Raw genomic sequence first — 456,311 nt, 5'->3', positions numbered from 1 at the left:
CGGCCTGGAATACAAGGGCGACTGCTGGGTGTTCCGCATGGGAGCGCAGCGTTTCGTGACGACGACCAAGACTGTCTCGACGCCGATCTTCTTCCAGCTGGAATTGACGGGCTTGTCGAATGGCCTGGGCCTGGGCGCGAATGGCCTGGAAACTTTTACAAAAACCATCCCTGGTTACCAGACATTGAGCCAGCCACTCCGTTAAGATAGGCACCGTTGCCGCCGCCGGTGTTCCCGGCGCTGGCACAAACCGGTTTTTTTATTCACCCGAACTCATGAGCGCTCTACACATTATGCGTAATGCCAGTATGCACCAACTCAAAATTGCAACGGTTTTGTTGTGCGCCATTTCCGGCGCCACGACCAGTAGTGTCTGGGCGCAACAGGCTGCGCCAGCTCCTGCGGCCAAGCCCGCTGCCGCCGCCACAGCACCGGTCAAGGGCTTCACGCCACCCGCGTCGAGCAGTGGCCAGACCATCGATTCCATCGCCGTCGTCGTCAATGACGATGTGATCACGCGCAATGAAGTGGCGGCCCGCATCAAGAGCGTGGAGCAGCGCATGAAGGCGCAGAACATCCCGCTTCCCGACCCTGCCGACCTGCGCCGTCAATTGCTCGAACGTATGATCGTCGAGCGTGCGCAAATGCAGCTGGCCAAGGAAATGGGCGTGCGCGTGGATGACCTGACCCTGGACCGCGCGATAGGCCGTATTGCTGAACAGCAAAAGATGACGGTGCAAGAACTGCGCAACCAGATGGAAAAAGAAGGCACGCCGTTTGCGACCTTCCGCGAAGAAATCCGCGATGAAATCATCATGCAGCGCCTGCGCGAGCACGAAGTCGACGCCAAGATCCAGATTTCCGATTCCGAAGTGGATAACTTCCTGGAAGCGGAAAAAGCGGCGGCCAGCGAACAGGTCGAGATGAACCTGGCGCAGATTCTCGTGCGCATTCCGGAAAACTCCAGCCCCGAACAGATCGCCGCCCGCCGCGCGCGCGCCGAAGAAGTCAGCCGCCAGCTGCGCACGGGCGCCGATTTCGCCAAGATGGCCGCCACCTATTCCGACGCCAGCGATGCGCTGAGCGGCGGCGATATCGGCTGGCGCCAGAGCGACCGTCTGCCACCCCTGTTTACGGAGCAATTGCTGAAATTGAAGCCGGGCCAGATCACGCCCATCATCAAGAGCAACACGGGCTTCCATATCCTGAAACTGGTGGACCGCCGCAGCGCCGCCGAGGCGCAAGCCGTCGCCGCCGTGCAGCAGACGCATGCCCGCCACATCCTGCTGAAAGTGACGCCGACCCTGTCGGCGGCCGAAGCCAAGCGTAAATTGCTGGAACTGAAAGAGCGTCTCGATAACAAGGCCGCCAAGTTCGAAGACCTGGCCCGCTTGTTCTCGAACGACGGTTCCGCTGCCAAGGGCGGCGACCTGGGCTGGCTGTATCCGGGCGACACCGTGCCGGAATTCGAGACGGCGATGAATGCGCTGAAACCGGGCGAGGTGAGCCAGCCGATCGAATCGAGCTTTGGCTTCCACCTGATCGAAGTGCTGGAACGCAAGAGCGACGACGTATCGAAAGAGAAGCAGCGCGCCGCCGCCCGCAATGCCTTGCGCGAACGCAAGCTGGAAGAAGCGACGGAAAACTGGGCGCGCGAAGTGCGCGACCGTGCTTACGTCGAATTCCGCGCGGACGACCAGTAATGCCGCTGATTGATTGCGCATGAGTAATTTGCCCCTTGCACGCCGCCCGGCCATCGCCATTACCTGTGGCGAACCGGCCGGTGTCGGCCCGGAAATTTCAATCCGCGCCGCCTGGGCCATGCGCGATGACGTCAACTGCATCCTGCTGGGCGACGCCGCCTTCCTGGCGCTGACGGCCAGCCTGATCGATCCGGACATCCGCCTGGCGGCATTGTCGCTGCAAGCCGTGCGCAACAGCGGCTTGCCCCAGTTCGGCCCCGGCCGCCTGGCCGTGATCGATATTCCCACCGTGAACAACGTCATCCCCGGCGAGCTGGACAAGGAAAACGGGCGCTCCGTGCTCGCCACCCTGGACGCGGCCGTGGAAGGCATCGAAGCGGGCTGGTTTGGCGCCATGGTCACGGCGCCCTTGCAAAAAAGCACGATCAATGACGTCGGCGTGGCCTTTTCCGGTCATACGGAATACCTGGCAGAAAAAACCGGCACGCCGCAAGTCGTGATGATGCTGGCCGGCGAACCCGGCCATGGGGAGCCGACCTTGCGCGTGGCGCTGGCGACCACGCATCTGCCCTTGAAGGACGTGTCCGCCGCCATCACCATGGACAGCCTGGCCGTCACCCTCGACATCCTCCAGGCGGACCTGCAACAGAAATTCGGCATCGCCGCGCCGCGCATCCTCGTTACCGGCCTGAACCCGCACGCGGGCGAGGGGGGTTACCTGGGCCGCGAGGAAATCGATGTCATCGGCCCGGCGATTGCCGCAGCGCAAGCGCGCGGCATCGATGCGCGCGGACCGTATCCGGCCGACACCCTGTTCCAGCAAAAATACCTGGCCGATGCCGACTGCGTACTGGCCATGTACCACGACCAGGGCTTGCCCGTGCTGAAATACGCGACCTTCGGGCGCGGCATCAATATCACCCTGGGCTTGCCACTGATACGCACCTCGGTCGACCACGGCACGGCGCTGGACCTGGCCGCGCAAGGGCTGGGCCTGGCTGATTGCCACAGCATGGAGCAAGCCTTGCAAACGGCGCTCGACATGCTGCGCGCCAGCAGCCCGACCAGAGCATAGCGCGTAGGTCGGGTTAGCCGGCACGGCGTAACCCGACGCTGCATGCCCAACCGATCCCGCCGGCCTGTGCCGGCTTTACCGCATTGATAGAAAACACATTATGAAACACGTTGCCCGCAAACGCTTTGGCCAGAACTTCCTGCATGACCGCTTCGTCCTCGACGACATCACGGCCGCCATCGGGCCGCAAGCGGACGATGCCATGGTCGAGATCGGCCCCGGCTTGGGCGCCATGACGGAGCAGCTGCTGCGTCACCTGAAACAGATGCACGTGGTGGAACTGGACCGCGACCTGATCGTGCGCCTGGAAAAAACGTTCAATCCGGCCAAGCTGACCATCCACTCGGGCGACGCGCTGAAATTCGATTTCGCGCAAATCCCCGTGCCGGCCGGTCAGAAGCTGCGCATCGTGGGCAATTTGCCGTACAACATTTCCAGCCCGCTGCTGTTCCATCTGGCGGACTTCGCGCCGCTGGTGCAGGACCAGCATTTCATGCTGCAAAAGGAAGTGGTCGAACGCATGGTGGCCGAGCCGGGCAGCAAGGCGTATGGCCGCCTGTCCGTGATGCTGCAGTGGCGCTACAAAATGTCGCTGCTGTTCATCGTGCCGCCGACGGCCTTCGATCCGCCGCCCAAAGTGGAGTCGGCCATCGTGCGCATGATCCCCGTGGCCGAGCGCCTGGCGTGCGACCAGGAAACCCTGGAAGCCGTCGTCATGAAGGCCTTCTCGCAGCGTCGCAAGGTGATCCGCAATTGCCTGGCCGGGATGTTTACGGAAGAGCAGATCAAGTCGGCCGGCATCGACCCGACCCTGCGTCCGGAAACTGTGGGGCTGGAGCAGTATGTAGCCCTGGCGAATTTGCTCAAAGCACCGCAGTAATCGCAAGGGCTGGGGTCAGACCCTCTCCACCACCAGCGTCTGAGCAGGCGCCGACGTGAGCGGGGGTCTGACCCCGGCAGTGCTGGCTTAACTTAAAACCACTGGTCGACCTGCTGCAAATCCTGCCGCAGCGCTGAAAAACAGTCGTCCACATGGTGGTTGCGGCTGATTTCATTGCGCCGCATCAGGGCGATCTTGCGCTTGCACGTGGGCTGGCGCAGCGGCGCCACGTGCAGGTCCTCGTCGTTGAGGAAGGTCGTGTACAAGCTGGGCATGATGCCCACGGCGATGCCGGCGCGCACCACGCCGTACAGCGATTCGCTATGTATCATCTGGTACAGGCTCGACGGGCTCAAGCCATGCTGGCGCAGCGCGCTCGAGGCGAACTCCCAGATGCTGCCCTTGGTAAACACGACGATTTCCTGGCCCGCCAGCTGGTCCCAGCGCACTTCCTTGAGCGGCGCCAGCGCATGGCGTCCCGCCGTCACCAGCACCAGCTCGTCTTCGAACAGGCCCACGCTTTCCAGCGAGACGGAACCGGGCACTTCGATGCCCACGCAAAAGTCCAGCTGGCCCGAATGCAGGGCGTGCAGCAAGCCGTCGTTGGGCATGTCCGACAGGACGATTTCCACTTCATCACCATGCTGCTCGCAGTAGCGGGCCACGACGACGGCCGTCATCGCCATGGCCGACGGGATGGCGCCGATGCGGATGCGGTGCCGGCCGCTGCCGATGGCGCGCTGGATATCGGCAAAGGTATTGCTTGCCGTATTCAATAAATGCGTGGCGTAGTCGAGCGCCAGTTTTCCCTCGCGCGTCAGTTCCAGCTGGTGGGTTGTGCGGTTAAACAACTTTTTTCCCAGCTGATTTTCCAGCAGCTTGATCGATGCGCTCAGGGCCGGCTGGGTCACGCACAATTCCTGTGCAGCCTTGCTGAAGCTGTTTACCCGGGCGAGGGTGGCAAACGCTTGCAAATGTCGTAAGGAAATCTTCTTGCTCAGTTCATGCATGGCTTTGTTTATCAAAAAAAGTAATGGATTTATAAAAATAAACAAATTTTCTTATCCTGCAATTTACCATATTCTGGACTGGTCTTGACTTGTCTTGAAGGCAACAATCTTCAGAGAAGCGCTTGCCAGGCGGCGCCGGTACTCGCGGCAGCGGGCCATGCAAGGGACGCATCAATACAATAATTCCAAAAAAACTCAGGGTTTATTCTTTTTTTTAGGGTGGCGGCGATGAACAAATGGATGACGGGAACGATGGTGGTGGGGGGCTTGCTGGCGGCGCACGGCGTGGCGCAGGCGCAAAGCAGCGTGCAAGTGTATGGCTTGCTGTCGGCCGGTATCGGCTATGTATCGGATGAAGGCAAGGGCAGCCGCACGCATGCGCTGAGCGGCACGAATCAGAATCCCCGCATCGGCTTCCGCGGCCAGGAAGATCTGGGCGACGGCACCAAGGCCGTCTTCGTGCTGGAAAACGGTTTTAACGTCATGACGGGCACGGCCTCGCAAAGCGGCCGTCTGTTCGGCCGCCAGTCGTATGTGGGTCTGTCCAGCAACGACAAGGGCACCCTGACCTTGGGCCGCCAGTACGAAGCCGTCAAGGATCTGCTGGGCCCGGTGGTCATCGCCAGTAACGGCGTGCACATCGGCGACAACGACAATGGCTACAACAACCTGCGCGTGCAAAATGCCGTCAAGTATGTCAGCCCGAACATCAGCAATCTGTCGTTTACGGGCTTGTACGGCTTCAGCGAAAATCCGGAAGACTCGAACCGCAACCGCGTCTACAGCATGGGCGCCGGCTACAAGGTCGACGCCTTCAGCTGGGCCGTCGCCTACACCAAGATGGATCGCCCGAACAGCCCGGACGCGCCGAATGGCGCCATCGGCAATGACTACGCCAGCTCTCTGTTGATCTTCAACAAGAGCGCCGTCAAGGGCGCCGGCGTGGACAGCCAGGCCATTGCCGGCACGGGAGGCTTTTATAATGTGGGCAAGACCAAGTTTGGCGCGCTGTACACCAACGTGCGCTACCACTACCTGGATCAAAGCAATCTGACCTTGCAAAACGTGGACCTGAACGTGAACCACAAGCTGACGGAAGCGTTGAACCTGGGCGCCTCGTATTTCTATACCACCGGTAAATACGACGTGATCAACAAGACGCCGAAATGGCATCAGGTCAACTTCCAGGCCGATTACTTCCTGTCCAAGCGCACCGATGTCGCCATCACCTGGAGCTACCAGAAAGCGGCGGGTGACGCGACGTTCGCCCGCGTGTTCGGCTTCGGCGCCTCGGGCGGCAAGACGCAAAGTGTCCTGATCGCCGGCATGCGGCATTATTTCTGACTCTGATTCATCTTTACAGGCGCTGCCCCCCAGCGCCGCCCCCTGAAAGGAAGCATCTTGAAAAAGCACCTCATGTTGGCGTTGAGCCTAGGCTTGCTGGCCAACGCCGCCCACGCGGAAAAACGCGAGCTGGTCATTTCGGCCTATCCGATCGCCCAGCCCTTGTTCATGAAGTATGTGTACGAGCCGTTCAAGGCCAAATGCGGGTGCGATATCAAGGTGGAAACGGGGAATAACGCGGACCGCATCGCCAAGCTGGTGGTGCATGCCAAGAACCCGGTGATCGACCTGGTGCTGCTGTCCGATTCCGGCATGCTGGAAGCGGCGCAAAAGGGCGTCATCCAGCCCATGGATTACTCCAAGCTGAGCAATTACAAAGCCCTGTACGACGTGGCGAAAAACCCCATCGGCGGCAACTACGCCGTCGGCTACACCCTGTACTCGGTGGGCCTGGTGTACCGCAGCGACAAGATTGCCCCGCTGACGTCGTGGAAGGACCTGTGGCGCCCCGAACTGAAGGGCCGCGTGGCCTTCCCCGACGTGAGCACCACGCAGGGGCCGTTGATGCTGCGCATGGCCGATGCGGCCTGGGGCGGCAAGACGGACGACTACGCCACGGGCTTTGCGAAGATCGTCGGCATGAAGGGCAACGTCGTCACGTTCTCGAAGAACAGCGCGCAGCTGGCGGCATTGTTCGCCCAGGATGAAATCTGGGCCGCGCCCGTGGCGCGCTTTACGTGGTCGCAAATGCTCAAGACGGGCCTGCCCCTGAAGTGGAGCATCCCGGCCGAAGGCCAGGCGGCCGGCATGAACGTGATGGGCATCGTCGCCGGTTCGAAGAACGCGGACCTGGCCTACCAGCTGATGGATTTCTGGCTGTCCAAGGAAGTGCAGACGCAACTGGCGACCAACCTGGTCGACTCGCCCGTCAACAAGGACGTGCGCCTGTCCGTGGCCGCCGCGCAATTCAATACCTATGGCGCCGACCAGATCAATTCGCTGAAATTCGTCAAGCCGGAAACCATCATCAAGCAGCGCAGCAACTGGATGACGCAGTGGAACAAGGCCATGAGCAAATAGTGGTGACGAGGAGAGAACACCATGTTTGCTGATCCAAAAAAGCGCCTGGGACTGCTGCTGGTCCTGCCGGCGCTGATCTTTATCGTCGTCTGCTTCCTGCTGCCCGTGCTGGCCTTGCTGGTCGACGCCTTCCGCGTCGGCGACGGCATGCAGTGGGGCGTCGACCGCTTCATCGACTTCTTCTCGCAGGAATTCAACCGCACCATTTTCTGGCGCACCCTGCGCATCGCCGCGCTGGTGACCCTGGCGGCCATCCTCCTCGGCTACCCGGCCGCGCAAGCCGTGGCGCGCGTGTCGCCGAAGTGGCGCGGACTGGTGGTGGGCATGATGATATTGCCGCTGATGGTCTCGCCGATCGCGCGCACCTACGCCTGGATCGTGTTGCTGGGGCGCAATGGCGCCCTCAACGCGGCGCTCGTCAACATGGGTTTCACGGAGGAGCCGCTGCGTTTGCTGTTCAGCGAGTTCGCCGTCTTTGTCGGCCTGCTGCAATTGCTGCTGCCATTGATGCTGATGTCCTTGGCGGGCGCGCTGGAAAACCTGCCGCGCGACGTGGAACCGGCCGCCGCCACCCTGGGCGCCAATCCATGGCAAGTGTTTTGCAAGGTCACCCTGCCGCTGACGCAGGAAGGCCTGGTTGTCGGCGGCACCCTGGTCTTTACGGGCTGCGTGACGGCCTATGTGACGCCGGCCCTGCTGGGCGGCACCAAGGTGCTGATGCTGGAAACGCTGCTGTACCAGAAGGTCAGCGTGGAGAGCGACTTTGGCGCGGCGAATGTGATCGCCGTCATCCTCGTCTGCATGACCCTGCTGGTCAACGCCGGCCTTAAACGTATTTCCTCGAGCCGGAGCTCCGTATGAAAGAAAGCTTGTTTTCGCGCGCCGTCCTGTGGCTGGTGTTCCTGTTCCTGCTGGGGCCTTTCGCCATCGTCGTATTGGCCGGCTTTTCCGGCGGCGAGACGCTGGCCTTTCCGCCCGAGTCCTACTCGCTGCGCTGGATCATCGAAGTGTGGTCGGCGCCCGAGTTCCGCCGTGCCTTCCAGACCAGCCTGGAAATCGGCCTGATCGCCACCGTCATCGCGCTGCTGCTGGGCATCCCCGTCGCGTATGCGTTTTCGCGCATGCCGCCACCGGGCATCGGGGCCATCCGCCAGGTGCTGACGTCGCCGCTGATCATTCCCGCCATCCTCGTCGGCCTGGGCTTGCTGCACCACCTGGTCCTGACGATCAACGCGCCCGTCTACGTGGGCCTGCTGATCGGCCATATCGCGTTGTTGATACCGTATTCGGTGCGCGTGGTGTACGCCAGCCTGGTCAACCTGCGCGTGGATATCGAGGATGCCGCGATCACCTTGGGCGCGTCGCGCCTGCGGGCCTTCTTCATGATCGTGCTGCCGAATATCCGCAACGCCGTGATCGCCGCCTTCTTCCTTGCCTTTGTCACTTCGTTCAACCAGGTGCCCGTCTCGCTGTTCCTCACGGGCCCCGGCATCAGCACCTTGCCGATCGAGATGCTGGGCCATATGGAAAACAGCTTCGATCCGTCGATCGCTGCCCTGTCGACCTTGCTGGTCTTGTTCACCATGGCCTTCGTGATGGTGACCGAGAAGGTGCTGGGCATTTCTAAATACATGTAAGAGGCAACACACCATGAGTTATCTGGAACTGCACAAGCTGAACCTCGGCTACGCCAAGAACACGACGTCCGTGAAAGACCTGGACCTGCACGTCGAGCAGGGCGAACTGATTTCCCTGCTGGGCCCCAGCGGCTGCGGCAAGACCACCACCATGCGCGCGATTGCCGGCCTGATGCCGCTGCAGTCGGGCCGCATCATTCTGGACGGCCGCGAGATCGGCAAGCTGGCGCCGAATAAACGCAATATCGGCATGGTGTTCCAGTCGTATGCGCTGTTCCCGCACCTGAACGTGTACGACAACATCGCCTTTGGCCTGCGCCTGCGCAAGGTCGCGCCGGCCCTGCTGAAAACGAAAGTGGAAGCCGTGATCGCCGCCGTGGGCCTGACCGGTTTCGAGACGCGCTTGCCGGCGCAGATGTCGGGCGGCCAGCAGCAGCGCGTGGCGCTGGCGCGCGCCATCGTCGTCGAACCGGCCCTGCTGCTGCTCGATGAACCGCTGTCGAACCTGGACGCCAAGCTGCGCGTGCAGATGCGCGCCGAGCTGCGCCGCATCCAGCGCGAACTGGGCATCACCATGCTGTACGTGACGCATGACCAGGAAGAGGCGCTGGCCCTGTCCGACCGCATCGTCGTCATGAACGGCGGGCGCATCGAGCAACTGGCCGCGCCGGAAGCCGTGTTCAACACGCCGTCGACGCGCTTCGTTGCCAACTTCATGGGTTTTGAAAACCTGTTCGATTACCGCGACGGCGCGCTGCACCACGCTGGCGCCAGCCTGCCGTATACGTCTCCCGTCGCCGCTGGCACCACGGTGCTGGGCTGGCGTCCGGACAAGGTGCGCGTCTGCGCATCGGATGACGTTGCAGGCCAATACCCGGGCACCGTGCTGGCACGCGGCTTCCTGGGCGACACCGTTGAATACCTGCTGCAAACGCCGCTGGGCCAGGTCAAGGGCATTTGCGCGGCCGGCGGCGCCGCCTGGCGCGAAGGCACGGCCGTCTCCTTCGTGCTGCCGGCCGACAGCGCCCTGTGGCTGGGTGCCTAACCTCGTTTGGAACCATCATGGACAAACCCTTGAAAAAAATCTGGCTCGATACCGATCCCGGTTTCGACGACTGGCTGACGATGCTGCTCCTGGGCAGCAATCCCGATATCGAGTGGCTGGGCGTGAGCGTGGTGGCGGGCAATGCGCCCGTCGCCATCACCTACGACAACGCCTTGCGCATCAAGGCCCATGACGGCTTGACGGTACCGATCTACCGCGGGTGCGAAGAGCCGCTGGCCGGCGTCATCGAAACGGCGCAGCGCATCCTCGGCGACAGCGGCATGCCGACGACGGGCGAGATCCTGCCGCCCGGCGCGGCTACGGACGCTGCCGGCCACGCCGTCGACGCGCTGATCGCCGCCGTGCGCAAGCATCCCGGCCAGATCACCATCATGGCGATTGCGCCGATGACGAACCTGGCGACCGCCTTGAGCCGCGCGCCCGACATCGCCGAAAAAATCGTCGAAATCATTTTGATGGGTGGCTCCACCGACCAGGGCAACCACACGGCGGCGGCCGAATTCAATGTCTATGCGGACCCGGAAGCGGCCGCCCAGGTGTTCAAGGCCGGCATCCCGCTGCGCATGTTCGGCTTGAACCTGTGCCGCCAGCTCTTGGTGACGAATGCGGAAGTGCGGCAGCTGCGCGCCATCGGCACGCCGCGCGCGCAGCGTCTGGCCGGCTACCTGGAAGCGTATGTGCGCATCCGCAGTGCCGACGGTTCCGTGCCCATGCCCATGTACGACCCCGTCGTGGCGCTGTACCTGGAAGCGCCGCAGCTGTTCCAGTTCCAGAGCGCCCACGTGGCCATCGAATTGACGGGCGAACTGACGCGCGGCATGACGGTGTGCGAGTTCCGCGTGCCGCGCCGCGCCGCCATCAACACGCAGGTGGCGATGCTGGCCGACGGGCCGGCCGCCATCGCGTTGCTGATGCAGCGCCTGACCGGCATTCTCGCCTGATCCACTCCATTACGAAACGAGCTTCATGTCTAATTCCCCCCTGAGCATCGAACAGTTTTTACGCGCCATGCCGAAAGTGGAGCTGCATTGCCATTTGTTCGGCACGGTGCGCCAGGCAACCTTCCGCGCGCTGGCCGCCAAGACGGGCAATGTCGTCACGCCTGAGGAAATCGACGCGTTCTATACGCGCGGCGACAAGCCCGTCGGCGTGCTGCGCGTGTTGCGCGCGCTCGACGCGCACCTGATCGTCTCGCCGACCGATCTGTATTGCCTGGCCTACGAATATCTGGAAGACGCGCATGGCCACGGCGTGCGCTATGCTGAGTTTTTCTGGAACCCGACCGGCACCGTGCGCGTGTCGGGCATCCGTTACGAATCGGCGCAAGACGCCATCGTGGCCGCCATCCGCGACGCGCAGCGCGACTTCGGCGTGATCGGCCGTTTGATCCCCAGCATCGACCGTGAAGCCAGTCCTGCCGAAGCCGTGCAGATGGTGGAGTGGATGAAGGCCTACCGCGCGCCGGAAGTCATCGGCATCGGCATCGACTACCGCGAAAACGACCGCCCGCCGGAACTGTTCATCGACGCCTACCGCGCCGCGCGCGCCGCCGGTTTCAAATGCACGGCGCATGCGGGCGAATTCGGCATGCCGTGGATGAACGTGGAGACGGCGATAGACGAATTGAAGGTGGACCGGGTCGACCATGGCTATACGATCGTCGACAATCCGGAACTGGCGCAGCGCTGCGTGGAGCGCGGTCTCGTATTTACCGTGGTGCCGACCAATTCGTATTACTTGCGCACCCTGGCGCCCGAGCGCTGGGCGCTTGATCACCCGATCCGCGCCATGGCCAAGCTGGGCCTGAAACTGCATCCGAACACGGACGATCCGACCCTGCACCACGTGACGCCGACGGGCGCCTGGATGATGATGCGCGAATTCGGCTTTGGCCTCGACGACATGCGCGGCTTCATGTTGAATGGCCTGGACGCGGCCTGGATAGACGAGTCCACGCGGCGCGACTGGCGCGTGGAGTTTGCGCGCGAATTCGACGCGCTGCGCGCCCGGGTCGCCGAATAAATCAGGCTGACGCTGGCGGCGGCGCCAGCAGCGACGGAAACGCCCGCTGCGGGCAGCTTTGGCGCTCGCACACCTTGCAGCCCGTGCCGATCGGCGTGGCGCTGGAAGGATCGTGCAGATCGAGTCCCTTTGAATAGATCAGCCGGTGCGCCTGCGAGATGTCGCAGCCCAGCGCCACGGCAAACGTCTTGCCCGGTGCGCGAAAGCCCGGCGACGCCGTGCTGACCTGGCGCGCGATCCACAGATAGGTGCAGCCGTCCGGCATGCTGGCCACTTGCGTGAGCACCTGGCCCGGATGGCTGAAGGCGTCGTAGACGATCCACAGCGGGCACGTGCCGCCCACTCTCGAGAAATGAAAGTCCGTGGCCGACTGGCGCTTCGAGACATTGCCCGCGCGGTCGACCCGCACGAAGAAAAATGGCAGCCCCGCCCCATCGGGGCGCTGCATGGTGCTCAGGCGGTGGCACACGGCTTCGAAGCCCACGCCGAACTGGTGCGCCAGGCGCTCGATATCGTAGGCGCGCGTTTCCGCCGCCTGCAGGAAGCGCTGATACGGCATCAGCAGGGCGCCCGCAAAATAATTCGAGAACGCCAGGCGCGCGCCCGTTTGCGCGGCCGCGCCGGACAATCCCGCCGCCAGCACGAGAGCGTCGATCAAGTCGCTGTGCTCGAGCAGGCTGATTTGCGCCGCCATCTGGAAGGCGCGCTGGCCGCCCGTCAGGGTGTCGGGCAGCCATAAAATCTGTTGCTGGGCGTCGTAGCGGTGCTTGCGCACCATGCCCGCGTCGCCATCGGACAGGCGCACTGCGATGCCGTGGCGTTCCTGCAGCCGGCCTTGCAGCGCGTCGAGCGTGCGCAGGGCGGGATCGAGTTCGCCCGCCACCAGTTCCGCCGCCCGGTCCAGTTCATCGATGTAGTTTTGCCGCCGGTTCAGGTATTCGCGCACTTCCTCGTCCGTGGACGGGGCCGCCGAGCTGGCGCCGCGGCTGCCGTCGTCGAGGCGCGCGGCCAGCGTATCGGCCCGCTCCGCCATCACGCGGTAGCGCCGCTGCAAGAGCAAGATCGAGCGGGCCAGTTCCGGCATGTTTTCCACCAGCATCTTGAGTTCCGCCATCGAGGTGGGCGGCGCGTCCGGCAATTCGCCGAACACATCGCGGACGTCCGCCACCAGGCTGGCGCTGTCGTGCTCGGAAAAGATTTGCGGATCGACTCCCAGCACCGTGCCGATGCGCAGCAAAATAGGCACCGTCAGCGGACGCTGGTTGCGCTCCATCTGGTTCAGGTAGCTGGGGGAAATGCCCAGGGACTTGGCCAGTGCCACCTGCGTCATGCGCCGTTCCTCGCGCAGCCGCTGCAGGCGCACGCCCATGAAAACCTTTGCCATCGCGTTTCCTCTTCCCCGGTTTGTGGAGTCTGCAAATTTACAATCTTTGCAGATTAACAGATTCAGCTTTGCATTATCTCGCATTTTCACGCCTTGTTCGCGGCGGCGATTGTGCGAATAATGCAAACAGACCTATACCCCAATGAGGAGACACCGAGTGACCACGCAAAATACTATTCCGACCGTTCCACTGTTGATCAACGGCGAGTGGGTTGAATCCCAAACCACCGTCTGGCGCGACGTCGTCAACCCGGCCACGCAGGAAGTTCTGGCCAAGGTGCCGTTTGCCACGCCGGACGAAGTCAACGCGGCCATCGCCTCGGCCCAGCGCGCCTTCAAAACCTGGCGCAAGACGCCGATCGGCGCGCGCGCCCGCATTTTCCTCAAATTGCAGCAGCTGATCCGCGAAAACATGGCCGACCTGGCCGCCACCTTGACGATGGAACAGGGCAAGACCTTGCTCGACGCGGAAGGCGACGTCTTCCGTGGCCTGGAAGTGGTGGAACATGCCGCCAATATCGGCACGTTGCAAATGGGCGAATACGCGCAAAACGTGGCCGGCGGCGTCGATACCTACAGCGTGATGCAGCCGCTGGGCGTGTGCGCCGGTATCACCCCGTTCAATTTCCCCGCCATGATCCCCCTGTGGATGTTCCCGATGGCAATTGCCTGCGGCAATACTTTCGTGCTGAAACCATCGGAGCAAGATCCGCTCGTGACGGAAAAACTCGTGCGCCTGGCCCTGCAGGCGGGCATCCCGGCCGGCGTGCTGAACGTGATCCACGGTGGCGAAGACGTCGTCAATGCCCTGTGCGACCACCGGGACATCAAGGCGATTTCGTTCGTGGGCTCGAGCAAGGTGGGCACGCATGTGTACCAGCGCGCCAGCCTGAACGGCAAGCGCGCGCAGTGCATGATGGGCGCCAAGAACCACGCCGTCGTCTTGCCTGACGCAAATAAAGAACAGACCCTGAACCAGTTGCTGGGTGCGGGCTTCGGTGCCGCCGGCCAGCGCTGCATGGCCGCCTCGGTCGCCGTGCTGGTGGGCGAAGCGCGCGAGTGGCTGCCGGAACTGGCCGCCAAGGCGCAAACTTTGACCGTGGGCGCGGGCAAGGCCAATCCCGACCTCGGTCCCGTCATTTCCTGCGCCGCCAAGGAGCGCGTGCACAGCCTCGTTGCCAAGGGCATCGAACAGGGCGCCGTGCTGACTCTCGATGGCCGCGACGTCAAGGTCGATGGCTATCCGAACGGCAACTTCGTCGGGCCGACGATTCTGTCCGGCGTGAAACCCGGCATGGTCGTGTATGACCAGGAAATCTTTGGACCCGTGCTGATCGTCGTCGAAGTCGACACCCTGGATGAAGCGATCGCCCTCGTGAACGCGAATCCGAACGGCAATGGCACGGCGCTGTTTACGCAAAGCGGCGCGGCCGCCCGCTACTTCCAGGAAGAAATCGACGTGGGCCAGGTCGGCATCAACGTGCCCATCCCTGTGCCCGTTCCCCTGTTCAGCTTTACGGGTTCGCGCGGTTCCAAGTTGGGCGACCTGGGCCCTTTCGGCAAGCAAGTCGTGCTGTTCTACACGCAGACGCAAACGATTACCCAGCGCTGGTTTACGGACGCGGCCTCGGTGGGCAAGGTCAACACCACCATCAGCCTCAAATAAGGAGCTGGCATGGACTTTGAACTGAGCGACGAGCAGCGCGAGTTCCAGCAGGCGGCGCGCGCGTTTGCCGAAGGCGAACTGGCGCCGCACGCGGCGCATTGGGACGCGGAATCGATCTTTCCCGTGGAAACCATCGCCAAGGCGGGCGAGATGGGCTTTTGCGGCCTGTACACGCCGCAGCGCTGGGGCGGCCTGGGCCTCAGCCGCCAGGACGCGGCCATCGTGTTTGAAGAGCTGGCCGGTGGTTGCACCTCGACCACGGCTTACATCACCATCCACAATATGGCCACCTGGATGCTGTCGCGCTGGGGGCAGGAAGCCCTGTGCGACGAATGGGTACCGGCCCTGGCCGCCGGCCAGAAGCTGGCTAGCTATTGCCTGACGGAACCGCAATCGGGTTCCGACGCGGCGTCCTTGCGCACGAAAGCCGTCAGGGATGGCGACTTTTATGTGCTGGATGGAACCAAGGCCTTCATTTCGGGCGCGGGCCAGACGGACATGCTGATCGTCATGGCGAGAACCGGCGGCGAGGGCGCGGCCGGCATTTCCGCGTTTGCCGTGCCGGCGAATTTGCCCGGCATCGTGTATGGCAAGAAGGAAGAAAAGATGGGCTGGAACAGCCAGCCCACGCGCATCATCAGCTTTGACCAGGTGAAAGTTCCTGTCGGTAACTTGCTGGGCGCGGAAGGCGAAGGTTTTGCCATCGCCATGAAGGGCATCGACGGCGGGCGCATCAATATCGCCGTGTGCTCGGTGGGCACGGCGCAGGCGGCCCTCACGCGGGCGCAAGCCTACATGAAGGAGCGCACGCAGTTCGGCCGCGAGCTGGCGCAATTCCAGGCCCTGCAATTCAAGCTGGCCGACATGCTGACGGAACTGGTGGCGGCGCGCCAGATGGTGCGTCTGGCTGCCTGGAAACTGGACCAGGAAAGCCCGGACGCCACGGCGTACTGTGCCATGGCCAAACGATTCGCCACGGACGTGGGTTTCAATGTGGCCAACGATGCGCTGCAATTGCATGGCGGCTACGGCTACATCCGCGAGTACCCGCTCGAGCGCCACGTGCGCGACACGCGGGTGCACCAGATCCTGGAAGGGACGAATGAAATCATGCGCCTGATCGTCGCGCGAGCGATTTTGAAAGACGGCGCCACGGAGACCTTACGATGAGCAAAGTGTATACAAATTTATTGCTGGAACGCCGTGGCCACACGGCCCTGGTGACCCTCGATAATCCTCCGGCCCACACGTGGACCCTGGCCAGCCTGAACGGGCTGACGCAGCTGGTGGCTGACCTGAATGCCGACCCGGACGTGTACGCGCTCGTGATCACGGGCGGCGGCGCCAAGTTCTTCTCGGCCGGCGCCGACTTGAACGTGTTTGCCGACGGTAACAAGGACACGGCCTTCGCCATGGCCGCCGCCTTTGGCCAAGCGTTCGAGGCGCTGTCCGCGTTTCGCGGCGTCAGTATCGCCGCCATCAATGGCTATGCCATGGGCGGCGGACTTGAGTGCGCGCTGGCCTGCGACATCCGCATCGCCGAGGAGCACGCGCAGATGGCCTTGCCGGAAGCATCGGTCGGCTTGCTGCCGTGCGCGGGCGGCACGCAGCACTTGCCGTGGCTGGTGGGCGAAGGCTGGGCCAAGCGCATGATACTGTGCGGCGAGCGCGTCGATGCAGCCAAGGCCCTGGCCATCGGCCTCGTCGAGGAAGTCGTGCCAACCGGCAAGGCTGCCGCCACGGCCCTTGCCCTGGCCGCCAAGGTGGCGCGCCAAAGCCCCAGCAGCGTGACGGCGTGCAAGACCCTGATCCAGGGCGCGCGCAGCCGTCCCCTGGTCAATTCCCTGCCCGACGAGCGCACCCTGTTCCTCGGCCTGTTCGATACGCAAGACCAGAAAGAGGGCGTGCAAGCGTTCCTGGAAAAACGTCCGGCGGAGTGGCGCAATGGCTGAAACCTTGGTTGAAACAGTGAAACTGGAAGAGCGTGACTGTCCCGGTGGCATGAAGCTGGGCGTCATCACCCTCGATGCGCCGAAATCCTTGCATGCATTGACGCTGGACATGATACGCGCCATCGATGGCGCCCTCGTGCGCTGGGCCAGTGACGCGGCCATCGCCTGCGTGGTGCTGCAATCGTCGACCGACAAGGCCTTTTGCGCGGGCGGCGACGTGCGCAGCTTGCGCTCGGCAGTTGCCGAGCAGCCCGGTGTCGTGCCGAACCCGCAGGCGCTGGCCTTCTTTGCCGAGGAATACCGGCTCGACCACCGCATCCATACGTATGCAAAACCGCTGCTGGTGTGGTGCGGCGGCATCGTCATGGGGGGCGGCCTGGGCCTGATGGCGGGCGCCAGCCACCGCGTCGTGACGGAAAGCACGCGCATCGCCATGCCGGAAATCACGATCGGCCTGTTCCCGGACGTGGGCGGCAGCTGGTTCCTGGGCCGCATGCCGGGCCGCAGCGGCCTGTTCCTGGGGCTGACGGGTGCGCCGATGAACGCGACCGACGCCTTGTTCACCGGTCTCGGCGACTATTTCCTGCGCCAGGAAGAGCGCGCCATGGTGCTCGACTCTCTGGCGCTGGCGCAATGGCAAGCCAGTTCGCAGGCGAACAGCGAGCAGCTGGACCGCTTGCTGCGCGGTTTCTCGGCCCCCGCATCCATGCTGCCCGTCTCCGAAGTGCGCGCCAACTTCGATGCCATCGCCGCGCTGACGCAAGCGCCCACCTTGCCCGAAGTGGTGGCCGCCATTGCCGCCTATGACGGCGATGTGGCATGGCTGCAAAAGGCGGCCCACTCGCTGGACAAGGGCGCCCCCAGCTCGGCCGCATTGGTCTGGGCCATGCGTGAGCGCACGCGCCACATGAGTTTGGCGCAAGTGTTCCAGCTGGAATTGATCGTTGCCGTGCAATGCTGCGCTCATGGGGATTTCAGCGAAGGCGTGCGTGCTTTGCTGATCGACAAGGACAACGCGCCGCGCTGGCAGCCAGCCAGTCTGGCTGAGGTCGGCGATGCGTATCTGGACGAGTATTTTGCCGCGCCGTGGACACAGCATCCATTGGCCGATTTACATTAAAAGAATTGGGAGACAAGAACATGCAACATATCGCTTTCATCGGCCTGGGCAACATGGGCGCGCCGATGGCCCGCAACCTGGTGGCCGCCGGCTTCCACGTGTCCGTCTTCGACCTGGCGCCGGCGGCAGTGGCGTCCCTCGTCGAGGCGGGCGCCACGGCGGCCGCGTCCGCCAGCGCGGCCGTGCAGACGGCCGACGCCGTCATCACCATGCTGCCAGCCAACAAGCACGTGCAGGAACTGTACCTGGCGTCCGGCGGCGTGCTGGACTCGGCCAAGCCCGGTGCCCTGTTCATCGATTGCAGCACCATCGCCGCCGACGTGGCACGGCAGGTGGCGCAGGCGGCGAGCGAGCGGGGCTTTGCCATGATCGATGCGCCCGTTTCGGGCGGCACGGCCGGTGCGGCTGCCGGCACGCTGACCTTTATCGTCGGCGGCAGCGAAGCGGCCTTGCAGCAGGCGCGGCCTTTACTGGAAAAGATGGGCAAGAACATCTTCCATGCGGGCGAGGCGGGGGCTGGCCAGGTGGCGAAGATTTGCAACAACATGCTGCTGGGTATTCTGATGGCGGGTACGGCCGAGGCGCTGAACCTCGGTGTGGCGCACGGCCTCGATCCGAAGGTGTTGTCCGACATCATGGCCAAGAGTTCGGGCCGTAACTGGACCCTGGAAGTGTACAACCCGTGGCCTGGCGTCATGGAAGGCACGCCCGCGTCGCGCAATTACACTGGCGGCTTCGGCACGGCGCTGATGCTGAAAGACCTGGGCCTGGCGCAGCAGTCGGCCCTGTCGGCGAACGCGCCCACGCCCTTGGGCGGGCTGGTGCGCCAGCTGTACCAGATGCATGCGCAAGCCGGGTATGCGCAGCAGGATTTCTCCAGCATCGTGCAGATGCTGCAGCCGGGCTTGAGCAAACCGGCTTGAGGAATTGGGCAAAAAAAAGCCCGCTGGTGAAAGCGGGCTAAATCCAATTCTTGGAAGAGTTGGAGGAGACAGATGCATTATGCTGCATCGCCACATATAACTCCAATTTATCTTTGGAATATCAACTATAGATTTCCATGATATCTTTCCCTGACAGCCGCGCCGCGGCTGCCAGCGTCACGACCTTAGCCCGGATTACAGGCGATTTGCACGGTGGTCACGTTCGCTTCACCCATGGTGCCGACGCCCGTGTTGGGTGCCACGCTGCACTTCAGGCCCGTTGGCTGGGTAAATATGCTGATGCCATACGTGTCGCCGTCGGCAACGCGCGATCCCAGAGTAAAGGTCGTGCTGTCCTTGGCCACCGAGGTTTGCGCATTGCCGTTGATCAGGACCAGGCCGTCGGCGGTCAGGCCAGTGACCGTGCCGCCTACCGTGTAGCTATTTTGCGTGCACACGACTGCCGCCTGGATGCTCAGGTAGTGACCTGCCGAACCGGTTCCGCCACTGATGGCGCAAGTCATGTGGGCTGGCTGGGTCTGCACGGTGATGTTGTAGTCGGTGCCATAGTCGATGCGTTTGGCAAAGGTAAACGAGGTCTGGCCCGCGCTAACGGGCAGGTTGACGCCGCCGTTGGCCAGGACCAGGCCGTTGGTGTTCAGGTTGGTGATGGTGCCACTGACATCATACGAGGCCTTGCCGCCGCAAGCAGCCAGTCCCAGGGTCAACAGCAGCGCGGCGAGTGGACGCAGGCAGGATAACTTCATGTATTTCTCCAATATAGTGGTGACGAATCGCGTGGCTTACTGCGCCGTGCAGTTCAGTGTGGCGCCGGTCGTGGCGGCTGAACCCATGGTGCCGACGACATCGCGGCCGTTGGCGCTGGCAGAGCCCACGAAGCTGCACGTCAGGCCAGCTGGATACGTCGCTATGGAAATATTGTAGGCGATGCCGTCATTGACATTCGGGAACGTATAGCTCGTGCTGCCTTTCAGCGGGCTGGTGGTGGTATTGCCAATGGCCAAGGTCAAGCCGTCGGCGGTCAGGCCCGTGATCGTGCCGCTCAGCGGATAGGAATTGGTCTGGCAGCTGACGAAGGCCGTGGTCACGGTATAGCTCGATGCCTTGCCTGCGCCATTGGTAATCGCGCACACGGCGCCTTTGGGCTGTTGTGCGATGCTGATGTCGTAGCGGTCATCGGTGTTGACCAGCTTGGTGAAAACAAACGAGGTCTGACCTGCGGAGACCGGCAAGCGTTCGCCATTGTTCAGGAGAATCAGGCCGTCTTTTGCCAGATTGGACACTTGGCCACTCAGATACAGGTTGCCGCCGCTGCCGCCGCAGGCCGCCAATGTGACGGCGCAAGCCGCCGCCAGCATCGAGCGCAGGTACAAATTTTTCATACATTCTCCAAAACGAATTAGGTTGGGTAGCGCAACGCGGACGCTGGCGCCGCATTGGAATGGCGCCTATTTTAGTCTATCTGGCAAGCTCGATGATCTTGCCTTGTATCACCCTGTAACAATTTTTCGCCGGGAAGCGCTGGCTCGGCCCCATTTCATGGGGGCGCAGCCATGCTGGCTGTGGCGATCAATGCGACAATAGATGCAGGCTGCGCACTGTGGCGCGGCATCCACCGTGAATCCCATGTCCCTTGCTCCTGTAAAACCTGCCGTGCCGCCCAAGGCCATCCTGTTCGACCTCGACGATACCCTGTGGCCCATCGCGCCCGTGATTGCCGCCGCCGAAACCTTGCTGCACGACTGGCTGGCCGCGCATGCGCCCAAGGTGGCGCAGCAGTTTTCCATCGAGGTGCTGCGCCAGCACCGCTTGGCCATGCTGAATGAACAACCGCATTTCCATGGCAACCTGATCGAGCTGCGCCGCGCGGGCCTGCTGACCGCCTTCGAGGCGGCGGGCGAGGATCCCGCCCTCGTCGATGGCGCCATCGCACAGTTCCTGGCGGCGCGCCATCGCGTGCAGCCATATGACGATGTCTTGCCTGGCCTGGCCTGGATGGGCCAGCGCATGCTGGTCGGTTCGATTTCGAATGGCAATGCGGATCTTGAAATTATCGGCCTGGCGCAGCATTTCAAGGTATCGATTGCCGCCAGCGATTTCGGCGTGGCCAAGCCCGATGCCAGCATCTTCCTGGCCGGCTGCGCCGCGCTGGGCGTGGCGCCCCATGAAGCTGTGTATGTCGGCGACGATTTATACTTCGACGTGACGGGCGCGCAAGGGGCGGGCATGCGTGCCGTGTGGATGAACCGCAAGGGCAGCGATGCCCACCTGGCCGCCGGCGTGCAGCCCGACGCCATCTGCGCCAACTTCGATGAATTGCTGCTGTGGCTGCAAGGACAACTGGAAGATTGATCGCCGCTGGACGGGCGAACGTGCATAATAGGCGCTGTTGATGCACGTTCGGCCGCTTTCGTTGCCGCTTGCTTAACAAAATACTTGCTTAACTAAGACACCATGCAACTCGATACACGTGCCCAAACACTGCTGAAAGCCCTGGTCGAGCGATATATCGCCGACGGCCTGCCGGTCGGTTCGCGCGCCTTGTCGAAAATATCCGGCCTCGACCTGTCGCCGGCCACGATCCGCAACATCATGGCCGACCTGGAAGAGCTCGGTTATGTGGCCAGCCCGCACACCTCGGCCGGACGCATCCCCACGCCGCGCGGCTACCGCATCTTTGTCGACACCTTGCTGACGGTCCAGCATATGGACGAACATATGGTGGAGTCGCGCATGCGCCTGCAGACGCCGCAGCCGCAAAAGACCATCGCCAACGCGGCGCAGATGCTGTCGTCGCTGTCGCAGTTTGCCGGCGTCGTGCTCAGCCCGCGACGCGAATCCGTGTTCCAGCAAATCGAATTTCTGCGCCTGTCCGAAAAACGCATCCTGCTTGTCATCGTCGCGCCCGGCGGCGACGTGCAGAACCGCCTATTGCTGACGGAGGCCGACTATACGCCGGCGCAACTGGTGCAATCGGCTAACTACATCAACCAGAATTATGGCGGCCTGTCGTTCGACGCCGTGCGCGTGCGCCTGCAAGGCGAACTGCGCCAGTTGCGTGACGATATGGGCAGCCTGATGCAGGCTGCCGTGGAGGCGGGCAGCGAAGCGATGGCCGACCATAGCGACGACATGGTGATTTCCGGCGAGCGCAACTTGCTCAGCGTGAGCGATCTGTCATCGAATATGCATTCGCTGCGCCAGATGTTCGACATGTTCGAGCAAAAAACGGGCTTGATGCAGCTGCTCGACGTGTCGAGCAAGGCGACGGGCGTGCAGATTTTCATCGGCGGCGAATCGAAGCTCGTGCCGATGGATGAAATGAGCGTGGTGACGGCGCCGTATGAAGTCAACGGCAAGATCGTGGGAACGTTGGGAGTGATCGGACCGACGCGCATGGCTTACGAGCGCGTCATCCCGATTGTCGATATTACGGCCAAGTTGCTGTCGAACGCACTGAGCCATCATTGACCGTATTGCCTGCCAAGCCAGCCGCCCCGTGGGAGCGGCAAGCCTGGGTCAGGCCGTTTTGTGCGGGCAAGCCGTCTTGGTGCAGTTGCCGTAGATGGCCAGCGCGTGTTCGGCGATCTTGAAGCCGCGCTCTTCAGCCACTTTTTGCTGGCGGATTTCGATCTCTTCGTCGAAGAATTCTTCGACGCGGCCACAGTCGAGGCACACCAGGTGGTCGTGGTGGGAGCCTTCGTTGAGTTCGAAAATCGCCTTGCCGGTTTCAAAATGGTTGCGGTTGAGCAATCCGGCTTGTTCGAATTGGGTGAGGACACGGTAGACAGTTGCCAAGCCGACATCCATATTGTCGGCCAGCAGAATCTTGTAGACGTCTTCCGCGGTCAGGTGGCGTACCGGGCTACTCTGGAAGATATCGAGTATCTTCAGCCGTGGCAGGGTGGCTTTCAGGCCGCTTGCCTTGAGATCACTAGGATTGTTACTCATGTTTGTTGCTCGTATGTGGGTCAGGTGCTTTATCATATAGCGTTTTGTCGGGGAGTGCCAAAATATGCATTTTTTGGCGGGCCGGTCACTCCTGGCGTTTTGTTCATCAAATTGAGGTCATTTATGCGCGTAACACCGGCTGTATTGCCATCTCTCTGGCACCGTATTTCATTCCGAGCATCAGTCGTGGCAGGCATGGTGTGTGTCGCGCTGGCCATGTCCGGCTGCGCCAGCCGTGGCATCCTTGGCGAAAAGCCGGCAGCTGCTCAAAAAGAAGGCAAGGAAGTGGTTCCCGAACAGGGCGCACAAACGACCACCATCACGCCGCTGCAAAAATTCATGTGGTTTTTCTCGCCCTACCGTCCTGACATTCAACAAGGCAACTTTGTCTCCGAAGAGATGCTGGCCCAGTTGAAAGTGGGCATGACGCGCGACCAGGTGCGTTTCGTCCTCGGCACCTCGCTGCTGACCGATATCTTCCATGCCGACCGCTGGGATTACCCATTCCGCCTGGCCCGGGGCAGTGGCGAAACCACCAGCAGCCGCGTGGTCGTGTACTTCGGCAAGGATGGCAAAGTGGAACGTTTCGAAGGCGGCAACTTGCCGACGGAGAAAGAATACATCGACCGTATCGCCGGTCCGTCGCCATTCGCCAAGGTCGCCAAGGCCGACGTGCCTGCCGCCGTCGTTCCATCGCCCGTGGCGCCAAGCGCCGTGCCGGTGCCGGCCGATGCCGCCCCTGCCATTCCTGTGAGCAAGCCTGACGTTGCGCCCGCACCCGCAACGGCGCCTGCCGCCGAGCCCGCACCTGCACCTGCTGCCGAACCCACCAAATAAGTTGCTGTAGAGAATAAAATGACTGAACTGAAAATTGCCATCGCTGGCGCCAGCGGCCGCATGGGCCATATCCTGATCGAAGCCGTCAGCAACGCGCCTGACGCCGTGCTGGCCGGCGCGCTCGACCGTGCCGGTTCGCCATCCGTCGGCCAGGATGCCGCCGCTTTCCTCGGCAAGCCTGCCGGCGTGCTGATCGAGTCCGACCTGGCTACCGGCCTGGCCGGCGCCGATTACCTGATCGACTTCACGCGCCCCGAAGGCACTTTGCAGCACCTGGCGTATTGCGCCGAGCACGGCATCAAGATGATCATCGGCACCACCGGTTTCGATGACGCTGGCAAGGCCGCCATTGCCGCCGCCGCCGAAAAGACGGCCATCATGTTCGCGCCGAACATGAGCGTGGGCGTGAATGTCACCATGAAGCTGCTGGAACTGGCCGCGAAAAGCCTGTCCGAAGGCTATGACATCGAGATCATCGAAGCGCATCACCGCCACAAGGTCGATGCGCCGTCGGGCACGGCCCTGCAAATGGGTGAAGTGGTGGCCGGCGCCCTGGGCCGCGACTTGAAGGAATGCGCCGTCTACGGCCGCGAAGGCGTGACGGGCGAACGCGACCCGTCGACCATCGGCTTTGCCACCATCCGCGGCGGCGATATCGTGGGCGACCATACGGTGTTGTTTGCCGGCATCGGCGAGCGCATCGAGATCAGCCACAAGTCCAGCAGCCGCGTCACCTACGCCCACGGCGCGCTGCGCGCCGCGCGTTTCCTGGCCGACAAGCCGACCGGCCTGTTCGACATGCAGGACGTGCTGTCGCTGAAGAACTGAGGAAGATATGGCCACTGCCATCCTGAATGGAAAAGACATCAGCGACGAAGCGAGTTTTCACGCGCAATGCGTGCAAGCCTTCGATTTCCCCGAGTTCTACGGCAACAGCATGGATGCCTGGGTCGATTGCCTCAGCTATTTGCGCGACGATGAGAACATGACGCAGTTCCGTTTGAAACCGAACGAAGTGCTCGAGATTGTTGTGCAGGACGCGGAAAGCATGAAGGCGCAAGTGCCGGACTTGCTGGAAGAAATGACGTTCTGTATCGCCGGCATCAATGAGCGCTATGACGATTATGGCGAGAAGCCGGCGTTGAAACTGGTACTCAAGTAAATAGAATCGTAGGTCGGATTAGCGGCAGCGCCGCGTAATCCGACACATTGTTGGCTGTGCAAGTCGGATTACGCGCAAGCGCTAATCCGACCTACGTCCAGGCGACCAACGTTTACACCACCTTGCGCTCGCGCAAGCCGTCAATTTCCGCACTGTCCAATCCCAGCCACTGCTGCAGCACTTCCTGCGTATGCTGCCCCAGCAATGGCGGCGGCAAGCGGTATTGCACCGGCGAGCTCGAGAGGCGCACGGGATTGGCCACCAGCGCCACCGTGCCCGCCGTCGGATGCGGCATCTCCACTTTCAAGCCACGCGCCACCACTTGCGGGTCGGCAAAGACCTGGTCGATGCGGTTGACGGGACCGCAGGGCACGGCTTGCGCCTCGAACGCGCTGATCCACTCGGCCGTCGTGCGCATGACCGTGGTCTGGCGCATCAAGGGGATCAGGATGGCCCGGTGCGCCACGCGCTGCGGATTGGTGGCGAAGCGTTCGTCCTGCGCCCATTCCGGGTGGCCGGCGACGGCGCAAAAGCGCGAAAACTGCCCATCGTTGCCGATCGCCAGAATCATGTCGCCATCGGCTGTGGGGAAATCCTGGTAGGGCACGATGTTCGGATGGGCATTGCCCATGCGCTGCGGCACCTTGCCGCCGCACAGGTAGTTGGCCGCCTGGTTGCCCAGCGCCGCCACTTGCACGTCGAGCAAGGCCAGGTCGATATGCTGGCCCAGGCCAGAGCGTTCCCGTTCGGCCAGCGCCGCCTGCACGGCGATGGTGGCGTACAGGCCCGTCAGGATGTCCGTCTGCGCCACGCCCACTTTTTGCGGTCCGGCGCCCGGCTGGCCATCGGGCACGCCCGTGATGCTCATCAAACCGCCCATGCCCTGGATCAGGAAGTCATAGCCGGCGCGCGCCGCGTACGGCCCATCCTGACCGAAGCCCGTGATGGAGCAGTAGACGAGGCGCGGGTTGAGCGCCAGCAAGCTGGCCGCGTCTAAACCATATTGCTTCAAGCCATCGAGCTTGAAATTTTCCAGCAGAACGTCCGATTCGGCCGCCAGCTTGCGCACCAGGGCTTGCCCTTCGGGCGCGGCCAGGTCGATGCACAGGGAGCGCTTGTTGCGGTTGGCGCACTGGAAATAGGCCGCCTCGGCCGTGTCGCGGCCATCCTCGTCTTTCAGATACGGCGGACCCCAGGAGCGCGTGTCGTCGCCGCGGCCCGGCTGTTCAACCTTGACCACGTCGGCGCCCAGGTCGGCCAGCATTTGCCCGGCCCACGGGCCGGCCAGCACGCGCGACAGGTCGAGCACGCGCAAGCCCGTCAACGGCGCAGGCCGCAGGGTGGAGGCGAAGGCGTCCATCAGTTGCTGAAGGCGGCGATGCCGGTGATGGCGCGGCCGATGATCAGCGCGTGCACATCGTGCGTGCCTTCGTAGGTGTTGACCACTTCCAGGTTGACCAGGTGGCGGATGACGCCGAACTCGTCGGAAATGCCGTTGCCGCCCATCATGTCGCGCGCCATGCGGGCAATGTCCAGTGCCTTGCCGCAGCTGTTGCGCTTCATGATGGAGGTGATTTCCACGGCGGCCGAACCTTCATCCTTCATGCGGCCCAGGCGCAAGCAGCCTTGCAAGCCCATGGTGATTTCCGTCAGCATGTCGGCCAGTTTCTTTTGCACCAGCTGGTTCGCAGCCAGCGGACGGCCAAATTGCTGGCGGTCCATCGTGTACTGACGGGCTTTCAGGTAGCAGTCTTCGGCCGCGCCCAGCGCGCCCCAGGCGATGCCGTAGCGAGCGCTGTTCAGGCAAGTGAACGGGCCTTTCAAGCCGCGCACGTCGGGGAAGGCGTTTTCTTCCGGGCAGAACACTTCATCCATGACGATTTCGCCGGTGATGCTGGTGCGCAAGCCGACCTTGCCGTGGATTTCCGGCGCCGACAGGCCTTTCCAGCCTTTTTCCAGCACGAAGCCGCGGATCGCGCCTTCATCGTCCTTGGCCCAGACGACGAACACGTCGGCGATCGGGCTGTTGGTGATCCACATCTTGGCGCCGGAGATACTGTAGCCGCCCGGCACTTTACGGGCGCGCGTGACCATGCTGCCAGGGTCGGAGCCGTGGTTCGGTTCCGTCAGGCCGAAGCAGCCGATGTATTCGCCCGTCGCCAGTTTCGGCAGGTATTTCTGTTTGGTTTCTTCATTGCCGAAGGCATTGATCGGCACCATCACCAAGGACGATTGCACGCTCATCATCGAGCGGTAGCCCGAATCGACGCGCTCGACTTCGCGTGCGGCCAGGCCGTAGCAGACATAGTTCAGGCCGGCGCCGCCGTATTCTTCGGGTATGGTCGTGCCCAGCAAGCCCAGCTCGCCCATTTCGCGGAAGATGGCCGCATCCGTGCGGCCGTGGCGGAACGATTCGAGCACGCGCGGCACCAGGCTGCCCTGGCAATAGTCGCGGGCCGCTTCCAGCACGGCGCGTTCGTCGCCCGTCAGTTGTTCTTCCAGCAGCAGGGGGGAATTCCAGTCGAATACGGTTTTGCTCATCACAGGCCTCGCAGGTGAGCGCCGGTGATCGGCGCAAGATTGAATATGGCTCATGGTAGGTTTTTGCCTAGCCTTGCGCAAACGATTTTTTCGCACCCAGACATGCGTGTTGCGCATATCTTGCGGCATACTAAGATCTTTTCACTGGCCGGATACCCCATGTCACGCAAAATTCCCATGCTGCAAGCCCTGAACTGCTTCGAGGCGGCCGCCCGCCACCAGAGCTACACGCATGCGGCGCGCGAACTGTCGCTGACGCAAAGCGCCGTGTCGCGGCAGATATCGTCCCTGGAAAGCTTTCTTGGCGTGCAGCTGTTCCAGCGCACGCGCCACGGTGTGCTGCTGACCAGCGCCGGCGCCGCGTATGCGCGGCAGATCGCGGCCCGCCTTGATGGCCTGGAGCGCGACACGCTCGACACCATGGCGCGCCAGGGCGGTGGCGGCGCCTTGCAGCTGGCCTCGGTCCCCACGTTTGCCACGCGCTGGCTGATGCCGCGGCTGTCGTCGCTGGCGGGCTTGCAGCCGGATATCGTCGTGCACATCGATGCCTACACGAAACCGTTCATGTTTGCCGATACGGAATACGACGGCGCCCTGTACGCGGGCACGCCCGAGCAGCTGGCGCGCTGGCCCGGCACGCGCGCCACCTTGCTCATGCATGAAGAAATCGTACCCGTCGCCAGCCCCCGCCTGCTGGCGGCGCGCAGCGCCTGGCAGCCGCAGGATTTGCTGGAACTGACCTTGTTGCAGCAAAGTACGCGTCCGGGCGCCTGGCGCCAGTGGTTTGACGCCATGCAGGTCGATGGTGAAGAGGCGCGCTATGGCGCCCGTTATGAGCTGTTTTCCATGCTGGCCATGGCGGCCGTGCAGGGGCAGGGCGTGGTCTTGCTGCCGCGTATGCTGGTCGAGGCGGAACTGGCGCGTGGCGAATTGCGCATCGCATGCGAGCGCCCACTGCGCGGCCAGCGGGCGTATTACCTGATCACGCCCGAGGCGGCGCACGAGAAACTGGCCTTGCAGCAGTTCCGCGTCTGGCTGCAAGGTGAAGCCGCTTAGACGACTTTGCTGGTATCGAAATGGGGATTGTCGATCAGGCCGATCTGGTTGCCGAAGGGGTCGAGCAATTCCACCGTGCGGATGCCGTCGCCCACGTCCGTGATCGGATGGTGCAGGCTGCCGCCCAGCGCCACGATGCGCTCGACTTCCTGCTCGATGCCGTCCACGCCCCAGTACGTCACGCTGCCCTGCGTGCCCGGCTGGCCATCCGGCAGCAAGCCCAGCTCGAAGCCGCCGATGGCAAAGCCGACGTAGAAGGGCTGGTCGAAATACGGAGCGGTATTGAATACCTGGCTGTACCAGGCTTTGGCCTGGTCCAGGTCGGGGACGGGATAGGTGACGGTGCGTAAACCCTTGATCATGTTGTGCTCCTGATGAATGAAGAGAAGGTCATCATGCCACCGGCGCGCGGCGCGTGATTGTAAAAATGGAAGGTATTCAAGTGCGCCGGCCCGCCAGCCACGCCTCGGGCGAACTGCGGGCGAAATCCTGGAAGTCGTGGATCAGGTGCGACTGGTCGAAATAACCATATTGCAAGGCCACTTGCGCCCAGTCCTGCTGTTCCGCCAGGTTTGCCAGTCCCTTGCTGGCCGCGCGAAAACGGCAGATGCGGGCAAACAGCTTCGGGCTGATGCCCACTTGCTGGCGAAACTGTAACGCCAGGTGCTGGCGCGACACGCCCAGCTGCCGTGCCAGTCCATCCACGCGCACTTGCCCCGATGCCGCCTCGATGGCGGCGATGGCATGTTCGGCCGCGCCGGCCTGGCGCCGTGGCGGCGCGGCGCGCAGGCGCAGCAGCAGATAATCTTGCAAAATGGAAACTCGTTGCGCATTCGTCAATGGCTCGCTCCACAGGGCATCACCGAGGCGTGCCGCCAGCTCGCGGCCCCACAGTTGCTGCAATCCCGTGCGGCCATCATTGAGTTCGCACAAGGGCAGCTGGAAGACGCGTGCCGCCGCGCCCGGCTTGAAGCGGGCCGCCACCGTCTGCACGAGGCCCTGGCTGACGACGGCAATCGGCGCCGTCATCATGCCGACGGCAAAGCTGGCGTCCTGCTGGTCCTGGCACAGGATGTCGATGCAATTGTCGGGCAAGACCTGGTGCGTGAAGGGCGTGGCGCCCGTCTGCACGCGGCACGTCCAGACGCAGTCCAGCCAGGGCCGCAGGGCGGGGAGGGGCGGATATTCCTGGTAGACGATCATGGCCGGCGTTGATGCAAAGAACAAGATTGCGTATATCTTACACAGCATAATTGTGCGCCGGCCAAAATATGCGCGCCCGGGCCGCCAGCGCGCCGCGCTATCGGGCGGCGACAACCAGTATAATGCTCGGTTCATATCCACTATTGGCCGGGCCACGCTGGTCGCACATCATCATGCAAGATAAATATAGTCCCGCCGACGTCGAACAAGCCGCCCAATCGCACTGGAAGGCGATCGACGCCTATAAAGCCGTCGAACACGACCCGCGTTTCCCAAAAGGCAAGTATTTTGCCTGCTCGATGCTGCCTTACCCTTCGGGCAAGCTGCACATGGGTCACGTGCGCAACTATACGATCAATGACGTGATGTACCGCTACCTGCGCATGAACGGCTACAACGTGCTCATGCCGATGGGCTGGGATGCGTTCGGCATGCCGGCGGAAAACGCGGCCATGGCCAACAACGTGCCGCCCGCGCAATGGACGTATTCGAACATCGCCCACATGAAGCAGCAGATGGAATCGATGGGCCTGGCCATCGACTGGTCGCGCGAGATGACCGCCTGCAAGCCCGAATACTACAAATGGAACCAGTGGATGTTCCTCAAGATGCTGGAAAAAGGCATCATCTACAAGAAGACCGGTACCGTGAACTGGGACCCGATCGACCAGACCGTGCTGGCCAACGAACAAGTCGTCGATGGCCGCGGCTGGCGTTCGGGCGCGCTGATCGAAAAGCGCGAAATCCCCATGTACTACGCGCGCATCACCGATTACGCGGAAGAATTGCTGGCCTATGTGGACGACAAGCTGCCGGGCTGGCCCGAGCGCGTGCGCATCATGCAGACCAACTGGATCGGCAAGTCGACGGGCGTGCGCTTCGCCTTCCCGCACACAATCGCGGATGCCGAAGGCGCCCTGATCGGCGACGGCAAGCTGTATGTGTTTACCACGCGTCCTGACACCGTCATGGGCGTGACCTTCTGCGCCGTGGCCGCCGAGCATCCGCTGGCCATCCACGCCGCGCAAAGCAATCCTGCGCTGGCGGCCTTCAACGCCGAATGCAAGCTCGGTTCCGTGATCGAAGCGGACATGGCAACGATGGAGAAGAAGGGCATGCCGACCGGCCTGTTCGTCACCCATCCGCTGACGGGCGCGCAAGTGGAAGTGTGGGTCGGCAACTACGTGCTGATCACCTACGGCGATGGCGCCGTGATGGGCGTGCCGGCGCACGACGAACGCGATTTCGGCTTTGCCAAGAAATACAATCTGCCGATCAAGCAAGTGATCGAAGTCAAGGGCCAGGAATTTTCCACCGACGCCTGGCAGGAATCGTATGGCAGCAAGGATGGCGTCTGTGTCGCTTCCGGCAAATACGACGGCCTGCATTTCGCTTCCGCCGTCGATGCGGTGGCGGCCGACCTGGCCGAACTGGGCCTGGGCGAAAAGAAAACCACGTTCCGCCTGCGCGACTGGGGCATTTCGCGCCAGCGCTACTGGGGCACGCCGATCCCGATGATCCATTGCGCCGATTGCGGCGTGGTGCCGGTGCCGGAAAAGGATCTGCCGGTGGTGCTGCCGGAAGACTGCGTGCCGGACGGCACGGGCAATCCGCTGAACAAATACGAAGCCTTTTTGCAGTGCGACTGCCCGCAGTGCGGCAAGCCGGCGCGCCGCGAGACGGACACCATGGATACCTTCGTCGATTCGTCGTGGTACTACATGCGCTATACCTCGCCAGGCTCGAACGATGCCATGGTCGACGCGCGCAACGATTACTGGATGCCGATGGACCAGTACATCGGCGGCATCGAACACGCCGTCATGCACTTGCTGTACGCGCGCTTCTGGACCAAGATCATGCGCGACTTCGGCCTGGTCAAGTTCGACGAGCCATTCGTCAACCTGCTGACGCAGGGCATGGTGCTCAACGAAACCTACTTCCGCAAGGACGCGGCGGGCAAGACCACCTGGTTCAACCCTGACGACGTGCGCCTGTCGCTCGATGACAAGGGCCGTCCGCAAAGCGCCGTCCTGGTGGCCGATGGCCAGTCGGTGGAAATCGGCGGCACGGAAAAAATGTCGAAGTCGAAGAACAACGGCATCGACCCGCAAGCTCAGATCGAACAATATGGCGCCGACACGGCCCGTTTGTTCACCATGTTCGCTTCGCCGCCGGAACAGACGCTGGAATGGTCGGGCAGCGGCGTCGAAGGCGCGAACCGCTTCCTGCGCCGCGTGTGGAACTTCGGCTACGCGCAGTCGGCGACGATCCAGGCCGCACTGGCTGGCGGCGCGGCACCGGCCACGGGCGACGCGCAGAAAAACCTGCGCCGCGAATTGCACAAGCTGCTGCAGCAAGCCGATTACGACTTGAAGCGCATCCAGTACAACACCGTCGTGTCGGCCTGCATGAAGATGCTCAACACCCTGGAATCGGCCAAGCTGGACGATAGCGCGCAGTCGAAGGCGCTGATCGCCGAAGGCTTCTCCATCTTCCTGCGCCTGCTGAACCCTGTCGCGCCGCACATCACCCACGTCTTGTGGGAAGAGCTGGGCTACGCGGGCGTGCACGGCGACCTGCTCAACGTGGCATGGCCGCAAGTTGACCCGCAAGCGCTGGAGCAGTCCGAGATCGAGATGATGATCCAGGTGAACGGCAAGCTGCGCGGCTCGATCACGGTGGCCAAGGATGCGGACAAGGCCAGCATCGAAGCGGCCGCGCTGGCGTGCGAAAGTGTGCAGAAGTACGTCGAGACCACGCCGAAGAAGATCATCGTCGTGCCGGGCAAGTTAATCAGCATCGTGGTGTAATCATGACGACTTCCTCTCAAGTATCGCTGTTGGGCCGCCGCGCCGTGCTGGCGCTGGGCCTGACCGTTTTGCTGTCGGCCTGCGGCTTTCACTTGCGCGGTTCGAACGGCAGTTTCATGCTGCCGTTCGCGACGATGTACATCGGCTTGCCCGACTCGTCGCCGCTGGCGATCGGCCTGAAGCGCTATATCCGCGCCATTGGCAGCACGGAGGTGGTCAACACCAAGGATGGCGCCGACGCCGTCCTTGAGGTGCTCAGCGATCCGGAGAGGAATCGTACCAAGACCATCTTGTCGCTGAACACCAGCGGCCGCGTGCAAGAGTATCAACTCGGCTATTCGATCAATTTCCGCGTGGTGGACAAGGCCGGCAACCAGTTGCTGGCACCGACGGCCATCAGCCTCGTGCGTCCTATCACTTTCGACGACAGGCAGGTACTGGCCAAGGAAACGGAAGAAGCGGCGCTGTACCGCGACATGCGCAACGACCTGGTGCAGCAGATCATGCGCCGCCTGGCCGCCATCAAGCCGGTGCTGCCGGCCATGTCGGTGGCGCCAGTGGCGCCTGTGACGCCGGTCGCGCCAGCCCCGCAGCAGTAACGGGGACGCCATGCAATTGCGGATAGACGCGCTCGATGGGCATGTGGCCAAGCCGCTGGCGCAGCTGTATGTGATCACCAGCGACGAACACTTGTTGGCGCTGGAAGCGGCCGACAAGATTCGCCGCGCGGCGCGCGCGCAAGGGTACTCCGAGCGCGACGTGCTGACGGTGGAGCGCAGCTTCAAGTGGGGCGAACTGCTGGCGGCGAACCAGGAATTGTCGCTGTTCGGCGATAAAAAACTGATCGAGCTGCGCATCCCCACCGGCAAGCCGGGCAAGGATGGCGGCGCGGCGCTGCAAAGCTACGCAAAAAACCTCAGTCCCGACAACCTGACCCTGATCACCTTGCCCAAGCTGGACTGGGCCACGCAGAAGGCGGCCTGGGTCGCCAGCCTGCAGCAGGCGGCCGTGTACATCGACATTCCGAACGTGGAACGGGCGCAGTTGCCGGCCTGGATAGGCCAGCGCCTGGCCGCGCAGGGACAAAGCGCCGAACGGGCCAGCATCGACTTCATCGCCGAGCGGGTGGAAGGCAATTTGCTGGCGGCGCACCAGGAAATCCAGAAACTGGGCTTGCTGCATGCCGCGGGCAAGCTGACGTACGAACAAGTGCAGGACGCGGTGCTGAACGTGGCCCGCTACGACGTCTTCAAGCTGTCCGAAGCCATGCTGGCCGGCGATCCGGCACGCCTGGTGCGCATGCTCGAAGGCTTGAAAGGCGAGGGCGAGGCGCTGCCGCTGGTCTTGTGGGCCGTCTCCGAGGAAATCCGCACGCTGTTAAAATTGAAGGCAGGCATGGCGCAAGGGCGTCCATTGGGCGCGCTGCTGAAGGAATACCGCATCTGGGGGCCGCGCGAGCGGATGATGGAACCGGCCCTGCGGCGCATTTCGCTGCCCGTGCTGGAAGCGGCGCTGCAGCAGGCGGCACAGGTGGACAAGATGATCAAGGGTTTGCGCGCCAAGGGCTACGCGGGCGACGCCTGGGACGCCATGCTGCAGCTGGGCCTGAAGATCGCCCGAGGTTAACTTTTATGGATACGAGCATGGACATCACAGAATATATGCAGGACGTGGGCACGCGCGCGCGCGCCGCTTCGCGCGCCATGGCGCGTGCCGACAGCGCCACGCGCAACCGCGCCTTGAGCCTGATCGCGGCCGCCATCGTGCGCGATGCGGACCTGCTGCGCGCGGCCAACCAGCGCGACCTCGATGCGGCCGCCGCCGCCGGCCTGGCGCCGGCCATGCTCGATCGCCTGACCCTGTCCGACGCCGCCATCGCCACCATGGTCGAAGGCTTGACGCAGATCGTGTCGCTAGCCGATCCGATCGGCGAGATATCGAACATGAAATTCCGCCCGACGGGCATCCAGGTGGGCCAGATGCGCGTGCCGCTGGGCGTCATCGGCATCATCTATGAAGCGCGTCCGAACGTGACGGTGGACGCGGCCGGCCTGTGCATCAAGAGCGGCAATGCGACGATCTTGCGCGGCGGTTCGGAAGCGATACACTGCAACCGCGCGCTGGCCAAGCTGGTGGCCGAAGGCTTGCTGGGAGCCGGCCTGCCGGCCGATGCCGTGCAAGTCATCGACACCACCGACCGCGCCGCCGTCGGCGCCCTGATCACCATGCCGCAGTACGTGGACGTCATCGTGCCGCGCGGCGGCAAGGGCCTGATCGCGCGCCTGATGAACGAGGCCACCGTGCCGATGATCAAGCACCTCGACGGCATCTGCCACGTCTACATCGACGCCAAGGCCGACATCAGGAAGGCGATCGATATCGGCTTCAATGCGAAGTGCCACCGCTACGGCACCTGCAACACCATGGAAACCCTGCTGGTGTCGCGCGCCATCGCCGCCACCGTGCTGCCGCAACTGGCCGAACTGTACCTGACCAAGCAGGTTGAACTGCGCGCCGATCCGGAAAGCCATGCGATCCTGGCCGCCGCCGCATATCCGCACCTGGTGCCCGCCACCGAGGAAGACTGGTCCACCGAATACCTGGCGGCCATCCTGTCGGTGAAGGTCGTCGACGGCATCGACGAAGCGATGGACCACATCAACCAGTATTCATCGAAGCACACGGAATCGATCATCACGGAAGACTACAGCGATGCGCTGCGCTTCCTGCGCGAAGTCGATTCCGCCTCGGTGATGGTGAACGCGTCGACGCGTTTCGCCGACGGTTTCGAATATGGCCTGGGCGCCGAGATCGGCATCTCGAACGACAAGCTGCACGCACGCGGCCCCGTGGGACTGGAAGGCCTGACCTCGCTCAAGTACGTGGTCTTTGGCCACGGCGAAGTCCGCAAGTAGTCTTCTCGCGGGCGGCCCACAAGGCGGCCCGCGCTCTGTTACTCTCCACCTCCGACACTGGGAACCCCATGCTCTTTCTCTGGACCAAAGCCTTCCACATCATCTTCGTCATGTCCTGGTTCGCCGGCCTGTTTTATTTGCCGCGCATCTTCGTGAACCTGGCGATGGAGACGGAGACGGTCGCCACCGAGCGTTTGCTGCTGATGGCGCGCAAGCTGTACCGCTTCATGTCGCTGCTGGCGCTGCCGGCAATGGTGCTGGGGCTGGCCCTGATGTGGATGCTGTATGGCGGGGGCGAAGGCCGCATGAAGATGCCGGGCTGGATGCATGCCAAGCTGACGTTCGTGGTGCTGCTGCTCGGCTATCACCACGCCTGCGGCTCCATCCTGCGCAAGTTTGAAAAAGGTCTCAACAAGCGCAGCCACACCTGGTTCCGCTGGTTTAACGAGGTGCCGGTGGTGATGCTGCTGGCCGTCGTCGTGCTGGTCGTGGTCAAGCCTTTCTAAGGGAGTCGAGATGAGTGCAAGCCAGAACAAAGTCGTGCAGTATTTCTTCGCCCCCCACTCGCCATGGACCTATCTGGGCCACGCGCGCCTGATGGCCATCGCCGCGAAGACGGGCGCCCAGATCGACGTACGTCCCTTCGACCTGGGCAAGGTCTTCAGCGTCTCGGGCGGCCTGCCGCTGGCCAAGCGCGCGCCGCAGCGCCAGGCCTACCGCCTGGCCGAACTGGCGCGCTGGTCGGCCTTTCTGCAGGTGCCATTGACCCTGCAGCCGAAGTTTTTCCCCGTGTCGCCGGAAGCGTCGGCCAAGCTGATCATCGCCACGCGCCTGGCGCACGGCGTGGAGGCATCGCTGAACCTGGCGCACGCCATCATGCGCGGCCTGTGGGCCGAAGAGCGCAACATCGGCGACGAAGAGACCTTGGTGCAGATCGCCGTTGACGCGGGTTTCGATGGCCGCCAGTTGCTGAAAACGTCGGAAACGGCCAGCGTGCAGGCGGAATACGACGCCAATACGGAAGCGGCCACCGCCGCATCCGTCTTCGGCTCGCCGTGGTACATCGTCGATGGCGAAGGCTACTGGGGCCAGGACCGCCTCGATTTCGTCGAGCGTGCGCTGGACGCAAAATAGATAGAGGATGTAGGTCGGATTAGCGCCCCGCGCGTAATTCGACAAGCTCAGTCAGCGGCCACGTCGGCTTACGCCCTGGCGGGCTAAGCCGACCTACGTGATATGCAGGATTTTTAGTTAATTGTTTTTCAACGGATAAAAGGTACACCATGGCTTCATATTTTTGCCCATGCCCGCGCGGCATGGAAGCGGCGCTGGCCGAGGAACTGGGCGAGATCGCCCAGGATAGTGCGACCATGAAGGTCCACAACCAGGTGCCGGGCGGCGTGCATTGCTCCGGCGACCTGCTGGACTCCTACCGCATCAACCTGCATTCGCGCATCGCTTCGCGCGTGCTGATGCGCATGGCCCATTCGGGCTACAAGACGGAAAACGATATTTATGACCTGACCCTGGCGCAATCCTGGGAAGACTGGTTCGGCGTGCACCACACGATCCGCGTCGACGTCACGGCCGTCAAGTCGCCGCTGCGCAGCCTGGAATTCACGACACTGAAAATCAAGGATGCGATCTGCGACCGTTTCCGCGACCAGTTCAACGAGCGTCCATCGGTCAATACCAAGACGCCGGACATGCGCATCGTCGGCTTCCTCGATGCGCACACGTTCACCGTCTACCTCGACACCTCGGGCGAAGCCCTGTTCAAGCGCGGCTGGCGCGAAGAGACGGGCGACGCGCCGCTGCGCGAAAACCTGGCCGCCGGCCTATTGCGCGTGTCGGGCTGGAAGCCCGGCATGGTGCTGTTCGACCCGATGTGCGGTTCCGGCACCATCCTGGCCGAAGCGGCGCAGATGCTGCAGGGGATTCCACCGGGCGCGTCGCGCCAGTTCGCGTTTGAAAACTTCCACGACTTCGACCCGGCGCCGTGGAATGCCATGAAAAACGCCATCAAGGTCAATCCATTGCCAGCCGAACCGACGATTTTCGGCAGCGATATCTCGGGCGACATGGTGGCCATGACGCGCCACAACCTGCGCTGCGCCGGCGTGCGTTTCGACGTGCCCCTGAAACAGATCGAAGCGCAGGAAGTCAAGCCGCCAAGCGACGTGCCGGGCATCATGCTGACCAATCCGCCGTACGGCGAACGTATCGGCGTGCGCGGCGACAGCACCATTCCGGAAGACGAACTGTCGACGTCCTTCTATTCGGCCATGGGCACGACCCTGAAGCAGCGTTTCGCCGGCTGGACCGTGTTCCTGTTTACGGCCGACCTGGGCTTGCCCAAGCTGCTGCGCCTGAAAGAAGCGCGCAAGACGCCATTCTTCAACGGCGCGCTGGAATGCCGTCTGTTCCGCTTTGATATGGTCGCAGGCTATAACCGCCGTGAAGAGGCGAAGCCGAAACCACAGCAGTAAGCGTTCACCGCAAGACACCCGCAGTAACCCCGCGCGCGGACCAATGCAGGTCCGCGCGCCACTTTGGATCCGCCATGTTTCCCACCCCTCCGGCCGACGTGCCGCCAGACCCGGTCACTCCCGTTCCGCCTCCCACGCCGAGCCACATGGCGCCGCTGAGCCGCGGTGCGCTGGCGATGATGCTGGCCGGGCTGTCGATGCTGGGCCCTTTGTCGATCGATACGTATCTGCCCGCGTTTGGCGCGATCCAGGGTTCGCTGCAGGCCTCGCCGCTGGAAGTGCAGCAGTCGCTGACGTTCTACATGCTGGCCTTTGCCGGCATGGTGCTATGGCATGGCGCGATTTCGGATACTTTCGGCCGGCGCAACGTCATCCTCGTGTCCCTGCTGATGTTTGCCATCGGCTCGCTGGGCTGCGCTTCGGCGCACACGGTGCACTATCTGTGGTTCTTCCGCATCATGCAGGGCGTGTCGGCCGGCGCCGGCGTGGTGATCAGCCGCGCCATCATCCGCGACCTGTATGCCGATGCGGCGGCGGCGCGGCTGCTGTCGCTGGTGACGATGATCTTTTCCATCGCCCCGGCCGTGGCGCCGATTCTCGGCGGCTGGATCGTCATCTGGTTCGACTGGCGCTCGATCTTCCTGTTCCTCGCCTTTTACACGGTGGTGCTGCTGGCGTTCTGCTACTGGCGCCTGCCCGAAACCCTGCCGTTGGCCAAGCGCCAGCCGTTCAATCCCCGTTTTCTCGCGTCGAGCTATGGCCAGATCCTGCGCTCGCCCCTGTTCCACATCAAGGCCGGCATCGTCGCGCTCAATTTCGCGGGTCTGTTCCTGTTCATCACGGCCGCGCCGGAAATGCTGCCCAAGCAGCTGGGCCTGGGGCCGTCGCAATTCGCCTGGCTGTTCATTCCCTGCGTGAGCGGCATCTTCATGGGCGCCGCGGCGGCCAACCGCATCGCCGGCAAGGTCACGTTCGCGCGCCAGATCGGCATCGGCTTTGCCTTCCTGCTGTGCGCCGCCAGTGTCAATGTCGTGTATCACCTGTTCCTGCCGCCATCGTTGCCCTGGTCGGTGCTGCCCTTGTTCTTCTACACCTTCGGCATGTCGCTGGTGGGGCCCGGTGCGACCCTGCTGGCGCTCGACCTGTTCCCGCATATCCGCGGCACGGTGGCCTCGTGCCAGTCGTTTGCGAGCACCTTGCTGGGCGCCGTGGTGGCCGGCGTGATCTCGCCGCTGCTGTCCGGCTCCGTGCTGTGGCTGGCGTCGGGCCAGCTGGCGTTTACAGGCCTGGCGCTGGCCCTGTGGCTGATATCGCGGCGCTTCCGCCACCGTTTGCTGGGTTCCTTCAAGGCATAAGTTTCCACTGTAGAACGCTGGATTTATTTCAACTTAATTTTCTATATTGCAAGTAATATCCGGCGCTTATGATAAGATGACTGCTTTCCCGGCATCCTCTCAGGCAATAGATTTTTTGGTTACAGGAGTGGAGGATTCCTCTGAACGTGGCCGCGCTTCGCTGCTGAGCGCTCTTCCTTTTCGAACCGGCAATGCCTGATACGATGCATCAATCTGATCAAGATATACGCAATCGCCTGCTGATTGCCCGCCTGCCGGCCATGCCGCAGATCCTCCTCAAGCTGATCGCCCACCTGCAGGCCGACGATGCCGGCATGCCGGAGCTGGCCGCCCTGATCGCCAAGGATGCGGGCATGACCAGCAAGATACTCGGCGTGGCCAACAGCTCGGCCTACCATCGCCAGAGCAAGGTCGTCAGCCTGGAGCAATCGCTCGTCTCGCTCGGTACGGACATGATCAAGACCCTGGTCATCAGCGAATCCGTGTTCCAGACCTTTAACAGCTTTCCCCATTCCGGCAGCACGGATTTGCGCGCTTTCTGGAAAAGTTCGCTGTCGGCTGCCGTCATGGCGCGCGCGCTGGCCAAGGCCATGGCCTATCCGCACGTCGAGGAAGCCTATCTGGCGGGATTGCTGCACAACGTGGGCCGACTGGCCTTGCTGGCCACGGCGCCGAAGGAATACGCGTTCAATTTCACGGCGCGCGACGATGCCGCCCTGTGCGCGGTGGAGCAGCGCACCTTGCAGATCACGCATGCCGAAGCGGGCGCCTGGCTGATCGAGCGCTGGCATCTCGATTCCTTCCTGGCCGACAGCGTGCTGTATCACCATGAACCGCTGGCGCGCCTGGAAGCGAGCCATCCCCTGATCCGCATCGTGCGCCTGGCGCACCTGTTGTGCTGCCATGCCGACGATGCGGACGAGGCCGAGTCCATCACGCAGGCGGCAAGCCTGTGCGCGCTGGACGTCGAGGCATTGCACGACCTGGCCGGCAGCGTCGCGCGCCAGGTGGAACAGGCCGCGCAGCACCTGGGCATCGACCTGGCCGGCGCGGACGAGATCGCCACGCCGCCCGCGTATGCGCCGCCCGCCCCCGATCCGGTGCAGCAGCGCCTGTCCGACGAAGTGCGCAATATGGTGCTGGTGTCCGAAGTGGGGCAGACCTTCGCCCGGCAGCAGGGCGAGAGCAGCCTGCTCGAAGCCATCACGCGCTCGGCGCGCATCCTGTTCGATTTCGACACCGCCGTCATCCTGCTGCAAAACCCGACCGGCCATGCGCTCGTCGGCGTGGCGGCGGGCGAGCATCAGCAGCGCCTGGCCGGCTTCTCGATCCCGCTGGCCAAGGGGGGACTCCTGGCCGCATCGGCGATCGAGTGCAAGCTGGCGTTCCTGAAACGCGACATGCCGGCGCTGGGCATCGTCGAGGAGCAGCTGTTCCGCATACTCGGTACCGACAGCCTGGTCTGCGTGCCGCTCGTGGCGGGCCAGCGCAGCCTGGGCGTGCTGATTGGCGGCGTGGCGGCGTGGCAGATTCCTGCTTGCCAGAAGCGCGAAGGTTTTTTGCGTGCATATGCCAACCAGGCCGCCACGGCGCTGGAAACGGCCATCAGCGCGCGCGGCCTGGCACGGCGCCAGCTCGATCACGTGACCGAGGAATACCGCGCCGCGTCGCGCCGCGTCGTGCATGAAGTGAACAACCCGCTGTCCATCATCAAGAACTATTTGAGCGTGCTCGATCACAAGCTGGAGAAGCAGGAGCCGGTGTCGGGCGAAATGGCGATCCTCAATGAGGAAATCGACAGGGTCGGCCAGCTGATCGGCGGCCTGGCCGATCTGCAGCCGGCAGCGGCCAGTGGCGTGACCGATTGCGCGCGCGTCGTCGACGACGTGCTGCGCCTGTTCCGCGCCACCGACTTCCTGCCGCCGAAGATCGAGGTGGTCACGCGCATGCAGGACGCGCCATGCGAGGTGGAGGCCGATGCCGACATGCTCAAGCAAATCCTGCTCAACCTGCTGAAAAACGCCGTCGAAGCCTTGCCCGATGGCGGACGCATCGAAGTGGCGAACCGTGGCCACGTCAACCGCGACCGCCGCCTGTACCTGGAACTGTGCGTCAGCGACAATGGCGCCGGCCTGGCGCCGGAAGTGCTGGCCAATCTGTTCTCGCCTGTGCGCAGCAGCAAGGACGGCGCGCATCACGGCCTGGGCTTGTCCATCGTGCACGACCTGGTCACGCGCCTGCATGGCGTGATCGGCTGCCGCAGCAGCAAGTCCGGCACCTCGTTTGAAATTTTACTGCCCATCCCCATGCCGGCGAGCGCCGCGGCCGCGTTGCCCGCGCCCGGCAATACCGCCTTGTCCTCGTAACGCCCATGAACTCCTCCGCCATTCCATTTGACCTGGAAAACAGCCCGCGCATCCTGCTGGTCGACGACGAGCCCCGCCTGCTCGCCTCCCTCCACGAATTGCTGAAAGACCGCGGCTACCAGCTGTACACGGCCACCTGCGGCAGCGAGGCGCTGGCGCAGTTGTCGAAACTGCGCTTCGACCTGATCCTGCTCGATCTGCGCCTGCCCGACATGAGCGGCCATGAAATCATGGACCACATCAACCGGCGCGGCATCGAGGGCGACGTGATCGTCATGAGCGGGGACGTCGGCATCGAGGCGGCCATCGGCGCCCTGAAGCGCGGCGCCTACGATTATCTGCGCAAGCCCTACAGCCGCGAGGAGCTGCTCAAGACGGTGGAGAACGCGCTGCAAAAGCGCAAGCTGGCGCTGGAAAACGAGCGCATCGCGCTGCAGCTGGAAAACTCGGAAAAGATGTACCGCTACCTGGTCGACAGCTCGCCCGACATCATCTATACCCTGAACCACGAAGGCCGCATCACCTTCATCAACGACAGGGTGCACCAGTTGCTGGGCTTTAGCCGCGAAGAGCTGATCGGCAGCCATTACTCCATCCTCGTGCACGATGAAGACCAGGAGCGGGCGCGCTATGCCTTCAATGAGCGCCGCCTCGACGAGCGCGCCTCGCGCAATGTGGAGCTGCGTCTGAAGTGCCATAGCGGCAGCGGCAGCGACCGCACCTTCAACAACACCTTGATGACGATTCCGCTCAATTCGATCGGCATGCACAGCCACGATCAGGAAGCGAAAAAGCAGGAATATTTTGGCACCTACGGCGTGGCGCGCGACATCACCGACCGCAAGCGCGCCGAGGAAGTCATTTCCTACCAGGCCTACCACGACATCCTGACGGACCTGCCGAACCGCATGCTGTTCAAGGACCGCCTGGGGCTGGCCGTGATCCAGGCGCGGCGCAAGCTGACGGAACTGGCCGTGATGTTCATCGACCTCGATCGCTTCAAACTGGTCAACGATACCCTGGGCCACGTGAAGGGCGACGAATTGCTGCAGCAGGTGGCGCTGCGCCTGAAGGATTGTCTGCGCCGCGGCGATACCCTGGCGCGCCAGGGCGGCGATGAATTTACCATCGTGCTGCCGGAACTGCGCGACCGCCAGGATGCGCGCCTGATCGCCGACAAATTCCTCGAATGCCTGCACCAGCCCTTCGACCTCGATGGCAACCAGGTGCATATCTCGGCCTCGATCGGCATCGCCATCTATCCGGGCGACGGCGAGACCATCGACGAGCTGCTGCGCCACGCCGACATCGCCATGTACCAGGTCAAGGCGCTGGGCAAGAACGGCCACAGTTTTTATCACGAGTCCATGCTCGACGTGTCGCACCAGAAGATCGCGCTCGAGCAAAGCTTGCGCAAGGCGCTGGAGCTGAACCAGTTGGAGATGTATTACCAGCCGCAGGTGGACGTGATGACGGGCCGCATCGTTGGCGCCGAAGGCCTGATGCGCTGGAACCACCCGCAGCGGGGCTTGCTGACGGCCGGCGAATTTTTGCCGTTTGCCGAGGAAAACGGCTTGATGCTGCCGATCTCGGACTGGATGCTGGGCGCGCTGTGCCGCGACCTGCTGCAATGGGATGCGGCTGGCGGCGAAGCCGTGCGCCTGTCGCTCAATTTGTCGCCGCAATACCTGGACCGGGGCGACTTTTTCGAGAAGATGCGCGGCGCGCTGACGCGCTACGGCATCGCGCCGGAAAAGATCGAAGTGGAGATCACGGAAAACATCTGCATCCGCAATCCGCAGTATGCGATCGAGCAGTTGAATACGCTGTGCCAGCTGGGCGTGTCGGTGGCCATCGACGATTTCGGCACCGGCTATTCCTCGCTGTCGTACCTGCACCGCTTCCCCATCCACACGATCAAGATCGACCAGTCGTTTGTGAAGGAAATCCACGACGAGCACGGGCATTACCCTGTCATCCTGGCCATCATCTCGATCGCGCGCGGCCTGGGCCTGCACCTGATCGCCGAGGGCGTGGAGACGGAAGGGCAGGCGCGCTACCTGCAGGACAAGGGTTGCACCACGATGCAGGGTTATCTGTACCACCGGCCCATTTCGCTGGGCAGCTTCATCGCCGTGCTGGAGGAGCAGAACCGTTTGATCGCCGATGCGGCCCCCGCGCCGTCCCGGACGCTGACCATCGAGGCTTGACCGTGCCGCTTGCCGCTCCCCGCTCCACGGCCGCTCATTCCACGGCTGCTCATTACACGGCCGATTACCTGCGCCTGAAAGGTCTGGCCGAGAAGGGCAATGCGAACGCCCAGCACAGCCTGGGTTTCATGTACTTCAATGGCCAGGGCATCGAACAAAGCTATGCGCAGGCGCTGCACTGGTACGGCTTGGCTGCCGCGCAGGGACTCGAACACGCGCAATACAACCTGGGCGTGATGTGCCAGAAGGGCCAGGGCGTGCCGCAGGATTTTGCGCAAGCGGCGCACTGGTACCAGCAGGCGGCCGAGCAGGGCTACGCGGCGGCGCAGTACAACCTGGGCTGGCTGTACGCCAAGGGCCAGGGGCTCGCGCAGGATAGCGGACTAGCCATGCTGTGGTTCAGCCGCGCGGCGGAACAGGGCGACGCGGGCGCGCAGAATAATCTGGGCATGATGTACGACAATGGCAAGGGCGTGCCGCAGGACTTCGTGCACGCGATCGCCTGGTACCGCAAGGCAGCCGAACAGGGCTATGCGCGCGCGCAGTTCAACCTGGGCCTGCGCTACGACAATGGCCAGGGCGTGCGCCAGGACCGCCAGCAGGCGACGGCCTGGATGCGCAAGGCGGCCGAGCAAGGCTATGCGCCGGCCCAGTTCAACCTGGCGCTGCGCTATGAAAATGGCGACGTGCTGCCGCAGGACAGCCGGCAGGCGATCGCCTGGTACCGGCGCGCGGCCGAGCAGGGCCACGCCAGTTCGCAGTTCAACCTGGGCCTGATCTACGACAATGGCCAGGGCGTGCCCTGCGATAAACAGGCGGCGCTGGAATGGTATGTCAAGGCGGCGGGACTGGGCCATGCGGCGGCCCAGCACAACCTGGGCCTGCACCATGAACATGGCGCCCACGATTACGCGCAGGCGCAAGCGTTCTACCGCCAGGCGGCAGAGCAGGGCTTCCCAGCCGCCCAGTATCAGCTGGGGCTGCTGTACGAGCATGGACAGGGCATGCCCGCCGATGCGCAGGAAGCCATCTTCTGGTACCGCAAGGCGGCCGACCAGGGGCATGTGCGGGCGCAGTTCGACCTGGGCCTGCGTTATGAACATGGCCAGGGCGTGCCGCCGGACTTGTCGCTGGCGCTGGAGTGGTACCGCCGCGCCGCCGAGCACGATTACGCGCCCGCGCAATACATGCAGGGCGTGCTGCACGACCGCGACGATGGCCCGGCGCCCGACAGCCAGCAGGCCTGCGCCTGTTATTGCCGCGCCGCCGCGCAAGGCCACAGCCTGGCCCAGTTCGCTCTGGGCCTGCGCCATGACAATGGCCAGGACGTGCCGCAGGACTATGCCGCGGCCTGGGACTGGTATGCGCTGGCTGCGCGCCAGGGCCATGCGCGGGCCCAGTTCAACCTCGGCCTGATGGCGGCCAGCGGCCAGGGCAGCCCGCTCGATTTGCAGCAGGCGTATATCTGGCTGTCGATGGCCGTGGCGGCAGGCGTGGCCGGCGCGGAGAAATCCTTGCGCCAGACTGCGGCGCGCATGCGCGAGGAGGACCTGGCGCGGGTGCGCGAACAGCTGGCGGCGATAGCAGCCTAAGCTGCGCTACCCACGTTGGCGTGCGCGAATACAACAGCAGGTGCTGTATAGTCCTTTCCCTTCGCCATCTGTGGCGCCCCTTGTTTCCTCCTGACGCAACAAATTGCTGCGGTATTTGCAGTTTTGATGTGCTAAGGTTCCGGAAGCAGGTGGTCTGTCTATGTTTTAGAAAAGGAAAACCATGCGCCTGAACCGTTTCCCTGGCCGTCCGGCCGCCGTGCTGTGTGCGCTCGCGCTGCTGTCGTTTGGCGCCGCCGCCGGTCCCCTCGATGCCCTCAGCAACCAGGATGCCAGCAATGGCTTGAAAGCGGCGCTGGAAGCCGGTTCCGCCGCCGCCGTATCGAAGCTGGGTGTCGAGAATGGCTTCCTGAACAATGACAAGGTCAAGATCAAGCTGCCCGGCATCTTGGAGCAAGCCAAGCCCTTGCTGAAAATGACGGGCCGCGGCCAGCAGCTGGATGATCTGGTCGTGTCGATGAACCGTGCCGCCGAGTCGGCCGTACCCATGGCCAAGCCCTTGCTGCTCGACGCGGTCAAGTCGATGAGCGTGAGCGATGCGAAAAATATCCTGTCCGGTGGCGACACGTCGGTGACGGACTTCTTCCGCCAGAAAACATCGGCGCCCCTGGCAGTCAAATTCCTGCCCATCGTGAAATCCGTCACCGACCGCTCCGGCCTGGCCAGCAAATACAACAGCACCATGAGCCAGATCGGCAAGACGGGACTCGTGCCGCAGCAGCAATCGACGGTGGAAGGCTACGTCACGGACCGTGCGCTTGACGGCCTGTACCTGATGATCGGCGAAGAGGAAAAAGCCATCCGCAGCAATCCGCTCGAATATGGCAGCAAGATCATCGGGAAGGTCTTCGGCAGCCTGAAGTAAGCCTCGCCACCGCGAAGATTTGCTTGCCGCATTCCATTCGGCGTAAAATGCAGGCTTCGCGGGTGTAGCTCAATGGTAGAGCAGAAGCTTCCCAAGCTTACGACGAGGGTTCGATTCCCTTCACCCGCTCCATTTTTCGCTGGCGCCTGGTTTTGTGCGGCGCGGCCACTACTTTCTTCATTCCCATGTCTTCTGATACCCCAGCAAACGGCCCGGTGCGGCCGATGATGTACGATCCGACCGAACACCGCATTCGCAGTTTCGTGACCCGCGCGGGACGGCTGTCTGTCGCGCAGGCGCGCGCGCTCGAGACCTTGGGGCCGCAGTTCCTGTTGCCTTTCGCCAAGGAGCCCATGGACTTCGAGCAGGTGTTCGGTCGCAAGGCGCCCGTGATCCTGGAAATCGGTTTTGGCATGGGCGCGACGACGGCGCATATCGCCAAGGCCATGCCGGAGAAGGATTTCATCGGCGTCGAAGTGCACACGCCTGGCGTCGGCAGCCTGTTGAAGTTGATCGGCGAAGAGTCGCTGACGAATCTGCGTCTGCTGCAGCACGATGCCGTGGAAGTGCTCACGCACATGATTCCAGCCAATTCGCTGGCCGGCATCCACGTGTTTTTCCCTGATCCATGGCACAAGGCGCGCCACAACAAGCGCCGTTTGATCCAGTCGCCGTTCGTCAAGCAATTGACCGATCGCCTGGCACCGGGCGGCTATCTGCATTGCGCCACCGATTGGGAAGATTACGCGGTGCAAATGCTGGAAGTGTTGGGTGCCGAGCCGCAACTGCGCAATAGCGCCGACGGTTACGCGCCGCAGCCCGCGTACCGTCCGCTGACCAAGTTTGAAAACCGCGGCTTGAAGCTGGGCCATGGCGTGTGGGATTTGGTGTTCATCAAGAAATAGACGCGAGTGCGCTGGGGCTTGTCGGCGCCGTGTACTGGAACAGAATCAGCCTGCCGCCACCGCGCCGCAGGCTTTTTTTATGCCAAACGGCGATTCGTCTGGCGTGCCGGCTTGGCAGGCCGGGTGAATTCAGGTAGGCTTATCTTTTTTGCATTGATTGACATTATGACCAAAAAGATACTCGTGACAGGCGCGTCCGGTTTCATCGGCTCGCATACCTGCGTCGAACTGCTGGCCGCTGGCTTTGACGTGGTCGCAGTGGACAATCTGTGCAACAGCGCGCGCGAAGCGATGGCGCGTGTGGAGCGCATCTCTGGCAAAAGCGTACCCTTCTATGAAGCGGACGTGCGCGACCGCACGGCCATGGCCGCCATTTTGCGCGAGCACGCCATCGATGCTGTGATCCATTTCGCAGGCTTGAAGGCCGTAGGCGAGTCCGTGGCCCAACCGCTGATGTACATGGATAACAATGTGTCGGGCACCGTGGCGCTGCTGGAAGTGCTGGCGGCGGCGAACGTGAAGCGTTTTGTGTTCAGCTCGTCGGCCACCGTGTATGGCGATCCGGAAGCCTTGCCGATCCTGGAATCGTCGCGCCTGTCCGTGACCAACCCGTACGGCCGCTCGAAATTGATGGTCGAGCAGATCCTGGCCGATCTGGTGCACGCCGATGCGCAGTGGCAGGTGGGCGTGCTGCGCTATTTCAACCCCGTCGGCGCGCATGCCAGCGGTTTGATCGGCGAAGATCCGGCCGGCATCCCGAACAATCTGATGCCTTTCATCGCCCAGGTGGCCGTGGGCCGCCGCGAGCGCCTGGCCGTCTTTGGCAATGACTACGATACGCCGGACGGCACGGGTGTGCGCGACTACATCCACGTGGTCGACCTCGCCCTGGGCCATGTGGCCGCGCTGAACCGCCTGTTCTCCACCGAGGGCGGCTTTACCGTCAACCTGGGCACGGGCCACGGCTACAGCGTGCTCGAGACCGTGCGCGCGTTCGAAGCCGCCAGCGGCCGCAAGGTGCCGTATGAGATCGTGCCGCGCCGCCCCGGCGACATCGCCAGCTGCTACGCCTCGGCCGACAAGGCGAAGCAATTGCTCGGCTGGCAAGCGCAGAAAAACATCGACGACATGTGCCGCGACCACTGGCGCTGGCAGCACCAGAACCCGCAAGGCTACGCAGCTTGAAGCAAAGCTGGTGCCCATAAAAAATCCCGCTCACACGAAAGTGTGGCGGGATTTTTTTTTGAGGCCATCAACCCAATGACACCTGAAAAATGCCCAGGGCTAGGCGCCGCCCCGAAGACAGTACGCTAGTACGGCGAGGGGCCGGCAACAACGCCCCGGGCATTTGCTCAGGCAGCCATTATGGGTACAAACCGCGCACTTCACGCGCCTGCAGCACGCGCGTGCACGCCAAGATGAAGGTCGCGGTACGCATCGACACTTTCTTCTCTTGCGACACTTGCCATACCGAATCGAACGCTTCGCGCATGATGCGGGTCAGGCGGCTGTTGATTTCTTCTTCCGTCCAGAAGAAGCTCGAGAAGTTCTGCGCCCACTCGAAGTAGCTGACGGTCACGCCGCCGGCGTTGGCCAGCACGTCCGGCACGATCAGCACGCCGCGGTCGGTCAGGATGTCGTCCGCTGCCGGCAGGGTCGGGCCGTTGGCGCCTTCCAGGATGATCTTGGCGCGGATGACTTGTGCGCGTTCGGCCGTGATCTGCTGTTCCAGCGCGGCCGGGATCAGGATGTCGCAATCGATGCCCCAGAAATCTTCGCGCGGCACGAATGCCTCGGCGCCCGGGAAGCCTTCGACGCTGCCTACTTCGGCCACGTGTGCCAGCAATTGCGGGATGTTCAAGCCGCCGGAGTGCACGACGGTGGTCTTGTGGTCTTGTACCGCGACCACTTTCGAGCCGGCTTCAGCGAACATGCGGGCAGCGACGCCGCCCACGTTACCGAAACCTTGCACGATGACTTTCGCGCCTTCGAGCGACATGCCGACCTTGGCGGCCGCATCGCAACCGACGACGAACACGCCGCGGCCCGTCGCATCGCGGCGACCCAGGCTGCCGCCCAGCGAGATTGGCTTGCCCGTCACCACGCCGGTCGACATATTGCCGCCGATCATGGCGTAGCTGTCCATCATCCACGCCATGACTTGTTCATTCGTGTTGACGTCCGGCGCCGGGATATCCTTGTTCGGTCCGATGATCATGCTGATCTCGCTCGTGTAGCGGCGGGTCAGGCGTTGCAGTTCGTTGCGCGACAGGGTCTTCGGATCGACACGGATACCGCCCTTGGCGCCGCCGTATGGCACGTTGACCGCTGCATTCTTGACCGTCATCCAGGCCGACAGGGCCATCACTTCCGACAACGTCACGTCCTGGTGGAAGCGCACGCCGCCCTTGCCCGGGCCGCGCGACAGGTTGTGCTGCACGCGGTAGCCTTCGTAGTGGGCAATGGTGCCGTCATCGCGCTCGATAGGCACGTCGACCGTCAGGATGCGCTTTGGACGCTTCAGCGTTTCCACCCAGCGCGACAGGTTGCCCAGGTACGGCGTAACGCGGTCGATCTGCTCGAGGTAGACGCCCCATGGGCCAAGGTCTTCAGGATTGAGGTAGGAAGGAAGTGCGTGCTTGCTGGTCATGCTTGATAAGCTCCTGACAATACGAATACGTTAGAGGCACAGCCGAGATGCAGCTGCGCGCAGCGGAACCGCATCGTAGGCGATAGCCTCATGCCCCGGCCAATGCTTTGTGCGCATCCGGTTATGCATTTATTGCATAGTTAGGAGATCAGGAAGGAGTTGCAGTGACGGTTGCGCGCCGGCGTTTTTTCCCGCTGCGCGCGGCGCTTTCCTGCGACTGCACCAGGTATTGCCACAGGCTTTCGACGATCTGCTTGCCTGGCCGCAGGCTGGACGGGCGCTCGCGATATAAACGGATTTCCAGCTCGATTTCCCAGCCTGGCGCGCCGCCGTCGGCGCGCGCCAGGTGCTTGTATTTGACGTCGCGCATGACGGCCGATTCGGGCAGGAAGGCGATGCCGCGCCCTTCCAGCGCCATCATTTTCAAGCCTTCGGCCATGTCTGTTTCGTAGCAGGTTTCCAGGAACAGGGGCGCCTTGGCGTCTGCCAGCAGCAATTCCACCATGCGTCCCAGGTAGGCGTTGCTGGTGTAGGAGAGAAAGGGCAGCGGCTCCTTGGCGCTGCCGGGCAGGACGAAGTCCGGCACCTTGTCCTGGCCGCAGCGCGCATACGCACGCAGGGTTTCGCGGCCCATCACCAGCATGTCGTAGCGGCCCGGGTCCAGCTGCACCGGCTGGCGCGGATGGTGATAGCACAGCAGCAAATCGCAGCCGCCATCGACCAGCTGCAGCACGGCGTCGTGCACGTTCAATGCCATCAGGCGGCTGTTGATCGGCGCGAAACCTTCTTCCAGCGCCGTCAGCCATTTCGGCATGAAGGTCAGCGACAGGGTATGCGGCACGGCGAAATCGACGCTCGTTTGCGTGGCGGCCCGCTTGCCGCGCAAGAGGGCGCGCACGCCGTTGATCTGTCCCAGCATTTCCAGCGCCTGTTCGTAGAATACGGCGCCGGCCGGCGTCAACCGCGTCGGGTAGGAGGTACGGTCCACCAGGTCGATGCCGAGCCAGTTTTCCAGCGACTGGATGCGCCGCGAAAAGGCGGGCTGGGTGACGTGGCGCAGGGCCGCGGAACGGCTGAAATTATGCGTCTCAGCGAGCGAGATGAAGTCTTCCAGCCATTTGGTTTCCATCGCGGGACCGTTCCGTTATCAAGGGCAGGGGCAAGGTAAAGTGGTCAGGGCGTCTCGGGCGATGCCGCCGGCTGGTACAGCGCGGCGGGCAGGCCAAAGAAGGACGGCGGACCCAGGGTCGTGCCATCGAGCGAGCCGCCCGCGTTCAAGCCCTTGTTGACGGCCGCCAGCAGGGAGCTGCGGCTGGCCAGATTTTGCAGCAGCGCGCGCGGGCCGTTGTGGAAGGTGTGCTGGGCGATATCCGCGGCGACGACAAAGATCGGCTCGCGGCGCTGGGGGAACTCCACCCATTCGCCGTCCTCGTCCTGCGCGCAGAAAGTATCGGGCAAGGTCATGTTTTCGGCGCCGGGAAGGTGCGACGCCAGCACCAGGCCGAAGGCTTCCGGCACCACGTCGGCCAGGCGGCGCACGGTAAGGTCGTCTTGCACCAGGGCGCGCACTTGCGCTTCCACTGCGTCTTCGGCGTCGGGCTGCGCGCCCAGGATTTTCACGGCCTGATAAATCAGGTCCGGCGAGAGTGCTTCCATCAAATCATCTCCAGGATCATGGCGACGATTTCGTCGCCGTACGAGGCCAGTTTTTTCTCGCCCACACCGCTTACGCCGCGCATCTGTTCCAGCGAAGTAGGCTTGGCCTTGGCGATTTCGCGCAGGGTGGCGTCGACGAAAATCACGTAGGCGGGCACGTTGTGCGTGCGCGCCGTCTCCACGCGCCACCAGCGCAGCTTGTCGAAGATCGCCTGCTCGCTGGTGGACAGGTCCGTCTCGACATAGCCCTTCGCCACGCTGGTGCTGCGCTTGCTGGTTTTCACCGGTTTCTGGTACTGGCGCAGCTGCACTTTCTGGCCGCCCTTGAGCACGGGACGCGAGGCGTCCGTCAGCTTCAGCGAGCTGTATTGTTCATGGTCGACCGAGACGAGGCCCAGCGCGATGGCCTGGCGCAGGATCGATTTCCATTCCGCTTCTCCCAGGTCCGAGCCGATGCCGAACACCGACAAGGAATCGTGGTGCCAGGTCTTGATGCGTTCCGATTCCACGCCGCGCAGCACGTCGATCACGTGGCCGCCGGCGAAGCGCTGGTCGACGCGGTAGATGGCCGACAGCAGTTTTTGCACGGGCACCGTGCCGTCGAACGACACGGGCGGCACCAGACAGGTGTCGCAATTGCCGCACGGCGAAGCCGGTTCGCCGAAGTATTCGAGCAGGCGCATGCGGCGGCAGCTGAGCGTTTCGCACAGGCCCAGCATGGCGTCGAGTTTGACGCCCAGCACGCGCTTGAAGGTGTCGTCCGCTTCCGACTCGTCGATCATGCGCCGCTGCAGCACCACGTCCTGCAAGCCGTACGCCATCCAGGCGTTGGCGGCCATGCCGTCGCGGCCCGCGCGCCCCGTTTCCTGGTAATAGCCCTCGATGCTTTTCGGCAGATCCAGATGCGCGACGAAGCGCACGTCGGGCTTGTCGATGCCCATGCCGAAGGCGATGGTGGCCACCATGACGATGTTTTCTTCGCGCAGGAAGCGCGCCTGGTTGGCGCTGCGCTTGGCGTACTCCATGCCGGCGTGATAGGGCAGGGCGCGGATGCCGCTCTGGTTCAGAAATTCCGCCGTCTCTTCGACCTTTTTGCGCGACAGGCAGTAGACGATGCCGCAGTCGCCCGCGTGTTCCGTGTTGATGAAGTCGAGCAGCTGCTTGCGCCCGTTGGCCTTTTCCACGATCTGGTAGCGGATGTTCGGGCGGTCGAAGGACGAGACGAACTGGCGCGCGTCTTCCAGCTGCAAACGCAGGGCGATTTCGGCGCGCGTCTGCGGGTCGGCCGTGGCCGTGAGCGCGATGCGCGGCACGTCCGGGAACTGCTCGTGCAGCACCGACAGCTTGATGTATTCGGGACGGAAGTCGTGGCCCCACTGGGCCACGCAATGCGCCTCGTCGATGGCGAACAGGGCGATCTTCGAGGCCTGGAACAGGTCCAGGCAGCGTTGCGTCATCAGGCGCTCGGGCGCCACGTAGACGACGTCGATGCCGCCCGTGCGCACCAGGCGCTCGATGCGGCTCGCTTCTTCGTAGGTTTGCGTGGAATTGAGGAAGGCGGCGCGCACGCCGACCTCCTCCAGCGCGTCGACCTGGTCCTGCATCAGCGCGATCAGGGGCGAGATGACGACGCCGACGCCGTCGCGCAGCAGCGCGGGAATCTGGTAGCACAGCGACTTGCCGCCGCCCGTGGGCATCAGCACCAGCGCGTCGCCGCCATGGCTGACGTGGTCGACGATGTCGGCTTGCTGGCCGCGGAAGGCCGGGTAGCCGAAAACGGTTTGCAGCAGGTGCAGCGCGCGCTGGTTAAGATCTTGATTCATGGTGCCTTATTCTGCCCAAACAACCCAGCCGTAGTGGGCGCTGGCCAACACCAGCAAGCCGAACACGATGCGGTACCAGGCGAAAAACGTGAAGTCGTGCGAGCTGATATAGCGCAGCAGCCAGCGCACGCACAGGAAGGCGGAGACAAAGGCCGCCACAGTGCCCAGGCCGAACAGGGGCACGTCGGTGGCCGACAGGATGTCGCGCGCCTTGTACAGAGAATAGGCGGTGGCCGCCAGCAGGGTCGGGATGGCCAGGAAGAACGAGAATTCGGTGGCCGTCTTGCGCGACAGGCCCAGCAGCATGCCGCCGATGATGGTCGAGCCGGAACGGCTGGTGCCGGGGATCAGCGCAAACGCCTGCGCGCAGCCCACTTTCAGGGCGTCGAACGGCGTCATTTCATCGACCGAGTTGACGCGTACGGTGACGGGATTGGTGCGCGCGCGGCGCTCCACCAGCAAAATCACGATGCCGCCGATGATGAAGGCCATGGCCACGGGCACGGGCTTGAACAGCGCATGCTTGATCATCTTGCCAATTGCCAGGCCGATGATGGCCAGCGGCAGGAAGGCGATGGCCACGTTGAGCACGAACTTGCGCGACTTCGCTTCGCTGCCGAAGGTGGTCAGCACCTTGCCGATGCGCTGGCGGTATTCCCAGCACACGGCCAGGATGGCGCCGGCCTGGATGGCGATTTCGAAGACATCCATGACTTCTTTCGAGACATCCTTGGTAAAGTCGAGCAGGCTGCCGGCCAGGATCAAATGTCCGGTGGACGAAATCGGCAAGAATTCGGTGAAACCTTCGACCAGCCCCATGATGATGGCTTTTAACGCAAGAATGAGATCCATAGGTGTATAAACGGGTATAAGTGGCAGGATGGGGTGAGTGCGTGGCGCCACCAATGTGCGCGGGGTCGAAGCTTACCATGCCGGAGGCCCGGCTAGCCGATTTGGGCGCTGCCGGGCGGCGCTTTTTTCGCGCCGTCCGGCAGGCGGAGGGACGATCAGGATAGCTGTTTTTCCGGCGCCACCAGGCGCGCGCTGGCTGCCACCAGCAGCAGGGCGGCGCCCAGCATGGCAAAGGCGATATTCAGGCTGGTGGCGTGCGCCACGAAACCGATCACGGCCGGGCCGGCCAGGATGCCCGCATAGCCGATGGTGGTGATGGCTGCCACCGCCAGGCTGGCCGGCATGGCGTGTTGCTGGCCCGCCGCCGTAAACAAAATGGGTACGATGTTCGCCGCGCCCAGGCCGATCAGCACGAACCCAAACATGGCCAGGCTGGCATGCGGCGCCAGCACGGCCAGGAAGAAGCCTGCCGCCGCGCACAGGCCGCCAAAAATAAGCACCCGCTTGCCGCCAAAGCGGCTGACCACCTTGTCGCCCGTAAAGCGGCCCACCGTCATGGCGATGGCGAAGGCGGCGTAGCCGAGGCCGCCCTTGGCTTCCTCCACGCCGCGCGTGGTGGTGAGGAACAGGGCGCTCCAGTCGAGGATGGCGCCTTCGGCCAGGAAGACGATAAAGCACAGCAGGCCGATGAAAATGACGGCGCCGTGCGGCATGACGAACAGCGGCGTCTTTTCGCCGGAGGCGGACGCCGTCGGCAGCAGATGGCCTTGCGCCGCGCCCAGCACGCCACACAGCAGCAGCATCACCACCACGCAGGACCAGGCAGGAGACAAGCCCAGCCACAGCAGCAGAGCCATGCAGGCCGCGCCGGCAAAGCCGCCCACGCTGAACAGCGCATGAAAGCCCGACATCATGGCGCCGCCGTTGGCCTTTTCGATGACCACGGCCTGGATATTGATGGCCACGTCGAACGTGCCCATGGCCGCGCCGAACACCAGCAGCACCAGGCCCAGTTGCAGCGGCGTGGCCGCCAGCGCCAGGCCGGGCAGCACGGCCGTCAACAGCAGGCCGGCGCAGACAATGACCTTGCGGCAACCGAAACGTGCCGTGAGCATGCCCGTGAACGGCATCGCGCACAGCGAGCCTGCGCCCAGGCACAGCAGCAAAATGCCGAGCGTGGCTTCATCGAGGCCCAGGCGCGACTTGGCGTAGGGAACCAGCGGGGCCCAGGCGGCCATGCCGAGGCCGGCGGCGAAAAAGACCAGGCGCGTGGCGCGTTGTTGCAGGGTGCCGGTGAGATGCATGGGGGAGCTTTTCAAGAGTCGGGGTGGATAAAATCAGGCGTGGGCGCGCAATACTTGCACGCCCAGCCGTTCAAAGGCGGCAACGTGGACAGCATCGGCATCGGCTTCGAGCACCAGGTGCTGCAGCAAGCCCGTGGCCAGTACGCCGAACGGTGCGGCCGTGCCCAGCTTGTCGCTGGTGACGGCCACGACGACCGCCTTGCTGGCGCCGGCAATGCTGCGCTTGAATTCGGCCTCGTCGTAGTTGAATGCCGTCACGCCCGCGTCCGCATCGGCGCCGCAAGCACCGAGGAAGCACAGGTCGGGATGCATGCGCTCGACTGTGCGCAGCGCCTGCGGCCCCAGGCTGGCGCCGGCACGGCGGTCGACCCGGCCGCCAGCCATGATCAGCTCGATTTCCGGACGTTCCATCAGCGCCATGGCGATCGCTGGCGCGTTGGTGATGACAGTGAGCGCCAGCGGCGGCAAGGCGCTGGCGATGGCCAGGTTGGTCGAACCCGCGTCGAGAAACAGCACCTGCCCCGCGCGCACGAGGGACACGGCCGCCTGCGCCAGGCGCGCCTTGCGCTCGGGCGCTTCCTGCTTGCGCTGCGTCAAAGTGCCGCCGTCGGGCGCCAGCGGCAGTGCGCCGCCATACACGCGCTGGCACAGGCCAGCCGCCGCCATCTCGCGCAAGTCGCGGCGTATCGTATCTTCGGAAACGTCAAGCTGGCGCGCCAGGTCCAGCGCCAGCACGCGGCCATCGGCCTGCAATTGTTGCTGGATCAGCGCGTGGCGTTGTTTGAGGAGCAGGGTGGCGGACATGGTGAACTTATAAACGTGCAGGAATGTGCATGAATATACGCAAACGCGCAAATGAGGTCAACCGTTATCTGTCAGCCGCCGCCGCGCCCTTCAAGGCGCCGTCAGCCGCTCCAGCTCGGCCAGCCAGCGGATGGCATGTTCGCGGCTGTCGCCGCACATGTCCTCGGATGGCTGCAAGCCACCGCAAAACGCGGGCCGCTCGGGCCGGCCGAAGATCTTGCAACGGTTGTCGTCAGCCAGCTGCACGCAGCGCACGCCTGCGGGTTTTCCATCCGGCATGCCAGGAATCGGGCTGGTGATGGAGGGGGCGGTGCAGCAGGCGCCGCACGATGGACGGCATGCCAGGGGGGCAGAGGGTGACATGGGATTTCAAACGGACGGGTGAGGAGCCGACAGTATAGCAAGCCGGCTCCCGTGCGTCGCCAGGGCGCGCTTAGCGCACGATGCTGACGCGCTTGCCAGACAGGGTGCGGCGGGCCGGATCGCCATGCACGGTGATACGGCCTGAACCGCTGGCGCGGGCGTTGACTTCGTTTTGGACGGTGACGTTGATGTCGCCGGAACCATTGCTCGCCAAATAGGCAACGTCGCTGCTCACGGAGGCCAGGTTGATGTCGCCCGAACCATTCACGTTGGCGTCGATGCGCTGCACGGCGCCGCTGGCGCTGACGCTGCCCGAGCCGTTGACCGCCACGTTGACGCGCTCGCCGCGCACGCTGCCCAACTGTATGTTGCCCGAACCGTTCTGCACCGCGTCCGTGTTGCCGCTGGCGAGGGCCGCCGCGTTGATGCTGCCGGAACCATTGTTGGCCACGTTGAAGCGTCCCACCGTGCCCGACAATTCGCTCTTCATCGAACCGCGCTGCTCCAGGCTGAAATCGTCGCCATTGAAACCGCTGGCCACCAGGCGGCCCGAGCCGGAAATGGTGATCTTCTTCAATTGCGGCGTCGTGTAGATCACGTGGATGCCATTGCTGCTGCGAATGTTCGTATCGCTCCAGATGCGCAGGGTATTGCCGCTCACTTCGCTATGGATGCGCGGCTGCAGATTGCTGTCCGCTTCGATCACCAGCGATGTCGCCGGCCCGACGCGCACGTCGATCTTGATATCGATGCGTTTCATGCTGTCGATGTCGAGCACGCTGATGTTGCCGACCTGGCGCACGTCGCGGCTCACTTGCTCGTTGCCCTGGATGGCATTGCTGTTTGACTCGGCATGGCGCACGTCGCCATCGTTGGGGTTGATGACGATGGCGCAACCGCCAAGGGCAACGGCACAGCACAGGGCCAGCATGGTACGCATGGTGTTTCCTTTATGATTGTTTTAATTTGGGAACAGAAAAAGCCGGCTGCCGCGCCGCGGCTGCCGTGCTGTCGATGACAAGGTAGCAAATCCGACACGCTTGCTAAGTAGAAATGCGATGAACTGCGCAAAATGGGGGCTGAAACGTATTCTGGTCCACCCGGTGCCGAAGGTCCGGCGCCGGCACGGAGGGTACAATGCCTGTGTCCGGCGTGCCGGGCGGTGTGTCGCGCTTGACCTCACCGGTAGACAGGTCTACTATTAATGACTCAAAAGTAAGTTACTTGGAAAGACAGATGCAAGCCCCGATTGATACCAAGCCCCGCTGGGAGCGGCGCAAGGATGCCCGCCCGCAGGAATTGCTCGCCGCCGCCCTCGACTTGTTTGTCGAACGGGGCTTCGCATCGACGCGCCTGGAGGATGTGGCCAAGCGGGCTGGCGTGTCGAAAGGCACCTTGTACCTGTACTTCGAGAATAAACAGGAACTGTTCAAGGCGGTGGTGCGCGACAATATCGTGCAGTCGATCGGCGAGGCGGAAGACAGCATGGCCGCCTCGGACAGCAGCAGCGCCGAGTTGTTGCGCAGCATGATGATGCAATGGTGGGAAGAGTTTGGCGCCACCAAGCTGGCCGGTTTGACCAAGCTGATGTTGGCCGAATCCAACAATTTCCCCGAATTGGCGCAGTTTTACAACGAAGAGGTGGTCACGCGCGGCAATGCGCTGATCGCCAGCCTGGTCGAACGGGGCATGCAGCGCGGCGAGTTCCGCCAGGTCGATCCCGTGCTGGTCAGCACCATCCTCAGCGCGCCCGTCACCATGCTCATGATGTGGACGCATTCCTTCCTGCCGTGCGAGGTCAAGAACATCGATCCGGTGGCCTATATGAATGCCTTTATCGACATGAGTTTGCGCAGCCTGCAGGCGGAGGCGCCCGGGAAAAGCTGACGCGCCGGCGTCGCTGCTACCGTTCAGTTGCCCCTTTTCCAAGGTTCGCCCCCCCAAATCTGCAGATCGTCGCAAATTTCCTCCATTCCCCGCCTTTATGGTTAACATGTGCTTTCAGCCAGTTCAACGATAAAATGGCGGATTATTACTTCACTTACCGAGTCCAAAGATGAATATCGAACAAGCCCGCTTCAATATGATCGAACAGCAAATCCGTCCATGGGACGTACTGGATATCGACGTGCTGGAGCTGTTGAACGTGGTCAAACGTGAAGATTTCGTACCGGCCGCCTATAAGAACCTGGCCTTCGTCGATACCGAAATTCCACTGGGTGGCGGCGAATGCATGTTCACGCCGAAGCTGGAAGCGCGCATTTTGCAGGACGTAGCAGTCAAGAAGCATGAAAATGTGCTGGAAATCGGCACCGGCAGCGGTTACATGGCCGCTTTGCTGGCGCACAAGGCGCGGCATGTGACGAGCGTGGAAATCGTTCCCCAATTGAAAACCCTGGCCGAGCAGAACCTGGCCGCCAATGGCGTCACCAACGTGACCGTGGAACTGGGCGACGGCGCCCAAGGCTGGAGCAAGGGCGCGCCATACGACGTGATCGTCGTGTCCGGCGCCCTGTCGGTCCTGCCGGAAGCGCTGTTGCAACAAGTGAAAGTCGGCGGCCGCATCCTGGCCATCATCGGCGAAGCGCCGATCATGTCCGCGCACCTGATCACGCGCACCTCGGACAAGGCTTACGACACGCGCAAGCTGTTTGAAACCAATGTCACGCCGCTGCAAGCTGTTGCACCGTCGCATTTCCAGTTCTGAGGCGACCGATTCGATGGAGCATTTGAGCGCACCGCAGCTGGCCGCCTGGCTGGCCGACACTTCCCGCCCGCGTCCGTTCCTGCTGGACGTGCGCGAGCAGTGGGAGTTTGAGCTGTGCCACCTCGATGGCGCCACCCTGATGCAGATGAATTCGATTCCTGCGCGTATCGACGACCTCGATGAAGACGCGGAGATCGTCTGCATCTGCCATCACGGCATGCGCAGCATGCAAGTGGCTGCCTTCCTGGAGCGCAATGGTTTTGGCAAGATCAGTAATTTGACGGGCGGCGTGCACGCCTGGGCGCTGCAAGTCGACAGCAGCATGCCTCAATACTAAATTATTTTGCAGTAGATGCACTCCCAGGTATGCCATCGGGCATGCCTGCGGAGGCCTGTACCCTGCTCTTATCCGGGCGGGCGCCAGGCAGGCTGTAACAGATTTTTGATTCCATCAACTTTTGACGACTCCAACGGAGAAATGCAATGCGGAAACCCCTTATCGCCGTGCTGATGACCAGCGCTTTTTTCTCGCTTAACACGCAGGCGGCCGATCTCATCCAGGTGTACCAGCAGGCGCTGGCCAATGACGCGCAGTATGCGAGCGCGCGTGCTGCCCTGTCGGCCGGGATGGAGCGGGTTCCGCAGGGGTTGGCAGGCTTGCTGCCGCAAGTGTCGGCGTCAGGCAGCAACACGCGCAACAGCATCGAGCCGATCACCAGCACGATTTCCATGCCGACGGTCAAGGTGCACACGAATACCTACAACCTGACCCTGGCGCAGCCGCTGTTCCGCTGGGATCGCTGGGAAACCTATCAGCAAAGCAAGCTGGCGCAGGCGATTGCCGAAGCGCAATTTGCACAGGTGCAGCAAGACCTGATCACGCGCGTGGCGCAAGCGTATTTCGACGTGCTGAGCGCGCAGGATAACCTGGGCGCCACGCAGGCGCAAAAAGTGGCGACGACGGAGCAGCTGGCATCGGCCAAGCGCAACTTCGAAGTCGGCACGCAAACGATTACCGACACGCACGAAGCGCAAGCGGCCTACGACCTGGTGGTGGCGCAGGAATTTGCCGCCATCAATGACCTGGCCAACAAACGCAGCGCCTTGCAAACCATCATCGGCGAAGCGCCAACCTCGCTGGCGCCGATGCGCACGGGCGTGGTCATCAGCGCGCCGGAACCGGCCGCCATCGAACCGTGGGTGAGCTCGGCGGAAGAGCAGAACTACGGCGTCGTCACGGCCCAGTTCAGCGTGGAATCGGCCAAGCGCGACATCGGCCGCAACCGCGCCGGCCACTACCCGACCCTGGACCTGATCGCCAACGCGGGCCATACCTACACGACGGGCGGCGGCAGCGGCAGTTCCAACAACAACGCCATCGGCGTGCAGTGGAGCATCCCGATCTTCAGCGGCTTTGCCGTCACCAGCAAGGTGCGCGAATCGATCGCGCTGGAAAACAAGGCCCGCAACGACCTGGAAACGGCACGCCGCGCCGCATCGCAAGGCGCGCGCCAGGCTTTCCTGGGCGTCAACAGCGGCCTGGCGCAAGTGAAGGCGCTGGAAGCGGCGGAAGTGTCGAGCAAGTCGGCGCTGGAGTCGAACCAGCTCGGTTATCAAGTGGGCGTGCGCATCAATATCGACGTCTTGAATGCGCAGAAACAATTGTTCTCGACGCAAAAAGATCTGTCGAAAGCCCGCTACGACACCATCATGAACGGCTTGCGCCTGAAGGCGGCGGCCGGCACCCTGAAGGAAACGGACTTGATGCCAGTGAACGCCTTGCTCGACAAGTAATATTTGTCCCGGGATTCAGATGAAAACCAGCACCGGCGACGGTGCTGGTTTTTTTTCGCCCCGTGCCCGGCGTCACACGACGCGGCTGTTGGCGATTTGTGTCAGGATCACCCCGGCGACCACCAGCCCCGCACCGGCCCAGTGCAGCGGAGAAATGTGCTTGATGGCAAAGCCCAGCAAGCCATAACGGTCGATGGCCAGCGCGGCCAGCATTTGCCCGCCGATGACGGCCGCCATGAAGGGGCCGGAACCCATGCGCGGCGCCAGCATCAGCGCGGCCGTAATGTAAAACACGCCGGCCGCGCCGCCCAGCCAGGACCAGCCCGGCCCCCGCATGGCGAGGCTGACATCGGGCGCCGGCACCCGCCAGACCAGCATCACGAGCGAGGCGAGCACGGCGCTGACGGCCAGCGAGGCGAGCGTGGCCCACAGCGGGTGGCCCAGGTTGCGGCCCAGCGCGGCATTCGCGCCCGCCTGGAAGGGGACGACGGCGCCGGCCAGCATGGCCAGCGGGGCAAATACGGTAATCCATCCATGCATATGCGACTCCATCACTGTTGAGTTGATGGGATCATCGTATTATGCTGTCATGATTAAATCCAATTCGTAGTTTGTCATTAAACTATGCACCAAATGAATAATCTGCGGGCCGTCGATTTGAATTTGCTGGTGATCCTGGACGCCCTGCTCAGCGAGCGCCACTTGTCGCGCGCGGCCGAGCGCTTGCACATGAGCCAGCCTGCCGTCAGCCATGCGCTGGCCCGCTTGCGCCATTTGCTCGGCGATCCGCTGCTGCTGCGCGGCAAGGGCGGCTTCCAGCCGACGGCGCGCGCCCTGGAATTGGCGCGGCCGCTGGCCGAAGCCCTGCAAAGCGTGCGCTCCGTGCTCGGTGGCGCCGTCTTCGAGGCGGCCACGGCGCAGCGCGTGTTTCGCCTGGCCATGTCGGATTACGGCGCGGCGCTGATCTTGCCTCGTTTGTTGCGGCGTCTGCGCGTGGAAGCGCCAGGCATCGACCTGGCCGTCAGGCACGCCAGCCGCCCGGCCATGATCGCGGGCGTGCAGGATGGCGAGATCGACCTGGCGCTGGGCGTGTTCCCGCAACTGCCCGAGCAATTACATCGAGAAACCCTGTTCGAGGAAACCTTCGTGTGCGCGCTCGATCCGGCCAGCCTGGCGTCCGGTGAAATGCTGAGTCTGGAAACCTATCTGGCGCGCCCGCATGTGCTGGTGGCATCCGGCGAAGGCGGCATGGCGGCCGAAGTCGACGCGGCTCTGGCCCAGCTGGGAAAGACGCGTCGCATCGCCGTGCGTGTGCCGCACTGGACGGTTGCGCCGGCGTTGCTGCTGGGAACGGATTTGATACTGACGGTGGCGCGGCGCGCCTTGCAGGGGCGCGCGGCGCAGGGGCTGGCGCTGTACGCCGCGCCATTTGCCATCGCGCCGTTTGCGTTTGAAACGATACGCCACCGCCGCACGGACGGCGATGCGGGCATCGCCTGGCTGCGCGCGGCCATCGCACAGGCCGCCGAGCCAGGCTGAGGACTTACAGGCCGGCGCCCTGGCCGTCGAACTTGCGTTCGATCAATTCGATCTTGTAGCCGTCCGGGTCGGTGATGAAGGCGATGACCGTGTTGCCGCCTTTGACGGGACCCGGTTCGCGCGTGACGTTGCCGCCGTTCGCGCGTGCCGCGTCGCAAGCGGCGACGATGTCCTCGGCCGAAATGGCGATGTGGCCGTATGCCGTGCCCAGCTCGTAGCTGGTGGTGCCGTAGTTATACGTCAGTTCCAGTTCCGCGTGGTCGGGGTTCGAGCCATAACCGACGAAGGCCAGGGTGTACTGGTATTCCGGATTGTCGCTGGTGCGCAGCAGCGTCATGCCCAGGACCTTGGTATAAAAATCGATGGAGCGCTGCAGGTCGCCGACCCGTAACATGGTGTGCAAAATACGCATCGTAAATCCTTGATAGTGATAGGGGAATGGCAGGATTTTATGCGTTTTACGGCTTTCGTGCCGAGACCGCCCCTGCCGTCCGGTGATGGAACGGCAGCGGATGGCATGCCGGCATTACTCCAGATGGGCGTCCAAGGTGATTTCCGTGGCCAGCAACTTCGATACGGGGCAGCCGAGCTTGGCGCGCAGGGCCGCGTCTTGGAATGCTTCGTCGGTGGCGCCGGGAATGGTGGCCACCAGGGTCAGGTGCACGGCCGTGATGGCATAGCTGCCATCGATTTTTTCCAGGCTGACGTCGGCCGTGGTTTTCAGGGCCGTGGCGCGCAGGCCAGCCTCGCCCAGCTGGCCGGACAGGGCCATGGTGAAGCAGGCGGCATGGGCTGCGCCGATCAGTTCTTCCGGATTGCTGCCGGGACCGTCTTCGAAGCGCGTGTTGAAGCCATAGGCCACATTGTCGAGCGCGCCGCTTTGGGTGGAAATAAACCCCTTGCCATCTTTAAGGCCGCCACTCCAGACGGCTGATCCTGTTTTTTTCATGATGTACTCCTTGCGTGGTTCGAGCATCCATCATGCGCGAGCCTCCCTTGCCCTTCCGTTCGTTGCGCCACACAGGGGGAGCATGCAGGGAGGCATGTGGGGCGCATCGGCAGTCACGGCGCCGGCGTCACGCGCCAGATGACATTGCCCACGTCGTCCGCCACCAGCAGTGCACCCGCCTTGTCGACGGCCACGCCGACGGGGCGTCCCTGCGCCTTGCCATTGCTGTCGAGGAAGCCGCTGACGACGTCCTGCGGCGGCCCGCTGGGCACGCCATTCGTGAAGGGCACGAAGATGACTTTATAGCCGCTGTAGGGCTTGCGGTTCCACGAGCCGTGCTGGCCGATGAAGGCGCCGCCCCGGTAGCGTTCGGGCAGCAGGGCGCCGTCATAAAACGCGAGGCCCAGCGAGGCCGTGTGCGCGCCCAGCGCGTAGTCGGGAGCAATGGCGGTGGCCACCAGTTCAGGGCGCAGCGGCTTGACCCGGGCATCGACGTGCTGGCCGAAATAACTGTAGGGCCAGCCATAGAAGGCGCCATCCTTGACGGACGTCATGTAGTCGGGCACCAGATCGTTGCCCAGTTCGTCGCGTTCATTGACGGCCGTCCAGAGTGCCCCGCTGTGCGGCTGCCAGGCCATGCCGACGGGGTTGCGCAAACCCGTCGCATACACGCGTGCCTTGCCCGTGGCGCGCGTGACTTGCCAGATGGCGGCGCGTCCGTCTTCGGCCGACAGACCGTTCTCGCCCACGTTGCTGTTCGAGCCGACGGAAACATAGAGGAATTTACCGTCGTCGCTGGCGACGACGTTCTTGGTCCAGTGGTGATTGATGGGCCCGCCCGGCAAATCCATCACCTTGACGCCGGGTGCCGTGATGGCCGTTTGTCCAGTTTTGTATGGGAAACGCAGCAGCGCATCGGCATTTGCGACATACAGATCGTTGCCCACCAGGACCATGCCGAATGGCGAGTGCAAGCCTTGCAGGAACACGCTGCGCGATTGCGCCACGCCGTTGCTATCGACACCGCGCAACAGGGTGATGCGGTTGGCGCTGGGCGTGGCGGCGCCCGCTTTTTTCATTTGCATCTGCATGATGGCGCCCTTGATGCCCTTGTTATCGTCGGGCTTCGGCGGCGCATTCGTTTCCGCCACGAGCACGTCGCCATTCGGCAACACATACAGCCAGCGCGGATGGTCGAGGTCGCGCGCATACGCATGGACGGCCAGGCCAGGCGCGGCCACGGGGCGCTGCGCTGCCGTCCAGCGCTGCACGGGCGCCACGTTGACGGTGGGAATCAGTTGCTTGTCCGGCGCGGGCAGGGCGGGTTGCGGGCCGAAGCCCACGGGCATGGCGGGCGCCTGGGCGTGCGCGATGGGCGCGCCGCAGGCAGCGGCCAGCAGCAAGGAACAGACGTAACGGTGCATGGCGTACTCCGGAACAGCAGTGTCTGAGGGTTGGAGTCAGGGCGCCTTCTTTGGTTCCAGCTGCGGGTCCGGACGTGCCTGTTGCGGCGCGGCGGGCTTGACCTTTTCCACGCCGGGCTGGGCGCGGCGGTCCGTGTCGACCAGGCCCTGTTCCAGGTCGCTGGCCGCCTGCTGCATGATCTTGCGCGGCCGCACGTTTTGCGCATCGGGCGATTCATCGCGCTCGTGTGGCAGGCGGTCGACGCCGTCATTCTTGACCTTTGCATCGGTATTGATCTTGCGTTCGCTATGCTGGGTAACCATATGGCCTCCTGACAGGAAAAAGGATGTGAGGCCAGTGTCCCGCCGCCATGGGCCGCGTGCAAGCGGATTTGCCCATGCAGGGAGCGCTGGCGCACGCATGGACGATTCTTTTTCTGCGCTACACTGCGTGCAACACCAAGAACGCCCCTTGCGGGCACACGGCAGCCGCACTATACTGTGCATATATACAGTATCATGCGATGCCGGCGTGCGACGCGACAGCCTGGGGCGGCTTGCCACCGAATTCACTACCGAGACTCTTATGCCCGTCGATAAACACGCCGAACAGCGCGCCGAACAGCCTGCCGCGACCTTGCCAGCCCCGGGCGAGCGCTTCAACCTGGGCGCCAAGACCATCGCCCTCGTCGTGCGCCAGAATACGGACGGCATTGCCGAACCCGTCAAAAGCATCGTCGATTTCCTGCAAGTGCTGGGCCACACGGTGGTCTTCGAGGCGGAGACGGCCGCGCACCTGAACCTGGCGTTTCCCGGCGTGCATGCCATGTCGCCGGCCGAGATCGGCGCCGCGGCCGATTGCGCCATCGTCATGGGCGGCGACGGCACCATGCTGGGTATTGCGCGCCAGCTGGCGCCATTCGACGTGCCCTTGATCGGTATCAATCAGGGGCGGCTGGGTTTCATGACGGATATTCCGCTCGAGCGCATGCTGCCCGTGCTGGCGCAAATTCTCGGCGGCCGCTTCAAGGCCGAACGCCGCACCTTGCTCGAAGGCAGCGTGTTGCGCGACGGCGAGTCGATCCACGTGGGCATGGCCGTCAACGATGTCGTCGTCTCGCGCGGCGGCGGCGCCGGCATGGCGGAACTGCGCGTCGAGGTCGACGGCCACTTCATGTACAACCAGCGTTCCGATGGCCTGATCATCGCCACGCCCACGGGCTCGACCGCGTATGCGCTGTCGGCCGGCGGCCCCCTGCTGCATCCGACCCTGGGCGGCATCGTGCTCGTGCCGATCGCCCCGCATGCGTTGTCGAACCGTCCCATCGTCCTGCCCGACTCCAGCCAGATCGTCGTGGAAATCGTGCGCGGGCGCGATATCAGCGTCAATTTCGACATGCAGACCTTCGCCAGCCTGATCCAGCAAGACCGCATCCTCATCCGCCGTTCGCCGCACACGATTACCTTCCTGCATCCGGAAGGGTGGAGCTACTACAACACCCTGCGTGAAAAATTGCACTGGAATGAGTATCCGTCGGGCGAGGGCAAGCTCAGCTAACTTTTTCTCCATCTCAACCCGCGGCGCGCCGCCCAACCACTGAAGCCATGCTCCATACACTGTCCATTCGCGATTTTGTCATTGTCGATACCATTGAACTGGAATTTTCCGCCGGCTTCAGCGTGCTGACGGGCGAGACGGGCGCCGGCAAGTCCATCCTCATCGATGCGCTGACGCTGGCGTTGGGCGGGCGCGGCGACGCCAGCGTCGTGCGCGAAGGCGCGGCCAAGGCCGACATCACGGCCGACTTTTCCGTCAGCGAAGTGGCGCAAGCGTGGCTGGTGGCGCATGAGTTCGCCAACGACGATGGCGGCGCCCTGTTGCGCCGCGTGATCGACAATGCGGGCCGCTCGAAGGCGTACATCAACGGCATCCCCGCCACGGCCGCGCAGTTGCGCGAACTGGGCGACATGCTGGTCGACATCCACGGCCAGCACGCGCACCAGTCCTTGCTGAAAAGCGAAGCCCAGCGCGCCTTGCTCGACGGCCAGGCGACGGCGCGCGAAGCGGGCGCGGAACAGGACGCGCGGCAAGTGGCGGCCCTGCACAAGCGCTGGCGCGCCCTCGTGCGCCAGCGCGAGGAATTCGAAACCAACGCCGCCAACGTGCTGTACGAGCGCGAACGCCTGGAATGGCAAGTGGGCGAACTGGAAAAGCTGGCCGCCAAGCCCGGCGAGTGGACGGACATCACCAACGAGCACAGCCGCCTGTCGCACGCGGCCAGCCTGCTGGAAGGCGCGCAGGAAGCGCTGTCGATGATTTCCGAGTCGGAAGACCACCCGATCGTGTCGCAACTGTCGGGCCTGAACCAGAAGCTGGGCAAGCTCGTGTCCGTCGATGCGGAATTGCAGCCGATTGTCGACCTGATCGAATCGTCGCGTATCCAGTTGCAGGAATCCGTGTACGCGCTGAACAATTATCTTGACCGGGTGGAACTGGACCCGGAGCGCCTGCACCAGCTCGACGCGCGCATGGAAGCCATGCACAGCACGGCCCGCAAATTCCGCGTCACGCCTGAAGAGTTGCCGGAGGAACACGCCAAGCTGTCGGAAAAGCTGCAGCATTTGGCGGACGCTTCCGATATCGAAGGCTTGCTGCGCCAGGAAGCGAAGGTCGAGGCGGAGTACCGCGCCGTGGCCGAGAGACTGTCCGCCACGCGCCGCGCCGCCGCCCTGGAGCTGGGGCAAGCCGTCACGCGCGCCATGCAGGAACTGAGCATGACGGGCGGCAGCTTCGAGATTGCCCTCCATCCTTGCGAGCCGGCCGCCCACGGCCTCGAGCAAGTGGAGTTTCTCGTCGCTGGCCACGCGGGCACGGCACCGCGCTCGCTGGCCAAGGTGGCGTCCGGCGGCGAACTGGCGCGCATCGCGCTGGCCATTTCCGTCATCACTTCGCACGCCACCACCACGCCGACCCTGATCTTTGACGAGGTCGACAGCGGCATCGGCGGCGCCGTCGCCGAAGTCGTGGGCCGCTTGCTGAAGCGCCTGGGGCAGGGGCGGCAAGTGCTGTGCGTGACCCACTTGCCGCAAGTGGCCAGCCAGGCCAATCAGCATTTCCAGGTGGCAAAAAGTACCCTGGACAATGGCAAGACGGCTTCGCGTATCGACATGCTCGACGCCAAGGCCAGGGTGGAAGAAGTGGCGCGCATGCTGGGCGGCCTGGAAATCACGGCCACCACGCGCAAGCATGCGCGTGAACTGCTCGCGATTTGATTCATGGCTGGGGGCAGACCGGGGTCAGACCCGCCGGGGCAATGCGTTCCATTGGAGCGCATTGCGATCACGCAGTGACTGACCCCGGCTTTTGCTATGGGTGAATTGCATCGACATCCATCTTTCCCGATGTTGACGCAATGTAACTATAATAACTGGCTAATCCATCCAACGCCTTCGAAGAGCCTTCATGTCATTTCAAACTGAACCGCCGTACACGCATGGCAGCATCGACCGCAGCGCCGTGGTGCTCGTCAACCTGGGCACGCCCGATGCGCCGACCTCGTCGGCCGTGCGGCGTTACCTGAAACAATTCCTGTCGGACCCGCGCGTGGTGGAGATTCCCCGCCTGGTCTGGTGGTTCATTTTGAACCTGATTATCTTGCCCTTCCGTTCGGGCCAGTCGGCCAAGAAATACGCGTCGATCTGGACGCGCGAGGGCTCGCCCCTGAAAGTGCATACGCAAAAGCAAGCGAAATTGCTGGCCGGCGCGCTGGCCGAGCGGGGCCATGACGGCGTGACGGTGGCCATGGCCATGCGCTACGGTTCGCCTTCCTTGCCGGAAGTGCTGGCCAAGCTGAAAAGCGAGGGCTGCGAGCGCATCGCCATCCTGCCGGCCTATCCCCAATATTCGGGCACGACGACCGGTTCCATCTATGACGCCGTGTTTGCCCATTACGCCACCGTGCGCAATGTGCCGGAATTGCGTTTTATTAAGCAATATCACGAACACGACACGTATATCGACGCCTTGCGCGATTCCGTGCTGAACCATTGGGAAGCGCATGGCCGCCCGGAAAAACTGGTGATGAGTTTTCATGGCGTGCCCAAGCGTACCTTGCTGCTGGGCGACCCCTACCACTGCCAATGCCTGAAAACGGCGCGCCTGCTGGCGGAAAAGTTGAAGTTGAGCAAAGAGCAATACGTGGTGACCTTCCAGTCCCGCTTTGGCAAGGCCGAATGGTTGCAACCGTACACGGCGCCCACCCTGGTGGCGCTGGCCCAGCAGGGCGTCAAGCGCGTCGATCTGCTGTGTCCAGGCTTTACCAGCGATTGCTTGGAAACCCTGGAAGAAATCGCCATGGAAGCCAAGCATGATTTCGAGGCGGCCGGCGGCCAGCAGTTTCATTACATCGCTTGCCTGAACGAAACGCCGGCCTGGATCGCGGGCATGGCGGAAATTGCGGAACAGCACATGATCGGCTGGCCGACGATGAAGACGGCGGCGCAGCGCGAGGCGGACAAGAAAGCGGGCGAGCAGGCGCGCACGGCGGCGCTGGCCCTGGGCGCGACGAACTGACATTGCTGGATTTTTTGCCATCTTGAAGCCGCGCTTGCGCGGCTTTGTCATGTCTGGCGCGGCCAAGTGGCTTTCCAAATAGCAACACCGCCAGTGGCGATGGCTGCGGCGGGGCTGGTAGAATGCCCGCTTTGCCGTGGGAAGCCAGGAAAATCAAGGGTGGGCGCGCACGGATGGATGTCCGAAATGGGAAGCGCTTTGTAATAGGCTGTAACATGGACCCATGTAATTTCGGTTTTGCCACGCATACCCCTTGAAACAATAGGATATAGCCCCATCTGCCCGTTAGTGTTGTAAAGATAGTTAGACTAACTCATTTAAGTCATTGATTGTAGGAGCTTTTCAGATGCAAGATCAGGAAAACCAAGCTGTACCTAATCCGCAAGCGGACGCCGCGGCGACTGCCCCATCGACTCCCGCAGAGCCTACTTTGGAAGAGCAGCTGGCGAGTACCGAAGCGCGTCTTGCAGAGATGCACGATGCCTTCATGCGCGCCAAGGCCGATGGCGAAAATATCCGCCGCCGCGCGCAGGAAGATGTTGCTAAAGCACATAAATTCGCCGTGGAAAGCTTTGCCGAAGCCATGGTGCCCGTCAAGGACAGCCTGGAAACGGCGCTGACGGTGGAAACACCGACCATCGAATCGCTGAAAGAAGGCGTCGAAATGACTTTGAAGCAATTGAACGCCGCGTTCGAGCGCAACCGCCTGGTGGAAGTGTTGCCAGTGCAGGGCGAGAAGCTCGATCCGATGAAACACCAGGCCGTTGCCGTGGTGCCGGCGGACCAGGAAGCCAATACCATCGTGTCAGTCCTGCAAAAGGGCTATATGATTGCGGACCGCCTGCTGCGTCCAGCCATTGTAACGACCGCGCAAGCAAAATAATCAGAGTGCGGCATCAAGCAAGCCTTGAAACCATGCCGCTTTGCCACATATAAGAACCATCTGAAATCTAGCAAATAAAAGGAAAAAAATCATGGGTAGAATTATCGGTATCGATCTGGGAACCACGAATTCCTGCGTTTCCATCATGGAAAACGGTCAACCAAAGGTAATCGAAAACGCTGAAGGCGCACGCACGACGCCGTCGATTATTGCTTATCAAGAAGATGGCGAAATTCTCGTCGGCGCGCCAGCGAAACGCCAGGCCGTGACCAATCCGAAAAACACGCTGTACGCAGTCAAGCGTCTGATCGGTCGCAAGTTCGACGAAAAAGAAGTCCAAAAAGACATCGCGCTGATGCCGTACCAAATCATGAAAGCCGACAACGGCGATGCATGGATCGGCGTACGCGACAAAAAACTGGCGCCGCCGCAAATTTCGGCTGAAGTGCTGCGCAAGATGAAGAAAACGGCAGAAGACTACCTCGGTGAAGAAGTTACCGAAGCCGTCATCACCGTGCCTGCGTACTTCAACGACTCGCAGCGTCAAGCCACCAAGGATGCCGGCCGTATCGCTGGCCTGGACGTCAAGCGCATCATCAACGAGCCAACCGCAGCAGCGCTGGCGTTCGGCCTGGACAAGACCGAAAAAGGCGACCGTAAAATCGCCGTGTATGACTTGGGTGGCGGTACGTTCGACGTGTCGATCATCGAAATCGCGGATGTTGATGGCGAAAAACAATTTGAAGTGCTGTCGACCAACGGCGACACCTTCCTGGGCGGCGAAGACTTCGACCAGCGCGTCATCGATTACATCATCGATGAGTTCAAGAAGATCAACGGCATCGACCTGAAAAAAGATCCGATCGCCCTGCAGCGCATCAAGGCTTCGGCCGAGCGCGCAAAGATCGAATTGTCGTCGTCGCAGCAAACCGAAATCAACGAGCCGTACATCGCCATGGCGAACGGCGCACCGGTCCACTTGAACCTGAAGATGACCCGCGCCAAGCTGGAATCGCTGGTGGAAGAGCTGATCACGGCCACGATCGAGCCATGCCGCACCGCTATCAAAGATGCTGGCGTGAAAGTGTCGGACATCGATGACATCATCCTGGTCGGCGGTATGACGCGTATGCCGAAGGTGCAGGAAAAAGTGAAGGAATTCTTCGGCAAGGATCCACGCAAGGACGTGAACCCGGACGAAGCCGTCGCCGTGGGCGCAGCGATTCAAGGTTCGGTCCTGTCGGGCGAACGCAAGGACTTGCTGTTGCTGGACGTTACGCCTCTGTCCCTGGGTATCGAAACCCTGGGCGGCGTGATGACCAAGATGATCCACAAAAACACGACGATTCCGACCAAGTTCAGCCAAGTGTTCTCGACGGCCGACGACAACCAGCCTGCGGTGACCATCAAGGTCTTCCAGGGTGAGCGCGAAATCGCCGCCGGCAACAAGGGTCTGGGCGAATTCAATCTGGAAGGCATCCCGCCAGCAGCACGCGGTACGCCACAGATCGAAGTGACCTTCGACATCGACGCCAACGGCATCTTGCATGTCGGCGCGAAAGACAAGGCCACCGGCAAGGAAAACAAGATCACGATCAAGGCCAATTCCGGATTGACCGAGGCTGAAATCCAGAAGATGGTCAAGGATGCCGAGCTGAACGCGGAAGAAGACAAAAAGGTCAAAGAATTGGCCGAGTCGCGCAACCAGGCCGATGCTCTGGTACACTCGACCCGGAAATCCTTGACCGAATACGGCGACAAGCTGGATGCGGGCGAGAAAGAGAAGATCGAAGCGGCCATCACCGACCTGGAAGCAAGCATCAAGGCGGGCGACAAGGCTGAGATCGACGCCAAGGTGGAAGCACTGTCGAGCGCATCGCAGAAACTGGGCGAAAAAATGTATGCCGACATGCAAGCGCAGCAAGCTGCCGGCGGCGCGGAAGGTGCACAGCAAGCTGCTGGCGCATCGGACGCAGGCGCCAAGCAAGACGACGTTGTTGACGCTGACTTCAAAGAAGTCAAAGACAGCAAGTAATTGTCTTGCGCTCCCATGAACTGGGGGCAGCCGGGCTGAACGCTACATCGCGGAATTAGCCGCGAAGACCGGCCGAGCCGAGTCGTTGCCCAGTGCAGCACTCGACTCGGCTTTTTCGTGTAATTTTTACATCAGTAGATAGACTGCAAGGTGCCGACAACATGGCAAAGCGTGATTTTTACGAGACACTCGGTGTCGCAAAAAATGCTTCGGAAGAAGAGATCAAAAAGTCTTACCGTAAACTGGCGATGAAATACCATCCGGACCGCAATCCGGATAGCAAGGAATCGGAAGAAAAGTTTAAGGAAGTCAAAGAAGCCTACGAGATGCTGACCAATCCGGAAAAGCGCGATGCGTATGACCGTTATGGTCACGCTGGCGTGGACCCGAACATGGGCGGCGGTGGCGGCTTCGGCGGCGGCGCTGGCGGCTTTGCCGACAGCTTCGGCGATATCTTCGGCGACATCTTTGGCGGTGGCGGTGGACGCAGCCGCAATGCGGGTCCACAGGTGTACCGTGGCGCCGACTTGCGCTACAACCTGGAAATTACACTGGAGCAAGCTGCTCACGGCTTCGACACCACCATCCGCGTGCCGAGCTGGGACAAGTGCGACACTTGCCACGGCAGCGGCGCCAAGCCGGGCACGTCGCCGACCACCTGCGGTACCTGCGGTGGCCACGGCCAGGTGCGCATGCAGCAAGGTTTCTTCAGCATCCAGCAAACCTGCCCGAAATGCCATGGCAGCGGCAAGGTCATCACCGACCCGTGCACGCCGTGCGGCGGCGCCGGTCGCATCAAGCGCAACAAGACCCTGGAAGTGAAAATTCCAGTCGGTATCGACAACGGCATGCGTATCCGTTCGTCCGGCAACGGCGAACCGGGCACGAATGGCGGTCCGTCGGGCGACCTGTATGTGGAAATCCACATCAAGCCGCACGCCGTGTTCCAGCGCGAAGGCGACGACCTGCATTGCGAAATGCCGATCTCGTTCACCAAGGCGGCCTTGGGCGGCGAAATCGAAGTGCCTACCCTGAACGGCAAAGTGTCGTTCACGATCCCGGAAGGCACCCAGTCGGGCAAGACCTTCCGCCTGAAAGGCAAGGGCATCAAGGGCGTGCGCTCCGGTTACGCGGGCGACCTGTTCTGCCACGTGGCCATCGAAACACCCGTGAAACTGACGGAAAAACAGAAAGACCTGCTGCGCGACTTTGAAAAGTCGACGACCGAGGGCGGTGCCAAGCACAGTCCGCAAAGCAAGACCTGGAAAGACAAGGTCAAGGATTTTTTTGAATAAGCACACGTAATACCATGCGCCGGGATGCTTCAACATCCCGGCGTTTTTTTCATCACGACTGAACAATGTGCGCGCATCGCCGGCCTATGGGCGCGATCTGCCGCCCTCAGTCGTACGTACACAATGGGAGCGATATGACCGAACAGAAAAATGGCCCGGCCCTGGCGGAACTGCTGCAGCGTAACCGCCGCTGGGCCGACTCGATGGTGGCGAAGGACCCGAACTTCTTCAAGAACCTGGAAGCGCAAACGTCGCCCGAATACCTGTGGATCGGCTGCTCCGACAGCCGCGTGCCAGCAAATGAACTGCTGGGCATGGCGCCTGGCGACGTGTTTGTGCACCGTAATATTGCCAATGTGGTCGTGCATTCCGACCTCAATTGCCTGTCCGTCCTGCAATTTGCCGTGGACGTGCTGAAAGTCAAACACGTCATCATCGTCGGCCATTACGGCTGCAAGGGCGTGCATGCGGCCATGACGGGCACGCGCATCGGCCTGGTCGACAACTGGCTGCGCCACGTGCAGGACGTGGGCCAGAAACACGAACGTTACCTGGGCGACGTGCTGACGAGCCGCCAGCGCGGCGACCGCCTGTGCGAGCTGAACGTGGTCGAACAGGTCTTGAACGTGTGCCAGACCACCGTCGTGCAAGATGCGTGGGAACGGGGCCAGGAACTCAGCGTTCACGGCTGGGTCTATGGCTTGAAGGATGGCCTGCTGAACGACCTGGAAGTGACCGTCACGGCTGGCCACGAACTGGCGCCGCGCATGGCGACGCGCCTGGCCCGCTACGAAGCAATCGCGTAAGCGGCGTCGGCGTCGCGCCAGGTACCTGGCCACGCCGATGCCTGTTGCAGCGTGGCGCAACGCGCCGCGCATATCCATATAGTAAATGCTTCGTTTGCAAGCAAGGCTGGCCGGCATACAGTGGACTTCCCCAGACTCTTGGCGAACTCCCATGTCGGCCGTCCTGAAACCCGTGCAGTCCACCAGTCCATTCCAGATCGAAACTTTCGATGCGCCGCTGGGCGCGCAAGTGCTGGGGCTGGACCTGGCGCAAGCGCTGTCGCAGGGCGATTTCCAGCGCCTGCACCATGCCCACCTCGACCATCACGTGCTGGTATTCCGCGACCAGCGCATCACGCCGCAGCAGCAGGTCGATTTCAGCCGCCGCTTCGGCCCCTTGCAAATCCACGTGCTGCGCCAGTTCCAGCTGCCCACGCAGCCGGAAGTGCTGATCATCTCGAACATCGTCGAAAACGGCCAGCCCATCGGTCTCGGTGACGCGGGCCATTTCTGGCATTCCGATTTGTCGTACAAGGAAGTGCCCAGCCTCGGTTCCATGCTGCATGCGCAAGAGTTGCCGGACGAGGGCGGCGACACCGTGTTTGCGAACATGCACCTGGCCTGGGAAAGCTTGCCGGCCGCGCTGCGCCACGCCGTGCGCGGCGCCCGTGCCGAGCACAGCTACCTGAGCCAGTATGAGGAATTGCGCCGCCGCAATCCATGGCGTCCCGCCCTGACGCAGGCGCAGATCGATGAAGTCAAGCCCGTCACCCACCCCGTCGTTCGCGTGCATCCGGAAACGGGACGCCGCGCCCTGTTCGTCAGCGAACATTTCACCACGCGCATCGTCGGTCTGCCCGACGATGAAAGCCGCGCCCTGCTCGACGAACTGTTCGCCCACAGCGTGCGTCCCGAGCACCTGTATGTGCACCGCTGGCAGCCGCACGACCTGGTGTTCTGGGACAACCGTTCCCTGATGCACTTGGCGACCGGTTGCCCGCCCGACCAGCGCCGCAAGCTCTACCGCACGACCATCGAAGGCGATGCGCCGTACTGATTTTTTTGACCGTAGTTGACCAAGGAGTGTCCATGTTGCCGATCTTTACCTTTTCCCGCCGCCTGCTCGCCGCCATTGCCGTGCTGTGCATGGCCATGCCCATGGCCCGGGCCGAAGGACAGATCCGCATCGCGGGCCAGCACGGCATCACTTTTCTTTTGCTCAATATCGCGCAGGAACAGAAGCTGATCGAAAAGCACGGCAAGCAGCAAGGCGTCGATGTGAAGGTCGAGTGGATTACCTTGTCCGGCGGCCCGGCCATCAATGATGCTTTGTTGTCCGGCAATATCGATATCGCGGGGGCCGGGCTGGGGCCGCTCTTGACCATCTGGGACCGCACGAAAGGCCGGCAGAACGTGCGCGCCGTCGCGTCCCTGGGCAACTTCCCCTACTATTTGGTCAGCAACAATCCCAAGGTGAAAACCCTGGCGGACTTGACGGACAAGGACCGTATCGCCTTGCCGGCCGTCTCCGTTTCCGTGCAGGCGCGTATCTTGCAAATGGCCGTGGCGAAGCAGTGGGGCGACAAGGAATTCGCCCGCCTCGATAAAATCACGCAAACCTTGCCGCACCCGGACGCGGCCGCCGCCATCATCGCCGGCGGCACGGAGCTCAGCGGCCACTTCGGCAATTCGCCGTTCCAGGAGCAGGAACTGGCGCAAAACCCGAACGCCCACATCATCCTGAACTCGTATGACGTGCAGGGCGGTCCCAGCTCGTCGACCCTGCTGTATGCGACGGAAAAGTACCGCAAGGACAATCCGAAAACCTACCGCGCCTTCATCGCCGCCCTGGCGGAAGCGGCGCAGTATGCGAGCGGAAATCCGCAAGGCGCGGCCGACATCTATATCAAGGTCAACAAGAGCAAGGTGGACCGCAATCTGCTGCTGAAAATCTTTGCCAACCCGCAGGTGCAATTCAAGATCGCGCCGCAAAACACCTATGGGCTCGCGCAATTCCTGCATCGCGTGAGCGCCATCCGCAACTTTCCCGACAGCTGGCGCGATTATTTCTTTGACGATCCTGCCATCACGCAAGGAGGCTGACATGAACGCGCCCGCTTTTCACCTGGTCCGTCCTCCCGTTGCGCTACAGCCGCTGCTCAGCGTTCAGCATGTCAGCCTGGAATACCGTACGGAGCAGCGCACCGTGCGCGCCACGCACGACGTCAGTTTCGACGTGTTCCGGGGTGACCGTTTCGTGCTGCTGGGACCATCGGGCTGCGGCAAGTCGTCGCTGCTGAAAGCCGTGGCCGGTTTCATCGCGCCGCGCGCCGGCAGCATCGCCATGCAGGGCCATCCCATTCATAAACCGGGGCCGGACCGTGTCGTCGTGTTCCAGGAATTCGACCAGTTGCCGCCGTGGAAAACCGTACTGGAAAACGTCATGTTCCCCTTGCTGGCCAGCAAGCGCCTGGACAAGCAGGCGGCCCGCGAACGCGCCCATCACTGGATCGCCAAGGTGGGCCTGGCCGGCTTTGAAGACGCCCACCCGCATACCTTGTCGGGCGGCATGAAGCAGCGGGTGGCCATCGCCCGCGCCCTGGCCATGCAGCCGGAAGTGCTGCTGATGGACGAACCGTTCGCGGCCCTCGACGCCCTGACGCGGCGCAAGATGCAGGAAGAGCTGAGCCGCCTGTGGGAAGAGCTGCGCTTTACGCTTGTCTTCGTCACGCATTCGATCGAGGAAGCGCTGGTCGTGGGCAACCGCATCCTGCTGCTGTCGCCCCATCCGGGCCGGGTGCGTGCCGAATTGAACAGTCACCAGTTCGACTTGCACAGCGCCGGCAGTGTGGAATTCCAGGCCGCCAGCAGCCGCATCCACGGCTTGCTGTTCGACGAGGAAGCCGCTCCTGTCCCGCAAGCAGAGCGTGCCCACCGGGAGGCCGTATGAGTGCGCTGCTGGAGCCGCCTATCCGCCAGGAATTCGTGTATGCGGCGCCGCCGCCGGCCGGCGTCACCGTCGAGCAGCCGCTGTCGCGCTGGCAGCGTGTGAGCCAGCACGCGCTGTGGCGCAAAGTGCTGATTTTGTTCAGCCTGGCCCTGCTGTGGGAAGGCGCGGCGCGCTGGACGCAGAACGATTTGTTGTTGCCCAGTTTTCTGCAGACGGCGCAGGCGTTTATCGGCGGCATCGCCAGCGGTGAATTGCTCACGCGCACAGCCGCCTCCCTCGTCGTCTTGCTGCAGGGCTATGCGGTGGGCGTGCTGGCCGCCTTCGTGCTGACCTTGCTGGCCGTGTCCAGCCGTATCGGGCGCGATCTGCTGGAAACCCTGACGGCCATGCTCAATCCCTTGCCGGCGATTGCCCTGCTGCCGCTGGCTTTGCTGTGGTTCGGCCTGGGGCGCGCCAGCCTGATCTTCGTCATCGTCCATTCCGTCATGTGGCCGCTCGCCCTGAACACGTATGCAGGCTTTCAGGGCGTGCCCGAGACCCTGCGCATGGCGGGCCGCAATTACGGCTTGACCGGCTTGCGCCTGGTGCTGCACATCCTCGTGCCGGGCGCCTTGCCTTCCATCGTCTCGGGCTTGAAGATAGGCTGGGCGTTTGCCTGGCGCACCCTGATCGCGGCCGAGCTGGTGTTCGGCACGACGTCGGGGCAGGGCGGCCTGGGCTGGTACATTTTCCAGAATCGCAACGAGCTGTACACGGACAAGGTGTTTGCGGGTCTGGCCGCCGTCATCGTCATCGGTTTAATCGTGGAAAACCTTGGCTTCCGCACTTTGGAACGCGTGACTCTGAAGCGCTGGGGCATGCAACGGTAGTTGTCACGATAATTATTTCAGCATGCTGCGCGCCGCCGCGATGATTTGCCGCGACAACTGCTCCATGCGCGGCGACTGCACCTTCCACGTATGCCAGTACAGGGCCACGTCGGCCGGAGTCTTGGGCGTGAGCATTTCCACCAGCTCGCCATCCGTATTCGCTTTCAGCAGCAGCTCGGGCACCATGCCGTAGCCGAGGCCGTAGCGGATGGCGTTGAAGTGCGAGGTGGCGCCCGGCACGTAATGACAGGGGTAGGCCCCTTCGGGCAGCCCCAGCGCCTCTTGCAGGAACGACGATTGCAGGGTGTCCTTGCGCGTGTAGGCGACGACGGGCGCCGTGCGCGCCGCCTTGCGCGTCAGGCCGTGCGCAAACCACTGCTGGCGGAACGCGGGCGTGGCCACCAGCCAGTAGCGCATCACGCCCAGCGGCTCGGCCGTGCAGCCGCGCATGGGCTTGGCTTCCGTGCTGATGCAGCCGATCGCCATGCCCGTTTCCAGCAAGGTATACGTGTGGTCCTGGTCTTCCACGGTCAGGTCCAGCAGCACGCGCTCGCGTATCAGCACCTCGGACAGGGCGGGGAAGAACCAGGTGCCCATCGAGTCCGCGTTCAGCGCCAGCACCAGGGTCAGCGGGGCATCCTGCTGCACGGCCAGTTCCGCCTGCAAGTCCGCTTCCAGCAGCTTGGCCCGTTTCAGGTACTGCATCAGCCGCTGCCCCATGCGCGTGGCGCGCGCCGGTCGGCTGCGCACGATCAGGGCATTGCCCAGCTGGCTTTCCAGCGCCCGCACCCGCTGGGAAATGGCGGGGGAGGTCAGGTGCAGCCGCAGCGCCGCCTGCTCGAAGCTACCCGTTTCAACGACGGCGCGAAACGCTTCCGTATGTTTGGGATTGAGATCCATGATCATCGCCTGCATAAGAAAAATTTATCAATACTAAATAATACTTACTTTTCATAAGGATGAGTGTGTTGCAGTGCACAATGTCTCTTTGATGGAGTGCCGCGCGCCAGCGCGCGGCCTCCTGGCAGCAAGGAATACCACCATGGAAGCACAAGCGAACGACAGCAGCACCCGCAAGCCCCAGTCCAAGCTGGCGCGCAATCTGAAATTCGGCCTGGGATTGACCCTGGGCCTGGGCATGGCCGCCGCGCTGGCGGGCGGCTGGTGGCTGCGCCAGGCGTGGCAGGATTTGCCGGCCGTCGAACACCTGGCCCAGTACAAGCCCGCGCTGCCGCTGCGCATTTTCTCGAGCGAAGGCGAGCTGCTGGCCGAATACGGCGAGGAGCGCCGCGAATTTCTGCCCTTGAAGGAGATCCCGCTGCGCATGCGCCAGGCCTTGCTGGCCATCGAGGATGCGCGTTTCTACGAGCATGGCGCCGTCGATTTCTATGGCTTGACGCGCGCGACCCTGGCCAACGTCGTCACGGGCCACCATGCGCAGGGTGCCAGCACCATCACCATGCAGGTGGCGCGCGACTTTTTCCTCTCGCGCGAAAAGACCGTGCAGCGCAAACTGACGGAGATGCTGCTCGCCTACAAGCTGGAGCAGCACTACGGCAAGGACAAGCTGCTGGAACTGTATATGAACCAGATTTACCTGGGCGAGCGTTCCTACGGCTTTTCCGCCGCCTCGAACATTTATTTCGACAAGCCGCTGGCCGACGTCAGCATCGCCGAAGCGGCCATGCTGGCCGGCTTGCCGAAAGCGCCATCGGCCTACAACCCTGTCGCCAATCCCCAGCGCGCCACCGTGCGCCAGCACTACATCCTGCAGCGCATGCGCGAACTCGGCTACATCACGCCAGCCGAATACGACGCGGCCGTGGCGGAAAAGCTGGCCCTGAACAAGGACCGCAACAGCTCCGTGCACGCGGCCGCGTATGCGGTCGAGGAAGCGCGCCAGCTGATCCTGCAAGGCTATCCCGAAGGCGCCTACAGCATGGGCCTGGACGTGACGACGACCATTCGCATGGCGCCGCAGCGGGCGGCCGACAAGTCGCTGCGCGATGGGCTGTTGAATGCGCAGGCGCGGCGCGGCTACCGTGGACCGGAAGCGCGCCTGGCCGCCTCCGAAGACAGCGTGGCGCGCCAGCTGGCCCCATACCCGGACAGCGGAGAACTGCGCGCCGCCCTCGTGCGCAAGGTCGATACGGCCGGCAAGCGCCAGGTGACGGCGCAGCTGCGCAATGGCGACGAGATCGTGCTGGCGGCATCGGAAGCGCGCCTGGGCGGCAAGCTGGCCTGGGATGGCAAGCGCGCCATCGCCGAGGGCAGCGTGATCCGCGTGGTGCGCGACGCGGCGAAAAAGGGCTGGCTGGTGAGCCAGCTGCCCGAGATGGAAGGCGCGCTCATTTCCGTCGAGGCCCACAGCGGCGAGATCGTCGCCATGGCGGGCGGCTTTGACTTCTACCGCAACCACTACAACCATGCCATGCAGGCCTACCGCCAGCCCGGCTCCAGCTTCAAGCCCTTCGTGTATTCGGCGGCGCTGGAGAAGGGATATTTTCCCGGCACGGCCGTCGACGACACGCAGCGCCTGCTGCTGCCGCAGGAAACGGGCGCACGGCCCTGGCGCCCGCGCAATTACGGCAACAACTATGAAGGTTTCATCAGCGTGCGGCGTGGCCTCGTGCGCTCGAAAAACCTGGTGGCCGTCAGCCTGATGCAGGCGGCCGGCCCTGGCTACGTGCAGCACTACGCCACGCGCTTCGGCTTCGAGGGCGCGCGCAATCCCGTGTCCCTGCCGCTGGCGCTGGGCGCGGGCGCCGTCACGCCGCTGCAGCTGGCGCAATCGTATGCCGTGTTCGCCAATGGGGGCATGCAGATGCCGCCGAAACTGATCAAGGAAGTGCGCAGCCGCAGCGGAGAAGTGCTGTTCAGCGATGCGGCGCCACGCGCCAAGGGCGAGCCGGCGCCGGGTACGCAAGTGATCTCCACGCGCAACGCCTACGTCATGGACAGCATGCTGCGCGACGTCGTCAAGAGCGGCACGGGCCGCGGCGCGCTGGCGCTGGGGCGCGGCGACGCGGCCGGCAAGACGGGGACATCCAATAACGCGTACGACGCCTGGTTCGCCGGCTATTCCTCGGGCCTCGTCTCCGTCGTCTGGCTCGGCTACGACCAGCCGAAAAGCCTGGGCAACGCCACCGGCGGCACCCTGGCGCTGCCCGTCTGGCGCGACTACATGCAGGTGGCCGTGCAGGGTCGCCGCGAGCAGGTATTGGCCGAACCGCCAGGCCTGGCCCTGCTCGATGGCGATTACGTGTATGCCGAATACCTGGCCGGCGACTGCCTGAAGGATAACTTCGCCTTTATCCACAGCAGCGTCGGCTGCGGCAGCGGCGGTGCGGATACGCGCATGGCGCGCGGTGACGCCGGCGATGGCGGCTCCGGCACGGGTACGAACGAAGCGCGCACCCTGAGCGAAGCGCGCGAACGCGAACAAATTCTCAAATCATTTTCGGAAGAGTAAGACCATGCTGTTATATACGATTTACCTGGTGGCGATCGTCGCCGAAGCGATGTCCGGCGCCATCATGGGCATGCGGCGCGGCATGGATTTGTTCGGCATCTGCATGATCGGCACCGTCACGGCGCTCGGCGGCGGCACCGTGCGCGACGTGCTGCTGGGTCACTATCCGCTGGGCTGGATTGCGCATCCCGAATACCTGCTGTTTACCATCGGCGCGGCCATCGTGACGGCCTTCGTCGCCCGCTATCTGCACCATCTGCGCGCCATCTTTTTGCTGGTCGACGGACTGGGTCTGGTGGCGTTTTGCGTGATCGGCTGCGACATCGCCATGTCGGCCAAGATGCATCCTGCCATCGTCGTGCTGGCGGGGATGATCACGGGCGTCTTCGGCGGCCTGCTGCGCGATATCCTGTGCAACCAGATTCCCCTCGTGCTGCAGCGCGAAGTGTATGCCACCGTGGCCCTGTTCACGGGCGCCCTGTATGTCGGCCTGCTGCACTTCAGGGTCGACAGCGCGGTGGCGCAACTGGCGTCCATCGGCGCCGGTTTCCTGTTCCGCTTCCTGGCCTTGCATTTTGAATGGCGGCTGCCGAATTTCAATGGCGACCGCATACGGGGTTTTGAGTAAGGCAGCAGCCGCGTGAATATTTTCACGCGCGCTTAACCCCTTTTTCTGCGCTGCCGCGTTTCATGGTTGACACCCCAGCCAACCGGAGAAGAAGCGATGTCCAGCGCCTGCAAGATCACATTGATACTGTCCCTGCTGCTGTCGGCAGGCAGCCACGCCGCCGGCACGGCGCCGCGCAAGACCCTGGCGCCGTTCGCCAGCGAGCAAGCCTTGAGCAGCTACCTGCAGCAGTTGCAGGCGCGCCAGGAGGCGTTGCTGCTGCGGCAGCAAAAACTGCAGCGCGCCACGGCGCAGTATTCGGCGCAGTCCATGGCGGCTCCTCCCGCTCCTCCCGTTCCTCCCGCGCCGATGGCGGCCAAGGCTGTCCCCGCGCCATCGGCAGAAGCTGCGGAATCCGTCACCAATGTGCAGACGGCGGGCGTGGACGAAGGCGGCATCGTCAAGCTGCATGGCAAGCACCTGGTGATGCTCCGGCGCGGCAAGCTGTTCACCGTGCAGGTGGGCGGCAACGCCTTGCAGCCCGTGTCTACGCTCGACGCGTTCGCGCCGGGCAGCGACCCGTCCGGCAGCTGGTATGACGAGATGCTGATCGATGGCGACACGGTGGTGGTGATCGGCTACAGCTACAGCCGTGGCGGCACGGAGATCGGCCTGTTCGACGTCAATGGGGACGGCAAGCTGGCCTACCGTTCCACGTATCATTTGCGCTCCAACGATTATTATTCCTCGCGCAATTACGCGAGCCGCCTGGTCGGCGGCAAACTGGTGTTTTACTCGCCCCTGTCGCTGAACCTGCGCCGAGGCGACCCGTTCGGCGGCTTCCCCGCGCTGCGCCGCTGGCGTCCTGACGCCGTGCCATCCGACTTCAAGCGCATCGCCCCGGCCACGCGCATCTACCGCACCGATGAAGAACCCGAAACGGGCTTCGGCCTGACCCTGCACACGGTCACCGTGTGCGACCTGGCGCAGCGCGACATGCGCTGCGAAGCGACGGCCGTCATGGGGCCGCAGGGCCGCGTGTTCTATGTGTCGGGCGAATCCGTTTTCGTGTGGACGACGCGCCGCGGCAGCGACTCGGGCGTATTCCGCATTCCCCTCGATGGCGGCGCGCCCAGCGCCCTGAAGGTGGCCGGCGCGCCCGTCGACCAGTTCTCGTTCCTGGAAAGCAGCGATGGCCACCTGAACGTGCTGCTGCGCGCCGAAGGCCAGGGCGACGCCATGTGGGATGGCGCGCGGGGGCGCGGCGACATGGCCTTGCTGCGCGTGCCATTGGCCTCGTTTTCCGATGGCCGCGACAGCGCGCCCGCCAGCAGCTACAAGGCGCTGCCCGGCGGCGGCGGCTACGGCTTGCAGAACCGCTACGTGGGGTCCTATCTGTTGTACGGCAATCCGGGCAATGCCGGACGCCGCAAGGCGGACCAGGCCTGGCCGCGCCAGCCCCTGTACGCCGTGCGCTGGGCCGATGCGGGCAGCGTGCAAGCCTTGTCCCTGCCGCATGGCGTGGAGCGCATCGAGGCGCTGGGCAATGACGCCGTGGTGATCGGCGCGCAGGGCAGGGATCTGCACTTCAGCACCATCGGCCTGGGGACGCAGGCGGCGATCGCCACGCGCTACATCCGCGCCGACGCGGCGCAGGGCGAGTCGCGCAGCCACGGCTTTTTCTACAAGCCGCAAGCGGCCAGCGAGGGCATGATCGGCTTGCCCATCCTGGGCGCGGACGAGCGGCGTGGCCTTAACAAGTCATCCGCCTCCGTCCTGTACCTGCGCAACAGCGGTTTGACATTGACGGAACTGGGGGCGCTGGCCGCGCGGCCGGGCCAGGCGCCGGATGACGGCTGCCGCGCGTCCTGCGTGGACTGGTATGGCAATGCGCGGCCCCTGTTCCTGCAGGGCCGGGTCTTCGCCCTGCTCGGCTACGAACTGGTGGAAGGGGCGCTCAGGGATGGACAGATCCGCGAAGTACGCCGCATCAGCTATGCGCCCACTGCACGTTGATGGCGCAGTGAAATTGCCGCTGCCGCGCAGTTCGGCTACACTGCTCCGCATGCCCGACACCCTCATTACCGCGACGGATGAAGACCTGATGCTGCGCTACAGCGCCGGCGACCTGCCGTCGTTTCGTGAACTGTACCGGCGCCATAGCCAGGGCCTGTACCGCTTCGTGGCCTGGCGTTCGCCGCGCCGCGCGTGGGTGGACGAGATCGTGCAGGATGCGTGGGCCAGCCTGCACGCGGCGCGTGCCGGCTATCAGCCGCAAGCGGCATTCCGCACCTATCTGTACCAGATCGCGCGCAACCGCCTGATCGACCTGCTGCGCCAGCGGGAAGGACAGGAACACGATGACGCGGGCGAACTGGCGGACGAGGGCGCATCGCCGCCGCAGTCGCTGGAGCAGAAACAGCAGCACGCGCTGCTGCATGCGGCCATCGCCGCGCTGCCGGTGGAGCAGAAGGAAGCGCTGGTGCTGCAGCAGTTCAGCGGCATGAGCATCCTCGAGATCGCCGTGGTGACGGGGGCGGAAGCGGAAACCGTCAAGAGCCGGCTGCGCTACGCCATGCAGAAATTGCGCGCGGGCTTGGACAGCGCCGCTAGCGCGGGAGGACAGGCATGAATACGCACGATCAAGATAACCACGAACCGAATGACGAGGAATTGAACGCGCTGCTGGCCAGCCTGCCGCAGCCCGCGCCTTCCAGCGCCCTCGATGCGGCCATTCTGGCGGATGCGGAAAAAGCCTTGCAAAAACCGGTAGCCGCGAACGATAGCGCCGATGGCGCGCTGCGTACCTTGCCGGCCAAGAAATCGCCGGACTACCTGCAGCGCTGGCGCGTTCCGCTGGGACTGGCCGCGGCCGTGCTGCTGACGGTGAATCTGATTGGCGTGGACTGGTTCGGTTCGAAGCCGGCGCAATTTCCCGTGGTGGGGGAGCCGGTCACGCAGGAGGTGATGTCCGCGCCTGCCACCGCACCTGTTGCCGCAACGGCCGCTGCGCCTGCGCCACCGCCGTCGGCTGCGCCAGCGCCGCGCGCCATGGCCAAAATGGCAGCCAAGCCAGCGCCGCCGGCGCCAGCCTCGTTTCCCGCGCCGCAGACGATAGCAGTGGCGCCACCGGCGCCGCCAGCACCGCCGCCCCCACCGGCGCCTGCCACGGCGATGAGCCAGGCGATGGAGCAGCAAGCGGCCATGCAGGCCGAGTCCAGTATGCAGCGCCAGGCGCCCGTCCCGGTCGCGGCCCGCTCCGCGCCGCTACCGCCGCCCGCAAAACTCGACGCTGGCGTGTGGCTGGTGAAGATCGACGCCCTGCTCAAGGCGGGCGAGGGCACCTTGGCGCACGAGGAGTGGACGGCGTTCAGGCAGGCCTATCCCGACTATCCGGTGGCCGAGGAACTGCGGCAGCGGCTGGAAAAGCAGAAGCAATAGCGAGTTGATGCGCTGCCTTAACCCGCAGGCAAAGAGCTGGGGTCAGACCCGGCGGGTCTGACCCCGGAATTGAAGGCTCGATCTGCTGGGCTACACGATTCCCTTCCTGCGTTCCCACACGGCGCTGCCGACGAAAATGGCGGCGCACACCCACATCACGGCCGGCAGGGCGTTCACGCCCACCGATTGCATCAGGACCCCCGTCAGCAGGGGGCCGCCGCCGCTGGTCACGCCCCAGGTGGCGTTGACGATGGCGCTGGCGCTGGTCAGCGACAGGCCCGTAAACCGTTCGCCGCAGGCCACCAGCGCCAGCATGTAGATGCCGCCCGCCGCCGCGCCCAGCAACAGCAGCAAGGTCCACCACAGCCATGGCGTGCCGACGGCAAACGGCAGCAGCGGCAGCAGCAGGCAGACGGCCACGCCGCAGCCCGCGTGGACTTTGGCGCGGCCGTAGCGGTCGGCCATCCAGCCCAGCGCGAATTGCAGGCCCGTGTCGCCCACCAGCACCACGGTGGCCGACAGCAGCGCCAGGTCCGTGCCGATGCCGTGTTCCATCGCGTACAGCGGCAGCAAGCTCAATGCCAGCGTATCGAACAGGGCGAAGAAGGCGGCGCCCAGCACGATCATCGGCATGCGCGGCAGGATCAGGGTCCATTTCACGCCGTGTTCTTCCGGCTCCCTTTCCGGGCCGCTGTTCGAGATCAGCATCAATCCCGGCACGGCCAGCAAGAACAGCAGGCCGCAGGCGGCGAAACTCCAGCTGATCTTGTCGTTGAACAGCGCCACGAGGGCGGGGCCGATCAGCTGGAAAAAGGTAAAGCTGGTGGTGTACATGGCCACCACGCGCCCCCGGGAATTGTCGGGCGCCAGCCGGTTCACCCACGCTTCGCCGATGGTAAACAGCACGCCCATGGCGCCGCCGAACAGGAAGCGCAGCACGCTCCATGCCAGCAGGTGGTCGGTACACTGCATGGCGATCGTCGCCAGCGAGGCCACCCACACGGCGCCCAGCATGGTGGCGCGCGCGCCGAAACGTCCCACCCAGCCCGAGACGAATGGCGAGGCGGCCAGGATGCCGAGGGCGCTGACGGCCGTGATCATGCCGATGATGTCCGTGCCGACACCGCGCTGGTGCAGGGTCAGGGCGGTGAGCGGCATGGTGGCGCCCAGGCCCAGGCCCACCACGCCGATGCTGACGACGAGGGCGAAGAAGTCGCGCCATGGCATGGTCTTCATGGCCGCCCTCTCGGGGTGGAAAAGATGTTCGGGAAGGCTGGAATACGGTGTGGAGGCATGGGAAAGTGGTCAACTTTGCCGGCGGCGCTGGCGTTTGGCGCCGGACGGGCATATGATGATTTTACTAAGTGCAATATTGCAAAGCCGTAGTGTAGGCGATGTGTGCCATCGCTGGCCATGCCCATCGGTGTGGCCGCTGCCCGCGGCTCTGCTGTACAGTGAAGCGAGCGGCAGCGCTGTCATGGCGCTGTCATTGGATCGTCACGTCAGCGAGGTAGCTCCATGCGCCGTCCCATCGTTCTCGTTCCCGCCTGCCAGCGCCAGCTTGGCAGCCACGCCTGGCACATGGCGCAGGACAAATACCTGCATGCCGTGCTGTACGGCGCCGGCTGCATGCCGCTGCTGCTGCCCGCCCTGGGCGCGGGCGCGGACCTGGAAGCGGCGTTGCACGTCGCCGACGGCGTCATGCTGACCGGTTCCGCCTCGAACGTCGATGCACGCCTGTATGGCGAAGACATCCTTCATCCCGACCTGCCGCAAGACCCCGCGCGCGACGCCACTACCTTGCCCCTGATCCGCGCCGCGCTGGCGCGTCAGCTGCCCTTGCTCGCCATTTGCCGCGGCTTCCAGGAAGTCAACGTGGCCCTGGGCGGCAGTCTGCACCAGGCCGTGCATGCGGTTCCGGGCATACAGGACCACCGCGAGAACGTGCTCGATCCTTTGGAGCGCCAATACGGGCCTGCGCACCGCATCAAGCTGATGCCCGACGGCTTGCTGTCACGGTTGCTGGGCGGCGAGAGCGAAATGATGGTCAATTCCCTGCATGGCCAGGGCGTCGCCAGGCTGGCCGATGGCTTGCTGGTGGAAGCGCTGGCCGACGACGGCCTGGTGGAAGCATATAGCGTGGCCAGCGCCGCCGGCTTTACCCTGGCCGTGCAATGGCACCCGGAGTGGCAGGTGGAAGACAACCCGCAGTCCATGCGCCTGTTTGGCGCCTTCGGCCAGGCATGCCGCGATTACCGGGAACAGCAGCACAGAAATAAAGAATGACAAGGATGAAAAAAGGATGACAGGCACGCCGCACGAGTAGCACGCGGCGTTTGATCAAGACCAGCGAGAGGGAAACATGGCAATACGCGAAAATTTCACTTATACGGACATGGATTTGTGGCTCAATGAAAAGCGCGTCACGGAAATCGAATGCCTGGTCCCCGACTTGACGGGCGTGGCGCGCGGGAAGATCCTGCCGCGCGGGAAATTTACCCAGGAGCGCGGCATGCGCATCCCGGAAGCGGTACTGGGCATGACGGTGACGGGCAATTACCCGGTCGACGACGGCGGCTATGACCGCGCCATTTCCAGCACCGACCGCGACATGATTCTGAAGGCCGATCCCACCACCATCACCATGGTGCCATGGGCCACGGACCCCACCGCGCAAGTCATCCACGACTGCTATTTTTCCGACGGCGCGCTGGTCGATTTCGCTCCGCGCTCCGTGCTGCGGCGCGTGCTGAAACTGTATGCGGACAAGGGCTGGAAACCCGTCGTGGCGCCCGAGCTGGAGTTCTACCTGACGGCGAAGAACATGGACCCGGACTTGCCATTGAAACCGCCCATCGGGCGCAGCGGGCGGGCCGAGACGAGCCGCCAGGTGTACAGCATCGACGCCGTCAACGAGTTCGACCCCCTGTTCGAGGATATCTACGATTACTGCGAACTGATGAACCTTGACGTCGATACCCTGATCCACGAAATTGGCGCCGGCCAGATGGAAATCAACTTCCTGCACGGCGACCCATTGGGCCTGGCAGACAAGGTCTTCTTCTTCAAGCGCACGCTGCGCGAAGCGGCCCTGAAACACGATATGTACGCCACTTTCATGGCCAAGCCCATGGCGGGCGAGCCGGGGTCCGCCATGCACGTGCACCAGAGCGTCACGGATGCGAAGACGGGCCTGAACATCTTCAGCAACGAGGACGGCTCGGCGGCGCCCATCTTCAAGCATTACATCGCGGGCTTGCAGCGCTACATGCCGTCGGCCATGGCCATCGTCGCGCCCTATGTGAATTCCTACCGCCGCATCGTGCGCCATACGGCAGCGCCGATCAACATCCAGTGGGGCCTGGACAACCGCACGGTGGGCTTTCGCGTACCCGAATCGGGCGTGCAGGACCGCCGCGTGGAGAACCGCATCATCGGCGCCGACGCCAATCCCTACCTGGCCCTGGCCGTCACCCTGGCCTGCGGCTACCTGGGCATGACGGAGCAGCTGGAAGCGACGCCGATGATGGTGGGCAGCGCCTACGACATGAAGTTCGAGCTGCCGCAAGGCTTGCCCGAGGCCCTGCAGCTGCTGCGCGCGGAAGACAAGCTGCGCACGGTGCTGGGCGAGCGCTTCATCGACGTGTATGCGGCCATCAAAGACCTGGAGCACCAGGAGTTCATGACCGTCATCAGCCCGTGGGAGCGCGAACACTTGTTACTGCACGTTTAAAAGGAGCACGCATGAACACATCCAACAATCCGCTGGCGCCAGGCGCCGCCCTGGTTGCCTCCGTGGCGCAGAAAAACGCGGCGCCGCAGGTCTACGACACGGCCGCCATCCAGCAGATGGACTCGGCCCACTACCTGCATCCATTCACCGATTTCCAGGACCTGGCGTCGAAAGGCGCGCGCGTGATGGTGCGCGGCGACGGCGTCTACCTGTGGGATAGCCAGGGCAAGAAGATCGTCGACGGCATGTCGGGTCTGTGGTGCGTGAACGTGGGCTATGGCCGCACGTCGATCTCGCAAGCTGTCTACAAACAGATGGAGACGCTGCCGTTCTATAACAGCTTCTTTGGCACGACGAACGTGCCGGCCGCGCAGCTGGCCGCCAAGCTGGCGCAGATATCTCCGCCGCAGTTTCAGCATGTGTTCTTCACCAGTTCCGGCTCCGAAGGCAACGACACGAATCTGCGCATGGTGCGCCGCTACTGGGATATCCTCGGCTACAAGGAACGCCACACCATCATCAGCCGCCACAACGCCTATCACGGCAGCACGGTGGCGGGAGCGTCCCTGGGCGGCATGGATGGCATGCATGCGCAGGGCGGCATGCCGATACCGGGGATCGCGCACATCGGCCAGCCCAATTATCTGGAGTCGGGCCACGGCTTGACGCCGGAAGCCTTCGGCCTGAAGGCGGCCGGCTGGCTGGAAGACAAAATCCTGGAAATCGGCGCCGACAAGGTGGCCGCCTTCATCGGCGAACCGGTGCAGGGCGCGGGCGGCGTCATCATCCCGCCATCGACGTACTGGCCCGAAATCCAGCGCATCTGCGACAAGTACGGCATCTTGCTGATCGCCGATGAAGTCATCTGCGGCTTCGGCCGCCTTGGCCGCTGGTTCGGCTCCGAACTGTTCGGCATCAAGCCCGACCTGATCACGTTTGCCAAGGGCGTCACCTCGGGCTATGTGCCGCTGGGCGGCGTGCTGGTGGGCGATCGCGTCGCCAAGGTGCTGATCGAGCAGGGCGGCGAATTCACGCACGGCTTCACGTATTCGGGCCACCCCGTCGCCTGCGCGGCGGCGCTGGAAAACATCCGCATCATCGAGGAAGAGCGGCTGGTGGCCAAGGTGGCCGAGGATACGGGGCCTTACCTGCAGCAGTGTTTCGCCAGCCTGGGCGAACATCCGCTGGTCGGCTATGCGGACAGCTGCGGCCTGGTCGCTGGCCTGAATCTGGTGCGCAGGAAGGGCGCCACCGTGCACGAGAACGAGCTGTTCGACGAGGGCCAGGGCGTGGGCATGATCTGCCGCGGCCACATGTTCGACAACGGCGTCATCATGCGCGCCGTGGGCGAGCGCATGATCGTCGCCCCGCCGCTGGTCATGACGCGCGCGCAGATCGATGAAATGGTGGGCTTGATACGGCTGTGCCTGGACAAGACGTATGCGGATGTGCAGGCGAAGGGCTGGGTGTAGCTATCGTCGAACCCAAACGCAAGGGCCGGGGTCGTACCCTGAGGGTACGACCCCAGTCTCTGCCGTTGGGTTTTTATCGACATCTGTACAATTTTTAGACCCGATAAGCGGCAGTTCCGCTAAACTTCCATCCTGGCCGCTCTTTGTAGCGGCCAGTTTTTCATTTGACACCCTCTTACCCAAAGCACCCACATGACGATAGCAACACCAGCCGCGTCGGCCAGCGACGCCCCAGCGCCTTTCTTGCTGATTGATCAACTGGTCAAGGAATTCGATGGCGTGCGCGCCGTCAATGATATTTCCGTGACGATCAACAAGGGCGAGATTTTTGCCTTGCTGGGCAGTTCAGGTTGCGGCAAGTCGACCCTGCTGCGCATGCTGGCCGGCTTCGAGACGCCGACGTCGGGGCGCATCGCCCTGGCGGGCAACAGCATCGTCGATGTGCCGCCGCACCAGCGCCCCATCAACATGATGTTCCAGTCCTACGCGCTGTTTCCCCATTTGTCCGTGTGGGACAACATCGCCTTCGGCCTGCGCCGCGACGGTCTGCCGAAAGCGGAAGTGGCGGCGCGGGTCGAGCAGATGCTGGCGCTGGTGCAGCTGGGCCAATACGCGAAGCGCAAGCCGCACCAGCTGTCGGGCGGGCAGCAGCAGCGCGTGGCGCTGGCGCGCAGCCTGGCCAAGCGGCCGCAGTTGCTGCTGCTCGACGAGCCGCTGGGCGCGCTGGATAAAAAACTGCGCGAGCGCACGCAGATGGAACTGGTGAACATCATCGAGCAGGTGGGCGTCACCTGCGTGATGGTCACGCACGACCAGGACGAGGCCATGAGCATGGCCACGCGCATCGCCGTCATGAGCGAAGGGCGCATCCTGCAGGTGGGCGCACCCGGTGAAATCTATGAAACGCCGAACTGCCGCTTCGTCGCCGACTTCATCGGCAGCGTCAACCTGTTCGACGGCAGCATCACGCAGGATGAACCCGATCACGTGGTCATCGCCACGCCCAATGGCGAGCACTATGTTTCGCACGGCATCACGGGCAACCTGGGCATGGATGTCTCGGTGGCCGTGCGCCCCGAAAAGATCGGCATCCAGGTCGCGCCACCCGCCTTGGAAGAACGGGCGTCGCCGGCCGAACACGGCTACAACTGCGCCCAGGGCGTGATCGTCGCGATGGCGTATTTTGGCAATGAAACCAGCTACCACGTGCGCCTCGACAGCGGCACGGTGGTGAAAGTGTCGCGCACCAACGCGGCCCGCCACGACGCCGCGCGCCTCGAGCGCGAACAGCGCGTATGGGTGTGGTGGGATGGCGCCGACATCGTCGTGCTGACCAGCTGAGGCCATCATGACGTCCCTCCTGCAATCGCTGCGCAAGCTCGTCACCCTGCGCTGGCTCACTGGCCGCAATGCCGTCATCGCCGTGCCATCGCTGTTCCTGACGGCCGCCTTTTTGGTGCCCTTCCTGATCGTGCTGCGCATCAGCCTGTCCGACATGGATACGGCGGGCAGTCCGTTCGGCGGCTTGCTGTCGTACGTCGACGGCATCGTCGTGCTGAAGGTGAAAATCGCCAACTACCTGTTCATCGCCGCCGATGAACTGTATCTGCTCACCTACCTCAGTTCCATCAAGTATGCGGCCATTACCACGGCCATTTGCCTCTTCATCGGCTACCCGTTCGCCTACTTCATGGCGCGCGCCAAACCGTCGATCCGCCCCGTGCTGATGATGCTGGTGATGCTGCCGTTCTGGACCTCGTTCCTGCTGCGCGTGTATGCGTGGAAGGGCATCCTGGCCAACCACGGCCTGCTCAACGACCTGCTGATCGCGCTGGGCGTCGTGAGCGAACCGCTGCACATGATGAACACCTCGTTTTCGCTGGTGGTCGGCATGGTGTACGCCTACCTGCCCTTCATGATTTTGCCCCTGTACGCGAACCTCGTGAAAATGGACATGCGCTACCTGGAAGCGGCGGCCGATCTGGGCGCCACGCCCTTGCAGGCGTTCTGGCGCATCACCGTGCCCCTGTCGAAGTCGGGCATCATCGCCGGCGCCATGCTGGTGTTCATTCCATCCGTGGGCGAATACGTGATTCCCGAGCTGCTGGGCGGCCCGGAAACCCTGATGATAGGCCGCGTGCTGTGGGACGAATACTTCACGAACAACGACTGGGCCATGGCGTCGTCGGTGACGGTGCTGGTCATCCTGCTGATTCTCGTGCCGATGGCGATTTTTAACAAATACAAGACGGAGCAGGACGCGGAGGAGCGCACATGAACGGACGTAACTTCTTCCAGCGCTGGTTCGGCCGCGGCTGGCTCTCGCTCGGCTACCTGTTCCTCTACCTGCCCATTATCGTGCTGATCGTCTTTTCGTTCAACAGCTCGCGCCAGGACATGGTGTGGACTGGTTTTTCGCTGCGCTGGTACAGCGAGTTGATGAGCGATGCGGAAATCATCTCGGGCTTCGGTTTGTCCTTGAAGATCGCCTTCATGTCGGCCACGTCCTCCGTCATCCTCGGCACCTTTGCCGCCTTTGCCTTGACCAGCTACCAGCGCTTCCGTGGCCGCACCGTGTTTTCCGCCATGGTCAGCGCGCCCTTGGTGATGCCGGAAGTGATCATCGGCCTGTCCCTGCTGCTGATGCTCGTGTCCATGCAAAAGGTCTTCGGTTTTCCCGAGCGGGGCGTGCTGACCATCTGGCTCGGCCACACCTTGCTGGGCATGGCGTATGCGGCCGTGGTGGTGCAATCGCGCCTGCAGGAGATGAGCAAGTCCCTGGCCGAAGCGGCCATGGACCTGGGCTGCCGCGCGCACCAGGTGTTCTTCCTCGTGACTCTGCCGAACATCACGCAAGCCCTGGCCTCGGCCTGGCTGCTGACGTTTACCCTGTCACTTGACGACGTGGTGCTGTCCGCTTTCCTGTCCGGCCCCGGCTCGACGACGATGCCGCTGGTGATCTTCTCGCGCGCGCGCCTGGGGCTCGACCCGCGCGTGAACGCCATCGCCGCGCTGACCATCCTCGTCGTGACGCTTGCCGTGATCGCGTACGCCGTGATGCTGGCGCGCGCCGACCGCAGGCGCCGCAAGCAACTGTCTGCGGCGTATTTGGGGGACTAAGTAGGACGTGGGAAATTATTGTGAAATTATGACGAACAGAACCGGATGCTCTGCAAGGCGCCCGCTGCGACGCAGTGCGAGCACTGCTAGCAGCGTGCAAGCCTCGTCGGCCACCTTGCAGAGCGCCGGGTATGGAAGTCAGAAATAACAATAATTTATTACGCCCTACTTAGGAGTAAGCTGGCGTTTTCACCTTGCAGGAGACGACCATGACGGAAAACACCAGCTGGCATGCGCGGGCCGCAGCGCTCACGATCGACGGACGCGCCTTCATCAACGGCGAGCGTGCCTGGGCCACGGCCGGCCAGACCTTCGACAATCTGTCGCCCATCGACGGGCGCTTGCTGGGGCAGGTGGCCCGCTGCGATGGCGCGGACGTAGACCTTGCCGTGCAAGCCGCCCGCGCCGCCTTCGACGACCGCCGCTGGGCGGGAAAATCGCCGGCGCAGCGCAAGCGCATCCTGATCAAGTTCGCCGACCTGGTGCAGCAGAACGGTCCTGAACTGGCCCTGCTGGAAACCCTGGACATGGGCAAGCCGATCAAATACAGCCAGAGCGTGGACGTGGGCGCCACGGCCAACTGCCTGCGCTGGTATGGCGAGGCGATCGACAAGGTCTACGATGAAATCGCCCCCACTCCCGCCAACAGCCTGGCCCTGATCACGCGCGAACCGGTGGGCGTCGTCGCCGCCATCGTGCCGTGGAACTATCCGATGATCATGGCTGCCTGGAAGATCGCGCCGGCCCTCGCGGCCGGCAACAGCGTGATCCTCAAACCGTCTGAAAAATCCCCATTGACGGCGCTGCGCCTGGCCGACATCGCGCTGGAAGCGGGCGTGCCGGCGGGCGTCTTCAACGTGCTGCCCGGTTACGGCAACGAGGCGGGCGCCGCGCTGGCGCTGCACATGGACGTCGATTGCATCGGCTTTACGGGTTCCACGCGCACGGGCAAGTTGATCGTGCAGATGGCGGGCCAGTCGAATTTGAAACGGGCGTGGACGGAACTGGGCGGCAAGTCCGCCAACATCGTGTGCGCCGATTGCCCGGACCTGGACAAGGCCGTGGCGGCCGCCGTCGGTTCCATCTTCTTCAATCAGGGCGAAAGCTGCAACGCGCCCTCGCGCCTGTTCGTGGAAGCATCGATCAGGGAGGAATTTATCGCCAAGGCGCAGGCCATGCTGCCCCGCTTCCAGCCCGGCGACCCGCTCGACGAAGCCACCGTCATGGGGGCCATCGTCGACGCCACGCAGATGAAGACCGTGATGGGCTACATCGCGTCCGGCAAGCAGGAAGGCGCGCAGCTGCTGGGCGGCGGCGAGGCCGTGCGCGCGGAGACGGGCGGCTACTACGTGCAGCCGACCATCTTCGGCGTCGATGCGGGCATGACGATCGCGCGCGAAGAGATCTTCGGACCCGTCCTGTCCGTGCTGGGCTTTACGGATATCGCCGAAGCCATCAAACAGGCCAACGCCACGCCGTACGGCTTGCAGGCGGCCGTGTGGACGTCCGACATCACCAAGGCCATCCAGACGGCGCGCGCCCTGCGTGCGGGCACCGTGCACGTCAACCAGTACGACGGCGACGACATCACCGTGCCGTTCGGCGGCTACAAACAGTCGGGCAACGGGCGTGACAAGTCGCTGCACGCGCTGGACAAGTACACGGAATTGAAGACGACGTGGATACAGGTGGGATAATTTTTAAAATAGAACTTAAAAGGACTAATTTATGGTATTAATGGCTTAAAATAGTTCTTTTAGGATCCATTAAAGTTTTCATGGCGATGTATTTTTTAAAAATTTGGATCGTATAAGTGCTAATTTAAGGATAAACTGAACACAATTAGCTACTATAAGATCCAATTGGAGCCGTCATGCACTGCCATTTTCAAATTTTTCATGATGATGCGTGGCACGATTGCGCATCGCTGACTTTGCTTGATCCTGCAGGCGGCAATCCACGCACCGGTACCCTGTTCGAGTATGACCTCGATTATGCCTTCTTCAAGCTTGAGAGTGGACCTGTCTCGCTGCGGTTCCCCGTCACGGCAGAAATGCAGAAGCTGGCGCAATGGCCAGCTTTTATCTTTGACCTGATTCCCCAGGGAAGCGGCCGGACATATCTGCTTGGGCAGCTTCAACTGGCCGATGGTCCGGCTGCCGATTTTCCGCTGGCGTGTGCCGGTGCATTCAATCCAGTCGGGCGCGTGCGCATCGCCGAGGCCGTGCAGTACTACGCACACCATATGAATCGCCACGACAAGGGCAAGCCGCAGACCGGCTTTTCACTGGACGAGATTATAGGTCGCGGCGATGCCTTCAATGAGCGCATGCTGATGCATAGCATGTTGGCCGCTGGTAGTCTGGGGGTACAAGGAGCGGCACCGAAATATCTGCTGACCACCGACCATGCTGGTCTCTGGCATGCCGATGGCGCTCTGGCGGACCAGAACGCGGCTGCACATTTCATCGTCAAGCGTCCGCGCGGAAAGACCGCCAGCGACGCCAAGGTATTGAGAAATGAAGCCGCATACATGACTGTTGCGCGCGCGGTGGGCTTGCGCACCGAAGGCCAACTGCGCTACCAGGACGATACCTTGTTCATTCCCCGTTTTGACCGCCGCATCCGCGATGGAAAAGTGCTGCGACTGCATCAGGAAAGCGCCGCTTCGCTGGCAGGTATCGTTGGCTTTGAAGCCACGCCCAGCCAGTTTGTATTATTGCAGGCGCTGCGCGCCGTCGTCAGCGACAAGACTGCGGAAACCATTGAATTTCTCAAACGCGATATCTTGAACCTGGCCATGCGCAATACCGATAATCACGCACGTAATACGGCGGTACAGCAAGTGGGTGCCGAGGTGCGCCTCACGCCGCTGTTCGATTTTGCGCCGATGTACCTGGACCCGGATGGCATACCACGCGCGGCGCGCTGGTATCACCCGGATACCAAAAACGAGTTGCATGACTGGACGACGATACTGGCTACGATCGGCATGCCGGACGTCGAACGCCAGCAGGTTCGCCTCGCGCTATACGGATTTGCCCAGCAACTGGCTGCGCTGGAACAGCATATGCAGGAGGCAGGCGTGGATGATGACATCATTGCTTTCCTTCGGCCACATATCGCCGGGCAGCTCGCACAGCTCAAGGCATTGGGAGAGCACTGACATGGCGCGTACGAAAAAGACCGTTGACAAGGAGGAGTTGCGGCAGCGCAGGGCGGTGCTTTACGAAGCCATTGAAGCAGGCGCCATCACGCTACAGCACGCCGTCAAGGAAATGCGCGCCATCTCGCGCATGACGCAGGCAGAGTTTGCGACGCACCGGGGCGTGAGCACAAAGGTCATCAAGGAAATCGAGAGCGGCAAGGGTAATCCGACCATCCAGACGCTGAATCGCATCGGACAGTTCTTTGGACTGGAGGTGGCGTTTGTACGGACAGAAACGCTGCGAGAAAAAAAAATCGCCCCGGCAAGTACCGGGGCGATATCGCCTCAATAGGCTAAGTAATCCTCAGGAAATTATTGTGAAATTATGACGAACATAGCCGGATGCTATGCAAGGCGTCCGCCGCGACGCAGTGCGAGCACTGCGAGCGGTGGGCAACGCCGCAGAGTGCCGGTTATGGAAGTCAGAAATCACAATAATTTATGGGGTTACTTGGATCAGAAGCAGTGTTCCAGCGCCGGGAAGCTGCCATCCTTGACGGCTTTCACATAGCCGGTGACGGCGTCGTCGATGCTGGCGGCGCCTTCCATGAAGTTGCGCACGAAGCGCGCCTTGCGGCCTGGGAAGACGCCCAGCATGTCGTGCATGACGAGGACCTGGCCCGAGCAGTCGGGACCTGCGCCGATGCCGATCGTCGGTATCGTCAGCATGTCCGTCACTTCCTTGCCCAGCTGCGACGGCATCGCTTCCATCAGCACGATGGCGGCGCCCGCGTTTTGCAGCACCAGCGCGTCGTTCTTCAGTTCCGCCGCGCTTTCCGTGCTCTTGCCTTGCACTTTATAGCCGCCCAGCTGGTGCACGGATTGCGGCGTCAGGCCGATGTGGGCGCAGATGGGGATGCCGCGCTCGGTGAGGAAACGGACCGTTTCGGCCAGCCAGGCGCCGCCTTCGATCTTGACCATGTGCGCGCCAGCCTGCATCAGGATGACGGCGTTGGCGTACGCCGTCTCGGGCGTGCCGTACGCGCCGAATGGCAAGTCGGCCATGATCATGGCCGACTTGCTGCCGCGCGCGACGGACGCCGTGTGGTAGGCCAGTTCGGCCACGGTGACGGGCAGGGTAGAGTTGAGGCCGTTGCAAACCATGCCGAGCGAATCGCCGATCAGCAGGATTTCCACGCCGCAGCGGTCCATCAGCGACGCGAAGCTGGCGTCATAGCAGGTCAGCATGGTGATCTTTTCGCCGGCGGCGCGCAGCGTGGCCAGAGTGTGGATGGTCACGGCCTTGTTGGCGACAGGTTTGGCTGGCGCCGGCGCCGGTGTGGCGGCCTTGTCTTTTGCGGCCAGATCTGTTCCTTGCAAATAAGCGGACATAGGTATTCTCTAGAGTGAAAGGGGGTGATGCGATTGCGACGCCGCTAGTGTAGTACTTTATGCGGCGTGCTGCAGGGACGGCATTGTAGTGTATGTCTGGGGCGGTGGCTCAGAGTTGGCTGATGGCCTGGCCGGCCACGTTGGCCAGGTAGTCCTGCGCCGGCCCGAGTCCGGGCACGGAAATGGCGGGCGCCAGGGCCAAGAGCGGCACCAGCACGAAGGCGCGCTCGGTGAGGCGTGGATGGGGCACCGTCAGGGTGGCGCTGGCGATCTGCTCGTCGCCGTACAGCAGCAAGTCCAGGTCCAGGGTGCGCGGGGCGTTGCGGTAGGGCCGCTCGCGTCCGTGCGCCGCCTCGATGGCGTGCAGGGCCAGCAGCAGTTCCTCTGCCGGCAGGGTAGTGCTGATGCGCGCCACGGCGTTGATGTAGTCGTCACCGCTCGAGTCGATGGGCGCCGTGCGGTAGCTGGCCGAGGCATCGAGCAAGCTGGCGCCGGGCAGGCGCGCCAGGCGCGCGATCGCATCGTGCACATTCGCGCGCGCGTCGCCCAGGTTCGCCCCGATGCCGATGTAGGCGGTAACCGGCTGCATGACTACGTTCACTCACCGCTGGTGCTGCCGGTGGTCGAGCCGCCGCCCGTGCCGGTCTTGCTGCGCGTGCTGCGGCGCGGCGGGCGCTTCTTCTTGACGGCGCCCGGCGCGGCATTGGCGCTGACGAGCAGCGCTTCGCGCGTTTCCTCGTCGCCTTCATAGAAGGCCGTCCACCATTCGCCGATGTCCATGTCGATCTCGCCCGAGGCGCAGCGCAGCAGCAGGAAGTCGTAGCCGGCGCGGAAGCGCAGGTGCTCGAGCAGTTTGTACGGCGCCTTGCCGACCCGGCGCTCGAAGCGCGGCTGCATCGACCAGATGTCGCGCATGTCGGAACCGATCTTGCGCTGCAAGGCCAGTTTTTCCGTTTGCGAATCGAGCACGTCGTCGGCCGCCAGGTGCAGCGCGGGAATCGTCGATTCGCCCGCGGCACGGTAGGCCGTCCATTTTTCCAGCACCTGGTGCCACAGCAGCGAGGCAAACAAAAAGCCCGGCGAGACGGTCTTGCCGGCGGCGATGCGCTGGTCGGTCGCGTCCAGCGCCAGGGTGACGAATTTGGCGCCCAGCGGCTGCTCCAGCACCACGTCGAGCAGCGGCAGCAGGCCATGATGCAAGCCTTCCTTGCGCAGCTGCTGCAGGCAGGCCAGCGCATGGCCGCTCATCAGGAGTTTGAGCATTTCGTCGAACACGCGCGGCGCGGGCACGTTGTTGATCAGCGGCGCCATGACGGGAATCGGCGCGGCCGTGTGCGGCTCGATGGTGAATTTCAGCTTGGCGGCGAAGCGCACGACGCGCAGCATGCGCACGGGGTCTTCGCGGTAGCGCTCTTCCGGCTTGCCGATCATGCGCAGGGTCTTGGCGCGGATGTCTTCCACGCCGCCGTGGTAATCGAGCACTTCCTGCGTGGCCGGGTTGTAATACATGGCGTTGATGGTGAAGTCGCGGCGCAGCGCGTCTTCGTGCTGCAAGCCGAAGGTGTTGTCGCGCAGGACGCGGCCATGTTCATCCTTGGGCGCGGAGTCGGCGCCGGCGCCGCGGAAGGTCGTCACTTCCAGCAAATCCTGGCCGAACATCACGTGGACGATCTGGAAACGCTTGCCGATGATGAAGGCGCGGCGGAACAAACGCTTGACCTGTTCCGGCGTGGCGTTGGTGGCGATGTCGAAGTCTTTCGGTTTCACGCCCAGCAGCAGGTCGCGCACGGCGCCGCCGACGACAAAGGCCTCGAAGCCCGCTTCCTGCAGGCTGCTGGTGACGCGGATGGCATTCGACGACACCAGTTTCGGGTCGATTCCGTGTTGCGCAGGACCGAGCACGATGGGTGCCGTGGTGTCGCGCGCTGCCTCTTTTTTAACGCCGAGGATCTTGCGGATGAATTTTTTAATCATTGAATAAGTGAAGTGATGGCCAGCCGTGGAGGGATGCGTGTGCGCTCAAAGCGGTGTTGGGGTTGGTCGCGACCGGGTGGGTCACGACCGACAGCAGGGGAATGTCGTTGTGCGAATCGCTGTAAAAATAGCTGCGCTCGAACTGCCCCAGTTCCTTGCCCATCTTTTCCAGCCAGGCGTGGGTGTGGGTCAGCTTGCCCGCGCCCAGGGTCGGCGTGCCCACCAGCTTGCCCGTGACGTTGCCTGCATCGTCATATTCGGGCATGGCGGCCAGCAGGTGCTCGACGCCCAGCGCGTCGGCGATGGGTTTGGTGATGAAATGGTTGGTGGCCGTGACGATGGCCAGCAGGTCGCCCGCGTCCTGGTGCTGCTTGATCAGCGCCACGACTTCCGGACGGATGACCGGCAAGACCACTTCGGCCATGAATTGCCGGTGCAGGGCTTCCAGGCGCTCGCGCGGGAATTGCGCCAGGGTGCCCAGCGAAAATTCCAGGTATTCCACCGGGTCGAGCGTGCCGGCCTGGTATTGCGCGAAAAATTCGTCGTTGCGGCGGGTGAATTCGGCGGCGTCCACGGCACCGATGCGTACCAGGAATTCGCCCCACTCGTGATCCGAGTCGATGGGCAGCAGGGTGTGGTCGAGGTCAAACAGGGCCAGATTCATCATTCTTTCGCTTCCGCCTGCAGCAACTCGCGCAACAATGGCAAGGTGATCGGGCGTTGGGTTTCAAGGGAGTAGAGGTCGAGAGAGTCCAGCATCGTCGACAGCGAACGCATGTCGCGCCGGAAATGGGACAGCAGATAGGGTAACACGCCGGGCGACAAGGTCAAGCCGCGGGTGGTGGCCGCCTGGGTCAGGGCGGCGATTTTTTCTTCGTCGGTCAAGCCGTGGATCTGGTAGATCAAGCCCCAGCCCATGCGCGTACGCAAGTCTTCGCGCACGGGCAGCACGGCGGGCGGCACGGCGCCGCTGCACACCATGAACGCCTTGTTGGCGCGGATTTCATTGAACAGGGCAAAGGCGTCGATCTGCGCCAGCGGCGACAGCTTTTCGCAGTCGTCGAGCAGGTACAGGTCGACGTCAGGCGAATACACGAATTCGGACTCGATCGAGAAGGGCGAAATGTAGCGCGCGCGCTCGGTGCTGGCCAGGGCCTTGAGCAGGTGGCTCTTGCCGGCGGCCAGTTCGCCCCACAGGTAGGCAAAATGTTCGCGCGACGTGCGCGCGGCGAACTGGCGCATCAGCTGCGCCACTTCGGCATTCTGTCCCACCTCGAAGGTATCGAGGCTGTGCGCCTGGTCTGTGCCTAAATCGAGCACCAGTTGTTTCATGGCGTACGCCTTGTCCTGTTTTTCATTACTGCATGTGCATCGTGGTATTGCTAGGTTGATATGATATCCGCTTTTACTAGGTATTATAGAAGCTGCTGGAGAGGTAGTGGCGTCTTAGATGCTTAAAAGCGACCATCAGCACGGCAGAAGCGGGTAAAGCAAGCAAAACGCCGACGAAACCGAACAATTGTCCGAAAGCCAATAAGGCAAAGATCACGGCCAGCGGGTTCAGGCCTATGCGCTCGCCCACCAGGCGCGGCGTGAGGAAAAAGCCTTCGATGACCTGGCCGCAGCCATAGATGACGGCTACGGCGATGAGCCCGCTCCAGTCGGCAAACTGCAGCAGGGCGGCGATCAGCGCCAGCATCAGGCCCAGGCCGAAGCCCAGATAGGGGATGAACACCAGCAAGCCCGTGATGATGCCCACAGGCAATGCCACTTCAAAACCGGCAATGGCCAGCGCCACCGAGTAATACGTGGCCAGCACCAGCATGACGAGCAACTGGCCGCGCAGGTATTGCGCCAGCAGGGTGTCGACTTCCTGCGCCATGCCCACCGTGCGGCCGACCCAGCGGCGCGGCACGGCGCCGGCGATGCGCGCCAGCATCGGATGCCAGTCCAGCAACAGATAGAACAGCACGACGGGAATCAGCACGACGGTGGCCAGCCAGCCCAGCACGGCCGTGCCGCCGATGCGGGCTGAGGCCAGTACCGTGCTCCAGATTTCATCGCCGCTGGTGGCCATCTGCTGGCTCAGCATGCGCTTGATGCCCGTGCCGTCCAGGCGCACGCGGATGCCCAGGTCGCGCAGTTTCGGCGCGAGGAACTCGTTCGCCTTGCTGAGAAATTGCGGGATTTGCGCCTGTAGGAGCGGGATTTCCTTTTGCAATACGGGCACGACGATCAGCACCAGTGCCGTAATGGCGAGGAAAAACAACACTACGACGACGAGCACGGCCAGCGGACGGGGCACGTAAAAGCGCTTGTAATGGAGGCGCTGCAAGCGGTCCACGCCGGGATTGAGCACGTAGGCGAGGATGGCGGCGGCCAGGAAGGGCGTCAGGATGGGGCCCAGGCTGACGAGCAGCAGCAAAAATGCCAGCCAGACCGCGATCCAAAATGCTGTTTGCTTCTGTTCGGCGGTGATGGCGAATGGCATGTAGTTTGTGCTGTTGCGTTAAAAAAAGGCAGTTAATTACGAAATAGCGGGGCAGTTTGATAAAATAGCGTCTTGATCGACCGAATTCACCCGCTGGCGCCCTGCCGCACGATGTTGAAAAACATGCTTGCGCGCGCGTGCCGGCGGGTATCCGCCTTCTATTTTACCGCCTCCGCTGCCACCACACCATGAACCAGACTTCTAATGTTTCCCTTTCCTACCGTGACGCTGGCGTCGATATCGACGCAGGCGACGCTTTAGTCGAAGCAATCAAGCCGTTTGCCAAGCGCACCCTGCGCGAAGGCGTGATGGGCGGCCTGGGCGGTTTTGGCGCCATGTTTGAAATCAGCAAGAAGTACAAGGAACCGGTGCTGGTCTCGGGCACCGACGGCGTGGGCACGAAATTGCGCCTGGCATTCGAACTGAACCGCCATGACACGGTCGGCATCGACCTGGTCGCCATGAGCGTCAACGACATCCTCGTGCAAGGCGCCGAGCCGCTGTTCTTCCTCGACTACTTCGCTTGCGGCAAGCTGGACGTGGCCATTGCCACCGACGTCATCAAGGGCATCGCCCAGGGTTGCGAACAAGCCGGTTGCGCGCTGATCGGCGGCGAAACGGCGGAAATGCCGAGCATGTACCCGGCCGGCGAATACGACCTGGCAGGTTTTGCCGTCGGCGCCGTGGAAAAATCGAAAATCATCGACGGCACCAAGATCGCTCCGGGCGACGTGGTGCTGGGCCTGGCCTCGTCGGGCGTGCACTCGAACGGTTACTCGCTGGTGCGCAAGATCATCGAAGTGGCGAAACCTGACCTGGAAGGCGACTTCCACGGCCGCAAGCTGGCCGACGTGCTGATGCAGCCGACGCGCATCTACGTCAAGCCGCTGCTGGCGCTGATGGATGCCATGGAAGTCAAGGGCATGGTGCACATCACCGGTGGCGGCCTGGTGGAAAACATCCCGCGCGTGCTGCAGCCTGGCCTGGTGGCCGAACTGGATTCGAAGGCATGGACCATGCCACCGCTGTTCACGTGGCTGCAACAGCACGGCGGCGTGGCTGACGCCGAAATGCACCGCGTCTTCAACTGCGGCATCGGCATGACCGTCATCGTCTCGCAAGAGAACGCCGACGCCGCCATCGCCCAGCTGCAAGCGGCCGGCGAAACCGTGTCGCGCATCGGCACGATCCGCGCGCGTAACGGCGACGAGCACCAGACGATCGTCATCTAAGCTGTAGCTTGAATGGAAAAGGCAGGCGCTCGCGAGAGGCCTGCCTTTTTTACGTCCGGATATCTTACCTTGCGTGCGCCGTCTTCATGCGCCCATCCGGCTGCGAGCCGCCTTTTCCGATCATGGCCACGCTGACGGCCGAGACGAGGGAGGCGAACAGGATGTAGCCGACGATGTGCCACGGCTCGCCATTGCCCGTTTTCAGCAGGTAGGTGGCGATGATGGGAGTCAGGCCGCTGGCGAAGATGCCGGAGAACTGGTACACGAAGGAGATGCCCGTGTAGCGCACCTTGGCGTCGAACAGGTCGCAGAACAGGGCCGCTTCCGGGCCGTACACGGCCGAATACAGCACGCCCAGCGGGATGATCACGGAACACCACAGCAGCAAGGGATTGTCGGCGTGGTTAAGCATGATCCAGAAGGCGGGAATCGACGACACGCCCGTGATCAGCGAGCCCCAGAAAAACACTTTGGTACGGCCGATGCGGTCCGACAGGCGGCCGAAGAACGGGATGCAGAAGCACATCACGACGGCCGACGCCATCACGCCCATCAGCGCTTCCGTGCGGTCGATCTTGATGGTGTTGGTCAGATAGGTGATGGAAAACACGCCGAAGATATTGAAGAACACGCCGTCGATATAGCGCGCGCCCATGCCCTTCAAGACGTTGCCCGGATAGCGTTTCAGCAGGTCGAAGAAAGGGATCTGCGTCTCCGCGTTCTTCTCCTTGACGGCCTGGAACTCGGGCGTTTCCATCACGTTCAACCGTATCCACATGCCGATGAAGACGAGGGCGGCCGACAGGATGAAGGCGACGCGCCAGCCCCAGGACAGGAATTGAGTATCCGTCAAGGTGTACGACAGGATCGCCACCACGCCCGAAGCGAGGCACAAGCCGATGGCCAGGCCGATCTGCGGCAGGCTGGCGTAGAAGCCGCGCTCTTTCGGGGGCGCATATTCATACGCCATCAGCACGGCGCCGCCCCATTCGCCACCGAGGCCGATACCCTGCAGCACGCGCAGGAACAGCAGCAAGCCCGGGGCCCAGTAACCGATGTGGTCGTAGGTGGGCAGCACGCCGATCAGGAAGGTGGAGATCCCCATGATCATCAGGGTCATCACCAGCATGCTCTTGCGGCCGATCTTGTCGCCGAAGTGGCCGAAGATCACGCCGCCGATGGGGCGCGACAGAAAGCCCACGGCGAAGGTGCCGTAAGCGAGCATGGTCGAGACGAGCGGATCGCCGCCCGGGAAATACAGCTTGCTGAACACGATGCCGGCCACGACGCCGTATAAAAAGAAGTCGTACCACTCGATGGTGGCGCCGATCACGCTGGCCATCACGACTTTCCGTAGCTCTTTGGCCTTTTTCGGATGGTTCGGATTGTTATCCATAATATCTAGTCTCCAATCGATATCGATTATGTGTTTTTTTGATGCTTGGCTTGTCGCCGAGTCATTGAAGGCGGGGCCGTCCGCCCGCCGCTGGCATCCTCCTGGGTGAGGTGGAATGGGGAGCTGACTAGGCAGCCTTGGGCAGGCGCACGGCGTCCGCCAGGATCATGTCGGCCGCTTTTTCGGCGATCATGATGGTGGGCGCGTTCGTATTGCCCGAGACGATTTCCGGCATGATCGACGCATCGACCACGCGCAGGTTCCGCATGCCGTGCACGCGCAGGCGCTCGTCGACGACGGCCATGGCGTCGTGGCCCATCTTGCAGGTACCGCTCGGGTGATAGATCGACTGGCTGAAGCGCCGCGCCGCGTCCAGCAGTTCCTCATCGCTCTGGAACTGCGGGCCGGGCACGAACTCGGCAATGATGTGCGGCGCCAGCGACGGGGCGGCGGCGATTTTTCGGGCCACGCGCAGGGCCGCGATCGCCGTTTGCTGGTCGCGCGGGTCGGACAGGTAGTTCGGGTAGATGCCCGGATACGCAAACGGATCGGCGGACTTGATCGACACGTGGCCGCGGCTGTGCGGGCGCAGCTGGCATACGGACGAGGTGAAGGCGGAAAACGGATGCGCGCCTTCGCCCGGCTTGTCGGCGCTCAGCGGCTGCATGTGGAACTGGATGTCGGGCCGCTCCACCTCGGGCGACGACTTCGTAAACACCGTCACCTGGCTGGCCGCCAGGGTCAACGGTCCCGAGCGGGAAAACACATATTGCATGCCTACCCACAGCTTGCCCCACAGGCTGTTGACTTCATCGTTCAGGGTTTTCAGCCGCGTCTTGAAGACGAGGCGGATTTGCAGATGGTCTTGCAAATTCTGTCCCACGCCGGGCAGATCGTGCACCAGCGGCACGCCCACTTCCTCGAGCAGGGCGCGTGGTCCCACGCCCGAGCATTGCAGGATTTGCGGCGAGCCGATGGCGCCCGCGCATAAAATCACTTCGCCGCTGGCGCGCGCCTGGCGCAGCTGGCCATCCTGCCGATACTCGATGCCGACGGCGCGCTTGCCCTCGAACAGCACGCGCGTGATTTGCGCGCGCACTTCCACGCGCAGGTTGACGCGCTTGCGGGCCGGCCGCAGGAAGGCTTTTGCCGTGCTCCAGCGCAGGCCTTTGCTGGCCGTCTGCTGGAAGTAGCCCACGCCTTCCTGCGTGGCGCCGTTGTAATCGGCATTGAAGGGGATGCCGCTTTCCGTGGCGCCGGCAATAAAGTGTTCGGCGATGGGACGGCGCAGCCGCAGGTCCGACACCTTTAACGGACCGCCCACGCCGTGGTAATCGCTGGCGCCGCGTTCCTGGTCTTCCGACTTTTTAAAGTAGGGCAGCACTTCGGCATAGCTCCAGCCTGCATTGCCCAGTTCGGCCCAGCGGTCGTAATCTTCCTTCTGGCCCCGCACGTACAGCAAGCCGTTGAGCGAGCTGGAGCCGCCCAGCACCTTGCCGCGCGGCCATTGCAACTGGCGCCCGGCGATGCCGGCGTCCGCTTCCGTGCGATAGCACCAGTCCAGCTTGGGGTCGTGCATGGTCTTGAAATAGCCGACCGGCACGTGTATCCAGGGATTGTTGTCCTTGCCGCCCGCTTCCAGCAGCAGTACCTGGTTGCGGCTGTCGTGCGACAGGCGGTTGGCCAGCACGCAGCCGGCGGAACCGGCGCCGACAACGATGTAATCGTAGTGTGTTTGCAACATTGCTTGTCTCCTGCGTTGCGGTATCGCGCCGCCTCGGCGGGCGGTTTTTGCGATACACTGGTCTTTATTGATTATTTTTGGAACGTCTGGTTCCATTTATAAAAGACGTGCAGCACCGGGACAAGCGGAAACAGCCGCATACGCGAGAGGTGAAACAGAACATGCATGATGCGTTTCAAAAACGGCCGGGCGAGGCCGTAGAAGGTGGTCAAGTGGAGACCGGCACAACGGCCAGCCATGGCGACGAGGCGCGGGGATTGCGCGTGCTGAGGCTGATCGAGCATCTGGCCAGCGCCAGCCAGCCCCTGACCCTCTCGCAGCTGGCCGCGCGCATGCAAGTGCCCAAGGCCAGCATGATGCGTTTGCTCGATACCCTGGAGCAGCACGGCTATGTGCTGCGCACGCCCGTGGGACGCGGCTATGTGCCCGGTGCCGCCTCGACCAACCTGGCGCTGGCGACCTTGCGCAACAATGCCCTGATCCGCGTGAGCCGCAGCATCCTGGGCAGCCTGGTGGCCGTCACGGGCGAGACGTGCAATCTGGCCATTCCCGAAGGTAATGCCATCGTCTACGTGGACAGGGTGGAAACGCAGGAAGCGCTACGTCTGCATTTGGTGCTGGGCAGCCGCGCGCCCATGCATTGCACGGCCAGCGGCAAGCTGTTTTTGGCGCACATGAGTTTGCTTGAGCGGCGCGAATTGCTGGCCATGCTGGGGCTGGAAGCGCGCACGCCGAAAAGCATCACGGACCCGGCATTGCTCGAGCGCGAAATCGTGCGCATCGCCCGCCTGGGCATCGGCATCGATGATGAGGAATTCGTGCACGGCATGGTGGCCGTGGCCGTGCCCATCTGCGCGGCCGACGGACGCATCGTGGCGGCCGTCGCCTGCCACGCGCCCGTGGCGCGCAAATCCGTGGAGCAGCTGATGCAGCACGTGCCCCAGCTCAAGGAGGCGGCCGTCAAGCTGCGGCCGCTGTTGCTGGCGGAGTCCAGCTAGGGTTTCAGGACCTTCGCCACTTTCGCGGCGCGCAGGCGGAAGGCATCGGGCATGCCCGAGCCCAGCAGCGGTCGCAGATACAGCCTGAACGCATCGGTGACGTCCGTGCCGCTGGCGCTGATGAACTCGTCTTCCATGGTGCGCGTCTTGCCCGCCACTTCCGTCAATGGCAGCAGTTCGTAATCGACGGAATAAAAGCCCGTGCGCTTGATGGCGACTGAGCCGTCGCGGTCGCCCCACATGGCGAACTGCACGGCCTTTTCGCCCACTTCGCGGGCTTCGCGCTGGTCGACGTCGGAAACGCAGCCGATGAAGGAGCGCTGCAGATAGCCGAAGGTATCGCCGCGCACGCGCTTGATGCCGAGCTTGGCCTTGATTTCGTCGCACAGCAGGTCGGCCAGCGCGCCCGTGCCCGACAATTGCACATTGCCGTGCGCATCGCGTTCGACTTCTTTCGCCAGCAGGCTGGCGATCGGCTCGCCCGAGGCGTCGTGGATGCCTTCCGAGACGGCGATCACGCAGCGGCCATATTTTTCATACGTTGCCTTCACGTCGGCAAGAAACTGTTCCAGCACGAAGACGCGCTCGGGCAGGTAGATCAGGTGCGGGCCATCGTCGGGGAACTTCTTGCCCAGCGCCGAGGCGGCCGTCAAGAAGCCCGCGTGACGACCCATCACGACGCCCACGTACACGCCGGGCAAGGCCGCGTTGTCGAGGTTGGCGCCGGCGAACGCTTGCGCGACGAAACGCGCGGCCGAGGGAAAGCCCGGCGTGTGGTCGCTGCCGACCAGGTCGTTGTCGATGGTTTTCGGGATGTGGATGCAGCGCAGCGGATAGCCGGCCTTGTGCGCTTCCTCGCTGACGATGCGCACCGTGTCGGACGAGTCGTTGCCGCCGATATAAAAGAAATGTTCGATCTCGTGCGCGCGCAGCACTTCGAAGATTTGCTGGCAGTAGGCGATGTCGGGCTTGTCGCGCGTGGAGCCGAGGGCAGAGGACGGCGTGGCGGCCACCAGTTCCAGGTTATGGCTGGTTTCCTGCGTCAGATCGACGAATTCTTCATTGACGATGCCGCGCACGCCGTGCAGCGCGCCATACACGCGCGTGACGTGCTGGAAGCGCCGCGATTCGAGCACCACGCCCACCAGCGACTGGTTGATGACGGCGGTCGGACCGCCTCCCTGGGCAACAAGAATTTTTCCAGACGGCATGGGATTTCCTCGTAAATGGAACGGCCTTCCAGCCTACTCCTTTTTTGCCGGGACGCTGTCTTTTCCGCTATGTGTTCTATCTCAGCCAGTCCTCGCTGCGCTTTTATTCCGGCGCCCGGATATGCTCGACCAGCCCCGTGCTGCGGCGTCCCGGCGCCGGCGTCAGCCAGCTGACCAGCACGGCGGTGGCCAGGCCGGCCGGCACGCCGAAGATGCCGGCGGAAATGGGCGCGATGTGGAACCATTGACCGCTGGCATTGCCGCCCAGCATGGTGCTCGTGTGCAGCATGTAGTACAGGCATACGCCAAAGCCCGTCAGCATGCCGGCCAGCGCGCCCTGGTAATTGGCGCGTTGCCAGAAGACGCCCAGCACCAGTGGCGGGAACAGGGTTGAGGCGGCCAGGGAAAAGGCCACGCCCACCAGCGACAAAATGTCGGCCGGCTTTTGCGAGGCTGCATAGGCGGCGATGAAGGCCACGGCCAGCAGCAGCAATTTTGAAATCGTCACGCGCTTTTGCGTCGAAGCGCTGGGGTCGACCACCTTGTAATAGATGTCATGCGACAGGGCGTTCGAGATGGCCAGCAGCAAGCCATCGGCCGTCGACAGGGCGGCGGCCAGGCCGCCGGCCGCCACCAGGCCGGAAATCACGTAGGGCAGGCCGGCGATCTCGGGCGTGGCCAGCACCAGCACGTCGGCGTCGATGGAAATTTCCGCCAGTTGCACGATGCCGTCGCGGTTGACGTCGACGATGCTGATCAGCGGACTGAGCTTGTCCACATTGGCCCAGTACGACACCCACGTGGGCAGGTTCGCATATTGCGTGCCCACGAGCGCCGAGTAGATATCGTACTTGACCAGCACGGCCAGCGCGGGAATCGTGAGATAGATCAACAGGATGAAGAACAGGGTCCAGAACACGGACACGCGCGTGTCGTGCACGGAAGGCGTGGTGTACGATCGCATGAGGATGTGCGGCAGGGCGGCAGTGCCCAGCATCATGCAGAATACGAGGGCCAGGAAATTGTTGCGCTTGATGTCGGACTGCTCGCGGTCGGCGGCGGGAAACGGCTGCGCGTGCGGAATGATGGGCTCGGCGCGTTTCTGGTTCTGCGCCTGCGCCGCCTGCCACAGCACGCGTGCCTCGTCCGGACTCTTCGGATAGGCGATCAGGTAGCGCTCCGCGTTGCGGATGTCGAACAGCGAGGCATTGCGCTGGCGCAAACTGTCGAGCTGGCGCTGGGCCGCCAGGCGGCCTTGCTCCCAGGAAGCGGGCAAGCCATCGATGCGCGCCTGGTAGCTTTGCGCGCGCTGGCGGAAGATGGCGCGCACTTCGTTTTCTTTCGGGTCCGTTTCCAGCACGTGTTCGCGCGCGCTCAGCTGCGTCAGCACCTTGCCATAGGCGATCTGCGGCACGGGATTGTCCGCATGCTTGACCGACAGCCACATGGCGGGAATCAGGAAGGCGACGAGGATGATGATGTATTGGGCCACCTGCGTCCACGTGATGGCGCGCATGCCGCCCAGAAAGGAGCACACGAGAATGCTGGCCAGGCCCAGGAAGATGCCGACGGAAAAATCCACGCCTGTGAAGCGCGAGGCGATCAGGCCGACGGCGTAGATCTGCGCCACCACATAGGTAAACGACACGATGATGGTGGCGGCCACGGCCACCACGCGCACGCTGGCGCCCCGCTTGTCGGTGCCGCTGCCGTAGCGGGCGGCGAGGAAATCGGGAATCGTGTATTGGCTGAACTTGCGCAGGTAGGGCGCGATCAATAGCGCCACCAGGCAATAGCCGCCCGTCCAGCCCATGATGAAGGCCAGGCCGTCGAAGCCGTTCAGGTACAGGCCGCCGGCCAGGCTGATGAAGCTGGCGGCCGAGATCCAGTCGGCGGCCGTGGCCATGCCGTTGAACATGGCCGGCACCCGGCGCCCCGCCACATAGTATTCGGTGACGTTCGAGGTGCGGCTGATGACGCCGATGGTGGCGTACAGGGTGATGGTGACGAGCATGAACAGATAGCCTATCCACGCGCGCGGCATGCCTTCCTGTTCCAGCACGGACAAGGCCAGCAGGAAGGCGGCGAAACCGGCCGTAAACAGCAGGTAGTAGCGGCTCAGCCGGGCAAAGAAGCTGCGCTGGCCGCTCATGCTCGCTCCTCGGCATGGAAGTCGCGGTCCAGGCGCCGCATGCGCCAGGCATAGAAGGCGATGATGGCCAGGTACACGAGCGAGGCGCCCTGGGCCGCCATATAGAAGGGCAGGGGCCAGCCGAACAGGTTCAGGTGCAGCAGCTCGCGCGCATAGAACACGGTCAGGAAGCCCGTCAGCAGCCAGACCAGCAACAGGATGGCCGTCAGGCGCCGCGTCTTGCGCCAGTGGATATCGCGGCGCGCCTGCAGCTCGGGGCTGGGCGCGTGCGATGGCCGCGGCGGAGAAACGGGTGGGCTCGGCTTATCCATACGTGATGTCATCCTCTTCTGGCGCCTCCGGCAACAGCAGGGCGATGCTCAGGCGCAGCAGGGTGCCCGGCAGTTTCGGCGACTGCGCGCGCGGATTGTTGAAAATATCGACTTCCGCGCCGTGCTGCTGGGCAATCTCGCGCACGATGGCCAGGCCCAGGCCGCTGCCGTCCACATTGCTGCCAAGAATGCGGTAAAAGCGCTCGAACACGTGGGCCCGCTCGGCCGGCGCGATGCCTGGGCCCGTATCTTCCACCTCCAGGATGGCCAGTTCCAGGGTGCTGCGCACGCGCACCGTGACGCTGCCGCCCGTCGGCGTGTAGCGCAGGGCATTGTCGATCAGGTTGCTCAGCAGCTCGCGCAGCATCATGGCATTGCCGGAAATCATGATCGAATACGCGGGCTGTTCGAAGCCCAGGTCGATATGCTGGGCAAACGAGGCTTGCACCCAGTCCTGCACCACGCCGCGCGCCAGTTCGCTCAGCTCGATCGGTTCGAACGCCGTGCCCGCCTGCGGCTGGTTTTCCGCGCGCGCCAGGGCCAGCAACTGGTTGACCAGGCGCGTGGCCGCTTCCGAACTTTTCGCCAGTTGCAGCAGCGAGCGGTGGATTTCATCGTGGTCGGTCTGGCGCAGGGCCAGTTCGGACTGCATGCGCATGCCGGCCAGCGGCGTCTTCATCTGGTGCGCCGCGTCGGCGATGAAGCGTTTCTGCATGTCGATCGACAGCGACAGCCGCGCCAGCATCTCGTTGAGCGAACCGACCAGCGGCGTGATTTCCTCGGGTACCTGGCCCGATTCGATGGGAGATAGATCGTCGGGCGGCCGCGCGCGTATGCGTTCCTGCAATTGCGCCAGCGGCGACAGGCCGCGCGCCAGGGCAAACCAGACGAGGGCCAGGATCACGGGCAGGATGATGAACTGCGGCAAGATCACGCCCTTGATGATTTCATTGGCCAGCTGGGCGCGCTTTTCCAGGGTTTCCGCCACTTGCACCAGCGCGCGGCTTTGCTCATCGTCGTTGCCGGAAGGAATGTCGAGATAGCTGAACGCCACGCGCACGGGCGTGCCGTGGATGGTGTCGTTGCGAAACAGCACCATGCCGCTGCGGTATTTGTCGGGGTCCTGCGGCGGCGGCAAATCGCGGTCGCCGGCCAGGTATTCGCCGCGCGGGCCCACCACCAGGTAATACAGGGTGTCGACATCGTCGCCGCGCAGCAAGTCGCGTCCGTTATTATTGCTGCCCTTTTCGTTCTTGTCGGGCGCGCGGCGCAGCATGGCGCCGTCCGCCTGCTTGACCTGCTGCGTGAGCACCGTCACGCTGTCTTCCAGCGCATGGTCGAACGGCTGATTGGCGATGCCCTTGGCCACCAGATAGGTGATGGCGATGCTCATCGGCCACAGCAGCAGCAGGGGCGCCAGCATCCAGTCGAGGATTTCGCCGAACAGCGAGTGCTCGATGGTGTCGTCCTGCTCCGTGGTGGGCGGCTCGAACCAGTCGTCGTCGTCCGGATCGTCCGCTGGCGCCTCGCGCGCCTTCACTTGCTGGCGGGTCCGCTGGCAGGGCTTGCCGACTCGCCCGCTTCGGCGTTCAGGCGCGCCGCTTCCGAGTATTTTTCCAGGCAATAGCCGAGGCCGCGCACGGTGGCGATGCGCACGCCGCCCACCTCGATCTTCTTGCGCAGGCGGTGCACATACACTTCGATGGCGTTGTTCGACACTTCCTCGCCCCATTCGCACAGATGGTCGACCAGCTGCTCTTTCGACACGAGGCGGCCGGTGCGGCCCAGCAAGATTTCCAGCAAGCCCAATTCGCGCGCCGACAGGTCGAGCATCTGGTCGTTGATGTAGGCGCTGCGCCCTACCTGGTCGTAGCTGAGAGGGCCGTGCTTGATGATGGTGGCGCCGCCGCCGGCGCCGCGGCGCGTCAGGGCGCGCACTCTTGCCTCCAGTTCCGACAAGGCGAACGGCTTGGCCATATAATCATCGGCACCGAGGTCGAGGCCATTGACGCGTTGTTCGATGGAATCGGCGGCCGTCAGGATCAGCACGGGCAGCAGCGAGGCGCGCGCGCGCAGGCGGCGCAGCACTTCCAGTCCGGACATTTTCGGCAGGCCCAGGTCGAGGATCAGCAAGTCGAATTCCTGGGTGGACAGGGCCGTATCGGCCTCCTGGCCCGTCTTGACGTAGTCGATCGCATAACCGGACTGGCGCAGCGAGCGGGTCAGGCCATCGGCCAGCACGCTGTCATCTTCGGCAAGTAAAATACGCATGGTGCACTTCCTATGCTTGCGGCGGTAGAAGCTTGTATTGTGTTTCATTTTCCGCAAGGTGGCGAATTTTTATGAAAATCCGCGGTTGTATTGATCTGTTTCAAAACAAATCCACGTTCCGCTTGCATTGATCACTGTTTTTTTATACAGTACTGTCTGTGTAAAGAATTTAACCCACTGGCGCTATCGCAGGCTGCACGGTTCACGTAGATGCGTCACGCGAATCCGCAACTGTAGAACGGCTGAAAGAACATATGGACGATAAAAAAGCTGTAGTACCCGCATCGGAAAAAGCCAAGGCGCTCGCCGCCGCACTGGCGCAGATCGAGAAGCAGTTTGGCAAAGGTTCGGTCATGCGCATGGATGCCAGCGCACCGATCGAAGAAGTGCAAGTCGTGTCGACCGGTTCGCTCGGCCTCGATATCGCGCTGGGCGTGGGCGGCTTGCCGCGCGGCCGCGTGGTGGAAATCTACGGTCCGGAATCGTCGGGTAAAACCACCTTGACCCTGCAAACCATCGCCGAAATGCAAAAACTGGGCGGCACGTGCGCCTTTATCGACGCCGAGCATGCGCTGGACGTCGGTTACGCGCAAAAGCTGGGCGTGAACCTGCACGAATTGCTGATCTCGCAACCGGACACGGGCGAGCAGGCACTGGAAATCTGCGACGCCCTCGTGCGTTCGGGCAGCGTCGACCTCGTCGTCATCGACTCCGTGGCCGCGCTGACGCCACGCGCCGAGATCGAAGGCGACATGGGCGATTCCCTGCCAGGCCTGCAAGCGCGCCTGATGTCGCAAGCCCTGCGCAAGCTGACCGGCTCCATCAACCGCACCAATACCCTGGTCATCTTCATCAACCAGATCCGCATGAAGATCGGCGTGATGTTCGGCAGCCCGGAAACAACCACGGGCGGCAATGCGCTGAAATTCTACGCCTCCGTGCGCCTCGATATCCGCCGCACCGGCTCGATCAAGTCCGGCGATGAAGTGATCGGCAACGAAACCAAGGTCAAGGTCGTCAAGAACAAGATCGCGCCACCGTTCAAGGAAGCGCACTTCGATATCTTGTACGGCGCAGGCACTTCGCGCGAAGGCGAAATCCTGGACCTGGGCTCGGATGCCAAGATCGTGGAAAAATCCGGCTCGTGGTACAGCTACAACGGCGAACGCATCGGCCAGGGCAAGGACAACGCCCGCGCCTTCCTGCAAGAGCGTCCGGCGCTGGCCCGCGAAATCGAAAACAAGGTCCGCGCTTCGCTGGGCGTGCGCGAACTGCCGCCGCTGGCTGCTGAAAAGCCGGAAAAAGCCGATAAAGCCGCCGACAAGGCTGCCAAGGCTGCGGAAGCCAAGCCAGAGTAGGTCGGATTAGCGCGGCAAAGCCGCGCGTAATCCGACAACGCCACAGACGTCAACAATGTTGTCGGATTACGGCCCAAGGGGCCTAATCCGACCTACGCATGGCTTGCCGCAAGGTAGGACCATGATCGCCGTCCCGCGCTGTTGCGCCGGGCGGCGATTGTGTTTGGGTGACGTGATCGTGGAATGAAAGACAAGGTGGGTGTATGGCCGCAGTACAACTAAGCCTGAAGGGCAGGGCGCTACGCTTTTTGTCGATGCGCGAACACAGCCGCATGGAATTGCGGCGCAAGCTGCAGCGCCATGCGCAGGAGGGCGATGACGTGGAAGCCTTGCTCGACAGCCTGGAGCAAGCCAACTGGCTGTCGCAGGAGCGCTTTTCCGAGTCGCTGATCCACCGCCGCTCGGCCCGCTTCGGCAACAGCCGCATCATGGCGGAGTTGCAAAGCCATGGCATCGGCGGCGAAGCGCTGCAGGAACTCAAGGCGGGCCTGGCCGAAGGCGAAGTTGCGCGCGCCTGCGACGTATGGCGCCGCAAGTTCGGGCAAGTGGCGCAGGACGCCGAGCAGCGCAGCAAGCAGATGCGCTTCCTGATGCAGCGCGGCTTTTCCCAGCGCGCCGTACAGGTGGCCTTGAAGGGGCTGGAGCCCGACGAGGAATAAGGCCGGCCAGGGCGCGCCGGCCGCCTTCGCCGTGCCGCCACGAACTGCGCTTTCAAACGCCGTCTGTTTCCCGTATGGCGACGCCGCGCGATCGGGTATGCTGGCGCTCGAACGCTGTGCGATGCGTACAGTCCCCTGACCGTGACAGGATCGAGATGAGCAACTGGAATGCCGGCTATATGGCCGAAATTGCCTATACCTATGGCTATTACGAAGAATTGAATCCTCTACGCCTGCGGCTGCCCCTGCTGGCCGCCGGCCTGGCCTTGCCGGCCAGCGGCACGGCTTGCGAACTGGGCTTTGGTCAGGGCGTCAGCGCCAACATCCATGCGGCGGCGTCCGCCACGCGCTGGCATGGCAATGATTTCAATCCGTCCCAGGCCGCCTTTGCGCAGGAGCTGGCCAGCGCGGCCGGCGCCGGCGCGCAATTTACGGACGAATCGTTCGCGCAGTTTTGCCGCCGCGACGACTTGCCCGATTTCGACTTCATCTGCCTGCACGGAATCTGGAGCTGGGTTTCGGCGGAAAATCGCGCGCTGATCGTCGACTTCCTGCGGCGCAAGCTGAAAGTCGGCGGTGTCGCCTTCATCAGCTACAACACGCAGCCAGGCTGGGCCGCAATGATGCCGATGCGCGACTTGCTGGCCGAACATAGCCGCGTCATGAGCGCCCCGGGCCAGGGCGTGCTGGCCAGAGTCGACGGCGCCATCGATTTCGTCGAGCGGATGATCGCCGTGCAACCGCGCTATCTGGACGCCAACCCGCAGCTGGCGGACCGCTTCGACAAGCTCAAGGCGATGGATGGACATTATCTTGCCCATGAGTATTTCAATGCCGACTGGCAGCCCATGGCTTTTTCCAGCGTCGCTGCCATGCTGGGCGAGGCCAAGCTCGAGTTCGTCGCGTCCGCCAACTATACCGCTCTGGTCGACATGCTGAACCTGACGGCCGAGCACCAGCAATTCCTGGCCGAGATACCCGATCCCATCTTCCGCGAGACGACGCGCGCCTTCCTTGTCAACGAACAGTTCCGCAAGGATTACTGGGTCAAGGGCGCGCGCAGGCTGACGCCGTTGGCCCAGGCCAGCGCCTTGCGGGCCGTGCGCGTGATGCTGGCCGTGCCCCGCGACGAAGTGGTGTTGAGCGTGCATGGCGTACTGGGCGACGCCGATATGGACGAGCGCGTGTATGCGCCCGTGCTTGACGCCATGGCCGACCATCGCGTGTACACGATAGGCGAACTGGAGCAGCAACTGGATGGCACTGAAGCGAGCCTGGCCGCCCTGCTGCAGGTCATGCTGGTGCTGGTCAGCAAAGGCAGCGTGCTTGCCGTCCAGGACGAGGCCGATGTCGCCGTGGCGCGGCCGCAAACGGCGCGCCTGAATGCGCACTTGCTGGAGCAAGCACTGGCAAGAACCGATTTGCACGTCCTTGCCAGCCCCCTGACGGGCGGTGGCGTGGTTGTATCGCATTTACAACAACTGTTCCTGTGGGCAAAACAGCAAGGTTGCTCAACGCCGCAAGAGTGTGTGCATGCGACGTGGCCGGTGCTGCTGCGCCTGGAGCAATTGCTGACGAAGGACGGGCAGCCCTTGCTGACGGAAGAGGAAAACCTGGCCGAACTGCTGGCGCACGCACAGTATTTTTCCGCGCGCACCTTGCCCGTTTTGCGTGCACTGGGGGTGGCCGATTGAAGCGCGGCGCCGGCCAGGCTGCCGGCGCTTGCATGCCCGACATCAGTTATTTGAATTCTGAATGGTAGTCATTCACTTTGCAATTTCTGTTAATGATTTGCGGCGGGCGGCAAGACCAATAAAAAATTATGTTGCGGCGCAACTAGCGCCCTGTGTGCTACACTTTTAGGGTTTTTGCGGCGCCGCAGGTGCGGTTGCTGTTCGTAGAAGCTGCGAACAGAGTGCTTTAGGCACATGGCTGCTTACTAATTATGGCCGCGCAAGCGGCATCGGTCTTATGCCCCTGTCAACTCCCGTATCCCGGCGCGCCCTACGGCACTCCCGCGTTATCGACGTCCAAGCGTATGTGCGCGACGACGGCCTGTGGGATATTGACGCCCATATCACCGACATCAAAAGCTATGACGCGACCCTGGCCTCCGGCCCCCGTCCCGCCGGCGCCCCTCTGCATGACCTCCACCTGCGCATTACCGTCGATCGCGAACTGACCATTGTCGAGGCCGAAGCTGCCTCCGATGCCGTGCCCTATCCCGGTTTTTGCGATACCATCGGCCCCGCTTACCGGGCGCTGATCGGTCTGAATTTATTGAAGAATTTCCGCCGCGACTTGAAACAGCGCCTGGCGGGAATCGCCGGCTGTACCCATTTGACGGAACTGGCGCAAGTCTTGCCGACTGCGACGGTTCAGGCATTTGCCGGCGATGTCTGGTCGACCCGCGACGGTGAGAATGCTGATTTGCCGCATGAAAAGCCGTTTCAACTCGACAAATGCCACGCCCTGCGCACCGATGGCGGGGCGGTTGCACAGTATTACCCGCGCTGGGTAGCCAAAGCGTGACCCCGGCGCTGTTTTTCCTGTTTTTTTTGCACCACTAACCGTATTTTTACAAATCAGTATCAGAAGGGAAGCCAGCATGAAAATCCATGAGTATCAAGCCAAAGAAATCCTCCGGCAGCACGGAGTGACGGTACCACGCGGTATTCCGTGCATGTCCGTCGAAGAAGCCGTCAAGGCTGCGGAAACCCTGGGCGGCCCGGTATGGGTCGTCAAGGCGCAGATCCACGCAGGTGGCCGCGGCAAGGGCGGCGGCGTGAAAGTGGCAAAATCGATGGAACAGGTCAAGGAATACGCTGACCAGATCATGGGCATGCAGCTGATCACGCATCAGACCAGCGCCGAAGGCCAGAAAGTCAACCGCCTGCTGGTGGAAGAAGGCGCCGACATCAAGCAAGAACTGTACGTTTCGCTGGTCACCGACCGCGTTACCCAGAAAATCGTCCTGATGGCATCGTCCGAAGGCGGCATGGACATCGAAGAAGTGGCCGAGAGCCACCCTGAGAAGATCCACCACGTCACCATCGATCCAGGCACGGGCCTGACCGATGCCCAGGCAGACGACATCGCCGCCAAGATCGGCGTGCCTGCCGGTTCGATCGCCGACGCCCGCGCCAACCTGCAAGGCCTGTACAAAGCGTACTGGGAAACCGATTGCTCGCTGGCCGAGATCAACCCGCTGATCGTTACCGGCAGCGGCAAAGTCATCGCCCTGGACGCCAAGTTCAACTTTGACCCGAACGCCCTGTTCCGTCATCCGGAAATCGTCGCCCTGCGCGATCTGGACGAAGAAGATCCAGCTGAAATCGAAGCGTCGAAATTCGACCTGGCCTACATTTCGCTCGACGGCAACATCGGTTGCCTGGTGAACGGCGCCGGCCTGGCCATGGCTACCATGGACACCATCAAGCTGTTCGGCGGCGAGCCAGCCAACTTCCTGGACGTCGGCGGCGGCGCCACGGCAGAAAAAGTCACCGAAGCGTTCAAGATCATGCTGAAAAACCCAGGCCTGAAAGCCATCCTGGTGAACATTTTCGGCGGCATCATGCGTTGCGACGTGATCGCTGAAGGCGTCATCGCCGCAGTGAAAGCCGTCTCGCTGAACGTGCCACTGGTCGTGCGCATGAAGGGCACCAACGAAGACCTGGGCAAAAAGATGCTGGCCGATTCCGGTCTGCCTATCATCGCAGCCGACACCATGGAAGATGCAGCCAAGAGCGTCGTTGCCGCTGCTGCCGGTCAAGCTTAATTAAGGAATCAACATGTCCATTCTGATCAATAAAGATACCAAAGTCGTTACCCAAGGGATCACCGGCAAGACCGGCCAGTTCCACACCCGCGGTTGCCGCGACTACGCGAACGGCAAAGCTGCCTTCGTGGCAGGCGTGAACCCGAAGAAAGCCGGCGAAGATTTCGAAGGCATTCCTATTTTCGCTAACGTGACCGAAGCGAAAAAAGAAACCGGCGCCAACGTTTCCGTGATCTACGTACCGCCAGCAGGCGCGGCAGCGGCGATCTGGGAAGCTGTCGAAGCTGAAATGGATCTGGCCATTTGCATCACCGAAGGCATTCCTGTCCGCGACATGATGGCCCTGAAAGACCGCATGGCCAAAGCCAACAGCAAAACCTTGCTGCTGGGCCCTAACTGCCCAGGCCTGATCACGCCAGACGAAATCAAGATCGGCATCATGCCAGGTCACATCCACAAGAAGGGCCGTATCGGCGTGGTGTCGCGTTCGGGCACCCTGACCTATGAAGCAGTGGGTCAATTGACCGCGCTGGGCCTGGGCCAATCGTCGGCAGTCGGCATCGGCGGCGACCCGATCAACGGTCTGAAGCACATCGACATCATGAAGATGTTCAATGACGATCCAGATACCGACGCGGTCATCATGATCGGCGAAATCGGTGGTCCGGACGAAGCCAACGCGGCTTACTGGATCAAAGACAACATGAAAAAACCGGTCGTTGGCTTCATCGCTGGCGTAACCGCTCCTCCAGGCAAGCGCATGGGCCACGCCGGCGCGCTGATCTCGGGCGGTGCCGATACGGCACAAGCCAAGCTGGAAATCATGGAAGCTTGCGGCATCACCGTGACCAAAAACCCGTCGGAAATGGCGCGTCTGCTGAAAGCCATGCTGTAATTTCAGCCTGGTCACCGCAGTACAAAAAAGGAGCTTCGGCTCCTTTTTTTTGCCCGCAAGACAGGCAGATTCCCGGCCTGGGCCGACAAGCCTGGTCCGAAACTGTCAAAAAGTGTCGCTTTTCTTTCCACTGCCACCGCCGCCGCCCGGGCGCGCCGCTGGCATGGCGCTTGCACCGTGAACTGCGTGAGCAATGCACCATGGGAGGATACGATGCGCGCGCAAAGCGGATTTACCCTGATAGAACTGATGATCGTGGTGGCCATCGCCAGCATCCTGGCGGCCGTGGCCATTCCCCAGTACGGCGACTATACGATGCGGGCCAAGGTCAGCAACGTGCTGGCGGCGGCCGCGCCGCTGAAAACGGCCGTGGCCCTGTGCGTGCAGGAAAACGGCGGCCTGGCGGCTGCCTGCAGCACCCCCACCGAGGCCGTGCCCAGCGCCATTCCCTTGTTCAGTCCGACGCGCGAAGTGGCCGGCGCCAAGGTCGACAAGGGCAATATCGAGCTGACCCTGGCGGGCGACCTGGGCAGCGGCATGGGCGGCCAGACGGTGAACATGGAGTTGCAGCTCGGCAGCAGCAGCTTGAGCTGGTTCAACAGCACCAGCGTGACGAATGCGGCGGCCAAGGAGGCCATTACCCGCACGAATATTCCCAAGGTGGTGGCGACGCAGTGAGCGGCGCCTGCCGCGCCGGCATCAGACGATTTTTTGCCGGTCCGCGATCAGCGCTTCATACGTGAGGTTTTGCAGCAAGGTGTAATGGGTCGGTTCCAGGTCGATGAATTGCACGCCATACGTATAGATTTCGGCCACCCCGGCCGCATGGCCATTGGACGGCTTGCCCACGCTGACGTTCTGGATGCGGGCGCGCGTGTTGACGCGCATCTGATGCTTGTTCGGTTGCACCAGCAAGGTAAAGCTCAGTGCCACGCCTTCGTCGTCGGGCGTGAGCATGCTGGGCGCCTCGATCAGCGCGCCCGAGACGCTGAGGTTGACGATGAACACGGGCACGGCCGGCACGTCGCGGTAGCTCAGCTGCGCTGGAATCTCCACTTTCACGCGCATGGCCGTGCGCAGGCTGGTGCCCTGGATGGCGTCGGGAAAGCTCAGGTGCACATAATTGAGCGGACGGCCGAAGATGCGCAGCACGCTGCAGGAAAACGAGCAGACGGTGACGCCGGAAAATACGCGGATGGTCAGCTTGTCGCCCTCGTTGAGCACGATCGCAGCGCCGTTTTCCATGGGAATCTTGACGATCAAATACTCGTCTTTCACATAGCCGATCACGGTCGAGAAATGCTGGATGGGTTTGATGGTGCGGTGCGTGATGAACTGGATGCGTCCGCCCACCTGCAGATTCATGGCCTCGAACTCGAAGTCCTGGAGCTTGGTTTCGGCGGCGGGCTTGTTGCTTGTCATGCGATGCTCATCTGGATATGGTCGATTCGCAGTATGCATGATTTCTTGATGAAAAAGCATTTATATCAATGAAATTCATTTTTGCATAGAAAAATGCCATGGGCACATGCAGGGGCGTGGTGCACGCTTTACAATGGGATCAACATTGACGAATGTGAATCTTATGCCGCGCAGCTACTTCTGGACCATGTTGTTCCTCATCCTGCATCAAATCGACGCTGCCTACTGGAAAGAATGGGAAATGTTTCATTTGCCGGGCGGCGTGCAGGGCTTTCTCGTGTTTAACCTGGCGGCGATTGCCCTGGTGCTGGTTGGCTACCGGCACGTATTGCTGGCAACCCCGCAGGCGACCCTGTATGCGGGTGTCTGCGTCGCGCTGGGCGTGGGCACCTTCCTGATCCACGCCGGCTTCGCACTGGCAGGGCTGGAACAATTCCACCTGCCCCTGTGCGTGGCCATCATCGCGCTGTGCCTGGCCAGTGCCGTGTGGCTGCTGCGCGACTTGCGCCGCGCCCAGATTCATCTTGCGCGCCAGGCAGCATAGTTACACCTCGGCGTGCCAATCGCCCGACTTGCCGCCATGCTTTTCCAGCACGCGCACATTCGTCATCACCATGCCGCGGTCGACGGCCTTGCACATGTCGTAGATCGTCAACAAGCCGATTTGCACGGACGTCAGCGCTTCCATTTCGACGCCCGTCTTGCCCGTGGTGTCGACCTGGGCGCGGCAGTGCACGCTGTTGGCCGCTTCGTCCACTTCAAAGTCGACGGTGACGCGCGTGAGGGCCAGCGGGTGGCACAGGGGAATCAGGTCGCTCGTGCGCTTGGCGCCCATGATGGCGGCGATGCGGGCGATGCCCAGCACGTCGCCTTTTTTTGCATTGCCGGAAATGATCAGGGCCAGGGTGGCCGGCTGCATGCGGATGGTGCCGGCCGCCACGGCGCTGCGGCGCGTGTCTTCCTTGCTGCCCACGTCGACCATATGGGCCTGGCCCGTGGCGTCGAAATGGGTCAGTTCTCCGGCGGGGGCTTGCTTGTCTGCTGTTGTCATGGCGTCAAAAATAGGTGAGGAGTGGGGCGCGGCACGCGTGGGAATGGGTGCCGCTAACAAGGTATGATAGCACCCGTGAATTCAAAAACTCCCCTTCCGACCATACTTGCAAACGCCGCTGCGGCATGGCTGCGCGGCTCCCGGCGCGCGTCGGTGCTGGCCGCCTTCTGCGTCGCAGTGCCGTCTGCGCTGGCGCAAACCTATACGTCCGCGCCAGCGGTGCCGGCTGCCAGTGCGCCGGCCAAGCCGGCCGGCAGCTGGACGCAACTGCCCGTGCCGCCCGCGCCGAACCTGCCGAACCTGGGCGATACGTCGCGCGAAGACCTGTCGCCGGCGATGGAGCGCAAGATCGGCGAGGAAATCATGCGGGGCCTGCGCGGCGACCGCGATTACCTCGATGACGCGCCCTTGCTCGAGTACCTGAACACCTTCGGCAACGCCCTCGTGGCGGCGCGGCCGAGCGTGCGCGGCGAAACGAATTACGACTATTTCTTCTTTGCCGTGCGCGATCCCCAGTTGAACGCGTTTGCCTTGCCGGGCGGCTTCATCGGCGTGCACTCGGCCCTCGTGCTGGCGGCGCAAACGGAGGCGGAACTGGCGTCCGTGCTGTCGCACGAGATCGGCCACGTGGCGCAGCGCCATATCGCGCGCATGCTGGGCCAGCAGCGCCAGGATGCCTTGATGCCGCTGGCGGCCATGCTGCTGGCGGCGCTCGCGTCGCGCGCGGGCGGCGACGTGGCCATGGGCGTGTTTGCCGCCGGCCAGGGCCTGGCCATCCAGCGCCAGCTCAATTTCGGCCGCGACGCGGAACGCGAGGCGGACCGCATCGGTTTCCAGATCATGGGCGAGGCCGGTTTCGATACCACCGGCATGGTGGCCTTCTTCGGGCGCATGCAGGCTGCCAGCCGCTCGTACAGCGACCTGATGCCCGCCTATCTGCAGACCCATCCGCTGACGACGGAACGTATCGCCGACATCCAGGCGCGCATCCGCGAACAGCCTTACAAGCAGCGGGCGGACAGCCTGAGTTTCCACCTGGCCCGGGCGCGCGCCCGCGTGCTGCAGGATGAAAGCGTGCAAGGCCTGCTGAATGCCAAGGCTGTTTTCAAGACGCAGCTGGAACAGCAAAGCCGCTTTCAGGTGACGGCCGCCCATTACGGCTTGTCCTTTGTCGCCGTCAAGCAGGGCAAGCCGGCGGAGGCGCAAAAGGAACTCGATGCGGCCAATGCGGCCCTGCACCAGCCGGCCGGACCGAACGTGTTTACCTCGGGCGGCACGCAGGCGCCCAATTCCCTGCTGGCGGCGATGGAACTGGAAGTGCTGTTGATGCCGGCACAAAAGAAGGAAGTGGCGCAGCAAGCCCTGAAGGCGGCCGATGCTGCGCGCCAGCAGTTTCCCCTCTCGCGCGGCATTGCCCACCAGTATGCGGAAGCGCTGATGGCGGCCGGCAAGCTGGAGCAATCGACCTTGTATTTGCGTGACCAGGTGCAGCTCTACAAGGAAGAGCCGGAACTCTACGATTTACTGGCAAAAGCCTATGCGGACCAGGGCAAGATGACCTTGCAGCACATGGCGCTGGCCGAATCCTACGTGCTGCAGGGCGCCACCATGGCTGCGCTGGACCAGCTGACGATCGCCCGCAAATCGACGGACGCGACCTTTTATGACCAGGCCGTGATCGACGCGCGCGAGCGCGAGCTGCAGGAAAAGCGCCGCGAGCAGATCAAGGACCAGAAGGGCTAGTCCGTATCGGCTTGCGGCACCGGCTGGAAGCCGAAGGTTTGCGGCACGTCATCGTAGCGCAGCGGCTGGACGGCGATCTCCTTGCCGTCATGCAATAGGGTCAGCGTGCCCCGGCGTTCTTGCAGCCAGGTCAGCAAGTCGTCGTCGCTGGCCAGCTGTCCATCGAAATACAGCGCGTCCAACACTTGCGAAATGTCGCGGTCGTCGACCTGCGCCACGATATCGCCATGGCGCAAGATCAGCATGCCGTCGTCGCACCAATACACTTGCTCGATCTGTTCCAGCGGCGCACCCGTCTGCAAGACAAAACCGTGCTGCGGATCGCTGCGGGCGATATACGGCGTCGCTTCCAGATTCACATACACGCGCTGCGGGCCGTTCTGGAAAAACCAGCAGCCGCGTTCGTCCTGGGCGTAATTGCGGTTGATGAAATTCAACAGGGCCGCATGGACGATCTTGTCGCCGGGCAGTTGTTGCTGTTGCGCCTGCTGGTCGCGCATGCGCCAGTGGCCGCGCGCGTCCAGGCCCAGCCAGCCGTAGCAGTGGGGCACGTTCGGCCATTTGGCCAGGGCCTGTTTGACGAGTTCATCCATGTGTAGCGTTTTCCGTGTGAGTGCGTGCACCGCCAGCGTGCCAGCTTTGCGGTGCGGACGGCGCCATGTTGCCGTTTTCAAAAAAGGAGAGCAGCCGTTGCGGCAGCCAGCGTGTGCTTCCCGGCAGCTTGCCGGCCGCAAAGCCGACGTGGCCGCCGTGGCGCGGATACTCGAGCGCGACGTTCGGCGCGGCGCTGCGCGGCAGGAAGCGCCCGGGCAGGAAAGGATCGTTTTGCGCATTCAATACCAGGGTCGGCACGGTGATGTCATGCAAGACGTGCTTGGCGCTGGCGCGGTGCCAGTAATCGTCGGCGTCGCGGTAGCCGTGCAGGGGCGCCGTGACGACGTTGTCGAAGGCGTGCAAATCGCGCGCGGCCAGCATGGCGTCGCGCGCAAACAGGCCGGGAAACTGTTCCAGCTTGGCCAGGCATTTCGGTTTCAAGGTGTTCAGGAACATGCGCGTGTAGAGCCGGTTGGCGCCCGAAGACAGGGCCTTGCCTCCCTGCGCCAGGTCCAGCGGGGCGGACACGGCCGCTGCCGCATCGATGAAATCGGCCTGGTGCTGCGACTGGCCCAGCCAGCACAGCAGGGCGTTGCCGCCCAGCGAGACGCCGGCCGCGTACAATTTTCCGGTGGCGCGCGGGCGCAGGCGCTGCACGATCCAGTCCACTTCCTGCGCATCGCCCGAATGGTAAAAGCGGGGCGCCAGGTTCGCTTCGCCCGAGCAGCCGCGAAAATGCGGCACGGCGCCCGACCAGCCGCGCGCGGCCACCTCGGCCATCAGGGAGCGCGCGTAATGGCTGTTCGACGAGCCTTCCAGGCCGTGGAACAGGACGACGAAGGGCTGGCCCGGCTGGCCGTCGACCAGGTCGACGTCGATGAAATCGCCATCGGGCGCTTGCCAGCGTTCGCGTCGGAAGGCCACGGCCGGCTTGGCGAGGCACACGGCGGGATAAATCGTCTGCGCGTGGCCGCCAGGCAGCCACAGCGGGGCGGTGTAGGAAAGAGACAAGGCCATCAGTGCAGGATTTGCGTCCCCGCGGCGTCGGACGGCGCGCCGCCGGGGGCGACGGAGGCGTGGTGCAGCACGATGCGCCAGCCGCGCGGTGTTTTTACGTACACATTCGTTGCCAGCAGGTGCGCCGGGCCGCCTTCTTCCTGGGTCACGCCTTCGATCACCGTGTGCACCGAACTCATCAGATTGTGCGTTTCATGCAGCTGCGCCGGCACGATGTGCAGGCCGCCGGCGGCCAGGATGGTTTCCCACGAGGCGCGGATGGCGGCGTGGCCGATCAGGCGCGCGCCGCCCGGGTGGATGCAGACGATCTCTTCATCGTCGGCCCACAGCGCCATCAGCGCTTCGAGGTCGGCGCGGTGCAAGGCATCGTAGAACGCCGCTTCGACTTCGGCGGCGCTGCCATTGAGTTCTTTCAGACGTTTCATGACGGCTCCGGGCTGATCGGTATATTTTGATGCAAATAAAAACGGCGCGCTGGGGGCGCGCCGCTGGGCAGTTTAATGATGGCCGGCGCTGGCGCCTTCCTTCAGCGTGTAGGCCGTGCCGCAGTACGGGCACTTGGCGACGCCGTCCTTGTTAAATTCCAGGAACACGCGCGGATGCGACGACCACAGCGGCATGGCCGGGTTAGGGCAGTGGGCTGGCAAGTCTTTACTGTCGAGTTCGACCGCTGGCTGGGTGGTTTTTGTCATCTTGTCATGCTCCGTGAGGCTGTATGGAAGGAAGGCGGCTGCTGCCAAAAGCACGATTTTAACGGATTCAGGCAGACAGCAAAAATCATGGCTAAAATGGCGGCTCGATCATCTTCGGCTGCGGCGCGGTTTTTCGCGACAATATGGCAGCCGTAGCGCCACCCTGACTGGATTTGCCTTGCCGGTATCACCGTTGCGGAGCTTTTCTCCGCGCACCATTGTTGTGCAGTTACCACACTCTCTCCGCCGGAGCGCCGCGTGAACGCCGTCCCGGCCGCCAAGGACGACGCCCTGCTGAAAGATGCCTGGCGCGCCGGCCTGAACCTGGGCGCGCCCACCTTGCTGGGCATTGCCGCCTGGGGCATGGTGGTGGGCGTGGCCATGGTGAAAAGCGGATTGACGGTGGCGCAGGCGGGCGCCATGACCCTGCTTGTCTTTGCCGGCTCGGCCCAGCTCGCGTCCTTGCCCCTGCTGGCCGCGCAGGCGCCCGTGTGGGTGATCTTTGCCACGGCCCTCGTCGTCAATTTGCGGTTTGTCATCTTTTCCGTGCTGCTGGCTCCCCATTTTGCCCATCTGCCGTGGCGCCAGCGCTTTGCGCTCGGCTATGTGGCCGGCGACATCACGGTGGGCCTGTTCCTGCAGCGCTACCCCCATGAAACGCCGGACCCGGCCAAGCTGCCTTTCCTGAAAGGCTTGATCTATCCCAACTGGCTGGCCTGGCAAACCGGTTCCTTCATCGGCATCGTGCTGGGCGCCGTCGTGCCGGCCGAATGGGGGCTGGGCTTTGCCGGCACCCTGGCGATCCTGTGCGTGACGGTGCCGCTGATCCTCAGTCGCGCCGCCCTGTGCGGCGTGCTGGTGGCGGGCGCGGTGGCCGTGCTGGCCTTCGGCCTGCCGTACAAGCTGGGCTTGCTGGTAGCCGTCGTGGTGGGCATGGTCAGCGCCATGGCCGTGGAAGAATTGACAGAAAAATGGACAAAACGCCATGTTTGACGGCATCGACTTGGGCCGGGCCGACGTGTGGATCGCCATCGCCGTGCTGGTGGTGGCAACGGCCGCCACGCGCAGCACCTTCTGGCTGATCGGCCATCACATCACGATCCCGCGCCGCGTGGGCGAGATGCTGCGCTATGCGCCAGCCTGCGCGCTGGCGGCCATCATCGCGCCCGACCTGCTGATGGATGGGCAGCAAGTGCACTTTGAATTATCGAATTTGAAACTCTTGTCGGGGATTGCCGCCACGCTCTTTTTCGTGATCCGCCGCAATATGCTGCAAACCATCGTCTTCGGCATGCTGGTTTTCACGGGCTTGCGACTGTTGCATGTTTTTCAGTAAAGCAGGACAAATCGGCGATTTGGTCTGGTCATTGCGGTAAAATAGCGCACTTCCTTCCACTCGTCATCTGGATCGCCATGTCAGCTGTTCTCAACTTCATCCGTCTGCAAGATTTGATCGCCCAAAATGCACTGCAAGGCAAGCGCGTGTTTATCCGCGCCGACCTGAACGTCCCGCAAGATGACAGTGGCAAGATCACCGAAGATACGCGCATCCGCGCTTCGGTGCCGGCCATCCGCGCCGCCCTCGACGCTGGCGCCGCCGTCATGGTGACGTCGCACCTGGGCCGTCCGACGGAAGGCGAGTTCAAGCCGGCCGACAGCCTGGCGCCCGTGGCGGCACGTTTGTCCGAGCTGCTGGGCCAAGAAGTTGCATTGAAACAAAATTGGGTCGACGGCGCCGGCCTGGAAAACCTGGCCGCCGGCCAGGTGGTCTTGCTGGAAAACGTGCGCGTGAACAAGGGCGAAAAGAAAAACAGCGATGAGCTGGCGCAAAAAATGGCCAAGCTGTGCGATATCTACGTCAATGACGCGTTCGGCACGGCCCACCGCGCCGAAGCGTCCACGCACGGCATCGCCAAGTTCGCGCCCGTCGCCTGCGCCGGCCCGCTGCTGGCCGCCGAACTCGATGCGCTGGGCAAAGCGCTGCACGCGCCCGCCCGTCCCTTGCTGGCTATCGTTGCCGGCTCGAAAGTGTCGAGCAAGCTGACCATCTTGAAAGCCCTGTCCGACAAGGTGGACAACCTGATCGTCGGCGGCGGCATCGCCAATACCTTCATGAAGGCCGTCGGCTTGAACGTCGGCAAGTCGCTGGTGGAAGCGGAACTGGTCGATGAAGCCAAGGCCATCATCGACATCATGGCCAAGCGCGGCGCGCAAGTGCCGATTCCCGTCGACGTCGTGTGCGCCAAGGAGTTTTCGCCAACGGCAGCCGCCACCGTCAAGGACGTGGCCGACGTGGCGGACGACGACATGATCCTCGATATCGGCCCGAAAACGGCGGCCCTGCTGGCGCAGCAGATCGCCGCCGCCGGCACCATCGTGTGGAACGGTCCGGTCGGCGTGTTCGAGTTCGACCAGTTCGGCAACGGCACCAAGACCCTGGCCCTGGCCATCGCCGACTCGAAAGCATTCTCGATCGCTGGCGGTGGCGACACCCTGGCGGCGATTGCCAAATACGACATTACCGATAAAATCAGCTATATCTCGACCGGTGGCGGCGCTTTCCTGGAGTTCCTGGAAGGCAAGACCTTGCCCGCAGTAGAGATTCTGATGCAACGCGCCGCTTGAGGCGCTGCCGTTAGCAGTTCAGTACCAAGCGCAGCCTGACCGCTGCGCTTTTACCTTGCCGGGCGGCACAGCCGCCAGGTCTTGCTCACCTTCGCTCGCGCACAAGGACTCCTATGCCACGCGGTACAAAAATCGTAGCAACAATCGGCCCCGCTTCCACTGACTTCGATATCCTGGTCAAAATGATACGTGCGGGCGTCGACGTGGTGCGCTTGAATTTTTCCCACGGCAAGGCGCAAGACCATATCGACCGCGCGGCACTGGTGCGCCTGGCGGCGGCCGAGTGCGGCCGCGAAGTGGCCATCATGGCCGACATGCAAGGTCCGAAGATTCGCGTCGGCAAGTTTGAAAACACGCGCATCCAGCTCGAAGCAGGCGAGCGCTTCATCCTCGACGCCAAGTGGGGCGAAAACGGCGAACTGGGCAACCAGGAGCGTGTCGGCCTCGACTACAAGGCCTTGCCGCGCGACTTGCACAAGGGCGACGTCTTGCTGCTGAATGACGGCCTGATCGTGCTGATCGTCGAGCGTATCCACGGCAGCGAAATCCACACGACCGTCAAGATCGGCGGCGAGTTGTCGAACAACAAGGGCATCAACCGCCAGGGTGGCGGCCTGTCCGCGCCCGCGCTGACGGCCAAGGATATGGAAGACATCAAGACGGCCATGAGTTTCCAGGCCGACTATCTGGCCATTTCCTTTCCGAAATGCGCGACCGACATGGAAATGGCGCGCCAGCTGGCCAATATCGCGGGCGAACCCTACCACCACAAGCCGATGATGATCGCCAAGATCGAGCGCGCGGAAGCCATTCCTGCCCTGCAGGAAATCCTCGACGCGTCCGACGGCATCATGGTGGCGCGTGGCGACCTGGCCGTGGAAGTGGGTAACGCGGCCGTGCCGGCCTTGCAGAAGCGCATGATCAAGATGGCGCGCGCGTCGAACAAATTAGCCATTACTGCCACGCAGATGATGGAGTCGATGATCGTCAACGCCGTGCCGACCCGCGCGGAAGTGTCGGACGTGGCGAACGCCGTGCTCGACGGCACGGACGCCGTCATGACGTCGGCCGAAACGGCCTCGGGCAAGTACCCGATCGAGACGGTGGAAATGATGGCCGCCATCTGCGTGGAAGCGGAACAGTCCGAATACAACAAGCTCGACGCCGATTTCCTCAACGTCACGTTTACCCGCATCGACCAGTCGATCGCGTATGGCGCCCTGTTCACGGCCCACCATTTGCGCGTGAAAGCCATCGTGGCGCTGACGGAATCCGGTTCCACCGCCTTGTGGATGAGCCGCCACAGTATCGACACGCCGATCTACGCGCTCACGCCCAGCGTGACGACTTTGCGCAAAGCGGCGCTGTACCGCAATGTTCGGGCGTATCATCTGATGCAGAACGCCCCCAGCGCGCAAGTGCTGAAGCAGGCGGAAGAGCTGCTGGTGGCGCAGGGCATCGTCCGCAAGGGCGACATGATCGTCGTCACCTGGGGTGAGCCGATGGGCCAGGTGGGCGGCACGAATGCCTTGAAGATTGTGACAGTGGGTGAATTTGAATAAGACCCAAGAATTCAGGCGCCGCCGCGGTCATTGACCGCGAAGCGCCGCAACGGTTTCTATTGTTATCTGGAGTATTACCATGTCTCTCGTATCCATGCGTCAACTGCTGGACCATGCCGCCGAAAACGGTTATGGCATTCCTGCTTTCAACGTCAACAACCTGGAGCAAGTGCAAGCCATCATGGCCGCCGCCGATGCGCTCAACAGCCCGGTGATCATGCAAGCGTCCGCTGGCGCGCGCAAGTACGCCGGTGAAGCGTTCCTGCGCCACCTGATCGACGCCGCCGTCGAAGCGTATCCGCACATCCCTGTCGTCATGCACCAGGATCACGGCCAGTCGCCGGCCGTCTGCATGGCCGCCATCCGCTCGGGTTTTACTTCCGTGATGATGGACGGTTCGCTGGAAGCGGACGGCAAGTCGGTTGCCTCCTACGAATACAACGTGGAAGTGTCGCGTGAAGTGGTGAAATTCTCGCACGCCATCGGCGTGACGGTGGAAGCGGAACTGGGCGTGCTCGGTTCGCTGGAAACCATGAAGGGGGACAAGGAAGACGGCCACGGCGCCGACGGCACCATGACGCGCGAACAACTGCTGACGGACGTGGCGCAAGCGGCCGACTTCGTGCAGCGCACCCAGTGCGACGCGCTGGCGATCGCCATCGGCACCTCGCACGGCGCCTACAAGTTCACGCGCAAGCCAACGGGCGACATCCTGGCCATCGACCGCATCAAGGAAATCCACGCGCGCATCCCGAACACCCACCTGGTGATGCACGGTTCCTCGTCGGTGCCGCAGGAATTGCTGGCCATCATCCGCGAATTCGGCGGCGACATGAAGGAAACCTACGGCGTGCCAGTCGAGGAAATCCAGGAAGGCATCCGTCACGGCGTGCGCAAGATCAACATCGATACCGACATCCGTTTGGCGATGACGGCCGCGATCCGCAAATACCTGTTTGAAAACCCGTCGAAATTCGACCCGCGCGACTACCTGAAGCCAGCCCGTCTTGCTGCAGAGCAAATCGTGCGCGCCCGCATGCAGGCATTCGGCTGCGAAGGCCAGGCGTCGAAAATCAAGGCCATGCCACTGGAAAAAATGGCCGAGCGTTACAAGGCCGGCGAGCTGGCGCAGATTGTGAAGTAAAATTCTGTCTGGAACGGGCAGCAGGCATCCGCAGACAGCGTATCCTTGTGCCCGATTTTCTCGACCGGCGGGCCCCCCCTGCCTGCCGGTTTCGTTTCATCCAACTATTCCCCCGCTATGAACAGCCTCTATCAGACTTCCATCCACTCCCTGCCATTGCTGGGCCACGGCAAGGTCCGCGACAATTACGCCGTTGGCGACGACAAGATTTTGATCGTCACCACGGACCGCCTGTCGGCCTTCGATGTCGTCATGAACGAGCCTATCCCCGGCAAGGGCAAGGTCCTCAACCAGATGAGCGACTTCTGGTTCGAGAAACTCGGCCATATTGTGCCGAACCACCTGACCGGCGTGGCGCCGGAATCCGTGGTGGCAGCTGATGAAGTGGAGCAGGTGCAAGGCCGCGCCGTCGTGGCCAAGCGCTTGAAGCCGATCATGGTCGAGGCAGTCGTGCGCGGCTACATCATCGGTTCGGGCTGGAAAGACTACCAGGACACGGGCAGCATCTGCGGCATCGCGTTGCCAGCCGGCCTGCAACAGGCGGAAAAACTGCCGGAACCGATCTTCACGCCGGCGGCCAAGGCCGAGCTGGGCGAGCATGACGAAAACATCAGCTTTGCTGAAATGGAAGAGCGCATCGGCGCCGACCTGGCCGCCAAGATGCGCGACGTCGCCATTCAACTCTACAAGACGGCCGCCGAATACGCGGCCACGCGCGGCATCATCATCGCCGACACCAAGTTTGAATTCGGCCTGGACGACAATGGCGTCATGCATTTGATGGATGAAGTGCTGACGGCCGACTCGTCGCGCTTCTGGCCCGCCGATTCGTATCAGCCTGGCATTTCGCCACCGTCGTTCGACAAGCAGTTCGTGCGCGACTACCTGGAAACGCTGACCTGGGGCAAGACCGCGCCAGCGCCTGCGCTGCCGGCCGACGTCATCGAAAAAACCCAGGCCAAGTATTTTGAAGCCATCGAACGCCTGACGGGCGAGAAGCTGAAGGCCTGAGATGAGTGAGCAGAACAAGCCGCTGGTTGGCGTCATCATGGGTTCGTCCTCGGACTGGGACGTGATGCAGAACGCGGTCGCCATGCTGAAACAGTTTGGCGTGCCGTACGAAGCGCAAGTCATCTCCGCGCACCGCATGCCCGACGAGATGTATGCGTACGCGAAAAGCGCACGCGCGCGCGGCTTGCGCGCCATCATCGCCGGCGCCGGCGGCGCGGCCCACCTGCCTGGCATGGTGGCAGCGATGACCATCGTGCCCGTGCTGGGCGTGCCCGTGCCGTCGAAATACTTGCGCGGCGAAGATTCCATGCTGTCCATCCTGCAAATGCCCAAGGGCGTGCCGGTGGCCACCTTCGCCATCGGCGAAGCGGGCGCGGCGAATGCGGCGCTGACAGCGGTGGCGATGCTGGCCGCCAACGATGACGCCCTGGCCGAGCGCCTGGAAGCGTTCCGCGCCACGCAAACGGCCGCCGCCAAGGCCATGGTCTTGCCTGAATAATGTGTTTGAAAAATAATGAATAGTAAATCGACTTCCCCATTGCTGCCCGCCGCCCATCCACCGGCGTGGCTGGGCGTGATGGGCGGCGGCCAGCTCGGCCGCATGTTTGCCCAGGCGGCCCAGAGCATGGGTTATCAAGTGGCCGTACTGGAACCATCCGATGCTTGCCCTGCGGGGCAGGTGGCGCAGCGCCTCGTCAATGCCGGCTACAGCGATGCGGCCGGTCTCGACGCCCTGGCCGCGCAATGCCTGGCCGTCACCACGGAATTCGAGAATGTGCCGGCCGACAGCCTGTCGCGCCTGGCCGAGCACGTGTTCGTGGCGCCGAACGCCCATGGCGTATCGGTGGCGCAGGACCGCATCGCGGAAAAGCGTTTCTTTGTCGCTTGCGCCTCGAAATCGGGCGTGCTGCCGGCGCCGCACATGGTGATCGCCACGCAGCTTGACATCGACGCCATAGCCGACGACTTGCTGCCGGGTATCCTGAAAACTGTGCGCATGGGCTATGACGGCAAGGGCCAGTTCCGCGTGCGCACGCGCGACGAGGTGCGCGCCGCGTTTGCGGAAATGGGCGAAGTAACTTGTCTGCTGGAAAAAATGCTGCCGCTGGCGTATGAAGTGTCGGTGCTGACGGCGCGCGGCGTGGATGGCGAATCGGTCGTCTATCCGATCGCCGAAAACGTGCACCGCGACGGCGTCCTGTTTACTACCACCGTGCCGGGCTCGAACGTGTCCGACGATTGCGCCGCCAAGGCGCAGCGGGCGGCGCAAGCGATGGTCGCCGAACTCGGCTATGTCGGCGTGTTGTGCATCGAATTTTTCGTGCTGGAAGATGGCAGCCTGGTAGTCAATGAAATGGCGCCGCGCCCGCACAACAGCGGCCACTACACGATGGATGCCTGCGTCACCAGCCAGTTCGCGCAGCAGGTGCGGGCCATGGCGCGCCTGCCGCTGGGCGACGTGCGCCAGCATTCGCCGGCCGTGATGCTCAACATCCTCGGCGACGCCTGGTTTGCCGGCGACAGCGATGTTGCCAGCGAACCGGCGTGGGACCAGGTGCTGGCGCTGCCGGGCGCCTGTCTGCACCTGTATGGCAAGGACGATCCGCGCCGTGGCCGCAAGATGGGCCACCTGACTTTCATCGCCGCGACCTTGCCGGAAGCGCAGCAGCGCTTGCGCGACGCTTGCCTGATCCTGGGAATCGCGCCGTGAGCGTGCCCGCACACGATCTGGCGGCGGCCGCCGCCGTGCTGGAAGCGGGCGGCCTCGTCGCTTTCCCGACGGAAACCGTGTATGGCCTGGGCGCCGACGCGGAAAACCCGGCCGCCGTGGCGCGCATCTATGAAGCCAAGGGCCGTCCCTCGGACCACCCGGTGATCGTGCACGTGGCGCCCGGCGCCGACCTGGCGCACTGGTCCGACGATATTCCTGTCGAGGCCGAACAACTGGTGGCCGCGTTCTGGCCCGGTCCGCTGACCCTGATCGTCAGGCGCGCCGCGCATATCCCCGACGCCGTGTCCGGCGGCCAGGATACGGTGGGCTTGCGCTGCCCGTCGCACCCGGTGGCTATCGAATTGCTACGCACGTTCAAGGGCGGCAAGGGCGGCCTGGCGGCACCGTCGGCAAACAAATTCGGCAACGTCAGCCCCACCACGGCGCAGCACGTGCGCGATGAATTCGCAGCCGAACTCGACAGCGGCCTGCTGGGTCTGGTGCTCGATGGCGGACAGAGCGACGTCGGCATCGAGTCGACCATCGTCGACCTGTCGCGCCTGGCCACGCACGGTCCCGTGCTCTTGCGTCCCGGCCATATCAGCAGCGCGCAGATCGCCGCCGTCATCGGCCGCGCACCGGCAGTGGCGGACGCGGCCGCGCCGCGCGCCTCGGGTACCCTGGAATCGCATTACGCGCCACATACGCCTGTTGCGATGCAGCACAGCGATGACGTGAGCGCCACCTTGAACCGTCTGCTCAACGACGGGCGCCGCGTGGCCCTGATCCATTACTCGGATCTGCCGCCTGCCAGCGCCAGCGTACGCCTGGCCGCCAATCCGGAAAACTACGCGCATGCGCTGTATGCCTCGCTGCGCACGATGGACCAGGTCGGCGCCGAGCTGATCCTCGTCGAAGCCCCGCCCACCGGCCCCGAATGGCTGGGCGTCAACGACCGTTTGCGGCGTGCCGCGTTCGGCTCAAGTGGTATCTTGCAGCAATTCCTGTCCGTCTGAAAAAAGCCCCGCAAGGGGCTTTTTATTGATGCAGCGCAATAGCAATGCTTGCCACGAAACATAGTAAATCCTCCATAATTCAGCAGATCGGCCGCTCGTGACAGGGCGCTGGCGATGTTGTTATTTCGTTGATTTTTAAAACATATTTTCTATACAAGCCCGAGGAACGATGGCATATTAGTTGGGTAGCGAATAGCACGCCCGTTCGTTTAGAAACCAGAAAAAAGACCGAGGAGACAAAATGCATCAAACAAAATTCGCGCTGGCCGTGCTGGCTGCGGCTGTCCTGGCAGGTTGCGGCGGCGCCAGTGGCGGTGATCAAGCCTTGAAAGTCAAATACACGGCGCAGGTGTCGTTCGGCGACAGCCTGTCCGATGTCGGTTCGTATGCGGTCGCCGGCGTGGCGGCGAGCGGTGGCGGCAAATTCACCATCAATGGCGACAATACCAAGATCAATCCTGAACTGACGGGCAAGAACTGGACCGAGCACCTGGCTGCGCAATTCGGCTTGCCGGCGCCATGCGCCGCCGAAACGGGCCTGGAAGGCAGCATACCGACCCTGCAAGCTCCCCGCGTCAAGCACGCCGGCTGCTTTGGCTACGCCATGGGCGGCTCGCGCGTCACCAACCCCGTCGGTCCGAACAACAAGTTGACCGGCAGCCAGCTGGGCGCCCTGACCGTGCCCGTGGTGACGCAGATTGCGAACCACCTGGCCGTTTCCGGCGGCAAGTTCAGCGGCACGGAAGCCGTTTTCGTGATGGCCGGCGGTAATGACGTACTGTTCCAGCTGGGCGCATTGCAGGCAGGCGCGACCGCTGCAGGGCAGGCTGCAGGCGCGGCCGCAGGCGCCCAGGCTTTCGCCACCAACCTGACTCTGGCCCTGGCCGCCGGCGCCCCCAATCCGACCACGGCAGCGGCCTCCATCGGCGCCGCCGTCAAAGCCGCCAGCGCCGCCCCTGGCGCCACATCGGCGACCATCGTCGGTGCCGCCGTGCAGGCTGCTGTTATTGCAGGCAATACCGCTGTTGGCTCGTCTGCCGTGTACGGCCCGCTGGTCGCCAAGGCGCAAGCCGATGCGACGGTGACCGGTAACGCTGCCGGCGCCAAGGCCGGCGCCGATTACGCTGCGGCCCAGGGACCGACACTGGTTGCCGCCATGGGACAGGCAGGCAAGGAACTGGTGGCGCTGGTCAAGGACCAGATCATCGCCAAGGGCGCCAACTATGTCATCGTCAACAATCTGCCTGACGTGGCCGGTACGCCATCGGGCCTGAGCAAGGATGCCAATACCAAGGCGCTCATCAATGCCATGGTCAGTGCCTTCAATGGCGAACTGAGCGGCGGCCTGAGCGGCAATGCCAAAGTCTTACTGGTCGACGTCTTTGCCGTCAGCCATGACCAGGGCACCAACCCTGGCCCGTATGGCTTGACCAACGTCAGCGAGACGGCGTGCGACTTGACGCCAGCGAAGAACTTCCTGGGCAGCTCGCTGGTCTGCAATGGCGCGAACCTGAAGGCGGGCGACGTCAGCCACTATTCGTATGCCGACGATGTGCACCCTACGCCGTTCAACAACCTGTTGCTGGCCCGTTACGTGGCCAAGGACATGGTCGTGCGGGGCTGGCTGTAAGGGATGGCCGCGCCGGCCGCGTCCCCGGGGCGTGGCCGGCGCTGGCAGCGACAAGACCGGATAGCCCGGCTATCCGCACATAATGATCAGGAGACAAGATGAAAAATCGTTTGAATACCGCTGTACGCGTGCTGGCCGCCGCCGCCGCGATGGCCGTGGCGACGGGCGCTTCGGCGCAAAGCGCAGGCACGTGGATGGTCAAGGCTGGCGTCAACAAGATCACGCCGCATGTGGACAGTGGCGACATTTCCGCGCCGGCACTGCCGGGCACGAAGGCCGACGTCAAGGCTGATACCAAGCCCATCCTGAGCTTTGCCTACATGATCACGGATAATGTTTCCGCTGAAATGATCCTGGGCGTGCCATACAAGCATGACCTGGTCGGCGATGGTGCCATCAAGGGCACGGGCAAGCTGGGCACGGCGGAAGTCTTGCCGCCGACGGCCTTCATCCAGTACCGTTTCTTCCAGCCCAATGCGATGATCCGCCCTTACGTGGGTGCGGGCCTGACGTATGCCTACTTCCAGAAGGAAAAAGGTTCGGGCCAGATGACGGCCTTGCTGGATCCGGGTGGATCGCCCGTCACCTACCGCCTGGACAACAAGCTGGCGGGCAGCTTGGTGCTCGGCAGCTCCGTGGCCTTCAATCAGCGCTGGTTTGCCGACGTGGCCGTGGTCAAGACCTTCCTGAAAACCAAGGCGAAATTCTCGACGGGGCAGACGCAGGACATCAAGCTCGATCCGCTCGCCGTGAGTGTCAGCATCGGGTATAACTTTACCCTGTAAAACAAAAAATCCGCCTCGGCGGATTTTTTTTGTCCCGCTCAGGCTGGCGGCGTATTGAACTTCCCATTGTGGAAGATCAAGGGCGGCTGCGCGGCAAACGCGCATTGTTCCACTTCGCCCACGAAAATGACGTGGTCGCCTTCGGGATAGCGGCTGCGGTTGTGGCATTCGAACCAGGCTGACGCGCCTTTCAAGATGGGCTGGCCCGTGCGCGACAGTTCGTATTCGACGTCATCGAAAGGATTCGGCGTGCGGCGTGAAAAGCGCGTCGCCAGTTCCGCCTGCTCGGCGCCCAGCACATTGATGACGTAGTGCGAGTTGCCGCTGAAGATGGGCATGCTGTTCGCCACGGAACCGAGGCTCCACAGCACCAGCGGCGGCGACAGCGAGACGGAATTGAAGGAACTGGCCGTCAAGCCGCGGAAACTGCCGTCGGCCAGGCGCGTCGTAATGACCGTCACGCCGGTGGCAAACTGCGACAATGCCTGACGAAAATGTGCCGTATCGAATTCTTGCGCTGGCGCGCGGGGAGAGCGTGTGTTCATGGGTGACCTGTCTATTTGCTGACATTATGCCAAAAATCGGCCGCGCCAGCGCAATCGTGGCCGGCACGCCCCTTATGTGCGGTGCAGCACGCGCCGTTTCAAGCGGCACTGCAGGCGATGGCGCTTTGCGCTACAGTGGTAATTGACACGCCGCAGTGGCGTTGCGGGAGGACATCATGCATCATCAGACGGAAGTGGCGGTACTGGGCGGTGGCTGTTTCTGGTGCCTGGCCGCCGTGTACGGGGAAGTGCGCGGCGTGACGCGCGTCGAGTCCGGCTACACGGGCGGCAGCGTGCCCGACCCCACGTATGAACAGGTGTGCACGGGCGAGACGGGCCATGCGGAAGTGGTGCGCCTGGAATTCGATCCGGCCGTCATCCCTTACCACGATTTGCTGGAAATCTTCTTTACCCTGCACGACCCGACCACCATGAACCGGCAGGGCAACGATGTCGGCACGCAATTTCGTTCCGTCATCCATTACCAGTCGGCCGAGCAGGAAAAGGTGGCGCGCAAGGTGCTCGCCGAGATGGCCGGCGTGTGGGATGCGCCCATCGTCACGCAGCTGGCGCCGGCATCAAGCTTTTATCCGGCCGAGGAGTATCAACAGCATTATGTCGAAGAGCATCCCTTGCAGGGCTATTGCGCCCTGGTCGTCGCGCCCAAGGTGGAAAAATTCCGCGCCATGTATGCGGAGCGCCTGAAGTAGCGCCCCGCGCACCCGTCAGCTTGCCAGCACGGGTGCCGGCCTCGCATCCTGCGCATACATGTAGTTGCGCGACCAGGGCAGGGAGGAAGAACGCCGGCCCGCCTTCACGCAGACGATCTGGTACAGGCTGATCAAATCTTGCTCGAAAGCATAGGCGCAGCCGGCCAGGTAGACGTGCCAGATGCGGAAGCGCCGTTCGCCCGCCAGCGGACGGATCTGCTCGGCATGGGCTTCGAAATTTTCCGTCCACAGGGCGCAGGTGCGCGCATAGTGGCGCCGCAGGTTTTCCACGTCCAGCACTTCCAGCCCCCCCTGCTGCATGGTTTTGAGTACGTTGCCGATGTGCGCCAGTTCGCCGTGCGGAAACACATATTTTTCGATGAATTCGCCGCCGCCATACGGCGTTTCGCCATTGTCAGGATCGGTCGAGGTGATGCCGTGGTTCATCGCCATGCCGTCCGGCGCCAGCAGCTTGTTGATGATGGAAAAGTACTCGGGCAAGTGTTTCAGGCCCACGTGCTCGAACATGCCCACGCTGGTGATGCGGTCGAACTGGCCCGTGACGTCGCGGTAGTCTTGCAGGCGGATGTCGATCAGGTGCGCCAGGCCGGCCGCCGCCACACGCTCGCGCGCCAGCGCGTACTGGTTTTCCGACAGGGTCACGCCCACGCAGCGGGCGCCATATTGCTGGGCGGCACGCATGACGAGCGCGCCCCAGCCGCAGCCGATGTCGAGCAGGGTCTGGCCCGGCTGCAACTGGATTTTCTTCAGGATATGGTCGATCTTCTTGACCTGTGCCTGCGCCAGGGTCTCATCGCCCTGTTCGAAATAGGCGCAGGAATACACGAGGGCGGGGTCGAGAAACTGTTCATAGAACGCGTTCGACACGTCGTAATGGTAGCGGATGGCTTCGGCATCCTTGCTCTTGTCGTGCGTAAAGCTGCGCACGATGCGGGCCAGCTTGCCTTCCGGCTTCAAGGTATTGCGCGCCAGGGCATTGCAGATGGCTATCATGTCCTGGGCCGTGCCCTTGACTTCGATATTGCCTTCCACATAGGCCGAGCCCAGGTTGGCCAGCGACGGGTTCAGCAAATAGCGGGCCGAGGCGACGGTGGGCAGGCGGATGGTGACTCTCGGCGTTTCGCTGGACAGGTCGACATGCTGGCCGTTCCATAATTCTATGCGGAGCGGCAAGGCGGTCTTGCTGCGGATGCTGGCGATCCAGGACTTGAGTTGGTTTTGTACAAACAAAATGGCCTCCAATGAAGCGGCCCCACCGGGGCCGCAAATTGAGAAACAATGTTATTTAGTAACTTCTACCTTCATAGCCTACACCTATATTGACCAGCTTGCTTTGCGCCGCCTTGTCTATGCTGCTTACGGTTGCAAGCGCTGCATGCTCCATTGCCCGTCAGCACCGCGCGTAAAGACGATGCGGTCGTGGAAGCGCGAACGGCGCCCCTGCCAGAATTCGATGCGTTCCGGCTGCAAGCGGTAGCCGCCCCAGTGGGCAGGGCGCGGCGGCGGGGCATCGCCGATGGCGGCGGCCACGGCCGCGTAATTGCTTTCCAGCGCGGCACGGTCGGCAATGGGCGCGCTTTGCTGCGAAGCAATCGCCGACAAGCGGCTTTGCACGGGGCGCACATTGAAATACTCATCGCTCTCGGCGGCCGTGGTTTTCACCACCGTGCCTTCGATGCGCACTTGCCGCTCCAGTTCGCCCCAGAAGAACAGCAGGGCCGCATGCGGGTTGTGCTCGAGCTGTTGGCCCTTGTCGCTGTGGTAATTCGTGTACCAGGTAAAGCCCCGCTCGTCGAATTGCTTGATCAGCACGATGCGCGAGCTGGGCTTGCCGTCGGGACTGACGGTCGCCAGGCTCATGGCGTTCGGCTCCATCACCTGCGCCTTGACGGCCTCGGCAAACCATTTCTGGAACTGGGCGATGGGATCGGCCAGCACGTCCGTCTCGCTCAGGCTCGATTGCACGTAATCGGTGCGCATGGCGGCCAGCGCGGCGGCCGCGTCCGGCACTTCGGGAGCCTCCGGCGCGATGCCGCGGCGGCGCTGCATGGCCGTGCCCAGCTGCTCCATCTGCTGCGCGCTGAACAGGCGCTTGGCCATGGGCGCCAGCTGGCCCTCTTCCTTGCTCATGTGGGCCTGGTAGGCGGCCACGTAATCGCGCACGCCATGGGCGGACAATTGGACAGCCGTGCCGGCCGCGATGGCGTCCAGTTCCGGGCGCAGGGTCAGCCAGGCCTGGTCCATGCGCTGGTGGTCGGCCAGGATTTCCGGCACCAGGGTCGCCAGCAGGGCGGCATCGTCGCCCGTGGCCGTCGCTTGCAGCATGGGCATCAAGTCCTGTTCCTCATCGTCATGGTGCAGATGGGCGGCTTTATTGAAATATTGCAACACCGCCTTGGCCGCCTGCTGCGCATCCGCCGTGTTGCCGTGCTGCGCCAGGTGCGCCAGCAGGTTTTGCAGGGTCGTCAACTGCTTGCGGATCTTGTCGTGACAATGCTTGAGCACGGCGATGGGCTGGTCAAAGCCGGGAACGGAGTCGAACAGGGGAGAGGTCATGGCGAGTTCTCGTGGTGGGCGGTGTGGGGGCGCGGCGACAAACGCTGCTTGTCGCTGTGTCAATTCGGCTATTTTAGAATATCTGCCAGCGCAGTGTCCGTTAAAATGGCGCCATGCATACCTCCACCAATGAACTAATTTCCATGGACTTGACCGAGATCGATTTTGAGCGGCGTTTCGGCGGCATTGCCCGCCTGTATGGCACGGCGGCACTGGAACGCTTCCGTGCCGCCCACGTGTGTGTGATCGGCGTGGGCGGCGTCGGTTCCTGGATCGTCGAAGCGCTTGCGCGTAGCGCCATCGGCCGCCTGACCCTGATCGACCTCGACAATGTTGCCGAATCGAACATCAACCGCCAGATCCAGGCCATGAGCGACACCATCGGCAAGGCCAAGATCACGGCCCTGGCCGAACGCATCGAACTGATCAACCCGTTTTGCCAGGTCACGCAGATCGAGGATTTTATTAGCCCCGATAACCTCGAGCAGTTGTTGGGCGGGCGCGATTTCGACTATCTGGTCGACGCGATCGACAATGCCAAGGCGAAAGCGGCCGTGATCGCGTATTGCCGCGCACGCAATCTGTCCATGCTGACCATCGGCAGCGCGGGCGGGCAGACGGACCCGACCCTGATCGCCGTGCGCGACCTGTCGAAAACGGAACAGGAACCGTTGCTCAAGCGCGTGCGAAAACTGTTGCGCACGGAATATGGTTTCCCCCGTGGCGTGAAAAACAAATTCAATGTCGACGCCGTGTTTTCCATGGAGCCGCTGAGTACGCCCGAGAGCGCGGAAGCGTGCGCCATCGATGGCGGCGCGCCCGCCGGCGTGACGGGCCTGAACTGTGCCGGTTTCGGTTCCAGCGTGGTGGTGACGGCCAGCTTCGGCATGGTGGCGGCCGCCCACGCGCTGAAAAGCTTGCGCCAGGACAAATTGGCCGAGGTGCCCGTGTCGATACCGGACGCCGCCTAGCTTAATTTCCTGCTGGCCAGGATGCGGTAGTCGCCGCTGCTCTTGAGCGATTCCACCAGCACCAGCTCGTCGGCCAGCCAGGCGATGGGCGCGAAGTCATCGATGGCCGGCGGCGGCGCCTGGCGCGCCAGGGTCACGTGTGGCGTAAAGCGGTCGTGTTCGAAGCGGGGCGCCAGCCCCTGTTCCGCCAGGCGCTGCATGCAGGCCGCGCGCAAGTCCAGCAGGGCGGGCGAAGGCTGCGCCAGGGCGGCCCAGGCCAGCGCCAGCTTTGTAAAGTGGCTGGCGTGATCGAACAGCAAGGGCATGGCGCGCGCCGGCAAGTGCGCCAGGATGTCGAGCAGGGCCGGCAGATCGCTGGCCGGGCGCTGGCCCAGGAAGGCCAGGGTCAGGTGCAGCTTGTCCGCGCGCACGGGTTTGCCTGGCAAGCGCGCCTGCCAGGCGGCCAGGGCCGCGCGCGTGGCCGCGTCGGGCCACAGCGCGTAAAACAGGCGGGGGCAGTGTGTATCGTGCGACAAGTTTTTCCTATCGTTGCGGCGGTTTGCTATCATTGGCGTTCCCTGCCATGTTAGGTGCAGGGATCTCACCGAAACTCACTGAAAGAATACATCATGACGCGTAGCTCCGTTTTGTTTGCCCTGATCTGCTCCGTCGCCGCATCGCTGGCGCAGGCACAGGCGCCAGCGCCTGTTCCCGCCTCGGCCGTCTCGCTGAGCCCCGGCCCTGTCGCCGATAAATTGATCCTGATCGACAACAAGGTCGGCACGGGCAAGGAAGCGTCCGTCGGCAGCAACGTCACCGTGCATTACACGGGCTGGCTGTATCGTCCGCTGGCGAAAGATTCGCGCGGCAAGAAGTTCGACAGCTCCGTGGGTCGTGGCCCGTTCGACTTCCCGCTCGGCAAGGGCATGGTCATCAAGGGCTGGGACCAGGGCGTGGCCGGCATGAAGGTGGGCGGCAAGCGCACCCTGATCATTCCAGGCGAACTGGCCTATGGTCCGCGCGGCGCCGGCAATGGCGACATTCCGCCGAACTCGGCACTGATCTTCGACGTGGAATTGCTGGACGTGAAGTAATTGTTCAGTTTGGCGGCGGCGCATGACCGCGCCGCCGCCATTTGCGCGCTGAAACGCGGTAGACTGGGTTCTTCTGTAATTGCTGTGGAGACCACACCCATGAACATCGCCAACGACGTCACCGAACTGATCGGCAACACCCCTCTGGTGCGCATCAACCGCATCGCTGCCGGCAGTGTGGCCACCATCCTGGCCAAACTCGAATTCTACAATCCCGCGCACAGCGTCAAGGACCGCATCGGCCTGGCCATGATCGTCGCCGCCGAAGCCGCAGGCAAGATCCATCCCGATACCGTCATCGTCGAACCGACGAGCGGCAACACGGGCATCGCGCTGGCCATGGTGTGCGCCGCGCGCGGCTACCGCTGCACCCTCGTCATGCCCGACACCATGAGCCGCGAGCGGCGCATCCTGCTGCGCGCCTATGGCGCCGAGCTGGTGCTCACGCCGGGCAGCGAAGGCATGCTGGGCGCCATCCGCAAGGCCGAGGAACTGGTGGCGGCCGACCCGCGCTACCTGATGCTGCAGCAATTCAATAACCCCGCCAATCCCGCCATCCACCGCGCCACGACGGCCGAGGAAATCTGGCGCGACACGGACGGCCAAGTCGATATCGTCATCGCCGGCGTAGGCACGGGCGGCACGATCACCGGCATCGGCGAAGTGCTGAAGGAGCGCAAGCCCGGCCTGCAAGTGATTGCCGTGGAACCGGAAGCGTCGCCGATGCTGTCGAAGGGCACCAAGGGGCCGCACCCGATCCAGGGCATCGGCGCCGGTTTCGTGCCGCAGATCTTGAATACGGCCATCTATGACGAAATCATTTGCGTCAAGAACGACGACGCCTTCGCCACGGCGCGCCTGGCCGCCAGCGACGAAGGCTTGTTGGTCGGCATCTCGTCGGGTGCCGCCCTGTGGGCCACCCTGCAAGTGGCGCGCCGTCCGGAAAACGCGGGCAAGACCATCGTCACCATCATTCCGTCGTTCGGCGAGCGCTACCTGAGTACCGCTTTGTACGCAGGGCTGGGCGACTGATTTGTAAACAGTAGGGACAGGTCTGTCCCTTCCGCCAGCGCCCGGTTGCCTGCGTCGCCCGGGTGCAGGTGGTCGCCCGAGTCGTAGGCGGGCAGCAGGCGCAACGGGTGCGCCGGATCGCGCGCCAATGCGTCGAAGTCGAGTACGGCGTCAAAAAGGCCGCTGGCGCGTATCCACGCGTTCAATTGCTGGCGCAGCGCATCTTTTTCCGGCTGATAATAGTCGCTCAGCGGTGTGCCGGGCAGGGCGCCTGCGAACGGCGTCAGGGTGGCGGCGATCACGCGCACGCCGCGGCTGCGGGCCTGGGCGACCAGCTGGGCGTAGCCAGCCGTCAACTCCTCCAATGTCGGCCGTTTTGACCGTGGCGCAAACGCCGTGCCGGGCCAGCTGATGTCATTGATCCCCAACAAGACGACCACCGTGCGCACGCCCGGCTGCGCCAGCACGTCGCGCTCGAAACGGGCCAGGGCATTGTCTCCCATGCCGTCGGACAACAACCGCGCACCGGAAATGCCCGCATTGATCACGGCCACGCCGTGCGGTGCCAAACGCCGGGCCAGGAAATCGGGCCAGCGCGTATCCATCCCCAGGCTGGCGCTGGCGCCATCGCTAATCGAGTCTCCCAGGATGGCCACAGTTTGCGCTCCCTGCGCCCCCGGTGCCGCCTCCACCTGAATCGCACTGAGCAAGACGCGCGCCGTCGTGGTCTGCACGCCGGGCGCGTCATCGATGCGCGCGGCCCGCGTCTGGTCCTGCGGGGCGATCCACGCCGTCTCGCGCCCATCCCAGTGGAACGTGGACACGGGACTGGCTTGCGGCAGGTGGATGCTGACCGTCAGGCGGGCCAGGTCTGGCACGGACAGCTCGACGGGGTCGCTGACGAGCGGCGCGCCCGGCGCCACGCTGGCCGAAGTCTGGCCGGAAAACGTGAGCGTGCGCAGGTTGCCCGCTTCGATGGCGGAACCAGACGCGGCCAGGGCCACGGTGGCCGCGCCGATGCGCAGCGGCGCCTTGCCGTACGCATTCGACAACACGATGCGCACGCGCGGGCCGCCCACGCTGATGCGCGCCACCTGGCGCACGGTGTGCCCCTGCAGCACGGCGGGCACATTGCTGGGGAACAGGAAATCGCGGCTCCACACGGCTTGCGGGCTGGCCGTCCAGCTGGCCAGCCAGGAGGGTGCGGGATCGGCCGCATGGGCGGCGGGAATGCTCAGCGCCAGGCTCAGCAGGATGGCGGGGAGGAGGGACAGTCGTTGCATGGCGGCTCGTTTCATCAAGGGGAATGTGCACATGATGAAAGCAAAGCCATTTATGCACTAGACTATCTCATCGAAGAACATTTATGAGTTGAATTCACAATGGCCAGACTGGAAGTGAACCGCTCCGGCGAGCTGGAAGTGTTCGTGCGCGTGGTCGAGCTCGGCGGCTTTTCCGCCGCCGCGCGCGCTTGCGGCATGACGCCGTCGGCCGTCAGCAAGCTCGTCTCGCGGCTGGAAGAGCGCCTGGGTGCGCGCCTGCTGAACCGCTCCACACGCCAGCTGCAACTGACGGCGGAAGGTTGCGGCCTGTACGAACGGGGGCAGCAGGTGCTGGCGGCGCTGGACGAGGCCGAGCGCTGCGCCGGCGTGCAGGATGTGCCGCGCGGCAAAATACGAGTCAATGCGAACGTGCCGTTCGGCCAGCATTTCTTGTTGCCGCTGGCGCCGTTGTTTCTCGAGCGCTATCCCGAGGTGACGCTCGACATCGTGCTCACGGATGAAGTCGTCGATATCCTCGAGCAGCGCACGGACGTGGCCGTGCGGGCGGGGCCATTGAAAAGTTCCAGCCTGCTGGCGCGCAAGCTGGGCCAGACGCGCATGGCCATCGTGGCGGCGCCAGGCTACCTGGCCCGGCGCGGCACGCCGTTGACGCCTGCCGAGCTGGCGTCGCACAATCTGCTCGACGCCAATTATGCGCGCGCCCGCTCGGGCTGGCCGCTGCGCCTGCCCGAGGGCGACGTCGTCGTGCCCGTCACGGGCAATGCACAGGCCAGCGATGGCGAAGCCTTGCGGCAGCTGGCGCTGGCGGGACTGGGACTGGCGCGCCTGGCCGCCTTCCAGGTGCGCGCCGATATCGCGGCCGGCCGTTTGCAGGCCGTGCTGGAAGAGTGCAATCCCGGCGACAGCGAGGAAGTGCATGCCGTGTTCGTGGGGCAAGGCGGGCATGTGCCGCTGCGCGTGCGCGTCTTTCTCGATTTCCTGGCGCAGCACGTCGACCTTGGCTAATGCGATAGGCTGCAGGCGGACACGGCCGCGCAGTACAATACCGGACGGGCCGCAATGGTTCGGCCCGTATTGTGCCTTTGAATGGAAATATGTTCCTGGTAAAACCTGAACGCCGTCGCCTGCCGCAGGTGGGCGCAACCGTGGCTGTCATCGCGCTGGGCCTGGCCTCGCGCGCCTTTCCCCAATTCGTCCCCGTCGCGCTCGGCAAGTATCCGGGCGACGCCCTGTGGGCCATGATGATCGTCTTTGCGCTGGGCGCCATCGCCACGCGCATGCGCACGTGGCAGCTGGTCTCGTGGTCCCTGCTGATCTGCTTTGCCGTGGAATTTGGCCAGCTATACCAGGCGCCGTGGATCGTCGCGTTGCGCGCCCATCCGCTGGGACACCTGGTGCTGGGCTCCGCCTTCGGCTGGGTCGACCTGATCGCCTACGCAGCGGGCGTGGCGATCGCGGCGCTGGTGGATAAAGCGGCGCTGTTCAAGCGCCGCTAAACCTGATCACTTCACGTTGCCTTCGGCATCGCGCACTTCCACGGGCGCCAGTTTCAGCTTCGACAATTGCGGAGCGATCTTCGCCTTGTCGCCCACGCCGATGACGATCAGCTTTTCCGGCTGCAGGTATTTCTTCGCCACCTGCTGCACCTGCTTGTCCGTCACGCTGGCAAAGCGCTGCGGCAAGGTCGTGTAGTAGTCGAGGCCCAGGCCGTAGATGTACGTGTTGGCCATGCTGGCGCTGATGCTGGCATTCGTCTCGAACTGGCCGGGCAAGGACAGCACTTGCGAGTTGCGCGCATTCGCCAATTCCTTGTTGCTCAAGGGTTTGGCGATCATGGCGCGGATTTCCCTGACGGTTTCCGACACGGCCGGGCCCGTCACATCGGTGCGCACGCTGGCGGCAATCGAAAACGGTCCAGGCTGCTTGCGGTACTGGAATTGCGAGCGCACGCCATACGTGTAGCCCTTTTCTTCGCGCAAGTTGGTGTTCAGACGGCTGGTAAACAAGCCGCCCAGCGCCGCGTTCATCACTTGCAGCGGCGCGTAATCGGGCGTGGCGCGCGGCACGGCGATGGTCGACAGGCGCAAGGCCGTTTGCGGCGCGCCCGGCTTGTCGACCAAAATCAGTTTCGCCTTCGTCGTCTGCGGTGCGGCGGCCACGGACGGCGCCACCGTGCCTGCCTTCCAGCTGCCGAACTTGGCTTCGGCCAGCGCCTTCAATTCCGCTTCGCCGATATCGCCCGAGACGATCAGCGCCGCATTGTTGGGCAGGTAATGCTGCTGCCAGAAACCTTGCAGGTCGGCGCGGCTGGCCGCTTTCAGCGCCGCTTCCGTGCCCAGCTGGATATAGCCATACGGATGCTGCGGGCCATACAGGGCCGCCGCCTCCACGCGGGCTGCCACGGCTCCCGCGTTTTCGCGCTGCTGCGCCAGTTCGCCGATGCGGCTGGCGCGCTGGCGCTCGACTTCTTCCTGCGGGAATTGCGGGTGCAGCACCACGTCGGCCAGCACGTCGAGCGCTTGCGGGAACGTGGCTTTGAGCGACGTCAGCTGGGCAAACGATGCATCCACGCCGGAGCCGGTATTGAGCAGGGCGCCCAGCTGCGCCACGTCGTCGGCGATTTGCGGCGCGCTGCGCGTGGCCGTGCCTTCCTGCAGCAATTGTGCCGTAAAGCTAGACAAGCCCGGCTGCGCCAGCGGATTGGCGCCCGAGCCGCTCTTGATGACCAGCTGGCTGGACACGAGCGGCACGGCCCCGTTGTAGTGGTGGATCACGGTCAGGCCGTTCGCCAGGGTGAACGATTTTCCTTGCGGTAAAACAATCTTCGGCGCGGGACCGGCCTTCGGCACGGTATTGCGCCATGGCTCGTCCGCATTGATGGCCGTGCCTGGCGCAGGCTTGACCTTGCCCGGCGCCGGCGTCGGTACTTCCGCGCCCAAGTCCGGCGTGCCGGGCACGCCGTAGACGACCACGCGCGACTGGTTTTTCAGGTACTGGTCGACGGCGCGCTGCACGCCGGCCGCCGTCACCTGGCGGTAGCGCGCGATATCCTTGGCCAGGTAGCCGGGGTCGCCCACGTACTGGTTGTATTCGTTGAGCAAGTTGGCCACGCCGTGGCCGCCCATTTTTTCCACCTGGCTCAGCATGCTCGTCTCGATGCTGTTGCGCGCGCGTTCCAGTTCCTTCTCGGTCGGGCCCTGGGCGCGCAGCTGTTCCAGTTCCGCCTGCAGGGCTTGCTCGATTTCCTCGGGCTTGCGGCCCGGGCGCGCCGTCGCGTCGATGGTGAAAATCGACGTGAGGGCGTTCGAGCCCTGGCTGGCGCCCACGTCCTGCGCGATCTGCTTGTCGTACACGAGGGATTTATATAAACGGCTGGACTTGCCGCCGGCCAGGATGTGCGCGGCCATCGACAGTTCCGCGTCATCTTTTGTGTAGGCGGACGGCGTCAGCCAGGCCATGAAGACGCGCGGCAATTCGACCCGGTCCTGCACCACGATGCGGCGCTCCTGCGTGATGGGCGGCGTCACGACATCGGGTTTCGGCACGGCCGGGCCGCTCTTGAAGCTGCCGAAGTATTTGTTGACCAGTTCCTTGGTCTTCGCCTTGTCGATATCGCCCGCGATCACGAGGCTGGCGTTGTTGGGGCCATAGTATTTGCTGAAGAATTCCTTGATGTCGGCCAGTTTCGCGTTCTGGATGTCCGCGTGCGAACCGATGACGCTGGCGTAATACGGGTGGGTCTTGGGAAACAGCTGGTGGTACAGCGCTTCCTGCACGATGCCGTACGGCGCATTTTCCACGCTCTGGCGGCGCTCGTTGCGCACCACGTCCTGCTGGTTCGTCAGCGCCGTCTGGTCGAGTACGTCCAGCAGATAGCCCATGCGGTCGGAATGCGTCCACAGCGCCAGTTCCAGCTGGTTCGACGGCACCGTGTCGAAATAATTGGTGCGGTCGAAATCCGTGCTGCCGTTCGAATCCGTGGCGCCCGCGCCTTCGAGCAACTGGTCGGCCATGCCGCGCGGCACGTGCTTGGTGGCGGCAAACATCATGTGCTCGAACAGATGCGCAAAGCCCGTCAGGCCCGGCGCTTCATTCGCGGGACCCACGTGGTACCAGATATTGACGGCCGTGACGGGCAATTTATGGTCTTCCACGAGAATGACGTCGAGGCCGTTCGGCAAGGTGTATTTTTCGTAGGCGATATTCGGCACGGACGTCGCACCCATGGGGGCAGTCGCGGCCGCATCGGCGGCATGGGCGAGGGTGAGCGGGGCGCCGTACAGCGACAGCAACAGGGCAGGGAGGGCCAGCAGTTTGATCGGTTTCATGCATGCTTCCAGGGATGGGTGGAGAAGACGCTACGGCTCGCTCGTGGCTGGCGCAGCGCGCTGGTGCTACGGTCCTTACTACGGTCGGTGCTACAGTTTATACAGCAGGGCCGCGCCGCCCAGTACCAGCAGCGCGCAGGCGACGGAGACGATGGCCGCCGCGCCCAGCAAGCGCCATTCGCGCGGCGTAAAGACCGGGGCGCGCCCGGGCGTTTCCTGCACCGGCTGGGACATGGCCGGCAAGCCGCCCGCCGCGCGCGCCTGCGCCGCCAGCGCCTGCGTGGCGGCGTCGAGCAGGGCCAGCTGGCGCTCGACGGTTTCCGCCAGCACGGCTTCGTTCAGCGCCACGAGGGCGAATATGGGGTCATCGACATCGACCTTGATGCCCGTCTTGTCGAACACGTGGCTGCGCAGTTTGTGCCGGTCCATCTACCACTGCACCTTGTCGAGCTGTTCGAAGATGTCGCGGTAGACGACCTTGATGCGCTGCTTTTCCATGATGTTGAACTTGTCGTTCTGCAGCACTTCCTGCATCGTCAGGCGCGCCGTGTTCATTTTCTTGACGTCCGCGCCAAAGGTGTCGGGATTGCGCTGGCTCAGGGTGATGCTGCCCTTGACGCGCGCGCGGTTGTCGCTGTACGACTGCGATTCGACGAATTGCTTGCCGGACGCCGATTGCAGCAGGCCGAAGTGTTCGTTTTGCCACAGCACCAGCGGCATCTTCGTCGATTGGGCCGTCGCGACAAAGCCCGTGGCCGTGTCGTGCAGGGTGTCGCCGCCGCCGACGATGGTGTGGATGTACACCTTGCGGCCCGATTCTTCCAGCAGCGAGAAACAGTCGTTTTCCAACAGATAGCCCATCAGCGGCGAAAACGTGTTGGCGCCATTGTCGATCACGCAGTTGCCGTCCGTTTCAAGGATGTCGATCATCAGCGCGTCGAAGCGTTTCGGGTCGATGTTGCGCGCATCCGTCATCACGGGCACGTGCTTGACCTGCATCGCCTTGTAGCGCGAAAAAGTCGCGTTTTCCTGGTCGGTGTCATAGCAGCGCAAAGGCGTGTCGTCCTTGCCGCCTATCCACTGGGCCAGCAGGGTAGAGACGAGGGTCTTGCCGATGCCGCCCTTGCCCTGCAGGATGAAATGTACCGTGTTTTGCATTGCGACTACTCCAAGTTGTTGCGTCAGTGACAATCAAAGATCCGTGACAGCGGCGACTGGCATTTTTACCACAATCCTTTGCAAATATGCCATGCGGAACAGCGAATCTGGTTATGATGTTAATCAGGATACCATTGATACAGAGCAAGTTTTGTGTGAAAAATCCACCCCAGAGTGTGAACGAGGACGCAGTGCCGATCTCCAGTCTCGATAAAGCCGACATTGACCGTCTGAATCAGCAAGCCCTGTCTTGCCTGGTCGGCAACCGCCGCCAGGCGCGCCGGCTGGCGCAGATGGCGCTGGCGGCGGCGCAACGGCAACAGTATGCGCGCGGCGGCGCGTATGCGGAACTCAATCATTGCTGGCTCGCGTATTACGCGGGCGAGGCCGAACCGTCGTGCGAGCGCCTGGGCGCGTATTTCCGGCACAGCGGCGACCTGGAGGGGGGCATGGAAGTGGCCGCCCTGCAGGGCGCGTATGCGAGCCGGCGCGGCGACTTTGCCGATGCCGAACAGCATTTTCTGCAGGCGCGCAGCCAGGCCGCGCAGATACCCGATTCGCTGCACAAGTTCATGCTGTACGCGCGCCTGGGCGTCGATGCCCTGAACCGTGGCGATACGCAGGACGGCCCGCGCAATTTCCTGCTGGCGCTCGACATCGCCGAACGTTTCGGCAGCCCCGCGCACCGGGTCAACAGCCTGTCGAACCTGGCGTCGTCGCAGCACGACCTGGGCAACGATGAAGACGCCATTCCCCTGCTGGTCGAAGCGCTCGAGATCATCGGCACGCAAAAGCTCAAATACCAGCAAACCATCGTCTCGGCCAACCTGGCCATGTGTTTATTGGCTACGGGCAAGCCGGCCGAGGCGCTGGCGCTGGTCGAACCGTTTTACGAGTGGCCGGAAGAAGACCTGGCCGTGCGCGCTTTTCTGTTCTGCATTGCCGCCCACGCGGCCATCCTGCTGCGCCAGCCCGACAGCGCCCTGCAATTGCTGTTGCGGGCCGAGGAGTACGCGCGCCGGGGCCAGGACCTGGAAGAGCAGATGCATGCGTGGCTGGTGCGCGGCAAGCTCGACCTGCACGCGGGCCAGACGGCGCAGGCGCTGGCGTCCCTGACGCAGGCGCACAGCCTGCTGAGCTGGACGCGCAATCCATTTCACCAGCAGCAGATCCTGCGGGGACTGGCCGACATCAACGCCCAGCTGGGCGAATGGCAGGCCGCATATGGTTTCCTGCAGCAATACCAGGCCGCCTACGAGGCCAGCAGCAAGTCGGCGCGCGCGTCGCGCAGCCTGATGCGCAACCTGGAAAAGGAAATGCACAGCCTGAAGGCCGAGCGCGACAAGGCGCTGGAACTGCAGGCCGCGCGCGAGACGGAAAACGCCAAGCTCGAGCACCTGAACCGCGAACTGGCGCACCAGATCCTGCACGTCAATTCCCTGCAGGACAGCCTGAAGGAACAGGCCATGCGCGACCACCTGACGGGCCTGTACAACCGCCGCCATTTTGAATCCTGCCTCAACGCCATCCTGCACGAAGCCGACGCGGATGCGCCCGTGGCCATCGCCATCATCGACCTGGATTTTTTCAAGCGCGTCAACGACACCTACGGACACAACTTTGGCGACGAAGTGCTGATCCAGTTCGCGCGCCTGGTGGAAGGCCAGCTGCGCGGCAGCGACATGGTGTGCCGCTATGGCGGCGAGGAATTCTGCCTGCTATTGCGCGAAGCCGACAGCCTCATCGCCGCGCACAAGATCGACGACATCGCCGCGCGCTACCGCCAGCTGCTGATCCAGCAGGCGCCGCACAGCTTGACGGGCTGCACCTTTTCGGCCGGCATCGCCGAATATCCGCGCCACGGCGCCGGCCGCCACGAATTGCTGATGCGCGCCGACAGCGCCCTGTACGCGGCCAAGCAGGCGGGCCGCGACCGCGCCTGCATCGCCGACGCTACTGGATAAAGCGCAGCAGTTCGCGCAGCGCATGCGCCACGGCCTGCTCGCGCACGGCCTGGCGGTCGCCGGCGAATACCAGCCGCTGCGTCTGCACGCGCCCGTCCATGGCCCAGCCGAAGCAGACGGTGCCGACGGGCTTGCCCGGCACGCCGCCCGTGGGACCGGCGATGCCTGTGGTCGAGACGGCCACCTGGGCTTCGCTGTGGGCCAGGGTGCCTTGCGCCATGGCGGCGGCCACTTCCTCGCTGACGGCGCCGTGTGCGGCGATCAGTTCGGCGGGCACGCCCAGCATGCCGCTCTTGGCCCCGTTGGAATACGTGACGAAGCCCCGCTCGAACCAGGCGCTCGAGCCCGGGATATCGGTGACGGCCTGCGCCACGCCGCCGCCCGTGCACGATTCGGCCGTGGCCAGCAGCAGGCCCTTCGACTGCAAGGCCTGGCCGAGGGCGGTGGAGAGGGGGACGAGTTCCTTGCTCATGATGACTCCTGCATGCGGTGAAAATGGTGGCAAGACTGTAGCATGGGCCACGGTAAAAGAAACTTTCCCCGGTACCAGCGAAAATGCGTACACTCTTTTATGCATTTGTTACCACTCGAGGCCGGCAGGCGGGCTGCCGCCGCGCCATCCTGGTACGCATCGCCCGAACAGGCAAGCGGCATGGTGCCGCGCCTTCGTATGCATTATCTTTACTCGGTTGTCATGGCAATTCTGAACTGGACCTGGTGGCATCATCCTGGCCCCTTGCGCCGCCCCGTGCGCGGCGCCGGCCGCTCCCTGCGCTGGGGCTGGCTATTGCTGCTCCTGGGCGTGCTGTGCGCCGATACGCTGGCGCAGGTGCCGGGGGAACTGGAACGCCAGGTCAAGGCCGCGTATCTGTACAAGTTTGCCGGCTATGTCGAGTGGCCCGACGGCAGCTTTGCCCGGCCCGATGCACCGCTGGTGATCGGCGTGGCGGGCGCCGATGCGCTGGCCGAGCAGCTCGAACAGAGCGTGGCCGGGCATAGCGTCAATGGCCGCGCCGTGCAGGTGAAAAAAGTGCGCCGCGGCGAAGCGCTGGCCGGGCTGCACGTGCTGTACCTGGGTGCGCTGGAGAAAACGGCGCTGCAGGAGATGCTGGCCGCCAGCCGTGGCCTGGCGTTGCTGACGGTGTCCGATTCGGATGAGGTCTACGCGATGGGCAGCATGATCAACTTTGTGATGGCCGACGACAAGGTGCGTTTCGACGTGGCCCTGAAACCCGTGGCGCAGGCGCATATCCGCATCAGCGCGCGCATGCTGCTGGCCGCCTACCGCGTGCAGACGGGGGGCGCCTAGATGATCAGACTGCGTTCCATCCGCCACAAGCTGATGTCGGTGGTCTTGCTGACCACCCTGGTGGCCCTCGTCATTTCGCTGGGCACCATCGTCGTCTACGACTTGCGCGCCTACCACCGCAACCTGGTGGCCGACATCAGTACCCAGGCCGAGCTGCTGGGGCACATGAGTTCGGCCGCGCTGGCCTTCGACGACGAGCGCCTGGCGCTGGAAAACCTCAACCTGATGCGCATCCGCCCGCGCGTGACGGCCGGCGCCCTGTACAAGGCCGACGGCAGCCTGTTTGCCAGCTACCGCGCGAACGAGCAGGTGGGCGAGCTGCCGGCGAAAGTGGGCAAGGAAGGCGTCAGCATCGCCGGCAAATCCGTCGAATTGTTCAAGCCCATCGTCGACAATGGCGAATTGCTGGGCACCGTGTATCTGCGTGCCGACTACGAGCTGGCCGGCCGCACGGCCGATTACCTGGCCATCGCGCTGGGCGTGACGGTGCTGGCGCTGCTGGTGGCCTTGCTGCTGCTGCGCCGCCTCGATTACGTGATCACCCAGCCCATCCTCGATATCGCCGACGTGGCGCGCGAAGTGATCGAGACGGGCGACTATTCGCGCCGCGCGCGCAAGCTCAGCGTCGACGAAGTGGCGCAGCTGGTCGATTCCTTCAACAAGATGCTGGCCGAGATCGAGCTGCGCACGCAGGCACTGGAGCGCTCGAACGGCGAGCTGGCGCGCGAAGGCGAGCAGCGCACGGAGGCGCAGCAGGAAGTCATGCGCCTGAACCAGGAGCTGGAAGTGCGCGTGCACGAACGCACGATGCAGCTGGAAATGACGAATGGCGAACTGGCCATGGCGATGGAAGAGGCGCGCAGCGCCAACTACGCCAAGTCGGCCTTTTTGTCGTCGATGAGCCATGAATTGCGCACGCCGCTCAACGCCATCCTGGGCTTTGCGCAAATCCTCAGTTCCGACCGCCTGCCGTCGACCCTGGAGCAAAAGAAGGAGTTCGCCGGCCATATCCTGAAATCGGGGCGGCACCTGCTGACACTGATCAACGAAATCCTCGACCTGGCCAAGGTGGAATCGGGCACGGTCAGCCTGTCGCTCGAACCGGTGGGCCTGGACGCCATCTTGCAGGAATGCCGCGACATGATCGCGCCGCTGGCCAGCCAGCGCGGCATCGGCATGACCTTCCCAGACGCCTGCCCGCTGAACGTGCTGGCCGACCGCACGCGCCTCAAGCAAATCCTGTTGAACCTGCTGTCGAATGCGCTCAAGTACAACCGCGAGCACGGTCAGGTGGCCATCGATTGCGCGCCGCAGGCCGGCGGCCGGGTGCGCATCAGCGTGCGCGACACGGGCATCGGCCTCGATGGCGAACAGGTGGCGCTGCTGTTCCAGCCTTTCAACCGGCTGGGGCAGGAAGGCGGCACGGAAGAGGGCAGCGGCATCGGCCTGGTGGTCACCAAGCGCCTGGTCGAGCTGATGGATGGCAGCATCGGCGTGACCAGCGCGCCCGGCGAGGGCAGCACCTTCTGGATCGAGCTGCGCGTGGTCGACGCCTTGCCCGCGCCCGACACGCTGGCCTTGCCGCGGCCGGACCTGGCCGGCGCGCTGCTCGAGCACAGCGCGCCCGTGACCTTGCTGTACGTGGAAGACAATCCCGCCAACCTGACCCTGGTCGAGGAAATCGTGCGCTACTGCCCGCAATTGCAGCTGCTGACGGCCACCGATGGCCGCCTGGGCGTGGAAATGGCGCGCGCGCACCTGCCGCAGCTGATCCTGATGGACATCAACCTGCCGAACGTGAATGGCACGGACGCGCTGAAACTGCTGCGCGCCGATCCCCGCACAGCGCACATTCCCGTCATCGCCCTGACGGCCAACGCCATGCCGGGCGACGTCGAGCGCAGCCTGGCGCTGGGCTTTTACCGCTACCTGACCAAGCCGATCAACCTCGATGAATTTACCGAGGCGATCAACAGCACCCTGGCCTATGTGGCGCAGCAGCGCCGGCAGAAGGGAACGGGCGCGCCATGATCAGCCAGGCCGATATCTACGCGGCGAAAATCCTCATCGTCGACGACCAGGAAGTCAATCTGCGCCTGCTCGAGCATTTGCTGCACAGCGGCGGCTACACGGCCTGCACCAGCACCCTCGACGCGCGCGCCGTGGCCGGCCTGCACCAGCACCACCAGTTCGACCTGATCATCCTCGACCTGGTGATGCCGGGCATGAGCGGCTACGAGGTGATGGATGCCTTGCGTCCGCTGGAGCTGGAAGGCTACCTGCCCGTGCTGGTGATCGCCGCCGATCCGGACGCCAAGCTGGCGGCGCTGGAAGCGGGCGCGCGCGATTTCATCAGCAAGCCCTTCGACGCGCTCGAAGTGCTCACGCGCATCCGCAACATGCTCGAAGTGCGGCTGCTGCACCGCGCCGCGCGCCACTACAACACCCTGCTCGAACGCACGGTGGGCCAGCGCACGGCCGAACTGCAGCGCTTCCGCGGCGCCATGGACGCCACCACGGACGCCATTTTCCTCGTCGACGTGCTGGGCATGACCCTGGTCGACGTCAACGACGGCGCTTGCCGCCTGCTCGGCTATGCGCGCAACGAATTGCTGGCGCTGGCGCCGGGCACCTTGCTGCCATCGCCGCCGGCTCCGCCGCTGGCCGCGCTGCCGGGCGGCCCGGCCCACCTGGCCACGGAAGTGACGGAGTGCGAACTGGTGCGGCGCGACCTGAGCCTGATCCCCGTGGAACTGGGCTGGCACTGGTATGCGCAGGCGCCCGTGACGGGCGGCTATTCTGGCACCCCTGGCGCGGGCGGCCTGCTGCTGATCGCCGTGGCGCGCGACATCAGCGAGCGGCGCCAGGCGCAGGAGCGCCTCAAGCACCTGGCCCATTACGATGGCTTGACGGGATTGCCGAACCGCAGCCTGTTCTACCAGACCCTGGCCCAGGCCGTGGAACTGGCGCAGGAAAAAAGCTGGCGCATCGTGGTGCTGTTCATCGCGCTCGACCGTTTCAAAAGCATCAACGACACCCTGGGCGCGGCGCTGGGCGACGAATTGCTGCGCCAGTTCAGCAACCGCCTGGTCGAATGCGTGCGCCTGCGCGACACGGTGGGGCGATTGGGCAACGACGAATTCGCGCTCATATTGACCATGAGCCGCAACCAGCAGGAAGCCGTGGCCGTGGCCAACCAGGTGCGCGAAGCCCTGCGCGCGCCGTTCGACCTGCGCGGCCACGCGGCCACCCTGACGGCCAGCATCGGCATCGCCATGTATCCGGACGACGCCACCGACCCGGAAACCCTGATCAAATACGCCAATACGGCCATGGGCGGCGCCAAGCAGGCGGGCCGCGACGGCTACCGCTTTTTCACGGCCGGCATGAACGTGCAGGTGCTGGCGCGCCTGGACCTGGAACTGGCGCTGCGCCATGCGCTCGAACACGAGCAGTTCATCCTGTACTACCAGCCGAAGGTGGATTTGCGCACGGGCCGCATCAGCGGCGTCGAGGCGCTGCTGCGCTGGCGCCGTCCCGGCTACGGCCTGGTGGCGCCGGCCGAATTCGTGCCCGTGCTGGAAGACACGGGCTTGATCGTGCGCGTCGGCGCCTGGGTGATCCAGGCCGCCTGCCGCCAGATCGCCGAGTGGCGCGACAGCGAGGTGGGACCCGTGCACGTGGCCGTGAACGTGTCGAGCCGCCAGTTTGCCGAAGGCGACCTGGAAAGCGAAGTGACGCGCGCGCTGGCGCAGTACAACGTGGCGCCGGAACTGCTGGAACTGGAACTGACGGAAACGGCGCTGATGTCGAACGCCGAGCGCACCATCGTCGTGCTGGGCAAATTGAAGAAAATCGGCGTGAAGGTGGCGATCGACGATTTCGGCACCGGTTATTCCAGTCTCGCGTATCTGCAGCGCTTCCCCATCGACAAGCTGAAAATCGACATCGCCTTCGTGCGCAACATCACCAGCAACCCGAACGACGCGGCCATCGCGCTGGCCATCGTCAGCATGGCGCACAGCCTGAAACTGAGCGTGGTGGCCGAGGGCGTGGAATCGCGCCCGCAGCTCGAATACCTGCGGCGCAACCGCTGCGACGAGATCCAGGGCTTTTATTTCAGCCGTTCTTTGCCGGCGCTGGAACTGGGGCAGATGATCGTCGCCGGCGCCGGCCTGCCGCCCGGCCACGACCCGGCCGCGCAGCCCGCGCAGACGCTGCTCATCGTCGACGACGACGTCAACGTGCTGTCGTCCTTGCATCGCCTGTTCCGTCCCGAGGGCTATCAGATCCTCACGGCCAGCACGCCGGCCGAAGGCTTTGAAATGCTGGCCCTGCACCGGGTGCACGTGATCGTCTGCGACCAGCGCATGCCGAGCATGAGCGGCACGGAATTCCTCAGCAAGGTGAAGGAGCTGTACCCGGAAACCATCCGCATCATCCTGTCCGGCTACACGGGCCTGGAAGCCGTGCTCGACTCGATCAACCGCGGCGCCATCTACCGTTTCTATACGAAACCGTGGGACGACACCCAGCTGCGCGACAACATCCGCCTGGCCTTTCAGCACTACTGGATGGTGAACCAGCCGGGGCTGGCGCGGATGGCGGTGCGCTAGCTCAATCGCTGAAGTGGTCGAACGAGCTGAGTTGCAAATCCAGCGGCTGCCCCGCCGCATCGACCAGCCGCAAGCCCGTTTGCGCCTCGATGCCGCCCACGCGCGTGAGGGGTGTGCCGCAGCTGGCCGCCAGGGCGGCGATGGCGTCGCGCGAGGAAGCGGGCGCCGTGAAGCACAATTCATAATCGTCGCCGCCGGCGGCCGTGTAGCGGCGGCGCAGTTGCATGTTTTGCCGCGCCAGCACGGGGCCGGCAGGCAGGGCGTCGACGTCGATGGTGGCGCCCACCTGCGACGCTTTCAAGATGTGGCCCAAATCTCCCACCAGGCCGTCCGAGATGTCGATGGCCGCATGCGCGAGGCCCGCTTCGGCCAGCGCGCAGCCGAGCGCCACGCGCGGCGTCGGCGTGTGCATGCGCGCACCGGCCGTGGCCAGGTCGGCGGGCGACAATGCCTGTTCCCTGCGGTAGCCGGCCAGCGCCAGGCGCGCGTCGCCCAGGGTGCCGCTGACCCAGATGTCGTCGCCCGCCACGGCCGCGCTGCGGCGCAGGGCCTGGCCCGGCGCCAGTTCGCCGAACACGGTGATGCAGATATTCAAAGGGCCCTTGGTGGTGTCGCCGCCGATGAGTTCGCAATTAAACGCGTCGGCCAGCGCAAACAGGCCGTCGGCAAAGCCGGCCAGCCAGGCGCGCTCCGCTTGCGGCAGCGCCAGGGCCAGGGTAAACGCCACGGGACACGCGCCCATGGCGGCCAGGTCGGACAGATTCACGGCCAGGCTTTTGTGGCCGAGCATGCGGGCGTCGGCGCCGGCAAAGAAATGCCGGTCCTCGACCAGCATGTCCGACGAGATGGCGATCTGCTTGCCGGCGCCGGGCGTGATCAGCGCGCAATCGTCGCCGATGCCCAGGGTGGCGCGGCCGGGGCGCTGGCGCACGAAATATTGTTTGATCAGGTCGAATTCGGAAAGCGCGTCGTGTGGGGCCATGGCGTGGTCAGTTCGTTGAATGAGGGTGTGGCCTGGCTATTATAGGCTGGCATACAATAGGCGCCTTTGCCACTGCCGAACAGCTTCCCATGCCCCTCCCCGATATTCACGTTCTGTTGCAATCCTGGCTCGACCACGGCTGGCTGCGCGACCCGCAAGCCGTCGGCTTGCGCACTTTCGAGGCGCAGGAACTGGCGGCGCGCGGCTTCGACGCCATCAGCGACGGCAACCAGCTGTGCCTGTACGAAGATGCGCGCCTGTTCCGCAGGGGAAGGCGGCCCGTGCCGGCGTCGTTCAAGGTGTATCTGCAGCGCGGCCAGCTGGGCGCGAATGGCCTGGAACTCGGTTATCGGGTGCACCTGGCGGGCTTTCTGCGCGCGGCGCGGCGGCCCTTGCCGGCGTGTCGCGTGCTGCTGGAACAGGGCGGCCGCAGCGGCGCCTTGCTGTTCGACAATGGCCTGGTGCTGCAGTTTGCCGCCAACTTGCGCGGCAAGCCCCGTCATTACTATCTGACCCTGGTCGAGGGACACGTGGCCGACGCCCAGCTTCCGGACCGCGACAGCGATATCGACTTGCGCGCGGCCAGCGCGCGCCATGTCCAGGCCATCTACGACAGCCGCGACCCTGCCGACCTGCAGCGGCTGGCCCGGCGCGGCAATGCGGCGCTGCGCGAGCTGGCGAGCCTGATTTCCTAGCCCTTCTTCGCCTGCGCCATGCCGTGCAGCAGCTTGGCCAGCAACTGGTCGAGCTGGCGCTGCTCGTCCGCGCTGAGCGCCGACAGCATGGCGCGCTCGTTCTCCACGTGCAGCAGCACGAGTTTTTCTATCAATTCCAATCCCTTTTGCGTCAGGGCCACCAGCACGCCGCGCCGGTCCGTCGGGTGCTTCTGGCGTTCGATCAGGCCGGCCGCTTCCAGCCGGTCGATGCGGTTGGTCATGCCGCCCGAGGACAGCATGGCCGCTTCGTACAGGGCCGTCGGCGTCAGGCTGTAAGGCGCGCCCGAACGGCGCAAGGTCGCCAGCACGTCGAATTCGCCCGGTTGCAAGCCGTGTTCGGCAAACAGCGGATTGAGCCAGTCGCGCGCCATCAGCTGCGCCACCGTGCCCAGCTGTCCTGCCAGCTGCATGGCGCGCGTATCCATCTGCGGCAACTCGCGTTGCCATTGTGCGGCGGCAAATTGCGCGCGCGTGTGTTCTTGCGGGGTAATTGTCATGGGGCTATCCATTTATCTTGACCTCAAGATAGATTTCTATCTTTATGTTAAGATACTTTTCATCGAGTCATATTTGATGACGCATTAAACCATGTGCCTCCCAGCGAGGCAAGGACTATCCCATGCCTTCCGCCCGACCTGCCGCTTCCCCTTCGTCTTCCGTTTCTTCGGCCCTGCTGGTGGCCGCCATCATCTTGCTGGGCCTGAACCTGCGGCCCATCCTGGCCGCCATCGGCCCCTTGCTCGACAGCATACAGGCCGGCACGGGCATCAGCGATGCCGATGCGGGCTTGCTGACGACCGTGCCCGTGTTTGCCATGGGCGTGTGTGCGCTGGCGGGCGCGCAGCTGCAGCGACGGCTGGGCGTGGCGCGCGGCATCTCGCTGGGCATCGCCATCATCGCTTGCGCCTGCGCGCTGCGCTGGCCCCTGCACGGCAGCGGCGGCCTGATCGCCACGGCGGCCCTGGGCGGCCTGGGCATCGCGCTGGTGCAGGCGCTGCTGCCCGCCTTCATCAAGCGCCATTTCCCCGAGCGGGCAGGCCAGCTGATGGGTTTTTATACGACGGGCATCATGGGTGGCGCGGCCATTGCCGCCGCGTCGGCCTCGCCTCTGGCCCAGTCGCTGGGCTGGCAGGCGCTGCTGGCCCTGTGGGCGCTGCCGGCCGTGGCCGCCGCGCTGCTGTGGCGCCGCGCAGCGGCTTCGCGCGTGGAGGTCTCCACCGGCGCGGGCGCCACCCTGCCCGTGGGCAGTGGCCGCGCCTGGCTGCTGATGGTGTTCTTTGGCATCGGCACGGGCGCGTACACCCTGGTGCTGGCCTGGCTGCCGCCGTTTTACACGGAACTGGGCTGGAGCGCGGCCGACAGCGGCTTGCTGCTGGGTAGCCTGACCCTGGTGGAAGTGCTGGCGGGACTGGTGATTTCCAGCATCATCCACCGCTTTCCCGACCGCCGCATCCTGTTGCTGGCCGTCCTGCTGGCCGTGCTGGGCGGCCTGGCCTGTCTGATTGTGGCGCCCGCGCAACTGGCTGTTCCCGCCGTGATATTACTGGGCTGCGGCATCGGCGCGCTGTTCCCGCTGTCGCTGATCGTCAGCATGGACCACGTCGTCGAGCCGGCCGGTGCCGGCGCGCTGCTCGGTTTCGTGCAGGGCGGCGGCTACATCATCGCCAGCAGCATGCCGTTCATTGCCGGCCTGATCCGCCAGCATTCGGCCAGCCTGGCCCAGGCGTGGATGGTGATGGCCGCCGGCATCGTGGTGCTGCTGCTGATCGCCGTGCGCTTCGCGCCAGGTGCGCGCCTGGCGTCGCCTGCGGGAAAAATCGCGTAGGCTGTCGGCTTGTCCCTGATAGAAAGATGCCGCCATGGCCGACCACATCGCCACGCCACCATCGCTGCTGCCCGCCAACCGCCGCATCGTGCTGTCCGGCGAGGATGCGCTGCGCATCCTGTGCGAGATCGAATTTTTGTTAATGTCGCTCAATAACATCGGCCGCTATTATTATCCCGACGGCGACGATGACGGCGCCGATGCCCAGCGCCGCGCGCGGTATTGCGCGGAGACGACCCGCTTCATCGACGCGCAGCAAGCGACGACGCGCCTGGCGCTGATGCGCCGCATCTTGTCCGCGCCCTTCGACAGCACCCTGGGTAAGGACGAGATGGACGATATCGAGCGCGCCGTCAAAGCGCTGCCGCTGTGGCGCGCTCCCGGTCGATGATCGCAAAAACTAATTGAAACCTAAAATTTGATAGTTTTTCCTGTTGGGGACGTTTGTGCCGCCGGACGGCCTTACAATGCTAGGTTATGCGTTTTCGTGATATCAGACTGTGGCTAGCGGAAAATACCTAGCTAATTGAAAGAATCGGTCTGATAAAATCCGGAACACCCGATCGACCAAACAGGAAGGCAGCACAGCATGGATTCGTCATCTGATAAAAAAGAAGAATTGCGTCAACAATTGCGCTTGGCCGCACTCGAGTATCACGAGTGCCCGCGCCCCGGCAAAATCAGCGTGACGCCGACCAAACAACTGACCAACCAGCGCGACCTGGCACTGGCCTACTCGCCAGGCGTGGCGGCACCGTGCGAAGAAATCGTCATCGATCCGGCCAATGCCTATAAATATACGGCGCGCGGCAACCTGGTGGCCGTCATTACCAACGGCACGGCCGTGCTGGGACTGGGCAATATCGGCCCGCTGGCCGCCAAGCCGGTGATGGAAGGCAAGGGCGTGCTGTTCAAGAAGTTCGCCGGCATCGACGTCTTCGACATCGAGATCAACGAATCGGACCCGGACAAACTGGTCGACATCATCGCTTCGCTGGAACCGACCTTCGGCGGCGTGAACCTGGAAGACATCAAGGCGCCAGAGTGCTTCTACATCGAGCGCCAGCTGCGCGACCGCATGAAGATTCCCGTCTTCCATGACGACCAGCATGGCACCGCCATCATCGTCGGCGCGGCCATCCTGAACGGCCTGAAAGCCGTCGGGAAGAAAATCGAAGAGTGCAAGCTGGTCGTCTCGGGCGCGGGCGCCGCGGCGCTGGCCTGCCTGGACCTGATCGTCGACCTGGGCTTCCCGCTGAAAAACATCTACGTCACCGACCTGGCCGGCGTCGTCTACAAGGGCCGCACGGAACTGATGGACCCGGACAAGGAACGCTTCGCGCAAGACACGCCGCTGCGCACCCTGGCCGAGATCATCCCGGACGCCGACATTTTCCTCGGCGTCTCCGCCGGCGGCGTGCTGAAGCAGGACATGGTGCGCAAGATGGCGCCGAACCCGCTGATCCTGGCGCTGGCCAACCCGAATCCGGAAATCTTGCCGGAAGAAGTCAAGGCCGTGCGCAGCGACGCCATCATCGCCACGGGCCGTTCGGACTATCCGAACCAGGTCAACAACGTGCTGTGCTTCCCGTACATCTTCCGCGGCGCCCTCGATTGCGGCGCGACGACGATCACGCGCGAAATGGAAATCGCCGTCGTGCACGCGATTGCCGACCTGGCGCATGCCGAGCAGTCCGACATCGTGGCCACCACGTATGGCATCAGCAACCTGTCGTTCGGTCCTGAATACCTGATCCCGATGCCGTTCGATCCGCGTCTGCTGATCAAGATCGCGCCAGCGGTGGCCAAGGCGGCCGAGGATTCCGGCGTCGCCACGCGTCCGATCAAGGACTTGCAAGCGTACGCGGACAGCCTGCAGCAATTCGTCTATCGCAGCGGCACCTTCATGAAGCCGCTGTTCCTGATGGCCAAATCCACGCCGGCCGAACTCAAACGCATCGTCTACGCCGAAGGCGAAGAAGAGCGCGTGCTGCGCGCCGTGCAAGTGGTGGTCGATGAAAAACTGGCGCGTCCTATCCTGGTCGGCCGTCCACCGGTGCTCGAAGCACGCATCCAGAAGTTCGGCCTGCGCCTCAAGCAAGGCGTCGACTTCGACGTCATCAACCCGGACTTCGACGAGCGCTATCGCGATTACTGGAACACGTATTACGCGATGACGAGCCGCAAGGGCGTCACCGAGGAATACGCGAAGCTGGAAATGCGCCGCCGCCACACCCTGATCGGTTCGATGATGATCCACAAGGGCGACGCCGACGGCATGATCTGCGGCACCTTCGGCACCACCCAGCTGCACCTGAAATACATCGACCAGGTGCTGGGCAAGCGCGCCGGCAGCAATGTCTACGCCGCCATGAACGTCCTGATCATGCCGGAGCGCCAGCTGGTGATGGTCGACACGCACGTCAATGAAAACCCGGACGCCGAGCAGCTGGCCGAGATCACCATCATGGCCGCCGAAGAGATGACCCGTTTCGGCTTGTCGCCACGCGCTGCCCTGCTGTCGCACTCGAACTTCGGTTCCAGCGACAGCGCCTCGGCGCAAAAGATGCGCGCCGCCCTGGCCATCGTCAAGGAACGCGCGCCGGACCTGGAAATCGACGGCGAAATGCACGGCGATACGGCCCTCGACAGCAAGCTGCGTCAAAAACTGATGCCCAATTCGGCATTGAAGAACGACGCCAACCTGCTCGTCATGCCGAACATCGAATCGGCCAACATCGCCTACAACCTGGTGAAAACGGCGGCCGGCAACGGCATCGCCGTGGGCCCGATCCTGCTCGGCTGCGCCAAGCCCGTGCACATCCTGACGCCATCGGCCACCGTGCGCCGTATCGTCAACATGACGGCACTGTGCGTCGTGGACGCAGTGGCTCAGCGTAAAGTCTAAGCCTTAGCTGCGCATGAAAAGCCGCCCCGTCCGCAAGGAGGGGCGGCTTTTTTACATGGGTGGCACGGGCAGGGCCGTGGCGGCCGGACGGCGGCGCAGGTAATAGTGGCGGTACAGCATGATCTCGCCCCACACGAGCAGCAGCGCCACCAGCGCGAACAGGCCCAGCGTGATCTTGAGCGAACTGAAATACGCGCCGGCCTGGCGTTTGATGGCGTCGATGAAAATCATCGGCACTGATTTGTCGAGTTTGCTGAAGTCGGCTTGGCGCGCCACATCGGTGGTCAGGCGCACGGCCAGGTCGGTGCCCAGGCTGGCCAGTTCGCCCGTCGCCTGGCCACGGAAGCCGGCGCCCTTGAGCGCTTCGCCCAGCACGCTTGCCCTGGCGATCAGCTGTTCCTGCAGCACCTGCGTCAGCAACACGCTGCCGCGGCGCAGGATGAATTCATTGATCCAGCGCGCCTTGCTGCGTTCCCAGTAACTGCCTGACGTGGGCCGGTAATACATGTCTTGCACGAAGGGCTCGATCAGGCTGCGCATGCTGATAGCCTGGCCCGGGGCGATCAGCTTGACCTGCTGTTCCAGGTAGACGCGCAGCGCCGGCATCTGCGCTTCGACCACCGGCTGCAAGTCGCGCTCAAGGGCCTGGTTGACGACGCGGTGCACGCTGTGCACGGCGCCAAACCCGCCACCGAGCAGCGGCAGCACGACCAGGATCAACACATAGCTGAGCTTGGCGGCCAGATGCCAGGCGGGCGGACGGCGCACCAGCAGGCATTTTCTGGCCAGTTGGTAACAGATGCCGAGCGCCAGCACAAAGCCGATCACGCCATACAGCAGCATCCACGGCAGGACTGTCCACAGCAGGTCGCTGCCGAACGGCGCCAGGGCGCTGCCCCAATTGACCAGTTGTTCCTTCATGTACCTTGCCTTAAAGTAAGTAATCAGGCAATTATAGCTATTTAGCAAATAGACATGGCGCGCTTGACCTCAGTGCGCCATCAGCACCGGTTGATGTGGGTCAAAAAAGCACAGGCCCTGGTCATGTACAAGCGTATTTTCCGGAAATGCCGCTCTGTTTGATGTGCATCAAAATGCTTCACTGCCTGCCGGCGATAATGGCATCGAACTCCTTGCCCTTCCAGTGGTCTGCATCGGCGCCGGCGCCATCTGTCCGGCACTTCCTTGTGTGACGCAACAACGCTGGCCGTGGCGGGAGTTCACTTTTCATGCCTGCGCATGGTGTTCCTCTTGCTCCGCCCAGCGCAGCCGGATGGCGTCGATGGCGGGCAGTTGCTGCACAAACAGCTCGACCAGCCGCGCATCGAAATGGCTGCCTTGTTGCGCTTGTAAATACGCCACGGCGTCCGGCACCGGCCACGCACGCTTGTACGGGCGCACCGAGGTCAGCGCGTCGAAGACGTCGGCCACGGCAACAATGCGTCCCGCCAGCGGGATCGCCTCGCCCGCCAAGCCGTTCGGGTAGCCGCTGCCATCCCATTTTTCATGGTGCGACAGGGCGATTTCGCGCGCCAGCGCCAGCATGCCGCCCGCGGCATGTTCGCCGATGATATCGGCGCCGATGCGCGCGTGCGTCTGCATGACGGCCCATTCGTCCGCGTCGAGCTTGCCCGGCTTTTGCAGGATGCGGTCGGGGATGCCGATCTTGCCCACGTCGTGCATGGGTGCCGCGTGCAGCAGGTCGTCCGCTGCCGCCTCGTCCATGCCGGCGGCCACGCCCAGCAGGCGCGCGTAATGGCTCATGCGGATCACGTGCAAGCCCGTTTCATTGTCCTTGTACTCGGCCGCCAGGCCCAGGCGCTGGACGATCTGCAGCCGCGTTTCCTTCAGTTCGTCGATGCGCACCAGCGACAGGTGCGTGCGCACGCGGGCACGCACGATGGCGGGGCTGAGCGGCTTGGTGATGTAATCGACGGCGCCCGCTTCAAAACCGCTCAGTTCGTCGCGCATGTCGTTCAGGGCCGTGACGAAGATGACGGGAATGGCCGCCGTCAGCGGCGCCGCTTTCAGCTGGCGGCAGGTGTCGTGGCCGCTCATGCCCGGCATCATCACGTCGAGCAGGATCAGGGCCGGGCGTTCCTGCCGCGCCAGTTCCAGTGCCCGCGCGCCATCCTTGGCGAACAGCAACGCGTAGTCGTTCTGCAATATCTGGCGCAGCAATTGCAAGTTGGACGATTCGTCGTCGACGACGAGAATCACGGGCCTGGCGCGTGCATTCATGGGGACTCCGGGGTGAAAGTGGCCAGCAAACCGTGCAGTAGCGACTGTGCCAGGGGGAAATCAAAGTCGTCGATGGCGTGTAGCAGCGGCGCCAGCGCATCCGCTTGCGGCCCCATGGCCTGCTGCAACTGTGCTTGCGCCGCGTCATCGAGTTCGCCGCGCCGCAAGGCGTGCAGCAGGGTACTGGCCGCTTGCCGGGCGGCGGGCGTGTCGATGGCATTCTCCGTTGCCGCCGGCAATGCCGGCGGCGCCAGCCGGGCGATGGCTGCCAGGGCCGCCGGCCATTGCGTCAGCAGCGTGCCCAGCGTTGCGTCGAGCTGCTGTGCCGTGGCGGGGGCTGGGCTGGCGCACGCTTGTTCCAGGGTTGCCAGGCTGGCGGCCAGCTGTTCCAGGCCGAGGTTCGCCGCCAGGCCGCGCAGCCGGTGACTCTGCGACAAGAGCGTCTCGTGGTCGCGCGCCGCGATGGCGGCTTGCAGGGCAGGCGGCAGGCGGGGATGCTCGCGTGCGAAACGGTCCAGCGCCGTGCGGTAGGCGCTGTCGTTGCCGGCCCAGCGCTGCAGGGCGTCCGTATGGTGCAGCACTCTTCCTCCAGCGGGTGCGCGGCTGTTATCGGCCGGCTCCGCCGCCAGGCCCAGTACGCGGGCGATTTCCTGCGACAGCGCCTGCCATTCGACGGGCTTGGTGGCGAAACCGTCCATGCCGGCCGCCCGCGCCGCCTTGCGGTGCGCCTCGAGCACGCTGGCCGTCATGGCGATCACGGGCACGCGCGGGCGGCCATCGCGCAGGGCGGCGGCACGGATGGCTTGCGTGGCGGCCAGGCCATCCATGCGCGGCATTTGCAAGTCCAGCAGCAGAATGTCGAAGTCGTCCTGCTGCGCCAGCTGCAAGGCTTGCGCACCGTCGCCGGCCGTGACCACCGTGTGGCCGCGCTTGCCCAGCAGAAGGCTCAGCAGTTCCAGGTTTTGCGGCACGTCGTCGGCGGCCAGCACGCGCAGGGGCGGCAGGCGCACGCTGCGGCGTTCGCTGGCGGGCAGCGCCGCCTGGCGTGCCGGCAACAAGGGCAGCATGACGTGGAACACGCTGCCGTGCGGCACGCCGGCGTCGGCCCAGATGCGCCCCTGCATCAGGGTCACCAGCTGCCTGCTGATGGTGGTGCCCAGGCCCGTGCCGCCAAAGCGCCGCGTGGTCGAAGCGTCCGCTTGCACGAAGGGATCGAAAATGGCGTCGCGCCGCTCCGCAGGGATGCCGATGCCGCTGTCCCGCACCAGCAGGTGCAGCTGGCCATCGTCGCGGCGCGCCGTCAGGCTGACGCCGCCGCTGGGCGTAAACTTGATGGCGTTGTCGAGCAGGTTGCCCAGCACTTGCCGCATGCGCAATTCGTCGCCATGCAGCACGGCCGGCAGTTGCGGATCGTACTGCACCTCCATGCGCAAACCCTTGTTGCGTGCATGGATGCCATACGTGGACGCCAGTTCGTCGACCAGCGCCAGCAGGCTGTAGTCGCGCATTTCCAGCGCCACGGCGCCCTTGTCCAGCTTGGCCGTATCGAGCACTTCGTTAAGCAGGCGCAACAGCGAGCGGCCGGACTGGCGCACGGTATTGAGGTGGCGCCGCTGCTCCGGCGCCAGCGGCGAGTCGAGCAGCACATCGGTAAAACCGAGGATGGAATTCATCGGCGTGCGGATTTCATGGCTCATGTTGGCGACAAAGCTGGCCCGCGTGGCGGCCGCCAGCTCCGCTTTTTCCTTGGCCATGCGCAAGTCTTCCTCCATTTGCCGCCGTTCGCTGATGTCGAGGATGACGCCGTCGACCCAGCGCACGGCGCCTGCCGCATCGTGCACGACGGTGCCCCGCTCCCACAGCCAGCGGGCCGTGCCGTCGGCATGCAGCAGCCGGTATTCCAGCAGGTAGGGCTCGCCGCTGGCCACGCTGCGGTTGAAGACGTCGACGACGTAGGCGCGCTCTTCGCTGGCGATCAGGCCCGTGATGCTGCGGCGCGGCGCCGCGCCGAGAAAGTCGGCGGCAGGATAGCCGGTGACGGCTTCCACGCCATCGCTGATGAACAGCATGGGCTGGTTTTCCGCCGTGGTGCAGCGAAAGGCGATGCCGGGGATATTGCCGATCAGCGAGCGCAGCTGCTGCTCGCTTTCGCGCAGGGCGGCCAGCATGGCGCGCCGTTCGCTGATGTCCGTAATGAACAGCACATACAAATCCTGGTCGGCCAGGCGCGCGCTGGCCATCGAACGCTGCACGGCGACCGGTGCGCCATCCTTGCGCAGGTAGACGATTTCCTCGCTGGACTGGAAAGCGCCAGCCTCGCCCGTGCGCAGGTAGTGCAGCAGGCCGCGCTGTTCCGACTGGCGCACGTCGCTGACCAGCACCCTGACATGGCGGCCGACAATTTCCGCCGCCCGCCAGCCCAGGATGCGCTCGGCGGCGCCGTTGAAGTCGACGATGCCGCCTTGCCGGTCGATCGTGATGACGCCGTCGACCGTGCTCGTCAGCAGTGAACGGGTCCAGTGTTCGCTTTGATTCAGGTGGCGGAACAGTTCGCGGTAGCGCAGGATGCCCACGGCCGAGGCCACCAGGATCGTCAGGGCGATGGTCAGCAGGGTCACGCTGATCACCAGCATGGGCCGGTTGGCATCGGCATCATTGCCTGGGGGAATCGTCCCCACGAAGCGCGCCGCCTGCATGCCCATGTAATGCATCCCGGTAATTGCGCATCCCATGACGCAGGCGCTGATCAGCGTGCGCTGCGACGAGGGCACGCGGCTGCTCCAGCCGCGCAAGCCGAAACGTATCCACAGGGCCAGGGTGGCGAGCGCCACGGCAACGACGAGCGACAGCGCGAACAGCAGCGGATCGTAGCGCAGCGACAGGCCCATGCGCATGGCCTGCATGCCCGTGTAATGCATGGCGCCGATGCCCAGGCCCACCAGCAGGCCGCTGCGCAGCAGCAGCGGCGCCGTGACGGCGCGCCGGCTGATGGTGGCCAGGGCCACGAACGAGGCCGCCACGCTGGGCACGATGGAGAGCAAGGTCAGGCCCGGGGCGTAATCGACGCTGGTGCACAGCTCGAAGGCCAGCATGCCGATGAAATGCATGGCCCACACGCCGCAGCCCAATGCCAGGCTGCCGGCCAGCAGGCACAGCAAGTGCAAGCGGCGGCTGATGCTCGCCTGCGCGCGGCTGTAGGCCGTCATCTGGAAAGCCATCCACGATGTGAAAATGGCGATCACGAGCGACAGCAGCACCAGGCCCGGCGCATGCTGGCCGTGATGCAGCTGGGCCGGATCGGCGGGAAGGTGAAACAGCTGCTGGACGCTGGCAGGTATCATCGTAGGCAAACAGGTGACGCGTTGGCGCTGGCATGGGCGCCTGCCGCCACTGCGGGTGATCGATGCGAATTACCTTACCAGATTTCAGGAAACAAATATCTTAATTGTAATTATTTTCCCTGTCGTGCATGCGGCAAGGCGGGCGCTAACACGCCGCGCGCGTCTTGCCTCTCCCATGGGAACAGCGATTCCAGGGGAGAAGTTGCAGTTAGGAATTGTGTGGTTTTTTTGAAAAGTGCATCCGCCGGTAACTTAATTGTAGGGCTGCAGATCGAGCCATACGGCATACGCCAGGCGCTTGCCATTCCACAGTCCGCCGCCGCGGATGACGGCGTCGCACGAGGTCAGCTGGCCCACCAGGTCCATGCGGCCCAGGTTGCGGCGCAGGCGCAGCGCGTCGTTGTGCGACAGGTAGCCGACCAGCAGGCCATCGATGAAGACGGCGATGGCCTTGTCCTGGAACGGATTGGCGTCGTCGCAGACGAGCAGGGCCAGGCATTTCTCTTCCGCATTGCCGGGGCCGTGCTCGCCGGCCAGCTTGGCGATGGCGCTCTGGTACATCGCTTCGTTTTCCACTTCCGACGCAAAGCGCCCTTCATCGCTCCAGTGGTGCGCGGGTGCGCCGGCAGGAATCGCCGGCACGTACTGGCGCACGGAGACGAGCGGCTTGTGCAGCGGTTTGACGGGCGTGCGGCCGCTGAAGACGTAGTACAGCAGGGCGATGACGATCACGATGGCAAGCAGGTAAAGCATGGTATCTCTCTGATTTCGAAGGGGAAGCCGGGATTGCGGGCGCGCCGCGCGGCGTTGCCGCTACTATAGCAAGTTCGCCGCCTGCTCCCGGGTAAATCTGGCCATGATCCGCCGCCGGCGCCGCAGCGCCAGCGGGTCGCCCAGCACGATGGGCGAGGCGCCCGTCAAGCCGGAATAATACTGGCCGTGGCGGCGCAGCACGAAGGTGTAGTCGCGCGGCGCGTGGCCGCGCGCCAGCATGCGCGCATCGCAATCGACCTCGATGGCAAAGCGCAGCCGGTGCAACTGCCACCACAGGGGCAAGTTCCACGGCATGAGAATAATCAATGCGTACGCCACGGCCAGCAGCAGCGGATCGCGCGCGGCCAGCCGGCATTGTGCGTGCGCCAGCAGCAGCGCCTGCTGCCGGGGTGGAATCAGTGAAAGCCAGACGGGCATCACGATGCGGGGCCGCAGCAGGCCCGCCACGCAGGGACCGATGCCGCCGCTGAGGAAAACGGGCGCACCCAGCAGGGAGGCTTTTTGCCAGCGGCGCTGGTGCGACAGCAGCCAGGCGCTGCGCAGCAGCAATAACAACAGCATGCCGCTCGATAACATGAACCAGCCCAGTTTCAGCTGCGCCTGTTCCGCCGGCATGGCCGCCAGCACGCCGGGCAGCCATGCCAGGGGCGCGATGACGGACGCGGCGATGGCCGCCAGCCACAGCCAGCGCGTGCGGTTGCGCGCATGGCCGCGCCGCTGCAGCGCGCGTTCGGCGCCCCAGGCGGCAGCGCTCAACAGCAGCGCCAGCGCCATGCTGCAAACCAGCCAGGCCGGCACTAGCGCTTCAGCGCCATGCCGACGGAGGCGGGCGCCGTGTGCTTGAAACCGAATTGTGCGTACAAGTCTTGCGCCTGGCCGTCGGCGATCAGGCTGACGTATGCGCTTTGCGGCACCTGTGTTTCGATGAATTGCATGATCTCGCCCAGGATGCGCTTGCCCAGGCCCTTGCCCTGGTGGGCCGGCAGCACGGCGATATCGGTGACCTGATAAAAGCAGCCGCCATCGCCGATGATGCGGCCCATGCCCACCACCTCGTCGCCATGCAGGATTTGCACGGCAAACAGCGAGTTCGGCAAGCCCTTGGCTGCCGCCACCGTGCTTTTCGCGCTCATGCCGGCGGCCACGCGCAGGTGCTGATAGGTGGCGATGGCGGGAATGGCCAGGCGGGTGGTGTAGGGCGATGCTGCGGTCAAGACGGTCTCCTGTGCAATATGGATGGAATGGCCATTATAGGCGGCACGTTTTATTCGCCGCGCGCTATGTTGTCCCGAGCGCTTTTGCGCTATGGTGGCGTCATCCATTGATTTGTTGAAAGCACGCCATGTCCGCAGGATTTACCGCCACCGAGTTGTCCGTCATCGATGAAGACGACGCCCTGATCACCACCCTGGCCGCGCCCGCCGGCAAAGGCGAACCCGTCTACCTGATGCTGCAGCGCGCCGACGAGTACGACGAGCAGGACGTGGCGCTGGGCATGGACGAGCCCTACATCGAATACGGCGGCCAGGAATTTTCCTGGTATGGCCATATGCACGCCGTGATCCTGCATCCGAACCGCCTGTCCGTGCAGATGGATGCCGAGGCGGCCATGCAGATGGATGACGACGGCCAGATCGACGTGCGTTTCAACCTGTCGCCCGAGCGCTACGCCCAGCTGCGGCAGGCGCTGCGCACCACGTTCGAGGGCTGCGATTATTATCGCGAAGAGCGCTGACCGGTCAAACCACCGCGGCGCTGAACGACTCGGGCCGCCGCGCCAGCAGGTGAGACAGCCGTTGAAGACCCGCCTGCAGGCGTCCACGGTCCTTGATGCTGCCCAATGAGATCCGGATGGCATTCACGGCGACGCTGCCCGTTGCGAATGCTTCCGCCGGCGTGACCGCGATGCCTTCCATGTCGGCCGCGCGCGCAAGCTGCGAAGAGTTCCAATACGCCGGCAACTCGAGCCACACGTGCAAGCCGTCACCAGAGCCGCTGTAGCGCCCCGCCAGGATGTCGCGCGCCATCCGGTGGCGCAGTCGCGCCTCCTTGCGTACGCCTTCCATCAATGTGTGCGCCGAACCGTCGAGTATCCACTGGGTGGCCAGCGCGGCCGTCAGAGGCGCGACCATCAGCGCAAAGGCTCTGAGCGCGACGAGGAACCGTTCGCGCTCAACGGGGTCGCGTATCAGCACGAAGGCGACACGCAAGCCGGGCGTCAGGCATTTCGACAGGGTTGAGATGTAGACCACGTGTTCCGGGGCAAACGTGGCAACAGGCGGCGGCGGGGCGTCGGCAAGTAGCCAGTAGGGATCGTCCTCGACGATGCGTACATTGCAGCGCTGCGCGATGCTGGCGAGCTCCTTGCGCCGGCGTTCCGGCATGGTGACGGCGGTCGGATTCTGTAACGTCGGATTGAGGTAGACCAGCCCGGGTTTGTGCTGGCGGCACGCTTGCTCGAGCATCTCGGGCAGCATCCCGTGCTTGTCCGCTGGCACGGCAATGATGTGCCGGCCGAACTGGGTCGCCGCGGCACGCAAGCCGGGATAACTCGCAGGCTCCGTCAGGATCATGTCGCCAGGCGCCGTCAGCGCGAGGATCAATGCGGCGATCGCCGCTTGCGCCCCCGGACAGACAACGACTTGCCCAGCATCCAGGTGCCCGAACATCGGCGCCAGCCAGGCGGCGCCAGCCTTGCGGTCGGAATCGCTCCCCCCGCCCAGGTGGTAAGTCATCAGCAATTCATTATCTGCCCGCATCAATACTTGAGACAAACCTTGTTTCAGCATGTCGTCGAAGTCCACGCCATCGGGCGGTGGCGGGGTATTCATGGAGAGGTCGAGGATGGCGTTCAATTCGACTTTCGGCGCCGCGACATACGTGCCGCGTGCGCCGCGGCCCTCCAGCAAGTTGCGGCGCCTGGCTTCGTCGTATCCGCGCGTGACCGTCGTCAGGTCGACGTCCAGCTGTGCCGCCAGCTGGCGCTGCGGCGGCAGGCGGTCGCCCGGCCTCAACGATCCGTCCGCCACCGCCGCCTGCAAGGCATCGGCAATCTGCAAAAAACGTGGCCCTTTGTTCGCGCCCAATCGGGGCAGCCAGATGGCTAAATGTTCATCTTGCATGGTTTTTAACTGGGACATTTTGTCCCAATGTATGGAAATTGTTTTTTGGTAGTATGCATCAGAAGCTGCAGCAATACCATCCTTGCATGGCAGTCGATGACGTTCTTTCCTCCCTCCTCTGGATGTGGCACATCATTGCGCCCGACGCCATGGTGATGGCATAGCTATAATGAAAGACTCAAACAGCATGCGTGGGGATGGTTTGAACAAAAAATGTCGCTGCCGAAGCAGCGTTTTGAGGTAGTGATCCTCACGATAGATAGTGTCAAGTAATAGCCAGGAAATACTCAAAATGATGGATTGGACCCCTATAGTCTTCATTACGTTCAAAGGTCTCGTGCTGGGCATCGGCATGTTCTTCGCCATCAAGTGGCATTACGATCAAGGGAAGAAGGACAAGGACAAGGCGAAGCAGAATCGCGCGGTGCTGCGCGCGGGCGGCAAGGCGGCCGCAATGTTTGTACTATTGCTCCTGGGCCTGGGGATCGTCACCTTCATCGCTGTCAGGATGCTCGGTCTGGAGATGACCTTGCCGTAATGGCAAAGCGGAACCGGCCGATATCCGGCGGTGCCGCAGCAAGACCCCGATAGGCCTAATCATTGCGTCATTTGTGCGCAATGAGCCGCTGTGTATATCGGGAATGGTCTTATCGGGAATAGTCGCTGGTGTGCGGAACGAACGCGCAAGAAAAAAGCCACTAAATCCTTGATTTTATTGGATTTAATGGCTTTATCGGCACTTCCTTGATGTGTTCTGTGGTGCCGGGAGCCGGAATCGAACCGGCACGCTGTTTCCAGCGCGGGATTTTGAGTCCCGTGCGTCTACCTATTCCGCCATCCCGGCAACGCGAGACGCATTATCACTGATTTGTCACAATCTGGCAAGTTTTATGCTTGGCGCGTGCTGGCACAAGCATTGAGAATCTGTGAATGCGCCGATTCCAGCGCAAGAAGCGGAGTGCCGCGCCTGGCCAGCCGTCCTATCGTGTCCCTTCACTACCTGGAGGGATATCCCATGAAGCAACTGGAAAACAAGGTCGCCATCATCACGGGCGCCAGCTCGGGCATCGGTCATGCGGCAGCGCGGCTGTTTGCCCGCCATGGCGCGCGGCTGGTACTGGTGGCGCGGCGGCAGCAGGAACTCGATGCGCTGGTGGCGCAGCTGGCGGACGGCGGCGCGCAAGCCGTGGCTTGCGTGGGCGATGTGGGCGACGCGGCGTGCGCGCAAGGGGCCGTGGCGCTGGCGCTGCAACGCTTTGGCGGCCTCGATATCGCTTTTAATAATGCGGGCACCCTGGGGCCCATGGGACCCACGCAGGAAGTTGCCCTGGAAGACTGGCGGGCGACGGTCGATACCAACCTCACCAGCGCCTTCCTGGCGGCAAAATATCAGCTGCCTGCCATGGCGGCGCGTGGCGGCGGCTCGCTGATTTTTACGTCCACGTTTGTCGGCCATACCTTGGGCATGCCCGGCATGGCGGCGTATGCGGCCAGCAAGGCCGGCGTGATCGGCTTGACGAAGGCCCTGGCGGCCGAGTATGGCGCGGCGGGCATCCGCGTGAATGCCTTGTTGCCAGGCGGTACCGATACACCGTTGGGGCGGCAGGTTGCCAATACGCCCGAGGCGCTGGCCTTCGTGGCGGGACTACACGCATTGAAACGCCTGGCCACGCCGGACGAGATCGCCCATTCGGCGCTGTACCTGGCGTCCGATGCATCGAGCTTCACCACCGGCACGGCGCTGCTGGCCGATGGCGGCGTGTCCATCGTGCGCGCCTGACGCCGCCCCGAAAACGCCGACGGCCCGGGGATGAGCCGGGCCGTCGGTGCTGTGCTGCTACATCAAGCTCAGTTGTGAACCGAGTTCAGCTGACGCGCGATGATGTCGTGGTTGAGCCAGACGACCGGTGCCGGCGGTTCCGACATGGTGTGGAACATCAGCGGGCCCGTGCCTTCCAGTACCAGCGAGCTCAGGTGGTCGGTGATCAGTTCCTTGCGGTCCTTGTGCAACTTGGTGATGTCGTCCGACGTGCCGATCATGACGTCGGCCAGTTCCGGCGTGTTGTCCATCGGCCAGGCGGCGAAGTTGCGGAACTGCACGCTGGTCGCGTCGCCGTTGTAGGCGGCGATACGGTCGAGCAAGTCTTGCAGCGAGACGCCGTCTTCCAGCAAGCCCTGGCAGATTTTCCACTGCTCTTCGGCCCAGGCGCCGCCGCCTTCTTTTTTCAGCGCGTCGAGCAGGGGGAACAGCGACAGTTCCACGCCGACGAAAATGTCGGACGAGTTCGTGCGGATTTCCGGGCAATTGAAGACGGTGGCCTTGATGCCCTTGTCCCACGCGGCCTTGGCCACGTTTTCCAGGCGCATCTTGGCCAGGCCCTGGGTGTAGTTGCTGTAGGTTTGCCACTGGTACTTGCCGTCGATCAGGATCTCGGTGCCATGGTAGCCGTAGGCGCTGTAGCGCACCTGGCCGCCCGTTTGCTCGATGCGGGCGCGGATGGCGGCGCTGCCGTCGATCAGGTGCTGCAGGGTATTGGCCGTGACTTCGTCGAAGTTCATCAGGATCAGTTTGCCCAGGTCGCTGTCGAGCAGGGCGCGCGAAGACATGAAGCGCTCGCCGCGGCCTTTGTAGATGCGGTTGGCGATCGCCAGGAACACTTTGACCTTTGGAATGCCGCCCGCCATGGTGTGGGCGAAATACACGTTGCTGCCATCAGGAATCAGGCTGTCCAGCTCTGCCATGGCTTTCGCCACGGAAGCGCTGAAGCGGGCGACGCCGGCTTCGCGGCAGCGCTCGATTTGCGCCCAGTCCAGTTTGTCTTCCTGCCAGCTTTTCAGGGTCATGTCGGCCAGCAGGGCCGTCGGCGTCGGCTCGCCGGCCGGCGCGTCGAGGTCGAAACCTGCCATCAGCGGCACGTTGATGATGCGCCCGCCCAGGTTGGCTTCCGCTTCGGCCAGCTCTTCCGCGTTCAGCGGGCGCAGTGCCATGTTTTCATCGCGGCGGCCCACCGTCATGCCGACGATATTCATGCCCGCCTTGCGCGCTTCGTCCAGCAAGCCATTTACATAGCCGCGGCCGAACAGCTCGCCGAACAGCACAAAGGTGTCGCCCTTGCGGAAGATATTTTTTTGCGGGATGTCTCTTAAGGACGTGATCTCGGTCATGGTGTCAATTCATTCTAAAATTAGCAGGGCAGATGGCTGATGCGACTGCCCGCTGGTTCAACATAGTTGTAAATTATGCGCCATTTCAGCGAGGAAAATCCTGTTGCGAACGATTCTCGTCTGGAATGGCATCTTCTTCTGCATGCAGTTCTTATTCTTTCGCCATGGCGTATTTTACGCTGCCACGGCGCACAGCGCCCGCGGACTGGCCCGGCAGGCGCCGATATTACCTCAGCTTGGCCTCACAGGTAAGCAGAATTGATCTAAAACAAATCCTGCTGGCCCGACACGAGGCGCGAAAAATCGTCGCCGAGGAAGGGCAGGATGGCGTCGGCCACCGGTTGCAGCTGGCGCGTCAGGTAGTGGTGGTAGTCGATGGGCGAGCGCTGCGTTTCCAGCGGTTCCGGTCCCGCCACCGTGATGACATAGCTGATCCAGCCGCCGTTCTGGTATTGCAGCGGCCGGCCCTGCGACTGGTTGTAGGCGTCGGCCGTGCGCGCCGCGCGCACGTGGGGCGGCACGTTGCGCTGGTAGTCGTCGAGCGGGCGACGCAATCGCTTGCGGTAGACCAGCAAGGCATCGAATTCGCCGCGCACGGTGCGCGCCACGTAGTCGCGCACATAATCCTGATAGGCGGCGCGCTGGAAGATGCGCCGGTATAAATCCTGCTGGAATTGCTGCGCCAGCGGCGTCCAGTCGCTGCGCACGGTTTCCAGGCCCTTGTAGACCATGTCCTCGCTGCCGTCCGGCTTGCCCACGAGGCCCGCGTAGCGCTTCTTGCTGCCTTCTTCCGAGCCGCGGATGGTGGGCATCAGGAAACGCCGGTAATGCGTCTCGAATTCCAGCTCCAGCGCATTCTCGAGGCCAAATTCCTCGCGCAAGTGGGCATCCCACCACGCATTCACGTGTGCCACCAGGGCGCGGCCGATCTTGCCCGCCGCTTCGTCCGTATGCGCCGTTTTCAGCCACACGAAGGTGGAATCCGTGTCGCCGTAGATCACTTGATACCCTTGCTCGGTGATCAGCTCGCGCGTGCGGTGCATGATGTCGTGTCCCCGCAAGGTGATCGACGAGGCCAGGCGCGGATCGAAAAAGCGGCAGCCGCTCGAGCCCAGCACGCCATAAAACGCGTTCATGATGATCTTTAACGCTTGCGACAGTGGCGCATTGCGTTCGCGCTTGGCCGTCTCGCGCCCTTGCCACACCTGCTTCACGATGGCCGGCAGGCAGTGCTTTACCCTTGAAAACTGCGCACCCCGGTAGCCGGGCACGGTATCGGCTTCGTCGCCGCTCGTCCCCACCACCAGGCCCACGGGGTCGATGAGGAAGGTGCGGATGATGGACGGATACAGGCTTTTATAGTCGAGCACGAGCACGGAATCGTACAGGCCCGACTGCGAATCCATGACGAAGCCGCCCGGGCTGTTTTCGCCGGAGACATCGCCCAGGTTGGGCGCCACGTAACCCTGCCGGTGCATCAGCGGCAAGTACAGGTGCTCGAAGGCGGCCACGGAGCCGCCGCTGCGGTCGGCCGCCAGCCCCGTCACGCTGGCCCGTTCCAGCAAGAAGGTCAGCAGCTCGGTCTTGGCGAAGATGCGCGTGACCAGTTCGCAATCCTTGAGGTTATAGCGGGCCAATGCCGGTTTGTCTTCGCGGAAACGCCGGTCGATCTCGGCCATGCGCTGGTAGGGATTGTCGATGGACTTGCCTTCGCCCAAGAGCGTCTGCGCCACGTTTTCCAGGCTGAACGAGGAAAAATTCCACGTCGCCGACTTCAAGGCTTCGATGCCGTCGATGATCAGCCGGCCCGCCGCGGCCGCAAAATAGTGCTCCTGCTTGCCGCCGTGTTCGCGCCATTCCATGACGGTGCCGCCCCGTCCCAGTTTCAACGGTACCTGGTAGCGCTCGGCGTGCTGGCGCAGCACGCGCAAGTCGAACTGCACCAGGTTCCAGCCGATGATGGCGTCCGGGTCGTGGCGCTCCATCCACGTGTTCAGGCGCTCGAGGATCTGTGCGCGGCTGTCGCAGTATTCGAGGTCGAAGTCCAAGGCGTCATCGCCGCCGTTTGCCGGCCCCAGCATGTAGACCTGGCGCTGGCCGCAGCCTTCCAGGGCCAGCGAATACAGCTCGCCATGCGCCGTCGTCTCGATATCGAGCGACGCCAGTTTTAATGTGGGGCGGTAGCCGGGCGCAGGTTTCAGCTGCACTTCCGTTTCTCCGCTGAACGTGACCGGCGCCGTGATGAAGCGCTCCATCAGGTAGCGCTCGGGCGGGCGGATGTCGGCTTCGTACACGTCGACGCCGTGCGCGCGCAGCTGCTTTTCCAGCTTCAGCAAATGCCGGTATTGCTTGCAGTACAGGCCCAGCACGGGGCGGTGGTGGAAATCGCACAGCGACAGGGGCCGCAGTTCCGCATGGCGTTCGCCGCGCAGCAGCTGTTGCGCCTGTTCTTGCTGCTCCATGGGAATAAAGGCGACGGCCGTCTGCACGGGCAGGCGCACGTGGCGGGGCCCGGCATCCGTTGCCAGCCAAAAATCGACTTCCGTGCCGGCGCTCGTGTCGCGCCAGTGGCGGGTCAGGATGAAGCCCTGTTCGGGCGTGTGCTGGGTGTTGCCTGTCATGATGCCGTGAGTGTCGGATGTGCTGGCCTGCACATTACAGCAAGCTGACGCAGGGCGGGGGCGGTTGCGGCTATAATTTTCTGCATCGAAGACGATAACAAGAGCGCGCCGCGCCACCCACACCGGAGACAGCATGCAAGCAATCAGTTATGTACACGGCGCCCACGAGACGCCGTTGATCGGCGAAACGATAGGCGCCTACCTGGACGGCATCGCCGAGCGCTACGGCCAGCACGACGCCCTGATCGTGGCGCACCAGAACGTGCGCTGGACGTACCTTGAATTCCAGCAGCGCGTGCACCGCCTGGCCGCCGGCCTGCTGAAACTGGGCTTGCAGCCGGGCGACCGGGTCGGCATCTGGTCGCAGAACTGCGCCGAATGGGTGCTCACGCAGTTTGCCACGGCGAAAGCCGGCTTGATCATGGTCAACATCAACCCCGCCTACCGCCGCTCGGAACTCGAATACGTGCTCGACAAGGTGCAGTGCAGCGCGCTGATCCTGTCGCCCAGCTTCAAGTCCAGCGATTACCTGGCCATCGTGCAGGACGTGGTGCCGGAAATCGCCCGTGCGCGCGCCGGCGCCCTGCAGTCGCCGCGCCTGCCGCAATTGCGCCACGTCATCCGCCTGGGCGCGGCCGCCACGCCGGGCATGCACAACTTCGACGCCCTGATGGACGGCATCACGGATGCCGACCTGGCGCACCTGGAGGAAGTGAGCGCTGGCTTGCAGTTTGACGACGCCGTCAACATTCAGTTCACGTCCGGCACCACAGGCGCGCCGAAAGGCGCCACCTTGACGCATCATAATATCCTCAACAACGGCTTTTTCATTGGTGTAGCCATGCGCCTCACCGAACGGGACCGCCTGTGCATACCCGTGCCCCTGTACCACTGTTTCGGCATGGTGCTGGGCAACCTGGCCTGCGTCACGCATGGCGCGGCCATGGTGTTTCCCGGTGAAGGCTTCGACCCGAAAGCCGTGCTGGAAACCGTGCAGGCCGAGCGCTGCACGGGCTTGCACGGCGTGCCGACGATGTTCATCGCCATCCTCGACCATCCCGACTTCAAGCAATACGACTTATCCAGCTTGCGCACCGGCATCATGGCCGGCTCGCCCTGCCCGATGGAAGTCATGACGCGGGTCATCGAGCTGATGCACATGGCCGAGATCACGATTGCGTATGGCATGACGGAAACGTCGCCCGTCAGCTTCCAGACATCGATCGAAGACCCGCGCGAAATGCGCGTGTCGTCCATCGGCCGTGTCCACCCGCACCTGGAAGTGAAAATCATCGATGCGGAAGGGCGCATCGTGCCGCGCGGCGAGAAGGGCGAATTGCTCACGCGCGGCTATTCAGTGATGCAGGGCTACTGGGGCGACCCTGAAAAAACCAGCGAAGCCATCGACGCGGCGCGCTGGATGCACACGGGCGACCTGGCCGTGATCGATGACAACGGCTTTTGCAGCATCGTCGGCCGTTCGAAGGATATGGTGATACGCGGCGGTGAAAACATCTACCCGCGCGAAGTCGAGGAATTCCTGTATCGCCACCCGAGCGTGCTCGACGTGCAATGCGTGGGCGTGCCGGATGCCAAGTATGGTGAAGAACTGTGTGCCTGCATCATCTTGCGTCCCGGTACGCAGGCCACCAGCGAGGACATCCGCGCCTTTTGCGATGGGCAGATCGCCTATTACAAGATTCCCCGCTACGTGCGCTTCGTCGAGGAATTCCCCATGACGGTGACGGGCAAGATCCAGAAATATGTATTGCGCAAGCAGGTGGCGACGGATCTGGGGCTGAGCACGGAATAAGTTTTTTGCGGGCACATAAAAAAACACCGGGACGCTCGCGCGGCCCGGTGTTTTGCATTGGTTCAGCGTAAAGCTCAGGCCATCGCGGCTTGCGGTGCGCGCGCTGGCGTGCGGCGGCGCATGAACGCCAGCAAGCCCAGGCCGGCCAGCAGCATGGCGTAGGTGCCTGGCTCGGGAACGGCCGATACGTTGACCGTGTTGAAGCCGGAGCCGTTCATCGCGACGTGGCCATAATTGACCGAGCTGACGGAATTGGCGATCAGGGTGCCGTTCATGTCGCCCGAACCCGAGAATGCGCTGTTCGGTGCCAGGATGCTGCCGTTGATGCCGACGTTTTGCAGGTTGGTGGTGGTGGCGTTGGCGAAGTTGAACAGCGTACGGTTGGCGAAGCTGGCGAAATTGTCGAAGCCGCCGCTCATGGTGATGTTGGTCGCCGTGCCGTTGATGATGATGCTGGCCGTGCTTTTCAGCGAGGACAGGTCCAGGGTCAGGTTATGCAGGTTCGACGCATCGATGTTGAAAATATTCACGTCGGCGTTGACGTTGCCCACCAGGGTCATGTTGCCGTACTGCGAGATCACGGTACCGTTCGATTGCAGCTTGGCCACGTCGCCCGACAGGGTCGTCAATTGCTGCTTGGCGCCCGCGAAGTCCAGGGTGGACGCGTTGCCTTTGCTGATGTTGTTCGTTGGGAACCACTGTGGCGCCGTCAGGGTGGCGTTGGGGTTGCTGACGCCGTACACGGCCGAACCGCTGAGCGTGCCCCAGCCCGTGTTCAGGTTGCCGCCAGCAACGACCGAATTGACGGCGCTGCCTGGCTTTTTGTTCGTGCCGACATTGTAGTTGTCCAGGTAGATATTGCCGCCAGCGGCAATGCTGCCGCCGACGCTGGTAAAGCCGCTGGCGCCGCTGCTGCCGATGTTGCCGAAGATAAAGGCCGAGTAGCCATTGGCGACGCCGAGGTCAACCACGGTGGCCTGGGCCGACGCGCTGAAGGAGAAAGCGAACAGGGCGGCGCTGATGAGCGGCAAGGTGCGGGTAGCAAATAATTTCATGGACAATCTCATAGTGAATTGGGGGACGAATAGGGCGGGAAAGCAAGACACCGCCATCGCGCAGTCCGCTATTATAATATAAAAAACAATGTTAGTTCAATTTAGGTAATTAACTATATTTTAAGGCAACACTTTTCCTGTGGCCGGTAATTGTCCGGCGGACATGAAAAAACCGGGGCTAGCCCCGGTTTTTTGCTGCTTACCTGACGCGCTGGTACAGGCGGAAACGTTCCACGTCGTCCGTGGGGCGGCGCCCTTCCCACAGCTTGATCCAGTCCGCGCCGTGATGCTCGGGCAGCTTTTCCTTGTTGTCGGGAACCTTGATGCTGTCTTGCAACAAGAACACATCGCATTGCTGCTGGCCCACGCTGGCAAACGGCAGGTGGCCGAAGTAGGCGAACGAGGCGCGCTGGGCGGGGCCGACGTTGCTGTTGATGCATTTGCTGCCCGGCGGCAGGTGGACGGAAATCTGGTGCGCCACGCTGGCGTAGCTCTTGCTGTAGTTCAGCGGCGGCAGGAACAAGGTCATGATCAGCACCCAGATCAGGATCAGGCCGCCGGACGACAGCACCACGGCGCGCCACAGCACGGCCGGCTGGCGCGAGATGCGCCAGTGCACCAGCGCCACCCAGCCCGCGCTGGCGCAGGCGGCGACGAAGAAGGCCAGCAAGTCCAGTTCGGGCTTGAAACCGGGCATCAGTTTCAGGGCATTGTGCGACAGTTTCGGCGGCCAGCCCGTCAGGATGGCGAACCAGAACAGCCACAGCGCGAGGGCGCAGATGGTCAGCACCATCACGGAGAACCAGTCGATGGCGTTGATGGCGCCCCGTTTCATGGTCAGCAGGCCGAACGCGGCCATCACGGCCAACGGCGGCAGCAGCGGCAGCAGCTGGCTCGGGTCGGGATCGGGATGGCACAGGCCCAGGATGGCCAGCATGGCGACAAAGGTCAGCGGCACGACGATGTGCAGCACGTGGTGCTGGCGGCGCCAGGCGTACACGGCCCAGGCGGCGAACGGCCAGGCGGGCCAGAAGAACCAGATGCCGACACGCAAGAAATACTGGAGGCTTTTCAGGCTCGGCGCGCTGAACTGGCGGCAATTCCACTCCATCCACGCTTGCAGCGGCGAGTGGCCGTACGGACGCAGCCATTCGCCCGGCAGCAGCCAGACGAGGGTCAGCGCGGCGCCGATCATGATGGCCAGCGCCAAGTGGCGCACGCTGCGCAGCAGCGGCAGGCGCAGGAAGACGGTGCACAGCAGCAGGGCGATGCTCAGCGCCGCCGGCGTGATCCAGCCGCGCGCGAGGGTCAGGCCGCCCAGTGCCAGGCCCAGCAGGGCCGCATTGCGCACGGATGGGCCTTCCACGTAGCGCACGGCGCGGTACAGCAGATAGGCCATCAGGGACACGTACAGCGCTTCGGCCGTGATGTCGTGGCTGTGCTGCAGCAGGCCCAGGCACCCCAGGTAGATGAGCACGGCGGCATCGGCCAGGGTGCGGCCGAAGTCGTCCGGCTCTGGCTGGCCGCCGAAGGCCAGGCGCAGCGGCTGGGCGTCGTTGCGGCGACCCAGGTTGAAGGCCGTGTACCAGACGGACAGGGTGCTGACGACGAAGATGCCGATGGTCGACATGCGCGCGCCGAAGACGTCGCCGTCGATCCAGCCGAACAGCTTGATGAAGATGGCGCCCAGCCAGAAGGCCAGCGGCCCTTCATCGGGCAGCGACAGGCCGGCCACGTTGGGCCACAGCCAGTCGTTCAGGCCGCCATGCGCCATGGTCCACATGATGCCGAAACTGGCGGCGTCATCGTTCTTCCACGGTTCGCGGCCGATCAGGCCAGGCAGGATGTACAGCAGGCCGAGCGCAAACAAGGCCCATCGTGGCAGCGCGAGTGTGGCAGCGGCGGGAAGGCGGACTGGCTTCATCGATAGTTGTATCAGAATAGTGGCAAGACGCGACGAATGGCGTCGGGTATGCGCGAGTATAAAGTAAAGCGGCCAAAGACAAAAAAGGCAGCCGCGGCTGCCTTTTTCTCTGGTAGCCGAAGCTGCCCTTTTTGCCGCAAAGCGGCAAAAATTAGCCTGCTGCGACTGCGGTTTTCGAACCAACCGAACCGAACTTCTGACGGAACTTCTCGACGCGACCAGCGGTATCGACGATTTTGTGCTTGCCCGTGAAGAATGGGTGCGATTCAGCCGAAACCTCGATCTTCACCAGTGGGTATTCTTTACCGTCGTGGGTGATTTTTTCGCGGGTTTGGATGGTCGAGCGGGTAACGAATTTGAAATCGCACGACAGATCGTGGAAAACAACTTCGCGGTATTCTGGATGGGTATCGACTTTCATGGTCTTCTCTCTAGTTTGGTAGCCAAACAGCACTTCGTCGGTCGTCTTGCTTCTTGACCCGATTGCCGATCACTTGCCAGGGTTAAAATAATGCAACCGCAAATTATATAGCGCTTTCGGGCCGGCGGCAATAAAAAAGCCGCTCGAAGGCGGCTTTGCATGATCGCGTGTGGTCGGCGTGGCGCAACGTAGGTCGGATTGGCGCGCAAGCGCGTAATCCGACAACATCACCGCCTTCGCCAACAATGTTGTCGGATTACGGCCCTGCGGGCCTCGGCGGCCCCACCTAATCCGACCTACGTCTTTGGTGGCAGCATGTTGCCACCGGGGAGGGAGAAACCGTAGCGAGCAGGCCGCAGTTGCGATCGAGTAGCGCAACCGTACAAAAGTACGGTGAGCAACGGAGATCGCAAATGTGGCCGCGCAGTAGGTTTATCCCCCCCGGCGCATCATGTCGAAGAATTCGGCGTTGTTTTTGGTTGCCTTCATCTTGTCCAGAATGAACTCCATCGCCTCGATCTCGTCCATCGAGTACAGCAACTTGCGCAGGATCCAGATTTTTTGCAGTTCGTTCGGTTTGATCAGCAGTTCTTCGCGGCGGGTACCCGATTTGTTCAGGTTGATGGCCGGGTAGACGCGTTTTTCGGCCAGGCGGCGTTCCAGATGCACTTCCATGTTGCCGGTACCCTTGAATTCTTCAAAGATCACGTCATCCATGCGCGAACCCGTTTCGATCAGCGCCGTGGCGATGATGGTCAGCGAGCCGCCTTCTTCGATATTGCGCGCGGCGCCGAAGAAGCGTTTTGGACGTTGCAGCGCGTTCGCGTCGACGCCACCGGTCAGGACCTTGCCCGAGGCAGGGATGACGGTGTTGTAGGCGCGCGCCAGACGGGTGATCGAGTCGAGCAGGATGACCACGTCTTTTTTCATTTCGACCAGGCGCTTGGCTTTTTCCAGCACCATCTCGGCCACTTGCACGTGGCGTGTGGCCGGCTCGTCGAAGGTCGAGGCGACGACTTCGCCGCGCACGGAGCGTTGCATTTCGGTCACTTCTTCCGGGCGTTCGTCGATCAGCAGCACGATCAGCGTGATGTCCGGGTGGTTTGCCGTGATCGCATGCGCGATGTGCTGCAGGATCACGGACTTGCCGGATTTCGGCGATGCTACCAGCAAGCCGCGCTGGCCTTTGCCGATCGGGGCGATCAGGTCGATGATGCGGCCGGTGATGTTTTCCTGGCCATTCATTTCACGTTCCAGGCGCAGCGGCTCGTTCGGATGCAGCGGCGTCAGGTTTTCAAACAGGATGCGGTGCTTCGAGGCTTCCGGCGATTCGCCGTTGACCTTGTCGACTTTGACCAGAGCGAAATAGCGTTCGCCATCTTTCGGGGTCCGTACCTCGCCTTCGATCGAATCGCCGGTGTGCAGATTGAAGCGGCGGATTTGCGAAGGGGAGATGTAAATGTCGTCGGTGGACGCCATGTAGCTGGCGTCGGGCGAGCGCAGGAAGCCGAAGCCGTCAGGCAGCACTTCCAGGGCGCCATCGCCAAAAATCTGTTCGCCGGACTTGGCGCGTTTCTTCAGGATAGCGAACATCAGCTCCTGTTTGCGCAAGCGGGCCGCGTTGTCAATGTCAAGACCGATCGCCATCTCAAGCAGGGCGGATACGTGTAGGGCCTTTAGTTCGGATAAATGCATATGTGTTGAGTGTCCCGAGACGGGATGTAAAGGTAGGGGAGGGGACTGCGTGGCGTTGATTAATTATTGGGGAAGGCTGTGCACGAATGAGGGCAAAGCCGCTTCCCGGTCGTTCAGTCAGGCGGCGCTGCGGGCGCAGCGCTGCCTATCATACATTAAATGTTGCTGTCGACGAAAGCGGTCAACTGGCCCTTGGCCATGGCGCCTACTTTTTGAGCAGCTGCAACACCATCCTTGAACAGGATCAGGGTCGGGATGCCGCGGATGCCGAACTTGGCAGGCACTGCCTGGTTCGCGTCCACGTCCATCTTGGCGATCTGGATGCGGCCGGCGTATTCCTTGGCCACTTCTTCCAGGATCGGGGCGATGGCCTTGCAGGGACCGCACCATTCCGCCCAGAAGTCGACCAGTACTGGCAACTCGGATTTCAGGACGTCTGCTTCAAAAGATGCATCGCTAATGTGTTTGATATTTTCGCTCATATTTTCCTCAAATGAGGGTGGGATCAATAATGCCTGGAATTAACCATACGCTGGTTCGCCATCCATGCTTCCTGGAATGCAATGAGAAGATGGGGACAATGGGCACGAATTCAATGTTCTTGGAAGGTGCGACCAGAGGTATGCAGGCGGGGATGGCTGAAATAATAACCCATTTTTTCAAAGCGTGGCGATTATTGCAGAAAAACTTGAGGCATATCGCCAGCATATCGCTCCTGCAGCTGCCGGCAGGGCGGCAAAGCCGCATGCCTGCTCGCTTGCAGCGCCGTGCCCGCCCCTTCGCCTTGCCCTGAGATCAGGCTTGCGTGCCGGCCAGACGCGCCGTGTGCTGCAATTGCAAGTTCACCATCAGCTGCAATTCCGCGCTTTCCATCGGCTTGCGGAAGGTGCCCAATATATGCAGGCCATTGGCCATGGCCAGGCGCTCGGCCGCCAGGCGCACGGCCGAATGCAGGCCCGACAGCAGGACCACGCCGCCACGGAAGCCGTTTTCAGCCGCCATGCGCAAGAATTCGATGCCGTCGATGTCGGGCATCGACAGGTCGCAGATCAGCAGGTCGGGCTGGTGCTGCTTCAGGGTAGCCAGCGCCTGTTCGCTGTGCGACTCGCAGCGGATGTCGAACGGGCCCATTTGCTCGAGCATGTCGCTGAGCACGTCGAGCATGAAAACGTCGTCGTCCAGCAGCAGCACGCGCAACGGCGCCAGGCCTGCTTCATTGTTTTCCTGGCTTGTTTGGTTTGATGCAGTATTCATCGTCCTGTCTTCCTGTTGATATGCATCGCTGTCGATGCCGATACCTTGCCGTAACGTGATTTGGCGGTAGCTAATCGTCATTGGCAAAGCTGGTGTTATTCATGATTTGTTCGGTAATCTGTTCCAGCAGGGGCCACAGGCGCGCCACGATGTGCCGCGCCCGCTCCGCCTCGTCGGCCGGTTCGCCCGGCGCCAGGGTCTCCAGGTTGTGGCATAGGTCGGCCAGCCCCAGGGCGCCCACGGTGCGCGCCGACGACTTGATGCGGTGCCCCAGTTCGCGCACCTGGTGCACGTCGCCGCGCGCCAGGGCCGCATCGATGTCGCCGAAGCCATCCTGCGTCGTCTGCAGGAACTTGAAGGCGAACTTGCGCACCTTTTCCGGGTTGTAGCCCAGCAACTTGGCCAGGATGGACAGGTCGATCACTTGCGGGTCGCCCGCCAGGGTGGTCTTGAAGGCTGGGGCGGCACGGCTGCGCGCCGGTGGCGGTGGCGTCTCGCGCGCCGGCAGCCAGCTGGCGATGGTCTGGTACATCATGGCCGGCTGGATGGGCTTGGAAATGAAATCGTCCATGCCCGCGTCCAGGCAGCGCACGCGGTCTTCGCTGGTGGCCGTGGCCGTCATGGCCAGCACGCGCAGATGCGCCAGCTGCGGGTCGGCGCGGATGTGGCGCGTCGCCTGCAAGCCATCCATCAGCGGCATCTGCACGTCCATCAGCACGCAGTCGAACTGGGTCTGGCGCAGCAGGTCGAGCGCTTCCTCGCCATTGTTGGCCAGGCAGACGGAGGCGCCCGCTTCTTCCAGCAATTCCAGCGCCACTTGCTGGTTGAAGGTATTGTCTTCCACCAGCAGGATGCGCGCATGCTTGAGCGTGCGCATCACGAGGGCCGCGTCGGCGCTGGCGCGCATGGCGGCCGCCGTCTGCACCATGCTGTCGAGCATGGCGGGCGCCGCCTGGTCGGAAATGCCCAGGTTGGCCGTGAACCAGAAGGTGCTGCCGGCGCCGGGACGGCTGTCGACGCCCACGTCGCCGCCCATCAGCTGCGCCAGCTGCTTGCAGATGGCCAGGCCCAGGCCCGTGCCGCCGTATTCGCGCGTGGTGGACGTGTCGGCCTGCTGGAAGGACTGGAACAGTTTGCTCATTTCATCCTGCGACAGGCCGATGCCGTGGTCGCACACTTCAAAGCGCACCAGGCAGTGCTTCGCGTCCGCCACCACCTTGCGCACTTTCACGGTAATGCTGCCCTGTTCGCTGAACTTGATGGCGTTATTGGCGTAGTTGATCAGCACTTGCCCCAGGCGCAACGGGTCGCCCACGAGCACGGCCGGCAATTGCGGGTCGATTTCAAACAGCAATTCCAGGTTCTTGCCGGCGGCGCGCGGCGCCACCACCGTCATCAGGGTTTGCACGACGTGGTCGAAGCTGAAGTTGACGCGCTCGATTTCCAGCTTGCCCGCCTCGATTTTCGAAATGTCGAGAATATCGTCGATGATGCCCAGCAAGTGTTCGCCGGCAAAGCGGATTTTTTCCAGGTAATCGCGCTGGCGCGGTTCCAGATCCGTCTTGAGGGCCAGGTAGGCCATGCCGATCACGCCATTCATCGGCGTGCGGATTTCATGGCTCATGTTGGCCAGGAATTGTCCCTTCGCCAGGCTCGCTTCCTCGGCCACCTGCTTGGCCTGGTCGAGCTGCTCCGTGCGCTGCGCCACGCGCTCTTCCAGATGTTCATTGAGTTCGCGCAAGGCGCTTTCGCTGCGCTTGTGATACGTGATGTCCGTCAGGCTGGCCACCACCATGCCCACCTTGCCGTATTCATCGCGGATGGCCTCGGTATTTACGGACAGCCACGACAGGCTGCCGTCGGGCTGCTGCACGCCCATCAGCACGTCGCGCATGGCTTCTCCCGTCGACAGGGTGATGTGCACGGGATGGCTGCGCTGGTCGAAGGCGGTGCCGTCCTCGTGGATGGCCTGCCACAGGCTGTTGCCGGCCGGGCTGGCCGCCAGCATGCGCTCGGCGGCGGCGTTGCTTTCCAGGATGTGGCCGTGGCTGTCCTGCACCACCAGGCCATTCGTCACGGCGCCGAAGACGGACGCCATGCGCTGGCTCGAGTTCGACAGGGCGATCGACGCCTGGCGCCGTTCCGTGATGTCGGTGATCATCGCCAGCGTGCCGCCCGGCTCGCCGTTGTCCGACTGGATGCTGGTGCTCGACAGCAAGCCCCACAGGCTGGACTGATCCTTGCGGAAGAAGCGGAAATCGACCTGGTCCGGCTGGCTGGCCAAGCTGCCGTGGCTGGCCAGGCGGCGCTGCATCAGCAGCTGGCTGTCGCGGTCCATGAAGTCGAGCAGGGGACGGCCCAGCATTTCCTGCACCGTGTAGCCGAGCATGTGCGCCATCTTCGGGTTGACGAAGGTGGTCTTGCCGTCCGCATCCGTCATCCAGATGCCTTCGGCGGCCGTCTGCACGATCAGACGGTAGCGTTCGGAGCTGGCGTGCAGCGCTTCTTCGGCGCGTTGCCGCTGCGTCATGTCGCGCAGCGAGACGATGGAAAACACCTGGCCCGCCATGCGCAGCGGCGACAGGCTGACCTTGGCAGGAAAATGCGTGCCGTCGCGGCGGCGCGCCATCATCACCCGGCCCGGCAGGCTGTGCCGCGCTTGCGGATCGCCCACGGAATGACTGGCCGTGCTTTCCGGCACCAATTGTTCCAGCGACATGCCCGTCAATTCGGCCAGCGGATAGCCGAAGCAGCGCGCGCCGATCTGGTTGGCGTAATGCACCTTGCCCTCGACGTCGGCCACCAGCATGGCTTCGGGCGCCGCTTCCAGCATCGAGCGCATGCGCGATTGCTCGTCCTGCTTGCGCTCGCTGATATCGCAGATGATGCCGCTGGCCTGCGTGGCGGCGCCATCCGGGGCGCGCGTCAGCACGGCGCCGCGCGCCAGCAGCCAGCGCCAGTGGCCGTCGCTGTGGCGCAAACGGAATTCGCAATTGAAGGTGCCGGGTGCCTGGCCATCGAGATGCTGGCGAAATGCCTGGCTCAGGCGTGTCCGGTCGTCGCGGTGCACTTCGGCCAGCCAGTCGTCCAGCGCATGGTCGAGTTTGGCGCTCTTGTCGCCCAGCACGTCCTGGTACTGCGGGGCGAACTGCAGCCGGCCGGTTTGGCGCCGCCAGGTCCAGCCAGCCAGCGAGGCGCCGCGCAAGGCTTGCCCCGCATCCTGTTCGGCCAGGGCGTGCGCGGGCAGTAGCAGGCGGCGCAACCGTTGCCGCAGCCGCCAGGCTTGCCAGCAAGCCAGTCCCGCCAGGGCGGTGGCGCTGGCGGCAGCGTACGGCCACAGCACTGTTGGCGCCATGCCCTGTGCCGCCGCCTGCACCGGCAGCGAGAGCGCCACGCCTGCCGCCAGCATCGTACGAGCGAGCCGGTGCAGCGCAGGGCGCCTTCGGCGTGGTGCGCTGAAACTCGCGTGGCTGCAATACGACAAATGCATCCCTTTCTGGGGCATGATGGAACCGGGCTGACAGGGCATGATGCGCGCTCAAATAAACGCCTGCGGCGCTTTCTGGCGGCAACTATAGCATCGAATATTTGCTCGCAGTGGTTAAGTTCAGAAACGGCCAAAACGGGATTTTTTTTGCCCCGGAATGGCTGTTTTTTTCGCGATTTGGTGAGAATCCGAGAGAAAGTCGGCGCGAAATCGTGCTAACGAATCGCGATGTCTGACCTCAAGTAAAACTTCCTGCGAACTGATAGCGGTGTCCGGGGTGCCACATGGTGGCGATCGAGGCGATCTTGCCGCCCGAGCGCGTCTGGCGGCGCAGCACCAGGCACGCCTGTTTGGTGTCGATGGCCAGCATTTCGGCGATGTCGCGCGGCGCCGACAGCGCCTCGATGCTGTAGGTGGCGCCTTGCAGGGGCGCGGCGGCCATCAGGTATTCGTTCGGCGTGATGCTGGAAAAATCCTGCGTCATGTAGTCGGGCGCGCACTCGGGATTGACCCAGCGGTCTTCCACCTGGATCGGCACGCCGTTTTCAAAATGCACGATCAGCGAATGGAACAGCGGGTGCTCGGGCGGCAGGCCGAATTGCTTGGCCAGCAAGTCGGACGCCTTGGTGCGTTCCAGCAATTGCAAGCTGCTGCGGTGGATATGGCCGCGCGCCCGCACTTCATCGGCGATACTCTTGATTTCCAACAAGGTTGCCTGGTATTTTTGCTGCGCCACATAGGTGCCGGAACCCTGGCGCCGGGTCAGCACCTGTTCGCTCGTCAGTTCGCGCACGGCGCGGTTGACCGTCATGCGCGAGACGCCGAATTGTTTTACCAGTGCTTGCTCGGATGGAATCACGTCGCCTTCCTTCCAGCGTCCGGCGGCGATGCCGGCCAGCAGAAAATCCTTGATGCGCTGGAAAATGGGCGTATTTTCTTGTGTATTGTGATCGTCCAATGCGGTTTCTCCGAGGCGCGGGCAGGGCGCGCCGCCGGCTGGAGGCGCGATGGCCGATTTTAGCACCGAGCACGATGCCTGCCGCCAGGCTTTTTTGAATTCAAAAGCAAGCGCCGGAGTGTGGCGTGCGCCGCTGCTGGCTATGCTGGTGACTTGTTATTGATTTGTACGGAGTTCGCCATGGAACACGCTTACCTGACTGACGATGAACGCTGGGATGCCCTGCAGCGGCGCGCGCCCGATGCCGACGGCGTCTTTTATTATTCGGTGCGCACGACGGGCGTGTATTGCCGGCCTTCCTGCGCCGCGCGTCCCGCCTTGCGCCGCAACGTCGCTTTCCACGCTACGTGCGAGCAGGCGGAGGCGGCCGGCTTTCGCCCCTGTTTGCGCTGCAAGCCGAACCTGCCGCCGCTGGCCCAGCGCCAGGCGGCCATCGTGGCCGACATTTGCCGGCTGATCGACGCCAGCGACGAGCTGCCCGACCTGGACAGCCTGGCACAGGCGGCCGGCATGAGCCGCTTTCACTTCCACCGCGTCTTCAAGGCGCACACGGGCATCACGCCCAAAGCGTACGCGGCGGCGCGGCGCGGCGAGCGCCTCAAAGCCGGCTTGCAGGGCGAAGCGAACGTCACGGAAACGTTATATGCGGCCGGCTTCAATTCCAGCGGCCGCCTGTACGCGGCCACGCCGGGCTTGCTGGGCATGACGCCGGGCGCGTTTCGCGCCGGCGGCAGCGGCGCCGTGATCCGCTTCGCCATCGGCGCCTGTTCGCTGGGCGCCATCCTCGTGGCCAGCACGGACAAGGGCATCTGCGCCATTCTCATCGACGACGATCCGGAAGTGCTGCTGCGCGACTTGCAGGACCGCTTTCCGCAAGCCGAGCTGCGTGGCGCCGAGCCTGACTACGAGCGGACGGTGGCGCAAGTCGTCGGCCTGGTCGAGGCGCCAGCTATCGGCCTGGACTTGCCGCTCGACGTGCGCGGCACCGTGTTCCAGCAGCGCGTGTGGCAAGCCTTGCGCGAGATTCCCGCCGGCAGCACGGTCAGCTATGCCGAGCTGGCACGCCGCATCGGTGCCCCGCAAGGCGCGCGCGCCGTGGCCGGTGCCTGCGCCGCCAATGCGCTGGCCGTCGCCATTCCCTGCCATCGGGTGGTGCGCAACGATGGCGCCTTGTCCGGCTACCGCTGGGGCGTGGAGCGCAAGCAGGCGCTGCTGGAACGCGAGGGTGAGCGATGATGGCGCTCGATTGGCAGCGCATCGAGGATGAGCTGAATGCGCATGGCTGCGCCGTCGTGCCGGGCTTGCTCAATCCCGCGCAGTGCGCGGCGCTGGCGGCCCAGTACGACGATGCGTCGCGCTTTCGCAGCCGTGTGGTGATGCAGCGTCACGGCTTCGGGCAGGGCGAGTACCAGTATTGGGCGCATCCGCTGCCGGACGTGGTGGCCGCCTTGCGCGCGGGCTTGTATTCGCCCTTGGCGGCCATCGCCAACCGCTGGCACGCCGCCATGGGCATCGAGACGCGCTTTCCGTCCAGCCACGCCGATTTCCTCGCGCGCTGCCATGCGGCCGGGCAAATCCGGCCCACGCCCCTGCTGCTGCGCTACCGCGAGGGCGATTACAACTGCCTGCACCAGGACCTGTATGGCGAGCACGTGTTTCCGCTGCAACTGGCCGTGCTGCTGTCGCGCCCGCAAGATGATTTCACGGGCGGCGAGTTCGTGCTGACGGAGCAGCGCCCGCGCATGCAGTCGCGCGCCGAAGTGGTGCCGCTGGCGCAGGGCGACGCCGTCCTCTTTCCCGTCGCGCTGCGCCCCGTGAACGGTACGCGCGGCAGCTACCGCGTGAACATGCGCCACGGCGTGTCGCGCCTGCGCTCGGGTGTGCGCCATACCCTGGGCATCATTTTCCATGACGCGAGCTGAGCAGTACGTGTGATCCTTGAGTTTCCAGGATTACATGGCATGATGGGTGCTTCTTGTCACTCTTTCATTTCTGCCATGTCCGCGTTGCTCCGCCTGTTGTGCCTGTTGACCATTTTCCTGCTGCCCGCAGCCCATGCGGACGATGGCGTGCCCGCGCTCGTTGCGGAGGCCGGGGCCGTCGTGGCGCCGTTGCAGCTTGCGGCGGCCAGGACGGCGCCGCTGATGTTCGCCAACCGCAAGGTATTCGTCTTCCGCGCCGCGCTGGCCGGCTATCCGCCCGATGAGCGGGCCATCGGGGCGCAGCGCCGCCTGGAAAGCGTGCTGGCGAAAAACGGTCCCTTGCTGGCGAGCACGCGCACGATTTCCGAAGGCACGCAAGTGCTGCTCGATGGCGTGCAGCTGTTCGTCGTCGTGCCTGGCGACGTCAACCTGCTGGCCGGCGACACGACGGAAAGCGTGGCGAAAACGGCGGCAGAGGAATTGCGCAAAGCCGTCCTTGACTATCGTGAGCAAAGCAGCTGGCGCTACCTGGCCATCGCCGCCGCCGTGTGCGCGGTCGCCACGCTCGTGTTCTGGCTCGTGTGGATGGGCTTGACGCGCTTTTACCGCTGGGCCAAGCGCCGCAGCGGCATCTTGCTGGCCTCGCGCCTGCGCGACGTGCGCCTGAAAAACGTGCGCGTGCTCGACGCCGAGCACTACATCGCCTTCGCCTACCAGCTGCTGAGCGCCGTGCTGTGGGGCTTGCGCCTGATGGCCACCTATCTGTGGGCCGCCTTCGTGCTGGGCCGCTTGCCGTACACGCGTTCCTGGGGCGAAAGCCTGAGCGGCTACCTGTTCGACGTGGCGGCCGACGTCTTCCACGCCATCATCGGCGCCTTGCCGGGGCTGGTGCTGGTGTGCGTGATCTTTGCCATCGCGCGCCTGATCGCCGCCACGGCCGCCTCGCTGTTCAAGCGCGTGGAAAGCGGCGAATTGCAGATCGGCTGGCTGGACAAGGACACGGCCCTGCCCACGCGCCGCATCACCAGCGTGGTGATCTGGCTGTTCGCGCTGGCCATGGCGTACCCGTATCTGCCCGGCTCGCACACGGCCGCCTTCCAGGGCCTGTCCGTGCTGGTGGGCCTGATGGTGTCGATCGGCGCGTCGAGCATCGTGGGCCAGGGCGCCAGCGGCCTGATCCTGATGTACACGCGCGCCCTGCGCAAGGGTGAATATGTGCGCGTGGGTGACAGCGAGGGCACCGTGGTCGACGTGGGCATGTTCGAAACGCGGCTGCGCACGGGCCTGGGTGAAGAGGTCGCCTTGCCGAACGCGTGGGTGATGTCGCAAACGACAAAGAACTATTCGCGCGCCCAGCCCGGCGGCGGCTTCGTGCTCGACTCCACCGTCACCATCGGCTACGCCACGCCGTGGCGGCAAGTGCACGCCATGCTGGAACTGGCCGCCTCGCGCACGACGGAACTGTGCACTTCGCCCAAACCGTACGTGATGCAGCTGGCCTTGCAGGATTACTACGTGCAATACCGCCTCGTCGCCTACGCCAGCGCCGAAGTCCCCCGCCAGCGCGCCGAAGTGCTGAACCGGCTGCACCAGAACATCATCGACGTCTTCAACGAATTCGACGTGCAGATCACCTCGCCGCATTACATCGATGACCCGAAAGAATCGCAGGTGGTGCCGCCGGAGGAGTGGTTCAGGGCGCCGGCGCACAAGCCGGAGGACGGGGCCAGGTAAGGTCGCGTGACATGGTGCTCGGCCATGGTGCTCCGCGGAAATGCCAGTGTCGTCCCGTGGTGTCCTGGTGGTATTGACCAGGCGCAATGCCTGCGCGCTTGCGCTAAGATGCCGGCGTTTCCACGAAAAGAAAGAGAACCATGTCCAGTCCATCTCCCGCCGACACCTCCCGCGCCGCCCGCAGCCTGGCCGCCGCCCTGATCGGCGACCCGTTTTACCGCACCGTCACGGTGGCGTGCGGCGACGATGACGCGGCGCGGCTGGCGATGCTGGAAGCGTACTTCGCGCTGGCGCTGGCCGAGGGGGAGCAGGCGGGCCGCGTCGACCTGGCTGACGGGGTGTGCAATGGGGCGGGCAATGGCGCCGCCATCTGGACGACGGACACGCCGGCGGCCCTGCGCCAGGCCGCGTACGCGCAGCGCGAATCAGCGTTGCGCACGCTGCTGGGAGAGCAGGGCTACGCGCATTTCACGGCCATCGTCGGGAATATGGAGCATGCGCTGGCGCCGCATGGTCTGCAGGACGCGTGGTATCTGTCGATCGCCGGCATCGATCCCGCCGCACAGGGCCGGGGGCTGGGCGCGTCCGTGCTGGCGCCTGGCCTGGCGGCCGTCGATGCGGCGGGCGCCGCGTGCTTCCTGGAGACGTACAACGAGCGCAGTCTGCCGTTCTATGCCCGCCTGGGTTTCGTGGTGGCGGGGCGATATGGGGAAGCCGTCACGGGCTGCGATTACTGGCTGATGGTAAGGGAACCTCACGCTGCCTGATTGACCATTTTGCCAATTTCTATACACTCGTCTCTTCATTCAAGACTTGGAGATGGAAATGTCGATCCCGCGCCGCACCCTGCTCGTTCTCGCCTGCCTGGGCGCCTTGGGCCATGCCCGCGCCGATACCGTCGTCGACAATGCCAACGGCTACACGCTCGATGCAAACGGCAAGGTGGTGCGCTTCACGGCGCTGGCCTTTGACGATGCGGGCAAGCTGCTCGCCGTCGGCGGTGCCGCGCAGGTGAAACGCAAGGCGGCCAAGGGCGCGACCCACGTCGACGTGCAGGGAAAAACCTTGCTGCCGGGCCTGATCGACGCGCATGGCCACGTGTTCGGCCTGGGCACGATTGCCAGTGGCGTCATGCTGTACGGTTCGTCCTCGCTGGCGGCCGCCGTGCAGGCCGTGGGCGACTTCGCGCGCGCACATCCGGAGCGCAGCTGGGTCGTCGGCAATGGCTGGAACCAGGAAATCTGGAAGCTGGGGCGCTTTCCCACGGCCCAGGAACTCGATGCGGCGGAAAGCGCGCGGCCCGTCTGGCTGCGCCGGGTCGACGGCCACGCGGGCTGGGCCAATAGCCGCGCGCTGGCGCTGGCCGGCATCACGCGCACTACGCCGGATCCGGCGGGTGGCAAGATAGTCCGCGACGCGGATGGCAATGCCACCGGCGTGCTGGTCGACAGCGCCATGGACTTGATGGACGCCGTGCTGCCCAAGCCTGGCGACGTGGAAAACCGCGCCTCCCTCGATGGCGCGCTGGCGCAGCTGTCGCAGGTGGGCTTGACCAGCGTGCACGATGCGGGCATCGGCCAGATGCAGGACCGGCTGTTCCGCGACTATGCGGATCACGGCAAGCTGACGGTGCGCGTGTACGGCATGATTGCCGACACGACGGAAGACTTCGACGCGCTGTCGAAAAACGGTCCCTTGACCAGCTATGCGCGCGACATGTACGCCTTGCGCGCCGTGAAACTGCTGTCCGACGGCGCCCTGGGCAGCCGCGGCGCGGCCCTGCTGGCACCGTACAGCGACGATCCCTCTACCCGTGGCCTGCTGTTCTACCCGGACGCCGTCATGCGCGCGAAGATGGAAAAAGCCATGCGCGCCGGCTACCAGGTCAATGTGCACGCCATCGGCGACGCGGGCAACCATCAAATCCTCGACGGCTACCAGGCCTTGATCGCGCAGTACCGCAGCGTGGGCCTGCGCCACCGCATGGAGCATGCGCAGGTGGTGCAGTTGTCCGACATCCCCCGTTTCAAGGCGCTGGGCATCGTGCCGTCGATGCAGCCGACACACGCCACGTCCGATCAGAACATGGCGGAGCAGCGCGTGGGCCACGAGCGCATCAAGGGCGCGTATGCGTGGCGCACCTTCCTCAAGCAGGGTTCGCGCATCGCCTGCGGATCGGACTTCCCCATCGAGTCGCCGAACCCGTTCGAGGGCATTCACGCGGCCGTCACGCGGCAAAACAGCGAAGGTTTCCCGGCCGGCGGCTGGTACCCGCAGCAAGCCATGACGGTGACGGAAGCGCTGCGCTGTTTCACGCTCGACGCGGCGTGGGCGGCGCACCAGGAAAAGGTCATCGGCACCCTGGAAGCGGGCAAATGGGCGGACTTCATCGTCGTCGACCAGGACCTGTTTACCGTGGCGCCAGCGGCGATTGGCAAGACGCAGGTGCTGCAGACGTGGGTGGCGGGCAAGCGCGTGTACGAGAAAAAATAAAGGCTGGGGTCAGACCCGCCGGGTCTGACCCTAAAGAAAATCTGTTGACTTGGTTGTATAGACAACCTATGCTGGGAGCACCTGAGCGGGCCACGCATGTCCGCTCGCACCCTACGAGGAGACAGCATGAACAGCACAATGGACACCGATCCACGCTTTGATGCCAGCCGTACCATCCGCGCGCCGCGCGGCACGGTCATGGCTTGCAAGAGTTGGCAGGCCGAAGCGGCCTACCGCATGTTGCAAAATAATCTGGACCCGGAAGTGGCGGAAAATCCGCAGCATTTGGTCGTCTACGGCGGCATCGGCCGCGCCGCCCGCAACTGGGCCTGCTTCGACCAGATCCTCGCCTCCTTGCGCGAACTGGAAGACGACCAGACCTTGCTGATCCAGTCCGGCAAGCCGGTGGGCGTGTTCCAGACCCATGCGGACGCGCCGCGCGTGCTGATCGCGAACTCCAACCTGGTGCCGAAATGGGCGAACTGGGAACACTTCAACGAACTCGATCGGCAAGGCCTGTTCATGTACGGCCAGATGACGGCCGGCAGCTGGATCTACATCGGCACGCAGGGCATCGTGCAGGGCACGTATGAAACCTTTGCCGAGGCGGGCCGCCAGCATTTCGGCGGCGACTGGGGCGGGCGCTGGATCTTGACGGCGGGCCTGGGCGGCATGGGCGGCGCGCAGCCGCTGGCCGCCACCATGGCGGGCGCCGTCTCGCTGAACATCGAATGCCAGCAAAGCAGCATCGATTTCCGTCTGCGCACGCGCTATCTGGACAAGCAGGCGGCCAGCCTGGACGAAGCCCTGGAACTGGTCAAATACCATACCGAACGCAAGGAAGCGATCTCCATTGGCCTCCTGGGCAACGCGGCCGAAGTGCTGCCGGAACTGGTGCGCCGCGCGAAAGCGGGCGGGATGGTGCCCGACCTGGTGACGGACCAGACGTCCGCGCACGACCTGGTCAACGGCTATCTGCCGCGCGGCTGGAGCGTGTCGGACTGGAAGGCGGCGCAGCAGGATCCGCAGCGCCACGCGCGCCTGACGGTGGCCGCCGCCGATTCCTGCGCCGCCCACGTGCAAGCCATGCTCGATTTCCACGCCATGGGCGTGCACACCGTCGACTACGGCAACAATATCCGCCAGGTGGCGTTCGACCAGGGCGTGCAGAATGCCTTCGACTTCCCCGGCTTCGTGCCCGCCTACATCCGCCCGCAATTTTGCGAAGGCCGTGGGCCGTTCCGCTGGGTTGCCCTGTCGGGCGACCCGGAAGACATCTATAAAACGGATGCGAAGATCAAGGAGCTGTTCCCGCACCACAAGCAGGTGCACCACTGGCTGGACATGGCGCGCGAGCGCATCGCCTTCCAGGGCCTGCCGGCGCGCATCTGCTGGCTGGGACTGGGCGAGCGCCACATCGCCGGCCTGGCCTTCAACGAGATGGTGCGCACGGGCGAGCTGAAGGCGCCCATCGTCATCGGCCGCGACCACCTCGATACGGGCTCCGTCGCCAGCCCGAACCGCGAGACGGAAAGCATGAAGGATGGCACGGACGCCGTTTCCGACTGGCCGCTGCTGAACGCCATGCTCAACACGGCCGGCGGCGCCACCTGGGTCTCGCTGCACCATGGCGGCGGCGTGGGAATGGGGTATTCTCAGCATGCGGGCATGGTCATCGTGGCCGATGGCACGGAAAGCGCGGCGAAACGTCTGGCTAGAGTGCTGGTCAACGACAGCGGCTCGGGCGTGATGCGCCATGCCGATGCGGGCTATGAAACAGCGGCCGCCTGCGCCAAGCGCAACAATCTGAACCTGCCGATGCTTAATACGAAGTGAAAGCAAACATGACACAGCACTCCAAAAGTTGGACCCTGAAACCGGGCGCGATGACCCTGGCCGACCTGCGCGCCGTGTGGGCCGCGCCCGCGAAACTGATCCTCGCCGCCGAAGCGTACTCCGTCATCGAGGCGTCGGCCGCCGCCGTGCAAGCCATCGTCGCCAAGGGCGATGCGGCCTACGGCATCAACACGGGTTTCGGCCTGCTGGCCAAGACGCGCATCCCCGATGAAAAGCTCGAGCAATTGCAGCGCAACCTGATCCTGTCGCATTCCGTCGGCACGGGCGAACTGCTGTCGGACGCCGTCGTGCGCCTGATCATGCTGATGAAGATCGGCAGCCTGGCGCGCGGCTTTTCCGGCGTGCGTCCGCTGATCGTCGACACCCTGATCGCGCTGTACAACGCGGGCATCATGCCGGCCATTCCCGCCAAGGGTTCCGTCGGCGCTTCGGGCGACCTGGCGCCGCTGTCGCACATGACCCTGGCCATGCTGGGCGTGGGCGACGTGCGCGTCAACGGTGAATTGATGGCGGCGCAGGACGCGCTGGCGCAGGCGGGCATCGCGCCCGTCGTGCTGGCGGCGAAAGAGGGCCTGGCGCTGATCAACGGCACGCAAGTGTCGAACGCGCTGGCGCTGCATGGTTTGTTCATGGCCGAGCGCCTGCTGGAAGCGGCCATGGTCACGGGTGCGCTGTCGCTCGATGCGGCCAAGGGCAGCGACGCTCCTTTCGACGCGCGCGTGCATGCCGTGCGCGGGCAGCCGGGGCAAATCCTGGCCGCGCAGATGTACCGCCAACTGGTGGCGCACAGCGCGATTCGCGCCTCGCACCTGGAAGGCGACGAGCGCGTGCAGGACCCGTACAGCCTGCGCTGCCAGCCGCAGGTCATGGGCGCCTGCCTCGATTTGATCGGCAACGTCGGCCGTACCCTGCTGATCGAAGCCAATGCCGTCACGGACAATCCGCTGATCTTCCAGGATGGCCCGAACGGGCAGGCGGAGATCGTCTCGGGCGGGAATTTCCACGCCGAACCGGTGGCCTTTGCCGCCGACACGCTGGCGCTGGCGATTGCTGAAATCGGCGCACTGGCCGAGCGCCGCATCGCGCTGCTGATCGACGCCACGCTTTCCGGCCTGCCGCCCTTCCTCGTGCGCGACCCCGGCGTCAATTCCGGCTTCATGATCGCCCACGTGACGGCTGCCGCGCTGGCGTCGGAAAACAAGTCGCTCGCCCATCCCGCCAGCGTCGACAGCCTGCCGACGTCCGCCAACCAGGAAGACCACGTGAGCATGGCCACGTTCGCCGGGCGCCGCCTGGACGACATGGCGCACAACACGGCCGTCATCGTCGGCATCGAGCTGCTGGCCGCCGCGCAGGGCATCGATTTCCACCGTCCGCTGAAAACCTCGCCGCACCTCGAGCACGTGCACCATCAATTGCGCCAGAAAGTGCCGTTCTTCGACGCCGACCGCTTCTTCGCGCCCGATATCGAAGCGGCCAAGCAGATGGTGCTGCATGGCGAGTTGAGCAGCACGTGCAAGAATTTGTTCGCCCCGCTGTACGCCTGAGCGGGTGCAAGGAGACACGCATGGATTTCCGCTTCAACGAAGGCAGCATCCCGCTGCTCGTGTCGATGCCCCACGTGGGCACCGACATACCGGACGATATCGCCGCGCGCATGACGCCCCAGGCCCTGGTCAAGGCCGATACGGACTGGCATCTGCGCGAACTGTATGGCTTTTTGCAGGAGATGGATGCGTCCGTGCTGTCGGCGCGCTGGTCGCGCTACACCATCGACTTGAACCGCCCGCAGGAAGACACGAATCTGTATCCGGGACAGGACACGACGGGCTTGCTGCCCAACGATACCTTCCACCGCGAGCCGCTGTACCTGGCCGGCAAGGAGCCCGATGCGGCCGATATGCGGCATCGGCTGCAGCGCTACTGGGCGCCATATCATGCGCAGCTGCGCGCGGAACTGGACCGGCTGCTGCGCGTGCATGGCGCCGTGGTGCTGTGGGATGCTCATTCCATCGCCTCGCGCGTGCCGCGCTTCTTTGACGGCAAGCTGCCCGACCTGAACTTCGGCACGGCCGATGGCGCCAGCTGCGATGGCGGCCTGACGTCCGCCGTGGTGGACATTGCGCGCGCACAGGATGACTTTACCGTGGCCTTGAATGGCCGCTTCAAGGGCGGCCATATCACGCGCCATTACGGCCAGCCGGAAAGCTGCGTGCATGCGATCCAGCTGGAGATGTGCCAGTGCCTGTACATGGACGAAGCGGCGCCGTTTGGCTACCGGCCCGACCTGGCGGCACAGGTGCAGCCGCTGCTGCGCCAGATGATGGAAGCGGCCGTGGCATGGGTGGCGCGTTGAGCGGCTGTCTGTTTGCGCGCCACGCGCTGCTGCCGCAAGGCTGGCGCCGCGACGTGCTGCTGGAGTGGGACGCGGCCGGCGATCTGACGGCGGTGGCGGACAACGCCGCCGCGCCGTCTGGCGCGGAAGTGGCCGAATATGTCTTGCCCGGCATGGTCAACCTGCATTCGCATGCGTTCCAGCGGGCGCTGGGCGGCATGACGGAGATTGCAGGTGATGGCCCTGACAGCTTCTGGACCTGGCGCGAGCTGATGTACCGTTTCGCGCATCACATCACGCCGCAGCAGATGGAAAGCATCGCCGCGCAGCTGTTTGCCGAATGCCTGCGCCATGGCTACACGGCTGTCTGTGAATTCCACTACCTGCAGCGCGATGCGGCCGGTGCGCTGTATGCGCGTCCCGCCGAAACGGCCGAACGGGTGCTGGCCGCGGCGCGCCTCAGCGGCATCGGCGTGACGATGCTGCCCGTGCTGTACAGCCATGCGGGTTTCGGCGCACAGCCCCTCAAACCCGAGCAGGCGCGCTTTCGCACCGGTGCGGATGACGTGCTGCGCATCGTCGAAGCGCTGGCGCCGCAGCGCGGCGGCCAGGTGGAGGTGGGCTTTGCGCCCCATTCCCTGCGTGCGGCCGAGGTGGCGCAGATCCGCGCAGTGGCGCAAGCGCTGCCTGCGGACCGTCCCATCCACATCCACATCGCCGAGCAGCAGGGCGAGGTGCGCCAGTGCCTGGACTATAGCGGCCGGCGCCCGGTGCAGTATCTGTACGACCAGGTCGACGTCGACGCGCGCTGGTGTCTCGTGCACGCCACGCATGTGCAGCCGGACGAAGTGGCGCTGATGGCCGCCAGCGGCGCTGTGGCGGGCCTGTGCCCGACGACGGAAGCGAACCTGGGCGATGGCCTGTTCCCGCTGGCCGAATTCATCGCCGCCGGCGGGCGCTTCGGCGTGGGCAGTGACAGCCACGTGTCGCAGTCGCCGGTGGAGGAATTGCGCTGGCTCGAATATGGCCAGCGCTTGCAGCGCCAGCAGCGCAATGTGGCCGCCACGCCAGATGAACGCCATGTGGGCGACTACCTGTGGCAAACGGCCTTGCGGGGCGGCGCGCAGGCGGCCGGGCGCAAGCTCGGTGCCCTGGCGCCGGGCTGCCGTGCCGACTTGCTGGTGCTCGACGACGCGCATGTGAACCTGTGCGGCGTGGCCATCGCCGATGTGCTGGGCAGCGTACTCTTTTGCGGCAACGACAACCTGGTGCGCGACGTGCTGTGCGGCGGCCAGTGGCAGGTACGCGGCGGGCGCCACGTGGCGCAGGACGCCATCGGCGGCGCCTACAAGCGCACCCTGGCGCAACTGAGGGCACTCTGATGGCGACCTTCATCCCGCAGGAATACCTACGCGCCGCGCCGTGGAAAAACGGCGGCGGCAGCACGACGGAAATCGCGATTGCTCCCCCGGGTGCCGGCTTCGACGATTTCGACTGGCGCATCAGCCTGGCGACGATCACGGCCAGCGGGCCGTTTTCCAGCTTTCCCGGCATCGACCGCAGCCTGATGCTGGTCGATGGCGACAGCGTGCAACTGACGCTGGACGGCGCGCGCAAGGTGACCTTGAGCGCGGCGCAACCGATGCTGTGGTTCCCCGGCGAGGCGGCCGTGGTTGCACAGGTCAAGGGGACGACGACGGATTTCAATGTGATGACGCGGCGCGACCGCTGCCGCCACCAGCTGGAGAAAATCACGGCGCCGTGCAGGCTGGCGCGGCGCAGCGCGGCGACCCTGCTGTTTGTGGCCGGCGAAGGCCACGTGCTGGCGCGCGGCGGGGAACAGCAGTTTGCGCTGGCCCGCCATGACGCGCTGCTGCTGGACGCCGACGATGCGCCGGACTGGCGGCTTGACGCCTTGCAGCGCACGGCCGTGCTGTGCGTCGACCTGTTCATCTAGGAGGGCAAACACATGCAAGACTGGGATATGGTCATCCACAACGTTCACCTGGCCACGATGGAACACGGCTATGGCGAGTTGCTGGACGCGGCCATCGCCGTCAAGGATGGCCGCATCGCGTGGTTCGGCCCCGGCGACGAGCTGCCGGCCAGCGGCGCGGTGCTGATTGATGGCCAGGGCTGCTGGCTCACGCCCGGCCTGATCGACTGCCATACGCACATCGTCCACGCGGGCAACCGCAGCGACGAATTCGAGGCGCGCCTGAATGGCGCCAGCTATGAAGACATCAGCCGCGCCGGCGGCGGCATCATGTCCACCGTGCGCGCCACGCGCGCGGCCAGCGACGACGAATTGCTGCGGCAAAGCCTGCCCCGCGTGCTGGCGCTGCTGGCCGAGGGCGTGACGACCCTGGAGATCAAGTCCGGCTATGGCCTTGACGCGGACAGCGAGGCGAAGATGCTGCGCGTGGCGCGCAGGATAGGGCAACAACTGCCGGTCACTGTGCGCACCACCTTCCTCGGCGCGCACGCGCTGCCGCCCGAATATGCGGGCCAGGCCGACTCTTATATCGAGCTGCTGTGCGCGCAGATGCTGCCCCGGCTGGCGGGCGATGGACTGGTCGATGCCGTTGACGCGTTTTGCGAGCGCATCGGTTTTACGTCGGCGCAAACGCAGCGCATGTTTGACGCGGCGCGGGCGCTGGGGCTGCCCGTCAAATTGCATGCGGAGCAGCTGTCGGACCAGGGCGGCGCGGCGCTGGTGGCCCGTTACGATGGCTTGTCGGCCGATCACCTGGAATTCCTGTCGGACGAGGGCGTCGCCGCCATGGCGCAACATGGCACGGTGGCCGTGCTGCTGCCCGGCGCGTATTACTTTTTGCGCGAGACGCAGCCGCCACCGGTGGCAGCATTGCGCGCGGCCGGCGTGCCGATGGCCGTGTCCACCGATTGCAACCCGGGCACGTCACCGATGACGTCCTTGCTGCTGGCGATGAACATGGCGTGCACCCTGTGGCGCTTGACGCCGCAGGAAGCGCTGGCTGGTGCTACGTGCCACGCGGCGCGCGCGCTGGGCTTGCAGGATCGGACGGGCAGCCTGGTGGTGGGCAAGCGCGCCGATTTCGCCCTGTGGCGCATCGCGCGCCCCGCCGACCTGGCGTATGCGCTGGGCCTGAACCCGTGCGCGGGCGTGGTGCATGGCGGTGTCTGGCGCGCGCCGGTGGTAAGCTGGACGGATTGATCATCCGCCCTGGAGCGCCGCGTGCGTGTTGTTTACTCCTTGTCTTACCTGCTGTTGTTGCTGTTTTTTGCCGCCGCCCCTGCACATGCCCAGGATGGCGGCACCCTGAAGGTGGGTTCGAAGCGCTTTACGGAATCGTACATCCTCGGCGAAATCCTCCAGCAGAGCGCCGCGCCACACGTCAAGGCGGAGCACCGCCAGGGCCTGGGCAACACGGCCATCGTGCTGGCCGCGCTGCAGGCGGGCGGCATTGACGTGTATGCCGAATACATGGGCACCATCGGCAGCGAAATCCTCAAGCACGACAAGGCCATCGGCCTGGAACAGATGCGGCGCGAGCTGGCGGCGCTGGGCCTGGGCGTGGCCGTGCCGCTGGGCTTTAACAATACCTATGCGCTGGCAGTGCGCCATGATGAAAAATCGATCGCCAGCCTGGCGCAACTGGCCCAGCACCCGGCCCTGACATTCGGCCTGTCGCATGAATTCATCGGCCGGGTCGATGGCTGGCCGGGACTGGCCGCGCGCTATGGCTTGCCGCAGCGCCCGCGCGGGCTCGATCACGGCATCGCCTACGAAGCGCTGGCGCAGCGCCAGGTGGACGTCATCGACATTTATTCGACAGATGCGAAGATACGCCAGTACGGCTTGCGCGTGCTGGCCGATACGCAGCAGTATTTTCCCCGCTACGACGCCATGCTGTTGTACCGGCTCGACGTGCCGCAGCGTTTCCCCGCCGCCTGGCTGGCGCTACAAGGGCTGCAGGGACGCATCAGCGAGAGCGACATGATCGCCATGAATGCGGCCGTGGAAATCGATGGCAAGCGTTTTTCCGACGTGGCGCGCCAGTGGCTCGCTTCCGGCACGCAGGCGAACAAGCCGTCCACCGCGCGCGGCAAGCTGCTCGATAAAATCATCGGCGACGATCTGTGGACCCTGACGCGCCAGCATCTGACCCTGGTGCTGTTGTCGGTGGCGCTGGCGTGCCTGATCGGTATTCCCTTGGGCGTGCTGGCGGCGTTTTCGGCGCCGCTGCGGCAAACGGTGCTGGCCTTCGTCGGCGTGCTGCAGACGGTGCCCTCGCTGGCCCTGCTGGCGATATTGATCCCCGTGCTGGGCATGATCGGCACGGTGCCGGCGCTGGTGGCGCTATTCGTGTACGCGCTGTTGCCCATCGTGCGCAACACGTGCACGGGCATCTTGCAGGTGCCGCAAGGCTTGCGCATGGCGGCGCTGGCGCTGGGCTTGAACAAGCGCGACCGCCTGCTGCACGTGGACTTGCCGCTGGCCTTGCCCGTCATGCTGGCGGGCGTGAAAACGGCTGCCGTGATGAGCGTGGGCACGGCCACCATCGCCGCCTTCATCGGCGCGGGCGGCTATGGCGAACGCATCACCATCGGCCTGGCGCTCAATGACAACGACATGCTGCTGGCCGGCGCCATCCCCGCAGCCGTGCTGGCCCTGCTGACGCAAGGCTTGTTCGAGCTGGTGGAGCGCTGGGCCGTTGCCGGCCGGCAGCACTGACGGCGTCACGGTTACAGCGAGTGCAGTTTCGAGCGCACCGAGACGACGGCCTGGTGCAGGATGCGTTCGGCCTGGAAGTCGTTTTCGCGCTGTTCCGCGATGGCTTGCAAGTCGCGCGTGTAGCGCTCCAGGCGGGAGCGCAGGTAGGCGCGGTAGATTTTCATGACGAGCGGTTTGGCAGAGACATTCATGATGTGGCTCCCGGATGCGTAACGATGCGTTCATTTTGTGTGAGCGGAATGCTGCCACTTTGCGCCATATCAAATGCCATGACCCCGTCAAATTGGCGCGTTTGACATTGCACAATGCCCCCAAGACCGAAGATGCCACACTGAATTTTCCCTGCTCGCCTGGTGTCATCATCAGCCGCAGGCCCTGATTTCCTCAAGCATATTCAAGGAGCGTCGCATGGTCATTTTTGCCGTGGTTGCTGGCTGCATCGCCTGCCTGACAGTGTACCAAATCTATAGAAAATCGCAGGGTGGCAGTGGGGTTGCGCAACAACATATCGGCTTGCACGGCACATTGATTGAACCACGGAAATAATCAGTGTCATCCGAGCGACACTGGGTGACACTTGGTTAGCGGATTTAAGTCAAATGTAAGGCCCGGTAAGCAAATGTAAAGGTCTGCGCCATCGCAAGCGGCAGCGTTTATATTGATAACCGTTGATTGCATTCTCCCCCTCCCACTTGACAATGGGTTCTGCCCCGCGGTGCCGCTAGCCCGCGGGGATTTTTTTTTGGAACTTGCGCTTACAGTTCCCCCATCAGGCCGATGTTGGCGTGCCTGCCGACAATTGCGTCAATGCATCGCCAGCGACCCGGCAGATGCGCCAGTCCGGCATCACGTCCGCGCCCATGCCCTTGTAGAAGTTGATCGCGTTTTCATTCCAGTCCAGCACCGACCATTCGAAGCGGCCGCAATCGCGTTCGACGGCCAGTTGCGCCAGCGCCACGAGCATCTGCTTGCCATAACCCTTGCCGCGCACCGATTGCTTCACGTACAGGTCTTCCAGGTACAGTCCCTTGCGGCACAGGAAGGTGGAAAAATTATGGAAGAACAGGGCGAAGGTCACGACTTCGCCATTTTCCTCGCCGACCAGCGCTTCGCACGCGGGATGGGGGCCGAACAGGCTGTCGTGCAGCATGGATTCCTTGGCGATCATCATGTGTTCGAGTTTTTCAAACACGGCCAGTTCATGAATCATGCCGAAGATGGCGGCCACGTCGGATGCGGTCGCGGGACGGATGGCGAGGGAGGAAGAGGTGCTCATGTTGCCTTTGCTGATGGAGTGGTGGAAAGGGAAGCGACGGCAGCCGTCTTGCGCGCGCCCGACGTCAGGGCCCAGGCCACGCTCGACAGGCACAGCACCATGCCCACCCATTCGATGGTGGCGGGCCGGTAGTGTTCGAACTGCACCGACAGCAGGACGGAAATGACGGGCGTGACGACGCCGATATACACGGTCTTTTGCGTGCCGATGCGGGCGATTAAGGTGAAATACGCGCTGAAGGCGATCACCGAGCCGAAGATGGCCAGGTACACCAATCCCATCCAGTAACTGGCGCGCGTGGGCAATTGCCAGGCCTGGCCCGTGGCGATGGCCCAGGCGGCCACCATCAAGGTGCCCCACAGCATGGTCCAGGCCATGGTCAGCATCACGTTGCCGGAATGTTCGCGCACTTTCATGACGAGGGCGTTGCCTGCCGTGCTCGAGATGGTCGCCACCAGCGCCAGGATAAAGCCCAGCAGAAAATGGCCATTGCCGCCGCCCAGGATATCTTGCAGCGCCGCGCCGATGGACTGGTAAAACAGCAGCACGATGCCGCAGATGGCGACAAATGCCGCGCAGCAGGTGCTCCAGGTGATCGGTGTGCCGAAAGCGATACGGTTGAGCAACGGCGTCCAGAACACCATCAGCGCGAACAGCACGCTGACGAGGGCCGACACCAGGTATTGCTCCGAGCTGTAAGTACACACATAGCTGAGGGCAAACGAGGCCAGCCCCTGCAGCAGCATCCATTTTTGCGCGCGCCAGGGCAGGCGCAAGCGGTCGCCGCGCACGGCGCACCAGGCGAACAGGGTGGCGGACGCGAGGCCGAAGCGGTAGACCACGGAAACGGCGGGGGCGACGTCGCCCAGCTGCAAGGTGATGGCCCAGAAGGTGGAGCCCCAGATCAGGCAGGCAATGATGAACAGGAGAGGAGATGACATCGCGCAAGTATACGGGCATCGCGCGGGGATGGCGAGTGCGGTCGGGCTTGCTCGATGTGCAACCAGGAGACAGCGGGCATTGAGCCAGCGCAGTGCTCCTGGAAAATGTTGAATTTATGAAAATATTTACATTAATATTAAGTAAATATTTTCCGGATTGCATCTTTGAAGGGAGACCGCCATGCCAGCCTCACTGCAGATCAAAGTATGGAGCGTGCTTGCGTATGTCGCCGTGACGGCGGTGATTGCCATCTGGCTGCACCCTTCGGTCTTGCTCGCTGCCGGCGCATTCGGCTGAGCGCATGCGCCGGCTGGCAGATCAGTGCGTGACGCGGGTCTTGCGGCCGTCCGACAGCAGGCGCACGCGCTCGCCCGGGCGGAACAGCTCGTCGGCGTCCTGCACGATGGCGCGCATGTCGCCATTGTCCAGGCGCACGGTGATTTCCAGGCCGGGCTTGTTCGAGGCATTCGCTTCGATGCTTTTGCCGGCCATGCCGCCAGCGACGGCGCCGAGGATGCTGGCCGCGATGGCGCCCTTGCCGCCACCGACTGTCGAGCCGGCCACGCCGCCCAGCGCCGCGCCCGCCAGCACGCCCGTGCCCGTTTCACCCTTGTCGATGGTTACCTGGCGCACGGATTCAACCGTGCCCATGCGGACCGATTGTTCATTTTGCGCCTGGCGCGCGTTGTAGACGTTTGCCGAATTCGGTTGTACGGCGCAGCCGGCCAGGGTGGCGAGCAATGCCACTGCAATAATTGGTGCTTTCATGTGGAACTCCCTTGGACAAAGTAGGTTGCCGATTGCGTCGACCGGCAGATGATGACTTATCATAAGGACACTTGCCTCAGATAACTAGTTACGAATGGTAAAAATCTGTTACCAGCTACACGTAACCGCTTGCCGCTCAATACGCCAGCCGCAGGCGCCGGTACAAAAATCCCAGCACGAACAGCGGTCCCACCAGTAAAAAGCGCAAATCGTCCAAAAACGACGGTTTCTTGCCTTCGATCTGGTGGCCGATGAACTGGCCTATCCAGGCCAGCACGAACAGCGCCAGCGACGCGGGCAGGATGGTCAGCGGGGGCATCAGCAGCAGCAGGCCCAGCATGGCGGCCAGCATCGCCAGCATGCCCGCCGCAAACGGGCGCGACAGCTTGTAGTAATAGTATAAGGCCAGAATACTGCAGAGCAGCGCCACGCTGGGATGCGCGCTCCACAGCAGCCCCAGCAAGCTGAAAACGATCAGCGGCACGCACACGATGTGCACCCATTCATTGACGTGGTTGCGGTGGCTTTCGCCATACTGGGCCAGCAGGGTGTCGATGGTGCGCATGGGTGGTCTCTTGTATAGGGATGTTGTCCGGGAATTCTACACCGTCGCATGGCCGGGTAAAATGGCCTTTCATTTCCCCTTCAGGACCGCGCATTTGAATAGCCCAGCCATCTTGCCAGACGCCGCCGCCGACCCGCGCAAGCGCTGTTTCGATCCCGTCGTCGATGCCGGCACGCGCTTGCTGATACTGGGCAGCTTGCCCGGCGAAAAATCGCTGGCGCACAGCCAGTACTATGCGCATCCGCAAAACAAGTTCTGGATGCTGCTGGGCGAAGTGCTGGGCGTGGATTTGAAAAGCCAGGCCTATGAGGAACGTCTGGCGACCTTGCTGGCGCACGGCGTGGGATTGTGGGACGTGGTGGCGCAGGCGCAGCGAACGGGCAGCCTGGACAGCAATATCCGCGACCGCGACGATAACGATCTCGTGGCCCTGGCCGCCAGCCTGCCCCAGTTGCAGACGATCGCCTTCAACGGCGGCACGGCCGCGAAGCTGGGCATCAAGGTGCTGGGCGAGCACGCCCAGCGCTACCGCATCGTCAGTTTGCCGTCGAGCAGCCCGGCTTACACGCTCGCGTATGGCGCCAAGTTGCTGCAATGGAAAACACTACAGCCCTTGTAAAGCTTACGCCGGCGCGTACGGTTGCGCTTCCAGCGGCTGTCCCTTGGCATCGAATTTCAGCGCCACGGACAATTGCGTCACGCCGATGGTGGCCAGCGCGTCGCAGATGTCGTCGACTTCGTCCTGCAGGTCGGCGGCCAGGTCCAGCGGCTTGTCGGCGCTGTGCAGCAGTTGGCCGTTCGCCGTGCTGACGTTGACGCGCAGCAGCATTTCGCCATGTTTATTGGCCGGTCCGACGACCACCGAGACGTCGCCGGCATCTACCTTGTTTTCCGCCAGTGCATGGTTGATGCCGGACATCATCTGCAACATCGCGTACTCGCTCATGCCTTGTTCCTTGCCGCCGTGGAACAGATCCTGGTAGAGGAAACTTACTTCCAGGGCGCTGCCGGCCGGCGCCAGGCAACGCTTGACGAGTTCGCCCACTTCCGTCGTCCACTGCTGGTAGCGGGCCATGCGCGCGTCGAACCAGGCGTCGAGCGCCGCTTCATCCTTTGGTTCCGCATAGAACGGGTCGTCCACGCGTTTCAAGGCAAAGCCCAGCAGGAAGCGCAGTTCGACGGCCGTGTCCTGCGGACCGAAAGCCGTTTCGCTCCAGCCGACGATGCTGCTTTCCAGGCCCGGCGTGGCGACGATCTTCTTGTCCGTCATCGAGCTATAGGCATCGCGCACCATTTCGTGCAGGTGGCTGTAGGTGATGCGGTCGATTTCATCGAGGTCGTAGGCATGGCTCATCAGGACCACCTTGGCCTTGGCGCTTTCCAGCTCTGCCTGCTGGAAACTTTTCACCAGCGCTTCGAAAGCGTCCTGGTCCTGGAAACTGTCCGCTTCCTTCAGGCCGCCCGTGCTTTGCACCAGCAGGGGCACGACGAAGGCGTTGATTTCCATGGACGGCGCGTTGTCGCGGCGGATCACGGAAACGGACGCCGCTTCCTCGATATGGCTGCGCAGATACTGGTAGGCGCCCACGTCTTCGTATTTCGAACGCTCGATGGCGTCGTACAGGATTTCATCCTTCTTTTGATTCAAGGCCTTGCGGATCAGGCGGCCGAACTCGACGGCCTGCTCGGCCAGTACCGTGCCCTGCGATTCGCTGTCTTCCTGCTCCGCCAGGTTTAAGGCCATCGTGCACAGCATGCGCGTGACGGACTCGTCCTTGTCTTCAGGCGTGTTGGCGGATTTACGGGGGACAGGGCGCTTATTTTTGGGCATGGCGGTCAACAGGTTAAGAAATACGGGTCAGGCAAACGGAAACGGGCGCCATGGCTCAGGCCAGGCGCCGGGACAGATCATACAGGCGGACGCGGCCGCCTGATACCTCAATGGTCGGTATCGAACATCTCGTGCAATTCGTCGAGCAGGTCGGCGGCTTCTTCCTGCGACAGGCCAAGATGCTGGCAAGCAAGTTCGCCGCCCTTGTCCCACTCGAGCGAGGTACTGTTGCCATGGTAGCGCTGAATGCCCTTTTCGGCCAGCAGCGACAGGGCGACGAGCGAGCGGATGGCGTCGTCCGTGGACGGGTCGGCCAGCACCGTGTAGTCGTGGTGATGCAGAATCGCCCACGACACGTCGGAGGACAAGCCCCAGTTGCGCGCAAGCAAGCAGCCGATGGCCGCGTGGTTGGTCTGGTGGCGCGCGTCTTCCAGTGTCGTAAAACAATTGTGCGCATCGTTGGCCGCCGCCGCATACGTGTTGACGTAGTCGGGAAAGCGGTTCATCAGCAGGGGCACGCCGATGTCGCAGAACAGGCCGAAGGTGTGGGCGATGTCGGGCGGGGCGATGCGCAGCTTGCGCGAAGTAAATACCAGGGCGCGCGCGCGCTTGGCCGACACATCCCAGAAGTTGGTCAGTTCCACGCCTTCCGCTTCCAGCGCCTGGCGTGCCAGCAAGCCCGTCATCATGGCGCTGCACTGATTGATGCCGAGAAAGTTGATGCCTTGCTCGACGGACTTGGCCTTGCGCGCGGCGCCATAGAACGGTGAATTGGCCAATTTCAGCAGGGCACCGGACATACCGACGTCGTCGGCGATGATGCGCGCGATGCGGCGCGGCGACGGGTCCTGTTCCGCCAGTTCGCGCTGCAGGTCGACCAGCAGGCTGGGACGCGGCGGGATGCGGATGGAACGCATCAGGGCGTCAACCGGATCTTCCTGCACTACCTGCTTTTGCGCTGCCGCTCTCATCATCACGCTTTCATCATCATTTTTGTGCCCGGTGCTTATTCTGTCGTGCGCTGCCGCTGCCCGCTGCATGAGCGTCTGGCGCAGTGCCCGACGATTATCGCTGTTTATGCATGGCAATAGTTCATATCTGCAATATATTCTCGCAAAAATCCCTGTGTTGGCCCGGCCCAGCCGCGATTTTCGTCATTTTACGACGCGGCCCATCGTGATATTTGTGATAAAAAAATCAAGTTTTATTTGTTTTCAAGCGGGGTAGGCGTGCGGCGGGATGGGCGGCAGTACAATTGCCGGATGAAAAAAATCCTCGCGGGTATCGATTTTGCGGACGATTCCAGCAGCGTGGCGCGCCAGCTGATCGGCGTGACCGTGCTGGTCGATGGCGTGGGCGGGCGCATCGTGGAAACGGAAGCGTATGACCGGCTGGACCCGGCCTCGCACACGTATGGCGGCATGACGCCGCGCAATGCGGCCATGTTCGGCCCGCCCGCGCACGCCTATGTCTACCGCTCGTATGGCATCCACTGGTGCCTGAACTTTGTGTGCCGCGAAGCGGGCCATGGCGCGGGCGTGCTGATCCGCGCCATCGAGCCCGTGATGGGACTCGATGCCATGCGCGAACGGCGCGGCGTCGAGGATGCGCGGCTGCTGTGCTCGGGGCCGGGCAAGGTGTGCCAGGCGCTCGGGGTCACGCATATGCACAACCGGCTGGCGCTCGATGCGCCGCCATTCATGCTCCTGGCGCGCGAGGAAGAGGTGACGGTACACGCTGGCCCGCGCATCGGTATTTCCAAGGCGATGGAGACGCCGTGGCGCTTCGTGCTGGCCGGTTCGCCTCACTTGAGCAAACCGATGCGCGCGCCGGCCAGCTAGCTGCGCCGGCGCTGTGGCGTCGTGTTTGCGCCGTGCAAGCCGGGCATGCCGCGCAGCGGGCTGTGCAGTGCGCGCCGTTCCTGCTGCGCACTGGCCAGATGCCGGAACGCTTCCTCGTCCGGCGTGGCGGGCTGGGCGGGCGCCAGCGGGTCGAGGGTGAACACGGCCACGGCCGCCGACAATTTGACGGCCTGGTCCTGCAAGCTGGCCGCCGCTGCCGCCGCCTGCTCCACGAGGGCCGCATTTTGCTGGGTGACGTCATCCATCTGCGTGACGGCCTGATTCACTTCCGTGATGCCGGACGCCTGCTCCGCGCTGGCTTCTTTCACGCGCTGGATGATTGCATTGACTTGCTGCACCGAGGCCACGATGGCGCCCATGCTGTCGCCTGCTTGCTGCACGGCCACGCTGCCGCCATCGATGGTGGTGACGGATGTGGCGATCAGGGTCTTGATTTCCCTGGCCGCCTGGGCCGAACGCTGCGCCAGGGTGCGCACTTCGGACGCCACCACGGCAAAGCCGCGGCCTTGTTCTCCCGCGCGCGCCGCTTCCACCGCCGCATTCAGCGCAAGGATATTGGTCTGGAAGGAAATGCCATCGATTACGCCGATAATATCCACGATCTGGCGCGAATTGGCCCGTATCGTCGCCATCGTCGTCACCGCCTGCTGCATGGCCGCGCCCCCTTGCACGGCCAGGGTGGAAGCTTGCCCCGCCAGTTCGCAGGCCAGCTGGGCATTATCGGCATTGTCATTGACGGCTTGCGTCAGCGCTTCCATGGCGCTCGACGTTTCTTCCAGCGAACTGGCCTGCATTTCCGTGCGCGCCGATAAATCCAGGTTGCCGGTGGCAATTTCACGCGACGCCGTGTCGATCGATTGCACGGCGCCCATGATGGTGCGCAAGGTCTGGTTCAGGTGGGCGATGGTCTGGTCCAGCACGCGCGACGTGGCGGCGATTTCGTCATTGCCCTGCTTGGGCGCGCCGGCCGTCAGCTTGCCCGCCGCCAAGTCTTGCACGGCGTCGGCAATGCCGCGGATTTCCACCAGCATGGCGCGCCGCACCAGCATGGTCACGACGATGGAGACGAGAATAGACAGCAGCACCGTCAGCAGCAAGCTCCAGCCCAGGCTGCGAAACTCGGCGCTGGCGGCCGCATGGGCCTGGCTGCTGAGCGTCGTTTCCAGGGCCGACAGTTGCGCCAGCTGGGTATTGAACTGCACGAACTGGGTTTCCGCCTTGAGCATGGAATTGGTGGCGATCGACTGGTCCATCTGCGCCATTTCCATGGTTTCCAGCACGGCCTTGCGATAGCCGGCCAGGGCCGCGATGGCCGCATCGACGAGGCTGCGCTCGGCGTCCGTGGCCGTGGTGCGCAGCGTGGCCAGCTGGGTGCCGATGGCCGCGTGGCGCGCCTTGATCTGTTGCTCCAATGTGTCGAGGCGGGCCTTGGCGAAACTGCCATTCGTCCATGACAGCAACTGGTACATATTGCCATGCACCTCTTTGGCGTCGCCGGCCACGTCGGCGGCCGCCTTCAAGTGTGTGATGCGCACCCGCACCATGTTTTCCAGCGAGGCATTTTGCCGCACCATGCCATACCAGGCGCCCGTCGAGCTGAGTATCAGCAGCAGCAAGACCAGGGAGGGCGCCAGCAATAATTTTGGTCCGATGCGTAATTGATTGAGCATGCTTGACTCCTGGCTATGGCTGTTCACACCGCAGGCGGCGCGCGGCGTGCATGCGCGCCGCCCCTGCCTTATTTTTTGTAGATGCCCGCTTCCAGCACCACGTCGTTGACGCGCAGGATGTAGGTGGTCTTCGGTTCGATCTTGCCGCTGGTGGGATTCTTGTACTGGTAATCGACCCAGCCCTTGCCCTGTTTTTGCGCCAGCTCGATGATTTCACGGCGATATTTCTTGCCGTTCGCATCGGGCACGTCCGTCAAATCCTTGCCCACGATGGAAGGATTGATGGGGTGGGCCAGCACGATGCCCGTCTTGATGTCGCGCATGTCCACATACAGCGAGCCCTGCACGAAGTCCGGGTCCTTCGCCGTGATTTTCTTCATCATTTCTTCCTTGCCATGCGCCTTCATGAAGGCGGCGCCCCGTTCGGCCATGGCGATCGCATCTTTTTCCGTTGGTTCGACCGCGGCGCTGACGCCGCCGCCGGCAAATGCCAGGCACAGCAGGCTACCCGTGAATAAGCGTTGCATGAAAGCTCCTTGTGATATCGAGGGATGTGTTGCCAAGTCGTAATTTACGTTGCCGAAGTCCGTCTCAGATTGCGATGGAACAAACTAAGGTGTTGCTTGTAGGCAGCATGCAACGTTTCGACGGCTTGTTGATATGCAGCAATTTGGTTCCGAAAAGCAAGAACTATGATGACTTTCACAGCATGCCGGGGTGATCTCGCATGCGGGAGGAAAAGGCTGGAATTGGCTGGCATATGGCCAATTTCATGAAAGTTAACGCTATTTACAGGCAAGGAGCCGACCGTGTCCGCAAACATTACCGAGCCGTTTCCACCCAAGTTCAAGCCATATACGCGGCAAACCATACAACAGGCGCGGCAGTGGAAATGGCTGCCTGAAGAGCAGCGTGCAGCCGTGCAAGTGGTGTCGCACGTGTTGCCGTTTCGCACCAATGAATATGTGCTCGACCAGCTGATCGACTGGAACAACATCCCTGACGATCCCATCTACCGTCTCGTCTTTCCCCACCGCGATATGCTGCCGCCCGAGCAGTACGCGCACTTGCGCGACCTGGTGCTGGTCAAGCAGGACAAGGCCGCCATCGACGCCTATGTGCATGGCTTGCGCCTGGGTATGAATCCCCATCCGGCCGGCCAGATGACGCACAACGTGCCGCGGGTCAACGACGCGCCCGTGCGCGGCTTGCAGCATAAATATGCGCAAACGGTGCTGTTCTTCCCCAGCGCGGGCCAGACTTGCCACGCGTATTGCACTTTCTGTTTCCGTTGGCCCCAGTTCGTCGGCATGGACGACATGAAGTTCGATGCGCGCGAGTCGCACGAGCTGGTCGCCTACCTGAAACTGCATCCGGAAGTGACGGACGTGCTGTTCACGGGCGGCGACCCGATGATCATGAACACGCGGCAACTGGCCGCCTACCTGGAGCCGCTGCTGGCGCCGGGCCTGGAACATATCCAGAACATTCGCATCGGCACCAAGGCGGTGGCGTACTGGCCGCAGCGTTTTGTTTCCGACCGCGATGCGGATGACTTGATGCGCCTGTTCGAGCGCATCGTCAAGGCGGGCAAGAACCTGGCCGTGATGGGCCATTACAGCCATGCCGTCGAGTTGCGCCAGGACATCGCCCAGCAAGCCGTGAAACGCATCGTCTCCACGGGCGCCACCTTGCGCATGCAGGGGCCGCTGATCCGCCACATCAATGAAGATCCGGCAAGCTGGGCCGAACTGTGGCAGACGGGCACGCGCCTGGGGGCGATTCCGTATTACATGTTCGTCGAGCGGGACACGGGTCCGCGCGGCTATTTCGAGTTGCCCTTGGCGAAGGCGCACGAGATTTTCCAGGCCGCCTACCAGATGGTGTCCGGCCTGTCGCGCACGGTGCGGGGACCGTCCATGAGCGCTTTTCCCGGCAAGGTCGTCATCGACGGCATCGTCACCATCAACGGCGAAAAACTGTTTGCCCTGCAATTTTTGCAGGCGCGTAACCCGGACTGGGTGCGCCGGCCGTTTTATGCCAAGTTCGATGCGGAAGCGACGTGGCTGGACCATTTGAAGCCCGCGTTCGGCCACGACAAGTTTTTCTTTGAAACGGATGAGCCCGTGCCGCAGTTGCCGCACAAAATCATCCGCCTGGCACAGGCCGCCTGAGCATGCACGCGGCCGTTGCGTCTGCCCGCTCCGGCGTGGCCGTGTTTTGCCTGGTATTCCTGCCGTTCGCGCTCGGACATTATCTGTCGTGCCTGCTGCGCGGCGTCAACGCCGTGCTGACGGTCGAATTGCTGGCTTCCGTCGCCCTGACGCCAGCCCAGCTGGGCCTGCTGACCAGCGCCTTTTTTCTCGCCTTTGCGCTGGTGCAATTGCCGGTCGGCATGGCGCTCGACCGCTACGGTCCCCGCACGGTGCAACTGTGGCTGCTGGCGCTGGCGGCCCTGGGCGTGTGGCTGTTCAGCCGGGGCCATAGCTTTGCCGGGCTGATGTGGGCGCGCGCCTTGATGGGAGCTGGCCTGGGCGGCTGTTTCATGGCGGCCGTGAAAGCGATCTCGTGCGCCATCGCCCCATCGCGCCTGCCTTCCATGCATGGCTATCTGATCGCCGTGGGCGGCCTGGGTGCGGCCACGGCCACCATGCCCGTCAAGCTGGCCCTGCACTACACGGATTGGCGCGGCGTCTTCCTGGGCCTGGCGCTGGCGGCGCTGGCCATAGTCCTGCTGATCCGCCTGCTGTCGCCGGCCATGCCCGCGCCTGCCGCCGGCAGGGACAAGGCGAGCAAGGTCAGCGTCTGGAGCGTGTACCGCGATCCCGGTTTTCGCCGCACCATCGCGCTGATCCTGCTGCCGCACACGGTGTTCTTCGGCGTGCAGGGTTTATGGATAGGCCGCTGGCTGGCCGACGTGGGCGGCTTGTCCGACGATAATGTGGCGTACTTGCTGTACCTGGGCATGGCGGCCGTCATCTTCGGCGCCATCGGCATGGGCATGCTGACGGAGTGGGCCGGGCGGCGGGCGATTGAACCGATGCAAGTGGCGGGCGCCGGCATCGTCCTGTTTGTTGCCGTGCAAGTGGCGATGGCCTGCAATGTGGTGCCCAGCCTGCCTTTGCTGTCCGTGCTGTTTACCTTGCTGGGCACGGTAACGGGGCTCGAGTATGCAATCGTCGCGCAAAGCATGCCGGCCAGCCTGACGGGCAGGGCGGCCACCTGCCTCAATTTGCTCATTTTCACGGGCGCCTTCCTGGTGCAGGCGGGCTTTGGCCTGATCCTCGGCTGCTGGCCCGTGAACAGCCAGCAGCAGTATCCGCCGCAGGCCTACCAGGCGGCGTTTGGCGTGCTGGCGGCCTTGCAACTGCCGGGACTTGCGATGTTTTTCATCCACCGCTACAGGCGTGCCGGGCCATCCGGTAAAATGGCAGCCTGCACAGCGGCAATGATCAACTCCAAGGAAGACTATGAAACTCGTTCGTTATGGACGTCCAGGCAAGGAAAAACCGGGCCTGATCGATGAAGAAGGCAAACTGCGCGACCTGTCCGGCGTGATTGCCGATATTGACGGCACACAACTGTCCGACAAGGCCGTGCGCAAGCTGGCCAAGCTCGACGAAAAGACCTTGCCTCTCGTGCGCGGCAATCCACGCTTCGGCGTGCCGCTGGCGAAAGTCGGCAAGTTCATTGGCATCGGCCTGAACTACGCGGATCACGCGGCCGAGTCCGGCATGGCTATCCCCGCCGAACCCATCGTCTTCATGAAGGCCATTACTTGCCTGAATGGCCCGGACGACAATGTCGTATTGCCAAAAGGTTCCAAGAAGACGGATTGGGAAGTGGAACTGGGCGTGGTCATCGGCACGCGCGCGCAATACGTGAGCGAAGAAGACGCCTTGAAATACGTGGCCGGCTATTGCGTCGTCAACGACATCTCCGAGCGTTCGTTCCAGCTGGAACGGGGCGGCCAGTGGGACAAGGGCAAGGGTTGCGACACCTTCGGCCCTGTCGGCCCGTGGCTGGTGACGCGCGATGAAGTCATCGACGAGCAAAACCTGGACCTGTACCTGGAAGTGAACGGCAAGCGCATGCAGACGGGCAATACGCAAACCATGATTTTCACGGTGGCGCAGATCGTCAGCTATTTGTCGCAATTCATGACCCTGGAACCGGGCGACGTCATCGCCACAGGCACGCCACCGGGCGTGGGCCAGGGCCGCAAGCCGCAGCGTTTCCTGAAAAAAGGCGACAGCATGCGTCTGGGTATCGCCGGCCTGGGCGAACAGCAGCAGGACGTGGTCGCCTGGACCGCCTGATGGCCGGTAGCGATATCGACCGTTTGCCCGCGTTGCCGCTGGACCAGCTGGACTCGCAGCAGCGCGCGGCCGCGCAAGCCATCATCGACGGCCCGCGCGGGGCGCTGTACGGCCCCTTCGTGCCGCTGATCCGCAGCCCCGAGCTGATGGAAACGGCGCAGCGCATGGGAGAGTATTTGCGCTACCGCAGCGCCATCGGCACGCGGCTGTCGGAACTGGCGATCCTCGTGACGGCGCGCCAGTGGGATCAGCAAGTCGAGTGGGCCATCCATGCGCCGCTGGCCGTGCAGAACGGCATCGCGCAAGCGGCCGTGGACGCCATTGCGGAACGGCGCGTGCCGCCTGCCCTGAAAGAAGACGAGCAAGCCGTGCACGACTTTTGCATCGAGCTGCAGCAGAACAAGCGGGTCAGCGATGCCACGTATGCGCTGGCGCTGGCCCTGTTCGGCGAGCACGGCGTGGTCGACTTGATGGGCATCAATGGCTATTACACCTTCCTGGCCATGGTGATGAATGGCGCGCAGACGGCCGTGCCCGCATTGGGCGTGCCGCCCATGCCCGCCTGATGAGAGGAGTTTAGAGGACTTCTTCGGCAAAGATGGACAAAGTGTAATGAAGTTGCAATTATTCAATATATAATTTTACTTCCCTTCCATTGCCAACAAGCTCAATGAAAACTCGTCCGTGTTCCACCCTGATGGGCCGCGCCTTCCTGGCGCTGGCCCTTTCTTTTTGCCCCTTGATGACGGTGCGCGCGCTTGCCGCCGAGACGGCCGCCAGCGCCAGCGCCAGCGCTTCCGCCCTGGAAAACTCCGTCGTCAAGGTATTTTCCACCCTGCGCGGGCCGGATCCATACAAGCCGTGGAGCAAGGCCGCGCCGCAGGAGGTGACGGGTTCCGGCGTCGTCATCGAAGGCAGCCGCATCCTCACCAATGCGCACGTGGTCGGTTATGCCAGCCAGGTGCAGATCCAGGCCAATGGCGCTGGCGACAAGATACCGGCCACCGTGCTGGCCATCTCGCGCGGCATGGACCTGGCCTTGCTGAAAATCGACGACGACAGTTTTTTCGCCAGCCACAAGGCGGTGCCACGCGCGAATGTCTTGCCGGACGTGCGCGACGCCGTGCTGGCGTATGGCTATCCGACGGGAGGCACCTCGCTGTCGATCACCAAGGGCATCGTTTCGCGCATCGAATTCGTGCGCTACAACTTCCCCGTGTCCGGCTTGCGCATCCAGATCGATGCGGCCATCAACCCGGGCAATAGCGGCGGTCCCGTGATTGCCGGCGACAAGATGATCGGCCTGGCCTTTGCCGGCATGCTCAATGCGCAAAACATCGGCTATATCATCCCCAACGAGGAAATCGAGCTGTTCTTGCGCGACCAGGAAAGTGGCGCCCCCAAGGGCAAGCCGGCCATGCGCGACGTGACGCAAACGCTGGAAAATCCCGCGCTGCGCACCTATCTGAAGCTGGCGAAAGGCGTCGAGGGCGCCGTCGTGATGTCGCCGGCCAGCAAGGATGCGGCCTACCCGCTCAAGGAGTGGGATGTCATCACGCATATCGGCGATTTCCCGATCGACAACCAGGGCATGGTCAAGCTGAATGCCAACAGCCGCGTGCGCTTCCAGTACCGGGTGCAGCAGCTGGCGAAAGACGGCGAATTGCCGCTGACGGTGGTGCGCCAGGGCGCGCCCCTGAAAGTCAAGGTGCCCGTCTCGGCGGCGCATCCGATGCTGATCGCCAGCCTGCAGGGCAATTACCCGTCCTATTTCATCTTCGGCCCGATGGTGTTTTCGCGCGCCACGACGGAATTCATGGCGGCGCCGAATGGCAACCCGGCGATCCTGGGCGGCATGGCGTTTGCCGGCAATCCGCTGGCCACGCGGCGCGGCGATGCGCCCGATAGCGAGCGCGACGAGCTGGTGGTGATCGCCGCGCCGTTCTTCCCGCACAAGCTGATGAATGGCTACAGCACCCGCTTCTTCTCGGTCGTCGATTCCGTCAATGGCGTGCGCGTGCGCAGCCTGGCGCACCTGGTGGCCTTGTTGCGCGACCAGACCGATGACTTGCTGACGTTCCGCTTCCAGCAGCGCGATGCGGAAATGGTCGTCGTGCCCCGCAAGGACATGCTGGCGGCGACGGAATCGATACTGACGGACAACGGCATCCGCTCGGAAGCGTCGCCCGACATGCTGAAGATCTGGAATGAAAAAACGCCGGCGAACTGATCGTTCCCGGCGTTACGTACACGTACAACAACAGGCGCGGCGCCCACCGCGCCTGTTTCATTTTAGGCGAGCACTTTTTTCAGCCACGCGCCGATGGCGTCGATCTCTTCCTGGCACAGCGAGTGCTGCATCATGTATTCATGCCATTCCACCTTGTAACCCATGCCGGTGAGCAAGTCGCGCGACTGTTGTGCGCGGGCGACCGGCACCACGGGGTCGGCCGTGCCATGCGCCATGAAGATCGGCGTGTGCAGGCTCGCCGGGGTGCGCTCAAGCGCCGTCTTGTCGGCCAGCGGCAGATAGCCGGACAGGCACATCAGGCCGGCCAGCGGCTCCGCGTGGCGCAAGCCCGTTTGCAAGGTCATGGCGCAGCCTTGCGAGAAGCCGGCCAGGATGATGCGGCTGGCGGGAATGCCGCGCGCCTTTTCGCGCGCGATCAGCGCTTCGATCTGGGCTTGCGAGGCGCGCAGGCCGCCCTCGTCTTCACGGCGCACGAGGTCGTTTACGAGGATGTCGTACCAGGCGCGCATCACATAGCCGTTGTTGATGGTGACGGGCATGGTGCCGGCGCTGGGGAAAATGAAGCGGATGGCGGGGCAGCCGCGCAAGTCGAGTTCTTTGACCAACGGCACGAAGTCGTTGCCGTCGGCGCCCAGCCCGTGCATCCAGATGATGGAAACGGTGGGATTCGGTGCGCTGTCGAGTTCTATGGTTTCCAGCAAGGTGCTCATGTGTTTTCCTCTGGTAATGGTTGCGCCGGACGCAGCGCCGATTTGGGACGGAAGGCCTTGCAGATGGCCGGATCAGTTTCCATGTAGGGACCACCGATGAGGTCGATGCAATATGGCACGGCGGCAAAGATGCCGTTCACCAGTTGCACGCCAGCGGCATCTTTCAGCCCTTCCAGGGTTTCCTTGATGGCTTTCGGCTGGCCCGGCAAGTTCATGATCAGGGCGGCGCGCTCGGGCGTTTCGCGGATCACGGCCACCTGGCGCGACAGGATCGCCGTCGGCACGAATTGCAGGCTGATCTGGCGCATCTGTTCGCCGAAGCCGGGCATTTCCTTGGTCCCCACGGACAAGGTGGCGTCCGGCGTCACGTCGCGCCGCGCCGGGCCCGTGCCGCCCGTCGTCAGGATCAGGTGGCAGTGGTTCAGGTCGACCATGTCGATCAGGGTGTTTTCAATCTGCGAGCGCTCGTCCGGGATCAGACGCTTTTCCAGGCGGAATGGCGTGCGGATGGCGGCGGACAGCCAGCTTTCCAGGGCAGGGATGCCCAGGTCTTCATACACGCCACCGCTGGCGCGGTCCGAGATCGACACGAGGCCGATAATCAATTCGTCTTCTATCGTAGTCATGGGGCACCTGTCTATGTCGTAAAAAAACCGGGCTGATCCCGGTTTTTGCCAACCCAAGTGCAAAAGCCGGGGTCGTACCCTGAGGGTCCGACCCCAGTCCGTGCCTGGGGTTTATTCGTCTTCGCCTTCAACGCCATCTTCGTCGGCATCTTTCTTGCCGCTGTTGTTCTTCTTGGCGATCTCTTTCAAGATCTGGAAGATTTCGCGGTAGGCTTTGGGCGGCTTGTTCTCGGCCTGTTCCTTGCGGGCATTGCGGATCAGGGTGCGCAGGTGCTGCACGTCCAGTTCCGGGTTTTCCGACAGCAAGACGGTCAACGCCTTGTCATCCGTCAACAGCTTGTCGCGGCGGCGTTCCATCGCGTGCATATTGGCCGTGTCGGCTTTCGACAAGCCTTTCCAGCTATCGATGGTGCGTTGGATGGCGGCAACTTCTTCTTCATCCAGGGTGCGCATCTTCTTGCCCACGTATTGCAGCTGGCGGCGGCGGCCTTCGTGGTCCTTGATTTGCTGGCATTCGAGAATGGCGTCGCGCACGTCTTCCGGCATTGGGACGCGCTTGACGCGGTCACGTGCCTCATTGACGAGTTCTTCGCCCAGCTTTTGCAGGACGGTCATCTGGCGCTTGAGTTCCGACTTCGAAGGACGTTCATATTCCTGTTCGAATTCGGTCGATTGGAAGCCGCAAGCTCCCCGGTTTGGATTTGGCATGATAAGGCGGGATTGGCCGCGTAGGCCGCACCTGTAAACTGTAAACGACTGCTATGATAACCTTTTTAGCGGCTTTCCGAAGAAAACAGCGCATGAACGACTCCGTATTTACCCATAGTCAAGAGCAATTGCAGCAACTGGCCCGTGATGTGTTGTCTTTTGCGCGGGAAGCGGGCGGCACCGACGCTGCCGTCGAAGTCAGCGAAGGCGGTGGCCTGTCCGTTTCTGTACGAAAAGGCAAGATCGAGACGATCGAGCAAAACAAGGACAAGGGCATGGGCGTGACCGTGTTTGTCGGCAAGAAGCGCGGCAATGCCAGCACCTCCGACTTTTCGCCGTCCGCCCTGCGCGCCACGGTGGACGCCGCCTACAACATCGCCCGTTTCACGGCCGAGGACGATTGCGCCGGCCTGGCCGACGCCGACATGCTGGAAATGTCCCCCCGCGACTTGCAACTGTTCTATCCCTGGCTCATTTCCACCGAGGAAGCCGTCGCGCTGGCCCAGCGGGCCGAAGCGGCCGCGTTCGCCGTCGATCCGCGCATCACCAACAGCGAGGGCGCCAGCGTGCACGTGCAGCAATCGCATTTCGTTTCCGCCAACTCGCGCGGCTTCATCGGCGGCTACCCGTTTTCGCGCCACACCCTGTCCGTGGCGCCCATCGCCGGCAAGGGCGCGAAGATGCAGCGCGACGACTGGTATTCGTCCGTGCGCGACGCCGCCAAAATGGCTAGCCCGGAAGCCATCGGCCGTTACGCCGCCGAGCGCGCCCTGTCGCGCCTGAATGCGCGCAAGCTGGGCACGCGTACTTGCCCCGTGCTGTTCGAGGCACCGCTGGCGGCCGGTTTGCTCGGTACCTATGTGCAAGCGACCTCGGGCGGCGCCCTGTACCGCAAGTCCACATTCCTGAACGATTCCCTGGGCACGCAAGTGCTGCCCTCGCACGTGCAGATCTTCGAAGACCCGCACGTGATCGGCGGCGTCGGTTCGGCACCGTTCGATGAAGAGGGCGTGAAAACCGTCAGCCGCGACGTCGTCAAGGATGGCGTGGTGCAAGGCTATTTCCTGTCGACTTACACGGCCCGCAAGCTGGGCATGCAGACGACGGGCAACGCGGGCGGTTCGCACAATCTGTACCTGACCTCGAAGCTGACGGCCGCCACCGACGATTTCGTTGCCATGCTGAAAAAGCTGGGCACGGGCTTGCTGGTGACGGAACTGATGGGACAAGGAACGAACTACGTGACGGGCGACTATTCGCGCGGCGCATCCGGTTTCTGGGTGGAAAACGGCGTCATTCAATACCCGGTGGAAGAAATCACCATCGCCGGCAACATGAAGGACATGCTGCGCAACATCGTGGCCGTGGGCGCCGACGCCTTGCGCCGCGGCACCAAAGAGACGGGTTCCATCCTCATCGAAAGCATGGTGGTGGCGGGCGGTTGACGTCGTTATTTGCTTCACTCAAGGCGCCGCTGGCGCCTTTTTTCATGGGCGTGTGGTTTTTTTCAGTAGTGATCAGCTCGTCATACGGATGAAATATTGCCTTCGTATGATGTCGCCATCGAACGTTATTGGCGAAATTTAAATGCTTTTAATGTAAGTAAGCCGAACTTCGTGATATTTCATGCAAGATGCTGTCTTGCGGCATCGCGTCGTTGTTGATCCAACCTGCCAACTGACTCTCCCATGACCTACTCCCGTACCCGCATCGCCCGCGCGGTGGCCCTGATGTGTGCCATGACCGCCGTGTTCACCAATCAGGCCCAGGCCCATGGCGCCGCGCCCGCTGCCCCCGTTAGCGCCAGCGACGCCAGCGATGCCCCGCCAGCCGTGATCGTCACGGGCACGCGCGGCAGCAACCGCACGCAATTCGACACCATGGCGCCCGTGGATGTGTTCAACCGCGAAGACATCGGCGCCGTCGAGTCGTCGGACTTGAACGACGTGCTGGCGCAACTGGTGCCGTCGTACGTGGTGCAGCGCTTGCCGATGGCTGACGGACAAGTCTTCGTGCGCCCCGCAACCTTGCGCGGCCTGTCGCCGGACCAGACCCTGGTGCTGGTCAATGGCAAGCGCTTCCACCGCAGTGCTCTGCTCGGTGCCCGCGGCGCGCAGGCGCCCGACCTGGCGCAGATTCCCGTCTCCGCCATCAAGCGCATCGAAGTGCTGCGCGACGGTGCCTCGGCCCAGTACGGTTCCGACGCGATCGCCGGCGTGATCAACATCATTCTCGACGATACGCCCGGCACGGAGCTCTCCGTGCACCACTCGCAGTATTCGGAAGGGGACGGCAAGGGCAATGAGATCAACCTGAAGACGGGTTTCACCTTTGGCGAGACGGGCAAGGCGACGATTTTCGGCGCCCTGGCCAAGTCCGATCCCACCTCGCGCACGCGCCAGCGGGCCGATGCGATCGCCTTCCAGAATGCCCATCCGGAACTGAAGGTGCCCAATCCCGTGCAGCGCTGGGGCCAGCCTGAGCTCGACAGCAAGCGCATCGGCTTCAATGCCAGCATGGCCCTGTCCGACACGGCGGAACTGTACGGCTTCGGCCTGTTCAGCCGCAGCGATGGCACCTCGGACTTTAACTGGCGTAACCCGGACACCAGCACGGGCGCGTATAAAACCAGCACCCTGTTCCCAGGCTGGGACTTGCGCAGCATCTACCCGCTCGGCTTCAGCCCCAGCTATTCGAACGAGCAGGATGACATGCAGGTGGTGGCCGGCGTGCGCGGCCATTTCAACGACCGCTTCGGCTGGGACGTGAGCGCCTCCTGGGGCCGCAACCGCATCGACTACAATCTGGCCAATTCCATCAATGCCTCGATGGGCCCCGGCAGTCCGACGGCGTTCTACCTGGGCCAGTTGTCGCAGACGGAAAAGATCCTCAACGCCAACTTCAACTATGAATTGTCCATGGCATCCTTGCCGCAACCGGTCAACATCGCCTTCGGTGCCGAGGCGCGCAATGAAAGCTATGGCGTGAAGGCGGGCGATACGGCGTCGTGGACGGTGGGGCCAGGCGCGGCCATCGGCCTCGATGCGAACGCGAACGGCGCGCCCGGCTTCAGCGACCGCCAGGCCGGCAGCTGGGGCCAGGATAGCTACGCGGCCTACCTGGACGTGGAAGTGCCGCTGACCCGCGCCCTGAGCCTGGGCGGCGCGGCCCGCTATGAACATTTCTCGGAATTCGGCAGCACCGTCAATGGCAAGCTGTCGGCCCGTTATGTCTTGAGCGACAACATGGCCTTGCGCGGCTCCTACTCGACCGGTTTCCGCGCGCCAACGCCGGGCCAGTCGAACACCAACAGCACGAACCAGGGCCTCGACACCAAGACCCTGCTGTTGTTTACCAGCGGCCGCCTGGCCAACAACGATCCGCTGGCCATCCTGCTCGGCGCGCAGGCGCTGAAGCCGGAAAAATCGAAGAACCTGTCGCTGGGTTTTACCTGGAAGACGCCGGCGGGCTTCTCCGGTTCCGTCGACGTGTATGACATCCAGGTCAGCGACCGCTTCAGCACGTCCGCCGCATTCGCCGTGCCGGCCGGCGTGGCCAATCCGCTGCGCTACACGTCCGTCAGCTATTTCACGAATGATTTCGACACCACCACGCGCGGCATCGATATCGTCGGCAGCCACCTGAGCCGCGTCGGCGACGGCAAGCTGAACCTGACCCTGGCCTACAACTACAACACGACGACAGTCGACGGCGGCAAGTCCAGCCTGGTGACGAACCCGGCCCAGCGCCAGGTCTTCGAAGAACGTTTGCCCCGCCAGAAAGCCACCATCAGCGGCAACTATGACCTCGGCAGCTGGAATACGCTGGCCCGCGTGCGCTACTACGGCGCGTGGACGGACAATTCCGGCAATGCCACGGGCGATATCTTCCAGCGTTTTGGCGCCATGCAATTTCTTGACCTGGCCGTCGGCTACAAGATCAGCGACAAGCAATCGATACGCGCTGGCGTCGACAATGTGCTGGACAAATATCCTGACGAGGCAACCTTCCAGGCCAGCCGCGGTCTGATCTATTCGCGCAACGCGCCGTACGACACGGATGGCCGCAATCTGTACGTCGAGTACAAACTTAAATTCTGAGGGGCTATGTTGAACATGAATCCACAACGCCGCGCCTTGCTGCGCGCGGGATCGCTGGCGGCGGCGCTGCCTTTTACTGCGGGCGCCGCGCTGGCGCTACCTTTGCCGGCGGTGCCGGTGGGCGCCACGCCGGACGTGCTGGCCACCAACCAGGCTTACTGGCAGGCGGTGGCCGCACAATACGACCATCCCGCGGACGTGATACAGCTCGACAATGCCTTCTGGGGCTCCATGGCCAGGCCCGTGCTGGAACATTACGAGCAGCAACTGGCGATGGTGAACCGCGACAACGCCTGGTATGCGCGCATGCGCTTTCCTGCCGACTTCGAGGCGGCGCGGGCGGCGGCGGCCAGGGCGCTGGGCGTGGCGACCGATGAAATCGTGCTGACGCGGGGCGCCACGGAAGCGCTGCAAGTGCTGATCGCCGGCTATAACCGCTTGCAGCCCGGCGATACGGTGCTGTACGCGGACATCGATTACGACAATATGATCACCGTCACGCGCTGGCTGCAGCAGCGGCGCGGCGCCGAGGTGGTCCATATTGCCGTGCCGGAGCCATTTACGCATGACAACGTGATCGCCGCCTATGCCGACGCCATGGCGCGTCATCCAAAGCTGAAGCTGATGCTGCTCACGCACGTGAACCACCGCAACGGCATGGTCTTGCCCGTGGCGGAAATCAGCCGCCTGGCGCGCGAACGGGGCATCGACGTCATCGTCGATACGGCGCACGGCTTCGGCCAGCTGGACATGACGATCCCCGACTTGCAGGCGGATTTTGCAGGCATCAACCTGCATAAATGGATAGGCGCGCCCGTGGGCGTGGGTGCCGCCTACATCAAGCGGGGCAGGGTGGCCGATATCGACCCCTGGCTTGGTGAAAAGGCGGGCGACGATATCCGTTCGCGCGTGCACACGGGCACGGTCAATTTCGCCGCCTACCTGAGCTTGCCGAAGGCGCTGGAATTGCACGCGCAGATCGGCGTGGCCAACAAGCAGGCCCGGCTGCGGCTGCTGCGCAACCGCTGGGTGGAAGCGGCACGCGCCATCGATGGCATCGAAGTGCTGGCATCGAGCGACCCGCGCCTGACGAGCGCCATCGCGTCGTTCCGCTTGACAGGCAAGAGCAGCGTGGCCGACAGTTATGCCTTGTCGAAACAGCTGGTGCAGCAGCACGGCATCTTTGCCGTGCCGCGCGACGGCCTCGCGTCGGGCGCGTGCGTGCGCGTGACGCCAGGCATCTTTACGCCGGAGTCGCACCTGGACAAGCTGGTCGATGCCCTGCGCAAGGTGGCTCGCACCTGATGGATGCGGGGGCGCCAGCGGTGGCGCCCTCCGCCGTCATTGCTGTACCTGATAGCCATCCGTCAGGGTGGCCAGGAATTTCACCATATCCTCGATCTCGCCCGCCGTCAGCGCGGGCGCCATGCCGCGCCTGCGGTCGAACGGGGCCTCGGTGATGTTCACGCTGGCACGGTACCGGGCCGGCACGTCGTTGAATTTCTGCACTTTTCCCCGTTTGTCGCGCGGATACCATTCTTGCGGATGCGTATCGCGCCGCACATAAAAACGCAGGGCATCCGTCAGGTTATCGAACACGCCGTTATGAAAAAACACCTGCCGCGTGGCGACATTGCGCAGGCTGGGCACCTTGAAGGCGCCGCATAACTCGCCTTTTGTCGCCAGGTCCGTGCGGTCGGGGCCGCACAAGCCCAGGTCGAAATAGGCAGGATCGGCCGTGGCTGGAATGCGCATATTGCGCGGCACGCCCAGATTGTCGAAACTGAAGTCTGTGAACAAGGGCGGCGTGCCATGGTCGCCCCGCACGCTGGGGTGGCACGCGGCGCAATTGCCCTTGCGTTCATCGTTGAACAGGGCCAGACCCCGCAATTCGGCCAGTTCCAGCGGAACCTTGTTGGCCAGGTAGAGGTCATATTTGGAATCGTAGCGGTGGAAGTCCGGCTCTTCCTGCTGGAATTGCTGCAAGGCATAGGTGATGCGGCTGAATGCCTGTTGTGGCTGCGCAAAGATGGCCTCGCCAAAGACGCGCTGGAATGCTTGCGCGTAACTGCCCTTGCGCAGCCGTTCCACCACCGCATCCGTGCTGGCATTGGCCATTTCGTGCGCTGCCAGGAACGGCCGCTCCGCCTGTTCTGCCAGGCTGGCGGCGCGGCCGTCGCGGTTGATGCCGCCGTTGGGCGCGCCTTCCTCATCAAAGCGGAAAGGGGGCGTGTGTTCCAGGTAGCGCAGCGATGGCGTGGCGCGGTAGCCGGGCGCCTGGCCATCGGCGCCTCCCAGTTGCACGGCCAGCTTGTTGCCGGGCGCGTAAGCGTGGGCCGGGTCGTGACAGCTGGCGCACGACTGCTTGCCCGAGGCGGACAGGCTGGCATCGTGGAAAATTTGCCGTCCCAGCTGCGCGGCCGGGCTGAGTTCGGCCGCCATGCCTGGCATGCCAGACAAGCTGGCAAACAAGAATATGCACACGTGTGCAAATTTACTCCTGAAAAAGCGCGCCGTGGCGCATGGCTGGTCTCGAGTGATCATGGGCAGGATGAGTTGTCGGCAAGAAGGGGGACAGAAGTGCTGGGGCCAGTATAGGCAGCAATGGGCGGCGTGGCAACGATTTACGATGTTGCGATGCGCAAAAAAGTGGCAGGAAAATAGCCGACGGCAGGGGCGCCGCCGGCCTGGACTGGCCCGCCACCGCATGCGTGGCGGGCCGGCATCATGCGTGGATCAGGCGCGCAAGGTCGACAGGATAGGCTGCAGCACGGCCGCGCCCAGGGCGGCGCTGCGGGCGCCGCTCCAGCCCGTTTGCGGGTCGGGATCGTTGGCATTGTCCTTGAACGGCAATTCCAGGGTCAGCGACAGGCAGCCGAAGGCGTGCGTGATGTGGGGCGAACCCATGGTCAGCACTTCCGGCGTGAACGGGCCGTCTTCGTAGCCGTGCTCATCCTGGAAGTCGGGGCTGGCCACCTTGAAGTCGGCGATGAAGCGGTCTTGCTCGGCTTTTTGCGCCGGCGTGAAATTTTCCAGCGCATCGCTGCCCGCCACGAAGACGTAAGGCAAGCCTTCGTCGCCATGCACGTCGAGGAACAGGTCGCAGCCGATTTCATGCATTTTCTGTTTCACCAGGAATACTTCCGGGCTGCGTTCCATCGTCGGCGTCATCCATTCGCGGTTCAGGTTGGCGCCGGTCGCGTTGGTGCGCAGGTTGCCATGCACGGAGCCGTCCGGGTTCATGTTCGGCACCACGTAGAAGACGGCGTCTTGCAGGCACTGGCGGGCAAACGGATTGGCCTGGTCCAGCAAGGCTTCGAGCATGCCTTCGACAAACCATTCGGCCATCGTCTCGCCCGGGTGCTGGCGCGCGATGACCCAGACTTTTTTCTCCGCATCGGCGTCGCCGACGACCAGCAAATTCATGTCGCGGCCTTCGACGGTGCTGCCCAGGTCGACCAGGCGCACCAGCGGCGACGCTTGCGCGCTGTCGATCAGGGCCAGGTGGCGGTCCCATGGGTACGGTTCGAAGTAGGCGTAGTACACGCTTTCTTCTTCGGGCGTATGTTCGATGGTCATCACCGTGCCGTCAAAGCTGGTGGGCACGCGGAACCACGTTTCGCGGTCGTAGCTGGCCACGGCCTGGTAATCTTTCCAGCCGTCCGGGTAGGCCGACTTGCCTGCGTTCATGAAGCGGATCGTGCATGCCTCGCCTTGCGCGCCTTGCAGGCGGAAGTAAAACCACTGCGTGATGTCGGCGTGGGAATCCTTGCGGATGTTCAGCTCGATGGAGTGGGCATCGTCGGCGCGCAGCACCTCGATCGCGCCGGCGTCGAATTGCTGGCTGATTTTAATGGTCATGTGTGTTCCTGATAAAAACGTATGGGTTTTGCATCGTGTGCAATGGCGCGATGATACCCGTTTTAGGCGCGCCTTTGTGCTGGCGCAAACGACGACGGACGTGCTTTGCTAACGTGGAAGTTCCAACACGGGAGAGCATCATGAACGACAACGGCAAGCACATACACGAGCTGGAAAAGAAAGTCAGCGCCCTCAGCGACGCCCTGGCGCACCTGGGCAAGGGCACGACCTTGCAGGAATTGCTGCGCATCCTGCGCTTTCCCGGCTATACGACGCCGGCCGAATACACCTTCAACGTCGCCATCCTCGACACCATGCTGGTGCAGGCCAATGCGCTGGAAAAGCTGGGGCAGGATTTGTTGGCAGGGGCCAAGCAAGTGGCGGTAAAGCAGTGAGCAGGTAGTGACTTATTCCTGAACGCCTGAAAAATGTTCAGGGCAAGGCGCAGGGCCGCAGGCAGTACGAATGTACGCCTAGGCCCTGCAACGCCGCCATGGACGTTTTCTCAGGTGTTCAGTCCGCCAAAACGTTCAAAAAACCACGGCTCGACGTCGGGGGCATGCTCATCCTCGCGCCGCAGGGTGGCCAGGATATGTTCCTCGGCCGCCGCATACGTGATGCGGTACAGGTCGCGCGCCAGCGCATAGGCTTGCGTGCCGGGCCACGGTTCGGGCAGCAGTTCGACGGGCAGTTGCGGGTCGTGCAACTGCACGCGGCGGTAGGCGTGCGTCAGCAGCGAGCGGATGACGAACGCTTGCTCCGCGTCGAACACGGGTTCCTGCTGGAGCAAGGTCAGCAGGGGCTGGAAGCTGGCGATGAATTTTTCGTAGCCGGCCATCACTTCCGACAAGTCCCAGCAGTCGCCCACCATGTCGCGCAGGGGACGCGTGCTGACACCCGGCAACTCTTTTGTGTGGCAAACGTACAGCTTGCCCTGCACCTCGTTGCGCACGAGGATATCTTCCAGCGCCTCCGCATTGCTGGCCGGGTGGCCAAAGATGCCGGGAGAAATCAAGCCGTAGCCGGCCCACAATAATTCCTTGCGCAGCGCCCCCCGCTCGGCCGCGCCGATGCTGCCGGCCGGCCCGATCACCAGGGTCCAGCTGCCATCCCAGTGCACGACCAGCGGCGCATAGATGCGGCGGTAAGCGCGTTCGAAGCGGGCCAGGGCCTCCGGGCGTATCGTATAGGCGCTGCGGCGGCCGTCGCGCTGCGAGCTGAGCCAGCCTTCCTGCGCCAGGCGGAACACGCTGGTGCGCAATAGCCGGTCATTGACGCCAAATGGCGCCAGCAGTTCGATCAGGCTGCCCAGCCAGATGGCGCCGCCGCGCGGCACGATGGCGTCGCCAAAGATGGTCATCACCAGGGACTTCGAGCGCGGTGGGTCGCTTTCCAGGAAATCGGCTATCCATGCCGTGCAGCGGGTGTTCTTCATGTGGTTCCGGTCTGGCCGTGTAGCGGTCGGTTCAATAAAAGCAGCAGTTTACTTGGCTGCGCGGGTAGCGCGGCAATAATTTGCCGGAAGCGCTGGTCGCGCTTTATGGTGTTTTCTCATAAGCAATATCATACGCACAAAAAAGCGGCACAAGATACGAATTTTTAAAATGATTCACATCAAGTGTATGCAAATCGTTTTTTGTATCGTATTATCTGTTCATCGCACCGCGTTGCTGCGCAAATCAAAGACATGGGAGACACATCATGTACGCACAAATGGTTGAAACCGGCCTCAAGAACGTCCGTTCCCTCGACGACATGGGCCAGGAAGAGCGCGCTTTCCAGGCGCGCATCGACGAAGGCATCAAGATCGAGGCCAAGGACTGGATGCCGGACGCCTACCGCAAGACCCTGATCCGCCAGATTTCGCAGCACGCGCACTCGGAAATCGTCGGTCAATTGCCCGAAGGTAACTGGGTCACGCGCGCCCCGACCCTGAAACGCAAGTCCATCCTGCTGGCGAAGATCCAGGACGAAGCGGGCCACGGCCTGTACCTGTACAGCGCCGCGGAAACCCTGGGCGTGTCGCGCGACGACTTGCTGGCCGCCTTGCACTCGGGCAAAGCCAAGTATTCGAGCATCTTCAACTATCCCACCCTGTCGTGGGCCGACATGGGCGCCATCGGCTGGCTCGTTGACGGTTCCGCCATCATCAACCAGATTCCCCTGTGCCGCTGCTCGTATGGACCGTATGCGCGCGCCATGATCCGCGTCTGCAAGGAAGAATCGTTCCATGCGCGCCAGGGCTACGACATCATGATGTCGCTGTGCAAGGGCACGCCCGCGCAGAAAGCCATGGCGCAAGATGCCTTGAACCGCTGGTGGTGGCCGTCCCTGATGATGTTCGGCCCGTCCGATGCCGCCTCCGTCAACAGCGCCCAGTCGGCGCAATGGCGCATCAAGCTGTTCTCGAACGACGAACTGCGCCAGCGCATGGTTGACCAGACCGTGCCGCAGATCGAATACCTGGGCTTGACCGTGCCCGATCCCGACCTGAAGTTCAATGCGGAAACAGGCCATTATGAATTCGGCGAGATCGACTGGTCCGAGTTCAACGACGTCCTGAAGGGCAATGGCCCGTGCAACCGCGAACGCCTGCAAACGCGCGTCAAAGCGTATGAAGACGGCGCATGGTTCCGCGATGCCTTGGTCGCCTACGCAGACAAGCAAGCCGCTAGCAAAGCGGCAGCCTGAAAAACATCGATAAAAGGGGATAGCAACATGAGCAAAGAATGGCCATTGTGGGAAGTTTTCATCCGCAGCCAGCACGGCCTGGCGCACAAGCATGTGGGCAGCCTGCACGCTTCCGACGCCACCATGGCGGTCAACCATGCGCGCGACGTCTACACGCGCCGCAATGAAGGCGTGAGCATCTGGGTGGTGCGCGCGGCCGATATCGTCGCCAGCAGCCCCGGCGACAAGGGCGCCCTGTTCGAACCGTCGAACAGCAAGGTGTACCGCCATCCCACCTTCTTCCCGATGCCGGAAGAAGTCAAGAACCTGTGATGGGAGCGCCTGCAATGGATGACAAGGTCAATTACCTCTTGCGCCTGGGCGACAACGCCCTGATCCTCAGCCAGCAGCTGTCGCAGCTGTGCGGCAAGGGGCCGGCGCTGGAAGAAGACATGGCGCTGACCAACGTGGCGCTGGACTTGCTGGGCCAGACGCGCTTGTGGTTCAGCTATGCGGCCGAACTGGAAAACGCGGGCCGCGACGAGGACGACATCGCCTTTTTGCGCGACGCCCACGATTTCAAGAACTGCCTGCTGGTCGAACAGCCGAACGGCAATTACGCCGACACCATGATGCGCCAGTTCTTTTTCGACAGCTGGCATTACTTCCAGCTGCTGGAACTGACGAAATCGACGGATGCGCGCATCGTCGAAGTGGCGCAAAAATCGATCAAGGAAGTCACGTATCACTTGCGCCGCAGCGGCGACCTGATCGTGCGCCTCGGCGACGGTACGGCCGACAGCCACGCGAAAACGCAGGCTGCGGCCGACAAGCTGTGGATGTACACGGGCGAGATGTTCACGTACGACGCCGTCGACCAGGCCATGGTTGCCGCCGGCATCGCGCCGCCATCGGACGTGCTGCGCCGCGCTTTCCTCGAACACGTGGCCGAGATCTTCGCCGAAGCCACCCTGACCATGCCGGCGCCCGACGCCTGGATGCAGAAGGGCGGCAAGCAGGGCACGCACACGGAGCACCTGGGCTTTATCCTGGCCGAGATGCAGTTCCTGCAGCGCGCCTATCCCGGGGCGGAGTGGTAATGAACACGGCCGCTGGCGCCGCGGCGCTTGACGCCGCCCAGGTCTGGGCCTGGCTCGGCGATGTGCCGGACCCGGAAATCCCCGTCATTTCGGTGGTGGACCTGGGTATCGTGCGCGCCGTCGAAGTGACCGGCAGCGACGCTTGTGTGGTGACGATCACCCCGACCTATTCGGGTTGCCCGGCGATGCAGGTGATTGCCGATGCCGTCACGGATGCCTTGCGCAGCCACGGCGTGGCCAAGGTCACGCTGGTGAACCAGCTGGCGCCCGCGTGGACGACGGACTGGATGAGCGAAGCGGGCAAGGCCAAGCTGAAAGGCTATGGCATCGCCCCGCCGCAGCAGCAGGTGATCGACATCAGCGGCCTTGGTAGAGGAACAGCAGGTGGCGTCAAGCGTCAGCCCATGCCGAAGCTGGACGTGATCTGCCCGAACTGCGGCTCGACCCATACGCAGCTGACCAGCCAGTTCGGCTCCACGCCGTGCAAGGCCCTGTACAAATGCATGGCTTGCCGCGAACCGTTTGACTACTTCAAGTGCCACTAAAAAAATCAGGCACACGTTCCGAAGAAACTGGAGATGAAGCATGAGTAAATTTTATCCGCTGTGCGTAGCGAACGTGCGCAACGAAACGCGCGACACCATCGCCGTCACGTTCGACGTGCCATTTGAATTGCAGCAGCAGTTCCGCTTCCAGCAGGGCCAGCACCTGACCCTGCGCGCCAATATCAATGCGGAAGACGTGCGCCGCTCGTATTCCATCTGTTCGGCGGTGCAGGACGGCACCCTGCGCGTGGCCATCAAGCGCACGCCGGGCGGCGCTTTCTCCACCTGGGCGAACGATACCCTCAAGGCCGGCGCCACCATCGAGGTGATGCCGCCCATGGGCCATTTCAACGTGCCGCTCGATTGCGTCAACCGCAAGCACTACCTGGCCTTTGCGGCAGGCAGCGGCATCACGCCCATCCTCTCCATCATCAAGACGACCCTGCTGACGGAACCCCTGAGCCGCTTTACCCTGTTCTACGGCAACCGCGCTTCGTCGTCCGTCATCTTCAAGGAAGAATTGACGGACTTGAAGGATGTGTACCTGGAGCGTCTGAACCTCGTCTACGTGATGAGCCGCGAGCAGCAGGACATCGAATTGTTCAACGGCCGCATCACGCAAGAAAAATGCGAACAGTTCCTGCAGCACTGGATCAAGGTCGAAGACTACGACAACGCCTTCATCTGCGGCCCGGAAGACATGATGCTGGGCGTGTCCGCCGCCCTGCAGGCGGCCGGCATGCCCAAGCAGAACATCAAGATCGAACTGTTCGCCGCCAGCATCCCGAAAAATGCCCACAAGCCGCGCGCCCAGTTGGCCGCCGACACTGTGCAGGAAACGGAAGTGACCGTCATCATGGACGGCAACCAGACTACCTTCACGATGGACAAGGACAAGGAATCGATCCTCGACGCGGGCCTGCGCGCCGGGCTGGACATGCGCTACTCGTGCAAGGGTGGCGTATGCTCGACCTGCCGCTGCAAGATCCTCGACGGCAAAGTCGAAATGGACGTCAACTACGCGCTGGAAGACTACGAAGTGGCGCGCGGTTTCGTCCTCAGTTGCCAGAGTTTTCCGCTGACCGACAAGGTGGTCGTCGACTTCGACCAGGCTGAATAACATCAGACCCCAAGCGAAGACTGGGGTCGGACCTTAAGGTCCGACCCCGGCACTTGTCCTTGGGTTGAAAACTAAAAACCGAGACACGCCATGACCTACCAAAACATCCTCTTCACCATCGAGCAGGGCATCGCCACCCTGACCCTGAACCGTCCCGACAAACTCAATAGCTTCACCCAAGCCATGCACGAAGAAGTGCGCGACGCGATTGCCAAGGTCAATGCAGACAACACCGTGCGCGTCTTCGTGCTGACGGGCGCGGGCCGCGGTTTTTGCGCGGGCCAGGATTTGTCCGACCGCGCCGTGGAGCCGGGTTCGAAGGGCGTGGACCTGGGCGAATCCGTGGAAAAGAACTATGCGCCGCTGGTGCTGGCCTTGAAGGCATTGCCCATGCCCGTGATCTGCGCCGTCAACGGCGTGGCCGCCGGTGCGGGCGCCAACCTGGCGCTGGCCTGCGACATCGTCATCGCCGGCAAGTCGGCCAGCTTCGTCGAAGTGTTCTGCAAGCTGGGCCTGATCCCGGACACGGGCGGCACCTTCTTCCTGCCACGCTTGATCGGTTCGGCGCGCGCCATGGGCCTGGCCATGCTCGGTGAAAAACTGACGGCGGAAAAAGCGGAAGACTGGGGCCTGATCTGGAAATGCGTGGACGACGCGCAGCTGGCCGAAGAAACGAGCAAGCTGGCCGTGCACTTTTCCACGGCGCCGACCAAGGGTTTGGCCTGCACCAAGCAGGCGCTGGCCGCCAGCGGCGCCAATACCCTGCCGCAGCAGCTGGCGCTGGAAGCGCGCATGATGAGCGATCTCGGTAACAGCGACGATTACCGCGAAGGCGTGGCCGCCTTCATGGAAAAGCGCGCACCGCAATTCAAGGGACATTGATATGGCAGCTTTGGACAACAACAGTATCGTCGCCGTCATCGGCAGCGGCGCCATGGGCGCCGGCATCGCGCAGGTGGCCGCCGCCGCCGGTTACCGCGTCAAACTGTACGACACGCGCGCGGAGGCCGTCAGCAAGGCCCTGCTCGATATCGGCAAGATGTACGCGAAGCTGGCCGAAAAGGGCCGCATGACGGCAGATGAAGCGGCGGCCGCCACGGCGCGTCTGCAGGCGGCCGGCAGCCTGGCCGATGTGAGCGATTGCGCCCTGGTGGTCGAAGCCATCGTGGAAAACCTCGACGTCAAGCGCGGCCTGTTCGCCGAACTGGAAGCGCTGGTCGGCGACGACTGCATCCTGGCGACGAACACGTCGTCGATTTCCGTCACGGCGATTGCCGCCAAGCTGCGCCGTCCGGAGCGCCTGGTCGGCATGCATTTCTTTAATCCCGTGCCCCTGATGGCGCTGGTGGAAGTGATCAGTGGCCTGGCCACCAGCGAGCAAGTGGCCGCCACCGTCTACGACACGTCCATCGCCTGGGGCAAGAACCCCGTGCATGCGAAATCGACGCCGGGCTTCATCGTCAACCGTGTCGCCCGTCCGTTTTACGCGGAAGGCTGGCGCCTGTTGAACGAGCAGGCGGGCGATGCCGCCACCATCGATGCGGTGCTGCGCGAAGCGGGCGGTTTCCGCATGGGGCCCTTCGAATTGATGGACCTGATCGGCCACGACGTGAATTTCTCCGTCACGCAATCCGTGTTCGGCGCCTATTTCAACGATCCGCGCTTCACGCCTTCCGTGCTGCAGCAGGAAATGGTCAACGCCGGTTTCCTCGGCCGCAAATCGGGCCGTGGCTTCTACCCGTATGGCGAAGGCGCCAGCGCGCCTGTGGCGCAGGCGGAAGGCGCGCAAGCGACCCCGGAATTCGTCGCCCTGTCGGCCGCCATCGGCGGCGATGGCCGTGGCCATAGCGGCATCATCCACAGCCTGGTGCAGCGCCTGGAGCAGGCCGGCATCACCGTCAGCCGCCGCGTGACGCAGGAAGGCCAGGCGCACGACGAAGCGCCGGCCCTGCATTGCCATGGCGCCGCGATTTACCTCACCGATGGCCGCAGCGCCACCCAGCGCGCGCACGACAACCAGCATCCGGACACGGTGCTGTTCGACCTGGCGCTCGATTATGCCGGTGCCAAACGCATCGCCGTGGCCCGCGCCGACCAGTGCAGCGACGCCGCCTACGCGGCCGTCGTCGGCCTGTTCCAGGCCGCCGGTTTCATCGTCACGCGTCTGGACGACGTGCCTGGCCTGGCCGTCATGCGCACGGTCGCCATGCTGGCCAACGAGGCGGCCGACGCCGTCAACCAGGGCGTGTGCACGGCGGCCGCCGTCGATATCGCCATGCAGAAGGGCGTGAACTATCCGCGCGGACCGCTGGCCTGGGCCGATGCCGTCGGCATCCAGCACATCGTCACCGTATTGCAGCACCTGGCGCAAGGCTATGGCGAAGACCGCTACCGGGTATCGCCGCTGTTGCGCCGCAAACTCGCCAATGGAGATCGCTTTCATGCCGAATGATATGTCAAATAAGGACCACAACATGACCGCGCAAGCCCTGGCCGAAGCGGCCGCCGCCTCCATGCTGTCGCGCGATAACGCCACCGCCGCCATGGGCATCGCCCTGGCCGACGTGGGGCCCGGCCATGCGCGCATGACGATGACGGTGCGCGCCAACATGCTCAACGGCCACCAGACCTGCCACGGCGGTTTCATCTTCGCCCTGGCCGACAGCGCCTTCGCCTTTGCCTGCAACAGCTACAACATGAATACCGTGGGCGCCGGCTGCACCATCGACTACCTGGCACCGGGCCGCGAAGGCGACGTGCTGACGGCGCATGCCGTCGAACAGGCGCTGGCCGGCAAGAGCGGCGTCTATGACGTCAAGGTCAGCAACCAGGAAGGGCGCGCCATTGCGCTCTTCCGCGGCAAGTCGATCCGGGTGGCCGGTGAAGTGATCAGCAATTGAAGTGACAAGAGCAGATTTGAACTGCCGGTACCGATTGAACAGTTAAAGAATTAAACAGGAGACAATGATGGTCCAACGTACGCCTTCCCCGAATGACCTCGAGCCGATCGAGCGCGCCAGCAAGGATGAACTGCAGGCGCTGCAGCTCGAACGCATGAAATGGACGCTCAAGCACGCGTATGACAACGTGCCCCATTACCGCGCCGCTTTTGACGAAGCGGGCGTGCATCCGGACGACCTCAAATCCCTGTCCGACCTGGCCAAATTCCCGTTCACCGATAAAAAGGTCTTGCGCGACAATTACCCGTTCGGCCTGTTCGCCGTGCCGCGCGAGCAAGTGGTGCGCATCCACGCATCGAGCGGCACGACGGGCAAGGCCACGGTGGTCGGCTACACGCAGAACGACATCGACACCTGGGCCAACGTGGTGGCGCGCTCGATCCGCGCCGGCGGCGGCCGCGCGGGCGACATGGTGCATATCTCCTACGGCTATGGCCTGTTCACGGGCGGCCTGGGCGCGCACTACGGCGCCGAGCGTCTGGGCTGCACGGTCATCCCGATGTCCGGCGGGCAGACGGAAAAGCAGGTGCAGCTGATCCAGGATTTCAAGCCGTCTATCATCATGGTCACGCCATCGTACATGCTCAACATCATCGAGGAATTCACGCGCCAGGGCCTGGACCCGGCCGAATCGTCGCTGAAGGTGGGCATTTTCGGCGCCGAGCCGTGGACGGACGCCATGCGTTCGGAAATCGAGGCGCGCGCCGGCATCGACGCCGTCGACATCTATGGCCTGTCCGAAGTGATGGGTCCTGGCGTGGCGTCCGAATGCATCGAAAGCAAGGACGGTCCCGTCATCTGGGAAGACCATTTTTACCCGGAGATCATCGATCCGGAAACGGGTGAAGTGCTGCCGGACGGCGAAGAGGGCGAGCTGGTGTTTACCTCCTTGTCGAAAGAGGCGCTGCCCATCATCCGCTACCGCACGCGCGACCTGACGCGCTTGCTGCCGCCGACCTCGCGCTCGATGCGCCGCATCGGCAAGATCACGGGCCGCTCGGACGACATGCTGATCATCCGCGGCGTGAACGTCTTCCCCACGCAGATCGAAGAGCTGATCCTCAAGATGCCGCGCCTGGCGCCGCAATACCAGCTGGTGGTAACGCGCGACGGCCACCTCGACAAACTGGAAGTGATCGCCGAGCTGCGCATCGACCTGAGCGCCACCATTTCGGCCAGCGAGACGGACGCCCTGGCCCGCGAGCTGGAACACCGCATCAAGACGCACGTGGGCGTGAGCACGCGCGTGCGCCTGGTGGCCGCTGCCGGCATCGAACGCACCCTGACGGGCAAGGCCCGCCGCGTGGTCGACCAGCGCCCGAAGATTTTCTCCTGATAGCCCGAACAAGGAAGCAGACATGAACGAAGCCTTTATTTGTGACGCCGTACGTACTCCGTTTGGCCGCTATGGCGGCGCGCTGTCCAGCGTGCGCGCGGACGACCTGGGTGCGCTGCCGATCGCTGCGCTGATCGCCCGCAACCCGTCCGTCGACTGGTCCGCCATCGACGACGTGTTCTACGGCTGCGCCAACCAGGCGGGCGAAGACAACCGCAACGTGGGCCGCATGGCCGCGCTGCTGGCCGGCCTGCCGGTCGACGTGCCGGCCAATACCATCAACCGCCTGTGCGGCTCCAGCCTGGATGCCGTGGGCCTGGCGGCGCGCTCGATCAAGGCGGGCGAGGCGGACCTGATCATCGCCGGCGGCGTGGAAAGCATGACGCGTGCGCCTTTCGTGATGGGCAAGGCCGACAGCGCGTTTTCGCGCGCGGCGAAGATCGAAGACACGACCCTGGGCTGGCGCTTCGTGAACGGCAAGATGAAGGCGCAGTACGGCATCGACACCATGCCGGAAACGGCGGAAAACGTGGCCGTGGAGTTCGGCATCAGCCGCGCCGACCAGGATGCCCTGGCCTTGCGCAGCCAGCAGCGCTGGGCCGCCGCCCACGCGGCCGGCGTGTTCGAGCGCGAAATCGTGCCCATCGCCGTGCCGCAAAAAAAGGGTGATCCGAAGATGGTCACCAGCGACGAACATCCGCGTCCCGATACGTCGATCGAGATGCTGGCAAAGCTCAAGGGCGTGGTCAAGGCGGATGGCAGCGTCACGGCCGGCAATGCCTCGGGCTTGAACGATGGCGCCTGCGCGATCTTGCTGGCGTCCGCCGTCGCCGTCGACAAATACAAGCTGACGCCGCGCGCAAAAGTGCTGGGCATGGCCACGGCCGGCCTGGCGCCGCGCATCATGGGTTTTGGCCCGTCGCCGGCCACGCGCAAGGTGCTGGCGCAGACGGGATTGACCATCGAGCAGATGGACGTGATCGAACTCAATGAGGCGTTTGCCGCCCAGGCGCTGGCCGTCACGCGCGACCTGGGGCTGGCGGACGACGCGGCCCACGTGAACCCGAATGGCGGCGCGATTGCCATCGGCCACCCGCTGGGCGCATCGGGCGCGCGCCTGGTGATGGCCGCGCTGAACCAACTGGAGCGCACGGGAGGGCGCTATGCGCTGTGCACCATGTGCATCGGCGTGGGGCAGGGGATTGCCGTCGTGATTGAACGCGTATAACAAAGTAAAAACAAAAAAGGCGCAGGCTTGTAAAAAAGCGCCGACCATAATTGACCGTAGTGCCAACCTGGTGGAGACCACAATGATTGCCAATATCTTCAAGAAAACCCTGATCGCCGGCGTGCTGGCCATGTCCGCAGCGGGCGCGTATGCGGCCGATAACATCAAGATCGGTTCCGTGCTGTCCGTCACGGGCCCGGCCGCCTTCCTGGGCGACCCGGAACTGAAAACCCTGCAGCTGTACATCGAGAAGATCAACGCGGCCGGCGGCGTCCTGGGACGCAAGCTCGAACTCGTGCATTACGACGATGGCAGCGACGCCGCCAAGGCCAATGGCTTTACCAAGCGCCTGATCGAGTCCGACAAGGTCGACGTGCTGATCGGCGGCACGACCACCGGTGCGACGATGGCGATGGCGCCGCTGGTGGAGCGCGCCAGCATGCCGTTCATCTCGCTGGCAGGCGCCGTGGTGATCATCGACCCGGTCAAGAAATGGGTTTTCAAGACGCCGCATACGGACCGCATGGCGGCCGAGAAGGTGTTCGAGGACATGAAGAAGCGCGGCATCAGCAAGGTGGGCCTGCTGTCGGAAACGAGCGGCTTTGGCGCCTCCGGCCGCAAGGAGTCGCAAATCGTCGCCTCCAAATACGGCATCACCCTGGTGGCCGATGAAACCTACGGCCCGAAAGACACGGACATCACGGCGCAGCTCACGCGCATCAAGAACACGGCAGGCGTGCAAGCCGTCTTCGTCTTCGGCCTGGGCCAGGGCCCGGCCGTGGTGACCAAGAACTATGGCCAGCTGGGCATGGCCGCGCTGCCGCTGTACCAGTCGCATGGCGTGGCGTCGGACGAATATCTGAAACTGTCGGGCAAGGCCGCAGAAGGCGTGCGCCTGCCAACGCCAGCCTTGCTGATCGGCGCCATGCTGCCCGACAGCGACGCGCAGAAGGCCGTCGTTGTCGGCTACGACAAGACGTACAAAGACCGCTACAAGATCGATCCATCGACCTTCGGCGGCTATGCGCTCGACGCCCTGAACCTGTCGGTGGACGCCATCAAGCGCGCCGGCGGCACGGACCGCGAAAAAGTGCGCGCGGCGCTGGAATCGACCAAGGGTTTTGTCGGCACGACCGGCGTGTTCAACATGTCGGCCAAAGACCACATGGGCCTGGACCTGTCGGCGTTCCGCATGGTCGAAGTGAAGAACGGTGAATGGCAATTGTCGAAATGATGTTCGAAACAAGGTAAGCCGGAAGTAGCTGCGCGAGGCCGCCCCCGAGGCGGCCCGCGCATCGCCGAACATATTGGAGACACCATGGAAGTCGCACAATTTCTACAATTTCTGTATTCCGGGATGACGGTCGGTTCCGCCTATGCGCTGGCGGCGCTGGGCTTTACCATCATCTACAACACCAGCGGCGTGATCAACTTCGCCCAGGGCGAATTCATCATGCTGGGCGGGATGCTGGCCGCCGTGATGTCGGCCGCCGGCGTGCCGCTGCCGCTGGCCATCATCCTGGCCGTCATCGCCACCGGCCTCGTCGGCCTGTTGATGGAAAAAACCGTGATCGAGCCGGCGCAAAATGCGCAGGTCATCACCTTGCTGATCATCACCATCGGCGCCTCGCTCGTGCTGCGCGGCCTCGTGCAGATCTGGCTGGGCAAGGATACGCACTCGCTGCCGGCGTTTTCCGGCGACGCGCCGATCGAATTCCTCGGCGCCAGCCTGCTGCCGCAAAGCCTGTGGGTGCTGGGCGTGACCGTCGTCATCGTGCTGGTGCTGGGCTGGTTCTTCGGCCGCACTCTGATGGGCAAGGCCATGCTGGCCACGTCGCACAACAAGCTGGCCGCGCAACTGGTGGGCATCAACACGCGCAAGGTGCTGCTGTTCTCGTTCGGCCTGTCGGCACTTTTGGGCGCGGCGGGCGGCATCCTCGTTGCGCCGATCACCTACACCTCGTATGACGCGGGCATCATGCTGGGCCTGAAAGGCTTTGTCGCCGCCGTATTGGGTGGCCTCGGCGGTGGTGCTGGCGCGATTGCCGGTGGCCTGATCCTCGGCATCGCCGAAGCCATGACGGCCGGTTACATCTCCTCGGCCTACAAGGACGCGGTGCCCTTCGTGCTGATCCTGTTGATCCTGTTCTTCCTGCCGCAAGGCTTGTTTGGCGCCAAAAATTCGGAGCGTGTATGACCAACTTTTTCACACGCTCGCGCCACGGCGGCTTGCTGGTGCTGGCCCTGGTGCTGGCCATCCTGCCCCTGTTCCTTACGAATGCGTTCTACTATGACGTGGCGATCCGCATCGCCCTGAACGCCATCGTCGTCATCGGCCTGAACCTGTTGATGGGCTACACGGGCCAGATCAGCCTCGGTCACGCGGGTTTCTATGGCCTGGGCGCGTATGCGTCGGCCGTGCTGACCACGCATTATGGCTGGCCGCCGCTGGCCGCCCTGGCCGCCGGTGCCGTCGCCACCGGCCTGCTGGCGCTGCTGCTGGCGCGCCCCGTGCTGAAACTCAAGGGCCATACCCTGGCCATGGCGACCCTGGGCCTGGGCATCATCATTTCCATCGTCATCAACAACGAGACGCAGTGGACGGGCGGCCCGGACGGCATCGGCGTGTCCGCCTTCAGCGTCGCCGGCCTGGACATCGCCGGCGAAAAATCGTGGTACCTGGTGTGCGCCGTGTTGCTGTTGCTGGTCACGTGGCTGGCCCTGAACCTGATCGATTCGCCCGTCGGGCGCGCGCTGCAGGCCATCCACGGTTCGGAAGTGGCGGCCCGCGTGGTCGGCGTCGATACGACGCGTTTCAAGGTGCGCGTGTTCGTGCTGTCGGCCGTCATTGCCAGCATCGCGGGCAGCATCAGCGCCCATTACATCGGCTTCATCACGCCCAACCTGGCCGGCTTCTTCCGCTCGATCGAGCTGGTGACGATGGTGGTGGTGGGTGGCATGGCGTCGATCTTCGGCTCCATCATCGGCGCGGCCCTGCTGACGATTCTGCCGCAGCTGCTGTCCAGTTTCGAGGGCTGGGAAACGGTGGTCTTCGGCGTGATCCTGATGGCGACCATGATCTTCATGCCCAAGGGCCTGGTGCCGAGCCTGGCCAGCCGTTCGCGCAAGCGGGCAGCCACTCCGAAGGCGCCCGTCAAATCCGCGCAGGAGGTCTGAGATGCTGACGATTAACAAGCTGAGCAAGAGCTTCGGCGGCGTGCACGCGGTGCAGGACGTCAGTTTTACGGTCAAGGAAGGCAATATCCACTCCGTGATCGGGCCGAACGGGGCCGGCAAGACGACCCTGTTCAACCTGATCACCGGTGTCTACACGCCGACCAGGGGCGAAATTCTGCTCAATGGCGAGAACGTGGCCGCCATGTCGCCCGATGCGCTGGCGCGGCGCGGCATGAGCCGCACCTTCCAGAACCTGCAAGTGTGCATGAACATGACGGCCATCGACAATGTGATGGTGGGCGCGCATCTGCGCCTGAACCAGAACCTGTTCGCTTCCATGCTGCGTTTGCCGTCCGTGCGCCGCGCCGATGCCGCCTGCCGTGACGAGGCGGCGGGCCTGATGGAATTTGTCGGCGTGGGCCGGCATATCGATGACGAGGCGGGGCAGATGTCGTATGGCGCATTAAAGCGCCTGGAAATCGCCCGCGCGCTGGCGGCCAAGCCGAAGGTGCTGCTGCTCGATGAACCGGCTGCGGGCTTGAACCACACGGAGACGGGCGAGATCGAAACCCTGATTCGCAAGGTGGCGCAATCGGGCGTGACGGTGGTGCTGGTCGAGCATGACATGAAGCTGGTGATGAATCTGTCGGACCATATCCTGGTGCTCGACTATGGCAAGAAGCTGGCCGAAGGGACCGCCGCCGAAGTGCGCGCCAATCCCGACGTGGTGGCGGCATATCTGGGAGTGGCGGCATGATGAAGATGGAAAAACCTCAGACACCGCTGGTGCTCGACATCCAGGGATTGACCAGTCATTACGGCCGCATCCAGGCCTTGCACGGCATCGACCTGCAGGTGCGCCAGGGCCAGCTGGTGGCGTTGGTGGGCGCGAATGGCGCCGGCAAGACGACCCTGCTGCGGGCGATTTCCGGCGTGCAGCCGATCAGCGCCGGCAGCATCGCTTTCGCCGGCCAGGACGTCAGCCGCATGAGCGCGGACAAGCGCGTGCGCAGCGGCATTTGCCAGGTGCCGGAAGGCCGCCAGGTGTTCGGCCCCATGGCGGTGGAAGATAATCTGCGCCTGGGCGCGTTTACCCGTCCGCCGCAGGACGTGGCCGGTGATATGGAACGCATGTACGGCCTGTTTCCGATCCTGAAGGAAAAGCGCCTGCTGCTGGCCGGGACGCTATCGGGCGGACAGCAGCAGATGCTGGCCATGGCGCGCGCGCTGATGGGGCGCCCGCAACTGCTGCTGCTCGACGAGCCGAGCATGGGCCTGGCGCCGCTCCTGATCGCGGAAATCTTCCGCATCGTGGCCGAACTGCGCGACCAGGGCATCACCATCTTCCTCGTCGAGCAGAACGCGCATGCGGCCCTGTCGATTGCCGACGTGGGTTATGTGATCGAGACGGGCGCCATCACCTTGTCCGGGCCTGGTCCCGAATTGCTGCATAACGAGCAGGTGCAGAGCGCCTACTTGGGTATGTGATGACGTAGGTCGGATTAGCGCTTGCGCGTAATCCGACATCAGCCGCTACGGCTGGCAATAATGTTTTGGAGAGCAATATGGTCAAAGTCTACGAAATCAACGGCGTCACCCCCGTCGTCCACCCCAGCGCCTACGTGCACCCGTCGGCCGTGCTGATCGGCGACGTGATCGTCGGCCCGCGCTGCTATATCGGGCCGCTGGCCTCGATCCGCGGCGATTTCGGCCGATTGATCCTGGAAGAGGGCGCGAACCTGCAGGATACCTGCGTCATGCACGGCTTTCCCGGTTGCGACACGGTGGTCGAAGTCGATGGCCATATCGGCCATGGCGCCGTGCTGCACGGCTGCCGCATCGGCCGCAATGCGCTCGTCGGCATGAACGCGGTGGTGATGGATAACGCCGTCATCGGCGAGGAATCGATCGTCGCGGCCATGAGTTTTGTGAAGGCGGGCATGATCGTCGCACCGCGCAGCATGGTGGTGGGCACGCCCGCCAAGATCATCCGCGCGCTGACCGACGATGAAATCAAATGGAAAAGCTCGGGCACGGACCAGTACCACGAACTGGCAGTGCGCTCCATGCAGACGATGAGCGAAGTGGAAGCCCTGACGCAAGTCGAGGCGAACCGCCAGCGCCTCAATTTCGAATCCGCCTTGCCGCTGCACCTGCACAAGAACGCCGCCGCGCAATAAGCAATATGGGCGTAGGTCGGATTAGCGGGGCCAAGCCCCGCGTAATCCGCCGCCACCGCCAACATCAATTATGGAGAAAAAAATGGCTCAAATATCCACCCTGCAAAGCCTGATCGCCGGCCGCTGGCTGGGCGAAAGTGCCGCCGTGCCCTTGCACAGCGCCTTGAACAACCGCGTCATCTATCACACGCATGCGGAAAAGATCGACTTCGACGAAGCCGTTACGTATGCGCGCAAGACGGGCGTGCCGGGCCTGATGGCGCTCGATTTCCAGCAGCGCGCAGCGCGCCTGAAGGCGCTGGCCCTGTACCTGGTCGAACGCAAGGAAGAGCTGTATGCGATCTCGCATTTGTCGGGCGCCACGCGCGCCGACAGCTGGGTCGATATCGAAGGCGGCACGGGCACCCTGTTCGCCTATGCCAGCATGGGCAGCAACGAGCTGCCGTCGTCGAACGTGCTGCACGAAGGTCCGGCCATCGCGCTTGGTAAAAAAGGCGGTTTCGCCGGCACGCACATCCTGGTGCCGCGCGGCGGCCTGGCAGTTCACATCAACGCCTTCAATTTCCCCATCTGGGGCTTGCTGGAAAAATTCGCCCCCAGCTTCCTGGCGGCCATGCCCTGCATCGCCAAGCCGGCCACGGCGACGAGCTATCTGACGCAGGCCGTCGTGCGCATGATGCATGAATCGGGCTTGCTGCCGGCCGGCAGTTTGCAGCTGGTGATCGGCTCCACGGGCGACTTGCTGGACCGCCTGAATGGCCAGGACTTTGTCACCTTTACGGGATCGGCCGCCACCGCCGCCAAGCTGCGCACGAATCCGAACCTGATCGCCCAGTCCGTGCCCTTCAACGGCGAAGCCGATTCGCTCAACTGCGCCATCCTGGCGCCGGACGTCACGCCAGACGACGTGGAATTCGACCTGTTCGTCAAGGAAGTCGTGCGCGAAATGACGGGCAAGTCGGGGCAGAAGTGCACGGCGATCCGCCGCATCATCGTGCCCGAGCACCTGATGGACGCCGTCGGCATGCGCCTGCGCGAGCGCCTGGCCAAGGTGGTGGTGGGCGATCCATCCATCGAAGGCGTGCGCATGGGCGCGCTGGCCTCGAAAGAGCAGCAGAGCGACGTGGCCGAACGCGTGGCCACCCTGTCGCAGGGGAATGAAGTGGTGTTCGGCGCGGCCGACGGTTTCAATCCGCTCGGTGATGGCGCGCAGGACGGCAGCTTCTTCTCGCCGACCTTGCTGATGTGCCGCGATGCGTTTGGCAACGACGCCGTGCATGACGTGGAAGCGTTTGGCCCCGTCAGCACCATGATGGGCTACCACGATATCGACGAGGCGCTGGCCCTGGCCGCGCGCGGCAAGGGCAGCCTGGTGAGCACCCTGGTGACGCGCGATCCGAAGATCGCCGCGCGCGTGGTGCCGCAAGTGGCGGCCACGCATGGTCGCGTCCACGTGCTCGAGCGCGTCGCTTCCGTCGATTCGACGGGCCATGGCTCGCCCCTGCCGCAACTGAAGCACGGCGGCCCTGGCCGCGCGGGCGGTGGCGAGGAGCTGGGCGGCGTGCGTGCCGTGCGCCACTACCTGCAGCGGGCGGCCGTGCAAGGCTCGCCGACCATGCTGGCGGCGATCACCGGTGAATACGTGCGCGGCGCGGACGTCAACGAAAGCCCGATCCACCCGTTCCGCAAGCACTTCGAGGACTTGAAGACGGGCGACTCGCTGCTCACGCACCGCCGCACCGTCAGCGAAGCGGACATCGTCGCCTTCGGTGGCATCTCGGGCGACTTCTTCTACATGCACTTCGACGAAATCGCGGCGAAAGAGTCGCAGTTCGGCAAGCGCATCGCCCACGGCTACTTCGTGCTGTCGGCCGCCGCCGGCCTGTTCGTCTCGCCCGGCGTCGGTCCCGTGCTGGCCAACTATGGCCTGGACAACCTGCGCTTCGTCGCCCCCGTCGCCATTGGCGACACCATCCGCGCCCGCCTGACGTGCAAGCGCAAGGTCGACCGCAACCGCAAGGACGTGTTTGGCGTGGGCCAGGGCGTGGTCGCGTGGGACGTGCAGGTGACGAACCAGAACGAGGAACTGGTGGCCAGCTACGATATCCTGACCCTGGTGTCGAAGCGCGAGTAAGCATCTGCTGCAGGACCGGTGTGAACGGCGCCGCCCGCGATCTTCGCGCGGGCGGCGCTTTTTTTATCCCGGTTGTTTTTGTCTTGAATTATCCATAAGTGTATGAAAAATATAGCGTAAGTGTGGTTTTGCACGGCGTGCTATTTAGATAAATCCCTCTAGAACGCGTGCTTTTTCCGTGAAAAGAGGCGAATTCGTTCATTGCCTCAAGAAAACTTTCCAACGTAAAACCTTTTCTCTGTAGCATGGTTTTACTCACTGGTTACGCCGCCATCACGCCCAAGGCGATGGCGGCGCGAAAAAAACGGACCCGGCCTTTTACGGCCGGTGAGCCATCGACCTCGAGCCCAACTCCACGTTCACCGCTACGGGTATTTAATTACTATGAATAAACACGTCCTGATTTTCCTGATGGCCATGCCCCTGGCCATCAGCCATGCCTATGCCGAAGAGCCCACCGGCCCCGCGGTCAAGATCAGCGGTTACGGCAGTGCCGCCCTGACCATGGCCGATACCGACAACGCGCAGTTCGCGCGTCCGAACCAGGCGGCCGGCGCCGGCCGCACTGCCCGCACGGGCGTCGATTCCAACCTGGGCTTGCAGGCCAATGTCACCGTCAACCCGTGGCTGTCGGCCACGGTGCAGGGCCTGGCGCGCAAGGATGGCGAGGACGATTTCGGCGCCGAACTGGCGTGGGCCTTCGCCAAGGCCAAGGTGTCGGACAGCTTCAGCGTGCGCGTCGGCCGCATGGGCCTGCCCGTCTTCATGATTTCCGATTACCGCAACGTGGGCTATGCCAACACCATGCTGCGTCCGCCCGGCGAAATGTATTCGCAGGTACCGCTGAACAGCATCGACGGCATCGACGGTACCTACCAGTTCAGCGCGGGCGACACCAGCATCACCACGCAGCTGGCGCTGGGCCGCACCAAGGCCACCCTGGCCACGGGCCCCGCTTCGACGGTGCAGGTGGAAGGCAAGTCCATCGTCGCCCTGAACGTGGTGGCCGAACATGGCCCCGTCACCGTGCGCTTCGGCCGTGCCGAGACCAAGCTGACGATCAACGATTCGCCGAGCCTGAACACCCTGATGAGCAGCTTGCGCGCGGCAGGCAGCGGCTACAGGATGGTCCAGCTGGGCGCCCTGGCCGATGCGCTGGAAGTCAAGGACAAGAAGGCGTCGTTTACGTCCGTGGGCCTGGGCCTGGACTGGAACAACGTGCTGCTGCAGTCCGAATATGCGAAGCGCAAGACGGACAGCTACGTCAGCGACAGCACCTCGTGGTACCTGATGGGCGGCTACCGTATCGGCGCCTTTTTGCCCTACTATAGCCACGCCAGCCTGAAGGCCGATGGCCGCGTGAACAATACCGTGCCCGCATCTTGCCCTGCCGGTTATCCGGCCGCCTGCACGCCGACCCTGCGCGCCCTGTCGGCCGGCGTCGACACCCTGGCTACCACGCGCAACGAGCTCGAGCAATCGACGGACAGCATCGGCGTGCGCTGGGATTTCCACCGCTCGGCCGCGCTGAAGGTGCAGATCGACCGCATCAGGCCGAAGAATGGTCCGGGCCTGTTCGTGCAAGCCAAGCCGGGTTTCCATGGCCCCGTCACGGTGGCTGCCGCCTCCATCGATTTCGTTTTCTAAGGAGCGCCGCATGAAACCATTGATCTTGAATCTGGCTGCCTTGCTGGCGCTGTCGACCGCTGTTCCCGTCATGGCCGAAGTGGTCGTGGTGGTCAATGCCAGGAACGCCGCCGGCGCCATGACGAATGAACAGGTGGCGCAATTCTTCCTCGGTAAATCGACGGCCATGACGCCGATCGACCAGCCGGAAAGCGCTCCCGTGCGCGCCGAATTCTACAAGAAGGTGACGGACAAGGAACCGTCGCAGGCGAAGGCCCTGTGGTCCAAGCTGGTCTTCACGGGCAAGGCCACCTTGCCGAAGGAAGTGGCCAATAGCGCCGACGTGAAGAAGGCGGTCGCCGCCGATCCGAAAGCCATCGGCTACATCGAAAAGAGTGCCGTCGACGGCACCGTCAAAGTGGTGCTGACGGCGCCATAAAGCCGGCCCGGGCCGCCCGCCATGCGGCGGCCCGGTACACATACATCAGGAGACAGCAATGAGCATCAAACGCAAGATATGGGCGCTGCCTGTCGTCTCGGCCGTGATTTTCGGGCTGGGGCTGGTCGTCAGCGCCTATCTGTCCACGGCCACGCTCAATTCCATCCACGCGACCGAAAGCGCCGACTATCCCGTGCTCGACATGGCCAAGTCGCTGACCCTGGACGTGGCTGCCGTCGGCGACGCCTTGCGCGACGCCGTCAGCGAAGGCGACAAGGAGCGCATCGGGCAAGTCGGCGGCCTGGCAGTCAAGCTGCACGAAAAATTGACCGCCTTTGCGGCCATCCCCGGCCAGCGCGAGCAGGGCCAGCGCCTGGCCAGTGAATTCGATGCCTATTACGCGCCGGCCCTGAGCGCGGCGCGCATCATGCTGGAAATGGAAGAGGGCGACCCGCAGGCCACCGTGGCGCGCATGCAGGGCGCGCTGGCGGTGCTCAACACGGACCTGGCCAAGACCAACGAACGGGCGCAAGCGCAGTTCAAGCAGGGGATCGAGCGCAGTGCGGCCAATGTGCGCAATGCCCTCAATACCAGCATCGCCGTGGCGCTGGCCGTCATCGTCTGCCTGGTGGCCGTGTCGCATTTCGTCGTGCGCGCCATCTGGCAGCAGCTGGGCGGCGAACCCGAATACGCGCGCCAGATCGCGCGCGCCGTGGCCGATGGCGACCTCTCGATGGAGATCGTCACCGAGGCGGGCGACCAGGCCAGCTTGCTGGCGGCGCTGAAGGAGATGCGTGGCCGGCTGGCCGGCATGGTGTCCGGTATCAAGGCGTCGGCTGACACCATCCAGGTGGCCAGCGCGGAAATCGCCCAGGGCAATGCGGACCTGGCCGCGCGCACGGAATCGCAGGCGGGCAGCCTGGATCAGACGGCGCGCAGCATGGACAGCCTGACTTCCACCGTGCGCGACAACGCCGCCAACGCGGGCCAGGCGCACGCACTGGTGGTGTCGGCATCGTCCGTGGCCGTGAAGGGCGGGCAGGTGGTCAGCCAGGTGGTCACCACCATGGGCGAGATCAACGATTCATCCAAACGCATCGTCGACATCATCGGCGTCATCGACGGCATCGCCTTCCAGACGAACATCCTGGCCTTGAACGCGGCCGTGGAGGCGGCGCGCGCGGGCGAACAGGGACGCGGCTTTGCCGTGGTGGCGTCCGAAGTGCGCAGCCTGGCGCAGCGCAGCGCGGCAGCGGCGCGCGAGATCAAGCAACTGATCGGCGACTCGGTGGCCAAGGTGAACGTGGGTTCGAAGCTGGTCGACGAGGCGGGGCTGACCATGGGCCAGATCGTCGATTCCGTGAAAAAGGTGGCCGACATCATGGCCGAGATCAGCGCCGCGAGCCAGGCGCAAAGCGCCGGCATCGGCGACATCGGCGTGGCCATCGGCAGCATGGACCAGATGACGCAGCAAAATTCCGCCCTGGTGGAGGAAGCGTCGGCGGCCGCCGAGTCGCTGCAGGAACAGGCCGTGCAACTGGGCACGGCGCTGGCCGTGTTCAAGCTGGCGCAGGGCGGTTTGTCCAGCATGCCCGTGCCACGGCCGTTGGCGTTGGCGTTGGCGTTGGCGAAGACGTAGGTTGGATTAGCGCAGCGTAATCCAACACAAGGGCGTCAAGCTAGGCCCGCAGCCCGAACGGATCGTCGATGCTATGCGCCGGCTGCGTGAACCAGCGCGGGCCGTCTGCCGTCATGTAGAAATGGTCTTCGTGGCGGATGCCGAATTCGCCGGGGATGCAGATCATCGGCTCGTTCGAGAAGCACATGCCCACGTCGAGCGGCGTCGTGTCATTGCCCACCAGGTAGGGCCACTCGTGGATATCGAGGCCGATGCCGTGGCCCGTGCGGTGCGGCAGGCCGGGCAGCTTGTAGCCGGGACCGAAACCGTCCGCTTCCAGCGACACGCGGGCGGCGCGGTCCACGTCGCCGCAGGGCACGCCCAGCTGCGCGGCCGCGAACGCGGCGGCCTGCGCTGCCTTTTCGCTGTTCCACACGGAGCGCTGGCGTTCGCTGATGGCGCCAAACACGTAGGTGCGCGTGATGTCGGAGATGTAGTTCATCACCTGGCAGCCCGTGTCGATCAGCACCGTGTCGCCCGCCTTCAGGGTTTGCACGTAGTTCACGCCATGCGGGTAGGCCGTCGCCTCGCCGAACAGCACGATGCAGAAATACGAGCGGGGCGCGCCTACCTTGCGGTGCGCGCGCTGGATGAATTCTTCCACTTCCACCGTCGTGATGCCTTCGACCAGCATGCTGGCCGTGGCCACGTGCACGGCCAGGGTCATGTCCATCACGCGCTGCATCAGGGCGATTTCCGCCGGCGACTTGCGGCTGCGGCAGTACGCCGTGACGGTGCGCGCGTTTTCCAGCGCATAGCCGGGCGCCAGCGGCTTGATGCCGTCGTAGATGAAGAAGGCGGCGCTTTCGCAGATGCCCACGCGCGGCGGTGCAGCCGCATCCTGGGCTATCCCCATGCGCGCCAGCACGTCGACGAACAGCTGGTACGGGCTTTCATGCTCTTCCCAGCAATTGACACGGCCTTCGATGAGCATGAAGCCTTGCAAGGTGCTTTCCTCAAACGCGGGGGCGATGTATTCGATGTCGCCGCTGGCTGGCAGGATGGCGCCCACCATGCGTTCGCTGGCATACCATTTGGTGCCCGTGAAATAGGTGAGGTTGGCGCCCGCGTTCAGGTAGATGGCGGCGATGCCCTGCTGGCGCATGAACGCCTGTGCCCTGGCGATGCGTTGCGCATGTTCGTCCTTGCCGATGGCGACCATGCCGCCCGTCATGTCCGACAGCGATGCCAATGCCTGTTCGATGGAAGTGCCACCTATGCTCATGCCTGCTCCTTTGTTCGATGCTGAATATGGAATGCGGGCATGATATCAGTTCGCGCCTTTCGGCTTGAGTCCGGGCGCGCCGCCGGCCGCATCGGGCGGGGCCAGCACCAGGTCGTGCGGATACGTGAAGTGCCAGTCCGCGTAGCGCTGCTTGCGGCGCAGGCTGGCGTCTTCGTCGAGAAAATTATCCTGCTTGATGGGCAGCTGCGGCGACAGCGAATGGATGCCGACGATGCGTCCCTCCTGCCGCAGCAGGCCCCATTCCGCCTTGCCCGTGACGGGGTCCGCATACAGGCGGCGCAAGTGCCGCCGGGCATTGGCAAAGCGCGGGTCGCGCAGCAGTTCCTGCAGGGTCAATGGGTAGCGGGGCCGCCCGTCGCCCGGCGTGCTGTCGTAGTAGCGGCCCAGCGCATTGCGGAATTCATGGCCGATGAACAGCAGCTCGCGCTCCTTGTCGCGCCGCGCGGCCGTGGCATGCAGTTCGCTGGCCAGCACCAGGCCCACGCCCATGAAGGCCACCAGCATCAGGGTCCAGATATACGCGAAGCCCCGTGCGCGGCGCCGAAAATCAGAGCTGCTCAAAGGGGATGCCCTCGCGCGTCTTGCCCTTGGCGCCGCTGCGCACGTCGGCCACGCCGCCGATCTCGCCATTGGGCGAAGGGATCAGCTGCCAGGTGGCGGCGGACTCCGTGACGGGGTCCAGCGGCACGCTGCGGAAATAATGGTGGGTCACCAGGTCGGCCAGCGCGGCCGGATATTCTCCCTTGTCGGCATAGTATTTATCGAGGCCGCTCCTGAGCACCTGCAGGTTTTCCTTCAGGGCGACTTCCTTCGATTTTTCCACCGAGCCGAAATAGCGGGGGATGGCGATCGTCAGCAGCAGCGAGATGATCGCCAGCACCACCAGCAGTTCGACCAGGGTAAAGCCGCGGCGTAGAGAGGAGGCAGGCATCGGGTTCACCATTGATTGAGCGGCACGCCGTTCAGGCCCACCTTGGTCGAGCGCGAGGCGACGTCGAACACGTCTTCGCCTTCGCCGGGATTGTCGGGCGGCGAGGCATAGGCGCGCTTGCTCCAGCTGTCCGCCGCGCTGCCGGCTTCCCTGGGCTGGAACGGATCGCGCGGCAGCCGGCGCAAAAAATAGATGTTCTGCTTCGATGGACTGCGCTGGTCGGGCACGCCCTCGACCAGTTCCTCGAGTTTTTTCGGATAGCCGGAGGCGCCCAGCGACAGCTTGATGCGGCCATTGTCCGAGGCGCGCTTGTAGGCGTCGATCGCTTCGCGCATCTCGATCAGGGCGCTGCGCAATTGCTGTTCCTTGGACCGTTGCAAGGCCACCTGCGCCATCGGCACGGCTACCGTGGCCAGGGTCGCCATGATGGCCAGGGTGACCATCAGCTCGATGAAGGTAAATCCCCTTGGTTTCACTGGCCACCCTTGCCTGATTTTTCGCCGGCGGCGGGCGCTTCGTCGCCGCCCGTCATGGGCGAGCCGGTGCGCGGCGCGGCCGGCTCGGGCGCGGCGATCGCCTCGGGAGAGCCGCCCACGCTGCCGCGGCCGCCCACGGATGCCTCGGTGCCCGAGTTGAATTCGGCCGTCATCAGGTCCGGGCGGCGGATGCTGCGCAGCAGGCGCGGCGTGATCGACAGCACGATCTCGCTGCGCATGGCATCATCCTTCTGGCTGCCGAACAATCGGTTCAGCATGGGCAGTTCGCCCACGCCCGGCACCTTGTTGGCCGTGCCCCGGTCTTCGTCGCTGATCAGGCCAGCCAGCACCTGCGTCTCGCCATCCTTCAGGCGCAGAACCGTGGACGCGCTGCGCGTGCCGATCTGGTAAGCCTGCGTGCCCGTCTTGCTGATCACTTCCTTGACCACGTTCGACACTTCCAGGTTGATCTTGATGGCCACTTCGTCGTCCAGGTAGACGTTCGGTTCCACGTCGAGTTTCAAGCCCACTTCGATGTAGTTGACGCTGTCGGAGCTGACGCCGTTGTTCGTCGTGACGGTAATGACGGGCACGCGGTCGCCGATGAGGATCTTGGCCTTTTCCTTGTTGCGCACGCGGATGCGCGGGTTGGCGAGGATATTGCTGTCGCTGTCCGTCTTGTTGGCGTTCAGCGTGACGCCGCCGATGGCCAGGTTGATATTGTCGCCGTTGATGCGGTGCAGGTCGGCCACCTTCAGGCCGCCCAGGCCTCCCGTAATACCTGCGGCGCCGGCCAGTGTCAGGTTGGCCTGGTCCGGCCAGCGCACGCCCAGTTCCATCAGGCGCGTGCGCTTGACTTCCAGTACTTCCACTTCCAGCATCACTTCCGGGTCGGCCAGGTCCTGCACATCGATGATGCGCTCGGCCATGCGCACCATTTCCGGCGTATCGCGCAGCATGATGATGCCCAGGCGTTCATCGGTGACGACATCCTTGGCCTTGAGCAGGGTCTTGATGGAAAACGCCACCGTCTTGACGTCGGCATTGGCCAGAAAGAAGGTGCGCACCACGAGCTGCTGGTAATCCTTCACCTTTTGCGGCGTGTTCGGATAGATCGTGATCGACTTGTCGCTGGTGACGCTTTGTTCCAGCTGATTCGCGCCCAGCAGCATGGCGATCGCCTCTTCGATGCTGGTGTCGCGCACGGAGATCGTGGCGCGCAGGGCCGGGTCGACCTCCTTGTCGAAGACGAAATTCAGGCCCGACACCTTGCTGATGAAGTCGAACACGGAGCGCAGCGGCGCGTCGCGAAATTCGAGGGTCACGGGTTTGCGGTAGGCGGCCGCCAGCTTGCCACCGGCCGGCAGGCTTTTCGATTGCGCCTCGCCGATGCGGCTTTTCAGGGCCAGCGCCTCGCGCTGCGCGGGGCGTTCCTGCAGCACCTGGCGCAAGGCTTCCTGCGCCTGCGCGATATTCGCCTCGCCGCCGCGCTGGTAGCTGGCCTGCGCTTCCTGCACCAGCTTGCGGTGCCGTTCATCCTGCGCCACGCTGGCCATGCCCCGCTGCGCCACGTCGTTGCTGGCGTCCAGCGTCAGCGCCTGCTGGTACAGCGCTTGCGCTTCGGGCAGCTTGCCCTGCTGGCGCAGCGCTTCCGCAGCCCCATTCAGCTTGTTCAGCGCGCGCATCCTGCCATTCGTCACGGCGATGCGGTATTTGGCGTTGGTCGGCTCGGCCTGCGCCGCCTGTTCCAGCAGGGCCAGGCCCTGTTCCGTGCGGCCCGCGCCCAGCATGGCCTGGCCATCGTTATAGGCCTGGTTGCCGGCGCAGGCAGCCAGCAGGGACAGCACCGGCAGCAGGGTGATGAGATTACGAGACATGGGTGCGGCGCGTCGTTTCAATTGAGGTCCCCTACGGCGAGTGTCTGTTTCAGGTTAAGCGGCAGATAGGTAAATTGCAGGGCGCCCTGCACCACGCCGTCGAAGCGGTAGCGTTCTTCGAGCGTGTCGCCTGGGCGCGCCACCACGTTGCGTTCGCCCGCTTGCAGGAAGTAGGCGGCCTTGCCTTCGTCGACAAAGCGGCCCAGGAACTGAAATGGCAGCGGTGGCGGCGCGTTCGCATCGACGCGGGCGACGGGCAGCGCGGCCTGGGCCGCCTGCTGGTCGAGCATGATCTTTTTTGGCGTCTCCGGCTGCCAGCTTTGTTTGGCGAACAGGGTGGCCGCTTCCTCGTCGTCGAGGCCACGGCGCGGTTCGATGGCCAGCGCGCGATTCGTTTGTGGAGCTGCAGCGGCGACGACGAGGGGGGGCGGCGCCACCCGCTCCACCTGGCGCGTGGTGGCCGTGGCCGGTCCCACGATGCTGCCTTCGTCCTCTGGCGCGAAGAGGGCGGCCAGCAAGGTCGCCACGGCGGCGCCTCCCAGTACGGCTTTTTTCATCGGCGCACCTCCGCCTTCTTCACCAGCAGGATGAACTGGATGCGCGCGTCGATCTCGCCCGCCTCGATCTGCTCGCGCTTGAAGAGCACGGAGTCCAAGGTCAGGGTGGGCAGCGCCTGCAAGGCGTCGACGATAAAGGTTTGCAGCTGCGCGTATTCGGCCTTGACGGGCAGGGTGATCTGGTAGCGCAGGAAGGCCGTGTTGCTGTCTTCCTGCGGCTTGTAGTCGGCCTTGGCCAGGGTGACGCCGCTCTTTTGCGCCACTTCCAGCAAGGCCTTCAGCTGGTCGGGAATGCTGTCATGCGCGGGCAGGTAGGCGTGAAAGGCGGCCAGGCTGTCCGCATCCGCATCGAGCGTGACGGGGGCCGTCGGCAGCGCCGATTGTTTCGCCATCAAGGCCAGCTGCGCGCGTAATTGCTGCTGCCGTTCGGCCAGGGCATCGCCCTGCCGCACGGCGAAAGCGGCCAGCGCCAGGCAGGCCGCACCCATGGCGCTGGGCCAGCCCAGCGTGCGCCACAGACGCGCGGCTTCCCACGCCAGACGCGGCGGCACGTGCAGCTGCAGGCGCGCGCGGGTCACGGGCGCGCCGGCTTTCAATACGGGTTTGATTGCCGCCATTGCGCCTCCAGCTGAAAACGGTAAGGGTGTTCGGGGGCGTTCGCGTTCATCTCGTGCTTGAGCAGATACACGGAACTGAACATGGGCTGCTGGTTCAGGAAGGCCAGGTAATTGAGCATGTCCTGCGGCGTTTCCCCCTCGGCGGCGATCTTCAGGACGCTGGCGCCATCCTGTCCCTGCTGCGCGTTCAGGTCCAGCCCCAGCAGGGCCACGCGCACGTCGCGCGGCGCCTGCACCGTCTTGATCAGGCGCGTGACGGGCAGGTTAAGCTGGCGCACGGCGGCGGCCACCTGTTTCAGTTCGAGGTCGCGTTCGCGCTGGGCGCTGGCCGACAGGGGGGCGCGCACGGGACGCGCGGGCTGCAGCTGCGCCAGCTGCGCTTCCAGGCGCCGCGTTTCCTGCGCCTGCACCAGCCAGTATCCGGCGGCCGGCAGCAGCATCAAGCCGCCCGCCAGGCACAGGGCCAGGCGCCAGCCCTTGAAGGTTTGCATCGCTCCCGGCGGCAAAAATTCCAGGCGGCTCAGGCCCATGCGGCCTCCCGCATCAGGTGGGCGCCGCTGGCCACGGCGACGGGCACGAAGCGTTCCGGCACGTTCGCTTGCGGCACGCCGCTCAAGTCGAGCAGCGCTACCTGTTCGATGGCGTCGAGCTGCGGCGCGCGCAAGTTCCAGCGCCGCCAGGCCCGCTCCAGCTCATCGCCCCAGTCCGCGGCGCAGGACTGGCTGTGCAGCGCCGTGATGCGCCCGTTACTCGCCGTTGCCAGCAGCAGCCGGCCCGTTTCCACCAAGGCGAAGGCGGCGGGCTTGCCGCCGGCGACGCTGCGCCAGGCCGGTCCGGCGATCGGTTCGATGGACAGGCAGCGCCGGCCATGCGCGGCCGCCGCATCCTGCACGCCTTGCAGCAGGGCCGCATTGATGCCGCAGGCCAGGCGTGGCTTGCCGTAGGGCGCGTCGTCGGCGGCCAGGCGCCAGGCGCGCGCGCCATCGCCGTAGACGGCGGCGAACTGGCTGTGCAGGAAGCGCTGCGCGCTGGCCCGCTCGAGCAGGGCGCCGCTCCACGGCACCACTTGCATGGCGCACCAGCGGCTGGCCAGGCTGACGGCCAGCGGCGGTTTTTTGCCGCCATCCTGTTCGAGCCAGCCGCGCAGGGCGGCCAGCGCCACTTCCCAGCTGGCGTCGGGATTCGCGATGGGCAGGTGGAAGGCGCTGTCCGCCACGGGGCGGCCGGCGCGGCGCAGCACGCCGTGTAGCCCGTGCGGCGCCAGGTGCAGGCACACGGTGGTGCGGGCAAGGCGTTCAATAAGTGACACGATTGAGCTCCGCTAAAGTGGTTTCCCCGCGCCGTACCAGGTCCAGGCCCGCTTCGCGCGCCAGGCGAAAACCGTTGCGCGCCGCTTCTTCCTTCATCTGGCTCAGGGGCGCGCGCGTGCAGATCATTTCGCGCATGGCGTCGCTGAGCATCAAGACTTCGGCGACGGCCTTGCGGCCCTTGTAGCCGGTGCCGCGGCAATGGCCGCAGCCCTTGCCGGCCATGAATTGCCAGTCCTGCACCTGGTGCAGGGCCAGGCCGCTGTCGCGCAATTGCTGTGCATCGGCCAGCACTTCGGCGCTGGCGTCGACGGCGCAATGGGCGCAATTGAGGCGCAGCAGGCGCTGCGCCACGATACCGTTCAGGGCCGCCGCGAAGCTGTAGGCGTCGACGCCCATGTGCAGGAAGCGGCCGACCACATCAAAGACGTTGTTCGCATGCACGGTGGTAAACACCAGGTGGCCCGTGAGCGCGGCCTGTACGGCGATCTGCGCCGTTTCATCGTCGCGGATTTCGCCGATCATGATCTTGTCGGGGTCGTGGCGCAGGATGGAACGCAGGCCGCGCGCGAACGTCAGTCCCTTCTTTTCGTTGACGGGTATCTGCAGCACGCGTGGCAGCCGGTATTCGACGGGGTCCTCGATGGTGACGATCTTGTCGCGCCCCGTGTTGATTTCCGTGATGGCCGCGTACAGGGTGGTGGTCTTGCCGGAACCCGTGGGCCCCGTCACCAGCAGCATGCCGTGCGGCTTGGCGGCCAGGCGGCGGATCTGCTCGATGGCGTCCTCGTTCAGGCCCAGGCTTTCCAGGCGCAGCGCCTGCGCCGCTTCCGTCAGCGCGCGCCGGTCCAGCAGGCGCAGCACGGCGTCTTCGCCAAAGATATTGGGCATGATGGAGACGCGGAAATCGATCTCCGCCCCTTTCACGCGCACCTTGAAGCGGCCATCTTGCGGGATGCGCCGCTCGGCGATATCGAGATCGGCCATGACCTTGATGCGCGAGATGATCTGCTCGGCCATCGCCAGTCCCTGCACCTGGCCTGCCTGCACCAGCACGCCGTCGACGCGGTACTTGATGACGAGGCTGGCCACGTCGCATTCGAGGTGGATGTCGCTGGCCTGGAATTTCAGGGCGTCGTAGATGGTGGAATTCACCAGTTTGACCACCGGGCTGCTGTCCTCGCTGATGCGGATCAGTGAGATGTCCTCGATGCTCTGGTCCAGCCCTGGAATGTCATCCCCATGCTGCATTTCCTGCATCGCCTGCTGCACGCTTTCCTGTTGCAGCAGATAGGCGGCCAGGTCGTCCGGGTGCGCCAGCGCCACCGTGAAGGGCGTGGACAAGGCGAAGTCGGCCCACTGCAGCAAGTCTTCGGCAAACGGATTGCCGATGACGAGCACGGGCGGCGCGCCGGGAACGCCAGGCTGCAGCAGCACGCAGTCGCGCTGGGCGCAATCCGTGTAGGGCAGCAGGCCGAAGGCGGGCAAGGCGGCCTGCAGTTCGGCCATCGTCCACGCCGGGTAGCGGAACAGGGCGGCCAGCTGGCGCAAGAAGACTTCGGGCGGCAGGGCCGCCGTTTCCTGCAGCACGGCCATCTGCGGGCGCCCCTGTTCCAGCGCGCTGGCGTGGGCGCGGCGCAGCATGGCCGCATCGAGCACGGCCCGTTCCTCGTCGCGTGCGTTCATGTCATGACTCTCACGATAAGCTCCCCGCCAGTTCAAAGATCGGCATGTACATCAGCACCACCACGCCGCCGATGACGACGCCGATGATGGTCATCAAGAGCGGTTCGAGCAGGCGCGACGCCCAGTCCACCCAGCGGGCGAATTCCTCGTCGTGGAACTTGGCCGAGCGTTCCAGCATGTCGCCCAGGCGGCCCGTGTTCTCGCCCACTTTCAGCAGCGATTGCGCCACGGGCGTGGCCATCTCCGCCTGCTCCAGCGCCGTGGAAAACGGCATGCCTTCCTGTACCGCGCGGCGCGCCCGCGCCAGCTGCTCCTGCTGCGCCGGCAGCAGCATGGGGCCGACCATGGCCAGCGCCTTGTGCAGCGGGATGCCGGCATGCAGCAGCAGGCTGAGGGCACGGTAGAAGCGGGCCAGGCGGAATTCCGCCGCCTTCGCGGCCAGCACGGGCAGGCGCAACAGGCGCAAGACGAGTGCCTGGCGCGTACCGGCATGGGCGACGCCAAAGATCACGCTGCCGACCACGGCGGCCAGCGCGCCGGCGCACAGCAGCGGATGCGCGGCCAGGGTCTGGCCAAAGCCGAGCAGCATTTGCGACATCCATGGAATTTCGCGGCCCGAGCTTTCGTAGACGACGCTGAACTTGGGCACCACGTAGCCGAGCAGGAACAGGGTCACGAGGCCGCCGACGACGAGCAGCATGCACGGGTAGATGGCGGCGGAAATGAGTTTTTTGCGGATGGCGTCGAACTGCAGCTGGTAGGCGACGAAGCGCGCCAGCGCCTCGGGCAGGTTGCCCGAGCGTTCGGCCGCATGCACGGTGGCGATGTAAATGTCGGGGAAGATGTCGGGAAAATCTGCCAGCGTGTCGGAAAAACTTTGTCCTTGCTGCAGGGTGAGCACGATGGCGGCCAGGGTGGCCCTGGCGCCGGCGCGCGTTTCCTTGTTGTGCAGGGTGGCCATGGCCTCGCCCAGGTTCAGGCCCGCTTCGAGCAGGGCCAGCAGCTCCTGGCTGAATTGCAGCAGGGGCAGGCCCTGCTTGCCGGGGCGCAGCGCGGCGCCCGCGTCCTGCGCGGCGCCGTCATCGACGGCCAGCACGCGCCAGCCGCCGCGCACGGCCGCGCGGATCGCCTCGGCCTCGCTGGCGGCGTCGATGGACAGCGCCTGGCTGCCCGCCGGGCCCTGCACCTGGAGGTGGAACTGCATCGTCGGCTCAGGCGAGCATGGTAAGGGCCTGGGGCGTGAAAATGGGGTGATGTGAAAAGGGGAAGGCGCGTGCGGACAAGGTCGAAGTAGGCATCGGTCAGGAACCATCCAAAAAAAGTGCAATTCGTCGCGGGTACCGGCAGCAGGCAAGATGCAATGACTGCCTCAGGGTAGACTGGAATTGCCAGGAAATCAATCGTGCCGTGCGGGCAAGCCTTGTATCCGGCTTGCCCGCAATTCAGCCGCTTACTGGGTAACCAGGCTGACCTTGTCGATCACGAACGAGGTTTGCAGCGATGCATCCTCGGTCGCGGCAAACGAGATCTGCACGGTCTGGCCCTTGTAGGCGATCAGGTCGAAGGTGCGGATCTGGTAGCCGGCCGCCTTGTTCACGTTCGAGTACGAAGCCAGGGTGCCCAGCACCGTACCGGCGCTGTTCTTCACGGTGACGACCAGCTTGTCGTACACGGTATTGCCTGTTTCAGACGTGTCGATATGCAGCGCGAAGCTCAGGCTGGCGGACGTGGCGGCGGCCGGAATGGCCACGCTTTGCGTCAGCGATTCGCTGGCCGTCGTGCCATTTCCACCGAGCCAGGCGTACTTCGTGCCTTCGTACGCGATTTGGCCCGTGAAGGTGCCGATGGCGCCCGTGGTGCCGCTCCAGCCCGTGGCGCCGGACTCGAAGCCGCCATTCGTCACGCGCTCGGTGGCGCTGCTCGTGCCCACCGTCAGGGTGGCGTTGTTCGACGTGGCCGTCACGGCGGGCGACGACGAATCCGTCACCGTGGCCTTGAAGACGGCGCCGTTGTCGGCCGCCACGGTCGTGAAGCTGTAGGCGGGCGACGTGGCGCCGCTGATCACGGCGCCGTTGCGGAACCACTTGTAGGTGTACGGCGCCGTGCCGCCGCCCGCGCCCACGGCGAACGAGGCGGTGGCGCCCGGTGCGACGGTGATGCTGGCCGGCTGGCTGGTGATCGTCACCGCGCCGCCCGTCGTCGATTCATCGACGTCGGCGCCCACGTTGATGGCCGCATACGCGCGCTTGACGGCGATGGACTCGGCGCTGCCCACGCCATACAATTCCTCGGCTGCCTGCAGCACCTTGTTGCGCGCGTCCGCGTAGTTGGTCGACGAGGTGAACTTGGTGGTGGCCGCCTTGAACCAGATGCGGTAAGCCTTGTCGCTGCCGATGCCGGTCATGGCCAGCGGGCTCTTGTTCAGGTAGGAGCTGTAGTAGTCGCTGCTGGACGTGGAGTTCGAGCCTTGCGACAGGAAGTAGAACATGCGGTTGTTCGGGCCGCTGCTGTAGTGGACGTCGAGGTTCTTGATGGTGCTGCTCCACGCATTCGGGCTGCTGCCATCCTTGCTCGGCTTGTACAGCCAGCGCAGCGGCTGGCCATTCTTGGCGATTTCCTTGCCCGTCATCCAATCGTTGCCCGTGTTCGGAATCGTCGTGCCCGTGCCGCCGGCGCGCGCATACGCTTCCACCATTTCGCCGGCGATGTCCGAGCTCGATTCGTTCAAGCCGCCCGATTCCTGCGAGTAGATCAGGCCCGAGGTGGCGTCCGTGATGCCGTGGCCCATTTCATGGCCGATCACGTCGATGGAACCGAGGTTGTTGAACGAGCTGCCGCCGTCGCCGATGTACATGCACTTGCAGTTGCTGTCGTAGTAGGCGTTGTCGTAGGCCGTGTTGACGTGGGCGGCGATGTGGGTGGCCGTGTTGTTGCCGTCCAGGCTGGACCAGCCCAGTACGTTCTTGTGCGTGTCGTAGGTGTTCATCAGGCCCCACATCGCGTTCACGGCAGCCGTCTGGCCGTTGGCGTTGGTGGTGCTGCCGCCGCTGATGTATTGCTGGCCGTCGCCCCAGGTATTGCTGGTGCTGCTGTACACGCTGCCCGAGGTGGTGCCGTGGTTGGCATTCGTGATGGCCATGCCGCCGAAGCTGCCGCCCGTGCCGCGGCTGGGGTCCTTCATGGTGTAGGTGCTGCCCGTGAGCGTGGTGTTGAGCGGCACCTGGCCGTTGTACTGGCTGTTGCCGACGCCGGCCACGGTTTTCAGGGCTTTCCACTGGCGCAGGATGCGGCCATCCCTGGCGCTGACGACGGTGTCGTAGTAGACCGGTTTGCTGCCGCTGATCATGCGCGTCTGCACCAGGTAGGCCAGCTCGTAGTGGTCGACCACGTCCTGCACGTCGAGCGCGTTCAGCGCGGCTTCCGATTTGTTCTCGGCGCCGGCCACGCGCACGGTTTTCATCACTGGGTAGATCAGCAGCTGCGCATGCGGCGGCACGTGGTCGACGGCCTGCACGCCGATGCTTTTCACGGCGGCGGCGATGGCGGCGGCGGCGCTGACGGCCGGCGTGGTGTCGATATCGGTGGTGGCGCTGCGGGTGACGGAATTGACGCCGCCGCTACCGAGGCCGGACGCGCGGTCCGAAACGGACTCGCTGACGATGTCGCCGGCGCTGTTGCTGACCACGACCGTCTCGGAGCCGAAGACGGGCAAGCCCTTGTAGGTGTGCTGTACGCGGCTCACGCGCGTGCCGCTGACACCCGGATGCTGGGCGCCGACGGCAAAACCATGTTCGGTATTGAGGCCACGGCTGCGCGCCTGCGCGGCCAGCTTGTTGACCAGGCTGGCGGTCTCTTGTGGAGACGCCAGGCTGACCGGGGCGGCCATCAGGGTTTGTGGCAGCGGCGTGGCGGCATCGGCCGTGGTGGCCATCAGCGGCAGGGCGGCGATGGATGCGGCAACTATCGTCAAACGTAAATTCATTTCTGCTCCATGGTATCGGTTAAGGAAATGGTGAATGAGCTGGCCGCGATGCCTGATGGCCATCCCGGTGCGCCTGGCGGCTGGCGGATAGCCTGCCGTTTTGTGGTGGCATGACGCCGGGTAGGGGGACACTAAACTTGTCGAGATCGCCATGTCAAAAAATTCAAGAAATGGGTCACTACGCGGATTTTTGTTAAGAATTGAACATTTCTCGGCGCTGCATCGTTGGAAAGTTTGATCTACCACAAGATGCAACTTTTGTTCTGGACTACTTCCCCTAATGGCGCGCTCTGTTGGAAAAACACTGTTGCCTTTTCTAAATATTGCGATCTACACTAGCTCTTCGCGTTGTCCCAAACGGATCGCGCGAAGACAAAAAAAGCGCACGCGGCAATGACCGCGTCCAGATACAGCGCATCGGGAAAAAAAATCGGGAGTTTCACATGACGTCAGTTCTGTTTTCTGCTGTGGGTTTCAGCCATTTCCCCTCTGGAGCGGCATTCATGCTGCATCCGCCTTCCTAGCGGCCATCCGCCGGCTCTTCCCCCCGCCAGGGGGTTCTTTTTCGCGAGTCCGACCGCGCCGCCCGGCGCGGCCGCTGGCGCAGTGCATCCTTTTTTCAGGAAGGGTTGCCGGCTCCTGGTGCGTGCACCGGAATCACCGGCCCGAAGAACTATGCTTTCGATAGCGACCAAAGTGGAACAGATCGTGATGGAATCGGCCTTTCTCAGCGAGGGGCTGGGCCGGGGCTTGCTTAACCTGTCGGAACTGGCGCGCCAGCTGCAGCCGCAATTGCAGAGCGACTTGTGGAAACCGGTGGGGCAGGCCGCCGTGGTGATGGCGCTGCGCCGCCTGGCCGAGCGCATGCCGCAGCAGAAAAGCGGCGAGATCGTGCTGGCGCACCGCGCGGGAGAATTGTCCACGCGCGGCGAATTGATGATTTTTACTTACCGTTATTCCGACCAGACGTATGCCTGCCAGCGACAGTTGCTGGCGCTGGCCGCACCCCAGCGCGGCACCTTCATCACCGTCACGCGCGGCGTCAACGAGGTAATGGTGATCTGCAGCCGTACGCTGCATGCGCTGGTGGAAGAGGTGTTCGGCGAAGAGCAGGAACTGGCGCGCCTGGAGCGGGTGACGGCCGTGACCTTGCACCTGGCGCCCGAAACCTGCTACACGCCGGGCGTGTATCACGCCATCCTCAAGCGCCTGGCGTGGGAGCGCATCAATTTGATCAACATCATCTGCACCTACACGGAGCTGACCTTGCTGCTCGAGGCGTCGCAGACGGGGGCGGCATTTTCCGTGCTGTCGAAAATCGTCGCACAATGAAAAGGCTCTGTCACCGTTAAGTAAGGGGAGTCCAGGAGTCTTCCTGTGTCCCTGCTGTCTGACTGTGTATACCAGACAAACGGGAGCCTTCCGTGCAGCCAGCCCAATGGAAAACCTTTATCGCCCAGTTCACCGAACTGAACCGCCGCCAGCGCCTGGCGGGCATCGCTCTGCTGCGCGGGGCCGCATCGCGAGACGTCACCGTGGCATTGGTCGAAGGCGTGGCCCAGCCGCGATTGGCCTGTCCCGCCTGCCATTCAGACCACTTGCACCGGCACGGCCATGCGCACGGCTTGCAACGCTACCGCTGCGTTCCCTGCGGGCGCACCTTCAATGCGCTCACCGGCACGCCGCTGGCCCGCTTGCGCCACAAGGCGCTGTGGCTCGACTACGCCGATTGTCTGCTGGCATCGGATTCCGTGCGCAAGGCGGCATTGCAGCTGGGCGTGCACCGCAACACCACCTTTCGCTGGCGCCACCGATTTTTATCGCTGGCAAGGACGGACCGGCCGCATGGCCTGCATGGCATCGCCGAAGCGGACGAGTTGTATCTGCTGGAATCGGAAAAGGGCGCCAGAACAATGACGCGTCCGGCCCGCCGCCGGGGCGGCCATGCCCACAAGCGCGGCATATCGAACGAACAGGTCTGCATCCTGGTGGCGCGCGACCGCACGGGGCAGACCCTGGATTTCGTCACGGGCAAAGGGGCGCTGACGCAGGCGCAGCTGCAACGCTGTTTATTGCCCGTCATCGACAAGGACGTGCTGCTGGTCACCGATGGCCATGCCGCCTACCGGGCTTTTGCGAGGGAAGCGGGCATCAGTCACCAGGCCGTCAACTTGCGCGCCGGCATCCGCGTGCAGGGCGCCGCCCATGTGCAGAACGTCAATGCGTATCACAGCCGATTGCGACAATGGCTGGGGCCGTTTCACGGCGTGGCGACGCGCTATCTGTCGAACTACCTGGGATGGCGCTGGATACTCGACGCCGGGCGTATCCGCTCGCCTGAAACGTTATTGAAAGCAACACTGGGCGCATTCCCACACCTGACGGTGACATAGCCAATGAAAAACGCCCCGTTGCATCGCTGCAGCGGGGCGCTGGCGGGACGCAGCCTGTTTATTTTTCCAGCTGCGTACGCACGCGGGCGATCGCGGCGCGCACCTGGCGTGGCGCGGTGCCGCCCACGTGGTCGCGCGCGGCAACGGAGCCTTCCAGTGTCAGCACGGCAAACACGTCTTCGTCCGTCAACGGGGAAAACGCGCGCAGTTGCTCGAGCGACAGGTCGGCCAGGTCGCAGCCGGCGTCGACGCAGGCGCGCACGGCCAGGGCCACCGCTTCATGGGCGTCGCGGAACGGCAAGCCTTTCTTGACCAGGTAGTCGGCCAGGTCGGTCGCCGTGGCGTAGCCTTGCAGGGCGGCCGCGCGCATCGCTTCCGGTTTCACCGTGATGCCGCCGGCCATGTCGGCGAAGATGCGCAAGGTGTCGATGACGGTGTCGACGGTGTCGAACAGCGGTTCCTTGTCTTCCTGGTTGTCCTTGTTGTAGGCCAGCGGCTGGCCTTTCATCAGGGTCAACAGGCCAGTCAGGTGACCGTAGACGCGCCCCGTCTTGCCACGCGCCAGTTCCGGCACGTCCGGGTTTTTCTTTTGCGGCATGATCGACGAGCCGGTGCAGAAGCGGTCGGCGATGTCGATGAAGCCGATGCGTGGGCTCATCCAGATCACCAGTTCTTCGGCCATGCGCGACACGTGCATCATCAGCACGGCGGAGGCGGCGCAAAATTCGATGGCGAAGTCGCGGTCCGAGACGGCGTCGAGCGAGTTGTGGCACACGTCGTCGAAGCCCAGCGTCTTGGCCACGCGCAGGCGGTCGATGGGGAAGGTGGTGCCGGCCAGGGCGGCGGCGCCCAGCGGCAGGCGGTTGACGCGCTTGCGGCAGTCGGCCATGCGCTCGGCGTCGCGGCCGAACATTTCGACATACGCCAGCATATGGTGGCCGAAGGTGATCGGCTGGGCCACCTGCATGTGGGTAAAGCCCGGCATGATGGTATCGGCATGCTGTTCGGCCAGGTCCGTCAGCGCGCTGCGGAACGTCGCCAGCAGAGCGGTGATGTCGTCGATGGCGGAGCGCACGTACAGGCGAATGTCGGTGGCCACCTGGTCGTTGCGCGAACGGCCCGTGTGCAGGCGCTTGCCCGCATCGCCTACCAGTTCGGTCAGGCGTTTTTCAATATTCAGGTGGACGTCTTCCAGGTCCAGCAGCCATTCGAACTGGCCGCTGGCGATTTCCTGCGAGATTTGCGCCATGCCGCGCTGGATTTCCGCGTAGTCGGCCGGGCTGATGATGGCTTGCGCATGCAGCATTTCCGCATGGGCCAGCGAACCTTCGATGTCGAACAGCGCCAGGCGCTTGTCAAAAAATACAGAAGCTGTGTAGCGCTTGACGAGGTCCGAGACCGGTTCGGAAAACCGGGCCGACCAGGCTTCGCCCTTTTTGGAGAATTGATCAGTCATGAAAGAAGTCCTTTAGTGTACGGCGATTATAAACAAGGTTGGCCGGCGGTAGGGCTTTTAGGGGCTTGCAGGGCGCTGAAATGGCCAGGAATGGGGCCGGCAAGCCTCAAATGCCACGGCGAGGGCCTGTTGCGCGTTCCATCCGGGCTTTTTGTATTCTGTCCCGCGAATCGGGCGTTTGGTCGCAATCCGATGGTAGTTCAGGGGGGATGGGCCTACAGTTCAATCATCGCAGCACACAACCAGCCACTCAAAGGACACCATCATGAACATCGCTAAAAACATGGAAGCCATCTTCGTTGCCATCATCGCCGTCGCCGCCGCGACCAGCCTGGCCACCGCCGCCGTGCCGAAGTTCCGCGCCGCGCCGGCACCCATCACCGCCAGCGCCGATCAAGCCACCATGCACACCGTGTACGTCAGCGCCAAGCGTTTGAGCGCGGAAGAAAAGGCGGCCCTGTAAGCGCGGCGGCGTAACGCCGGCATGATCAGTCGCAGCAGGCAGTACACCATCACCGGCAGTCGGGACGGGCGGCGCCCCCGGTCCTAGCCAGCCCGGATGACAGCAACGCGCAAATCGCCGATGATCATATGTTTTCACGACAGGCGGACAGTGCGATGCCACATTTGAATATCAGCAGCGACAAGGCGGAACTCGACGTTCCAGCCATCCATCATTTTCTCAGTACCCAATCGACATGGGCCATCGGCATCCCGTTGGCCACCGTGCAGCGCGCCATCGAGCATTCGCTTTGCGTGGGCGGCTATATCGACGGCCGCCAGGTGGCATTCGCCCGCGTGGTCAGCGACTACGCCACGTTTGCCTACCTGGTCGACGTGTATGTGCTGGAAGAATACCGCGGCCGCGGCTACAGCAAGCGCCTGATGGAGGCCGTGATGGCGCATCCCGACTTGCAGGGCCTGCGCCGCTTCCTGCTGGCCACCAGCACGGCGCATGATTTGTATGCACGCTACGGCTTTACTGCGCCGCTCAGGCCAGGGACCCTGATGGAGCGGTATTTCCCGGACATATACCAGCGTTGACAGCTGGCGCGGTTAGCGTGTGGCCCCGGTATTGTTCGGATATCCCGATTTTCTTGATCTGCAACGCGACAGCCTGCTATCGGACCCTGATTCCATGACATCTTCCTTCCTTTGGCCTCTCCTTGCCGTTTCAATGACGGCGACTGGCGCACCCATGCCGGAGGCATTGGGTCCGGCGCCTTGCGAGACGGGGATATTTCGCCAGGGCCAGGCCATCTCGCTCTACCTCCTCCCGCAGGCCGATCACGGCATGCGCAGCTACGCCCAGGCACCGGATGGCACGCGCAAGCCCACCGTCATTACGCCCGGGTTTTACGACCTGATGGCCGACTGGGCAAAGGGCCGGGTCCAGGGAAATTACGGACAGGCGTATCGCAAATGAAGCAAAAGCCACGGCGACCGTGCATCGCCGTGGCTTTTTTTATTGCCAGTGCATCAGGCAGGGCGGAATCAATAGCAGCAGCGCCAGCACCAGGTAGATCAGCTGCAGCGGGATCATCCACTTGGCCCAGGTCAGCCATGGCACGCGCGCCAGCGCCAGCACGCCGACGGTGATGCCGGAAGTGGGGATCATCGGCGTGGTGAATTCGCCGAACTGGAAGGCCAGGATGGCGGTCTGGCGCGTCACGCCCACCAGGTCGGCCAGCGGCGCCATGATGGGCATGGTGAGGGCCGCCTGGCCGCTGCCCGAGTGGATGAAGAAGTTGATCACCGACTGCATGAAGAACATCTTTTGCGCGGCGAAGACGGGGCTGGACGAGGCCACCAGGGGCGTGAGCGCATGCAGTATGGTGTCGATGATCTGCGCATCGCGCGCCAGGATCATGGTGCCGCGCGCCAGCGCGATGACCAGCGCCACGCTGACCATGTCGCGCGCGCCCTGCACGAAAGACGCCACCAGGCTGTCCATGTCGAGCCGGCCGACCAGGCCGACGACGATGGCCATTACGAGGAACAGGGCGGCGATTTCATCGATGAACCAGTCGTACTTGACGACGCCGACCACCATCGTCAGCAGGGTCGCCATGAAGATCCACAGCACGGCGCGGTGCGTGCGCGTCATGCCGGCAAAGCTGTCCAGGTCCATCGAGTGCTCGCTGCGCTTTTCGATGTCGAGCAGGTAGGTCGGGCTTTTTTCCGGATGGCGCTTGATGCGCGCCGCGTACCACATCAGGAACACGATGCTGACCGCCGTGGCGATGGCCCACACGATCAGGCGGTAGCCGATGCCGGAAAAGATAGGCACGCCCGCGATGCCCTGCGCGATGCCGACGTTGAACGGATTCAAAAAGGCGGCGGAAAATCCCACCTGCGAGCCGATGAAGGGAATCGACACGCCCGTGATGGTGTCATAGCCCAGGGCCAGGGCCAGCGGCACGAAGATCAGGATGAAGGGAATCGCTTCCTCGTTCATGCCGAAGGTGGCCCCGCCCAGCGAGAACATGGTGAAGAAGACGGGGATGATGGCGGCGCGCACGAAGCGCGAACTGGTGTGCGCCTTGGCGATGGCCTTGATCAGCGCATCGAAGGCTTCCGTCTTCTGCAATACGGCGAAGGCGCCGCCGACGATCAGCACGAAACCGATGATCAGGCTGGCGTCGACGAAGCCCTTGATGGGCGCCATCATCAGCGCGGCGAGGCCCTGCGGCTTGTTGTCGACATAGTGAAACGTGCCGGGGACGATCAGCTGCTTGCCGTTCACCAGCTGGGTGTCGAATTTCCCGCCCGGCACCAGCCAGGTCGCCACGGCGATCATGGCCAGGATGGCGCACAGCAGGACGAAGGTATTGGGGAGCTTGAATTTTCTCATGGGTGTCATTTATTGGCTCAGCAGGCTGCCGCCGCGGAAGGCGATGCTGCCGGCAACCTTGCCGACGTTCATGCCGCGCAAGACGTGGCGGTGGGCGCTGCGCGCAAAAAAGACGCCGGCGACGGTGCAGCGCAAGGTCGTCGTCTCGCCGCTGACGGGGTCGATCAGATCGGCCACCGCGTCGCCGGCGGCCAGCACCTCGCCCATCTCGCGCAGGTAGACCAGCACGCCGTGATGCGGCGCAAGGATCGGTTCCACGCCGGCCAGCGGCGTCGGCTGGCATTGCGGCGCGGGCAGGTCGTCGCCGGCGCCGGCTATCTCCAGCACGCCCTCGATGGCGAGAAAGCGCAGCAGGGCGGCCGCGTCGCGTTCGGCCAGGGCGTAGCTCACTTCCACTTCGCCGCGCAATTCGACGGTGCTCGACAGGCAGGCGGCGGGAATCGGGTAGCGGCCGCCGAAGTGCGCGTCGAGGTCCCACCACAAGCGGCTGCACGCTTCGTCGAACGGCTCTTCGCCGGCCGCCAGTTCCAGCAGCACGGCGCGCGCGCCCAGGAGGGCGGACAGGGGCGCGATCTGCGCGGCCAGCGGCGTGCCCGTATAGATGTGCAGGGCGGCCTCGTTATCGCAATGCAGGTCGAGCACGATGTCGGCGTCGATGGCCATGCCCAGCAAGGTTTTCTTCAAGGTTTCCGCATCCGTGCCCGGCCGCCAGGCGGCGACGGCGGCGCGCGCGTGCTCGCGTATCAGGGCCACGTTGGCTTGCGCATCCTGTCCCAGCAGGCCTGCCAGCGTGGTCTTCAATTCGTCGGCCACGTGGCGGTAGGCGCGGTTGAAGTTGATGCCGGTGGTCAGGTCGAAGCGGCCGAACGGCGCGCCATGGATGGCTTGCGCCAGGCCGATCGGATTGGCGGCCGGCACCAGGATGATTTCGCCGTGCACCTTGCCCGCCGCTTCCAGCGCCAGCAGTTCGCGGCGCAAAAATTGCGACACCAGCATGCCCGGCACCTCGTCCGCGTGCAGGGCCGCCTGGATGTACACCTTCTTGCCGCTGCGGCTGGCTGCGGCCGCCGTGCCGAAGTGGAAGCTGCTCAACTGGCAGGACATGCCGGCGTGGGCGGTGGAGATGGGATGCTGTTGTACTTGCATGGTGGGCGCCCCGAAAAGGTGCATGGTTGATGGATTCCGGTCGATTATGTAGCAATATTTTCACGAAGTAAATCAATGAAAATCCTTTTACAAATATTTGTTGAGTTTTCTTTTTGATATGAGTACAGTAAGTTCCAGCGACCCGATTTCGCCTTCCGCCAGTGATCCGCAGTGCCCAAGAATACAGGCCGCCAGTGATATGAAAGCATCCGCCAGTCCTGCCCGCAGCGGCGCATCCATGCCAGTGGCCACCACGCTGGCCTCGCCCGACGCCGCGTTCGCGCAATCGCCGCTGGGGCAGGCGCTGATGCACGTGCTGGCCGGCGGCTCGGCGTCGCAGCGGCAGATCGCCGATTATCTGTTGCGCAACCAGATGCGCGTCATTGCGCTCGGTATCGAGGAGCTGGCCGACAGCTGCCAGGTATCGACGGCCACCATCAGCCGCTTCGCGCGCGATATCGGCCAGAAGAATTATTCGGCCATGCGCGGCGCCATGGCCGAAACCCTGCAATCGTTGTTGCAGCCGGTCGACAAGCTGCGCCATACGATAGAGCGGCGCGCACGGGCCACCTCGCCGGTCACGCAAAGCCTGGAATATGCGGCCGCAAACATCGCCGCCACCTCCGACGCCCTGTCGCCGCCGGCCATGCAGGCCGTGGTGCGCCGCCTGACGCGCTCCAGGGTGGTGTATGTGATGGGTTTTGGCCTGTCGGCCAACCTGGCGGGCATGCTGGTGCAGCACCTGCAGCCGTTTTGCCCGCATGTGGTGGAGGTGGTGGGCATCGGCGGTTCGGAAGTGGCGGCCGGCCACCTCGTCAACCTGACGGCGCACGACGTGCTGGTGGTGATCGCGTTTCCCCGCTATACGCTCGACTGCATCGGCCTGGCCAGCTTCGCGCGCGACCGCGGCGCCTGCATCGTGGCGCTCACCGATTCGCCCGCCTCGCCGCTGGCCGAACTGGCCGATCACGCGCTGTATGCGCAAAGCACGCATCCCGTCCTGCCCAGCAGCGCCAGCACGGCGCTGGCCATGATCGAGGCGCTGGCCGTGGCGCTGATGGTATCGAACAAAAAGAACGTAGAAAAAGCGGCCCGTTTGAGCGACGTCATCGCCGCCTATCTGTATGGCGGCGAACATGGCGTGCAGGGCCCACGAAAAACAGCGGCAAAGCAGCGCAAGGCAGCCGCAAAAACATTATAAAAATCAGGCATCAACATCAGGGGAGAGTGACAATGCACATGAAAAGACAGGACGGCTCCTTGCCACGCGAGTCGGTGCTGGCGCAAGGCGTGCGACTGGCGCTGGGCGTCCTGAGCGTGACGGCGGCGCTGGGCATGCTGGGCAATGGCGCGCGGGGGCAGGAACAGGAGCAGGTGCGGGATGTTGAACCTGCGCCGAAAAAAATGCAGCGCGTGGAAATCACGGGGTCGGCCATCAAGCGCCTGGAGTCGGAAACGGCGCTGCCCGTGCAGATCATCACGCGCGCCGAGATCGAAAAGGCGGGCGTGACGACGGCGGCCGAGCTGATGGCGCGCGTGTCGGCCAACGTGGGCGGCCTGACCGATGGCGCCAGCATCAACGTGGGCGGCGACCAGCGCGGCTTCAACAGCGCCAACCTGCGCGGCGTGGGCACGTCATCGACCCTGGTGCTGCTCAATGGCCGGCGCATGGCCAACTTTGCCTCGCCTGGCGACGATGCGGGCGTGGACTTGAACAACATCCCGGCCGCCGCCCTGCAGCGCGTGGAAGTGCTGCTCGACGGCGCTTCGGCCCTGTACGGCACGGACGCCATCGGCGGCGTCATCAATTTCATCACGCGCAAGGATTACCAGGGCGTGGAGCTGAACGTCTACGGCAGCCGCACCGATGAAGGGGGCGCTGGCAAGCGCACGGCCAGCATCACGGCCGGCACGGGCGACCTGGCGGCGGATGGCTACAATATCTTTGCCGTGGTCGACCTGCAAAAAACGGACCCCCTGCGCTCCTCGCAGCGCAAGTTCATCCCGAACCTGCAGATTCCGCAGCGCCTCGGGCATTTGCTGTCGAACTTTACCAGTCCGGCGAATATCCGCCTGTCCAGCGCCCAGCGCGAGCACTTGCAGGACAATGGCTTCCTGCTCAATGGCCAGCCGATCACCAACCGCCAGATCAATTTTGGCATCCCGAATTGCGCGCCGCCGGCCAATCTGTACCTGCCGGCGGGCACGGGCGGCGTCGATGCCTGCACCTACGACTACATGGGCGACACGGAGCTGTATCCGAAGACGGACAAGCAGAACCTGCTCACGCGCGGCGTGCTGAAACTGAATAACGACCACCAGCTGTACGCGGAAGTGGCGCTGAGCCGCTCGCGCAGCCATTACGTGGGCTCGTCGGCGCGCGTGACCGGTTTTCTCGATTACAGCAAGGTGCCGCAGCTGGCCAATGCGGGCTTCGATACGCTGCTCGATGACGATGGCAAGCAGGTGGAGCGCGAACTGGAACTGCGCATGCGCCTGAACGAGGCGGGCATGCGCACCAGTGAACTGACGAGCGAAAGCCGGCGCTTCGTGGTGGGCGCCACCGGCACGCTCGCCGGCTGGGATTACGACGTGGGCTTGAACCACAGCGTCAACGTCGTGAAGGACCGCGATACGCATGGCTACGTCCTGTACGACAAGCTGATCGAAGGGATCGCCGCCGGCGACATCAATCCGTTCGGCCCGTCCGGCGCGAAAGGCCGGGCGCTGCTCGACAGCATCCAGATCAACGACGAGGTGCGCCACGCGCGCGGCACCATGGATGCGATCGACTTCAGGGCTTCGCGCGCGCTGATGGCCATGGGCGGCGGCGACATGGCGCTGGCCGTGGGCGGCGAAGTGCGGCGCGAACGCACCGAGTTCCGCCCATCGGCGCTGCTGATGAGCGACAACATCAACAACGATGCGGCGCCGGAAGGGGGCAAGGGCACCAGCGACAGCCGCAACGTACAAGCCGTCTACGGCGAATTGCTGCTGCCGTTCACCAGGCAGTGGCAGGCGCAGTTGTCGGGCCGCTACGACCATTACGAGCAGGTGGGCGGCGCCCTCAGTCCCAAGGTGGGCCTGACCTACATGCCCAGCAAGCAGGTGCTGCTGCGGGCCTCCGCCGGCAAGGGCTTCCGCGCGCCGTCGATGTCGGACCTGCACCGTCCCACCGTCTACAGCAGCACGGCGACCTTGCCCGACCCCGTGCTGTGCGCCACCGTGGACAACAATTATGCCGATTGCGCGCAGAACTGGGACACGCGCCGCTACAGCAACGACAAGCTGAAACCGGAACGCAGCCGCCAGTTCTCGACCGGCCTGGTGCTCGAGCCGAGCCAGCACTGGACCTTCAGCTTCGATTACTGGAACATCAAGCGCACGGACCTGATCAGCGAAATCGGCGACGACATCATCCTGGGCAACCTGGCCAAATACGGCGACCTCGTACACCGCAACAAGGACAATGAAATCGACTACATCGAGCTGCGCAAGGAAAACCGGGGCGCGCAAAAAGCCTCGGGCATCGATATCACGGCCGACCTGCATGGCGTGCAAACGGCATGGGGACGTTTCGGCGGGCACCTGAGCGGCACGTACGTGCTCGACTCGAAAATCCAGACCAGCCCTGGCGACACCTTTGTCAGCAACCTCAATCGCTTCGTGACGGATGGCGTGGTGCAGCGCTGGCGCCATACGATCACCCTCGACTGGGACAAGGGCCCGTATTCGGCCAGCCTGTCGAACACGTATTCGAGCGGCTACGATGACCAGAACTCGGCCATCAACACGGACGATGGCAGCGTCGTCAAGGCGAACCGGGTGAAGGCGTACACCTTGTGGGACATGTCGGCGGCATATGCGCTCAGCAAGCAGTTCAAGCTGCGCGCGGGCATACAGAACCTGTTCAATACCAGTCCGCCGTACTCGAACCAGGCCTACTTTTTCCTGTCCGGCTATGATCCCAGCTACACGGACCCGCGCGGCCGGCGCTTTTATGCGAGCGCCAATTACAGCTTCAAGTAAGCAGTTTTACATAGAAGCGTGGAGATACCGCAACAACGCTGTCATATGCGCCAAGTAGTATCGTGGTTCGATGGAGTTGGGTTGCAAGCAGCAGTTGGCAGCAAGGGCGCGCGCCGGCATCGACAAGTGCGCGCCACTTTCCCTGTATTTGAAAGGCATCATGAAATCATCTTCCAGCCTGTATCACACATTGTGCGCCGCGCTGCTGTTCGCGCTGGCATTGTGCAGCTTCCATGCCGTGGCGGCGCCGGCCGGCAGCGCCATCGGCAACGCGCCGCAGGGCACCCTCGTCATCATCGGCGGCGGCTTGCGCGCCGACAATGCCGAAGTCTGGCAGCGCATCGTCAAGCTGTCGGGCGGGCCGGGGGCGCGCATCGCCGTGCTGGCGTCGGCCGCGATGAACCCGGAAAAATCGGGCGAAAGCATCATCAAGAAACTCAATCAATATGGCGCCGACGCCTTTTTCGTGCCGCTGGCCGTCAAGCTGGCCAATCGCGATTACCGCAAGGCGGCCGAAGACCCGGCCATCGTCACGCAGATCAAGTCGGCCACCGGCATCTATTTTGCCGGCGGCGACCAGGGGCGCATCACGCAAGCCCTGCTGCGCCCGGACGGCAGCCGCACGGCCGCGCTGGAAGCCATCTGGTCGGTCTACCGCAACGGTGGCGTGATCGCCGGTTCCAGCGCGGGCGCGGCCATCATGAGCACCACCATGTTTTACGACGCCAAGCCCGTGCTCGACATGCTCAAGATGGGCGTGACGGATGGCCGCGAAATCGCGCCGGGGCTGGGCTTCATCGGCAGCGACGTGTTCGTCGACCAGCATCTGCTGGTGCGCGGGCGCTTTGCCCGCATGATTCCCGTGATGCTGAAAAAAGGCTATCACCTGGGCCTGGGCATCGATGAAAACAGCGCCATGGTGGTCGACGCCATGCGCGACGTGGAAGTCATCGGCTACAGCGGCGCCCTGCTGATCGACCTGTCGGGCGCCATCAGCGACCGTGGCGTGAAAAACTTCAATATCAGCAACGCTGCCATCAGCTATCTGGACCGGGGCGACAAATTCAACCTCGTCACGCGGGTGTTTACGCCATCGCCGGACAAGGCCGACAACAAGCTCGATCCGAACCAGCCCGACATGCGCGAACCCGTGTTCACCAACGATATCCTCGGCAACAACGCCGTGCTCGACCTGATGGGCAATTTGATCGACAACGCGCAGCAGGAAGCCATCGGCATCGCCTTCGGCAACCCGCGCGACCCGTATCCGGACCTGGGCTTCGAGTTCCGCTTCAGTAAAACGGTCAACAGCGTCGGCTACAGTTCGACCGAGGCGGAAGCGTATTCCGTGCTGAAGCTGCGCCTCGACATCCGCCCCATCCAGCTGCGCCAGCCGCTGTACCGCTACAAATAAGCTGCGCCAGTGCGCCGCCAGCGCGGCCACGCGGCGATCGTCAGGGCCCGCAGCAGCCATTCGACGGGTCCATAAGAGTGGCCGCGCAGCCACCAGCGACTCAGCGGCAGCTGCGCGCCAAAGATGATGGCGGCCAGCGCCAGGGCACCGAGTGGCGACACACTGCCCATCAGCCGCGTCCCATACGCGAGAAACAGCACGGCGCAGATGGCCGACTGCAGCAGGTAGTTCGACAGGGCCATGCGGCCCGTGTCTGCCAGCAGCGCAAACAGCGTGCCGTCGCGCAGGCGCTCGAACAGCGATAGCGCCAATGCCAGGTAGGCGCCCGCCAGCAGCGGCGCGGTGGCCAGTCCCACGGCCAGTCCCGCCACCTGCCATGCCTGGCTGTCGCCATACACGGAGGTCCACGCATAGAAGGCGGCGCCAGGCAAACCGACCAGCGCGCCGGCCCGCAGCAGGCGGCGGCGCAGCGGCAGATAGTCGGCGGCGTGCAGCAGCATCTCGCGCTTGCCGGCGGCCAGGCCGCACAGGAACATGGCCAGCGCGCACGGCGCCTGCACCAGCAGCAGGACGATCCAGATGTCAGCGAGTTCGCGCAGGTGCTGATGGACGACGGCGGTCGGCGTGGCGCGGTAGGCGGCCAGCGCGCTTGCCGCCTTTTGCGCCATCGCCACGGCGTTGTCGGCGGCGTCGCCCGCCGGCTGCAGGCTTTGCAACCATGCCATGCCAACCCAGAATGCCACGCAGACGGCGATGAGGATAAAGGCCAGGGTCAGGGCGGGCCGTTCGCCGCAGCGGTGCAGCGCCAGCAGCACGATGCCCAGCAGAGCATAGGTGGTCAGTATGTCGCCATGAAACAGGAACACGGCGTGCAGGGCGCCGATCAGCCACAGGCCCGCTTGCCGGCGCAGCATGCGCGGCGCGAACGGCGCCTCGGCACGCGCGGCCGCCTGCATCTGCAGGGTGAAGCTGTAGCCGAACAAAAAGGAAAACAGCAGGTAGAACTTGGTCTCGAACAGCAGGGCGACGAGAAAATGCGTGGCGCGGTCCACGCCGCCGGGAAAGGCGGGATCGGTCAAGCCCAGGCCGAACCACGGCGTGGCGAAGGCGCCGATATTGACGACCAAAATGCCGAACAGGGCGCAGCCGCGCAGGGCGTCGACGTCGGCGATGCGCGTGGGCCGGGTCTGCATGGAGGCGCTCATGCCAGGGCAGGGCGCAGGAAGCGCGCCAATAACAGGTGCAGGCTGGCCCGCTGCGCCAGCGGCGCGTAATCGGGATCGACGGCGACGCGGTTGAAGATGCCGTCGATCAGCGCGGCGATCCAGCCGGCCGTTTGCGCGACGTCCAGCGCGGCGTCCGTCTGGCCCTGCGCGGCCGCTTCTTCCAGCAAGGTTTGCACGCCGCGGCGCAGGCTGGCGTCGTTGCGCGCCACCCTGGCCGCGATGTCCGTGTCGCGCATCGCTTCGGCGGCGATGTCCAGCGCCAGTCCCGCAAAGTCCGCATCGGCCGCCAGCGCCAGCACCAGGTCCATGAAATCGAGCAGGGCGCCGTAGGCATCGGCGCCGCCTTGCACGCCAGCGAAATAGGCGGCCGTCTCGCTGCCTTCCTGGTCGACGATGGCGGCGATGATGGCTTGCTTGGTGGGGAAGTAATGAAACAGGTTGCCGGGACTCATGCCCGCCTGCGCGCAGATGGCGGCGGTGCTGGTCTGGTGAAAGCCCTTGCGCGCGAAGCAGTGGCGCGCGGCGGCGAGAATGGCGTCGCGGCGGGCCGCGTGTTTATCGGGATCGATGGTGCGCATGGTTCCCTCCTTTAATTAATCGACTAGTCAGTCTAATATAATCCGATTGCCTTGCCTGGTCAAGCTGGCCGCTTTGCACGCTCGCTTCCTGTCGCTACAATGTGCCGCAGCGGTTTTTCCCGCGCCTGCCGGCAGGCCCGCCGATTGTTTGGAAAACCGATCCCTTCACCTGTTTTTCTACCGTTTTAGGAATGACATGCAGCAGACTCCGATTCGATCCTTCCTCTGCGCGCTGGCGCTGGCCGCCGGCATCGTCCCTGCCGCGCAAGCTGCCAGTGCCGCCCAGCCGGCCACCATGCGCCTCGATTACCAGCACAGCGGCAATGCGCTGGGCGAGCATTACGCGGTCGAGCGCGTGCTGGTCGAGCCCCTGCCATGGCCGGGCAACCTGGCGCGTCCCATCGACGACAGCAACCGTGGCAACAATATGCTGGAAGTGGTCGACATCAAGTCGGGCAAGGTGCTGTATTCGCGCGGCTTTTCCACCATCTTCGGCGAGTGGGCCAGCACGGATGAAGCGAAAACCACCACGCGCGCCTTCCAGGAATCCGTGCGCTTCCCGCAGCCCGAGCAGCCCGTGCGCGTGCGCATCCTCAAGCGCGACGAGCGCGGCCTGTTTTCCATCGTGTGGAGCACGGACGTCGATCCGGCCGGGCAGGACGTGATCCGCAAGCAGCCGCCGGCCCCCGTCAAGCCGATCCCGATACGCATCAGTGGACCTTCCAGCGACAAGGTCGACCTCTTGATCATGGGCGATGGCTATACGGCCGCCGAAATGGGCAAGTTCGAAGCGACGGCGCGCAAATTGGCCGACCATCTGTTTACCGTCTCGCCGTTCCGCGAGCGGGCCAATGACTTCAACGTGTGGGCCATGGCCGCGCCGACGCCGGAGTCGGGCGTGTCGCGTCCCTCGACGGGCGTGCATCACGCATCGCCCTTGGGCACGCGCTACGATATCTTCGGCAGCGAGCGTTATGTGCTGACGACGGACAACCGCGCGCTGCGCGACCTGGCGCAGTACGCGCCGTATGAATTCATCGAAATCCTCGTCAACAATGATACCTACGGCGGAGGCGGCATCTTCGGCCAGTTCAGCACGGCGGCGGCCAACAACGACTGGGCCAACTACCTGTTCGTGCACGAATTCGGCCACCATTTCGCCGGCCTGGCCGACGAGTACTACACCTCGCCCGTGGCCTATCAGTCGAATGGCGAACGCCAGGAACCGTGGGAGCCGAACGCCACGGCGCTGCGCGATCCGGCCAGGCTGAAATGGAAGAATCACGTGAAGGCGGGCACGCCGTTGCCGACGCCGTGGCCGAAGGAAGCGTACGACAGCCATGCGCGCGAATACCAGAAGCAGCGCGCGGCCCTGCGCGCGGCCAACCGCCCGGAAAGTGAAATGAGCGGCTTGTTCAAGGCCGACCTGGCATACACGCAGCAGCTGTTCTCGAAGGCGCCGCAGCGCCATGCGGTGGGCGCCTTCGAAGGCGCGCATTACGAGTCGTCCGGCTATTACCGGCCCGAGATGCAGTGCATCATGTTCGACCGCAGCGAGACGTTCTGCTCCGTATGCCAGGACGGCATCAGCACCATCATCGACCTGTATTCGCGTCCGGCCCCGGTTCCGGGCAAATAAGGCCATTGATGTTTTAGCCAGCAGCAAAGCAAGGCGGGCCATGTTGCATCGCAATAGCATGGCCCCCATTTATTTCCTTCCCCCGCCTGGTACATTGCGCCAGGTCGCCCCATTGCTTGTTTTCCAGGCAATCTCCCCTTCTTTTGCACGGCCGCCTTTCTGTGCGCCAGCCCCACGATGTTATCAAACAAGCACTGCGATTCGCTTGCTTGTCAATTAGTTCATTTAAATAATATTGATGTAGAATTTGATGTATATCAATGTTGCATTGCCGCAATCGCACTTATAGTTGACCTAGCTCAAAACGATAAGCATGCGGACCGGACTCATCGCGAATCACGTATCTAAATGCTGTAGAGTAATTTTCGCCCTGTACCAGTTCCCCGAGAATGCACTGGTGCCGGCCTCGAATTTCAGTGACGGAAGCCGATTCATGAAGATGCAGACCCCCGCGCCCGACGCGTGCAGTACCCTCCACCCCCATACACCGATTACCTTGCCGTATGCGCGCGCCGGCGGCGTCACCCTGGCCATGTGCGCCGCCGCCCTGCATGCGGGCGCCGTGCGATCCGTGCATGCGGCCACGCCGTGGCCCGCCCTGCGTCCGGTCCCGGCATGACGGCCCCCTTGCCGCACCTGCCCTTGCAGGGCAAGCGGGGGCTGGTGGTGGGTATCGCCAATGCGCAAAGCATCGCCTGGGGCTGCGCCAGCGCCCTGCGCGCGGCCGGCGCCGAACTGGCCGTCACCTGGCTCAATGACAAGGCCAGGCCGCACGTGGAGCCGCTGGCGCTGCAGGTGCAGGCGTCCATCATGGCGCCGCTCGACGTGGCCGTGCCGGGGCAATTGGAGGCGCTGTTCGCGCAGATCGAACGGCAGTGGGGACGCATCGACTTCGTCGTCCATTTCATCGCCTATGCGCCGAAACACGACTTGCATGGCCGCGTGACGGACAGCTCGGCCGGCGGCTTTGCGCAGGCGATGGATGTCTCGTGCCACTCCTTCATGCGCATGGCGAAACTGGCCGAACCCCTGATGCGGGACGGCGGCAGCTTGACGACCATGAGTTATCTGGGCGCCGAGGAAGTCATCGCCGACTACGGCCTGATGGGGCCCGTCAAGGCGGCGCTGGAAGCGTCCGTGCGCTACCTGGCCGCCGAACTGGGCCCGCAAGGCATCCGCGTGAACGCCATTTCGCCGGGGCCACTGGAAACGCGGGCCGCTTCCGGCATCGCCCATTTCGACCGCCTGATGGCCGACGCCATCGAACGCTCGCCCATGCGCCGCCTGGCCACCATCGAGGACGTGGGCGCGCTGTGCGCCTTCCTGGCCGGCGACGGCGCGCGTGCCATCACGGGCGGCACCCTGTACGTCGATGGCGGCTACAACATTCTGAATTGACTGGAAGATGATGACCATGGCTGTTTTTACCTTGCCACACCGCGCCATGCTGGCCGCGCTGGCCACCACGCAGGCCCTGGCCGGCTGCGCCTCGATGGCGCCGCCGTATGCGCCACCGCCGCTGCCCGTGGCGGCGCAGTATCCCGAGAGCGATCCGGCCGGCGCGCATGCGCCCGACGTCGCCTGGCAAAGCTATTTCGCCGACCCGCGCCTGCAGGCGCTCATTGCGCAGGCGCTGGCCAGCAACCGCGATATCCGCATCGCCGCGCTGCGCGTGGAAGAGGCGCGCGCCGCGTACGGCATCCAGCGCGCGGAGCAATTTCCCACCATCGCGCTGGGCGCCTCCGGCAGCCGCGCACGCGTGCCAGACGACCTGAGTCCGACGGGCCGCGCCATGACGAGCGCGCAGTACCAGGCGGGCTTGAACGTGAGCGCGTGGGAACTCGATTTCTGGGGCCGGGTGCGCAGCCTGAAGGACAGCGCGCTGCAAACCCTGCTGGCCAGCGACGAGGCGCGCCGCGCCGTCGGCGTGGCCCTCGTGGCGCAGGTGGCCAATGGCTACCTGGGCTTGCGTGAACTCGACGAAAGGGTGGAACTGGCGCGCGCCACCGTCGACAGCCGCGCCGAATCGCTGCGCATCTTCACGCGCCGCTTTGAAGTCGGGTCGATTTCCAAGCTGGACCTGACGCAGGTGGAAACCCTGCTCAGCCAGGCCCTCTCGCTGTCGGCCCAGCTGGAACAGGCGCGCGCCGTGCAGGCGCACGCGCTGGCCCAGCTGGTGGGCGGCCCCGTCGATCTGACGCCGGTGGCTGGCGAGGTGCGCCGCTTCGACGACGCCAGCGTGCTGCAGCCGCTGCATGCGGGCCTGCCCTCGGCCTTGCTCACGCAGCGCCCCGACCTGATCGCGGCCGAACACCAGCTGCGCGCCGCGCAAGCCAATATCGGCGCCGCGCGCGCCGCCTTCTTCCCGACGATTTCGCTGACGGCCGCCTACGGCACGGCCAGCGCGGAATTGAGCGGTTTGTTCGATTCTGGCAGCGGCGCCTGGAATGTCGCGCCACGCCTGGTGCTGCCGATCTTTGACGCGGGCCGTTTGCGCGCCAATATGGACCTGGCCGAAGTGCGCCGCGACGTGGCCGTGGCCAACTATGAAAAGAGCGTGCAGGGCGCCTTCCGCGAAGTGGCCGACGCGCTGTCGAACCGGCGCTGGCTGGCGCTGCAGGTCGACATCGGCAAGACGACCCTGGCCGCACAGAGCGAACGGGCACGCCTGGCCAAGCTGCGCTACGACAATGGCGCCGCGCCCTACCTGGAAGTACTCGACGCGCAGCGCGACTTGCTGACGGTCGAGCAGCAGCTGGTGCAGACGCGCCGCGCGCTGCTGTCGAGCCAGGTCAGCCTGTATGCGGCCCTGGGCGGCGGCGCACCCGTCACCTCCACCGCCGCTTCCACCCACTAATTTGATCCCCCCGATACCATGAATGCTCAACTGAAGAAAAAACTCATCCCCGCGGCACTCGTCGTGGCCGTTCTCGTGCTGGGCTATGTGGCCTGGCAAAAAATGCGTCCCACCGGTCCTGGCGAAGGTTTTGTCAGCGGCAATGGCCGCATCGAAGCGACGGAAATCGACGTCGCCACCAAGCTGGCCGGGCGGGTCAAGGAGATCCTCGTGCGCGAGGGCGACTTCGTCAAGGCGGGCCAGCCGCTGGCCACCATGCAGGTCGATTCCCTGGCGGCCCAGCGCGACGAGGCGCGTGCGCGCCAGCAGCAGGCATCCGATGCGGTGGTGGGCGCGCAGGCGCAGGTGGCCGTGCGCGAGAGCGACAAGGCGGCCGCGCTGGCCATGGTGGCGCAGCGCGAAAGCGAACTCGATGCGGCGCGCCGCCGCCTGGCACGCTCCGAAACCCTGTCGAAAGAAGGCGCGTCCTCGGTGCAGGAACTCGACGACGACCGCGCCCGCGTGCGCAGCGTGGCCGCCGCCCTGAATGCTGCCAGGGCGCAGGTGACGGCGGCGCAGGCGGCCATCGACGCGGCCAGGGCGCAGGTGGTCGGCTCGCGTTCCGCCGTCGTGGCGGCCGAGGCGACGACGGCGCGCATCGACGCCGACCTGGCCGACGGCCAGCTGGCGGCGCCGCGCGACGGCCGCGTGCAATACCTGGTGGCGCAGCAGGGCGAAGTATTGGCCGGCGGCGGCAAGGTGCTCAACCTGGTCGACCTGTCGGACGTCTACATGACCTTCTTCCTGCCCGAGACGGCGGCCGGCAAGGTGGCGCTGGGCGGCGAAGTGCGCATCATCCTCGATGCGGCGCCCCAGTACGTGATACCGGCGACGATCTCGTTCGTCGCCGCCAGCGCGCAGTTCACGCCGAAGACCGTGGAAACGGCCAGCGAACGCCAGAAACTGATGTTCCGTGTGAAGGCGCAGATCAGCCGCGAACTGCTGCAAAAGCATCTGGCGCTGGTGAAAGTGGGCTTGCCCGGCGTGGCCTGGGTGCGTCTCGATGCGAAGCAGGCCTGGCCCGCTGAACTGACGGCGAAGGTTCCGCAGTGACCGTGGCTGCCACTTCCCCAGTCGTCAGCATCCGCGGCGTCAGCCAGCATTACGGCAAGACGGTGGCGCTGGACGGCATCGACCTCGACGTGCCGGCCGGCCGCATGGTGGGCTTGATCGGACCCGATGGCGTGGGCAAATCGAGTTTGCTGTCGCTGGTGGCGGGCGCGCGCGCCGTGCAGCAGGGCACGGTGATGGCGCTGGGCGGCGACATGCGCGATGCGCGCCACCGCGACGACGTCTGCCCGCGCATCGCCTACATGCCGCAAGGGCTGGGCAAGAACCTGTATCCGACCCTGTCGGTCGAGGAAAACCTGCAGTTTTTCGCGCGCCTGTTCGGCCACGACGCGGCCGAGCGCCGCCGCCGCATCGACCAGCTGACCCGCAGCACGGGCTTGCAAGCGTTCCTCGCGCGCCCGGCGGGCAAGCTGTCGGGCGGCATGAAGCAGAAGCTGGGCCTGTGCTGCGCGCTGATCCACGATCCCGACCTGCTGATTCTCGACGAGCCGACCACCGGCGTCGATCCGCTGGCGCGCGCCCAGTTCTGGGACCTGATCGCCGGCATCCGCGTGCAGCGCCCGCAAATGAGCGTGATGGTGGCCACCGCCTACATGGACGAGGCGCAGCGCTTCGACTGGCTGGTGGCCATGGATGACGGCAAGGTGCTCGATACGGGCACGCCGGCCGAACTGCTGGCGCGCACGGACAGCGGCAACCTGGAAGCGGCCTTCATCAAGCTGCTGCCCGAAGCCAAGCGCGCGGGCCACCAGCCCGTCGTCATCACGCCGCTGGACGCGGCCAGCGCGCAGGACGTCGCCATCGAGGCGCAGGACCTGACCATGCGCTTCGGCGATTTCACGGCCGTCGACCATGTGAATTTCCGCATCGGCCGCGGCGAAATCTTCGGTTTTCTCGGCTCGAACGGCTGCGGCAAGTCGACCACCATGAAGATGCTCACGGGCTTGCTGCCGGCCACGGAAGGCAAGGCCTGGCTGTTCGGCAAGCAGGTCGATTCCAGCGATATCGATACGCGCCGCCGGGTCGGCTACATGTCGCAGGCCTTCTCGCTGTACAGCGAACTGACGGTGCGCCAGAACCTGGTGCTGCACGCGCGCCTGTTCCACGTGCCAGAGGGCGAGATACCTGCGCGCATCGACGAGATGGCGCAGCGCTTCGACTTGCGCGCGGTGATGGACGACTTGCCCGACAGCCTGCCGCTGGGCATACGCCAGCGGCTATCCTTGGCCGTGGCCATGGTGCACAAGCCGGAAATGCTGATCCTCGACGAACCGACGTCCGGCGTCGACCCGATCGCGCGCGACAATTTCTGGCGTCTGATGATCGAGCTGGCGCGGCGCGACCACGTCACCATTTTCATTTCCACCCACTTCATGAACGAGGCCGAGCGCTGCGACCGCATCTCGCTGATGCATGCGGGGAAAGTGCTGGTCAGCGATGCGCCGGCCGAACTGGTGCGCAAGAAGGGCGCGCCCTCGCTGGAAGCGGCTTTCATCGCCTACCTGGAAGAGGCGGGCGGTGGTACGGCAGCGGCGACGGTGGGGGAAACGCCGGCGCCCGTGCGGAAGGTGGAAGCGGCCGCGCCGCCGCAGCAGGAACAACACCGGCGCAGCCGCTTCAGCCTGGGCCGCATGCTCAGCTACATGTGGCGCGAGACCCTGGAGCTGCGCCGCGACCCCGTGCGCCTGACCCTGGCGCTGGGCGGCTCCGTGCTGCTGCTGTTCGTCATCGGCTTCGGCATCAGCCTCGACGTCGAAGACTTGAGTTACGCGGTGCTCGACCATGACCAGACGACGTTGAGCCAGAATTACACGAACAACCTGGCCGGCTCGCGCTACTTCATCGAGCGAGCGCCGCTGCGCGACTATGCCGATATCGACAAGCGCATGCGCAGCGGAGAACTGTCGCTGGCCATCGAGATCCCGCCCGGCTTCGCGCGCGACGTGCAGCGCGGCGCGCCGGCCCAGGTGGGCGCGTGGATCGACGGCGCCATGCCGATGCGCGCGGAAACCGTGCAGGGCTACGTGCAGGGCATGCACCAGCTGTGGTTGGCCGACCAGGCCTTGCACCGCTATGGCATCACGATGAGCAATCCCGTCGCCATCCAGACGCGCTACCGCTACAACCCCGACGTGAAAAGCCTGCCGGCCATGGTGCCGGCCGTGATTCCCTTGCTGCTGCTGATGCTGCCGGCCATGCTGGCGGCGCTGTCCGTCGTGCGCGAAAAGGAATTGGGCTCCATCATCAACCTGTACGTGACGCCCGTCACTCGCCTGGAATTCTTGCTCGGCAAGCAGGTGCCCTACGTCGTGCTGGCCATGTTCAACTTCCTCCTCATGGCGCTGCTGGCCGTCACCGCCTTCGGCGTGCCGGTCAAGGGCAGCTTGCCGACCCTGATCGGCGCCACGTTCATCTTCAATATCTGCGCCACCGGCATCGGCCTGTTCGCCTCGACGTTTACGCGTAGCCAGATCGCGGCGCTGTTCGTGACCATGATCGGCACCATGATCCCGGCCATCCAGTTTTCCGGCTTGCTCAATCCCGTCTCGTCGATGGAGGGCGTGGGCAAGGCCATCGGCCTGATGTACCCGGCCACGCACATGCTCAATATCAGCCGCGGCGTGTTCAACAAGGCGCTGGGACTGGGCGACCTGCACGCCTCGTTCTGGCCATTGATCATTGCCATCCCCGTGATCCTCGGCGTGACGGTGGCGCTGCTGAAGAAGCAGGAGAGCTGATATGCGCCACCTTGAAAACATCTACCGCCTGGGCGTGAAGGAAATCTGGAGCCTGATCCGCGATCCGATGATGCTGATCCTGATCCTCTACACGTTTACTTTGGCGATTTACGTGGCCGCCACGGCCAAGCCGGAAACCCTGCACATGGCGTCGATCGCCATCGTCGACGAGGATGGCTCGCCGCTGTCCGGGCGCATCGCCTCGGCCTTCTTCCCGCCCCAGTTCACGCCGCCGGCCATGATCAACCAGAGCCAGGTCGACACGGGCCTGGACGCGGGCCGGTACACCTTCGTGCTGACGATCCCGCCCAAGCTGCAGGCCGACGTGCTGGGCGGACGCCAGGCGGAGCTGCAGCTGAACGTGGACGCCACGCGCATGAGCCAGGCCTTCAGCGGCAGCGGCTACATCCAGCAGATCGTCGCCGGCGAGATATCGGAATTCGCCAAGCGCTACCGGGGCGCAACCGTCTCGCCTGTGGAGCTGGTGATGCGCGCGCGCTTCAATCCGTCGCTGAGCCAGGCCTGGTTTGGCTCGCTGATGGAACTCATCAACCAGGTGACGATGCTGTCGATCATCCTCACCGGCGCGGCCCTGATACGCGAACGTGAACACGGCACCATCGAGCACTTGCTGGTGATGCCCGTGACGCCGGCCGAAATCATGCTGGGCAAGGTCTGGTCGATGGGCCTCGTCGTGCTGCTGGCCGCCGCCCTGTCGCTGAACCTGGTGGTGCGCGGCATGCTGCACGTCCCGATCGAGGGCTCGATCGCGCTGTTCCTGTGCGGCGCGGCCCTGCACCTGTTCGCCACGACGTCGATGGGCATTTTCCTCGCCACCGTGGCGCGCAGCATGCCGCAGTTCGGCATGCTCTTGATCCTCGTGCTGCTGCCGCTGCAGATGCTGTCGGGCGGCAGCACGCCGCGCGAAAGCATGCCGGAACTGGTGCAGAACATCATGCTGATCGCCCCGACCACGCATTTCGTCGAACTGAGCCAGGCGATTTTGTACCGGGGCGCCGGCATCGACGTCGTGTGGAAACCGTTCCTGGCCCTGCTGGCCATCGGCACGGCGCTGTTCACGTTTGCCCTTGCCCGTTTTCGCAAGACCATCAGCCAGATGGCGTAGCCCCCGCGCCGGAATGGTCCGGCGTGTGTTTGCATGAAAAGGATAGCCATGAAGACCGAAGCTGCACCATTTTTTTCCGCCGGCGGCTTGCCGTCGCTGGGCGTGCTGGGCGACTATGCGCGCGACTCGTGGCAGCGCATCGTGCTGTACGCGGACGTGATGCGCCGGCGCGGCAACCAGTACCAGGAGCACATGGCCGAGGAAGTGCCGAACGTGCTCGACTTCCCCGCCGAACTGGTGATGTCGGGCCTGGAACTGGCGCGTCCCGTCAACTACGGCCTGGCGCGCATCCTGACGCCCGATGCGCCCGAACCCGATCCATCGAAACGGCCCTTCGTCGTCGTCGACCCGCGCGCCGGACACGGTCCCGGCATCGGCGGCTTCAAGGCCGAGAGCGAGATCGGCGTGGCCCTGCGCGCCGGCCATCCGTGCTACTTCATCGGCTTCCTGCCCGATCCCGTGCCGGGGCAGACGGTGGAAGACGTCATGCACGCCGAGGCGGCCTTCCTGGAAAAAGTCATCGCCCTGCATCCGCTCAGCGAAGGTAAACCCGTCGTCATCGGCAATTGCCAGGCGGGCTGGCAAATCCTCATGACGGCGGCCATGCGCCCGGAATTGTTCGGTCCCATCATCGTGGCCGGCGCGCCCGTGTCGTACTGGGCCGGCTGGCATGGCCGCAATCCGATGCGCTACGCGGGCGGCCTGATGGGCGGCAGCTGGGCCACGGCGCTGGCGGGCGACCTGGGCAACGGCCGTTTCGACGGCGCCAGCCTGGTGCAGAATTTCGAGAAGCTGAACCCGGCCAATACGCTGTGGAGCAAGCAGTACAACTTGTACGCGAACATCGACACGGAAGCGCCCCGTTACCTGGAATTTGAAAAATACTGGGGCGGCCACGTTTTTCTGAACGACGTCGAGATGCAGTACATCGTCGACAATCTGTTCATCGGCAACCGCCTGGCCACGGCCGAATTGATCACCTCCGACGGCGTGCGCCTGGACTTGCGCAATATCCGTTCGCCCATCGTCGTGTTCTGCTCGAACGGCGACAACATCACGCCGCCGCCGCAGGCCCTGGGCTGGATCACGGACCTGTACCGCGACGACAAGGACGTACTGATGCACGACCAGACCATCGTCTACGCCGTGCATGACAGCATCGGCCACCTGGGCATCTTTGTGTCGGCCAAGGTGGGGCACAAGGAACACCAGAAATTCGCCAGCAATATCGACCTGATCAACCTGCTGCCGGCCGGTATCTATGAAGCGAGGATCGTCGACAAGACGCCCGATACGCCGAACGCGGACCTGGCCAGCGGCGACTATGTGCTGCAGGTCGAGCATCGCGGCATCGACGACGTGCGCGCCATCGTGCAGCCCAGCGTGGAAAACGACCGCAAGTTCGCCGCCGCCGCGCGCGTGTCCGAGGTGAACCTGGCCCTGTACCGCACGTTCGCGCAGCCGTGGGTGCGCGCCATGGTCACGCCGCAGACGGCGCGCTTCCTGCAGCTCGCGCACCCGCTGCGCGTGTCGTACGAGCGCTGGACCGATCACAATCCACTGGCCAGGCTGGTGGCCAGGGAGGCCGAAAAAGTGCGCGCCCAGCGCCAGCCGGTAGCGCCCGACAATCCGCTGCTGGCCATGCAGGAAGCCGTCTCCGGCGCCATCACGGCCGGCTTGAACGGCTGGCGCGACTGGCGCGACATGGTGCAGGAAACGACCTTCGACCTGGTGTACGGTTCGCCCCTGGTGCAGGCGCTGACGGGACAAGCCATCGGCGACACGACGCCGCCGCGCCCCCATCCCGGCATCTCGCCAGAGCATTGCGAGTACGTGCGCTGCGAAACGCGCAAGATGGACGAGGACATGCAGCGGGGCGGCCTGGTGGAAGCGGCCGTGCGCGCGCTGTTCTACATCTACCGCTTCCGCATGATCGCCGACGAACGCAGGGTCAACCTGGCCCTCAAACTGATCAAGCCGCAATACCGGCAGGATGTCGGCATGGAGGAATTCCGCGGTATCGTGCGCCAGCAGGCGCGCCTGATGCTGCATGATTTCGACGCGGCCATCGCCGCCTTGCCGGTTTTGCTGTCGCGCGCCGACCCGGACGATATCGGCGCGCTGGCCGAGTGGCTGCAGCAAGTGCTGCAAGTGCCCGAAGCGCCGACGCCGGACGAGGAAGCGAGCCTGCAGCAGATGCTGGACGTCTTCGACCGCGCGGTCAAGGCGCAAACGAAGGCGCAGCCGCCGGACGCGCGCACATCCGCTACCGGCCCCAAAGCCAGACCGGCCAAACACATTACTCCCGTATAGAAGGCCACGATGACTACTACACACGACGATGACTTGAATATCGTACGCAACCGCACCTTCGACCAGATCGCCATCGGCGACACGGCCAGCATCACGCGCACCCTGAGCATGGACGACATCGCCCTGTTCGCGGTGATGTCGGGCGACGACAACCCGCAGCACCTCGATACGGAATTTGCCGCCGCCACCCGCTACGAGGGCGTGATCGCCCACGGCATGTGGGGCGCGGCCCTCATTTCCGCCGTGCTGGGCACGCGCCTGCCCGGCGCCGGCACCGTCTACACGGGCCAGACCCTGCGCTTCTTGCAGCCCGTGCGCGTGGGCGATACCCTGGCCATCAGCGTCACCGTCACGGCGCTCGAGCCGCGTAACCGCCACGTGACCCTGGCTTGCCGCTGCGTCAACCAGCATGGCGCCGTGGTGCTCGATGGCGAGGCGCAGGTGATCGCGCCCGCCGAGCAGATCGAACGCAAGCGCGCCACCTTGCCTGAAGTGCGCCTGCATAACGGCGACGGCACGCGGCGCCTGCTCGAGCACGCGCGCACCCTGGGCCCGATCAGGGTGGCCGTGATCCACCCCTGCGATGAACTGAGCCTGTCGGGTGCGCTTGACGCCTATGCGGCCGGCCTGATCACGCCCGTGCTGGTGGCGCCGCGCGCGCGCCTGGAAGCCGTGGCGCTGGAGGCGGGCCTGAGCTTGGCCGGCATCGCCATCGAAGACGTCGAACATAGCCATGCGGCCGCCGCACGCGGCGCCGAACTGGCGGGCAAGGGCGAAGTCGAAGCGCTGATGAAGGGTAGCCTGCACACGGATGAACTGATGTCGGCCGTGCTGTCGGCCAGCGCCGGCCTGCGCACCAAGCGCCGCATCAGCCACTGCTTCCTGATGCAGACACCCGCGTACCCGCGCCCCTTCATCATCACGGATGCGGCCATCAATATCGCGCCCAACCTGGCCATGAAGGCCGACATCGTGCGCAACGCCATCGACCTGGCGCACGTGATCGGCGTGGCCCGCCCGCGCGTGGCCATTCTGGCCGCCGTGGAAACGGTGAATGCGGACATGCCCGCCACCCTGGACGCGGCCGCCCTGTGCAAGATGGCCGACCGTGGCCAGATCACGGGCGCCATCCTCGACGGCCCGCTGGCTTTCGACAATGCCGTCTCGATCGCCGCCGCCACCGTCAAGGGCATCGTCTCGGAAGTGGCGGGCCGCGCCGACATCTTGCTCGTGCCCGACCTGGAAAGCGGCAACATGCTGGCCAAGCAGCTCGAATACATGGGCGACGCGGACAGCGCCGGCATCGTGCTGGGCGCGAAGATTCCCGTCATCCTCACCAGCCGCGCCGATTCGCGCGCCAGCCGCATCGCCTCGTGCGCCATCGCCGTGATGCTGGCCAACCATTACCGGAGCACGCCGCCATGAACGCAGCAGTCCAACATGCCGATGGCGCCCTGATCCTGGTGCTCAATTGCGGTTCGTCGAGCATCAAGTTCGCCCTGTTCGAACAAAGCGGCGGCGTGCTGCCGCAGCAGGCGCAATGGAGCGGCAAGGTCGAAGGCATCGGCCGTGAAAACGCCACCTACCGCGCCGGCGGCCTGCCTGCCGTCGCCTTGCAGCTGGACCCGGAGCAGCCGCATCACGCGGCGCTCGAATACATCCGCGCGCAAGTGGTGGCGCAGCTGGAGGGGCGCCACTTGCGCGCCGTCGCGCACCGCGTGGTGCATGGCGGCAGCAAGTATTTCGCGCCCGTGCGCATCGATTTTGCCGTGCTGGCCGACCTGAAAAGCTATGTGCCGCTCGCGCCCCTGCACCAGCCGTTCGCGCTCGAGGCGATCGAGGTGCTGCTCGAGTCGCGGCCCGACATCGCCCAGGTGGCGTGCTTCGACACGGCCTTCCACCACACGGTGCCGCAGGTCGAGCAGATGCTGGCCTTGCCATACGATGCGTGGGAGCGGGGCTTGCGCCGCTATGGCTTCCATGGCCTGTCGTACGAATACCAGTCGCTGGTGCTGGAGCAGCGCTTCGGCTCAGTCGCGCGCGGCAAGGTCATCGTCGCCCACCTGGGCAGCGGCGCCAGCCTGTGCGCCATGGACAATTTGCACAGCGTGGCCACCACCATGGGCTTTTCCGCGCTCGACGGCCTGATGATGGGCACGCGCTGCGGTTCGCTCGACCCGGGCGCCGTGATCTACCTGATGGAGATCGAAAAACTGTCGCTGGAAAAAGTGGCGCACGTGCTGTACCACGAGTCGGGCTTGCTGGGCGTGTCGGGCGTGTCGGCCGACCCACCCATCTTGCTGGCGCAGCAGGACCGGCAGGACGCGACGGGCGAACGCATCCGCGCCGCGCTGGATTTGTACATCCGCCGCATCGTGCGCGAGATCGGCGCCCTGACGGCCGTGCTGGGTGGGCTGGACATGCTGGTGTTTACGGCCGGTATCGGCGAGCACAGCGCCGAACTGCGCCAGCGCATTTGCGCCGAGCTGGGATTCATCGGCCCCGTGCTCGATGCGGATGCCAATGCGCGCAATGCCAGCCTTATTTCCACGCCGGATAGCCGCATCGTCGTGGGCGTGGAGCCGGCCAACGAGGAGTGGGTGGCGGCCCGCCACGCGGCGCTGGCCGTGGGCGCCTGAGGTTGTTGGATGCATTGGCGCGCTCAAGGGGAAATTTGCCGAAATGAACATATTTCCCCTTGAGTGCGCTAACGCACTGTGGGGAGTGCCAGTTATCTTTACTATGAAGTCATGCCATCGCGCTACCTCAAGAAACAGCGCGGTGCCTGGCAAATTTGGAACATTTTGCCCGCCTTTAGTAAAAATAACTCGAATCCATATTGAAAGGTCTCATCATGAACAAATTACTCGCCACCCTGATCGCCACCCTGTTCGCCACCGCCGCCATCGCGCAAACGGCGCCAGTCACCCCAGCCGTTGCCAGCGCCCAGGCGTCTGCGCAGCATGACATCAACAAGGCCGCCAACAAGGAAGCCAAAGTCGATGCCAAGGCTGACGCGAACGTCGCCAAGGCGGAAATGAAGGCCGACGAAAAGAAAGCCGACGCCCAGCACAAGGCAAATAAAACCAAGGCCAAGGCCCACGACAAAGTGGTCGACGCCGATCCGGAAGACAAAATGAAGGCGCAGGCCAAGGCTGACAAGGCCGCGGCCAAAGCCGATGCGAAAGCGCACAAGGCCGCCGTGAATGCGGATGCCAAAGTGGCCAAGGAAAAAGTGGAAGCGAACCAGGATAAAGCCATTGCCGCCACCAAGACGGAAGAAGCCAAGGCCAAGGCCGACGCTGAAGTCAAGGCCGCCGCCGCCAAGTAATGCACCGTTTGCGGGCTTCGGCCTGCAAGCCCCAAAGACAGCTTCGGCTGTCTTTTTTTTCGTCCGCCACTTTTCCCTGGCGCCGTTTGCCAGTCTTGATCTGCCGCAAATGCTCCTCTTTTCGCCGTGCCATAGTGAATTGGCAAACAGACGAAGGGAGACATCATGAGCACCGCTAAAACGAAAAAATCGCCGGCTACCGGTTCGGCGGAAGGCGCGCCGGTCATGTCCGCCATGCAGGCCATGCCCGTCGAGGGCGATGTGCAGGCCGTCGCCGAGGCGGCGGGCGGCGACGCCATGCAGGGACCGCGCCTGGGCGTGTCGTACGCGGACCAGGCGGCGCTCGGCCAGGGCGCGACGGCCGCGAACGCCGGCGACATGCCGGGTGGTGGCATGCAGCAGGCATCGCAGGCCATGGCCGGCGCCAGTTGCATGCAGGTGGGAGTTGGCGGTGGCATGGGCGGCGATGGTGGCGGCAGTGGCGGCATGGGCGGCGGCGGTGATGGGGGGCAGGGCGGCGGCACGCCGCAGACGCGCACCTGCGCCACGATGGACGTGCACCGCCGTTTGCTGAGCGAAGATCCGTCGTACGCGAGCGTGCGCGCCGATATCGAAAACCTGGCAGGGCTTTACGAGGGCGACGCCAGTATTGCCGGGCGTTCCGGCGTGACGCACATCCCGGTGGTGGTGCACGTGGTGTGGAATACGGCCGCGCAGAATATCTCGGATGCGCAGGTCGCCAGCCAGATCGATGTCCTCAATCGTGACTTCCGGCGCGTCAACCCGGACGTCAACAGCACGCCGGCGCCGTTCCTGCCGCTGACGGCCGATGCGCGCGTGGAGTTCGCGCTGGCCACGATCGACCCGCATGGCGCGGCCACCAGCGGCATCGAGCGGCGCCAGACGACGGTGGCCTCGTTTGGCGCCGACGATGCCGTCAAGTCGCAGGCGACGGGCGGCATGGATGCCTGGCCGGCCGACAGCTACCTCAATATATGGGTCTGCCAGCTCGGCGGCGGCTTGCTCGGTTACGCGCAGTTTCCCGGCGGCCCGGCCGCCACCGACGGCGTCGTGATCCTGCAATCAGCGTTTGGCACGACCGGCACGGCGGCGCCGCCGTTTCACCTGGGACGCACGGCCACGCATGAAATCGGCCACTGGCTGAACCTGAACCATATCTGGGGCGACGACGGCACCGGATGCTCGGGCACGGACAACGTGGCCGACACGCCGAACCAGGGAGGGCCGAACACGGGCCAGCCCGCGTTTCCCCAGGTGTCGTGCAATAACGGACCGAATGGCGACATGTTCATGAACTACATGGATTATGTCGACGATCCCGCCATGTTCATGTTCACGGCCGGCCAGGTGGCGCGCATGCAGGCCTGTCTCGATGGCCCGCGCGCCAGCATCGGCACGGGAGGAGCGGGCACGGGCGCCACGCCGCGCCAGAGTTCCTCGCCCGTCGTGGCCTGGGGCGCGAACCGTCTCGACGTGTTCGTGGTGGGCACCGACCGCGCCCTGTACCACAAGGCCTGGAATGGCACGGCCTGGGGGCCATCCGTCACCGGCTACGAAGCGCAAGGCGGCATCTGCACCAGTGCGCCGCAGGTGGTGTCGTGGGGACCGAACCGTCTCGACGTGTTCGTTACGGGCACCGACAGCGGCTTGTTCCACAAATGGTGGAACGGTACGGCCTGGGGACCGTCGCTGACCGGCTATGAAGCGATGGGCGGCTTGTGCGTGGGCGACCCGCGCGCCGTGGCCTGGGGACCGAACCGCCTCGACGTGTTTGTCGTCGGCACGGACCGTGGCCTGTATCACAAATGGTGGAACGGGTCCGCCTGGGGGCCGTCGCTGACGGGGTACGAAGCCATGGGCGGTCTGTGCCTGGGCCAGCCGGAAGCCGTGGCGTGGGGGCCGAACCGCCTCGATGTCTTCGTCATCGGCACGGACCGGGCCCTGTACCACAAGTGGTGGAACGGCACGGCCTGGGGGCCATCGCTGACGGGCTATGAGCGGCTGGGCGGCATCTGCACCTCGTCGCCGAAAGCGGTGGCGTGGGGACCGAACCGCCTCGACGTCTTCGTCACGGGCACCGATGGCGCGCTGTATCATAAATGGTGGGATGGCGCGAAATGGGGGCCGTCCATCGACGGCTTCGAGCGCCTGGGCGGCGTTTGCGTGGGCGAGGTGGAAGCCGTGTCGTGGGCGCCCGACCGGCTCGACCTGTTCGTCATCGGCACGGACAGCGCCCTGTATCACAAGGCCTGGAATGGCACGGCCTGGTCGCCTTCCCTGACGGGCTTTGACAACCTGGGTGGCGTGTGCACTTCGCGGCCGCGCGCCACGGCCTGGGCGCCGAACCGCCTCGACGTCTTTGTCACGGGCACGAATGGCGCACTGTTCCACAAGGCGTGGAACGGCACGGCCTGGTCGCCCTCCGTGAGCGGTTATGAAAGCCTGGGCGGCGTGGTATCGTGCTTCTGAGGGAGGGATCGCCATGCATGGCATGACAACGGCACTGCCCAGCGGCAGCTGGACGCACTCGTTCGAGGAGGATGCGGACGGTATCGAGGTGTACCGGCCCACGGCCACGTTTGCCTTTCCTCCCAGCCGCAAGGGGCGCAAGGTGCTGGAATTCGGCGCGCCGGCCGGCTCCCAAGCGCAAGGGGCGGCGACCTTGACGTCGATGTTGCCCGGCCCCGACGACCGGCCCCGCGCCGGCCCCGTGACCCGGCTCGTGCCCCTGGGCATGGGCCGCTATGCGCTCGGTGATGGCGCCGGGGCACAGGACGTGATCGACATCGTCGAAGCGACGCCCGACGTGCTGCGCCTGTCGCGGCGTTAAGCCTGGCCGCGCAGCTTGTGCGCAAGCGCCGTGCGGTTGCCCACGTCCAGCTTCTGATAGATCGCGTGCAGCTGGTTGCGCACGGTGGCCGGCGACTTGCCCAGTTCCCTGGCGATGCTTTTGTAGGGCAGACCTTCGGCCGCCATGGCCGCCACCAGCCGCTCGGCCGGGGTCAAACGCTGCATGGCGACCTGCCTGAAACGTTGTTTGTCATCGCTGTTCTCCTGTCCGTGGACGGCATGCCGGTGGCATGCCTGCAGGGATAACGAAAACGCGGCGCGTATTTGTAAAACTATTTTTCCCGCGGTGATAGGCGAAAAAAAAGACAGGCGAACCTGTCTTTTTTGTATGGCGCGATGCCGGTCAGCCGATGGCCGCCATCGACACCGGTTTCAGCTTGGCCGCCAGCGCCTTGCCCTTCTTGGCGCGCTTGCCGAAGTGGTCGGCCAGGGCCGTGGCGCCCAGCGACGCATCCTGCGGTTTCGACGCCCGGCCGATGCCCGAGACGACCACGCCGCGCTGGGTGATCGGCTGCACGGCCAGCAGCTTGTCCTTGGCGTCGAGATCGATCAGCTTGACGCCGGTGCCGCCCTTGGACAGGGTTTTCATTTCATCGAGGCCGAACACCAGCAGGCGCGCGCCTTCCGTCAGGCAGGCAAGGGCGCTGGCCGCCTCGGGGATGACCTTCGGTTCGAGCGGCAGGTCGCCGTCGTCCAGGGTGATGAAGGCCTTGCCCCCTTTCAGGCGGCTGACCATGTCGCCCGCCTTGGCGATGAAGCCGTAGCCGGCGCTCGACGCCAGCAGCAAATTGGTGGCGCCATTGCCCGCAAAGTAGTGCAAGATGCGCACGGCGTTGCCCGGGGTGCCGCCGCTCAGGTCGCACAAGGTCGTGATCGGCACGCCGTCGCCGCGCGCGTTGGGCAGCGCCGAGACGGGAACCGAGTAAATCTTGCCGTTGTTGCCAAAGCCCAGCAGGGTGTCGACCGTGCGGCACTCGAAGGCGCCATGCAGGCTGTCGCCCGCCTTGAACGTGAATTGCGCCGCATCGTGGCCGATGCCGGTACGCGCGCGCACCCAGCCTTTTTCCGAAATGATGACGGTGACGGGTTCGTCGACGACCTTCTGCTCGGCCACGGCCTTTTGCGCTTCCTCGATCAGGGTGCGGCGCGCGTCGCCGAATTGCTTGGCATCCGCTTCGATTTCGCGGATGATGGCGCGCTTCATCGAACCCGGGTTGTCGAGCAGGTCCTGCAGCGATTTTTCTTCCTTGCGCAGCTCGGCCAATTCCTGCTGGATCTTGATCGTTTCCAGGCGCGCCAGCTGGCGCAGACGGATTTCCAGGATGTCGTCGGCCTGGCGTTCGGACAGATTGAACGCGTCGATCAGGGCCGCCTTCGGTTCATCCGAATTGCGGATGATCTGGATCACCTTGTCGATATTGAGCAGGATCGCTTCGCGCCCTTCCAGGATATGGATGCGGTCCTTGACCTTGCCCAGTTTGTAGCCGGTGCGGCGGGTGACGGTCTCGAAGCGGAAGTCGATCCACTCGCGCAGGATGTCGCCCAGGCCCTTCTGGCGCGGACGGCCGTCGCCGCCTATCATCACCAGGTTGATCGAGGTCGACGATTCGAGCGAGGTGTGCGCCAGCAGCATCAGCATGAATTCCGTCTGGTCCTGGTTCTTCGACTTCGGCTCGAACACGAGGCGTACAGGCGCGGCGCGGCCCGATTCGTCGCGGATGGTGTCGAGCGAATTGAGGATCAGCGCCTTCAGGGCCACCTGTTCCGGCGACAGGGCCTTCTTGCCCAGCTTGATCTTCGGATTCGTCAGTTCCTCGATTTCTTCCAGCACTTTTTGCGATGAGGTGCCCGGCGGCAGTTCCGTCACGACGGCTTGCCACTGGCCGCGCGCCAGTTCCTCGATCTTCCAGCGCGCGCGCACCTTCATGCTGCCACGGCCGCTCGCGTACATGTCCTGGATTTGCGATGGCGGCGTGATGATCTGGCCGCCGCCGGGGAAGTCGGGGCCGGGCATGATGGCCATCAGCTCGGCGTGCGTGATCTTCGGATCGCGGATCATGGCGACGGCTGCTTTCGCCACTTCCGTCAGGTTGTGCGACGGGATTTCCGTCGCCAGGCCCACGGCGATGCCGGAGGCGCCGTTCAGCAGCACCATCGGCAGGCGCGCCGGCAGCAGCTTCGGTTCTTCCGTCGAACCGTCGTAGTTGGGCTGGAAATCCACCGTGCCCATGCCGATTTCATCCATCAGCAGCTTGGCGATCGGCGTCAGACGCGCTTCCGTGTAACGCATGGCCGCGGCGCCGTCGCCGTCGCGCGAGCCGAAGTTGCCCTGGCCATCGATCAGTGGGTAGCGCAGCGAGAAATCCTGCGCCATGCGCACGAGCGCGTCGTACACGGACTGGTCGCCGTGCGGATGCAATTTACCGAGCACGTCGCCGACGACGGCCGCCGATTTGCGGGGCTTCGCGGTGGAATTCAGACCCAGCTCGTTCATCGCATACAGGATGCGGCGCTGCACGGGCTTCTGGCCATCGCAGACGTCGGGCAGGGCGCGGCCCTTGACGACGGAGATGGCGTAATCGAGATAGGCGCGCTCGGCAAAGGTGGACAGGGTCAGCGCTTCGCCGTCGAATACCGGTTCATCCGGCTCGATTGGCTCAGGCTGGGCATCGTCAAATAAATTGGTTTGTGTGGACATGGCGCTTGTTTCGGTGTTGAGTGGTTGCGGTTGAATTCGTGGGGCCGATTATGACAGCCTGGATTTGGAAAAGGACTTGCCGTACGTCAGATACATGTAGCGCAAGGTCAGATACAGCACGGCCAGGGTCAGTTCGACGCTGTGATGCATCATCGGCATGGCGCGGATGGCAGGGGCGTGGCCGGCCAGTACAAAGCTGGCGAGGGACGGCACCAGCACGACCGGCCAGATCGTCTTCCATTTGAAATCGGTGGGGGAAAACAGCAAGCCGGCGCACGACCAGGCATACAGCGCGGCGCCCACGAGGGCGGCCGGCAACTGCTGCACATACAACAAGGACAGCAAGCCCGCACAGCCGATCAGCCATGCGGCGCGCAAGCGGGGCAAGAGCGCCTCGGGGAAGCCGCAATCGCCATACAGGCCGGTGGCGCTGCGCAAGGCCAGCGCCGCCAGGCAAAATATCAATGGCATGGCATCGCCGATGGCCAGCGCGGAAGGGCCTTTGCCGCTCATGAACATGGCCGCGAACAGCGACAGGCCCAGACACAGGAGCAGCAGCATGCCATGCAGCAGCTGGCGGTTCATCGCATACGCGAGCAGGGCGGATGCGCACAAGCCGGCGGCGGTAACGAGGCGCATGGTGTCGTTGCGCTCGGGCAGGAACAGCAGCAGTGCCAGCACGAGGTAGGGCGCGATCCAGCCCAGTTGCCGCAAGCCGGGCCGCTGCCACAGCACGGGCAGGCGGTCCTGCAGCGCCTCGTGCAGCGTGTCGAATCGGGTGAACAGGGATGCCGGCCAGCGCAAGGCATGCATGGCCAGCAGGGAAAAGGCGAGCGCCTGGAAGCCCAGCAGGCTGGTATAGGCCGCCGTGTCGCCGAGCTTGAAGCCGGCCGCATCGAGCACGCCCGCGAGCATGAAGTGCAGCACGAAACCGAGGCCGCCCGAGGCCAGCGCCGTCTGCTTGAAGTAGCGTTTGGCATGGACGGCCTGTTCCCACCGCTCGAACAGGTCCGTATCGAGCTTGTACGCCAGCATCTCGCCGTGCTGCCAGCGTATCGCGTGCAGCAGCTCGCGCAGCTGCAGCGTGAATTTTTGGTCGAACAGCTGGCGCGCGTAGGCCGACGGCGGCTGCTGCGACGTGATGCAGTCCAAGCCCGGGTAGCTGTCGCGGTTGTCGCTGAAATGGGCGAACGAGCGGTCGGCCCGGTAGCGCTGCACGGCGCTGCGCACCAGGTCTCCATGGCTGCGCGCCAGGTAGGAAAAATCACGGTCCCAGCCCAGATGCTCGAACAGGGCCTGGCGCAGCGCCAGCTCATAGCCGGCGCTGGCGCAATAGCGCAGCGCGCACAGCTCGAATTCCTCGCGCACGTCGAGGTTCAGCATGGCGTCGTCCTGCAGGATGCCGGCCAGTACCTCGCCGGCATCCGCATGCCGCGCGAGCGCCAGGCAGCCTTGCCACAGATTGGCCGCTTCCTGGACAGGATCGATGGCGACCACGCCCCATAGTTCCGGCGGTGGCGCGGGTTCCCGGGCAATGACGCCCCACAGTTCCGCAGGCGGCTCCTGCGCTTCCTGCGCGGGTTCGTCGACGATGCCCCACAGCTCGGCCGTTTCCATGGCCGGCGTTTCCACCGTTACCGTTTCGGCTTCGGCCGTTTGCGCTTCCGGAAACTCCTCGGCAAACAGGTGTGCATGGCGCAGCGCGTATTCATACGCGTCGCGCAGCTCCTGGAAGGCGGCAGGATTGTCTTCGGGACGCGTCACCTTCAGGCGTTTCGCATACGCGCGCTTGAGGGCGCGCTCGTCGCCCGTCGGCTCGGTGCCCAGGATTGCCCACAGGCTGCGCTGCCCCTTGTCCATGCCGCCGTCCATCTACAGGAAGCTCTCGCTCTCGACCTGGCGCAGCACCTCGTCGAGCGCCTGGCGGGCCTTGCGGATGGTGTTCGGGTCCTGCGTCTCCAGCGCGGCCTGGAAATTGGCCGTGTGCGCCGCCAGATACTGGCGCACGTCGCCCAGCGACTGTTCGTACAGGCGGTCGGCGCGCGTGACCAGGGTGCGGTTTTCCAGCTGCTCGCGCGGGTGGATCTTCAGGTCGGCCAGTTCCGCAAAGCGCTGCTCGATCTGTTCCGGCGTCATCACGCCCGCGTTGTCGCTGATGATCATCTTGTGGCGCTCCTGCGTGGCCAGCACCGTTACTTCCGCTTCCAGCACGCCGCTGATGTCATAGGTGAAGCGCACGTCGATGCCGATCTCGCCCGCCTTTTTCGCGGGGATCGGGAAGCTGATCTTGCCAAGGAAAACGTTGTCGGCCACCAGGCGCGACTCGCCCTGGAAGATCGCCACGTTGATTTCCTTCTGGTTGTCGTGGATGGTGGTGATGTTTTCCGTGCGCGAGACGGGCACCACGGAATTGCGCTCGATGATGGGCAGGTAATGGCCGCCTTCATACTGGTTCGGGCCGACCTGGCGTGAGATCGAAATGCCCAGCGAATACGGCGCCACATCCGTCATGACCACTTCGTCCAGGGCCGCGTCGCGCATTTTCAGGCCCGCCTGCACGGCGGCGCCCAGCGCCACGGCTTCGTCCGGATCCAAGTGGATGGCGGGGAAGCGGCCGAACATGCGCGAGACGAGTTTGCGCACCAGCGGCATGCGCGTGGCGCCGCCGGCCAGTACCACTTCATTCAATTCCGCGGCGCGGATGGTGGCGTCGCGCAGCGCCCGTTCCACGGGCAGGCGCAGGCGCGCCAGCAGCGGCTCGCACAATTGCGCCAGCTTGTCTTCGCCGATCTCCCAGCTGTATTCCCTGTCCTGGTAGCGCGTGGCCATGCGCACGGACGGCTGCTCCGACAGCAGTCGCTTGACGCGCTCGGCCTCGTCACGCAGCAGCTGCTGCTGGCGCGGGTCGAGCAGGCGGCTGCCGACGGCGTCGCGCAGGCCGCTGCCTTCCATGAAAGCGTCGACCAGCACGGTGACGAAGTCTTCGCCGCCGAGGAAATTGTCGCCGGCCGAGGCGCGCACTTCCATCACGCCTTCGAACAGTTCCAGGATCGACACGTCGAAGGTGCCGCCGCCCAGGTCGAAGACGAGGAATTTGCTTTCCTGTTCCTTGTCGCGGATGCCGTAGGCCAGCGCGGCGGCCGTCGGCTCGTTCAGCAACCGCTCCACGCGCAAGCCCGCCAACTGGCCGGCGATGCGCGTGGCCTTGCGCTGCGCATCGCTGAAATACGCAGGCACGGTGATGATGGCTTCCTCGACCTTGTGACCCAAAAAGGCTTCGGCATCTTCCTTCAGCGCGCGCAGCACCATCGACGACAGTTCTTCCGGGCGGAATTGCTGCGTGCCGAGGGCGATCTTCTTTTCACTGCCCATGTAGCGCTTGAAGACGGCCGCCGTCAGCTGCGGGTGCGTCTGCAGGCGTTCGCGCGCGGCGCGGCCCACCAGCACGGTGCCGTCGTCATCGATGCTCACGCACGATGGCGTCAGGTGCTCGCCGAGCGCATTCGGGATGATGGCAGCCTTGCCGTCGCGCCAGATGGCGACCAGGCTGTTGGTGGTGCCCAGGTCGATGCCGATGATCATCAGATATCCGCCTCCGCCTCATTGCCGTGTTCCTCGATCCAGGCGCGGCGTCCGGCCGCCTCGCCCTTGCCCATCAACATATTGAAACGGGAAGCCGAAGCCATGTGGTCGACTTCACCCAAGGTCACGGGCAGCAAACGGCGCGTGTCCGGGTTCATCGTCGTTTCCCACAGCTGCTCCGCGTTCATCTCGCCCAGGCCCTTGAAGCGCGAGATCGACCAGGCGCCCTGTTTCACGCCTTCCTTGCGCAGCTTGTCCTCGATGGCCACCAGTTCGCCATCGTCGAGCGCATAGATTTTCTGGATCGGCTTCTTGCCGCGCGCGGGCGCGTCGACCCGGTACAAAGGCGGGCGGGCGATGCAGATGTGGCCCTTGTTGATCAGGGCAGGGAAGTGCTTGAAGAACAAGGTCAGCAGCAGTACCTGGATGTGCGAGCCGTCCACGTCCGCGTCGGACAGGATGCAGATCTTGCCGTAGCGCAGGCCGGACAGGTCGGGTGTATCGCCCACGCTGTGCGGATCGACGCCGATGGCCACGGCGATATCGTGGATTTCGTTATTGGCGAACAGGCGGTCGCGGTCCGTCTCCCACGAGTTCAAGACCTTGCCGCGCAGGGGCAGAATCGCCTGGAATTCCTTGTCGCGGCCCATCTTGGCCGAACCGCCCGCCGAGTCGCCCTCGACGAGGAACAGTTCATTGCGCGCGATGTCCGACGATTCGCAGTCGGTCAGCTTGCCGGGCAGGACGGCGACGCCCGACGATTTTTTCTTTTCCACTTTTTGCAGCGAACGCTGGCGCGACTGCGCCTGCTTGATCACGAGTTCGGCCAGCTTCTTGCCGTAGTCGACGTGCTGGTTCAGCCACAGTTCCAGCGGCGGCTTGGTGAAGGTCGAGACGAGGCGCACGGCGTCGCGCGAGTTCAGGCGCTCCTTGATCTGGCCCTGGAATTGCGGGTCCAGCACTTTCGCCGACAGCACGAAGGAGGCGCGCGCAAACACGTCTTCGGGCAGCAGCTTCACGCCCTTGGGCAGCAGCGAGTGCATTTCGACGAAGTTTTTCACGGCGCCGAACAGGCCGTCGCGCAAGCCCGATTCGTGCGTGCCGCCATTCGAGGTGGGAATGAGGTTGACATACGATTCGCGCACGATGGCGCCTTCTTCCGTCCATGCGACCACCCAGGCCGCGCCTTCGCCTTCGGCAAAGCCTTCCGAGTCCGGGCCCGCGTACTGCGCGCCTTCGAACAGGGGAATCAGGGTTTCGCCATTCGATACCTGCGCCAGCGTTTCGGTCAGGTAGCCGCGCAAGCCTTCCGCATACTGCCAGGTCTGCGTGTCGCCCGTTTTCGCGTTGGTCAAGGTGACGGTGACGCCCGGCAGCAGCACGGCTTTCGAGCGCAGCAGGCGTTGCAGTTCCGTTTGCGAGATGTTCGGCGAATCAAAGTATTTTGCATCGGGCCAGGCCGTGACGCGCGTGCCCGACTTCTTCCCGTCGCGCGGGGCGGGACGGGAATTCAGGGGTTCGATCACGTCGCCATGCGCAAACACCATGTGGTGCAAGCCATTGCCGTCGCTTTCCTTGCGCCAGACGGTGATTTCCAGGCGCGAGGACAGCGCATTGGTGACGGATACGCCGACGCCATGCAAGCCGCCCGAGAACGCGTAGGCGCCGCCCGAACCCTTGTCGAACTTGCCGCCCGCATGCAGCCTTGTAAACACGATTTCCACGGTCGGCACGCCTTCTTCCGGGTGCAGGCCGACGGGGATGCCGCGGCCATTGTCTTCCACGGTGATGCTGCCATCCGTGTTTTGCGTGACGGCGATATGCGTGCAATGACCGCCCAGCGCCTCGTCGGAGGCATTGTCGATCACTTCCTGAATGATGTGCAGCGGATTTTCAGTGCGGGTGTACATCCCCGGGCGCTGCTTGACGGGTTCCAGTCCTTTCAGGACACGGATGGATGATTCGCTGTAGTCGGATGCTGGTTTTTTAGTGGCCATACGTGTTCAAGCTAAGTAAAGACAGTGGTTGGAACGCCTGGCCAGGGCACTGCGGGCGCAATGACAGCGGCGGCGATAACTGTATGAATATACAGTATATCCCGTCCGGCGTCACTGGGGGAGGGCAGTGCGGCAGGCCAGGCGTCCTTGTGCGGACGCTCGCGCATTCTATCTTGATCGGCGGGCAATAGCGCTACTCCAAGGCAACAACGGTGCGCCGCGCGCGTGGTTTTGCGCCAATTGTGCTGGATTTTATGCGGTAAAGCCCCCGTTTTTACATCTTGTTTACAGCCGCCTCCCCAGTCTTTACGAATTTTTTAGACCCTTTTGGCTAATCTGCTCACTATCAAAACAAACCTGAATGAGGGTGGGAATGGATCTCGTGTATCTCGGCTTGATTGCCGTGTTTTTCGTCCTGGCGGCCGGCTTTGCCGTCGCCTGCGACAAATTAGGGAGCGTCAAATGAACGCGTTTTATGTGCTGGGCGCCGTCGTCTCGGCTGGCCTGCTCGTGTACCTGCTGGTGGCGCTGCTGAAGGCGGAGGAACTGTGATGACGACGCAATCGATACTGTTATTGGTGGCTTTCCTGGCCGTGCTGCTGGCCGCCGGCTATCCGCTGGGCCTGTACATGGCCAAGGTGGCCGGCGATGCGCCCGTACGCGGCCTGGGCTGGCTGCAAAAGCTGGAAAACCTGCTGTACCGCTGGTCCGGCCTGCCCGCCGACAAGGCCATGGGCTGGAAAAGCTATGCCATCGCCCTGATCGTCTTTAACACCGTGGGCGCGGTCTTCGTCTACGGCCTGCAGCGCCTGCAGGGCTTTTTACCGTTGAATCCACAGGGCCTGGGCGCCGTCAGCCCCGATTCCTCGTTCAATACCACCGTCAGCTTCGTCGCCAATACCAACTGGCAGGGCTACGGCGGCGAACAGACCATGAGCTACCTGACCCAGATGCTGGGCATGGCGTGCCAGAACTTCTTTTCGGCGGCCACCGGCATCGCCGTGATCTTCGCGCTGGTGCGCGGCTTCGCCTCGCGCTCGGGCAAATCGATCGGCAATTTCTGGGTCGACCTGGTGCGCTCGACCCTGTATATCCTGCTGCCGCTGTCCCTGGCCCTGTCCGTCGTCTTCATGGGCGAAGGCATGATCCAGAATTTTTCCGCCTACAAGGAGGTGACCCTGCTCGACCACGTGGCGTATGAAACGCCGAAGCTGACGGCCGACGGCCAGCCCGTGCTGGACACTGCCGGCAAGCCCGTGATGGAAGCGCAAGTGGCGACGACGCAGACGATCGCCATGGGCCCCGTCGCGTCGCAGGAATCGATCAAGCTGCTGGGCACGAATGGCGGCGGCTTCTTCAACGCCAATTCCTCGCATCCGTATGAAAACCCCACCGTGCTGTCGAACTTCCTGCAGATGCTGGCCATCTTCATCATCCCCGCCGGCCTGTGTTTCACCTTCGGCAGCATGGTGGGCGACCTGCGCCAGGGGTGGGCCGTGCTGGCCGCCATGACCCTGATCTTCGTCGTCATGTCGGCCGGCGTGATGAGCGCCGAGCAGCAGGCCAATCCCGCCCTGCAAGCGCTGGGCGTGGACCAGCAGGCCAGCAGCCTGCAATCGGGCGGCAATATGGAAGGCAAGGAAACGCGCTTCGGCATCAGCTCCTCGACCCTGTTCGCGGCGGTGACGACGGCCGCATCGTGCGGCGCCGTCAACTCCATGCACGACTCCTACATGCCCTTGGGCGGCATGGTGCCGCTGCTGCTGATGCAGTTCGGCGAAGTGATTTTCGGCGGCGTGGGCACGGGCCTGTACGGCATGCTGATGTTCGCCATCCTGGCCGTTTTCATCGCCGGCCTGATGATAGGGCGCACGCCTGAATACCTGGGCAAGAAAATCCAGGCCTATGAAATGAAGATGGTGTCGCTGGCCATCCTGATTACGCCAGCCCTGGTCTTGACGGGTACGGCGATCGCCGTGATGGTCGAACCGGGCAAGATCGGCGTGGCCAACCCGGGCGCGCATGGCTTTTCCGAAATCCTGTATGCCTTCACGTCGGCCGCCAACAACAACGGCAGCGCGTTTGCGGGCCTGTCCGCCAACACGCCGTTCTACAACGTGATGCTGGCGATCGCCATGTGGTTCGGCCGTTTCGGCGTGATCGTGCCCGTGCTGGCGGTGGCCGGTTCGCTGGCGGCCAAGCAGCGCCTGTCGGCCAATGCCGGCACCATGCCCACGCACGGCCCCATGTTCATCGGCCTGCTGATCGGCGTCGTCGTGCTCGTCGGTGTATTGAATTACGTTCCCGCGCTGGCCCTGGGCCCGATCGTCGAACACCTGCAACTTTTCACCAGAGGCTAATAAAATGTCACGCACAAGCCTGACCTTGTTCGATTCCGCACTGATCGGCCCCGCCGTCGTCGATGCGTTCAAAAAACTCGACCCCCGCACGCAGTGGCGCAGCCCCGTGATGTTCGTCGTCTACGTGGGCAGCATCATCACGACCCTGCTGGCGACCCAGGCCGGGATCAGCGGTGGCCAGGGCGAAGCGCCGTTCGGCTTCATCGTCGCCGTCGCCGTGTGGCTGTGGTTTACCGTGCTGTTCGCGAACTTTGCCGAAGCGCTGGCCGAAGGCCGCAGCAAGGCGCAGGCGGCCTCGCTGCGCGCCCTCAAGCAGACGGTGATGGCAAAGAAAATGCAGACGCCAAAATACGGCACCTCCTGGCTGCCCACGCCGGCCACCGATCTGCGCAAAGGCATGACGGTGCTGGTCGAAGCCGGTGACGTGATTCCCGCCGACGGCGAAGTGACGGCGGGCGTGGCTTCCGTCGACGAAAGCGCCATCACGGGCGAATCGGCGCCCGTCATCCGCGAGTCGGGCGGCGACTTTTCCGCCGTCACGGGCGGCACCCGCGTGCTGTCGGACTGGCTGCTGGTGCGCGTCTCCGTCAATCCCGGAGAAGCCTTCATCGACCGCATGATCGCCATGGTCGAAGGCGCCAAGCGCCAGAAGACGCCGAACGAGATCGCCCTGACGATTCTGCTGGTGGCCCTGTCGATCGTCTTCCTGATCGTCACCGTGACCCTGCTGCCGTATTCGCTGTTTTCCGTGGCGGCGGCCGGCAGTGGCACGCCCGTGACGATCACGGTGCTGATCGCGTTGCTCGTATGCCTGATCCCGACCACCATCGGCGGTCTGTTGTCCGCCATCGGCGTGGCCGGCATGAGCCGCATGATGCAGGCCAATGTGATCGCCACGTCGGGCCGCGCCGTGGAAGCGGCCGGCGACGTCGACGTGTTGCTGCTCGATAAAACGGGCACCATCACCCTGGGCAACCGCCAGGCGTCGAGCTTCGTGCCGGCTCCCGGCGTGACGGAGCAGCAGCTGGCCGACGCGGCGCAGCTGGCTTCGCTGGCCGATGAAACGCCGGAAGGGCGTAGCATCGTCGTGCTGGCCAAGCAGAAGTTCAACATCCGCGAACGCGAGATGGCCAGCCTGCACGCCACCTTCGTGCCCTTCACGGCGCAAACGCGCATGAGCGGCGTCGATATCGCGGGCGAGCAGCAGGTGCGCCAGCTGCGCAAGGGCGCGGCCGATTCCATGAAAAAGTATGTGGAAGCGCTGGGCCAGCCGTATCCCGATGAAGTGGCGCGCGCCGTCGACGACATCGCGCGCCGCGGCAGCACGCCGCTGGTGGTGGTCGACGATGGCCGTGTCATGGGCGCCGTGGAACTGAAGGATATCGTCAAGGGCGGCATCAAGGAGCGCTTCGCGGAACTGCGCCGCATGGGCATCAAGACCGTCATGATCACGGGCGACAACAAGCTGACGGCGGCCGCCATTGCCGCCGAAGCGGGCGTGGACGATTTCCTCGCCGAAGCGACGCCGGAAGACAAGCTCAAACTGATACGCAGCTACCAGTCCGAAGGCCGCCTGGTGGCGATGACGGGCGACGGCACCAACGATGCGCCCGCGCTGGCCCAGGCCGACGTGGCCGTGGCCATGAACTCGGGCACGCAGGCGGCCAAGGAGGCGGGCAATATGGTCGACCTCGATTCGAATCCGACCAAGCTGCTGGAAATCGTTGAAATCGGCAAGCAGATGCTGATGACGCGCGGCTCGCTGACGACGTTCTCGATCTCGAACGACATCGCCAAGTACTTCGCCATCATCCCGGCCGCCTTCGTGGGCACTTATCCGCAATTGAAGGCGCTGGACATCATGCACCTGGCCAGCCCCGCGTCGGCCATCATGTCGGCCGTGATTTTCAATGCCCTGATCATCGTCGTGCTGATTCCGCTGGCGCTCAAGGGCGTGCAATACCGGGCCATCGGCGCGGCCAGCCTGTTGCGCCGCAACCTGCTGATCTATGGCCTGGGCGGCATCGTCCTGCCCTTCATCGGCATCAAGCTGATCGACATGCTGCTGTCCGCACTCAATTTAGTCTAAAGGAACCATCATGAGCACCATCGTACGTCCCGCCCTGGTCCTGTTTGCCGCGCTGACCGTGATCTGTGGCGTTGTCTACCCCTTCGCCGCGACCGGCATCGGACAGCTGGCTTTCAACGATGAAGTCAACGGCAGCATCGTCGAGCGTGGCGGAAAACCTGTCGGCTCGTCCCTGATCGGCCAGTCCTTCACCTCGCCCAAGTATTTCTGGGGCCGTCCATCGGCCACCGCGCCGATGGCGAACAACGGCGCCGGTTCGGGCGGCTCCAACCAGGGACCGACCAATCCGGCCCTGGTGGACGCCGTCAAGGCGCGCATCGCCGCCCTGAAGGAAGCCGACCCGGGTAACCGCAATCCGATTCCCGTCGACCTGGTGACGGCGTCGGGCAGCGGCCTGGATCCGGAAATCAGCCTGGCCGGCGCCCTGTACCAGGCGCCGCGCGTGGCCCGCGTGCGCGCCATGCCGCTGGCGCAGGTGGAAAACGCCATCGCCAAGGTGCAGAAGACCGCGTATATCGGCTTTTTCGGCGAACCGCGCGTGAATGTGCTGGAACTGAATCTGGCGCTCGATGCGGCTGCAAAGTAAGATGATACCGGGGTCAGACCCGTCGGGCCTGACCCCAGCCCTTGTTCTTGGGCTAATCGACAATTAAAAGATGCCCATGCTCCCCAACGACAGCCAACGCCCCGACCCTGATGCCCTGCTGGCGCAAGTGCAGGCGCAGGAAAAGAAAGCCGCGCGCGGCCGGCTGCGCATTTATTTTGGCGCTTCGGCCGGTGTCGGCAAGACCTATGCGATGCTGGCCGCCGCCCGTAAGCTGCTGGCCGATGGCCAGGACTTGCTGGTGGGCGTGGTGGAGACGCATGGGCGCCAGGATACGGCGGCCCAGCTGGACGGCTTGCCCGTGCTGCCCCTGAAGGCCATCGAGTACCGGGGCAAGACCCTGTACGAGTTCGACCTCGACGAAGCGTTGCGCCGCGCGCCGTCGTTGATACTGATGGATGAACTGGCCCACTCGAACGTGGCCGGTTCGCGCCATCCGAAACGCTGGCAGGATGTCGAGGAATTGCTGGCGGCCGGCATCGACGTGCTGTCGACCGTGAACGTGCAGCACCTGGAAAGCCTGAACGACGTGGTGGGCGGGATCACGGGCGTGCGCGTGGCCGAAACCCTGCCCGACACGGTATTCGACCGCGCCGACGAAGTGGTGCTGGTCGATATCCCCGCCGACGAACTGCTGCGCCGCCTGAAGCAGGGCAAGGTGTATCAACCGCTGCAGGCCGAGCGCGCGTCGCAGCATTTTTTCCGCAAGGGCAATCTGATCGCCTTGCGCGAATTGGCCTTGCGCCGCACGGCGGACCGGGTGCAGGACGACGTGCAAGCGTACCGTGTCGAAAAATCGATCAATCCCGTGTGGAAGACGGGCGCCGCGCTGCTGGCCTGCGTGGGACCGCACGCGGGGGGCGAACACGTGATCCGCAGCACGGCGCGCCTGGCCAGCCAGCTGAACGCGGAATGGCATGCGCTGTACGTGGAAACGCCGCGTTTGCAGCGCCTGCCGGCGGGCCAGCGCGAGCGTATTTTGAAAACCCTGAAACTGGCGCAGGACCTGGGCGCGCGCACTGCCATCGTGCCGTCGGCCGACATCGCCGGCGCCGTGGTCGAGTATGCGCGCAGCGCGAATATCTCGAAAGTCATCGTGGGCCGTGGCCGTGCCAACTTCAATGCGCTGGCGCGCCTGTGGCAGGCGCCGCCGGCCGCGCGCATGGCCAGCCTGGCGCCCGATATCGATCTGATCGAAGTGGGCTTGCCGCCAGCCGATGCGGCGCCCCGGCGCGCAGCCGGCGACGATGCGGAAGCGCCGCGCCGGCCATCGCGCCATTGGCGCTACATCCTGGCCGCCGGCGCCAGCCTGGCCACGGCCCTTGCCTTGCTCCCCTTGCAGCCCTATCTGGACCTGGCCAATATCGCCATGCTGTCCCTGCTGACGGTGGTGCTGGTGGCCGTGCGCCTGGGGCGCGGGCCGGCGGCGCTGGCCAGCCTGGTGGGCGTGGCCAGCTTCGATTTCATCTTCGTGCCGCCCCGTTTCTCGTTTGCCGTGGGCGATTTCCAGTATGTGATCACGTTTGGCGTGATGCTGGCCGTGGGCCTGATCACGGGCCACCTGACGGCGGGCCTGCGCTTCCAGGCGCGCGTGGCCTCGCACCGCGAAGCGCGCGCCCGCGCCCTGTATGAATTCTCGCGCGAGCTGTCCGGCGTGCTGCAGACGGAGCAGATTTTCGACATCACGAAAAGCGCCATCGAACGGGCTTTCCGCGCACGCGCCACCCTGCTGCTGCCCGATGATGAAGGCAGCTTGCAAGCTGCGAACGGCGGAGAGGCGCTCGATATCGGCATCGCCCAGTGGGCCTTCGACCATGCGCAGGCGGCGGGGACGGGCACCGATACCTTGCCGGCGTCGCCCATTTTCTACCTGCCGCTGATCGCACCGATGCGCACGCGCGGCGTGCTGGCGCTGCTGCCGCTCGAGGGCGCGCAGCGCGGACGCTGGCTGCTGGTGCCGGAACAGCGCCAGCACCTCGATACCTTTGCCGCCCTGGCGGCCATCGCGCTCGAGCGCGTGCACTACATCGACGTGGCCCAGGGCGCGCTGCTGCAGATGGAGTCCGAGCGGCTGCGCAATTCGCTGCTGGCGGCCCTGTCGCACGACTTGCGCACCCCTTTGACGTCGCTGGTGGGGCTGGCCGAATCGCTGGCTTTGTCCCGGCCTGCGCTGTCGCCCGCGCAGCTGGACATGGCGCGCTCGCTGCAGTCCGAAACCGTGCGCATGAGCGCCCTGGTGGCGAACTTGCTGGACATGGCGCGCATCGAGAGCGGCCAGGTACGCCTGAATCTGCAATGGCAGGCGCTGGAAGAAGTGGTGGGCAGCGCGCTGCGCGCCAGCGGCCCGCAATTGCAGCAGCATGCCGTGCTGACGCAGCTGGCGCCGGACTTGCCGCTGGTGCGCTACGACGCCGTGCTGGTCGAGCGCGTGCTGTGCAACCTGCTGGAAAACGCGGCCAAGTACACGCCGCCCGGCAGCACCATCACGGTCGCGGCCGGGGTGCATGGCCAGTTTTTGCAGGTAACGGTGCTGGATGACGGCCCGGGCTTGCCGCCCGGCCGCGAAGAAGCCATCTTTGAAAAATTCACGCGCGGCGAGCGCGAATCGAACAAGCCGGGTGTCGGGCTGGGGCTGGCCATTTGCCGCGCCATCGTCGAAGCCCACGGCGGCACCATCCACGCGCAGCCGCACGCGCCGGGACAGGGCGCCGCCATCGTCTTCAGCCTGCCGCTGGGCACGCCCCCGGCGCCGCCGGAGCTCGAACTCGATGACGCGAACGACTTTGAAACAGGAAAACCAATATGAACGAACCTTCCGCCACCGCCTTGCTGGTCGAGGATGAACCGCAGATCCGCCGCTTCGTGCGCGCCGCGCTGGAAGACGAGGGCTGGCAGATTTTCGAATCGGCCACCATGCAGCGGGGCTTGATCGATGCGGGCACGCGCCGGCCCGACCTGATCGTGCTGGACCTGGGGCTGCCCGATGGCGACGGCATCGATTTCATCGCCGACATCCGCAAATGGTCGGCCGTGCCCATCATCGTGCTGTCGGCGCGCGTCGACGAGCAGGACAAGATCCGTGCGCTCGACGCGGGCGCGGACGACTATCTGAGCAAGCCGTTCGGCGTGGGCGAATTGCTGGCCCGCGTGCGCGCCACCCTGCGCCGCCAGCGCCAGCCTGCCGCCAGCGACGACGGCGTGGTGCAGTTCGGCGACGTGCGCGTCGACCTGAAGGACCGGCTGGTGACGCGCAACAGGCAGCTGGTGCACATGACGCCGACGGAATTCCGTTTGCTGTCCGTGCTCGTGAAAAACGCGGGCAGGGTGGTCACCAATCCGCAGCTGCTGCGCGAAGTGTGGGGGCCGTCGAACAGTGAAAACGGCCACTACCTGCGCATCTACATGGGCCATCTGCGCCAGAAGCTGGAAGCCGATCCGGCCCAGCCGCAGTACCTGCTGACGGAAACGGCCGTCGGCTACCGGCTGTTGCTGCCGCTCTAAGACCTTTTATGCCCCCTGTTTGAAAACAGGCGCCGCGCGCACCAGGGGGACGCTTTACCCAAAATTTTGCAGCGGCGGGCCAGCTGCGCCATGTTGGCAAAGGCCCATACCACCGATGAAGAAGAAAAACCATGAACAAAATGCTACTTGCACTTGCCGTCGCCACAGCCTTGACGGGCAGCCTGGCCCACGCGGACGAGGCCAAGCCCGATAATGAAGTGAGCTTCAACGTGGCCGGCGTGTCCGACTACCGTTATCGTGGCATTTCGCAGACGCGTTTGAAGCCGGCGCTGCAGGGTGGCGTCGACTACGTCAACAATCCGACGGGCCTGTATGCGGGCGCCTGGGCCTCCACCATCAAGTGGACCAAGGACGCGGGCGGCAGCGGCGGCGTGGAAGTGGACCTGTATGCGGGCAAGCGCGGCCAGTTGGGCAGCGATGTCGGCTATGACGTGGGCGTGCTCGCCTATGTGTACGCGGACAACGGCTTGAAGCATGTCGCCGGCCTGGCCGACGCGGACACGCAGGAAGTCTACGGCCAGTTGTCGTATGGCCCCGCCTACGTCAAGTATTCGCACGCCGTCTCGAACCTGTTCGGCATCGTCAACAGCAAGAACAGCGGCTACCTGGACATCGGCGCGAATATCGACCTGACGAACGGCTGGACCGGCAACCTGCACGCAGGCCACCAGAAGGTCAAGAACAATGACGCATCAAGCTACACGGACTGGAAAGTGGGCGTCACGCGCGACTTCGGTTTTGTTTCGGGTGCACTGGCCGTGATCGGCACGAACGCGGGCAAATCCGCCTATGCCTCGCCCGTGAATGGCAAATTCATGGGCAAGACGGCGCTGCAGCTGACGGTCAGCAAGACGTTTTAATTGACAGAGGAAGAGGCGGCGCATGCGCCGCCTTTTTTGCGCCACGGGGTCAGACCCGTCGGGTCTGACCCCAGCTGTCGAGAGCTATGCTGCGCGCTGATGGTTATCGAAAACGGCGCAGTACAGCTGCCCCAGGCTGACCACGCGGGCGGCGGGAATTTGCGCCGCCAGGTCATGGGCGGGCGCCGCTTGCGTGTCCGCTACCAGCAGCACACGCAGGCCGGGATTGACGCTGCGCGCGTGCGCGATGCGGCGCGCCAGGCCTGATTGCGCGGCGCCGTCGACGACGCCGTCGAGCGGTACCACCAGCACGCGCGCGGCGATCAGGGCCGAACGGCTGCCCATGGAATCGCGGCCTTCGCTGTCGATGACGATGTCGTGGTAGCAGTGCACCAGGTGTTCCAGCTCCGGCTGCAAGCCCTTGGCGCTGATGGCGCGCGCCATCAGGCGCGGCCGCGTCAGGCTGCCGCGCATGGCGCCGTCGTGCATATTCATGGCTTGCGCCATGGCGCCCTGGCGCGGATCGGCATCGAGCAGCAAGACCTTGCGGCCGGCCAGCGCGCGCGAGGCGGCCAGCCGCCCGGCCAGGATGGATTTCTCCATCCCCCCGCGTTCATCCGTGATGGCGATGATCATCTTGGCGCACGGCTGGCATGATGTTGGCAGGGGAGACCAGCTGCAGCAGGCAGCCTTCGCGTGCTTCCTCCTTCTCGCTGGCCGTCCATGCGGGCAGTTCCATCAGGGGCTCGAGTGCCGCGGCCAGGGCGTCCTGGCCGGCGGAAGACATGGGCGTCATCGGCAGGCGCAAGGCGCCGCGCACCTTGCCCTGCATGGCCAGCGTTGCTTTGACGGGAGCGGGATTCGGTTCGGAAAACAGCAGGCGAATGACGGGCAGCATGGTCTTGAACAGGGCACCGGCGGCGCCGTGGCGGCCCTGCTTGATGAGGTGGTACAGCTGCGCATACAGGTCGGGGCGCACCTGGGCGGCGGCCGACATGGCGCCGTGGCCGCCCATGGACAGGCTGGCCAGCAGCAGCGCATCGTCGCCGCACAAGACGTCCAGGCGCGTGTCGAGCAGCAGTTCGCCCAGCTGCTGCAGCTTGCCGCCCGCTTCCTTGATGGCGACGAAGTGCGAGTCGCGCGCCAGCAGGGCGGCTGTCCGCGGTTCGATATTGACGCCCGTGCGGGCCGGCACGTTGTACAGCACGATGGACTGGTCGGTGGCGCCGGCGATGGCCTGGAAGTGGCGCACGATGCCGTCCTGCGAAGGGCGCACATAGGCGGGTGCGGAGACCAGCAGGCCGGCCAGCGGATGGTCGTTGTAGCGCTGCACCGTGGCGACGACCTTGCGCGTATCGCTGCCGCCTATGCCCATGACGACGGGGAAGCGGGGACCGACGGCTTCGAGCACGCTGTCGAGCAGCATGGTCTGTTCGGCGGCGCTCAGCATGGCCGCTTCGCCCGTGGTGCCGCACACCACGAGGCCATCGATGCCGCTGGCGGCCAGCTCGCACGCGAGCCGCTGTGCGGCGTCGAAGTCGATGCCGCCATCGTCATCAAGGAAGGGCGTGACCATCGGCACCCAGATGCCCTGGAAGTGCGCGGTGATGCGCATCGAGGACATCGCCTGGTCGCAGGCATACTGGTTCATAGCGATTTCCCCTGGCTGATGCGGCCAAATTCCGCAGCCGGCAGCAGGCGCATGACGGCGTCCATCGTCAGGCGCAGGGCAGGTTCCGTCACGCACAGCCAGACTTTCATGCGTTCGGCGTGGTCAACCGCCTCGACGCGCATGAACGACAGCATGCCGCCGCACGTTTTGACGACCAGCTGGCGCAGCTCGGCCAGGCAGGCTTTGTCGACCGTGATGTGCATGAGGAAGGTGGGCAGGCGGGGATGGCGGTGGGGCAGCGCGTGATGTGCAGGCAGGCGTGAATGGGGTTCCATGGTGGCTTTGCAGCGGTGGTTGAGATACGTTCAAGATTAGCAGCGGGGCCGTAAAGATTCTCTAAAAAGCGGGGCCGCCGCCGTAAACGGATCGTATGCGCCGGGCGTCCGGCTGTTGCGTGAATGCCCCGCGAGTACGCTTTTGTTACAAAATTGAATCGTGCTTTCGGAGGCGGGGGTTTATATTGAAACCGTTCTCCGCTTTCAGTCAGCCCCGCCATGTCAGACGAAAAAGATCCCCAGCAGCCCCCGTCCACCGACCCAGCGGCGCCAGAACCGGCACCGGCGCGGCCCGACAGGGTCGGCCGCCGGGCGCCCGATGACGAGCACCGTGCACGCGACGCCGCCCCCCGCTACCTGAAGGACAACGATACGCCGCTGGCGCTGGCCTGGCGGGTGATCTCGTCGCGCTACCGCTCCATGCGCGACAAGGCCAGCCGCGATTTCATGCGGCGCACCCTGCGCATCGGCATCTCGGCGCGCATTTTCCATCCGGAGCCGGGCGCCACTGGCCTGCGCAGCAAGAACCTGCAATACCTGGAAGAGTCGATCGCCCAGTGGGTCATGTCGCGCGACGTGCTGGTGTTCATGATCCCGACCGTCAATACGAGCGGCCAGCTACATCCGAGTAACATCACCTTGCGCCACTATGCGCGCCACCTCGATGGCCTGGTGCTGCAGGGCGGCGCCGACGTCTCGCCGCAGACGTATTCCGAGGCTGCCACGCGGCCTGAATGGAACGGCGACCGCGCGCGCGACCTGTACGAACTGGAGCTGCTGCACGAATTCGTCGATGCGGGCAAGCCCGTGCTGGGCATATGCCGCGGCTGCCAACTGATCAACGTGGGCTTTGGCGGCACCCTGTACCAGGACATCGCCTCCGACGTGGAAGGCGCCGCCTCGCACGTCAACGACCTGTATGACCGCCACCGCCACACCATCGTCTTCCCGAAAGGCTCGTCGCTGGCGGGCATGTTCCCGAAGGCGGGCGAGGCGCTCGTCAATTCCATCCACCACCAGTCGGTCAAGGACCTGGGACGCGACGTCACCGTGGAAGCGTATTCGCAAGGGGACAATATCGTCGAAGCCATCCGCTACCAGCGGGCGCGCTTTGTCATGGGCTTGCAGTGGCATCCGGAATTCCATTCGGCGGGCGGCGTCGAGCTGCTCGATTGCACGCCCATCCTCGATAATTTCTTGCGCGCGGCGCGGGAGACTCGGTTTTGAGTGCGCACCTGATCCGCCGGCGCACGCTGCTGGCCGGCCTGCTGGCACTTCCCCTGGTCGGCTTGCGCGCCGCGCCGCGCCCGCACGACGGCCCGCTGCCGTTTGCGCTGACCTCCGCCGCGCGGGCCCGCACGCTCAAGGCGCAGGTGGCGCCGGCCATTGCCGAACAGGTGCTCAAGTCGGCGCGCAAGGATGCGGCGCGGCCCGTGCATCTGATGGCCGAAGTGCGCACGGGCGGCCTGCTGAAGGGAGAGGGCGGGCGCGAGACCAGCCAGCAGGCGCAGGAAGACTGGCGCCAGGCGCGCTTGCAGGCCCTGGCCTGGCGGCTGTCGGGCGAGATGGCGCATTTCGAGGCGGCGCGCCAGCTGCTGCTGGCCTGGAGCGGCAGCTATGCACCCTCGTTCAGCCCTGTCGACGAGACGGAACTGGCCAGCCTGCTGATGGGTTTTGACCTGGTCCAGGAGCGTTTGAACGGCGTCGAGCGCGAGCAGGTGCAGGCGTTTTGCCGCACCCTGGCGAATGGCTATCTGAGTGATCCCATCAAGGTGGGCGGTCCGTCCACGGCGAGCAACAACTGGCACAGCCACCGCATCAAGATCGGCACGGCCGCCGCGTATGTGACGGGCGACGCCTTGCTGATCGCGCGCGCGAAAGAGCGCTTCCTGGCGCACGTGCCGCGCAATATCGGCGCCGGTGGCGTGCCCTTCGACTTCGAGCAGCGCGACGCCCTGCACTACACCACCTACAGCCTGGAGCCGCTGCTGACGACGGCCCTGATGGCGCAGGCGCATGGCGACGACTGGTATGGCGCGCCGGAAGCGCGGCGCCTGGCCGAGGCGCTGGCCTGGCTGGCGCCGTACGCGCAGGGCAAAAAGACGCACGAGGAATTCGCGAAAAGCGCCGTGCCCTTCGACCGCAAGCGCGTGGCGGCCGGCGAAAAGGGCTTTACGGGGAATTGGGAGCCGAAGGGCGCCGCCAATGTGTATTTGCTGGCGGCGCGCTTCGATCCCGCTTACCTGACCCTGGCGCTGGAACTGCGCCCGCCAGCCTGGGCGCTGGCGCTGTATGGCAGCTGATTAAAACTTCGTGCGCAAGGTCAGCATGACATTGCGCGGTTCGCCGTAAAAGCCCGTCTGGAACCGACCCGGGCCCGTCATGTATTTTTTATCCAGCGCTCGCAATGTTGTCGGATTACGCGGCTATGCCGCTAATCCGGCCTACGGTCTCAGGCTGAGCAAAATCAGTAATTCATGCGTTGTCGGGGGCAGCGGGTAGGTCGGATTAGATCCGAAGGACCGTAATCCGACAACACCGTTGGCGGCGCCAGTCGGCCTACGTTCGGGCAGCGTCAGTAGTTCATCGGATCGCCCCGGAAGCAGCGGATCGCCGAATCGACCATGCCCTCGGCGCTGCCCTGCACATTGCGCTGCTTGCGCAGGTATTGCGCGTCGCTCCATTGCTTGGCCACGTCCGACAGGTGTTTCAGGGCTGGCGTGCTGCCCAGCGCCTCGGCGTGCGGCTCCATCTTGCGCAGGGTGGTCATGATGTCTTCGCGCAGCGACATCGTCTCGTAGGTTTTCGGATGCGTGATGGCGCCATCGAGGCCGAAGCGGCAAGCCTGGAAGCGGTTGTAGTTATACACGAGGTAATCGTCTTCCACCGGCGGGGTTTCGCGGCGTTCGAGCAGGTAGCGGCACAGGGCCTGCAGGTAGGCGGCCAGCGCGGCGGCCCGTTCCACCGTCAGCGGCGTGTCGCACACGCGCAGTTCGATGGTGCCGAATTCCGGCTTGGGACGGATATCCCAGTAAAAATCCTTCATGCTCTTGATGATGCCCGTGTTCTCCATCTTGGCGAAATACTCGTTGGAGAACTGGTCCCAGCTCAGGGTGAACGGCGCCCGCCCGCTCATGGGAAACGCGAACACGGAGTTCAGGCGGGCCGAGTCGAACAGGGTGTCGCGCCCCTGCACGTAGGGCGAGGAGGCCGACAGGGCGATGAAGTGGGGGATGTAGCGGTTCAGCGAATGCAGCAAAAACATGGCGTCGTCGCCCGAGGCGCAGCCGATGTGCACGTGCTGGCCGAAGATGGTGAACTGCTTGGCCAGGTAGCCGTACAGCTCCGAAATCTCCTGGAAGCGGGGCTTGGAAAAGATCTTTTGCGACGACCATTGCTGGAACGGGTGCGTGCCGCCGCCCGCGATGCCAATATTGAGCTTGTCGCCGGCCGTGATCAAGGTGTCGCGGATTTCCTGCAACTGCTCCAGCAGGGGGCCGTGGTGCGTGTGCACGCTCGAGTTGATCTCGATCATGCTCTCGGTGATTTCCGGCGTGACGTTGCCGGGGAACGGTTTTTTGTTCAGCAGATGCAGCAGGTCGGGGCTGGCGGCCGTCAAGTCATAGTCCGACAGATTTACCAGTTGCAGTTCGAGTTCGACGCCGAAGGTCAGCGCGGCCGATTGGCCAAAGGGTTCCAGCGGCATTTAGCGCTCCTTGATTTCGTGGGTTTCTTTGGCCAGCATCAGCACGCGCTGCACCAGCACGGGGCCGACCAGTTCCAGGCCCAGGGTGACGGCGGCCAGGGCGTTCAATTCGTCGCCGAAGTTCACGCCGTGCTGGCGCGCGTGTTCGAGCAGCAGGATGATGAAGACGGAAACGGGCGTCAGCGCCACGCCCGTCAGCACGCCCTTGCGCCAGGAAATGCCGCTCACGTGCGAAAACGCGGCCACGCCGGCGACCTTCGTCAGCAAGCGTCCGCCGACGACGGCCAGGGCCAGGCCCGCGCCGGCCGTCACGCTGGCCCATTCCAGGGTCGAGGCGGCATACACGAACAGCAGCACCGTCAACAGCTCGCCCATGGCGCCGAAATTGCGCTGCGCCTGGCTGAAGGCGACACGGCGGTGGCGCGCCACCAGGCCGAAAGTGAGCGTGGCCAGCAGCGGCGACAGGCTGGTGGTGTAGGTGAGGGCGACGAGCAGCATCACCGACAGCGCGAACGCCACGGTGGCATCCTGCGCCATATTGCCCAGGCGGCGCAGCATGGCCGGCACGACGATGCCGAAGACGGTGCCGGCGGCCACCGAGGCGGCCAGCACGGCGGCGCTGCTGCTGCTCGCCTCGATCAGGTCGGTGGAGCTCTGGAACATCCAGAAGCCGACGATGATGTTGAACGTGAAGACGGCCAGCACGCAATTCAAGGCCGTGAGGTGGACGATGCGTTCCGTGACCTGGCCCGAGCTGCGTTCCTCGTTGATGACGCGCATGATGGTGGCCGGCGAGGTGGACATGGCCAGCGATGCCAGCAGCAGCGCCGTCATCGAAGTGCTGCCGAATTCGATGCCGATGAAGTAGACGACGGCAAAGGTCAGCAGCGATTCGACCAGGCCCGTGACGGCGATCCACGGGTTGTTCTTCAGCCAGCGCAGATTGATGCGGTAGCCCACCTCGAACAGGATCAGGCCGAAGGCCACGTCGGCGAGCACCAGCATGGGGCCGGCGTCCGTCTGCGGCAGGATGCCCACCTGCGTCTGCGCGAGGACGAAGCCGATCACGCCGTAAAAACTGATGCGCGGCAGGCCCGTCCAGCGGTGGCCGAATTCGCCCACCACCCAGGCCAGGGTAATGGCGAACGGCCAGGACAGGTCGGCGGCGATCGAGATCAGACTTTGCATGCTCATTCCTTTGAAAATGGCGCTGGCACCGGCCGGCAGCACGGGGGCTGGCGCGGCTATGTCGTGGTGCAGCGATGGTGCATTGTTTGCGCAGAGCGATGCGCCGATTCTACCGGAGCAGAAGGCGCGCACGATGTGCGCAATCGAACAGTGTCGCGGCCATGGCGGCCGCGCACAGGATGCAGCAGGGTAGGGCAGGACTGGTACCAGCGTATGGTACCCGCCCGCGGCGGAGATGCTCCGCACGGTAGTGCCGTGTCGCAGTGTACGGCATGGCGGCCCCCTGCCGCCATGGACTTTTTGTTATGCGTTTTTATTTACTGAGCAGACGCATGCCCCGTTCCAGCCCGTCGATCGACAGGGGGAACATGCGGTTGTTCATCAACTGCCGCATCACGCCGATGGACTGGCGGTACTGCCACAATCCCTCAGACTCGGGATTGAGCCAGATGAATTTCGGGAACGCCTGGGTAAAGCGCGCCAGCCATGTGGAACCCGCTTCCTCGTTGTTGTATTCGACGCTGCCGCCCGGCTGCAGGATTTCGTAGGGGCTCATGGTGGCGTCGCCGACGAAGATCAGCTTGGTGTCGGGCGGGTATTTGCGCAGCACGTCCCAGGTGGAAAAGCGCTCGGCGTTGCGGCGCCGGTTGTTCTTCCACAAATAGTCGTAGACGCAGTTATGGAAGTAAAAGAATTCCATGTTCTTGAATTCCGTCTTCGCCGCCGAGAACAGTTCCTCGGTGCGCTCGATATGGTCGTCCATGCTGCCGCCCACATCGAACAGCATCAGCACCTTGATGCGGTTCTTGCGCTCGGGCCGCATCTTGATGTCGAGGTAGCCCGCATTGTTCGCCGTGGCGGCGATGGTGGCGTCGAGCGCCAGTTCGTCTTCCGCGCCTTCGCGCGCGAACTTGCGCAGGCGGCGCAAGGCCACCTTGATGTTGCGCGTACCGAGTTCGCGCTCGCCGTCGTAGTCCTTGTAGCTGCGCGCTTCCCACACTTTCACGGCCGTGCGGTTGCCGCCCTTGCCGCCGATGCGGATGCCTTCCGGGTTCGTGCCGCCATTGCCGAACGGCGACGTGCCGCCCGTGCCGATCCACTTGCCGCCGCCCTCGTGGCGCTCCTTCTGCTCCTTCAGCAGCTCGTTCAGGCGGTCCATCAGCTTGTCGTAGCCGAATTTTTCCAGCTGCGCCTTCTGTTCCTCGGACAGCTCGCGCTGCATGCGTTTCAGCAGCCAGTCGAGCGGTATCGCCGCATTCGTGTCGAAGGCCGCGCTGACGCCCTTGAAGTACTGCGCAAAGGCGCGGTCGAACTTGTCGAAATGGGCTTCGTCCTTGACCAGGGTCAGGCGCGCCAGATAGTAGAAATCATCCATCGAGGCGTCGATGACGTTCTTTTGCAGCGCCTCAAGCAAGGTCAGAAATTCCTTGATCGAGACGGGAATCTTCGCATCCTTGAGCGTGAAGAAGAAATCGATCAGCATGGCGATGCCTGTATCCCTGCCGCGGTCCCTTCACCTCCCGCGCGGGGCAGCGCCGCGATGGGGCGCTGCGCCAGCTTGTAGCGCAGATGGGCGGCGATTTCCGGCCACTCGCCGCGCGTGATGCTGTACATGACCGTGTCGCGCACGGTGCCGTCGCGGCGCAGCCCATGGTGGCGCAGCACGCCATCTTTTTTCGCGCCCAGGCGTTCGATGGCCGCCTGCGAGGCGTGGTTGAAATTATCGGTGCGCAGGCCCACCAGCGCGTAGCCGAGCGTGTCGAAGGCGTGCGTCAGCAGCAGCAATTTGCAGGTGGTGTTGACGTGGCTGCGCTGGCAGCGCTTCGCATACCAGGTGTAGCCGATTTCCAGCCGTTTGATCTCGGGCACCACGTCGTGGTAGCTGGTGGTGCCCAGCACCTCGCCGCTGGCCGCGTCGACGACGGCAAAGGCGAAGCGCGAAGGGCGCATCTCGATGCCCTTGAAAATGTACTGGTCCACCTGGTCCGGCTCGGGCACGGAGGTGACGCGCAGATTCCACAGTTCGCCATCCATGGCCGCCGCACGCAAGCCGGCCGCATGGTGCGGCGCCAGCGCTTCGAGGCGGATGCCGTGCAGTTCCAGGGGGACGAAGACCTTGTCGGGGCTGATGTCGTTCACCGGTGCTCCTTAGCGGTTGGTGCGCGACATGAACATCAGGCGCTCGAACAGGTGCACGTCCTGCTCGTTTTTCAGCAGCGCGCCATGCAGCGGTGGCACGACGGCCTTGTTGTCCTTGCTGCGCAAGGCTTCGGCCGGAATGTCCTCGGCCAGCAGGAGCTTGAGCCAGTCGAGGAATTCCGACGTCGACGGTTTTTTCTTCAGGCCCGGCACGTCGCGCACTTCATAGAAGGTTTGCAGCGCCTGCGCCAGCAATTCCTGTTTCAGGTGCGGGTAGTGGACGGCGACGATCTGCTCCATCGTGTCCTTGTCCGGGAACTTGATGTAGTGGAAGAAGCAGCGGCGCAAAAAGGCGTCCGGCAATTCCTTCTCGTTGTTCGAGGTGATGATGACGAGCGGGCGGTGGCGCGCCGTGACCATTTCGCGCGTCTCGTACACATAGAACTCCATGCGGTCCAGTTCGCGCAGCAGGTCGTTCGGGAATTCGATGTCGGCCTTGTCGATCTCGTCGATCAGCAGCACCACCGGTTCGGGCGCCGTGAAGGCCTGCCACAGCACGCCCTTGACGATGTAGTTCTGGATGTCGCGCACGCGCTCGTCGCCCAGCTGCGAATCGCGCAGGCGCGAGACGGCATCGTATTCGTACAGGCCCTGCTGCGCCTTGGTGGTCGATTTGATATGCCATTGCATCAGCGGCATGTTCAGCGCGGCGGCCACTTCCTCGGCCAGCATGGTCTTGCCCGTACCCGGCTCGCCCTTGATCAGCAGCGGGCGCTGCAGGGTCAGCGCCGCATTCACGGCCAGTTTCAGGTCGGCGGTGGCGACGTAGCTGTCGGAACCTTCGAAGCGTTGGCCTTGCTGGGTGTGCTGTGCTTGCATGAGCGGTCTGCCAAAGTGGGGAAAGGGTGAGTATAAACAGAACTGCGGCCCAGCGTCACGCGGACGGCCTGTGCCTGCCTGCCTACAATGCGGGTTTTATAGGTGGACTTGCAAGAATATCTTGGCTAGAATCGGCAAGCAGCAGATTAATTGGCAACCTTAATTGTCAACTCATAAAATCAATAAAAACCAGCTCTGGCGTTTCTCCGATTACCATTGTTCACATTGCCACTATGAAAAAAATATTTGCACTTCTCGTGCTTGCCGGCATAGCAAATGCCGTCACAGCGGCTGACATTGTAGGAAACGCCAAGGCAGCCCCTGCCAAGGTGGAAATGTGTATCGGCTGCCACGGCATTCCCGGTTACAAGGCAACCTTCCCTGAAGTATTCCAGGTACCGATGATCGGCGGCCAGCCGGCAAAATATATCGAGAATGCGCTGCAAGCCTACAAGAAGGGCGACCGCAAGCACCCCAGCATGAAGGGCATCGCCAGCAGCCTGTCGGACCAGGATATCGCCGATGTCGCCGCGTATTATGCGCAACAAGCCAAGCCGAACTGAGGACCAGCCAGATGATGAAAACACTACTCGCCGCCCTCGTTTGCGCCACCGTCTCGTTTTCCGCCAGCGCCGCCGGCAATATCAATACCGGTAAGGCCCTGGCCGAAAAATACAGCTGCGCCACCTGCCACGGCAAGGATTACGGCTCGCCCATCGACCCGTCGTACCCGAAACTGGCGGGCCAGCACCGCGATTACCTGGAACACGCGTTGACCGCGTATAAGCGGGGCGACAAGGCCAACGGCCGCAACAACGCCATCATGACGGGCCAGGTAAAACCGCTGAGCAACCAGGACATCAAGGACCTGGCCGCCTACCTGCACAGTTTGCCGACCAGCCTGGTGACTCACCGCTGAGTTGTAGCGCCGGATTGATTGGTTGTTCTGACACCTGACAAAACCGTAGCGAGCGGAAGGGAGAGGCGGCCGAGACGCGGAACTGTGCTGAAGCACAGTGAGCATCGCAGGTTGCCTATACCGACGCGCAGTAGGTTTGGTTAGGTGTTCTTCAGTCCGACGCGGCGCGCCAGCTTGTGCAGATTGCTTGCGTCGAGCCCCAGCTGCCGCGCCGCGGCGGCCCAGTTATCCTGATGCAGCACCAGCGCTTGCCGGATGGCCTGGCGCTGGCTCGCTTCCACGATCTGATGCATCGATAGCAGCGGCGCCGCCGGCGTGCCACAGGCGGCTGGCGCCGGCAATTGCGTATCCGCGCCGGCCGGCGCTTCCAGCGCATCGAGGTCGAGCATGTCCGTTTCCAGGGTCACGATGTCCTTGCGGTCCGCGCCGCGTATCACGGCTTTCAGCGCGGCCCGGCTGATCACATGTTCCAGTTCGCGCACGTTGCCGGGCCAGCGGTAGTGGCACAAGGCGTTTTCCGCCGCAGCGGACAGGCGCAGGCTGCGCAAGCCCAGGCGCGCGCGGTTCAGTTCCAGGAAACCGCCGGCCAGCAGCAGCACGTCATTGCCCCGCTCGCGCAGCGGCGGAATCGGCACGGGATACACGGATAAACGGTGATACAGGTCGGCGCGGAACGTGCCGTCGCGCACATGCTCGCGCAGACTGCGGTTGGTGGCGGCGATCACGCGCACGTTGACGCGGCGCGGCCGGTCCGCGCCCAGGCGCTGGATTTCGCCATTTTGCAAGGTGCGCAGCAGCTTGGCCTGTATCGACAATGGCAATTCCCCCACTTCATCGAGAAACAGGGTGCCCCCTTCGGCCGCCTCGAAGCGCCCGGGCCGGTCGCTGACGGCGCCGGAAAACGCACCGCGCACATGGCCGAACAATTCGCTTTCGGCCAGCGATTCCGGCAAGGCCGCGCAATTGACGTGGATCAAAGGCTTGCCCGCGCGGCGCGACAGCCGGTGCAGGCGGTGCGCACACAATTCCTTGCCGACGCCCGTTTCTCCCAGCAGCAGCACGGGCAGTTCGGAATCGGCCACCACCTGCAATTCGTGCAGCAAGTGCGTGATGGCGCCGCTCTGGCCGACGAAATCGTGTTCCTCGCGCGGCGCCTGCGCATCGGCCAGCATGGCGCCGCCCGACAGGCGCAGGGCGCGGATTTCCGTTTCCAGCCGCGTCACGCGCACGGCCGCCTCGATGGCGCAGGCCAGTTCGCCCAGGTCGCGCTGCGCCTGCCCGTCGAAGGTGCCCACCTGCAGCGCGTCGAGCGTGATCACGCCCCAGCGTTCGCCTTCCAGGTCCAGCGCCATGCCCATGCAGTCGTGCACGGGCAGCGGCTCGCCGGCCCGCTCGGCGATCAGGCCATCGTAGGGATCGGGCAGGGAACTGTCGTGATGGAAGCACAGTACGCCGCGCCGCTGCAGGATGGCGGCCAGGCGTGGATGGTCGGCGACGGCGAAGCGGCGTCCCAGCGCGTCGCTGGCCAGGCCGGCCATCGCCACGGGGCGCAAATGCTCGCCGTCGAGCTTGAGCAAGGCCACGGCTTCGCAGCCGAAGTGGGCGCGCAGGCTGCCGACGAGGCGCTGCAGGCGCACGGCCACGGGCAGGTCGGCGACCAGGTCGGTGAGCAGCAGCAGGTGGATGGCGGTGGTGGTCATAATTACCATGCAGGGTACAACGGACCACGCCCAAAGAGGGTCATATCGACCCTGCATTTTTCAAATCGTTGATTTAAAACAAGTTTTTCCTGGCACACGGATTGCCTGGGTAAGGGTGCCGAACCGGCATACAAGACCAAGGAAAGCTTGATGAAAACGACTCCCTCCCTCCGCGCCATTGCCGCCGCCGTCTGCGTACTGGCCATGCCCCTGTCCGTGCAAGCCCAGGTGAGCCTCCCTGCCACCGCCGCCGCTGTCAGCCAACCCTCGGCCGCCGCCGCGCTCAAGCGCTATGAACTGCAAACCAATATCGTCGACGGCAAGATGGTGTTCATCGACGCCAAGGGCCAGGTCAACCCCGTGCTGGCGGCCAAGGTGGGCGACACGGTCGAACTGGTGCTGAAAAGCGGCGAAGGCGCCGAGCACGATCTGCTGATCCCGGAACTGAACGTCGCATCCGCGAAGTTCAGCGCCAACAGCGGCAGCACCACCGTGCGCTTCAAGGTCACGCGCGCGGGCACGTTCACTTATTACTGCTCGATCCCCGGCCACCGCCAGATCGGCATGGAAGGCAAGCTGGAAGTGAGCGGTACCTCGCTGGCCGAGACGGCGGCGCCGAAGGCGGCCAGCGAATCGAGCCAGGCCGCCGCGCTGGCCCTGTACACGCCCGCGCCATCGCCGATGCGCGGCCCCGACCCATCTGCCGTCAACGTGGCGGCCAATCCCGCCTCCGTGCCGTCCGCCATTGGCGCGCGTGCGCCGCAAACCCTGAAATACCGGATGGAGACGGTGGAACTGCCGGGCAAGCTCGATGACGGCACCAGTTTTACCTACTGGACCTTCAACCGCCAGGTGCCCGGCCCCATGCTGCGCGCGAAGGTGGGCGACACGGTGGAACTGACCCTGTTCAACGCCAAGGACAGCAAGATGATCCACTCGATCGACTTGCATGCCGTGACGGGTGGTCATGGCGGCGGGCAGCATACGCAGGTGGCGCCGGGCCAGGAAAAAACCGTCACCTTCAAGGCGCTCAATCCCGGCCTGTTCGTGTACCACTGCGCCACGCCGCTGGTGCCGCAGCATATCGCGGCCGGCATGTACGGCATGATCCTGGTCGAACCGGAAGGCGGCTTGTCAAAAGTCGACCGCGAGTATTACGTGATGCAGGGCGAGATGTACACGGGCCGTCCGCACGGCGCACCCGTGCACCAGGAAGCGAACCTGGAAAAAATGGCCAATGAGCTGCCCGACTACTACGTCTTCAACGGCGAAGTGGGCGCCCTGAGCAAGACGCACAAACTGCAGGCGAAAGTCGGCGAGACGGTGCGCATCTATTTCGGCGTCGGCGGCCCGAACAAGATTTCATCGTTCCACATCATCGGCGAGATCTTCGACAAGGTGTACAGCGAAGGCTCGATCAGCAGCCCGAAACACGACGTGCAAACGACGCTTGTGGCACCGGGCGGCGCGACCATCGTCGAACTCAAGGTACAGCATCCTGGCAGCTATCTGCTGGTCGACCATGCGCTGTCGCGCGCCGGCAAGGGCGCCGTGGGCGTGCTGGAAGTGACTGGCGAACCGGTGCCCGGCGTCTACCACGCTGGTGCCCATCAATAAACCCCATTCATCCTCAAGGAACCATTATGGACATGATCGATCAATCCCTGGGCCAGCTGGCCCGCCGCATCCCCGGCGCCACGCGCCTGTTCGATGCCCACCGCCTGGATTTCTGCTGCGGCGGCAACAAGACCCTGCGCGCGGCGGCCGAAGCGGCCGGCGTGGACACGGCGCCCATCGTCAAGGAGTTGCAAGTGCTGGCAGGGCGGACTGACGCCAGCGGCGAGCGTGACTGGCAGGAAGCTTCGGCCACCGAGCTGGTGGAACACATCCTGTCGCGCTACCACGCCGTGCACCGCGAGCAGCTGCCCGAACTGATACGCCTGGCGCGCAAGGTCGAGCAGGTGCATGGCGACCGCGCCGACTGTCCGCACGGGCTGGCGGAACACCTGTCGGCCATGGCGCAGGAACTGGAAAGCCATATGCGCAAGGAAGAAGACGTGCTGTTCCCCATGATCGTGCGCGGCCAGGGCCCACGGGCCGGCGCGCCCATCAACGTGATGCGCATGGAGCACGACGACCATGGCGTGGCCTTGCGCGCGATGGAGGAAATGACGAACGATATCACCGCACCTGGCGGCGCCTGCACCACCTGGCGCGCGCTGTACACGGGCTTGCGCACCTTCCGCGAGGATCTGATGGCGCATATCCATACCGAAAACAATATCCTGTTCGAGCGCTTTGCGCCGGCCGTGGTGCACTGACAAAGGAAAGACCCATGGGTCAATATAAAAAACTCTGGTTCACCCTGATCGGTGTGCTGATCGTGACGTTTTCGCTGCTTGGCTACTACGGCGCCGAAGTGTACCGGCAGGCGCCGCCCATCCCCGCGCAAGTGCTGGCGCAGGATGGCCGGCAACTGTTCGACCGCGAGGGCATCCTCGACGGCCAGACGGCCTGGCAATCGGTCGGCGGCATGCAGCTCGGTTCCATCTGGGGCCACGGCGCCTACCAGGCGCCCGACTGGACGGCCGACTGGCTGCACCGCGAACTGACGGCCTGGCTGGAACTGGCCGCGCAAGAGCAGCATGGCAAGGCCTACGCGGCGCTCGACGGCCCCGCGCAGGCGGCGCTGCGCGAAGCGCTCAAGCTCGAATACCGGGGCAACCGCACCGATGATGCGCAAGTGTTGCGCCTGTCGCCGCGCCGCGTGCAAGCGATTGCCAACACGGCGCACTATTATGACCAGCTGTTCTCCGACGCGCCGGCGCTGCACGCCAGCCGCGAGCATTTCGCCATGAAGGAAAACACCCTGCCCAGCGCCGAGCGGCGCGCGCAGATGACGCAATTCTTCTTCTGGACGGCATGGGCCGCCGCCACCGAGCGTCCTGGCCAGAAAGTGACCTATACGAACAATTGGCCACACGAACCGCTGATCGGCAACCAGCCCAGCGGCGAAAACCTCGTCTGGTCGGTCGCCAGCGTGGTGGTGCTGCTGGCCGGCGTGGGCTTCCTCGTCTGGGGCTGGGCCTTCCTGCGCGACCACGATGAAGCGCTGCCGGCGGCCGGTCCGCGCGACCCGCTCACCACGTTCGCGCTGACGCCTTCGCAGCGGGGACTGGGAAAATATCTGTTCCTCGTGGTGGCGCTGTTCATCTTCCAGGTCTTCATCGGCGGCTTCACGGCGCACTACACGGTGGAAGGGCAGCAGTTCTACGGCATCGACGTGTCGCGCTGGTTCCCGTATGCGCTCACGCGCACCTGGCATATCCAGGCCGCGCTGTTCTGGATCGCCACGGGCTTCCTGGCCGCCGGCCTGTTCCTCGCGCCCTTGATCAATGGCGGCAAGGACCCCAAGTGGCAGCGCCTCGGTGTCGACGTGCTGTTCTGGGCCCTCGTCGCGGTCGTCGTCGGCTCCTTCATCGGCAATTACCTAGCCATTGCGCAAGTGATGCCGCCCGAGTGGAATTTCTGGCTCGGCCACCAGGGTTATGAATACGTGGACCTGGGACGCCTGTGGCAGATCGGTAAATACGTGGGCATTTTGCTGTGGCTCGTGCTGATGCTGCGCGGCGTCGTGCCGGCCCTGCGCAAGCCGGGCGGCGACAAGAACCTGCTGGCGCTCTTGACCGCGTCCGTGGGCGCCATCGGCCTGTTCTATGGCGCCGGCCTGTTCTACGGCGAGCGCACGCACCTGTCCGTGATGGAATACTGGCGCTGGTGGGTGGTGCACCTGTGGGTGGAAGGTTTCTTTGAAGTCTTCGCCACGACGGCGCTGGCCTTCATCTTCTCGACCCTGGGCCTGGTGTCGGTGCGCATGGCCACGGCGGCCAGCCTCGCATCGGCGTCGCTGTTCATGCTGGGCGGGATACCCGGCACCTTCCACCACCTGTACTTCGCCGGCACCACCACGCCCGTGATGGCCATCGGCGCGAGCTTCAGCGCGCTGGAAGTGGTGCCGCTGATCGTGCTGGGACATGAAGCGTGGGAAAACTGGCGCTTGAAGGAACGCGCGCCATGGATGGAAAACCTGCGCTGGCCCATGATGTGCTTTGTCGCCGTCGCCTTCTGGAACATGCTGGGCGCCGGTGTGCTGGGCTTCATGATCAATCCGCCCGTCGCCCTGTACTACATCCAGGGCTTGAACACGACCCCCGTGCATGCGCATGCGGCGCTGTTCGGCGTGTACGGCTTCCTGGCGCTGGGCTTTACCTTGCTGGTGCTGCGCTACCTGCGTCCCGATTACCGCTTCAGCCCTGCCTTGATGAAGACGGCGTTCTGGGGCTTGAACGCGGGACTGGTGCTGATGATCTTTACCAGCTTGCTGCCGATTGGCATCATCCAGTTCCACGCCAGCGTGACGGAAGGCCTGTGGTATGCGCGCAGCGAGGCATTCATGCAGCAGCCGCTGTTGCAGAACCTGCGCTGGATACGCACTTTCGGCGACGTGGTCTTCATCGTCGGCGCCATCGCCATGGCGCTGCAGGTGGTGCTGGGCTTGATGGGCAAGGCGCCGAAAGCAGCTGTACGGCAGCCGCAGGCGGTGCGGCCCGGTTAACGCCTGCGGACGCAGTCGATATAAGCCTCTGTATCCGGCGGCAAGCCCGAGCGCTGCGAAGCCCAGATCATCTGGCCCAGGCATTCCATCACCTCGTGCTGGGCCGCATGGGCCGAATCGAGGCGCTGGGTCAGCTGCTGGACGGCCGGGCGGATGCCGCGCGGCTGGTCCACCTGTACCTGCTCCGTGATCGACAGATGCATGGACAGGTGCAGGAAGGGGTTGGCCTGGCCCCCTTCGACGGAGTAATCGCGCGCCAGCGCCGCTTCGACGTCGGACAGCTCGTTTTCATACTCGGGGTGTTCGAGTATCCAGTCGAGCGCGATGGCTTCCATCGGCGTGAGGATTTCATGGGCGCGGTGCTTGCGCAAGGTGTCGCAAAAGAAGCGGCGCACGTCGTCGGAAGAGGGGTTGAACATGGCTGAATGATATGGCTATGGGGCAGCCGGCATTGTACCGCGTACGTCAACGAAGGGCATCGAGGATGCCCTTTTTGCCGTCCGGCGTCCGCTTTCATGACCCGATAGTCACCGAAATTTAATACCCTGCAGTAAGTATTATCCACTACCGCCACGGCCCGGCGGCGCCAAATAACGGTGATAAAATCGCCGCTCTTGATATTTGCTCTGGACACGATGGCGATTTTATTGTCACTCCGTGCTTCCATTGCCCGCACCTTTGCCACCAGATATTGCTCCTGGTTTATCCCGGAGCGCGGCAGCATGCCTATCACCATCGACCTTGACCTGTCCGGCCGCCCTGGCGTTCCGGCTGGCTGGCTGTTTGCATTCCATGCAGCGATGGTGCCGCCACGGTGGCGCGCAAGAATCATCCTTCAGTATTCATAAACGGAGTTACGTATGCGTAAATCGCTATTACTTTTGATGTCGTGCCTGATCCTGGCGGCATGTAACAAGACCCCTCCGGCCTCGTCCGAAAAACCGGTCGACGTGCTGCTGATCGGCGCCGGCACCATGAGCGCCACCCTGGGCAGCATGCTCAAGGAACTCGATCCGTCGCTGACGATGGAAATGGTCGAGCGCCTCGATTCCGTGGCCGCCGAAAGCTCGGACGCGATGAACAACGCGGGCACGGGCCACTCGGCGTTTGCCGAACTGAACTACACGCCGGAAGCGGCCGATGGCAGCATCGAGACCAAGAAAGCCGTTGCCATCAACGAGCAATTCGAAATTTCCAAGCAGTTCTGGGCTTATCAGGTAGCCAATAAGCACCTGGGCGCGCCGCAAACTTTCATCAACAATGTGCCGCACATGGCCTTTGTGTGGGGCGACGACAATATTGCCTTCTTGAAGAAGCGCTATGCCGCGCTGCAAAAGGAAAACCTGTTCAAGGGCATGCTGTACTCGGAAGACCAGGCGCAGATCGAGCAATGGGCGCCGCTCGTCATGCAAGGCCGTGACAAGGGCCAGAAAGTGGCGGCGACACGCATGGAAATCGGTACCGACGTCAATTTCGGAAACCTCACGCGCGGTCTCGTGAAATACCTGACGGACAGCCACGGCATGGTCCTGCACCTGCGCCACCAGGTGGAAAACATCCAGCGCGGCGCCGATGGCGTGTGGAACGTGACGGTGAAAGACTTGAACGCCGGCAAGGAAAAAACCATGCGCGCCAAATTCGTCTTCATCGGCGCCGGCGGCGGTTCGCTGCCGCTGCTGGAAAAATCGGGCATTCCTGAAGCCAAGGGCTACGGCGGCGTGCCGGTCGGCGGCCAATGGCTGGTGACCACCAATCCGGAACTGGTGGCGGCGCATGCGGCCAAGGTCTACGGCAAGGCGTCCGTCGGTTCGCCGCCGATGTCCGTGCCGCATCTGGACACGCGCATCATCGATGGCAAGAAAGCCCTGCTGTTTGGCCCGTTTGCCACCTTCTCGACCAAGTTCCTGAAAAACGGTTCGTGGATCGACTTGCCTGCCTCGATCGGCACGGGCAATGTAAAACCGATGCTGCAAGCCGGCTACGACAACATCCCGCTGACGAAATACCTGGTGGAACAGGTCATGAACACGCCGGAAGACCGGTTGAAGACCCTGCGCGAATACTTGCCGAACGCCAAGATGGAAGACTGGACCTTGCAAAACGCGGGCCAGCGCGTGCAGATCGTCAAGGATGATCCTGTCAAAGGCGGCTTGCTGCAGTTCGGCACGGAAGTCGTGGGCGCCGCCGATGGCAGCATCGTTGCCCTGCTGGGTGCATCGCCAGGCGCTTCGACCGCGCCGCCGATCATGATCAAGGTGCTGCAAACGGCATTCAAGAGCCGCCTGGCCACGCCGGAATGGCAAGCGAAGATGGTGGAAATGGTGCCGTCGTACGGTCAAAAGCTGAACAGCGACCCGGCCCTGGCCAACAAGATCCGCCACTACAGCAGCAATATCCTGGGTCTGAAGGCCATCACCCTGGACGTACCCGCCGCTGCGCCAGCACCGGCAGCAAACTAAGCCAGCCTGACCGGCAGGGTGTTCCTGCCGGCATGAAAAAAGGGGCAGCCTGTTCAGGCTGCCCCTTTTGCGTGGGAGAGTGCGTTCATTGCGGCGGGCTATCCCTTGCCCGGCAGAATCAGCTCCGGCGTACACCCTTCGGCGGCAATGCCGTCGCAAGGCTTGGCCGGTGCCGTACCGTCCTGTGCCCGTGGCGCATGGGGCTGGCGCAGGTAGCGCGACGTGTGGCGGTGCACTTGCTGTGCGTTGCCATGCACGGGCCAGGTCAGGAAGCGGGACAGCTCCTGCAAGGCGCGCTGGTACACATCGCGTTTAAATTCAATCACGACATCGAGCGGGACCCAGTACTCATGCCAGCGCCAGGCGTCGAACTCGGGATGGTCGGTCAGGCGCAGATTGACGTCGTTATCGCGCGCGCACATTCTCAGCAGAAACCAAATCTGCTTCTGGCCACGGTAATGGCCGCGAATCTCGCGCTTGATGAAGTGGTCTGGCACTTCATAGCGCAGCCAGTCGCGGGTGCGGCCGACAATTTTGACGTGTTCCTGTCTGAGTCCGATTTCCTCTTCAAGTTCGCGAAACATGGCTTGTTCCGGTGTTTCGCCATATTTGATACCGCCTTGCGGAAACTGCCATGAGTGCTCGCGCACCCGCTTGCCCCACCACACCTCGTTCTGGGCGTTTAGCAGGATGATGCCGACGTTGGGCCGAAACCCTTCACGGTCGAGCATAATGCACCTCAAACTTTCTGCGACAGTGCGTCCTTTTTTACATATTTACCCACAACTTCGCAAGCCGGTGACCTTTTCGGGGTGCGAAAAGCGCCGGAATCGCACCAATTGAGCGCATTTGTGTAAAGTATGGACGCATCAGCCAGCTAATCCTTTAAAATTAGGTTGATTATAACCCTCTCTTTTTAAAAAGAATTCACCGTTATGCGCGCCTCCCGTTTTTTTATTTCCACACTTAAAGATGCACCTTCTGACGCGGAAATCGTCAGCCACCAATTGATGATGCGTGCAGGCATGATCAAACGCCTCGGTTCCGGCATCTATACCTACATGCCGATGGGCTTGCGCGTGATCCGCAAGGTGGAAGCCATCATCCGTGACGAGATGAACAAAGCCGCCGCCATCGAACTGCTGATGCCGCTCGTGCAGCCGGCCGAACTGTGGCAAGAGACGGGCCGCTGGACCAAGATGGGCGACGAACTGATGCGCGTGAAAGACCGCCACGGCCGCGAATACGCGATCCAGCCGACGTCGGAAGAAGTCATCACGGACGTCGTGCGCACGGAAATCAAGTCCTACCGCCAGCTGCCGTTGAATTTTTATCACATCCAGACCAAGTTCCGCGACGAGCGCCGCCCACGCTTCGGCCTGATGCGCGGCCGCGAATTCACGATGAAGGACGCCTACTCGTTCGACCGCGACCTGGCCGGCATGCAAGCGTCGTACAAGGTCATGTTTGACGCCTACACGCGCATCTTCACGCGTTTCGGCCTGAAATTCCGCGCCGTGGCGGCCGATAACGGCGCCATCGGCGGTTCCGGTTCGCACGAATTCCACGTCATCGCCCACACGGGTGAAGACGCGCTCGTGTACTGCCCGACGTCCGACTACGCCGCGAACATGGAAGCGGCCGAAGCGCTGCCGCCAGCGGGCGAGCGCCCGGCCGCCGCCCAGGCGCTGACGAAAACGGCCACGCCGGACACCGTCAAGTGCGAAACCGTGGCTGCCTTGCTGGGTATCGAGCTGTCGAAGACCGTGAAAACCATCGCCCTGACGGTGGAAACGACGGGCAAGGACGAGAAAGTCACGAAACAGCATTTCATGCTGCTGCTGCGCGGCGACCATGAATTGAACGAGATCAAGGTGGGCAAGGTTGCCGGCCTGGCCGGTCACCGTTTCTCGACGGAAGCGGAAATCCTGGAAGTCTACGGCACGATTCCCGGCTACTTGGGTCCGATCGGCACGAAGGCCCCGGTCACCGTGGTGGCGGACCGCACGGTCGCCCACATGAGCGACTTCGTGTGCGGCGCGAATGAGGCCGGTTTCCACTACACGGGCGCCAACTGGGGCCGCGACGTGGCCGAGCCTGCCATCGTGGCCGACTTGCGCAATGTCGTCGCCGGCGACGCTTCGCCGGACGGCCAGGGCGCGCTTGCCATCGAGCGCGGCATCGAAGTGGGCCACGTGTTCCAGCTGGGTACGGCGTACTCGGAAAGCATGAAAGCCACCTTCCTCGATGAAAACGGCAAGCCTGCGCCGCTGCAGATGGGTTGCTACGGCATCGGCGTGACGCGCATCCTGGGCGCCGCCATCGAGCAGAACTTCGACGACAAGGGCATCATCTGGCCCGCGTCGATCGCGCCGTTCGAGGTCGTGCTGTGCCCGATGGGCATGGACCGCAGCGAACTGGTCAAGGAAGAGACGGAGAAGCTGTACGCGGCCCTGCAAGGCGCTGGCGTCGATGTCATCGTCGACGACCGTGGCTTGCGTCCAGGCGCCATGTTCGCCGACTGGGAGCTGATCGGCGTGCCGCACCGCATCGTCATCGGCGAGCGCGGCCTGAAAGAAGGCAAACTGGAATACCAGGGCCGCCGCGATGCGGAAGCGACCGGCGTGGCGCCGGACGAGATCGTCGCCTTCATCCAGGGCAAAATGGCGCAGTGAAGCGTCTATCGGTAAGCAAGACGGCTGGCGCGCTCGCGCTGGCCGCCTGCCTGGCCTGCGTCTCTCCGGCGCAGGCCGGCAACCAGAAGGAGGAGGCGCTGGCCGACTCCGTCCGCCTGGCGCTGTCGCATGCGATCCGCGACGAACGCCCACCGCAACCCAAATTTGCCACGCCCGCCGACTTGCAGCGCTACCAGCAATGGCTGTCGCAGATGTCGTCGCGCCTGCAGCGCAAGCTGCCGGACGCCCAGCTGCGCACGGAATTCCTGGAAACCGTATGGTACGAATCGCGCCGCGCGGGCCTCGAGCCGGCCCTCGTGCTGGGCCTGATCCAGGTGGAGTCGGCCTACCGCAAATATGCCGTCTCGCTGGCCGGCGCGCGCGGCTACATGCAGGTGATGCCGTTCTGGACGGGCGTCATCGGCGACCATGACCGCAGCAAGCTGTTTCACATGCAGACGAATCTGCGCTACGGCTGCGCGATCCTGCGCATGTACCTGGACATGGAAAAGGGCGATTTGTACCTGGCGCTGGGGCGGTACAACGGCAGCCGGGGTAGGGCCGAGTATCCGAATGCGGTCAGGGCGGCTTGGAGCAAGTGGGAATTCAAGCCGGCCGGGTGATGGGCTGGGGTCGGGTTTCATGTTTTTTAAACCCCACCGCAACGGCCGGGGTCAGACCCGACAGGGTCTGACCCCAAAAAAAATGCCCCGCTCGCGGATGCGGCGGGGCACTCACACGGCGTAGACGCCCTGTGCGTATCTGATTATTTCAAATGATCGGAGATCAGTTTGGTCATTTCAAACATGGAGACTTGGGCTTTGCCGCCGAAAACTGCTTTCAGCTTGTCGTCCGCATTGATCATGCGGCGGTTGGCCGGATCTTGCAGATCGAGTTTTTTGATGTAATCCCATACCTTTTTGGTCACTTCCGTGCGCGGCAGTGGTGCTGCGCCAACAACGGCGGCCAGATCTTTCGATGGCGTCATTGCTTTCATGAATGCTGCGTTTGGCTTGCGTGGTGTTGCCGGTGCTGCCGCTTTCTTCGCCGCTGCAGGTTTAGCTGCCGCTTTGGCTGCGGGTGCTGCTTTCTTGGCGGCTGCAGGCTTGGCTGCTGCTGCTTTGGCTGGCGCTGCTACTGGGGTTTTTTTGGCTGTTGCCATCTTCGAGCCTCCTTAACAAACACATGGGAAATTGCGCAATTAATCGCACGGCTAATATTGGTGTGGATTTACCTAGTATGCAAGTGTTTTTCACGTTTTCACGAGGAAAAAGCAGCGAAATGACGCGCCTGTCTCCCGGGCGCACCGCTTGGGGGCGCGGAATGGCGTTTTTGCCCGTAAATGGCATGGTTGCTGGCTATGCGGGCAGGGGCGCTGCGGGGGAGGAAAGAAAGGATGCCGGACACATGAAAATGCAATCCGGCATTATTTAGAACGATGTTTTTTGACTTGAACTACGCCTCACGCGGCGTAAAAAAGGCTTTCAAAATCACAGCGAGCGGATGGTATTTGTGGCCGAGAAGCGCAACCGTACTAAAGTACGGTGAGCATCGCCGGCCGCAAAGACCACCGCGCAGCGGATTTTGAAGCCTTACCTCATTCCCGGCATCATGCCCTTCATACTGCGCATCATCTTCATCATGCCGCCGCCCGACAATTTCTTCATCATCGTCTGCATTTGCTCGAATTGCGTCAGCATGCGGTTCACTTCCTGTACCTGCACGCCGGCGCCGGCGGCGATGCGGCGCTTGCGCGTGGCCTTGATCAGTTCAGGCTTGGCGCGTTCCTGCGGCGTCATCGAATCGATGATGCCGCACATGCGGCGCACCTGTTTATCGGCTTGATCCATGTTCTTGCCGCCTGCCGCCTGCTGGAACTGGGCCGGCAGCTTGTCCATCAGGTTGGCCATGCCGCCCATTTTCTTCATCTGGCCCAGTTGCGCCTTGAAGTCGTTCATGTCGAACTTGCCGCCGACCTTGATCTTCTGCGCCAGGTCGGCCGCCGCCTTGCTGTCGACGCCCTTGCGCGCCTCTTCCACCAGGGCGAGGATGTCGCCCATGCCCAGGATGCGGTTGGCCATGCGGGTCGGATCGAACGCTTCCAGGCCGTCGAGTTTTTCCGAGACACCGGCAAACTTGATCGGTTTGCCCGTGATGTGGCGCACGGACAGGGCCGCACCGCCGCGCGCATCGCCATCGAGCTTGGTCAGCACGATACCGGTCAGCGGCAGCGCATCGTTAAAGGCTTTGGCCGTGTTGATGGCGTCCTGGCCCAGCATGGCGTCGACGACAAACAGGGTTTCGATCGGTTTCACGGCGCCGTGGACGGCGGCGATTTCGCGCATCATCTCTTCGTCGATACCGAGACGGCCCGCCGTATCGATGATCAGCACGTCGTGGTAATGCTTTTTCGCCCAGTCCAGCGCGGCCAGGGCGATATCGACCGGCTTGTCCGTGCTGGTGGACGGGAAGAAGTCGGCGCCCACCTGGGCGGTGACCGATTGCAGCTGGGCGATCGCGGCGGGACGGTACACGTCGGCCGAGACGGTCAGCACTTTCTTCTTCTTTTCTTCCTTCAGGTACTTTGCCAGCTTGCCGACGGTGGTGGTTTTACCCACACCCTGCAGACCGGCCATCAGGATGATGGCGGGCGGCTGCTGCGCAAAGCTGATCTGCGACGCTTCCGGTCCCAGGTCGGCGCCCATCAGGGCGGCCAGCTCGCGCTGCACCACGCCTACCAGGGCCTGGCCTGGCGTGAGCGAGGAAATGACATCCTCGCCCATGGCTTTTTCTTTGACTTTGGCGATGAATTCGCGCACGGCGGGCAGGGCGACGTCGGCTTCGAGCAGCGCCAGGCGCACTTCGCGCAGCATGTCGGCGGTGTTCGCTTCGGTCAGGCGCGCCTCGCCGCGCATGGTCTTGACGACTTTGGCAAGCCGTTGGGTGAGATTATCTAGCATGATGAACCTGCAATGAAAAGCTTGGGAGTGGGCGGCGCAAGCCGGACGATGGCCGCCATTTTACCTTATCGCGGGTGGCTGGCGGTCCCGCGCTGCACCGCCTGGCGGTTGGCCGGCGTTTGAATTACTTGGTATTTCTGGCAATGCCGAGATTGCATGAACGGCAGGAACGCGGTTAGAATGAGAATAATTCTTATTTACATTCTCGGGCACCGTACGCCCGGGCGGAAAGGGATGCCATGTCGGCCGCCGATTTTGCACAGCAACAAGACCTGCACGCGCTCTACAGCAGCCATCACGGCTGGCTGCAGGGCTGGCTGCGGCATAAGCTGGGCAATGCGGGCGAGGCGGCGGATCTGGCGCAAGACACCTTCGTCAGCGTGCTGACGGCCGATGCCGCGCCGCGGATCCGCGAAGCGCGGCCTTTCCTGGCCACCATCGCGCGCCGCCTGGTGGCGCACCGCTACCGCCGGCAAGTGCTGGAAGACGCCTATCTGGAAGCGCTCGCTTGCCTGCCGCCGGAAGTGGCGCCCGCGCCGGAAGAACGGTTGCTGGCGCTGGAAGCCTTGCAGGAAATCGACCAGGCCCTCGACGGCTTGCCCGCGCCCGTGCGCACGGCGTTCTTGCTGGCGCAACTGGAGGGACTCAGCTATACCGAGATCGCCGCGCGCCTGAACGTGTCGGCCAGTTCGGTCAAGCAATACCTGACGCGCGCCAACCGCCAGGTATTTTTCTCGCTGCCGGCATGAGCAAGGTGGGGAGTGTTGCGGCCCCGGCGGCCATCCGCGAGGACGTGCAACAGCAGGCGGCCGAGTGGCTGACCATGCTGATGTCGGGCGAGATGGACGCGGCGCGGCAGGCCGCCTGGCAGCGCTGGCGCGAGGCGGACCCCGAGCATGAGCGGGCCTGGCGGCATATCGAGGCCGTGTCGCGGCGCTTCAACGGCTTGCACCGCGGTGCGGCCGCGCAGGCGCTGGCCGGCACGCAGCAGCAAGCCGTCAACGGCAAGCGGCGCCAGTTGCTGGCGTGGCTGGGCGTGGCGGCCGGCGGCGCCATGCTGGCCGCGCAGACGGATGCCTGGGATGGCGTGCGCACCCTGCGCGCCGACTATCGCACGGCCACGGGCGAGCGGCGCGAGGTGGCGCTGGACGATGGCAGTGTGCTCAGCCTGAATACGGGATCGGCCGTGAACGTGCGTTTCGACGCCAGCCGCCGCCTGATCGAACTGCTGGCCGGCGAGATACTCGTCGCCAGCGGCCATGGCGCCGGCAGCGGCGCGCCTTTGGTGGTGGCCACGCGCGAAGGCCTGGTGCGCGCGCTGGGCACGCGCTTTGCCGTGCGCCAGCAGGATGGCTACAGCGCCGTGGACGTGTTTGACAGCGCCGTTGAAATCCGTCCCCGCGACGGCAGCGGCGCACCCTTGATGCTGGCGGCCGGGCACGGCGTGGCATTTTCCCGCCAGGCGCCCGATGCGCCGCACGCCCTCGGTGCGTATGCGGACGCCTGGTCGCGCGGACAGCTGATCGTCGACGACGTGAGCCTCGGCGATTTCCTGGCCGAACTGGCCCGCTACCGCCCCGGCGTGATCGACTGCGCACCGGCGGTGGCGCAGCTGCGCCTGTCGGGCGTGTTCCCGCTGGCCGACACCCAGCGCATCCTGAACATGCTGCCCAACTCATTGCCGGTGCAGGTGCGCAGCCGCACGCGCTACTGGGTGACGGTCGAACCGGCCATGTCATTAAAAAATATTTAGCCATCCGGCTGCCCGTTTTTCGTTTTCGCGGCACCTACAGAGTAGGGCGCCTGTTTTTCACCGTCTGATGACGCCACTACTATCAGGAACTTGCATGTCTCACGCTTTGAATTTTGTCAGTTTGCCATCCTCTCACTGCGCATTGCGTCCGCTGGCGCAAGCGGCTGCGGCCCTGTGCCTTGCCGCCAGCCTGCCGGCCATCGCGCAGCAGGCGCCAGCCACCCCCGCCGCCGAGCAGACCATGCTCGGCGTGTCCGTCACGGCGGGGCGCGATGCGACAACGGAAGGCAGCGGCTCCTACACGACGGGCGTGAGCAATACGGCAACCAAGCTGAACCTGTCTCTGCGCGAGACGCCGCAGTCGGTCAGCGTGCTGACGCGCCAGCAGATCGACGACCTGGGCATTACGACCCTGGACGACGCCGTGCAGTCGATCACGGGGCTGGTCATGCAAAAGGGTAACTTTACGGGCGATTCGGGCAGTTTCAGCGCACGCGGCTTCCCCGTCGATAACATCCTGTTCGATGGCTTGCCTACCAGCCTGGGCGCGAACAACACCTTCAATGGCGACAATGACGACCTGGCCATCTACGACCGCATCGAAGTGGTGCGCGGCGCCACGGGCTTGATGACGGGCAGCGGCACGCCCAGCGCGGCCATCAACATGGTGCGCAAGCGCCCGACGGCCACGCCGCAAGCGTCACTCTCGGCGAGCGTGGGCAGCTGGAGCAACTACCGCCTGGAAGCCGATGCGGCCAATGCGCTCAATGAAGCGAAGACCCTGCGCGGGCGCATCGTCGTGACGGTGCAGGACAAGAAGGATTTTGTCGATGTGCTGCATGGCCGCAACCACCAGCTGTACGGCATCATCGAAGCGGATCTGCGCCCCGACACCACCTTGACCGTGGGCGCGCACTACCGCAAGACGGACAACGACGGCGTCTCGACGGGCGTGGTGACGGCCGCCGACGGACGCTTTTTGAATTTGCCCCGTTCCACTTACCTGGGCAGCGATTTCGACGACTGGCGCCAGACAGACAAGACCATCTTCGCCGAACTGGAACACCGCTTCGCCAATGGCTGGAAGGCCAAGCTGGCGGCCACGCGCAAGACGCCCGAGATCGACACGACGTTTTCCGGCATCAACCGCCGCGGCGACACCCTGCGCTTCAATTCGCAAAGCTACCGCGCCGAGCTGGCCAACACCAGCTATGACGCGTATGCGAGCGGCAGCTACAGCCTGTTCGGCCGCGAGCACGAGCTGACCGTCGGCGCCAGCCACCGCCGTTCGTCGAAAAACAGCTATGGCGGCTGGGCGCCATACAGCTGGGGCGCGGCGGCGCCGGTGCTCGACCCGTTCCACTGGGATGCGGGCAGCGTGGCGCGTCCCGTCATCAACTACGCGCAGTGGCGCACGGCCAGCATCACCGAGCAAAGCGGCGTGTATGCGGGCACCCGCATGCGCCTGGCCGACCCGCTGTCGCTGGTGCTGGGCGGGCGCGTGAGCTGGTACAAGGACGATGCCGGCTATTCGGTGGCGCGCGAATTCACGCCGTACGCCGGCGTCGTGTATGACCTCGACAAGCAGCATTCCGTATACGCCAGCTGGACCGAAATCTTCCAGCCGCAGGCGGCCACCGACGCCCATGCGCAGCCATTGAAGCCGATCAGCGGCACCAACTATGAAGCGGGCGTGAAGGGCGAATACTTCGGCGGCGCCCTCAATGCCAGCGCGGCCGTGTTCCAGATCCGCCAGCAAAACCGTGGCGTGGACGACCTGGCCGGCCCGAACCCGTGCCCGGGCAGCACCTGGGGCTATTGCCAGCGCGCGTCGGGCGAAGTGCGCAGCGAAGGCGTGGAGCTGGACGTGGCGGGCGCGCTGACGCCGGACTGGCAGCTGTCGGCCGGTTTTACGTATGTGAAGGCGCAATTCAAGCGCGACAGCGATCCGGCCAATATCGGCAAGGATTTCAATAGCCGCTATCCGCGCCAGCAGCTCAAGCTGGCCACCAGCTACCGCCTGTCCGGCGCGGCGCAGGGCTGGCGCGTGGGCGCTTCCGTGTACGGGCAGGGCGCGACGGAGTCCGACGACGGCACCTACCATCTGCGCCAGGGCCGCTACGCGATCGTGGGCTTGAACGCGGCGTGGCAGATCGACAGCCGCGCCGAGCTGCGCCTGAACGTCAACAATGCGCTCGACAAGCACTACTACCAGAGCATCTATTCCGATGTCTTCGGCAACATGGTGGGCACGCCGCGCAACCTGATGCTGACCTTGAACTACAAACTGTAAAACAACCGCTTTTGAATGATCTATCTTGATGAAGGATGCCTGGCTTATGGAAGTGCAGTTGAATCTGGCCCGCGCTGGCGCGCGCCAGCGTATGCCGCAGGGAGCGCCGCGATGATGAAAGCGGCCCACATGATGTTGTTCTCGCGCGTGCTCGCCGCCGTCTTTGGCGGCTATGCACTGACGTCCGGCGTGGCCGTGCTGCTGGCGGCCGTGCTGCCGCTGTCGCGCGCCGAAGCCGTGCTGACGGCCACCCTGAGCGCCTTCGTCGTCTATACCTGCGCCGTCATCTGGGTCTTTGCCGTGCAGGACCTGCGCCGCGCCTGGCTGGGCATGCTGCTGCCGGCCATCGCCTGCGGCGGCCTTGGCCTGCTGCTGTCGCGGGGTGCCGCATGAACGCCGTCAAGGTAGACAAAGTGGCCAAAACGCCGCAGCAGGGCGGCTTGCGCCAAGCCATGGCCTGGCTGCATACATGGAGCGGGCTGTGGATTTCCTGGCTGCTGTTCGCCATTTTCCTGACCGGTACCCTGGCCGTCTTCGACGAACCGATCACCCACTGGATGACGCCCGAACATGCACTGGAAGAGGCGGCCCATGCGAACGATCCGCCGCTGCCGAAGGTCACGGATCGTGGGCACCGCCTGGAACTGGCGCTCGACTTCATGGCGAAGGAACACCCGAAGGCGGACATGTGGGAAATCTGGCCCGTGCAGCGTCCCGGCCACGGCCTGTCGGCCTACTGGTTCCAGCCCGCCGGCGGCTATGGCTCGGCGGATCTCGACCCGCTGACGGGCGCCGTCATCGAACATGCGCGCGAGGCAACGCAGCGCGACACCATCGGCGGCCACCATTTCGTCGATTTCCACTACGAGCTGCACGCGGGACGCATCGGCGTGTGGATCGTTGCCATCACCACCATGATCATGCTGGTGGCGCTGGTGAGCGGCGTCATCACGCACAAGCGCATCTTCAAGGATTTCTTCACCTTCCGCCCGGCCAAGGGCCAGCGTTCGTGGCTCGACGCGCACAACGCGGTGGCCGTGCTGACGTTGCCGTTCCAGTTCATGATCGCCTACACGGGCCTGGCCTTCTTCAGCGATGACTACGTGCCGGCTCCCGTGGCGGCGCAATACGGCATGGACAACGCCAAGAAGGCCTTCCTGGCCGACTGGAACGATGTGGGCAAGCCCGTCAAGACTGGCCAGCCGCTGGCCATTCCCGCGCTGGAACCGTTCGCGCTGCGCGCCGAGCAAGCCATCGGCCAGGACATCCGCGCCGTGGTGCTGGACAACCCGAACGACGCCTCCATGCGCGTGTGCATGTATGGCTGGAATGAAGAGACGGACACGATGGAACGCCTCAGCGCCAATACGGGCAGGGCCTGCTATGCGCTGGCCACGGGCGAACAGGTCGCCTTGCGCCGTCCCGGCGAGTCGGATACGGGCGGCGCGGGCCTGACGCGCGCCGTCATGTCGAACCTGCACATGGCGGGCTTTGGCGGCACGCCGATGCGCTGGCTGTACTTCTTCTGCGGCCTGGCCGGCACGGCCATGATGGGCACGGGCGCCATCCTCTTCATGGTCAAGCGCCGCCAGAAGTCCGGCGGCGAGTTCGGCGCCTGCACGCAGCGCGTGTACCGCATCGTCGCCTGCCTGAACGTGGCGGCCATTGCCGGCCTGGCCATCGCCTGCGTGGGCTTCCTGTGGGCCAACCGCCTGATCCCCGTCGGCGTCGAGCACCGCGCCGGCTGGGAATTGCGCGCCTTCTTCGGCGTGTGGTTTGTGATGCTGGCGCACGCCTGCCTGCGCGCGGAAAAGCGCGCGTGGATCGAGCAACTGGGCTTGCTGGCCGCCCTGTGTTTGCTGCTGCCCGTGCTGAATGTCCTGAGCACGGGCGACAACCTGCCGGCGCAGGTCGCGCGCGGCGATTGGGAAAGCGCCGGCGTGGAACTGGGCTGCATGGCCTTCGGCCTGCTGGCCGCCTGGGGCGCGTGGAAAGTCCACAAGCGCAAGGCAAAGCCCGTGAAAAAGGCCGCGGCCAGGGAAAGCGCCGCGCCCACGGCCAGCCTGCAAATCAATACGGAAGGACAGTCATGATCCCTGCCATCCTGTGCGCGCTGGGCCTGTCGTATGCGGGCATGGCCAGCCTCTCGCTGGCGATGGACCGCCACCACGGCCAGGTCTGGGGCAGGGACGCGGCGCCGAATGTGCGGCGCGCGCTGCAATTGGCGGGCACCGTCCTGCTGGCGCTGGCCATCTGGCCCTGCGTGGCCGGCTGGAGCGCTACCGTCGGCGTCGTCGCCTGGCTCGGTTTCATATCGGGCGGCGCGCTGCTGGTGGCCCTGCTGCTGCCGTATGCGCCCCGCTTGCTGTTGTGTAGTTCCCTGCTGGCAGCCGTCGCCGCGCTGGCAGGTCTTGTGACGTTCCTGCGGTGATATTCACCGCCATTTTCAAGGATAGACCGATGCACTTTTCACGTTTGGCGACACCGATTGATGTTTTGAATATATTGAAAGCGGCTGCCTGATGGCGGCCCGCCTGCCTACGCGCCGCGCCCGTATCCTGGGCGGCGTGGTCTTGCTGGCGCTGTTCGGCGCCGGCGCCCTGTGGGCCACGCGCGGCCCGAGCACCGTGTTCGACACGGCGCCCGTCAAGCGCGGCAACATCGAAGCGAGCGTCACGGCCATCGGCACCCTGCAGCCGCAAACCTACGTCGACGTGGGCGCGCAGGTGTCGGGCCAGATCACGCGGCTGCACGTGCAGCCGGGCAGCGACGTCGATAAAGGCCAGTTGCTGGCCGAGATCGACCCCAGCGTGCAGCAAGCCACGGTCGATGCGGGCCGCGCCGCGCTGGCGGGCTTGCGCGCGCAGCTGGCCGACCAGCAGGCGCAGCACCGCCTGGCGGGCCAGCAGCACGTGCGCCAGAAGCAGATGGCCAAGTTCGATTCGACCCCCTTGGCCGACCTGGAAGCGGCCGAAGCCACCCTGGCCTCGGCCGGCGCCAAGATCGACCACCTGAAGGCGCAGATAGCCCAGACCCAGGCCAGCCTGAAGGCGGACGAAGCGCGCCTCGGCTATACGCGCATCTACGCGCCGATGGCCGGCAAGGTCGTGGGCCTCGATGCTAAGGAAGGGCAAACCCTGAACGCCACGTACCAGACGCCGAATATCCTGCGCATCGCTGATCTGTCGGCCATGACGGTGTGGACGGAAGTGTCGGAAGCGGACGTGCGCCGCGTGCGCCCGGACATGCCCGTGTACTTCACCACCCTGGGCGGCGACCAGCGGCGCTGGAGCGGCAAGGTGCGGCAAGTGCTGCCGGCCCCGCCAGTACCCGGTGGTTCCGCCGCCGGCACGGCCCTGGCGCCGTCGACCAGCAAGGTGATCTTGTATACAGTGCTGTTCGACGTCGATAACGCCGATGGCGAATTGATGCCGCAGATGACGGCGCAAGTGGTGTTCGTCACGGCGGCGGCGAACAATGTGCTGGCCGTGCCCTTGCCAGCCCTGAAACCGTCGACGGAAGAAGGCGCCAAGCCGGGGCAGTTCACGGCCCGCGTGATGGGTGCGGACGGCAAGGTCGATACGCGCGCCGTCACCGTCGGTGTGCGCAACCGCCTCAGCGCGGAAGTGTTGCAAGGCTTGCGCGAAGGCGAATTGCTGGTCACGGGCGAGCAGCCATCGAACAGCGGCGCCAGCAGGTTCCAGCTGTGAGCGCGATGAGCGAGGCCGCGTCGCTGGGGAACCCCGGAGAACCTGGCCAGCCGGCGCCACTGATTGAACTGGAGGGCATTCGCAAGCGCTACGGCGGCCACGATGGTGCGCCGGCCGTGGAAGTGCTGCGCGGCCTGACCTTGTCGATTGGCGCCGGCGAATTCGTCGCCATCGTCGGCGCCTCCGGCTCCGGCAAGTCGACCCTGATGCATCTTCTTGGATGCCTGGACCGTCCCAGCGACGGCACATACCGCTTCGCTGGCCAGGACGTGGCCAGCCTGAATCCCGATGAACTGGCGTGGCTGCGGCGCGAAGCGTTCGGCTTCGTCTTCCAGGGTTATCACCTGATCGCCACGGAATCGGCACGCGAAAACGTGGAAGTGCCGGCCCTTTACGCGGGCATGCCCGCCGCGGCCCGCCATGCGCGCTCGGAAGCGCTGCTCAAGCGCCTGGGCCTCGGCGAGCGTTTGGATCACCGGCCGAACCAGTTGTCGGGCGGGCAGCAGCAGCGCGTGTCGATCGCGCGCGCGCTGATGAATGGCGGGCGCATCATCCTCGCCGATGAACCGACGGGGGCGTTAGACAGCAGCAGCGGCGCCGAAGTCATGGCCCTGCTGGGCGAGCTGGCCGACGCGGGCCACACCATCATCCTCATTACGCATGACCGCAAGGTGGCGGCCCAGGCGCGCCGCGTGATCGAGATCAGCGATGGCGAAATCGTGGCGGACTCGGGCGCCGTCGCCATTCCCGCCACGTCGACGGCCCTGCCGCCGCTGGACATGTCGCGCGCCGCCCACGATACAGGGGCGTCGCTGGGCACGGAATTGCTCGACGCGGCGCGCGCGGCCTGGCGCGTGCTGTGGATCAACCGCTTCCGCACGGGATTGACCCTGCTGGGCATCGTCATCGGCGTCGCTTCCGTGATCGTCATGCTGGCCATCGGCTTGGGCACGCGCCAGCAGGTGATGGCGCAACTGGGCGCCTTCGGCTCGAATCTGCTGTACATGGCGTCGCGCGGCGAAAGTTCGCGCATCCCCGGGCGCAGCATCACCCTGGCCGACCTCGATGCGCTCAAGGACGTGCCGGGCATTTCCCACGTGCTGCCGAATGTCACGGGCAACAAGGTGATACGCCACGGCAACCTCGACGTGCAGACCTATGTGCGCGGCACGGGGCCGGCCCTGCCGCAGATCCAGACCTGGCCCGTGGGCAAGGGCGGCTTCTTTACCGAGGAAGACGAGCGCGAGATGGCCACCGTGGCCGTGCTGGGCGCGCACCTGGCGGAAAAACTGATGCCCGACGTGCCCAATCCCGTGGGGCAGAGCATTTTGATTGGCAACGTGCCGTTCCAGGTGATCGGCGTGATGAGCGCGAAGGGCGCGCTGACGGGCGAGAAGGATGAAGACGACGTGCTGCTGCTGCCGTTTTCCACGGCCGGCATCCGCGTCTTCGGCCAGCGCGAGCCCACGTACACTGTCATGGCGGTGGACGACGTCAAGCGCGTGACGGAGGTGGAGGCGGCGGTCGACGCCACCATGTTCGAGCGCCACCGCATCCGCGACTACGGCATCAGCAACGCGGCCGCGTCGATCGCCGCCGAAGCGAAGACGCAGGACAACATGACCATGATGCTCAGCCTGATCGCGGCAGTTTCCCTGGTGGTGGGGGGCATCGGCGTCATGAACGTGATGCTGATGACGGTGCGCGAACGCACGCGCGAAATTGGCATCCGCATGGCGACGGGCGCGCGCCGGCGCGACATCCTGCGCCAGTTCCTCACGGAAGCCGTGCTGGTGTCGGTGGTGGGCGGCGTGGCCGGCATCGTGGTCGGCGTGACGGTGGCCGGCTTGCTGCTGGTGTGGGACGTGCCCGTGATCTTTTCGCTCAGCGCCATCGCCGGCGCGTTTGCCTGCGCCGTGGTGACGGGGCTGGTGTTTGGCTTCATGCCGGCGCGCAAGGCGTCGGGACTCGATCCGGTCGTGGCGCTGGCGGGACCGTAATGTCAGACAGTGGCAACAAGGCCGGCGGCGTGGCTGCCGGCAAAAAAATGTTGCCCTGGCTCCAACACGCGGTACTATCTCCTGATAATAAAAGCAGTGTTTCGCGTGCCCTTGCGGGCACATACCAACCACCACAGGAGAACCCGATGCAGAAAAAATCAACGTTGAAGACCGGTATCGCCGCCGCCCTCATGCTGGCCTTCGGCATGGGCGCCGTGCAGGCGCAGGAAGTCGTGCGCCTGGGTAACTTGAAATTCGCCCATTACGGCGCCGTCTCGTACATCAAGGAAATCGCGCCCAAGTGCGGCATCAAGGTCGAAGAGCATATCTTCGCCAAGGGCCTCGACGTGATGCAGGCCATCATCGCCGGCGAGCTGGACGTGGGCGCGACGGCATCCGAGGCGGCCATTTCCGGCCGCGCCGGCGGCGCGCCCATCTATGTCGTGGCCGGTTTTGCCAAGGGCGGCGCGCGCCTGGTGGCGGGCACGGGGCAAAAGATCGCCAGCGTCAAGGAACTCAAGGGCAAGCGCGTGGGCGTGACGCGCGGCGGCATCCAGGAAGTGCTGCTGCTGGCCGAGCTGGCGCAGGCGGGCCTGACGTATTCCGAAACCAAGGGCAAGGACGTGCAACTGGTGTTCCTCGCCTACGCCGACTTGAACCAGGCGCTGATGGGCAAGAATATCGACGCCATGATGCAGTCCGAGCCGCAATCGTCGCAGGCCATCAACAAGGGTTTCGGCACCGAAGTCATCAAACCGTACGATACGCCGATCGGCGAACCCGTGCGGACCATGGTCATGACGGAAAAGTTCTACAAGGAACGTCGTCCCGTGGCGGAAAAATTCATGCGTTGCTTCGTCGAAGCAACGAAAACCTTTATCGACAACAAGGCGACGGCGGAAAAATATGTGCGCGAAGTCGTGTTCCGCGGCCAGATCACGAAGGATGACTTCGACGACGCGATCAGCAATTCGCCATATTCGTACGACATCTCGCCCGAGCATATCCAGGTAACCACGGACGTGATGGTGAAAACGGGCGTGGGCCGCATGACGAAGCCGCCCGTGGCCAAGGACTGGGTCAAGACGGACTTGCTGGAGCAGGCGAAAAAGAGCCTGAACGTGAAGTAAACGGGGAGATAGGCAAGGTCCGATGGCCCGTTTAAGCGGGCCATCATTTTTTTGCGGCATACTAATATGTACAGGCGGTACGAAAGATTGCCGAAATCTTGAGGGTGCGCCACCCCGCCGCGCCCGAGGCGCGATATCATGGCAGGCTTGCGGTATCGGCTGGCGGCGAATTGCCTGCAGCCCATACTGCCGCTTGAATCGCGCTTGCCGGCTATGGTGTAAACTTAAACTATGCAGATCTATTTCTTTTTCATCGCCGCCCTGTTGTACGCGGCGTGCGCGGTGCTTCCCTCGTCCCGTGCCCGGCTCATTGCCGGCCTGACCGGCGTCGCCTGGCTGGCCCACGCCGCCACCCTGTGGTTCGACCTGATGGCGCCGGGGACCTTGCGCTTCGGCTTTTCCGCCATGCTGTCGGCCGCGCTGTGGGTGTCAGTGGGCGCTTACTGGATAGAGAACCGCAATTTCAGCCTGGACGGATTGCGCCGCATGGTCATGCCCAGCGCCGTCCTCGCCATCGGCCTGGCCTGGGCCTTTCCCGGCAGCCAGGTCAGCATGGAAGGCAAGTCGGCCGTCTTCGGCTGGCATATTGCCGTGGCCGTGCTCGCCTACAGCACCCTGACGATTGCCGCCTTCCACGCCGTGCTGATGGCGCTGCAGGAATCGCGCTTGCATACGCGCAGCGAGAGCCGCGGCTTCATCGGCAGCGCGCTGGACCAGCTGCCAGCCCTGCTGACGATGGAAAAGCTGCTGTTCCGCATGATTGGCCTGGGTTTTATTTTGCTCAGCCTGACCGTGCTGTCGGGCATCGTGTTTTCCGAACAACTGTTTGGCAAGGCCTTGAACTGGGATCACAAATCCGTGTTTACCATGCTGTCGTGGCTGCTGTTCGCCTCGCTGCTGGCAGGCCGGCGCTTCCGTGGCTGGCGCGGCAAGACGGCCCTGAGTTTCACCCTGGCCGGTTTCGCCACCTTGCTGCTGGCCTATGTCGGCAGCCGTTTTGTACTGGAAGTGGTTTTACACCGAGGATTCGCATGACACGTGTTTTATTCTGGCTGGCGCTGGTGTTCCTGGTGCTGTTTGCGATCCGCAGCAAGCTCCGTGGCATGCAGCAGCGCGCCCGCGCGCAGCAACAGCAGCAGCCGAATCCGTTTGCGCAGCCCGCGCGGCCGCAGGAATTGCCCGACGCCGAGCTGATGCTGTGCTGCGCCCACTGCGGCGTGTACTACCCCGCCTCCGAAAACGTGCAGGCCAAGGGCCACGATTACTGCAGCCACGCGCACGCCACCTTGTAAAGGCAGGCCCGCAGGTACGCTCGCGTTGCTCATCCGTATCGTAACGTCGTCCGGCCTCCGTCCGGCGTAGCATCTGCATGAGGCGGTTCGGCGCCGCCATTGCGGAAAGGCGCGCTTCCATGTCCCGTCCCAATCCTGGTCCGGATACCGTGACCGCCACCGGCATGCCGCCGGCGCCGCAACTGAGCGGCAACTCGCTGCCCATGCAGGCGCTGCGCGCGCAGATCGGCCGCATCGCCCGCTGTGGCGCGCCGGTGGCCATCCGCGGCGAATCGGGCACGGGCAAGGAACTGGCGGCGCGCGCCATCCATGCGCAGGGCGCGCGCGCCGGCTTCCCGTTTATCGCCGTCAACTGCGGCGCCATTCCCGAAGCGCTGATGGAGGCCGAATTCTTCGGCTGCCGGCCGGGCGCCTATACGGGCGCGCTGCACGAACGCCAGGGTTTGTTCCAGGCGGCCCACGGCGGCAGCCTGCTGCTCGACGAAGTGGACGATCTGCCGCTGGCCATGCAGGTAAAACTGTTGCGCGTGCTGCAGGAGCGCCGCGTGCGCAAGCTGGGCGGCAGTAGCGACGAAGCCGTCGACGTGCGCATCCTGTGCGCGAGCCAGCATGGCCTGGCGCGCGGCGTGGCCGCCGGCACGTTTCGCCAGGACCTGTTTTACCGCCTGAATGTGATCGAGCTGGCGCTGCCGCCGCTGCGCGAACGGCGCGGCGATCTGCAGGTATTATGTGAGGTGATCCTCGCGCGCCTGTCGCCGCATCGTGCCGTGAACCTGGCGCCGCCCGTGCTGGCGGCCTTGGGTGCGTATGCGTTTCCCGGCAATGTGCGCGAGCTGGAAAACGTGCTGGAGCGGGCGCTGGCCTTTGCCGACGGCGGCGTGATCGCGCTCGACGGGCTGGCCTTGCCATCCATGGCGGGCGGCACGCCGTTGCGGGCGGCGCCGGCGGTGCCGGCCTTGCCGGAACGGCAACTGAGCCTGCCCGGCATGGCGGCGCATGGCGTGGCCCCCGTCCTGCCGCTGGACGTGTATTTGCGCCAGGCCGAGCGCGACATGATCGTGCGGGCGCTGGTGCAGGCCCGCTACCACCGCGCACGGGCGGCGCGCCAGCTGGGCCTGAGCGTGCGCCAGTTGCGCTACCGCATGCAGAAATTGACGATACAGGAAGCCCTACTTGATGAGTATATGGAAGATAGATGAAGACGGCTGGTGCGACGGCGCGCTGCGCTACGATTCACCGTACCACGATGCGCGCCCGGACGGGGCACAAGTCGACTTGCTGGTGATCCATAACATCAGCTTGCCGGGCGGCCACTTTGGCGGACCGCATGTGTCGGACTTGTTTACGGGCCGGGTAGATTATAATGCCGATCCTTCTTTCGCCGACCTGCGTGGCTTGCAGGTGTCGGCGCACTTTTTTGTGCGGCGCGATGGTGCGCTGTTGCAATATGTTTCTACTGATCAACGTGCCTGGCATGCGGGCGTGTCCATGTTCGAAGGACGCCCGCAGTGCAATGGCTATTCCATCGGTATCGAAATGGAAGGCGCGGACGACCTGCCTTTCCAGCAGCGGCAATACCATGTGCTGGCGGCGCTGACGGCGGCGCTGGTGGCGCGCCACGGGCTGTCCCAGGTGCGCGGCCACGAACATATCGCGCCGGGGAGGAAGACGGATCCGGGGCCGTTTTTTGACTGGCATTTTTATCAAAAATGCTGGATGGAAACCCTGCGCGGGCAGCCTGCGTTAGCGCTTACTTCGCGGGGATTGGGCTTTCCATCCATGCCCTGAAAAGTCAACCGAAATCGTATATGAAAATACAAAAAATTACGCCGGCGGATGCCGGAAAACTATTGCATCCCCCTCCGATGGGCACTACAATTAGTGCAGAAGTTGGAAGTAAAGACTATATGTAGTGCCATCACAGACGTTTTCAGAATTATTGTCAAAGCTACCCGGATTGCTGATACAGCACTGGAACTGGCGGTTTATCACCCTTGATCGTGTTTTGCGCCAGCCGGGCAGTGCGGTGTGGCGAGATGGATTACTGAGCTGTTTTATGCACTATTAATTTACTATTTAGCAACAAATATCTGAAGAAGCCCTGACCATCGGGCGTTCTATTCAACAACACACGCGGCAGCAAAACTGCAGGCTGACTTTAGCTGACAACGGGAGCTTCAATGCAATCACCACAAGATATTTCCATCCATCCAACGCCAGTATCGCCAGCGCCAGGCGCGGCCAACAGCGTGGCGAGCACGGGCGCGGCATTGGGCGACTATCGCATCATCCGCCGCAACGGCGCGGTGGTGGCATTTGAGCCTTCGAAGATCGCCATCGCCATGACCAAGGCGTTTTTGGCCGTTAACGGCGGCCAGGGCGCAGCCTCGGCACGCATCCGCGAACTGGTGGAACAACTGACCGACGGCGTCGTCGCCGCGCTGGTGCGCCGCCATCCGGGCGGCGGCACCTTCCATATCGAAGACGTGCAAGACCAGGTGGAACTGTCGCTGATGCGTTCGGGCGAGCACGACGTGGCGCGTGCCTACGTGCTGTACCGCGCCAAGCACATGGAAGAGCGCCGCCTGCAGAAGGAAGCGCAAGGCGCGTCCGCGCAAGTGACCGCGCCACAATTGAACGTGCTGGATAACGGCGTGCGCCGCCTGCTGGACATGCAGGAAGTGCGCGACCTGATCAACGCCGCCTGCGCCGGCCTGGAAAAGCACGTCGATGCCGACGCCATCCTGGCTGAAACGGTGAAAAACCTGTACGACGGCGTGCCCGTCGAAGAGCTGCACAAGTCGGCCATCCTGGCGGCGCGCGCGCTGATGGAAAAAGACCCGGCCTACAGCCAGGTCACGGCCCGCATCCTGCTGCACACGGTGCGCAAGGAAGTGTTCGGCAAGGAAGTGCCGCAAGCGGCCGCTGCTAACGAATACCTGACGTATTTCCCGCAATACATTGCCAAGGGTATCGCCGCTGAGCTGCTGAACCCGGTACTTGCCAGTTTCGACCTGGAGCGCCTGGCCAAAGCCATTGTCGCCGACCGCGACTTGCAGTTCGGCTACATCGGCCTGCAAACCCTGTACGACCGCTACTTCCTGCACATCCAGGACGTGCGCATCGAAATGCCGCAAGCGTTCTACATGCGCGTGGCCATGGGCCTGGCGCTGAACGAAGCGGACCGCGAAGCGCGCGCCATCGAGTTCTACAGCCTGCTGTCCTCGTTCGACTTCATGAGCTCGACCCCGACCCTGTTCAATTCGGGCACCCTGCGCTCGCAGCTGTCGTCGTGCTACCTGAGCACCGTCTCCGATGACCTGGAAGGCATCTACGACGCCATCAAGGACAATGCGCTGCTGGCCAAGTTCGCCGGCGGCCTGGGCAACGACTGGACGCCAGTGCGCGCCCTGGGCGCCCACATCAAGGGCACGAACGGCAAGTCGCAAGGCGTGGTGCCGTTCCTGAAAGTGGTCAACGACACGGCCGTGGCAGTCAACCAGGGCGGCAAGCGCAAGGGCGCCGTCTGCGCCTACCTGGAAACCTGGCACATGGATATCGAGGAATTCCTCGATCTGCGCAAGAACACGGGCGACGACCGCCGCCGCACGCACGACATGAACACGGCGAACTGGATTCCCGACATGTTCATGAAGCGCGTCATGGAAAAAGGCGACTGGACCCTGTTCTCGCCGTCGGACACGCCGGACCTGCACGACAAGGTCGGCAAGGCCTTTGAACAGGCTTACCTGGGCTACGAAGCCAAGGCCGCCGCCGGCGAAATCCGCGTCTTCAAGAAGATCGCCGCGCTGGACCTGTGGCGCAAGATGCTGTCGATGCTGTTTGAAACGGGCCACCCATGGATCACGTTCAAGGATCCTTGCAACATCCGCAGCCCGCAGTCGCACGTCGGCGTCGTCCACAGCTCGAACCTGTGCACGGAAATCACGCTGAACACGGGCCCTGACGAAATCGCCGTCTGCAACCTCGGTTCCGTGAACTTGCCGGCGCACATGAAGGAAGGCAAGATCGACCACGTCAAGCTGGCCAAGACCATCCGTACCGCCATGCGCATGCTCGACAACGTCATCGACATCAATTACTACGCCGTCGACAAGGCGCGCAACTCGAACATGCGCCACCGTCCGGTCGGCATGGGCGTGATGGGTTTCCAGGACTGCCTGCACATGATGCGCGTGCCGTTCGCCTCGGACGCCGCCGTGTCGTTCGCCGACACCTCGATGGAAGCCGTCTGCTACTACGCCTACCTGGCGTCGACGGAACTGGCCGAAGAGCGCGGCCGCTATGAATCGTACGCCGGTTCCCTGTGGGACCGCGGCATCCTGCCGCAGGACTCGGTCAAACTGCTGGCCGAAGAGCGCGGCGGCTACCTGGAAGTCGATTCCTCGTCGGCCATGGACTGGACCCCGGTGCGCGAACGCATCGCCAAGTTCGGCATGCGCAACTCGAACTGCGTGGCGATAGCCCCGACGGCGACGATTTCGAACATCATCGGCGTATCGGCCTGTATCGAACCGACGTTCCAGAACCTGTACGTGAAATCGAACCTGTCGGGCGAATTCACCGAGATCAATGGCTACCTGGTGCGCGACCTGAAGGCGCGCGACCTGTGGGATGAAGTCATGATCTCCGACCTGAAGTACTTCGACGGCTCGCTGGTGAAGATCGACCGCATCCCGCAAGACCTGCGCGACATCTACGCCACCGCCTTCGAAGTGTCGCCAAGCTGGCTGGTGGAAGCGGCTTCGCGTCGCCAGAAGTGGATCGACCAGGCCCAGTCGCTGAACATCTACATGGCTGGCGCATCGGGCAAGAAACTGGACGAGACCTACAAGCTGGCATGGCTGCGTGGCCTGAAAACCACCTACTACCTGCGTACCATCGCCGCCACCCACATGGAGAAATCGACCTCCCGTACAGGCGCCCTGAACGCCGTGGCAGTCGATGGCGGCATGTCGGCCAGCGCGCAAAGCGCCCAGGCAGCGGTCGTGGCGGCAGCAGCGGTGGCCGTGGCGCCGGTAGTGGCGGCGGCAGCGGACGACGCCGATGGCGAAGCTTGCTACCTGCGCCCAGGTGATGACGGTTTCGAAGAATGCGAAGCCTGCCAGTAAGATTTTAGTTGTCAGCCCGGAGCTTCCGGGCTGATTCAATGTTGTCAATGTCCGCATTGTCCGATACAACGGGCCTGTTGCGGACCGCCGGCTCGCCGGCATGGAAAGGAAGAAGAATATGTCGTTGTCATGGGATGATGAAACCACGTCGGCAGCTGTGCCGCGTCCGGCGCAGCAAGCGCCACTGGGTAATACCGAATTGAACCTGCCGGCAGGTGCCGAGCCGTCCGAAGCGAACGCCGAGCAAGTGGCGCGCCGCGTGAATGCGGACGACAAGCGCATCATCAACGGCAAGACGGACGTCAACCAGCTGGTGCCGTTCAAGTACAAATGGGCGTGGGACAAATACCTGGCCGGCTGCGCCAACCACTGGATGCCGCAGGAAGTGAACATGCAGCGCGACATCGAGCTGTGGAAAAACCCGAACGGCCTGACGGACGACGAGCGCCGCCTGGTCAAGCGCAACCTGGGCTTCTTCGTGACGGCCGACTCGCTGGCCGCCAACAACATCGTGCTGGGCACCTACCGCCACATCACGGCGCCCGAGTGCCGCCAGTACCTGCTGCGCCAGGCGTTCGAGGAAGCGATCCATACGCACGCCTACCAGTACATCGTCGAATCGCTGGGCCTGGACGAAGGCGAGATCTTCAACGCCTACAACGAAGTCAAGTCGATCCGCGACAAGGATGAATTCCTGATCCCGTTCATCAACACCCTGACCGATCCGGCGTTCGTCACCGGCACGGTGGAAAACGACCAGAAGCTGCTCAAATCCCTGATCGTCTTTGCCTGCCTGATGGAAGGCCTGTTCTTCTACGTCGGCTTCACGCAGATCCTGGCGCTGGGCCGCCAGAACAAGATGATGGGCGCGGCCGAGCAGTACCAGTACATCCTGCGCGACGAATCGATGCACTGCAACTTCGGCATCGACTTGATCAACACGATCAAGATGGAAAATCCGCAGTTGTGGACGGCCGCCTTCCGCGAAGAGATCAAGGATCTGTTCATGAAAGCCGTGGAACTGGAATACGCGTACGCCGAAGACACCATGCCGCGCGGCGTGCTGGGTCTGAACGCGCCGATGTTCAAGGGCTACCTGCGCTTCATCGCCAACCGCCGCGCGCAGCAGATCGGCATCGAGCCGCTGTTCGCCCAGGAAGAAAATCCATTCCCATGGATGAGCGAAATGATCGACATGAAGAAGGAACGCAACTTCTTCGAGACGCGCGTGACCGAGTATCAAACGGGTGGTGCGTTGAACTGGGAATAAGCCAGTACTGAAGTAAAAATACAAGGCGGGGTGCCTTATCCCGTTTTGCCGAAGCGCCGTCATCTGACGGCGCTTTTCTTTTGTGGCGGGACATTTACTTGATCAACACGATCAAGATGGAAAACCCGCCGCCGTGGATGACGACCTGCCGCGAAGAGATCAAGGACCTGTTCATGAAAGCCGTGGAACTGGAATACGCGTACGCGGAAGACACCATGCCGCGCGGCGTGCTGGGTCTGAACGCGCCGATGTTCAAGGGCTATTTGCGCTTCATCGCCAACCGCCGCGCGCAGCAGATCGGCATTGAGCCGCTGTTCGCCCAGGAAGAAAATCCATTCCCGTGGATGAGCGAAATGATCGACATGAAGAAGGAACGCAACTTCTTCGAGACGCGCGTGACCGAGTACCAAACGGGTGGTGCGCTGAACTGGGAGTAATCCTTTTTCAGTCAACGCCAGGAAGCGCCGTCATCGTGACGGCGCTTTTTTTTCGCGTGCATCGCGGCGGAAAAATGCGTGCTTCATCGGGCCATGCGACGACGCTTGCGCCAGGATTTTCGGATGCCGCGAATGGCCGCATCACGAAGCCAAAAAATCATTTCCGCAGACGCTGGCGGCGGCATTTGCCGCGCGATTGTGCGATAGCACGCGTATCGTGCAAAAAAGCGGGCGAAAACGTGTCGTGCCGGTTGCGCATTGACAAGGTTTTCGTGTACTTTATGAGATTGCAAATGCGAGCGTTAGAATGCGGGGTTTTTTAACCAGCGCGGTAGCGAAAAAACCTCGCAAAACAGGGATACAGATTTACACGGATATGCACAAAACCACACCGTTTTCGTCTGCCGCCGTGCCCGAATTTTTTCAGGCATGGCGGTTTTTTATTTGACGTATCGGTGTTGTGGCGAGCGCGATGCGAGGAGCGAAAAAACGCACGGCATCGAAAACGAATGACCGAATTCAGACTTTGCCACCAGCTGCGAGATAAAGCAGGGTGGCACCGACGATGGCTGAAGTGCTGCAAACGTGAGGAGTTGCAGCAGTTCAGCTGGTGCCGAATTCATTAGCGCAAACGACCGTTTGTGCCGATGAATAATTCGCCTGGCCTATCCCTGTGGTGGGTCGGACGGGTTTAAATCTTGTAGCTTAAATTTCTCATCTCAGATGAAGGAGAGACAAATGGCAACAGCCGCTAAGAAATCAGAAGTAAAGAAACCAGCCGCCAAGGCTGCTCCTGCCGCGAAGAAGCCGGCAGCCGCAGCGAAGACGGTTGCCGCTAAACCAGCTGCCAAAGCCGCAGCGAAACCAGCAGCAAAACCAGCCGCCAAAGCCGCAGCCAAGCCTGCAGCAAAAGTGGCTGCCAAGCCAGTAGCAAAAGCCGCAGCGAAACCAGCGGCCAAGGCAGCGGCAAAACCTGCAGCGAAACCTGCAGCGAAACCTGCAGCCAAGCCAGCAGCGAAAGCCGCAGCGAAACCGGCCGCCAAGGCAGCAGCCAAGCCTGTCGCGAAAAAAGCCGCAGCCAAACCGGCCGCCAAGCCAGCAGCAAAAGCCGCAGCCAAACCAGCGGCAAAAGCAGCAGCCAAGCCAGCAGTGAAAAAAGCGGCAGCGAAACCTGCAGCCAAGGCAGCAGCGAAGCCAGCAGCCAAAGCGGCAGCCAAGCCAGCAGCGAAAAAAGTCGTCGCCAAAGCAGCAGCGAAGCCGGCAGCAAAAGCAGCAGCGAAGCCGGCAGCAAAAGCAGCAGCCAAGCCAGCCGCCAAAGCAGCAGCGAAGCCAGCAGCAAAAGCCGCAGCCAAGCCAGCAGTGAAAAAAGCGGCAGCGAAACCTGCAGCCAAGGCAGCAGCGAAGCCGGCAGCCAAAGCGGCAGCCAAGCCAGCAGCGAAAAAAGTCGTCGCCAAGGCAGCAGCCAAGCCAGCCGCAAAAGCAGCAGCCAAGCCAGCAGCAAAAGCTGCAGCGAAGCCAGCAGCCAAAGCAGCAGCCAAGCCAGCGGCCAAGGTAGCAGCGAAGCCGGCAGCAAAAGCAGCAGCGAAGCCAGCGGCAAAGGCAGCAGCCAAGCCAGCAGCCAAGCCAGCAGCAAAAGCGGCAGCCAAGCCAGCAGCGAAACCTGCTGCCAAGGTCGCAGCGAAACCGGCAGCCAAGCCAGCAGCAAAAGCTGCAGCGAAGCCAGCCGCCAAGCCAGCCGCCAAGCCAGCCGCCAAACCGGCAGCCAAGCCGGCAGCAAAAGCAGCAGCGAAACCTGCCGCCAAGCCAGCAGCCGCAGCGCCAGTCGCGGCAGCCGCACCAGCCGCAGCGCCGGCAGCAGCTCCAGCGGCACCAGCCGCCGTGGCCGCCAAGCCAGCCGCCAAGAAGGCCGCGCCTAAAAAGGCCGCACCGAAGAAGGCAGCTCCTGTCGCCAAGCCATCGGCGCCTATCGCACCTGTAGCAAAAACCGTGTTGGCACCGGCTGCAGCCTGGCCATTCCCAACCAGCACCCGCCCATCGTAATTTCTACGATACGGGTGCCTGGATGAGGCAACACGCCGCTGTGTGACTCAATCACACAGCGGTTTTTTTTTGGAGAATTAGTCGTGCTGATCGTTATCCTTACATTGATCGTTGATACCATCGCTACCTTGCTGGGCGGCGTGTTGCTGCTGCGCTTCTGGATGCAGGCGGTGCGCGTGCGGCCGCCCTCGTCGGTGGCGCAATTCACGTTTCAATTGTCCGACTGGCTGGTGCGCCCCCTGCGCCGCGTGGTGCCGGGCGTGGGCGGGTATGACTGGGCCAGCCTGATCGGCGCCTTCCTGATCGTGCTGCTGGCCAGCTCGGTCCTGTTTATTTCCGGCTATCCCGTCGAAGTGGTGCTGCTCAAGTCGCTGCAACGCTTCCTGCAATGGATACTCTACGGTTTCATGGCCTTGCTGATCATCGAAGCCATCTTCAGCTGGGTTAACCCGCATGCGCCGCTGGCGCCGTTCGTACGGGCCCTGAACGAACCGCTGCTGCGTCCGATCCGCAAGGTCGTGCCGCTCGTCGGCAGTCTGGATTTGTCGCTGCTGGTCGCGCTGATCCTGCTGCAGATCGCGCAAGTGCTGGTGGGGATGATTATTGTGGTGAGGTAAAACGAGAGGGGATCTGGTTGGCAGTTTAGAACCCCAAATGCAGATACCGGGGTCGGACCCTCAGGGTCCGACCCCAGCCTTAATCGGGCTTTGCTGGATTAATAGCGGTAACCGAAGGCCGCTTCGAACTGATCGGCGATGCTTTCCGGCGTAAATACGTGGTTTTGCGCGCCCTGGGTGGCGATCTTGATGGCGCCCAGCAGGCTGGCCAGGCGGCCGCTGGTTTCCCAGCCCAGGTCGTTGGTGATGCCGAACAGCAAGCCGGCACGGTAGGCGTCGCCGCAGCCGGTCGGGTCCAGCACTTCCTTGGCGGTCACGACAGGAATGTCGATGCGCTTGCCGTCCGTATAGATTTCCGAACCCTTTTCGCCGCGCGTGACGATCAGCGCTTCCAGGCGGCTGGCGATGTCCGGCAGGGTCAAGCCCGTGCGTTCCATCAACATTTCCATTTCATAATCGTTGGCCGACACATACGTGGCTTTGTTGATGAAGTCGATCAACTGTTCGCCATTGAAACGTGGCAACTGTTGGCCCGGGTCGAACATGAAGGGGATGCCCAGCTCGGCCAGGTCGGCAGCGTGCTTGAGCATGCCCTGGTCGCCGTCTGGCGAAATGATGGCGACCTTGGCCGGGCCCGCATTGGCAATCGGGTTTTCATGCGCAAACGACATGGCGCCCGGGTGGAAAGCGTTGATCTGGTTATTGTCGGCATCGGCCGTGACGAAGCACTGCGCGTTGTAGCTGTCGGCCTTGATCAGGATGTTGGCGGTGGAAATGCCCAGCTTTTGCAGGCGCTCCAGGTAGGCGGCGCTATCCTGGCCCATGACGCCGACGATGCGCGGGTCGCCGCCCAGCATTTTCAGGCTGTAGGCGATGTTGCCCGAGCAGCCGCCGAACTCCGTGCGCATGGTGGGCACGAGGAAGGACACGTTTACCTTGTGCAATTGGTCGGCCAGCAGGGATTCGCCGAAGCGGCCGGGGAATTGCATGATGGTGTCGGTGGCAAGCGAGCCGCAGATCAGCGATGTTTTGGTCATGATAGTGTCGGTTAAGGGTAAAAGATGGCGATATGGTAGCCAGACGCCGTAAGCTGGTCTAATGCAAAATACACTTTGATGGTTTGTTCCGAGCGCGGCGCAAAGCCCTTGCTCACGTCGATATTGGCTGGCAGATAGTCGCGCGGCGCGATCACGCGGCGCAAGACGGGCTTGTCGTTGGCGTCGTTGAGTGTCAGTTCGATGCTGGGCCAGGCTTGCACGCTGCGGCTCTGGTTGCGCAGCAGCGAGACGTAGGAAAAGGTTTGTTCCTTGATGGTTTGCAACTCGCCCTGCTCGATGGCCAGCGCCTCGATCTGCGCGGGCAAGTCGACCTGGCAAGCACTGAGCTTGCACAGCGCCACCAGGGTCGGCTTCCACTGCGGAAACTGCGCCGCCAGCGGATTGCGGAAGGTGGTCATTACTTGCAGGAATAGCAGCAAAAGCAGCACTGCCGAGCCGGCGGCCATGGCCACGCGCAAGGCCTTGCCGCTCTGTTCGCGACGCCGTCCCTGGGTGACGAAGGCCGGCTCGTCATCGGCTGGGGGCAGCACTGGCTCTTCCCTGGCGTCGGCGGGCAGCGCTGCGAACGAGTGGTCGGCCAGCGTGGGTTCCCGGCGCGCGGGGGCAGGCTTGTCCAGGCTGACTTTTTCGGTTGGGATGATCGGGGTTGCCACCGCTTCCAGGTTCGGTTCGCGGCGGCTGTCGCGCAAATATGTGGCGAAGGCGGGCGCGTCATCGACCTGGCGGCGCTTGAAGGGCGCCATCGGCTGGGGCAACGGTGCTTCGGGCGGCTCTGCCGGTGTTTCTTCAGGTTCCGGTACATCGAGCGGCTCGGCAACGGGCGTGGCGGCCGGCGCCTCGTCGGGCAGGCCCACGTTGAGGTCCAGCTCGATGTGCTCGCCATCGTTGGCGTCGTCCTTCAGCTGCGCCGTTTCCGGCAAGATGCCGAACGGGTCGAATGAGGTGTCGAAGTCGAGGGAATAGATGGGTTCGTCGTCCGTGACGGACGGCAGGCTGTTGTCGGAAGGGTAACTGTCCGGCAGCGGGACGGCAGTGCCGGGGGCCGATGTTAAAAACGGCGATGCCGCGGCTGGATCGACCAACGCGGCATTGCCGTCAAACACTTCCCTGCACGTGCCGCAGCGCACGATGCCCCCACGTAACTTCAATTGGTCAGCAGCGACCCGAAATATCGTGTTGCAATGGGGGCATTTGGTGGCGAGGGCCATTGCTGTGCTTATGCACCTTCCGCGCGGGGCGCAGGCGCTTGCGTTGCACCCAGGCGGCCATGCAGGGCCACCCAGCCGTCTTGCTCGGCCCATACACCCAGCTCGATGAACGGTGCGTAGGCAGCGGCCACTTCTTCCGCCTGGCGTGCCAGCACGCCGGACAGGATCAGGGCGCCGCCATCGGCGACACGGCCGGACAGCATCGGCGCCATCAGCTTCAATGGGCTCGACAGGATGTTGGCGACGACGATGTCAAACTTGGCCGCGGCGTGTGCCGAGGTGGCAAACGTGTCTGGCAAGAAGTATTCGATGTCGCACTGGTTGCGTTCTGCATTGTCGCGCGCCGATTCGATCGCTTGCGGGTCGATATCGACGCCGGCCACCGTTTGCGCGCCCAGTTTCTTGGCCACCATGGCCAGGATGCCGGAACCGCAACCGTAGTCGAGCACGGTCTTGCCTGGGGCCGGATTGGCTTCCAGCCATTCCATGCACAGACGCGTGGTCGGGTGGCTGCCCGTGCCGAAGGCCAGGCCCGGGTCCAGTTCCAGGATCAGGCCGTCAGGATCCGGTGCCTCGTGCCAGCTGGGCACGACCCAGATATTCTTGCCGATGTGAATAGGCGCGAATTGCGACTGCGTCAGGCGCACCCAGTCCTGCTCTTCCACGGGGCGCACGGTGAACGCTGGCGCTTCCGCCATGCCGACCGCTTGCGCGGCAGCGGCCACGATGGCGGCCTGGTCGGCGTCGACGTCCGTCAGCGCCACGACGCGGCTGCGTTCCCACGCCGCTTCCTTCGGTTCCATGCCGGGTTCGCCAAACAGCGGTTGCTCGGCTTCCGTGCCTTCATCGGCGTCTTCCACCGACACCGACAGGGCGCCCGCTTCCATCAGCGCGTCGGACATGGCCTCGGCGTTGTCACGGGCGATTTCGATGACGATTTCCGTCCAGCTCATGCGCCCGCCTTGATTTCGGATTTCTTGGCGATGCTGGGGCTGCCGCTATTCAGATTCTTGCCCAGGTCCGGCATGTCGGCCAGCTTCTGTTCCAGATAGTGAATATTGGTGCCGCCTTCGATGAAGCGCGCGTCGATCATCAGTTCGCGGTGCAGGGCGATGTTCGTGTTGATGCCTTCGACCACCATTTCGGACAGGGCGATCTGCATGCGGCGGATCGCTTGCTCGCGCGTGGCGCCGTAAGCGATCACTTTGCCGATCATCGAGTCGTAATGCGGCGGCACGTAGTAGCCGGCGTAGGCGTGCGAATCGACGCGGATGCCGGGGCCGCCCGGTGCATGCCACGAGACGATCTTGCCTGGTGACGGCGTGAACTTGAATGGATCTTCCGCATTGATGCGGCACTCGACGGCGTGGCCCGACAGCAGCACGTCGCGCTGGCGGTAGCGCAGTTTTTCGCCGGCGGCGATGCGGATCTGTTCTTGCACGATGTCGATGCCGGTGATCATCTCGGTGACGGGATGCTCCACTTGCACGCGGGTATTCATTTCAATGAAATAAAACTCGCCGTTTTCGTACAGGAATTCAAACGTGCCGGCGCCGCGGTAGCCGATCTTGCGGCAAGCTTCGGCGCAACGGTCGCCGATTTTCTCGATCAGCTTGCGCGGGATGCCCGGCGCGGGTGCTTCTTCGATCACTTTCTGGTGGCGGCGCTGCATGGAGCAGTCGCGCTCGCCCAGCCAGACGGCGTTCTTGTGTTCGTCGGCGAGGATCTGGATTTCCACGTGGCGCGGATTTTCCAGGTACTTCTCCATATACACTTCAGGGTTGCCGAAAGCCGTGCCGGCCTCCGTCTTGGTCATCGCCACGGCGTTGATCAGGGCCGCTTCCGTGTGCACGACGCGCATGCCGCGTCCGCCACCGCCGCCGGCAGCCTTGATGATGACCGGGTAGCCGATCTTGCGGGCAATTTGCACGATCGCTTTCGGATCGTCCGGCAACGCGCCTTCCGAGCCCGGGACGCAGGGTACGCCGGCCTTGATCATGGTTTGCTTGGCCGATACTTTATCGCCCATCAAACGGATCGATTCCGAGCGGGGGCCGATGAAGACGAAGCCCGATTTCTCGACGCGTTCGGCAAAGTCGGCGTTTTCCGACAGGAAACCGTAGCCTGGGTGAATCGCTTGTGCATCCGTCACTTCAGCGGCGCTGATAATGGCGGGCATGTTCAGATAGCTCAGGGCGGACTGTGCCGGCCCGATACAAACGGATTCGTCGGCCAGCTTGACGTATTTCGCGTCCTTGTCGGCTTCGGAGTGGACTACAACCGTTTTGATGCCCATTTCGCGGCAGGCGCGCTGAATACGGAGGGCAATTTCACCACGGTTGGCAATCAGGATTTTTTCAAACATGGTAGGTTCGCGTATGTCTGTGAGAGCCGGCGAGCCGGCGAAACAACAAGTGTGAGGGGCTAAAACTGCAAACGGCCGTTGCCGGCCGTGTGGACTGGGTTTTAGCCGATCACAAACAAGGGTTGACCGAATTCGACCGGCTGGCCGTTTTCGACCAGGATCTGGGTCACGACGCCGGCTTTGTCGGAGTCGATTTCATTGAGCAGCTTCATCGCTTCGATGATGCACAGGGTATCACCTTCCTTGACGGTCGAGCCCACTTCAACATAGGCGGCGCTGCCAGGAGCGGAGGAGCGGTAGAAGGTACCGACCATCGGCGACTTGACCACATAGCCCGTTGGCTCGGCGGCGACCACGACGGCGGCTGCCGCAGCAGGAGCGGCGGCTGGCGCGGCTGGCTGGTATTGGGCTTGCATGCCTTGCGGCTGCATCATGACCATCTGGTTTTGCGGCATGGCCGACGATTTGACGATGCGAACCTTGCTTTCGCCTTCGGTAACTTCCAGCTCTGCGATATCCGATTCGGCGACCAGGTCGATCAAGGTCTTGAGTTTTCGTAGATCCATGTAAAACCCCTAGGAATGTAGTTTGTTTTTTGAGTGATGCGGTGATGTCCAAGAACCTATCGCCGCGCTAAATGCGTGCAGATCGCGTAGATTAACGTTTTTTAAGCGCAAAGTCGATGGCAAACCGATATCCATCGATACCTAGCCCGCAGATCGTCCCCTGCGCGATCGCGCTGAGAAATGAGTGATGTCGAAACGTTTCGCGCTGATAAATATTCGAGATATGGACTTCCACGAACGGGATGGCGACCCCGGCCAGCGCATCGCGCAAGGCAACGCTGGTATGGGTCAGGCCGCCCGGATTGATGACGATGGCATCGATCCCTTCCGCTCGCGCGGCATGGATGCGGTCGATCAGCGCGCCTTCGTGGTTGCTTTGAAAGCAGACCAGGTCGGCGCCGGCCGCCATGGCTTGCGCCATTGCTGCCTGCTCGATATCGGCCAAGGTGCTGGCGCCGTAGACCTCAGGCTCGCGCGTTCCCAGCAAATTCAGGTTGGGACCGTTGAGCAGAAGGAGGTTTTTTGCCATGTATGGAAGACCGTTTTAGCGAAAGTTCCGCATTTTGCCGCCAAAGATACGCATTGGCAAGAGAAAAAAGCACGCTCCGAATTTACAATTTATCCAGATCGGCGCGCAACTGATCAAATTTCAAGCGGCCCAGATAGGTCTTTTTGACTTCGCCATCGGCGCCGATCAGCACCGTAAAGGGCAAACCGCCCGTGGCATTGCCAAAATGGCGCGACAGGTCGGTGCCGCTCATGCCCGAGACATACACGGGATAGGCGATCTTGAACTTGCTGGCAAAAGTGGCAATATTGCTGGCCGAATCGATGCCGATGCCGATCACCTGCAGGTTTTTACCCGCATAGTGGCCTTGTACTTCGGATAACTCCGGCATTTCTTCCACGCACGGAGGGCACCATGGCGCCCAGAAATTGACCAGCACATTCTTGCCTTTCCATTGCGACAAGGCTTGCGTGGCGCCCGCCGCGTCCGGCAGCGACAGCGCATACAACTCGTTGACGGGACCCGTCGCGCCCGGCGCGATGGTGGTCGTCAGCGGCCCCGCTGCTTTGGCTTTTTCCTTGCTCAAACCGACGTAGGCGCCCATGCCGCCAAACATCAGCGCCACGATGGCACAGGCGATCCAATTCTTTTTTGTCATATCTTTATCTATATCAATGTTAGTCGGCAGCCGGCGCGCCATCGGCGAGGCTGGCTGCCAGCAGGCTGCGCAGCCCGGCAATATCGGTGCGCAGCACCTTGCCATCCGCCTTGGTTTTCAGCGCGCCGCGCATATCGTCAAGTTCATACATGGCCGCGTGCACGCCTTCGTTTTTCCACAAGAAACTGGCTGTCTCGACCGCATCATAACGCGCTCCCTTGAAATGCGGGCTTTCCGACATGTCGAGCACGACATTTTTATTCAGCAGGAAGATGTGGATATCCTTGGCGCTCTCGGCAAACAGCTGCAGATAGATCTCGTCGTGGGGGCCGGCCGTGCCATTGAGCACGGGGCCGCTGAGCAGGGGATGAAATTGTTGCAACGCTTCCATCACCTGCAGCGCGATCGTGCGCAGCTGGAACAGCCGCGCCGGCTGGCTGTCGGCCAGGAACAGGGCATTGTATTGCCGCACCTGCTCCTCGATCATGTCGTTGTCAGGCAGGATATTGGGCCGGTTCGGCGCGTCGCCGAGGACTTGCCGCGCCGCCTTGCGCTTGGCGCTGCCATAGTCGGCGCCATCCTGCGCCACGAGGCGCGCGGCAGCGGCGGCGATTTCCAGGCGCAGCTGCGCGCTATCGTCAAATGCATCGTTCGTCATGAGCGAGATGATACTCCGAAGCGGAAAAAGTCATGGCGTCAGGTAAAATCCTGCACTTGCTGTTTTTTATCTCACCGTCTTACTTACTAAGCGTGCGCCTTTCGCACTGATCACATGCATATTCATATTCTCGGCATTTGCGGTACCTTCATGGGCGGCCTGGCTGTCCTGGCCAAGGAAGCCGGCCATAAAGTTACCGGTTGCGATGCCAACGTGTATCCGCCGATGAGCACCCAGCTGGAATCGCAGGGAATCGAACTGATCCAGGGTTTCGACCCGGAACAGGCCAAGCTGAACCCGGATTTGTATGTGATTGGCAATGTGGTCTCGCGCGGCAACCCGCTGGTGGAAGAAATCCTCAACCGTAGCCTGCCGTACGTGTCCGGCCCCCAGTGGATCGGCGAACACATCTTGCGCAACAAGTGGGTGCTGGCCGTGGCCGGCACGCATGGCAAGACGACCACCTCGGCCATGCTGGCCTGGATACTTGAAGACGCGGGCTACGCGCCGGGCTTCCTGATCGGCGGCGTGCCGATGAACTTTGGCATTTCCGCCCGCCTCAGCGGCATGATCGACGGCAAGAGCGCCGAGTCGGACTTCTTCGTCATCGAAGCGGACGAATACGACACGGCCTTCTTCGACAAGCGCAGCAAGTTCGTGCATTACCACGCGAAGACGGCCATCATGAACAACCTGGAATATGATCACGCCGACATCTTCCCCGATCTGCACGCGATCGAGACGCAATTCCACCACCTGGTGCGCACCGTGCCCGGCATCGGCCGCCTCGTGTTCAACGGCGACGAAGCGTCGCTGCAGCGCGTGCTGGCGCGCGGTTGCTGGAGTGAAAAGGAAAGTTTTGGTCAAGATGCCAACTGGCAACTGCAAGAGCAGGCCGATGGCAGCTTCGACGTGTTCTTCAATGACAAGCAGGAAGGCCACGTGGCGTGGGCGCTTACTGGCAAGCACAACCGCAGCAATGCGCTGGCGGCCATCGCCGCCGCGCGCCACGTGGGCGTACCGATTGCCCAGGCCTGTGCCTCGCTGGCCACGTTCGAAAGCGTCAAGCGCCGCATGGAAGTGCGCGGCGTCGTCAACGCCATCACCGTGTACGACGATTTCGCGCACCACCCGACGGCCATTGCCACCACCGTGGGCGGCCTGCGCCAGAAGGTCGGCAGCGGCACCCGCATCCTGGCCGTGCTGGAACCGCGTTCGAACACCATGAAGCTGGGCGCCATGAAAGATGCGCTGCCAGGCAGCCTCAAGGATGCCGACCTGGTCTTCGGTTTCGGCAGTCAGCAAGCGCTGGGCTGGAGCCTGGGCGACGCGCTGGCGCCGCTGGGCAAGATTGCCAGCGCCTACGAAGACATCGATACCCTGGTGGCGGCCGTGGCGGCCAGCGCCCGTCCCGGCGACCAGATCGTGGTCATGAGCAATGGCGGCTTTGGCGGCGTGCACCAGAAATTGCTGGAGGCCCTGGGCCGATGATTCTGTACCTGCATGGATTTCGCTCGTCGCCCCTGTCGATGAAGTCGCGCCTGCTGGCCGCGCAGATGCAGGCGCTGGGCCGCGAGGCACAGTGGCTGTGCCCGCAATTGCCGGCTTCGCCCAAGCTTGCCATCGAGTTGGCCCTGTCGCTGGTCAAGGACGTGGCGCCGGCAGAGCTGACGATAGTCGGCTCCTCGCTGGGCGGCTATTACGCCACCTGGCTGGCCGAGCAGCTCGGTTGCCGCGCCGTATTGCTCAATCCTGCCATCGTGCCCCTGATCGACCTGGAACAGCATGTGGGCGTGACGACGGAATTCCATTCGGACAAGCCCTTCGAGTTCAAGCGCGAATACATAGCCGAGCTGCGCACGTTTGCCGTAGAGAAAATTACTGAGCCGCAACGCTATTTCCTGATTGCCGCCACCGGCGATGAAGTGCTCGACTACCGCGACATGGTGGCGCATTATCAGGGGGCGCGGCAGTTGGTCATCGACGGCAGCGACCATGGCATCAGCGAATTTGCCGATTATGTGGCGCCCGTGCTGGCCTTTTGCGGCATCGATGCGGACGCTGCCCAGTGAGGCCGGGTTCGCTGCGGCAGGCGCAATGGCATGCGCACGTGAACGCCGTCAATGCGCCACCCGCCTTGCGCCACTGGCTCACGGGCGGCGGTTCGCTGACGGCCAAGCTGAAAGCGCATAGCCAGGCATTTCGCGTGCAATGTTTGCATCAGGAAACGGCACGTTGTCTGAGCGACGAGGCCGCCATCATCGGTCTGCACCGCGCGGGCCGCGTGTGGGAACGCGAAGTGCTGCTGCGTTGCGATGACAAACCGGCCGTGTTTGGCCATACCGTCGTGCCCATGCAGGCGACGGCCACGGACTGGCCCTTGTTTTCCGCGCTGGGCGAGCGTTCGCTGGGCACGACCCTGTTTGGCGACCGCATGGTGCGCCGCGGCGAACTGGAATTTGCCCGCTTGCGCGCCGGCCACCCGCTGGTGCAGCGGGCGCAGGCGGCGCTGGCGCGGGAAGGGCGGCGCGCCGACGGGCAGGCGCTGTTTTTTGCCCGCCGCTGCCTGTATCAGCGTCACCAGGGATTGCTGCTGGTAACCGAAGTATTTTTGCCGGCGGTGCTGGAGTTGACGTCCGTCACTCGCACCGTTGCAACCGACACATTAATGAACAAAGCATAATAATGAATCTATTTTTTGAAGAATCCGGCGATTTCAAGGTCGGCACGGTCCTGTCGCAAGCGGGTGAAGCGTACCAGGTCGAAATGGCCAGCGGCAAGCGCACCAAGGTCAAGGTCAAGGATGTGTTGCTGCAATATGAAAAGCCGGCCCCGGCCGAGCTGCTCGAGCAAGCCAAGGCCGTTGCCGCCGACATCGATCTCGATTTCCTGTGGGAAGTGGCAGGCGAAGACGAGTTTGGCTTTGCCGAGCTGGGCGCCGAGTACTTCGGCCACGCACCGTTGCCGCCGGAAGCGGCCGGCCTGATCCTGGCCCTGCATTCGGCGCCCGTGTATTTCTACAAGAAGGGCCGTGGCCGCTACAAGGCGGCGCCGGAAGCATCGCTGAAGGCGGCATTGGCCGGCATCGAAAAGAAAAAGCAGCAGGCGCTGGTGCAGGCCGCTTACGTGGAAGAGCTGAAGCAGAACCGCCTGCCGGCCTCGATGCAGCCCATGGTGCTGCAACTGCTGTTCAAGCCCGACAAGAACACCATCGAATACAAGGCACTGGAAGCGGCGTGCACGGAACTGCACACGACGCCGCCACGCCTGATGCTGGCCGTCGGTGGCATTGCGTCGCCGAAAGACTTGCACCTGTCGAAGTTCCTGTTTGAGAATTTCCCGAAAGGCGCCGGTTTCCCGAGCGTGCCCGTGCCGTCCGTGACGGCCAAGCTGCCGCTGGCCGACGTGGCCGCCTTCTCGATCGACGACGTGACCACGACCGAGATCGACGATGCCTTCTCCGTGCAGCCCTTGCCCGATGGCACCGTGAAAGTGGGTATCCACATCGCCGCGCCGGGCCTGGGCATCCGTCCGGAAGACGTGATCGACAAGATGGCGCGCCAACGCATGTCGACCGTCTACATGCCGGGCGACAAGATCACCATGCTGCCCGATGAAATCGTCAACGCGTTTACGCTGGCGGAAGGCACGACGTGCCCGGCCCTGTCGCTGTACGCGACCCTGGACCCGAAAGCCGACTGGGCCGTCGTCAGCACGCAGACGCGCGCCGAGCTGGTGCCGATTGCCAGCAACTTGCGCCATAACCAGCTCGACGACCTGGTCAACGAGGAAACCCTGGTCAGCGGCGAAGGCGAGTATCCGCACAAGGCCGATTTTGCCGTGCTGTGGCAATGGGCGCAACAGCTGGAACAGGGGCGCATGAAGAAGCGCGAAGCGTTTGGCCTGAAGCCGGAACAGAATAACCGCGTCGATTTCAACTTCTATGTGGAAAACGACATCGTCACCGTGGCGCGCCGCAAGCGTGGCGCGCCGCTCGACAAGATCGTCGCCGAACTGATGATTTTTGCCAACAGCACCTGGGGCAAGATGCTGCACGACCATGGCGTGCCCGGCATTTACCGCAGCCAGGGTGGCGGCAGCGGCAATAGCTGGGCGGCAAAAATGCAGGTGCGCATGGTCACCCATGCGGCGCCGCACCAGGGCCTGGGCGTCGATCAATATGCGTGGAGCACTTCGCCCTTGCGCCGCTATACGGATCTGGTGAACCAGTGGCAAATCATCGCCTGCGCCGAGCATGGCGTGACGGCGCCGCTGGTGGCCCCGTTCAAGCCGCGCGACGCGAACTTGTTCGCCATCGTTTCGGCGTTTGATGCCGCGTACGCCGCGTATGGCGACTTCCAGTCGAACATGGAACGCTACTGGTGCTTGCGCTGGCTGCACCAGGAAAACGCGCGCCAGGTCGACGCCGTCGTGCTGAAAGACGAAATCCTGCGCCTGGTCGACATTCCGCTGGTCATCAAGCTGCCGGGCATGCCGTCGGTGGCGCGCGGCGCCCAGGTGAAACTGGACTTGCTGCGCTGGGATGAGGTCGACCTCAGCATCGAAGCGCGCCTGCTGGAAATCGCCGCCGTGCCCGATGCGGCGGCCGACGCCGAGCTCGACTACGAAGAAGAGGCGGGCGACGATGTGGCGGACGAGGGCGACGTGGCGGCCGAACCATCGCCGGAAGCGGCGAACCAGGTCAGCGACGCCGATGCGGAAGTGGCGGAACTGGCCAGCGAAGACGTAGTCAGCGAACCCGAGGTCAAGTAAGGCCATCGTCACGCCACAAGGCGGTGCTGAAAACTGTTGCCGGCGCCGCCCTTTGACGTAGAATTCAGCCATCTTGTATCTTGTGCTTGTAAGGAACTGGGTTGCGCGTGAAGTCTTTCCGAGAGAATCGTTTCCTGATGATCGCCGTGGCGGTCTCGCTGCTGGCGCACGGCGCCTTGCTGGCGATGCATTTTGTCGCCCCGGCGCCGCAGCGGGCCGTGGCCACCGATCCCGGCCTGGAAGTGATCCTGGTCAACGCCAAGCATGCGAACAAGCCGCTGAAGGCCGATGCCCTGGCGCAAGCCAATCTCGACGGTGGCGGACAAGCCGACAAGGGCCGCGCCAAGTCGCCCTTGCCCGACATGCGCAAGGTGGAAGAGGGCGACAGCGTCAAGGCCAGCGCCCGGCGCATCGCCGAACTGGAACAAAAACAGCAGGAACTGCTGACGCAGGCGGCCAAGCCCACGCCCTACAGCGCCGCGCCCGTCACGGAAAAGGACAAGCCCAATCCCTTGGCCACCGGTTCGGACTTGATGGAAAGCAGCAAGGCCATCGCCCGCATGGCGGCCGAGATCAGCCAGACCGTGGAAGACCAGAACAAGCGCCCCCGCAAGACCTTCATTACGCCCAGCACGCAAGAGGTCGGCTATGCCATGTATTACAAGACCCTGCAAAAGCGCATCGAGGAAATCGGCACCCTGAATTTCCCGCAAAAGAATGGCCGCAAGATGTATGGCGAACTCGTCGTCTATATCCCCATCTTCCAGGACGGCACGATTTACCAGAAAGAGGGCGGCGTCCGCGTGGAGAAAAGCTCGGGCAATCCGGCGCTGGACGCGGCGGCCCTGGCCATCGTGCGCCGCTCGGCGCCATTCGGCCGTTTTCCACCGAATATGTTGTCGAGCGACAAGGATGACCTGTGGGTCGTCATCACCCGCTTCAAATTTACGCGCGAAGAAAAAATGGAAGCTAACCTGACTGGCGGTAGTAATTGAACAAGCAAGCAATGAGTCCTGATCAATATTGTGTCTTCGGCAATCCCATCGCCCACAGCAAGTCCCCACTGATCCACGCCGCGTTTGCCCTGCAGACGGGCGAGCCCATCGTCTACGAGCGCCGGCTGGCGCCGCTCGATGGCTTTGCGCTGGCGGCCCGCAGCTTTGCCGCCGAGGGCGGCAAGGGCGCGAACGTGACCGTACCCTTTAAATTGGACGCGTGCGCGCTGGCCACCGAGCTGACGCCGCGCGCGCAGGCGGCCGGCGCCGTCAATACCCTGCGTTTCGATGGCGACACCATTCTTGGCGACAATACCGATGGCGCGGGCCTGGTGGCCGACATCGTGCGCAACGCGGGCGTAAAGGTCGCCGGCAAGCGCGTCCTGCTGCTGGGCGCGGGCGGTGCCGCGCGCGGCGTCGTGCTGCCCTTGCTGGAACAGGGACCGCAGGAAATCTTCATTGCCAACCGCACTGTGGCGACGGCCGAGGCGCTGGTGGCGCAGTTCGCCGATGCGCTGGCGCACCCCGCTCAGCTGCGCGCCGGCGGCTTTGCGCAGCCCGATGGCGTCTTCGATATCGTCATCAATGCCACCTCGGCCAGCCTGGCGGGCGACTTGCCGCCCGTGCCGCCCGGTATCTTCTGCCCCCATACCCTGGCGCTGGACATGATGTACGGCGCCCAGCCTACTGTCTTCATGGACTTTGCCGCCCAACATGGCGCGCAGGTGCGCGACGGCCTGGGCATGCTCGTGGAGCAGGCGGCCGAAGCGTTTTATGTGTGGCGCGGCGTGCGGCCGCAGACGCAGGACTTGCTGGCGCAGCTGCGCAGTGCCCTGTGAGCGGCGGCAAGAAGGGCAAGGCTCGTGGCAGCCGCTACGGCTGGATCAAGTGGCTGTTCATCGTCCCCGTGCTGGCCTTTATCGTCGTGCAACTGTATTTCTTCCTGCAAATCTGGTGGTGGGTCGACCATAACCCGTCCAGCACGGCCTTCATGCGCGAACAGTTGTCTGTCTTGCAGGACAAGAATCCCAAGGCCACGATCCAGCAGACGTGGGTGCCGTACGAACGCATCTCGAACAACCTGAAACGGGCCATCATCGCTTCGGAAGACGCGAATTTCTCCGAGCACGAAGGCGTGGACTGGGAAGCCTTGCAAAAGGCGTATGAAAAAAACAGCAAGAAGCAGAAGGTCGTGGCCGGTGGCTCGACCATCACGCAGCAGCTGGCGAAGAATCTGTTCCTGTCCGGTTCGCGCAGCTATGTGCGCAAGGGCCAGGAACTGATCATCACCTACATGCTGGAAAGTCTGATGGAGAAACAGCGCATTTTCGAGATTTATCTGAACGTGGTGGAATTCGGCACGGGCACCTTTGGCGCCGAAGCGGCCGCGCGCCACTATTACCGGGTCAGCGCGGCGGGCTTGAGCGCCGGGCAGGCGGCGAAACTGGCCGTGATGCTGCCGAATCCCCGTTTTTACGACCGCCACCGCGATACCGGGTATTTGAACCGGCGCACGGGCGTGATCCTGCGCCGCATGGGGGCGGCGGAATTGCCTTGAAGGCGGCCTCGTTCGTTTGCATTAAGTCAAGGCTGCTGAATTGGCATTATTGCAGGGCGGCATCTTAATCGTCTCCCTTGGTGCAGCGCCGCACTTTTTCCGTGAAAAAGCGGTGCCGGGGGTGGTCGTGAAAAGGCCTTTGCGGGTACACTTGCGCTGTTTTCATTTTTGGCGCCAGCGCCAGCACATCACGATAACCCCACATCCGGCTGAGAGCGCGCATGATCAATGTCTTTGTATTACAGAATGGCCGGCTCAACCAGGTGCCGATCGACAGCCGCGCAGACCTCGAAAATGCCGAACCGGTGTGGGTCGACCTGACCGACCCTACCGATGATGAACGGGCCTGGGTCAAGGCCATCTACAACGTCACCCTGCCGGGCGAAGACGAAGTCAAGGATATCGAAGCGTCGGCCCGCTATTACGAAGCGGAAAACGGCGACTTGCACCTGCGCACGGATTTCTTGCGCGAAGAAGACGACGGCCCCTCGCGCGTCATCACGGTCGCTTTCATTCTTGCCCGCAAAATTTTGTTTTCCATGCATACGGACGATTTGCCCGTGTTCCGCCTGGTGCGCATGCGCGCCCGTTCGCGGCCAGGCTCGATTGCCGATTACATGGACGTGCTGCTCGACCTGTACGCCACCGATGCCGAATATTCGGCCGACGTGCTCGAAGGCATCTACCAGAACCTGGAAGAAGTCAGCACGCGCGTGCTGCAAAAGGAATTTACCGATGCGCACGCGGCTGAAGCGCTGAACGCGATTGCCCACGAGGAAGATTTGAATGGCCGTATCCGCCGCAACATGATGGATACGCGCCGCGCCGTGAGCTTTCTGATGCGCGGCCGCTTATTGAATTCCGAGCAGTTCGAGGAAGCGCGGCAGATTTTGCGCGACATCGAATCGCTGGACGGCCATACGTCTTTCCTGTTCGACAAGATCAACTTCCTGATGGATGCCACCGTCGGTTTCATCAACATCAACCAGAACAAGATCATCAAGATCTTCTCGGTAGCCAGCGTGGCCTTCCTGCCGCCGACCCTGATCGCCAGCGTGTACGGCATGAACTTCAAGCTGATGCCGGAACTGGAATGGTCGTTCGGCTATCCCTGGGCCTGGGGCCTCATGATCACCAGCGCCATCGCGCCCTTCCTGTACTTCCGCCACCGCGGCTGGCTGAAATAAGCCGTATCGCAGCATCGCCGGGGTGCTCCGCGCTCCGGTTTCAGGACGAGCGCAGCAATTTCAAAAATCGGCGATAATCACTGGTATTGCGTGGTATTGAATTGGTATTGATGATTGCCGATTGATGCCTACCGCCTGCCGTGCAGAAAAGTATCGTCATCGTGACGTTTTCTGCGTGGTAGCGTCCGCCTGTTCCACCTATGATCGTTACGATGCCGGCCTTGGCCGGCTGGCCGCCGCATTTCCCGTCACCATTGCTTTCTGGAGAGTCCATGCCTGATACCGCCACCACCCCACCGCGCTTTACCCATCTGATCAGCGACTGCGATGGCGTGCTGATCGACAGCGAAGCCGTGGCCCTGCAAGCGTTGCTGGAATTGCTGGGGCCGCGTCTGCCGAACCTGCCCGAGGGCGTCACCCTGCAAGGCTTGATCGAGCCGCGCCTGGGCCAGCGCCTGGTGCCGCTGATGCAGGATATCTACAAGGAACTGGGTTTGCCGCAATTGCCGGCCGACGAGATCATGGCCATCGGCAATGCCGTCGATGCGGCTTGCGATGCGCAATTGCGCGCCGTGCCCGGCGTGGCGCAGGCGCTGGCCGCCATTCCGCTGCCCAAGGCAGTCGCGTCGAACAGCGTCAGCGCGCGCGTGCTGTCGGCGCTCGAGCGCACCGGCATGGCGCCGCTGTTCGACAAGCGCGTGTTCACGCCGGACCTGGTCGGTCATGCCAAACCGCACCCGGGTGTCTACCTGGCGGCGGCTGCCGCCTTTGGCGTGCCGCCAGGCCAGTGCCTGGTGCTGGAAGACAGCGTCACGGGCGTGACGGCCGCCGTGGCGGCGGGCATGACGGTATTGGGATTCATCGGCGGCGGGCATATCGCGCCCGGCCAGGAAGCGCGCCTGAAGGCGGCCGGCGCGCATGTCGTCTTCAATGACATGGCCAGCCTGCCGGCGCTGGTGGCCGCGGTGATGGACACCGCGACCGTATAAAACGCTTATGCCAGTTTGGCAAACACCTTGCGCGCGGCGGCGATGGTGGCGTCAATGACGGCATCATCGTGCTGCGCCGAGACGAAGCCCGCTTCGAAGGCGGCGGGCGCGAAGTACACGCCTTCGTCCAGCATGGCATGGAAGAAGGCGTTGAACTTGCTGCGGTCGCCGGCCATCATTTCCGCGTAGCTGGTCGGCGGCGTTGCGCTGAAATAGATACCGAACATGCCGCCGATGTAGTCGGCGCAGAAGACCACGCCAGCTTCTTTGGCGGCGGCGGTCAGGCCTTCGGCCAGGCGCTTGGCCGTCGCGCCCAGCTGCTCGTAGAAGCCCGGCTGCTGGATCAATTTCAGGGTGGCCATGCCGGCCGCCACGGCGACCGGGTTGCCCGACAAGGTACCGGCCTGGTAGACGGCGCCCAGCGGCGCCATGTTGTGCATCAGCGCCGCACTGCCGCCGAAGGCCGCCACCGGCATGCCGCCGCCGATCACCTTGCCCAGCGCCGTGAGATCGGGCTTGATGCCGTACAGCGCCTGCGCGCCGCCCAGGGCCACGCGCAAGCCGCACATGACTTCATCGAAAATGAGCAGGGCGCCGTGCTGCGTGCACAGTTCGCGCATCGCCTGCAGGAATTCCGGCGTCGCTTTCACCAGGTTCATGTTGCCGGCCACCGGTTCGACGATGACGCAGGCGATGTCCGCGCCGAAGCTGTCGAAGGCGTCTTTCAGCTGCTCGACGTTGTTATAGTCGAGCACCAGGGTGTGCTTGACGAAATCTTCCGGCACGCCGGCCGACGTCGGGTTGCCGAAGGTGAGCAGGCCGCTGCCCGCTTTCACCAGCAGCGAATCGGCGTGGCCGTGGTAGCAGCCTTCGAACTTGACGATCTTGTCGCGGCCCGTGGCGCCGCGCGCCAGGCGCAGGGCGCTCATGGTCGCTTCCGTGCCCGACGACACCAGGCGCACCTGTTCGATCGATGGCACCAGGCGCGTGATTTCCTCGGCCATCAGCACTTCGCCTTCCGTCGGCGCGCCGAACGACAGGCCCAGCGCGGCCGCATCCTGCACCGCTTTCACCACTTCCGGATGGGCGTGGCCGACGATGGCCGGGCCCCAGGAGCCGATGTAGTCGATATAGCGCTTGCCGTCCGCGTCCCAGAAATACGGGCCTTCGGCGCGCGTGATGAAGCGCGGCGTGCCGCCGACGGAGCGGAAGGCGCGCACGGGCGAATTGACGCCGCCTGGCGTGGTTTTTTGTGCGCGGGCAAACAGGATGTCGTTCTGTGAAGTCGTCGTCATGATAATCGTGCCTTGAAAGTGGATCGTTGTCTGTGTCGTCTGGTCTGTGCTTATTGGGCGCCGCGCTGGCGCTGCTGCCGGAATAGCCGGTTCGGCACCAGCTTGCCCATGCCGTGGCGCTGCGCGTGGGCCAGCGCGCCGGCCGTGAATTCCTGCGCCGCCACGACCACCTGCGGCACGTCGTCTTCGTTTTCCGCCAGGGCTAGCAGGGCGGTGGCCGCCGCCGACAGGGTGCTGCCGGCGCCGTTGAAGATGCCGGGCAGGTGCTGCCATTCGTCGTGGCGCACCACGCCGTCCTCGCCGAACAGGGTATTGGCGCGCAGCTTGCCTTCGGCCGTGCCGGACTTGCTGGCGTCGGCCGGCATGCCGGTGACGAGCACGTATTCGCAGCCCAGCGCCACCAGGTAGTCGACGTCGTTTTGCAAAGTGTCGTCGGGGTCGGCGTCGCGCCAGGTCTCGGCCAGGCGCTCCAGTTCCACCGGCGAGAGCACCAGCAGGGTCGTTTGCGGAATCAGGAGCTGGCGCACGGCCGTCAGGATATCTTCGTCGTCCATGCCCTGTTCCGGCAGCGCCGAAATGAAGGGATCGAGGATCAGCGGCACGTCCGGATAGTCGGAGACGATTTCGGCGATGGCCGTGACGTTTTCCACGCTGCCCAGCGCGCCGATCTTGATGGCGGCGACGGACATGTCTTCCAGCAGCACGCGCGCCTGGTCGGAAACCCAGTCCGGGTCGACCGCCTGCACGTCTTCCACGCGGGCCGTGTCGCTGATCAGGAGGCCCGTGGTGACGGACAGGCCATGGCAGCCGAAGGCTGAAAACGTGGCCAGGTCGGCCTGGATGCCGATCGCGCCGACCGGATCGGACACGCCGAAGCTTAATATGAGGGGAGAAGTTTGGTTTTGCACGGCGGGTAGATTAAGATACCTAATTCAGCATTTTACTTGATTGAAGGGTGGCAGAACGTGAGTAGCAACGAAACAACGCAGCAATTCCAAACGTGGATGTGTCTTATTTGCGGCTGGGTTTATGATGAAGCGGCCGGCCTGCCCGACGAAGACATCGCTCCCGGCACGCGTTGGGCCGATGTGCCGATGAACTGGACCTGCCCTGAGTGCGGTGCGCGCAAGGACGATTTCGAGATGGTGGCCATTTAATCAAGCATGATGCGCAAGCACGCCGCTGCCGCCCATGAAATGGCGGCACGCCTGTGCTATGGTATGAAAGATTATCGAATAATCACATGACGCGTCCTTTCCTGCCCGCGGTATCGTCCGATGGTGCCTGCGAGGGCGTGACGATACTCGTCATCGACGACAGTGCGACGATACGCAGCGCGGCCGAGAAGGTCTTGCGCGAAGCCGGTTATTGCGTCGTGGTGGCGGAAAACGGCTTCGAGGCCCTGGCCAAGATCGCCGACTGCCAGCCGGCGCTGATCGTGTGCGACATCGTGATGCCGCGCCTGGACGGCTACCGCACGTGTGCGCTGATCAAGGCCAGCGCCGCGCATCACGCCACGCCGGTGCTGATGCTGTCGTCGAAGGAGGGCTTGTTCGACCGCGCGCGCGGCGCCATGGCTGGCGCCAGCGCCTGCCTGGTCAAGCCGCTGGGGCGCGAGGCGCTGCTGGAAGCCGTGCGGCGGCACCTGGCCGGGTATTTTGAGTAGTGATTTATTGATTACAACGCAGCAAGGAAGCAGATGGCCATACACACAATTCTGATCGTCGATGACTCGCCGACAGAACGCTACTACCTGAGCGAGATGCTGGTGCGCGCCGGTTACGCCGTGCTGACGGCGCAGGACGGCGCCGACGCATTGGCGCAGCTGAAGCAGGCCAGGCCCGACCTGATCCTGATGGACGTGGTGATGCCCGGTGCGAATGGCTTCCAGATCACGCGCGCCATCGCCCGCGATCCCGAACTGCAGGACGTGCCGGTGATTATCTGTTCCAGCAAGAGCCAGGAAACGGACCGCATCTGGGGCTTGCGCCAGGGCGCGCGCGATTACCTCGTCAAGCCCGTGGTCGAAGCCGAGCTGCTGGCCAAGATCGCCGCGATTTCCTGAGCATGCACACGATGCCAGGTCCCGGCGTGCCCACCGCGGCCTTTCCGCCTGCCGCCATGCCAACGTTGGGAACGGGCGCGCGGCAGGGGCGCTTGCGCCAGTATCAGCTGCAATTGATCGAGCGGATACAGGCCGCGCGCAGCGGCGCGCTGGCCGCGCGCAAGGACCTGGGCGTGATGCTCGGCGGCCGGCCCTGCCTGCTCGACCTGACGCAGCTCGGTGAAATCGTCATTGCCTCCGGCGTGCAGATACAAGGCGTGCCGCTGGCGCAGGACTGGTACCTGGGCCTGGCGGCCCTGCGCGGACGCCTGACGGGCGTCGTCGACCTGGCCCGCTACATGGGCGGACCGGCCTGCGCGCCCGGTCATCACTGCCGCATCATCACCTTTTCTCCGCGCCTGGGCCTCAATTGCGCCTTGCTGGTCGAACGCGTACTGGGCTTGCGCCAGCTACGCGCGATGCAATCCGTGCCCTTGCCGGATGTGCAGCCGTCCTGGGCGGCGCAAACGCTGCGCGACAGCGAAGGCCAGCAGTGGCTGCGCCTGGACCTGGCCCAGCTGGCGCAATCGGAGCGCTTTCTCGATGCCGGCTTTGGCGGCCTCGCTGTCCACAAGGATATGTGCTGATGGGCGCCAATTCCCCCATCCTGGCGGCCGGCCTGCCCGAAGCGGAGCACGCGCCTGGCGAGCCGGCATCGGCGGCCGATTTGCCGCTGCGTCTGCGCGATGCGCTGGGACGGCGCAAGTCGCTGGCCAGCGCGCCGGCCCGCGACTTGAAGCTGCCGCTGATCGGCCACCTGCCGCTGCAAAAACAATTGAGCATCCTGTCGACGGTGATGGCCCTGAGCCTGGCCGCCAGCCTGCTGTTCGTCGGCCTCAATACGCGCAGCGGCAATATCGCCTCGGCGCAGACGCAGCTGGCCAGCGATGCGCTGATGCATTCTCAGCGCATCGGCAAGGCCGCGCCGAACGCCGTGCAAGGCAATCCGGAAGCGTTCCGCCAGCTCGAGGAAAGCCGCAATGAACTGAACCAGGATTTCCGCCTGATGCTGCGCGGCGGCACGTACCACGGCCGCGATATCGGCGAGTCGCGTTCCGCGCTGCTGGCGGCGGTGGCCGACGCGCGCAAGAAGTGGGCCAGCAGCGACCGCGCGGCCAGCACCATCTTGCGCCTGAAGCCGGAGCTGGGCGAATTCGACAAGACCTTGCAGCAATTGAATGCGCTGTCGCCGGCGCTGCTGGCGCAGACCGAGGAAATCGGGGCCCTGAAGGTGCAGCGCGGCGGCAATGCGCGCGACCTGGCCGTCATCGGCCGCCTGATGATGCTGAGCCAGCGCATGAGCCGCAGCGCCAGCGAATTCCTCTCGTCGGGCAGCATCAGCTCGGAAACGGCATTTTCGCTGGGGCGCGACACGACGTATTTTCGCACCGCCGTCGAAGGCTTGCTCAATGGCAGCGTGTCGCTGCAGCTGGCGCCCACGCGCGACGCCGAACTGCGCGACCGGCTGGTGGCGCTGAAAGCCAGTTTCGACACCTACCAGAAGCTGGTCTCGTCGATCCTCGACCGGCTTGACAAATTCAGCTCGGCGAAAAGCGCCGAACAGCTGATCTTCAACGAGAACGAAGACCTGCGCCAGCGCTTGACCCTGCTGCAGCAGATGTACCACGCGAACCAGGAAACCCTGGGCGTCGCCTTCTGGATGATGGTCGGCGGCGTGTTGCTGACCCTGATCGCGGCGGCCGGCATCGGCAGGGTGCTGCTGCAGGACTCCGTCAACCGCACGCGCGACGCCGAGCGGCGGCGCCAGGAAGCGGAAATCCGGCGCCTGCAGTCGCAGGAAAAAGAGGAAGTGGCGAAGGCCAGGAATGAGCAGAACCAGGCGGCCATCCTGCGCCTGATGAACGAATTGCAGAAGGTCGCCGACGGCGACCTGACGGTGCAGGCCACCGTATCGGAAGACATCACGGGCGCCATCGCCGATTCCGTCAACTACACGGTCGAGGAATTGCGCGGCCTGGTGGGGCGGGTGACGGCGACGGCGGAACAGGTCAACCGCGCTTCGACGCAGGCGCAAAGCATCTCGAGCAAGCTGCTGATCGCCTCGCAGCAGCAGTCGCGCGAAATCCAGGGCGTCAGCGCCACCGTTGTCAAGATGGCCAATGCGATTACCGACGTGTCGAAGTCGGCCAGCGTCTCGGCCGACGTGGCGCGCCAGTCGGTGGCGGCCGCGCAGCAGGGTTCGACGGCGGTGGAAAACGCCATCAAGGGCATGCATGAAATCCGCGAGCAGATCCAGGATACCTCCAAGCGCATCAAGCGCCTGGGCGAATCGTCGCAGGAAATCGGCGAGATCACCGAGCTCATTTCCGACATCACCGAGCAGACCAACGTGCTGGCGCTGAACGCCGCCATCCAGGCCGCATCGGCCGGCGAAGCGGGGCGCGGCTTTTCCGTCGTCGCCGAGGAAGTGCAGCGCCTGGCCGAACGCTCGGCCGCCGCCGCCAAGCAGATCGGCGCGCTGGTGCGCACCATCCAGGCCGATACCCAGGATGCGACGCGGGCGATGGAAACGTCGACGCAGGGCGTGGTCGAGGGCGCGCGCCTGTCCGACGCGGCCGGCGCGGCCTTGAACGACATCAGCCAGGTCTCGAAACACCTGGCGGAACTGATCCAGGGCATTTCGTTCGCCACGGGCACGCAGGCCGGTTCGGCCAGCGGCGTGGCCTTGAATATCCAGCATATCCTGAGCGTGACGGAGCATACCCAGGACGGCACGCAGCAAACGGCGCAGTCGATCCATAAACTGTCGATGCTGGCGCAGGAACTGAAAAATTCGGTGTCGCGCTTCCGCGTCGCCGCCTGAACGCCGCGCCAGTCCAGGCGATTTCCTTACCGAGGCATGCATGAGCAAACCAGATAGTCCGCAGCAGTCCAAGCCGTTCGACAGCGAACCTCTGTCGTGGGTGATGGTGGAAATCCGCGAAGCGCTGGGCCGCTCGAAAACGGCCCTGTTCGAGGCGGGTGGCCGCGAGCGCGAGGAACGCGCCACGGCCCTGCAGCATGCGCGCTCGCACCTGCACCAGGCGCATGGCGCGCTGGTGATGGTGGACGTGGCCGGCGCCAGCCTGCTGACGGACGCCGCGGAACAGGCGCTGGCGCGCTTTCGCGACGGCAGCCTCGAATACACGCTGGACCATGCGCAGGTCGTCGCCGAACTGTATCAGGCCCTGGGCGAATACCTGGAAGACCTGGTGGCCGGCACGCAGCCGCAGCCGGCGCGCTTGTTCCCCTATTACCGCGACCTGCAAACCATGCTGGGCGCCGAACGCATCCACCCGGCCGACCTGTTTTTCCCGCCAGCGTCGCCGCTGGAAGGGCATGCCATCGCGCTGGCGCAATCGCCCCCGGTGCGCGATTACCCGGCCTGGCGCGGGCGCTTTGAAAAATCCTTGCTGCCCTTCCTGAAGGCGCAGGATGACGCGGCGCGGCGCCAGCATGCGGGCGACCTGCACGCCACCTTGACCCTGGTGGCCGACGCGCAGCAGGACGCGCCGGCGCGCACCTTCTGGTTCGCCATGCAGGCGTTTGCCGGGCTGGCGGCCAGCGGCGAGGGCATGGGCACGCTCAACGTCAAGCAGCTGTTCGGCCTGATCAACCTGCAATTGCGCCGCCTGGCACAGGGGACGGCCAGCCTGCCTGAATCAATGCTGCGCGATGCCCTGTTCTTCATCGCCGCGGCACACGAACCGACGCCGGAGGCCCGCCAGCTGCGCGCCGCCTTCGCCCTGGAAGGCATGCTGCCCGCCGATGTGGAAGCGCGGCGCTACGGCCAGGTCGACCAGGACGCCTTGCAAGGCGCCCGCGCGGCGCTGGCGCAGGCGCGCGCCAGCTGGAGCCGCCTGGCGCAAGCCGACCTCGATCCGGCCCTGGGCACGGATTTCGACACGTCGCTGCAAGAAGTGGCGGCGCATGTGGAGACCTTGAAGCAGCCGGCCCTGGCCAGCCTGCTGCGCGAATGCGCGGCCGTGGCGCGGCAAGCCGTGGCCAGCGGGCGCAGCGCGGCCCTGGAAAATGAAATCGGCATGGCGCTGCTGTTTGCCGACACGGGCCTGGAGCAGCTGCGCCGCCTGCCCGACGATTTCGCGGGCAACGCGGAAACCATCGCCGCGCGCCTGCAGGCGCTGCTGGCTGGCGAAGCGCCGCCGCCTGTTACTGCAGGCGAGCTGTCGCGACAGATCGAACAGGGCCAGACGGTGGCCGCGCTGGCCGAGGAAATGAAGACGGGCTTGCGCCAGGTGGAAAAAGTGCTCAATGCGTATTACGCGGATGCGGTTGGTACGGGGACGGCGGGGGCGCTCGATGGCGTCGCGCCCGTGCTGGAGCAGTTGCAGCAGCAGCTGGCCGGGCTGGCACAGGAAGACGCGCGCGCCGCCGTGCTGCAGGTCGATGCGGCCGTGCGGCAGCTGGCCGGTGCCGACGCCAAGGCGGAAGCCAACGCGGATGCGCGCGCCGAGGCGCTCGACGAGATCGCGCAAAATGTCAGCGCGCTGGGCTTTTTTGCCGATATGCTGGGCCGCAACGCGCAGGCGGCCAGCGGGCGTTTCCATTTCGACGCGGCCGCCGGCACCTTCCGCGCCCTGCCATTTGAAAAAGTCGCCGCCGCCGGCCCCGTTCCCTTGCTTGACCAGGCCCTGGCGCCCGCCGCGCCTGCCGGCATGGATGCCGCGCCGGCAGTGACCGATGTCGACGCGGAGATGCTCGACATTTTCATCGCCGAAGCGCGCGAAGTGCTGGCCTTCATCGACACCACCCTGGCCCTGCCGCGCGAGCAGGCCGCCAGCGGCGACCACCTGGCCATGCTGCGCCGCTCCTTCCACACACTGAAAGGCAGCAGCCGCATGATCGGCCTGGCGCAGTTTGCCGAAGCGGCCGGCGCCATCGAACGCGTCATGAATACCTGGCTGGCCGAGGCGCGGCCCGTCAGCGACGACTTGTTTACCTTGCTCAATTACGGCTGGTACCAGCTCAGCGAGTGGGTGGCCCAACTGGAAGGTGGCGCGGGGCGCGAGCGCGAGCCCGGCATGCTGCTGGCGGCGGCCGAGCGCGTGCGCGAAGGCGGACCGTTCGAACTGCGCAAGCCACGCCCGGCCGCGCCGGTGGCCAGCAATGGCAATGTGATCGGACTGCCCCTGGCCACGGCGCCCGCGCTGCACGAAGCGCCGGACGATCACCTCAAGCATGTGGGCGACCTGCGCATCAGTCTACCCTTGTACAACATCTACCTGGCCGAGACGGACGAATTGCTGCGCGTGCTCACGCGCGATTTCGGCGAATGGCGCCATGAACAGCGCGCCGTCAGCGCGGAAGCGCTGCAAGCCGTGCATACGCTGGCGGGAACGTCGGGCACGGTGGGCTTCCAGTCCCTGCGCGACCTGGCGCACGAGCTCGAAACGGTGATCGAAACGGTGGTGCCGCCGCTGGCCGGCCTGCGCGCCGAACAGCACGACGTGCTGGAACAGGCCACGCAGCGCATCGGGCAAATGCTGCAGGCGTTTGCGCTGGGCGACCTGGCGCCAACGCAGCCGGACATGATCGAAGCGCTCAACACCCTGTGGCGCGCCCTGACGGCGCCGCCCGGCGAGGGCAAGGAAGAGCGGCTCGACGCCCTGTTCGCGGCCGCTTACGCCAGCATCGTCGGCGCGCCGGCGCAGCCCGCCGAGCCGGTCGCCGAAGTCCCGCCGCCGCAGCTCGAGACCCTGTTCGAAGCGACGTATGCGAGCATCGTCGCCGACGCGCTGCAGCCGGAGGCTGCCGAATTGCCGGCGCCAGTGCAGGACAGCGACGACCTGTTCGACGCCGGTTTCGAGCACGCGCCGCCGTTGGAACACGCGGCGCCGGAAGCGCCGGCGCCCGCCATCATGCCGGCCGATGCGGCTGCGCTGCTGGCGGCCAGCGCCGGCATCAGCGATGAACTTGACCTCGATTTATTGTCCGTCTTCCTGGAAGAGGGCGCCGACCTGCTGCCGCGCATCGGCGAGGCGTTGCGCAGCTGGCAGCAGCAGCCGCACGACAGCGGCCAGGCGCAGATGCTGCTGCGTACCCTGCACACGGTCAAGGGCAGCGCGCGCATGGCCGGCGCCATGCGCCTGGGCCAGCACGCGCATGAAATCGAGACGCATATCGAAAACATGCTGCACGCGGGCACCGCCACGCCGCAGGCCTTCGAGGAGTTGCTGGCCCATTACGACCATGCGCTGCACCTGTTCGAGCAATTGCAGCAGCCCTTGCTGCCCTTGCCGGGCATGGAAGACACGCCGGCCGCCGAACCGAAGGCGGCCCTGGTGCGCGTGCGCGCCGATATCCTCGACCGCCTCGTGAACCAGGCCGGCGAAGTGTCGATCACGCGCTCCAAAATGGAAAATGAAGTGGGCGTGCTCGGCGCTTCGCTGTCCGAGTTTTCCGACAACCTGGCCCGTTTGCGGCGCCAGCTGCGCGAAGTGGAAATGCAGGCCGAATCGCAGATCGCCTCGCGCATGGCCGTCGGCAGCGAGCGCGAATTCGACCCGCTCGAATTCGACCGTTTTACGCGCCTGCAGGAACTCACGCGCATGATGGCCGAAAGCGTCAACGACGTGGCCTCGTTCCACGAAAACCTCCGCCACAGCGTCGACGCGGTGACGGACGATCTGGTGCTGCAGGCGCGCCTGACGCGCGAGCTGCAGCGCGACCTGATGCAGATCCGCATGGTGCCGTTTGCCAGTATCGCCGAACGCCTGTTCCGCGTGGCGCGGCAAAGCGCCAAGGAAGTCGACAAGCGCGTCAACCTCGACATCCGCGGCGGTGGCGTGGAAATCGACCGCAGCGTGCTCGAACGCATGGCCGCACCCTTCGAACACTTGCTGCGCAACGCCATCGTGCACGGCGTCGAGCCGCGCGATGCGCGCCTGGCCGCGGGCAAGAGCGAAACGGGCGAGCTGCTGGTGCAGGTCAGCCAGCAGGGCAATGAAGTGGCGATCAGCTTTTCTGACGATGGCGCGGGGCTGGACCTGGAACGCATCCGCGCCAAGGCACACGGCGCCGGCCTGGTGGCGACGGACGCGCCATTGACCGACGCGCAGGCGGCCGAGCTGATTTTCACGCCCGGTTTTTCCACCGCCGACAGCCTGACGGAACTGGCCGGGCGCGGTTTCGGCATGGATATCGTGCGCTCCGAAGCGCTGGCCCTGGGCGGAAGAGTGGAAACGCTGACGCAGGCGGGCCTGGGCATGCGCTTCACCATCCACCTGCCGCTGACCCTGGCCGTCACCCAGGTGGTGCTGCTGGCGGCCAGCGGCAAGACGTATGCCTTGCCATCGGTGCTGGTGGAGCAGGTGCTGCACCTGAAAGGCGAGCAGCTGGAGCAGGTGCGGGCGGCCGGGCGCATCGAGTCGCACGGGCAGTCGCTGGCGCTGCATCATTTGTCGGCCATGCTGGGCGAGACGCCGGCGGCGCAGGCCACGCAGCGCCATGCGCCCGTGCTGTTGCTCCGGAATGGCAATGACAGGCTGGCCTTGCAGGTCGATGACGTGCTGGGCAACCGCGAAGTCGTGGTCAAGCACGTGGGCCCGCAGCTGGCGCGCATGCCGGGCATCGCCGGCGCCACGGTGCTGGGCACGGGCGACATCGTGCTGATCCTCAATCCGGTGGCTTTGGCGCAGCACCTCGAGCACCATCCGGAACTGCTGTCGCAGTATGCGCTGGCCAGCAGCGAGCAGCATGCCGCTACGAGCGCGCTGGAAGCGCCAGCCGTGCGCGTGATGGTGGTCGACGATTCGCTGACGGTGCGCCGCGTGATGCAGCGCCTGTTCGAGCGTGAAGGCTACCAGGTAATGCTGGCCAAGGATGGCCTCGATGCGCTGGAGCAGCTGCATGCGCTGGAAGCGGCCGCCATGCCGGCCATGCTGCTGGTCGACGTGGAAATGCCGCGCATGGACGGTTTTGATTTGACGCGCAATGTGCGCAGCGACGACAAGACGCGCGCCATTCCCGTCATCATGATCACCTCGCGCAGCGCCGACAAGCACCGCGCGCACGCGTTCGAGCTGGGCGTGAATGCGTATTTCGGCAAGCCGTTCCAGGAGGACGAATTGCTGGCGGAGGTGGGGCGGTTGTTGAGCGACGGCGTGGCGTAACCGGCGCCAATGCCAACAATGTTGTCGGATTACGCTGGGCCTTGCCCCGCTAATCCGACCTACGCCTGTTGATTGACGACGCAAGTCGGGTAGGTCGGGTTAGCGCGCAGCGCGTAACCCGACATCACCGTAATGCCAATCAATTACCTGACTACGCCACCACCTTCACCACGGCATAGCGTTCCAGCGTCTCCTTGCGCGCCTCGTCGTGCTGCACCAGCGGTTCCGGATAATCGCGTCCCAGCACGATGTTTTTTTGCTCGAGCAGCATGCGCGGCACCAGCCAGGGCGCGTGGATTTCCTTGTCGCCCAGCGCCTTCAGTTGCGGCAGGTAGCGGCGGATGAAGCGCCCGCCCGCATCGAATTTTTCCGACTGCGTAATGGGATTGAAGATGCGGAAGTAGGGCTGCGCGTCGCAGCCCGACGACGAAGCCCATTGCCAGCCGCCGTTGTTCGAGGCCAGGTCGAAGTCGTTCAGGTGCAGCGCAAAGTACGCTTCGCCGCGGCGCCAGTCGATACCCAGATCCTTGATCAAAAAGCAGGCCGTGACCATGCGCAGGCGGTTGTGCATATAGCCCGTCTGGTTCAGCTGCGCCATGGCCGCGTCCACCAGCGGGTAGCCGGTGCGCCCCTCGCACCAGGCGGCAAAGGCGGCATCGGCCTCAAGCCCGGTTGCCCAGGCGATGGCGTCGTAGGCCGGTTTGAAGGCGCCGCCTTCCACGTGCGGGTTCTGGTACAAGATCATGGCGTAGAAATCGCGCCAGATCAGTTCTGCCAGCCACACGGGCGCGCCATCGCCGCCGCCGCCCCGGTCCATCAGGTCGACGATGGTGCGCACCAGGTAGCGCAGCGACACGGTGCCGAAGCGCAAATGCATGGACAGGTAGGACGGCCCCTTCAGGGCGGGGAAATCGCGCGCCACGTCATAGCGGGCCACGCGCGCCAGGAAATCGTCAAACAGCGTGCTGGCGCCCGACATACCGGTGGGAATGGCCAGTTCGGCCAGGTTGCTCGCCTCGAAACCCAGTTCGCCCAGGGTGGGCAGGGGCGCCGGCGTGCCGGCGCGCGGCGGCGCCAGGCTGGCCGCGTGCGGCTCGATGTCGAACGGCGCCAGGCAGCCGGGTTCGGCGCGCATTTTCTTCAGCCAGGCATTCTTGTACGGCGTGTAGACGGTGTAGGGCTTGGCCGACAAGGTCAGCACTTCGTCCTTTTCAAAGATCACCTGGTCCTTGAAGCTGAACCACAGGCGCGCGTCGCGCGTGAGCGCGGCCGCCACCGTGGCGTCGCGGGCGATCGCTTGCGGCTCGTAGTCGTGGTTGGCAAAGACGGCGTCGGCGTTCAATTCGGCCGCCAGGCGCGGGATGGCTTCGGCCGCGTCCGCGTGCAGCACGATCAGGTCGCCACCGAGCTGGCGCAGCTCGCTGGCCAGCTCGGCCACGCTGGCATGGATGAAATCGATTCGACGGTCGCGGCGCGGCAGCGCAGCCAGGATGGCGGTGTCGTACACGAAGACGCAATGCACGGCCTGGCTCTGGCGCAGGGCGTGATGCAGTGCAACATGGTCAAACGCGCGCAGATCGCGCCGGAACCACACCAGGGAAGTCTTGATTGTCATTATTTCGCGTGTTCAGTGTCAAAGATAGGCTATTTTTTGCCGCCAACAGGGCTTTATGGCCGCTCGCGTCGTGCCTTTGGCGTCGCTGCGGCGGCAATTCAGTGTAAACTACCGGGTATGTTCGTGGCGCTTTATGTGCGACAGCGATTTTGCAATCAATTTTACAATTGGCATCGAAATGCGCCCGCAAGCATAGCGAATTGATCATTAATTTATAAGATAACAAGAATAACGCCTGGCACCACGGTGCGCGCCGCCCAAGATTCGCGGCAGCTTGCGCCAGGCGTACGATAGCGGGGTAAGCGAGACTTGCCAGCAAGCCCACAGAGAGAGCATCGCGTATGAAAAAGAGTAAAATCGACCAGACTCTACCAGGACATCGTCTGATGCAGGGTGTGGGAGAACCGGCCGCGACCGGTTCCTCCACCCTGAATCTGGCCAACCATTTCCTCATTGCGATGCCGGCCATGCAAGATCCGATCTTCGGCGGCACGGTCGTGTACGTGTGCGAACACAATGAAAACGGCGTGCTCGGCGTCGTCATCAACAAGCCCACCGACATGACCATGGAAGTGCTGTTCGACCGCATCGACCTGAAACTGGCGGCCGGCAGCGACACGCCCATCATCAATGAACCGATCATGTTCGGCGGCCCCGTGCAGGATGACCGCGGCTTCGTGCTGCATACGCCGGGCGCGCGCTACTCCTCGTCGCTGACGGTGACCGATGAAGTGGCGTTTACCACTTCGATCGACGTGCTCGAAGCCGTCGCCAAGGGCGATGGTCCCGAGCGCATGCTCGTCTCCATCGGCTACTCGGGCTGGAGCCCGGGCCAGCTGGAAGACGAGATCGGCCGCAACGGCTGGCTGACGGTGGGCGCCTCGGCCGACATCCTGTTCGATTTCCCCATCGAGCAGCGCTACGTGGCGGCCATCAAATTGCTGGGCATCGACCCCCTCATGCTGGCGAGCGAGGCTGGCCACGCATGAGCGGTGACGCCATCGACACCATCCTCGCCTTCGATTTCGGCTTGAAACGCATCGGCGTTGCCATCGGCAATACCATGATTTGCCAGGCCAAGCCGCTCAGCGTGATCACGGCCACGGCGAACGAGCCGAAGTTCGCCGCCATCGATAGCCTGATCAAGGAGTGGGGCGCGAGCCGCATCGTGGTGGGCCTGCCCAGCCATCCCGATGGCACGGAACACGAGATGAGCGCGCGCTGCCGCCGTTTCGCCAACCAGGTGCACGGCCGTTTCAACCTGCCCGTGGAACTGGTCGACGAGCGCTATTCCTCGGCCGTCATCGCCGCCAGGCGCGGCGAAGTCATCGACGACCGCGCCGCTGCCATCATCCTGCAACAGTATTTCGACGCGAATTATTAATAATCTGACCTTTTTGGCCCATTCCTGAATGATCAAGAACTCCATGCCGCAACCTACGAATCCTTCCCAACTCGACGCCGAGGCCCTGTATGCGGTCTTGCTGCAGCAAGTGCAGAGCGGCCTGGCGGGCATCCCCAACGTGGCCATCGTCGGCATCCATTCGGGCGGCGCCTGGCTGGCCGAACGCCTGGCGCGCGACCTGAACCTGCTCGACCGCCTGGGCGTGCTCGACGTCTCGTTCTACCGCGACGACTTCGCCCAGAAGGGCTTGCATGCGGACGTCAAGCCGACGCAAATCGGTTTCGACGTGGCCGGCGCCACCATCCTGCTGGTCGACGATGTGCTGTACACGGGCCGCACGACGCGCGCGGCCATCAATGAATTGTTCGACTATGGCCGCCCGGCCAAGATCATGCTGGCGGCCCTGGTCGACCGCGGCGAACGCCAGCTGCCGGTGGCCGCCGATTTCGTGGCCGCCTACACTGCCGTGCCAGCGGGCCAGGCCCTGGTCCTGAAGCAAGTCGACGATGGAAAATTCACGCTCACCTTAGATACCCACCATGCTTAATCCGCAACTGAATAAACACGGCGAACTGCAACATCTGCTGACGATTGAAGGCTTGCCGAAGTCTATCGTCAACCACATCCTCGACACGGCTTCCTCGTTCGTCGGTATTTCCGACCGCGACGTGAAAAAGGTCCCGCTGATGCGCGGCAAAAGCGTTTTCAACCTGTTCTTTGAAAACTCCACGCGCACCCGCACCACCTTTGAAATCGCATCAAAAAGGCTGTCGGCCGACGTCATCAACCTGAACATCCAGGCTTCGTCGGCCAGCAAGGGCGAGTCCCTGCTCGACACCATCGACAACCTGTCGGCCATGCATGCCGACATGTTCGTCGTGCGCCACGCGCAGTCGGGCGCGCCCTACCTGATCGCCAAGCACCTGATCGACACCAAGCAGCCGCACGTCCACGTCGTCAACGCGGGCGATGGCCGCCACGCGCACCCGACCCAGGGCTTGCTCGACATGTACACGATCCGCCACTACAAGAAGGATTTCACCAACCTGACGGTGGCCATCGTGGGCGACATCCTGCACAGCCGCGTGGCCCGTTCCGACATCCATGCGCTGACCACGCTGGGCGTGCCGGAAGTGCGCGCCATCGGCCCGCACACCCTGCTGCCGGGCGGCCTGGAACAGATGGGCGTGCGCACCTTCACCAACATGGATGAAGGCTTGAAAGGCGTCGACGTGATCATCATGCTGCGCCTGCAAAACGAGCGCATGAGCGGCGCGCTGCTGCCGTCGGCGCAGGAATATTTCAAGAGCTACGGCTTGACGCCCGAGCGCCTGGCGCTGGCGAAACCGGATGCCATCGTCATGCATCCGGGCCCGATGAACCGCGGCGTGGAAATCGATTCGGCCGTGGCCGACGGTCCGCAGGCGGTGATCCTGCCGCAGGTGACCTTCGGTATCGCCGTGCGCATGGCGGTGATGAGTATTTTGGCTGGTAATCAGGGCTGATAGCCCAAGGACGAGTAAGCGAGCATGACGACACTACATATCAAGAACGGCCATTTGATCGACCCTGCCAACGGCATCGATGGCTTGCAAGACCTGTTTATCGCCGACGGCAAGGTGCTGGCCGTGGGCAGCGCCCCGGCCGGCTTCACCGCCGACACGACGTTTGACGCGGCCGGCCTGGTGGTTGCCCCCGGCCTGGTCGACCTGTCCGCGCGCCTGCGCGAGCCGGGTTACGAATACAAGGCGACCCTGGAATCGGAATTGCAGGCGGCCCTCCAAGGCGGCGTCACCAGCCTGGTGTGCCCGCCCGATACCGATCCCGTGCTGGACGAGCCGGGCCTGGTGGAGATGCTGAAATACCGAGCCAAGACGCAGAACAAGGCCCACGTGCACCCGCTGGGCGCACTGACCATGGGCTTGAAAGGTCAGTCGCTGACGGAAATGGCGGAACTGACGGAAGCGGGCTGCATCGGCTTCGCGCAGGCCGAAGAGCCGATCGAAGACACGACCGTGCTGCTGCGCGCCATGCAGTACGCGAACACCTTCGGCTACACGGTCTGGCTGCGCCCGCAAGACCCGCACATCGGCCGCGGCGGCATCGCCCACAGCGGCCCGCTGGCCTCGCGCCTGGGCTTGTCCGGCGTGCCCGTGATGTCCGAAACCATCGCCCTGCACACGATCTTCGAATTGATGCGCGCCAGCCGCGCGCGCGTGCACCTGTGCCGCATTTCGTCGGCGGCGGGCCTGGAACTGATCCGCGCTGCCAAAGCCGAAGGTCTTCCCGTCACCTGCGACGTGGGCGTGCACCACGTGCACCTGACGGACGCCGACATCGGCTTCTTCGACCCGAACGCCAGGGTCACGCCGCCGTTCCGCAGCCAGCGCGACCGCGATGCGATCCGCGCCGGCCTGCTTGACGGCACGGTCGACGCCATGTGCTCGGACCACACGCCTGTCGACGACGATGAAAAATTGCTGCCGTTCGGCGAAGCGTCGCCCGGCGCCACGGGCCTGGAACTGCTGCTGTCCTTGGCCCTGAAATGGGCCGACGATTATGCCTTGAACCAGCCGCAAGCGGGTGCACGTCCGCTGGCGCGCGCCGTGGCCAAGGTCACGTCGGACGCGGCCCGTGTCGCCGGCATCCCGGCCGGCAGCTTGGCCGTGGGCGAAGCGGCCGACATCTGCGTCTTCGATCCCGCCGCGTGCTGGACCGTGTCGTCGGCCTCGCTGGCCAGCCAGGGCAAGCACACGCCTTTCCTCGGCTATGAGCTGAGCGGCATCGTCAAGGCGACCATCGTTGCCGGACAGGTGGCGTTTCAGCGTTAATTGCCGCTAGTGCACCAGCGAAGGTGTCGAAGCCGGGGTCAGACCCGCCGGGTCTGACCCCAGATTTTGCTTGGGGTCGAGAGCCTTATTTAATTTGTTGGTGTCATTTGAAACTTCTGCTTACCTACCGCCTCGCGCGCATCGCCATCCACCTGAGCTGCGGCATGGCCGAAAGCGCCGTGGTCTTTCCCTGGCTGGACCTGGAAGGGCGCAACCGGCGCATCCGCCGCTGGTCGACGCAGCTGCTCGACATTTGCGGCGTGCACGTGGCGCAGCCGGCCGACAGCGTGCCGGCCCTCGACCATGCGATGGTGGTGGCGAACCACGTCTCGTGGCTCGACATCTTCGTCATCAACGCCGTCCACCCCTGCCGTTTCGTCGCCAAGGCGGAAATCCGCGCCTGGCCCATCCTCGGCTGGCTGGCGGGGCGCGCCGGCACCATCTTCATTTCGCGCGGCAGCAAGCGCGACCTGCGTCTGATTTTCCAGGGCCTGGTGGACAAGTTGACGGCGGGCGAGCGCATCGCGTTTTTCCCCGAAGGCACGACCGCCGCGCAAGGACAGATCCTGCCGTTTCACGCCAATTTGTTCGAGGCGGCCATCGACGCGCAAGTGCCGGTGCAGCCGTTCGCGCTCGTGTATGTGGATGACCAGGGGGCCTTGCACCACGCCGTCGATTTCATCGGCGAGATGAGCTTTGCGCAAAGCATGGTGGCGATACTGAGCGGCCCGCCCATCACGGCGCGCCTGACCTGTCTGGCGCCGGTGGCGACGACAGGCGCGCACCGGCGCGAACTGGCGGGGGCAACGCAGGCGGCCGTGGCCGCCGCGCTGCCGCTGGACAAGGCAGCCTAATTTTTGACGTGCAGCCAGCGCGCATGCGCGGCGCGGGCCAGGTAATCGAGAATGAAGCCGAGTATGCCGATCAGCACGATGGCGGCCATCAGTTCCGAATACGCGAGGCGGTCGCGCGTGTCGAGGATGAAGTAGCCGAGGCCCGCCGACACGCCCAGCATTTCCGCCGGCACCAGCACGATCCAGATGATGCCGATGGCCAGGCGCACGCCCGTCAGAATGTCGGCCGTGATGCCCGGCAAAATCACCTTGAAGACGATCTCGCTGCGCGTGGCCGACAGGCTGCGCGCCAGCAGCAGCCAGTTCGGATCGAGCCGCGCCACGCCGGCCGCCGTATTGAGCAGGATAGGCCAGACGGCCGCAAACGCCAGCAGGAAGTACACGGGCGCGTCGCCGACACCGAGCACCATCACGGCGATCGGCATCCACGACAGCGGCGAAATCATGCGCAGCAGCTGGAACAGCGGCATGGCCGCGCCGGAAAAGCTTTTCGACATGGCCACCAGCACGCCGAGCGGCACGCCGATGACGATGGCCAGTCCCAGGCCCACGGCCACCCGCTGCAGGCTCAATACCACGTGCAGCCAGATATCCGCGCCGCCCACCATCTCCTTGAACGCCAGCGCCGTGGGCAAGGGCGCAAAAGCGGTGGCAATCGGCGTGGATTTCTCCAGCGCCGTCACGCCCATGGACCACAGCAGCAAGGCACAGGCCAGCCCCACGAGGGGCAGGCCGAACTTCGTGAACAGCTTGCTTGCCATCGTCAGACCGCCACGGTTTCGCTGCGCAGCAGGTTGGCCGGCAAGCCGAAGGCGGCCGGGCCGCCGACCGCCGTGATGGCCTTGCGCACGAAGCGGTCATCGACCAGGTCGCGCGCGGCGAATTTCGGATCGAGGTTGGCCAGGAAGCGCGTATCGCCTTCCACCTTGGTGCGGCCGATGGCGCGCACCAGTTCTTCCGTGTACGAGGCAAACGGATATGGCTGGAAGTCGATGCGGCGCTGCTGCCAGTTCTTGTGCACGATCAGGCCCTGCTTTTCGTAGCCGGCGTAATCGGTGGTGGCCAGCACCTTGGTCAGCACCTGCAGCGGATGCGGCGTGTAGCGGTGCTCGCCCACGTTCGACAGCAGCTTGGCCGTGTCGACCTGGTTCGTGCGCGTCCACAGCTGCGCCTTGACGATGGCGTTGGTGACCTTTTGCGCCCATTCGGGACGCGTGTTGATGTCGCGCTCGGACAGGAAAGTAACGCAGCACGCATGGTTTTTCCACACGTCGCCCGAGAAGCGCAGGATCTTGCCGATGCCGGCGTTTTCCACCGCCGCATTGAAGGGCTCCGCCACGATGTAGCCGGCGATCGACTTGCTGGCCAGGGCGGAAACCATTTCGGCGGGTGCCAGCACGATCAGGTTCACTTCATTCGGCTTGATGGCCGCGTTGCGCGCGCGCGTCACCGGCGTCAAGCCGTTCGAGGACAGGATTTGCTGCAGCAGGATGTTGTGGATCGAGTACCAGAACGGGATGGCGACCGTGCGTCCACCCAGGTCGGAAACCTTGTTGATCTCGTTGGCCACCGTCAGCGCGGACCCGTTGACGTGGTTCCAGGCGACGACCTTGGCGGGGAACTTGGCGCCGTAGCGCACCCATAAGGTGGCCGGCGACAGCAAGTGGATGACGTTGACTTGGCCGGCCACGAAGGCTTCGATGATTTGCGCCCAGCTGCGGAACAGCCGCGGCGTTTCCGCCTGCAAGCCTTCCGCTTCGAACAGCTTGCGCGCGTGGGCGACGAGCAGCGGGGTGGCGTCGGTGATCGGCAGGTAGCCGATTTTCACGGGCTGGTCGTCGCCTTTCGGGCCTTGCTGGGCCATGGCGTCGCCGGCGAACAGCAGCGGCGAGGCAACGCTGGCCGTGGCCAGGGCCGACATGCGCAGGAAATCGCGCCGCGTCAGGCCGCAGTCGCAATCGGACGAGGCGCAGATGTGCAGGGGTTTGTTGTGGTCTTCGAATGTCATGGGAGAGTTCCGGTCGATTAATTGGAAGCAAAGGCGGGCGCTTGGTCCTGCTTTTGCAGCGCCTGCAGGGCGTCGAGGATGTCCATCTTCAGGGCGATGACGTCGGCGCTGTGGCCGATCCGTGGCTGGTCGATGGCGACGTTCCATTCGCGCACGATGTTGCCCGGCTTGCCGCCCATGAGCAAGATGCGGTCGGCCACGAGAATCGCTTCGTCGATATCGTGCGTGACGAGCAGCACGGCCGTATGCCAGCGGTGCACTACGTCGACGAGCAAGGATTGCATCTCGGCGCGCGTGATGGCATCAAGAGCGGAAAACGGTTCGTCGGCGAACAGCAGTTCCGGTTCGCGCGCCAGCGCACGGGCCAGGGCCACGCGCTGGGCCATGCCGCCCGACAGCGCGGACGGATACAGTTTTTCGCGTCCTTTCAAACCGACCGCTTCGATGGCTTGCGCCACGCGCGCCTGGTGCGCCTCGCGCGTGAGCTGCGGCTGGTGCTTGAAGTCCAGGCCGAAACCGGCATTGCCCGTGACGTTCAGCCAGGGTAGCAGACTGGCTTGTTGGAAGACGAGGGCGCTGCGCGGGTCCGGTTCGCGCATGGGAGCGTCGAGGAACTGGATCTCGCCCGTGGACGGCGGCTGCAAGCCGGCCAGCACGCGCAGCAGGCTTGATTTGCCGCAGCCGCTGCCGCCAAGCAGGCAGACGATTTCGCGCTTGCGCACGCCCAGCGACACGTGCTGGAACACGGGCGCCGTGCCGGGGTAAGCGTAGCTCAGATCCTGCGCCTGCAAGGCCCAATCGGCAACGCTCATGCCGATGCTCCCGCCGCCTTGGCCGCCTGCTGGCTGTCGAACAGCTGCAAGGCCGATTGCAATTGCGTCAGGCTGGGGGTGACGATGGGGATGAACGACGATTCGCGCCAGCGGCGGGCAAAGCCCTGCTGCTCGGCATTCAGGTAGGCGCGTCCGCCCATGGCTTGCAGTTCCAGCATCAAGGCTTGCTGCAGCACGTCGGCCAGCTGTATGCGCAGGCGGAACATGGCCGGTGCTTCTTTTTTGAAACGGCCATCGTGCACGCCGGCCAGCAGGGTGGCGACGGCGCTTTCCAGTGTCGCTTGCAGCGCTTCGATGCGCGGCGTGAGCTGGTTGCGCGAGCCGGCGGAAATCTGCGCCGCCTTGGCCAGGCTGGCGCGCGCCAGGCCGATCGACAGGCCGCACTGCATGCCGAGGAACGATGGGCGCACCTGCGGCAGCCAGGCCGGCGCATTGTCGCTGATGATGTCGGCGGCGGGGATGTGCACCTGCGCCAGCTTGACGGATGCCGTATTGCTGCCGCGCAGGGCGATCAGGTCCAGGTCGTCGCTGCGCTTGACGCCTGCGCTGCCGCTGTCGAAGGCGACGATGACGGGCGGCGCGCCGTCGTCCGGCGCCACGGCCGCCGCCGCGACAAAGCCCGCCTTGCGCAAGTTCGTCACCCAGGCCAGGCCGCCGTCGACGAGCAAGCCGTCAGCGTGGCGCGCGCCCGTGATTTGCAGCTGCTCGATGCCGGACAAGAATTTCATGGCGTTCGACAGGCCGCTGGCGCCCGCCTGCGTGCCTGCCAGCAGGCCGGGCAAGCGGCGCTCGGCCAGCGCGCGGTTTTCGCTTTGCAGCAGGAATTCGATGAAGCAGCGCTGGCCCCAGAAGACAAAGGCCGCCGTCACCGATTGTTCGGCCACTTTGGCGATGGCCTCGATGGCGTCGCGCACGTCGCCGCCCGCGCCGCCGTGTTCCTGCGGCACGCCGATGGCCAGCAGCTTGTCGCCAGCGAGGGCAGGCAAAACGGTTTCAGCCAGCTCCGACGATTGGTCGAGCTGGTCGGCATGCATGTGCAGCCAGTGAGTGAGGTTCGCCATGTCAGACGGCGCCAGGCAAGTAGGGCGTCAATTGCGGATTGACGGGCGTGCCGGCCAGGCTGTTGGAGAAATTGCACAGGGTGGCCAGGCTGATGCCCAGCACGACTTCGAGCGCCTGCTGCTCGTTGTAGCCGGCGGCCAGGAAGGTTTGATATTCCACGTCGCTGACGGCGCCGCGCGTGGCGATGACGGCCGTGGCGAAGGCGGCGACGGCGTCCAGCTTCGCATCGCCCGTCGGCTGGCCGTGCTGCAGGGCGCGCACCGTGTCCGGTGTCTGGCCTGCTTTTTTCAGCGAGATGGCGCTATGGCCGGCGATGCAGAAATCGCAGCCATGGATGCGCGCGGCCGTGATCTGCACCACTTCGCGTTCCATCAGGCTCAAGCTGGCGCGCGCATTGATGCTTGATACGGTCAGGTAGGTTTCCAGTGCCAGCGGGGCATTGGCCAGAACGCCGATCAGGTTGGGCAGGAAGCCATTGTTGGCGATGGCCTTTTCCACGAAGGGGCGGCTATCGGCCGGGGCGGTATCGAGGGTGTGCAGCGTCAGACGGGACATGGGGTACCTTGCTAAGTTGGTAAGTCACCCGGCCATTATATCGGCCATGCCGTGCACGCAACAGACGTCAGCGTCGTCCTTTTGTGCTCGTTCGTCTGCGATTGTGCGATCCTTGATTTCAGCTGACGCTTAGCTGGCCAGCTGGCGCAATCGCTGGTCGCGCCGATAGGCGCCCGGCTGCTCGCCCGTGACCCGCTTGAAGGCGCGCGTGAAGGCGGCGTGCGAGCGGTAACCCACCAGTTCGGCCGCGCGTTCGACGGAAACGCCGTCGTGCAGGCGGCGTGCGGCGATCTTCATGCGCAGCAGGAGCAGGAACTGGGCCGGCGAATGGCCGCTGGCGCTGGCGAAATGCTTGCAGAAGCTGGCGCGCGACATGCAGGCCGCCTTGGCCATGTTCTCGATCGACCAGTCGTCGGCGGGCGCGTCGAGCATGCGTTCGAGCAGCGGCGAAAACGCGGGCTGGTGCAGCAGCGACAGCAAGCCGGCCGCCACCTGCTCGCCCTGCGCCACATGGCGGATCAGGTAAAAGAACAGCAGTTCGACCAGGCGCGCGATCAGTGGCGACGGTTGTTCCGGGTCGCCGCCCGCTTCCGCCAGGATCAGGTCGAACAGCGCGGCGGCGGCGCTGAAGGCGGGTGCGTCGCCGCGTATGAGCAGATACGGCGGGAACGAGTCGACGATCAGGGCGGAGAGGGCGCCGCGAAATTGAAAGAAGCCGCAGGCCAGCGCCGTCGCCGGCTGCTCCGTGGGCGCTTGCAGCGGCAGCATCGCCTGCGCGCTGACCGCCTGCAGCGGATCGCTGTGGGGACTGAGAAAGTGCGGCAGGTCGCGCAGCAGGAAGACGCCGTCGCGCGGGCCGAGGGCGATAGGCGCCGCGCCATCGAGGTGCAGATGGCAGTGGCCGTCGAGCACCAGGTGGAAGCTGCCCAGTTCCCGGCCCGCCGTGGAGGCGCGCCAGCGGCCGCAGTACTGGCCCACGTGCAGGACGGCGGTGTCGAGTTCCAGGCTGCCGAGCAGCCAGCGCGCCAGTCTGTCGGTATCAGGATGCATGGGATCGCACAGGCAAAAGCGCCATCATACGGGCCATGCGCGGCAAGGCAAACGACCGATTTCGACTAAGCATATGCGCCGTGCTCAGCGCTTGCCGCTATGCTGCCGGAAGGCGGGGCAATCGACCTGCAGCAAGGAGCGGTCTTGCAGGCACACGGCCGACAGTTTTCCGCCCCACACGCAGCCGCTATCGAGGCCGATCAGGCGCTCCCGCAACTGCAGTCCCAGCGCCGACCAGTGGCCGAAGACGATGGTGTCGCCGGCGCTTTGCCGGCCCGGCACGTCGAACCAGGGCAGCAGGCCGGAACCGGGCGGCGGGCTGCCACTTTCCTTCATCTTGAAGTCCATCACGCCGTCGGGCGTGCAAAAGCGCAGCCGCGTCATGGCGTTGACGATACAGCGCAGCCGGTCGGCGCCCTGCAGGTCGTCGCGCCAGGCGGCCGGCTCGTTGCCGTACATGGTGCGCAGGAAGGATACCCAGTCGTCGCTGCGCAGCATGGTGGACACTTCCCCGCTCAGGGACAGGGCCTGGGCCGCGCTCCATTGCGGCAGCAAGCCCGCATGCACGAGCACATGGCCGTCGTGTTCCAGTGCCAACGACCGCTGGCGCAGCCAGTCGATCAACTCCTCGCGGTCGGGCGCCTCGAGGATTTCGGCGAGGGTGTCGGACGCATGCTCGGGCCGGATGCCGTTGGCCACGGCCAGCAGGTGCAAGTCATGGTTGCCCAGGACGCTGTCGGCCAGGCCCTGCCGCGCCAGCGCATGCACGTGGCGCAGGGTGGCCAGCGAGGCCGGGCCACGGTTGATCAGGTCGCCCGCGAACAGCAGGCGGTACGGGCCATCGGCCGCCGCTTGTATCCGTTCGATCAGTTCGACGGTTTGTGCATGGCAGCCTTGCAGATCGCCGATAAAGTAGGTTTTCATGAGCGGTGTGGTATTTTTTTTGGCAGAGGATCGGGCTGGACGGCAAACGTACCCGGATGGCGCCAGACTTTCAGTAGAATCAGAATCATGCCTGAAGTTGCACGCTTGCGTGTCGAATGGCGTGCCCGCCATGCAAAACCGCCTGCTACATGTTGCATTGTCAAAGAGTCTATTGTTAATGTATCAAATGGTAAAAGCTGTTAGCAATCATGGACTTCCTTGCTAGCATTTCCGACGCTGGAACACATTCGCGCAAGCGGGATGGAGAATATTTCCTATAAAATAATATTTTTCCGGCGCCAAAAATGCGGCAAAGTGGCGGGCCGCGCATGTGTATCTTTTTGGCGAAAAAACACGGTTTTTTTTATTGGCAATACTGGATATATGGCATTTTTTGAGATAGCAGCAGCCGTGGCGGCGTCGACGGGCGGCTTGAAAATAGGGATTTATTCGCAAAGTCGGTACAATGCCATTAAAGGCTGTATGGCGTAATTTCTCGTATTTTTTACCTTATCGATGGCTTTTTAGTGGCGAGCCCGATTTTTTGTTGATAATAAAAATGTTTTCTTTTATCGTGAGCTTTGTCGCATCCGCGTTGTTGACCCTGTTGATTATTAAACAGGTGCGATTGCACAGGTCGGCACTCGATTCTGATTTTCATGGCGTGCAAAAAGTGCACTCCCATTCAGTGGCACGCATTGGCGGGCTGGCGATCTTCCTGGCAGTGGTGTTCAGCGCGCTCGTGTCGATCTGGCGCCTGCCGTCCATGACGCAATGGATGCTGTCCTTGCTGTTGTGCTCAGGCATCGCGTTTGCTGGCGGCATCATTGAAGACTTTACGGGCAAAGTCAGCCCCGTGGGGCGCTTGCTGCTGACCATGGCAGGTGCGCTGTTGGCCTATTTTCTGATCGATGCGCGCATCGACCGCATCGATTTCCCTTTCTCCAGCTGGGCGATACCCTTGATCTGGCTGAGCTTGCCCATCACAGTGCTGGCCGTGGCGGGGATTGCCAATGCCATCAATATTATCGATGGCTTCAATGGCCTGGCCAGCGTGGTTTCCATCTGCATGTTCCTGTCGCTCGCCTATGTTGGCTTGCAAGTCAACGATTCCTTCATCCTGGTCTCGGCCCTGCTGGTGGCCGGTGCCGTTACTGGTTTTTTGATCTGGAACTATCCGGTCGGCTTGATTTTCCTCGGTGATGGTGGCGCCTATTTTATTGGCTTCATGCTCGGTGAGTTGACCCTGCTGCTGGTGATGCGCAATCCTGATGTATCGACCTGGTACGCCGTGCTGCTGCTGATTTATCCCGCATTTGAAACCCTTTTCTCGGCCTATCGACGCGCATTTATTCAAGGGAAGTCACCGGTGATGCCGGACGGCATACATCTGCACAGCCTGATTTTCCGCCGTATTGTGCAGTGGACCGTAGGCCGCAAGGAGGCGCGGGCGCTGATGCGCCGCAATTCGATGACGTCACCTTATCTGTGGCTGTTTTCGCTGACGGCCGTGATTCCAGCGACCTTGCTTTGGCGGCATACCGGTTTATTGATTTTCTGTTCCATTTTATTCATGGTGTCGTACGTCTGGTTATATTTCCGCATCATCCGATTCAAGTCGCCACGCTGGATGATTATGAATAAGAAGAAATAACGTGAATAGTGTATATTCATGCATTTTTTAATTCATATTAATGTTAAAGGTGACATATGAATTTATCAACATTGACAATGCTGGAGCTGCGCAAATTGCAAGACCAGGTTCAGCACGAATTAAACAGCCGCGAACGTGAAGATTTGAACAAGGCGCGCGAACAGATCATGGCGATCGCGCAGCAAGCTGGCATTCCGCTGAAACAGCTGATACTCGATGGCTTGCACCCGCGCACGGGTAAAGTCGCGGTGCGTTACCGTCATCCGGACAATGCCAGTGAGCAATGGACAGGCCGCGGCCGTCAGCCGCTGTGGGTCAGGCAGTGGGTGGAATCGGGCAAGTCCATCGATCTGCTGCGCGTATAATTCGGTATACTCTTGGCGCAGCAGCAAGCGGCCAGCCGCGCGCTGCACCTTGCTAGGGACTTGTTTATTCCCTTATTTATCCCTTTATTATCCCTTTACTCATACCGCCCACACCATGCTTCCATTGTCCAGAACGATCTTCAAGGCCTACGATATTCGCGGCATTATCGCTAAAACCCTCGATGCCAGCGTGGCGCACAAGATCGGCCAGGCATTTGGCCAGGCAGCCCTGGCAAAGGGCGAGCAGCGGGTAGTGATCGGCCGCGATGGCCGCCTGTCGGGACCGGAATTGACGGCGGCGCTGGCGCAGGGCTTGCAAGCGGCAGGCGTCGACGTGATCGACCTGGGCGTGGTGGCCACGCCGATGGTCTACTTCGGCACGAATGTGCTCGACACGCGCTCCGGCATCATGGTCACGGGCAGCCACAATCCACCCGACTACAACGGCTTCAAGATGGTGCTGGCCGGCGAAGCGATCCACGGTGAAGCGATCCAGGCGCTGTATCACAGCATCGTCGCGCACGACGGCAGCGCCAGCGCCAAGCCGGGAAGCTATGCCACGCACGATATCCGCGCCGCCTACCTCGAGCGCATCCTGGGCGACGTCAAGCTGGCGCGCCCGATTAAGATCGCCGTCGATTGCGGCAATGGCGTGGCGGGCGCCTTCGCGGGCGACCTGTTCCGCGGCATGGGCTGCGAAGTCATCGAACTGTTCTGCGAAGTCGATGGCAATTTCCCGAACCACCATCCCGATCCCGCGCATCCGGAAAACCTGCAAGACCTGATCCGCTGCCTGGCCGAGACGGATGCCGAAATCGGCATCGCCTTCGACGGCGACGGCGACCGCCTGGGCGTGGTCACCAAGGATGGCCAGATCATCTACCCTGACCGCCAGATGATGCTGTTTGCCGCCGACGTGCTGACCCGCCACCCTGGCGCGCAAATTTTGTACGACGTCAAATGCACGCGCCACCTGGCGCCGTGGATCAGCAAGCATGGCGGCGTGCCGCTGATGTACAAGACGGGCCACTCGCTGGTGAAAGCCAAGCTGCGCGAGACGGGTGCGCCGCTGGGCGGCGAAATGAGCGGCCATATCTTCTTCAAGGACCGCTGGTACGGTTTCGACGACGGCATGTATTCGGCCGCGCGCCTGCTGGAAATCCTCACGCGCGAAGCCGATCCTTCGGTCTTGCTCAATTCCCTGCCGCAGTCCGACAGCACGCCGGAACTGCACCTGGAGCTGAAGGAAGGCGAGAACGTCGCGCTGATGGACATGCTGCGCCGCGACGCCGTCTTCCCTGGCAATGAACAGATCATCACCATCGACGGCTTGCGCGTGGAATACGCGGACGGCTTCGGCCTGGCCCGCTCGTCGAACACCACGCCGGTGATCGTCATGCGCTTCGAGGCGGAAACGCCGGCAGCGCTGGCGCGCATCCAGGGCCAGTTCAAGAGCGTGATCCTGGCTGCCAAGCCTGACGCCGTCCTGCCGTTCTGACAGCATGGCCGGTCAACCTGGCGCACGGGCGCCCTTGAAAATCCTGCTGGTGCGGGTGTCTTCGCTGGGCGATGTGTTGCATAACCTGCCGATGGTGGCGGACATCGCCCGCCATTTCCCGAATGCGACCATCGACTGGGTGGTCGAAGAGGGCTACACGAGCCTGGTGCGCCTGAACCCGCGCGTGAATACGATCTTCCCGTTCGCGCTGCGGCGCTGGCGCAAGAGCCTGGGCAAGAAGGAGACGCGCGCGGAAATCGCCGCCTTCTTCCGCAGCCTGCGCCAGACGCGCTACGATTATGTGTTCGATACCCAGGGCTTGCTCAAGACGGGCATCATCATGGGCGCCGCGCGCCTGGCGCCGGGCGGACAGAAGGTCGGTCTGGCCAATGGCAGCGAAGGTTCCGGCTACGAAGGCATTTCGCGCCTGTTCCATACCAAGAGCATTCCGCTCGACCCGCGCACGCATGCGGTAGCGCGCGGTCGCCTGGTGGCCGGCGCGGCACTCGGCTACACGGTCGATACGCCGGCCGATTTCGGCTTGCCGGAAGTGTCGAACAGCGAGCCGCGCCCGGACTGGATGGGCGAGGCACCGTATTGCGTGTATTTCCACGGCACGGCGCGCGACGCCAAGAAGTGGGCGCCGGAACACTGGATCGCCCTGGGCCAGGCGCTCGCTCCCATGCCGATTCTGCTGCCCTGGGGTTCGCCCAAGGAAAAGGCGGAGGCGGAAGTGCTGGCGGCCGGCCTGCCCAACGCGCGCGTGCTGCCGAAACTGTCGATGGGCGACGCCACCCTGCTGGCGCGCCACGCGGCGCTGGTGATCGGCGTCGACACGGGCTTGACGCACATCGCCGCCGCCTTCGTGCGCCCGACGGTGGAAATCTATGCCGATTCGCCGCTGTGGAAAACGGAAGGCAACTGGTCGCCGAAAATCATCAACCTGGGCGACAAGGGGGCGCCGCCCGGCGTGCCGGAAGTGCTGGCCGCCGCACGGCGACTGCTGGCAGAGTACCCTCCCGCCTGACTTTAACATTCAACAATCATGCGACTTCTTTATACCCTTGCCTGGTGGCTGGCCTTGCCCCTGGTGCTGGCGCGGCTGTGGCTGCGCGGACGCCAGGAACCCGGTTACCGCCAGCACTGGGGCGAACGCCTGGGCTTTTACGGGCGCCAGCCGGCACCTGCCACGGACACCATCTGGCTGCACGCCGTCTCCGTCGGCGAGACGCGCGCGGCCGAGCCGCTGATCGATGCCTTGCTGGCCGCCTGGCCCGCGTGCCGCATCGTCCTCACGCACATGACGCCGACGGGGCGCGCCACGGGCAAGGTGCTGTTCGCCAAGCACGGCGCGCGCCTCGTGCAAAGCTATCTGCCCTACGACACGGGCGCCATGCCGGCCCGTTTCATCCGCCATTTCGCGCCGCGCATCTGCATCCTGATGGAGACGGAAGTGTGGCCGAATCTGATCCATCAATGCAATCGCTACAAAGTGCCCGTGGTGCTGGCCAACGCGCGCCTGTCGCAGCGCTCGCTGGGCAAGGCGCAGCGCCTGGGCAAACTGATTGCCGACGCGGCGCGCGGCATCACCCTGGTGGCGGCGCAGACGCAGGACGACGCCGATCGCGTGCGCCAGCTGGGCGTGCAGGACGTGGTCGTCACGGGCAGCATCAAGTTCGACGTCGTCGTGCCCGAGGCGGCGCTGGCGACGGGGGCGGCACTGCGCGCAGCCATCGGCCAGCGTCCCGTGCTGCTGTGCGCCAGCACGCGCGAAGGGGAAGAGCCGCTGATCCTCGAAGCGCTGGCGCGCGCCAGTTTGCCGGCTGAGGTACTGCTGCTGATCGTGCCGCGCCATCCACAGCGCTTCGACGAAGTGGAAAAATTGATCGCGGCGCAGGGCCTGGCCGTGCAGCGCAGATCGGCTTTGCAGCAAGGCGACGCCGTTGCGGCGGGCACGCAGGTGCTGCTGGGCGACTCGATGGGCGAGATGTTTGCGTACTACGCGGCCTGCGATTGCGCCTTCGTCGGTGGCAGCCTGCTGCCGCTGGGCGGACAGAACCTGATCGAGCCGGCGGCCCTGGGCAAGCCCGTGCTGATCGGCCCCCACACCTTCAACTTTGCGCTCGTGACCGAGCAGGCGATTGCGGCCGGCGGCGCCGCGCTGGTGGCGGATGCCGATGCGCTGATGGCGCAGGCGGCGGCCTTGCTGCAGGATCGTGCGCGTTTGGCGTCGATGGGCCAAAAGGCGCTGGCGTTTGCCAACCAGCACCGGGGCGCCACGCCACGCACCATCGCGGCTATCAAACCGCTGCTGCCGTGATGGACGTGCGGCCAACAATGGTGTCGGATTACGGCCTGCGGCCTAATCCGACCTACGCGACCACTGCCGTGATGGAGGTAGGTCGGATTAGCGCGCGAGCGCGTAATCCGACAGGCGCCTATGTGAACAAAATAGGCAACTCCTGCGAGCGCTTTCTGAGCGCCTGCTTGGCCCCATCGTAGTCGGGATAAATCGATTCCACGGTGGCCCAGAAGCGGGGGCTGTGGTTCATTTCCAGCAGGTGCGACAGCTCGTGCGCCACCACGTAGTCGATCAGCGGCAGGGCGAAGTGGATCAAACGCCAGTTCAGGCGGATCTTGCGCTCGATGGTGCAGCTGCCCCAGCGCGTGCCTGCCGACGACAGCGACAGTGAATCGTAGCGCACGCCCAGCTTGTCCGCGTACAGGTCCAGGCGCGCCTCGAACAGCTGGCGCGCTTCGTGCTGGAACCAGCCTTTCACTTTTTCCTTCAATTGCTGCTCGCTGCCCGTGGGGGTGACCCATACGTGCAGCTCATTCGTCTCGCGCTGGAAGCTGGCGCGGTGGCGCGGCGCCTGGTGCAGCCGCAAGGTGATCTCGCCACCGAGGTAGGGCAGTACGGCGCCGTCGACCCAGGCCACGGGCGGGCGCTGCTGGCGCTGCACCTTGCGCTCGCCCCGTTCCAGCAGTTTCGAGACGATCCAGCCTTGCTTGGCGCGGATGGCGTTGTCGATCTCGGCCAGGGTGACGCGTTTGGGCGCCGTCACGCGCAAGCCGTTATCGTCGATCATGAAGCCGATGGAACGGCGCGTGGAGCGGCGCAGCGCGAATTCGACGAGGTGGCTGCCCAGCTGCAGCTGGCGCAATGGCGGGCCATCGGCGGTGCGTGGCGGGGAAGGCAGGGGAGGCGGGGCAGGGCGAACGATGGGCGGCGCGGGCGCCACTACCGGTGGCGCCACGGGCGGCGCTGGCGGTGCCGTGGGGCGCACCGCCGGGGGCGTGCTGGTCGAGACGTCATGCGCGAACAAATCCAGTTGCTGGTCGCCGACCTTGATGGTCTTCATCTGCTGGCGCAGCGTCGGCTCCTGGATGACCGCGCTGATGCCGTCTAGCCAGCGTTGTAGGCGTGAGGCGAAATGACGCGCATTTCTGATTCTATCCAATTTTCCACCTGTTGCATCATGCTGTCCGGGGTTTGCCCTTCCGGCGAAATCGGTTTGCCTATCGAGACGGTGATCAGTCCCGGGCGTTTGAGGAATGACTGCTTGGGCCAGCACTCGCCTGAATTGTGCGCAATCGGCACCACCACGGCGCCCGTGGCGATGGCCAGGCGCGTGCCGCCGCTCTTGTACTTGCCCGCCTGGCCCACGGGAATGCGGGTCCCTTCAGGGAACATGATAATCCATTGGCCATCGGCCAGGCGGCGCTTGCCATGCGCGACGACGCTCTTGAACGCATGCTTGCCCTGTTTGCGGTCGATGGGGATCATGCGCAGCAGCGCCATGGCCCAGCCGAAAAAGGGGATGTACAAAATCTCCTTCTTGAACACATACACGAGCGGGCGTGGCAGGCTGGGAAGCAAGAAGATGGTTTCCCATGCCGACTGGTGTTTCGACAGCACGATGGCCGGCGCGTCGGGGAAGTTCTCGGCGCCCTTGACTTCATAGCGGATGCCGCAAATGACCTTGGCGCACCACAGGATAAACACGTTCCAGCGCGAGGTGACCCAATAGCGCTTGTTGTAGCTCAATGGCGCGGCAAAAAAGCACACGCAGGCCCAGACGATGGTGGCCACGATCATGATGATCATGAACAGCAGTGATCGCAGGAACAGGGAAATATTACGCAATGCGGTTCTCCGAAGATTAGATACTGAATGCCACGGTGGGCGCCGGTGCGGCTGGCGCCTTGAGCAGGTGGCTGACGACGGCTGCCAGGTCGGGAAAGACCTGGGTGCCGGGCGGCAGGCCGCCCGTCTCGTTGGTTTTTTCGCCCTTGCCCGTCAAGACCAGGTAGGGCACGCAGCCGCTGATGAAACCGGCCTGCAGGTCGCGCAGCGAATCGCCGACCGTGGGCACGCCTTTCAGGCTGGTGTTGTAGCGCTGCGAGATTTCATGGAACATGCCCGGTTTCGGCTTGCGGCAGTCGCAATTGTCCGCGCCCGCGTGCGGGCAAAAGAAGATGGCGTCGATATCGGCGCCCACCTGCTGCGCCAGGGTGTGCATCTTCTGGTGGATCGCGTTCAGCACCGTCATGTCGAAGTATTCGCGCGCGATGCCCGACTGGTTCGAGGCGATGACGACGCGATAGCCGGCCTGGTTCAGGCGGGCGATCGCTTCGAGCGAGCCGGGGATCGGCAGCCATTCGGCCGGCGACTTGATGAAGTCCGGCGAGTCATGATTAATGACGCCGTCGCGGTCGAGAATAATCAGTTTCAGCGCCGGAGTACCCATTATGCCGCCAGCTTGGAAATGTCGGCCACGCGGTTCATCATGCCGTGCAAAGACGACAGCAAGGCCAGGCGGTTGTTGCGCAGGGCGACATCCTCGGCCATCACCATCACGTCATTGAAGAAGCCATCGACATCGTCGCGCAGCTGCGCCAGCGTTTGCAGGGTGCTGGTGAAGTCGCCCTTGGCAAAGGCCGCGTCGACTTCCGGCTGCACGCGCGAGACGGCGGCGGCCAGTTTTTTCTCCGCTTCGTCCTGCAGCAGCGCCACGTTGACGCCGCCGGCGGCGACCTGGCTCACGGCTTCCTCGTTCTTTTTCAGGATGTTCGTGATGCGCTTGTTGGCAGCTGCCAGCGAGGCGCTTTCGGGCAAAGCGGCAAACGCCTGCACGGCTTCCAGGCGCTGCACGATGTCGTCCAGGCGGTCCGGATTCTGTGCCACGACGGCTTCGATTTCATTCGGCGAGAAGCCGCGCTCGCGCAGGATGCCGCGCAGGCGGTCGAGCATGAAGGTGGTGACGTCCGCGACCGGGTCCTTGAAGCCGGGCACGGCCGCGAACTGCGCCGCCGCATCCGCCAGCAAGCCCTGGATCGACAATGGCAAGCGTTTTTCCAGCAGCATGCGCAGCACGCCCAGCGCATGGCGGCGCAGCGCGAACGGATCCTTGTCGCCCGTGGGCGCCAGGCCGATGGCCCAGATGCCGACCAGGGTTTCGAGCTTGTCGGCCAGCGCCACGGCGGTGCCGGTGGCGGTGGATGGCAGGGCGTCGCCGGCAAAGCGCGGCTGGTAGTGTTCGGAGGCGGCCAAGGCCACTTCTTCCGCTTCGCCGTCATGGCGCGCGTAGTACGTGCCCATGATGCCTTGCAGTTCGGGGAATTCGCCCACCATATCGGTCAGCAGATCGGCCTTGGCCAGCAGGGCGCCGCGTTCGGCCAGAGCCACGTCGTAGTCCAATTTGGCGGCGATGGCGCCAGCCAGCGACTTGACGCGCTCCGTGCGGGCAGCTTGCGTACCCAGCTTGTTGTGGTAGACGACGTTGGCCAGCAGCGGCAAACGCGATGCCAGCGTTTTCTTCTTGTCCTGCTCGAAGAAGAACTTGGCGTCGGACAGGCGCGGGCGCACGACGCGCTCGTTGCCGCCGATGATGTGCTCGGGCGTGTCCGTTTCGATGTTCGAGACGATCAAAAAGCGCGAGCGCAGCTTGCCTTCGCTGTCCGTCAGCGCAAAATATTTCTGGTTCGTCTGCATGGTGAGGATCAGGCATTCCTGCGGCACGGCCAGGAATTCTTCCTCGAAGTGGCATTCATACACGACCGGCCATTCGACCAGGGCCGTCACTTCGTCGAGCAGCGCTTCAGGCATCAAGACCTGGTCGGCGCCAGCCTTGTCCAGCAGCTGGGCGCGGATGCGTTCCTTGCGTTCCTCGTTGCTGGCGATGACGCTGGCGTTGAGGATCAGCGATGGCGCGTAGTTTTCCGCGTGCGCGATGGCGATCGGTTCGCCGTCGGTCAGGAAGCGGTGGCCCAGGGTGCTGCGGCCGGCCGTCAAGCCCAGCAGGGTCAATGGCAGGATATTGATGCCGTGCAGGGCGATCAGGCTGTGGGCCGGGCGCACGAATTGCACGGTGGTGCCGTCCGGGCGCTGATAGCTCATCAGTTTTGGAATCGGCAGCTTGGCGCAAGACTCCGTCAAGGCCGCCTGCGCGCCGGCGGCCAGCTGGCTGCCCGGCGCCGTGTACGTGTAGAAGAAGCTTTCAGCCTTGCCGTCGGCGGCGCGTTCCAGCTCGGCTACCGTCAGGTCGGGGAAGCCCAGCGCGGCCAGTTTCTTGGCCAGCGGCGGCGTGCCGTTGCCGTTCGCGTCCAGCGCCACGGAGACGGGCAGGACTTTTTCGCGGATCGATTTGTCGGGCGAGACTTCGCGCACATTGGTGATGGAGACGGCCAGGCGGCGCGGCGAGGCGTAGCTGGTGGCGACGCTGTCGGCTTCGAGGAAGTCGCGCGCTTTCAGGCCGTTGACGATACCGGCCGTGAAGGCGGCGCCCAGTTTGGCCAGCGCTTTCGGCGGCAGTTCTTCGGTCAGCAGTTCGATGAGCAGTGTTTGGTTCATGGTGTTCTTGTCTGGTACGGCGGTGTATGAGCTAGGCGATCAAGCGGCGGCGGGTTGGTCAGCGGCGGGCAGCATCGGGAAACCGAGGCGTTCGCGCGAGTCGTAATACGCTTGCGCCACCAGGCGCGACAGGGTGCGTACGCGGCCGATGTAGGCGGCGCGTTCCGTCACCGAGATGGCGCCGCGCGCGTCCAGCATATTGAAACTATGCGACGCCTTCATGATCTTTTCGTAGGCGGGCAAGGTCAGTTGCAGCTCGATCAAACGCTTCGCTTCCGCTTCGTAGTTGCCGAACTGTTCGAACAGCAGGTCCGTATTCGCGTGCTCGAAGTTGTAGGTCGATTGCTCCACTTCGTTCTGGTGGAAGACGTCGCCGTAGGTCAGTTTTTTCGTAGTGCCGTTCTCTTCCCACTCGGTCCACACCAGGTCATACACGTTTTCCACGCCTTGCAGATACATGGCCAGGCGTTCGATGCCGTAGGTGATCTCGCCCAGCACGGGCTTGCAATCGAGGCCGCCCACTTGCTGGAAGTAGGTAAACTGCGTTACTTCCATGCCGTTCAGCCAGACTTCCCAGCCCAGGCCCCAGGCGCCCAGGGTCGGGCTTTCCCAGTCGTCTTCGACGAAGCGCACGTCATTCTGCTTCAAGTCCAGGCCCAGCGCGGCCAGCGAACCCAGATACAGGTCGAGGATGTTTTCCGGCGCCGGCTTCAAGACCACCTGGTACTGGTAGTAGTGCTGCATGCGGTTTGGGTTTTCGCCATAGCGGCCATCTTTCGGGCGGCGCGACGGCTGCACATACGCGGCGCGCCAAGGTTCCGGGCCGATCGCGCGCAGGAAGGTGCCAGTGTGGAAAGTGCCGGCGCCGACTTCCATGTCGTAAGGCTGGAGCAGGGCGCAACCTTGCTTGTCCCAATAGGTTTGCAAGGTCAGGATAATTTGTTGAAATGTGAGCATCGTATGAGTTCGCCGCGCGGGAGGCTGCGCTTTGTTAAGGTTTGCTTGAAGCCCGGACGCATGCTTGGCAGCGCGTCCGGGCCGGGGTTTTGCTAATTTTAGCGGTTTTTACGGGCCCACTGTGACTCTTCGGGCAATATCGGCCGCTTATTGCTGCGCGGCGCGGCTGCGGCGGGCGGCGCGCGACAGCAGGAAGGCCGTCAGCAAGGCCAGCGCGGCCAGGGCCAGCACCAGTTTATTGCCGTACAGAATGTATGGCGTCATGCCGCCCATGCCTTGCACCTTGGCCGCCAGGGTGGCCTGCTGTTCCGGCGGCAGCAGGCTTTGCACGACGCCCTTGCCGTCGATGACGGCGGTGGCGCCCGTGTTCGTCGAGCGCAGCATCGGGCGTCCCGTTTCCAGGCTGCGCATCTGCGAAATCTGCAGATGCTGCGGGATGGCGATCGAGTCGCCGAACCAGGCCAGGTTCGAGATATTGAGCAGCACGGACGCCGACTGCTTGCCGCGGCGGTGGGCGCTGGCCAGCTGGCCGGCGATTTCCTCGCCAAACAGGTCTTCGTAGCAGATATTCGGCAGCACCAGCTGGTCGCGTACGGGCAAAGGCGCTTGTACTTCCGCGCCGCGGCCCATGTCGCCCAGCGGGATGGCCATCATGGCGACAAACCAGTGCAGGCCGGGCGGCACGAATTCGCCGAACGGCACCAGGTGGTGCTTGCGGTATTGGTAGTAGGGGCCTTCTGTGCCGTTGGGCGTGATGCCCACGGCCGCATTGTAGAAGCGCTGCTGCTCGTCGAGCACGGGCATGCCGACCAGAATCGTGCTGCCCGTCTGCTGCGAATACGTCGCCAGGCTATCCAGATAGCCGGGTGGCAGCTGGTGCGGCAGCACGGTAACGGCCGTTTCCGGCGTGGCGATCAGGTCGGCCGGCGCGCTGGTGATGGCGCTCTGGTACATCTGCAGGGCGCCCAGCACGAAGCCGGGGTCGAATTTCTGCTGCTGCGGCACGTTCCCCTGCAACAGGCGCACCGTGATCGGGCGTCCGACAGGGTGGGTCCAGTTCACGTATTGCAAGCCGATGCCGGCCGCGTACAGCGCGATGATGCCGGCCAGCGCACTCCAGCGCGTGCGGTGCGTCAGCAAGAGCAGGGTGCCGGCCGACAGCGCCGCCAGCCAGCCCAGGCCATACGATCCGACGATGGGGGCAAAACCGGCCAGCGGGCCCGTATTGTGGGCGTAGCCGGTGGCCAGCCACGGGAAACCCGTAAACAGCCAGCCGCGCGTCCATTCGAACAGGCTCCACGTGGCGGGCAGCACCAGCAAGGTCATGGCGGGCAGGGACAGCACCCAGCGCTGGCGCAGCCAGGCGGCCGCGCCCATGGCCAGGGCCACGTAAATGGCCATCAGCAGGGCCAGCAGGGCCACGGCGATGGCGGCGATCGGTGCGGCCATGTCGCCATAGCGGTGCATGGAGATGTACAGCCAGTGCGTGCCTGCCGCGCACCAGCCGAAGCCGTAGGCCCAGCCGATCAGCGCGCCGGCCTTGACGTTCGAAGCGCGCAGCACCTGGTAGAACAGCACGCCCAGGCTGAGGATTTGCAGCGGCCAGTAGCCGAAAGGGGCGAACGCCAGCACCGCGACGGCGCCGGCGACGGCGGCAGTCAGCATGCGCGCCCACGTGCTGCGGGGCGGTTTGGCGGGGGCGTTGGGATCGGCGCGTCTGAAACGCATTTACAGCACGCGCATGTCAGAGTTCCAGTTCCGGCACGTTGGGCAGGCGCTCGACGAGCAGCACGTGCACCTGGCGCGCATCGGCGCGCAGCACCTCGAAGCGCAGATTGCCCAGGTCGAAAATATCGCCCTTGTGCGCCATGCGGCCCAGGTACTTCGAGACGAGGCCGCCGATGGTGTCGACGTCGTCGTCGACCAGGTGGCTGCCCACTTCTTCGTTGAACTGTTCGAGTTCGGTCAATGCCTTGACACGCCAGCGGGGGCCGAACTGGCCTTCCTTGAGCGAGAGGATATTGTCTTCGGCTTCGTCGAAGTCATATTCATCCTCGATATCGCCGACGATCTGTTCCAGCACGTCTTCGATGGTGATCAGGCCGGCGACGCCGCTGTATTCATCAACGACGATGGCCATGTGATTGTGGTTGGCGCGGAAATCGCGCAGCAGCACATTCAGGCGTTTCGATTCGGGGATGAAGATGGCGGGGCGCAGCATGTCGCGGACGTCGAAAGTTTCTTCTGCGTAATAACGCAGCAAGTCTTTCGCCAGCAGGATGCCGATGACCTTGTCGCGCTCGCCTTCGATCGCGGGGAAGCGCGAGTGGGCGGTGGACAGGACTTCCGGCATCCATTCCTCGATCGGCTTGCTGATGTCGATGACATCCATTTGCGAACGGGGAATCATGATGTCGCGCGCGCAGAGATCCGATACCTGGAACACGCCTTCGATCATCGACAGGGCGTCGGCGTCGATCAGCTTGCGTTCGTGCGCATCGTGTAGAACATCGAGCAATTCTGCACGGTTCTCTGGCTCGGGGGAAATGAGTGCGGTCAGGCGTTCAAACAGTGACCGGTGGGGCTTGACGTCAGTTCTGACGCCACTAGGGTGCTCGGGCATAGGAGGCGTGAGCCGTTGTTGCGAAGGGATATAGGATACACCAAAAGTGGGGCCATACCGGATTTCCCCGCTTTTGATGCAAATTTAATACGTCGAAGTGCGCCGTTGCGCGATCTTTCATGCCGCTTCCGGGCCCAGCACGCGCGCGCGCAAGGCCGCCACGTCCGCCTGCCAGTCGGTGAAATGCTCGCTGTCCTGCCACAGCTGGCGCAGTTCCGACGATTCGGCCGTGATGCGCTCGAAGGCCAGGCGTGCTTTTTCCAGCAGCGGCGGCGTGATCTTCTTCTTGCAGGCGGCCACCCATTCATCCACTTCGGCCGTGGCGGGATCGACCTCGCCCTCGCCAGGCTGGCCCAAGAGGCGCGCGATCACTTCCAGCGCGGCCAGCGCCTCGGCGGCGAACGGCGCCTCGAGCTCCGCTTCCTGGCTGTCGATGACGTTGTCGAGGGTCGTCTCGACCAGTTCCAGGGTTTTATATTCGTGCAAATCCTGCGCCCAGTCCATGGCGTAGTCGTTGCCGAAGGCGTCGGTGGCCCAAGTGCCCATAGTGTGTCCTTGTTGCGTGTGTGGTTGATGGCGCCATTGCGGCATGTGGGGTGTTGTCGGGTTACGCCCTGCGGGCTAACCCGACCTACCCCGACCTACCGGGTCTGCGCGGTTTATTTTTGGTCCGCGTAGGGATCGCTGATGCCGAGTTTCGCGAGGATGTCCGTTTCCAGGCCCTCCATCTCGGCCGCTTCCTCGTCATCCATGTGGTCGTAGCCTTGCGCGTGCAGCACGCCGTGCACGATCAAATGGGCCGTGTGCTCTTCCACGCTCTTCTTTTGTTCCGCCGCTTCCTTTTCCAGCACGTCCGTGCACAGGATGATGTCGGCGCGCGTCGGTTCGTCCTCGCCCAGTTCTTCGCCTTCGTTGTAGGCGAAGGTCAGCACGTTGGTGGCATAGTCCTTTTCGCGGTAGTCGCGGTTCAGGGTGCGGCCTTCTTCCGCGTCGACGAAGCGGATGGTGAATTCGGCGGGCGCGAACAGGGCCGCCTTGACCCAGCGGCGCACTTTCGGGCGCGTGATCAGGGTTTCCAGGCGGGTGTCCGGGTATTGCACGGACAGGGACAGTTTATTTTTTTCGGACATTTTTGACGGCGGCTGGTTTCAATAGGGAGGGCAGGTGGGCGGCGTCGGCGCTGGCCGCCTGCGCCGTTTCATAGGCATCGACGATGCGCGCGACGAGCGGATGGCGCACCACGTCGGTGCTGTTAAATTGCGTGAAGCCGATGCCGCGCACGTCTTTCAGCACATGCACGGCGTCGATCAGGCCGCTCGTCTGGCTCTTGTGCAGGTCGACTTGCGTCACGTCGCCCGTCACCACGGCCTTGCTGCCAAAGCCGATGCGCGTCAAGAACATCTTCATCTGTTCGACGGTGGTGTTTTGCGCTTCATCGAGGATGACGAAGGCGTGGTTCAAGGTGCGCCCGCGCATGTAGGCCAGCGGGGCGATCTCGATCACCTGTTTTTCAAATAGCTTCTGCGTGCGGTCAAAACCCAGCAAGTCATACAGCGCGTCGTACAGGGGACGCAGATACGGGTCGACCTTTTGCGCCAGGTCGCCCGGCAAGAAGCCCAGGCGCTCGCCCGCTTCGACGGCGGGGCGCGTCAAAATGATGCGCTTGACGGCGTCGCGTTCGAGCGCGTCGACGGCGCAGGCGACGGCCAGATAGGTCTTGCCCGTGCCGGCCGGACCCACGCCGAAGCTGATGTCGTGTTCGAGGATGTCGCGCAGGTAGGCGATCTGGTGCGGCGTGCGCCCGCGCAGGTCGGAGCGCCGCGTTTTCAGCACGGGGCTGGCGATGTCCGGCTCGACGAAGGTGCTGGCGGGCGCGTTGGCATGGTGTTCCGACGCGGCGGACAGGCCCGCGCGCTGTTCCACCAGGGCCAGCTGCACTTCTTCCAGCGGCACGACCTTGTTGGCGATGGCGTAGAACTGCTCGAGGATTTCCACGGCGCGTTCGGCATTGCTGCCGCCGACGATGAATTTCTCGCCGCGGCGGAAGATCGTCACGTCGAGGGCGGCGGAAATCTGGCGCAGGTTTTCATCGAGCGGTCCGCACAGGTGCGCCAGGCGCGTGTTGTCCAGCGGCTCGGGGATGAAGTAATGCGGCTGTATCGGGGCTTTGGTTTTCAACTGGCTCTTTTCAATGCGGGGGCGCTGGCGACGAGTTCGCCGCGCAGGGTGTAGGAATGGCTCTCGGTGATGCGCACGTCGACCAGCTGGCCGACCAGCTGCAGCGCGTCCGGGCCGGCGTCGAAATTGACCACGCGGTTGTTTTCCGTGCGGCCCTGCAGCTCACTGTCATCGGTGTCCTTTTTGGAACGGCCTTCGACGAGGATGGTTTGCACCGTGCCCACCATGGCCAGGCTGTATTTGCGCGTGTTGGCGTCGATGGCTGCCTGCAGCTGCTGCAAACGGGCCAGTTTCACTTCATGCGGCGTATCGTCTTCCAGGCTGGCGGCCGGCGTGCCGGGACGCTTGCTGAAGATGAAGCTGTAGCTGTTGTCGAAGCCCACGTCCGCGATCAGCTTCATCATGGCGTCGAAGTCGGCCTGGGTCTCGCCCGGGAAACCGACGATGAAGTCGGACGAAATGGCCATGTTCGGGCGCACGGCGCGGATGCGGCGGATGATGGACTTGTATTCGAGGCCCGTGTAGCCGCGCTTCATGGCGCCGAGGATCTTGTCGGAGCCGTGCTGCGCCGGCAGATATAAATGGTCGACCAACTGCGGGATCTTCGCGTAGGCGTCGATCAGGCGCTGCGTGAATTCCTTCGGATGGCTGGTGACGAAGCGCATGCGTGCTATGCCGGGGATGTCGGCCACGTATTCGAGCAGCAGGGCGAAGTCGGCGATCTCGCCGCCTTCCATCGCGCCCCGGTAGGCGTTCACGTTTTGCCCCAGCAGGGTGATTTCCTTGACGCCCTGGGCGGCCAGGCCCGCCACTTCCGTCAGCACGTCCTCGAAGCGGCGCGACACTTCCTCGCCGCGCGTGTAGGGCACGACGCAGTAGCTGCAGTATTTGCTGCAGCCTTCCATGATGGAGACAAAGGCCGAAGCGCCGTCCACCTTGGCCGGCGGCATGTGGTCGAACTTTTCGATTTCCGGGAAGCTGATGTCCACCTGCGCATCGCCGCTGGCGCGGCGCAGTTCGATCATCTGCGGCAGGCGGTGCAGGGTTTGCGGGCCGAACACCATGTCGACATACGGCGCGCGCTTGACGATGGCGTCGCCTTCCTGCGACGCCACGCAGCCGCCCACGCCGATCAGCAGGTGCGGCTTGGCCAGTTTCAGTTCGCGCAGGCGGCCCAGGTCGGAAAACACTTTTTCCTGCGCCTTTTCGCGCACGGAGCAGGTATTGAGCAGGATCACATCGGCGTCTTCCGGCGTGTCCGTGCGCACCAGGCCATCGGAGGCGCCCAGCACGTCGGCCATCTTGTCCGAGTCGTACTCGTTCATCTGGCAGCCGAAGGTTTTAATGAATACTTTTTTCTGCATGGAGTCGGGCGCTTATCGGTAAATGTGGCGGCAAACAGGATGGTTGGGCAGGATGCTGCAGCGCAGGGGGCCGCTCAGGGTGGGGCGCGGCGGATGACCGGCCGGGCGCCTCTGGCTGCCCGGTGGCAGGCTCGCTGCAAGTTCAGGCCATAGTTTAGCGTAAATCGCCGGGGCGGGCCATGTCGTGCTGACCTTGTCGACAAGGTTGCCGCCTGCATATGTTGCCATGTGTCGTGATGCCCAAAAGCATTTATTGCCATACGTCACCATTGATTTGTAACAAGTTGCTGCAAAGCCTTGTGTGCGCCCGCTGGCATCCTAATGTGTTGAAATAGCATCGTTGCCAAGCCAACCAGCAGCTTGATTGATATTTAACAATCAGGAAGTTTGCGCGAGGCGCAGATGCCGCGTGTTTGGGCTAGTATATTGTCTTATATGCAATTCATTTTGGTGGGTTGCAGTGCTTTTCACTCACGCGGCAAGTTGCGTACGTTGGCTGGGCGTGGCTGTGCGAGTCCTGTGCGGGCAGTGCGATAAGGAGGAAGGGCGGGGGAAGGCTGAATAAGTGGGCAAGACGTTTATTTAAACACTCTAAGCCAGCCTTAAGTTCGTATCGGCATTATTTTCTACATTCACCAGACGAGGAAAAATCATGGCACATCATGCATTAGCATCGCAAGAAAGTTACAACCCCAACCACCTGCTGGATATTCTGCTGAGCAAGATGCAGCTGAAGAACGATGCAGCCTTGTCGCGTCTGCTTGAAGTGGCGCCACCGGTCATCAGCAAGATTCGCCACCACCGCTTGCCGGTCGGCGCCTCGCTGCTGATACGCATGCATGAAGTGACGGGCATGAGCATCCGCGACCTGCGCGACCTGATGGGCGACCGCCGCACCAAGTATCGTCTGTCCGACGCCCAGGGCCGTCCAAAAGCGGAAGACCGCGGCGATGCGCAAGAATCGAATTACGCGCACTGATGTGGCGGTTGTACGCTGACCGTGCCGCTTGCATAGCTGCTGGCGGCAACAGGCTGGCGTGGACCGGGCAGCAGACCGGCTTACATGGACGTATTGCAGTACGCATAACGGCTTTCGCTTCGCAGCGAGAGCCGTTTGCATTTGCGGCGTTGTTTAGCTCAGCAATGCCGAGGTGATTTCGTCGTAGCGCAGCTCCGTTTCGCGGAACAGCTGCAGATACGCGTCTTCGCCCAGGCCCAGCGCATCCCAGGCCACCGGCGAGACGCGCGGCACCATGTCGTCGCCCGCCTGCGCCAGGTCGAGCGCGCAAACAACCGCATTGGCCACGTGGATCAGCGAGGCGAGAAAGCCTGCCCCCGGCGTTTCCGGCTGCAGGTAGTTGCCCAGCGCCAAGCGCATGGTATCGGAAAAATTCCAGTGTTCGGCCAGGGCCACGGCCGCCTGCACGTGGTCCACGCCCAGCACCGTTTGCTCCGCTTCGAGCAGGCTGCAATCGTGCGCGGCCTGGTGCGCGATAACTTGCGCATAGTGGGCGGGAAAGCTGCTGACCAGCACGAGGCGGCCGATGTTGTGCAGCAAGCCGGCCGTGAACGCGTAATCCTGGTTGAAGCGGATCTGCCGCGCCAGCACCTTGGCGCACGCGGCCGTCGCCACCGAATGGCGCCAGAAAGCCTTGTCGTCGAAACCGGGGCAGAGACCTTCCGGGAAGCAGCCCGTGATGGCGGCCGACGTGATCAGGCTGCGCGTCGTCTGGAAGCCCAGGTAAGTGATCGCCTGCTGGATGGTGGTGGCCTTCACTTGCAAGCCATAGTGCGACGAGTTGGCCAGGCGCAGGGTTTTTGCCGTGAGCGCCTGGTCGTACGACACTTTTTTGGCCAGCACGGAAATATCCACGTCTTCCTGGTCGATGCTGTCGAGCAGTTCCATCACGACGGCGGGCAAGGAAGGCAGGTCATCGAGGTGGGCGACGATATCGTCGAGCGTCAGCTGGGTGCTCATGCGGCCTCTCCCGTACCCAGGCGGTAAGCCGTGACATAGCTGCGCAGCAAGGTGGTGGCCGCATCCGCGGGATCGTCGGGATCATGCTTGCGGAACAGATAGGCCAGCCGTTCGCTGTCGGCCGCCTGCTGCGCGGCGATGGCTTCCGGAGTAGGGGGCGGCGCCTGGATGGGCAGCATGTCGATGTTGTGGCGGGGCATCAGAGCCAGCATGTTTTCCGTCAATACCGCGCCTTGCGGCAACAGCACTTGTCCATGCGCATCGAGCAAGACATCCGACAAGATCATGCCGGGACGAACTTGTTCCAGGGGTAGATGTTGATGCGTGACCGCCATGACGACTCCTTAGATGATTGCGGGATATTACCATTGCCATGGCGCAATGTCTCAACCTGCATCAAAGTTCCTATCGACAGTTGGGATGCTGTAAATCTTGCCAATAAGCATGTCATATCGTACATTTGATTCAGGCTCTTGTATTGCTGACGTCTCTGCGCCCGCGCCGCGGGCCGGCGGCTGGCCTGGCCCGGGGAGTGTTGATTGATGGTGAGTATCCAAGTCCGGCTGACCCTGCTTTTTGTCGTGATCGTCACCCTGGTGCTGGGCATTTCCGGCAGCTATACCCAATATACACTGAGCCAAGAACTCGAATCGGGCAGCGCGCGCCTGCGCAGCGGCGTGCTCACGCGTTTGCAGACCAGCTTGCCTTCCGCCCTGTGGGACCTCGACAAATCCAAGGTTGACAGCATCGTCTCGGCCGAAATGCTGCCGCCCGAACTGGTCGGCATCCGCGTCTACGACGCGTCGGTCGGCCTGTTTGCCGGCGAAGTGCGCGACGCGGCCGGTACCCTGGTGCCGTTGAGCGCCGACGTGGCCATGGGCGGCACACCCGTCGAGGCGCCGCTCGTGTTCCGCGACGCCGTGGCGGCGGCCAGCGGCGGCAAGCCGGTGATCGTCGGCAAGGTCATCGTCAACTTCAGCCGCGAGCAGATCGACGCGGCCCTGCGGGGCGAAGTGCGGCGCAAGGTGGTGGAAGTGTTGCTGCTGGACATCATCCTCGTGGGCGCCCTGGCGCTGAGCCTGCGCATCGTCTTCGGCCCCCTGAAACAGTTGCGCGACGGCTTGTTCGACCTGGCCACGCGCGGCAGCGATGAGGTCGAAGAGCTACCGGAAAACCGGCGCGACGAACTGGGCGACGTGATCCGCGGCTTCAATGCCGTGCAGCGCAAGCTCAAGTCCATCATCGAGGGCAGCCGCGAGGCGGAAGACATGGCGCGCCGTTCGCAGCAGGAAACGGCGCAAGCCATGGACGAACTGCGCCGGGCGCAGGAATCGTTGCTGCAGTCGGAACGCCTGGCCTCGCTGGGCAGCCTGGTGGCCGGCGTGGCCCATGAAATCAACACCCCGGTCGGCATCGCCCTGACCAGCGCCTCGGTGCTGAAGGAAGCCACCGACGACATCAGCGCGGCCGTGGCCGGCGGCGGCGTGAAAAAGACCGATATCGTGCGCTACCTGGAAACGGCCGGCGAAAGCGCGCGGCTGATCATGAACAATGCCTACCGCGCCGCGCACCTGATCCACAGCTTCAAGCAGATCGCCGTCGACCAGGTCAGCGAGGCGCGCCGTTTGTTCGAATTGCGCGACTATATCGGCGAGGTGATTTCGAGCTTGCAGCCGACCCTGAAAAAGACGCGCATCAGCATCGATATCGATTGCCCGCCTGACATCATGCTCGACAGCTATCCGGGCGCGCTGGCGCAGGTGCTGACCAACCTGGTGTTGAACTGCGTCGAGCACGCGTTTGATGCGGACACGGCCGGCAACATCCATATTGAAGTGCGCCGCGACGGCGATGCGATCGCCATGCAGGTGCGCGACAACGGCCGCGGTATCGCGCCCGACATGCTCGACCGCGTGTTCGATCCGTTTGTCACCACGCGGCGCGGGCAGGGGGGGACGGGACTGGGCTTGAATATCGTGTTCAACTTGATTGCCAAGCAGTTTGGCGGCACCATCACGGTCAGCAGCATCCTGGGGCAGGGCGCGACGTTCCTGCTGCGCTTGCCCACGGTGACGCCGTTGCCGGAAAGCACCAACAGCCAGGCATAGGCAAGGAGACAACATGACACAGATGGAAAACAGTCAGCAAGTGGCGCTGTTGCGCGGAATCAATGTGGGACGCGCCAAGCGCGTGGCCATGGCCGACCTGCGCAAGTTGCTGGGCGACCTGGGTTTTGCGCAGGTGCGCACGGTACTCAACAGCGGCAACGTCGTGTATGACGGGGGCACGGTTACACCGGCCGAGGCCGCTTCGCGCATCGAGGAAGCGCTGGTGCTGAAACTGGGCGTGGCGGCCAGGGTGACGGTGCTGTCGGCCAGCCAGTTTGCCGAGCTGTTCGAACAAAACAGCCTGGCGCCGGCGGCCGATGCGTCCCGACTGCTGACCCTGGTGCTGAACAATCCGGCCGACGTCCAGCGCCTGGCGCCGCTGTTGCAGCAGCCGTGGCAGCCGGAAGCGCTGGCGCTGGGGCGCTGGGCCGCGTATGCCTGGTGTCCCGATGGCGTGCTGGCCAGCAAGGTGGTGGCGGCGCTGGGCGTGCTGCTGGGCGACGGCGTCACCTCGCGCAACTGGGCCACCATGCAAAAACTGCATGCGCTGCTGAACGGCGCGGATGCGTCCGCCACCTCGGCCAAGGAGCACTGATGCCTTCCATGGAAACGCCATGAACTGGGATATCGTCAAGGGTGTCCTGATCGTGCTCGTCGCAATCAGCGTGGTGGTGACGGCCTTCGTGCTCATTTCCGCCTCGGGCCCGGACAAGGCGGGCTGCATCGCGCGCGCCCTGAAGTCGGGTATTCCGGTGGGGAATATCGAACGGGTTTGCCGCCTGCTGGACAAATGATGGCGCCATAACAAAACATTCCGCACCAGGCGGAATGTTTTGCGGCAGTGCCTTGCCAGTGCCGGCACCGTCAGTTATCGAATTTTTCCTGTTTGTCGCCGTGCAGGCTCAAGGCCACCAGGCCCAATCCCACCAGCAGCATCGAGTACATGCTCGCTTCCGGCACGGGGGCGGCCACGTTGGCTTGCTGTGCGGGCGCGGCCGTCACGGGCCTGGGCGGTGCCAGCGCCACGTGGCGCGCGCCACTGGCGCTCCAGTGCGGTGCCGCCGTCGCGCTGCTGCTGGCCAGCAGGCGTGCATACGGCAAGTCCGGCGTTTCCCAGCCGGGGTTGTTATTCAAGCTGATGCTTTCATCGATCGTTACGTGTTCTCCGGCTTCCTGCAGCTTGCCGGCCGCGGTATCGCTGACTGCCGCCATGCTCCATGTGCTGGCCGATAGCGCCAGCAAGGCCAGGCATAACGGCTGATGGATTCTCATCGTGCTCTCCCTGTTGTTCACCGTGCGGCGCAGCCGAAGCCGGCTTGCGCATGGACGGACAATTCGCCCGTACGGGGGCGTATCATGGTTTTTCTGCTGTTCTCCCATTACAGCATAGATCGTGACAATTTTGATACGCTTATTTCCTGTTTATTACGAATATTTGTCATTTTGATAGCGTAAACATGATCGTTGCCGCCCACTTTGAACGAGCACGCTATCGCCGAAAAACACTGTTGTTTTTTTGTGCGAATCGCCAGCAGGAAAACAATATATTGATTAATATATTGTTTATCGCACGATCATCAATATGACCGCCTGTGGGAGGGCAAGATGGAGACAGCCGCAACACAACACGCCGAATACAACCTCGACGCCATGCGTGGCTCGGCCTACAAGGCCAGCTCGCTGCTCAAGGCCATGGGCAATGCCGACCGTTTGATGCTGCTGTGCCAGCTGTCGCAGGGCGAGCATTGCGTCAGCGACCTTGAGCAAAAAGTGGGCATCGGCCAGCCGACCCTGTCGCAGCAGCTGGGTGTGCTGCGCGAAGAGATGCTGGTGGCCACGCGGCGCGAAGGCAAGCAGATTTATTACCGCGTCGCCAGCGCCCCCGTGCTGGCCGTGCTGCAAGTGCTGTACGCGCAATTTTGCGCGCCGCAGCCCGCGTTCAACGACGAAGCGGACTGAGCCTGCCATGACGATAGCCTGGCAACACTTCACACCATGGGCTTCGCTGGCCGGCGGCATGCTGATCGGCCTGGCGGCTGCGCTCTTGATCCTGTTCAATGGCCGCATCGCCGGCATCAGCGGGATCCTCGGCGGCTTGCTGCGCCCGCGCAGTGGCGACCTGGGCTGGCGTATCGCCTTTCTTGCCGGCCTGGTCGGCACGCCCCTGCTGTACCCGATGTGGCAAGCCTTGCCGCCCGTGCAGATCGACGCGGGCATGCCGGCCTTGCTCGTGGCGGGCCTGCTGGTGGGTGTCGGGGTGCGCTATGGCGCCGGCTGCACCAGTGGCCACGGCGTGTGCGGCCTGTCGCGCCTGTCTCCGCGTTCGCTGGCGGCCACTTGCGCCTTCATGGCGGCCGGCTTCCTCACCGTCTATCTGTTGCGCCACCTATGAACAAACTGATTCTTTCCCTGTTAAGCGGCCTCGTCTTTGGCTTGGGCCTGATCGTCTCCGGCATGTCCAATCCGGCCAAGGTGCTCGGTTTCCTCGACCTGGCCGGCGCCTGGGATCCATCGCTGGCGCTGGTGATGGGCGGCGCCATCGGCGTGGCCCTGCCGGCCTTCTGGCTGGCGCGGCGCAGAACCGAGTCGCTGCTGGGCGAAGCCATGCAATTGCCGGCATCGCGGCGCATCGACCGGCGCTTGCTGCTGGGCAGCCTGGCCTTTGGCGCGGGCTGGGGCATCGCCGGTTTCTGTCCCGGTCCCGCTCTTGTCTCCCTGCTGGCGGGCCAGCCGAAGGCGTGGATGTTTGCCGGCGCCATGCTGGCAGGCATGGCCGTGTTTGAAGTGCTGGAGCGCCGCAAGGCGCCGGCGCATGCCTGAGACGGTACAATCTGGCGCATCGCCACTTTGGATACCCGCATACATGAAGACCGTGATTTTCCGTGCCGGCGTGCGCGCCACCTTGTTGTGCAGCATGCTGGCGCTGGCCGCCTGCGGCAGCCTGCTGAAGAAGGACGCCCCGCCCGCTCCCGTGCCCGTGGCCGATGCCTTGCCCAATCCGCAAGTGCTGCTGCTCGGTGAAGTCCCTGACAATGCGCAAGGCCAGCGCCTGCGGGTTGAGGAATTGCGCCGCCGTCTGGCGGCCGGCTGGCGTCCCGTGATCGTCATGGAGCAGTTCGACCGCGAAAACCAGGCCTTGCTGACGCGCGCCGCACGCGAATGCGCCGACCCCGACTGCATCATCCGCGTGATGGAACAGCCGCGCTGGGACTGGAGCGTGTACCGGCCCGTGCTGGACCTCGTCATCAGCTACCAGCTGACCCTGGTCGCCGGCAATCTGTCGCCGGCCGACGCCTCGCGCATCGTGCGCGACGGCATTCAATGGTCGATGCCGCCGGCCATGGTGGCCACTTACCTGGCCGCGCCCGTGCCGGCCGATATCCTGGAAGGGCAAAAGAAGGAAGTGCAGGCGGCCCGCTGCAATATGCTGCCCGACATGATGCTTGGCGGCGTCGTCAACGCGCAAGTGGCGCGCGATATCTGGATGGCCAAGCTGATCCGCGACCAGGCGCCGCGCGACGTGGTGCTGATCGCCGGCAATGAGCATGTGCGCAAGGATATCGGCGTGCCCCGCTGGCTGAAGCTGGCCGACCCGCAACTGAACGTGCGCAGCATCGGCTACCTGGAGCAGGGCGGCAGCGGTTTCAAGGGCACGTTCGACCTGACGCAAACGATGCCGGCGCAGCCGCGTCCGGACCCGTGCGCCAAGTTCAAGAAATAATCACTGCTGCACCCGCACCAGGGCGCTGACCCGGCTTGCCGTCTCGAGCAGTTTCGGCAAGCTGTGTTCCAGCAGATGCGCCACGGAAGGCCCCGCCGTCTGGCCGCTGACGTTGATCGCCGCCACCACCTTGCCGGCCCGGTCGAACACGGGCGCGGCCAGGGCGATCAAGCCCTGTTCCAGCTCTTCCTGCACCAGGCACCAGCCCTGGCGCCGCACTTGCGCAATCTCTTCCATCAGGACGTCGATATCGACCTTGGTCGCCGGCGTGATTTTCAGCAACGCCATCTTCGACAGCCGTTCGCGCAGCGCATCCGGCGCCAGGCCCGACAGTAAAACCCGTCCCATCGAGGTGCAGTAGGCGGGCAGGCGGCTGCCGATACCCAGGTTGATCGACATGGTGCGGTGCGCGGACAGGCGCACGACATACACGATGTCGTCGCCGTCGAGCACGGTAGCCGAGCACGACTGGCGCAAGGTCTGCATCAGTTCTTCCAGCAGCGGCTGCGCCTGCGTCCACACGGGCAAGGACGACAGGTAGGCGTAGCCGAGGTCGAGCACCTTGGGCGTCAAACGGAACAGCCGCCCATCCGCTTCCACATAACCGAGATGCAGCAACGTATGCAGGATGCGCCGCGCGCCCGCGCGCGTCAGCTGCGCCCGCTCCGCCACTTCGCTCAGGGTCTGTTGCGGCGCGTCCGCGCCAAAGCTGCGCAGCACGGCCAAACCCCGCGCGAACGATTGCACATAGCTGTCGCCGGGACGCGGCGCGCCGTCGGCATCGACGGTTTCTTCGGCGGGAACGGAGGTGCTGCTGCGTGCGGTCATGGCAATTCCAATTGGTCAAGGTGGCAATTATAGCCATGGCGCTGGCGAAAACGGCAAATTGACAAGCGCCCCGATCAGGCATATTCTCACGAATAAGTTCTAAATACGAATATTTGTTCGTTATGCGAACAAATTGTGAATGAATTTGATTGGGAGGAGACAGCAATGATCGACAAACTGCGTTCCAGCGTGCTTGATGCGCTGGCCGATATCCACGATGGCGCCACCGTCATGATTGGCGGCTTCGGCGGCGCGGGCCAGCCGGCCGAGCTGATCGACGGCTTGATCGCCCAAGGCGCGCGCGACCTCGTCATCGTCAACAACAATGCGGGCAATGGCGACACGGGCCTGGCCGCGCTGCTGAAAAACGGGCAAGTGCGCAAGATCATCTGCTCGTTCCCGCGTCAGGCCGATTCCCACGTCTTCGACGCCCTGTACCGTTCGGGCAAGCTGGAGCTGGAGCTGGTGCCGCAGGGGAACCTGGCCGAACGCATCCGCGCCGCCGGCGCCGGTATCGGCGGCTTTTTTACGCCCACAGGCTATGGCACGGAGCTGGCCAAGGGCAAGGAAACGCGCGAGATCGACGGCCGCATGTATGTGTTCGAGTCGCCGATCCACGCCGATTTCGCGCTGATCAAGGCGGAGCAGGGCGACCGCTGGGGCAACCTGACCTACCGCAAGACGGCGCGCAACTTCGGTCCCATCATGGCCATGGCCGCCAAGGTCAGCATTGCCTCCGTGCATGAAATTGCCGAGCTGGGCAGCATCGATCCCGAGCACGTCATCACGCCGGGCCTGTTCGTGCAGCGCATCGTGCAAGTGCCGCGCACGGCCACCGGCCCCGCCGGCTTCAAAGCAGCCTGAGGAGTATCAAATGAACAAATGGAATCGAGACCAGATGGCGGCACGCGTGGCGGCCGACATCCATGAAGGCAGCGTCGTCAACCTGGGCATCGGCTTGCCGACCCTGGTGGCGAACCATTTGCCGGCCGGCGCGGAGATCATCCTGCACAGCGAAAACGGCGTGATCGGCATGGGCCCCGCACCGGCGCCGGGCGAGGAAGACTACGACCTGATCAATGCGGGCAAGCAGCCCGTCACATTGCTGCCCGGCGGCAGCTATTTCCACCATGCCGACAGCTTCGCCATGATGCGCGGCGGCCACCTCGACATCTGCGTGCTGGGCGCGTTTCAAGTGTCCGCCACGGGCGACCTGGCCAACTGGCACACGGGCGCGCCGGACGCCATTCCCGCCGTGGGCGGGGCCATGGACCTGGCCATCGGCGCGAAAAAAACCTGGGTCATGATGGAATTGCTGACCAAGACCGGTGAAAGCAAGCTGGTGCAGGCTTGCACCTATCCGCTGACGGGCATCGGGTGCGTCAGCCGCATCTACAGCGACCTGGCCGTGTTCGATTTGTCGCTCAACGGGGCCGTGGTCGTCGAACTGGTCGATGGCTTGAGTTTTGAGCAGTTGCAAGCGTTGACGGCCGTGCCGCTGACGGACGGACGTTAATTCAGCATCAATACGCAAATCACTTTCTTGGAGGAAAGAACATGACCCACGCTTTTATCTGCGACGCCCAGCGCACGCCATTCGGCCGCTATGGCGGAGGACTTGCCGGCGTGCGCGCCGACGACCTGGGCGCCGTGCCCATCCGTGCCTTGATGGCGCGCAATCCGGACGTGGACTGGACTTTTGTTACCGACGTGCTGTACGGCTGCGCCAACCAGGCGGGCGAGGACAACCGCAACGTGGCGCGCATGGCCGCCTTGCTGGCGGGCTTGCCCGACAGTGTGCCGGGCGCCACCCTGAACCGCCTGTGCGGCTCGGGCCTGGACGCCATCGGCAGCGCCGCCCGCTTCATCAAGAGCGGCGAAGCGGGCTTGATGATCGCCGGCGGCGTGGAAAGCATGAGCCGCGCGCCATTCGTCATGGGCAAGGCCGACAGCGCTTTTTCGCGCGGCATGAAAATGGAAGACACGACCATCGGCTGGCGCTTCATCAACCCGCTGATGAAAGCGCGGTATGGCGTCGACTCGATGCCGGAAACGGCGGAAAACGTGGCGTCCGACTTCGGCATCAGCCGCGCGGACCAGGATGCGTTCGCGCTGGCCAGTCAGGTCAAGGCGCTGGCGGCGCAGCAGGCGGGCCTGTTCGACAGCGAAATCTGCCCCGTCAGCATCGCGCAAAAGAAAGGCGATCCCATCGTTGTCGCCCGCGATGAGCATCCGCGCGCCACCACGCTGGAGACCTTGGCCAAATTGAAACCCGTCGTGCGCGCCGATGGCACGATTACCGCCGGTAATGCCTCGGGCGTCAACGATGGCGCGGCGGCCCTGCTGCTGGCCGACGAGGCGAACGCGGCCCGCTTTGGCCTGACGCCGCGCGCGCGTGTCGTGGCCATGGCCACGGCTGGCGTGGCGCCCCGTATCATGGGCATCGGCCCCGCGCCCGCCACCCTGAAAGTGTTGGCCATGACGGGTTTGACCCTGGCCGACTTCGACGTCATCGAATTGAACGAAGCGTTTGCCGCGCAAGGCCTGGCCGTGCTGCGCCAGCTGGGCTTGCCCGACGACGACGCGCGCGTCAACCCGAACGGCGGCGCGATCGCCCTGGGCCACCCGCTGGGCGCGTCCGGCGCGCGCCTGGCCATGACGGCCGTCAACCAGCTGCACCGCACGGGCGGGCGCTATGCGCTCTGCACCATGTGCATCGGCGTGGGCCAGGGCATCGCGCTGGTGCTGGAACGGGTCTGATTCCATGCGTCCGCACGCGAAAAAAGTTGCCCGGCATACGTATTAACCCGTATGTCGGACGGCTTTTTGACCCTGGTCAAGGGCGTATGATGCAAAACCAGCCCGGGCAAGTTGGCTGGCGTTGGCTTTTTCACTCGAACAAGAAGATTGATATGACATCCCACGATACTTCGCATGACGTTGCGCAGCTGACTTCCCGGCAGCGCATCAAGGCCATCATTGGCGCTTCCTCCGGTAACCTGGTCGAATGGTTCGACTTCTACATTTATTCGTTCTGCGCGCTGTACTTCTCGCACGCCTTCTTCCCGTCCGGTAACCCGACGACGCAGCTGCTGCAGACGGCCGGCATCTTTGCCGCCGGCTTCCTCATGCGTCCCGTGGGCGGCTGGCTGTTCGGCCGCATCGCCGACAAATACGGCCGCCGCCAGTCGATGATGATTTCCGTGCTGATGATGTGCGGCGGTTCCCTGATGATCGCCGTCATGCCGACCTATGACACCATCGGCGCCTTCGCACCGTTCCTGCTGCTCGTGGCGCGTCTGTTCCAGGGCCTGTCCGTCGGCGGCGAATACGGTACCAGCGCCACCTACATGAGCGAAGTGTCGGAGTCGGGCAAGCGCGGCTTCTTCGCCTCGTTCCAGTACGTGACCCTGATCGGCGGCCAGCTGCTGGCCTTGCTGGTGCTGGTGGTCTTGCAGCAACTGTTGACCCTGGAAGAATTGCGTGCCTGGGGCTGGCGCATCCCGTTCGTGTTCGGCGCCCTGGCGGCCCTCGTCTCGCTGAACCTGCGTAAATCGCTGACGGAAACGACCACCGCCAGCGAGCGCAAGGACAAGGATGCGGGCAGCCTGCGCGGCTTGCTCAAGCACAAGCGCGCCTTCATCACCGTGCTCGGATTTACGGCCGGCGGCTCGCTCGTGTTCTACACGTTTACGACCTATATGCAGAAATACCTGGTCAACACGGCCGGCATGGACACCAAGACGGCCAGCGCCGTCATGACCTGCGCTCTGCTCGTGTACATGATCTTGCAACCGGTATTCGGCGCCCTGTCCGACCGCATCGGCCGCCGTACCTCGATGCTGTTCTTCGGCGGCCTGGCCACTCTGTGCGTGCTGCCGATCATGCATGCCTTGAAAGACGTCACCAGCCCGTACGCGGCGTTTGGCCTGATCATCATCGCCTTGGCCATCATCAGCTTCTATACGTCGATCAGCGGCTTGATCAAGGCGGAAATGTTCCCCGTCGAAGTGCGCGCGCTGGGCGTGGGCCTGTCGTATGCGGTCGCCAACGCCATGTTCGGCGGTTCGGCCGAATACGTGGCGCTGCAGTTCAAGGCCTGGCACGTGGAAGAGTATTTCTACTGGTACGTGACCGTCATGTGCCTGATTTCCTTCATCGTCGCCATCCGCATGCCGGACCCGAGCCGCTCGGGACTGCTGAAGTAACGTTGTCGTAAAATGGGGGACACTGCGGTGTCCCTTTTTCATCACCGTCTTTTTATCGCGCCGATCAGGAGTTTCCATGTCGTATGTCATTGCCGCACCGATCCAGCCCAGCGTTCCCGTCATCGGCAGCGCCGACAGCTTTCCCGTCCACCGCATCTATTGCGTGGGCCGCAACTATGTCGACCACGCCAAGGAAATGGGCCACACGGGCCGCGAGGCGCCGTTCTTCTTCATGAAACCAAACGATGCCGTGCTGCCCGTGCCTGCCGGCACGACGGGCGAACTGCCGTATCCCGCGCAGACGCAGGATTTCCAGCACGAGATGGAACTGGTGGTGGCCATCGGCAAGGGCGGCAGCGACATCGGCGTGGCTGATGCGCTGAGTCACGTGTGGGGTTATGCGATCGGCCTGGACATGACGCGCCGCGACGTGCAGGGCGCGGCGAAAAAGCTGGGCCGTCCGTGGGATACGGGCAAGGCCTTCGAGCACTCGGCGCCCATCGGCCCCATCACCCCGGCCGCGCAGGCGGGCGACGTCAACCATGCCGCCATCACCCTGCACGTGAACGGCGAGTTGCGCCAGGCCAGCACCATCGACATGCTGATCTGGAACGTGGCCGAAACCATCGCCGACCTGTCCACTTACTTTACCTTGCAACCGGGCGACCTGATCTACACGGGCACGCCGGCCGGCGTGGCGGCCGTGCAGCGCGGCGACGAGCTGGTGGGCGCCATCGATGGCCTGGGCACTTTGCGCGTGAAAGTGGTCTAAGTTCTCAAGGAGACGGGCATGATGCACGACACGTATTGCGTAGCACAACCGACGCGCGCCGAGATCGACGCCTTGACGGGCCCGGCCCTGCTGGAGTTTGGCACGGGCTGGTGCGGCCACTGTCGCGCCACCCAGGCGCCGCTGGCCGCCGCGTTTGCACAGCACCCCGGCGTGCCGCATATCCGCGTGGAAGACGGCCCCGGCCGCGCCTTGGGGCGTTCGTTCAAGGTGAAACTGTGGCCGACCCTGGTTTTTTTGAAAGATGGCCAGGAAGTGGCGCGCCTCGTGCGCCCGCTCGACAGTCGCGAGATCGAGCAGGCTTTTGCATTGATTGATGCGTAGGTCGTTTTAAACCCAACGGCAGATGCCGGGGTCGGACCCTGAGGGTCCGACCCCAGTCCTTGCTGTTGGGGTTTGCACTGCATCATTTCTTGCCGCACCGCACCACTGCGCGTATCATAAGCCGCTTACAGCAAGATCAACCGCATCCTGAGTGATGCAGCGCGATGATCGCCGGCCCGCTCCACCCGGAGGGGCCGCAGGCAAGGATTCACCACAAATGACCGATGCCGCGATGCCGACGCGCGGGTCTGGTACGGAATGCCTGGCGATACGCCGGGCCTGATACACGTCGCCCATCCCCTGACGCCTTTCCTGCCGTGCCCCGGGTAACCGGATGGCGCACGACCGTTGTTTCTCTAAATCAGCACTGATCGCGGCGTGTTAGCGCGCGTTGGTACACCGTTGTCTACCGTTAACAACGGCGTGTTGCGGCGTGGAATTTGTTTGCGAATTTAATAGCAAATTCGCAGCAATTACGTCCGAGCACAGCTATGATATGTGAACCGCGCGCCTAGACAACGTGCTGTGCTGCTGCCTGAAAAAACATCCAGAGAATGGCCTTTAGACACCCTCCCCAAGGAGCGCAGTAAATGAGCACCCCCCCCAAGAAAAATTCCCCCGGCACGGTGCTGTTCGCCAGCCTGATCGGCACCACCATCGAGTTCTTCGACTTTTATATCTACGCCACCGCCGCCGTGCTGGTGTTCCCGAAACTGTTCTTCCCCGCCGGCGACCCGTCGGCCGCCGTGCTGCAGTCGCTGGCCACGTTCGCCATCGCCTTCTTCGCCCGCCCCATCGGTTCGGCCGTGTTCGGCCACTTCGGCGACCGCATCGGCCGCAAGGCGACCCTCGTGGCAGCCTTGCTGACCATGGGTATTTCCACCGTCATCATCGGCTTGCTGCCGACGTATGCCGCCATCGGGACCCTGGCGCCGCTGCTGCTGGCGCTGTGCCGTTTCGGCCAGGGCCTGGGCCTGGGCGGCGAGTGGGGCGGCGCGGTGCTGCTGGCAACCGAGAACGCGCCACCGGGCAAACGCGCCTGGTACGGCATGTTCCCGCAGCTGGGCGCGCCGATCGGCTTCTTCCTGTCGGGCGGCATCTTCCTGCTGCTGAGCGAAACCATGACCGATGAGCAGTTCTTCAGCTACGGCTGGCGCATCCCGTTCCTGGCCAGCGCGCTGCTGGTCATCGTCGGCCTGTACGTGCGTCTGAAGATCACGGAAACGCCGGACTTCCAGAAAGTCATCGACAAGAACGAAGTCGTCAAGCTGCCGGTCGCCACCGTGTTCCGCCAGCATGGCCGCATGCTGTTCCTGGGCACCATCATCGCCCTGGCCACCTTCGTGCTGTTCTACCTGATGACGGTGTTTGCGCTGAGCTGGGGCACGACCAAGCTGGGCTTCACGCGCAAGGAATTCCTCGTCGTGCAGCTGTTTGCCGTGCTGTTCTTTGCCCTGACGATTCCATTCTCGGCCGTGCTGGCCGACCGCCGCGGCCGCCGCGCCACCCTGATCTGGGTCTCCGTCGCCATCGCCATCTTCGGCCTCGTGCTCGCGCCGATGTTCGGCTCGGGCGTGACGTGGGAAGTGACCGTCTTCATGGCCGTCGGCCTGGGCCTGATGGGCATGACCTACGGACCGCTGGGCACGATGTTGTCCGAGCTGTTCCCGCCCGAAGTGCGCTATACGGGCGCTTCGCTGACGTTCAACCTGGCGGGCATCCTCGGTGCCTCGCTGGCGCCGTACATCGCCACCTGGCTGGCGACCAACTACGGCTTGCAATACGTGGGCTACTACCTGTCGCTGGCGGCCGTGCTGACCCTGGGCGCGCTGCTGATGGTGGGCAAGCCACGCACGGGCAAGGAAGCGTGGGAATAAACGCCCGCGCCAGCTGAATCCACGAAAGCCGCCAGCTGCCCAGCTGGCGGCTTTTTTTTGTCGGTAAAACACCACGCCGCACGCCTGCCGAGATTCTTGTTGACAGTCAAAATCGGCTGGTGGTAAGGTGTGCACACGTGTGCAATGCAGTGCAAACCCCTGGAAAGCACATCCGGGACAGTGACACCGCAAGATAGCGGTGCGGTCTGAAGTACCACAACGACAACAAACTTGGAGTGAGACGATGAAGATGCGCAATGTTGCGATTGCTATAAGCCTGGCCCTGCCGATGACGGCCATGGCCGCCGAGGAACGCCTGTCCGTGCTGTGCTCGGCCGACATGGAATGGTGCCAGCTGATGAAGAACCGCTTCGAGGCGGAAAGCAAGATCAAGGTGTCGATGATCAGGAAGAGCGCGGGGGAAGCCTACGCGAAGATCCGCGCCGAAGCGTCGAACCCGAAATCGGACATCTGGTGGGGCGGCACGGGCGATCCGCACCTGCAAGCGGCCGCCGAAGGCTATACGGAAGAATACAAGTCGCCCACCCTGCCCAAGCTGCAGCCGTGGGCGCTCAAGCAGGCCGAGACGGCCAAGTACCGCACCGTCGGCATCTACATCGGCATCCTGGGCCTGGCCTACAACGAAAACGTGCTGAAGAAGAAAAACCTGCCGCCGCCCCAATGCTGGAAAGACCTCGTCAAGCCCGCCTACAAGGGTGAGATCGAGATGGCCAACCCGAATTCCTCGGGCGCCGCCTACAACGCGCTGGCCACCGTCGTGCAGCTGATGGGGGAAGAGGAAGCGTTCGATTTCCTTGCCAAGATGGGCCAGAACGTCAGCAAGTATCCGAACGCGGGCGTGGCGCCCGGCGAGGACGTGGGCCGTGGCGAAGCGGGCGTGGCCATCGGCTTCATGCATGACCTGATGAAACTCACCGTGGCCGGCTTTCCCGTGAAAGTCTTGCCGCCCTGCGAAGGCACGGGTTACGAGATCGGCTCGATGAGCATCGTCAAGGGCGCGAAAAACATGGAGCAGGCGAAAAAATTCTATGAATTCGCGCTGCGTCCCGACGTGCAGAGCGAAGCCGTCAAAGCGCTGGCCTTCCAGATTCCGTCGAACACGGGCGCCACGATTCCCGCCGCCTCGCCGCGCCTGGAAAACATCAAGACCATCAACTACGACTTCGCCAAGTATGGCGCCTCGGACACACGCAAGCGCTTGTTGCAACGCTGGACTACGCAAATTTACTCTGCCGGCAATTAACGCACGCCAAAACTTACTGCGCGTCGTGATTTGCGGCCTGCGATGCTCACTGTGCTGAAGCACAGCTGCGCGTCTCGGCCACAACTCACTGCCGTTCGCTACAGTTTTGGCAGGCGTTAAACCTATATAAATTGTTCAAAACGTCTGGAAAACCAGGGCGCATCGCGCAACAGAATTTCAGACGTTCATAGTTGGATGAAACTCATGAAAAAGATATTTTACGGCTGGCTGCTGCTTGCCCTGGCAGCGTTGTGCCTGTTGCCCTGGCAGCAGCAGGAAGCGGGACTGTTCGCCGGCGAATGGCTGCGCGACGGCCAGTTCTTCAGTGAACGTGGCGCACCGGCCGTACTGCACGTACTGTCGTTCGGCGCCTGGCCGCTGGGCGTGTTCTTCGCCCTGATCGCCGCCAGCGCCGCGCTGGTGGCCGGCAATCCCCACCGCAAGACCCTGGGTCTGGGCCAGATCGCCATCGGCGGCGCCGGCCTGCTGTGGCTGGCGTGGCTGGGCTGGGGACCGCTGGCCGCTGGCACGGGCCTGGGCTTCGGCGCGCTGCTGCTGGCGCTGTGCCTGCTGTTCCTCCTCACCTCGGGCGCCGCCGCGTGCGGCGTCTGCCGTGGCGACGCCTTCGTGGCCGGCGCGATCGGCCTCATCATTTGCCTCATTTCCCTGTTCGTGCTGTTCCCCGTCGCGCTGATCCTCGTCAGCGCCGGCCAGCCCATGGATGATGGCGGCACGGGCGCCGCCGCCCTGGCGCGCCGCCTGGCCGACCCTGGCATCTGGAGCCTCAATTGCGTGTCCGGTCCCGGCCGCTGCGGCGTGGCCTGGAATACCCTGGCGCTGGCCTTGCTGACGGGCGTGTCGGCCACCTTCCTCGGTCTCGTCTTCGCCCTGCTGGTGACGCGCACCAATGGCCGCTGGGTACGTCCCATGCGCGCCATCACCATCTTGCCGATCGTCACGCCGCCCTTCGTGCTGGGCCTGGCCCTGATCCTGCTGTTCGGCCGCAACGGCGCCATCACGGGCCTGGTCGGTGAGCTGTTTGGCATCGGGCAAAGCCGCTGGCTGTACGGCATGACGGGCGTGTGGCTGTCGCAGATGCTGGCCTTCGCGCCGATCGCCTTCATGACATTGATCGGCGTCGTCGAAGGCGTCAGCCCCTCGCTGGAAGAAGCGTCGGGCACCCTGGGCGCCAGCAGCTGGCAAACCTTCGTCAAGGTGTCGCTGCCGCTGATGCGTCCCGGCATCGCCAATGCCTTCCTGCTGTGCTTTATCGAAAGCATGGCCGACTTCGGCAACCCGATGGTCTTGGGCGGCAACTTCCACGTGCTGTCGACGGAAATCTTCTTTTCCGTGGTGGGCGCCTCGAACGACCAGGGCCGCGCGGCGACCTTGGCCATCGTGCTGCTGACCTTTGCCGTGGGCGCCTTCTTCATCCAGAACCTGTGGCTGGGCAAGAAATCGTATGTGACGGTGACGGGCAAGGCCGACCATGGCGGCCACGCCTCGCTCAACCCGCGCCTGAAAACCACCTTGTGGACCATCGCCCTGCCATGGTTCGCCTTCACGGCCCTGATCTACGGCACGGTGGTGGCGGGCGGCTTCGTGAATAACTGGGGCCAGGACAATGGCTTTACCTTGCGCCATTACATCGACGCCTTCGGCATCACGGCGGGCGCTTCCGGCTGGCACTGGACGGGCCAGGCCTGGCCGTCGCTGTTTACGACCTTGACGATTTCGGCCATCGCCGCACCGTTGACGGCCTTCGTCGGCATCCTGTCGGCCTGGCTGCTGGTGCGTCAGCAATTCGCCCTGAAAAGCGCGTTCGAGTTCGGCACCATGCTCAGCTTTGCCATTCCCGGCACCGTCATCGGCATCAGCTATATTCTCGCGTTCAACTCGGCGCCGATCGAGTTGACGGGCACGGCCACGATTTTGATCCTCTGCTTTGTCTTCCGCAACATGCCGATGGGATTGCGCACGGGCATCGCCGCCATGCGCCAGCTCGACGGCAGCCTGGACGAGGCGTCGATCACCCTGGGCGCCAGCAGCTGGACCACCATGCGCAAGGTCATTCTGCCGCTGCTGCGCCCGGCCATCGCCTCGGCCCTCGTGTATGGCTTCGTGCGCTCGATCACGTCGATCTCGGCCGTCGTCTTCCTCGTCAGCGCCGATTACGACATGGCCACGTCCTACATCATCGGCCTGGTATCGAACGGTAACTACGGCACGGCGATTGCCTACGCCACGGTGCTGATCGTCATCATCCTGCTGTGCATCCAATTGATTCATTTGCTGGTCGGCAAGCGCCGCCTTCGCCGCGTCAGCGCCGAAAAAACGCTGCCTGCCGCCGTTCCCAACCTGGAAAAGAGCTACGCATGAACCACTTTACTACCCAAGAAACGGCCATCGCCGCACTGGAATTCGATCAGGTCACCAAGCGCTACGGCAAGGCCCTGGCCGTCAACGACGTGTCGTTCACGATCGCGCCGCGCACCATGGTCACCCTGCTGGGCCCCAGCGGCTGCGGCAAGACCTCGACCTTGCGTCTGATTGCGGGCCTGGAGCGCGTCAGCGCCGGGCGTATCCTGCTGGCCGGCGAAGACGTCACGTTGACCTCCGCCGCCGAGCGCGACGTCAGCATGGTGTTCCAGTCCTACGCGCTGTTCCCGCACATGACGGTGCTCGACAACGTGTGCTACGGCCTCACCGTCTCGGGCGAGACCAAGCCGCGTGCCGTGGAACGGGCGCAGGAAAGCCTGCGCCTGGTGGGCCTGGCCGACTTTGCCGCGCGCTTCCCGAACGAGTTGTCGGGCGGCCAGCAGCAGCGGGTGGCCGTGGCCCGTTCGCTGGTGCTGCAGCCCAAGGTGCTGCTGCTGGACGAGCCGCTGTCGAACCTCGACACGAAACTGCGCCGCCGCGTGCGCGACGAGATCCGCGACATCCAGGTCAAGCTGGGCCTGACGGCCGTGTACGTCACGCATGACCAGGAAGAGGCGCTGGCCATTTCCGACCAGATCATCGTCATGAACCGGCAAGTGATCGCGCAAAAAGGCACGCCGCACGAGCTGTTCGAATCGCCGGCCGACAAGTTCGTCGCCGACTTCATCTGCAATGCGAACATCGTCGATGGCGTGATCGAATCGGTGGCCGACAGCAAGGCCGTCTGCGTCATGGGCAAGCTGCGGCTGCGCCTGCCATGCCGCAGCCAGCGCAGCGGCGAAGCGAGTTTCGCCGTGCGTCCGGAAGCGATCCTGCTGTCGCCCGCGCAGCCCGACAGCGCCATGGTGGTGCGCGTGGCCCGCGCCACCTACCTGGGACGCGAAATGCAATACACGCTCGATACGCCGGTCGGCGAACTGTTTGCCGTCTCGCACGACTTGAGCCAGGTTTTCACGCAAGGCACATCGGTCGCCATGACCGTACACGAACATGGCGCAGCCATTATTGGAGGACAAGCATGACAGATATGACACAGGCGGCGGTACTGGCCGACGCGGCGACCCTGGAACGCTATGCCTACGCCCGGCACATCATCCGCCAGGCGGGCGAGATTGCGCTGGGCATGTTCCAGCGCCGCACGGAACTGGTGATCGAGGAAAAGGGCTTGCAGGACATGGTCAGCATCGCCGACCGCATGGTGGAGGATTTCCTGCGCGCGCAGATTGCCGAGCGCTTCCCGGCCGACGCCGTGGTGGGCGAGGAACGGGGCGGCGGAGCCGCCGATGCGCGCTGCGTGTGGGTCATCGATCCCATCGACGGCACGGCCTGTTTCGTCAACGGCATGCTGGCCTGGTGCGTGTCGATCGGCGTGCTGGTCGACGGCAAGCCCGCCATCGGCGCCGTGTACGACCCGAATGCGGACGAGCTGTTCCACGCCTGCCAGGGGCAGGGCGCGCATGTGGCGGGGAAGGCCGGCGAAACGCGGCTGCGCGTCAACGACGTGGCCAGCTTGCAGGGCGGCGTGCTGGGCGTGGGCTTTTCGCACCGCGTGGGCACCGGCACTTTCCTGCCCTTCCTGCTCGACGTGCTGGAAGAGGGCGGCATGTTCATCCGCAACGGTTCCGGCGCCTTGATGATCGCCTACGTGGCGGCCGGGCGTTTGATCGGCTATTTCGAGCCGCACATTAATTCCTGGGATTGCCTGGCCGGCATCGTGCTCGTCAATGAAGCGGGCGGGCGCTGCAATGATTTCCTGGCCGATAACGGCCTGGAAAAGGGCAACCCCATCCTCGTGGGCGGTCCCCGTTTGTATCCGCAACTGGCGGCGCTGGCCTTGCCGCGCTGCGCATGAACACATTTTATTGAAAGGGAGGGCAGGCGTCCGGCGAGGGACGCATGTAGTGGCAACACACTGTTGAGCATCATGAGTAATCCACCACCATAAAAACAAGCAGGAGACGGGATGAAAAACCAGATGAACACCATGCAGTTGAACAAGATCGCCGCCGTATTGTTGCTGGCCGCGCCAGGCTGCGTGCTGGCCGCATCGAGCGTCGTCGTGTACGGCCGTATCCATGCGGGCTTCGACCATATCGAAACGTCGAGCTCGGCCACGGCGCCGAATGGCGAATCGGTATCGCGCGTATCGGACAATTCCTCGAAGATCGGTTTCCGGGGACGGGAAGACTTGGGCAATGGCAACACGGCCTTCTTCCAGATCGAGGGCAACGCCAAGCTCGACGATGGCACGGGTGCCATCAATAGCAAGGATACCTTTGTCGGGCTGGAAAACCCCGCCTATGGCCGTATCGCGCTGGGCCGCTTCGCCACGCCGATCCGCCAGATCAACGGCTACACGAATCGCTTCGTGGGCGAAGGCATCCAGGATGACGCCAACATTTCGCAGCTGGGCGGCGAAGGCTTCAACCGCCGCAGCTCGAACGCCGTCAGCTACCGCACGCCCGTGCTGCAGGGCTTCAGCGCCACGATTTACCGTGCCAGCGAAAACGAGGCGCCGAACGGCGACCGCATCTATTCGGGCATCGTGCAATACGTGAACGGCCCCATCAAGGGCGCCGTCGGCTATGAAAAGCACAAGGATTTGCGTCCCGGCTTCAGCGAAAAGATGTTCCGCGCCGTGGGCAATTACAACTTCGGCGGCGGCGACGTGGGCGTGGCCTGGAACCGCATGGTGTATGACGTGGCCGGCGGCGACTTGCAGCGCGACTACTTCACCATCACGGGCGCCTACAAGGCGGGCGGCGGTTCCTTCATCGGCCGTTTCGGCGTGGCAGGCGACGTGTCGGGCAGCGCGCCCAACGGCAGCAGCGTGACCATCAAGGCGACCACCCTCGTGCGCGGCGACGACAGCGGCGCCAAGCAGGCGACCCTGGGCTACGAGTATTACCTGTCCAAGCGCAGCACCGTCTACGCCTACTACACGCAGACGAATAACGACAAGAACGCCAACTACACGTTTGGCGGCAATGCCTTCGCCGCCACCAAGAAGGGTGCCAAGCTCAGCGGTGTAATGCTGGGCGTCATCCACCTGTTTTAACTTTTTTGCCCGGATTTGCACACGTGTGCATTTTCGGGCAGCGTATTCCCGACTATCAAGGAGATGGAAATGATTCAAGTGGCATTGTTCGGCGCCGGGCGCATCGGCCGCATTCACGCCGGCAATCTGGTGCGCCAGCCTGGCGTGCGCCTGAAATACGTGGTCGACGTGCATGCGGGCGCGGCGGCGGAAGTGGCGGCCCTGCATGGCGCCAGCGTCGCCAGCGTGGAGGCCGTGCTGGCCGACCCTGAAGTCAAGGCCGTGCTGATCGCCTCGAGCACGGATACGCATGCGGACCTGATCGTGCGCGCAGCGGCCGCCGGCAAGGCCATCTTTTGCGAAAAACCCGTCGACCTGACCCTCGAGCGCGCACGCGCCGCCGCCGCTGCCGTCAACGACGCTGGCGTGCTGTGCATGATCGGCTTCCAGCGCCGCTACGATCCCACGTTTGCCGCCGTCAAGCAGCGCATCGCAGCGGGCGAGATCGGCACGCCGGAATTGCTCATCATCACCAGCCGCGACCCGGGCCCGCCGCCCGTCAGCTATATCCAGGTGTCGGGCGGCATCTTCAAGGATATGCTGATCCACGATTTCGACATCTTCCGCTGGATACTCGACGATGAAGCCGTCACGGTGCATGCGACGGGCAGCTGCCTCGTCGACCCCGCCATCGGCGCGGCGGGCGACCTCGATTGCACGGCCGTCACCATCCGCACGGCAAAAGGCCGCTTGTGTCAGATCAACACGACGCGCCGCGCCGCCTATGGCTACGACCAGCGTTTCGAAGTGCTGGGCAGCGCCGGCATGCTGCAGGCGGGCAACCACAAGCCGACGGAAGTGACGGCCTATGGTTCGGTGAACGTCAGCGTGGACAAGCCGGAAGATTTTTTCCTGGAACGCTACCGCGCCGCCTACGCCAGCGAAATGGCGCATTTTTTCGATGCCTTTGCCCACGGCGCACCGTTGCGCACCACCGTCCACGATGGCTTGAAAGCGCTGGAACTGGCCGAAGCGGCCACCGTGTCGTGGCGCGAACAGCGCATCGTGCAACTGTCATAAGGAAAGCATGTGATGAAGAATACGACTGAATTTGCCCAGGGCCGGGCGCTCGACGTGATCTGCCTGGGCCGCCTGGCCGTGGACCTGTACGCGCAGCAGATCGGCAGCCCCCTGGAAGACGCCACCAGTTTCGCCAAGTACCTGGGCGGCTCGTCGGCGAACATCGCCTTCGGCACGGCCCGGCTGGGCTTGAAGTCGGCCATGCTGTCGAAAGTGGGTGACGACCACATGGGCCGTTTCCTCACCGACACCCTGGCGAAAGAGGGCTGCGACGTCAGCCACGTGGGCATCGACCGCGACCGCCTCACGGCTTTGGTCATGCTGGGCATCAAGGACGAGAACACCTTTCCCCTGATTTTCTATCGTGAAAATTGCGCCGACATGGCCATCGACGCATCGTCGGTGGATGCGGCTTTCATTGCGTCGAGCAAGGCGCTGCTGATCACCGGCACGCATTTCTCCACGGCCGCCATGCACGCCGTCAGCACGCAGGCACTCACATTGGCCCGCGCCAACAAGGTGCGCACCGTGCTCGACATCGATTACCGGCCCGTGCTGTGGGGCTTGTCGGGCAAGGCCGATGGCGAAACGCGTTTCGTTTCGAACGAAGGCGTGACCGGTCACTTGCAGGGCATCCTGCCTCATTTTGACTTGATCGTCGGCACGGAAGAGGAATTCATGATCGCCGGCGGCGGGGCGGACATCATGGCCAGTTTGCGCGCCGTGCGGGCGGTGAGCCTGGCTATCCTGGTCGTCAAGCGCGGGCCGCTGGGTTGCGCCGTCATCGAGTCTGTGGTGCCTGCCGGTCTCGATGACGCGTTTAATTATCGTGGCGTGCGTGTGGAAGTGTTGAACGTGCTGGGTGCGGGCGACGCTTTTCTGTCTGGCTTTTTGAAAGGCTGGCTGCGCGGCGAGGATTACGAGGCATGCTGCCGCTATGCGAATGGCTGCGGCGCCCTCGTCGTGTCGCGCCACGGCTGCGCGCCGGCCATGCCGTCGCCCGTCGAGCTCGACTATTTCCTGGCCAATGCCGCCAAGCTGACGCAACCGGACCAGGATGCCACCTTGTCGCGCCTGCACCGCACGACGGTCGCGCGCAAAGAGTGGAGCGAGCTGTGCGTATTTGCTTTCGACCACCGCACGCAATTTTTCGAGCTGGCCCAGCAGGGTGTCAGCGATGAAGCGCGGATTTCACGGCTCAAGCAACTGTTCGTGCAAGCCGTGGCCGAGACGGAAGCGGCGCGTGGTTTGCAGGGCGGCACAGGCGTGCTGATCGATGACCGCTATGGCGCCGACGCGCTCAACGACGCGACGGGGCGCGGCTGGTGGATAGGCCGTCCCGTCGAGATGCCGGGCTCGAACCCGCTGCAATTCGACTGGGGCCGCTCGCTCGCTTCGCGGTTGACGCAGTGGCCCAGGGAACACGTGATCAAGTGCCTGGTGCAGTTGCACCCGGACGATACGCCGGAAAACCGCCTGGAGCAGGAAGCGCAGATCAAGGGCTTGTACGAGGCGGCGCAGATCACGGGCCATGAGTTGCTGCTGGAAATTATCCCTGCCAAGTCCTTGCCCCAGCATGACGATACCGTTTATCGCGCCGTCAAGCGCCTGTACAACCTTGGGATCTATCCCGAATGGTGGAAGCTGGAAAGCATGTCAGCCCAGCAATGGCAAGCCATCGATGCCCTCGTGCACGAGCGCGATCCGTATTGCCGCGGCGTCGTGTTGCTGGGCTTGAACGCGCCGATCGCCGCCCTGGCCGCCAGTTTCGAGCAAGCCAGTGCCAGCACCACGTGCAAGGGTTTCATGGTGGGCCGCACCATCTTCCAGGAACCAAGCCGCCGCTGGCTGGCCGGCGAACTCGACGATGCCGGCCTGATCGCCGCCGTGCGCGCCAACTTCGAGCAGCTCATTGGCCTGTGGCAGCGCACGCGCAACCGTCTGGAGCGTGCGGCATGAGCGCCATCCCACACAAAACCGTACGCTTGACCATGGCGCAGGCACTGGTACGCTACCTGGCCGCGCTGCGTACGGACGATGGCCAGTCGCTGTTCGGCGGCGCCTTTGCCATCTTTGGCCACGGCAACGTGGCGGGCCTGGGCGAGGCGCTGTACCAGTACAAGGAAGTGTTTCCCACCTACCGCGCCCACAATGAACAGGCGATGGCGCACGCCGCCATTGCTTACGCGAAAGCCCACATGCGCCGGCGCATGATGGCCGTGACCAGTTCCATCGGCCCGGGCGCCACCAACTTGCTGACGGCCGCCGCGCTGGCGCATGTGAACCGTTTGCCCGTGCTCTTGCTGCCTGGCGACGTCTTCGTCTCGCGCGCGCCGGACCCGGTCTTGCAGCAGCTGGAAGACCCGTCTGACGGCAGCGTTTCCGTCAACGATGCATTCAAGCCGCTGTCACGCTATTTCGACCGCATCGTCTATCCGGAACAGCTACTCACCGCCTTGCCGCGTGCCATTGCCGCCTTGACGGACCCGGCCGCTTGCGGTCCCGTGACTTTGTCTTTGCCGCAAGACGTGCAGACGATGGCGTATGACTATCCCGTGGATTTCTTTGAACCGCGCATCGTGCGTTTGCGCTCCTTGCCGCCTATTGAGCAGGAACTGGACGAAGCGGCGGCGTTGTTGAAACACGCGAAACAGCCGCTGATCGTCGCCGGTGGCGGCGTGCTGTACGGCCAGGCCAGCGCCGCCCTGCAGGCGTTTGCCGAACGCCATGGCATTCCCGTGGCGGAAACCCAGGCCGGTAAAAGTTCCCTGCCATGGGACCATCCGCTGCAGCTGGGCGCCATCGGCGTGACGGGCTCGCCCGCCGCGAACGCCCTGGCGGCGGACGCGGACGTGGTGCTGGCCATCGGCACGCGCCTGCAGGATTTCACGACGGGGTCGAACTCCCTGTTTGCGCAGGCGCAACTGATCAGCCTGAACGTCAACGGTGTTGACGCCTTGAAACGCCGTGGCCTCGGCGTGCAGGCGGACGCGACACTGGGCTTGCAAGGCCTGTCGCGGCTGCTGGGCAGCTGGAACAGCGCGGGCCAGTGGCAAGACCGGGCGCAGCAGGCAGGGAACGCGTGGCGCGAGACAGTCAAAAGCATCACCGGCAAACGCGAGGTGGCCGGCTTGCCGTACGACGGCGAAGTCATCGGCGCCGTGCAGCGCTCGTCACCGGATTCGACGCGCAACGATATCGTCGTCTGCGCGGCGGGCACCTTGCCGGCCGAACTGCACAAGCTCTGGCGCACGAGCACGCCGGGCGGCTACCACATGGAATACGGCTACTCGTGCATGGGCTATGAAATCGCCGGCGGCCTCGGCGTCAAGATGGCCAAACCCGATGCCGAGGTCATCGTCATGGTGGGCGACGGCAGCTATCTGATGATGAATTCGGAAATCGCCACCTCCGTCATGCTCGACAAAAAACTCATCATCGTCGTGCTCGACAACCGGGGTTACGGTTGCATCAACCGCCTGCAGCAGGCCTGCGGCAATCCTTCCTTCAACAATATGTTGCCCGACAGCGCACCGCGTATCGACTTTGCCCTGCATGCGCAATCGCTGGGCGCGCTGTCCGAACACGTGGCCAATATCGCCGAGCTGGAACAGGCCATGCTGCGCGCCCGGGCCGCGCCCCGCACGTATCTGATCTGCATCGATACGGACGACACGCGTACGACGGAGGAGGGCGGTTGCTGGTGGGAAGTGGCCGTACCGGAAGTGTCCACCCAGCCAGCCGTGCAGCTTGCGCGCACCCGTTATGAACTTGACCGCCTGAAACAAAGGAATTGAGATGAATACATGGAATGTGAAGATCGGCATCAACCCGATCTCGTGGATGAACGACGATTTGCCGAGCCTGGGCGGTGAGACGCCGCTGGAAACGGCGTTGAAGGAGGGCGCCGAGATCGGCTACGTGGGTTTTGAACTGGGCAACAAGTTTCCCAAGGATGCGCCATCCCTGAACGCCGTGCTGGGCAAATACCATCTCGCCTGTGTTTCCGGCTGGTACTCGGGGCGGCTGGCGCACCGCTCGGTCGAAGAAGAGATCGCTTCCGTAGCGTCGCATTTACGGCTGCTGGCCGACAGCGGCGCCACCGTCATGGTCTACGGCGAAGTGGCCGACGCCATTCAGGGCGAAGCGCGCCCCCTGTATAAACGCCCGCGTTTCCAGTCGCAGCGGCAATGGCAGGATTACGCGGACAAATTGACGGCGTTTGCAAAACACTTGCTCGACCACGGCGTACGCCTGGCCTACCACCACCACATGGGCGCCTACGTGGAAACGCCGGCCGACGTGGACCAACTGATGGCCTTGACGGGCCCCGAGGTCGGCTTGCTGTTCGACACGGGCCACATCACCTTTGCGGGCGGCGATGCGCTGGCGGTGTTAAATAAGCACATCGATCGCATCTGTCACGTGCATTGCAAGGACGTGCGCCCCAACGTCGTGAAACTGGCGCGCAATGGCCACTGGAGTTTCTTGCAGGCCGTCATTAATGGCGCTTTCAGCGTACCGGGCGACGGCAGCATCGACTTTCCCGCCATCCTCACGCGCCTGTATCTGCACGGCTATGCGGGCTGGCTGGTGGTGGAGGCGGAGCAGGACCCGGCCGTCGCGCCCAGCTATGCATACGCGAAGATGGGCCATGATTACCTGGCCAAGCTCGTCGAGGCGATTCCCCGTCTGGGTCGGGAGGCGGCATGAGCCCGCTGCTCGTCAAGGCCCGGCCGGGTTCCACCATCGTTGAGGTGACACCGGAATCGGCCGGCTGGACCCATGTCGGTTTCGCCGCGCACCGTCTTCCAGCGGGCGAGTCCTTGCAGCTGGACACGGGCAAGCGCGAACTGTGCATCGTCGTGCTGACGGGCACGGTCACGGTGCGGGCGGGCGATCAAACCTGGGAAGCCATCGGCGGACGCGTCAGCGTGTTTGAAGACCGCTCGCCGTATGCCGTGTATGTCCCGCTGGATACAACGGTCAGCGTCACGGCTGTGAGCGACGCGGAAGTGGCCTTGTGCAGCGCACCAGGCACCACCCGCCGTCCGGCGCGCCTGATCGAGCCAGCTTCCATGACGCGCTCCGTGCGCGGCAAGGGCGCCAATACCCGCTATGTGTGCGACATCCTGCCGCAAACGGAAGAAGCCGATGGCTTGCTGGTGGTCGAGGTGATCACGCCGTCCGGCCATTCATCAAGCTATCCGCCGCACAAGCACGACAGCGACAATGTGCCGCTGGAAAGTTCGCTCGAGGAAACCTATTACCACCGCCTGAATCCCGAACAGGGCTTTGCCTACCAACGGGTCTATACGGATGACCGTTCCATCGACGAAGCCATGGCCGTGGAAAACCACGACGTGGTGATGGTGCCCAGGGGGTACCACCCCGTGACCGTGCCGTATGGCTACGATGGCTATTACCTGAACGTGATGGCCGGCCCGAAACGCGTGTGGCACTTTAAAAATGACCCGGCCCATGACTGGCTGATGACGAAATAACCAAGGACAAGCAATGACAACGCAACAGATCGGCCACTTTATTGGTGGCAAACCCATGGCTTCGCGCGCCGAGCGCACGAGCGACGTCTTCAATCCCGCCACCGGCGCCGTGACGGCGAAGGTGGCGCTGGCCACGCCTTCCGAATTGAACGCGGCCGTGGCGGCCGCCCACGCGGCCTTTCCCGCCTGGTCGCAAACCTCGCCGCTGCGCCGCGCGCGCGTCATGTTCAAGTTCAAGGAATTGCTGGAAGAACACTCGGATCAACTGGCCGCCCTGATCACGGCGGAGCACGGCAA

Annotated in this window: 416 protein-coding genes, 2 tRNA genes and 1 pseudogene (1 of these 419 running past the window's edge); 259 read left to right on the top strand and 160 right to left on the bottom strand. The window is 63.8% G+C overall.

All coding sequences use genetic code 11. The annotated features are described in order from the left end of the window. The 4 genes from BLU39_RS08940 to rsmA all read left to right on the top strand — a co-directional run. Positions 1-205 carry the 3' end of an LPS-assembly protein LptD gene (locus tag BLU39_RS08940; RefSeq protein WP_092711990.1) on the top strand. Its footprint begins 2,036 nt before the window's first position, so only the last 205 of its 2,241 coding nucleotides appear in the window; its start codon lies off the left edge, out of view; the stop codon is at positions 203-205. Between the two features lie 103 nt (positions 206-308). Beyond that, entirely contained in the window at positions 309-1,703 is a 1,395-nt protein-coding gene (locus BLU39_RS08935; protein WP_254788931.1) for a peptidylprolyl isomerase, read from the top strand. 19 nt (positions 1,704-1,722) lie between these two features. Further along, positions 1,723-2,778, top strand: a complete 1,056-nt coding sequence (gene pdxA / locus BLU39_RS08930) for a 4-hydroxythreonine-4-phosphate dehydrogenase PdxA (protein ID WP_092711986.1) — start codon at positions 1,723-1,725, stop codon at positions 2,776-2,778. 100 nt (positions 2,779-2,878) lie between these two features. Beyond that, the gene (gene rsmA / locus BLU39_RS08925; RefSeq protein ID WP_092711984.1) at positions 2,879-3,658 is read left to right on the top strand and encodes a 16S rRNA (adenine(1518)-N(6)/adenine(1519)-N(6))-dimethyltransferase RsmA; all 780 of its coding nucleotides are present in this window, start codon (positions 2,879-2,881) and stop codon (positions 3,656-3,658) included. A gap of 92 nt (positions 3,659-3,750) precedes the next feature. On the opposite strand, the gene BLU39_RS08920 is transcribed toward rsmA, so the two are convergent. Continuing rightward, positions 3,751-4,668 (bottom strand): LysR family transcriptional regulator, encoded by a 918-nt coding sequence (locus tag BLU39_RS08920; RefSeq protein ID WP_034745670.1) that lies wholly within the window; start codon positions 4,666-4,668, stop codon positions 3,751-3,753. A 228-nt stretch (positions 4,669-4,896) separates the two neighbouring features. On the opposite strand from BLU39_RS08920, the gene BLU39_RS08915 reads away from it, so the two are divergent. From BLU39_RS08915 to BLU39_RS08885, 7 genes are read left to right on the top strand one after another with little or no spacing between them, the layout of a single operon-like run. After that, a complete protein-coding gene (locus BLU39_RS08915; RefSeq protein WP_254788930.1) occupies positions 4,897-6,012 on the top strand; it encodes a porin in 1,116 nt (371 codons plus the stop codon). 57 nt (positions 6,013-6,069) lie between these two features. Further along, positions 6,070-7,092 carry an ABC transporter substrate-binding protein gene (locus tag BLU39_RS08910; RefSeq protein ID WP_034745676.1) on the top strand — a complete coding sequence of 341 codons (1,023 nt, stop codon included), beginning with the start codon at positions 6,070-6,072 and terminating at the stop codon, positions 7,090-7,092. 21 nt (positions 7,093-7,113) lie between these two features. Then, the gene (locus BLU39_RS08905; RefSeq protein ID WP_092711979.1) at positions 7,114-7,953 is read left to right on the top strand and encodes an ABC transporter permease; all 840 of its coding nucleotides are present in this window, start codon (positions 7,114-7,116) and stop codon (positions 7,951-7,953) included. Then, positions 7,950-8,729, top strand: coding sequence for an ABC transporter permease (locus BLU39_RS08900; protein ID WP_034745682.1), 780 nt, complete (start codon positions 7,950-7,952; stop codon positions 8,727-8,729). The genes BLU39_RS08905 and BLU39_RS08900 overlap by 4 nt, the downstream gene beginning before the upstream one ends. Before the next feature lie 13 nt (positions 8,730-8,742). Continuing rightward, positions 8,743-9,774 carry an ABC transporter ATP-binding protein gene (locus tag BLU39_RS08895; RefSeq protein WP_092711977.1) on the top strand — a complete coding sequence of 344 codons (1,032 nt, stop codon included), beginning with the start codon at positions 8,743-8,745 and terminating at the stop codon, positions 9,772-9,774. A 17-nt stretch (positions 9,775-9,791) separates the two neighbouring features. Further along, positions 9,792-10,736, top strand: a complete 945-nt coding sequence (locus tag BLU39_RS08890; RefSeq protein ID WP_254788929.1) for a nucleoside hydrolase — start codon at positions 9,792-9,794, stop codon at positions 10,734-10,736. A gap of 25 nt (positions 10,737-10,761) precedes the next feature. Then, complete coding sequence (locus BLU39_RS08885; protein ID WP_092711975.1) at positions 10,762-11,817, top strand: adenosine deaminase family protein; 1,056 nt, start codon at positions 10,762-10,764, stop codon at positions 11,815-11,817. A gap of 1 nt (position 11,818) precedes the next feature. Here BLU39_RS08885 and BLU39_RS08880 read toward each other — a convergent pair whose 3' ends face one another. Then, on the bottom strand, positions 11,819-13,201 hold the full coding sequence (locus tag BLU39_RS08880) for a short-chain fatty acyl-CoA regulator family protein (RefSeq protein WP_092711973.1): 1,383 nt from the start codon (positions 13,199-13,201) through the stop codon (positions 11,819-11,821). A gap of 157 nt (positions 13,202-13,358) precedes the next feature. Here BLU39_RS08880 and BLU39_RS08875 point away from each other — a divergent pair, with 157 nt between their 5' ends. From BLU39_RS08875 to mmsB, 5 genes are read left to right on the top strand one after another with little or no spacing between them, the layout of a single operon-like run. Beyond that, positions 13,359-14,867 carry a CoA-acylating methylmalonate-semialdehyde dehydrogenase gene (locus BLU39_RS08875; RefSeq protein ID WP_254788928.1) on the top strand — a complete coding sequence of 503 codons (1,509 nt, stop codon included), beginning with the start codon at positions 13,359-13,361 and terminating at the stop codon, positions 14,865-14,867. 9 nt (positions 14,868-14,876) lie between these two features. After that, positions 14,877-16,037 carry an acyl-CoA dehydrogenase family protein gene (locus BLU39_RS08870; RefSeq protein WP_071075240.1) on the top strand — a complete coding sequence of 387 codons (1,161 nt, stop codon included), beginning with the start codon at positions 14,877-14,879 and terminating at the stop codon, positions 16,035-16,037. Continuing rightward, on the top strand, positions 16,034-16,819 hold the full coding sequence (locus tag BLU39_RS08865; RefSeq protein ID WP_092711969.1) for an enoyl-CoA hydratase: 786 nt from the start codon (positions 16,034-16,036) through the stop codon (positions 16,817-16,819). The genes BLU39_RS08870 and BLU39_RS08865 overlap by 4 nt, the downstream gene beginning before the upstream one ends. Continuing rightward, positions 16,812-17,939 (top strand): enoyl-CoA hydratase/isomerase family protein, encoded by a 1,128-nt coding sequence (locus BLU39_RS08860; RefSeq protein ID WP_092711967.1) that lies wholly within the window; start codon positions 16,812-16,814, stop codon positions 17,937-17,939. The genes BLU39_RS08865 and BLU39_RS08860 overlap by 8 nt, the downstream gene beginning before the upstream one ends. Positions 17,940-17,959: 20 nt before the next feature. Further along, positions 17,960-18,862 (top strand): 3-hydroxyisobutyrate dehydrogenase, encoded by a 903-nt coding sequence (mmsB, locus tag BLU39_RS08855; protein ID WP_092712249.1) that lies wholly within the window; start codon positions 17,960-17,962, stop codon positions 18,860-18,862. 185 nt (positions 18,863-19,047) lie between these two features. On the opposite strand, the gene BLU39_RS08850 is transcribed toward mmsB, so the two are convergent. Both BLU39_RS08850 and BLU39_RS08845 read right to left on the bottom strand, forming a co-directional pair. Beyond that, complete coding sequence (locus tag BLU39_RS08850; protein ID WP_092711965.1) at positions 19,048-19,629, bottom strand: hypothetical protein; 582 nt, start codon at positions 19,627-19,629, stop codon at positions 19,048-19,050. Between the two features lie 36 nt (positions 19,630-19,665). Next, positions 19,666-20,265 (bottom strand): hypothetical protein, encoded by a 600-nt coding sequence (locus BLU39_RS08845; protein WP_092711963.1) that lies wholly within the window; start codon positions 20,263-20,265, stop codon positions 19,666-19,668. Between the two features lie 244 nt (positions 20,266-20,509). Between BLU39_RS08845 and BLU39_RS08840 the strand changes: the two genes are divergently transcribed. Further along, on the top strand, positions 20,510-21,235 hold the full coding sequence (locus BLU39_RS08840; protein WP_175539244.1) for an HAD family hydrolase: 726 nt from the start codon (positions 20,510-20,512) through the stop codon (positions 21,233-21,235). 102 nt (positions 21,236-21,337) lie between these two features. Beyond that, positions 21,338-22,354 (top strand): heat-inducible transcriptional repressor HrcA, encoded by a 1,017-nt coding sequence (hrcA, locus tag BLU39_RS08835; RefSeq protein ID WP_092711961.1) that lies wholly within the window; start codon positions 21,338-21,340, stop codon positions 22,352-22,354. Between the two features lie 48 nt (positions 22,355-22,402). On the opposite strand, the gene fur is transcribed toward hrcA, so the two are convergent. Beyond that, a complete protein-coding gene (fur, locus tag BLU39_RS08830; RefSeq protein ID WP_034745717.1) occupies positions 22,403-22,834 on the bottom strand; it encodes a ferric iron uptake transcriptional regulator in 432 nt (143 codons plus the stop codon). 195 nt (positions 22,835-23,029) lie between these two features. On the opposite strand from fur, the gene BLU39_RS08825 reads away from it, so the two are divergent. The 3 genes from BLU39_RS08825 to BLU39_RS08815 are packed head-to-tail and all read left to right on the top strand — an operon-like array spanning position 23,030 to position 24,833. Continuing rightward, positions 23,030-23,671 (top strand): outer membrane protein assembly factor BamE, encoded by a 642-nt coding sequence (locus BLU39_RS08825; protein ID WP_232731392.1) that lies wholly within the window; start codon positions 23,030-23,032, stop codon positions 23,669-23,671. An 18-nt stretch (positions 23,672-23,689) separates the two neighbouring features. Then, a complete protein-coding gene (gene dapB, locus BLU39_RS08820; RefSeq protein WP_092711959.1) occupies positions 23,690-24,499 on the top strand; it encodes a 4-hydroxy-tetrahydrodipicolinate reductase in 810 nt (269 codons plus the stop codon). 7 nt (positions 24,500-24,506) lie between these two features. Next, positions 24,507-24,833 (top strand): barstar family protein, encoded by a 327-nt coding sequence (locus tag BLU39_RS08815; protein ID WP_092711957.1) that lies wholly within the window; start codon positions 24,507-24,509, stop codon positions 24,831-24,833. Between the two features lie 112 nt (positions 24,834-24,945). Here the strand turns inward: BLU39_RS08815 and BLU39_RS08810 are convergent, their stop codons facing one another. Then, positions 24,946-26,193 carry a CaiB/BaiF CoA transferase family protein gene (locus BLU39_RS08810; RefSeq protein ID WP_092711955.1) on the bottom strand — a complete coding sequence of 416 codons (1,248 nt, stop codon included), beginning with the start codon at positions 26,191-26,193 and terminating at the stop codon, positions 24,946-24,948. Next, on the bottom strand, positions 26,193-27,374 hold the full coding sequence (locus tag BLU39_RS08805; protein ID WP_092711953.1) for an acyl-CoA dehydrogenase: 1,182 nt from the start codon (positions 27,372-27,374) through the stop codon (positions 26,193-26,195). The genes BLU39_RS08810 and BLU39_RS08805 overlap by 1 nt, the downstream gene beginning before the upstream one ends. Positions 27,375-27,533: 159 nt before the next feature. Here BLU39_RS08805 and BLU39_RS08800 point away from each other — a divergent pair, with 159 nt between their 5' ends. Beyond that, complete coding sequence (locus BLU39_RS08800; protein ID WP_175539243.1) at positions 27,534-28,430, top strand: LysR substrate-binding domain-containing protein; 897 nt, start codon at positions 27,534-27,536, stop codon at positions 28,428-28,430. On the opposite strand, the gene BLU39_RS08795 is transcribed toward BLU39_RS08800, so the two are convergent. Next, positions 28,427-28,792 (bottom strand): VOC family protein, encoded by a 366-nt coding sequence (locus BLU39_RS08795; RefSeq protein WP_092711951.1) that lies wholly within the window; start codon positions 28,790-28,792, stop codon positions 28,427-28,429. The genes BLU39_RS08800 and BLU39_RS08795 overlap by 4 nt on opposite strands. Positions 28,793-28,868: 76 nt before the next feature. After that, positions 28,869-29,657: a helix-turn-helix domain-containing protein gene (locus BLU39_RS08790; protein WP_254788927.1), complete on the bottom strand. Its 789-nt coding sequence runs from the start codon at positions 29,655-29,657 to the stop codon at positions 28,869-28,871. A 149-nt stretch (positions 29,658-29,806) separates the two neighbouring features. Between BLU39_RS08790 and leuS the strand changes: the two genes are divergently transcribed. The 15 genes from leuS to galE all read left to right on the top strand — a co-directional run bounded on the left by leuS (position 29,807) and on the right by galE (position 48,346). After that, entirely contained in the window at positions 29,807-32,446 is a 2,640-nt protein-coding gene (gene leuS, locus BLU39_RS08785; protein WP_092712240.1) for a leucine--tRNA ligase, read from the top strand. 2 nt (positions 32,447-32,448) lie between these two features. Beyond that, positions 32,449-33,045: an LPS-assembly lipoprotein LptE gene (gene lptE / locus BLU39_RS08780; protein WP_092711949.1), complete on the top strand. Its 597-nt coding sequence runs from the start codon at positions 32,449-32,451 to the stop codon at positions 33,043-33,045. Between the two features lie 10 nt (positions 33,046-33,055). Continuing rightward, a complete protein-coding gene (gene holA / locus BLU39_RS08775) occupies positions 33,056-34,072 on the top strand; it encodes a DNA polymerase III subunit delta (RefSeq protein ID WP_092711947.1) in 1,017 nt (338 codons plus the stop codon). A 17-nt stretch (positions 34,073-34,089) separates the two neighbouring features. Continuing rightward, positions 34,090-35,361: a glutamate-5-semialdehyde dehydrogenase gene (locus BLU39_RS08770; RefSeq protein WP_092711945.1), complete on the top strand. Its 1,272-nt coding sequence runs from the start codon at positions 34,090-34,092 to the stop codon at positions 35,359-35,361. Positions 35,362-35,429: 68 nt separating this feature from the next. Further along, the gene (locus BLU39_RS08765; RefSeq protein ID WP_034745744.1) at positions 35,430-35,867 is read left to right on the top strand and encodes a CopD family protein; all 438 of its coding nucleotides are present in this window, start codon (positions 35,430-35,432) and stop codon (positions 35,865-35,867) included. Positions 35,868-35,877: 10 nt separating this feature from the next. Next, positions 35,878-36,495: a 2-hydroxychromene-2-carboxylate isomerase gene (locus BLU39_RS08760; RefSeq protein ID WP_034745748.1), complete on the top strand. Its 618-nt coding sequence runs from the start codon at positions 35,878-35,880 to the stop codon at positions 36,493-36,495. 182 nt (positions 36,496-36,677) lie between these two features. Further along, positions 36,678-37,850, top strand: coding sequence for a THUMP domain-containing class I SAM-dependent RNA methyltransferase (locus BLU39_RS08755; protein ID WP_046684466.1), 1,173 nt, complete (start codon positions 36,678-36,680; stop codon positions 37,848-37,850). Positions 37,851-37,924: 74 nt separating this feature from the next. Further along, complete coding sequence (locus tag BLU39_RS08750) at positions 37,925-39,205, top strand: multidrug effflux MFS transporter (RefSeq protein WP_198511227.1); 1,281 nt, start codon at positions 37,925-37,927, stop codon at positions 39,203-39,205. 203 nt (positions 39,206-39,408) lie between these two features. Continuing rightward, entirely contained in the window at positions 39,409-41,571 is a 2,163-nt protein-coding gene (locus BLU39_RS08745) for an HDOD domain-containing protein (protein WP_254788926.1), read from the top strand. A gap of 5 nt (positions 41,572-41,576) precedes the next feature. Beyond that, on the top strand, positions 41,577-43,781 hold the full coding sequence (locus BLU39_RS08740; protein WP_092711941.1) for an EAL domain-containing response regulator: 2,205 nt from the start codon (positions 41,577-41,579) through the stop codon (positions 43,779-43,781). A gap of 2 nt (positions 43,782-43,783) precedes the next feature. Further along, complete coding sequence (locus BLU39_RS08735) at positions 43,784-45,373, top strand: SEL1-like repeat protein (RefSeq protein WP_092712238.1); 1,590 nt, start codon at positions 43,784-43,786, stop codon at positions 45,371-45,373. Between the two features lie 181 nt (positions 45,374-45,554). Then, on the top strand, positions 45,555-46,256 hold the full coding sequence (locus BLU39_RS08730) for a DUF4197 domain-containing protein (RefSeq protein ID WP_092711939.1): 702 nt from the start codon (positions 45,555-45,557) through the stop codon (positions 46,254-46,256). Between the two features lie 58 nt (positions 46,257-46,314). Then, positions 46,315-46,388, top strand: a tRNA-Gly gene (locus BLU39_RS08725). A gap of 92 nt (positions 46,389-46,480) precedes the next feature. Next, complete coding sequence (gene trmB / locus BLU39_RS08720; protein ID WP_092711937.1) at positions 46,481-47,161, top strand: tRNA (guanosine(46)-N7)-methyltransferase TrmB; 681 nt, start codon at positions 46,481-46,483, stop codon at positions 47,159-47,161. A gap of 165 nt (positions 47,162-47,326) precedes the next feature. Further along, complete coding sequence (gene galE, locus BLU39_RS08715; protein ID WP_092711935.1) at positions 47,327-48,346, top strand: UDP-glucose 4-epimerase GalE; 1,020 nt, start codon at positions 47,327-47,329, stop codon at positions 48,344-48,346. A gap of 178 nt (positions 48,347-48,524) precedes the next feature. Here the strand turns inward: galE and BLU39_RS08710 are convergent, their stop codons facing one another. The 9 genes from BLU39_RS08710 to BLU39_RS08670 all read right to left on the bottom strand — a co-directional run bounded on the left by BLU39_RS08710 (position 48,525) and on the right by BLU39_RS08670 (position 57,553). Continuing rightward, positions 48,525-49,811, bottom strand: coding sequence for a Glu/Leu/Phe/Val family dehydrogenase (locus tag BLU39_RS08710; protein ID WP_034745922.1), 1,287 nt, complete (start codon positions 49,809-49,811; stop codon positions 48,525-48,527). Positions 49,812-49,959: 148 nt separating this feature from the next. Then, the gene (locus tag BLU39_RS08705; protein ID WP_046684443.1) at positions 49,960-50,940 is read right to left on the bottom strand and encodes a LysR family transcriptional regulator; all 981 of its coding nucleotides are present in this window, start codon (positions 50,938-50,940) and stop codon (positions 49,960-49,962) included. Between the two features lie 44 nt (positions 50,941-50,984). Then, positions 50,985-51,467: a hypothetical protein gene (locus BLU39_RS08700; protein WP_092711933.1), complete on the bottom strand. Its 483-nt coding sequence runs from the start codon at positions 51,465-51,467 to the stop codon at positions 50,985-50,987. Then, complete coding sequence (recQ, locus tag BLU39_RS08695) at positions 51,467-53,290, bottom strand: DNA helicase RecQ (RefSeq protein ID WP_092711931.1); 1,824 nt, start codon at positions 53,288-53,290, stop codon at positions 51,467-51,469. Before recQ ends, BLU39_RS08700 begins: the two co-directional genes overlap by 1 nt. A gap of 6 nt (positions 53,291-53,296) precedes the next feature. Then, on the bottom strand, positions 53,297-54,142 hold the full coding sequence (locus BLU39_RS08690; RefSeq protein ID WP_092711929.1) for an undecaprenyl-diphosphate phosphatase: 846 nt from the start codon (positions 54,140-54,142) through the stop codon (positions 53,297-53,299). Positions 54,143-54,297: 155 nt separating this feature from the next. Next, positions 54,298-55,446 (bottom strand): MFS transporter, encoded by a 1,149-nt coding sequence (locus BLU39_RS08685; RefSeq protein ID WP_092711927.1) that lies wholly within the window; start codon positions 55,444-55,446, stop codon positions 54,298-54,300. A gap of 33 nt (positions 55,447-55,479) precedes the next feature. Continuing rightward, positions 55,480-56,250, bottom strand: coding sequence for a DeoR/GlpR family DNA-binding transcription regulator (locus BLU39_RS08680; protein ID WP_092711925.1), 771 nt, complete (start codon positions 56,248-56,250; stop codon positions 55,480-55,482). Between the two features lie 90 nt (positions 56,251-56,340). Continuing rightward, positions 56,341-56,613 (bottom strand): YkgJ family cysteine cluster protein, encoded by a 273-nt coding sequence (locus BLU39_RS08675; protein ID WP_092711923.1) that lies wholly within the window; start codon positions 56,611-56,613, stop codon positions 56,341-56,343. Between the two features lie 70 nt (positions 56,614-56,683). Beyond that, entirely contained in the window at positions 56,684-57,553 is an 870-nt protein-coding gene (locus tag BLU39_RS08670) for a head GIN domain-containing protein (protein ID WP_092711921.1), read from the bottom strand. A 296-nt stretch (positions 57,554-57,849) separates the two neighbouring features. Here BLU39_RS08670 and BLU39_RS08665 point away from each other — a divergent pair, with 296 nt between their 5' ends. From BLU39_RS08665 to BLU39_RS08650, 4 genes are all read left to right on the top strand, one after another. Then, positions 57,850-58,500 carry a TetR/AcrR family transcriptional regulator gene (locus BLU39_RS08665; protein ID WP_092711919.1) on the top strand — a complete coding sequence of 217 codons (651 nt, stop codon included), beginning with the start codon at positions 57,850-57,852 and terminating at the stop codon, positions 58,498-58,500. A gap of 169 nt (positions 58,501-58,669) precedes the next feature. Further along, a complete protein-coding gene (locus BLU39_RS08660; RefSeq protein ID WP_092711917.1) occupies positions 58,670-59,320 on the top strand; it encodes a protein-L-isoaspartate O-methyltransferase family protein in 651 nt (216 codons plus the stop codon). Positions 59,321-59,333: 13 nt separating this feature from the next. Next, positions 59,334-59,657 carry a rhodanese-like domain-containing protein gene (locus BLU39_RS08655; RefSeq protein WP_092711915.1) on the top strand — a complete coding sequence of 108 codons (324 nt, stop codon included), beginning with the start codon at positions 59,334-59,336 and terminating at the stop codon, positions 59,655-59,657. 146 nt (positions 59,658-59,803) lie between these two features. Beyond that, entirely contained in the window at positions 59,804-61,114 is a 1,311-nt protein-coding gene (locus BLU39_RS08650; RefSeq protein WP_092711913.1) for a TolC family outer membrane protein, read from the top strand. Between the two features lie 72 nt (positions 61,115-61,186). Here BLU39_RS08650 and BLU39_RS08645 read toward each other — a convergent pair whose 3' ends face one another. Continuing rightward, positions 61,187-61,654: a DMT family transporter gene (locus BLU39_RS08645; protein WP_175539242.1), complete on the bottom strand. Its 468-nt coding sequence runs from the start codon at positions 61,652-61,654 to the stop codon at positions 61,187-61,189. 93 nt (positions 61,655-61,747) lie between these two features. Here BLU39_RS08645 and BLU39_RS08640 point away from each other — a divergent pair, with 93 nt between their 5' ends. Next, complete coding sequence (locus BLU39_RS08640) at positions 61,748-62,653, top strand: LysR substrate-binding domain-containing protein (RefSeq protein WP_092712236.1); 906 nt, start codon at positions 61,748-61,750, stop codon at positions 62,651-62,653. A gap of 4 nt (positions 62,654-62,657) precedes the next feature. Here BLU39_RS08640 and gloA read toward each other — a convergent pair whose 3' ends face one another. The 4 genes from gloA to BLU39_RS08620 form a co-directional block, all read right to left on the bottom strand. Then, complete coding sequence (gene gloA / locus BLU39_RS08635) at positions 62,658-63,065, bottom strand: lactoylglutathione lyase (RefSeq protein WP_092711909.1); 408 nt, start codon at positions 63,063-63,065, stop codon at positions 62,658-62,660. A gap of 114 nt (positions 63,066-63,179) precedes the next feature. Beyond that, on the bottom strand, positions 63,180-63,602 hold the full coding sequence (locus tag BLU39_RS08630; RefSeq protein WP_035828320.1) for an OsmC family protein: 423 nt from the start codon (positions 63,600-63,602) through the stop codon (positions 63,180-63,182). A 113-nt stretch (positions 63,603-63,715) separates the two neighbouring features. After that, positions 63,716-65,026: a PQQ-dependent sugar dehydrogenase gene (locus BLU39_RS08625; RefSeq protein WP_092711907.1), complete on the bottom strand. Its 1,311-nt coding sequence runs from the start codon at positions 65,024-65,026 to the stop codon at positions 63,716-63,718. 36 nt (positions 65,027-65,062) lie between these two features. After that, complete coding sequence (locus BLU39_RS08620; RefSeq protein ID WP_092711905.1) at positions 65,063-65,329, bottom strand: hypothetical protein; 267 nt, start codon at positions 65,327-65,329, stop codon at positions 65,063-65,065. Between the two features lie 262 nt (positions 65,330-65,591). On the opposite strand from BLU39_RS08620, the gene BLU39_RS08615 reads away from it, so the two are divergent. The 11 genes from BLU39_RS08615 (at position 65,592) to BLU39_RS08565 (ending at position 78,395) form a co-directional block, all read left to right on the top strand. Continuing rightward, positions 65,592-66,563, top strand: coding sequence for an NAD kinase (locus BLU39_RS08615; RefSeq protein ID WP_232731224.1), 972 nt, complete (start codon positions 65,592-65,594; stop codon positions 66,561-66,563). Between the two features lie 47 nt (positions 66,564-66,610). Next, positions 66,611-68,278: a DNA repair protein RecN gene (recN, locus tag BLU39_RS08610; protein WP_092711903.1), complete on the top strand. Its 1,668-nt coding sequence runs from the start codon at positions 66,611-66,613 to the stop codon at positions 68,276-68,278. A 190-nt stretch (positions 68,279-68,468) separates the two neighbouring features. Next, positions 68,469-69,578 (top strand): ferrochelatase, encoded by a 1,110-nt coding sequence (gene hemH, locus BLU39_RS08605; RefSeq protein WP_092711901.1) that lies wholly within the window; start codon positions 68,469-68,471, stop codon positions 69,576-69,578. A 346-nt stretch (positions 69,579-69,924) separates the two neighbouring features. Continuing rightward, positions 69,925-70,461, top strand: coding sequence for a nucleotide exchange factor GrpE (gene grpE / locus BLU39_RS08600; protein WP_092711899.1), 537 nt, complete (start codon positions 69,925-69,927; stop codon positions 70,459-70,461). A 91-nt stretch (positions 70,462-70,552) separates the two neighbouring features. After that, entirely contained in the window at positions 70,553-72,496 is a 1,944-nt protein-coding gene (gene dnaK, locus BLU39_RS08595) for a molecular chaperone DnaK (protein ID WP_092711897.1), read from the top strand. A 161-nt stretch (positions 72,497-72,657) separates the two neighbouring features. Then, entirely contained in the window at positions 72,658-73,791 is a 1,134-nt protein-coding gene (gene dnaJ / locus BLU39_RS08590) for a molecular chaperone DnaJ (RefSeq protein ID WP_034745985.1), read from the top strand. 134 nt (positions 73,792-73,925) lie between these two features. Next, positions 73,926-74,597 carry a carbonate dehydratase gene (can, locus tag BLU39_RS08585; protein ID WP_035822585.1) on the top strand — a complete coding sequence of 224 codons (672 nt, stop codon included), beginning with the start codon at positions 73,926-73,928 and terminating at the stop codon, positions 74,595-74,597. A 151-nt stretch (positions 74,598-74,748) separates the two neighbouring features. Next, on the top strand, positions 74,749-75,633 hold the full coding sequence (locus BLU39_RS08580) for a TauD/TfdA dioxygenase family protein (protein WP_092711895.1): 885 nt from the start codon (positions 74,749-74,751) through the stop codon (positions 75,631-75,633). Between the two features lie 89 nt (positions 75,634-75,722). After that, positions 75,723-76,679, top strand: a complete 957-nt coding sequence (locus BLU39_RS08575) for an ABC transporter substrate-binding protein (RefSeq protein ID WP_254788941.1) — start codon at positions 75,723-75,725, stop codon at positions 76,677-76,679. 1 nt (position 76,680) lies between these two features. After that, complete coding sequence (locus BLU39_RS08570; RefSeq protein WP_092711891.1) at positions 76,681-77,526, top strand: ABC transporter ATP-binding protein; 846 nt, start codon at positions 76,681-76,683, stop codon at positions 77,524-77,526. Next, positions 77,523-78,395: an ABC transporter permease gene (locus BLU39_RS08565; RefSeq protein WP_092711888.1), complete on the top strand. Its 873-nt coding sequence runs from the start codon at positions 77,523-77,525 to the stop codon at positions 78,393-78,395. Before BLU39_RS08570 ends, BLU39_RS08565 begins: the two co-directional genes overlap by 4 nt. Before the next feature lie 12 nt (positions 78,396-78,407). Here the strand turns inward: BLU39_RS08565 and BLU39_RS08560 are convergent, their stop codons facing one another. Further along, a complete protein-coding gene (locus BLU39_RS08560; protein ID WP_198511329.1) occupies positions 78,408-79,301 on the bottom strand; it encodes an HTH-type transcriptional regulator ArgP in 894 nt (297 codons plus the stop codon). A gap of 136 nt (positions 79,302-79,437) precedes the next feature. On the opposite strand from BLU39_RS08560, the gene BLU39_RS08555 reads away from it, so the two are divergent. The 5 genes from BLU39_RS08555 to BLU39_RS28795 all read left to right on the top strand — a co-directional run bounded on the left by BLU39_RS08555 (position 79,438) and on the right by BLU39_RS28795 (position 85,915). Continuing rightward, entirely contained in the window at positions 79,438-81,867 is a 2,430-nt protein-coding gene (locus BLU39_RS08555; protein ID WP_092711886.1) for a penicillin-binding protein 1A, read from the top strand. 4 nt (positions 81,868-81,871) lie between these two features. Continuing rightward, positions 81,872-82,495, top strand: coding sequence for a trimeric intracellular cation channel family protein (locus BLU39_RS08550; RefSeq protein WP_092711884.1), 624 nt, complete (start codon positions 81,872-81,874; stop codon positions 82,493-82,495). A 96-nt stretch (positions 82,496-82,591) separates the two neighbouring features. Further along, positions 82,592-84,490, top strand: a complete 1,899-nt coding sequence (locus BLU39_RS08545; protein ID WP_092711882.1) for a beta-propeller domain-containing protein — start codon at positions 82,592-82,594, stop codon at positions 84,488-84,490. 49 nt (positions 84,491-84,539) lie between these two features. Continuing rightward, positions 84,540-85,106 (top strand): sigma-70 family RNA polymerase sigma factor, encoded by a 567-nt coding sequence (locus BLU39_RS08540; RefSeq protein WP_232731223.1) that lies wholly within the window; start codon positions 84,540-84,542, stop codon positions 85,104-85,106. After that, positions 85,103-85,915, top strand: coding sequence for a hypothetical protein (locus tag BLU39_RS28795; protein WP_139178208.1), 813 nt, complete (start codon positions 85,103-85,105; stop codon positions 85,913-85,915). Before BLU39_RS08540 ends, BLU39_RS28795 begins: the two co-directional genes overlap by 4 nt. 90 nt (positions 85,916-86,005) lie before the next feature. Here the strand turns inward: BLU39_RS28795 and BLU39_RS08525 are convergent, their stop codons facing one another. Continuing rightward, the gene (locus BLU39_RS08525) at positions 86,006-87,151 is read right to left on the bottom strand and encodes an MFS transporter (RefSeq protein ID WP_092711876.1); all 1,146 of its coding nucleotides are present in this window, start codon (positions 87,149-87,151) and stop codon (positions 86,006-86,008) included. A gap of 282 nt (positions 87,152-87,433) precedes the next feature. On the opposite strand from BLU39_RS08525, the gene BLU39_RS08520 reads away from it, so the two are divergent. From BLU39_RS08520 to BLU39_RS08480, 9 genes are all read left to right on the top strand, one after another. Further along, on the top strand, positions 87,434-88,201 hold the full coding sequence (locus BLU39_RS08520; RefSeq protein WP_092711874.1) for a gamma-glutamyl-gamma-aminobutyrate hydrolase family protein: 768 nt from the start codon (positions 87,434-87,436) through the stop codon (positions 88,199-88,201). Positions 88,202-88,277: 76 nt separating this feature from the next. Next, positions 88,278-89,648: a glutamine synthetase family protein gene (locus BLU39_RS08515; protein WP_092711872.1), complete on the top strand. Its 1,371-nt coding sequence runs from the start codon at positions 88,278-88,280 to the stop codon at positions 89,646-89,648. Positions 89,649-89,659: 11 nt separating this feature from the next. After that, a complete protein-coding gene (locus BLU39_RS08510; protein ID WP_092711870.1) occupies positions 89,660-91,120 on the top strand; it encodes an aspartate aminotransferase family protein in 1,461 nt (486 codons plus the stop codon). Positions 91,121-91,312: 192 nt separating this feature from the next. Next, the gene (potA, locus tag BLU39_RS08505) at positions 91,313-92,461 is read left to right on the top strand and encodes an ABC transporter ATP-binding protein (RefSeq protein ID WP_092711868.1); all 1,149 of its coding nucleotides are present in this window, start codon (positions 91,313-91,315) and stop codon (positions 92,459-92,461) included. 7 nt (positions 92,462-92,468) lie between these two features. Continuing rightward, on the top strand, positions 92,469-93,398 hold the full coding sequence (locus BLU39_RS08500; protein ID WP_092711866.1) for an ABC transporter permease subunit: 930 nt from the start codon (positions 92,469-92,471) through the stop codon (positions 93,396-93,398). Next, positions 93,395-94,240, top strand: coding sequence for an ABC transporter permease (locus tag BLU39_RS08495; protein ID WP_092711864.1), 846 nt, complete (start codon positions 93,395-93,397; stop codon positions 94,238-94,240). The genes BLU39_RS08500 and BLU39_RS08495 overlap by 4 nt, the downstream gene beginning before the upstream one ends. Before the next feature lie 209 nt (positions 94,241-94,449). After that, positions 94,450-95,937, top strand: a complete 1,488-nt coding sequence (locus BLU39_RS08490) for an aldehyde dehydrogenase (protein ID WP_092711862.1) — start codon at positions 94,450-94,452, stop codon at positions 95,935-95,937. Positions 95,938-96,113: 176 nt separating this feature from the next. Further along, positions 96,114-97,406: a type II toxin-antitoxin system HipA family toxin gene (locus BLU39_RS08485; RefSeq protein WP_232731222.1), complete on the top strand. Its 1,293-nt coding sequence runs from the start codon at positions 96,114-96,116 to the stop codon at positions 97,404-97,406. Position 97,407: 1 nt separating this feature from the next. After that, positions 97,408-97,740 (top strand): helix-turn-helix transcriptional regulator, encoded by a 333-nt coding sequence (locus BLU39_RS08480; RefSeq protein WP_070301047.1) that lies wholly within the window; start codon positions 97,408-97,410, stop codon positions 97,738-97,740. Positions 97,741-97,904: 164 nt separating this feature from the next. On the opposite strand, the gene panB is transcribed toward BLU39_RS08480, so the two are convergent. The 6 genes from panB to BLU39_RS08450 all read right to left on the bottom strand — a co-directional run bounded on the left by panB (position 97,905) and on the right by BLU39_RS08450 (position 103,245). Continuing rightward, positions 97,905-98,780: a 3-methyl-2-oxobutanoate hydroxymethyltransferase gene (gene panB / locus BLU39_RS08475; protein WP_175539241.1), complete on the bottom strand. Its 876-nt coding sequence runs from the start codon at positions 98,778-98,780 to the stop codon at positions 97,905-97,907. Between the two features lie 109 nt (positions 98,781-98,889). Beyond that, positions 98,890-99,369, bottom strand: coding sequence for a 2-amino-4-hydroxy-6-hydroxymethyldihydropteridine diphosphokinase (gene folK / locus BLU39_RS08470; RefSeq protein ID WP_092711858.1), 480 nt, complete (start codon positions 99,367-99,369; stop codon positions 98,890-98,892). An 8-nt stretch (positions 99,370-99,377) separates the two neighbouring features. Further along, positions 99,378-100,754 (bottom strand): polynucleotide adenylyltransferase PcnB, encoded by a 1,377-nt coding sequence (gene pcnB / locus BLU39_RS08465; protein ID WP_058048420.1) that lies wholly within the window; start codon positions 100,752-100,754, stop codon positions 99,378-99,380. Next, positions 100,747-101,418, bottom strand: a complete 672-nt coding sequence (locus tag BLU39_RS08460) for a histidinol-phosphatase (RefSeq protein ID WP_092712228.1) — start codon at positions 101,416-101,418, stop codon at positions 100,747-100,749. The genes pcnB and BLU39_RS08460 overlap by 8 nt, the downstream gene beginning before the upstream one ends. After that, positions 101,418-102,086 carry a DnaA regulatory inactivator Hda gene (gene hda, locus BLU39_RS08455; RefSeq protein WP_046684405.1) on the bottom strand — a complete coding sequence of 223 codons (669 nt, stop codon included), beginning with the start codon at positions 102,084-102,086 and terminating at the stop codon, positions 101,418-101,420. The genes BLU39_RS08460 and hda overlap by 1 nt, the downstream gene beginning before the upstream one ends. A 76-nt stretch (positions 102,087-102,162) precedes the next feature. After that, complete coding sequence (locus BLU39_RS08450) at positions 102,163-103,245, bottom strand: AI-2E family transporter (RefSeq protein WP_092711856.1); 1,083 nt, start codon at positions 103,243-103,245, stop codon at positions 102,163-102,165. Between the two features lie 188 nt (positions 103,246-103,433). On the opposite strand from BLU39_RS08450, the gene purM reads away from it, so the two are divergent. Next, positions 103,434-104,477 (top strand): phosphoribosylformylglycinamidine cyclo-ligase, encoded by a 1,044-nt coding sequence (gene purM, locus BLU39_RS08445; RefSeq protein ID WP_034746051.1) that lies wholly within the window; start codon positions 103,434-103,436, stop codon positions 104,475-104,477. A 64-nt stretch (positions 104,478-104,541) separates the two neighbouring features. Here purM and BLU39_RS08440 read toward each other — a convergent pair whose 3' ends face one another. Further along, entirely contained in the window at positions 104,542-105,873 is a 1,332-nt protein-coding gene (locus BLU39_RS08440; RefSeq protein WP_092711854.1) for an MFS transporter, read from the bottom strand. 127 nt (positions 105,874-106,000) lie between these two features. Beyond that, entirely contained in the window at positions 106,001-107,617 is a 1,617-nt protein-coding gene (locus BLU39_RS08435) for a GMC family oxidoreductase (protein WP_092711852.1), read from the bottom strand. Positions 107,618-107,829: 212 nt separating this feature from the next. On the opposite strand from BLU39_RS08435, the gene BLU39_RS08430 reads away from it, so the two are divergent. Further along, positions 107,830-108,615, top strand: a complete 786-nt coding sequence (locus BLU39_RS08430; RefSeq protein ID WP_232731221.1) for an IclR family transcriptional regulator — start codon at positions 107,830-107,832, stop codon at positions 108,613-108,615. Here the strand turns inward: BLU39_RS08430 and BLU39_RS08425 are convergent. The 5 genes from BLU39_RS08425 to BLU39_RS08405 form a co-directional block, all read right to left on the bottom strand. Further along, positions 108,612-109,826 carry a 6-phosphofructokinase gene (locus tag BLU39_RS08425; protein ID WP_070301051.1) on the bottom strand — a complete coding sequence of 405 codons (1,215 nt, stop codon included), beginning with the start codon at positions 109,824-109,826 and terminating at the stop codon, positions 108,612-108,614. The two genes, BLU39_RS08430 and BLU39_RS08425, sit on opposite strands and share 4 nt — an antisense overlap. Before the next feature lie 103 nt (positions 109,827-109,929). Beyond that, the gene (locus BLU39_RS08420; protein WP_092711848.1) at positions 109,930-111,978 is read right to left on the bottom strand and encodes a sodium:solute symporter family protein; all 2,049 of its coding nucleotides are present in this window, start codon (positions 111,976-111,978) and stop codon (positions 109,930-109,932) included. Next, positions 111,975-112,289: a DUF4212 domain-containing protein gene (locus BLU39_RS08415; RefSeq protein WP_092711845.1), complete on the bottom strand. Its 315-nt coding sequence runs from the start codon at positions 112,287-112,289 to the stop codon at positions 111,975-111,977. The genes BLU39_RS08420 and BLU39_RS08415 overlap by 4 nt, the downstream gene beginning before the upstream one ends. Continuing rightward, complete coding sequence (locus tag BLU39_RS08410; protein WP_254788925.1) at positions 112,282-113,829, bottom strand: sensor histidine kinase; 1,548 nt, start codon at positions 113,827-113,829, stop codon at positions 112,282-112,284. The genes BLU39_RS08415 and BLU39_RS08410 overlap by 8 nt, the downstream gene beginning before the upstream one ends. Next, positions 113,826-114,560: a response regulator gene (locus BLU39_RS08405; protein ID WP_034746066.1), complete on the bottom strand. Its 735-nt coding sequence runs from the start codon at positions 114,558-114,560 to the stop codon at positions 113,826-113,828. Before BLU39_RS08405 ends, BLU39_RS08410 begins: the two co-directional genes overlap by 4 nt. Before the next feature lie 254 nt (positions 114,561-114,814). On the opposite strand from BLU39_RS08405, the gene recA reads away from it, so the two are divergent. The 7 genes from recA to BLU39_RS08370 all read left to right on the top strand — a co-directional run bounded on the left by recA (position 114,815) and on the right by BLU39_RS08370 (position 121,928). Then, complete coding sequence (recA, locus tag BLU39_RS08400) at positions 114,815-115,918, top strand: recombinase RecA (RefSeq protein WP_034746069.1); 1,104 nt, start codon at positions 114,815-114,817, stop codon at positions 115,916-115,918. A gap of 203 nt (positions 115,919-116,121) precedes the next feature. After that, a complete protein-coding gene (recX, locus tag BLU39_RS08395; RefSeq protein ID WP_092711843.1) occupies positions 116,122-116,577 on the top strand; it encodes a recombination regulator RecX in 456 nt (151 codons plus the stop codon). A 155-nt stretch (positions 116,578-116,732) separates the two neighbouring features. Next, a complete protein-coding gene (locus BLU39_RS08390) occupies positions 116,733-118,271 on the top strand; it encodes a class I SAM-dependent methyltransferase (RefSeq protein ID WP_092711841.1) in 1,539 nt (512 codons plus the stop codon). 277 nt (positions 118,272-118,548) lie between these two features. Beyond that, on the top strand, positions 118,549-119,109 hold the full coding sequence (locus BLU39_RS08385; RefSeq protein WP_092711839.1) for a DUF2889 domain-containing protein: 561 nt from the start codon (positions 118,549-118,551) through the stop codon (positions 119,107-119,109). Between the two features lie 76 nt (positions 119,110-119,185). Beyond that, on the top strand, positions 119,186-120,355 hold the full coding sequence (gene sucC / locus BLU39_RS08380) for an ADP-forming succinate--CoA ligase subunit beta (protein WP_092711837.1): 1,170 nt from the start codon (positions 119,186-119,188) through the stop codon (positions 120,353-120,355). Between the two features lie 13 nt (positions 120,356-120,368). Next, complete coding sequence (gene sucD, locus BLU39_RS08375) at positions 120,369-121,250, top strand: succinate--CoA ligase subunit alpha (protein WP_034746085.1); 882 nt, start codon at positions 120,369-120,371, stop codon at positions 121,248-121,250. 213 nt (positions 121,251-121,463) lie between these two features. After that, positions 121,464-121,928, top strand: coding sequence for a pilin (locus BLU39_RS08370; protein WP_092711835.1), 465 nt, complete (start codon positions 121,464-121,466; stop codon positions 121,926-121,928). Between the two features lie 21 nt (positions 121,929-121,949). Here the strand turns inward: BLU39_RS08370 and BLU39_RS08365 are convergent, their stop codons facing one another. After that, positions 121,950-122,672, bottom strand: a complete 723-nt coding sequence (locus BLU39_RS08365; protein ID WP_092711833.1) for a flagellar brake protein — start codon at positions 122,670-122,672, stop codon at positions 121,950-121,952. 163 nt (positions 122,673-122,835) lie between these two features. On the opposite strand from BLU39_RS08365, the gene BLU39_RS08360 reads away from it, so the two are divergent. Continuing rightward, positions 122,836-123,216, top strand: coding sequence for a DUF6713 family protein (locus BLU39_RS08360; protein WP_092711831.1), 381 nt, complete (start codon positions 122,836-122,838; stop codon positions 123,214-123,216). Here BLU39_RS08360 and moaC read toward each other — a convergent pair whose 3' ends face one another. Then, a complete protein-coding gene (gene moaC / locus BLU39_RS08355; RefSeq protein ID WP_034746095.1) occupies positions 123,217-123,723 on the bottom strand; it encodes a cyclic pyranopterin monophosphate synthase MoaC in 507 nt (168 codons plus the stop codon). A gap of 153 nt (positions 123,724-123,876) precedes the next feature. Here moaC and BLU39_RS08350 point away from each other — a divergent pair, with 153 nt between their 5' ends. Then, positions 123,877-125,466 (top strand): beta-barrel assembly-enhancing protease, encoded by a 1,590-nt coding sequence (locus BLU39_RS08350; RefSeq protein WP_092711829.1) that lies wholly within the window; start codon positions 123,877-123,879, stop codon positions 125,464-125,466. On the opposite strand, the gene BLU39_RS08345 is transcribed toward BLU39_RS08350, so the two are convergent. The 4 genes from BLU39_RS08345 to BLU39_RS08330 form a co-directional block, all read right to left on the bottom strand. After that, complete coding sequence (locus BLU39_RS08345; protein ID WP_092711827.1) at positions 125,463-126,059, bottom strand: DUF2946 family protein; 597 nt, start codon at positions 126,057-126,059, stop codon at positions 125,463-125,465. The two genes, BLU39_RS08350 and BLU39_RS08345, sit on opposite strands and share 4 nt — an antisense overlap. Beyond that, a complete protein-coding gene (locus BLU39_RS08340) occupies positions 126,052-127,077 on the bottom strand; it encodes a YheT family hydrolase (RefSeq protein WP_092711825.1) in 1,026 nt (341 codons plus the stop codon). The genes BLU39_RS08345 and BLU39_RS08340 overlap by 8 nt, the downstream gene beginning before the upstream one ends. Then, positions 127,077-127,502, bottom strand: coding sequence for a YybH family protein (locus BLU39_RS08335; protein ID WP_092711823.1), 426 nt, complete (start codon positions 127,500-127,502; stop codon positions 127,077-127,079). The genes BLU39_RS08340 and BLU39_RS08335 overlap by 1 nt, the downstream gene beginning before the upstream one ends. 72 nt (positions 127,503-127,574) lie before the next feature. Further along, on the bottom strand, positions 127,575-127,769 hold the full coding sequence (locus tag BLU39_RS08330) for a zinc-finger domain-containing protein (RefSeq protein ID WP_034746106.1): 195 nt from the start codon (positions 127,767-127,769) through the stop codon (positions 127,575-127,577). Between the two features lie 258 nt (positions 127,770-128,027). Here BLU39_RS08330 and BLU39_RS08325 point away from each other — a divergent pair, with 258 nt between their 5' ends. The 11 genes from BLU39_RS08325 (at position 128,028) to BLU39_RS08275 (ending at position 139,253) form a co-directional block, all read left to right on the top strand. Beyond that, positions 128,028-128,762: an AzlC family ABC transporter permease gene (locus tag BLU39_RS08325; protein WP_092711821.1), complete on the top strand. Its 735-nt coding sequence runs from the start codon at positions 128,028-128,030 to the stop codon at positions 128,760-128,762. Next, the gene (locus BLU39_RS08320; protein ID WP_092711819.1) at positions 128,755-129,105 is read left to right on the top strand and encodes an AzlD domain-containing protein; all 351 of its coding nucleotides are present in this window, start codon (positions 128,755-128,757) and stop codon (positions 129,103-129,105) included. Before BLU39_RS08325 ends, BLU39_RS08320 begins: the two co-directional genes overlap by 8 nt. Positions 129,106-129,182: 77 nt before the next feature. Further along, positions 129,183-130,394, top strand: coding sequence for a phosphoglycerate kinase (locus BLU39_RS08315; protein ID WP_092711817.1), 1,212 nt, complete (start codon positions 129,183-129,185; stop codon positions 130,392-130,394). A 113-nt stretch (positions 130,395-130,507) separates the two neighbouring features. Beyond that, positions 130,508-131,956: a pyruvate kinase gene (pyk, locus tag BLU39_RS08310; protein ID WP_034780607.1), complete on the top strand. Its 1,449-nt coding sequence runs from the start codon at positions 130,508-130,510 to the stop codon at positions 131,954-131,956. 79 nt (positions 131,957-132,035) lie between these two features. After that, on the top strand, positions 132,036-133,100 hold the full coding sequence (gene fba / locus BLU39_RS08305) for a class II fructose-bisphosphate aldolase (RefSeq protein ID WP_092711814.1): 1,065 nt from the start codon (positions 132,036-132,038) through the stop codon (positions 133,098-133,100). A 117-nt stretch (positions 133,101-133,217) separates the two neighbouring features. Then, the gene (locus BLU39_RS08300; protein WP_035822489.1) at positions 133,218-134,111 is read left to right on the top strand and encodes a phosphoribosylaminoimidazolesuccinocarboxamide synthase; all 894 of its coding nucleotides are present in this window, start codon (positions 133,218-133,220) and stop codon (positions 134,109-134,111) included. Position 134,112: 1 nt separating this feature from the next. Then, entirely contained in the window at positions 134,113-134,610 is a 498-nt protein-coding gene (gene purE, locus BLU39_RS08295) for a 5-(carboxyamino)imidazole ribonucleotide mutase (protein ID WP_092711811.1), read from the top strand. A gap of 15 nt (positions 134,611-134,625) precedes the next feature. After that, positions 134,626-135,822: a 5-(carboxyamino)imidazole ribonucleotide synthase gene (locus tag BLU39_RS08290; RefSeq protein ID WP_092711809.1), complete on the top strand. Its 1,197-nt coding sequence runs from the start codon at positions 134,626-134,628 to the stop codon at positions 135,820-135,822. Continuing rightward, positions 135,819-136,838 (top strand): L-threonylcarbamoyladenylate synthase, encoded by a 1,020-nt coding sequence (locus tag BLU39_RS08285; protein ID WP_092711807.1) that lies wholly within the window; start codon positions 135,819-135,821, stop codon positions 136,836-136,838. Before BLU39_RS08290 ends, BLU39_RS08285 begins: the two co-directional genes overlap by 4 nt. Before the next feature lie 241 nt (positions 136,839-137,079). Beyond that, the gene (locus BLU39_RS08280) at positions 137,080-138,468 is read left to right on the top strand and encodes an SGNH/GDSL hydrolase family protein (RefSeq protein WP_092711805.1); all 1,389 of its coding nucleotides are present in this window, start codon (positions 137,080-137,082) and stop codon (positions 138,466-138,468) included. Positions 138,469-138,566: 98 nt separating this feature from the next. Next, positions 138,567-139,253 (top strand): OmpW/AlkL family protein, encoded by a 687-nt coding sequence (locus BLU39_RS08275; protein WP_175539240.1) that lies wholly within the window; start codon positions 138,567-138,569, stop codon positions 139,251-139,253. 38 nt (positions 139,254-139,291) lie between these two features. On the opposite strand, the gene BLU39_RS08270 is transcribed toward BLU39_RS08275, so the two are convergent. Further along, complete coding sequence (locus BLU39_RS08270; protein ID WP_034746143.1) at positions 139,292-139,798, bottom strand: flavin reductase family protein; 507 nt, start codon at positions 139,796-139,798, stop codon at positions 139,292-139,294. Positions 139,799-139,974: 176 nt separating this feature from the next. Between BLU39_RS08270 and msrA the strand changes: the two genes are divergently transcribed. Continuing rightward, entirely contained in the window at positions 139,975-140,508 is a 534-nt protein-coding gene (gene msrA / locus BLU39_RS08265; RefSeq protein WP_092711803.1) for a peptide-methionine (S)-S-oxide reductase MsrA, read from the top strand. A gap of 15 nt (positions 140,509-140,523) precedes the next feature. Here the strand turns inward: msrA and BLU39_RS08260 are convergent, their stop codons facing one another. Both BLU39_RS08260 and pdxH read right to left on the bottom strand, forming a co-directional pair. Then, positions 140,524-141,759 carry an SAM-dependent methyltransferase gene (locus BLU39_RS08260; protein ID WP_092711801.1) on the bottom strand — a complete coding sequence of 412 codons (1,236 nt, stop codon included), beginning with the start codon at positions 141,757-141,759 and terminating at the stop codon, positions 140,524-140,526. 126 nt (positions 141,760-141,885) lie between these two features. Next, on the bottom strand, positions 141,886-143,085 hold the full coding sequence (pdxH, locus tag BLU39_RS08255; protein ID WP_092711799.1) for a pyridoxamine 5'-phosphate oxidase: 1,200 nt from the start codon (positions 143,083-143,085) through the stop codon (positions 141,886-141,888). A gap of 113 nt (positions 143,086-143,198) precedes the next feature. Here pdxH and BLU39_RS08250 point away from each other — a divergent pair, with 113 nt between their 5' ends. After that, on the top strand, positions 143,199-144,056 hold the full coding sequence (locus tag BLU39_RS08250) for a tRNA threonylcarbamoyladenosine dehydratase (RefSeq protein WP_254788924.1): 858 nt from the start codon (positions 143,199-143,201) through the stop codon (positions 144,054-144,056). Here the strand turns inward: BLU39_RS08250 and thpR are convergent. Next, a complete protein-coding gene (gene thpR / locus BLU39_RS08245; protein WP_175539239.1) occupies positions 144,053-144,571 on the bottom strand; it encodes an RNA 2',3'-cyclic phosphodiesterase in 519 nt (172 codons plus the stop codon). The two genes, BLU39_RS08250 and thpR, sit on opposite strands and share 4 nt — an antisense overlap. A gap of 93 nt (positions 144,572-144,664) precedes the next feature. Between thpR and BLU39_RS08240 the strand changes: the two genes are divergently transcribed. Both BLU39_RS08240 and cysK read left to right on the top strand, forming a co-directional pair. Continuing rightward, positions 144,665-145,129 carry an FKBP-type peptidyl-prolyl cis-trans isomerase gene (locus BLU39_RS08240; protein ID WP_034746152.1) on the top strand — a complete coding sequence of 155 codons (465 nt, stop codon included), beginning with the start codon at positions 144,665-144,667 and terminating at the stop codon, positions 145,127-145,129. A gap of 99 nt (positions 145,130-145,228) precedes the next feature. Beyond that, entirely contained in the window at positions 145,229-146,161 is a 933-nt protein-coding gene (gene cysK / locus BLU39_RS08235) for a cysteine synthase A (RefSeq protein WP_092711793.1), read from the top strand. Here the strand turns inward: cysK and BLU39_RS08230 are convergent. Then, positions 146,122-147,423 (bottom strand): SGNH/GDSL hydrolase family protein, encoded by a 1,302-nt coding sequence (locus tag BLU39_RS08230; RefSeq protein ID WP_217635059.1) that lies wholly within the window; start codon positions 147,421-147,423, stop codon positions 146,122-146,124. The two genes, cysK and BLU39_RS08230, sit on opposite strands and share 40 nt — an antisense overlap. A 99-nt stretch (positions 147,424-147,522) precedes the next feature. Here BLU39_RS08230 and BLU39_RS08225 point away from each other — a divergent pair, with 99 nt between their 5' ends. Beyond that, positions 147,523-148,428, top strand: a complete 906-nt coding sequence (locus BLU39_RS08225) for a LysR family transcriptional regulator (RefSeq protein ID WP_092711791.1) — start codon at positions 147,523-147,525, stop codon at positions 148,426-148,428. Positions 148,429-148,517: 89 nt separating this feature from the next. Continuing rightward, a complete protein-coding gene (locus BLU39_RS08220) occupies positions 148,518-148,919 on the top strand; it encodes a ribosomal maturation YjgA family protein (RefSeq protein WP_092711789.1) in 402 nt (133 codons plus the stop codon). 6 nt (positions 148,920-148,925) lie between these two features. Here the strand turns inward: BLU39_RS08220 and BLU39_RS08215 are convergent, their stop codons facing one another. The 3 genes from BLU39_RS08215 to BLU39_RS08205 form a co-directional block, all read right to left on the bottom strand. Further along, positions 148,926-151,751, bottom strand: a complete 2,826-nt coding sequence (locus BLU39_RS08215) for a M16 family metallopeptidase (RefSeq protein WP_092711787.1) — start codon at positions 151,749-151,751, stop codon at positions 148,926-148,928. 90 nt (positions 151,752-151,841) lie between these two features. Next, the gene (locus tag BLU39_RS08210; protein ID WP_092711785.1) at positions 151,842-152,180 is read right to left on the bottom strand and encodes a hypothetical protein; all 339 of its coding nucleotides are present in this window, start codon (positions 152,178-152,180) and stop codon (positions 151,842-151,844) included. Further along, positions 152,181-152,909, bottom strand: coding sequence for a P-loop NTPase family protein (locus BLU39_RS08205; protein ID WP_092711783.1), 729 nt, complete (start codon positions 152,907-152,909; stop codon positions 152,181-152,183). It abuts the gene before it with no gap. Positions 152,910-153,100: 191 nt separating this feature from the next. Here BLU39_RS08205 and BLU39_RS08200 point away from each other — a divergent pair, with 191 nt between their 5' ends. Then, positions 153,101-154,873 carry a GGDEF domain-containing protein gene (locus BLU39_RS08200; RefSeq protein WP_254788923.1) on the top strand — a complete coding sequence of 591 codons (1,773 nt, stop codon included), beginning with the start codon at positions 153,101-153,103 and terminating at the stop codon, positions 154,871-154,873. Here the strand turns inward: BLU39_RS08200 and BLU39_RS08195 are convergent. Further along, positions 154,863-155,345 carry a CinA family protein gene (locus tag BLU39_RS08195; RefSeq protein WP_092711781.1) on the bottom strand — a complete coding sequence of 161 codons (483 nt, stop codon included), beginning with the start codon at positions 155,343-155,345 and terminating at the stop codon, positions 154,863-154,865. The two genes, BLU39_RS08200 and BLU39_RS08195, sit on opposite strands and share 11 nt — an antisense overlap. Before the next feature lie 222 nt (positions 155,346-155,567). On the opposite strand from BLU39_RS08195, the gene BLU39_RS08190 reads away from it, so the two are divergent. From BLU39_RS08190 to BLU39_RS08180, 3 genes are read left to right on the top strand one after another with little or no spacing between them, the layout of a single operon-like run. Beyond that, a complete protein-coding gene (locus tag BLU39_RS08190; protein WP_157808833.1) occupies positions 155,568-156,182 on the top strand; it encodes a TOL_0243 family YfiR-like periplasmic protein in 615 nt (204 codons plus the stop codon). Beyond that, entirely contained in the window at positions 156,183-158,213 is a 2,031-nt protein-coding gene (locus tag BLU39_RS08185; RefSeq protein WP_092711777.1) for a sensor histidine kinase, YfiR-like protein-associated, read from the top strand. After that, positions 158,210-160,798: an EAL domain-containing protein gene (locus BLU39_RS08180; protein ID WP_092711775.1), complete on the top strand. Its 2,589-nt coding sequence runs from the start codon at positions 158,210-158,212 to the stop codon at positions 160,796-160,798. Before BLU39_RS08185 ends, BLU39_RS08180 begins: the two co-directional genes overlap by 4 nt. A 1-nt stretch (position 160,799) precedes the next feature. Here the strand turns inward: BLU39_RS08180 and thiL are convergent, their stop codons facing one another. After that, complete coding sequence (gene thiL, locus BLU39_RS08175; RefSeq protein WP_092711773.1) at positions 160,800-161,780, bottom strand: thiamine-phosphate kinase; 981 nt, start codon at positions 161,778-161,780, stop codon at positions 160,800-160,802. Positions 161,781-161,869: 89 nt separating this feature from the next. On the opposite strand from thiL, the gene BLU39_RS08170 reads away from it, so the two are divergent. Beyond that, entirely contained in the window at positions 161,870-162,475 is a 606-nt protein-coding gene (locus BLU39_RS08170) for a hypothetical protein (RefSeq protein WP_139178206.1), read from the top strand. Here BLU39_RS08170 and BLU39_RS08165 read toward each other — a convergent pair. Next, positions 162,472-162,993 (bottom strand): MarR family winged helix-turn-helix transcriptional regulator, encoded by a 522-nt coding sequence (locus tag BLU39_RS08165; RefSeq protein WP_092711769.1) that lies wholly within the window; start codon positions 162,991-162,993, stop codon positions 162,472-162,474. The two genes, BLU39_RS08170 and BLU39_RS08165, sit on opposite strands and share 4 nt — an antisense overlap. Before the next feature lie 122 nt (positions 162,994-163,115). Here BLU39_RS08165 and BLU39_RS08160 point away from each other — a divergent pair, with 122 nt between their 5' ends. The 3 genes from BLU39_RS08160 (at position 163,116) to BLU39_RS08150 (ending at position 167,229) form a co-directional block, all read left to right on the top strand. Continuing rightward, on the top strand, positions 163,116-164,321 hold the full coding sequence (locus BLU39_RS08160) for an MFS transporter (RefSeq protein ID WP_092711767.1): 1,206 nt from the start codon (positions 163,116-163,118) through the stop codon (positions 164,319-164,321). Between the two features lie 34 nt (positions 164,322-164,355). Next, positions 164,356-164,712, top strand: a complete 357-nt coding sequence (locus tag BLU39_RS08155; RefSeq protein WP_217635058.1) for a hypothetical protein — start codon at positions 164,356-164,358, stop codon at positions 164,710-164,712. Between the two features lie 198 nt (positions 164,713-164,910). Continuing rightward, positions 164,911-167,229 (top strand): NADP-dependent malic enzyme, encoded by a 2,319-nt coding sequence (locus BLU39_RS08150; protein ID WP_092711765.1) that lies wholly within the window; start codon positions 164,911-164,913, stop codon positions 167,227-167,229. Between the two features lie 51 nt (positions 167,230-167,280). Here the strand turns inward: BLU39_RS08150 and BLU39_RS08145 are convergent, their stop codons facing one another. The 6 genes from BLU39_RS08145 to BLU39_RS28790 all read right to left on the bottom strand — a co-directional run bounded on the left by BLU39_RS08145 (position 167,281) and on the right by BLU39_RS28790 (position 174,799). Then, positions 167,281-168,150, bottom strand: a complete 870-nt coding sequence (locus BLU39_RS08145; RefSeq protein WP_092711763.1) for a hypothetical protein — start codon at positions 168,148-168,150, stop codon at positions 167,281-167,283. A 306-nt stretch (positions 168,151-168,456) separates the two neighbouring features. Further along, on the bottom strand, positions 168,457-169,470 hold the full coding sequence (locus BLU39_RS08140; RefSeq protein ID WP_092711761.1) for a response regulator: 1,014 nt from the start codon (positions 169,468-169,470) through the stop codon (positions 168,457-168,459). Beyond that, a complete protein-coding gene (locus tag BLU39_RS08135; RefSeq protein WP_092711759.1) occupies positions 169,467-172,811 on the bottom strand; it encodes an MHYT domain-containing protein in 3,345 nt (1,114 codons plus the stop codon). Before BLU39_RS08135 ends, BLU39_RS08140 begins: the two co-directional genes overlap by 4 nt. Before the next feature lie 252 nt (positions 172,812-173,063). Further along, entirely contained in the window at positions 173,064-173,564 is a 501-nt protein-coding gene (locus BLU39_RS08130) for a hypothetical protein (protein ID WP_092711757.1), read from the bottom strand. 63 nt (positions 173,565-173,627) lie between these two features. After that, the gene (locus tag BLU39_RS08125; RefSeq protein ID WP_092711755.1) at positions 173,628-174,383 is read right to left on the bottom strand and encodes a M56 family metallopeptidase; all 756 of its coding nucleotides are present in this window, start codon (positions 174,381-174,383) and stop codon (positions 173,628-173,630) included. Next, the gene (locus tag BLU39_RS28790; RefSeq protein ID WP_254788922.1) at positions 174,383-174,799 is read right to left on the bottom strand and encodes a GNAT family N-acetyltransferase; all 417 of its coding nucleotides are present in this window, start codon (positions 174,797-174,799) and stop codon (positions 174,383-174,385) included. Before BLU39_RS28790 ends, BLU39_RS08125 begins: the two co-directional genes overlap by 1 nt. 128 nt (positions 174,800-174,927) lie before the next feature. Between BLU39_RS28790 and BLU39_RS08115 the strand changes: the two genes are divergently transcribed. Beyond that, positions 174,928-175,320 carry an Imm10 family immunity protein gene (locus BLU39_RS08115; RefSeq protein WP_092711753.1) on the top strand — a complete coding sequence of 131 codons (393 nt, stop codon included), beginning with the start codon at positions 174,928-174,930 and terminating at the stop codon, positions 175,318-175,320. Between the two features lie 4 nt (positions 175,321-175,324). Here BLU39_RS08115 and BLU39_RS08110 read toward each other — a convergent pair whose 3' ends face one another. Further along, positions 175,325-176,725, bottom strand: coding sequence for an aminotransferase-like domain-containing protein (locus BLU39_RS08110; RefSeq protein WP_254788921.1), 1,401 nt, complete (start codon positions 176,723-176,725; stop codon positions 175,325-175,327). Between the two features lie 274 nt (positions 176,726-176,999). On the opposite strand from BLU39_RS08110, the gene BLU39_RS08105 reads away from it, so the two are divergent. Continuing rightward, positions 177,000-177,245: a hypothetical protein gene (locus tag BLU39_RS08105; protein ID WP_092711749.1), complete on the top strand. Its 246-nt coding sequence runs from the start codon at positions 177,000-177,002 to the stop codon at positions 177,243-177,245. A gap of 219 nt (positions 177,246-177,464) precedes the next feature. On the opposite strand, the gene BLU39_RS08100 is transcribed toward BLU39_RS08105, so the two are convergent. Further along, positions 177,465-177,551, bottom strand: a tRNA-Leu gene (locus BLU39_RS08100). Between the two features lie 171 nt (positions 177,552-177,722). On the opposite strand from BLU39_RS08100, the gene BLU39_RS08095 reads away from it, so the two are divergent. Continuing rightward, positions 177,723-178,487, top strand: a complete 765-nt coding sequence (locus tag BLU39_RS08095; protein WP_092711747.1) for an SDR family oxidoreductase — start codon at positions 177,723-177,725, stop codon at positions 178,485-178,487. Positions 178,488-178,555: 68 nt separating this feature from the next. On the opposite strand, the gene BLU39_RS08090 is transcribed toward BLU39_RS08095, so the two are convergent. Both BLU39_RS08090 and BLU39_RS08085 read right to left on the bottom strand, forming a co-directional pair. Beyond that, complete coding sequence (locus BLU39_RS08090) at positions 178,556-179,872, bottom strand: enoyl ACP reductase FabMG family protein (protein ID WP_092711745.1); 1,317 nt, start codon at positions 179,870-179,872, stop codon at positions 178,556-178,558. Between the two features lie 263 nt (positions 179,873-180,135). Next, positions 180,136-182,493 carry a DNA polymerase II gene (locus BLU39_RS08085; protein ID WP_092711743.1) on the bottom strand — a complete coding sequence of 786 codons (2,358 nt, stop codon included), beginning with the start codon at positions 182,491-182,493 and terminating at the stop codon, positions 180,136-180,138. Between the two features lie 133 nt (positions 182,494-182,626). Here BLU39_RS08085 and BLU39_RS08080 point away from each other — a divergent pair, with 133 nt between their 5' ends. Continuing rightward, positions 182,627-184,306 carry an AMP-binding protein gene (locus BLU39_RS08080; RefSeq protein WP_092711741.1) on the top strand — a complete coding sequence of 560 codons (1,680 nt, stop codon included), beginning with the start codon at positions 182,627-182,629 and terminating at the stop codon, positions 184,304-184,306. A 74-nt stretch (positions 184,307-184,380) separates the two neighbouring features. Here BLU39_RS08080 and BLU39_RS08075 read toward each other — a convergent pair whose 3' ends face one another. From BLU39_RS08075 to hutC, 8 genes are all read right to left on the bottom strand, one after another. Beyond that, positions 184,381-185,361 carry a choice-of-anchor A family protein gene (locus tag BLU39_RS08075; RefSeq protein WP_092711739.1) on the bottom strand — a complete coding sequence of 327 codons (981 nt, stop codon included), beginning with the start codon at positions 185,359-185,361 and terminating at the stop codon, positions 184,381-184,383. 199 nt (positions 185,362-185,560) lie between these two features. After that, positions 185,561-187,285: an ArnT family glycosyltransferase gene (locus BLU39_RS08070; RefSeq protein WP_092711737.1), complete on the bottom strand. Its 1,725-nt coding sequence runs from the start codon at positions 187,283-187,285 to the stop codon at positions 185,561-185,563. Positions 187,286-187,436: 151 nt separating this feature from the next. Further along, positions 187,437-187,706, bottom strand: coding sequence for a type B 50S ribosomal protein L31 (locus BLU39_RS08065; RefSeq protein WP_034746247.1), 270 nt, complete (start codon positions 187,704-187,706; stop codon positions 187,437-187,439). Positions 187,707-188,138: 432 nt separating this feature from the next. Then, complete coding sequence (gene rho, locus BLU39_RS08060; protein ID WP_010401543.1) at positions 188,139-189,401, bottom strand: transcription termination factor Rho; 1,263 nt, start codon at positions 189,399-189,401, stop codon at positions 188,139-188,141. 155 nt (positions 189,402-189,556) lie between these two features. Next, the gene (gene trxA, locus BLU39_RS08055; protein WP_034780502.1) at positions 189,557-189,883 is read right to left on the bottom strand and encodes a thioredoxin TrxA; all 327 of its coding nucleotides are present in this window, start codon (positions 189,881-189,883) and stop codon (positions 189,557-189,559) included. A 313-nt stretch (positions 189,884-190,196) separates the two neighbouring features. Further along, positions 190,197-190,655, bottom strand: a complete 459-nt coding sequence (locus tag BLU39_RS08045; RefSeq protein ID WP_092712213.1) for a response regulator — start codon at positions 190,653-190,655, stop codon at positions 190,197-190,199. A gap of 70 nt (positions 190,656-190,725) precedes the next feature. Further along, positions 190,726-194,049 carry a PAS domain S-box protein gene (locus BLU39_RS08040; RefSeq protein ID WP_092712211.1) on the bottom strand — a complete coding sequence of 1,108 codons (3,324 nt, stop codon included), beginning with the start codon at positions 194,047-194,049 and terminating at the stop codon, positions 190,726-190,728. A 331-nt stretch (positions 194,050-194,380) separates the two neighbouring features. After that, positions 194,381-195,100 carry a histidine utilization repressor gene (hutC, locus tag BLU39_RS08035; protein WP_046684347.1) on the bottom strand — a complete coding sequence of 240 codons (720 nt, stop codon included), beginning with the start codon at positions 195,098-195,100 and terminating at the stop codon, positions 194,381-194,383. Between the two features lie 180 nt (positions 195,101-195,280). Between hutC and ada the strand changes: the two genes are divergently transcribed. The 12 genes from ada (at position 195,281) to BLU39_RS07975 (ending at position 210,158) form a co-directional block, all read left to right on the top strand. Further along, on the top strand, positions 195,281-196,336 hold the full coding sequence (gene ada, locus BLU39_RS08030; RefSeq protein ID WP_092711733.1) for a bifunctional DNA-binding transcriptional regulator/O6-methylguanine-DNA methyltransferase Ada: 1,056 nt from the start codon (positions 195,281-195,283) through the stop codon (positions 196,334-196,336). Beyond that, positions 196,333-197,022: a 2OG-Fe(II) oxygenase gene (locus BLU39_RS08025; RefSeq protein ID WP_092711731.1), complete on the top strand. Its 690-nt coding sequence runs from the start codon at positions 196,333-196,335 to the stop codon at positions 197,020-197,022. The genes ada and BLU39_RS08025 overlap by 4 nt, the downstream gene beginning before the upstream one ends. Before the next feature lie 75 nt (positions 197,023-197,097). Then, positions 197,098-198,756 carry a mechanosensitive ion channel family protein gene (locus tag BLU39_RS08020; RefSeq protein ID WP_092711729.1) on the top strand — a complete coding sequence of 553 codons (1,659 nt, stop codon included), beginning with the start codon at positions 197,098-197,100 and terminating at the stop codon, positions 198,754-198,756. Between the two features lie 140 nt (positions 198,757-198,896). Next, the gene (locus BLU39_RS08015) at positions 198,897-199,523 is read left to right on the top strand and encodes a GNAT family N-acetyltransferase (protein ID WP_092711727.1); all 627 of its coding nucleotides are present in this window, start codon (positions 198,897-198,899) and stop codon (positions 199,521-199,523) included. A gap of 58 nt (positions 199,524-199,581) precedes the next feature. Then, positions 199,582-201,249 (top strand): amidohydrolase, encoded by a 1,668-nt coding sequence (locus BLU39_RS08010; RefSeq protein WP_254788920.1) that lies wholly within the window; start codon positions 199,582-199,584, stop codon positions 201,247-201,249. Between the two features lie 126 nt (positions 201,250-201,375). Beyond that, a complete protein-coding gene (gene hutU / locus BLU39_RS08005) occupies positions 201,376-203,085 on the top strand; it encodes a urocanate hydratase (protein ID WP_092711723.1) in 1,710 nt (569 codons plus the stop codon). 8 nt (positions 203,086-203,093) lie between these two features. Then, complete coding sequence (gene hutH / locus BLU39_RS08000; protein WP_092711721.1) at positions 203,094-204,653, top strand: histidine ammonia-lyase; 1,560 nt, start codon at positions 203,094-203,096, stop codon at positions 204,651-204,653. Between the two features lie 20 nt (positions 204,654-204,673). Then, positions 204,674-205,462 carry an N-formylglutamate deformylase gene (hutG, locus tag BLU39_RS07995; RefSeq protein ID WP_092711719.1) on the top strand — a complete coding sequence of 263 codons (789 nt, stop codon included), beginning with the start codon at positions 204,674-204,676 and terminating at the stop codon, positions 205,460-205,462. Beyond that, positions 205,447-206,823 (top strand): formimidoylglutamate deiminase, encoded by a 1,377-nt coding sequence (locus BLU39_RS07990; protein ID WP_092711717.1) that lies wholly within the window; start codon positions 205,447-205,449, stop codon positions 206,821-206,823. The genes hutG and BLU39_RS07990 overlap by 16 nt, the downstream gene beginning before the upstream one ends. Further along, the gene (locus BLU39_RS07985; protein ID WP_092711715.1) at positions 206,823-207,398 is read left to right on the top strand and encodes a HutD/Ves family protein; all 576 of its coding nucleotides are present in this window, start codon (positions 206,823-206,825) and stop codon (positions 207,396-207,398) included. Before BLU39_RS07990 ends, BLU39_RS07985 begins: the two co-directional genes overlap by 1 nt. Positions 207,399-207,410: 12 nt before the next feature. After that, entirely contained in the window at positions 207,411-208,637 is a 1,227-nt protein-coding gene (gene hutI, locus BLU39_RS07980; RefSeq protein ID WP_092711713.1) for an imidazolonepropionase, read from the top strand. Between the two features lie 57 nt (positions 208,638-208,694). Further along, on the top strand, positions 208,695-210,158 hold the full coding sequence (locus tag BLU39_RS07975) for a glycine betaine ABC transporter substrate-binding protein (protein WP_092712209.1): 1,464 nt from the start codon (positions 208,695-208,697) through the stop codon (positions 210,156-210,158). Between the two features lie 11 nt (positions 210,159-210,169). Here BLU39_RS07975 and BLU39_RS07970 read toward each other — a convergent pair whose 3' ends face one another. Next, positions 210,170-210,349: a hypothetical protein gene (locus BLU39_RS07970; RefSeq protein ID WP_034746290.1), complete on the bottom strand. Its 180-nt coding sequence runs from the start codon at positions 210,347-210,349 to the stop codon at positions 210,170-210,172. A gap of 217 nt (positions 210,350-210,566) precedes the next feature. Here BLU39_RS07970 and BLU39_RS28545 point away from each other — a divergent pair, with 217 nt between their 5' ends. Beyond that, positions 210,567-210,704, top strand: a complete 138-nt coding sequence (locus BLU39_RS28545; RefSeq protein WP_157808830.1) for a hypothetical protein — start codon at positions 210,567-210,569, stop codon at positions 210,702-210,704. A gap of 223 nt (positions 210,705-210,927) precedes the next feature. On the opposite strand, the gene BLU39_RS07965 is transcribed toward BLU39_RS28545, so the two are convergent. From BLU39_RS07965 to BLU39_RS07950, 4 genes are all read right to left on the bottom strand, one after another. After that, a complete protein-coding gene (locus tag BLU39_RS07965; RefSeq protein ID WP_092711711.1) occupies positions 210,928-211,434 on the bottom strand; it encodes a GNAT family N-acetyltransferase in 507 nt (168 codons plus the stop codon). Next, positions 211,431-212,375, bottom strand: coding sequence for a DMT family transporter (locus tag BLU39_RS07960; RefSeq protein WP_092711709.1), 945 nt, complete (start codon positions 212,373-212,375; stop codon positions 211,431-211,433). Before BLU39_RS07960 ends, BLU39_RS07965 begins: the two co-directional genes overlap by 4 nt. Positions 212,376-212,694: 319 nt before the next feature. Next, positions 212,695-213,144 (bottom strand): outer membrane lipoprotein, encoded by a 450-nt coding sequence (locus BLU39_RS07955; RefSeq protein ID WP_034780449.1) that lies wholly within the window; start codon positions 213,142-213,144, stop codon positions 212,695-212,697. Between the two features lie 136 nt (positions 213,145-213,280). After that, positions 213,281-213,709, bottom strand: a complete 429-nt coding sequence (locus BLU39_RS07950) for an Mpo1 family 2-hydroxy fatty acid dioxygenase (RefSeq protein ID WP_092711707.1) — start codon at positions 213,707-213,709, stop codon at positions 213,281-213,283. A 94-nt stretch (positions 213,710-213,803) separates the two neighbouring features. On the opposite strand from BLU39_RS07950, the gene BLU39_RS07945 reads away from it, so the two are divergent. Beyond that, the gene (locus tag BLU39_RS07945) at positions 213,804-214,328 is read left to right on the top strand and encodes a DNA-deoxyinosine glycosylase (protein WP_254788919.1); all 525 of its coding nucleotides are present in this window, start codon (positions 213,804-213,806) and stop codon (positions 214,326-214,328) included. 3 nt (positions 214,329-214,331) lie between these two features. Here BLU39_RS07945 and BLU39_RS07940 read toward each other — a convergent pair whose 3' ends face one another. Together BLU39_RS07940 and BLU39_RS07935 are read right to left on the bottom strand one after the other, a co-directional pair. Further along, the gene (locus BLU39_RS07940) at positions 214,332-215,540 is read right to left on the bottom strand and encodes a hypothetical protein (RefSeq protein WP_092711703.1); all 1,209 of its coding nucleotides are present in this window, start codon (positions 215,538-215,540) and stop codon (positions 214,332-214,334) included. Between the two features lie 107 nt (positions 215,541-215,647). Then, entirely contained in the window at positions 215,648-216,514 is an 867-nt protein-coding gene (locus tag BLU39_RS07935; protein WP_070254599.1) for an HDOD domain-containing protein, read from the bottom strand. A 288-nt stretch (positions 216,515-216,802) separates the two neighbouring features. On the opposite strand from BLU39_RS07935, the gene BLU39_RS07930 reads away from it, so the two are divergent. Then, the gene (locus tag BLU39_RS07930) at positions 216,803-217,381 is read left to right on the top strand and encodes a DNA-3-methyladenine glycosylase (RefSeq protein ID WP_092711701.1); all 579 of its coding nucleotides are present in this window, start codon (positions 216,803-216,805) and stop codon (positions 217,379-217,381) included. Here BLU39_RS07930 and BLU39_RS07925 read toward each other — a convergent pair. Together BLU39_RS07925 and BLU39_RS07920 are read right to left on the bottom strand one after the other, a co-directional pair. Further along, positions 217,378-219,072: a methyl-accepting chemotaxis protein gene (locus BLU39_RS07925; protein ID WP_092711699.1), complete on the bottom strand. Its 1,695-nt coding sequence runs from the start codon at positions 219,070-219,072 to the stop codon at positions 217,378-217,380. The genes BLU39_RS07930 and BLU39_RS07925 overlap by 4 nt on opposite strands. Positions 219,073-219,140: 68 nt before the next feature. Beyond that, entirely contained in the window at positions 219,141-219,599 is a 459-nt protein-coding gene (locus BLU39_RS07920; protein ID WP_092711697.1) for a cache domain-containing protein, read from the bottom strand. Positions 219,600-219,881: 282 nt separating this feature from the next. Here BLU39_RS07920 and BLU39_RS07915 point away from each other — a divergent pair, with 282 nt between their 5' ends. The 5 genes from BLU39_RS07915 to BLU39_RS07895 all read left to right on the top strand — a co-directional run bounded on the left by BLU39_RS07915 (position 219,882) and on the right by BLU39_RS07895 (position 225,621). Next, on the top strand, positions 219,882-221,246 hold the full coding sequence (locus BLU39_RS07915) for a KamA family radical SAM protein (RefSeq protein WP_254788918.1): 1,365 nt from the start codon (positions 219,882-219,884) through the stop codon (positions 221,244-221,246). Positions 221,247-221,248: 2 nt separating this feature from the next. Continuing rightward, positions 221,249-222,598 carry an MFS transporter gene (locus BLU39_RS07910; protein ID WP_175539238.1) on the top strand — a complete coding sequence of 450 codons (1,350 nt, stop codon included), beginning with the start codon at positions 221,249-221,251 and terminating at the stop codon, positions 222,596-222,598. After that, a complete protein-coding gene (locus tag BLU39_RS07905) occupies positions 222,543-223,391 on the top strand; it encodes a fumarylacetoacetate hydrolase family protein (protein WP_092711693.1) in 849 nt (282 codons plus the stop codon). Before BLU39_RS07910 ends, BLU39_RS07905 begins: the two co-directional genes overlap by 56 nt. Further along, positions 223,391-223,957, top strand: a complete 567-nt coding sequence (locus tag BLU39_RS07900; RefSeq protein WP_092711691.1) for a carboxymuconolactone decarboxylase family protein — start codon at positions 223,391-223,393, stop codon at positions 223,955-223,957. The genes BLU39_RS07905 and BLU39_RS07900 overlap by 1 nt, the downstream gene beginning before the upstream one ends. 104 nt (positions 223,958-224,061) lie before the next feature. Then, complete coding sequence (locus BLU39_RS07895; RefSeq protein ID WP_254788917.1) at positions 224,062-225,621, top strand: S1C family serine protease; 1,560 nt, start codon at positions 224,062-224,064, stop codon at positions 225,619-225,621. Positions 225,622-225,683: 62 nt separating this feature from the next. Here BLU39_RS07895 and BLU39_RS07890 read toward each other — a convergent pair whose 3' ends face one another. The 3 genes from BLU39_RS07890 to yjgA all read right to left on the bottom strand — a co-directional run bounded on the left by BLU39_RS07890 (position 225,684) and on the right by yjgA (position 227,686). After that, positions 225,684-226,352, bottom strand: a complete 669-nt coding sequence (locus BLU39_RS07890) for an alpha/beta hydrolase (protein WP_092711686.1) — start codon at positions 226,350-226,352, stop codon at positions 225,684-225,686. Further along, positions 226,349-226,978, bottom strand: a complete 630-nt coding sequence (mog, locus tag BLU39_RS07885; RefSeq protein WP_092711684.1) for a molybdopterin adenylyltransferase — start codon at positions 226,976-226,978, stop codon at positions 226,349-226,351. The genes BLU39_RS07890 and mog overlap by 4 nt, the downstream gene beginning before the upstream one ends. A gap of 111 nt (positions 226,979-227,089) precedes the next feature. Then, the gene (gene yjgA, locus BLU39_RS07880; RefSeq protein ID WP_092711682.1) at positions 227,090-227,686 is read right to left on the bottom strand and encodes a ribosome biogenesis factor YjgA; all 597 of its coding nucleotides are present in this window, start codon (positions 227,684-227,686) and stop codon (positions 227,090-227,092) included. A gap of 92 nt (positions 227,687-227,778) precedes the next feature. Between yjgA and pmbA the strand changes: the two genes are divergently transcribed. From pmbA to BLU39_RS07865, 3 genes are all read left to right on the top strand, one after another. Continuing rightward, complete coding sequence (pmbA, locus tag BLU39_RS07875; protein ID WP_092711679.1) at positions 227,779-229,131, top strand: metalloprotease PmbA; 1,353 nt, start codon at positions 227,779-227,781, stop codon at positions 229,129-229,131. Positions 229,132-229,374: 243 nt separating this feature from the next. Continuing rightward, the gene (locus BLU39_RS07870; protein ID WP_217635056.1) at positions 229,375-231,786 is read left to right on the top strand and encodes a TonB-dependent receptor plug domain-containing protein; all 2,412 of its coding nucleotides are present in this window, start codon (positions 229,375-229,377) and stop codon (positions 231,784-231,786) included. A gap of 15 nt (positions 231,787-231,801) precedes the next feature. Beyond that, complete coding sequence (locus BLU39_RS07865; RefSeq protein ID WP_092712203.1) at positions 231,802-233,091, top strand: aminotransferase class V-fold PLP-dependent enzyme; 1,290 nt, start codon at positions 231,802-231,804, stop codon at positions 233,089-233,091. Positions 233,092-233,127: 36 nt separating this feature from the next. Here BLU39_RS07865 and BLU39_RS07860 read toward each other — a convergent pair whose 3' ends face one another. Both BLU39_RS07860 and BLU39_RS07855 read right to left on the bottom strand, forming a co-directional pair. Further along, positions 233,128-234,228: a cytochrome-c peroxidase gene (locus tag BLU39_RS07860; protein ID WP_254788916.1), complete on the bottom strand. Its 1,101-nt coding sequence runs from the start codon at positions 234,226-234,228 to the stop codon at positions 233,128-233,130. Between the two features lie 294 nt (positions 234,229-234,522). After that, positions 234,523-235,647 carry a M14 family metallopeptidase gene (locus BLU39_RS07855; RefSeq protein WP_092711675.1) on the bottom strand — a complete coding sequence of 375 codons (1,125 nt, stop codon included), beginning with the start codon at positions 235,645-235,647 and terminating at the stop codon, positions 234,523-234,525. Positions 235,648-235,787: 140 nt separating this feature from the next. Here BLU39_RS07855 and BLU39_RS07850 point away from each other — a divergent pair, with 140 nt between their 5' ends. Next, positions 235,788-236,042 carry a hypothetical protein gene (locus tag BLU39_RS07850; RefSeq protein ID WP_092711673.1) on the top strand — a complete coding sequence of 85 codons (255 nt, stop codon included), beginning with the start codon at positions 235,788-235,790 and terminating at the stop codon, positions 236,040-236,042. A gap of 110 nt (positions 236,043-236,152) precedes the next feature. Here the strand turns inward: BLU39_RS07850 and paaX are convergent, their stop codons facing one another. Beyond that, the gene (gene paaX / locus BLU39_RS07845) at positions 236,153-237,082 is read right to left on the bottom strand and encodes a phenylacetic acid degradation operon negative regulatory protein PaaX (RefSeq protein ID WP_092711671.1); all 930 of its coding nucleotides are present in this window, start codon (positions 237,080-237,082) and stop codon (positions 236,153-236,155) included. Between the two features lie 266 nt (positions 237,083-237,348). Between paaX and paaA the strand changes: the two genes are divergently transcribed. From paaA to BLU39_RS07745, 20 genes are all read left to right on the top strand, one after another. Further along, entirely contained in the window at positions 237,349-238,338 is a 990-nt protein-coding gene (gene paaA / locus BLU39_RS07840; protein WP_092711669.1) for a 1,2-phenylacetyl-CoA epoxidase subunit PaaA, read from the top strand. Between the two features lie 27 nt (positions 238,339-238,365). Then, a complete protein-coding gene (gene paaB / locus BLU39_RS07835) occupies positions 238,366-238,650 on the top strand; it encodes a 1,2-phenylacetyl-CoA epoxidase subunit PaaB (RefSeq protein ID WP_034746356.1) in 285 nt (94 codons plus the stop codon). Further along, positions 238,650-239,417, top strand: a complete 768-nt coding sequence (gene paaC / locus BLU39_RS07830) for a 1,2-phenylacetyl-CoA epoxidase subunit PaaC (protein ID WP_260687321.1) — start codon at positions 238,650-238,652, stop codon at positions 239,415-239,417. The genes paaB and paaC overlap by 1 nt, the downstream gene beginning before the upstream one ends. Then, complete coding sequence (gene paaD, locus BLU39_RS07825; protein ID WP_092711667.1) at positions 239,417-239,962, top strand: 1,2-phenylacetyl-CoA epoxidase subunit PaaD; 546 nt, start codon at positions 239,417-239,419, stop codon at positions 239,960-239,962. Before paaC ends, paaD begins: the two co-directional genes overlap by 1 nt. Before the next feature lie 40 nt (positions 239,963-240,002). Next, positions 240,003-241,082: a 1,2-phenylacetyl-CoA epoxidase subunit PaaE gene (gene paaE / locus BLU39_RS07820; protein ID WP_092711665.1), complete on the top strand. Its 1,080-nt coding sequence runs from the start codon at positions 240,003-240,005 to the stop codon at positions 241,080-241,082. A gap of 90 nt (positions 241,083-241,172) precedes the next feature. Continuing rightward, positions 241,173-241,964 (top strand): 2-(1,2-epoxy-1,2-dihydrophenyl)acetyl-CoA isomerase PaaG, encoded by a 792-nt coding sequence (gene paaG, locus BLU39_RS07815; protein ID WP_092711663.1) that lies wholly within the window; start codon positions 241,173-241,175, stop codon positions 241,962-241,964. 1 nt (position 241,965) lies between these two features. Beyond that, entirely contained in the window at positions 241,966-243,534 is a 1,569-nt protein-coding gene (paaH, locus tag BLU39_RS07810; protein WP_092711661.1) for a 3-hydroxyacyl-CoA dehydrogenase PaaH, read from the top strand. A gap of 1 nt (position 243,535) precedes the next feature. After that, on the top strand, positions 243,536-243,982 hold the full coding sequence (paaI, locus tag BLU39_RS07805) for a hydroxyphenylacetyl-CoA thioesterase PaaI (RefSeq protein ID WP_092711659.1): 447 nt from the start codon (positions 243,536-243,538) through the stop codon (positions 243,980-243,982). 67 nt (positions 243,983-244,049) lie between these two features. After that, positions 244,050-245,378 (top strand): phenylacetate--CoA ligase PaaK, encoded by a 1,329-nt coding sequence (paaK, locus tag BLU39_RS07800; protein ID WP_092711657.1) that lies wholly within the window; start codon positions 244,050-244,052, stop codon positions 245,376-245,378. Between the two features lie 22 nt (positions 245,379-245,400). Next, positions 245,401-246,606 (top strand): 3-oxoadipyl-CoA thiolase, encoded by a 1,206-nt coding sequence (gene pcaF, locus BLU39_RS07795; protein ID WP_092711655.1) that lies wholly within the window; start codon positions 245,401-245,403, stop codon positions 246,604-246,606. Between the two features lie 82 nt (positions 246,607-246,688). Next, on the top strand, positions 246,689-247,840 hold the full coding sequence (locus BLU39_RS07790) for an ABC transporter substrate-binding protein (RefSeq protein WP_092711653.1): 1,152 nt from the start codon (positions 246,689-246,691) through the stop codon (positions 247,838-247,840). Between the two features lie 84 nt (positions 247,841-247,924). Further along, positions 247,925-248,803 carry a branched-chain amino acid ABC transporter permease gene (locus BLU39_RS07785; protein ID WP_046684305.1) on the top strand — a complete coding sequence of 293 codons (879 nt, stop codon included), beginning with the start codon at positions 247,925-247,927 and terminating at the stop codon, positions 248,801-248,803. Next, complete coding sequence (locus BLU39_RS07780; protein ID WP_092711651.1) at positions 248,800-249,783, top strand: branched-chain amino acid ABC transporter permease; 984 nt, start codon at positions 248,800-248,802, stop codon at positions 249,781-249,783. The genes BLU39_RS07785 and BLU39_RS07780 overlap by 4 nt, the downstream gene beginning before the upstream one ends. Before the next feature lies 1 nt (position 249,784). Continuing rightward, positions 249,785-250,540: an ABC transporter ATP-binding protein gene (locus BLU39_RS07775; RefSeq protein ID WP_092711648.1), complete on the top strand. Its 756-nt coding sequence runs from the start codon at positions 249,785-249,787 to the stop codon at positions 250,538-250,540. After that, positions 250,540-251,271, top strand: coding sequence for an ABC transporter ATP-binding protein (locus BLU39_RS07770; protein ID WP_092711646.1), 732 nt, complete (start codon positions 250,540-250,542; stop codon positions 251,269-251,271). Before BLU39_RS07775 ends, BLU39_RS07770 begins: the two co-directional genes overlap by 1 nt. A gap of 77 nt (positions 251,272-251,348) precedes the next feature. Continuing rightward, positions 251,349-251,963: a phenylacetic acid degradation protein PaaY gene (paaY, locus tag BLU39_RS07765; protein WP_092711644.1), complete on the top strand. Its 615-nt coding sequence runs from the start codon at positions 251,349-251,351 to the stop codon at positions 251,961-251,963. An 82-nt stretch (positions 251,964-252,045) separates the two neighbouring features. Continuing rightward, complete coding sequence (gene paaZ / locus BLU39_RS07760; RefSeq protein ID WP_092711642.1) at positions 252,046-254,097, top strand: phenylacetic acid degradation bifunctional protein PaaZ; 2,052 nt, start codon at positions 252,046-252,048, stop codon at positions 254,095-254,097. Positions 254,098-254,481: 384 nt separating this feature from the next. Further along, positions 254,482-255,744, top strand: coding sequence for a hypothetical protein (locus tag BLU39_RS07755; RefSeq protein ID WP_092711640.1), 1,263 nt, complete (start codon positions 254,482-254,484; stop codon positions 255,742-255,744). Between the two features lie 10 nt (positions 255,745-255,754). After that, positions 255,755-256,162, top strand: coding sequence for a type 2 periplasmic-binding domain-containing protein (locus tag BLU39_RS07750; RefSeq protein ID WP_092711638.1), 408 nt, complete (start codon positions 255,755-255,757; stop codon positions 256,160-256,162). Between the two features lie 58 nt (positions 256,163-256,220). Beyond that, a complete protein-coding gene (locus tag BLU39_RS07745; RefSeq protein WP_092711636.1) occupies positions 256,221-257,801 on the top strand; it encodes a methyl-accepting chemotaxis protein in 1,581 nt (526 codons plus the stop codon). Between the two features lie 40 nt (positions 257,802-257,841). On the opposite strand, the gene BLU39_RS07740 is transcribed toward BLU39_RS07745, so the two are convergent. The 12 genes from BLU39_RS07740 to BLU39_RS07685 form a co-directional block, all read right to left on the bottom strand. Then, the gene (locus BLU39_RS07740; protein WP_092711634.1) at positions 257,842-259,065 is read right to left on the bottom strand and encodes a M24 family metallopeptidase; all 1,224 of its coding nucleotides are present in this window, start codon (positions 259,063-259,065) and stop codon (positions 257,842-257,844) included. A 45-nt stretch (positions 259,066-259,110) separates the two neighbouring features. After that, positions 259,111-259,647, bottom strand: coding sequence for a type II secretion system protein (locus BLU39_RS07735; RefSeq protein WP_232731209.1), 537 nt, complete (start codon positions 259,645-259,647; stop codon positions 259,111-259,113). Next, the gene (locus BLU39_RS07730) at positions 259,634-260,017 is read right to left on the bottom strand and encodes a type IV pilin protein (RefSeq protein WP_092712201.1); all 384 of its coding nucleotides are present in this window, start codon (positions 260,015-260,017) and stop codon (positions 259,634-259,636) included. The genes BLU39_RS07735 and BLU39_RS07730 overlap by 14 nt, the downstream gene beginning before the upstream one ends. A 5-nt stretch (positions 260,018-260,022) precedes the next feature. After that, entirely contained in the window at positions 260,023-260,493 is a 471-nt protein-coding gene (locus tag BLU39_RS07725; protein WP_302848395.1) for a type II secretion system protein, read from the bottom strand. Further along, positions 260,490-262,370 (bottom strand): secretin and TonB N-terminal domain-containing protein, encoded by a 1,881-nt coding sequence (locus BLU39_RS07720; protein ID WP_092711630.1) that lies wholly within the window; start codon positions 262,368-262,370, stop codon positions 260,490-260,492. The genes BLU39_RS07725 and BLU39_RS07720 overlap by 4 nt, the downstream gene beginning before the upstream one ends. A 17-nt stretch (positions 262,371-262,387) precedes the next feature. After that, complete coding sequence (locus BLU39_RS07715) at positions 262,388-262,927, bottom strand: hypothetical protein (protein ID WP_092711628.1); 540 nt, start codon at positions 262,925-262,927, stop codon at positions 262,388-262,390. Further along, complete coding sequence (gene pilO / locus BLU39_RS07710; RefSeq protein ID WP_092711626.1) at positions 262,924-263,544, bottom strand: type 4a pilus biogenesis protein PilO; 621 nt, start codon at positions 263,542-263,544, stop codon at positions 262,924-262,926. The genes BLU39_RS07715 and pilO overlap by 4 nt, the downstream gene beginning before the upstream one ends. Next, complete coding sequence (locus BLU39_RS07705; protein WP_092711624.1) at positions 263,520-264,074, bottom strand: hypothetical protein; 555 nt, start codon at positions 264,072-264,074, stop codon at positions 263,520-263,522. The genes pilO and BLU39_RS07705 overlap by 25 nt, the downstream gene beginning before the upstream one ends. Then, positions 264,065-264,853: a hypothetical protein gene (locus BLU39_RS07700; RefSeq protein WP_139178204.1), complete on the bottom strand. Its 789-nt coding sequence runs from the start codon at positions 264,851-264,853 to the stop codon at positions 264,065-264,067. Before BLU39_RS07700 ends, BLU39_RS07705 begins: the two co-directional genes overlap by 10 nt. After that, positions 264,840-266,537: a GspE/PulE family protein gene (locus BLU39_RS07695; RefSeq protein ID WP_092711620.1), complete on the bottom strand. Its 1,698-nt coding sequence runs from the start codon at positions 266,535-266,537 to the stop codon at positions 264,840-264,842. Before BLU39_RS07695 ends, BLU39_RS07700 begins: the two co-directional genes overlap by 14 nt. 10 nt (positions 266,538-266,547) lie before the next feature. Continuing rightward, positions 266,548-267,741: a type II secretion system F family protein gene (locus BLU39_RS07690; protein ID WP_092711618.1), complete on the bottom strand. Its 1,194-nt coding sequence runs from the start codon at positions 267,739-267,741 to the stop codon at positions 266,548-266,550. Positions 267,742-267,987: 246 nt separating this feature from the next. Beyond that, the gene (locus BLU39_RS07685; protein WP_092711616.1) at positions 267,988-270,519 is read right to left on the bottom strand and encodes a M4 family metallopeptidase; all 2,532 of its coding nucleotides are present in this window, start codon (positions 270,517-270,519) and stop codon (positions 267,988-267,990) included. Between the two features lie 675 nt (positions 270,520-271,194). Here BLU39_RS07685 and BLU39_RS07680 point away from each other — a divergent pair. Next, positions 271,195-271,851 (top strand): hypothetical protein, encoded by a 657-nt coding sequence (locus BLU39_RS07680; RefSeq protein WP_092711614.1) that lies wholly within the window; start codon positions 271,195-271,197, stop codon positions 271,849-271,851. A gap of 92 nt (positions 271,852-271,943) precedes the next feature. Beyond that, the gene (locus BLU39_RS07675; RefSeq protein ID WP_092711612.1) at positions 271,944-272,912 is read left to right on the top strand and encodes an IS1595 family transposase; all 969 of its coding nucleotides are present in this window, start codon (positions 271,944-271,946) and stop codon (positions 272,910-272,912) included. A 58-nt stretch (positions 272,913-272,970) separates the two neighbouring features. Here BLU39_RS07675 and argH read toward each other — a convergent pair whose 3' ends face one another. After that, the gene (gene argH, locus BLU39_RS07670; RefSeq protein ID WP_034746418.1) at positions 272,971-274,368 is read right to left on the bottom strand and encodes an argininosuccinate lyase; all 1,398 of its coding nucleotides are present in this window, start codon (positions 274,366-274,368) and stop codon (positions 272,971-272,973) included. Positions 274,369-274,633: 265 nt separating this feature from the next. Here argH and BLU39_RS07665 point away from each other — a divergent pair, with 265 nt between their 5' ends. From BLU39_RS07665 to BLU39_RS07655, 3 genes are all read left to right on the top strand, one after another. Next, entirely contained in the window at positions 274,634-274,831 is a 198-nt protein-coding gene (locus BLU39_RS07665; RefSeq protein WP_092711610.1) for a hypothetical protein, read from the top strand. Between the two features lie 155 nt (positions 274,832-274,986). Continuing rightward, positions 274,987-275,412, top strand: coding sequence for a GNAT family N-acetyltransferase (locus tag BLU39_RS07660; RefSeq protein WP_092711608.1), 426 nt, complete (start codon positions 274,987-274,989; stop codon positions 275,410-275,412). Positions 275,413-275,443: 31 nt separating this feature from the next. After that, positions 275,444-275,794 carry a hypothetical protein gene (locus BLU39_RS07655; protein ID WP_139178202.1) on the top strand — a complete coding sequence of 117 codons (351 nt, stop codon included), beginning with the start codon at positions 275,444-275,446 and terminating at the stop codon, positions 275,792-275,794. 39 nt (positions 275,795-275,833) lie between these two features. Here BLU39_RS07655 and BLU39_RS07650 read toward each other — a convergent pair whose 3' ends face one another. The 3 genes from BLU39_RS07650 to BLU39_RS28540 all read right to left on the bottom strand — a co-directional run bounded on the left by BLU39_RS07650 (position 275,834) and on the right by BLU39_RS28540 (position 278,608). Next, a complete protein-coding gene (locus BLU39_RS07650; protein ID WP_254788915.1) occupies positions 275,834-277,222 on the bottom strand; it encodes a YfcC family protein in 1,389 nt (462 codons plus the stop codon). Between the two features lie 9 nt (positions 277,223-277,231). Next, positions 277,232-278,368: a succinylglutamate desuccinylase/aspartoacylase family protein gene (locus tag BLU39_RS07645; protein WP_092711602.1), complete on the bottom strand. Its 1,137-nt coding sequence runs from the start codon at positions 278,366-278,368 to the stop codon at positions 277,232-277,234. An 87-nt stretch (positions 278,369-278,455) separates the two neighbouring features. After that, complete coding sequence (locus tag BLU39_RS28540) at positions 278,456-278,608, bottom strand: hypothetical protein (RefSeq protein WP_157808827.1); 153 nt, start codon at positions 278,606-278,608, stop codon at positions 278,456-278,458. Between BLU39_RS28540 and BLU39_RS07640 the strand changes: the two genes are divergently transcribed. The 3 genes from BLU39_RS07640 to BLU39_RS07630 all read left to right on the top strand — a co-directional run bounded on the left by BLU39_RS07640 (position 278,607) and on the right by BLU39_RS07630 (position 283,811). Beyond that, positions 278,607-279,569 carry a MurR/RpiR family transcriptional regulator gene (locus tag BLU39_RS07640; protein WP_092711600.1) on the top strand — a complete coding sequence of 321 codons (963 nt, stop codon included), beginning with the start codon at positions 278,607-278,609 and terminating at the stop codon, positions 279,567-279,569. The genes BLU39_RS28540 and BLU39_RS07640 overlap by 2 nt on opposite strands. 32 nt (positions 279,570-279,601) lie before the next feature. Next, positions 279,602-282,397, top strand: a complete 2,796-nt coding sequence (locus BLU39_RS07635) for a TonB-dependent receptor (protein ID WP_092711598.1) — start codon at positions 279,602-279,604, stop codon at positions 282,395-282,397. A gap of 160 nt (positions 282,398-282,557) precedes the next feature. Further along, on the top strand, positions 282,558-283,811 hold the full coding sequence (locus BLU39_RS07630; protein WP_092712199.1) for a cyanophycinase: 1,254 nt from the start codon (positions 282,558-282,560) through the stop codon (positions 283,809-283,811). On the opposite strand, the gene BLU39_RS07625 is transcribed toward BLU39_RS07630, so the two are convergent. Both BLU39_RS07625 and BLU39_RS07620 read right to left on the bottom strand, forming a co-directional pair. Next, entirely contained in the window at positions 283,802-285,004 is a 1,203-nt protein-coding gene (locus tag BLU39_RS07625; protein WP_232731207.1) for a DUF418 domain-containing protein, read from the bottom strand. The genes BLU39_RS07630 and BLU39_RS07625 overlap by 10 nt on opposite strands. Positions 285,005-285,012: 8 nt before the next feature. Further along, positions 285,013-285,615 carry a TetR/AcrR family transcriptional regulator gene (locus BLU39_RS07620; protein ID WP_092711594.1) on the bottom strand — a complete coding sequence of 201 codons (603 nt, stop codon included), beginning with the start codon at positions 285,613-285,615 and terminating at the stop codon, positions 285,013-285,015. Between the two features lie 196 nt (positions 285,616-285,811). Between BLU39_RS07620 and BLU39_RS07615 the strand changes: the two genes are divergently transcribed. The 13 genes from BLU39_RS07615 (at position 285,812) to BLU39_RS07560 (ending at position 303,580) form a co-directional block, all read left to right on the top strand. Next, positions 285,812-287,254 (top strand): IgA Peptidase M64, encoded by a 1,443-nt coding sequence (locus tag BLU39_RS07615; protein WP_092711592.1) that lies wholly within the window; start codon positions 285,812-285,814, stop codon positions 287,252-287,254. A 433-nt stretch (positions 287,255-287,687) separates the two neighbouring features. Further along, positions 287,688-287,873, top strand: a complete 186-nt coding sequence (locus BLU39_RS28135; protein WP_139178201.1) for a hypothetical protein — start codon at positions 287,688-287,690, stop codon at positions 287,871-287,873. Further along, positions 287,870-288,652 (top strand): enoyl-ACP reductase FabI, encoded by a 783-nt coding sequence (gene fabI, locus BLU39_RS07610; RefSeq protein ID WP_175539237.1) that lies wholly within the window; start codon positions 287,870-287,872, stop codon positions 288,650-288,652. The genes BLU39_RS28135 and fabI overlap by 4 nt, the downstream gene beginning before the upstream one ends. Before the next feature lie 16 nt (positions 288,653-288,668). Beyond that, positions 288,669-290,111 (top strand): efflux transporter outer membrane subunit, encoded by a 1,443-nt coding sequence (locus tag BLU39_RS07605; RefSeq protein WP_254788914.1) that lies wholly within the window; start codon positions 288,669-288,671, stop codon positions 290,109-290,111. A gap of 18 nt (positions 290,112-290,129) precedes the next feature. Next, on the top strand, positions 290,130-291,203 hold the full coding sequence (locus BLU39_RS07600) for an HlyD family secretion protein (protein WP_092711590.1): 1,074 nt from the start codon (positions 290,130-290,132) through the stop codon (positions 291,201-291,203). A gap of 2 nt (positions 291,204-291,205) precedes the next feature. Continuing rightward, the gene (gene rbbA / locus BLU39_RS07595; protein ID WP_269800020.1) at positions 291,206-293,959 is read left to right on the top strand and encodes a ribosome-associated ATPase/putative transporter RbbA; all 2,754 of its coding nucleotides are present in this window, start codon (positions 291,206-291,208) and stop codon (positions 293,957-293,959) included. A gap of 1 nt (position 293,960) precedes the next feature. Further along, a complete protein-coding gene (locus BLU39_RS07590) occupies positions 293,961-295,085 on the top strand; it encodes an ABC transporter permease (protein WP_092711586.1) in 1,125 nt (374 codons plus the stop codon). 48 nt (positions 295,086-295,133) lie between these two features. Continuing rightward, on the top strand, positions 295,134-297,398 hold the full coding sequence (locus tag BLU39_RS07585) for a DUF3141 domain-containing protein (protein WP_092711584.1): 2,265 nt from the start codon (positions 295,134-295,136) through the stop codon (positions 297,396-297,398). A gap of 9 nt (positions 297,399-297,407) precedes the next feature. Further along, positions 297,408-298,823: a bifunctional enoyl-CoA hydratase/phosphate acetyltransferase gene (locus BLU39_RS07580; protein ID WP_092711582.1), complete on the top strand. Its 1,416-nt coding sequence runs from the start codon at positions 297,408-297,410 to the stop codon at positions 298,821-298,823. Beyond that, a complete protein-coding gene (locus BLU39_RS07575) occupies positions 298,820-300,037 on the top strand; it encodes an acetate/propionate family kinase (protein ID WP_092711580.1) in 1,218 nt (405 codons plus the stop codon). Before BLU39_RS07580 ends, BLU39_RS07575 begins: the two co-directional genes overlap by 4 nt. 215 nt (positions 300,038-300,252) lie before the next feature. Beyond that, positions 300,253-300,729, top strand: a complete 477-nt coding sequence (locus tag BLU39_RS07570) for a hypothetical protein (RefSeq protein WP_092711578.1) — start codon at positions 300,253-300,255, stop codon at positions 300,727-300,729. Positions 300,730-300,894: 165 nt separating this feature from the next. Then, a complete protein-coding gene (locus tag BLU39_RS07565) occupies positions 300,895-303,219 on the top strand; it encodes a DUF8189 domain-containing protein (RefSeq protein ID WP_217635055.1) in 2,325 nt (774 codons plus the stop codon). 13 nt (positions 303,220-303,232) lie between these two features. Continuing rightward, entirely contained in the window at positions 303,233-303,580 is a 348-nt protein-coding gene (locus BLU39_RS07560) for a hypothetical protein (protein WP_139178199.1), read from the top strand. Here BLU39_RS07560 and BLU39_RS07555 read toward each other — a convergent pair. The 5 genes from BLU39_RS07555 to BLU39_RS07535 form a co-directional block, all read right to left on the bottom strand. Next, on the bottom strand, positions 303,577-303,765 hold the full coding sequence (locus tag BLU39_RS07555; RefSeq protein ID WP_072455022.1) for a helix-turn-helix domain-containing protein: 189 nt from the start codon (positions 303,763-303,765) through the stop codon (positions 303,577-303,579). The genes BLU39_RS07560 and BLU39_RS07555 overlap by 4 nt on opposite strands. Before the next feature lie 178 nt (positions 303,766-303,943). Beyond that, positions 303,944-306,298, bottom strand: coding sequence for a DNA topoisomerase IV subunit A (gene parC, locus BLU39_RS07550; protein WP_092711574.1), 2,355 nt, complete (start codon positions 306,296-306,298; stop codon positions 303,944-303,946). 48 nt (positions 306,299-306,346) lie between these two features. After that, positions 306,347-308,158 (bottom strand): J domain-containing protein, encoded by a 1,812-nt coding sequence (locus tag BLU39_RS07545; protein ID WP_139178197.1) that lies wholly within the window; start codon positions 308,156-308,158, stop codon positions 306,347-306,349. A 12-nt stretch (positions 308,159-308,170) separates the two neighbouring features. Further along, entirely contained in the window at positions 308,171-309,880 is a 1,710-nt protein-coding gene (locus BLU39_RS07540) for a molecular chaperone HscC (RefSeq protein WP_092711570.1), read from the bottom strand. Then, complete coding sequence (locus BLU39_RS07535) at positions 309,880-311,877, bottom strand: DNA topoisomerase IV subunit B (protein ID WP_092711568.1); 1,998 nt, start codon at positions 311,875-311,877, stop codon at positions 309,880-309,882. The genes BLU39_RS07540 and BLU39_RS07535 overlap by 1 nt, the downstream gene beginning before the upstream one ends. Positions 311,878-312,339: 462 nt before the next feature. Between BLU39_RS07535 and kdpF the strand changes: the two genes are divergently transcribed. From kdpF to BLU39_RS07500, 7 genes are all read left to right on the top strand, one after another. Further along, entirely contained in the window at positions 312,340-312,429 is a 90-nt protein-coding gene (gene kdpF / locus BLU39_RS07530; protein ID WP_034746483.1) for a K(+)-transporting ATPase subunit F, read from the top strand. After that, complete coding sequence (gene kdpA / locus BLU39_RS07525) at positions 312,429-314,237, top strand: potassium-transporting ATPase subunit KdpA (RefSeq protein WP_092711566.1); 1,809 nt, start codon at positions 312,429-312,431, stop codon at positions 314,235-314,237. Before kdpF ends, kdpA begins: the two co-directional genes overlap by 1 nt. A 4-nt stretch (positions 314,238-314,241) precedes the next feature. Continuing rightward, positions 314,242-316,326 (top strand): potassium-transporting ATPase subunit KdpB, encoded by a 2,085-nt coding sequence (gene kdpB, locus BLU39_RS07520; protein WP_092711564.1) that lies wholly within the window; start codon positions 314,242-314,244, stop codon positions 316,324-316,326. Between the two features lie 10 nt (positions 316,327-316,336). Next, positions 316,337-316,912, top strand: a complete 576-nt coding sequence (gene kdpC / locus BLU39_RS07515; protein WP_092711562.1) for a potassium-transporting ATPase subunit KdpC — start codon at positions 316,337-316,339, stop codon at positions 316,910-316,912. Positions 316,913-316,988: 76 nt separating this feature from the next. After that, entirely contained in the window at positions 316,989-319,736 is a 2,748-nt protein-coding gene (locus BLU39_RS07510; protein WP_092711560.1) for a DUF4118 domain-containing protein, read from the top strand. Then, the gene (kdpE, locus tag BLU39_RS07505) at positions 319,733-320,431 is read left to right on the top strand and encodes a two-component system response regulator KdpE (RefSeq protein WP_092711558.1); all 699 of its coding nucleotides are present in this window, start codon (positions 319,733-319,735) and stop codon (positions 320,429-320,431) included. Before BLU39_RS07510 ends, kdpE begins: the two co-directional genes overlap by 4 nt. 131 nt (positions 320,432-320,562) lie before the next feature. Next, positions 320,563-321,312 (top strand): TorF family putative porin, encoded by a 750-nt coding sequence (locus BLU39_RS07500; RefSeq protein ID WP_092711556.1) that lies wholly within the window; start codon positions 320,563-320,565, stop codon positions 321,310-321,312. An 84-nt stretch (positions 321,313-321,396) separates the two neighbouring features. Here BLU39_RS07500 and BLU39_RS07495 read toward each other — a convergent pair whose 3' ends face one another. Genes BLU39_RS07495 through BLU39_RS07485 form a run of 3 tightly spaced genes read right to left on the bottom strand, consistent with a single transcriptional unit; the run spans position 321,397 to position 323,259 of the window. Beyond that, on the bottom strand, positions 321,397-321,948 hold the full coding sequence (locus tag BLU39_RS07495; protein ID WP_092711554.1) for a ParA family protein: 552 nt from the start codon (positions 321,946-321,948) through the stop codon (positions 321,397-321,399). Then, complete coding sequence (dapA, locus tag BLU39_RS07490) at positions 321,926-322,963, bottom strand: 4-hydroxy-tetrahydrodipicolinate synthase (RefSeq protein ID WP_092711552.1); 1,038 nt, start codon at positions 322,961-322,963, stop codon at positions 321,926-321,928. The genes BLU39_RS07495 and dapA overlap by 23 nt, the downstream gene beginning before the upstream one ends. Next, on the bottom strand, positions 322,960-323,259 hold the full coding sequence (locus BLU39_RS07485) for a hypothetical protein (RefSeq protein WP_254788913.1): 300 nt from the start codon (positions 323,257-323,259) through the stop codon (positions 322,960-322,962). The genes dapA and BLU39_RS07485 overlap by 4 nt, the downstream gene beginning before the upstream one ends. Positions 323,260-323,478: 219 nt before the next feature. On the opposite strand from BLU39_RS07485, the gene BLU39_RS07480 reads away from it, so the two are divergent. Next, on the top strand, positions 323,479-324,486 hold the full coding sequence (locus tag BLU39_RS07480) for a gamma-glutamyl-gamma-aminobutyrate hydrolase family protein (protein ID WP_092711550.1): 1,008 nt from the start codon (positions 323,479-323,481) through the stop codon (positions 324,484-324,486). Next, a complete protein-coding gene (locus BLU39_RS07475; protein ID WP_092711548.1) occupies positions 324,483-325,562 on the top strand; it encodes an alginate lyase family protein in 1,080 nt (359 codons plus the stop codon). Before BLU39_RS07480 ends, BLU39_RS07475 begins: the two co-directional genes overlap by 4 nt. Before the next feature lie 272 nt (positions 325,563-325,834). Here BLU39_RS07475 and BLU39_RS07470 read toward each other — a convergent pair whose 3' ends face one another. From BLU39_RS07470 to BLU39_RS07445, 5 genes are all read right to left on the bottom strand, one after another. After that, a complete protein-coding gene (locus tag BLU39_RS07470) occupies positions 325,835-326,965 on the bottom strand; it encodes a YbdK family carboxylate-amine ligase (RefSeq protein WP_092711547.1) in 1,131 nt (376 codons plus the stop codon). Further along, positions 326,966-328,153 (bottom strand): cation:proton antiporter, encoded by a 1,188-nt coding sequence (locus tag BLU39_RS07465; protein WP_058048277.1) that lies wholly within the window; start codon positions 328,151-328,153, stop codon positions 326,966-326,968. It abuts the gene before it with no gap. A gap of 313 nt (positions 328,154-328,466) precedes the next feature. Continuing rightward, positions 328,467-329,636, bottom strand: coding sequence for a vWA domain-containing protein (locus BLU39_RS07455; protein WP_092711543.1), 1,170 nt, complete (start codon positions 329,634-329,636; stop codon positions 328,467-328,469). After that, positions 329,630-330,292, bottom strand: a complete 663-nt coding sequence (locus BLU39_RS07450; RefSeq protein ID WP_092711541.1) for a GNAT family N-acetyltransferase — start codon at positions 330,290-330,292, stop codon at positions 329,630-329,632. The genes BLU39_RS07455 and BLU39_RS07450 overlap by 7 nt, the downstream gene beginning before the upstream one ends. 9 nt (positions 330,293-330,301) lie before the next feature. After that, on the bottom strand, positions 330,302-331,171 hold the full coding sequence (locus BLU39_RS07445) for an AAA family ATPase (protein WP_034746522.1): 870 nt from the start codon (positions 331,169-331,171) through the stop codon (positions 330,302-330,304). 233 nt (positions 331,172-331,404) lie between these two features. Here BLU39_RS07445 and BLU39_RS07440 point away from each other — a divergent pair, with 233 nt between their 5' ends. Next, a complete protein-coding gene (locus BLU39_RS07440; protein ID WP_046684254.1) occupies positions 331,405-331,734 on the top strand; it encodes a c-type cytochrome in 330 nt (109 codons plus the stop codon). Positions 331,735-331,748: 14 nt separating this feature from the next. Beyond that, positions 331,749-332,090: a c-type cytochrome gene (locus tag BLU39_RS07435; RefSeq protein ID WP_092712191.1), complete on the top strand. Its 342-nt coding sequence runs from the start codon at positions 331,749-331,751 to the stop codon at positions 332,088-332,090. 140 nt (positions 332,091-332,230) lie between these two features. Here BLU39_RS07435 and norR read toward each other — a convergent pair whose 3' ends face one another. Then, positions 332,231-333,790 (bottom strand): nitric oxide reductase transcriptional regulator NorR, encoded by a 1,560-nt coding sequence (norR, locus tag BLU39_RS07430; RefSeq protein ID WP_092711539.1) that lies wholly within the window; start codon positions 333,788-333,790, stop codon positions 332,231-332,233. Between the two features lie 150 nt (positions 333,791-333,940). On the opposite strand from norR, the gene nirK reads away from it, so the two are divergent. Genes nirK through BLU39_RS07415 form a run of 3 tightly spaced genes read left to right on the top strand, consistent with a single transcriptional unit; the run spans position 333,941 to position 338,405 of the window. Further along, positions 333,941-335,407: a copper-containing nitrite reductase gene (gene nirK / locus BLU39_RS07425; RefSeq protein ID WP_092711537.1), complete on the top strand. Its 1,467-nt coding sequence runs from the start codon at positions 333,941-333,943 to the stop codon at positions 335,405-335,407. A gap of 26 nt (positions 335,408-335,433) precedes the next feature. Then, positions 335,434-336,111, top strand: a complete 678-nt coding sequence (ytfE, locus tag BLU39_RS07420) for an iron-sulfur cluster repair protein YtfE (RefSeq protein WP_092711535.1) — start codon at positions 335,434-335,436, stop codon at positions 336,109-336,111. A gap of 14 nt (positions 336,112-336,125) precedes the next feature. Next, on the top strand, positions 336,126-338,405 hold the full coding sequence (locus BLU39_RS07415; RefSeq protein WP_092711533.1) for a nitric-oxide reductase large subunit: 2,280 nt from the start codon (positions 336,126-336,128) through the stop codon (positions 338,403-338,405). Here the strand turns inward: BLU39_RS07415 and BLU39_RS07410 are convergent. Continuing rightward, a complete protein-coding gene (locus BLU39_RS07410; protein ID WP_034746547.1) occupies positions 338,402-338,824 on the bottom strand; it encodes a DUF1841 family protein in 423 nt (140 codons plus the stop codon). The genes BLU39_RS07415 and BLU39_RS07410 overlap by 4 nt on opposite strands. A 441-nt stretch (positions 338,825-339,265) precedes the next feature. Between BLU39_RS07410 and mqo the strand changes: the two genes are divergently transcribed. Further along, positions 339,266-340,864 carry a malate dehydrogenase (quinone) gene (gene mqo / locus BLU39_RS07405; protein ID WP_198511217.1) on the top strand — a complete coding sequence of 533 codons (1,599 nt, stop codon included), beginning with the start codon at positions 339,266-339,268 and terminating at the stop codon, positions 340,862-340,864. Between the two features lie 98 nt (positions 340,865-340,962). Here the strand turns inward: mqo and BLU39_RS07400 are convergent, their stop codons facing one another. Then, a complete protein-coding gene (locus BLU39_RS07400) occupies positions 340,963-341,595 on the bottom strand; it encodes an RNA pyrophosphohydrolase (protein WP_092711529.1) in 633 nt (210 codons plus the stop codon). Between the two features lie 204 nt (positions 341,596-341,799). On the opposite strand from BLU39_RS07400, the gene BLU39_RS07395 reads away from it, so the two are divergent. Together BLU39_RS07395 and BLU39_RS07390 are read left to right on the top strand one after the other, a co-directional pair. Next, the gene (locus BLU39_RS07395) at positions 341,800-343,539 is read left to right on the top strand and encodes a proline--tRNA ligase (protein ID WP_092711527.1); all 1,740 of its coding nucleotides are present in this window, start codon (positions 341,800-341,802) and stop codon (positions 343,537-343,539) included. Continuing rightward, complete coding sequence (locus BLU39_RS07390) at positions 343,536-344,162, top strand: lytic transglycosylase domain-containing protein (protein ID WP_092711525.1); 627 nt, start codon at positions 343,536-343,538, stop codon at positions 344,160-344,162. Before BLU39_RS07395 ends, BLU39_RS07390 begins: the two co-directional genes overlap by 4 nt. Before the next feature lie 143 nt (positions 344,163-344,305). Here BLU39_RS07390 and BLU39_RS07385 read toward each other — a convergent pair whose 3' ends face one another. Together BLU39_RS07385 and ffh are read right to left on the bottom strand one after the other, a co-directional pair. After that, positions 344,306-344,701 carry an SWIB/MDM2 domain-containing protein gene (locus BLU39_RS07385; RefSeq protein WP_071650146.1) on the bottom strand — a complete coding sequence of 132 codons (396 nt, stop codon included), beginning with the start codon at positions 344,699-344,701 and terminating at the stop codon, positions 344,306-344,308. Between the two features lie 430 nt (positions 344,702-345,131). Then, on the bottom strand, positions 345,132-346,499 hold the full coding sequence (gene ffh, locus BLU39_RS07380) for a signal recognition particle protein (protein WP_034746567.1): 1,368 nt from the start codon (positions 346,497-346,499) through the stop codon (positions 345,132-345,134). A gap of 239 nt (positions 346,500-346,738) precedes the next feature. On the opposite strand from ffh, the gene BLU39_RS07375 reads away from it, so the two are divergent. The 16 genes and pseudogenes from BLU39_RS07375 to BLU39_RS07300 all read left to right on the top strand — a co-directional run. Then, positions 346,739-347,248, top strand: a complete 510-nt coding sequence (locus BLU39_RS07375) for a sigma-70 family RNA polymerase sigma factor (RefSeq protein ID WP_092711523.1) — start codon at positions 346,739-346,741, stop codon at positions 347,246-347,248. Beyond that, the gene (locus BLU39_RS07370; RefSeq protein ID WP_175539236.1) at positions 347,245-348,252 is read left to right on the top strand and encodes a FecR domain-containing protein; all 1,008 of its coding nucleotides are present in this window, start codon (positions 347,245-347,247) and stop codon (positions 348,250-348,252) included. The genes BLU39_RS07375 and BLU39_RS07370 overlap by 4 nt, the downstream gene beginning before the upstream one ends. A 94-nt stretch (positions 348,253-348,346) precedes the next feature. Beyond that, the gene (locus BLU39_RS07365) at positions 348,347-350,545 is read left to right on the top strand and encodes a TonB-dependent siderophore receptor (protein WP_217635054.1); all 2,199 of its coding nucleotides are present in this window, start codon (positions 348,347-348,349) and stop codon (positions 350,543-350,545) included. Between the two features lie 114 nt (positions 350,546-350,659). Continuing rightward, positions 350,660-350,938 (top strand): hypothetical protein, encoded by a 279-nt coding sequence (locus BLU39_RS07360; RefSeq protein WP_217635060.1) that lies wholly within the window; start codon positions 350,660-350,662, stop codon positions 350,936-350,938. After that, complete coding sequence (locus BLU39_RS07355) at positions 350,935-352,638, top strand: PepSY-associated TM helix domain-containing protein (RefSeq protein ID WP_175539235.1); 1,704 nt, start codon at positions 350,935-350,937, stop codon at positions 352,636-352,638. The genes BLU39_RS07360 and BLU39_RS07355 overlap by 4 nt, the downstream gene beginning before the upstream one ends. Beyond that, positions 352,635-352,976 (top strand): DUF3325 domain-containing protein, encoded by a 342-nt coding sequence (locus BLU39_RS07350; RefSeq protein WP_092711517.1) that lies wholly within the window; start codon positions 352,635-352,637, stop codon positions 352,974-352,976. Before BLU39_RS07355 ends, BLU39_RS07350 begins: the two co-directional genes overlap by 4 nt. A gap of 91 nt (positions 352,977-353,067) precedes the next feature. Continuing rightward, positions 353,068-354,255: an efflux RND transporter periplasmic adaptor subunit gene (locus BLU39_RS07345; protein WP_092711515.1), complete on the top strand. Its 1,188-nt coding sequence runs from the start codon at positions 353,068-353,070 to the stop codon at positions 354,253-354,255. A gap of 5 nt (positions 354,256-354,260) precedes the next feature. Beyond that, on the top strand, positions 354,261-356,255 hold the full coding sequence (locus BLU39_RS07340; RefSeq protein WP_092711513.1) for a MacB family efflux pump subunit: 1,995 nt from the start codon (positions 354,261-354,263) through the stop codon (positions 356,253-356,255). A 191-nt stretch (positions 356,256-356,446) separates the two neighbouring features. Then, positions 356,447-357,385: an ABC transporter substrate-binding protein gene (locus tag BLU39_RS07335; protein ID WP_254788939.1), complete on the top strand. Its 939-nt coding sequence runs from the start codon at positions 356,447-356,449 to the stop codon at positions 357,383-357,385. 231 nt (positions 357,386-357,616) lie between these two features. Further along, positions 357,617-358,420: a cytochrome C assembly family protein gene (gene ccsA / locus BLU39_RS07330; RefSeq protein ID WP_092711509.1), complete on the top strand. Its 804-nt coding sequence runs from the start codon at positions 357,617-357,619 to the stop codon at positions 358,418-358,420. Continuing rightward, the gene (locus BLU39_RS07325; RefSeq protein ID WP_092711507.1) at positions 358,417-358,677 is read left to right on the top strand and encodes a PP0621 family protein; all 261 of its coding nucleotides are present in this window, start codon (positions 358,417-358,419) and stop codon (positions 358,675-358,677) included. The genes ccsA and BLU39_RS07325 overlap by 4 nt, the downstream gene beginning before the upstream one ends. 119 nt (positions 358,678-358,796) lie before the next feature. After that, the gene (locus BLU39_RS07320) at positions 358,797-359,876 is read left to right on the top strand and encodes a sigma 54-interacting transcriptional regulator (RefSeq protein ID WP_368087023.1); all 1,080 of its coding nucleotides are present in this window, start codon (positions 358,797-358,799) and stop codon (positions 359,874-359,876) included. After that, the gene (ampD, locus tag BLU39_RS07315; RefSeq protein ID WP_092711503.1) at positions 359,854-360,465 is read left to right on the top strand and encodes a 1,6-anhydro-N-acetylmuramyl-L-alanine amidase AmpD; all 612 of its coding nucleotides are present in this window, start codon (positions 359,854-359,856) and stop codon (positions 360,463-360,465) included. Before BLU39_RS07320 ends, ampD begins: the two co-directional genes overlap by 23 nt. 392 nt (positions 360,466-360,857) lie before the next feature. After that, positions 360,858-363,809: a ribonucleoside-diphosphate reductase subunit alpha gene (locus BLU39_RS07310; RefSeq protein ID WP_092711501.1), complete on the top strand. Its 2,952-nt coding sequence runs from the start codon at positions 360,858-360,860 to the stop codon at positions 363,807-363,809. A 118-nt stretch (positions 363,810-363,927) separates the two neighbouring features. Next, positions 363,928-365,079 carry a ribonucleotide-diphosphate reductase subunit beta gene (locus tag BLU39_RS07305; protein WP_034780261.1) on the top strand — a complete coding sequence of 384 codons (1,152 nt, stop codon included), beginning with the start codon at positions 363,928-363,930 and terminating at the stop codon, positions 365,077-365,079. 92 nt (positions 365,080-365,171) lie between these two features. Continuing rightward, positions 365,172-365,516, top strand: a pseudogene (locus tag BLU39_RS07300) (ribonucleotide-diphosphate reductase subunit beta); the annotation flags it as partial. Positions 365,517-366,351: 835 nt separating this feature from the next. Here the strand turns inward: BLU39_RS07300 and BLU39_RS28535 are convergent. After that, a complete protein-coding gene (locus tag BLU39_RS28535; protein WP_157808826.1) occupies positions 366,352-367,386 on the bottom strand; it encodes a hypothetical protein in 1,035 nt (344 codons plus the stop codon). 253 nt (positions 367,387-367,639) lie between these two features. Here BLU39_RS28535 and BLU39_RS07290 point away from each other — a divergent pair, with 253 nt between their 5' ends. Beyond that, positions 367,640-368,173 (top strand): YggT family protein, encoded by a 534-nt coding sequence (locus BLU39_RS07290; RefSeq protein ID WP_034780256.1) that lies wholly within the window; start codon positions 367,640-367,642, stop codon positions 368,171-368,173. A 98-nt stretch (positions 368,174-368,271) separates the two neighbouring features. On the opposite strand, the gene BLU39_RS07285 is transcribed toward BLU39_RS07290, so the two are convergent. The 8 genes from BLU39_RS07285 to BLU39_RS07250 form a co-directional block, all read right to left on the bottom strand. Further along, the gene (locus BLU39_RS07285; protein WP_034746615.1) at positions 368,272-369,210 is read right to left on the bottom strand and encodes a carbohydrate kinase family protein; all 939 of its coding nucleotides are present in this window, start codon (positions 369,208-369,210) and stop codon (positions 368,272-368,274) included. Between the two features lie 11 nt (positions 369,211-369,221). Next, the gene (locus BLU39_RS07280) at positions 369,222-370,439 is read right to left on the bottom strand and encodes a DUF3426 domain-containing protein (RefSeq protein ID WP_175539234.1); all 1,218 of its coding nucleotides are present in this window, start codon (positions 370,437-370,439) and stop codon (positions 369,222-369,224) included. A gap of 8 nt (positions 370,440-370,447) precedes the next feature. Continuing rightward, positions 370,448-371,392 (bottom strand): 50S ribosomal protein L11 methyltransferase, encoded by a 945-nt coding sequence (prmA, locus tag BLU39_RS07275; protein WP_092711496.1) that lies wholly within the window; start codon positions 371,390-371,392, stop codon positions 370,448-370,450. Next, positions 371,389-372,804 carry an acetyl-CoA carboxylase biotin carboxylase subunit gene (gene accC, locus BLU39_RS07270; protein WP_092711494.1) on the bottom strand — a complete coding sequence of 472 codons (1,416 nt, stop codon included), beginning with the start codon at positions 372,802-372,804 and terminating at the stop codon, positions 371,389-371,391. The genes prmA and accC overlap by 4 nt, the downstream gene beginning before the upstream one ends. 101 nt (positions 372,805-372,905) lie before the next feature. Beyond that, positions 372,906-373,370 carry an acetyl-CoA carboxylase biotin carboxyl carrier protein gene (accB, locus tag BLU39_RS07265; protein WP_046684231.1) on the bottom strand — a complete coding sequence of 155 codons (465 nt, stop codon included), beginning with the start codon at positions 373,368-373,370 and terminating at the stop codon, positions 372,906-372,908. A 91-nt stretch (positions 373,371-373,461) separates the two neighbouring features. Then, positions 373,462-373,899 (bottom strand): type II 3-dehydroquinate dehydratase, encoded by a 438-nt coding sequence (gene aroQ, locus BLU39_RS07260; RefSeq protein ID WP_034746628.1) that lies wholly within the window; start codon positions 373,897-373,899, stop codon positions 373,462-373,464. An 82-nt stretch (positions 373,900-373,981) separates the two neighbouring features. Beyond that, positions 373,982-374,536: a TlpA family protein disulfide reductase gene (locus BLU39_RS07255; protein ID WP_092711492.1), complete on the bottom strand. Its 555-nt coding sequence runs from the start codon at positions 374,534-374,536 to the stop codon at positions 373,982-373,984. A 19-nt stretch (positions 374,537-374,555) separates the two neighbouring features. Beyond that, the gene (locus tag BLU39_RS07250; protein WP_092711490.1) at positions 374,556-375,194 is read right to left on the bottom strand and encodes a hypothetical protein; all 639 of its coding nucleotides are present in this window, start codon (positions 375,192-375,194) and stop codon (positions 374,556-374,558) included. Between the two features lie 114 nt (positions 375,195-375,308). Between BLU39_RS07250 and mpl the strand changes: the two genes are divergently transcribed. From mpl to mtgA, 7 genes are all read left to right on the top strand, one after another. Next, on the top strand, positions 375,309-376,685 hold the full coding sequence (gene mpl, locus BLU39_RS07245) for a UDP-N-acetylmuramate:L-alanyl-gamma-D-glutamyl-meso-diaminopimelate ligase (protein ID WP_092711488.1): 1,377 nt from the start codon (positions 375,309-375,311) through the stop codon (positions 376,683-376,685). Beyond that, positions 376,682-377,266 (top strand): YqiA/YcfP family alpha/beta fold hydrolase, encoded by a 585-nt coding sequence (locus BLU39_RS07240; protein ID WP_092711486.1) that lies wholly within the window; start codon positions 376,682-376,684, stop codon positions 377,264-377,266. The genes mpl and BLU39_RS07240 overlap by 4 nt, the downstream gene beginning before the upstream one ends. Next, positions 377,263-377,877, top strand: coding sequence for a chorismate--pyruvate lyase family protein (locus tag BLU39_RS07235; RefSeq protein ID WP_092711484.1), 615 nt, complete (start codon positions 377,263-377,265; stop codon positions 377,875-377,877). The genes BLU39_RS07240 and BLU39_RS07235 overlap by 4 nt, the downstream gene beginning before the upstream one ends. A 2-nt stretch (positions 377,878-377,879) precedes the next feature. Continuing rightward, on the top strand, positions 377,880-379,967 hold the full coding sequence (locus BLU39_RS07230) for an RNB domain-containing ribonuclease (protein WP_092711482.1): 2,088 nt from the start codon (positions 377,880-377,882) through the stop codon (positions 379,965-379,967). A 137-nt stretch (positions 379,968-380,104) separates the two neighbouring features. Further along, positions 380,105-380,962, top strand: a complete 858-nt coding sequence (locus BLU39_RS07225; RefSeq protein WP_092711480.1) for a TonB family protein — start codon at positions 380,105-380,107, stop codon at positions 380,960-380,962. An 11-nt stretch (positions 380,963-380,973) separates the two neighbouring features. Continuing rightward, a complete protein-coding gene (gene aroE / locus BLU39_RS07220; protein WP_092711478.1) occupies positions 380,974-381,801 on the top strand; it encodes a shikimate dehydrogenase in 828 nt (275 codons plus the stop codon). Continuing rightward, complete coding sequence (gene mtgA, locus BLU39_RS07215) at positions 381,798-382,520, top strand: monofunctional biosynthetic peptidoglycan transglycosylase (RefSeq protein ID WP_092711476.1); 723 nt, start codon at positions 381,798-381,800, stop codon at positions 382,518-382,520. Before aroE ends, mtgA begins: the two co-directional genes overlap by 4 nt. A 64-nt stretch (positions 382,521-382,584) precedes the next feature. Here mtgA and BLU39_RS28530 read toward each other — a convergent pair whose 3' ends face one another. Beyond that, positions 382,585-382,743, bottom strand: coding sequence for a hypothetical protein (locus BLU39_RS28530; protein ID WP_157808825.1), 159 nt, complete (start codon positions 382,741-382,743; stop codon positions 382,585-382,587). Between BLU39_RS28530 and corA the strand changes: the two genes are divergently transcribed. Beyond that, on the top strand, positions 382,742-383,707 hold the full coding sequence (gene corA, locus BLU39_RS07210; protein WP_034746658.1) for a magnesium/cobalt transporter CorA: 966 nt from the start codon (positions 382,742-382,744) through the stop codon (positions 383,705-383,707). The genes BLU39_RS28530 and corA overlap by 2 nt on opposite strands. A 40-nt stretch (positions 383,708-383,747) precedes the next feature. Here the strand turns inward: corA and BLU39_RS28125 are convergent, their stop codons facing one another. Then, the gene (locus tag BLU39_RS28125) at positions 383,748-383,981 is read right to left on the bottom strand and encodes a hypothetical protein (RefSeq protein ID WP_139178195.1); all 234 of its coding nucleotides are present in this window, start codon (positions 383,979-383,981) and stop codon (positions 383,748-383,750) included. Here BLU39_RS28125 and BLU39_RS07205 point away from each other — a divergent pair. After that, positions 383,980-384,696, top strand: coding sequence for an HAD family hydrolase (locus BLU39_RS07205; protein WP_092711474.1), 717 nt, complete (start codon positions 383,980-383,982; stop codon positions 384,694-384,696). The two genes, BLU39_RS28125 and BLU39_RS07205, sit on opposite strands and share 2 nt — an antisense overlap. A gap of 5 nt (positions 384,697-384,701) precedes the next feature. Here BLU39_RS07205 and hemL read toward each other — a convergent pair whose 3' ends face one another. Further along, positions 384,702-385,991, bottom strand: coding sequence for a glutamate-1-semialdehyde 2,1-aminomutase (gene hemL, locus BLU39_RS07200; protein WP_035822102.1), 1,290 nt, complete (start codon positions 385,989-385,991; stop codon positions 384,702-384,704). Between the two features lie 50 nt (positions 385,992-386,041). Further along, positions 386,042-386,899: a bifunctional hydroxymethylpyrimidine kinase/phosphomethylpyrimidine kinase gene (locus BLU39_RS07195; protein ID WP_034746671.1), complete on the bottom strand. Its 858-nt coding sequence runs from the start codon at positions 386,897-386,899 to the stop codon at positions 386,042-386,044. Positions 386,900-386,995: 96 nt separating this feature from the next. On the opposite strand from BLU39_RS07195, the gene BLU39_RS07190 reads away from it, so the two are divergent. The 6 genes from BLU39_RS07190 to BLU39_RS07165 all read left to right on the top strand — a co-directional run bounded on the left by BLU39_RS07190 (position 386,996) and on the right by BLU39_RS07165 (position 396,227). Continuing rightward, a complete protein-coding gene (locus BLU39_RS07190) occupies positions 386,996-387,148 on the top strand; it encodes a rubredoxin (protein WP_038488910.1) in 153 nt (50 codons plus the stop codon). A gap of 86 nt (positions 387,149-387,234) precedes the next feature. Then, positions 387,235-387,657: a response regulator gene (locus tag BLU39_RS07185; RefSeq protein ID WP_092711472.1), complete on the top strand. Its 423-nt coding sequence runs from the start codon at positions 387,235-387,237 to the stop codon at positions 387,655-387,657. A 33-nt stretch (positions 387,658-387,690) separates the two neighbouring features. Next, entirely contained in the window at positions 387,691-388,056 is a 366-nt protein-coding gene (locus BLU39_RS07180) for a response regulator (RefSeq protein ID WP_034780235.1), read from the top strand. 2 nt (positions 388,057-388,058) lie between these two features. After that, entirely contained in the window at positions 388,059-388,682 is a 624-nt protein-coding gene (locus BLU39_RS07175; RefSeq protein ID WP_332870867.1) for a chemotaxis protein CheW, read from the top strand. Next, entirely contained in the window at positions 388,682-390,919 is a 2,238-nt protein-coding gene (locus BLU39_RS07170) for a methyl-accepting chemotaxis protein (RefSeq protein WP_092711470.1), read from the top strand. The genes BLU39_RS07175 and BLU39_RS07170 overlap by 1 nt, the downstream gene beginning before the upstream one ends. A 40-nt stretch (positions 390,920-390,959) precedes the next feature. Beyond that, complete coding sequence (locus tag BLU39_RS07165) at positions 390,960-396,227, top strand: hybrid sensor histidine kinase/response regulator (RefSeq protein WP_092711468.1); 5,268 nt, start codon at positions 390,960-390,962, stop codon at positions 396,225-396,227. A gap of 151 nt (positions 396,228-396,378) precedes the next feature. Here BLU39_RS07165 and BLU39_RS07160 read toward each other — a convergent pair whose 3' ends face one another. Then, positions 396,379-397,842 carry a cryptochrome/photolyase family protein gene (locus BLU39_RS07160; RefSeq protein ID WP_092711466.1) on the bottom strand — a complete coding sequence of 488 codons (1,464 nt, stop codon included), beginning with the start codon at positions 397,840-397,842 and terminating at the stop codon, positions 396,379-396,381. A gap of 386 nt (positions 397,843-398,228) precedes the next feature. Between BLU39_RS07160 and BLU39_RS07155 the strand changes: the two genes are divergently transcribed. The 6 genes from BLU39_RS07155 (at position 398,229) to BLU39_RS07130 (ending at position 402,932) form a co-directional block, all read left to right on the top strand. Beyond that, the gene (locus BLU39_RS07155; protein ID WP_034746689.1) at positions 398,229-398,831 is read left to right on the top strand and encodes a YqgE/AlgH family protein; all 603 of its coding nucleotides are present in this window, start codon (positions 398,229-398,231) and stop codon (positions 398,829-398,831) included. After that, positions 398,828-399,226, top strand: a complete 399-nt coding sequence (gene ruvX, locus BLU39_RS07150) for a Holliday junction resolvase RuvX (RefSeq protein WP_217916667.1) — start codon at positions 398,828-398,830, stop codon at positions 399,224-399,226. Before BLU39_RS07155 ends, ruvX begins: the two co-directional genes overlap by 4 nt. A gap of 43 nt (positions 399,227-399,269) precedes the next feature. Beyond that, positions 399,270-399,794, top strand: a complete 525-nt coding sequence (gene pyrR / locus BLU39_RS07145) for a bifunctional pyr operon transcriptional regulator/uracil phosphoribosyltransferase PyrR (RefSeq protein ID WP_092712181.1) — start codon at positions 399,270-399,272, stop codon at positions 399,792-399,794. Further along, entirely contained in the window at positions 399,787-400,752 is a 966-nt protein-coding gene (locus tag BLU39_RS07140) for an aspartate carbamoyltransferase catalytic subunit (protein ID WP_034746695.1), read from the top strand. Before pyrR ends, BLU39_RS07140 begins: the two co-directional genes overlap by 8 nt. Before the next feature lie 24 nt (positions 400,753-400,776). Beyond that, positions 400,777-402,078 (top strand): dihydroorotase, encoded by a 1,302-nt coding sequence (locus BLU39_RS07135; RefSeq protein ID WP_092711464.1) that lies wholly within the window; start codon positions 400,777-400,779, stop codon positions 402,076-402,078. A gap of 107 nt (positions 402,079-402,185) precedes the next feature. Beyond that, the gene (locus BLU39_RS07130; RefSeq protein ID WP_092711462.1) at positions 402,186-402,932 is read left to right on the top strand and encodes a lysophospholipid acyltransferase family protein; all 747 of its coding nucleotides are present in this window, start codon (positions 402,186-402,188) and stop codon (positions 402,930-402,932) included. Here the strand turns inward: BLU39_RS07130 and BLU39_RS07125 are convergent. The 7 genes from BLU39_RS07125 to BLU39_RS07095 form a co-directional block, all read right to left on the bottom strand. After that, positions 402,929-403,693 carry an ABC transporter permease gene (locus tag BLU39_RS07125; RefSeq protein WP_058048317.1) on the bottom strand — a complete coding sequence of 255 codons (765 nt, stop codon included), beginning with the start codon at positions 403,691-403,693 and terminating at the stop codon, positions 402,929-402,931. The two genes, BLU39_RS07130 and BLU39_RS07125, sit on opposite strands and share 4 nt — an antisense overlap. Before the next feature lie 2 nt (positions 403,694-403,695). Further along, positions 403,696-404,940 (bottom strand): ABC transporter substrate-binding protein, encoded by a 1,245-nt coding sequence (locus BLU39_RS07120; protein ID WP_092711460.1) that lies wholly within the window; start codon positions 404,938-404,940, stop codon positions 403,696-403,698. Between the two features lie 17 nt (positions 404,941-404,957). Continuing rightward, the gene (locus BLU39_RS07115; RefSeq protein ID WP_092711458.1) at positions 404,958-405,752 is read right to left on the bottom strand and encodes an ABC transporter ATP-binding protein; all 795 of its coding nucleotides are present in this window, start codon (positions 405,750-405,752) and stop codon (positions 404,958-404,960) included. Beyond that, positions 405,749-406,834 carry an acyl-CoA dehydrogenase family protein gene (locus BLU39_RS07110; protein ID WP_092711456.1) on the bottom strand — a complete coding sequence of 362 codons (1,086 nt, stop codon included), beginning with the start codon at positions 406,832-406,834 and terminating at the stop codon, positions 405,749-405,751. Before BLU39_RS07110 ends, BLU39_RS07115 begins: the two co-directional genes overlap by 4 nt. 1 nt (position 406,835) lies before the next feature. Beyond that, a complete protein-coding gene (locus BLU39_RS07105) occupies positions 406,836-407,390 on the bottom strand; it encodes a carboxymuconolactone decarboxylase family protein (protein WP_092711454.1) in 555 nt (184 codons plus the stop codon). 129 nt (positions 407,391-407,519) lie between these two features. After that, positions 407,520-408,440, bottom strand: a complete 921-nt coding sequence (locus tag BLU39_RS07100; protein WP_092711452.1) for an AraC family transcriptional regulator — start codon at positions 408,438-408,440, stop codon at positions 407,520-407,522. A gap of 84 nt (positions 408,441-408,524) precedes the next feature. After that, entirely contained in the window at positions 408,525-409,364 is an 840-nt protein-coding gene (locus tag BLU39_RS07095; RefSeq protein ID WP_092711450.1) for a symmetrical bis(5'-nucleosyl)-tetraphosphatase, read from the bottom strand. Between the two features lie 219 nt (positions 409,365-409,583). Between BLU39_RS07095 and BLU39_RS28120 the strand changes: the two genes are divergently transcribed. The 6 genes from BLU39_RS28120 to waaA all read left to right on the top strand — a co-directional run bounded on the left by BLU39_RS28120 (position 409,584) and on the right by waaA (position 415,201). Further along, the gene (locus tag BLU39_RS28120) at positions 409,584-409,856 is read left to right on the top strand and encodes a hypothetical protein (RefSeq protein WP_139178193.1); all 273 of its coding nucleotides are present in this window, start codon (positions 409,584-409,586) and stop codon (positions 409,854-409,856) included. 67 nt (positions 409,857-409,923) lie between these two features. Further along, the gene (locus BLU39_RS07090) at positions 409,924-411,018 is read left to right on the top strand and encodes a glycosyltransferase family 4 protein (RefSeq protein WP_092711448.1); all 1,095 of its coding nucleotides are present in this window, start codon (positions 409,924-409,926) and stop codon (positions 411,016-411,018) included. A gap of 56 nt (positions 411,019-411,074) precedes the next feature. Then, entirely contained in the window at positions 411,075-411,383 is a 309-nt protein-coding gene (locus tag BLU39_RS07085) for an H-NS histone family protein (RefSeq protein ID WP_092711446.1), read from the top strand. A 115-nt stretch (positions 411,384-411,498) separates the two neighbouring features. Continuing rightward, complete coding sequence (locus tag BLU39_RS07080) at positions 411,499-412,881, top strand: phosphomannomutase/phosphoglucomutase (RefSeq protein ID WP_092711444.1); 1,383 nt, start codon at positions 411,499-411,501, stop codon at positions 412,879-412,881. Between the two features lie 4 nt (positions 412,882-412,885). Continuing rightward, on the top strand, positions 412,886-413,908 hold the full coding sequence (gene waaC, locus BLU39_RS07075; protein WP_092711442.1) for a lipopolysaccharide heptosyltransferase I: 1,023 nt from the start codon (positions 412,886-412,888) through the stop codon (positions 413,906-413,908). A gap of 18 nt (positions 413,909-413,926) precedes the next feature. Beyond that, complete coding sequence (waaA, locus tag BLU39_RS07070; RefSeq protein ID WP_092711440.1) at positions 413,927-415,201, top strand: lipid IV(A) 3-deoxy-D-manno-octulosonic acid transferase; 1,275 nt, start codon at positions 413,927-413,929, stop codon at positions 415,199-415,201. A 118-nt stretch (positions 415,202-415,319) separates the two neighbouring features. Here waaA and BLU39_RS07065 read toward each other — a convergent pair whose 3' ends face one another. The 11 genes from BLU39_RS07065 to miaB form a co-directional block, all read right to left on the bottom strand. Beyond that, positions 415,320-416,243 (bottom strand): M48 family metallopeptidase, encoded by a 924-nt coding sequence (locus tag BLU39_RS07065; RefSeq protein ID WP_092711438.1) that lies wholly within the window; start codon positions 416,241-416,243, stop codon positions 415,320-415,322. Between the two features lie 44 nt (positions 416,244-416,287). Further along, on the bottom strand, positions 416,288-417,028 hold the full coding sequence (locus BLU39_RS07060; protein WP_034746739.1) for a lysophospholipid acyltransferase family protein: 741 nt from the start codon (positions 417,026-417,028) through the stop codon (positions 416,288-416,290). Between the two features lie 16 nt (positions 417,029-417,044). Then, positions 417,045-417,632, bottom strand: a complete 588-nt coding sequence (gene gmhB, locus BLU39_RS07055; RefSeq protein ID WP_058048328.1) for a D-glycero-beta-D-manno-heptose 1,7-bisphosphate 7-phosphatase — start codon at positions 417,630-417,632, stop codon at positions 417,045-417,047. Continuing rightward, positions 417,632-419,734 carry a glycine--tRNA ligase subunit beta gene (gene glyS, locus BLU39_RS07050; RefSeq protein WP_092711436.1) on the bottom strand — a complete coding sequence of 701 codons (2,103 nt, stop codon included), beginning with the start codon at positions 419,732-419,734 and terminating at the stop codon, positions 417,632-417,634. The genes gmhB and glyS overlap by 1 nt, the downstream gene beginning before the upstream one ends. Before the next feature lie 39 nt (positions 419,735-419,773). Beyond that, positions 419,774-420,691 (bottom strand): glycine--tRNA ligase subunit alpha, encoded by a 918-nt coding sequence (gene glyQ, locus BLU39_RS07045; protein ID WP_034746745.1) that lies wholly within the window; start codon positions 420,689-420,691, stop codon positions 419,774-419,776. Between the two features lie 147 nt (positions 420,692-420,838). Beyond that, positions 420,839-422,419, bottom strand: a complete 1,581-nt coding sequence (gene lnt, locus BLU39_RS07040; RefSeq protein WP_254788912.1) for an apolipoprotein N-acyltransferase — start codon at positions 422,417-422,419, stop codon at positions 420,839-420,841. Between the two features lie 16 nt (positions 422,420-422,435). Beyond that, positions 422,436-423,314: an HlyC/CorC family transporter gene (locus BLU39_RS07035; RefSeq protein WP_092711434.1), complete on the bottom strand. Its 879-nt coding sequence runs from the start codon at positions 423,312-423,314 to the stop codon at positions 422,436-422,438. Positions 423,315-423,431: 117 nt separating this feature from the next. Continuing rightward, a complete protein-coding gene (locus tag BLU39_RS07030) occupies positions 423,432-423,860 on the bottom strand; it encodes a DUF4259 domain-containing protein (RefSeq protein ID WP_092711432.1) in 429 nt (142 codons plus the stop codon). Positions 423,861-423,973: 113 nt separating this feature from the next. After that, entirely contained in the window at positions 423,974-424,444 is a 471-nt protein-coding gene (gene ybeY / locus BLU39_RS07025) for an rRNA maturation RNase YbeY (protein WP_092711430.1), read from the bottom strand. Continuing rightward, positions 424,428-425,492 (bottom strand): PhoH family protein, encoded by a 1,065-nt coding sequence (locus BLU39_RS07020; RefSeq protein ID WP_092711428.1) that lies wholly within the window; start codon positions 425,490-425,492, stop codon positions 424,428-424,430. Before BLU39_RS07020 ends, ybeY begins: the two co-directional genes overlap by 17 nt. Then, positions 425,489-426,856 carry a tRNA (N6-isopentenyl adenosine(37)-C2)-methylthiotransferase MiaB gene (gene miaB / locus BLU39_RS07015; protein WP_092711426.1) on the bottom strand — a complete coding sequence of 456 codons (1,368 nt, stop codon included), beginning with the start codon at positions 426,854-426,856 and terminating at the stop codon, positions 425,489-425,491. The genes BLU39_RS07020 and miaB overlap by 4 nt, the downstream gene beginning before the upstream one ends. 652 nt (positions 426,857-427,508) lie before the next feature. Here miaB and BLU39_RS07010 point away from each other — a divergent pair. Further along, positions 427,509-427,835 carry a hypothetical protein gene (locus tag BLU39_RS07010; protein ID WP_034746769.1) on the top strand — a complete coding sequence of 109 codons (327 nt, stop codon included), beginning with the start codon at positions 427,509-427,511 and terminating at the stop codon, positions 427,833-427,835. A gap of 153 nt (positions 427,836-427,988) precedes the next feature. Here the strand turns inward: BLU39_RS07010 and BLU39_RS07005 are convergent, their stop codons facing one another. After that, positions 427,989-428,834, bottom strand: coding sequence for an HDOD domain-containing protein (locus BLU39_RS07005; protein WP_092711424.1), 846 nt, complete (start codon positions 428,832-428,834; stop codon positions 427,989-427,991). After that, entirely contained in the window at positions 428,831-429,169 is a 339-nt protein-coding gene (locus BLU39_RS07000; RefSeq protein WP_232731203.1) for a hypothetical protein, read from the bottom strand. The genes BLU39_RS07005 and BLU39_RS07000 overlap by 4 nt, the downstream gene beginning before the upstream one ends. A gap of 207 nt (positions 429,170-429,376) precedes the next feature. Here BLU39_RS07000 and BLU39_RS06995 point away from each other — a divergent pair, with 207 nt between their 5' ends. From BLU39_RS06995 to BLU39_RS06985, 3 genes are read left to right on the top strand one after another with little or no spacing between them, the layout of a single operon-like run. Beyond that, positions 429,377-430,942, top strand: a complete 1,566-nt coding sequence (locus BLU39_RS06995) for a sensor histidine kinase (protein WP_092711420.1) — start codon at positions 429,377-429,379, stop codon at positions 430,940-430,942. Positions 430,943-430,955: 13 nt separating this feature from the next. Next, positions 430,956-431,537 carry a DUF1697 domain-containing protein gene (locus BLU39_RS06990; protein ID WP_092711418.1) on the top strand — a complete coding sequence of 194 codons (582 nt, stop codon included), beginning with the start codon at positions 430,956-430,958 and terminating at the stop codon, positions 431,535-431,537. Between the two features lie 19 nt (positions 431,538-431,556). After that, positions 431,557-431,736, top strand: a complete 180-nt coding sequence (locus BLU39_RS06985) for a hypothetical protein (protein ID WP_034746783.1) — start codon at positions 431,557-431,559, stop codon at positions 431,734-431,736. 70 nt (positions 431,737-431,806) lie between these two features. Here BLU39_RS06985 and BLU39_RS06980 read toward each other — a convergent pair whose 3' ends face one another. Continuing rightward, the gene (locus BLU39_RS06980) at positions 431,807-432,214 is read right to left on the bottom strand and encodes a PEP-CTERM sorting domain-containing protein (protein WP_139178191.1); all 408 of its coding nucleotides are present in this window, start codon (positions 432,212-432,214) and stop codon (positions 431,807-431,809) included. A gap of 333 nt (positions 432,215-432,547) precedes the next feature. On the opposite strand from BLU39_RS06980, the gene BLU39_RS06975 reads away from it, so the two are divergent. The 4 genes from BLU39_RS06975 to BLU39_RS06960 are packed head-to-tail and all read left to right on the top strand — an operon-like array spanning position 432,548 to position 434,663. Next, a complete protein-coding gene (locus BLU39_RS06975; RefSeq protein WP_092711414.1) occupies positions 432,548-432,901 on the top strand; it encodes an ArsR/SmtB family transcription factor in 354 nt (117 codons plus the stop codon). 7 nt (positions 432,902-432,908) lie between these two features. Further along, entirely contained in the window at positions 432,909-433,334 is a 426-nt protein-coding gene (locus BLU39_RS06970) for a YeeE/YedE family protein (protein ID WP_092711412.1), read from the top strand. Beyond that, positions 433,331-433,762 carry a YeeE/YedE family protein gene (locus BLU39_RS06965; RefSeq protein WP_092711410.1) on the top strand — a complete coding sequence of 144 codons (432 nt, stop codon included), beginning with the start codon at positions 433,331-433,333 and terminating at the stop codon, positions 433,760-433,762. Before BLU39_RS06970 ends, BLU39_RS06965 begins: the two co-directional genes overlap by 4 nt. A 43-nt stretch (positions 433,763-433,805) precedes the next feature. Next, on the top strand, positions 433,806-434,663 hold the full coding sequence (locus BLU39_RS06960) for a ChaN family lipoprotein (RefSeq protein ID WP_092711408.1): 858 nt from the start codon (positions 433,806-433,808) through the stop codon (positions 434,661-434,663). Here the strand turns inward: BLU39_RS06960 and BLU39_RS06955 are convergent, their stop codons facing one another. Beyond that, positions 434,664-435,491, bottom strand: coding sequence for an IclR family transcriptional regulator domain-containing protein (locus BLU39_RS06955; RefSeq protein ID WP_092711406.1), 828 nt, complete (start codon positions 435,489-435,491; stop codon positions 434,664-434,666). It abuts the gene before it with no gap. A gap of 165 nt (positions 435,492-435,656) precedes the next feature. On the opposite strand from BLU39_RS06955, the gene BLU39_RS06950 reads away from it, so the two are divergent. The 18 genes from BLU39_RS06950 to BLU39_RS06865 form a co-directional block, all read left to right on the top strand. Continuing rightward, entirely contained in the window at positions 435,657-436,355 is a 699-nt protein-coding gene (locus BLU39_RS06950) for a 3-oxoacid CoA-transferase subunit A (RefSeq protein ID WP_092711404.1), read from the top strand. A gap of 10 nt (positions 436,356-436,365) precedes the next feature. Continuing rightward, positions 436,366-437,007 (top strand): 3-oxoacid CoA-transferase subunit B, encoded by a 642-nt coding sequence (locus BLU39_RS06945; protein WP_092711402.1) that lies wholly within the window; start codon positions 436,366-436,368, stop codon positions 437,005-437,007. A gap of 41 nt (positions 437,008-437,048) precedes the next feature. After that, positions 437,049-438,251 carry a 3-oxoadipyl-CoA thiolase gene (gene pcaF, locus BLU39_RS06940; RefSeq protein WP_092711400.1) on the top strand — a complete coding sequence of 401 codons (1,203 nt, stop codon included), beginning with the start codon at positions 437,049-437,051 and terminating at the stop codon, positions 438,249-438,251. Between the two features lie 152 nt (positions 438,252-438,403). Next, positions 438,404-439,699, top strand: a complete 1,296-nt coding sequence (locus BLU39_RS06935) for an MFS family transporter (protein ID WP_092711398.1) — start codon at positions 438,404-438,406, stop codon at positions 439,697-439,699. Positions 439,700-439,775: 76 nt separating this feature from the next. Beyond that, positions 439,776-440,471 carry a fumarylacetoacetate hydrolase family protein gene (locus BLU39_RS06930; RefSeq protein WP_092711396.1) on the top strand — a complete coding sequence of 232 codons (696 nt, stop codon included), beginning with the start codon at positions 439,776-439,778 and terminating at the stop codon, positions 440,469-440,471. An 18-nt stretch (positions 440,472-440,489) separates the two neighbouring features. After that, positions 440,490-440,813, top strand: coding sequence for a thioredoxin family protein (locus BLU39_RS06925; protein ID WP_092711394.1), 324 nt, complete (start codon positions 440,490-440,492; stop codon positions 440,811-440,813). Positions 440,814-441,403: 590 nt separating this feature from the next. Further along, complete coding sequence (locus tag BLU39_RS06920) at positions 441,404-442,690, top strand: MFS transporter (protein WP_092711392.1); 1,287 nt, start codon at positions 441,404-441,406, stop codon at positions 442,688-442,690. 244 nt (positions 442,691-442,934) lie between these two features. Then, positions 442,935-443,954, top strand: coding sequence for an ABC transporter substrate-binding protein (locus BLU39_RS06915; RefSeq protein ID WP_092711390.1), 1,020 nt, complete (start codon positions 442,935-442,937; stop codon positions 443,952-443,954). A 204-nt stretch (positions 443,955-444,158) separates the two neighbouring features. Continuing rightward, a complete protein-coding gene (locus BLU39_RS06910) occupies positions 444,159-446,333 on the top strand; it encodes an ABC transporter permease (protein WP_254788911.1) in 2,175 nt (724 codons plus the stop codon). Beyond that, on the top strand, positions 446,330-447,415 hold the full coding sequence (locus tag BLU39_RS06905) for an ABC transporter ATP-binding protein (RefSeq protein WP_092711386.1): 1,086 nt from the start codon (positions 446,330-446,332) through the stop codon (positions 447,413-447,415). Before BLU39_RS06910 ends, BLU39_RS06905 begins: the two co-directional genes overlap by 4 nt. Next, positions 447,412-448,245, top strand: coding sequence for an inositol monophosphatase family protein (locus tag BLU39_RS06900; protein ID WP_092711384.1), 834 nt, complete (start codon positions 447,412-447,414; stop codon positions 448,243-448,245). Before BLU39_RS06905 ends, BLU39_RS06900 begins: the two co-directional genes overlap by 4 nt. 111 nt (positions 448,246-448,356) lie before the next feature. Next, a complete protein-coding gene (locus BLU39_RS06895; protein ID WP_092711382.1) occupies positions 448,357-449,451 on the top strand; it encodes a porin in 1,095 nt (364 codons plus the stop codon). 69 nt (positions 449,452-449,520) lie between these two features. Continuing rightward, positions 449,521-450,510 (top strand): inositol 2-dehydrogenase, encoded by a 990-nt coding sequence (iolG, locus tag BLU39_RS06890; RefSeq protein WP_092711380.1) that lies wholly within the window; start codon positions 449,521-449,523, stop codon positions 450,508-450,510. 12 nt (positions 450,511-450,522) lie between these two features. Continuing rightward, the gene (iolC, locus tag BLU39_RS06885) at positions 450,523-452,469 is read left to right on the top strand and encodes a bifunctional 5-dehydro-2-deoxygluconokinase/5-dehydro-2-deoxyphosphogluconate aldolase (RefSeq protein WP_092711378.1); all 1,947 of its coding nucleotides are present in this window, start codon (positions 450,523-450,525) and stop codon (positions 452,467-452,469) included. Further along, positions 452,466-454,307: a 3D-(3,5/4)-trihydroxycyclohexane-1,2-dione acylhydrolase (decyclizing) gene (iolD, locus tag BLU39_RS06880; protein WP_092711376.1), complete on the top strand. Its 1,842-nt coding sequence runs from the start codon at positions 452,466-452,468 to the stop codon at positions 454,305-454,307. Before iolC ends, iolD begins: the two co-directional genes overlap by 4 nt. A 1-nt stretch (position 454,308) precedes the next feature. Beyond that, the gene (iolE, locus tag BLU39_RS06875; protein WP_092711373.1) at positions 454,309-455,223 is read left to right on the top strand and encodes a myo-inosose-2 dehydratase; all 915 of its coding nucleotides are present in this window, start codon (positions 454,309-454,311) and stop codon (positions 455,221-455,223) included. Next, positions 455,220-456,014 (top strand): 5-deoxy-glucuronate isomerase, encoded by a 795-nt coding sequence (gene iolB, locus BLU39_RS06870; RefSeq protein WP_092711371.1) that lies wholly within the window; start codon positions 455,220-455,222, stop codon positions 456,012-456,014. Before iolE ends, iolB begins: the two co-directional genes overlap by 4 nt. Positions 456,015-456,027: 13 nt before the next feature. Next, positions 456,028-456,311: aldehyde dehydrogenase family protein (locus tag BLU39_RS06865; RefSeq protein ID WP_139178189.1), on the top strand; the 284-nt coding region annotated here is incomplete at its 3' end.

It is taken from the genome of Janthinobacterium sp. OK676 (assembly GCF_900103595.1).
GTDB lineage: Bacteria > Pseudomonadota > Gammaproteobacteria > Burkholderiales > Burkholderiaceae_D > Janthinobacterium.
This window is presented reverse-complemented; position numbering and strand designations above follow the sequence as displayed.

Bases quoted from the DNA above. Each gene is read 5' to 3' on its own strand.
- BLU39_RS08935 (WP_254788931.1), top strand. From the start codon at position 309: ATGCACCAACTCAAAATTGCAACGGTTTTGTTGTGCGCCATTTCCGGC.
- pdxA (WP_092711986.1), top strand. From the start codon at position 1,723: ATGAGTAATTTGCCCCTTGCACGCCGCCCGGCCATCGCCATTACCTGT.
- rsmA (WP_092711984.1), top strand. From the start codon at position 2,879: ATGAAACACGTTGCCCGCAAACGCTTTGGCCAGAACTTCCTGCATGAC.
- BLU39_RS08920 (WP_034745670.1), bottom strand. From the start codon at position 4,668: ATGCATGAACTGAGCAAGAAGATTTCCTTACGACATTTGCAAGCGTTT.
- BLU39_RS08915 (WP_254788930.1), top strand. From the start codon at position 4,897: ATGAACAAATGGATGACGGGAACGATGGTGGTGGGGGGCTTGCTGGCG.
- BLU39_RS08905 (WP_092711979.1), top strand. From the start codon at position 7,114: ATGTTTGCTGATCCAAAAAAGCGCCTGGGACTGCTGCTGGTCCTGCCG.
- BLU39_RS08900 (WP_034745682.1), top strand. From the start codon at position 7,950: ATGAAAGAAAGCTTGTTTTCGCGCGCCGTCCTGTGGCTGGTGTTCCTG.
- BLU39_RS08895 (WP_092711977.1), top strand. From the start codon at position 8,743: ATGAGTTATCTGGAACTGCACAAGCTGAACCTCGGCTACGCCAAGAAC.
- BLU39_RS08890 (WP_254788929.1), top strand. From the start codon at position 9,792: ATGGACAAACCCTTGAAAAAAATCTGGCTCGATACCGATCCCGGTTTC.
- BLU39_RS08885 (WP_092711975.1), top strand. From the start codon at position 10,762: ATGTCTAATTCCCCCCTGAGCATCGAACAGTTTTTACGCGCCATGCCG.
- BLU39_RS08880 (WP_092711973.1), bottom strand. From the start codon at position 13,201: ATGGCAAAGGTTTTCATGGGCGTGCGCCTGCAGCGGCTGCGCGAGGAA.
- BLU39_RS08870 (WP_071075240.1), top strand. From the start codon at position 14,877: ATGGACTTTGAACTGAGCGACGAGCAGCGCGAGTTCCAGCAGGCGGCG.
- BLU39_RS08865 (WP_092711969.1), top strand. From the start codon at position 16,034: ATGAGCAAAGTGTATACAAATTTATTGCTGGAACGCCGTGGCCACACG.
- BLU39_RS08860 (WP_092711967.1), top strand. From the start codon at position 16,812: ATGGCTGAAACCTTGGTTGAAACAGTGAAACTGGAAGAGCGTGACTGT.
- mmsB (WP_092712249.1), top strand. From the start codon at position 17,960: ATGCAACATATCGCTTTCATCGGCCTGGGCAACATGGGCGCGCCGATG.
- BLU39_RS08850 (WP_092711965.1), bottom strand. From the start codon at position 19,629: ATGAAGTTATCCTGCCTGCGTCCACTCGCCGCGCTGCTGTTGACCCTG.
- BLU39_RS08845 (WP_092711963.1), bottom strand. From the start codon at position 20,265: ATGAAAAATTTGTACCTGCGCTCGATGCTGGCGGCGGCTTGCGCCGTC.
- BLU39_RS08840 (WP_175539244.1), top strand. From the start codon at position 20,510: ATGTCCCTTGCTCCTGTAAAACCTGCCGTGCCGCCCAAGGCCATCCTG.
- hrcA (WP_092711961.1), top strand. From the start codon at position 21,338: ATGCAACTCGATACACGTGCCCAAACACTGCTGAAAGCCCTGGTCGAG.
- fur (WP_034745717.1), bottom strand. From the start codon at position 22,834: ATGAGTAACAATCCTAGTGATCTCAAGGCAAGCGGCCTGAAAGCCACC.
- BLU39_RS08825 (WP_232731392.1), top strand. From the start codon at position 23,030: ATGGTGTGTGTCGCGCTGGCCATGTCCGGCTGCGCCAGCCGTGGCATC.
- dapB (WP_092711959.1), top strand. From the start codon at position 23,690: ATGACTGAACTGAAAATTGCCATCGCTGGCGCCAGCGGCCGCATGGGC.
- BLU39_RS08815 (WP_092711957.1), top strand. From the start codon at position 24,507: ATGGCCACTGCCATCCTGAATGGAAAAGACATCAGCGACGAAGCGAGT.
- BLU39_RS08810 (WP_092711955.1), bottom strand. From the start codon at position 26,193: ATGGACGCCTTCGCCTCCACCCTGCGGCCTGCGCCGTTGACGGGCTTG.
- BLU39_RS08805 (WP_092711953.1), bottom strand. From the start codon at position 27,374: ATGAGCAAAACCGTATTCGACTGGAATTCCCCCCTGCTGCTGGAAGAA.
- BLU39_RS08800 (WP_175539243.1), top strand. From the start codon at position 27,534: ATGTCACGCAAAATTCCCATGCTGCAAGCCCTGAACTGCTTCGAGGCG.
- BLU39_RS08795 (WP_092711951.1), bottom strand. From the start codon at position 28,792: ATGATCAAGGGTTTACGCACCGTCACCTATCCCGTCCCCGACCTGGAC.
- leuS (WP_092712240.1), top strand. From the start codon at position 29,807: ATGCAAGATAAATATAGTCCCGCCGACGTCGAACAAGCCGCCCAATCG.
- lptE (WP_092711949.1), top strand. From the start codon at position 32,449: ATGACGACTTCCTCTCAAGTATCGCTGTTGGGCCGCCGCGCCGTGCTG.
- holA (WP_092711947.1), top strand. From the start codon at position 33,056: ATGCAATTGCGGATAGACGCGCTCGATGGGCATGTGGCCAAGCCGCTG.
- BLU39_RS08770 (WP_092711945.1), top strand. From the start codon at position 34,090: ATGGACATCACAGAATATATGCAGGACGTGGGCACGCGCGCGCGCGCC.
- BLU39_RS08765 (WP_034745744.1), top strand. From the start codon at position 35,430: ATGCTCTTTCTCTGGACCAAAGCCTTCCACATCATCTTCGTCATGTCC.
- BLU39_RS08760 (WP_034745748.1), top strand. From the start codon at position 35,878: ATGAGTGCAAGCCAGAACAAAGTCGTGCAGTATTTCTTCGCCCCCCAC.
- BLU39_RS08755 (WP_046684466.1), top strand. From the start codon at position 36,678: ATGGAAGCGGCGCTGGCCGAGGAACTGGGCGAGATCGCCCAGGATAGT.
- BLU39_RS08750 (WP_198511227.1), top strand. From the start codon at position 37,925: ATGTTTCCCACCCCTCCGGCCGACGTGCCGCCAGACCCGGTCACTCCC.
- BLU39_RS08745 (WP_254788926.1), top strand. From the start codon at position 39,409: ATGCATCAATCTGATCAAGATATACGCAATCGCCTGCTGATTGCCCGC.
- BLU39_RS08740 (WP_092711941.1), top strand. From the start codon at position 41,577: ATGAACTCCTCCGCCATTCCATTTGACCTGGAAAACAGCCCGCGCATC.
- BLU39_RS08730 (WP_092711939.1), top strand. From the start codon at position 45,555: ATGCGCCTGAACCGTTTCCCTGGCCGTCCGGCCGCCGTGCTGTGTGCG.
- trmB (WP_092711937.1), top strand. From the start codon at position 46,481: ATGATGTACGATCCGACCGAACACCGCATTCGCAGTTTCGTGACCCGC.
- galE (WP_092711935.1), top strand. From the start codon at position 47,327: ATGACCAAAAAGATACTCGTGACAGGCGCGTCCGGTTTCATCGGCTCG.
- BLU39_RS08710 (WP_034745922.1), bottom strand. From the start codon at position 49,811: ATGACCAGCAAGCACGCACTTCCTTCCTACCTCAATCCTGAAGACCTT.
- BLU39_RS08705 (WP_046684443.1), bottom strand. From the start codon at position 50,940: ATGGAAACCAAATGGCTGGAAGACTTCATCTCGCTCGCTGAGACGCAT.
- BLU39_RS08700 (WP_092711933.1), bottom strand. From the start codon at position 51,467: ATGGAAGCACTCTCGCCGGACCTGATTTATCAGGCCGTGAAAATCCTG.
- recQ (WP_092711931.1), bottom strand. From the start codon at position 53,290: ATGAATCAAGATCTTAACCAGCGCGCGCTGCACCTGCTGCAAACCGTT.
- BLU39_RS08690 (WP_092711929.1), bottom strand. From the start codon at position 54,142: ATGGATCTCATTCTTGCGTTAAAAGCCATCATCATGGGGCTGGTCGAA.
- BLU39_RS08685 (WP_092711927.1), bottom strand. From the start codon at position 55,446: ATGCATCTCACCGGCACCCTGCAACAACGCGCCACGCGCCTGGTCTTT.
- BLU39_RS08680 (WP_092711925.1), bottom strand. From the start codon at position 56,250: ATGTCCGCCACCCTGCTCCTCAAACAACGCCACGCGCTGATCCAGCAA.
- BLU39_RS08675 (WP_092711923.1), bottom strand. From the start codon at position 56,613: ATGTCACCCTCTGCCCCCCTGGCATGCCGTCCATCGTGCGGCGCCTGC.
- BLU39_RS08670 (WP_092711921.1), bottom strand. From the start codon at position 57,553: ATGCGTACCATGCTGGCCCTGTGCTGTGCCGTTGCCCTTGGCGGTTGC.
- BLU39_RS08665 (WP_092711919.1), top strand. From the start codon at position 57,850: ATGCAAGCCCCGATTGATACCAAGCCCCGCTGGGAGCGGCGCAAGGAT.
- BLU39_RS08660 (WP_092711917.1), top strand. From the start codon at position 58,670: ATGAATATCGAACAAGCCCGCTTCAATATGATCGAACAGCAAATCCGT.
- BLU39_RS08655 (WP_092711915.1), top strand. From the start codon at position 59,334: ATGGAGCATTTGAGCGCACCGCAGCTGGCCGCCTGGCTGGCCGACACT.
- BLU39_RS08650 (WP_092711913.1), top strand. From the start codon at position 59,804: ATGCGGAAACCCCTTATCGCCGTGCTGATGACCAGCGCTTTTTTCTCG.
- BLU39_RS08645 (WP_175539242.1), bottom strand. From the start codon at position 61,654: ATGCATGGATGGATTACCGTATTTGCCCCGCTGGCCATGCTGGCCGGC.
- BLU39_RS08640 (WP_092712236.1), top strand. From the start codon at position 61,748: ATGAATAATCTGCGGGCCGTCGATTTGAATTTGCTGGTGATCCTGGAC.
- gloA (WP_092711909.1), bottom strand. From the start codon at position 63,065: ATGCGTATTTTGCACACCATGTTACGGGTCGGCGACCTGCAGCGCTCC.
- BLU39_RS08630 (WP_035828320.1), bottom strand. From the start codon at position 63,602: ATGAAAAAAACAGGATCAGCCGTCTGGAGTGGCGGCCTTAAAGATGGC.
- BLU39_RS08625 (WP_092711907.1), bottom strand. From the start codon at position 65,026: ATGCACCGTTACGTCTGTTCCTTGCTGCTGGCCGCTGCCTGCGGCGCG.
- BLU39_RS08620 (WP_092711905.1), bottom strand. From the start codon at position 65,329: ATGGTTACCCAGCATAGCGAACGCAAGATCAATACCGATGCAAAGGTC.
- BLU39_RS08615 (WP_232731224.1), top strand. From the start codon at position 65,592: ATGCCCGTCGATAAACACGCCGAACAGCGCGCCGAACAGCCTGCCGCG.
- recN (WP_092711903.1), top strand. From the start codon at position 66,611: ATGCTCCATACACTGTCCATTCGCGATTTTGTCATTGTCGATACCATT.
- hemH (WP_092711901.1), top strand. From the start codon at position 68,469: ATGTCATTTCAAACTGAACCGCCGTACACGCATGGCAGCATCGACCGC.
- grpE (WP_092711899.1), top strand. From the start codon at position 69,925: ATGCAAGATCAGGAAAACCAAGCTGTACCTAATCCGCAAGCGGACGCC.
- dnaK (WP_092711897.1), top strand. From the start codon at position 70,553: ATGGGTAGAATTATCGGTATCGATCTGGGAACCACGAATTCCTGCGTT.
- dnaJ (WP_034745985.1), top strand. From the start codon at position 72,658: ATGGCAAAGCGTGATTTTTACGAGACACTCGGTGTCGCAAAAAATGCT.
- can (WP_035822585.1), top strand. From the start codon at position 73,926: ATGACCGAACAGAAAAATGGCCCGGCCCTGGCGGAACTGCTGCAGCGT.
- BLU39_RS08580 (WP_092711895.1), top strand. From the start codon at position 74,749: ATGTCGGCCGTCCTGAAACCCGTGCAGTCCACCAGTCCATTCCAGATC.
- BLU39_RS08575 (WP_254788941.1), top strand. From the start codon at position 75,723: ATGGCCATGCCCATGGCCCGGGCCGAAGGACAGATCCGCATCGCGGGC.
- BLU39_RS08570 (WP_092711891.1), top strand. From the start codon at position 76,681: ATGAACGCGCCCGCTTTTCACCTGGTCCGTCCTCCCGTTGCGCTACAG.
- BLU39_RS08565 (WP_092711888.1), top strand. From the start codon at position 77,523: ATGAGTGCGCTGCTGGAGCCGCCTATCCGCCAGGAATTCGTGTATGCG.
- BLU39_RS08560 (WP_198511329.1), bottom strand. From the start codon at position 79,301: ATGATCATGGATCTCAATCCCAAACATACGGAAGCGTTTCGCGCCGTC.
- BLU39_RS08555 (WP_092711886.1), top strand. From the start codon at position 79,438: ATGGAAGCACAAGCGAACGACAGCAGCACCCGCAAGCCCCAGTCCAAG.
- BLU39_RS08550 (WP_092711884.1), top strand. From the start codon at position 81,872: ATGCTGTTATATACGATTTACCTGGTGGCGATCGTCGCCGAAGCGATG.
- BLU39_RS08545 (WP_092711882.1), top strand. From the start codon at position 82,592: ATGTCCAGCGCCTGCAAGATCACATTGATACTGTCCCTGCTGCTGTCG.
- BLU39_RS08540 (WP_232731223.1), top strand. From the start codon at position 84,540: ATGCCCGACACCCTCATTACCGCGACGGATGAAGACCTGATGCTGCGC.
- BLU39_RS28795 (WP_139178208.1), top strand. From the start codon at position 85,103: ATGAATACGCACGATCAAGATAACCACGAACCGAATGACGAGGAATTG.
- BLU39_RS08525 (WP_092711876.1), bottom strand. From the start codon at position 87,151: ATGAAGACCATGCCATGGCGCGACTTCTTCGCCCTCGTCGTCAGCATC.
- BLU39_RS08520 (WP_092711874.1), top strand. From the start codon at position 87,434: ATGCGCCGTCCCATCGTTCTCGTTCCCGCCTGCCAGCGCCAGCTTGGC.
- BLU39_RS08515 (WP_092711872.1), top strand. From the start codon at position 88,278: ATGGCAATACGCGAAAATTTCACTTATACGGACATGGATTTGTGGCTC.
- BLU39_RS08510 (WP_092711870.1), top strand. From the start codon at position 89,660: ATGAACACATCCAACAATCCGCTGGCGCCAGGCGCCGCCCTGGTTGCC.
- potA (WP_092711868.1), top strand. From the start codon at position 91,313: ATGACGATAGCAACACCAGCCGCGTCGGCCAGCGACGCCCCAGCGCCT.
- BLU39_RS08500 (WP_092711866.1), top strand. From the start codon at position 92,469: ATGACGTCCCTCCTGCAATCGCTGCGCAAGCTCGTCACCCTGCGCTGG.
- BLU39_RS08495 (WP_092711864.1), top strand. From the start codon at position 93,395: ATGAACGGACGTAACTTCTTCCAGCGCTGGTTCGGCCGCGGCTGGCTC.
- BLU39_RS08490 (WP_092711862.1), top strand. From the start codon at position 94,450: ATGACGGAAAACACCAGCTGGCATGCGCGGGCCGCAGCGCTCACGATC.
- BLU39_RS08485 (WP_232731222.1), top strand. From the start codon at position 96,114: ATGCACTGCCATTTTCAAATTTTTCATGATGATGCGTGGCACGATTGC.
- BLU39_RS08480 (WP_070301047.1), top strand. From the start codon at position 97,408: ATGGCGCGTACGAAAAAGACCGTTGACAAGGAGGAGTTGCGGCAGCGC.
- panB (WP_175539241.1), bottom strand. From the start codon at position 98,780: ATGTCCGCTTATTTGCAAGGAACAGATCTGGCCGCAAAAGACAAGGCC.
- folK (WP_092711858.1), bottom strand. From the start codon at position 99,369: ATGCAGCCGGTTACCGCCTACATCGGCATCGGGGCGAACCTGGGCGAC.
- pcnB (WP_058048420.1), bottom strand. From the start codon at position 100,754: ATGATTAAAAAATTCATCCGCAAGATCCTCGGCGTTAAAAAAGAGGCA.
- BLU39_RS08460 (WP_092712228.1), bottom strand. From the start codon at position 101,418: ATGAATCTGGCCCTGTTTGACCTCGACCACACCCTGCTGCCCATCGAC.
- hda (WP_046684405.1), bottom strand. From the start codon at position 102,086: ATGAAACAACTGGTGCTCGATTTAGGCACAGACCAGGCGCACAGCCTC.
- BLU39_RS08450 (WP_092711856.1), bottom strand. From the start codon at position 103,245: ATGCCATTCGCCATCACCGCCGAACAGAAGCAAACAGCATTTTGGATC.
- purM (WP_034746051.1), top strand. From the start codon at position 103,434: ATGAACCAGACTTCTAATGTTTCCCTTTCCTACCGTGACGCTGGCGTC.
- BLU39_RS08440 (WP_092711854.1), bottom strand. From the start codon at position 105,873: ATGGATAACAATCCGAACCATCCGAAAAAGGCCAAAGAGCTACGGAAA.
- BLU39_RS08435 (WP_092711852.1), bottom strand. From the start codon at position 107,617: ATGTTGCAAACACACTACGATTACATCGTTGTCGGCGCCGGTTCCGCC.
- BLU39_RS08425 (WP_070301051.1), bottom strand. From the start codon at position 109,826: ATGCCGTCTGGAAAAATTCTTGTTGCCCAGGGAGGCGGTCCGACCGCC.
- BLU39_RS08420 (WP_092711848.1), bottom strand. From the start codon at position 111,978: ATGAGCGGCCAGCGCAGCTTCTTTGCCCGGCTGAGCCGCTACTACCTG.
- BLU39_RS08415 (WP_092711845.1), bottom strand. From the start codon at position 112,289: ATGGATAAGCCGAGCCCACCCGTTTCTCCGCCGCGGCCATCGCACGCG.
- BLU39_RS08405 (WP_034746066.1), bottom strand. From the start codon at position 114,560: ATGCGTATTTTACTTGCCGAAGATGACAGCGTGCTGGCCGATGGCCTG.
- recA (WP_034746069.1), top strand. From the start codon at position 114,815: ATGGACGATAAAAAAGCTGTAGTACCCGCATCGGAAAAAGCCAAGGCG.
- recX (WP_092711843.1), top strand. From the start codon at position 116,122: ATGGCCGCAGTACAACTAAGCCTGAAGGGCAGGGCGCTACGCTTTTTG.
- BLU39_RS08390 (WP_092711841.1), top strand. From the start codon at position 116,733: ATGAGCAACTGGAATGCCGGCTATATGGCCGAAATTGCCTATACCTAT.
- BLU39_RS08385 (WP_092711839.1), top strand. From the start codon at position 118,549: ATGCCCCTGTCAACTCCCGTATCCCGGCGCGCCCTACGGCACTCCCGC.
- sucC (WP_092711837.1), top strand. From the start codon at position 119,186: ATGAAAATCCATGAGTATCAAGCCAAAGAAATCCTCCGGCAGCACGGA.
- sucD (WP_034746085.1), top strand. From the start codon at position 120,369: ATGTCCATTCTGATCAATAAAGATACCAAAGTCGTTACCCAAGGGATC.
- BLU39_RS08370 (WP_092711835.1), top strand. From the start codon at position 121,464: ATGCGCGCGCAAAGCGGATTTACCCTGATAGAACTGATGATCGTGGTG.
- BLU39_RS08365 (WP_092711833.1), bottom strand. From the start codon at position 122,672: ATGACAAGCAACAAGCCCGCCGCCGAAACCAAGCTCCAGGACTTCGAG.
- BLU39_RS08360 (WP_092711831.1), top strand. From the start codon at position 122,836: ATGCCGCGCAGCTACTTCTGGACCATGTTGTTCCTCATCCTGCATCAA.
- moaC (WP_034746095.1), bottom strand. From the start codon at position 123,723: ATGACAACAGCAGACAAGCAAGCCCCCGCCGGAGAACTGACCCATTTC.
- BLU39_RS08345 (WP_092711827.1), bottom strand. From the start codon at position 126,059: ATGGATGAACTCGTCAAACAGGCCCTGGCCAAATGGCCGAACGTGCCC.
- BLU39_RS08340 (WP_092711825.1), bottom strand. From the start codon at position 127,077: ATGGCCTTGTCTCTTTCCTACACCGCCCCGCTGTGGCTGCCTGGCGGC.
- BLU39_RS08335 (WP_092711823.1), bottom strand. From the start codon at position 127,502: ATGAAACGTCTGAAAGAACTCAATGGCAGCGCCGCCGAAGTCGAAGCG.
- BLU39_RS08330 (WP_034746106.1), bottom strand. From the start codon at position 127,769: ATGACAAAAACCACCCAGCCAGCGGTCGAACTCGACAGTAAAGACTTG.
- BLU39_RS08320 (WP_092711819.1), top strand. From the start codon at position 128,755: ATGTTTGACGGCATCGACTTGGGCCGGGCCGACGTGTGGATCGCCATC.
- BLU39_RS08315 (WP_092711817.1), top strand. From the start codon at position 129,183: ATGTCAGCTGTTCTCAACTTCATCCGTCTGCAAGATTTGATCGCCCAA.
- pyk (WP_034780607.1), top strand. From the start codon at position 130,508: ATGCCACGCGGTACAAAAATCGTAGCAACAATCGGCCCCGCTTCCACT.
- fba (WP_092711814.1), top strand. From the start codon at position 132,036: ATGTCTCTCGTATCCATGCGTCAACTGCTGGACCATGCCGCCGAAAAC.
- BLU39_RS08300 (WP_035822489.1), top strand. From the start codon at position 133,218: ATGAACAGCCTCTATCAGACTTCCATCCACTCCCTGCCATTGCTGGGC.
- purE (WP_092711811.1), top strand. From the start codon at position 134,113: ATGAGTGAGCAGAACAAGCCGCTGGTTGGCGTCATCATGGGTTCGTCC.
- BLU39_RS08290 (WP_092711809.1), top strand. From the start codon at position 134,626: ATGAATAGTAAATCGACTTCCCCATTGCTGCCCGCCGCCCATCCACCG.
- BLU39_RS08280 (WP_092711805.1), top strand. From the start codon at position 137,080: ATGCATCAAACAAAATTCGCGCTGGCCGTGCTGGCTGCGGCTGTCCTG.
- BLU39_RS08275 (WP_175539240.1), top strand. From the start codon at position 138,567: ATGAAAAATCGTTTGAATACCGCTGTACGCGTGCTGGCCGCCGCCGCC.
- BLU39_RS08270 (WP_034746143.1), bottom strand. From the start codon at position 139,798: ATGAACACACGCTCTCCCCGCGCGCCAGCGCAAGAATTCGATACGGCA.
- msrA (WP_092711803.1), top strand. From the start codon at position 139,975: ATGCATCATCAGACGGAAGTGGCGGTACTGGGCGGTGGCTGTTTCTGG.
- pdxH (WP_092711799.1), bottom strand. From the start codon at position 143,085: ATGACCTCTCCCCTGTTCGACTCCGTTCCCGGCTTTGACCAGCCCATC.
- BLU39_RS08250 (WP_254788924.1), top strand. From the start codon at position 143,199: ATGCATACCTCCACCAATGAACTAATTTCCATGGACTTGACCGAGATC.
- BLU39_RS08240 (WP_034746152.1), top strand. From the start codon at position 144,665: ATGACGCGTAGCTCCGTTTTGTTTGCCCTGATCTGCTCCGTCGCCGCA.
- cysK (WP_092711793.1), top strand. From the start codon at position 145,229: ATGAACATCGCCAACGACGTCACCGAACTGATCGGCAACACCCCTCTG.
- BLU39_RS08230 (WP_217635059.1), bottom strand. From the start codon at position 147,423: ATGCAACGACTGTCCCTCCTCCCCGCCATCCTGCTGAGCCTGGCGCTG.
- BLU39_RS08225 (WP_092711791.1), top strand. From the start codon at position 147,523: ATGGCCAGACTGGAAGTGAACCGCTCCGGCGAGCTGGAAGTGTTCGTG.
- BLU39_RS08220 (WP_092711789.1), top strand. From the start codon at position 148,518: ATGTTCCTGGTAAAACCTGAACGCCGTCGCCTGCCGCAGGTGGGCGCA.
- BLU39_RS08215 (WP_092711787.1), bottom strand. From the start codon at position 151,751: ATGAAACCGATCAAACTGCTGGCCCTCCCTGCCCTGTTGCTGTCGCTG.
- BLU39_RS08210 (WP_092711785.1), bottom strand. From the start codon at position 152,180: ATGGACCGGCACAAACTGCGCAGCCACGTGTTCGACAAGACGGGCATC.
- BLU39_RS08205 (WP_092711783.1), bottom strand. From the start codon at position 152,909: ATGCAAAACACGGTACATTTCATCCTGCAGGGCAAGGGCGGCATCGGC.
- BLU39_RS08195 (WP_092711781.1), bottom strand. From the start codon at position 155,345: ATGAGCAAGGAACTCGTCCCCCTCTCCACCGCCCTCGGCCAGGCCTTG.
- BLU39_RS08190 (WP_157808833.1), top strand. From the start codon at position 155,568: ATGGCAATTCTGAACTGGACCTGGTGGCATCATCCTGGCCCCTTGCGC.
- BLU39_RS08185 (WP_092711777.1), top strand. From the start codon at position 156,183: ATGATCAGACTGCGTTCCATCCGCCACAAGCTGATGTCGGTGGTCTTG.
- BLU39_RS08180 (WP_092711775.1), top strand. From the start codon at position 158,210: ATGATCAGCCAGGCCGATATCTACGCGGCGAAAATCCTCATCGTCGAC.
- thiL (WP_092711773.1), bottom strand. From the start codon at position 161,780: ATGGCCCCACACGACGCGCTTTCCGAATTCGACCTGATCAAACAATAT.
- BLU39_RS08170 (WP_139178206.1), top strand. From the start codon at position 161,870: ATGCCCCTCCCCGATATTCACGTTCTGTTGCAATCCTGGCTCGACCAC.
- BLU39_RS08165 (WP_092711769.1), bottom strand. From the start codon at position 162,993: ATGACAATTACCCCGCAAGAACACACGCGCGCGCAATTTGCCGCCGCA.
- BLU39_RS08160 (WP_092711767.1), top strand. From the start codon at position 163,116: ATGCCTTCCGCCCGACCTGCCGCTTCCCCTTCGTCTTCCGTTTCTTCG.
- BLU39_RS08155 (WP_217635058.1), top strand. From the start codon at position 164,356: ATGGCCGACCACATCGCCACGCCACCATCGCTGCTGCCCGCCAACCGC.
- BLU39_RS08150 (WP_092711765.1), top strand. From the start codon at position 164,911: ATGGATTCGTCATCTGATAAAAAAGAAGAATTGCGTCAACAATTGCGC.
- BLU39_RS08145 (WP_092711763.1), bottom strand. From the start codon at position 168,150: ATGAAGGAACAACTGGTCAATTGGGGCAGCGCCCTGGCGCCGTTCGGC.
- BLU39_RS08140 (WP_092711761.1), bottom strand. From the start codon at position 169,470: ATGAATGCACGCGCCAGGCCCGTGATTCTCGTCGTCGACGACGAATCG.
- BLU39_RS08135 (WP_092711759.1), bottom strand. From the start codon at position 172,811: ATGATACCTGCCAGCGTCCAGCAGCTGTTTCACCTTCCCGCCGATCCG.
- BLU39_RS08130 (WP_092711757.1), bottom strand. From the start codon at position 173,564: ATGCTTTACCTGCTTGCCATCGTGATCGTCATCGCCCTGCTGTACTAC.
- BLU39_RS08115 (WP_092711753.1), top strand. From the start codon at position 174,928: ATGTCCGCAGGATTTACCGCCACCGAGTTGTCCGTCATCGATGAAGAC.
- BLU39_RS08110 (WP_254788921.1), bottom strand. From the start codon at position 176,725: ATGTCCCAGTTAAAAACCATGCAAGATGAACATTTAGCCATCTGGCTG.
- BLU39_RS08105 (WP_092711749.1), top strand. From the start codon at position 177,000: ATGATGGATTGGACCCCTATAGTCTTCATTACGTTCAAAGGTCTCGTG.
- BLU39_RS08095 (WP_092711747.1), top strand. From the start codon at position 177,723: ATGAAGCAACTGGAAAACAAGGTCGCCATCATCACGGGCGCCAGCTCG.
- BLU39_RS08090 (WP_092711745.1), bottom strand. From the start codon at position 179,872: ATGACCGAGATCACGTCCTTAAGAGACATCCCGCAAAAAAATATCTTC.
- BLU39_RS08085 (WP_092711743.1), bottom strand. From the start codon at position 182,493: ATGACAGGCAACACCCAGCACACGCCCGAACAGGGCTTCATCCTGACC.
- BLU39_RS08080 (WP_092711741.1), top strand. From the start codon at position 182,627: ATGCAAGCAATCAGTTATGTACACGGCGCCCACGAGACGCCGTTGATC.
- BLU39_RS08075 (WP_092711739.1), bottom strand. From the start codon at position 185,361: ATGAAATTATTTGCTACCCGCACCTTGCCGCTCATCAGCGCCGCCCTG.
- BLU39_RS08070 (WP_092711737.1), bottom strand. From the start codon at position 187,285: ATGAAGCCAGTCCGCCTTCCCGCCGCTGCCACACTCGCGCTGCCACGA.
- BLU39_RS08065 (WP_034746247.1), bottom strand. From the start codon at position 187,706: ATGAAAGTCGATACCCATCCAGAATACCGCGAAGTTGTTTTCCACGAT.
- rho (WP_010401543.1), bottom strand. From the start codon at position 189,401: ATGCATTTATCCGAACTAAAGGCCCTACACGTATCCGCCCTGCTTGAG.
- trxA (WP_034780502.1), bottom strand. From the start codon at position 189,883: ATGAGCGAAAATATCAAACACATTAGCGATGCATCTTTTGAAGCAGAC.
- BLU39_RS08045 (WP_092712213.1), bottom strand. From the start codon at position 190,655: ATGAATACTGCATCAAACCAAACAAGCCAGGAAAACAATGAAGCAGGC.
- ada (WP_092711733.1), top strand. From the start codon at position 195,281: ATGGAACACGCTTACCTGACTGACGATGAACGCTGGGATGCCCTGCAG.
- BLU39_RS08025 (WP_092711731.1), top strand. From the start codon at position 196,333: ATGATGGCGCTCGATTGGCAGCGCATCGAGGATGAGCTGAATGCGCAT.
- BLU39_RS08020 (WP_092711729.1), top strand. From the start codon at position 197,098: ATGTCCGCGTTGCTCCGCCTGTTGTGCCTGTTGACCATTTTCCTGCTG.
- BLU39_RS08015 (WP_092711727.1), top strand. From the start codon at position 198,897: ATGTCCAGTCCATCTCCCGCCGACACCTCCCGCGCCGCCCGCAGCCTG.
- BLU39_RS08010 (WP_254788920.1), top strand. From the start codon at position 199,582: ATGTCGATCCCGCGCCGCACCCTGCTCGTTCTCGCCTGCCTGGGCGCC.
- hutU (WP_092711723.1), top strand. From the start codon at position 201,376: ATGAACAGCACAATGGACACCGATCCACGCTTTGATGCCAGCCGTACC.
- hutH (WP_092711721.1), top strand. From the start codon at position 203,094: ATGACACAGCACTCCAAAAGTTGGACCCTGAAACCGGGCGCGATGACC.
- hutG (WP_092711719.1), top strand. From the start codon at position 204,674: ATGGATTTCCGCTTCAACGAAGGCAGCATCCCGCTGCTCGTGTCGATG.
- BLU39_RS07990 (WP_092711717.1), top strand. From the start codon at position 205,447: ATGGGTGGCGCGTTGAGCGGCTGTCTGTTTGCGCGCCACGCGCTGCTG.
- BLU39_RS07985 (WP_092711715.1), top strand. From the start codon at position 206,823: ATGGCGACCTTCATCCCGCAGGAATACCTACGCGCCGCGCCGTGGAAA.
- hutI (WP_092711713.1), top strand. From the start codon at position 207,411: ATGCAAGACTGGGATATGGTCATCCACAACGTTCACCTGGCCACGATG.
- BLU39_RS07970 (WP_034746290.1), bottom strand. From the start codon at position 210,349: ATGAATGTCTCTGCCAAACCGCTCGTCATGAAAATCTACCGCGCCTAC.
- BLU39_RS28545 (WP_157808830.1), top strand. From the start codon at position 210,567: ATGGTCATTTTTGCCGTGGTTGCTGGCTGCATCGCCTGCCTGACAGTG.
- BLU39_RS07965 (WP_092711711.1), bottom strand. From the start codon at position 211,434: ATGAGCACCTCTTCCTCCCTCGCCATCCGTCCCGCGACCGCATCCGAC.
- BLU39_RS07960 (WP_092711709.1), bottom strand. From the start codon at position 212,375: ATGTCATCTCCTCTCCTGTTCATCATTGCCTGCCTGATCTGGGGCTCC.
- BLU39_RS07955 (WP_034780449.1), bottom strand. From the start codon at position 213,144: ATGAAAGCACCAATTATTGCAGTGGCATTGCTCGCCACCCTGGCCGGC.
- BLU39_RS07950 (WP_092711707.1), bottom strand. From the start codon at position 213,709: ATGCGCACCATCGACACCCTGCTGGCCCAGTATGGCGAAAGCCACCGC.
- BLU39_RS07940 (WP_092711703.1), bottom strand. From the start codon at position 215,540: ATGCCCAAAAATAAGCGCCCTGTCCCCCGTAAATCCGCCAACACGCCT.
- BLU39_RS07935 (WP_070254599.1), bottom strand. From the start codon at position 216,514: ATGATGAGAGCGGCAGCGCAAAAGCAGGTAGTGCAGGAAGATCCGGTT.
- BLU39_RS07930 (WP_092711701.1), top strand. From the start codon at position 216,803: ATGAAAAAAATCCTCGCGGGTATCGATTTTGCGGACGATTCCAGCAGC.
- BLU39_RS07925 (WP_092711699.1), bottom strand. From the start codon at position 219,072: ATGCTCAATCAATTACGCATCGGACCAAAATTATTGCTGGCGCCCTCC.
- BLU39_RS07920 (WP_092711697.1), bottom strand. From the start codon at position 219,599: ATGCAACGCTTATTCACGGGTAGCCTGCTGTGCCTGGCATTTGCCGGC.
- BLU39_RS07910 (WP_175539238.1), top strand. From the start codon at position 221,249: ATGCACGCGGCCGTTGCGTCTGCCCGCTCCGGCGTGGCCGTGTTTTGC.
- BLU39_RS07905 (WP_092711693.1), top strand. From the start codon at position 222,543: ATGAAACTCGTTCGTTATGGACGTCCAGGCAAGGAAAAACCGGGCCTG.
- BLU39_RS07900 (WP_092711691.1), top strand. From the start codon at position 223,391: ATGGCCGGTAGCGATATCGACCGTTTGCCCGCGTTGCCGCTGGACCAG.
- BLU39_RS07895 (WP_254788917.1), top strand. From the start codon at position 224,062: ATGAAAACTCGTCCGTGTTCCACCCTGATGGGCCGCGCCTTCCTGGCG.
- BLU39_RS07890 (WP_092711686.1), bottom strand. From the start codon at position 226,352: ATGAGCACCTTGCTGGAAACCATAGAACTCGACAGCGCACCGAATCCC.
- mog (WP_092711684.1), bottom strand. From the start codon at position 226,978: ATGACTACGATAGAAGACGAATTGATTATCGGCCTCGTGTCGATCTCG.
- yjgA (WP_092711682.1), bottom strand. From the start codon at position 227,686: ATGCCAAATCCAAACCGGGGAGCTTGCGGCTTCCAATCGACCGAATTC.
- pmbA (WP_092711679.1), top strand. From the start codon at position 227,779: ATGAACGACTCCGTATTTACCCATAGTCAAGAGCAATTGCAGCAACTG.
- BLU39_RS07870 (WP_217635056.1), top strand. From the start codon at position 229,375: ATGACCTACTCCCGTACCCGCATCGCCCGCGCGGTGGCCCTGATGTGT.
- BLU39_RS07865 (WP_092712203.1), top strand. From the start codon at position 231,802: ATGAATCCACAACGCCGCGCCTTGCTGCGCGCGGGATCGCTGGCGGCG.
- BLU39_RS07860 (WP_254788916.1), bottom strand. From the start codon at position 234,228: ATGGCGGCCGAACTCAGCCCGGCCGCGCAGCTGGGACGGCAAATTTTC.
- BLU39_RS07855 (WP_092711675.1), bottom strand. From the start codon at position 235,647: ATGACCATTAAAATCAGCCAGCAATTCGACGCCGGCGCGATCGAGGTG.
- BLU39_RS07850 (WP_092711673.1), top strand. From the start codon at position 235,788: ATGAACGACAACGGCAAGCACATACACGAGCTGGAAAAGAAAGTCAGC.
- paaX (WP_092711671.1), bottom strand. From the start codon at position 237,082: ATGAAGAACACCCGCTGCACGGCATGGATAGCCGATTTCCTGGAAAGC.
- paaA (WP_092711669.1), top strand. From the start codon at position 237,349: ATGTACGCACAAATGGTTGAAACCGGCCTCAAGAACGTCCGTTCCCTC.
- paaB (WP_034746356.1), top strand. From the start codon at position 238,366: ATGAGCAAAGAATGGCCATTGTGGGAAGTTTTCATCCGCAGCCAGCAC.
- paaC (WP_260687321.1), top strand. From the start codon at position 238,650: ATGGGAGCGCCTGCAATGGATGACAAGGTCAATTACCTCTTGCGCCTG.
- paaD (WP_092711667.1), top strand. From the start codon at position 239,417: ATGAACACGGCCGCTGGCGCCGCGGCGCTTGACGCCGCCCAGGTCTGG.
- paaE (WP_092711665.1), top strand. From the start codon at position 240,003: ATGAGTAAATTTTATCCGCTGTGCGTAGCGAACGTGCGCAACGAAACG.
- paaG (WP_092711663.1), top strand. From the start codon at position 241,173: ATGACCTACCAAAACATCCTCTTCACCATCGAGCAGGGCATCGCCACC.
- paaH (WP_092711661.1), top strand. From the start codon at position 241,966: ATGGCAGCTTTGGACAACAACAGTATCGTCGCCGTCATCGGCAGCGGC.
- paaI (WP_092711659.1), top strand. From the start codon at position 243,536: ATGTCAAATAAGGACCACAACATGACCGCGCAAGCCCTGGCCGAAGCG.
- paaK (WP_092711657.1), top strand. From the start codon at position 244,050: ATGGTCCAACGTACGCCTTCCCCGAATGACCTCGAGCCGATCGAGCGC.
- pcaF (WP_092711655.1), top strand. From the start codon at position 245,401: ATGAACGAAGCCTTTATTTGTGACGCCGTACGTACTCCGTTTGGCCGC.
- BLU39_RS07790 (WP_092711653.1), top strand. From the start codon at position 246,689: ATGATTGCCAATATCTTCAAGAAAACCCTGATCGCCGGCGTGCTGGCC.
- BLU39_RS07785 (WP_046684305.1), top strand. From the start codon at position 247,925: ATGGAAGTCGCACAATTTCTACAATTTCTGTATTCCGGGATGACGGTC.
- BLU39_RS07780 (WP_092711651.1), top strand. From the start codon at position 248,800: ATGACCAACTTTTTCACACGCTCGCGCCACGGCGGCTTGCTGGTGCTG.
- BLU39_RS07775 (WP_092711648.1), top strand. From the start codon at position 249,785: ATGCTGACGATTAACAAGCTGAGCAAGAGCTTCGGCGGCGTGCACGCG.
- BLU39_RS07770 (WP_092711646.1), top strand. From the start codon at position 250,540: ATGAAGATGGAAAAACCTCAGACACCGCTGGTGCTCGACATCCAGGGA.
- paaY (WP_092711644.1), top strand. From the start codon at position 251,349: ATGGTCAAAGTCTACGAAATCAACGGCGTCACCCCCGTCGTCCACCCC.
- paaZ (WP_092711642.1), top strand. From the start codon at position 252,046: ATGGCTCAAATATCCACCCTGCAAAGCCTGATCGCCGGCCGCTGGCTG.
- BLU39_RS07755 (WP_092711640.1), top strand. From the start codon at position 254,482: ATGAATAAACACGTCCTGATTTTCCTGATGGCCATGCCCCTGGCCATC.
- BLU39_RS07750 (WP_092711638.1), top strand. From the start codon at position 255,755: ATGAAACCATTGATCTTGAATCTGGCTGCCTTGCTGGCGCTGTCGACC.
- BLU39_RS07745 (WP_092711636.1), top strand. From the start codon at position 256,221: ATGAGCATCAAACGCAAGATATGGGCGCTGCCTGTCGTCTCGGCCGTG.
- BLU39_RS07740 (WP_092711634.1), bottom strand. From the start codon at position 259,065: ATGAGCATAGGTGGCACTTCCATCGAACAGGCATTGGCATCGCTGTCG.
- BLU39_RS07730 (WP_092712201.1), bottom strand. From the start codon at position 260,017: ATGCCTGCCTCCTCTCTACGCCGCGGCTTTACCCTGGTCGAACTGCTG.
- BLU39_RS07720 (WP_092711630.1), bottom strand. From the start codon at position 262,370: ATGTCTCGTAATCTCATCACCCTGCTGCCGGTGCTGTCCCTGCTGGCT.
- BLU39_RS07715 (WP_092711628.1), bottom strand. From the start codon at position 262,927: ATGAAAAAAGCCGTACTGGGAGGCGCCGCCGTGGCGACCTTGCTGGCC.
- pilO (WP_092711626.1), bottom strand. From the start codon at position 263,544: ATGGCGGCAATCAAACCCGTATTGAAAGCCGGCGCGCCCGTGACCCGC.
- BLU39_RS07705 (WP_092711624.1), bottom strand. From the start codon at position 264,074: ATGGGCCTGAGCCGCCTGGAATTTTTGCCGCCGGGAGCGATGCAAACC.
- BLU39_RS07695 (WP_092711620.1), bottom strand. From the start codon at position 266,537: ATGAACGCACGCGACGAGGAACGGGCCGTGCTCGATGCGGCCATGCTG.
- BLU39_RS07690 (WP_092711618.1), bottom strand. From the start codon at position 267,741: ATGCAGTTCCACCTCCAGGTGCAGGGCCCGGCGGGCAGCCAGGCGCTG.
- BLU39_RS07685 (WP_092711616.1), bottom strand. From the start codon at position 270,519: ATGAATTTACGTTTGACGATAGTTGCCGCATCCATCGCCGCCCTGCCG.
- BLU39_RS07680 (WP_092711614.1), top strand. From the start codon at position 271,195: ATGCTTTCGATAGCGACCAAAGTGGAACAGATCGTGATGGAATCGGCC.
- argH (WP_034746418.1), bottom strand. From the start codon at position 274,368: ATGACTGATCAATTCTCCAAAAAGGGCGAAGCCTGGTCGGCCCGGTTT.
- BLU39_RS07665 (WP_092711610.1), top strand. From the start codon at position 274,634: ATGAACATCGCTAAAAACATGGAAGCCATCTTCGTTGCCATCATCGCC.
- BLU39_RS07660 (WP_092711608.1), top strand. From the start codon at position 274,987: ATGCCACATTTGAATATCAGCAGCGACAAGGCGGAACTCGACGTTCCA.
- BLU39_RS07650 (WP_254788915.1), bottom strand. From the start codon at position 277,222: ATGAGAAAATTCAAGCTCCCCAATACCTTCGTCCTGCTGTGCGCCATC.
- BLU39_RS07645 (WP_092711602.1), bottom strand. From the start codon at position 278,368: ATGCAAGTACAACAGCATCCCATCTCCACCGCCCACGCCGGCATGTCC.
- BLU39_RS07640 (WP_092711600.1), top strand. From the start codon at position 278,607: ATGCCAGTGGCCACCACGCTGGCCTCGCCCGACGCCGCGTTCGCGCAA.
- BLU39_RS28540 (WP_157808827.1), bottom strand. From the start codon at position 278,608: ATGGATGCGCCGCTGCGGGCAGGACTGGCGGATGCTTTCATATCACTG.
- BLU39_RS07635 (WP_092711598.1), top strand. From the start codon at position 279,602: ATGCACATGAAAAGACAGGACGGCTCCTTGCCACGCGAGTCGGTGCTG.
- BLU39_RS07630 (WP_092712199.1), top strand. From the start codon at position 282,558: ATGAAATCATCTTCCAGCCTGTATCACACATTGTGCGCCGCGCTGCTG.
- BLU39_RS07625 (WP_232731207.1), bottom strand. From the start codon at position 285,004: ATGCAGACCCGGCCCACGCGCATCGCCGACGTCGACGCCCTGCGCGGC.
- BLU39_RS07620 (WP_092711594.1), bottom strand. From the start codon at position 285,615: ATGCGCACCATCGATCCCGATAAACACGCGGCCCGCCGCGACGCCATT.
- BLU39_RS07615 (WP_092711592.1), top strand. From the start codon at position 285,812: ATGCAGCAGACTCCGATTCGATCCTTCCTCTGCGCGCTGGCGCTGGCC.
- BLU39_RS28135 (WP_139178201.1), top strand. From the start codon at position 287,688: ATGAAGATGCAGACCCCCGCGCCCGACGCGTGCAGTACCCTCCACCCC.
- fabI (WP_175539237.1), top strand. From the start codon at position 287,870: ATGACGGCCCCCTTGCCGCACCTGCCCTTGCAGGGCAAGCGGGGGCTG.
- BLU39_RS07605 (WP_254788914.1), top strand. From the start codon at position 288,669: ATGGCTGTTTTTACCTTGCCACACCGCGCCATGCTGGCCGCGCTGGCC.
- BLU39_RS07600 (WP_092711590.1), top strand. From the start codon at position 290,130: ATGAATGCTCAACTGAAGAAAAAACTCATCCCCGCGGCACTCGTCGTG.
- BLU39_RS07590 (WP_092711586.1), top strand. From the start codon at position 293,961: ATGCGCCACCTTGAAAACATCTACCGCCTGGGCGTGAAGGAAATCTGG.
- BLU39_RS07585 (WP_092711584.1), top strand. From the start codon at position 295,134: ATGAAGACCGAAGCTGCACCATTTTTTTCCGCCGGCGGCTTGCCGTCG.
- BLU39_RS07580 (WP_092711582.1), top strand. From the start codon at position 297,408: ATGACTACTACACACGACGATGACTTGAATATCGTACGCAACCGCACC.
- BLU39_RS07575 (WP_092711580.1), top strand. From the start codon at position 298,820: ATGAACGCAGCAGTCCAACATGCCGATGGCGCCCTGATCCTGGTGCTC.
- BLU39_RS07570 (WP_092711578.1), top strand. From the start codon at position 300,253: ATGAACAAATTACTCGCCACCCTGATCGCCACCCTGTTCGCCACCGCC.
- BLU39_RS07565 (WP_217635055.1), top strand. From the start codon at position 300,895: ATGAGCACCGCTAAAACGAAAAAATCGCCGGCTACCGGTTCGGCGGAA.
- BLU39_RS07560 (WP_139178199.1), top strand. From the start codon at position 303,233: ATGCATGGCATGACAACGGCACTGCCCAGCGGCAGCTGGACGCACTCG.
- BLU39_RS07555 (WP_072455022.1), bottom strand. From the start codon at position 303,765: ATGCAGCGTTTGACCCCGGCCGAGCGGCTGGTGGCGGCCATGGCGGCC.
- parC (WP_092711574.1), bottom strand. From the start codon at position 306,298: ATGTCCACACAAACCAATTTATTTGACGATGCCCAGCCTGAGCCAATC.
- BLU39_RS07545 (WP_139178197.1), bottom strand. From the start codon at position 308,158: ATGGACAAGGGGCAGCGCAGCCTGTGGGCAATCCTGGGCACCGAGCCG.
- BLU39_RS07540 (WP_092711570.1), bottom strand. From the start codon at position 309,880: ATGATCATCGGCATCGACCTGGGCACCACCAACAGCCTGGTCGCCATC.
- BLU39_RS07535 (WP_092711568.1), bottom strand. From the start codon at position 311,877: ATGGCCACTAAAAAACCAGCATCCGACTACAGCGAATCATCCATCCGT.
- kdpF (WP_034746483.1), top strand. From the start codon at position 312,340: ATGAACGCGTTTTATGTGCTGGGCGCCGTCGTCTCGGCTGGCCTGCTC.
- kdpA (WP_092711566.1), top strand. From the start codon at position 312,429: ATGACGACGCAATCGATACTGTTATTGGTGGCTTTCCTGGCCGTGCTG.
- kdpB (WP_092711564.1), top strand. From the start codon at position 314,242: ATGTCACGCACAAGCCTGACCTTGTTCGATTCCGCACTGATCGGCCCC.
- kdpC (WP_092711562.1), top strand. From the start codon at position 316,337: ATGAGCACCATCGTACGTCCCGCCCTGGTCCTGTTTGCCGCGCTGACC.
- BLU39_RS07510 (WP_092711560.1), top strand. From the start codon at position 316,989: ATGCTCCCCAACGACAGCCAACGCCCCGACCCTGATGCCCTGCTGGCG.
- kdpE (WP_092711558.1), top strand. From the start codon at position 319,733: ATGAACGAACCTTCCGCCACCGCCTTGCTGGTCGAGGATGAACCGCAG.
- BLU39_RS07500 (WP_092711556.1), top strand. From the start codon at position 320,563: ATGAACAAAATGCTACTTGCACTTGCCGTCGCCACAGCCTTGACGGGC.
- BLU39_RS07495 (WP_092711554.1), bottom strand. From the start codon at position 321,948: ATGATCATCGCCATCACGGATGAACGCGGGGGGATGGAGAAATCCATC.
- dapA (WP_092711552.1), bottom strand. From the start codon at position 322,963: ATGAACCAGTATGCCTGCGACCAGGCGATGTCCTCGATGCGCATCACC.
- BLU39_RS07485 (WP_254788913.1), bottom strand. From the start codon at position 323,259: ATGGAACCCCATTCACGCCTGCCTGCACATCACGCGCTGCCCCACCGC.
- BLU39_RS07480 (WP_092711550.1), top strand. From the start codon at position 323,479: ATGTCAGACGAAAAAGATCCCCAGCAGCCCCCGTCCACCGACCCAGCG.
- BLU39_RS07470 (WP_092711547.1), bottom strand. From the start codon at position 326,965: ATGCCGCTGGAACCCTTTGGCCAATCGGCCGCGCTGACCTTCGGCGTC.
- BLU39_RS07465 (WP_058048277.1), bottom strand. From the start codon at position 328,153: ATGCAAAGTCTGATCTCGATCGCCGCCGACCTGTCCTGGCCGTTCGCC.
- BLU39_RS07455 (WP_092711543.1), bottom strand. From the start codon at position 329,636: ATGCTGATCGATTTCTTCTTCACGCTCAAGGATGCGAAGATTCCCGTC.
- BLU39_RS07445 (WP_034746522.1), bottom strand. From the start codon at position 331,171: ATGCAAGCACAGCACACCCAGCAAGGCCAACGCTTCGAAGGTTCCGAC.
- BLU39_RS07440 (WP_046684254.1), top strand. From the start codon at position 331,405: ATGAAAAAAATATTTGCACTTCTCGTGCTTGCCGGCATAGCAAATGCC.
- BLU39_RS07435 (WP_092712191.1), top strand. From the start codon at position 331,749: ATGAAAACACTACTCGCCGCCCTCGTTTGCGCCACCGTCTCGTTTTCC.
- norR (WP_092711539.1), bottom strand. From the start codon at position 333,790: ATGACCACCACCGCCATCCACCTGCTGCTGCTCACCGACCTGGTCGCC.
- nirK (WP_092711537.1), top strand. From the start codon at position 333,941: ATGAAAACGACTCCCTCCCTCCGCGCCATTGCCGCCGCCGTCTGCGTA.
- ytfE (WP_092711535.1), top strand. From the start codon at position 335,434: ATGGACATGATCGATCAATCCCTGGGCCAGCTGGCCCGCCGCATCCCC.
- BLU39_RS07415 (WP_092711533.1), top strand. From the start codon at position 336,126: ATGGGTCAATATAAAAAACTCTGGTTCACCCTGATCGGTGTGCTGATC.
- BLU39_RS07410 (WP_034746547.1), bottom strand. From the start codon at position 338,824: ATGTTCAACCCCTCTTCCGACGACGTGCGCCGCTTCTTTTGCGACACC.
- mqo (WP_198511217.1), top strand. From the start codon at position 339,266: ATGCGTAAATCGCTATTACTTTTGATGTCGTGCCTGATCCTGGCGGCA.
- BLU39_RS07400 (WP_092711529.1), bottom strand. From the start codon at position 341,595: ATGCTCGACCGTGAAGGGTTTCGGCCCAACGTCGGCATCATCCTGCTA.
- BLU39_RS07395 (WP_092711527.1), top strand. From the start codon at position 341,800: ATGCGCGCCTCCCGTTTTTTTATTTCCACACTTAAAGATGCACCTTCT.
- BLU39_RS07385 (WP_071650146.1), bottom strand. From the start codon at position 344,701: ATGGCAACAGCCAAAAAAACCCCAGTAGCAGCGCCAGCCAAAGCAGCA.
- ffh (WP_034746567.1), bottom strand. From the start codon at position 346,499: ATGCTAGATAATCTCACCCAACGGCTTGCCAAAGTCGTCAAGACCATG.
- BLU39_RS07375 (WP_092711523.1), top strand. From the start codon at position 346,739: ATGTCGGCCGCCGATTTTGCACAGCAACAAGACCTGCACGCGCTCTAC.
- BLU39_RS07370 (WP_175539236.1), top strand. From the start codon at position 347,245: ATGAGCAAGGTGGGGAGTGTTGCGGCCCCGGCGGCCATCCGCGAGGAC.
- BLU39_RS07365 (WP_217635054.1), top strand. From the start codon at position 348,347: ATGTCTCACGCTTTGAATTTTGTCAGTTTGCCATCCTCTCACTGCGCA.
- BLU39_RS07360 (WP_217635060.1), top strand. From the start codon at position 350,660: ATGAAAGCGGCCCACATGATGTTGTTCTCGCGCGTGCTCGCCGCCGTC.
- BLU39_RS07355 (WP_175539235.1), top strand. From the start codon at position 350,935: ATGAACGCCGTCAAGGTAGACAAAGTGGCCAAAACGCCGCAGCAGGGC.
- BLU39_RS07350 (WP_092711517.1), top strand. From the start codon at position 352,635: ATGATCCCTGCCATCCTGTGCGCGCTGGGCCTGTCGTATGCGGGCATG.
- BLU39_RS07345 (WP_092711515.1), top strand. From the start codon at position 353,068: ATGGCGGCCCGCCTGCCTACGCGCCGCGCCCGTATCCTGGGCGGCGTG.
- BLU39_RS07340 (WP_092711513.1), top strand. From the start codon at position 354,261: ATGAGCGAGGCCGCGTCGCTGGGGAACCCCGGAGAACCTGGCCAGCCG.
- BLU39_RS07335 (WP_254788939.1), top strand. From the start codon at position 356,447: ATGCTGGCCTTCGGCATGGGCGCCGTGCAGGCGCAGGAAGTCGTGCGC.
- ccsA (WP_092711509.1), top strand. From the start codon at position 357,617: ATGCAGATCTATTTCTTTTTCATCGCCGCCCTGTTGTACGCGGCGTGC.
- BLU39_RS07325 (WP_092711507.1), top strand. From the start codon at position 358,417: ATGACACGTGTTTTATTCTGGCTGGCGCTGGTGTTCCTGGTGCTGTTT.
- BLU39_RS07320 (WP_368087023.1), top strand. From the start codon at position 358,797: ATGTCCCGTCCCAATCCTGGTCCGGATACCGTGACCGCCACCGGCATG.
- ampD (WP_092711503.1), top strand. From the start codon at position 359,854: ATGAGTATATGGAAGATAGATGAAGACGGCTGGTGCGACGGCGCGCTG.
- BLU39_RS07310 (WP_092711501.1), top strand. From the start codon at position 360,858: ATGCAATCACCACAAGATATTTCCATCCATCCAACGCCAGTATCGCCA.
- BLU39_RS07305 (WP_034780261.1), top strand. From the start codon at position 363,928: ATGTCGTTGTCATGGGATGATGAAACCACGTCGGCAGCTGTGCCGCGT.
- BLU39_RS07285 (WP_034746615.1), bottom strand. From the start codon at position 369,210: ATGACCAAAACATCGCTGATCTGCGGCTCGCTTGCCACCGACACCATC.
- BLU39_RS07280 (WP_175539234.1), bottom strand. From the start codon at position 370,439: ATGGCCCTCGCCACCAAATGCCCCCATTGCAACACGATATTTCGGGTC.
- prmA (WP_092711496.1), bottom strand. From the start codon at position 371,392: ATGAGCTGGACGGAAATCGTCATCGAAATCGCCCGTGACAACGCCGAG.
- accC (WP_092711494.1), bottom strand. From the start codon at position 372,804: ATGTTTGAAAAAATCCTGATTGCCAACCGTGGTGAAATTGCCCTCCGT.
- accB (WP_046684231.1), bottom strand. From the start codon at position 373,370: ATGGATCTACGAAAACTCAAGACCTTGATCGACCTGGTCGCCGAATCG.
- aroQ (WP_034746628.1), bottom strand. From the start codon at position 373,899: ATGGCAAAAAACCTCCTTCTGCTCAACGGTCCCAACCTGAATTTGCTG.
- BLU39_RS07255 (WP_092711492.1), bottom strand. From the start codon at position 374,536: ATGACAAAAAAGAATTGGATCGCCTGTGCCATCGTGGCGCTGATGTTT.
- BLU39_RS07250 (WP_092711490.1), bottom strand. From the start codon at position 375,194: ATGACGAACGATGCATTTGACGATAGCGCGCAGCTGCGCCTGGAAATC.
- mpl (WP_092711488.1), top strand. From the start codon at position 375,309: ATGCATATTCATATTCTCGGCATTTGCGGTACCTTCATGGGCGGCCTG.
- BLU39_RS07240 (WP_092711486.1), top strand. From the start codon at position 376,682: ATGATTCTGTACCTGCATGGATTTCGCTCGTCGCCCCTGTCGATGAAG.
- BLU39_RS07230 (WP_092711482.1), top strand. From the start codon at position 377,880: ATGAATCTATTTTTTGAAGAATCCGGCGATTTCAAGGTCGGCACGGTC.
- BLU39_RS07225 (WP_092711480.1), top strand. From the start codon at position 380,105: ATGATCGCCGTGGCGGTCTCGCTGCTGGCGCACGGCGCCTTGCTGGCG.
- aroE (WP_092711478.1), top strand. From the start codon at position 380,974: ATGAGTCCTGATCAATATTGTGTCTTCGGCAATCCCATCGCCCACAGC.
- corA (WP_034746658.1), top strand. From the start codon at position 382,742: ATGATCAATGTCTTTGTATTACAGAATGGCCGGCTCAACCAGGTGCCG.
- BLU39_RS28530 (WP_157808825.1), bottom strand. From the start codon at position 382,743: ATGCGCGCTCTCAGCCGGATGTGGGGTTATCGTGATGTGCTGGCGCTG.
- BLU39_RS07205 (WP_092711474.1), top strand. From the start codon at position 383,980: ATGCCTGATACCGCCACCACCCCACCGCGCTTTACCCATCTGATCAGC.
- BLU39_RS28125 (WP_139178195.1), bottom strand. From the start codon at position 383,981: ATGGACTCTCCAGAAAGCAATGGTGACGGGAAATGCGGCGGCCAGCCG.
- hemL (WP_035822102.1), bottom strand. From the start codon at position 385,991: ATGACGACGACTTCACAGAACGACATCCTGTTTGCCCGCGCACAAAAA.
- BLU39_RS07190 (WP_038488910.1), top strand. From the start codon at position 386,996: ATGTGTCTTATTTGCGGCTGGGTTTATGATGAAGCGGCCGGCCTGCCC.
- BLU39_RS07185 (WP_092711472.1), top strand. From the start codon at position 387,235: ATGACGCGTCCTTTCCTGCCCGCGGTATCGTCCGATGGTGCCTGCGAG.
- BLU39_RS07180 (WP_034780235.1), top strand. From the start codon at position 387,691: ATGGCCATACACACAATTCTGATCGTCGATGACTCGCCGACAGAACGC.
- BLU39_RS07175 (WP_332870867.1), top strand. From the start codon at position 388,059: ATGCACACGATGCCAGGTCCCGGCGTGCCCACCGCGGCCTTTCCGCCT.
- BLU39_RS07170 (WP_092711470.1), top strand. From the start codon at position 388,682: ATGGGCGCCAATTCCCCCATCCTGGCGGCCGGCCTGCCCGAAGCGGAG.
- BLU39_RS07165 (WP_092711468.1), top strand. From the start codon at position 390,960: ATGAGCAAACCAGATAGTCCGCAGCAGTCCAAGCCGTTCGACAGCGAA.
- BLU39_RS07160 (WP_092711466.1), bottom strand. From the start codon at position 397,842: ATGACAATCAAGACTTCCCTGGTGTGGTTCCGGCGCGATCTGCGCGCG.
- BLU39_RS07155 (WP_034746689.1), top strand. From the start codon at position 398,229: ATGCAGGGTGTGGGAGAACCGGCCGCGACCGGTTCCTCCACCCTGAAT.
- ruvX (WP_217916667.1), top strand. From the start codon at position 398,828: ATGAGCGGTGACGCCATCGACACCATCCTCGCCTTCGATTTCGGCTTG.
- pyrR (WP_092712181.1), top strand. From the start codon at position 399,270: ATGCCGCAACCTACGAATCCTTCCCAACTCGACGCCGAGGCCCTGTAT.
- BLU39_RS07140 (WP_034746695.1), top strand. From the start codon at position 399,787: ATGCTTAATCCGCAACTGAATAAACACGGCGAACTGCAACATCTGCTG.
- BLU39_RS07135 (WP_092711464.1), top strand. From the start codon at position 400,777: ATGACGACACTACATATCAAGAACGGCCATTTGATCGACCCTGCCAAC.
- BLU39_RS07125 (WP_058048317.1), bottom strand. From the start codon at position 403,693: ATGGCAAGCAAGCTGTTCACGAAGTTCGGCCTGCCCCTCGTGGGGCTG.
- BLU39_RS07120 (WP_092711460.1), bottom strand. From the start codon at position 404,940: ATGACATTCGAAGACCACAACAAACCCCTGCACATCTGCGCCTCGTCC.
- BLU39_RS07115 (WP_092711458.1), bottom strand. From the start codon at position 405,752: ATGAGCGTTGCCGATTGGGCCTTGCAGGCGCAGGATCTGAGCTACGCT.
- BLU39_RS07110 (WP_092711456.1), bottom strand. From the start codon at position 406,834: ATGGCGAACCTCACTCACTGGCTGCACATGCATGCCGACCAGCTCGAC.
- BLU39_RS07105 (WP_092711454.1), bottom strand. From the start codon at position 407,390: ATGTCCCGTCTGACGCTGCACACCCTCGATACCGCCCCGGCCGATAGC.
- BLU39_RS07100 (WP_092711452.1), bottom strand. From the start codon at position 408,440: ATGCATCCTGATACCGACAGACTGGCGCGCTGGCTGCTCGGCAGCCTG.
- BLU39_RS07095 (WP_092711450.1), bottom strand. From the start codon at position 409,364: ATGAAAACCTACTTTATCGGCGATCTGCAAGGCTGCCATGCACAAACC.
- BLU39_RS07090 (WP_092711448.1), top strand. From the start codon at position 409,924: ATGTTTTCTTTTATCGTGAGCTTTGTCGCATCCGCGTTGTTGACCCTG.
- BLU39_RS07085 (WP_092711446.1), top strand. From the start codon at position 411,075: ATGAATTTATCAACATTGACAATGCTGGAGCTGCGCAAATTGCAAGAC.
- BLU39_RS07080 (WP_092711444.1), top strand. From the start codon at position 411,499: ATGCTTCCATTGTCCAGAACGATCTTCAAGGCCTACGATATTCGCGGC.
- waaC (WP_092711442.1), top strand. From the start codon at position 412,886: ATGGCCGGTCAACCTGGCGCACGGGCGCCCTTGAAAATCCTGCTGGTG.
- waaA (WP_092711440.1), top strand. From the start codon at position 413,927: ATGCGACTTCTTTATACCCTTGCCTGGTGGCTGGCCTTGCCCCTGGTG.
- BLU39_RS07065 (WP_092711438.1), bottom strand. From the start codon at position 416,243: ATGAAGACCATCAAGGTCGGCGACCAGCAACTGGATTTGTTCGCGCAT.
- gmhB (WP_058048328.1), bottom strand. From the start codon at position 417,632: ATGGGTACTCCGGCGCTGAAACTGATTATTCTCGACCGCGACGGCGTC.
- glyS (WP_092711436.1), bottom strand. From the start codon at position 419,734: ATGAACCAAACACTGCTCATCGAACTGCTGACCGAAGAACTGCCGCCG.
- glyQ (WP_034746745.1), bottom strand. From the start codon at position 420,691: ATGCTCACATTTCAACAAATTATCCTGACCTTGCAAACCTATTGGGAC.
- lnt (WP_254788912.1), bottom strand. From the start codon at position 422,419: ATGCGTTTCAGACGCGCCGATCCCAACGCCCCCGCCAAACCGCCCCGC.
- BLU39_RS07035 (WP_092711434.1), bottom strand. From the start codon at position 423,314: ATGCCCGAGCACCCTAGTGGCGTCAGAACTGACGTCAAGCCCCACCGG.
- BLU39_RS07030 (WP_092711432.1), bottom strand. From the start codon at position 423,860: ATGGGCACTTGGGCCACCGACGCCTTCGGCAACGACTACGCCATGGAC.
- ybeY (WP_092711430.1), bottom strand. From the start codon at position 424,444: ATGTCCGAAAAAAATAAACTGTCCCTGTCCGTGCAATACCCGGACACC.
- miaB (WP_092711426.1), bottom strand. From the start codon at position 426,856: ATGCAGAAAAAAGTATTCATTAAAACCTTCGGCTGCCAGATGAACGAG.
- BLU39_RS07010 (WP_034746769.1), top strand. From the start codon at position 427,509: ATGGCACATCATGCATTAGCATCGCAAGAAAGTTACAACCCCAACCAC.
- BLU39_RS07005 (WP_092711424.1), bottom strand. From the start codon at position 428,834: ATGAGCACCCAGCTGACGCTCGACGATATCGTCGCCCACCTCGATGAC.
- BLU39_RS07000 (WP_232731203.1), bottom strand. From the start codon at position 429,169: ATGGCGGTCACGCATCAACATCTACCCCTGGAACAAGTTCGTCCCGGC.
- BLU39_RS06995 (WP_092711420.1), top strand. From the start codon at position 429,377: ATGGTGAGTATCCAAGTCCGGCTGACCCTGCTTTTTGTCGTGATCGTC.
- BLU39_RS06990 (WP_092711418.1), top strand. From the start codon at position 430,956: ATGACACAGATGGAAAACAGTCAGCAAGTGGCGCTGTTGCGCGGAATC.
- BLU39_RS06985 (WP_034746783.1), top strand. From the start codon at position 431,557: ATGAACTGGGATATCGTCAAGGGTGTCCTGATCGTGCTCGTCGCAATC.
- BLU39_RS06980 (WP_139178191.1), bottom strand. From the start codon at position 432,214: ATGAGAATCCATCAGCCGTTATGCCTGGCCTTGCTGGCGCTATCGGCC.
- BLU39_RS06975 (WP_092711414.1), top strand. From the start codon at position 432,548: ATGGAGACAGCCGCAACACAACACGCCGAATACAACCTCGACGCCATG.
- BLU39_RS06970 (WP_092711412.1), top strand. From the start codon at position 432,909: ATGACGATAGCCTGGCAACACTTCACACCATGGGCTTCGCTGGCCGGC.
- BLU39_RS06965 (WP_092711410.1), top strand. From the start codon at position 433,331: ATGAACAAACTGATTCTTTCCCTGTTAAGCGGCCTCGTCTTTGGCTTG.
- BLU39_RS06960 (WP_092711408.1), top strand. From the start codon at position 433,806: ATGAAGACCGTGATTTTCCGTGCCGGCGTGCGCGCCACCTTGTTGTGC.
- BLU39_RS06955 (WP_092711406.1), bottom strand. From the start codon at position 435,491: ATGACCGCACGCAGCAGCACCTCCGTTCCCGCCGAAGAAACCGTCGAT.
- BLU39_RS06950 (WP_092711404.1), top strand. From the start codon at position 435,657: ATGATCGACAAACTGCGTTCCAGCGTGCTTGATGCGCTGGCCGATATC.
- BLU39_RS06945 (WP_092711402.1), top strand. From the start codon at position 436,366: ATGAACAAATGGAATCGAGACCAGATGGCGGCACGCGTGGCGGCCGAC.
- pcaF (WP_092711400.1), top strand. From the start codon at position 437,049: ATGACCCACGCTTTTATCTGCGACGCCCAGCGCACGCCATTCGGCCGC.
- BLU39_RS06935 (WP_092711398.1), top strand. From the start codon at position 438,404: ATGACATCCCACGATACTTCGCATGACGTTGCGCAGCTGACTTCCCGG.
- BLU39_RS06930 (WP_092711396.1), top strand. From the start codon at position 439,776: ATGTCGTATGTCATTGCCGCACCGATCCAGCCCAGCGTTCCCGTCATC.
- BLU39_RS06925 (WP_092711394.1), top strand. From the start codon at position 440,490: ATGATGCACGACACGTATTGCGTAGCACAACCGACGCGCGCCGAGATC.
- BLU39_RS06920 (WP_092711392.1), top strand. From the start codon at position 441,404: ATGAGCACCCCCCCCAAGAAAAATTCCCCCGGCACGGTGCTGTTCGCC.
- BLU39_RS06915 (WP_092711390.1), top strand. From the start codon at position 442,935: ATGAAGATGCGCAATGTTGCGATTGCTATAAGCCTGGCCCTGCCGATG.
- BLU39_RS06910 (WP_254788911.1), top strand. From the start codon at position 444,159: ATGAAAAAGATATTTTACGGCTGGCTGCTGCTTGCCCTGGCAGCGTTG.
- BLU39_RS06905 (WP_092711386.1), top strand. From the start codon at position 446,330: ATGAACCACTTTACTACCCAAGAAACGGCCATCGCCGCACTGGAATTC.
- BLU39_RS06900 (WP_092711384.1), top strand. From the start codon at position 447,412: ATGACAGATATGACACAGGCGGCGGTACTGGCCGACGCGGCGACCCTG.
- BLU39_RS06895 (WP_092711382.1), top strand. From the start codon at position 448,357: ATGAAAAACCAGATGAACACCATGCAGTTGAACAAGATCGCCGCCGTA.
- iolG (WP_092711380.1), top strand. From the start codon at position 449,521: ATGATTCAAGTGGCATTGTTCGGCGCCGGGCGCATCGGCCGCATTCAC.
- iolC (WP_092711378.1), top strand. From the start codon at position 450,523: ATGAAGAATACGACTGAATTTGCCCAGGGCCGGGCGCTCGACGTGATC.
- iolD (WP_092711376.1), top strand. From the start codon at position 452,466: ATGAGCGCCATCCCACACAAAACCGTACGCTTGACCATGGCGCAGGCA.
- iolE (WP_092711373.1), top strand. From the start codon at position 454,309: ATGAATACATGGAATGTGAAGATCGGCATCAACCCGATCTCGTGGATG.
- iolB (WP_092711371.1), top strand. From the start codon at position 455,220: ATGAGCCCGCTGCTCGTCAAGGCCCGGCCGGGTTCCACCATCGTTGAG.